We start from the raw sequence: 461,373 nt of genomic DNA on the forward strand, positions 1-461,373 counted from the left end.
CGCAGTCTGGCAGGGCAGGTTTGACATAAGAAAAATCCATAGTAATAATAAAAATTTTGAATTAATTATAGACGGTGCGCATAATATTCAGGGGTTAAATGCATTTTTTGAAACATTTGAGCAACTTGGTTTTTCAAAAAAAAAGAGAATTTTCATTTTTACCGTAATGAAAGAAAAAAAATATAAATATATGGTAAAAAAGACAGCCTCTTTTGCCAAAAAAGTAATATTGCCGCGGATAAATAATGATAGAGCTTTAAATCCTGAAGTTTTAAAAAAAGAATTTTCAAAGTATATTGCACAAAATAAAATATGTACGGCAGACTCTGTAAAAAACGCTTGTGCTATGATAAGCGACAACGAAACATCGGTAGCAGTAGGTTCTCTTTATCTTGTAGGAGAAATTTTAAAATATATAAATGAGACAATGGAATAAAAATATCAAAAGGACTATATTTTTGTATAGATATGAGGGGGGGGGGGGGGTAAGGATAGCTATTGTTATTTCTTATCTAGGAAAATTGCTGTTTGTGTTGCGATATTATTATTAGCAGTTTTAAAAGTTTTTGGTTATGAGATTAATATATTTGCGGATAATCTTGAATACGATGAACGCAGCAATCAGCTTTTTGCAAAAAGCAATGTCATTTTGGGATGGGAAGGAAAAAAAGTATTTGCAGATTATGTTGAATTTGAAAAAAAGACTATAAAAGCCCACGGCAACGTCAGGGTTGAAGAGTCAGAAAATACAATTTATGCAGACAATGTTGCATATAATTATGATGAGAAAAACGGAAGTATAGAAGAAACTTTCGGGAATCATCATTCTTCTAATGTGTTTATTCGTGCAAAATCTATGGAAATAAAGAATAAAGATACGTACGCAATAAACGGCATCAAACTTTCAAAGTGCGATTTGGACAATCCCCACATTCATATCAGGGCAAAGCATGGAAAACTTATATTAAATAAAAGATTGATCATTTACAACGCTGTCTTTTATATCGAAAAAATTCCCATATTCTATCTGCCTGTATTTACAAAATCTTTAAAAAGCGACAAATCTTTTGGATCAGACTTAAAATTTGAAATCAATCCGAAATTTACAGATAAGAAAAGTATATATTTAAATATGCTGATCTCATGCGCGTTAAGCGAGTCTTTAAAAGCAAAAGTTTCAGCTGACTTTTTTAACAAATCAGGAAATTCTCAGGAAATAAAAATTGATTATAAAGAAAAAGATGCAAGCGGAAGCATCTCTGTTAATGAACCCCAAAATTTACTAAAGGCCGATTACTTCCGCAGGATAGACAGTATATGGAACGTACGATCTAAAGTATGGATTACAAAGGATAAAGGTATTGACAACTATCGACATGAACATAATAAATGGGATATTTGGGATTCATTTCTGTCGCTTAAAAACTTTTATCCTTATTCTTATTCTTATGTTACTACAACAAGACATGGAAATGATACAAATTTAAATATCAGCGTCGAGCATAAAGCCTATAACGATAGCGCTAACGAACATAAAGTGTCGTATACATTACTTCCAAAGATAGAATTAACATCTCATTACAGAAATATTTTCATGGGGATAATGCGCAAGTTCTCTTTTATGTACCAAAACGTTTATAGGCGATATCAATATAAACAAGTTTATTATTCTGACGATTATGAAACTTATGATAAATCTTTTTATCAAAGCAAAAGTCGTTTAAATTACAAACTGCTGAGAGCTTTTAAAGTCGGCAATCCGCTTACATTAGTTCCCGCTCTAAAAATTGTGTTAAAACCGTCCAGCACAGGCGATTTCGGGCAAAAAGAATATAGAGGGCTTTTTACAAAATATTCAGGTTCCTTAAATACAAGATTTAGAGTTAATGATTGGATGGACTGGAATATCAAGTATTCCTTAAGAGCAAGAACGAAAAAAAATTCTTTATGCGTGGAAACTTTAAGCGGCGGCAACGGCATTGAAAAAAATTCTGTCTCTTTCAACAACGATATGTATTTAGGAAAACAAACTATGGTTCAAAACTCTTTTTCTTACAATTTACAACGTAAAAACAACAGACTGTCGCCGCTTATCACCGAAGTAACATACATGTTAAACGATTATACGACCGTATTCGCAAAACAAACGCAGGTTTTATATCCACTTAGACTTGGCTCTCTGAATCTGGATTTAGCAGTCGGACAGCTGGATAAAGCCTACTTAAATTTCGGCGCTTTTTACCAAGAGTATCAGTTTGACAAAATACAGATGGATGATAAAGACTACTTAAAACATATTACTCTTTCTCAAAGATATGATAAATCTGGGTTTTACAAAACCCGCGAAATCAATAATACTTTAGGATTTGGATTATGCCTTACTCCTAAATGGAGAATGGATTACAACATAAAAGCAACGATTCCTCTTAATATATCACGCATCGCAATAGGTGAACAGAAACTCAAGATTTACAGAGATTTACACTGCTATATTTTCAGCATAGCTTTGAAACACTCCATAAAAGACAATAAGTCAGAAATATTTTTTAAATTTACTCCGAAATCAAAAGCGTCTTCTAATAAAGAAAAAAAAGCAGCATGGTGGAGTTCGAAAGAAGAATAGAAACAATCATATTCATAACAACTATAGAATAGTATGTTATTATAAATTTATGAGAGTATTCGTTATAATCAAAAATTCATGTGTTTGTAGAGATGTTGCACAGATGTCTACAAGACGGAAACTAAAACTCTTTACAGCTCGGAATTTGAATCACGAGTTATTATATTTTAAGTTCGATATTTCAACGGAGAAGTAGCCGAGCTGGTTTAAGGCGTCAGTCTCGAAAACTGATATACGGGAAACCGTATCGAGGGTTCGAATCCCTCCTTCTCCGCATTACTTCTTATATAACTATAATTTTAAAGAATATAAATAAATTATATATTCGATATGCGTGTGAATGTAAAGCATTAAATTGTTTGCATTTCCCTGTTTTTTATTAACCAAGTTTTAAACCAGCTGCTTTGTTTTTACTCCGTACTTTTCTTTGCACAATAGTTTTTGTTGCCAAAACAGTTAAAAAATTAATATAATATTCAATATGACAAAAGGAATTTTGGCAGTCTATCCGGGAAGTTTTGACCCGCCCACAAACGGACATTTAGATATAATAATAAGGGCTTCGCATCTATTCCCAAAAATAACAATTGCGGTAACAAAAAGTATAAACAAAAAACATATATTCTCCTTGCAAGAAAGAATTAATTTGCTACAAAAAATTATAAAGAACTTGAAAAATGTAAAAGTAGCATCTTTTTCTGGTCTCTTGGCAAATTACCTTGCAAAAATTAATTCTTTTGTGCTAATAAGAGGATTAAGAGCTCTTTCTGATTTTGAATATGAGTTTCAAATGGCTTTGATGAATAGAAACCTAAACAAGAAAATTGAGACAATATTCTTAATGCCGGATCAGTCTTATACATTTCTTTCTTCAGGCATGGTAAGAGAAATTGCAATGCTCGGAGGAGATACTAAAGATTTTGTACCCGAATGCGTTAAAATAGAATTAAAAAAACGCTCTCTTGACTTGTTAAAAGATAATTTTATTGAATAATGATAACGATACCGTCTTAATCCCTTCGCTCTAATTAAATTCTTTATTGGCATTATTGGCAAAGTAAAAAAGATGAATAGAAGTTGTATAATCATGTTGAGAGACTTACGCGATAAACTTTCAAGCAGAAATTAATGCTATATCGCAACCTATTATTAAGCCACAACAGGTAATAACAACTGTAGCAACACCGCATTCAATAAAAAAATCTCATGCCAAATTAGCAAAGGCAGTTTCATCATCTGGTGTAAAGAATAGTAGCTGTGTTAAAATCTATTACTCCTATTGTGTTGTGAACAAATAAAAGAGTTGTTCTAAAATTAAACAATTTATTATTCTAAGGAGAAATAGGTGAATAAAATGAAAAAACTAATATTACTGGTTTTAGTCGGATTGATGCTGCAGTCTTGCACTAAACAAACATCTGCAAAAAGTTTTCTAAAAGGTCTCACACAAACATCTGCAGGGGACATCAAGTTAATAGGTGACAACGATCTACCACCAGGAGATAACGACAACCTTGGTTTGGATTTTCCTGACAGCAACAATCTACAAAAGGATAAAAACAACAACTATCTTGTGTGGGTTATACCAGTAGGATTGCCTGCAATAATAATGATTGCTGTTATGGCGACGAGAAGTTGTAGGGTGGGGACACCGCCGAACTCGAATGATAATAATCAAGCAGTCGATAATCAACAAGAAGCTACACAATAAAAAAATAAAAAGTGTACGAGCGAGCTAGAAATCAGATACATTAATAGCTTTACTTTATAGGCTGTAGTGTCAGACTTCTCTTAAGCATTTACTTTTAATTGAATTAAGGATTTAAAAGAATTAAACAGGGCGAGGATACGTCTGAGCGTTTGTTATATATTGAAATTGAAGCCGATTAGCAAATACAAGACTGGTGGGGTATTTTGGTTAAGTTTGTATTGCAACGTCGGATCTTATTTACATAGGCTTATATGCCGTGTGTAACTATGCGAGTATCGAGTATCTAGTGAGTTTCAAAAAAGGATGAAAATAACAGTAATGAAAAGTTTAAATAAATGAAACCGTATTTAGTGATATTAATAGCAGTTATATTTTTGATGACGGGAACTGGTTACGGAAGTGAAAAGATAATTGAGGTGCAGAACGCTGAAACCAATCAGAAAACATTTGAGGAAAAGAGAGAAACCTTAAGGGAAGTTGCCGGAGGTGTTGCGGTATTTCTTGTGTTAATTTTTATTTCTATTGAATGTTTCTCTAAACAATCATTAATTAATTTCTCTTTTAGTTTTTGATAAATAAATATGCGTTCTTTCTAATTACCTTTTGTTTATAGTATCTGAGAGATACAGCGAAAGTACTATTCAAAAAATAATGAAAAATGAAAAAATTTATATGTTGTCGTTTGGGTAGGCTGTAAAAACCTTAACAACCAGATTAACGTGAAAGTTGAATAGGGAATCTGCAGGAAGCAACTGTCCTATCTGTGAGAAAAGGGAAGTGGAAATGTCGTCTTAATTTTTAATTCTCGGAATTTATTCTGTTTTTGTTTGTCATATACTATTTACCATACCTATAGTAGAATACTGAGATGGGAAGTAATCGCAACCTGTTTTTCGGGGATATTAATTGCTTGTTATAAGAATAATAATAAGAAAATATGAAACGTGGTCGGATATCTGTTGCTCTTATAACGGCTGTGGCAGTATCGTTTATTATGGTATAAGTTTATATGTTGTCATACTGCGGTAATACGGCATTGCAGATACTTATTTGATGAATTTATATAAAGAGACGAAAAAATGTATGGAGCAGGCAAATAGAAATGCGAAAGGTATTACGATGTCTATGTTGGCTTATATTGGGAATTAAACAGTGACAAGGACTGGTTGGCAATATAAAATGAAAAAACTAATAAGCATTTTTACAGTATTTGCTTTTATTTCAATGTTTTTAACAGGTTGCAGCAAGACAGGGTTGGTGGCTTTAATGTCGGCAGGTGTTATATCGGGGTTATGCTATAAGCAGACAGTACAGGCAAAAGAGTGCGTGTGCCGAGCAGAAAATGCGGCGAGACTTGTAAATCAAGAGAATATATACCTTAAACAAACTGTAGAGAAATTAAAACACAAATTAACTAAAGCGTAACCGCTGTATTAATTTGACAGGTAAACAGCAATATCTGAAATGAAAAAACTAATAAGCGTTTATGAGGATGTTTACTTTTATTTTAATGTCCTTAATAGGTTACGGTTACTCCTAATGAGGCAGTAAAGAGATAACGAAGGGAATGGCACATGCATAAATCCTCGTTATGGCAAAGACAGGGAACATTTCTGAAGCGGGATAAACTAAACCAAAACTATATATACTGTAATAGAACAAATAAAATGTGGATTTTATTTTCAAGAAAAGAAATTTATAGAGCGGAAAACATAACCAACGAAACAGTAAACTTTCAATGAAAAACTTTTTGTCTAGGAAAATTGCTGTTTGTGTTGCGATATTATTATTAGCAGTTTTAAAAGTTTTTGGTTATGAGATTAATATATTTGCGGATAATCTTGAATACGATGAACGCAGCAATCAGCTTTTTGCAAAAAGCAATGTCATTTTGGGATGGGAAGGAAAAAAAGTATTTGCAGATTATGTTGAATTTGAAAAAAAGACTATAAAAGCCCACGGCAACGTCAGGGTTGAAGAGTCAGAAAATACAATTTATGCAGACAATGTTGCATATAATTATGATGAGAAAAACGGAAGTATAGAAGAAACTTTCGGGAATCATCATTCTTCTAATGTGTTTATTCGTGCAAAATCTATGGAAATAAAGAATAAAGATACGTACGCAATAAACGGCATCAAACTTTCAAAGTGCGATTTGGACAATCCCCACATTCATATCAGGGCAAAGCATGGAAAACTTATATTAAATAAAAGATTGATCATTTACAACGCTGTCTTTTATATCGAAAAAATTCCCATATTCTATCTGCCTGTATTTACAAAATCTTTAAAAAGCGACAAATCTTTTGGATCAGACTTAAAATTTGAAATCAATCCGAAATTTACAGATAAGAAAAGTATATATTTAAATATGCTGATCTCATGCGCGTTAAGCGAGTCTTTAAAAGCAAAAGTTTCAGCTGACTTTTTTAACAAATCAGGAAATTCTCAGGAAATAAAAATTGATTATAAAGAAAAAGATGCAAGCGGAAGCATCTCTGTTAATGAACCCCAAAATTTAGAAAAAAGGACACTAAAGGCCGATTACTTCCGCAGGATAGACAGTATATGGAACGTACGATCTAAAGTATGGATTACAAAGGATAAAGGTATTGACAACTATCGACATGAACATAATAAATGGGATATTTGGGATTCATTTCTGTCGCTTAAAAACTTTTATCCTTATTCTTATTCTTATGTTACTACAACAAGACATGGAAATGATACAAATTTAAATATCAGCGTCGAGCATAAAGCCTATAACGATAGCGCTAACGAACATAAAGTGTCGTATACATTACTTCCAAAGATAGAATTAACATCTCATTACAGAAATATTTTCATGGGGATAATGCGCAAGTTCTCTTTTATGTACCAAAACGTTTATAGGCGATATCAATATAAACAAGTTTATTATTCTGACGATTATGAAACTTATGATAAATCTTTTTATCAAAGCAAAAGTCGTTTAAATTACAAACTGCTGAGAGCTTTTAAAGTCGGCAATCCGCTTACATTAGTTCCCGCTCTAAAAATTGTGTTAAAACCGTCCAGCACAGGCGATTTCGGGCAAAAAGAATATAGAGGGCTTTTTACAAAATATTCAGGTTCCTTAAATACAAGATTTAGAGTTAATGATTGGATGGACTGGAATATCAAGTATTCCTTAAGAGCAAGAACGAAAAAAAATTCTTTATGCGTGGAAACTTTAAGCGGCGGCAACGGCATTGAAAAAAATTCTGTCTCTTTCAACAACGATATGTATTTAGGAAAACAAACTATGGTTCAAAACTCTTTTTCTTACAATTTACAACGTAAAAACAACAGACTGTCGCCGCTTATCACCGAAGTAACATACATGTTAAACGATTATACGACCGTATTCGCAAAACAAACGCAGGTTTTATATCCACTTAGACTTGGCTCTCTGAATCTGGATTTAGCAGTCGGACAGCTGGATAAAGCCTACTTAAATTTCGGCGCTTTTTACCAAGAGTATCAGTTTGACAAAATACAGATGGATGATAAAGACTACTTAAAACATATTACTCTTTCTCAAAGATATGATAAATCTGGGTTTTACAAAACCCGCGAAATCAATAATACTTTAGGATTTGGATTATGCCTTACTCCTAAATGGAGAATGGATTACAACATAAAAGCAACGATTCCTCTTAATATATCACGCATCGCAATAGGTGAACAGAAACTCAAGATTTACAGAGATTTACACTGCTATATTTTCAGCATAGCTTTGAAACACTCCATAAAAGACAATAAGTCAGAAATATTTTTTAAATTTACTCCGAAATCAAAAGCGTCTTCTAATAAAGAAAAAAAAGCAGCATGGTGGAGTTCGAAAGAAGAATAGAAACAATCATATTCATAACAACTATAGAATAGTATGTTATTATAAATTTATGAGAGTATTCGTTATAATCAAAAATTCATGTGTTTGTAGAGATGTTGCACAGATGTCTACAAGACGGAAACTAAAACTCTTTACAGCTCGGAATTTGAATCACGAGTTATTATATTTTAAGTTCGATATTTCAACGGAGAAGTAGCCGAGCTGGTTTAAGGCGTCAGTCTCGAAAACTGATATACGGGAAACCGTATCGAGGGTTCGAATCCCTCCTTCTCCGCATTACTTCTTATATAACTATAATTTTAAAGAATATAAATAAATTATATATTCGATATGCGTGTGAATGTAAAGCATTAAATTGTTTGCATTTCCCTGTTTTTATTAACCAAGTTTTAAACCAGCTGCTTTGTTTTTACTCCGTACTTTTCTTTGCACAATAGTTTTTGTTGCCAAAACAGTTAAAAAATTAATATAATATTCAATATGACAAAAGGAATTTTGGCAGTCTATCCGGGAAGTTTTGACCCGCCCACAAACGGACATTTAGATATAATAATAAGGGCTTCGCATCTATTCCCAAAAATAACAATTGCGGTAACAAAAAGTATAAACAAAAAACATATATTCTCCTTGCAAGAAAGAATTAATTTGCTACAAAAAATTATAAAGAACTTGAAAAATGTAAAAGTAGCATCTTTTTCTGGTCTCTTGGCAAATTACCTTGCAAAAATTAATTCTTTTGTGCTAATAAGAGGATTAAGAGCTCTTTCTGATTTTGAATATGAGTTTCAAATGGCTTTGATGAATAGAAACCTAAACAAGAAAATTGAGACAATATTCTTAATGCCGGATCAGTCTTATACATTTCTTTCTTCAGGCATGGTAAGAGAAATTGCAATGCTCGGAGGAGATACTAAAGATTTTGTACCCGAATGCGTTAAAATAGAATTAAAAAAACGCTCTCTTGACTTGTTAAAAGATAATTTTATTGAATAATGATAACGATACCGTCTTAATCCCTTCGCTCTAATTAAATTCTTTATTTTTATTTACCAACATTTTTAAACACTCGGAAAGAAATTGCTGATACTTTGTACGAGAGAAAACTGAGGAATAAGCGATTGCATAAGAACTATGAAAGAGAATATAGTCGTTTAAAAGCGCTAGAGCGGTGGTTTAGTTTGTAGTTCCTTAGTTAGGATGTTAGAGAAATTAACTTAAGGGTACAAATGAGAAAAATAACACTTATCTTAATAGTGGAATTAATGATAATATCTGCATGCGCTAGATATTTTAAAAGTCCCATCCCCAATCGTTTTCAAGAGGGGCATTTGCAAGGATACATAAACGGACAGGCAGTATTAGCAAGTTCTTGGTGTGCTACTGATTTTGAGGAGGAACGAGAAAAGTTTGAGGATATCGTTATTAGAAATCCTATAATTGAGAGAAAATTGTTAAAGGAAAGTTATGATAGACTAAATAATAAGAAAAAGGCTGAAGAAGCTGAACAAATAGAAAAGACTAAGAATAAGCAACAGTAGGGGAACCAGGATATAAAATTAGTGAGCGTTAATATATAGAGAGAAGAGAAGCAGGATTTAGTTAAAGAGTCGGTAAGGCGGGATATGAGTTTATAGGACATGTTAATCTTATACTAGAAATTGCCTAAAAAATACCTTCGATGTCTGTTAATTATTATTAGAGATGATATTTTTGAGTGAAACTGGTGTTTGTTATGATTATCCGTTGTTTCATTGCACGGAAAGAGCATCGAAACCGAAACCGAGAAAACTTAAGTGGTGGGAGCGACTTCTTGAACACGTAGATATTAATTTCCACATTGAAATCTTGTGAGTTTCAAAAAAAAGATGAAAATAACAATAATAAAAAGTTTAAATAAATGAAAAAAATATTTAATGCTATTAATTTTTGATTACGGAAGTGAAAAGACAATTGACGTGCAGAACGCTGAATCCACAGTCAGAAAACATTTTGGGAAAAGAGGGAAATCTTAAGGGAAGTTGCCGGAGGTGTTGTGTATTTCTTGTGTTAATTTTTATTTTTGTTGAATGTTTCTCTAAGCGATCATTAATTAGTTTCTTTTTTATTGTTGCTGTTAAGGGATGAGGAAAAATGATTTGCTTTATAATATTGGAAAAGTAAATAAACAGGTATTGCAAATGTCTGCGGAAGCAACATCACAAAGAAAAGAAGCAAGAATGCAAGTGTGCGCAGAACCTGCAGCAGAGGACAGCTGATTGGATTTGGTTTGGGTATCGACATCTGTCAGCAGCTCTTTAACGGCTATGGTAGTATCGTTATTGTGGTATATAGCAGGGCAGGGTAGTATATATATTTTGTCCGTACCGCAGTAATACGGTATTGCAGGTACTTATTTGATGAATTTATATTTTGTATAGAGCAGGCAAATAGAAATGTGAAAGGTTATTACGATTATCTATATTGGCTTCATAACATATGAAAAAACTAATAACCACTTATATGATTTTAATGCCCTTAATGGGAACAGAAGTATAATTTACTTGACCAAATCCGGGATAAACTTCTCAACCTTTCATTTCAAGAATTTCTTGCCTCTGAGCATCGCAAAATGCTTTTCTATGTCCCTTGTGATATATCGTTCCATCCATCTCTATACCAAGAACAAATCGTTTCTTTTTCGGCGAATATATGCCAATATCTAATTTAAAACCAATATGTTTTATGTTTTTCACTCCACTATCATCATCAGGAGCAAGTATACGCTTTCCAATTCCACAATATATTTTGATATCTTTTCCAGATTTTGAAAGAATTCGTGTTCATTCTTGTTATCACGCTTTGAATAAATTCAAGATGTTGTCGTTTTTCTTCGTTCATAAAAACCTATGTAAAATCAACCTTTAAAATTTTTGTAAATTCTTACAAGTATTCAAACGCTCAAAATACAAGTACCAAGTACTAAATTTATGTATTTTTGTCAATCGCTAATATTCTTCAAGTGCTACAATATTTACGAATGATACTTAAGAAAGAGAATATAAATACAAAACAATACCATCTGGTTTTCTAACTTGTATTAGATTAAACTCTGGATTAAATATATTTGTTAATTATATATCCGCATATTTAAGACATAAATAAAAGAATATTATCAATACAAAAAATATCACAATCACAGAAGAAAATAACAAGAAGCCAAAAATCCAATTAAAATTATCTGGTATTTAACTATATCGTGTTTATATAATGGAAATAAATTTACTATAATTACTATAGTCAAAGAACAGTTTAAAGATAACCGATTTAAGTTCTGTCAAAATATAACGTTAAAGTAACAAAACTCAGATTTTCGGAGTAAATTATAACAATGATATCTTTTATTCTGGAAATAATTTTAGTTTCTTACGCGGGTTTTAAAATTGGAAACGGTATATGTAAAACTTCTTTTATTAAATTTCTTTCGGCATTGTCTTTTGCATTGCTTTTCTACAGGTTCTCTTTTTCATTTCAATTCATCTTATTTGCTTTTCTTACATTTTCACTGATTTCTGTTTCGACAACGGATTACTTTCACAGAATAATACCTGCAATAGTTCCAATTTTTTTAATTATTACAGGCTTTATATTTAGTTTTATGAATTCAGCTCTGGGCGAAACATATCCATCAAGATTTATCAATTCTGTTTTAGGCATTCTTACCGGCGGAGGCGTTTTACTTGCTGCCGGATTCTTAGGACAGCTTATTTATAAAAAAGAAGCCATTGGCGGCGGAGATATTAAACTTATGGCGGGCGTTGGCGTTTTTATCGGGTGGGAAAAAGCGTTATTTGCAGTTTTTATTGCAGCAGTTATGGGCGGCATAGCAGGCTTAATACTTTTGGCTGCAAAAAAAATAGAAAAAAAAGGATATATTCCATTCGGTCCGTTTTTATCGGCAGCATCTTTTATAACTCTATTTCTTCCGCAGCCTTATATGTTTTTTATATGGGGAACGCTTTTAATAAGAAAAATTACGGCTTTATAAGGTCAATCAGCCTGCAGAATAAATATTATATATAATAGAAATATTCAATTTCTTGTGTTTTTATTTTTTTCTGCTTTTCTGCGGCGCTTATTGTCTAGGTTTTTCAGAGTATTTTTGTGTTACTCAATGACACAGACAATGACTGGATTCTTCACTTCGTTCAGAATGACAGACAAAGACTGATATGAAGCATGAGAGTGCGGAGCAAAAATATTTGGGCTATACTAAAACAGCTGAATTATTATTAAACTCTTAAAGACTATAAAAAACATATATTTTATATTGCTTTTCTATAAATAAATTCGCAGAAAGGAAATAAGACTTAGCCTCTCAAAACCTGACGGCAAAACAGATAAAAAATATCTTTGTTGAATAATACGATTTTCAGTTCTTTAAGACTTTTAAATATCTTTGAGCTTTATATGTTGCCAATGCTATACAAAACCAACGCCAGTCGCCGCTCGGCCGTATACAAAAAACAAAAATAAATAAAGCGCAGTTATGACAGTATAGTTTACCATTTTAAAGAGCTGTAAATTACTCTGTTATGCAATACAATTTTGTATAATATAGTAATATAGTAAATTTATACAGGGTAAATTATTGAATTATTTAATTGAAACAATAGGCTGCCAGATGAATGTATGCGACTCTGATATGCTTGTTTCTATTTTTTCGGCTTATGGAGCGTCAAAAGCAAACAATCTGTCAGAGGCGGATGTAGTTATACTAAACACCTGTTCTGTACGATCACAGGCGGAACAAAAAGCTTTTTCTTATCTTGGCAGAGTAAAAGAGTTCAAACAAAAAAATCCCTGTATAAAAATAGTTGTTATAGGCTGCATGGCGGAGAGACTCGGTCCTAATATTAAAAAGCGTTTTAGCAGCGTTGATTTAATTATAGGCGCAAAAGATATTGGCAATGCCGCTTTAAAAATTATGAACTTGTTCCGCACGGACTATTCTGCGAAAAAAGTAAATTCTGAAATAAAATCTAAAATTGTAAGATATGTCACTATTATGAGAGGATGCGACAATTACTGCTCGTACTGCGCAGTACCTTTTGTAAGAGGAAGAGAAGTAAGCATTAACTGCGAGACAATAGTAAATGAATGTTCCTCAATGGTAAAAAACGACGCAAGGGAAATAATACTTTTAGGACAGAATGTAAACTCATATCAATATGAAGACGTAAACTTTGCTTCGTTAATTAAAAAAACTGCGGCAATAGAAAATCTTGAAAGAATAAGATTCATGACAAACCATCCTAAAGATTTAAGCGATGATCTGATAAAAATCATGGCGACAGAACCGAAAGTATGTCCTCATATTCATATTCCTATGCAGTCTGCATCCGACAAAATTCTTAAAGCCATGAACAGAAAATATTCTTACGAACATTATCTGGGATTAATTAAGAAATTAAGAACTGCTGTGCCCGACGTAAGCGTAACAACTGACATTATTGTAGGTTTTCCCGGAGAAACCGATGAGGATTTTGAGGATACTTTAAAGGCGGTAAAGACAATAAGATTCGGCGGACTGTATGTTTTCAGGTATTCTCCGCGTCCTGATACAAAAGCGGCAGAAATGATTGACGACGTGCCTTTTGAAGAAAAAAAGAGACGCCATGCAGTTATACTTAAAGAATCAAATAAAATTTCCATTGAAATTGTTTCGGAAATGCTGGGAAGCACCCAGCAGGTTTTAGCCGAAGAAATTAAAAACGGCATTATAAAAGCAAGAACGAAAAACGGGCGTAAAGTTTTTGCAGAAGGCAGAAAGGAATATATCGGTAAGCATATCAATGTTAATATCAAAGAAGCAAAGATAAATTCATTATTCGGAGATATTGTATGAAAAGAATTATCGGATATATTATCTTAGTTTTGATAATTTTCATCATTTTTAATATTGGGAAAAAAGTTGAAAAAAAAGTCGGATCATTTAATAAAAATCCGTATGAAATTTATATAAGTAAATACTCTAAACGCTTTGCCGTCGATTCTCTGCTTATAAAAGCCGTTATGAAAAAAGAATCTAATCTAAATCCCAGAGCCGTTTCAAGCACAGGTGCCGTCGGTCTTATGCAGATAATGCCCAAAACCGCGCGGGAAATTGCGAATCAGTTAAATATTATGAATTATTCCGGCAAAAACCTCAAAGAAGCTGAAATAAACATAATGTTTGGAACATATTATCTGAAAAAGCTGTTAAATTCTTATAACAATAATCTGATTCTGGCTTTAGCCGCATACAACGCGGGAATAGGGAATGTTGAAAACTGGTACAGCAAAGATCCAGAAATAGAAGAAAAAATATATAAAATACCTTTTAAAGAAACGAGAGCTTATGTCCGGTCTATAATATCTATTTATAAAATCTATCACGGAGCGGAGAAATTAAAAACTTTTCTAAGAATTTAACGCCGTTAATGAAGCAATACTGGAATATTAAAGCTAAATATTCAGGTATGGTGTTGTTTTTCCGCTTAGGCGATTTTTATGAGATGTTCGGCGATGATGCTGTGAAAGCAGCGCCTGTTCTTGAAGTTGTGCTCACACGGAGAGTTGGAATTCCTATGTGCGGGGTTCCTTACCACTCGGTAAACTCTTACATAAGAAAACTTATAACAAAAGGCTTTAAAGTTGCCATTTGCGAACAGCTTGAAGAATCCGGAACCACAAAAGGCATTGTAAAACGCGGAGTCACAAAAGTTCTAACTCCCGGAACAATCTTAGAAGATACTCTTTTGGAATCAAAAGAAAATAATTTTTTGATGTCAGTTATTTTTGACGATACTGCAGCATCTGCAACGTTTGCGGCGGCTGACATATCAACAGGCGAATTTTTTGTTTCAGAAACAACATTAAAATCTATTGAAGCTGAAGTATTAAAATATAATCCAGGCGAACTTATTATATCCGCCGGCAGCAGGCAAAACAAGCATATATCAGATTTTACGGCAAAACTTAAAGTGACTGTTTCCGATATAGACAATTCTTTTTTTGATATTGAAAAAGCTCAAAATATAACAGCGGAACTTTTCGGCGGCAACGCCGTAAAAAAGTTCGGACTTAATAAAAAAGAAATAGTCTGCGCCTGCGGGGCTTTGCTTGCTTATATAAAAGAAATGCAGCCGCAAAGCGTCAGTATTTTTTCAGAAATAAAATATATAAGAAACTCAGATTTTATGTATTTAGACACCGCCGCAATAAAAAATCTTGAACTTCTCAATTCTATGACGAGCGGAAAAACTGAAAATTCGCTGCTTTCGGTTATGGACTCTACAAAAACGCCTATGGGCGCAAGAACTATACGACAGTGGCTTATAAAACCGCTCTTAGACATTTCAAAAATTAAAAACCGCCAAAATATTGTAAGATTTTTTATAAAGAATCCAAATGTGCGGAAAGAAATTGTTGAAAAATTGAAAACCGTTTCCGATATTGAAAGAATAACAGCAAGAGTTTCTTCCGGCAGCGCAAATCCTAAAGATTTAACGGCATTAAAAAATTCATTAAAGACAATAAATAACATTTCGGAAATTATAAAATCTGCAGAGGGATTAGGCTTTAACATTCCTGAAAATGCTCAAATAACAAATAAAATTTCCTCGTATCTGTCTGATGAACCGCCCGTGTCCGTAAAAGACGGAAACGTAATTAAAAACGGTGTTGCCGCAGAACTTGACGAATTAAGAAAAATCTCAACTGATACAAAAGCCTATATATCCAATCTGGAAGCTAAAGAAAGAGCCACATCCGGAATAAACAATCTTAAAATAGGTTATACTTCGGTGTTCGGTTATTATATAGAAATCAGCAAATCAAACGCTGCATCGGCGCCAAAACATTACGTGCGCAAGCAGACCGTTACGGCAGGTGAAAGATATATAACTGAAGAATTAAAAATTCTTGAAGAAAAAATATTATCCGCGCAGGAGAAAACTCTAAGGCTTGAAAACAGTCTCTTCAATAATTTAGTACAGGAAATATCCGTTTTTACAGCAGATATTCTAAAGACTTCGCAGATTATTTCAGAAATCGACATTTTTTGCGGATTTGCCGAAAACGCAACAGAATATAATTATGTCTGTCCTAAAATTTCAGAAGGCAGAGAGCTTTCTATTAAAGACGGCAGGCATCCCGTTGTGGAAAGAATATTAAAAAACGGCGAATTTACGGCAAACGACATTGCTTTTGGCGAAAATTCAAAAATAATGATTCTTACCGGTCCCAATATGTCCGGGAAATCCACTTATTTAAGACAAACGGCTCTTATTGTGATAATGGCTCAGATTGGATCTTTTGTTCCGTCTCAAAGCGCGGAAATAGGACTTGTTGACAAAATATTTACAAGAATCGGTGCGGGGGACAATCTTGCAGGCGGAGAATCAACTTTTATGGTTGAAATGTCGGAAACCGCAAACATTATGAACCAATATACGCAAAGAAGCCTTATTATTCTTGACGAAGTAGGTAGAGGAACGTCAACTTATGACGGAATGTCTATAGCATGGGCAATAATAGAATTTTTTGCAGACGATAAAAGAAAAGCAAATACGGGCGCAAAAATACTTTTTGCGACGCATTATTTTGAACTCACAGGACTTTCCGAAACGCTCAAGGGAGTGGTAAATTACAGCGTTGACATTAAAGAATGGAACGGCGACGTCATATTTTTACATAAAATAGTTAAGGGCAGCGCCGATAAATCTTACGGGATATATGTTGCAAAAATTGCCGGAATGCCTCATCAGGTTATAGAGAGAGCTTATGAAATTTTAAGCAGACTGGAAAAAAATTCCGTTGAATATTCAAAACGTGACGAAAGCCCGCAGATTGAATTTTTCCGCGACAGCGGCGATCCTCAGATCTTAACAGAGTTAAAAAATATTGATATAGACTCTTTAAGTCCTATAGAAGCGTTCAATATCATGCATAATTGGAAAAACAAATACAAATAACCGGTTCAATATTTTAGTTGCAGCTTTGAAAAACTAATTGTTAAAATTAATTTATATAAGAGCTATTCAGGAGTAGAGAGTTTTTATATTGGAGAGATTATATCAAAGTAAAATTTAAAAATACTCAAAAAAATATATACAGTTACAAGCAAGCGGGCGCTAATCATATAGAAAAAATGAAGAAATTAGCTCGAAGAGGCAATGGTTTAAGTCGTTATGTTATATAGATAAACATGTAAAAGATAAATATGATAAACAATATAGTCGATATATATTTTGATGCTCCTATGTCATTTGAAGCAAGGAATATTAGCACATTAAAAGGGATAGTAGGTTTATATTTTATTTTCAGCTCAAACATTTTTATCAAATATCCTTTTGGTTGCTCAAAATTACTTTATGTAGGTATGAGCGAGAAAAAAACGAATAGTATAGGAAGTAGACTTATTGGGCATTTTGAAGGCAAATCAAAAAATGCAGGGTTAGTTAATTATCGGAAAGCAGAACCATTAAAATTTACATATATAAACTTTGATATGTTAAAAGATATTTGGAAATTTAGAATTGAGGATTTGGAAAGTTATTTTATATTAAATTTTGTTGAAAATTTTGGAGTATATCCAATCTGCAATAATAAAGCCGGATTTGAAATTCTTAATAGCGACATTACAACACATTTCAAAATTGATTGGAGTTATTTTAAATGAGTGAAGAAAATACAGTTAAAACAGGCAAAGAAATTTTAGATACTTTCTTCCAATCTATTCTTTCTATCGAGGGCATAGATAGTGAAATTGCAAATGCGTTGCTTGAATTATATAACGAAGGCAAATTTACTGAAAGCAATGTTTTAAACAAGATTAGAAAAATAAGGGAAACAAATGCCAATTAAAATAAACAATTTAACTATCTCTGGGATTAGAGGCATTCAAAACACTATAAATCTTCAGTTGAATGGAAAATCAATATTGCTTTATGGCGAAAACGGCTCTGGAAAAAGTAGTATCACAGACGCTATTGAATGGTTGTATAAAGACAGCGTGTCGCATTTAGAAAATACTGAAATCAATTTAAAAGACGCTTTGCGAAATTCATATACTGATAAAGCTATAAACTCTGAAGTTTACATCAAAGATAATCAGAATTTTAATATCTCAAAAAAACTATTTTATAAAGGCAGCAAACTTGTTTCTGACTTATCTAATACATCAGAAACATATATGCTTGCCTCCGAAAAAGAAAATTTATTGATTAGGTATTATTTGCTTAGAAATTTTGTCAGTCAAACAAAAAGCGATAAGTTAAAACTCCTCTCAGACATTATCGGCTTCTCGGAAGTTACTAAAACAAAAGAAATTTTAAAGAAAACTTTCAATTCAGTAAAAAATGAAATTAAAAACCAAAATTTTGAAAGCCTAATAAATATTCAAAAAGAAACGCTTATTTCAAAAATAGGAGCGACAGTAAGCCAAGAGAATAACTTAATTGAAAAAATCAATGAAAAAATAAAACCATTAAATCTTGAGATTGTTGCTGCAACAATAAAAGATATTGATATGATTTTGGAACAAATATCAAAGCAATCTGTAAATAAAGAACTTCTGTCTTCACAGGCTTTCCTTGAAACTACAAAAGAAGACCTTGCTTCTCTAAAAAACGATAGAATCCTTATTGATAAAGAATATAAAGAGTTTTACGCAAAATTTAATGAAATTGTAGCTGATACTCAAAGCGTAATGCAGACATATTTAGCAGAATTGTTAAAGACTGGAAATCTTCTTATAGAGAAAAAGTATCCTAATGATAACACTTGTCCTTTATGCCTACAACAAAAAGATCTCGCAAAGTTAAATGCAGAAATAAATCAAAGACTTGAGGAAATAAAAGCCTCTTCACAAATTAAAGACAAATTTGACAATGCAAAAAAATCGGTTTCTGATATTTCATCAAAACGAATAAAAAGAATAGAAGTTATGTTAAATAATCTAATATTATTAAAACCTGAAAATACCACTATTAAGAAAGCATTAGAAAATCTAAAAATAAAATTTAAAAATTATTATGAAACAACTGAAAAGAAAGTTATTGCCGGCGATAAATTGCCAGACAACAATGAGCTGCTCATTACGGACAATGATTTTGAAATTCATACGGAAATCCTAAAAAGATTAGAAATCATAAACAACACTATAAAAAATAATAAAGCAACTGAAATTTATTCAAATATATCTGCCTCAAAGGACGCATTTTTAAAAATTAAAAGATTTGAAAACGAAAAATCTAAATTAGAACATCAAAGAAAATCTTTAGAGTTGACTTATAACGAATTTACAAAGCAGCAAAAAGAAGTGTTAGAGATTTTTATAAATAATTTTTCTGCTAAAATAAACGAGTTTTATCAATATATGAACCCGGGCGAGTTATTCCAAGAAATACAAATTGTTCCAATTGGAGAAGAAGATGAGCTGAAAGGTATTACTATTGAATATAAATACAATGATGAAAGGGTATATCCGCCCCAGAAATATTTCAGCGATGGTCATTTGAATTGTTTGGGTATAGCATTTTTCTTGGCTTCTGTGATTGCATTCAATAAAAAAAACAAATTTATTGTTTTCGATGATGTAATTTCAAGTTTTGATACAGAACATAGAAAACGATTTGCAGATTTGCTTTTTGATAAGTTTTCAGATTATCAAATAATATTATTAACGCACGAGACGGAATGGTTCAATTATGTGAGCCAGATAGCAAAAAAGAAGGGCTGGTTAATCAACACTGTCAAATGGAGCGAAACAAAAGGAACATATTTGGAAGAAAAACCGTCAGATTTAAAAGAATTTATTGAAAAAGAACTTGCCGATGGAAGAGCGGAAACTCTCGGTAATCCTATAGGACAGCATTTAGAACATATTTTAAAAGATATATGTTTCAATTTAAAAGCTCAGGTAAATTTTCGTTTTAATGATATCAATGAAAAAAGAATGCTGGATGAATTACTCAACAGTCTAAAATCAAGGATTAACGAAAAAGGGAAATCTTGTTGGGCAGAGCAACTGAAAACTATAGATAATGTTGCAAATTCTGCCATTCTTAGAAATCTGCTTTCGCACGATAATCCTTTTAATCCTAAATTAGGCGATTTAAGAGCATTTTGGGTAGATATACAAAATCTGAAAAAAATATTTTTTTGCCAAGATAAAGACTGCAAAAAACCTAAAGTCTCAATGAAAAATTACGATACCGTAAATAATAAAATAAGATGCGGCTGCGGAAAGACTGAATATTATTGGAAAAAATAATTATACAATAAATAAAATTGGCTCGTTCTGCAATATGGAATGTAAAAAAGATAGTTCAACGCTTCCGAAAGTATGTTAAATGTAGTAATTTGTTGTTTTAAATAAAAGGCGGATTATGCCGACTCTTGACTGGTTAAACAAAAAAGAAGCAGTAAAAACAGCGAATAAAATACCTTATAAACTGCTGAATATAAAACCTGAATTATCTTGCGGAGAACAAAATGGAAATATGATAATTAAAGGAGATAATTTAGAAGCGCTGAAAACCCTGCTGCCATACTATAAGGGACAGGTAAAATGTATCTACATCGATCCTCCGTATAATACAGGCAGCGCATTTGAACATTATGACGATAACTTAGAACACTCCACTTGGCTTTCTATGATGTATCCAAGACTTGAACTGTTGAGAGAACTGCTTGCGGAAAACGGGAGCATTTGGATAAGTATTGATGATGACGAACAGGCATATTTGAAAGTTATTTGTGATGAAATTTTTGGAAGAAAAAATTTTGTAAATAATGTGGTTTGGCAGAAGAAATACTCACCTGCAAATGATACAAGGTGGCTTTCAGATAATCACGATTTTATAATAGTTTATGCAAAAAATAAAAATTTATGGGAGCCAAATTTATTGCCTCGTTCAGATACAATGAATGCAAGATATAAAAATATAGATAATGATCCAAGAGGTCTTTGGAAACCCGGCGGTTTTTCTGTAAAAACATATACCAAAGAATATGATTATTCAATCACTACTCCTACAGGGAGGATTGTTTATCCACCATCGGGTTCTTGTTGGCAAACTTCAAAAGAAAATTATGAAAAGAAGTTAGCAGATAATAGAATTTATTTTGGCAAAAATGGAGATTCAAAACCTCAGATTAAACAATTCCTGTATGAAGTTCAGCAAGGTATGGTATCAAAAACTATATGGCTATATGATGAGGTTGGACATAACCAAATAGCTAAAAAAGAAGTGCAAATATTAAATGCTGCTGATGTTTTTGCCACTCCAAAACCAGAACGGCTTATTGAACGCGTTTTAACGTTAGGAAGCAACCCCGGCGATTTAGTTTTAGATTCATTTTTAGGCAGCGGAACAACAGCGGCAGTCGCTCAAAAAATAGGCAGGCGTTATAGGGCGAACATGCAATAACGCACGCTGCGCCAAGACTTAAAAAAGTTATAGACGGGGAACAAGGCGGCATAAGCAAGTCTGTAAATTGGCAAGGCGGCGGCGGGTTTACATTTTATGATATGGGAGAAGCCATTTTTGATGAAAAAGGAAATATAAACAAACGAATTGATTTTAAATCGCTGGCTTTTCATATATGGTTCAGCGAAACAAAAACGGCAATGAGAGAATACAAGAAATCGCCTCTGCTCGGAGTATTTGACAACGCGGTTTATTATTTATTATATAACGGCATTTTAGGTGACAAAAAGGTAAACGGAGGAAATGTTTTGACAAGTAAAATTCTTGAAATTTTGCCAAAACCTGACAATAGAAAGCATAAAAAAGTTATTTACGGCGAAGCCTGCCGATTAAGTTCAGACAAGCTAAGAAAAGAGAATATAACTTTCAAACAAACGCCCTACGACATAAAAGCAGGATAAAGCCATACCTTTTACCTTTCTTTCCCGAGTACTGCCCGTATGTCATACTGAGGAGAACGGAGTTCCCGAAGTTATCTATAATGATTTAGCATAAAATTTTACACAGCGGCTTTTCAAGCGCGGAGATAGTACATGTTCACATTAAAACAATATCAGCAAAGAACTTTAGACACTCTGACATCTTTTTTGAAAAAAGCGCGTATTTTCGGGGCAGAAACTGCATTTGAAGAATATGCGGCAATGCCAAACAAAACATACGAACCTATCGCCGAACTGCCTTTAACTCCATATATCTGCTTAAGACTTCCTACCGGCGGCGGAAAAACATACCTCGCTGCAAATGCGGTAAAGGTTGCCGCTCAAAATTATTTAGATAAAGATTTTCCCATTGTTTTATGGCTTACGCCTACCACAACAATAAAAGAACAGACAATAGAAACATTAAAAAATTCCAGTCATCCAAACAGAGAGATTTTAGATGAAACTTTTGCCGGAAATGTTGAAATTTACGATATATCCGAATTTGAAAGAATAAAACCTCAAGATATAAAAGCAAATGTATGTATAATCGCGGCGACAATTCAGTCTTTTAGAGTTGATAAAACAGAGGGAAGACTGATATATTCTCATAACGAAAATTTAGAAACGCATTTTGTAAATATACTTGACAATAAACCGCTAAGTTTGGAGAGAATAGAAGACAGCCGCCCTGACAGCGGAAAAATTAAGTGCTCTTTCGCGAATCTGCTTAATATTCACAATCCTTTAGTAATTGTCGACGAAGCCCATAATGCAAGCACAAAATTGAGTTATAAAGTAATGGAAAGAGTAAACCCCGCATGTATTATTGAATTTACGGCTACTCCTGCTGCCAACAGCAATGTTTTAGTTAAAGTTTCAGCTATGGAACTTAAAGCTGAAGAAATGATAAAACTCCCTATCATTTTAAAAGAAAATCAGACTTGGGAGGAATCTCTTGCCGACTCTGTTTTAATGCGCAGAAAACTTGCCGAAACTGCCATAAAAGACGAACATTATATACGACCTATCGTTTTAATTCAGGCAGAAAATGAAAACAGAGAAATAACCGTAGATGTTATAAAAAAATATCTGATGGAAAATGAGAAAATAGAGCCGGAACAAATTGCAATTGCAACCGGAGAACAGAGAGAACTTGATAATATTGACATTCTAAGCAAAGACTGTAAAATACAATATATTATTACAAAGCAGGCATTAAAAGAAGGCTGGGATTGTCCTTTTGCATACATATTCTGCTCTGCTGCAAGTACAAAGTCTGCTAAAGATGTGGAACAACTGCTCGGCAGAGTTCTGCGTATGCCGTATGCAGCCAAAAGAAACGATGAGGACTTGAATAAGGCTTACGCTTTTGTTTCAAGATCATGCTGGACTAATTCCGTAAGTTTTCTGCAGGATAAACTTGTACGTATGGGGTTTGAAAACTGGGAAGCTGAAAATGCGCTGCAGGCGAACTTAATGCTTGATGCTGGAAAAATTCAGAATAGGAACGAGTTTTCTTTTACAGCTAAATTAGATACGTCTTATTTCGCCCAGACGGAAATAAAAATACTTGAACTTAGAGAAAACCAAAACGGATATGCAGTAATGAAATTAAGTAAAGACACTCCCAGGGAATTATTTGAAAAAATACAAACTAATCTCCCCGAAGCTGACAAAAAAGTTTTTAAGAATATTGCAGATTTTATATCTAAAGCTTCAATTCTATCGCCAGCGCAAAGAGGGGAAGAAATAAGCGTCCCGCAGCTTTGTCTTAACATATCCGGAGAATGGGAAGCTGTAACCGATAAAGAACAATATCTGCCAGACGGATGGAATCTGCTTGACTGTAAAGCTGAACTTTCGCCATCGGAATTTAGTATTGAAAATAAAGGAAAAATTTTTGAAATTGATATAAACGACAATAAAATAACAAACAGATATATTCAAGAAACATTGACGATAGACTTAGATAATCTTGAATCAGACTGGACAAATTCAGAACTTTCAAGATGGCTTGACAAAAATATAAGACAACCGGATATTGAACAGCCTATTTTGCTTGAATTTCTAAGAAAAATGATTGAATACCTAAATTTAACAAGAAATATTCCTTTAACGTCTTTGATAAGAACAAAATTTATTTTAGCCGAAGTCATAAATAATAAAATAGGCAAATACAGGACTGAAGCGTATGTAAAAGCCTATAGAGACTTATTTGTCAGTTTGAGCCAAAATATTGAAACGAAATCTGAATCTAGCTTTCTTTTTAAGTTCGGGCAAGAATATCAGCCTCTGTCTATATATGAGGGCACAACAAAATTCAATAAACATCTCTATGAACATATCGGCGCTATGAACAAAGAAGAAGAAAACTGTGCCGCTGTTATTGATAGTTTGGAAGAAGTTAAATACTGGGTGCGTAACATTGAAAGAAGCAATTATTCGTTTTTTCTGCCGACTTCAACAGACAGATTTTATCCTGATTTTATAGCTTTGTTAACCGACGGCAGAATTTTAGCCGTAGAATATAAGGGCGGACATTTATTGTCAACTGACGATACAAAAGAAAAAGAAAATATCGGCAGACTCTGGCAGGAAAAAAGCGGCGGAAAATGTCTATTCATGCTATCATCAAAAGAGAATTTAGAGCGGCAAATTATTGATAAAATAAAAGAGGAATAAAAATGCCGATAAACATCTTATCTCAGGAAACAGTCAATAAAATAGCTGCAGGCGAAGTTGTGGAACGCCCGTTAAACGCCGTTAAAGAACTTGTAGAAAACTCTTTAGACGCTTTTGCGTCTTCTATAACAGTTGAAATAGAAGAAGCGGGGAAAAAGCTTATAAGAGTTTCCGATAACGGTTTCGGCATGGACAAAAAAGATTTGGAACTATCTATATTAAGACACGCCACGAGCAAAATAGACGATTTTAAAGATTTGATGCATATTCATTCTTTAGGATTTAGAGGAGAGGCTCTTGCTTCTATAGCAGCCGTTTCAAATTTTGAAATAAAAACAAGAAAAAAAGGCGAGAACTCCGGCTGGAAACTTTCAGTCGCAGGCGCTAAAGACATTAAAGTTATGCCATGGTCAGGTGCGGAAGGAACAATAACAGAAGTTAAAAGCTTATTTTTCAATACTCCGGCGAGACAAAAATTTTTAAAAAGCGATTCTACCGAACGTTCAAGAATTATAAATTCGCTCGAAGAAACGGCTCTTGCAAACTATGATATATCTTTTAAAATATTCTCTGAAAACAAAACTGTTTTTTCTGCGGCTCAGACGGATAGCAAAACAGAGAGAATTGCAGATATTTTGGGTAAAGATTTCGCAAAAACTCTCAAAAATATAAAAATAGACCATCCTAAAATTTCATTAGATGTTTATTTTACAGGCAGAGATAATTCTTTGCCTAACAAAAAATATCAGTATCTTTTTGTAAATTCCAGACCGGTAAATTACCCTAAACGGCTTATGCATTGTGTTTATCAGTCTTATAAGGAATCTATCCCCCGCGATAAATATCCGGGAATCTTAATTTATACCGATGTTGATCCATCGGAAATCGATGTAAACATACACCCGGCAAAAAGAGAAGTAAAGTTTGCAGATGAAAACGGCATATATGATATACTTTTTAAGGCGTTAAGAAATGCGCTTATGTCGCAAGGTCATCCGGAAATTAAAATAACTTATCCGCCGCTAGATAAAGAAAAATCCGCAAAGCAAGAGGTTGAGGGGAGTACCGCTCCTCGCTTTACCCCTAAAATACAACAGCCCGTCATTTATGCCAGAGAGCCTAAACCAAAGTACAACTATGCTTCTTTAAAACAAACCTGCAGTATAGACAAATATGCAGACGTTTTTGCAAAACAGGAGGAGCTTACGCCTGAAAATTTTGACAGCAACATAAAAGTTATCGGACAGGTTTTTGATACTTACATTATTGCTTCAAATAAAGGCGACTTATATATTTTTGACCAGCATGCCGCTGCAGAAAGAGTGAGATACGAATTTTATCTTTCGCAGATGAAAAGTCAGACTATTAAAATACAGCAAATGCTTATGCCAGAAAATTTTGACCTTTCTCCGAGTATTTCGGAACTTCTTAAGGCAAATATAAACATTTTCAATGAATTAGGGATAAGTATTGAAGAATTCGGACAAAATTCTTTTAGAATTACAGCATATCCGGCACTGCTTGGAAATATATCAATGGAACAAATAGTTAAGACAATAATTTCAGATATTGAAGATGATAAACATGCAGAAATAGAGCAGAAAAGGGATAAAATTATACGGTTGGCATGCCGTGCAAGCATAAAAGCGGGCGATAATGTTTCGTTTATTGAAGCCAAAAAACTGATAAACGATCTCTTTAAATGCAAACAGTCTTTTACATGTCCGCACGGCAGACCTACAGCATATAAAATTTCATTAAACGAGATAGAAAAGTTTTTTAAAAGAAAATAAATGCTGTTATTCTCAACGGACTTGAATAATCGATCCCTTATCTGTCATTCTGAACGAAGTGAATAATCCACAGTAAACAAACTGGTTAAGAAGAAAGAAAGATTAAATTAATTGAAAACTGCAATAGGACTGGAGCGATTTAGACAATTGCTTAGTATAGGCGGATGCTTCAATGACTTTGTACTTTCACTATAACAGGAACGATACAAAAATTATAGACATAATTGTTATTTCAGGACCAACTGCGAGCGGAAAGACAAAAAAAGCTGTCGAGTTTTGTAAAGAAAAAAACGGCGAGATAATTTCCTGCGATTCAAGACAGATTTATAAATATTTAGATACCGGTACAAATAAAGAGGGAGTTTTTTTACAAAACGGACTCCGCAGAATTGACGGAGTCTTACAGCATTTAACTGATATTTTAAATCCTGATCAAAATTACAGCGCTGCAAAATTTGTAAAAGATGCCGATTTAAAGATTTCAGAAATTTTAAAAAAGGGAAAAGTTCCCGTTGTAACAGGCGGGACGGGACTATACATTAAAGCTTTGCTTTACGGACTTGATGAGATGCCGAAAGCGGATAAAACGTTAAGAAAAGAATTAAAGACTAAATCTCAAGACGAACTTTATAGTGTACTCTTGAAATCAGACCCGGAAGCTGCCGAAAAGAACAAAAAAAATCCGCAAAGACTTCTTAGAGCGCTTGAAGTTAATATTCTTTCAGGCAGAACCATGCAAGAACACTTTAAGTCTAAAAGTCCGAGATATAATTTTGGACATTACAGCATATCCGTTGATAATAAAATTCTCTATAAAAAAACTAATGAGAGATGTAAATATATGATTGAAAACGGAATGATCGAGGAAACGCAAAAAGTTTTAAATATGGGGTTTGATAAAAACTGTTCTGCGTTAAGCGGCATAGGGTACAGACACATAATACAGTACCTTGAAAAAAAGATTTCAAAAGAGGATTTAATTTTAGAATTTTCAAAAGATACAAGGCATTATGCCAAACGACAAAATACATGGTTTAAAGCTCAGCCTGATGTTGATTTTATGTTCTACTAAAAAATATTCAGCCAGTTTAAAGACGATTACAGTTTGAAAGCTTTTATTTTTACGAGGGAAAATAATAATTATTTTGATTTGATAAAATAATTTGTTATTCTATTTTATAGAAACAAAAAGCAGGAAACCTTATTAACTATGCCGGTAAACCGCAGGAATTTTAATCTTTACTTGTCATGTTGAGGCGGATGAAGTCCCAGAAACATACACTCTCTTTTTTCTAGATTCTTCAAAGGTTTTGTCTTTTCAGAATGACAGATAAGTTCAGAAAGTCTCTTGTGCGTTTGAATAAGAATCTCAAATGAGTTCGGTGATTAAGATAGTAATGATTTATTAAAGCTTTATACCTAATTAAAAATATTTAATGGTTATCAAAATATGAATTATATTAAAAAAATTAAAATTGAAAATTATAAATGTTTTAGAGAGTTCTCTCTTGAATTAAATAAAGATATGAACATTATAGTAGGATACAATGAATCGGGTAAATCAACTATTCTCGAAGCAATACATCTTGTTTTATCAGGCTATTTTCTCAATGGGAAGTATTTGAGCAATAATGAATTGTCAGAGTATATTTTTAATAAAGAAATAGAGAAAGAGTACTTAGATAGTTTAAATGGAATAGATAACCATCAAAATCCGCCGAGGGTTTTAATCGAGATTTTTTTTGACAGCAATGATTTGCCAGAATTTGAAGGAGATGGTAATAGTGATAAAGAGAAGAATTGCGGACTTTGTTTAAAAATTGAATTTAATGATGAATATCAGGGGGATTACAACGAATTAATAAAAACAAAAATAACTAGCATTCCAATTGAATATTATAAAATTGTGCGGATGTCTTTTGCTCGTGACAATATTATTAAAAAGAAAATACCCATTAAATCTGTTTTAATAAATTCTACTTCTATATCTGCCCGAAGTTCTAATATATACATCTCTAAAATTAAGGATGATTTAACTGTACGAGAATCAGCCACATTATTACAGACTTATAGGAAATCAATAGAAGAAACATTTATAAATGACTCAAAAGAAACACTAAATAGAAAAATTGATGAAAATCCTGATATTTCTAAAAAAAAATTGAAATATCTGTTGATTTATCAGTAGAGAATACTTGGGAAAACGCTTTAATGACTTATTTTAACGGCATTCCGTTTCATCAAATAGGAAAAGGAGAACAATGTTTAATCAGTACTAATCTTGCATTGGCGCATAAAAGGGCAAAAGAATCCAACTTAATTTTAATAGAAGAACCTGAAAATCACTTGTCACACACAAAGTTAAATCAACTTATTAAAAGTATTAATGATAAATGCAAAGAAAAACAAATAATTATTACAACGCATAATAATTTTGTAGCAAATAAATTAAAACTTAAAAATCTAATTTTGCTAAATGAAGAAAAAGATAAACGGACATCTTCTTCATTTAACTCTTTAGAAGAAGAAACTTATAAATTTTTTGAGAAGTTGCCGGGTTATGAGACTTTAAGGATGATATTATGCAAAAAGGCAATACTTGTGGAAGGAGCATCAGATGAATTAATTATCCAAAGAGCGTTTATGGATAAAAACAACAACGCATTGCCAATAGAAAAAGAGATAGATGTTATTTCTGTAAAAGGTCTTGCTTTTAAACGTTTTTTAGATGTTGCAAAAATGATAAAAAAGCCTGTTGCTGTTGTTGCCGATAATGATGGAAATTTTGAAAAAAACATTGAAAATAAGTATAAAGGTTATAAACAAGATGAGTTTATTAAGATATTTGCAGATAAGAGAGTAGAATTCCCTACTTTAGAACCTCAAATAGCAGATGCAAACAAAGATGAAGATAATTTAAAGCTTCTTTGCAAAGTTTTACAAATTAATTCTAGTAAATATCACACGCCAAAATCAGTTGCTGATTATATGGAGCAGGAGCATAATAAAACTGAATGTGCATTGAAAATCTTTAATGCAAATGCAAAAGAAAAAATTAAATATCCTGACTATATTAATAATGCAATAGACTGGTGTAATGAACAAAAACAATAGATTAATCATAGCAGTTGCTGGTTCCGGCAAAACAACATTTCTTGTGAATGAAGCAATGAAAATCAAAAATGAGAAAATATTGTTTACAACATATACAGATAATAATGCTGATGAAATAAAACAAAAATTTATTAGTGAATATAATTGCATTCCAGAACTTGTGACAATTCAACCATGGTTTTCTTTTTTGATTCAACACGGTGCAAGACCGTATCAAGGTTCATATAATGGGGCAATGTTTGAATATAATATAAAAGGTTTAACTCTACTTAATGAAAAATCCGGTTATAAATATAATAAAAATGATAAGCCTATTATTACAGATTCTGCAGAGAAAAAGGATTTTAAAAAGCATTTTTTTGACAACAGAAATAAAATATTTTCTGATAAGCTGGCAAAATTTGTTTTTAAAGCAAATAAGTCCTCAAATAATGAAGTTATAAATAGAATTACGAGAATTTATTCCTACATATTTATTGATGAAGCTCAAGATTTGGCGGGATATGATTTAGATATTATAAAATTGTTGCTCAAAAAATCTTCTAATATTGTATTAACAGCTGATCCTCGTCAAGTAACATATTCGACACATCGAGCAGTTCGAAATCAGAAATATAAAGGTGGTAAAATAAAAGATTTTCTTGATGAAAATTGTAAAAATTTAATTAAAATTGATTATACTTCTTTAAACGTATCACACCGTAATAATCAAGAAATATGTGATTATTCATCAGATCTTTATCCAGAGTTTCCCAAAAGCAATACATGTGCATGTTGCAATAATAATAATATAAGTCATAATGGTATTTTTCTTTTGAGGAAAAAAGATATTGAACCATATATGCATATTTATAATAATGTAATTCAACTCAGATGGAATAGAAATGTAGAAATGGTGAAAACCTATCGTGTTTTTAATTTTGGAGAATCCAAAGGAAAAACATTTGAAAGAGTGCTTATTTATCCAACGACGGATATGAAAAAATGGATAGTTGATAATAAGAGTACTTTAACAAATGAAGCAAGAGCTAAATTTTATGTAGCAATTACACGTGCTAAATACAGTGTTGCTATTGTTGTTAATGACGATGATATTGATATTAAAAGAGCTGAAGAGAGAGGAATATCATTTGAAAAGATTTATGATGACGTTAAAAGAGAGGTTCAACTATATAAATTATATAAAAAGAATTTTTAGAAACTTAAATTTGAATAGATTTGGAAAGGAAATAGATAAACTACAATAAAATTTTTTGAACAAAAAACTCTTCTATAATAAACAATATCTTAATCTTACCAAAATCACTGAAACCGAGAAATTATTTCGTATAATATTAATAATTTAGAAATTTGTCAGCTGAAATATTTGCTACCGAAATATCTAAAGTAAACCATCTAAAAATCGCATTATTGCAAAGCATATCCAAAGCATATCTAAAATGCTGCGGAGACTTGCAAAAAACTGGAACTAGAAAGGGATAAACCTGTAATTATAGTCCGCAGACTAAAAAGGAAGAATAAGTTCCGCTTAAAGTAAATATGGGAAATAAAACGCTTGCAAAAAACGCCGTAAAAACAGCTTTCGGCACTGCTCTTTCAAGAATTCTCGGATACATAAGAGATATGCTTGTCGCTAATTTATTCGGCATCGGCATGTCTGCCGATGCTTTTTATGCGGCTTTGAAAATTCCAAGCCTTTTCAGACGTCTATTCGGCGAAGGTTCATTTTCAGCGGCTTTTATACCGGTACTCAGCGAATACCTGAACACAAAGGAAAAAACAGAAACACAGAAATTTTTAAATGCAATATTTACAGTTTTATTGTTGATACTTGCAGCAATATCTATTTTAGGAATATGTTTTGCTCCTGCCCTTGCAAAATTGACAGCGTGGGGATTTGCAAATAATCCCGAAAAAATGCAACTTACAATAGAACTCACAAGACTGTTGTTTCCTTTAATTCTTTTCATATGCCTTGCCGCTTTTCTGCTTGCAGTATTAAACACTTTACATTCGTTTTTTATTCCGGCGCTTGCTCCGGGGGCAATAAGTTTTTCTGAGGTTTTTTATATGCTTATTTTTGCTCCGGCAATTATACAAGGAAATCAGCTTAAAGGACTTGCCGTAAGCATTGTTGCCGGCGGAGCGCTGTATTTTTTTATACAGTATCCTAAACTTAAAAGTCTGGGCTGGCATTTAAAATTCAAAGTTGATTTAAAACATCCGGGCATAAAGAAAATCGCATTTCTTATGATACCTTCGATGATAGGCTTATCTGCAGATCAGATAAATGCTTTTGTTGACAATGTATACGCATCTTTTCTTGGGGACGGACCCGCAGGAGTGCTTTATTATTCCAACAGACTTATGCAGATGCCGCTGGCGGTTTTCGGACTTGCTTTTGCGACTGCTTCTCTTCCTGCAATGTCAAAAGCTTATATTCAAAAAGATATAACAGCGCTTAAAAATTCTCTCAATTACTCTATACGGTTTACAGTTTTTATCCTTCTTCCCGCAGCGGCAGGACTTATGGTTATAGGACTTCCTATAGTAAAACTTTTATTTGAGCACGGAAAATTTAATTATTCTGGATCTTTAATGACGTACAACGCCTTATTTTATTATTCTTTAGGACTTCCAGCTTATGGTGCCGCAAAAATTTTTGCAAATGTATTTTACTCGTTTCAAGATACAAAAATGCCTGTCAAAATAGCTATAAGCGCTATGATTTTACACGTTATTTTATGTTTTTTATTAATGCGTCCTATGGGTGTCGGCGGATTTGCGCTTGCAACAGCAGCGTCATCTTACTTTAATCTGTTCCTACTTGCCGCATATCTCAGAAAACGCATAGGTAAACTTGGTCTCAAAAAAATATTACTTTCATCTTCAAAATCCCTGTTTGCATCCGTTATTACCGGCATTACAGCTTGGAATGTATGCAGAATTTCAGAAAATTTATTTATCTCAGTCCCTATTTCAATAATTTCAGGTTTAGCCGCATTTGCAGCAGTTTCATACATATTAAAATCTGAAGAATTAAATTCATTTATGCAGTTTTTATCAAGAAAACAAAAATGAGCGAGAACAGCGTGAATTTGTATGACAGATCATAAAAATAAAAAACTTGAAAATATTCCAAAACTTCCCGGGGTTTATATAATGCGCGATGGAGTCGGCAGCATTATATACATCGGTAAAGCAAAAAGTCTTAAAAACAGAGTATCATCATATTTTAACGCCGATATAAATTCAAAAGCTGCCTCTATTATAACGGCAATGCGTAAAATTGATTATATTTTATGTACTTCCGAAAGAGAAGCGCTGATAATTGAAAGACAGCTGATAAACAAAGTCCAGCCCTATTTCAATTCAATGTGGAAAGATGACAAATCCTATCCGTACATAAAATTTTCAATAGACGAAGACTTTCCGCGTTTGGCGCTTACAAGAAAAAAACTTAAAGACGGCGCTTTGTATTTCGGACCGTATCCGCAGGTTTTTTATATAAAAAAATTTGTCCGATGGCTTGTAAAACTTTTTAAAATCCGTCCGTGCAAGATGGATTTATCGGAAGAATCTCTTCCCGAAGAAAAAAAGGTTAAATCATGCCTTTACCATCATACGGAAATGTGTACCGGTCCGTGTCTCGGTAAAATTATGTCAAAAGATTATAAAAAAAAAATCAAAGATATTGAGTTATTTTTAAATGGCAAATTTAAAAAACTTGAAGACGACTGGAAAACGCAGATGTTTGACTTAAGCGAAAATATGCGTTATGAAGAAGCAAAAGAAATAAGAGACAGGCTTTATGCGCTGCAAAATATGTCTGAAAGAGTTATTATAAGCGAAATTACGCAGGACGAAATAAATAACTCTGTCAAAAGAGCAAACAGCATAAACGAATTAAAAAATGTTTTGAGATTAAAACACCAGCCGGCGGTAATAGAAGGCTTTGACAATTCAAATATACAGGGGACGAATGCCGTTGCTTCCATGGTAAGATTTCAAAACGGTATTGCCGACAAAAAAAACTATAGAAGATTTAAAATCAAAACCGTTGCCGGCGCAGACGATTTTGCAAGCATGAAAGAAGTCGTTTTCAGAAGATATTCATCATTAATAAGAAAGAATGAAAAACTGCCGGATCTGATTTTAATTGACGGCGGAAAGGGACAGCTTGGAGCCGCGGTAAGCGCGCTTGAAGAGCTTCAGTCGCAAATTCCTATAATTTCGCTTGCAAAAAAGAATGAAGAAATTTTTTTACCAAGCAAAGATAGCGCGATGCTTTTAAGCAGACATTCGGCAGCTTTAAGACTTTTACAGTCCGTAAGAGATGAAGCGCACAGATTTGCCGTAAGCTATCACAGAAAACTCAGAGCAAAAGAGTTCGGAGTATAAAATTTATATCATTCTATTGATCAGTCAGAAGACGGTTTTACAACGCTGATCAGCATTAATAAAACTAAACTTCTAATTATAGGATAAACTGTGAAAAAAATACCAAAAGACATTATTGAAAAGATGAAAAACTATCCAGACTTTTACGTAAAAGTCTGGAAAGCGTGCTTTAAAATATCCGCAGGAAAAACTTTAACTTACTTACAGCTTGCAAAAAATATAGGAGCGCCTAAAGCTGCAAGAGCGGTAGGCACAGCGTTAAGCAAAAATCCCTTTGCGCCGGTAATTCCCTGCCATAGAGTCATAAGAACTAACGGAAAAATGGGCGGCTATTCTGCAGCCGGCGGAATAAAGAAAAAATTAAAAATGCTTAGATACGAAAATGAAACCGGAAAAGATGCTTCGCTGGATTGACGATATTCCAAGAAATGCGGCAATGAATATGGCGCTTGATGAAATGCTGTTTAATGAATATAAGAACAATCCCGTATTAAGAACTTATTACTGGGACAATGCATACACAACAATAGGATATTTTCAAAAAGCTAAAGATGCGGGCGAATCCGGACTCGTAAGAAGATTTACCGGAGGGCTTACGGTAAACCATCATAACGATATATCATACAGTGTTATTACATCATCAGACTTTTTCAACGTGTACAACCAGCAGGAAATCTACAGAAACATTCATTTGGCAATACAAAAAGCTTTGCAGGCGCTTGGGATTAATTCTATAATTTTAAATAAAAAGACGAGAAATACAAGCATTATATGCGTCCAGACTTTCTGCGAAAACGATTTGATTTTAAACGGCAAAAAAATTGCAGGATCGTGTTTGCGAAGACGAGGTAGCAAACTTATAGTACAGGGATCAATTCATATACGCCTAAATATCGCCGAAAAAAAAGTTTTTTCCGTAAACTTTGCAAAAAATACGGCTGAGTTTCTTAAAACTGAGATAAAAACTTCAAGTTTTGACAATAACGACATTAAGCAAGCCCAAAAGATTGCCGGGAAAAAATACTCAAATCTGCAATGGAATAACAAATTTTAATATAAAAATGTTAAGACAAAGAAAAGCAGAATGGAATATAAATATTAAATATCAAAACTTGCCTATAAAATATTTTTTAACGTCACATACGTTCATTGACTAAACAGCATTTAATAAGTAAAATACATCAATATCATAATATAATAATTCAAATAAAATTTCAATGGATAACTTTTAAACTATAAAATATAGAAAAAGAAAATAAATGCAGGCTTGCTCTTGTTTATATTGCAAAAAAGTTTAAAAAATAGTTTTTTACGGCATACCGGTTCTGTATTTTTTTACGGTGGTATGTTTTTACTTTAGTAATTATGATTCCGGCGGGATAAAAATTACTAATTTTTAACACAGTCGGTTTGCTATAATAATAATCTATCTGCTTTTAAAATATTCAAAAGAGACGGAGTTGCACCTAATTTGTCTTGCAGCACGTATTTAGAGAGTAATCAAAGCAATAGGTTTAAAACACAACGTTCAGACGCAAAAAGCATATATTCGGCAACAGTCGTTTACTTATATACTAACGCAATACTTAAAGCGATATCCGTTTAATAAGCCGTAAATAAAATTGAGGCATATCTTTAAGATGCAATTAAGTCCCGAAATATTATTTTCAATAGCAGGTTTTCCAGTAACAAATACCGTTATTGCTACGGTTATTACTGATATTGCTATCATTGCGCTGGTTTTAACAGCAAGCAGGGCAATTGCACTTAAACCCGGCAACATACAAAATGCCGTTGAAGCAATTGTTGATTATTTCAGAGAAACCACCGAGGAAATTGCCGGAGAAAAAGCTTCGTTTATATATCCTTGGGTTTTATCATTTTTTCTGTTTATATTAATCTCAAACTTGCTTGCGCAGTTTCCTGGATTTGAGTCAATAAGATTCCAAACATTGACATCGGAACATCACGGAGTGCCGTTTTTAAGAGCTGCTACAAGCGACTTAAATTTCACTCTTGCCCTTGCCGCCATTTCCGTAATAGTAACACATTATTTCAGTATAAAATACACCGGCATCAAAGCCTATCTTACAAGATTTATTACATTCAAAATGTTTCCTATATTTTTATTCGTAGGGATTTTGGAATTTGTAAACGAAATAACAAAACTTATTTCATTTTCTTTCCGTTTATTTGGAAATATTTTTGCTGGAGAAAGAGTTATGGCGAATATGTACGGTTTGTTTCCATTCGGTTTGCCGCTTCCTTTTATAATTCTTGAGATTATGGTTGCTCTTATTCAGGCAATAGTTTTCGCAATGCTTACAATGGCTTTTATGCATATAATGACGGATAAATCACATAGTGAAGCACGTAAAAAAGGAGAAATGAAATGATTTTTACACTTGCAGGCGGAATTATCATTGCAGTAGGAGGTCTAGGACCGGCTTTGGGAATCGGTTTTATCGGAGCAAAAGCTGTTGAGGCTATCGGACGCAATCCTGAAGCGTCAGGAAAAATAATGATAAACATGCTTATAGCAATGGCATTTGCTGAAGCTATAGCAATTTACTCTCTTATTTTTGCATTTACTAAGTAATTAATAAAAAGAGATAAAAATGGAAATAATACAAAAATTCGGTTTAGAAGCAAAATTATTTTTATTTCAGCTGATAAACTTTTTAATCATAGTATTTATTCTTAAGAAATTTTTATTTGCGCCTTTAAAGAAAATACTTGATGAAAGAAAACGCAAGATAGAACAATCTTTGCAGGATGCTGAAAATGCAAAAATTGTCTTGGAAAATGCATCCGAAGAGAAAAAGAATATTCTCGCGAAAGCTAAAAGCAGTGCTGATACGCTTATGGCAACGGTAAAAGTTTCAATCAAAGAAACAAAGGAAAAGGCGGTTATAGAAGCAAAGCAGCGTTCGGAACAGATTATAGACGAAGCGAAACAGAAAGCGGCAACAGAGTTTGAAAGTATGAATAAAAAAATCGGAAAAATATCCGTAGATATTTCCGGAAAAGTTATGTCAAAAGTTTTGTCAGATTTATTTACTGAAACCGAGAAGCAAAAACTTATGTCGCGAGCGTTGGAAAAGATAGATGAAAATATCAAAAATTAGAGAACTCACAAAATCTATTGTAAAATACGATGAACTGAGTACAAAAGATTTGGAGTGGATTTTTTCAAATTTTTCAAGGCAGGAGCTTAAACTGTTTATGCGGTTATTGTCAAAAGAAATAAAAAATAACACTGTCACCGCTAGTTTTGCCGGCGAGTTAAGCTATGAAAATAAAAAGAAAATTAACGCTATGTTTCCAAATAGAAAAATTTTGTTTAAACGAGACGATGAGAATATTTCCGGCGGAGTGCGGTTTGAATACGGCGATTTTGTTTTGGATTACAGCGTTTCCGGAATAATAAAAAGAATTTTAAACGGTATAAGAGAGAACTTATGAAACCAGAAGAAATAATACAAAAAATTGAAAAAGAGCTGTATTCTACTCAGGCAAAACCGGAACTTATAAATTTTGGAGTTATTGAGACTGTCGGCGATGAAATCGTAAAAGCTTCAGGTCTTTCCAATGCGGGCTATTATGAAGAAATAGAATTTGAAGATGAATCTATAGGTTTCGTTTTAAATATTGATGAAGATTATGTTTCAATAGTGTTGCTTAAAAATTCAGGACATATTGTGCGCGGAATGAAAGTAAAATCTACAGGAAAAGTTTTAAGCATTGCTGTTTCCTATAAATTGATAGGAAGGGTTATAAACACTTTGGGACAGCCTATAGACGGCAACGAATTGAAACATATAGATTCCGTCCATTATCCGGTTGAAAAAATAGCTCCCGGCATCATTCAGAGAAATTCTGTTGACAACCCTTTAAAAACCGGCATTAAAGCCATCGATGCAATGACTCCGATAGGAAGGGGGCAGCGAGAACTCATAATAGGAGACAGAGGTACGGGAAAAACTGCGATAGCAGTTGACACTATAATAAATCAGAAAAAGCTCGATATGGGTTTGAAAAGCGTTATATGCATATACTGCTCTATAGGACAGAAAAAGTCTAATTTAGCCTCAATTACGGCAAAATTGAAAGAAGAAGGCGCAATGGATTATACTGTTGTCATTGCAGCTACAGCTTCAGATCCAGCTTCAATGCAGTACATTGCACCTCTTGCGGCTTGCGCAATCGGCGAATACTTTATGGATAAAGGTAAAGATGTTTTAGTTGTTTACGACGATTTAACAAAACATGCATGGGCATACAGACAGATTTCTCTTTTAATTAAAAGACCTGCAGGACGTGAAGCGTACCCAGGCGATATTTTTTATTTACATTCAAGACTTTTGGAAAGAGCCGCAAGAATGTCTGATAAAAACGGCGGAGGAACTCTTACAGCACTTCCCATTATTGAAACTCAAGGGAACGACATGTCCGCGTATATTCCTACAAACGTCGTTTCAATTACCGACGGACAAATATATCTTGAAGCCGATTTATTTAATTCAGGCATACGTCCGGCAATCAACGTCGGTCTTTCTGTTTCACGCGTAGGAGGAGCGGCACAAACTAAATCAATGAAACAATTAGCCGGACCCGTAAGACTCGAACTTTCGCAGTTTAGAGAATTGCAGGCTTTTACGCAGTTCGGAAGCGATTTGGATGAATATGCACTGAAAAGACTCGAAAGAGGAAAAAGAATTACTGAAATTTTAAAACAACAGCAGTACAAGCCTTATGACGAAATTTCAGAAATATTATCGATTTTTGCCGTAACATCCGGTCTCTTTGACGACATAAATGTAAATAAAGTTCTCGAAGCCGAACAACAGATGACAGAATTTATAAAGAAAACATATCCTGAAACTGTTAAAAAACTTGCAACAGGCGAAAAAATAGACGACTCTTTAAAAGCAGAACTTGAACAAGAAATAAAAGAGTTTAAAAAAATAAATAACTATGGCACAGAATCTGCAACAGCTTAAAAAAAGAATAAAAACCTCAGATAGCATAGCCCAAATAGCGAAAGCTATGGAGATGATAGCTGCGTCTAAAATACGTAAGGCACAGAATTATGTTGAAAAACACAATCCGTATGCAAGAAAAATTAAATATATGGTTCAAAGAATCCTTACGGATAAAGATTTATATGATGAAATAGAAAAGTTTTCAAAAGAAAGAAAAGGCAAGAGATTGATTTATATTATTTCTCCTGACAAAGGACTTTGCGGAGGACTTGTCGTAAATCTATTCAAAAAAGTAAGTTTTAACGTGCAGTCCAGCGACTATGTCGTTGCCATAGGCAAGAAATCTGCAAATGATGCGACAAGGTACAACTATAACGTGCTTGCATCTTTTGGTATGGGAACAAGTTTCCCCAAATATGATGACATATATCCCATAATTGACATAGCAAAGAAACTTTATATTTCAGGCGAAGTTACAAAAGTAAGCGTAATATATACGGAATTCAAAAATATGCTTGTGCAGAAACCGGCTATCGAAGAAATTCTTCCGGTAAAACCTGATAAAAGTTTTAAAGAAAACAAAATGGATTATATTTTTGAACCTGACCCGCAACAGGTTCTTGAAGATTTGCTTCCCTATTACTTTGAAGTTGAATTCTACAGTGCATTTATGAACGCTTACGCCTCAGAACAAGCGGCAAGAATGACTGCTATGAAAAATGCGAAAGACAATGCGAATGACATTTCAGCTTCTTTAACTAATATTTACAATAAGTCAAGACAGGAAAAAATTACAAATGAAATTTTAGATCTTGCCAACGGACAACAGGAAATATAAAAATGGAAAATAAAGAAAATGTAAGTGTGCAAGGCGCCGTTATAAGAGTTCAGGGTGCGGTCGTGGATTTTAAATTTGAAGATGCCGTCCCTGAAGTTTATGAGGCACTGATTTTAAAAATGCCAGGCGGAAGCGATTTAATTCTTGAGACAATGTTTGAAATGGATAATTCCGAAGTAAGAACAATAGCGATGGGTTCGACAGACGGAATGAAAAAAGGAATGAAAGCCACAAGAACTTTTGCTCCTATCAAAGTTCCAGTAGGCGAAAAAACACTCGGCAGAATATTTAATGTTTTAGGTGAACCTATTGACGCTTTAGGGAAAATTGACGATTCTGTTAAAAGACACCCTATACACAGAGCCGCGCCTGCTTTTATGGACCAGAAAACATCTCCTGAAATGCTTGAAACTGGAATCAAAGTAATAGACTTGGTCTCTCCTTTTACTAAAGGCGGAAAAATAGGAATTTTCGGCGGCGCAGGAGTAGGAAAAACCGTTATAGTTAAAGAACTTATAAGGAATATCGCCGCGGTTCACAAAGGACATTCGGTTTTTGCGGGAGTGGGCGAGAGAACAAGAGAAGGAACTGATTTATGGATGGAAATGGTTGAATCAAAAGTTATGGATAAAACCGTTTTGGTATTCGGACAGATGAACGAACCTCCGGGAAACAGGATGAGGGTAGCGCTTACGGCTCTTACAATGTCCGAGTATTTTCGCGATGAAAAGGGAGAAGACGTTTTGTTGTTTATCGATAATATTTTCAGATTTGCTCAAGCCGGCAGCGAAGTATCCGCTCTTCTTGGAAGAATGCCGTCTGCAGTAGGATATCAGCCTAACCTTGCAAAGGATATGGGCGATTTGCAGGAAAGAATTACTTCGACAAATAAAGGTTCTGTTACTTCCGTTCAAGCAGTTTATGTTCCCGCAGACGACTATACTGATCCGGCTCCCGTAGCGATTTTTGCTCATTTGGATGCAACACTGACACTTGATAGATCAATTATGGAACAGGGATTGTATCCCGCAGTTAATCCACTTACTTCTTCTTCAAGACTTTTGGATCCTAATATTATAGGCGAAGATCATTACAATACGGCAATGTCTGTGAAAAAAATTTTGCAGAAATATAAAGATTTACAGGATATCATTGCAATACTTGGTATGGATGAACTTTCCGATGAAGACAAATTGACTGTTTCAAGAGCAAGAAAAGTACAAAAATTTTTGACACAGCCTATGTTTGTTGCTGAAACCTTTACGGGTCTTGAAGGAAGATACGTTAAAACCGAAAATACTATAAAAGGATTTAAAGATATTATCGAAGGTAAATACGATTTTCTGCCAGAACAAGCTTTCTATATGGTCGGTTCTATAGAAGAATCTGCTGAAAAATCTAAAAAATATTCTTAAAATAAGAAAAATAAATAAATTTAAATTGGGAATTATGAACAAGTTTGAAGTAGAGATTTTATCGCCGGAAGGAATCGTTTTTAAAGGGGCAACTCCATCGGTTTCTTTCCCTACTACAAGAGGTATAATCACAGTGTTGTCCGGGCATATAAATCTTATAACAAAATTAAATAGCGGCGAAATAATAATTGAAGCTACCGACGGCATAAAAAAGATTATCGTCAGCGGCGGATTTATAGAAATTGTCAACAATAATGTAAACGTTGTTACCGAATTTGCGGCTCACTCTGATGAAATAAGCAGACAAAAAATAAAACAGGCGATAGATCATGCAAAAGATATGAAAAACAAGAGAAAAGAATTTGTCAATATGTATGCTATTGAGTCACAGTTGAAAAAATCGGCAGTTGATTTAAAATCCGGTTTGGAAATTAAGCGGAAAAAAATATAATTATAAAAAAGTAATATTGCTATTTTACGTTAAACTTCAAGGCACAATGAAAAACAAAATTAAGGAGTTAAAGATATGTCAGGTCATAATAAATGGTCGAGTATTAAACACAAAAAAACTGCAACAGATGTAAAAAAAGGCAAGGTTTTCACAAAAATTATCAGAGAAATTGTAGTTGCAACTAAAGAAAGCGGGGCACAAATTGAAAACAATGCACGCTTGAGAAAGGCTATAGAGGATGCCAAAGAAGCAAATATGCCGCAGGATAATATAAAGAAAGCTATACAAAGAGGCACCGGCGAAATACCCGGAGCTATTTACGAAGAAATGGTCTATGAAGGTTACGGTCCTGCAGGAGTAGCGCTGATTGTTGAAGTAACAACCGACAACAAAAACAGAACAGCATCGGATATAAGAAAAATGTTCTCAAGTCATAACGGAAACCTCGGCGAAGCGGGCTGCGTAGGATGGATGTTTGAGAGAAAAGGTTATATAACTGTCAAAAAATCTGCCGCAGACGAAGAAATCGTAATGAATACAGTTTTAGAGGCAGCAGTAGAGGATTTTAAAAGTGAAGCAGATAGCGATGTATATGAAATTATTACGCTTTCTTCAGACTTAGAAACCGTAAAAAATGTTTTAAAAGAAAAAAACATAACGGTTGAGTCAGCCGAAGTTACGATGGTTCCGCAGACTCAGATTGCTCTTAAAAGCGACAATGCAAAAAATATGTTGAAACTTATGGATGCGTTGGAAGATCACGACGATGTTAAAAATGTCTATGCAAATTTTGACATTTCCAGCGAAGATATGGAGAAATTAAATGCTTAAGTGCCTTTGGACATAACATAAAATGATAATACTCGGAATTGATCCCGGTCTTTCGCTTACCGGATGGGGCGTTGTTGAAGCTTTCTCCAGAGACAAAGTCAATCCCTTGCAATACGGTTGCATCAAAACAATGCCGTCAGTACCCCTTATACAAAGATTACAAACCATCAATACAAAACTTCAGTCCGTTATAGATAAATATAAACCCGAAGTTGCTTCAATAGAAGAGTTGTTTTTTTTTAAAGCAACAAAAAGTATCGCGGCTGTCGGGCAGACAAGAGGGGCAATTATTTTAACCGCGTCATTAAACAAAATACCGTTATTTGAATATAATCCTAAAAGCGTCAAAACAGCATTAACGGGATACGGATCGGCAGATAAGTATCAGATGCAGCGTATAGTAAAAACTTTTTTAAGACTTAAAGAGATACCTAAGCCTGATGATGCCGCGGATGCTCTTGCGATTGCAGTGTGCCATGTTAATACTATAAACTGGAATGCAAACAACAACAATAATGCATCTGTCTTTCTGAAAAACAAAGTTTTTAAAGAATCTGCAAAGCCAAATCTCTTAAAGAAACTCTTTTCTTTATAATATTCAAAATAAAAGAAAGGACTTATAATGATAGATTACTTATATGGAACCCTTGATTCAAAATCAACAGATGGCATAACCATCGATGTTAACGGCATCGGTTATGAAATATCAGTCCCGATTTCAACTTTTTTAAAACTTCCTGAAACTAGAAATCCGATAAAAATATATATAGTTGAATCTACCGCGGGAATGTATGGCGGAGTTATCTCTTTGTACGGTTTTTTTACAATAGAAGAAAGAGAGATGTATCTTCTCATAAAAGATAAAGTTCATGGAATCGGTGCCAAAAAAGCTATGGAATATACCGACAAAATTTCCAAATCTTTTGCGAATTTCAAAACTGCGATAATTTCAAAAAATCCGTCAATGCTAAATGAAATATTTGGTTTTACAAAAAAAACTGCGGACAAACTTATTGTCGCTTTAAAAGACAAAATATCCACAGTAAATGTTTTAAACAAAGAAAAACAGACAGGTGCAGAGACAATTAAAAATACTATGGTTTCGGAAGCCATAGCAGGTCTTATAACTTTGGGGTACAAAATGCAGCAGGCAAGAGTTGCAGTAACCAATGTTTACGAAAACAATGAAAATATTACTCTGGAAGACTTAATAAAAAAATCTCTGCAGTATTTATAACCTGAAAATATCTCATTCTCAAAACTTATTATTTGAAATTTGTTTTTGTTATTTTAAAAAGTAAAAGAACACAGTGAAGTCATTGCTTATGACTACGATTGTTAGACAATCTGATTTAGCGCAGGCATTTGAAGAAGTGAAGGACGAGTATGTTAAAAAAGAACCAAAAACAAAAGAAGAAATTGAAAAAGCGTTGAAGAAATATCCGGGACCAAAAAAACTTGCGCTACCCAAGGGTTCAGACGTCGATACTGTTGACAAGCTATTCAGCGACATACAAATGGTGCGGCTTGCGTTATTAAAATCAATAATAAAAAAGCAGAAAAATGAAAATATTAAAAGTTCATTATTATTGATGTTTTCAGGACTGGTCACAAGAGTTAATTTAACTTATCATGCTTCAAGCTATGTAAAAACAGAAAATGGCGGCAATGTTGCTGCATTTCAGTATTATCGATATAGGATAGCTCCAGTTCCTAAAGATGTGAATTTCATTAAAACTTTTGAACTTCGCTATAAAAAGGTAAGCGAGGCAAAAAAAGAAATGGAATATTTTATAAATGATAAAACAATTTCAAACGTACAGATTTTAAAAGGTACGGCGGCAGATTTATCTTTTTGGGATAATGAAAGCGAATTTAGGTATGGATATAGCTGATATAGTTACGCAGACGATAGAGGGGATAATTGCAAAAAACAATGGCGCAACTTTAGAACAGATAAACGACGAGTTAATTATTAAGGGACTGGAGCTTGGTTTTCTTGATTTGTTAAAGAAGGAATATTCAGATCTTACGACTTTGCTTCGTGAAAGTTTTGACTACGACGAACAAACAAAAATTTTTACAATAAAAGAGAATGCAAAATTTCAGACGCATATTGACGTTAAATTGCGTATTAGATATTACCTAATTAGCTATCTGCGCAGAATGGAAAGAGAAAAAAGAAATCCGACTTTTGACGAAACAGTGTTACATATATTGCCGCTTTTGAAAAACGGTGTAACGACTGAAAATCAAACTATATTGAACGTACTTGAAGATTATTGCCGATGAAGTAGGTAACAACGACTGGAAACTTAAACAAGATGGACAGCTTTCATTGAGCGGGCTGTACTGATATAGACGACAATTACGTTCTGAGAGTACTTAAAAGGGTTAAATTATGAACGAAATAAAAAGAATTGTAGAAGGTTCAAAACTTACTGAAGAAAACAGAATAGAAAATTCTTTAAGACCTCAGATTCTTGACGATTTTATAGGTCAGGATAAACTCAAAAATAATCTTAAAATTTTTATAGAAGCTGCAAAAAAAAGACATGAAGCTTTAGATCACTGCTTGTTTTATGCGCCACACGGACTAGGCAAAACAACTCTTTCTCATATAATCGCAAAAGAAATGGGCTGTAATTTGAGAATAACGTCGGGACCGGTTTTAGAAAGGGTCGGAGATTTGGCGGCAATACTGACAAATCTTTCTGACGGCGATGTTTTTTTTATAGATGAAATCCACAGAATGAATCACTTTGTCGAAGAATCTTTATATCCGGTTATGGAGGACTTTGAACTTGATATTATAATAGGACAAGGTCCTTCAGCGAGAACAATCAAACTACCAGTTCCACGCTTTACGTTGATAGGCGCAACAACAAGGGCAGGACTTTTATCAAGCCCTTTGAGAGATAGATTTGGGATTATAGAGCATCTTGATTTCTACGCTATAAAAGAACTTGAGCATATAGTTAACCGCTCTGCGGCAATAATGAACATTGGTGTTGACGAAGATGCGGGCAAAGAAATCGCAAGACGCTCAAGAGGAACGCCAAGAATAGTAAACAGGCTTTTAAAAAGAGTAAGAGATTTTGCCGAAGTAAGAGGCGGCAAAATTACGCATGCAATAGCAAAAGAAGCGCTGAATGCTTTGGAAGTCGACAGTGCGGGACTGGATAAAATAGACAGACTTATTCTTACCGTTTTAATTGAGAAATTCGGCGGCGGTCCCGTAGGTATTGATACTATTGCAACAGCCGTAGCGGAAGAGTCGGATACTATAACTGACGTCTATGAGCCGTATCTTATACAATCAGGTTTTGTAGCAAGAACGCCAAGAGGCAGAGTTGTTACCTCAGACGGATACAAACATATAGGCATTGATCCTCCAAAAAACTCCCAAAGAGAGCTTTTGTGAAGTGAAAAAGAAAGTTTTACTTCATATCTGTTGCGATCCATATTCGGCATCCGCAGTAAAAATGTTCTGTGACGGATATAATATTTTTTCTATTGGTATAATCCCAATATTTACAGCGAGCAGGAATATAAAAACAGAAAAGAGGCGGCGGTAAAGTACGCAGAAGAACTAAACGTTCCATTTTATGAAGAAATGTGTTTTTTTATAACTATGGCAAATGGAAAATAAAAGTTCTGAAAAATGCAACATTTGCTATACATTAAAACTAGAAAAAACCGCAATGTTTGCACGGCAAAATAAATTTGATTTTTTTCCACTTTGCTTCTTTCAAGCCCCTTACCAAAAACATGACTTAATAAAACAAACTGTCGGCAATTTTGCCTATAAATAAAATATATGATAAATTTCTTATATGATGATTTCAGAATATGGTTTATGAAAGTAAAAATTCTTTAAGGCAAAAAGGGTATTATATAAAATATTGCGGTTGCAATAAATCACTAAACAAAAGGTTAAAGTAAAAAAAGTCTGGGGTCGTCCTGGCACTGCGCAATAATGAAAGAATCAGGGAAGACAGAGTGCTTCAAAGCCCTGTTTTTTCACTATGGCATATTAACGAAATCAAATGAACATTAAAGGTTTATTACTATTTATTGTCTTTTTTTTATGCTGTAACATATATGCATCATACGACGCGCAAGAAACCATAAATGTCGGCATAATACTTAATACCTCTTCTTTTACAACAGGCAGTTTAGAGGATTTTTTTATCTCTGACGCATCAAATAAAAAATTAAGACTTACTAAAGGCACTGTTGAAGTTTTATGTTCTGAAGAAGGCATCAGCATAAAAAAACATCTTTTGTCACCGCCTGTAAAAATAGAATCTTCAAACGGCCGCATTTTTGCTAATTCCAAACTCTATAGAGGATATCTAATGATAATAAAATCAGAGAATAAAATGAATATTATTAATGTTTTGCCCATAGAAGATTATATAAAAAGCGTTTTGCCTAAAGAAGCAGTAGCTAACTGGAACATAGAAGCCTTAAAATCTCAAGCTGTAATAAGCAGAACATACGCGATTACAAATTTAAACAAACATTCGTCTCAAGGATTTGATATATGTTCTACAACTCATTGTCAGGTTTACGATGGTGCCAGCGTTGAAGTCGACTCCTGCAATAAAGCAGTTTTAGAAACTCAATGCAAAGTTTTAAGCTATGACGGAAAATTTGCACAGACTGTTTTCCATGCAAACTGCGGCGGACATACCGAAGATCCAAAATATATATGGAATTGGAAAGATATGCCTCCGTACTTAAAAGGGGTAAAATGCGGTTATTGCGATACGGCTCCGCATACAAAATGGGAAAAAACGTTGGATGAAAGTTTTATAAGAAAACAACTTTCAAATAATAACATCGGAAAAATTAAAAGTATCAAAATCAAAGGAAAAACTCCCACAGGTGCCGCAAAGGAATTAAAAATAACACACTCAAAAGGAGAAGTTACATTAAACGCCTATCAATTTCGTCTCGCGGTTGACACATGGTATATAAAAAGCCACACTTTCGACTTTATAAAAACAGACGGCAATAAATTTTATTTTAAAGGCAGAGGGTGGGGACATAAAGTAGGCTTATGCCAATGGGGTGCTAAAGGTATGGCGGAAAAAGGCAAAACCTACAAAGAGATTTTAGCTCATTTTTATCCCGGAACAACAATTAAAAAGGTTGTTTATAAATGACATACAAGGAAGATCTTTTATTTAATTATGATTATGAAATTCCGGAAGAGTTAATTGCACATGCACAAAAACCGGTTGAAAATAGACAGGATTCAAAACTTTTTGTCGTCAACAGGAAAACGCAAAAATTTTGTCACAGAAAATTTTCTGACGTTGTCGAATATTTCAGCACCGGCGACTGTCTTATAATCAATATTACAAAAGTTGTTCCGTCAAGGCTTTTCGGCAGAAAAAAAGCGGAGGGAAAGTAGAAATACTATTTCTTGATCCATGTCAAAAAGATGAACACTATAAAGTTTTGATAAAACCAAAGCATATTTTGAAAATGGTTATGAATGCGAGATAATGTCAAAAACAGAACCAGGTGAAACTATAGTTAAATTTAACAAGCCTGGAATTTTACAGGAACATGGTATTATGCCGCTGCCACCCAAAAGAAAAGGCAGACTTGCGCGGAAACTATCAGACTTTGATAGACCAACAAAAGGTATCAAACAGTTTACGCCAAAACTTTAGGCGCTATTGCAGCTCCTACAGCAGGTCTCCACTTTACCGAAAATATTTTAAAATTTTTTAAAGAAAAAGGCATAAATATTGCGACGCTAACTCTTCATGCGAGATGGGAAACTTTTAAATATATAACTGCTCTTAATATTCCCAAATTAACACCTCTTATTATAATGGCAAGCGCTTTTTCTTCAAGAGAAATTATGCTCAAGGCTTACAAGGAAGCCGTAAAAAAATATAGATTCTTTTCCTATGGTGATTCAATGCTCATCTTATAGCACAATCATCACGACAAATACACTCACATCACATAATATAAATCCAAGCAGTACAGGATTTGTAAAATAATGCAATTTAATGTACAATTTTAATATAATATTGTAAAAGAAAATTTGCGGCACGGTATGGGTCAATGCCGAATGTCGCAAATTTTTTATAATATATGCATAAACATAAAAATGAAAACAAAAATGATTATAAAAACATTATCAAAACTAAATGATATTTTAAAGTATTGGCAACTTAGTCTGTGATTATTTTTGTAATACTAAAAAAATAATTATGAGAGAAATAAAAATGGAAAAAGACACTATAATATTTTTTGATACAACATTAAGAGACGGAGAACAATCGCCGGGCGCAAGTATGAATTTAAAAGAAAAACTGCTTGTTGCAAACCAGCTTGCGGCTTTGGGCGTCGATGTTATTGAAGCAGGATTTCCAATTTCCAGTCAGGGAGACTTCGAAGCTGTAAAAACAATATCGCAGCAGATTAAAACATCTTCAATCGCAGGGCTGTGCAGAGCTTCCGAAAAAGATATTACTACATGCTGGAATGCCGTAAAATATGCAAAAAAGCCCAGAATACACATATTTTTAGCAACTTCCGATTTACATATTGAAAAGAAGCTCCAAAAAACCAGGGCACAAATATTAGATATGGCTGTAAAAACCATTAAATATGGAAAAAGTTTATGTAAAGACGTAGAATTTTCAGCTGAGGACGCAGGAAGATCTGATATGGATTTTTTGTGTAAAGTTGTAGAAGCTGTTATAGATGCAGGCGCGACTACAGTAAATATTCCTGACACGGTAGGCTATACAACTCCTATTGAATTCGGCAATAAAATAGCTGAAATTAAGAGAAGAGTTCCCAATGTAAATAAAGCAATTATAAGCGTTCATTGTCATAATGATTTAGGTCTTGCGGTTGCAAATTCTTTATCTGCAATCGAAAATGGTGCAAGGCAGATTGAATGCACAATTAACGGTATAGGGGAAAGAGCAGGAAATACATCCCTTGAAGAAATTGCAATGACATTGAAAGTAAGACATCATTACTACAACGTGAAACATACACTTAAGACAAACGAATTATACAATACAAGCAAGCTTGTTTCAAGGTTAACCGGAATTTTAGTGCAGGTAAACAAAGCTGTTGTCGGAGCAAACGCTTTTGCTCACGAATCTGGAATTCATCAAGACGGAGTTCTTAAAGCAAGGGAAACTTATGAAATTATGAGTCCTGCCGATGTAGGTGTTCCCGAAAGTTTGTTGGTCTTAGGCAAACACTCAGGCAGACATGCATTTTTTAAAAGAATTAAAGATTTAGGCTATAAATTAGATGAGAAAACCTTAGAACATCTATTTGAAAAATTTAAAATTCTAGCTGACAAAAAGAAAACAGTTTTTGATGATGACATAATTGCTCTAATTGAGGAAGATACCTCTTCGGGAAAAGAGACTTTTATTTTGAATTACTTAAGCGCTACCTCAGGCACCGGAACAATACCTACAGCAACTGTAAAAATATCAAAAAGCGAAGGCAACAAAAAAACAAAATCCATAACTTTACAGGCAGCAGCCTGCGGTTCAGGACCTGTTGATGCGACATATAAAGCAATAGATAAAATAATAAATATGGATATTAAACTTACGGATTTCTCATTAAGATCCGTTTCTTCAGGAGAAGATGCCCTCGGAGAGGTTGTTTTAAAAGCAGAATATAAAGGAACGATTTATTCAGGCAAAGGAACTTCAACGGATATAATTGAGGCAAGCGCAAAAGCTTATATACAGGCAATTAATAAAGCAAAATTATTTTATGACAATAAAAAGGGGAAATAATAAATGGGCAATACTATTACAGAAAAAATATTGGCCTCACACTGCGGAAAAAAAGTTGTTGAGCCCGGTGAGTTTATAGAGCCAAAAATTGATATAGCTCTTTCAAACGATGTTACGGCGCCTTTGGCAGTAAAAGAATTTAGAAAAACAGGAATAAAAAAGGTTTTTGATAAAAACAAAATAGCTTTAGTTATGGATCATTTTACGCCCAATAAAGATATTTTAAGTGCAGAACACGTCAAATTTGTAAGAGAATTCGCAAAAGAGCATAAAATAAAACATTACTACGAAGGCGGAAATGTAGGTGTAGAACATGCCTTGCTTCCTGAAAAAGGCATTGTAGTTCCGGGAGATGTTATTATAGGTGCAGATTCACATACGTGTACTTACGGAGCATTAGGAGCATTTTCAACGGGAGGAGGTTCAACAGACATTGCAGCCGCTATGGCAACCGGAAAAATATGGTTTAAAGTTCCCAATTCAATTAAGTTTATTTTAAACAGAAAATTAAATAAATGGGTAAGCGGCAAAGATATTATACTTTATATAATCGGACTCATCGGCGTCGACGGAGCACTTTATAACTCAATGGAGTTCGACGGTCCTTTATGTAAAAAACTCACAATGGCTGACAGATTTACGATAACTAATATGGCTATTGAAGCAGGCGGGAAAAACGGTATTTTTACGCCTGACGGAACCACCGAAAATTATGTGGCAAAAAGAGCACAAAGAAAATACAAATTTTATATAAGCGATAAAGATGCGAAATATTTAAAAATATATGAAATAGACTGCAGTAAAATTTTACCCCAAGTATCAATGCCTTTTTTACCATCAAATACTAAAGCCGTAAAAGATATTAAAAAAACTTATATAGATCAGGTCGTAATAGGTTCTTGTACTAACGGCAGAATTGAGGATTTAAGAGTTGCAGCATCGATTATAAAGAAAGGCAAAAAAGTAAATTCTAATGTTAGAACGCTTATAATCCCTGCTACGCCGGAAGTTTACTCTCAAGCTTTAGATGAAGGACTACTCAGGATATTTATGGACGCCGGAGCCATAATTTCTGCACCGACGTGCGGACCTTGTCTTGGCGGACATATGGGAATACTCGCATCAGGGGAAAAGTGCGCTTCAACTACAAATAGAAATTTTAGAGGAAGAATGGGACATGTTGAATCTCAGTTATTTTTGGTAAACCCAGCGGTAGCGGCAGCATCAGCAATAAAAGGCTATATAGCATCACCGGATGAGATTTAATGCGAAACCCAGCAAAAAAAATGAATTACTACTGAAATGATAATTAAATCGAAAGCCCTAAAATCAAAAAGGAGCACAAGGAGCACTATGATGATGTCTGACATAATTCTAAAAGGTAAAGTTCATAAATACGGTTCAAACGTAAACACAGACGAAATAATACCAGCAAGATATTTAAATACAACAGATCCTGCAATACTTTCAAAATACTGTATGGAAGATATAGATAAAAATTTCGTAAAGAATGTAAAAGCAGGAGATATAATAGTTGCAGAAAATAATTTTGGATGCGGATCTTCAAGAGAACATGCGCCGATAGCAATTAAAGCTTCAGGCATTTCAGCCGTAATAGCAAACTCTTTTGCAAGAATATTTTTTAGAAATTCAATAAATATAGGACTTCCGATTTTGGAATCCCAGAAAGCTGTAAAAGCAATAGAAAATGGCGACGCTGTTGAAATAAATTTAACCAAAGGCATTATAAAAAATATAACTAAAAATGAGTCCTATCAGTCTCAGCCTTTTCCCGAATTTATGCAGAAAGTCATAAAATCCGGTGGACTTTTGGGATATATAAAAAGCTGATATAAAAATCTTAAAATAATAATTAAGTAAGGAGACTATGTGAGATGTCTAAAACTTATAAAATAGCGATTATTCCCGGCGACGGGACAGGCCCAGAAGTAATAAAAGAAGGTATAAAAATAATTGAAACTGCGGCAAAAAAAAATGATTTTAAACTTGATTTTACAGACTATGATCTCGGCGGACAGAGATATTTAAAAACAGGCGAAATTCTTCCAGAAAGCGTTATAGAAGAGTTTAAAAAATTCGATGCAATGTATTTAGGGGCAATAGGACATCCCGACGTAAAACCGGGAATTCTCGAAAAAGGCATTCTTTTAAAACTTCGTTTTGAACTCGATCAGTATATAAATCTGCGTCCGGTCAAACTTTATCCCAATGTCGAAACTCCTTTAAAGGATAAGAAACCCGAAGATATAGACATGGTAATTGTTCGCGAAAATACTGAAGGTTTATACACAGGAGCAGGCGGATTTCTTAAGAAAGACACGCCACAGGAAGTAGCAATCCAAGAATCTATAAATACAAGATTTGGCATTGAGAGATGTATACGTTATGCATTTAAACTTACCCAAAATAGAGCAAAAAATAATAAACTGACCTTGTGCGGCAAAACAAATGTTCTAACTTATGCCTCAGATTTATGGCAGCGGACTTTCAATGCTGTTGCAAAAGAATATCCGCAGCTAAAAAGCGATTATGTAAATGTCGATGCAACATGTATGTGGTTTGTAAAAAATCCCGAATGGTTTGATGTCGTTGTCACCGATAATCTTTTCGGCGACATTATTACGGATTTAGCCGCTATGATTCAGGGCGGTATGGGTGTTGCGGCAGGAGGAAATATCAATCCCGAAGGTGTGTCAATGTTTGAACCTATGGGCGGATCCGCTCCTAAATATACGGGATTAAACATAATAAACCCCATAGCAAGCATCAATGCAGGTGCAATGATGCTTGAAAAAATCGGCGAATCTAAAGCTGCAAAAGATATAGATAATGCGGTTATCAAAGCTTTGGAATTAGGTAAAATTAAAAGCATGTCGGCCGGGAAAATGGGACTTTCAACAACAGAAGTCGGTGATTTAATCGCTTCATTCATATAACCTGTAAACTAATTTTGTGTAAAAATACACTCTTCAAGTACTAATTTAGTTGCTTATCTTAAAATCGCAGAGGAAAGAAATGAAGAAACTCAAAGTAGCAGTAGCCGGTGCAACCGGTGCAGTAGGACTTGAAATTATTAAAATGCTTGAAAACAGAAATTTCCCTGTAGAAAGCATAAAATTTTTAGCTACGGAACGTTCCGTAGGCAAAAAATTGATATATAAAGGTAAAGAAGTCACAGTTGAATTACTTAAAAAAAACAGCGGAAAAGGCATTAATATTGCACTTTTCAGTGCTGGCGCAACGGTTTCTAAAGAATTTGCACCTTGCTTTGCGAGTGATGGATGTTTTGTTATAGATAATTCAAGTGCATGGAGAATGAATAAAGAAATTCCTTTAGTTGTTCCAGAAGTAAACCCGCATGATTTAAAAAAAGAGAAAAAACTCATCGCAAATCCTAATTGTTCAACAATTCAAATGGTCGTAGCGTTAAAACCTTTGCATAATTTTGCAAAAATAAAAAGGGTTATCGTTTCAACATACCAAGCAGTTTCAGGTGCAGGGCAAAAAGGCATTAACGAACTTAAAGAGCAAACAAAAGCATGGGCTAAAGGTGAAATAATCCCTGAAGCAAACAAATTCCAGTACCAGATAGCTTTTAACCTTATACCTCAGATAGATGTTTTCACAGAAAACGGATATACAAAAGAAGAAATGAAAATGACAAACGAAACAAAAAAAATTATAGGAGATAATTCAATAGAAGTCAGCGCAACATGCGTAAGAGTTCCTGTATTCCGTTCACATTCAGAAAGCGTATGGATTGAAACTGAAAAACCTCTTTCTCCTGGCCAAGCAAAAGAATTGCTCTCAAAAACAGATGGAATCCAGCTTTTAGATGATCCTGAAAATAAAAAATATCCAATGCCTCTATTTGCAGAAAATATGCAAATAACCTATGTCGGAAGAATTCGTTCAGACATATCAACTATTTCAACAAAAAATAACGCCTTAACGTTTTGGATAGTATCTGATAATCTCTTAAAAGGTGCTGCGTTAAATGCAGTCCAAATTGCAGAAACACTTCTAAAAAAAGAACTGCTATAAAAAAAAGAACATATCAAAATTCTCTCTTAACTGAATTCCTAATCAAAAATTAAAATTACTAATTAAATTAAATCAAGTGTAGTAGCCGGCTTTTTATTCTGCCACATTTGATTTTTTAGATTATTTTATTTCTTTATGAGAGTGCTATTTAATAACAGTTAAAGATAAATATAATTATAATCAAAATTATTTATATTTATAAATATAAATTTGATTTAATATAACAATTTACTTTATTGTTTATAACTTACAAAACCCTTTACTGTACTTAACATAATATATGTTATCGGACAATATAAAACATTAAAAACTATTAAGATTTAAAAAAATAAGGATTTTTAATGGACTTTTAAATAAAAAAGCAGTCTGAAATTTTAAAGTTTAAAAAATCCAGACTGCTTTAAAAGTTGAGATTTTGTCTAATTAAATTGTCATTGTTTCAGTTGAAATACCCATGTCTTTAAGCAAGTCAAGATAAGGATCAGGCACAAGTTCTTCAACATTTACCATTTTCTTGACATCCCAGTCCCCTTTGGCAATTAAAATAGCTGCCGCAATAACCGGAGTACCTGCAGTATAACTGATAGCTTGAGATTCTACTTCTTCATAACAAAATCTATGATCACATACACTATATATTAAAAACTCTTTCCTGCGTCCATCTTTTGTTCCTACTATCAAATCTCCTATACAAGTTTTACCTCTATAGTAAGGAGCAAGAGTTTTAGGATCAGGGAGACAGGCTTTTACCACTTTCAAAGGTACTACTTCAACTCCTTCAGCCGTTCTTACAGGTTTTTCCGACAAAAGTCCTATATTTTTAAGTACATTGAAACAATTTATATAGTGATCACTGAACCCCATCCAAAACCTTATTGAATTTGCATCAATATTTTTTGAAAGAGAGTGAATTTCATCATGACCGGTTAAATATATAGTCTGCTTGCCCACTACAGGAAAATCGTATACTTTCTTTTCAGAATGAATTGGCTTACACACCCATTGTCTGTCTATCCATGTCCAAACTTTTACGAATTCTCTGAAATTTATCTCAGGATCAAAATTTGTAGAAAAATATCTACCATGATTTCCGGCATTGACATCCATAATATCTATCGTATCTATGTCGTCAAAAAAATGCCTCTTCGCATACGCTACATAAGCATTTACAACGCCAGGATCAAATCCAGCGCCCAAAATTGCAGTTATACATTTATCCTGACAGCGGTCTTTACGTTTCCACTCATAGTTTGCATACCATGGTGGATCTTCGCACACTTTATTCGGTTCTTCGTGTATTGCCGTATCTATATATGCTGAACCGGTTTCTATACAAGCTTCCAGTATCGACATATTGCAAAATACCGACACTAAATTTACGGTAATGGAAATTTTAAGATCTTTCATCAACTTTACCATCTCGGGAATATTTAAAGCATCTATTTGTCTGATTTGTATTTTTTTTGAAGTATTCTTATAATTCTTTTTGCGTTCTATGCTTTCCAATATTTGCTCGCAGTTTTCAAGCGAACGCGAAGCTAAATAAATATCTCCAAATAAATCATTGTTTTGCGCAAGTTTATGGGCAGCAACATGAGATACGCCGCCCGCTCCCAACAAAAGTATGTTTCTTTTTCCCATCTCCGGTAAATCCCTCCTCACGACAAATCTTTTAAAAAGTCATTATATAAAAACTTCTTTATAATTTCCATTTTCCCATCGAGTTTCTTAACGACAATGGAAGGCATTTTAAGTCCGTTAAACCAATTTTTCTTAACCATCGTATATCCAGCAGCATTGGCAAAATGCACTGTAGAACCGACTTTAAGTTTGTCCGCAAGCTTATACTCGCCGAATATATCTCCGGCAAGACAAGATCTGCCGGCAATAATATATTCGTTTTTACCATCTTTAGCATTAATTTCTGCAGGAGTTCTATATATAAGCAAATCAAGCATATGCGCTTCAATAGAAGCATCAACTATAGCGATATCTTTTACATTTTTTACAATGTCTAAAATTGTAGTAATAAGCTCGCAACTTTTTGTAATTGCGGTTTCACCTGGTTCCAAATAAACCAAAACGTTATGCTTCTTGCTAAAGCTTTTTAATTTTTTACAGAATTTATCCAAAGGATACCCGTCTTTTGTAAAATACAATCCGCCGCCAAGGCTAACCCATTCGACTTTATTTAAAACTTTCTCATATTTTGCAGCTATTTCATCGAGCATTACGCTAAAACTTTTAAAATCATCATTTTCGCAGTTATAGTGGAACATCAATCCGCTTATCTTATCTAAAACCGACATAATTTCTTCTTCCAAAGTGACACCGAGCCTTGAATATTTTCTTGAAGGATCAGCCAAATCAAAACGCGAATAACTTATTCCCGGATTTATTCTTAAACCAACCTTAATATGTTTTATATCATTATAAAACATATTAAGCTGCGATACGGAGTTAAATATAATTTTGTCAGCAATATTTTTCAGCGCTTTAACATCGTCCGAAGAGTAAGCGACGCTGAAAGCATGCGTTTCTTTTCCGAACTTCTCATGGCCAAGTTTTGCTTCATAAAAGGAACTACTAGTTGTGCCATCCATGTATTTACTCATTAAATCAAACACAGCCCATGTAGAGAAACATTTCAACGCCAGAACTGATTTAGCTCCGCTATTATCTCTTACATATTTAATCTTCTTCAGATTTCTAAGTAATTTTCTTTCGTCAATCAAGTAATACGGAGTTTCTATTTTTTTATTCATTCTATTCCCAAAAATAAGAGACTGCGCGTTTTATCCCTTTTTCTCTAAAATATGTAAAAATTCATAATTATGTTCTGATTTATAATTTCTGTTTTCCGTCTTATCTGATTTAAACCTTTGATATTTTTGTTTCACTAATCACTTTAATTTCTTTTATATTCATCAACCCTTCGTTATTATAACTTAAAAAAATATATCTGAACTGCCTTGTATTATAAGGAGGATCTAAATACAATATATCTCCAGAAATTTCTTTAATTAATTTATTGCTATCTTTATTATAAACTTTATGCCTATTGTTGTTTACTTCAAAAAAAGCAGGTTCCAAGACAATATCCTTTAATGATTGCTTTATACTCTTGAGAAATGCTCCATATATAGATGCAAAATATGAGAAAGTTTTAAATAAAGTCGAATGGGTTAGCCTTGGCGGCGGATTGTATTTTACAAAAGACGGGTATCCTTTGGATAAATTCTGTAAAAAATTAAAAAGCTTTAGCAAGAAGCATAACGTTTTGGTTTATTTGGAACCAGGTGAAACCGCAATTACAAAAAGTTGCGAGCTTATTACTACAATTTTAGACATTGTAAAAAATGTAAAAGATATCGCTATAGTTGATGCTTCTATTGAAGCGCATATGCTTGATTTGCTTATAACCTTTTTAACTTCTTTCTTAAATAGTCTTCAGGACAACACCTGTACCCGCAAATAAATCGCAGAATATCATATTTGACAGATTATGTCCGACAATAGAATACACCGTTTCTTTTATAAAAGATAATAATTTGTATTTTGATCCGATATAGTTCATTTATCAGCTATTCTTCCTTTTCATTAGATAATATCATTGAAAACTGATTTCTTGACTTTGCCAACTTAGATTGAGTTGAAAACACAACTTGAGACATAAATTCTATAACATTCAAAATCTGACTATCAATATTTTATTTCCACTTTTCACTTCCTTTGTACCAATAATATATTCCTAGAAAATCCCCACGAATATTATTACTTACACATTTTTCACAATATCTTGACTTGAGTAAATTATTCGGTCTGGTCAGTAAAATAAATTTACTTTTTATCATTTCTTCACTCATATTGTCATTATTAATATTTTCATCTTTTGACCATCTTATTTGTGGAAATTTATGGTCTACTTCAAGTTCTCCTTATAACATCGCTTCTTCAAAACCATATATTTCTTTTACTTTTTTTGATAGTTTAAGCGATATACCCGATCTTAATTTTGTTTCTTGCAAGATTTCCAAAGATTTTAGTTTTCTATGAATAGTTTTATTATTACATTTTTTACAAAAAACTTTTTTATAGAATTTCCCCTCTTCATCAGTGTCCAACTGTATTCCTTTTTGTCTCCATATCTGCCAAGTTTTTGCTTGACTTGAGTTAAGTCCACATTTTGCACAATTTTAAAAAGAAAATAGTCGCTTTTGAGCGGCTCTACACTTCCACATAAAGTTCACTCCAAACTTTCCTCTATTTCCTTCAATATTTTTTATTACAATTCCCTTTAACTTTACTTTAAAATTTTTTTATCATATCCATGCAATAAAAACTTAAAGGAACAACTTCACTTTTTTATATATATCGCCAATAACTAATGCAAAATATTTATTTGTCTCCAAATATTACAACAAATTTTCGCATACTGTTTTTCATAATAGGCATCTTGCATATTACCTTTTATGTAATCAATCATATTCTTATTTATGTTAAAACCTATATATCTGCGATTTAATTTTTCACATTCATACAATGTCGTACCACTTCCTGCAAATGCCTCTAAAACAATATCATTTTCATTCGTGTACCTTCTTAATTAACTGACTTGGTATCTGTAGAATAAAATCACCATGATAAATATTCTTGTGTTTTTCGATTTTCTTTCTCTCTTTAATATTTTCTTCATTTGAAAATATATTCGTATGACCTTTATTCATAAACTCTCAAATTGTAAATGATTTAATCTATATTCAAGACATTAAAAAATTCTCTCAAGCACTTCCAAAACTGACATTCCGGGCTTTATTCCGACTTTCTGCGCATGCGTAGTAGAACTTACAATATTTTTTTTCAACATACCGTCAACAGTTTTTACACCGGTGACGACAGCCGCAATATTTCTCATTCTTTCAGCAGTTTCAAGGTTCAAATATCCGCACATTATAAAACCGTTATTTCCTTTTATAAAAACCAAATTGCTGCCGCTGAATAATTCACACTCAAAACCATAATACTTTTTTCTTTTTACAATGAACTCTTTTAATTGCATTTTCCCCTCTTTTTACAGCTTAGTTCATTATGACTTTAATAAATCTCTCACCACCGAACACCGCAATTAGCAACAGAACTATATAGAATTTTTTAACAATCTCCATTCAAATCAAATTATTTTAAATAAAATTTGACCGTTTGATCAAAATTTGCTAATCTTAAAAAGTTTTAAAATTAAAAACAACAGAGAAACAAACAAATGAATTACAAATTTTGGTTCTGGGTTGTAAATATCGTTTCAACAGTCTTAAGATTCCTTGTAACAAGCAAAATTGATATTACAATAGACGAAGTTTATCGACATTTAAATCTTTTTTATTTTGACCATTCGCCGATTACAGCATATTTGACTAAAGCATCAATACTCATTTTCGGAAACAATGAACTTGCAGTAAGATTTCCTACAGCTTTAATTTTCTTTTTTATATGCTGGATTTTCTTTATATGCACAAAAAAACTTTACAATGAAAGAACAGCTTTTACAGGAGTGTTATTGCTGAATATTCTGCCCGCTTTTTCGCTTTGGGGATTCGCCATTACTCTGCTGAATTCTCTTTTTGCCTTCTTTTGGATATCGACATTACTTGTCTTTATCATATTAATTGAAACCGACAATAAAAACTACTGGTACTTACTCGGCATTATAACAGGTTTTACAATGCTTTCAGGATATAATAACGCACTAATATCTTTTTCAGTCTTTACACCCCTCATTCTTTTGCCGTCGCACAGGTATTGGTTTAAAAGAAAAGAGCCGTATTTAGCACTTATTATATCCGCATTAATATTTTTGCCAGTAACAATATGGAATATTGGAAACAACAGTTTAAGCCACAGCACCGGTATCTTACCGCCAAAATTCTCTCTCACTCTTTTAGAAACATCACTCGCTGTGCAGGCATGCTACTATATATCCCCGTTTCTGTTTTTAATTTTTATTGCCGCTGCGCTTTTATGCGTAAAAGAAGTTTATCAAAAAAAAGACCGTGCCGCTATCATTATTGCATGTTTTTCATTCCCCGCTTTTTTCACGATAAAAGGAATTGCCGTTTTTAACGAAATATTGCCGCACTGGACTACTGCAACAGGCTATTTGGTTTTGTCAATTTACGCAGTTCATTTAACATTAAAATTCTGGCATATAAAATGGTTCAGAGTATACTCTTATGCGGCATGGGGATTTGCACTGTTTACACTTATCACAGTTTCGATGCATACATATCCGACAGAAAAATTTTTGCCCACTAATCAAAGACATGTTATTTCTGAACCTGAAAAAATCTATATAAAAAATGAATTTCACAATTGGGGAAATACAGTAAGAATAATGAACCTAAAAGAAAAACCTTTTATATTTATGTATAAAAGTTATCCTGCAAGCAAATTTGTATCTAGCGATAATAACGATGCTTACGGCATACAGCAGAAATACTTAAATTCTCATACTGCAGATGTCTTAAAACCAGAGAAAGATTTGCGGCAAAAACTTATAGAATTTGATCACAGTGTTTTTAAATTCATAAACTCCAATTTAAAATCCAAATTTTTAGACTTTTACATATCACTGATATCTTATTGCGATTCCACGTATTTTAATTTGAGTTTTTTTGTGATACTAATAATATCCATAGGAATACTCTGGAACAATAAGAAAGAGCGTTTTTGGACTGCCCTGATCTTCTTAGCAAGCGTAGTGGCAATAGGAGCTGTCATAACGTTTTTCTTAAAATATTATTTTGAAAGACCGCGTCCTTTAAAAGTATTAGGGGACAAAAATGTAAACACATTCTTTGAAAAACTATACTTCAATGCCTTTCCGTCAGGACATGCGCAAATTGCGTTTTCTATATGTACTTTTATGTTTATAGTAGTAAAAAAATATTGGTATTGGTACCTGATTCTAGCTTTAGGAGTAAGTTTCGAGAGAATATATGCAGGATCTCATTTCCCTTTTGACGTTTTGGCAGGAGCAATAATAGGAATAATTTTCTCTTATGCAACGGTCGCTTTGTTCAGGCAATATTTTAAAATATAACATCATTTCGCCACTTTTACGTTAAAATCAGGATTTAAAACATTTTAAATGGCAAAACAGAAATACTGTCTTTTCACGCTACTATTAAAGACTACACATTTATCACTCCTATCCGCCGTACCGGTCAAAACGCCTGCTCCGGGCATTGGATAACCTGCTGTAAGCTCATCTGGCATTGCCTACTACCTATTTGCTAACTGTAACAAAACTATTTAGTTCTCATGTGTTTTGCGCATCATCGGTAAATATTTTATCTTTATAAAAAAGATTTACAGATCAAGTTTGTACGTTAAAATCTTTTTTGTTTTCTTATTTTCTGATTTGAGATATGTATAATTTAACTTACAATTTAGGGATATATACTGCTTCAAACTCAAAACCATATTGTCTTGATTTATCTATATTTTAACTTGAAATCTCTCATTAGCATAATCCTTTACTATCAATAAATAATAAGCGGTTTGCCAACTTTACTTTATTATGTGAATATTCAGTGTCAAAATTCATTCGATATGCCATGTTCAAGTTTTAAATCCGGATTTCCGTACATTCTATAATCCGGCTAATTCCAGTAAAGATATGTAAAGACAGGTGATCTCCATACTTTTCTCTATAATCTTTCCAATTGGAAAATTGAACTGTATATTAAATAGCATAATTTCTCATACTTTTATTTAAACTACATCCTGATAAATTTTCATTGTTAGAGAATATACGCTAAGATTTAAAAAGCTTTTATCAGCCATATTAAAAGCACTTTATGTATTTATTATTATCTTTCTGTTCATTTTTTAGAGTAGGAGATGACAACTGTCTGGGAACTCCATATTTACTTTCATAAATATTTCCGCTCAAAGATAACTTTGATTTCCCGAATATATCAAAAATGCCCGCTGAAAAAAGTATTCATACCCATCATAAACTTTGAATTTTCTCTGTCTCCACCACTTGAAATATTGAATTTGTCAGTTAAATAATAAGTATCATTAAAACAAGACTAAATGTATTAAAAGTCCCGTAAGACACTGAAACGTCAACAACCGGAGAGATTTCAGTTGCTTTTTTTGTTATAACGACGTTAGCACCTAATCCAAAAGCACCCGTTCCATAAGCTGCCACGCCCAAACCTCTTATAATTTCAACTCTTTCAATAATATTTTACCGGTATTGCTGTACGCCTACTCCTCTCCTATATCGTTAATTCTGCCCCGTCAACTGCTAACACCAAAGCCTACGAAGAGATGCGCCGCGTATTGAAATACTCGCATTTGCACCTGTTGTCCCGTTACTTTTAAAATCGATACCAACCTGATTTTGCAAAAGTTCGTCGAGTGTTTCAAAGTATCTCTCTTTCATAGTTTTCTGCGCAATAGCAATAACGTAATATTTGCAGGAAGTTTTTTATACCTCTCATCATACTTTGTTAAAGTTACAAAAATATCCTGCGCTAAAACAATATTCGCCGCAAAAGCAAGGTAAAATAGGACACTTAATATTTTTTCATTTCTCACTTTTTACCTCTTTCCGGTTTTACTCACCGGTATAACATATGGTCTATTTGAAATCGGGTTTGTTTTTACAACAACTGTCGTATTGTAAACTCTTTCAATATCTCTATAATTTAAAACTTCTTCAGCTGTTCCCTGCCTGCAAACCGAACCATTTTCTATTAAAACCAGTTTGCTGCAGAATTCGCCTGCCGCATTCAAATCATGCAAACTTAAGATTATCGTTTTATCACATTTTTCATTTAAATCTTTTAAAATCTCTAAAATATCATTCTGATTTCCTATATCCAAATGCGATGTAGGCTCATCAAAAACAATAATATCAGTTTCCTGGACTAAAACTTGAGCTATTAAAACTATTTGCTTTTCTCCTCCCGAAAGTTCGTTGATATTTTTCTCTGCAAAGTTTTTTATACACAAAAAGTTCATAACTTTTTTTATTGCAGCATAATCGTCATCTGACGGAATTTTAAACATATTCATATAAGGATATCTTCCAAACATAATAAATTCAGAGACGGTAAAAGATAATGAAGTATCTATGTGTTGAGGTAAAAAAGAAATTGTTTTTGCAAATTCTTTTCTTGAAAAAGAATTTATATTTCTACCATCTATAAACACATTTCCGGAATATGGTTTAATTAAATTACAAAGAACTCTTAATAAGGTGCTTTTGCCCGTACCGTTTTTTCCGATTATACCGAAAAAATCTTTTTTATCTATATCGCATGAAATATTTTTTAAAATTTCTTTATTTAAGTAGCCTGCTGAAATATTTTCTATTCTTATCACAATATTTGAGTCCTTTTCAAACTTGCCGTTTAGTTTGCGGTCAATACCGCTCTTTTTATTTTCTATCCGGTTTTAGAAGTAAACAAATAAAGAATAACCCGCCTATTATGCTTGTAATTACGCCGACGGGGATTAACACTGGCGAAAACAACATTCTGCTTAAAGTATCGCAAAGCGGTAAAAAAAACGCTCCGGCAAAAGCTGAAGCCGGTATCAAAATTACATTATTAGTCCCTGTAATTTTTCTCATTATATGCGGTATCATTAAACCGACAAAACCTATAACACCGCAAATTGAAACTGTTGCCGCCGTAACAAAGGATGCCGTAAGAAATAAAAACTTTATATTTCTTTCAATATTTATACCGAAAGTTTTTGACTTTTCACCGCCCAAAGACACAGCGTTGATAATATTTCCCGATAAAGACAAAATTATTATGCTTATAAGCACAACAACAGTAATAAACGGAAGCAATCTCTCATCAAAAGACGAAAAATTTCCCATAAGCCATAAAAAAGCAGTCTGCACACTGTTTTCAGTCGATAACGCAAACATAAGCATTACAGCAGATGAAAAAATATAACTCACAACTATGCCTGATAAAATCATTGCATTGGAATTAAATCTCTTCTGCATACTCAGTAAATACACAACCGATACTGAAACTATCATACCGGCAAAAGCGCAAAAAGGAATAAAAAAACTCCTTATAGCTGCAAGACCGGAAATAAAAGCTACCGATGTGCCCAAAGACGCTCCACCTGAAATGCCTAAAGTAAAGGGATCTGCCAGCGGATTTTTTAATATTGCCTGAAACACACAACCGCTTATAGCAAGCCCCGCGCCTACCATACAAGCCATAAAAATTCTCGGGAGACGTATCTGTTTTATCATTACGACAACATTCCCATCTGCGCCCTCAAATAATGCCTTTACAACATCAACAAATGATATTCCGTCTAAACCGATTGTTAAAGAAAATAAAAACACTACAAGAACCGATACCGGCATTAATATATAAACAAACAAAAACTTCTTATTTGCCATTAAAAGACATCCTCATAAATAACTTTTGCAAGTATTGCCACCCCTTTTACAAATGTCAGCGGCGTAGGCGTAAATATGTCACCGGCATAAATCATAATAACTTTACTATTTCTTACGGCTTTTATCATTTTATATTTGTTCCAGTTTCTTATTTCTTCACTGTTGATATCTACACCAGCATTTACAAGCACTATAATATCAGGGTTACGTTTAATAATATCTTCAATATTAACAGCAAGATATCGCATATCAGCATCTTTATACAAATTTACGGTTTTAGTATAGTAATTGTAATCGTTTACAAAACTCTGTTTCCCTGCCGTGTACAATGGTCTTGCTCCTATTTCCCAAAATACTTTTAACCTGTTAAGAGCATTTATTTTACCATAAACTTCTTCTATCGAATGCTTTGCAGCATTTATTATTTTTTCTGCTTCTTTTTTTCTGTCAAGTTTTTTTGCCAGATTATAATAATTAACGCATATCTCGTTAAAATTTTTTGCTGTTTCCACAACGTACACTTCAAAACCGAAACGCTTAAGTTGTTCAACCACCGCTTTACTGTTTCCTTCTTTAGTCGAAATAATTAAATCGGGATTAAGTAAAGCTATTTTTTCTATATCAGGTTCTAAAAGCGTACCTATAATTTCTTTTTCAGTCATTCCTTTAGAGCAATAAATTGTTATGCCTTTAACAAATTGTTCAACTCCGAGTTCATAGAGGCTTTCTGTAATTGACGGCGCCAGAGAAATAATACGCCTATATTCTTCAGTACAAGCAATATCTGCAAATAAAAATAGAAATGCGATAATATAAACAATTATTCTCATAAACAGTATACAACCAATCCCAGATATAATCCACTTAATTTTAAATATGTTTTTTTGTCGTTTCTGCATATTTAATGTCACAATAAGTAAGCGGCATTTCAAACTAACATATTAATATTCTATACCTCTTTGCGACTGTACTCCCTTTTTATAAGGGTGCTTAATCTCTTTCATTTCAGTAACTAAATCCGCAATATCAATCAACGACTGCGGAGCACCTCTGCCAGTTACTATTACATTTGATTTCTGTGATAACCGTTTTATAATATCAATAAATTCATTTTCATCAATGAATTTATCCCTTAATGCGATGTTAAATTCTTCCAAAACAATTAAATCATACTTTTCAGGAACATCGGCAAGGTCTCTCAATTTTTTCACAGCGGAACGGCATTGACTTACAACTTTATCAAGATTAACACCTTTAATACAGTCCGGATGTTCTTTTGCGAAGGGGAAAAAATCTAAATTGTCTAATTTAACTAAAATTTTCTGTTCTCCGTAAAAATTCTCGCCTTTAAACAATTGTATAAGGCAAACTCTAAATTCATACCCTAAAGAACGAATTATCTGCCCTACAGCAGAAGTTGTTTTTCCTTTGCCATTACCTGTATTTAAAATTATCATGAATACCCTCTTGATAAAATGTCCACTGTTTATGTGCAGTAAACAAGTTAATAATAGCTATGAATAAATCATTAAGTCGTACAGAAAGAACTAATCATGGTTATAGGACAAATATATTATTAGTCGTCTTATAAGTGGAATAAGACAGGGGGGGGTATAGGTTTTTTAACTTGCCTTTCAACTTATCGTACTTCTTTACTCTCTGCTAAAGCTTCAATTCCTGTTTTTCAATCCGCTCTGTCAGACTGGGATTTATTTTCATTGGCGGTTCTCAAGTTTTATGTCTACACTTTAAGGCTTTTTATAGTCTCAGTTTCTTCGTTAATTGTTTCCGTCTGCTTGGTTTATCTGATTTTCCTGCTGCGCTTAAGACAGTCCTTCACTGGCTTGTAAAATAAAAACGACATACTGCAAATAAAGATAATAGCTGTGTTTTCTGCTTCGTTTATATTTTATTCATCATCCTTGCTTTTATACTAAAATTATACTTGTTTGCACACATTATTTATATATCCGCATCATTTTATACTTAGAGTCACTGTAGTTTCATTTTCTTTTGCGGCGGTTTCCTTTGTTTAAGCATCATCTATATATATGTTACAAATGAGCCCTCAACTTCTCGGGTTATTTCAATTTTTCTTTTTCTTCCTTTGTCTCCTTTTTTCATGCGTATACCCTAACTTTTTTAGCATTTATAACTTATCCGCAACAACGGGCAGTTTTTTATTGATAAGTTTGCAAGCAGATTGATATATTTTTTTTGTATATTTTATAATTATTGCGTATATTCTAACACATTATTCCCCGGCGGATTATCTTTTTCATCCGTATAATCTAGACCTTGATTTTAATTTTATGTTACAAATTCAAATAATACAAGTAATAGCAGTCATATAAAAGACCTTGTTTGACACCCAAAAGACAAAAGATAAATATTGAATTATTAAATGTATTTTGTCAAGTTTTCCTATAATACAAACAAAAAAGGAGAATAACAGCTTATTAACTTTTTTGAGTTCAATTTGACATTTATTATAATTGTTATAAATAGTGTTGTTGTATATAGAGCATCTATTAGCAAAACATATGTGAATTTCTATACAGGGCAATGAAAACGAAAAAAATTAGCTTTAGTAGTTATGTCGCGTGTTGTTTTATTGCGTTTATTCATTTAAATTCGATTGTGAAAGGGCTAAACAGAGATGTAAATACTACAGAGCATACTATTAACCAGACAAGAGAGGGGTGGGGGGGGGGTAACTCTGGTCAGAGTTGGGAAATATCCCTTGCAGGGGATGGTCAGGCTATGGTCCTGCTTATCTTGATTGCAGAGACAAAGCAACATATAAACAATTAAAAAATGCAACTTCTTGCTTTTTTCGAGGTTTTCAAATTTCCCCACTTACATATAGAGCATAGCTTGATGTAAGTCGTCTTTATAAGCTAAAATACTGCCTGTAGAAAAAACGAGAAACAATAAAAACTTACTTAGCAACTTTTGCTAATTTAGGTGTATCTTTAAACAGTTCTGCTACAGCGCCGATTGAAGCGGTAACTCCGGATGTTTCTAAAGGCATGAAAATTTTTGTCGCCTGCCCGTCGGCAACCTTACCAAGCGCTTCAAGGTATTTGATAGCAATAAGATCATTAGTCGGCTTGCCTTCGTGTATTGCGTTATAAACTACTTCAATTTTATATTTTTCGGCTTCTGCAACTTTTCTTATTGCTTCAGCTTCGCCAGTAGCTTCCAAAATCTGTTTCTCTTTTACAGCTTCTGCATCAAGAATAATTGCTTGTTTTGCGCCTTCCGCTTTAAGAATTGCAGCTTGTCGTAAACCCTCTGCTTCCAGAATATTTGCTCTTTTCTCTCTTTCAGCTTTCATCTGTTTTGACATAGCATCAGTTATATCTCTGGGAGGATCAATTTTTTGTATTTCGACTCTTGTAACTTTTACGCCCCATTTATCTGTAGCTTCATCCATTACAACTCTCAGCTGAGTGTTAATTTTCTCTCTTGATGTGAGAGTACTGTCCAATTCCATATCACCGATTACATTTCTCAAATTTGTTTGCGCAAGTTTTAAAGCGGCAATTGCAAAATTCTCAATATTATAAACAACTTTTACAGGATCTGTAACCTGAAAATAAACAATTGCATCTACAACCACAGAAACATTGTCTTTTGTAATAACGCTTTGCGGCGGAACGTCAATAACACGTTCTCTCATATCAACTCTCAGAATTCTCTGAAATATCGGAATAATAATATTTGCACCAGAGTCTTTTGTGCCTGTATATTTACCTAAAGTTTCAACAAGCCCCTTTTCGTACTGCCTTATTATTTTTACTGAATTTGCTATAAAAATAACTGCAAAAGCTACAATTGCCAAAATAAGCACTGCCATTATGACCTCCACTTTTACTTCTCTGTTACAATTTTCTTAACAAAATAAAAATAAATCTTTGTAAATTATTAAATTATCAAGAAATAGTATTTATCCGCATCATTTTCTAACCGTAAGAGTCGTTCCATCAATATTTTTTATTTTTACTATTTCACCTGTTTCAAGTTCCAGATCGGATTCGGCCCTCCATATTTCGCCTGAAACTTTTACAAGTCCGGTTTTTAAAGGCGTTATTTTTTCAGTGACTACCGCTGTTGCTCCTATAAGTACATCAATATTTGAATTTACAGTTTCAGATTTGCTCATCACTCTTTTAAATATCGGTCTTATAAGGTACAGGGATAAGATGGAAACAACTATAAAAATAATAAATTCAATCCAGCTTGAAAAATTAAAATAAGCCGACGCTGCCGCAAAGACAGAACCTGTGGCAAGACAGGTAAAGAAAAAAACCGATGAAGTTAATATTTCAAAAATTATAAGAACAGCCGCAATTATAAGCCACGTAATCCAAATCATATTATCCTCCAACGCTTAACTGGCCAATATAAGAACAGTGCCTTGCCCTTTATATATTTATCAGACAGGGGCCCCCAAAAACGTGAATCAAAAGAAAAATCTCTATTGTCACCCATCATCATATAATGTCCCTCTGGAACGACTACAGGTCCAAAATTATCTCTTATAAAAAACGTAGAAATTAAAGTAAATTTACCTTTTTCCCAAGCTTTTTGATATTCTTTCCGAGTATTAAATAAATTGAATTTCTGAAAAATCGCATAGTCGCCAAAAGTTGCATATGTATCATTTATAAATATATTATTTATATACAATTTTTTATCTTTTATTTCAACTTTATCGCCTGCCACGGCCACGCATCTTTTTATATAATCTTTTTTTATTCCTGACTCTCTTTCGGAAATTGTCAAAGCTTCAGGAGGACACTGGAAAATAACAATATCGCCGCGTCTTACTTTTTTTAAAGCTGCATACTTCTTTCCGTTAGAAGTAAACGGAATGCGGAACCCGTAAATAAATTTATTTGCAAAAAGGTGGTCGCCTTCTAAAAGAGTTTCTCTCATACTGCCTGACGGAATTTTGAAAGCCTGTATAAAGAAAAACATAATAAAAGACGCTATTATAAGAGCGGTCCATCCCGTATCAAGCCATGAATAGACTTTTTTAAAAAGTCTTTGCGATAGCGATGTTTTAAAATATTTTTTTACGGCAAGCATAAACATAGCTGTAAAAAAAAGAACGCAGCCTATAAGAAAAAGTCTCAGTTCCATATAATTATAATCCTCTTAAGTAAAACAGCAAACAAACCGGTGGGCAGACGGCACAGATCGCCGCAATGCCTGTATCTACACACACACGTCCTTCGATTGCTACCCGTCTATTTTCAATACTGCAATAAAAGCTTCTGGCGGTATATCCACTTTACCGAACCGTCTCATTTTGCGTTTACCTTCTTTTTGTTTCTCAAGAAGTTTGCGTTTCCTTGTTATGTCGCCGCCGTAACATTTTGCAAGAACGTCTTTGCGTACTACCGATATGGTTTCTCTGGCAATTATTTTATTATTTACTTTTGCCTGTATGGGAACTTCAAACATATGCCTAGGGATAATATCTCTTAATTTTTCAGTGAGATAATGCGCAATGGACTGTGCTTTATCTTTATGAGTTATAACGGTAAAAGCGTCGACAACTTCTGCATTTATCATAATTTCAAGTTTGACTAAATCCCCAAGTTGCGGATTAATATGCACATAATCAAAAGAAGCGTACCCTTTTGAAGCCGATTTTAAAGCATCATAAAAACCGATAATAATTTCCGCAAGTGGTATATGATACTTCAATATCACAATTTTAGTGTTCATATATTTCATCAGCATCTGCTTTCCTCTTCTTTTCCGGCATAAATCAAGTATAGAACCCAGATAATCTACGGGACAGACTATCGTTGCTTCAACGTAAGGCTCCCAAATTTCTTCAATATCTGAACTATTAAGAAATTTTGCAGGATTGTCTATTTTGACAAATTTATCTTTAGACTTTGCTTTGTATATAACATTCGGAGCCGTAACCAATATGTTTAAACCAAACTCTCTTTCGAGTCTTTCTTTAACTATCTCTAAATGCAGAGATCCCAAGAATCCGCACCTGAATCCAAAACCCAAAGCAACCGAAGTTTCAGGAAAATAAACAAGTGAAGAATCCGAAAGTTTTAATTTTCCCAAAGCCGTTTTTAAACCGTCATACTCAGAGGTCATGTTAGGATAAAGTCCCGCAAAAACAAAAGGATTTATTTCTTTATATCCTTTATGTGGATGTCTTGTTGGATTTTCGCTTTCGGTAATCGTATCGCCGATTTTTATGTTGTGTATATCTTTTATTCTAGCAACCACATATCCGACTTCGCCTGATGAAAGTTCGTCGGATTCAATCATTTTCATTTTTATATATCCGACTTCAAGCACTTCATATTCTGCATCAGACACCATAAATTTCACTTTCATGCCTTTCCTTATTTTTCCTGCAAAAACTCTTATAATGACTATAACGCCGCGATAAGAATCGTAGAATGAATCAAAAACTAAAGCCGACAGCGGATCCTCTTTTACAACTTTTGCCGGAGGAACATTTGCGATTACGGAGTCAACTATCTCTCTTATGCCTAAGCCCTCTTTTGCACTTGCAAGTATGGGGTCTGCGTCAACTTCAAGTCCCTCTTTCATCTGCTCGTATGCACTATTTGCATCGGCAGTAGGCAAATCTATTTTATTTATAACCGGTATGATTTTAAGTTTTGCGTTTCTTGCAAGCATAGTATTTGCGAGTGTCTGGGCTTCTACGCCCTGTGTTGCGTCAATTACCAAAATTGCACCCTCGCATGCGGCAAGAGATCTTGAGACCTCATAAGTAAAATCCACATGACCGGGAGTGTCAATCAGATTAAGTATATACTTTACGCCGTTCTTGTCTGTATAATCCATTCTTACAACTTTGGCTTTTATGGTTATTCCTCTTTCTCTTTCAAGTTCCATATCGTCAAGAATCTGATCTTTCATTTCCCTGCGGGAAATTGTCCCAGTATATTCAAGAAGCCTGTCAGCAAGCGTACTTTTCCCATGATCTATATGTGCTATAATGCAAAAGTTTCTTATATTAGACATCTTTTTTTTCCTTAAACGCGGTTTGCTCGCCGGAGAGTTTTTCCTTTTATTAAAATATGACTAAAAAAACAACAGTGCGGATCAGTACTCAAACTGAGTTTGTCCAAAATAACGACAAAAGATAAAAAGATAATAACAATTTGGAAATATTTCCCCTTTTTTCTTTAAGAGATGAGAAAAGATATTTTTATTGCATTTGAATAGTACTTATAATTTTTGAGATTGAATCTCTATCACCGCAATTTAAAATTTCTTCTGCAATTCTTTGGACATTTCCAAAAGAAATATTTCTTATAACTCTTTTAATTTTTGGAATCTGTGCCGACGCTACGCTGAATTCATCAAGTCCTAATCCCAAAAGAACAGGTGTATAATACGGATCTCCTGCCATTTCACCACACATACCTACGGCTATTCCAGCTTTATGACTTTCATCTATAATTCGCTTAATAAACCTTAAAATTGTGGGATGCAGCGGATCATAGAGACTTGCAACGTTTTCATTTACTCTGTCAACGGCAAGCGTATACTGTATCAAATCATTGGTTCCTATTGAAACAAAATCAACTTCTTTGGCTATAGCCTCGATTATCATAGCAGCGGACGGCACTTCTATCATTGAACCTACTTCTATTTTTTCATCAAATTTTATATGTTCTTTCTTTAAATCTTGTTTTACTTTTTCAAGAATTCTATTGGCTTCATGGAGTTCCTCAAGTGTCGATATCATAGGGTACATAAGTTTGATTTTCCCATAAGCCGACGCTTTAAGAACAGCTCTTAACTGATCGACAAAAATATCGGGATATTTAAGACAGAGTCTTATAGCTCTTAGACCTAAAAAAGGATTTTCTTCATGTTTCATACTTAAAAGACCCATTCTTGTAAGCTTATCACCACCCAAATCAATAGTCCTTATAATGGTAGGATAAGGCGATATTGCTTCCGCAACCTTGAAGTATTCTTCAAAATGATCTTTTTCAGACGGCATAGTCTTGCGATTAAAATACATAAATTCCGTTCTGTAAAGACCTATGCCCATTGCCCCGCTGTCTAATACCGACTGTACTTCGTCAGGATTGTCAATATTTGCAAAAATTAAAACTTTATGACTATCGATTGTTTCAGCTGGCAAATCTTTTAGCTTTTCAAGTTCTTTTCTTTTTGCAAACTGCATATCGCATTCTTTTTTGTATTTCGTTAAAATTTCCGCCGACGGATTTAAAATAATTTCGCCTTTATTTCCGTCGACAATTATAGTATCACCGGTTTTTGCTTGCGAGGATATTACTTTTAACCCTGCAACAGCTGGAATCGCAAGTCCCTGCGCAACAATTGCGGTATGCGAAGTTTTTCCACCGATGTCTGTAGCAAAACCTTTAACTAATTTTTCTTTTATCGCAACGGTATCAGCAGGAGCTAAGTTATGGGAGACAACTATCGAATCTTCGTTTGAACTCGCAAGAGTTGTCCTTTGTTTTCCGAGAAGATTCCTGAGAACTTTTTTTCCTATATCTTGAATATCAAGTATTCTTTCCTTAAAATAATCATCTTTTATGGTTTCAAAAGAACGGACAATTTTATCTATAACCATAAAAACGGAATATTCTGCGTTAACGCCCTCGTCTATAAACTTATCAACATCTTTTCTTATTGACGGATCATCTAAAATTAAAAGATAAACATTAGTTATCTGAGCGTAATTTTTACCGAGAATGCCGTTAATTTTATCATGAGTTATTTTAAGTTCAGCTTTAGTTTTTTCAATAGCATCATTTAGACGTTTTTTTTCGTCTTTCCTTTCATTTTGAGGTATTTCCTTGTGAACAAGGCAAAAATCATCATTTTCAAAAAGAAAAGCCTTTCCAATGGCAATTCCCGGTGATGCTGCAACACCTTTGATGATAATATCTTTATCAGGCATTTTCTCTCCTATTCGCCAAACTTGGATTTAAACAAGTTTTCAATCGCACTTAAAACTTCGTTTTCGTCAAGGCCGTCAGCAACAAAATTTAATTTACTTCCTTGTCCCGCAGTCAAAGTCATTACACCCATAATGCTTTTTGCATCAACTTCAAAACCATCCTTTAAAATTTTAACACTAGAATGATATTCATTTATAATCTGCACAAGCATAGCTGCAGGTCTTGCGTGTAACCCCATTTTATTTAAAACAACAATGATTTTTTCTTTCATTTTTTATAAATCCTAGATAGACATTACGCGATACACGTTAATATTGTGGCATAAAACAAAAAAGTCGGACTGAATTTCTTCGGCACAAAAATTGAAAGTACAAGTACAATGCCATATATAAACACAATATTTATGGTGATTTTGGGTAATATGCTGTTTGCTGCGGGTCCAAATCCAAAAACTTTCAAGTATAAAAATAATGCGGCAGCAGAAATTATAAATTTGCTGACGTTTCCCATCTTCCATAAAAGCTTAAAATCAAATTTTGATAACCTGACAATACTTTCTCTGTCAAATATAAGACCCACAAACATAAGCCGGTATCTTACAAAAATATGTACAGCATTATAGAGAAAAATAAACAATAAAGGAACTAAAACGTTATATGCTCCAAACCAACTATCAGATGTTTTTAAAAAGATTAACATAAATACGCTTATAAGCGCCGCTAAAGGTCTTAATGTTCCCCCAAAAAAAGAATCGCCTATTGCAGCTAAAGGCCCCTCCATTGCACTTTTAACCGCACTTATGTCAGAAACTTTTTCATTACTACTGCCTTTGGCCATTTTTTGCTCCAAGTTTGCTATAATTGCAATTATCAAATTAGCCATATAAGGATGTGTGTTAAAATATTCCGTATGTCTTAAAAGTGCTTTTTTTCTTTCGTCTTTATTTAAATAAATTTTATATAAAAAAGGTTTTAATATGAATAAAAATCCAATGTTTTGCATTCTTTCATAATTCCATAATGCTTGTATGAAAAAAGCCCTTATAAACATTTTGAAATATATTTTAATCATCTCTATGCCTCAAAAACGGAGTTTTTACATTCCTGAAGTTATGTATAACCATTCCGAAACCGGATACAGGCAGCAAATACCAAGCTTTTTTAAAACACTCAAGAACAAGTTCAGAAAACTGCAAATAGATATTTGCATATATCCATCCACCTATAATCATTGCAAATATATAAAACAAAAATGCTCTTGAGACAAAAAAGAACAAACCTGAAGCTATTCCAAAATTTATCCGTCCATCTTTTCCGTTTTGTATTCCTTTCTCTACCCAATGCATTATTTTAACATTAAAGTTTCTTCCCCATACGTCTATCCATCTATATAAATACGCAAATGGAACGGCTAAAATCAAACCCCATATTGCAGCTTCATGCAAACCCATAAAATATTTACAAACCCAAAAAGTAGATAAAATGCTTATTGAGGAAATATCTATAGGCACAGCTACGCCCATAGGTATTGCATCTATCCAGATCATTTCGACTATCATTCCTATCCAAAGAGCTGTGCCAATATCATCCATAAGAAAGCCTATAAGAGAAGCGCAGAATATCGGGCTACAAATCATAAACTGTCCAAACCCTATTATATCCACAGTACATAAAGCTGCAATAAATGCAAGAAAAATGACATTTTCCGACATAATTATCCATTTATAATCGTTTTAAAATAAAACTTTTTAAGTTTTCCGGGACAGCTGATAAATTTTTTTAATCCAATCGAAGTTTCCATCTTAACAGTAACTGTGCATATAAAAAATAATTTTTATTTTACCGCCTATGCATTGATCTATATTCTTTTTCTATTAGAGGCATAATATCTTTTTTCTCATCTTCAGGAAGGATTCGTCCTTCTATTTCAACAGATTTAATATGTATTTTGTGTAGACTTTCCACATCGTTATCGTTTACGCAGAGATTGCGTAAAAGCTGTCTTTTCCCGCTTATAAAATGCATTCCGCCGACATTTACAGATTTAAAGTCCGCTCCGGCTTCTATCATATATAATATGTCAGAGGGACTTACCGCCAAAATCATAACTCTTTCTTTGTCGTATTGTCCGTTTGTAATTCCGTTTGTCGCATTTTTAAGATTTTTTATATCAAGTTTTATATTGTCTGGCACAGCCATAGTCATAAGCATTTGCTGCATAGTATCCAAAGTCACTATATCTGAAACAACTAATATGATATTAACATCTAATATTTTCAGCCACCCCTGCACTATTTGTCCGTGCACTAACCTGTCATCTATTCTCACCAAAACTATAGGCATTATTATTGTTCCTCGCTTTATTCAATAAATCGAAGTTTACAACCTTACACTGGTACGGCACAATAAAGAGCAATTGAAAAAATACATTATTTTATTTTATTAAATAACATTTTTTTTACATTTATTATACTTTTCTGTCCGTCAAGCAAGACTTTTTCCGCCAGATCTGAAACAGTTTTTGTATTTTTGCTTAAAAATATCGCGGATAATACCATTGGAAGATTGACGCCGGAAAGAATCTCCGTATTAAGAGATCTACACGTCGAAGCAGAGGCACTGCACGGACTCCCTCCAATCATGTCAGTAAGTATCAGAATTCCGTCTTCATCATTTATGCTTTTTAAAAGATTATTTATTCTATTTTGCATCTGTACTAGACTATCGTTGTCACTTTTTTTAACAACATAGAGATTAGACTGTTTTCCGGCAACAACTTCTGCGGAGTTTACAAGTTCCTGTGCCAATTTGCCGTGTGCCGAGACAACGACTTTAATCATCTTTCGGATTCTCCTATCCAAGTTTATGGTTTTAACGAATATTTATCGCTTTAAACCTCTAAGTGAGCAGTGTATTTTCATAGCTTCTTTGTAAGTCGTCACAACACAGTCAGTCGTTATTTCGTAAGCATGATTTTCTATCGTTTTAAATTGATCTGAAAGTTTAGAGTTTTTCACTCGACAAAACATGCGCCATAAAGATCAAAAATCTGGAGGAAGACGCAAAATACTTAGGTAGTCTACCTACTATTTCATCTTATCAAACATCAGTTATCATGCCGCAAAATATCCCTATGATTGAGTTTCACTTTATATTTTTTGCTCTTTAAAAATCCGGCAAGTTTCTCAGCTGTAAAAACTGATCTGTGCTGTCCTCCCGTACATCCTATCGCTATAGTCAGATGACTTTTGCTTTCTTTAATATATCCTGGAAGAGTTGTTTCTATGAGTTTTGAGAATATATTAAAGAAAACACTGAATTCTTTTTGCTTTTCTATATATTTTCTAACAGCTTCATCTCTGCCAGTTTTAAATTTCAATCCATGAACATAATTGGGATTTGTTATAAAACGCACATCATAAACTATGTCGGCATCATTTGGCAGTCCGTATTTATACCCAAAAGAAAGAATTGAAGTATTTAAGTATTGTTTTCCGGACTGGCAGATGTCTGCAAGCATTGAGATTACTTTTTTTAATTCTCCTATCGTGAGGTCTGAAGTATCTATAATTTCATCCGCAACAGTAAAAATCCTATCCATAATTTTTCTTTCAAGTTTTATTCCTTCAGACACTGATTTGCCCAAAGGATGACGGCGACGAGTTTCCGAATACCGTCTGAGCAGAACAGAATCAGTAGCATTAAAAAAAATAATTTTATAGCCGATATTTTTCTTTTTGAAAACAATAAGCAGATCTTTAAAAGATGTAAGCGATTTTCCAGCACGTGAATCTACGCTTATTGCCACATTTTTGTATCTGATGGAATCTTTAAGGCATATATCGATAAAATCAGCGACTATTTGAATAGGTATATTATCAACACAGACGAAACCGAAATCCTCAAAAATTTTTAGAGCCTGACTCTTTCCAGCGCCCGACATTCCAGAAATTATATACAATTTTATCATAGAATGTTTCTGCTTATCTCCTTTTGTAGTCTACCTCTTAAATCCATAACCGTAGAATAATCCCTTGCTTTTAAGCCTTGGGTTTAAACTTGCTGTTTCAACAATCCCAGCGATATTCCTCTGCCGGGGACTATCGGAATTGTAATTTCAGGAACTTTTACACTCAAAAATTCAGCATAATATTCGTTAATTCCCAGTCTCTCGTATTTCTTTAAGGGATCCCATTCCTCAAGTTTTATTACGAGTTCTAGAACGTTTCCTATATCGAAAAGATCTTTTACATTTATTATCCCAATGCCTCGTTTTTTACAATTTCCATGCTGCTTCCCACTAAAGTTTGCCCGGAACATTCCCTTATGTTTATGATATCATCGGCGACAAGCTTATGTCCTCTTTTACAAGTTCAAGAGCACATTCTGACTTGCCTATTCAAGTTTTCCATCTAAATACGCTTATAAACAAAGAGAAACTTAATTCCGTTCTCAAAAGTGGAATGTCAAGATCAGTAAAAACTTTCATCATTGCATCAGTCGGTTCAAGTCCTTTTGTTAAAATACAGCATACAGCATTTTTGTGAGAAAATATCTTATTTAACATTTTCACCTGAACGTCATAATCCATATGCTTTAACGCTTGTTCCTATAATCTGCATACGCTCGTATGGGAAATGTCCAAAAAATCCGGTAAGCGCAAGACCCGGTCTGTTGATAGAAGTTCAAGTTTAAAATATCCGCTCTTCTCTTTAAGAAGCGTATTTACATCTATAGTGGACATTAACAAGTATCCTCTTGCTCTATTATTTTTACAACTTCTTCCGCTGCTACGGCATCTTTTATAGCCTGCCTTAAAAATTTGTCCTTAAAGAGTCTTGAAATTTTTGACAGCGCTTTCAGATGCTGCCCCGCCACTTCAACAGGTCCGACCAAAAGGAAAATTATATGAACTAGTTCTCCGTCAAGAGAATTAAATTCTATACCCTTATGCGAAGTACCAAGCACGCCCATATGTTCCTGCAAAACATTGGTTTTTCCATGAGGTATTGCAACACCTTGTCCAATTCCTGTAGAACCGAGTTTTTCTCGTTCCCAAATAATGCTAATGATCTCGTCTGTTTTTTTGACTTTTTTTGTTTTTTTTAAAGTTTCTACAAGTTCGATGATTGCTGATTTTTTATCTGTCGACTTCATATCTATAATTATTGCATCCTTACTCAAAAAATCCATAATTTTCATTTCTTTTACCTCTCTCATATCCCATTATTTACGTTTCATTTTGATCTAAAAGAATTTAAGAAACTTTTATCTTTTGAATCTTCCATAATATCGCAAAAAAATGCTTTTTCAATGCTGTGTTTTTTATTTCTTAAAACTTTTAATCTGTCTGTTTTTTTCAGTGGATAAAATCACATGCATCCACGCATTGTCACCGTTATAGAGTTTGCTGACTTTTACAGTTTTTTCAGATATAGGAGCCAATTGAATCAGACAGTTTTAGATATCTTACCGTAATATTAATCTGCATTCTTTTCTCCTCTATTGCAAAATGATACTACCCCCCCCCTACCCCATTATGGGAATATACAAAATTTACTCTGATTATTACAATTCAGTTAATCTCTGAATTACAATAATTCCAAAACCGGTCATTGTCGTTTATTCTTTTTCTAGTTATGCTGTTTTAAGACTGTTGATAATTCTGATTTTCAAAACGCGGGTTAAATAATATACAATCACATCTTGAAATTATCGCCTAGATACACTTTTCTGGCTTTGGGATTCTCAAGCAACTCTTTTGCACTTCCTTCAAACATAATTTTCCCTTCATGAATTATATACACTCTGTCAATAATTTCGAGAGTTTCTCTGACGTTGTGATCTGTTATAAGAATACCGAGACCTTTTTCTTTTAACTTTTTAGTAACTTTCTGCACGTCATAAGTCGTTATCGGGTCAATTCCGATGAATGGTTCATCTAAAAGCAAAAATTTTGGATTTGTTATCAAAGCTCTTGCAATCTCAAGTCTTCTTTTCTCTCCGCCAGACAGTGTGATGCTTAATTGTTTGCACTGTTTTGTTAGTCCGAAATCCTCAAGCATCAAATTGACTTTTTCTTTCTGTTCAGCTTTTGAAACGGGAAGCATCTGGGCTATGGACATAAGATTATCTTCAACAGTAAGTCCTCTAAATATTGACGATTCTTGGGAAAGATATCCAATTCCGGCTCTCGCTCTCTTATACATAGGCCAGTTCGTTATTTCTGTATCGTCAAGATAAACACTACCGTCATAAGGCTTTATGATCCCGACCATCATATAAAAAGTTGTGGTTTTTCCTGCGCCGTTAGGACCGAGCAACCCTATAATTTCGCCTTGTCTTACGCTTATGTTTACACCGTTTACAATCGTTCTGTGTTTGTATCTTTTGAATAAATCTTTGGTTCTAAGTATCATTTTGTTTTATCTTCCATTTCAATTTTTCCTGCGACTCCTCCGTTCATGATTATTTTTTTATTGTCAGAGGCAATATTAAAGATCATTTCATCTGCCTCGTAAAATCCTTTTCTATCGTCATAAGAAATATGAGCAATTGGTCTTTTTTTATATTTTTGAAAGATTGCATTGAGAGTTTTCCCGTTAAAAACGGCATTATCTGAATAAACCGTACCTGATGAAGTCTCAATTATGACGTTATCATAAGCACTTAAAGTTTCCAGATTCCTGTCAATATAAATTTTCTGTGCATGTAAAATAATAGGTAGAGTTAAACTCGAATTCTGCGCAAAATATTTAGCTACGGTATTATCTCCCCAGAATTTCCCTTTTTTGTCATTTATATAATAATTTGCAAAATTCCCGCACACTTCAAACCGTTCGCCACTTTGCATTTTTGACAGCAATATAACATTATCAAACGCTGAAAGAATAGAATTTTTTTTATCATAAATCATTTTAGAAGCTGTCATAACATTTCCATCTGTAACAACTTTTGAATTGCCTTTTAGAATCGTAATTTCTCCGGCTTTTCTTACCTCCATTTCCTTTCCCGTTATAAGAGTTTTTCCAGAAATACCGCCGGCAAAAGAAATAACGGTAAATATAAAAACAATAAATAATGCAATGTTTAATTTAATCAATTAAAATCCTTTGGTTTTTAATAACTATCTTATCTAATTTTGTATCGGACCTAAAACTTGTACCGCATACAGTTCCGCTCGGTCTTGTAATCTTAACGTTATTATTACTGTAAATCAGTTCTTCTTTTGCATTATATATTAAACTCTCAGTCTGGAGATATTCATTGTTTGCGCTGTTTACGGTACACTTACCATTGCCTTTAATATCGTAAGTATCCATATTTATATCGGCACTTTCAGCAACAAAAGTTGAAATATAACTGCCTTTGTCATAAAACTTTATTACGGGGAGTTTTAAATGAGCGATATTTTCGCTTTCATTTACAATGGCAGACTCCGCTTTTAAAATCATTTCCAATTCCCCTTCATGTGTTTCCGTTATTGTAAACTCTTCTATAATCTGTTCAGCTATGGGCAGAGTTTCCTCAATAGCAGTTTTTTTCGCGCTGCAAATAAAAAACCTAAAAACAGAAAGAAAAAGAATTATAATCATTAAAAACCATATAACATATCTTTTAGAAAAATTCATAACGGTTCCCATTTTATAAGTCATGTCGATATATATCTGTTCAAAGATTTTTTCCACTTGCCTTTTGCTTTCACAATAAGTTCTATTACTTCCCTTACAACGCCTTTCCCGCCGCTGAGAACTGAAACATAATCAACATATTTTTTTACTTCTTCACAGGCATCTATAGGACATACTGAAAGTCCTGCCACCCTTAATACCGGTATATCTATTATATCGTCGCCTATATATGCCGCTTCGGACGTTTTAAAACCGTTTTCTTTTAATATTCTTTCCAAAGCCACCACTTTGCTTGTACAGTTTTGGACAAGATAATCAATGCTCATATCCTTTGCGTGTTTTTCGACCTGAAAAGACCGCCTGCCCGTTATCCATGCGGTTTTTATTTCCGGAGACATTTTTAAAAGTTCATTATATCCCATTCCATCTCTAACATTCCATATTTTTATCTCTTCGCCACTGTTTAACAATATTATTTCACCGCGCGTTAAAACACCATCGATGTCACAAGCCAAAAGTTTAATGTTTTTTGCTCTTTTTATAATATCTTTTTTATTTTTCATTTAACGGTTTTAAAATCAAAAATATGCTAGAAAACTGTTCAGTCAGTATTTTTTTTAACTTCTAAATTTCATTTTAGCACATTGTCTATAACTTTTATATATTCAAGTATCTGTTTAAAATATTTTAAGTTGACGCTGTTTGAGCCGTCGGAAAGAGCTCTATCGGGATTCTCATGAACTTCCAAAAATAATGCGGCGATCCCTATCGCTGCCGTCGCTTTTGAAAGAGGCAAAATAAACTCTCTATTCCCGCCGATACGTGTTCTATGTCCGCCGAGGATCTGAACACTGTGCGTAGCATCAAAGATAACCGGATATCCCGATTGTTTCATTATTTCCAAGATCCTGAAATCTACAACAAAATTGTGGTATCCAAAAGAGCTCCTCTCTCGGTAAGGGATAAATTTTTACTACCAAATTTTTCGGCTTTTTTAACGACGCTAAACATACCTTCTCAGGAGCCAGAAACTGTCCTTTTTTTATATTGATAGGTTTGCTCGTAAATCACCTTTATGGTATTCATTTGGACCGAAAACATTGAAAAATTTTATACCGGTAGCTTTATTGAAATAATTGTTATTCAAAAGCCACAAATCAAACATATGCAACATATGCTTTGAAAAACTGTACATATTTAAAGGGATAAAATTTTTATTTTCGATATGTCGTCGTGTCATAGTCGTATTTTTTGTTTCCATACGTTGCAGCGGATGAAGCGTAGATAAAAGGAAATCCAAGTTTAAAAGCCCAGAGGAAAAGAACTTTAGAATATTCATAATTGTTTTTTATATAATGATTGGCATTTGAAAAAATTGTCGAGCTGCATGCACCAAGATGTACAATGGCTTGGGGTTATAAAACCCGCACCGCCGGTTAGTACTATCATAAAAACCCCTTACATTTCCGAGTATATATTGTATAAAAGATACTTTTATCTGTCAATTTATTCATGGGTTTTAGACAGGCGGCAATGAACTGTAAAAAAACTGCAGAACAAGCGATATAGCTACATAGCGGCAATAATATATCCTCACTGTCTTTTTTTGATGATAAATGATATTTTGTCATTCTATTGCGGCAACGTTTTATATGATTAAGTTCGTATATAAAATACAAGGCAGGACAGGAATTTTTCGAGATATTCTACAGTATTTGTATCAATCATATCTTTTTTTAATTTAAATGCATAATATTTACCTGTTATAAATTCTATTATTCTTGAATAATCATTTGTAAGTTTGGTTATGTCTGCTTTTGAAAAATCCGCTTTTCGCGAAAAATATAGGTATATATAATTATTATCTTCAGCTATTCTTTCAATATCAAGTTTTTCAGCAGTAAGTTTTAAATTCGTTATCTCAAATAACATTTGTGTTTCATTCGGAATTTTTCCGAAACGGTCAAGAAGTTCGTTCTTTATATTTTCTATCGCTTTGATATTCTGTGCATTAGAAAGTTTTCTATAAAATAAAATTCTTATATCTTCGCCTTCAATATATGTAGGTGGAATTAACGCATTAATCTGCAAATCTATTACAGTGTTCTTTTTTTCTTGCGATTCAACCGCATCTCCTTTAACTCTTTTCCCCTCTTCTTCAAGGAGTTTTGCAAACATATCGTAACCTATATCCCTTACAAAACCGTGTTGACTTGAAGAAAGTATGCCACCTGCTCCTCTTATTTCCAGATCTTTAAGAGCAAGTCTAAAACCCGATCCCAATTCGCCAAATTCTCTAATAGCTTCGAGTCTTTTAACGGCTTCATCGCTCAAAGTCTTGTCTTTATAAAATAAATAACAGTACGCTTTTTTTCTGTCTCTGCCTATTCTGCCTCTTAACTGGTAAAGCTGTGAAAGTCCGAAATTTTCCACTTCTTCAATTATCATCGTGTTAACCGACGGTATATCCAAGCCGGATTCTATTATTGTCGTCGCCAGCAAAACATCCAATTCCATATTTATAAATTTCCACATAATTTCTTCAATATCTTTTGCTTTCATCTGACCGTATATGATCCCAAGTTTTATGCCCGGCACAAGTTCTCTGATACTTGCAGCTTTTGTAAGAATTGTTTCAATTTTATTATAAACATAAAAAACCTGACCGTTTCTTGAAAGTTCCGCTTCAATAATATTTTTAATTAGATTCTCGTCATATAACGAAATACTTGTCTCTATAGGCAGTCTGCCAAACGGCGGAGTTTCTATTACCGACAAGTCTCTAAAACCCGATAACGACGAAGATAAAGTTCTGGGAATAGGAGTTGCCGAAAGCATTAAAATATCAATATTTTTTTTCATTGACTTAATCTTTTCTTTCTGCTTTACGCCGAACCTGTGTTCTTCGTCAATTACCAATAAACCCAAATTTTTAAATTTCACGTCTTTTTGTAAAAGTCTGTGTGTTCCGATTATAATATCAATCAGTCCGTTTTCCAAATCCTGAGTTATCTCTTTTTGTTTTGCTTTAGTCTGAAATCTACTAAGCACAGCGACTTTTATCGGAAAAGGAGAAAGCCTGTCACAGAAAGTATTGTAATGCTGCTGTGCCAGAACAGTGGTAGGAACTAAAATGGCAGTCTGCATGCTTTCATGAACTGCTTTAAATGCAGCACGCACAACAACTTCCGTTTTGCCGTATCCAACATCACCGCAGACAAGCCTTTCCATGGGGTAGGGTTTAAGAAAATCGTTTTTTATGTCTTCAATAGCTTTTAGTTGGCCAGGCGTTTCATCGTAAGGAAATGTATTTTCAAGTTCTTTTTCCCATGCCGTCCCCGGACCAAAAGGTTTTCTTTTTATCAAGCTTCTTTGAACATAAAGTTTTAAAAGTTCTTCCGCAAATTTTGCAGCGGCTTCGCGCGCTCTTGATTTTACTCTTTCCCATGCGAGCGTATCCATAGAATACAGTTTAGGTTTAACGCCCTCAACGCCGATATATTTTTTTATGGTTTTTATTTGTTCTGGCGGGATATAGAGTTTATCGCCGTTTTTATATTCTATGCATAAATATTCCGAGATGCTGTTTTCTCTTGAAATGGTTTTAAGTCCTATATAACGCCCAATTCCGTATTTTTCATGAACTACATAGTCGCCCGCCAATATTTCCCAAATACCCTCTAAACGACTGCCCCCCCTTATTTTTGGAAAACTTACAGGCTTTTTCTTATAAAGCATTTCGCGGCTTGAAATACATGTAACTTTTGCATTTTCCAAATAAAATCCCCGCGACAGACTGCCATATAAAAATTCAGGATTTTTATAATTCCAGCGGTTTTCGTAAAATAGGTCTAAAATACGTTCGCGGTCGCTATCGTTTGCACAGTAAATTTTTATTTTTACATCATTTTCGGCAAAATCTTTAAGGGAATTAAAAAAAAGATTTACATTGCCTTGGAATCCCGTAAAACTTTTATAACCCTGATACTGCGACATGGCATTTAATGGATCGTTTATGATAAGTTCATATTTATCAAACGATTTTTCCGCTTCTTCACCAATCAGATAATCAAAATACAACATGGTGTTCTCTTTGTCATTGATGTCAAAATAGTCTTTGATTGTCGAATTGCATTCTGAAAAACTGACAGGTAGTATTTTGATTTCGCTGATAAAAACATTTGAAAGCTGACTTTCCGGATCAAAAACTCTTATGGCTTCGACTGTATTATATTTAAAAAGTATTCTGACAGGCATCTCACCTGCGACAGTCCAAACATCTATTATTTCGCCTCTTACCGCAAATTGCAGTTTGTCTTCAACAAAGCTTGTTCTTGTGTAACCAAAAGAGGAAAGAGATGTCACTAAATTGCTGAAATCACATTTTTGATTTTGTGCAACGTTAATACCGATATTGTTTTTGGAATCTAGTACTGGAGAATTAATTGAAATGTCCGTAGCGCACACAATAAAACTTTTTAGATTTTTTATTTTGTCTGTCGCGAAAGTTCTCTGCTGCATGTTGTCTGAAGGGAGAATAAAGATATCAGGAGCAGAGTGCGAAGATTTAACGACAGGAACATCGAGTTCACAGTCCTGAGGTGTATGGAAAGCGGAATTAAAAAAAGAATGCAAATCGTCATAAAAAGAACTGAGTTCCTCATCTTTGACAAAAGCAAACATCCGAAAATCCGAAACTTCATTAATATCACCACCGATGCTGCTTCGCATTTCGGATATGCGTCTAAATAAATAATGGGCTTTACCGCTGCCACCAATTCCTGATAAATAGATTTTATTCAAACTATTGTCTCTTCATCAACTTGTAAAAATTTTATCCGTTTCTCATATTCACTTTTTTATCTTTCACCTTTCCCAACTATCAATTTCTTTAAAAACGTTCTGGGCTTTATAAAGATAAACTATTTTTTGCACATAACCACCACTACACTAATTTCGTAATTGCGCCCAAATCTTTAAGTAATTTGTCACTTACCGGCGTTTTATTCTTAATTTTCTTTGCTTTTAACTTTACCGCTCCGCCAACAAAAAGCTCATATACTGAAAGCAGCACATCTCAAAGTCCAGTTGTCAAGCGCATTCAAAATAGTTGTTTTTGTTGTTCTTTCGAGCGTTTTGAGAATCTTATTAAGTATTAAGTTCTTCACAAAACACTAAAAATTTGGATTTTAACAATTCAAAATCGTATTTTTTCTGCATCATTTTTCTTTCCTTTTTATCTGACACAATAAGATTTTCTGCCTATAAGTCTTTTATTCTTGCAAACTCTTTCGTAGAAAGAACTTTTATAGCAGATTTTATTGTACATCTTTTTACAAAAGCTGCTAATTTATAAATTCATTAAGCCTTTTAACTAAATTAACTGTAATTGCAAGATTTTTTTTATTATTTGACATTGCTATCGTATTCACGCAATAATTTCTCAGCAAAATATATTGCATTCTCTTGTCTTTATTTTAAAAATGTATACATTTTTTCATCATTTTTCTTATATCTTTTAGAGTTTTCATTGTACTTTCTTATGGCAATATCAACTAAACTCAACGTGTTTGCACCAGTACCGCATATCTCTCTACTTCATATATTCCTTATTGATAATCTCTTTCTTGAACAGTTTAAAATAATTTGGTTCTGCTTTTTCTCCTTCACAAACTATTAAAATAACTCTAGTTTTCATGGTATTTATTTTACGCTTTTTTCCATTCATGTACAAATTTATTCATTTATTTACCCTCAAGATTTACCAAAAAGGATTCAATATTTCCTACAAACGAAATTGTATCATATATTCTTTATCGTAAGAAGCATTATTTTCACTTTAAAATCAGATAATTAATAAAGGCAAGACATCCCGCATCTATCTTTTTCAGTAAACCAGATTTGGACTCTTCTAGAAATTTGCCCACCAAACTTTGCGCAAACGGTTAAAAATAATACTTCTCCTCTTGTTCTCTTATTTAATCCTTTTCCTTTTTGAAACTCTTCCGAGCATGATATTGTTTTAAATTCTCTTGAATACAATGGTATTTTTTCTTCGTTTTTTTTCGTTCTAAAAAGCCACTTTTTAATAACTTTACTATCCGTTTAACTCACATCCAAACTTGTATTTTTCTTTATCAATCAGGACGGTCTCTGGTAATCAGTCCTCTTTCACGCATCCATTTATTTAATCGTGGTAAAACCTGTCTTTTTATGTCTGGCATTCTTTCCTTTATTTTGCTTTAACAGCAATGTTGTTGGGGTCAACTGTCTTCAAAAGATCGCCGTTTGTGTTATAGAAACCGTAATGTCCATTTATACGAATAATGTTTCCATTAGAGTCCCTGACATAAAAATAATCAGGCTTCCCACTTCTGATATTATACCACACATCCACGATGTTTCCGTCGCCATCTAAAGGCACATCTGCAGAAAGACCCTTTAGGACACCGTCGTACCCTATCTCTATCCAAAATCCGCTAACGCCAACTGGATAGATAGACTTCCCTGTGTTGTCGAATTTCCATCCCGTTATAGAGTTCAAATTTAGCTGCTTTGAATATTTCTTTCCCATATCTTTTAGCTGATCCAATGTTTTTGCGTCTGGTGCAACTCCTTTCACTGCGGATGCTACGTTTACAAACATCAACAACAACATTAAGCCTGCGATTAACTTTTTCATTTACTGTTCCTCCCTTTATTTATTTTATAGTCTACTTCTCTTTAAACGATTCAGCTGTCACTTCCATCCTTTGCCTCCTTTTTTGACAGACAGTATCTTTTCAAACGTCTCGACCATCTTCTGGACGTCTGTGGCTGTATCTGACAGCCACAGACTGTGTGTTTCTGGCGCGGACACAGTTCCCACACCGTTTTCTTTAGAAGACACCACAGCTTTGCTTTATAACTGCTCTGCGCACTGGAGCGTCTGCGTGGTACTGCTTTAAACCTTAAACAATTCTATTTCAAAAGGCGCAGGCACTTCATCATACTTACTGCCAAATGCATATTTGTCAAATTTTTAGTTTCATTGCATCATATAGATGAAATTGCAAGTTTTTTAAAAAAATTAATGACTTTAAAAGACTACTTTTTCCACTGGCATTCGCTCTGTATATAACAGCTTTTTAAGTAGTTTTAAGTTATTATTTATTAATTTTGCGTATATTGTTATCTATGTTCTTTTAAAGCGGTCGAAGTCATATCTAAAGTTGCTTCTTCAGCAAAAGATAAATAATTTGCAACCGAAAATCTGATAAGCACCCTTTCCTCTTTTATATTTTTATACAAAAATTCAATGCTTTTGTTATTTTTGAAGTTTTTCTCAAATTAAATTTATTTACTATTCAAAATGAAATCCTTACTATATACAGAAGTTTTCTTCTGCCAAATAAGAGCTGCGGACATATCTGCCGGAGGCAACTTGTTTTATTCCTGATGAAACGGCAAAAATTTCCATTGTTTTAAATTCTGCCGGACTGTATTCTCTGATTACGGGATAATGTTCCTTTGTCGGAGCAAGATACTGCCCTATTGTAAGAGTATCGATATTTGTGCTTTTTATATCCTCAATCGTTTCAAAAACTTGTGTTTCAGTCTCACCCAGTCCCAACATTATTCCCGTTTTAACTTTGAAACCTGCAGCTTTTGCATGTCTTAAAACTTTAAGGGAACGTTTATAATTGGCTCCTTTTCTTACTTTGCCGTATAGAGCGGGGACTGTCTCCAAATTATGCGAAAAAACATCAGGCTTTGCATTTAAAACAATATCAATGGATTTTGTATTGCCTAAAAAATCGGGAACAAGAACTTCAACTTTACTTTCAGGAATAAGAGTTTTTATTTCATTGATAGTCTTTGCAAAATGTTCTGCCCCTCCATCCGACAAATCATCTCTTGTCACAGAAGTGATAACGCTGTATGAGAGTCCGAGCCGCTTAATGGCTTTTGCAATTTTTGCCGGTTCGTTTATATCTACAAGTTCGGGATTATGTTTCTCTACAGCGCAGAAATCGCATTCTCTGGTGCAGTATTCGCCCAGTATCAGGAAAGTTGCAGTTCTTTTTTTAAAACATTCGCCTATATTAGGACATTTTGCGCTTTGACATATCGTATTGATTCCCTTAAAACCAAAATACTTTTTTAACAACGTTATGTCCGAAACGGTAATTTTCTTTTTTTTCTGTTTCATTTTTTCATTAAAACTTCTTTAATAATTTCTTTTAATTATTATTCTTGATTTTCTAAAATTCCTAAATCTTTAATTCCGCGCTTCTTCAACTATTTCTTCTGCAGTTTTTATAAACATTTCTTCCATTTCATTTATTTTTTCTTTCATTTTATTTTTATCTTACTTTTTCAAGTTTTTCAAGCAGAAATATACATATAATAAAATAAGTCCAAAATTCAGTAGAAAAAATGCCATTAGCGTATGTGTTGTATAAGGAAGAAGATATTTTAGAAAATCCAAAGTGGAACAACATTAGCACTGTCCCATATATCAACCACCAATATTTTACTTTTATAGTTTTCGTCTCATCTTGTTCACTTAGAGAAGGGAAAAATTAAGATCCAACAAAAAAGGAACAAGTAGTCACCAGTCACTACTGCCTATACGTGCATCCTGCCAACCAATACCACTGTAAAAACTGCAAAGAGCAAAAACATAAAGTAAGAAATCAACAAACCATCAACATAGCCCAACACATTAATCAAAATAACTAAAGGAATAATTGTAAATAACCATTTCCTGTTTAACCTAAAAGCAAATCTATTTTTTCATCCATTTAATAAAATCCTTTTCGGCTATTTTTCTCCTTAAAAAATCCCACTCAGCGTCCTTACACAAATACGCCAGTATGCGTATCAATGGCTTGTGTATGGTTGCCGTCGTGTACGCCACCTTAAGCTGTAGTTACTCAAAAACTGCACTCGGCTTAGGTTCAACTCTTTTCACTTTCTCTCTAAATAAAATATTAATCCCAAACATATCTTCTTCAATAACTTTTTTCTAAAGCATTTTTATTGTAACATGGCACCGTTAGCGAATAAATTCAACCGGCACAACGTCAAAACTTTTTACGCCTTCATAGTCTTGATTCTCATATCAATGTCTGAAGTGCCTCATACCTGCAGCAATCATCGCTATATTTCTGTCATCTGCAGATTTAATTGATTCATTGTCCTTTACTGAGCCTCCGGGCTGCACTATTGCTGTAACGCCGACTTTAGCGGATTCTTCAACCACATCCGGAAAAGGGAAGAAAGCATCTGAAGCAAGGACAAGCGGGAATAGTCTTTCATCTAATCCGTGTTTGACGCTTTTCATTTTTTCAGCCGCTATCTTTAATGAATCAATGCGGCTCATCTGCCCTGCGCCTACGCCTACTGTCTGTGTTCCTCTTGCAAGAATAATAGCGTTTGATTTAACGTGTTTGGAAACTTTCCATGCAAAATCCAAAGCTTCACTTTCCGTTTTTGTAGGCTGGCGTTTTGTCATAAGTTTTATTTCATTCAAAAGTTGATTATCTCTATCCTGCGCAAGCATCCCATGAGACATTATTCTGTATTCAACAGAATTTTTTTCCTCTTGATATGGTATTGTTTGTATTAAAAGCCTGATGTTTTTTTTCTGCGTCAGGATATCAAGCGCCTCTTTAGAATAATCAGGAGCTATAACGCACTCAACGAATAATTTGCTTACTTCGACAGCCGTATCTTTTTCAACAGCTTTGTTGAACGCTATTATTCCGCCGAAAGTACTTACGGGGTCACAATCTAAAGCTTTTAAATAAGCATCCTTTATATCCGTGCTTTCCGCACAGCCGCAGGGATTATTATGTTTGATGACGGCGCATGCCGGATTATTAAATTCATGCACCAGCTGCCATGCGGCTTCTAAATCAAGATAGTTGTTATAAGACAACTCTTTTCCGTGAAGCTGTTTTGCAGATATTACAACAGACTTATCCTGTTCTATGCCATTAGAATATAATGCGGCTTCCTGATGCGGATTTTCGCCGTACCTTAATTTTGAAAGCTTTCTGAGCGGTATTGCGATCTGCATCGGGAATTTTTCATAAGTTAAGTAAGTTGAAATTAAAGAATCGTAATATGCCGTATGACGAAAAGCTTTTGCCGCCATAGCGAGTTTCAATTCTTCCGTAATAGAATTATTTTTCAGATTTTTAATAACAACTTTATAGTCGTTTAAATCGCATATAACGATGACATCTTTATAATTTTTTGCTGCAGCTCTTAAAAGAGCGACTCCGCCGATATCTATATTTTCTATAACGTTTTGATCTATTTTTTTATCTGCCGGTTTTGGTATTTTGTTTATAGCTGCTTCAAAAGGATATAAACTTACAACCACTATGTCTATTGTTCCTATCCCGTGACGTTTTAACTGCTCAATATGATCAGTTTTGTTCCTTATTGCAAGAATTCCCCCGTGAATTTTAGGATTTAACGTTTTTACTCTGCCACCTAAAATTTCAGGAAACTCCGTAACTTCTGATATTTCCCGACACTCAATGGAATTTTCTTTTAAAATCTTTGCCGTTCCGCCACTGGAAATTATATTCCAACCCAGATTTTTCAATTCCTTTGCAAAATCAATGATTCCTGTCTTGTCTGAAACGCTAAGCAGTGCTGTTGACATAATATCATCCTTGTTATTTAATAAAATATTTTTATTATATTCTTTATCAGCGTGAGCGTGAACACAATCTAAACGCTTTTACTATATCTTGAGAAGAAAAACCTCTTCTTAAAAAGAATGATGCCGTTCTTCTTATTTCGTTTTTATCTTTTCCGCTGAACTTTTTAAATTTTGTTTTTAATATCTTAATAATCTGCTCGTAAGGCTCTATATCTGCTTTAATTGTTTCTAAAATGTCATTTATTAAACTTTTTTCTATGCCTTGTTTTTCAAGTTCAGCTTTTATTACAAATTCCCCTTCCCCTTTTTGTGACAAATAAGCCGCATAGACTTTTGCAAATTTTTTATCGTTGACGTAGTTCAATTCCTCCAGTTTCTTAACAGCTTTTGCCGCAGTTTCAGGCTCACAACCTTTTTGAATAAGTTTCACCTGCAAATTTTTGGAACTGTATGATCGTTTTGACACTAAAGCCAATGCATAAGAGACTGCTCCGACTGATTTATCATAATATGCAAATTCTTTAAATTCATTTTCTGAAATATCGCATCCCGTTTTAATACCGAATTTGACAATACTGTCAGCAAAAACCGCCAAACTTTTACCGTTTTCTAAAAATACTTTAAACATATCCTTTTTGGATTTTATTTTTTCAATTTTCTCAATATTCATTTTCTCACACTGTGAATATAAAATCGTCTGGCTCTTGTTTTAACAAAATAAACTGTTTAACACTGAGTCTGCCTTTCCCTGCAGTTATAAAATATATTTTATCAGCTCATAATCTCTGCTTCCTAACCCCAATTCTTGCGCATATTTTAACTGAATCGTCGGGTCAATTTCAGGAAAAATTTCTTTAAAGAAATTTTTCCCGAAAGCTTTGTTTACCAAATCATAGCTTGCTTGATCCACAGCGACGGGATCAATTCCGGCAACAATTCCAATGTCACTCATAAGCGGTTCATTTTTTGCAAGAGCAAAACAGTCGCAGTATTTGCTTATATGATTTAAAAAGTTTATATATGCGCTTTTTTTATCTTTCAAAACGCCTGACGCATATTCAATCATTTTTTCCTGAACTGCCGGAGGATCTTCATTCCACTTTAATTTAAAAACTTTAAATACACAGTTTACTATACACTGACCGCAGCCAGCACATTTTTCTTTATCCATAACTATTTTATTACTTACAATCGACAATGCTTTTTGGCAACAGTATTTAACACATGTTCTACAGCCACTGCAAAGTTTTTGACTTACGGTAGGTTTTGACAAATGGTGCATAGCGTATTTGCCGGCTTTGCTACCGCAGCCCATGCCTATGTTTTTTAACGCTCCGCCAAACCCTGTTATTTCATGTCCTTTAAAGTGACTCATAAATATAAAATTGTCAGCATTATATATTTCCCGCGCTATGGCAACTGTTTTAAAATATTTTAAATTGACTTCAATTTCTTCTTCGGTATTACCTCTTAATCCATCTGCAATAATTATGGGACATCCGCATTTTTCAACGGTAAATCCGTGTTTATTTGCAGTAAGAATATGATGATATGCATCAGATCTTTTGCCCACATAAATCGTACTTGCGTCGGTTAAAAACGGATAAGCGGTTTTTTCTCTGGCAATTTTTACTACAGGCAAAACATATTCGGGCTTAATATATCCTTCGTTGCCGTCTTCGCCGAAATGTATTTTCACTGCCAAAAGGTTTCTTGCTTTTACATGATTAAATATCATTGCGGCTTTTAAAAAATTATACAATTCATTTCTCATGTCCCAAGAAAGAAAATATACTTTGCTTGTCATTTTATATGCTCCTCATTTTTAACTGAGCTTATTTCCAGTCAGTCTGCCGTTTCAATTCTGCTACAGGATTAGCGGTCATTATTTGTCGTCTGCCGTAATTTCAAGTGTGAAAAAGAAAAGGCAGAAAAAAAGTATTATCTCCCATATTTGCGTAGTTGTTTTACCGCAACTTCAAAATCTTTAGCTAACGCCGCTTCAAAAGTTTTTTCTTCGCCGCTTCCCGGCAATATTAAAGTTAAAGCTGCAGCGTGAAGCGTAAGTCTTGAAATGAGCGGATTTTCAGTTTTGCCTTTTTTTATTTTATAGCCGCGTTTGAACGACGATAAAAATATAGGATCTAAAGTGCCGTATTCACCGTCTATCGCTAGCGGATGCCCAAGACTCCAAAAATGTATTCTTATCTGATGTCTTTTGACGGTAAGAGGCAGAGCGTTAACTAAAGTATAGCTACGAAAATTTTCTAAAACTTTAAAATCGGTTATTGATTCTTTCCCCGTTATGTCAATGCGTACGTTTTTTCCGGAAATAATAAGAGGCTTATTTATCGTTCCTTCATTTTCTTCTAAGACTCCTGACAACAAAGCAATATATTTCTTGCGGATTTTTGAGTTTTCAAACTGCGCACTGATATTCCTGTGGGTTTCAGGATTCTTTGCAAACACCAAAACCCCGCTAGCATCACGGTCAATTATGTGAACCACCCATAATTTTTGCTTTAGCTGGTTTCTCAATATTTCGACAAGCGTTTCGTTTTCATAAATGTTCCTGCCCGGAATAACGAACATACCGGATGGCTTATTTACGACTAAAATATTTTCATCCTGATAAATTATCTCAATTTGCTGTTTCATTTTTGCGCACTGCTTCATTGCAAGACTGCGTATAATTAGGAAACCTAATATTTTAACAAAACAGTCTGCTTTTTCAGAATTTCGTATTTTCTATCAATGACAATTTTCCTGTTAATACATCAAATTCCGCTTCGTCAACAATTTTTACATTTAATTCTTTTGCTTTTTTAAGTTTTGAACCTGCGTTTACGCCAGCAACAATATAATCCGTTTTCTTACTTACTGAAGAAGCAACTTTCCCGCCGAGTGATCTTATAATCTTGCCTGCCTGTTCTCTTGTGTGGTTTTTAAGCTCTCCGGTTAAAACAAACATTTTGCCGTCAAACTGCGTACCGGATTGTTCCGCTTCAGGTTCAATCATATTTACACCTGCTGCAATCAAATTATCTATTACATTGCGCACGGTTTTATTTTCAAAAAATTCCTTCAAAGATAGTGCCAAGATACTGCCGATTTCAGGAACTCTTGTAAAATCTTCAATGCTTGCATTAAACAGAGCCTCCATACTTTTAAATTTTTTTGCGATAATCTCGGAAACTTTTTCCCCGATACGCCGTATTCCTAAAGCAAATAACAGTTTGCTTAGAGGATGTTTTTTACTTGCTGCAACCGCTTTCATCAAATTGCTGGTTTTCTTTTCTTTAAATAAATCAAGCTTAATAAAATCATCGTATTTTAAATAATATATGTCGGCAAGGACTTGTATTTTTTTTCTGTCAAGAAACTGATCTATTACAGCTTTGCCAAATCCATCAATATCCATAGCATTTCTGCTTACAAAATGTATTAAATGTCTTCTAAACTGCGCCGGACATTCAGGATTGATACATCTGTATGCAACTTCTTCCTCATTTTCTTTGACAATCCCGCTGTTACATGACGGGCAGTTATGCGGAGGCTTAAAAAAACCTCTATTTTCTTTTTTTACAACTTTCACTATTTTAGGGATAACGTCTCCCGCGCGCTCTATTAAAACGATATCACCCTCATTTACGTTAAGACGCTCAATTTCTTCAAAATTATGCAACGTAGCATGCGATATAGTAACGCCTGCAAGCGTAACAGACTCTAAAATTGCCGACGGCGTTATTATTCCGGTGCGACCTACCTGTACGCGAATTCTGCTTAACTTTGTCGTTGCTTGTTTTGCAGGGAACTTAAATGCTATAGCCCATCTAGGGCTTTTATTTGTATATCCCAGTTCTTTTTGAAGCTGCAGACTGTTCACTTTAATTACAAGTCCGTCAATTTCATAATGCAGCAGATCCCTATTATTAATCATGATCTCCATAAAATCCATTATTTCTTTCAGAGAATGACATATTTTAAAATTATCTTGAAGCTGAAATCCGCATTTTCGGCAGTACTGCAAAAAATCCGACTGACTTTCAAATTGTTTTCCGTCGATTTTCCCAAGCGAATGTACGAAAAAGCGGAGTTTTCTTTCTGCCGTAATCTGCGGATTTTTTTGTCTTAAAGAACCCGATGCCGCATTTCTGGAATTAGCAAACTTTTGTCCTACGGACATAAGTATTTCCTCATTTAATTTCCTAAAATCAGATTTATCAATGTAGACTTCGCCGCGCAGTTCAAAGAAATAAGGAGGATTGTCTGCTTTAAGTTTATAAGGAATATTTTTTACTTTTTTTATATTTTCCGTTATATCTTCGCCGGTTTCTCCGTCGCCACGCGTTGCCCCCGCCGTCAGACTACCATTTATATAAGTTAAACTTGCACTTACTCCATCGATTTTCGGCTCGATAGTAAATTCCGTGTTTTTATTGTTAAGATTTTTTTCAATTCTTTCATACCATTTTGCAGTTTCTTTTTGAGAGTAAGTGTTGTCTAATGAAAGCATTGGAGAGGAATGTTTTATTTGTTCAAAGGATGATGAAACAAAGCCTGATATTTTTTTAGTCGGGGAATCTGGCAAGGCAAAAAGCGGATTTTCTTTCTCGATCTGTTCAAGTTCTTTCGCAAGGTTGTCATATTCGCTGTCAGATATTTCAGGATTGTTACTCTCATAATAAAGACCGTTGTGCCGAATAAGTTCTTTTCTTAGATAATCAATACGGTTTTGAATATTTCCCATAATCATTAAGCCTTTATACAACGAACAAACTCGGTTTATACGTAATGACGGCGTACAAACTTTTTATTCTAAATTTTTTTGATTTTTCTGCGTTCTTATCTTTTTAAGCTTATCTAAAATGCCGTTGACAAATTTACTTGAATCTTTTGTAGAATACTTTTTAGAAATTTCTACAGCTTCGTCTATTATAACCCTGATTGGAATATTTGTAGTAGCCATAATTTCATAAGTTGCAAGACGTATAATGTTGCGATCAACAGCTGCCATTCTTTCAATTTCCCAGTTTTTTGCGCACTGCTTAATCAAAGAGTCTAAATCTTCTTTATTATCGCAAACTCCTTTAAACAAATCTAATGCAAACATTCTATAAGCTTCACCTTTAGGGAAATACACGGCAAAAGAATTGTATATGCTTTCAATTGGAACATTACAGTTATCCACTGCATAAAGCATATGCAAAGAACATTCTCTTGCTTTTCTTCGGGTACCCATATTTTCATCCTAGTCTCATCCTAGCGCTTTTTAGTTAAGAAATTCTATAAAAATTAGAATATGGTTTCAATAGCCTAATTGTCCGCAGGCGGCGTTAATATTCGCCCCTTTTGACTGTCTTACGTTAACTGTAATACCGTTAAGTTTCAGTATACTTTTAAATTTGTTAATTGATTTCTTATCCGGTCTTTGAAATTGCACGTCAGTTACAGGATTAAAAGGTATCAGATTTACCTGAACGTCAGAATTAATAAGGTCGCACCGTTTCAGCAGTCTTGCAAGCTTATGTGCGTCTGCTGAGGATACGTTAATTCCTTTCACGAGAACGTATTCTATTGTAAGATGTGAGTTTGTTTTTTTAAGATAGTATTTTCCCGCTTTCAATATATCTTCAATGCTAAAACCGAGATTGTCCGGAACTAATTTTTTTCTTTGTCTTTCATCGACAGCATGCAGAGAAAGAGCAAGTCGAACACCGAAATTGTCATCTGCGAGTTTTTTTACTGCTGGAACGATACCTACGCTTGAAACCGTTATATGTCTTTTGCCTATGCCAAACTCTTTGCTCGATAAAAGCGAATTTAAAACGGAAATAAGGTTATTAAAATTAAGCATAGGCTCGCCCATACCCATAAATAAAATACCTGAGATTTTTTCTTTAGTATCGTTCTCAACCTGTAAAATCTGTTCTATTATTTCCCCTCTGCTTAAATTTCTTGCAAGTTTGGTTTTTCCTGACGAACAGAAAGCACACATTATTGGACAGCCTATCTGCGACGAAATACACACCGAATTTTTACCGTTTGCAGGAAGAAAAACGGCAAAAAAATATTTTTTGTCTGCTGTCCGGAAAGTATATCTTATTGTACTGTCAATTAGAGATTTTTCTTTCTTTACTATTTTTAATGTTCTTAAGAAAAACTTTTCGTCAAGTTTGTTCCTCAGTTCTTTCGGAATATTTGTAAAACTTTCAAAAGAGACAGCCTTTTTTGCATAAATCCATTCAATAATCTGATTTATTCTATAGTCTTGCTCAATTATGGGTTTTACAGCCCTATTAAACTGTGCATCATTTAGATCTAATATGTATTTTTTATAATTCTGTTTCAAGAGTTGCATTATGCAGCTATTTTTTGTTGGAATTGAAAATTTTTATTAAATTTTTTGTTGAATTATCATGATTATTGTCGGTTTGCCCTTTAAGTTCAGGCAGAATAACATTTGCCAAAACTTTTCCAAGCTCGACTCCCCACTGATCAAAACTGTTGATGCGCCACATAATTCCTTGAGTGAATATTTTATGTTCGTATAATGCAATCAAAGCTCCTAGAGTTCTAGGTGTAAGCTCATCAAATAATATACTATTTGTAGGTTTATTGCCTTCAAATATTTTATGCGGAGTAAGAATTTTTATATCTGCAGGAGAAATACCAGCTTTTTTCAGATTTTTAGTAGCTTCCTCTTTAGTAAGTCCGAAAGCCAAAGCTTCCGTCTGGGCAAAATAGTTTGCCATAAGTTTTTCGTGATGATCGCCGATTTTTTCAGGCGGGTTTACAAAACCTATAAAATCACATGGAATAAATTTTGTTCCTTGATGAATAAGCTGGTAAAAAGAATGCTGTCCGTTCGTACCCGACTCGCCCCAAATTATCGGTCCGGTTCCATAATCAACTCTACGCCCTTCAAAATTTATAGTTTTACCGTTGCTTTCCATATCTCCCTGTTGCAGATATGCGGGAAATTTGTTCAGATACTGGCTGTAAGGCAGAACTGCGTGGCTTGAAGCTCCAAAAAAATTGTTATACCAAACACCTAAAGCAGCCATAATCACGGGTATATTTTTTTCATAAGGAGCATTTAAGAAATGCTGATCTATATAGTAAGCGCCATCTAAAAGTTCGATAAATTTATCAAAACCGACATAACAGGCAATCGGCAAACCTATTGCAGACCATAGCGAATATCTACCGCCGACAAAACTCCAGAATTCAAACATATTGTTTTCGTCAATACCGAACTCTTTAACTTTTTTTACGTTCGTGGAAAGAGCAACAAAGTGATTTGCAACAGCTTTATCGCCGAGCTTATCAGTAAGCCACTTTCTTGCGGTCAAAGCATTTGTAATCGTTTCAAGAGTTGTGAAAGTTTTTGAAGCAACTATAAAAAGAGTAGTTTCCGGATTTAATTTTTTTAATACTTCGTATATATCTGCGCCGTCAATGTTGGATACAAAATAAACATTCGGCCCGTCGGCATAGTATTTTAGCGACTCACAAACCATTTTAGGACCTAAATCCGATCCGCCTATACCGATGTTTACAACATCCGTAACTTTTTTGCCTGTTGCACCAACCCATTTGCCGCTTCTTAAATCATTGCTGAAATTCTCCATTTTTTTAAGAACTGCCTTGATTTCAGGCATAACGTCTTTTCCGTTAACATAAATGGGCATATTGCTTCTATTTCTGAGAGCCGTATGCAAAACAGCTCTTTTTTCAGTCCAGTTTATCTTTTCTCCCGAAAACATCTTTTTTGCGTATTCTGTTACCTTTGCAGCTTTTACAAATTCTATCAAGAGTTTGAAAGTATCTGAATTTATGATATTTTTTGAATAATCAAAGGTTATGCCTAAATCGTTGTCACGTATAGAAAACTTGTTAAATCTGTTTTCATCTTTAAACAACTCTCTTAAATGAATCTTTTTAATTTCTCTATAATTCTTCTCAAGACCTTGCCATTGCGGTGTGTTCTTAAGCCCAAATTTGCTCATACGTTTCTCCCTATATGCGGAAAATCCTAAAACAGAAAATAAAAGAATCAAACAAACACTGATAATTAAAGACTTAAAGTATATCCTCATCTATTCATCCTTGTTGTTTATATATTTTGAATTTCAGCCGGACATGTTTTTGTCTTTTTGAATATTTTGTATTTTATTCTTACATTATAAACGCAAAAAGTCAAATAGGATTGTGCGACTTTTTAGAACTGGAGTTTTCGCAATTAAAGACAGAGCAGAAAACAAAAGATAAAATATAAATGCAGGCTAATTTTTTCATTACTTGCGCCACAGACAGCAACAAGGGCAGCCTCTTATAAAACCAGTAGATTGAACCCGTAATCACAACTCTAGCCGGTAAGATTAATAGATACGTACCGGCGTCGCCGTATGTCGTTCTCATAGTCAGTGCAGGTGGTCCCCACCAACATCCCCGGTGCCTCCCCCCTTGTGCAAGCCAATTCACTAACATCATCGTGCCAATCCAGTTCTATCTACAGTGTATTTTGATATTATACATCAGAATAAACTACAATTGATTACTTTTTTATACTTTTCTTTTTGCAAAAAATGGAAATACTTAGTATACCTCAAATAAACACAGATATTTAATCTTTTTTAGCTTCTTGCTTCTTTGTAATTTCATTCTACTCCTTTAGTTTTTCCTCAAAATTGATAGGCTGTAAAAAGCATAGCTTTTATCAATTTGTACAGCCATGTATGAAAATCACTTTCGTTGGCACAAAACTTTTTCTATCAGTGCGGGTCGGATATTCGGCTCTGACAACGCCAAAATTGCTTAATATATTTTCTAGCAACTTTTTTCCCCCAAGAGAATCCAGTTTAATTCCAGACTTACACAAATCGTTTATAATATATCCATCATCTGTTAAAATTACCCAATGTTCATCTGGGTGTTTTGTTGCTTTTACTAAAACTGTTATAAATTCATCATGATTATCGACAAAAGCTGTGTGTATTTGAATATGACATTCTTTCCCTTTTGTAAGTTTTTGCTGCCGTCTATGTACGTGCAATCTTTAAGCCAGTTGTAATGCCCCCGCATTAAACTTTTTATTACTCTTTTGAGTTTATTCTCCCCACTCCCCGCATCCACGAAAAGACTTCTGCCACTAACAACCCTGCAATGCCCACCATACTTAGCAGAAGTATCAGTCATTTCATTTTTTCTCCTCTCTTTTTATTACAGCTTCGGCAACAGCAGACGTTAGCTCCTCGACATTAGGGTGGTAATATTTTTTTACTTTTCCAAATCTGTTCTTAAATCTACTATTTCTACCAACTGCTCTTTAGTCGCCAAAGCATCCGGCGATAGATTCGGCTTTGAAACTATTGCTCCCGAATTATCGTGGTTATCGTGTGATCTGCGGAGCTGCGTCAATAACTATAGCGTAAGAGCTACACACGCCCATTATCTGAGCCTTATCGTTATCTTTTTTGAGGTTAGAGTTTCTTTTCAATTTGCGGTCAAAAAAACAACTGCATCTTTGACATACTATCTTATACCCGATTAATACGACCTCGGCATCTAAACCGATTATGAATTCTTCTGACGGCATCTTTTTTACTACTTCTAAGATATCTTCGCAGTTTCTGTAATCGTAGTCCCGAAATTTGCTCTTTAATATAAGAAACTGGGTTCCTCTCAGATTCAAGCGAAAACTGTTCCCATAAGATAATTTGTCTTTTCTTTTATCACTTCTCTTATCTGTTCTTTCACCGTTTTTTTTATAGTTTCCTATTCCCTCACCATTAGCGTCCACTATGCATTAAGAAATGTAACTGTCCTCAAGGGTTGGGTGGTAACTGCCATTTTTTGCACAGCTTTTTTATCTTTTCTCTGAGCGGTATAGGTATTCGCCGCATACCGAACGACACAGAGCGGTGAGAGTTGACGAAATTGCTTTCGGCATTATCAACGTTCTTTGATTACCCACATAAAAATATGTCTTACTACAAGTACCTCATTGGATAATCGTTTAGTTCCGATTATTTTTAAATAGTTATCTGATTTGATTTTTTAAAATATTTTTCGACGGGTTGATTTGTCAGAAAGAACAAAAAGCAAAAGATTAAAACTGCTTGTTCCAAAAACTGCGGCAGGATAAAAAAATGTAAGATAATTATTCTTTCTCCTATGCCCTTCTTTATAATGATATTTATTTCTTGTAACAGCTGCTGAATGCATTGCAACAAACGCGGCTTCATTTGCAATTATATCATTAACAGTTATAATATAAACCTGTATAAATGCAAACATTACAAAAGTAATAAATATAACTACAAACAGTACTTATAAGAGACCGACTGTTATTTACAGGCATATTTTTTATCATTTAACGTAACTCACTAATGGGACCAGCTAAAACCATTGTATATTCGTCTTTTATCTGAAGACGCGAATGAGCTTGTTTTTTCAATATTTCCGGAAACATCCAACGGAGACACTGTTGTTAATTCTTGAAAGTTCACTGTTAATGACAATGTAATCTTATTGTCTCTTATGACCGTTGGAGTAATTTTCATCATTATTACGTATTTTTTTCATTTTACTGAAGAGTTACCAATAATTCCAGTCACTGTAATGGGAAATTCTTCGCCAACCATAAATTCAGTACTCGTACCCGATTTTGTAATAAGTTTAGGCTTTGGCAAAATTTTTGCAGCACCGTTTTCTTACAAAATTTTTAGAGTTACTGAAAGTTGATTTCTTATTTCTGTAAACTTTGATTCAAAAACAGCTGGAGTATTGGATCTACTTATCGAAATTGCGTCGGTTCATTTAATGCCAATATCCCTATTTTCGTTTTCATTGATCTCGGTGATTTCTACGTCAATTTCTATCATTTGTTCGTTCTGATGCGTGCGCAACAACTGCAAGAAACAAAAATGAAACGATAACTAATTTTTTCATTTTTGTTTCTTATAAAACGGTTTAGTAACTGTTTTTATCTTTTTTCTGTTATTATGAATCTCAACTTCCAATTCATCCGTGCCGGCATCGGCATCAATCAACGCTATACCTATTGCTTTTTTTAATGTGGGAGAAAAAGAACCGCTTGTTACATATCCGACTTTTTTATTCCCCGAAAAAATTTCATTTGAATTTCTTGCAATACCTGATGTACATTCAAACGCTATTGATTTTTTCATAGACTTATCTTTTAGAAGCAACAGCCTGTTTTTACCTATGAAATCGTTATCCCAATTTATTATCTTTTGAAATCCGGCGTCAATAGGATTTATATTCTCGCCAATTTCATGTCCGTGTAAAGGCATACAAGCTTCTAATCTCAAAGTATCGCGACAGCCGAGTCCGCAGGGTTTTACCGAAAGACTCATAAGTTTTTTCCAAAATTTATTTACCTGCTCTTTTGAGATAAAAATTTCAAAGCCATCTTCTCCCGTATAACCAGTTCTTGCAACTCTGTAAAAATCTACACTAATATCTTTCAGTTTTAATATTGAAACTGTAAAATATTTCATACTTTTTATATCTGTTTCAGAAACGCTTTGTAATATTTCGGCAGACTTAGGACCTTGTATCGCGATAAGAGAAATATCGCTGCTTATATTTTTTATTTCGACTTTTTCCATTTTATGTTTGCTTAACCAGTTAAAATCTTTTTCCAGATTTCCGGCATTTACTACAATCATATATTCACTGCCGAATTTATAAACTATAATATCGTCTTTTATGCCTCCTTCTTCATTTAATATCATTGAGTATCTTGCTTTTTTATCAGGCAGTCCAGATATATTTCCAAGCGTAACATAATTCAAAAACTTTTCAGCATTTTCTCCGGTTACTGCAAAAGTTCCCATATGAGCCGTATCAAATACACCGACATTTGTTCTCACGGCATTATGCTCGTCAATAATTGATGTATATTGCACCGGCATTTCCCAGCCGCCGAATTCAGTAAATTTTGCTCCAAGCTTTTTATGCTCGTCAAACAAATACGTTCTTTTCATTTTTTATGTTCCTCTTTACTTATTTTTAAGACTACTTACAGCTAAAAATCATATCTGCTTTTTTGTCATTAACAGCTTAGCGACCAACACACTATCTATGCATCAGAAACACTATATTTTTGACAAATGACGTAATTTATCTAGCAAGTTTTTCATCAAGTAAATAACAATTACCCTTTGTTCTTGAAATTGCAACATAGAGTTTATTTTTTGTTCGTGGGCTTAATTCATTAAGTTTTTCTTCTTTCCAAAATTTTGCAGTTTTTTTATTTAAAATAATGCAAGTATCATCATAATCATCTTCACCTTTGCATTCGCCCCAATTCTTTGATTTAAAGCTTTCACTATTGCTTTTTTTATCATAAACGAGTTTAATTACTGCATTGTTTCTTAAAATAGTCAAAGCGGAATTTTTATCTTTAATAGGTATTATTTTAGTTATATCTTTTCTATTTGAATATATTTCAATCCCAATCTTATCCCTTATGAAATTGCAAATTGTTGGACTGCATCTATAACTATTTTTAAGTGTTTTTTATCAATCAACACATTTTTTTTGTTTAAGTTTACGGCAATATTTTTCTAAATCTTTGTATAGATTGCAATTTACGCTCCTGTCATCACTTGTCACATAAGTGTTTTGAAAAAAATCTCCGACAAATAAAAAACCAATATTTGCTTGAGCAATTTGAGTTATAAAATTAAAATCATGACCGCCTAAATCCTGAAACTCATCAAAAAACAAATAATCGTAAAATCTCTCAAGTCTCGCCTTTATATCATCAATTATACCTTCGTCTTCAGCAAATTTACCCAAACGATTGTAATAAAAACGTCTTTCCTCATTTATACATTCTTGCGAATACAATCTTTTCGGTCTGTTAAAACATATTCCTTTTACTTTATATTTAAAAAGTACAAAAGGCTTAATGCAAAAATTGTATAAAAACCCAAAATATTCTTGAGTTCTGATATTATCTGGATAATACCCAAATCTTTTTACAATTCTATTTTTTATTAAATTGAGGTTTGTATTTGTATATGTAACAATGACAAATCGTTCTTTCAAATTTAAACGATCTATTAAGTACTTAGTTTTCCCTGAACCTGCTACAGCTAATATTAGTTTTCTCTCAACCATTTGATTGACTCTTTAATATATTCGGGAACTGCCAACTCATCCCCCTTTTTATCAAGTAATTCAAGCGCATACTCTGTTTTTTTATTAAGCATATATTGTTCAACATTTTTATTTTCTGTTAATTTTTTTGAAAAAATATCATTACAGATTTCCTTATTACTATTATATAAAGATAATTCAAATGTATATATATCATTTTTTTTGATAGTCCTTATCATTGTCCGTAATGACAGCTGTCTTTATTTTTAATAGCCTAGCTACTTCCATATATCTTTTGAATCTCTTTCCTCCAACAGAAATAATATGCATATCTGATAAATTTGATTTTTTCCCCAGTTTCTAATTCAAAAAACTTCTCAAGCAATATATATTCTGTGTCACCTTCAACAAGAATTACTTTACTTGACAATATAAATTCTAATATGTTGTTGTATGGTGATTTAATAAAAAATTTCACTGTTTCTTCACTTAATTTCTCTAGGTCAATAGATTCTTTGCTACTACTGTTTAACAAAGTAGAATTACGCAAATCCAATTGAGCACTAATCAAACTATTATGCGTCGTTATAAATAACTGTTTATTTGGGGATTTATTAAGTCTTTCTATCAAATTCAGCATATTGATATGACTTAAATGATTTTCAGGTTCTTCTAACAGAATTATATCAAGTTCATCTTCATTTTTTATGAAACATTGTCTTCCTTTAACATGATTTTGTAAATCAATATCGTCTTCGATAATTGTCAAATCTGTCTCAAGATTAGATTTTGTATTATTTTTTATTGAAAACTCATATTTGCCTTTAGATATCCTGTCATTTAAACATTTTAGTATACTTTCTTTAAATTTTAATTTAGAATTACGATATTCATTTAAATGTTTATTTTTTCAATTTTCGAAACGGAACAGTTATAAAGCTTTTTTACAAATAAGTTGGTAGCATATTCATTGTCTATCATTGTATTATCCAATAAAATATGTTTGAATTGTTTTTTAAACCCCCAAGCTGAATGTCATGAAAGAAATTGAATAGTACTCATATGGGGAATTATTGGTGATCTGTTTTAATATATCTGAAATATCCTTGCTGAGTTCTTCTCTCGGAGAACAAATTAAACTAATCCCAGTGTTTCAATTTTATGTATACTTCCCGATAAAACTAAGTCTATTGCCGATAGAATAGAACTTTTACCCGATTCATTATCTCCAACAATGACGTTAATATTTTGTTTAAAATTGATTTCAATAAAACTGAACCTCTTAAAATTAAATACTATGAGTTTTTTAATTTTCATTTTACCACAAATATTATATCCGCCAAAGCCGAAAATCCATGAGATCTGCCATTGAATTCAAAAGATATATTCAAATCTTCTGTTTTTTTGCTTTTAAAACTGTCCAAATATGAAATAACCGCTGGTTTCAATAAGTTAATATTTCGTTTCAATTTCCATGAATTATTAAAGTCGTCTGTGTCAACAAGAATAAGAAACAAGCGATTTTCTGAACCGAATCGCATTTCTCCCTGATTCTCATAAAGCCACTTTATTAAAATTTCCGGCTTTTCTTGCACTTCTTTCAAAATTTCCAATTTTTCAGCTTTTAATTTTGTCAGTACTTGACTGCAAAACACGTCATTTTTATCTTTCATTTTCTCTGTTATTTCGTAAAGAATATCAGTTGGTTTTGCATTTTTGTCAAATACGATTCCTGCTTCTGCTGCTTTCTTTTTTAGGTAGGTTAATTCAATTGGCAAACCTTTTTCTTTACGCTTACACTTAACGTATTCAGATGGCAAGTAGGTAACTTTCAAATCAAATGGAATGTCATTGATAAAGAAATCGACGTTTTTTATTTGGCCAACCGTAGGCAATACAGCAGGATGTAATTTAAAAATATTTTCAATCACTATGCTACTCCAATAATTATACCAACTGTTTAAAACATAGCCTTGCACTACGGGATTGATTTCGGTTTCAAATTTTGATACGAGATCATCATAAGATGGATTCAAGACTTTTACATACTTTCTCACCAAATATTTATCTAGTGAATTCCGATAATCTCCACCCCAATCAAAATTTTTGAGTTTATACAACTCCGAAACCAACTGCTGAATGTCAATGCTTGTTATTTGTACATGACTAACCTTTCTAATGTAGTCATCATTTAGCAGACTATGACTTTGGGCTATATCTTGAGGAGAGAGCAACTTAAATAACTCTCGGAAATTATCTACTTGCTTTTTAGCAGTTGCGGTATAGCCTGAAAATTTTAAAAAGCCTTTTACTAACTCAACCCGGATGAGTGATTTAATTTTTAGCCATAACAATCCGACATTGTCACGATTGAATTCTTCCAATTAGATCGTCCCAATAATTAAAATTTTTCATTATACTAATTATTCCTGCTTTTAATTGGAATAAAATATTTCTTTCGTGGTTTGCAAACAAATAAAATTTCCTGGCTTCCCGCGACGCTTCCTTTTCCGCCTCTATCATTTTGATAGGTTTTTGTTTCAATAGTTACATCGCGATGTTTCAGGATTAACTCCTCAAAATCTTCTATTCCGGGATAACTTTTATTATTATAACTAATTAACCAATATGGTATTTCACTTGATAACTCAAACAGTTTTTAAAAGAGGAAAAGACATCTCGCTTTTTATCAAAACCGCTGTATCTCTGCGGCTCATATCGTTTAATTCCATTTACAAATTCTTTGTCTTTCCAATATTCTGTATAGGTTTCAAGCAAATGATAAAAACCCTGATAATTAGCGTGACTGTCGCAATATAGAGGATCAAAATACGCTAAATCAATATTTGATAACTGTGGTAAAAGATCTAAAATGTTTTGATTAAAACTCCGATTGTCATTTGTATTGTCAAAAACTGCATTATTGTAACTCGGCAAAAGCTCTTTAAATAACTCTTTAATTGGACGAATTAAACTTCTGTTTCGCCTTCATTTGCATAGACTAAAGCCTGCATATGACCGAAATGTCCCATTGTTATTTTTCTAGTTATACTTCGATTGATTACTGTAAATGCAACAGCCTTCTTGTATTCATTTTCCAATAAAGAAATGTTGGCTCTAAAATTATCTAAAAATATGGCTTCTTCCCTTTCAAAAAATATATCGGTAAATGTCTTTTCAATTAAATCAAAATCATCTTTGTTGGTTGCTGGCTGAAAAAGAATCGCTAAGTCATTACTGTCTAATGTATATGATTTATTTTCAATTAAGGCCTTGCCTATTTGATTGTTGAAATTGAGGAAGTCGTTGGTTATGGTTTTAAATCCTAATTGCTTAAAGAGGAAACTGACAGATTGAGAACCTGAAAAAGCATCAAGCACAACAGAAATTCCATCTGGCATAAATTTATTTATCCATGACAAATGGGTATGTTTTGCTCCTAAATATTGCGGCTCAGGAAATCTGTAATCAAAATATTTATATTCTTCAAAAAGCATTTCAATCCTTATTCTTAACCAGTTCCGTACATTTTCCGAGCGCGTATTCATAGGCGTTCAGCAGACTTTCGCTAAACGACGGATGGAACATTGTTTCTCTTGATATATATTCCATACCGCTTTTGAGAATCTGAGAAGCTGTATTTATGAGTTCGTCGGAATGCGCGCCGACAATCCAAAAAGCTAACGGTTTTTTTGTTGTCTTATCAACAGCGCATTTTACAAAACCCGCACGTTCGTTTTCAATAAAAGCCCTGCCGCTTGCAGTAAACGGAAATTTCCCGAAGACAACATCTTGATATTTTGAAAAATCTAATACTTTTACCGAAGCGCTTTGCGGCATTGCAAAAACAGCTTGCGGGACAATAAAGTTATCGACTGCAATAAAATTCCCTCTAACAACATTTTCAGCAGTTAAGGCTCCTTCGTTTTGGGCAGTATATGCAAGCAAATTTTTCCCAGCAATGTCTCCTACGGCATAAATATTTTCTATATTTGTTTGGCAAAACTCGTTCGTTTCTATAAAACCTTTCTTTGCCATTTTAATTCCGATATTATCCAAACCTAAGTCATTGTTCGGCGTTCTGCCAGTAACTATCAATACTTTTTCATATTTGTCTATGTCATCAAGCGCATCAGCACATGAAGTCAGCACATTAACACCATGCCTTAACAAATTTTTTCTTATTTCTTCAGATATTTCTTCATCTTCATTTGGAAGCAGGCAATTTTCATATTCAGATAGAGTTACCTGACAGCCAAATCCCGAAAATATCGTCGCCATTTCAACACCTATCGCTCCGCCACCTATTATAAGCATATTTTTCGGGATTTCTTTAAGATTTAAAACCTCTGTCGAACTTATTACTTTACTGCCGTCAAAGGCAGAACCTTTTATTATTGAAGGTTTTGTGCCCGAAGCGATAATAATTTTATCTGCAAGGACTTCGTAGATTACATCTTCTGAAACTGTGCCTCTTTCATTATTCAAAACCGTGAGAGTGTTTTTATCTTTAAACAAAGCGGAGCCGATTATAACATCCAATTTATGTGAAGCCAGTACCATCTCCATCCCTTTTCTAATATTGGCAATATTTTTGTCTTTTTTTGCAATTATATCTGAAAAGATAACTGGTTCTAAAACCGCCTTAAAACCGTATTCATAAGATTTTTGGATTTTTTGTTTTGTTTTTAGCGACTGCCACAAAAATTTTGTTGGAATACACCCGCAGTTTAAACAAGTGCCACCGGTAAAAGATTTCTCTATTACTGCAACTTTTGCTCCAAGCTGAGCTGCTCTTACAGCAGCAGTAAATCCACCCGGTCCCAAACCTATGACAGCAATATCATATTTATTAAAATTCATTTTATCCTTTAAATGAAATTATAGCTGAAACTATTGTCACGATTTCTTTTTTGTACCTCATCCGAGCCGTTTTATATCATTCTATTATTTTATCTGCCGCTTTTTATGCTCCTGCTAATTTTTAATAAAGTCATTATACTCATCTTATAAAAGCAATTCAATTTTATAATTAAGTCTGTAAATTACTTTATATTTTTCGCATCATTAGAGATAACATAAAGTCATATTACTTTTTAAATATCTTTAACAATTCAATTACAACTCCTTCCGGTTTGAAAAGCCTGACGGCATCATCTTTGCCGTCTCTTCTTGCTTTTAATTCTACGTTCCCGTTTGCGAGATTTTTTTCGCTGATTGTTATTCTGTAAGGAATGCCTATAAGGTCGGCATCTTTAAACTTAATTCCGGCTCTTTCATCTCTGTCATCAATTAAAACATCTAATCCTTTTGAAGATAGTTCTTTGTATATTTTCTCCGTTGTTTCTTTAGTTTTTTCATCTGCGTAATTCAGAGGAACAATTACAACTTCAAACGGGGCAATATTGTTAGTCCATATTATACCGTCATCGTCATGAGACTGTTCTATTATTGCGGCAAGTATTCTTGTGACTCCTATCCCATAACAGCCCATAATAATAAATTTTTCTTTCCCGTTTGCATCAAGATACGAGGCATTCATTGATTTTGAATATTTGTCACCCAGTTTAAAAGTATGTCCTATTTCAATGCCTCTTGAAAATTTTAATTCTTCTTTTTTACATCTGGGGCAAGTATCGCCGCGTTTAACTTTTCTTATATCGGCAACTATGTCTGCATTGTAATCCCTTTTGAAGTTTACATTCTTTAGGTGATAATCTTTCTTGTTTGCGCCTGTCAGCGCATTTGATAATTCAGCGACAGACAAATCGGCTATAATTTTTATGTTTTTAAGTCCGGCAGGACCTGCAAAACCTATCGGCGCATTTGTAACGGAAATAACAGTCTGTTCATCTGCAAGCAGCATTCCATCTGCACCGAGCAGAGTCTGAAGTTTTATTTCGTTTATCTCGTAATCTCCTCTTACTAAAACAGCAACAGGTTTTTTGTCTGCAATATATATCATTGTTTTTATAAATTTCTTAGGAGACAAATTCAAAAGTTTTGCAACGTCTTCGATAGCACAGACATCCGTAGTAAATATTTCTTCCGAGGGAAGCGGTTCTTCTTTGGATTGTTCGATTTTTAAGCATTCGGTTTTTGCGCTGTTTGCACCGTAACCGCAGCTACACCATGTCATCTCTTCTTCGCCAGTATCTGTCAAAACCATAAACTCGTGAGAAAATGATCCGCCGATTACGCCCGATGCTGCTTCAACGGCACGGAATTGAAAACCGCATTTTATACATATATTTGTATAGGCGTCAAACATAGTTTTATAGTATTTTTCTAAGTCGGCTTCATCGGCATGAAACGAATAAGCATCTTTCATTAAAAATTCTCTCGAGCGCATCACACCAAAACGCGGACGTATTTCATCTCTGAACTTTGTCCCAAATTGATACAGCATAACAGGAAGCTGTTTATATGACTTAATATCTTTCCTTATCAAATCGGTTACTACTTCTTCCGCAGTCGGAGCAAGACAAAACTCAGCATCTTTTCTGTCTTTAAGCTTGAAAAGTTCTTTTCCATAAGCATTCCATCTATCGGTTTCCAACCACAAAGCTTTAGGAAAAACCAAAGGAAAGATTACTTCTTGTCCACCCGCACTGTTCATTTCCTGTCTTATTATATTTTCAACCTTTCTTAAAACTTTAAGTCCTAAGGGCAATAATTCATAAAATCCCGACGCTAGTTTACGTATCATTCCAGATCTTACCATAAGTTTTACGGAGACTATATCAGCATCTGACGGAGCTTCTTTTAATGTGGGAATAAGCATTTTTGAAAAAAACATGGAATCATCCTCTTTCAGTCGCAGTGAAAATGTGGAGATAGGTTGCCATTGCCGTCTTTTCACTTTACAATTTTAATTTCCCTGATATCTTGAAATTTTTAATATTTTAAATTTTGTTTTGCCTGCTGGCAGCTCAACTGCAACTGTTTCGCCGGCTGTATGTCCCAGCAATCCCTGAGCAAGCGGAGACTGTATTGATATTCTGTTTGCGGCAGGATCTGCTTCTTCTAAATCTACTATGGCATATTGATAATCCGCACCATATTCATCCTTTATTGTTACGGTAACGCCTATAAATACTTTGTCAGAATCAATATTCTGTTCTTCAATAATTTTTGCACAGGCTATTTTTGAGGTAAGCTCCATAATTCTGCGTATAAGATTAGCGAGTGTTTCTTTTGCGGCACAATATTCCGCATTCTCTCTTAAATCCCCGTGTTCTCTTGCACTTGCAATTTCATCTTGAATCAGCGGCTTTCTTTTTTGAAGTTCGTTTAATTCTTTAATAAGTTTTTTTCTTCCTTCCCTGGTTAAATAAATTTCTGACATTTTCTGCTCCCAAAATCATCTTACCTACAATAACTTTTTATCATAGAAATAATTTTCTCAACCCATTTATCTACATTGACCTTTCCTATAAGCTTGCCGTTTTTAAACAATATTCCCGTATTCTTTCCTCCGGCTATGCCAAAATCTGCGTCTTTTGCTTCTCCCGGACCGTTTACAATGCAACCCATCAAAGCCACTTTTACAGGTTTAGAAAATCTCTTCAAGTTTTTCATTGCAGAAGTTTTCTTTTCAATTTCTGAAACTATCTTTATTAAATCAACTTCACATCTGGAACATGTGGGACATGAAACAATCTCTATTCCTGAACTTCGAAGTTCCATAGACTGCAAAAGAGAATAAGCTGTTTTAACTTCTTCAACAGGATTTGCGGTAAGAGAAATCCTGATAGTGTCGCCGATACCATCGTACAACATTATGCTAAGCCCAGCCGCCGATTTTACGGTCCCGCTGAAAATTGAACCTGCTTCCGTTATTCCCAGATGAAGAGGATAATTTCTTTTTGAAGCAAAAATTTTATATGCTTTTACTGTCGTATCAATATCTGAAGCTTTTAAAGAAACAACTATGTCTTGAAAATTGTGCTTTTCTAAAATTTTTACATGTTCCATTGCTGCACTTGAAAGAGCTTTTGCCCGTAAAAAATTATCGGAAAAATTATGAACTTCTTTTAAAGATCCAGCGTTAACTCCAATTCGTATGGGTATATGCGCTTTTTTTGCTTCTTTTGCCAAAACACTTATTTTATCTTTTGAACCTATATTCCCTGAATTAATTCTTAATTTATCAGCGCCCTGCTTTATTGCTTCAAGTGCTATTCTATAGTCAAAATGAACGTCTGCAACCAAGGGGATTTTAATACTTTTTTTTATTTTGCCTAAATTACAAGCAGATTCTATATCGGGAAGAGAAATACGTACGATTTCACAGCCTGTTTCTTCAAGTTGTTTTATTTGTCTTACGGTAGCTTTCCAGTCTCTTGAATTTGTATTTGTCATCGACTGGACAGCAACAGGAGACCCGCCTCCTATTATAACGCTTCCGATACTTATTTTTCTTGTTTCGGTTCTTTTATAAAATTTCATTTTTAGATTAAATCAAAATCTTTTTCTAAATCTTTAGTTCTGATTCTTGACTACAGGCAGTTATTTATACGACGGCGAATTCAGTTTTACGTTTTTCTTCATTAAGGTTTTAACAATCCTTCATAATTTTTGCTGCTTTTGATTCTATAAAAATAACGCCGCTTAAAAAGGAATGTACCTGCCATGCAAATATGCTTTATTGGAGTGTAATTTTCCAGTCAATCTTTATTTTAAATATTCACGCCTAATAATTAATACAAACAACCCAATCAGCATAATAATTTTTATTAATATTCTTATTTTGTCCCAAACTCTCTGCAAAATATGACAACAGCTTGATATATGCGGAATAGAAAGTGAAAATTTTCCACATGCCCCCTTTTACTTTAGTAAATAGAGACAGAAGTACGAATAATGATAAAAACGGGAGTAAATTTTATTTTTACTGTAGACACTGCAATGTAAATTAAATAATTATCTTTTTTCGCTAAACTCTCCCTTTATACTACGAATTATATTTCATTAATTAATTTTTCTGCATAGTGTCTCGCCCAATAGTCAGCTTCAATAAAAGTATCCAATGATGTACTCTTTGAAATCTTATGGGTTTTTATGGTTCTTCCTACAATTTTTGCAATATCCGTAAACTTTATTTCTTTATTTAAAAAAGAAGCAACTGCCATCTCATTTGCGGCATTCATTACTGCAGGCACAGTATATCCTTTTTGGGCCGCATAGTACGCAAGACTCAAACACGGAAATTTATTAAAATCAGGATTGTAAAATTCTAATTTATTGATTTCAATAAGGTTTAGCGGTTTAATATTTGACGGCAGTCTTTCTGGATAGGTTAAAGCGTACTGTATCGGAAGTTTCATGTCCGGATTTGAAAGCTGCGCTATAACCGAACCATCGACGTATTCCACCATTGAATGCACTACAGATTGCGGATGTATAATAATTTCAACTTTATCTATGGATACACCGAAAAGAACAGACGCTTCAATGGCTTCAAGGCCTTTATTCATAAGAGTGGCGCTGTCAACCGTTATTTTCCTGCCCATTTTCCACGTCGGATGATCTAAAGCCTGCTCAACTGTTATTTTGGAAAAATCTTTGTCATATTTATAAAATGGTCCGCCGGAAGCCGTAAGAATTATTCTTTTTATCTGTGACTTTTTCTCATCAGTACAGCATTGGAATATCGCAGAATGTTCGCTATCAACAGGAAGTACTGAAACGCCGTTTTCAGCAGCAAGTTTCATTATATAACTTCCTGCCATAACAATGGCTTCTTTATTTGCAATAGCAATATCTTTTTTCGCTTTTATTGCAGCTATAATGGATTTTAAGCCAACAGCTCCGATGATAGCGGCAAGAATCATATCAGTTTTTGGCATTGTTGTAAGTTTTTCAAGGCCTGTATTTCCTTTGTAAACGTCAGTTTTTATATTATTTGAAATACACCACTTTTTTAAGTTTTGAGCCTCGGCAGGACTGTTTACGGATACCGATGCGGGTTTAAATTTTTTAATCTGCGATTTTAAAATTTTTATGTTAGATCCAACGGCAAGACCTTCAATACAAACATTCTCTTTCATTTTAGAAATTATGTTAAGAGTTTGTTTCCCTATTGAACCTGATGATCCTAAAATCGTTATTCTTTTCATTTTAAAATCTGTAAAACGTAATACGCTATAGGAGCTGTAAATAGATAAGAGTCAAACCTGTCAAAAACTCCGCCGTGTCCGGGTACGACTTTTCCGGAATCTTTAACATTTCCGTCTCTTTTAATAAGCGATTCGGCAAGATCCGAAAATTGTCCACTAACAGCAATTACAAGACCGAGTATTATGGCATTCTGCAAAGTTAAAATATTGCTCATAAATGTACACCTGCAGGCAACTGCCGCCAAAACTCCAAAAACAATTCCTGCTATTGCGCCTTCCAACGTTTTATTAGGACTTATATTATTTGCAAGTTTATGTTTCCCCAGCGCTTTTCCAAAAGCGTAAGCCATAGTATCTAAAATCCAAATGACTATGAAAATGAAAAATACAAGTTTCATGCCGCCGTGTAAATTGCGTATATAAACCATATGCATCAAAGCAAGCGGAATAAAAAAAGCTCCTAAAAAAGATGACGATATTCTGCCAATGCAAAAGGTGGGATTTTCTCCGAAAATCTCAATTCCGAAAAGAACAAATATCATTACTATAGCTGAAACTATCACTTTATCTGCCGGAAAATCTTTGAAGAAATATAAAAACACAAAAAATGCCGCTGCCATAGCAAGAGATACGGCGGTATGCGGATTATATTTTTTTGAAATCATCAAATATTCTTGAACACACAGAGACGATATGATAAACATCATTACATAAAACGGAATATTCCCGCTGTATATGCACGCTAAGATAAAAGGTATTCCAGCAACAGCCGTCAATATTCTAGTTAATAACATCCACAAACTCTCGAAATTATATTTAATATCAGATTAAACTTTTTGCAAATATTTGGGTTTTTATAGGTATGAGACACATAAATGCAATAGCAAATTCCAACGTTTAAAAATATATTTGTAAAAACCTGTACTATCCAGCAAAACAGTTAACTCCACAGTTTATAAACCGCCGAAATGTCTCTCTCTTTTTTGAAATTCTGAAACCGCAGTTTCTAAATCCTGCTGTGTAAAATCAGGCCATAATTTATCTGTTATGTAAATTTCAGAATACGCGATTTGCCAGAGAAGAAAATTTGATATTCTGAATTCTCCCGAAGTGCGGATAAGTAAATCTGGATCAGGCTGTCCGGCTGTGTACAAAAAAGACGAGATAATTTCTTCTGTAGGTTTTTTTATATTCTGTTTTGACATTTCTTCAAAAGCATGTATAAGTTCCTGTCTTGCTCCATAATTTAAAGCTATATTTAACTCAAGCCCCGTATTTTGAGATGTAATCTTACTGGCATTTTCAATTTCAGTTCTTATATTTTCAGGAAATTTTGACAAATCTCCAAGTATTCTCAATTTAATGCAGTTGTTTAACTCTATTAATTCTTCCTTTATAAACTGCATTATCAAAGAAAACAATTCTTTTATTTCAGATTGCGGCCTTTTCCAATTTTCGGTAGAAAAAGCATATAAGGTCAAAATCCTGATTCCAAGATTACTTGCGGCCTTAACAATCTTTTTTACGGTTTTGCCCCCCTGCTTATGACCAAAAGTTCTAGGCAAAGATCTTTTCTCCGCCCATCTGCCATTCCCATCCATTATAATAGCTACATGTCCGGGTATCAAAAAATTTCCTTCATTTTTGAGAAATTGCGCTTACTGGGCAAGTTGATTCACATACTCCACATCCTTTACACTTATCAGAATTAATTGTATATTTGTCTTCTTTCTGTTCAATAGCTGAAACGGGACAACTTCCCGCACATGCTCCACACCCTACACAAGCATTTTCATTAATTTGATATGCCATCTCCATATCTCCCAATATTTATTTATACCTGCATAACTTCTTTTTCTTTAACCACTATACTGTCATCTATTTTTTTTATATAACCGTCAGTAACTTTTTGAGCTTCGACTTCAAGTTTCTTTTTGTCATCTTCAGTTATAACTTTATCTTTCTCAAGCTTCTTTATATTTTCAACCAGAACTCTTCTTTCGTTTCTTATGGCAACTCTGAATTCTTCCGCCATTTTACCTATAGATTTTGCTATCTCTTTTCTTCTCTCCTGCGTAAGATGAGGCACAGAAACACGTATAAGTTTTCCGTCATTTGCCGGAGACATTCCTATGTCAGCTTTAAGTATCGCTTTTTCTATTGCGTTTAGCTGCGAAACGTCCCAAGGTCTTATTTCTATTGTTCTTGCGTCGGAAACACTGATGCTTGCAATTTGATTTATAGGCATAATAGAACCGTAACTTTCAACTTTTATTGTCTCTATTACCGCACTGTTTACTCTACCGGTTCTTATCGAAGACAATTCGCATTTTAATCTATCTATAGTTCTTTTCATAACCTCTTCTGCCGCCGAAAAAAAACTCTGCGTATGCATTTACGCCTCCACTATTGTACCTACTTTCTCGCCATTTAAAACTTTCTTTAAATTGCCGTCCTTATAAAAATCAAACACGGTAATTGATATATTTGTCTGCATACACAATGAAAAAGCTTCGTAATCCATTATTTTTAAATGTTTATCCAAAGCTTCTTTAAAGGTTAAGGAATTAAATTTCACGGCATCCTTGTTCTTTTTCGGATCTGCACTGTAAACGCCGTCAACTTGCGTAGCTTTCAACAACATATCGGCTTTTATTTCTGCGGCTCTTAAAGCAGCAGTTGTATCCGTCGTAAAAAAAGGATTGCCCGTACCGCCTGCAAAAATAACTGTAGTATTTCCCTGCTCAATACATCTTATAACTTTTTCTCTGTTAAAGTTTTCAGCAAAACCGCTTACGCCGTTTGCTGAAAATAAATTTGATTTCATACCCGCTTTTGCCAAAGCATCGCTTAAAGCAAGAGAATTCATAACCGTTACAAGCATTCCCATCTTGTCTGCAGTTACCCTTTCTATAAATTTACATGCACCTCTCCAAATATTTCCCGCCCCGATAACAACTGCAAGCTGCACTCTGCTACAGGTGACAGCAGATTTAATTTCATTTACTGTTCTTAAAAGGCTGTTTGCGCTTATTGAAGATGAACCATCAGAAAGAGATTCTCCAGAAAGTTTTAAAAGCACTCTCTTTGCAGCCATTATTATTCTTCTCCGAGTTTAAATCTTGCAAATCTTTTTATTACTATATTCTCGCCGGTTTTTGCAATAGCATTTACAACCAAATCTTTTATTGTTTCTTTACCTGAGGCATCCTTTATATAAATTTGGTCGTACAAACACACTTGACTGTAAAATTTTTCAATTTTGCCTTCAATGATTTTATCATGAACTTTTTCTGGCTTGCCTTCTTCCTTAAGCTGAGCTTTATAAATTTCTTTTTCAGCTTCTATGATGCCTGCCGGCACTTGCTCGCGTGAAACATAATTAGGGGAAGCGGCGGCAATCTGCATAGCAACTTCCTTAACCAAACTTTGAAAATCTCTAGTTTTTACGACGAAATCAGTTTCACAATTTACTTCAAGTAAAACACCGAGCGTACCGTTGCCGTGTATGTATGACTGGACAAGTCCCTGTTTTGCAGATTTTCCCGCTCTTTTAACGGCTGACGCTATACCTTTTTCTCTAAGCCACTGGCAGGCTTTATCTATATCGTTATCTGATTCTTTTAACGCATTTCTACAATCCATTATTCCCGCGCCGGTCATTTCCCTTAACCTTGTTATAAGCTCGGTTGACATTATTTTGTTTCTCCTTTCCACATGTTTTCTTATTTTACTTCAATAGCCGCTTCTTTCACCTTGTTGTCTTCTTGCTTTCCGATTATACTTTTGCCTTCCAAAACGGCGTCTGCAATAACAGTGCAGAAAAGCTTTACAGCTCTTATTGCATCATCATTTCCAGGAATAGGATAGTCAACCAAATCCGGATTGCAGTTTGTATCACAGACTGCAACAATCGGAATTTCAAGTTTTCTCGCTTCTAAAATAGCTGTTGTTTCTTCATGAGAATCTACAACAAACATAAGTCCTGGAAGACTTGACATATTTTTAAGGCCTTCCAGAGATTTCTCAAGTTTTATTCTCTCTTTTTCAATCCGCGATTGCTCCTTTTTTGAAAGAAGTTTAAAAACTCCGGTCTCTTTCATATCTTCTATTTCTTTGTATCTTGTAATTGATTTCTTCAAGGTTTCAAAATTTGTAAGCGTCCCGCCGAGCCATCTTTCAGAAACAAAATATGCTCCACATCGCAGAGCTTCTTCCTTTATGGGAAGCCGCGCTTGTTTCTTTGTTCCCACAAATATTATGTCTTTTCCTGTAGAAGTAAAATTTCTCACAACTTTGTAATTTTTTTTTAATTCTTTGAGGGTTTTCTGAAGATCAATGATGTGAATTTTATTTCTCATTCCAAAAATAAACTTTGCCATTTTGGGATTCCATCTTCTGGTTTGATGTCCGAAATGGACGCCGGCTTCAAGCAAAGCCTTCATCGTAATATTTGCCACAATTTTCTCCTTTGGTTTTTTTACTGCGTTATAACGCAGTCTCCGTTTCAGACGGTTTATATTTCCATCTCACGGCTTCCACAATCTTCAATCTCCTAAACCCCAAAATTTAATTTTGGGGACCCTGGCAAATTCGACTGTGTGCTTATTTACGACACACCTATCTATAGATACTTTCTTATTCTATCAAAAAAAAGCCTTGTTTTTCAAGGCACCATTTATTCAGTCAACCCGATTAAATATTTGTCCAAAAATATTACATCCTTTTTTCTGAGATAGAAATACTTTATATAAATATAACAGATTTTTGGGATTTTTTAACTCAGTGTTTGTGAATTTTTTTGAATCTTTATAACTGTTTAAAAAAAGCAGAAAGCATTTTAACTTTCAGGGAAATCAAATGGTTTATATGCGTCAGTAAACTGATAAAATTCTTAGATTACTGCCTTTGCCATAAACATCTTTTTACGTTATCAGTTATGAATTATTCGTATATCGGCACCGAGTTTTTTTAACTTCTTTTCAAGCATATCGTATCCTCTATTCAAATGATAAATCCTTGAAACGACAGTTTTGCCTTTTGCGGCAAGTCCGGCTAAAACAAGAGCAGCTCCGGCTCTCAAATCCGACACCATTACAGGCGCGCCCGAAAACTCTTTAACGCCTTTTATATTTACTGTTTTACCATTTACTGTTATATCAGCCCCAAATCTCTGAAGTTCAGAGACATGCAAAAATCTATTTTCAAAAACATTCTCTTCTATACAGGACTCCCCATTTAAGAGACACATCAGAGACATCCATTGAGCCTGAACATCGGTAGGAAATCCCGGATACGCTTCTGTTTTTACATTTTGCGGTTTTAAATTTTTTACCCATTCTGCAGAAATTGTATTTTTTGTTTCTTTAATGCACAATCCGCACTTTTTTAATTTATCATTTACTGACTTTAAGTGCTGCGGAATAACTTTTTTGAGAATAACTCCTCCTTTAGTTATTGCTGCGGCGATTAAATATGTAGCAGCTTCTATTCTGTCAGGAATTACTTCGTGCATAAAACCGTGAAGTTTATCTACACCTTCTATTTCAATATTTTTTGTTCCCGCTCCCATCACTTTTGCACCCATTTTAGTTAAAACGTTTGCCAAATCTTCTATTTCTGGTTCGCGGGCGGCGTTTTTGATTATAGTTTTGCCTTTTGCTAGAACTGCGGTAAGCAATATATTTTCAGTCGCACCGACGCTTGGAAACCTAAAGCTTATCGTTGCGCCTTTAAGTCCGTTTTTTGCAGAAGTTTTTACATAACCGCCTTTTACTGAGATTTTAGCGCCCAATTTCTTAAATGCAGCTAAATGTATATCCACAGGTCTTGCACCTATAGCACATCCGCCGGGCAGCGATACTTCAATTCTTTTAAGTCTTACAAGCAGAGGTCCCATTATTAAAATGCTTGCGCGCATTTTTCTTACTAAATCATACGGCGCTATATGTTTATATTTGTACGAAGAGTAAGCTTTTACGGTATTTCCTTCTTTAACAGTTTTTTTACCTATAAAATTCAAAAACGCAATCGCCGTATCTATGTCGGTAAGAGACGGAACATTTGTTATCATTACGGGATCGTCTGTAAGAAGAGTCGCAAACAATATAGGCAAGGCGGAATTTTTTGACCCTGATACAACGATTTCACCTTTTAACTTCTTGCCTCCGCGTATTACTATTTTATCCATTTTTAATCCTTAAAAAGCATTGCCACTTCATTTTCATTCCATTCAACAAACCTCATACCGCTCCGCGGATATTTGATTATTGCGGCTGGAAAGTTATCATCGTTTAACATCACTGCAGCGTTCTATATTTCATAAGTTTTTCCTGCTACATAAGATTAATTTCTTTCAATCTGTACTAATGTCTGTTCATCTACATTTTTATGATTACTGTGCGGGCATTTTGACAATCTTAAACCCTTTCGCAAGCAGATAGTATTTCAATATACAGCTTCATTTTTTCCTTTCCAATTCGCATCTGAATGATTTGCCGACGTTTACTGTTTGCGGAACGATTCTAGGCTTGTTTACTGCTGGTTTTTCAAGTTGTTTAGGAAAACAGCGGAATAAGCTCTAAACTGCCTTGATAACTACCTGTTTTATCGTAGCAGTTATAATTTTTATACAACAGGCTTAAACTAAAAACTTTATAGGCGTTTTTGCAAGTCCATTTTGATTTCCCGTTACCGCAGGCTTTCAGCCCGCTAGAGTTTTCAATCGGATTTATCTCACTTTTACTCAAAATAAATGCATTATTCACCACCTTTTTAACGCTGGTTATAAAAAATTAAGCAATATAAATAAATATTTATGTAAAAACATTATATGCAAGAACTGTTGATAGTTCCCTCTCTGTTTTTCTAGTGTAATAAAAAATCAACAGAGTAAAATGTTCTTATTCTTATTATTTATTTTATGCCCTATTACATTTGCGGATAGAGTTTACAGCTCTGCCCACAATTTCTTTTTACTTCTATTTATTTTATACTTATTTTTTTACCTCATTTATCAGAGAATTTTACAACTTCTCATTTTAAATTCATTTCCCTTATTTATTTTAGGAAATATAACGCTCAAGTTCACTAAATTATTCTACATAGCATGTGGTTTTTTACCTTGCGGCTCATCGCTTTTAGGTTGTTTAGTATCATTCCCAGACTGTTTATATTACCTCTCTTTCCTCTTTCTGCTGCTGGAGATGTCCACTCTTACGTCTTCAAATCTCTTATTTTCCTTTCCCAAGTTCTCATTTTTCCTTAACTTTCTGCTTATAAAAACCAAAATACCAAACAGCAGGGGATAATCGCTATCGTCCCAACAATTGGGATACAAAATCAACGCTCCACACCTTTTCCATTTTCCCTACGCTTGCTTTACCCGCCTCACCTTCTTGCTCCACTCAAACACTTTAGGCTTCAAACCGCTAAAGCTTAACAACACTAACGACATCAAAACGCAAATACTAGTTATTTTTTTCATCATTATTCCTAAATCTTTATTTTCTATATTTTAATTCTGCTGTTTCTGATCAGGAAAAACACACCATTTATCAACTATTACCATTATCTCAGCCTTATCCCCTTAAAAAGTTATAGGGTTGGATCGAAGCTGTTAATTCAAACCACAAACATTATTTTTATAGTAGCTTTTTGCACTATAAATATAATAGCCTCTTTTTACTTCTCTCTAAGTTATACTTATTTTTTCTATTCCCTCTGTTTAAATTGATAACTTCCGTTTCCTAGTTTTGCATCTTACTATGCTCATAGAACTCTATTTTTGGTTGTATTTTCATCATCACTGCTACTAGCAGATTTCCATGGAAACCCATCACCTTGATAACTTGACTGCGGCAGTTATTTTTTCCCCAAAAGAATTACGAACTTTCTTGTCCCGGGGGTAGCACAGGGGCTTTTCATCTTTCTTCCCCTCAAAGAGCTTTCCTTTATTTTCATTGTTCGTACTATCATTTTAACCATTCTAGCGACTGTTCTGATATTCTGTGGCGGGTCAACGAATTTTTTTGTTGATTAATTTCTATAAACAGCTGGAACAAGTTTCCAACCCAGAGTAGAAACTCCAACTGTCCCGACTACCCACCACTTGTACTCCTAAAGATAGCGTCCGACAACGACTGCGCAATTCTTTATTATTTTCATTCTTATTTAAAAACACAAAAGCAAGGATCAAACATTCTTTTTTCTCCATCCTCAAAACCCTTGTCCACACTTCAAGGAAACCATAAACCGTTTTTCACTTTAGATTTCTAATCCGCAACGAACTTCCCGACACTTTCTGCTATCAGAAACGCTCTCACTAATATAAATGTATGCTTCATATTCTTCTAAACATCTTTAATCATCACAAGGTATATCGTCTGTTGAATTCACTCCATATGTCATATTTATCCATCAATGTATTAAATTACTTTTTTTCTACTAAATACAACTTTAATATTATCAATCACGGAACTTTGCATATAAAAACAAATTCTTTATGCCCGTTAAAAAATGTTTTACCTGAATTAAAAAATTTATGGTCATAATCATAAATTTTCAATTTACCCAATTTGGATAAAATATCTTGAAGTTGCTCAAATTTAATTTTATTATTAGATGCTTCACTATTAGCATGATAAGTATTATTATATGATAGTACAATATATTTGGTTTTAAGTTTAGACAATAAATCTGTTAAAGAATTTAATGCCTTTGATTTTGAATAATCACTTTTTTTGTTATTTCTTGGCATTTTTAGAGTTTTACCTGAAATTGACATCTTTTTCCACTCTGCTATATTCTCTAATATATGATAAAAATTTATATACTGCCTTGCATTATACGGAGGGTCTATATATGTTAAATCTGCAATTATGCTATCAGCAATACTATTAGCATTTTTGCAAGTAATTATTGGCGAATATTTATATTGTTTAATTTTAAGAGGGAGAAGTTCTATTTTTTTATCCTTTGGAGTAGAAGATAAGAATGCTTCATAGTGTCTAACAGTATTTGCAATTTTGTCAGCTGAGTACAGTAAAGAACTGAGAAGTATGTAATATTCTCGTTCCGTTACTTCATTTTTTATAGTTTCTAAATGTTCTCTTACAGAACCTATAAATTTCGCATTAGAGTATGAAAAGTATGTTCCAGAAAATGTATCTGAAAAATAATTATCTTTTATATAATCTTTTGAATTGTTATAATAATTCAATAATTTATATATTTTGGCTTGATTGTATTTGCCACTAGAAAGCCACGCATTATAAAAAATATAATTTGAATACAAACTATCATTTATATAGACTTTTTTATTTTGTGATAAAAAATATTCAGAAACTACTCCTGTCCCGGCAAATAAATCAGAAAAAGTGTTAAATTTGATATTCTCCAGATCTAACACTTTCACAATAAAACTAATGAGCTTTGATTTACTACCAATATACCTACGATTTTGTATTTTATACACTATAATTTGTTATTAAAACCTCTTCTTCTGGCGTTGCCCTATCCTTTTTATTATAACTTGAAGAACGATAATGATAACTTATGTAATTAATATCGAATTTATTCTTTTTAATCCATGATAATAAGATTTTATTTACATTAGCGCCTTTTCTTAATACATTTGATAGAGCGAATCTTATTCCTTTTTCGTTCAAATACAACAAAACTGAAAGTAATTCTGTCTCTTTAACCTCATCCCACTTTGAACCGCTCCAATTATAAACAGCATTTGTAATTAAATATGGCGGATCTATATAAACAAAATCATCTTTGCGTAAATCAAGCTCTTTAATAACTCTAAAATCTGATTGAACAAACTTAATGTTTTTATTCTTTAGTCCATATTTAAAAGAAGTTAATTTTTTGCGAATACTTTCATTAAAGTCTGTTTTACCAACAGGCATATTGAACTTCCCTGCAGAATTAAAACGCAAGTCATTATTAAAACAAAAAACTAACAGGGTAAATAAACACACTGCACTGTCTCTATGCGTATTAAAAGAATCATCATTATAAAAACTACGTAACTTTGCATATCCTTCAGCATTAAACTGTTTTAAGCCATTATTTCCCTGAATATATTTTCTGTACATATCATAGCCATTATTGAAAGTATCTGATAATTTGAATGTGTTGATAAATCCCTCCATCTTATCAATAATTAATTTCTCAGATAAGAAGCGAAGAGTTTTTAATAGTTCTATAACTTTTTTATTATTGTCAAAACAAATAATATATTTAGCATTTACATTTAGCCCAACACTTGCTCCGCCACAACACATATCTACAAATTTGTTTATTTTTTGTGGGAAATGAGGGAATAGTTGATCTAAAAGCCTTGATTTATTCCCTGTGTAGTTTAATGGAGATTTTATCATTTATTTTCTTCCAAATCTTCCTCTAATCCGTAAAAACTCCCAAGAGTATTAATATCAACAAAAATACCTTTTTTAATCCACGCTTTTTTATCTATTCCACTATACATTTTAATCAGCAAATCTTTAACAATATTATTCTGTGCGTTATGTAATTTACGATGACAATTTGGACATAAGGGTATCATGTTTTCTTTTATATCTATATCATTGTTAAACAAATGAGAATGCTCTAACTTTATTAGATGATGAATTTCAAGATAAACTAAACGCTTCTTAGTTAAAAAATATCCTTTCTTATGCCACTCTGAGTAGTCCCCATAATCAAAAAAACATCTTTTTTCATATTTATTAATAACCTCTTGCTTTTGATCTAATGAAAACTTACGACTAGTATTTTTATTAAAAAGAACATTCTTATCTTCTTCTTTTACTCCAGAAGCGTAAAAAATGACTTCTAATATATACTTTGATAATCTCTTAAAAATTTGTTTTGTTAAATCTTTATCATTATCGCCAATTCCCAGAAACTTATTAAGCCCTTTTGTAAATAGTAAATCAACATAAGTATTGATAATTTTTTCTCTTTTTTCCTTTAAATTATCAATACCTGTATTCTTTAAACAAGTCTTTTTAAAAATGTAATAATTTACTACTGTAAAAACATCAGATACAAAATTCTTTTTTCCACCGGCATTTAGTATCTTTATTCTTAATGGACTATCTTTTCCATTAATATATTTGTATAAATATTCTAAATCGTTATCTTTTACTTCATTAGATAATATTTTATAGGCAAACTCATACCCTATATCGCAAGTTGGATTATATAAGATGGAAGATACAAAAAGCCTATTATTATTATTATTATTTAAAATTAAATCTTGCGCAGTTGCTACTAAATCGCCATTGAAATTATTGGTAATTTTATCAATATCAATTAATGACTGTTTATCAATGCCAAAATATCTCCCCAATAAAAGATATAAATATAGAAAAGCCGTCACATATTGAATACCATTCTTTTGAATGATACCATAAAGTTTTTCTGCCAACAAGTTCAAATTAGGATTATTTTCAACATTCCTAAATAATAGAGAAGCTAACTCTAACCTTTTAAATTTCTGTTTATGTTTTCTCTATTGCCTTATATTATAACACCAATTTTTCCAAGCCAATGGATTTTTTTTCTTTTTGAGATATTCAGGAACAAGTTCATTTATATATTTTGAGATTGTTTGGGGACTTCTTATATTTGTTGTAATATACCCGAAAATCCTTGTTTGCTTGGTATGAGTGTTGGAAACAAAACTTTCTGTGTTTATTTTTTCTATAAATTCTTTTATCTTTTGCACAATTTCCTCTGTCATCTGCCCATACTATTGCCACATATGTATTACGTATAATTGCAAGTAATATTTTATTCAACTGTCCATTACCCAATATTGGTAATTTTAGGATATAGAACTTAATTTTATCACTCAATTACATCATTTTTATATCAAACTGTATTCTTTGAAGCTGAAATAATTATTATTTGAAATTATTATGTGATCTAAAAGCGAAATTTCTATAGATTCCAAAGCCTTTTTCACAGCAACAGTTGCATTTATGTCATTTTGCGACGGTTTCAAAGTACCACCGGGATGATTATGCGCTATCACAACAGAAGCAGCTCTGCATTTTAACGCAATTTCCGCAATTTTTCTTGGTATAAGCAAAGATTTATTTACAGTACCGCTTTCAATTTCTAAACAATCAGTAACTCTATTTCCTGAATTTAACAATATTGCATAAAATTTCTCTATATTCTCACCGCTTAAAGTTGAAATCAAATAATCTTTCACATTTTTGGGTGACGATAATCTGTCTTTTTCTTTTATATCTAAAGACAAATACAGAGAAACAAACTTTTTCAAAAATAACAGAAACTCTGCAGAATAGTCTGAAATGCCTTTAATTCCTTTCAACTGATCTGTATCAGCGTCAAAAACTTGTTTTAGGCTGCCGAATTTATTTATCATTTCTTTTGCCAAAGCTTTCACGTCTTTTCTGGGCAAAACGTATGTCAATGTTAATTCCAATATTTCATAATCCGCAAGATTACTGAATCCTCCGGAAATAAATTTTTTTCTCAGACGGCATCTGTGTCCTAAATAATGAGGCTCTGGCTTTTTTATATTCATCAATAAATTATTTTTCCCTGCATCTCTTTTTTTGCAAGGCACATTTTCCTCCCTTCAAGCATCTTTTCTTTAGCACGTTTAGAACGCTTTCTTTTTTGTCTGCGAATTCTTTCTATTTTCTGCCGTTTCTCGGATATTCTTCCTAAAACTTTTTCTTCAATTTTTTCTGCAAGCAACCGTCTTGCAAAAAATCTGTTTAATCCTTGAATTCTCTCTCTGCGACACTTTACTTCTATTCCCGTTGGATAATGCTTCAGATAAACAGTTGTCGAAACTTTGTTGACATTCTGCCCGCCTTTTCCCGAAGAACGGATAAACTTTTCTTCAATATCTGATTCCTGAACTTTGCACTTTTCAAACTTTTTATCAAGTTCCTCTTGTTTTTTTGGACTTACTCCAAAATCTGTCATATCCGTACCTTTTGATTTCTCATATCTCTAATAAGTTCTGACTGGCTTGTAAACAATGCAATGCAAGCTGATAATTTTTTACAAGAGAAGTAATAATTCCTATTATTTCAAGCACAGGTCCAAAAATATTATTCCATACAGCTGAAAAATCATCATAACCCCCATAATAGTCGGTTTTTTTACCAGCGCATTGTAAAAATTTAAAGATGAAATATTTCTTTTTTCGTAGGAATACAAAATATCAGAATAGGTAAAAATCAACTCATTAAAATCGTTTACTTTATAATTGCAGGTCTTTTTCAGATAGCTTTAATAAATTTTAACAACTCAAACTTGAAAATGACATTCCCTAAATCAAAAACTGTAATTTTTACACTTATATTCCAATTTAAATGCTGCTCATAACATTTTGAATTTTTTTAACAACTATATATTATTTAGCAAACATGTTCTCTAATACTTCATTCAATATAAATCCAAATCTATTCTTAATTTCAGAAAAAGAATTTATTATTCTGTCATAATCTTATACAACTGCCGCAGGAGAAAAAAGACTTATAATACTTTTCTTGCCATCTTATTCCTACAGTCAACTTAAATTTAAGCTAGCACAAAAAATATTAATTCTCTCAATTCTTCCTCTTAAAAGGATCATGAGGATATGGTTTTGTCGTCTGGACATGAGAATGCAAAACGACTGTCAACTACCCCGGAACACCGTGCGACGAATATGGATGACGCACATCCTTTCCGTGCACCATAAAAATAACATCTTCGCTGATATTTGTAGCATGATCGCCAAGTCTCTCTATGCTTTTTGTTACAAAAATCAAATCTACGGTTCTTTGAATAGTATCAATATCTGAAGATTTAAGTATTAAATTTTTAAGATTAGTGAGAACTCTGTTTTTTAAATCGTCAACTTCATCGTCTTTTGCAAGCACCGACACTGCAAGTTCGGAATCGCTCGTATTAAAAGCTTTTATACAGTCCATTACCATATTTTGCACAGCTTCCACCATTTTAGGAATGTAAACAAGAGATTTAATTTTGGGATACTTTATTAAATCCAACGCCATCTCACTTATATTTACGGCTTCGTCGCCCATTCTTTCTAAATCACTATTAATACGCATTGCGGAAGTTATAAATCTTAAATCAATGCTGACAGGCTGATTTAAAGCTATAAGTTTTAAACATTTATCGTCAATAACTATTTCCTGAATATTAACTTCTTTTTCAAGACAAAATACAGTATCAGCCTGCTTAGGATCTCTTTCGACAAGCTCCTGCATCGCAGTTTTTATCATTTTTTGAACAAGTACAGCCATATTAAGAAGATGATTTTGTAAATCACTCATTTCAACATCAAAACGCCGCATATTTTACCCTCCCCTTAAAAAACAGAGTTAAAGTTAAGATTGAAAATGGCATATATTTACTTCATCGCCTTTGCTACTTCAATGACAGCAAAATATCTTTCTGTCGCTTATTGTACTATAGTCCTTAACCAAACCTGCCGCTTATATAATCTCCCGTTTCTTTTTTTGACGGATTTGTAAATATTTTTTCAGTCTTATCAAATTCTATAATTTCGCCAAGAAGCATAAAGGCAGTATTATGTGAAATTCTCGCCGCTTGCTGCATGTTGTGCGTTACTACTACAATGGTATATCTGTCCTTTAATTGAATTATCAATTCTTCAATTTTCTGTGTTGCAACCGGATCAAGAGAAGAACAAGGCTCGTCAAGAAGAATAACATGAGGAGCTATAGCAATAAGTCTTGCAATGCAAAGTCTTTGCTGTTGTTCCAAAGTCAAAATTAATGCTGATTTGCGCAGTTTATCTTTAATATCGTTCCACAACAAAACGGCTTTTAAACTTCTTTCCACAGTTTCGTCAATAATACTCTTATTTGAAGTTATTCTGTTAACTTTTAAACCAAAAGCAACATTTTCATAAATTGAAATCGGAAAAGGATTGGGTCTTTGGAAAACCATTCCGACATTTCTTCTCAAAGCATCCACATCAATTTTCTCGCCGTAAATATTTTCGCCGGATATGTTGATTTCGCCATTTGTATAAACGTTTTCTATCGTGTCATTTATTCTGTTTATCGATCTTAAAAGAGTAGACTTGCCACAGCCTGACGGACCTATCATCGCGGTAATTCTTTTTTCTTCAATATTAATAGTAATATTTTTGAGCGCATGAAAATCTGCATAATATAAATTAAATTTTTTTATTTCTATTTTTGACATACGCTCCCCAAAATCAACCGCATTTGTAAAACCAGCGAAATTACGCCGTACGAATGGAAATGATAATCGGTAAAACTATCAACCAAAGCGGCCGGTAATATAATCTTCCGTTTGTTTTTCTTTCGGAGATACAAATAATCTATCAGTTTTACCAATTTCAACAAGTTTACCCATAAGAAAGAATGCCGTCCTATCGCTAACGCGTGATGCCTGTTTTACATTATTTGTCACAAGCACTATAGTATATCTCTGCTTAAGTTCAATCATCGATTCTTCAACCTTTGCCGTAGATATTGGATCAAGTCCCGTGCAAGGCTCGTCAAATAAAATAACTTCAGGGTTAATTGCAAGAATTCTTGCAATACAAAGTCTCTGTTGCTGTCCGCCAGACATTTTCATTGCAGATAAGCTTAATCTGTCTTTAACTTCATTCCATAAAGAAGCGTCTCTTAAAGCCTGTTCAACTATAGCATCCTGTTCTGATTTCTTTGAAATAAGCCCCAGACGTTTCGGAGCATAGATAATATTTTCATATATGCTCATAGGAAGCGGTATAGGCATAGCAAAAAGCATACCGATGCGTTTTCTTAAATTCTCCATATTCATATCAAAAATATTGTCACCTATGAGATAAACTTTGCCTTCTCGCGAATAAGTTGCATCCAAATCGTTCATTCTGTTTATAGTTCTCAAAAACGTCGTCTTGCCGCTGTTTGCCGGCCCTATAATGCTTAAAATTTCATTTTGGGCGATATTAATGTTCAACGATTCCAAAACGCATTTTTTATTATAATAACAACTCAAATCTTCAACTTTAATTTTATCTACCATTTTCTGCGTTTCCTTAAATAAATTCTTGCAACGATCGCAATAAAGCTCATTGTCAAAACCATCAGCAAAAGCACAAGAGCCGTACCGAATATCACATTTTCAGGCATATTAGGAATCTGCGTTGAAATAATATACAAATGGTACGGTAAAGTCATTACCTGATCAAGCACAGAACGCGGTAAATGCGGAACAGAAAATGCCGTAGCAGTAAATAATATAGGCGCAGTCTCACCGGATATTCTTGAAATGCTTAGTATTGCTCCCGTTAAAATGCCTGAAATAGCATTTGGAAGCACTATGTATCTTATAGTCTGCCAGCGACTTACGCCAAGAGATAAACTCGCATCTCTAAAATAATAAGGGACGCTGTTTAATGCGTTGCGCGACGTGGTTATAATAACGGGAAGTTCCATTATAGACAGAGTTAAAGCTCCGGCAATAATAGAAACGCCCAGTTTTAAAAACATAACAAAAATACCGAGTCCGAATAATCCGTAAACAACCGATGGAACACCAGCCAAATTTACTATAGCAAGTTTAATTATCCTCGTAAGCAAATTATTTTTTGCATATTCGTTTAAATATATAGCCGCAAAAACACCTATCGGAAGAGTTATAGCAATAGCACAAGTGACTATTAAAAGAGTACCAAGTATCGCGGGAAGAATTCCCCCTCCGCGCATTCCGTCCTTAGGCATCGACATTAAAAACTCCCAAGTTATAGCTGATACTCCATTTTTTATGATTATAAAAATTATCATTACGACTGGAATAACAGTTAAAACTGTGGCGAGAAAGAGAATTGTGTATGAAAATTTCTGGGACAATTTAGGATTTAGTTTTATCATTTATTTTTATTATTCCCAAGAAATAAATCCGCTATAAAGTTTACGATAAACGTCACTATAAAAAGCACAAGTGCTATGGCAAATAACGCTCTATAATGAATGCTCCCTACGACAGTTTCCCCCATTTCTGAGGCTATTACAGCCGTCATAGTTCTCACTGGCTCGAAAATCGAATGAGGAATACGCGCAGAGTTTCCGGTTATCATCATAACAGCCATCGTCTCTCCGATAACTCTGCCTATTCCAAGCATTATCGCGGCAATTATTCCAGGCATTGCCGCTTTCAGTACAATTCTTCTTATAGTCTGCCATTTAGTAGCTCCTAAAGCGAGCGCCCCTTCTTTATACTGACAAGGAACCGAACGTATTGCATCTTCTGATATCGTTACTATTGTAGGCATAGCCATAAATGCAAGCATTATTGAACCCGAAAAAGCCGTAAGTCCGGTAGGTATGTTAAAAAGTGTTCTAACAAAAGGGACAAGTGTAACCATTCCGACAAATCCTATAACTATACTTGGAATTGCAGCCATAAGCTCGACTAAAGACTTCAAAACGTCACGTACGCCTTTAGGCGCAATTTCTGAAATGTAAAGTGCGGTCATAATGCCAATAGGAACCATTATTATGCATGCTCCGACAGTAACTAAAACAGAGCCGATAATTAAAGGAAGAATACCAAATGATTTAGTGTCTGAAGTCGGATACCAAAACTGTCCGGTAATAAATTTTATAATGCCGAAATCTTTAAAAAAACTAAAACCTTCTTTAAACAAAAATCCAAAAATTAAAATGACAAAAACAATAGATAATATTCCGCATATAAAAATTACCGTTTCAATTACAGTGTCTATAATTTTTCTCATTTTGATCTTTTAATAATAATATATGTTGTACTCAATAAAATACAATAACACAAATATATCTCATACTTTCAAAGATGGTGATGTTGTAACAGCATTTACTTTTTTTAGAAAACATGAATAACGCATCACTGATTTTCCTTGCTGCAAAAAACTTCAATTCTTACTTTACACTCTGTTTCCTTATCGGTATAAAATCAGCTTCCAATACAATTTTTTGCCCCGCGGCCGATAAAGCATAATCAATAAACATTTTTACAACATCCTGTGACTCTCCATTTGTATAAATATATAGAGGTCTTGAAATAGGATACGTACCATTCATCACGTTTTCAGGCATCGGATAAACATATTCGCTTTCCGCATTTACCGCTACCGAAACAGGTTTTACTCTTTCGTCTACAAAACCCATACCGACATATCCTAAAGCATTGGGATTTTGACAAACCTCATTGCATATAGTCTGCGAAGACGACATCATAAGCGACTGAGTGGAAAACTCGTTTTTATTATTTTTATCACCAACACCTAAGACACGCTCTTTAAAAAACATATACGTTCCTGAATTACTTTCCCTTGAAAGAATTACTATTTTTCTGTTTCTTCCTCCGACCTCTTTCCAGTTTGTAATTCTTGCCATGAAAATATCTCGCAACTGTTCTAATGTAAGTTTATTTACTGAATTATTTTTATTTACAATTACAGCAAGTCCGTCAAGACCAATCTTAAATTCAACGGGGTTTATATTTTTACTCTCCGCCAGCATCTTTTCTTTTTCTTCTATTCTACGGGAAGACATTGCAATATCACATGTTCCGTTTATTAAAGATGCAAAGCCAGTCCCCGATCCACCCCCCGTAACACTTATGTTAAACGACGGATTCTGTTCTACAAACTTTTCTACCCATTCTTGAATAAGATTTACGATAGTGTCAGATCCTCTGATTTGTATAGATATGCCGCCATGCCTATCGCCGACTTGCGATTTCACGCAAGCGTAGAAAAATACGTATATTAAAAGAACCGTAATAAGTTTAGAAATTTTCATTATTCCCACTCTATAGTAGCGGGCGGTTTATTGGAAATATCATAAACTACTCTGTTGGTGCCTTTAACTTCGTTTATAATTCGAGAAGATATCTTACTGAGCAGCTCATAAGGAAGTTTTACCCAGTCTGCCGTCATCGCATCTTCAGAATTTACGGCTCTTATGGCAATTACATATTCATAAGTTCTGGCATCTCCCATAACGCCTACAGTTTTAACAGGCAGTATTATAGCAAAAGACTGCCAGATTTTCTCATAAAGCCCAGCTTTTATTATTTCTTCCGTTACTATATTGTCTGCTTCTTTTAAAATATTTAGTTTTTCTTTCGTTATCTCGCCTAATGTTCTTATGGCAAGTCCAGGACCCGGAAAAGGCTGCCTATCTATGATTTCTGACGGAACCCCGAGTTCTTTTCCTAAAACTCTCACCTCATCCTTAAATAAAAACCTCAGAGGTTCAACAAGTTTCATTTTCATTTTTTCAGGAAGTCCGCCGACATTGTGATGACTTTTAATCGGAGATTTCGCTCCCTTTATAGAAACACTCTCTATAACATCAGGATATATCGTTCCCTGCAAAAGAAAATTTATGCCCTTCAACTTTTTTACTTCTCCATCAAAAACTTCTATAAAAGTGTGACCTATAATTTTTCTCTTTTGTTCAGGATCGGTTATACCTTTAAGTTTTGACAAAAATATTTTTTTTGCGGAAACTATAATAAGATTTTTACCGAACATTCTGCCAAATACTTTACGCACTCTTTCAGTCTCACCGAGCTTCTGAAGTCCGTGGTCAACATAAACGCATATAAGCTGCTTCCCTATAGCTTTATAGAGCATTACAGCCGCAACGGAAGAATCAACTCCGCCTGAGAGAGCACATAAAACTTTGCTTTTTCCAACCTGTTTATGAATTCTTTTAACTTCCTCCACAATATAAGATTTCATAGTCCAGTCGCGTTTTAAACCGCAGATTTTAAATATAAAATTTTTCAAGATTGTCCTGCCGTTAACAGAATGCTTTACCTCAGGATGAAATTGTACACCGTATATGTTCTTTGCTGTATTCTCTATCGCCGCATAAGGAGAGTTATCTGACTTTGCCGTTATCTCAAAACCTTTTGGAATTTTTGAAAGTTTGTCGCCATGGCTCATCCATAGAGTTTCTTCGGAACTAAGTCCATTAAATAAAGAACTGTTACATTTTACATTTACATTCGCAAGACCGAATTCCCTGCGTTTTGACGGAGCAACTTTTCCGCCGTGAAGTTCCGCTATAAGCTGCATACCGTAACATATTCCCAAAATAGGAACATCAAGTTCCCATATTTCAGGATCAGGCCAAGGAGCATCTTTTGAGTAAACACTTTCATAACCGCCTGAAAGAATTATGCCCTTTAAATCCTTAATTCCGGAAAAAGATTTTATAGGTTTATTCCCAGGGCATAGTTCGCAATATACTTTCTCTTCCCTTATGCGTCTTGCGATCAGCTGCGTGTACTGCGAACCAAAATCCAATATCAAAATCATCCATTTGCCTCATATTTTCTTTCCTTCATTTACGTTTTGCATTGTATCAAATTTTTGCAGAAGTTATGATTTTCTGAGTCTGATATTTTCCTCTTCTGTCGGCATAAGAGACCTCACAAACTTCACTTGCCCCTAAAAATAAAACCTGCGCTATTCCTTCATTTGCATAGACTTTTGCCGGAACCGATGTCATATTTGCTATTGAAAGAGTAACATATCCATTCCATTCAGGCTCAAACGGAGTGATGTTTACAAAAATTCCACATCTTGCATAAGTCGATTTGCCGAATGCAATTGTTACAATATTTCTCGGAATTCTAAAATATTCTATTGTCTTACCTAAAACCACGGAATTCGGCAAGATCTCTATATAATCCTTAACTGTTATGGATTCAAGCAGATTACCACTTGTTCTTTTAGGATCCAAAACAAAATCTTTATTTTTGACTTTCATAATCATAAACTCGTTTGAAAGACGCATATCATATCCGTAAGAAGAAGTACCAAAAGAAATTTTTCCACACCTGATCTGTCGGGGCTCAAACGGATCTATCATCTTATATTCAAAAGCCATCTTTTTTATCCACTTATCATTTTTAACCACTTTCTCACCTTTTATATAAATAATTATAAAATAAGTTCAAAATGTCGACACTCAACAAAAAAGGAACATTTAATTTTTTCAGCAAAATTTTAAAATCGTTAACACAATGTAAATTACCTTTCATTTCAATATAATTTATATTCTCGGATTTTAATTGATTTCTGTTTTGCTCACTCAAAGTATCCGCAATAAAGATATCGGTACCTCTGGCATATATTACATCCGCACTCTCAGGATTCCCCTTGCCCATAAGCTTAACCTCAACTCTATATTCTTTTTCTTTTCTGCTATCATAGAGTTTAAAATCAACTTCTCTATCAAAATTTAAAGTCCCATCTTTTTAAAAAATTGAACTATTAATATATTCCTCTGGCACTTTACATAATTTACACAGTTTTAATATAAAGGTTTTTCAACTTTTTTGCCTATTGAACTCCATGCCCCCCCCTCGTATCGCTATTTTTTTTGTTGCACTTCCACGCATATTAGTGATTGTCTTTTTATTTATACCTGCAAATATTGCTTTATCATCAGGAGAAATATTATCTGCAGCAATAAAATGTTTTTTATACCAAACCAAGTCAACATTATTTTCTTGAATTTTTACAGCAACTATCTTCTTGAAAAAATCTACAGCAAAATCAAGAAAAGACACATTTATTGCATTCACAACTTCATCGCGATAATCATCGCCTTTAACCAATTTACTTACAGCACTATCAATGACTTCTTTTTCAAAGGTTATCATAATTTTCTTCTTCCAATTTTTTTATATACTTATTATCCATTTCACACAACACTGGAATTCTTTTCCTCTTTTTTGCCACTCTTCCAAAAGTCCCAGAACCCGCAAAAGGATCTAAAACTACATCTCCACTAAAAGAATAATATTTTAAAACTTTTTCACATAATTTTTCTGGAAAAACAGCCGGATGATCTTTATCTATTTTTGGAGATATATGCCAACAATTTGACGTATCTGTATTTTCAACGGCATTTGCCAATATTCTTGTTTTCATCTAGCAAAAAAGGCGTCTTTTTCCTGTAAACCAATAAACTTTCAGTAACACAGTTAGGTTTATAAGACAAAGGCATACCGGTTTGTAAATAACCCGCAATTCTGTTTGGAACTGTATACTCAGGTTTAATCCATATAATTTCATCTATAAAATAAAAACCTGCTTCTTCTAAAATCTTATGAAAGTCAAAGTGAATTGGATATCTAACACTTTCAAACTCTCGACCAGGTCTTTTTGTAATTACCGGAGAAACATTTATAATAATAAAACGTCCATCTTCTAATACACGATTACATTGTTTTAAAACACTACACATCTTTTCTAAATACCTTTCATAAGACGTATAATCAGAATACATCCTGGCATTATAATATGGCGGAGATGTAAATATAAAATGTATAGTTTTACTCTGAATTCTTAACAAAGTTTGCTCGCTATCGCCTTTTAATAAAGTTGCCTTTATAATTTTTCTCTTGTTTTTTACATCCAATAATTTCGATTTTTTCTATGCAAAAAATATTCATACATCTTATGCATTACTTCATTGTTGTAAAAAGATAATAGACGATTCCCCAATTCTTGAAATTCAATTTTACTAAATCTATACAATGTTGTACGAAACATTTGATAAACAAGTTCCATATATGTTTTTTTAAAACCTTCTTTCATTATAAACTCATAAATTTTTTTATCAATTTATTGTCTTCCAATAGACGAAACAACTTCCCTTTTTATATCCAAAGGAAGAATACTGTTATAAAACAATAAGAGTTTATTTAAATTTTCTTCACTCTTTTCTTTACCGAGTTGCTTTATATATTCTATATTTATATTATCTTTACAATAGCTTTCCTCTAAAGCACATTCCATAATAAAACACTCCTATAAAAAACTATCAGCTACATATAGTCTATTTTGCTTCACGAAACATTCAAGACTTAACAACCATGATTAACCGCAATCACGGCAATCAATACATCTTTAGGTTAAAGTTTATTCAATTCTATCCTATTCCAAATCTCAACTGGGAAATATTTTTTTATTGCATCCTGTGCTTTTAAATTATTTTTTAATCTGTTTTAATCCTTTATTATTTTTTCTAATTCGGCTTTCCTCTGTTCAGCCCAAGCACAAATTTTTATTTCTTTTTTAAACCTGACATAATTCTTTTCTACTTCTTTTAAATTATTTCCTTTTGTTAAATGTGAATCTGTGAAATAGTAATTGATTTTCATTGATATATAATTGGATATTTGCAATTCCATTTCTTTTTCTAGCTGTAGAATCACTTCACTTTTAATACTTTCAACAGCATTTTTATCCTGCACCAATAATTTTTCCGACAATAACTTTAAAAAGGATTCGTCAAAAAAAAGATTTTCAATTTCCGCCATTGAAAATGAAAATATATCATTCGATTTTAACTTTTCTAATCTATCAGCTCCATGATGGTCTGAATCAATTAATCCAATTGCTTTTGTTGTCAAATTAGACATTTTATTAAAAGCTTTTGTATAGTTAATGACAGAAAAGCAACTTTCAACAGGAATTATCGTAAAATCAGGAAACAAGATATTATATATTTGTTCATCGATACCACCTTTTTTACCTTCGCAAAACAAAATATTTTTCCTACTACCAAGCAATTCCATCAGCAATTCTTCCGGCAGTTCATTTCCCTTAATATATTCTATTTCCCATTTATCAGGAACACTAAAAGACTTTATCCAAACTTTTTTTGCTAATGCTCTGCTTGTTGCAAAACCTAAGTCATGAGTTAAGTAAATAAAAATGCAATCTTTTCTTTCATCCTCTAAAATATCCCATAATTTATTCAGAATAGTTTTATGTAAATACATTTCAGGCTCGTCAACAATAACAAAACCGTCTTTGGGCGACTGTAAAACATAGGCTATTAAATAAAGCGCTACTTTTTCGCCATCACTCATTTGATATGCTGGATAATTAACGCTCAAATTTGTTTTCATTTTCAAGGTAAAAGTAATACCGCTCTCCACTTCAAGAATTCTATGCTGGATTAGAGAATTCCATATTTTTATCACATTATCTAAATTGTTTTTAGGTAGCTCATAATCTTTATTAGTTCCTCTTTGGATATTATCGCAAAATTTATTTCTTACCTCATTTCTTTCTGCAAGAAGATTGCCAAGCAGCATCTTACATTCATCAAGAACGTAACTTATAGATGTAATACTTGCAGAATAAGGTTCTTTTAATGACTTGTCACGGCTTTGTGATTCTTGTAATTTTATAGAAGTATTAACAATATTAGGAATTGCATCAAAAGTAGGCATTAGTAGAATTTTTTGAGCTGAAATAACAGTCCCGGCAGTCGGTAAATATTGCAATAAGTTCCGGTTTTTACTAAAAAACCCGAGTTTTTTAAAGAAATCAAGATTAAATTGCAATGGTTTTAATTTTTCTGACAATTGTTTAGTTATATTTTCTATTTCTATTTGTTGTTTTATTTACTTCTTATCATCATCTTTAATAAAGTCCAAATTTTGATAGCTTCTTCTATATGAGAAAACATTTAAAATTTGATTAATATCATTTTGAAATTGAGTTAAATAATTAATTTTAATTAATTGTTTTGTATTCGACACTATACCCTTTATTTCAGAACAACAAAATATTGTCTCAGTATATAAATCAAGCATACTTTTATCCACATCACATTTAACTAAAATATTTTTATGCTGTTCTAATCGCTCTATAGCTGAACTAATAAATTGTAAAAAATTTTCTTCTGTCACATTATTACATCATCGTTATAATAATTTTTTTCTGCTTCATATATATTTTAGCATCTGAGGTTTCCAAAACGGAACGGAATTCCTATATGTGTTTTAATATGTTCTTTTGAAAATCGTCATATCCGCAAAAATACCGCAAACGAAAAATATAAACTCAAAAACAAATCAAAAAACTAAAAGCACTTAGAGTAGCTGCATCCACGACAAATAACACAACTTTCGGCAAAAGTCAACATCTCACCGCATTCCGGGCATTGCGGGCATGCTCCCGACGAATTACCGCTTAAACCGGAAGTATAATGTTTTTTTATATATTTTGACGCATAAGGTTCCGAAACAGACATATCCCGAGCGGAAAGAACCGGCGTCATTTTTTCTCTCTTATACGCTTCTAAAGCTTTCGCAACGGCATCCGCGCACGATAAAATTATTCCGCCGTCCGCAAGTGTCGGAGACGGACATCTTATACCTTTCAACTGATCTATAATTCCTTGTTGATCAACGCCAGAGCGCAAAGCTAAAGAAATTAAACGACTTATCGCTTCAGCCTGCGATGAAGTACATCCTCCGGATTTACCAAGCTGCGTAAACACTTCGCACATTCCTCTGTCATCTTCATTTACGGTAACATACATTTTGCCACAACCGGTATGCATAAGGAACGTCAAACCAGTTGTCTTTTTAGGACGAGTTCTCGGTTTTTTCTCATGCAATGCTCCTTGAGAATATTCTTCTTTTTTGTTTGCAAGATTTAACACCTGCACATTCCTGCTTCCGTCGCGGTAAACAGTTACTCCCTTGCAACCCATTTTATATGAAAGAATATAAACTTTTTTTACATCTTCTTTCGTGGCTGAATTAGGAAAATTTACAGTTTTTGATACGGCATTATCCGTAAATTTCTGGAAAGCCGCTTGCATTTTTATATGTTCTTCAGGCGCAATATCATGTGAAGTTACAAAAATTTTCTTTATTTTCTCTGGAATTTCTTTAAATCCGCGTATACTTCCTTTTTCTGATATTTTATCTATAAGTTCCGGCGAATAAAAACCGTTTTCTTTTGCAAGTTTCTCAAAATACGGATTTACTTCATACATCTCTTCATTGTCAAGACATTGCATTCTTTTATAAACAAGCGCAAAAATCGGTTCAATGCCACCGGAAGCCGAAGCTATCATACCAATTGTTCCCGTCGGAGCGATTGTAGTCGTTGTTGCATTTCTTACGGGACTTCCCTTTGCGTATATACTTTTTTTAAAGTTTGGGAAAGATCCTCTCTTAAAAGCAAGCTCTTCGGAAGCTTTACGGGATTTAGAATGAATAAAACCCATAAGTTCTTCGGCAAGCGCCAAAGAATCGTTAGATCCGTAGGGTATACCTAAATACAAAAGCAAATCTGCCCACCCCATAATCCCAAGTCCTATTTTTCTGTTGGAGCGAGTAACCTCGCCAATTTTCTGTATAGGATAATTACTTACATCTATAACGTTGTCAAGAAAATGAACGGCAGTTTTCACTGTTTTCTCAAGTTTTTCCCAGTTTACGTCGTTGTTTTTTACAAAATGACCAAGATTTATTGAGCCTAAATTGCAGGATTCATAAGGAAGAAGTGGCTGTTCTCCACATGGATTTGTAGATTCTATTGAACCCGCCGACGGAGTAGGGTTTTTATGGTTCATTCTGTCAACAAAAACTATACCCGGTTCGCCATTTTTCCATGCTTGATCGACTATCTTGCCAAAAACTTCATTTGCGTTTAATCTGCCTATTATCACACCGTTTCTCGGATTGTAAAGATTATAATATTCTCCTTTTTCCAAAGCATCCATAAACTTTTTTGTAATCGCAACAGATATATTAAAATTATTTAAACTGTCATCTTTATCCTTGCAGATTATAAAATCCAAAATATCAGGATGATCTATCCTCAACATTCCCATATTTGCACCGCGTCTTGTACCGCCCTGTTTAATAGCTTCCGTAGCAGCATTAAAAACTTGCATAAAAGATATGGGACCAGAAGAAATACCGCTTGTGGTTCTTACCACATCTTTTTTAGGACGCAATCTTGAAAATGAGAACCCCGTCCCGCCGCCAGATTTATGTATAAGAGCCGTATTTTTCAAAGTCTCAAAAATTGAATCCATTGAATCGTCTATCGGCAAGACAAAACACGCCGAAAGCTGTTGCAAATGTCTGCCTGCATTCATTAAAGTAGGCGAGTTAGGTAAAAAATCACAAGAAGACATTGTGAGATAAAACTCTCTTATCAATATAGTTATATCCGTATCTTCATCATAAATTTTGTCCGCCTGAGCAATATTTTCGGCAACTCTGTAGAACAAATCTTCAGGACTTTCAATCACATTACCATCTTTATCTTTCTTCAAATACCTTTTTTTTAGAACAGTAAGTGCATTATTCTCTAGATTAACTTTGTTTTCTGAAATTAATTCTTCTTTTTTATCCCGCAACATCAATATCTCCTATATATCTAATTAACTGACTACTATTAAAGTTTTTTATTTTTTTTTCGTCTCTTCACATATTCTTTTTTCAGTTTTTGCAATTCTTTCATAAATGTGCTAATATCATCAAACTTTCTATATACTGATGCAAATCTTATATATGCAATCAAATCAATATTCCAAATCTTTTACCCTATATTCCTCGAAGGAATTTCCATAATACATTCGCCCACAATTTCATCTTCAATTTTACTTACCATTTTATTTATTGTTTCAGACGAAATAGAACGTTTTCTATACATACCTGCCCAAATTTTTCTCCTGTCAAACGGTTCTCTTCTACTGTCTGATTTAACAACCATAATCGGTAGTTCTTTAGGTCTCTCAAAAGTTTTGTAGTTGAGCCATTTCCTGAGTCTTCTTACAGCCGGCACATGTTCGATAGGGAGCGAATCAAGAACCTGATCATTATTAATACCGCAAAAAGGATAATTCATTCTTTTTCTCTCCTTCTATTTTATTGAAATTCAAGAATAATTAAACTATATGTTGTGATAGAAGCAATTTATAACATATATATAGAATTTGTAAATGATTAACACTTATAACAATACTCATCCGTTTTTACATATTTCTAATATCTCTATTATTTACAAATTTATGGGCATACGCTAATTAATCAATTAAGATAGTCTAAAATTTTACTGCAGATTGGCTCTAGCGGTGGATATCCGGGAGAGACTTCAGTTATTTAATGATAAAAGTCTTTTCACAATTATTCAAAAAACTCCCAAAATGAAAACAGACATATAAACATCTAAAATGCATCCAACTCCAAATAACGCTTAAATGATTGAATTAAAAATAAAGTACTAAAAATTATACTTTCTGCAAAATTAAAACTGGCAATACGGTACAACTTTTTTTGTACGGCGTCAAACTGCCGAAATTGATTATATAAAATACCGTCGAAATAAGATGAGGTATTTAATTATGGTTATGAATATTTATATACAAGCGGAAAATTAATCACTGACTGTAAAACAGACTTACAATCAAAATAATATTGAAATATCATTATTTACCTTTTATTTTATCATTTTTAAAAATATAGTCGTCAATCAGTTTTTTCTCAACTGCTTTTTTTAAATCTTTATTTATAAACTCAAAATCTTTTACCCATACGCCGTCTTTTTTATTTGAAGGCCACGCAATCCATAAACCTTTTGCGCTCTGCATAATACGACATTCAATTTCAATATCATCGTCAAAAATGACGGATACAAAAGCTTTTATTTTTAGATGTTTTTTTGAAATCGAAAGTTTATTCGTTTTAAATACGGTTTTTTCAGTTTTTGAAGATATTTTATTTTGATATAAAGCACTGACTAGATATTGCCTGAACTCTCTTTTTAAAATGCCAAATTGTTTATATACTTTATTTTTACTCCTATATATAGGCAATTTAACATCATTATTTTTCAAGAGTATATTTGAAATCTTAATATCATCGTTTAAAACTATTTCAAATGATTTATTATCATGAATAATTTTGGTAATCTTTAATTCAGCATAAAGAGACGAACATAATACGAGAGGAGCAATTAAAACCAATAATGAGATTTTAGCTAATGTCATTTTTTATATCTGCATCATGTTTTATTTTTTGATATTTTATCAAGGAATTCAACATAATGTAAAAGATTTGAATTATATTTTGTGAGAATCTGTAAGCCTGAAATTAAAGAATTTACTTCAAGGGTTTTTTCTCCTTTTGCAAAGGGGGAAATTTATAGTATCTAGCGGAAGTTCCGAAACAAGATATTTTAAAACTATCTATTCGTCTTCAATATCCCGTTCGGAATGCAACAATGAAACCAAATCTTCAATACCAAACAGCATAAGAGGTTCATAATTTATTTTCTCTGTCGTGGTAAAGAACAAAACGCTCGGCATAAAATACTTTTTTACATTCAAGGCAGGATACAACATTAATTCCCCCCCCCTTCCATTAACACACTCTTTCACTCAGGATTATCTGAAATGCTTATTGCAGAAAACAACTCTGCTTCAAAAGCATATCCACAGGGACACTCAATTTCTTCGACAAGATTTGAGATTGTCATTGATAAATTTCCTATGAATTAAAGCTCATATACTGACGTACCAACTAACCTATTCATCATTCTTTTCTGTTATTAGCATTCAAGAATACTTCAGCCGATGAGAGGATTTGAACCTCTGACCCATTGCTTACGAAGCAATTGCTCTGCCAGCTGAGCTACATCGGCACAGTTTATAGCCAACTAACTTAATTACGACACTGCCTCATAGTCAATAGAAGCCGTATTAAAAAACTACGAAAAATATGCTGAGGGACAGAATTGAACTGTCGACACCAGGTTTTTCAGACCTGTGCTCTACCAACTGAGCTACCTCAGCACACAATAAAAGTTTTTAATTGATCTTTTTTACTGAATTTATCAGAAGTCTCTTTTCCGTCACTTTCGCTTACTTTATTTTAGAAGAAACCTTAAACTGGCTTTCATCATCTTTGAAATCATCGCTTAAATTGCTGACAGTGTCCACTATTTCTTCGCCGAACTTTTTAATGTTGCTTCTCGTCTCTCTTCCCGATTTGGGAGCATACAGTATTCCCAGAGTCGCTCCTATTAAACCGCCTAAAACAAAAGCCAAAAGCGTATCTCTATTATCGCTCATTTTATTCCCCATGCGTTCTGTTTTTTCTTTCACTGACACTTAAAAAAGCATAAAAAAGAAATGAAATCCCCTTAATAACCAAAGACGATAACTTTCTTCTCATTGATGCAACACCAGAAACTTTATTGACACCATCTAGTTCGCTGTTTATTTTCTTTATAAACCTTCTAAATTCTATCGCAGATTTCTTTATCCCAATCAGCATAAGTATTAGAAAAACTGTCACTGCCACTACGGAAAGAGTTATTAAAATAACTCCTATAATAATAAATACTAAACCTATAGAATTCATATTCGAGTATTTTAATAAAAACTCAAGGGTATGTCAATAAACTTTTTTTTCTCAAAAAGTCAAAAATTTTAAGAATAATTTATTTTTTATCAGTTAACGCTTAGAAGATTTGCAGGATTTCATATTTTTTAGTTCAAGCATTCTGTCCCTTAAGGCTGCAGCTGATTCAAAATCAAGATTGTCAGCAGATTCTCTCATCTGTAATTCAACTTCTTTTATTATGTTGCCAATATTTTTAGGAGTGATATTATAATTAAGCTGTTCTTCGGCAACAATATGATTCATAGATTCTTCTCTTGATAAATTTCTAAACTCGTCAAGTTCGTGAACGGCTTTGATTATTGACTTGGGTTTAATATTGTTTTTTTTATTATGTTCAAGCTGTTTATCGCGCCTGCGGTTCATTTCTCTTAAAGCTCTCTGCATCGAACCGGTCACAGTATCCGCATAGAAAATGACTCGCCCGTCAATATTTCTCGCAGCTCTTCCGCAAATCTGGATAAGCGTAGGTTCAGAACGCAAAAAGCCCTCTTTATCAGCATCTAAAACAACTACCAAAGATACTTCAGGCAAATCTAATCCTTCTCTCAAAAGATTTATTCCCACTAAAACGTCAAATTTACCAAGACGCAGATTTTTAAGTATTTCTATTCTTGTTAAAGTATCTATTTCAGAATGCAAATATTCAACTTTAATCCCTTTTTCTTTCAAATAAGCCGCCAAATCTTCGGACATTTTTTTTGTAAGCGTAGTAACTAAGGTTCTCTGTTTTTTCTCAACATTTTTCCGTATTTCCTGCATTAAATCCTGTATCTGCCCGCTTATAGGACGGATGACAATTTCTGGATCTACAAGTCCAGTAGGGCGAATAATCAAATCCACTATATATTTTTTGCTTCTATTAAGCTCGTATGTTCCCGGAGTTGCCGAGACCATCATAAATTTTCTTATAACTTTTTCAAATTCCTGAAACTTCAAAGGTCTGTTATCTAAAGCAGAAGGCAGTCTGAAACCAAAATCTACAAGAGTTTGTTTTCTGCTCCTGTCGCCTTCATACATTCCTCTTATCTGCGGAAGAGAAATATGCGATTCGTCAGTTATTATTAAAAAATCATCATTTTCCTGCACGAAATAATCTATAAGAGTAGTCGGTTTAGCTCCCGACAGACCGCCTGAAAGATGTCTTGAATAGTTTTCAATCCCATTGCACGATCCGGTTTCTTTTAACATTTCAATATCGTATTTCGTTCTCTGTTCAAGACGCTGTGCTTCAAGAAATTTATTTTGAGACTTTAATACCTCAAGCCGCGTATTCAATTCTATCTGTATGGTTTTTAAAGCTTTATCAACCTTATACTTATCAGTGACAAAAAGTTTTGCAGGATAAATATAGGCTTTATCTTTTTTACTAATTACTTCACCAGTTACCGGATTAAATTCTTTTATCCTTTCAACCGTATCGCCGCAAAACTCAATTTTTACGGCAGTTTCAAGGTAAGCGGGAAAAATTTCAACAGTATCGCCTTTTACCCTGAACTTCCCCCTTTTAAATTCAACTTCATTTCTCTCATAACGGCTTGCAATAAGTTCTGTTAAAAGCAGACTTATTGTTTTTTCTTTTCCAGCAATTATTTCAACGCACATATTTTGATAATCTTTAGGAGATCCCAGATTATATATACACGAAACAGAAGCGACTACAATAACATCTTTTCTCTCAAGAATAGAAGTAGTCGCTTTTAAACGCAATCTGTCTATATGGTCATTTATTGACGCATCTTTTTCTATGTATGTGTCGCTTGAAGGAATATAGGCTTCAGGCTGGTAATAGTCGTAATAAGATATAAAATATTCTACGGAATTATTTGGAAAAAAAGCCTTAAATTCAGCATAAGTCTGCGCTGCTAAAATTTTGTTCGGCGATATTATAAGCGTAGGTTTCTGAAGTTTTTCAATAACGCTTGCCATAACAAATGTTTTTCCCGAACCTGTAACGCCAAGCAAAATCTGCGAGTTTTTATTATTTAAATAATTATGATACAGCTTATCGATAGCCTGCGGCTGGTCACCGGACGGTTTGAATTTTGAAATCAGTTTAAATTCATTTTTCATAATTGTTCTTTATAACCACCCCAAACAAACTTCTACCTCATTTCTTTTCCCCCACGTCAGAGGAAGAGAATACAGTTAATTTTCCATTTCATCAGTTTAGCATCAATATAGTATTCCAAACAGTTCATACATCCATCAATATCTAATTCATTGTTATTTTTTAGAAGGAATAATAACCTTATAATTTAATTTTTTTATAAAAGTAAAATCTGTCTGATCAATTCGTAGCGGAGTAACAGAAATATAGCCTTTATCCACAGTATCTATGTCTGTCCCCTTGTTTTTTCCGCCAGATATATATTTACCCGATAGTCTGTAAGAAAAATTTCCTCTTTCATCAACGACAGTTTCGACGCTCTCGTCATAAATGCGCAGTCCCAAAGGAGCGACTTTTATACCTTTATAATTTTGAGGAATATTTATATTTAAACAAATATTCTTGAAAAATTTTTTTCTTTTCAATACCTTTTCGGCAATCTCTCTTGTTGCAATAGCCGAATGTTCATATTCCGTAGCACACACTTCTGCCGCAGAAACGGCAAGAGACGGAACTCCTCTTAACGCCCCCTCTCTTGCAGCACCGACAGTTCCTGAATAAATAACATCTTGCCCAAGATTAGGACACGTATTTATGCCGGACACCACTAAATCCGTTTTATTTTTAAAAAAATGATACAAACCGTATTTCACACAATCTGCAGGAGTACCGCCTTTTATCACATAAAAATCTTTTTCTATTTTTTCGACTTTTTTATATTTTGCAAGCGTTATACCGTGCCCTGTGCCTGACATTTGAGTTTTTGGAACAATCACATAAACTTTTCCTATCTTGGAAAGCTCTTTCATCAGAGGACGAAGTCCGGGAGCTTTTACGCCATCATCGTTTGAAATCAAGATTTCATGCATTTTATTATTTCCTCAAATACTAATTTACGCGGAAATTTGATTATACTTTCAGCCGTATTACTTTTTATATTTTCCTTAAGCGCATATATGGCATTGCTTAAGCTTTCTTTCGCAAGATTTTTTTCTTCAATTATTATGACTTTACCATCTTTTTCTATTTCTTTTGCATTCCAATACTGATGATTATCAGCAGCATAAAGATACGGCACTAAAACCGCAGGTTTATCCAAAGCTTTAAGCTCAAACACGCTACCAGCGCCTGAACGACATACTACAACATCGCTTGCAGCGTAGGCAGCACCGATATCATGCATATACTCAAAAACTCTGTAATCCGGATTATCTCCGATTTTTTCTTGAATTTTAATATAATTCCCAGAACCTGTAATATGCAAAACCTGAATTCTATTTTTAAAAGACAATTTTAAAAGAGTCTCGCAGGCGACTTCATTAAGCTTAACCGCACCGAGGCTTCCTCCAAAAACTAAAACCGTAAAAATTCCATTTTCAAATTTAAGTTCCCGTAATATTTTTTCTTTTGATACCGACAAAATATTTTTCCTAACGGGATAGTTTGAGAGAATAGTATTTTTTTTTTTAAAATATTTTTCTGAAGATTGAAAACTTATAAACGTCTTATCGGTTATTTTATTTAAAAGTATATTTGCTTTGCCCGGAATAGCGTTCTGCTCATGTATAAAAGTTTTTTTATGCAGTATTTTTGCCGCAAAAAGAACAGGAACTGCAATATATCCCCCAGTACCTATTACCGCTAAAGGATCCAGCTTTACAATCTTTATTAACGCTTTAAAAAAACTAAACTTCATTTTAACTAAAAACGTTATAAACAAAAATGAAATTCCCCCCGGCATTCCCGAAACGTTAAATTCAATATATTCAAATCCGCTGTTTTTTAAAATCTTTATGGAAGCGGTATTATTACTTATAAAAAAAATGGGATTATACCCTTTATTCTTAAATTCTTCCGCTAAAGCTATGCCTGGATAGATATGCCCTCCCGTTCCGCTTGAAGCAATAATTATATTTCTATTCCCCATTTCCACTCCACAGTTCTTAACTATTTAAAGACAGCTGCTGAATTAAATTTAGAGAGAATATTGTCACTTCACGTTCTGCTCTGTTTTTTATTGTATTGTGATAAATTTATCAATATTCCTGAAGTTGCCATAGTTATAATAAGCGCCGTTCCTCCAAAAGATATAAACGGAAGCGCCAGTCCTTTTGCCGGAAACACTCCCGTAGCAACGGAAATATTTATAATAGCCTGAAAAACTATCAGGAACGTTATTCCTAAACACAGATACTGCGAAAAAACATCAGGCATATTCTTACTCATTTTTATGCCTTTGAAGAACAAGTACATAAAAAATGCAATAACCGAGACTGCTCCAAGAAATCCGAGTTCTTCTCCTATAATAGGAAAAATAAAATCAGTGTGCGCTTCAGGAAGATACATAAGCTTCATCTCACTTTTACCGAGACCTTTACCCCAAAAACCGCCTGAACCCAGAGCATTTAAAGACTGTTTTACCTGATAAGAAGATACATCAATATTTACAAAAGAAGCAAGATAATCTTTAACCCTTGTAATTCTGTAAGGTTTTCTCATAATTTCTTCAACCATCAAAAGAATTAACGCTAAACCTCCGGCAAATATAACATTCATTTTCATTCCCGCACAAAACAGCATTGCAAAACATACTACAGCTACTAAAATAGGCGTGCCTAAATCAGGTTCTACAACAATTGGAAAAAGCATAAGCAAAATAATAAATCCCGGCGCTATTAAACCTTTCCATTTCTCAACTAACTTTTTTTTTCTCGATATAAAGTCAGCTATAGCTATAACTACTGCAATCTTTGCTAATTCTGAAGGCTGCAGAGTAAAGGGACCTACCTGTAACCATCTTTTTGCTCCCAACCGAAGAACTCCCACAAATAAAACCGCAATGACCAAAACCAACGCAAACAAATAAATCCATTTTGCATATCTTTTGTAAAATTTATAATTAATTAAAAAACTTGTCACAAACATTGCCGCAAAACCAAATATAACCCACAGAATTTGCCTCAAAAAAAACTTGTAAGGACTTGTCCATTTTACGTCAGCCATAACAGCGCTTGACGAAAATACCATAAATGCTCCAAAAACAGTGCATATACATACTGCCGCTATAAGAGTAAAATCATATTTTTCAAAATTAATCTTAAACAAACATTGTCTCCTCTATATGTTTTTCAAAATACAGGGTTAACTAACACATTCCTTATCATATTAATTAACATAACAATTTTTGATACCTTAAACTTTATACTTTTCCTAAAGCTAACACTATTCAGTGAAATATTGTTTATCTAATTTGATGTCTGTTCTCAAAGTTAAGTTACTGCTTGTTGTTTATCCGCTTTTACAAAAGAATCATAACAGTTTAAATTAAATATAATATCAAGCATATCCGTCTAACAACGCATTATTGCCGCATATTATTTGCTCGTTTAAACACCCCTGTCGACTCCAAAATAAATTGTCGTTGATGGCAATAGTAATATTGTTTGGGCGGTATTTGAATTTATATATTCATTATAATAGATATGAAAAACTGTCAATAATTATTTGAGCGCTGCGACGGTAAAAACACTGATAAAAATAAGGCTTTTCTATAACAATCTTTTTCTTCAGAGCCTATGCCTTATTTAATATTCAAATCTCAAATTCATAGATTATCCGTATTTTATTATCTAAGCATTTTTTTTATGAAAAACCTAATTTTATCAAAAAGCAACTGCCGTCAATTGGCGGTTTTAAAATCCATGAGATTAATATTACAAATGCGCAAATTCAAGCAACTTGCGGGTAAAAGGAATTATTCTTGTAGTTGTGGTTATTCCTCTATTTTTTTATTTAATTTTTGGCTTATTGTCATGCAACAATATCTTAATTTAGGTGGTAAATCAGCTGTAGAGGCTTACGAAATTTTGCCTTCCTTGTGAAGATAAAGCCCCCCCAAAAAAAATTGTGCCGATTTGAGGGCTTCTTTGATGTGTGTGATTAATTATACTGTGTTCTGCTGTGGCATTTTTGTTATCTATGCAGGAATAGTTGTAATCCTTTGGGCAGTGGTACCGTTTTCCATCATACATAAATATTTCCCCGCCTTTTGCAGTGCGTCCTATTGTTTCATATCCGTGCTTTCTTTGTTCTGCGCTAATAATCTCGCTATCCCTTTTTATTTTCCAAACAGTGTATACTATCATAAGCGAACAGTATCCCAAAACTACACAGCATTCTATAACCTTCTCTTTACAAAAAAAATGCCCAATCGGAGTTAAAACACGTCTATATATTGGCTTTAATACGTATTCTTGCATAGGTCTTACTATGTACTTAACTCCATCGCTGAAAGAAAGTCCTGCTGTTAACTGTCTGCCGTCTAGTGAGGTGGCTTCTGATGGTGGAGCTGCTTTAGTCGGCGCTACAAATAAGCATAAAGATAACAACATTGCAATTACTTTTATCATAATATTTTTTAGTTCTATCCTTTAATCTTTTTATCTTTTGTCTTTATGCTTGTTGGGTCTATTTGTACAAACTGTAAACTGGACTTGTAGATATCAAATAATTCCAGTAGTTCCTTTTTAGCCTCACAAGGTTTGCAAAGTGTCATGATTATAGATATAGCAGTCTCTTCAAAGGATGCATCTTTAAAAGCATCTACATCTCTTGACTGTTTACGGTCTTGTAGGTACCAAATGCGTACCCGATTGCGGCACCTCTCAACATATCATTCTTGCTACGACCGCATCCTGCACACACCATCAACACCATTACTCCATTTTTTTTAACCATTTCAGTCTCCTACTTTTGAGGCGAATGCCTCTTTATTCCCCAATTTTTAAATTTACGCCCGGGCAGGAAAAATTGGAGATTAAACCTGCCCGCTGTTTTTGTTATTTTTAAAGCTCTTCCTCTTTGCAGTGAATTATATACGTGTATTGCTGTCGGTGATAATTTTTGTCCCATTATAGCCACATAATCCCCGTCTTTTGGTTCATATTTATAATCGGGGTCTTTATACATATCGCAATGTTTCACCGCTCCATCATGGTTGTTATATTAGTGAGAATTTTTTACAATTCCTGTTCGTAAAGCAATCATTTATACTATGAAAAATTTAGCTCTTTCTTCAAGAAATTTTTGAAGAACTATTTGCAAATAATTTAAATTTTTAATGCTATCTTCTTTTATCAATAATGGGAAATTAGAGTGTGTTCATACAAAGACTATTACAGGTTAGAGGTAGAAGCTACTCATTGCATTAAGAGACAAAAGAAAAATAAGCTTATAATGTCAAAAACAAACTAAGCTCTATTTTAATCTGTTGAAATTATCATGCTCTTGACAGTTTGAAACACTCTGATAGAGGAGTTGAATCTATATATAAATTTTACTATTTTGTAGGCGATTTGTAAATTATTATCATTCACATTTTAGGATTATTCAAAAACGACAGAAACAAAAGAAGAAGTCAGCAGAGTTTTTAATGCAAAAACTTCTGAATTAAACTAGCATTTTTTATTTTTTAGAATATAACTTATAACATTTTTTTTAAAACTATAAAATATTTTTAAACCATTCTCTACATTAAATTGCCGTATATCTAAAACAATTTGACTTCTTTGAACATCATAGCTATTAATTTTAAAACTTCCCGTATGATGACTTATAATCATCGTATTTTTGTCAAGTTTTACAAATAAATCCTTTTTAATATTCAAATTTTTCATGTTTACTATTAAGTCATTTCCATTGATTTTATAATCTAAAGAAATATTAATTTTAAATATTGGAATAAAAAAAATAACAATAAAAATTATAGAAGCTATTATAATAAAATTATTTATAAAAAATATTTGTTTTTGAATCATTTATCTCTCGACAACAATTTACACCTGAATTTTTTTATCAAACAAATTAGCAATACTTACTCTATGGGAAACAGCAATAATAATTTTGTCTTTATAAAAATTAATTAAATTCTTATAAATTTCTATTTCCATATTTTCATGAATAGAATTTCCGAACTCATCTAATAATAAAACTTCAGGATTTTTCATTAGACATCTTGCTAAAGTTATCCTTTGTTTTTCTCCTCCCGAAACAAATACGCCTTTATTCCCTACAACTCTTTTATCATCTAAATTATCAAGTTTACATATTTTTAAAATTTCTAAATATTTTTGATTTACTATTAAATTATTATGATCTAAATTTAATAAAATATTTTCTTTAATAGTTGTATTAAATAAAAAAGAATCTTGCGTGAAATAAGATATTTTAGATCGAAAATTTTTAATGTCTATACCATATAAGTCTTCACCATTTATTAGAATGTTGCCAGCAGATATATTATCAAAAAGTACTATTAAATTTAAAATTGTCGTCTTACCAACTCCGGTATTTCCAATTAAAACAGTTTTATCTTTTGAATTAATTTTTAAATTCAGATTTTTTAATATAACTCTACTGTTTTTTTCTACTGAAACATTTTGAAAAACTATACTGTTAATTTTTTTAACATCATTATTAACATCATTATTTTCATACTTTCTAAGCAATATTCTTTTAATTCTTTTCCAAGGCACATCGGAATTCTTAATAGAAAAATAAAGACTCCAAAAATCATTAATAACATAAAAAAGATTATCCGATATGCTATAAATAAAAATTGCTTGCCCTAAAGTAATTACTTTCTGCTGAACTTGACAACCCAAAAATCCGAGCAAAATTCCAATAATAATATGTTGTAACGACACACCAAATTGTCCGGATGTAAATCCCCAAAAAATTCTTTTTACATTTATCAAAACTAAATCTTCGACTTTAGAATCAATCTCGTCCGTTTCTTTTTTATATAAATCAAATAATTTTATTTCTCTAATCGAATCTATCACATCTGATAATTTTGAAGAATATAAAGCAAACTTTTCCTGATATTTAGATGTAAAACATCGATTCTTTCTATTAAAAAAAGAAAAAAACAAAGATGGCAAAACAGCACTTAAAATAAGCAACAAAATAATTAGAAAATTAAATTGTAAAAAAATCGGCAACAAACATGCTAAAAAGAATATTGAACTGATACTCTTTGCTATCGGGGCTACAAATAAATCATTTATAAGTTCTGTATCATTTATAACTCTCTGGGATAAATATGGACCTTTATTTAGATTACTGTTGACGTTGTATCTAGAATTTAAGAATTTTGTTAAAATAATCTTTCTGAAGTCAAATAAAACTTTATTTTCTAACAAATATAAAGTAAGTGTTTTAAATAAAACAGAAAATGAGCTGAAAACTAACACGGAAATGTATAAAGTCACAAAAATCAAAACAAAATTATTGCTAATATCAACTGTATCAATGAAAACCACTAAGAAAAAAGTAGTAATTATATTGATGAATTTCAATAAAAAATCAATTCCTAAATATTGAAAAACTTCTGTTTTATAATTCCTAAAAAGATTAAATACAATATTAATCTTTTCCATTCTTCTTGAGACTCTTATAATATAATCTCAATCCTTTTTCATATTCATATTTCCACTCACTACAACCTAATTCTAAAAAATTCCCTATATTGGTTTCTTTTTTAAATCTCCTTACCATATTGCATCCACCCTTACATATAGGCAATAATTTACAGTGATAACACTCTAATTTTTCAAAATCAAAATCTTTTTTTATCCAGTCTGTATACTTATAAGTTAAGTTTATACTTTTATCTCTTATATTTCCGATAGATTCAGATCTATTAAATACATTTTCAAAACACTTAAAAATATCACCGTTTGCGTCTATAACAAACACATTGTTTTTATAAGCCCCGCATTCTTTATACAATTCCGGGTAAGGAGTAAAATTTATGATATTTTTATTAAACAACTCCTCATAAATATCAAAATATATATTAGAATATTCTCTGGAATCAAAAATATCATTTAAAATAGCATAATCCAGTTGCGAATTTAAGTAAGGGATATGCAATGGACCTAAAGCAAAGTTTACTTTATTAAAAAATAAATTATCATTTTTCAATTTTTCAACGAAACTAACAATTTGATTAAAATTTTTCTTTGACAACGCAATTCTTAAAACAATTGATATTAATTCTGCCGTATTTTTTACATTTTCATAAGTATTATTAAAATTTGATTTATTTGTATTCTTAATAGGTCTGTTTAGTGAATCCAAAATTTCTGTTGGCTCTATAGAAACTTGTATATTACTAACTCCTACTTTCTGTAAAATTTTTACAGTTTCTTTATTCAATAAAACAGCATTGGTTATAATATTGGACTTATAGTGAATATCGTTTTTACAACAAAAATTAATAATTTCTTCTGATAATTTTATTATATTATCAAGATCAATTAATGGCTCTCCGCCAGACCACGTTATAAATAAATTTTTAATTTTATGATCTTCATAGTATCGTTTTATAAAATTGATAATATTTTTATAATTTCTTGCTGACAATTTATAAATGTTATCTTTATTTACATAACAAAAAATACAATTCAAATTACATTCATTTGTAATTGCTACTGTTAAATTTAAACTGTCGAAAAAATATTTATTTCTTTCAAAATTAATTATAACTTCATTTTTTTCATCTTGATTGTAATTTACAAAAAAACCTAATTCATAGAGCTTTTTAAAATCCTAATCAATCCTTAAATTCATATCGTCTTTGTTGACTTTTATTACATAGTTAAAATAAATATTTTTTTCTAGTTTTACTAAATTGTTGTTTCTACTATTGTAAAGTAGCAAGCTATCTTCATTTAAATTAACAACAAAATTATACTGAGAAATTTTCATTTCCTGCATATTTTAGTTTTATCAACAAATAAATTCCACCTCATGATTAATGTTCCATGCATGAAACATTAATCATGTAGTAGGAGCACTTTAATTTATAAACCAACTCTTATTACTGGTGGCGGTGCTGGCTGTGCTGCCGGTGGCTGCCAACGCGACTGTTGTATTTCCTTCTGCTGCTCTACTAGAGAAGCACAATATCCCTCATAACCAGCACAAGCGCAGGCAGCTAGAATTAATTTATATTTCTAACTGTCTAATTTTACAACTTTTAAAACTTTATACATATTCTACTAATCCGTAGAATTTTATATTTTTGACTTATACTATTACATTGTATAACAATCATTTATAAAAATATCAAGCAGTTGTAAAATCTCTTAATATATTGAACTTTTTGAAATCAAAAATAGCATTGCTATGCTATTTTGCACATCTATCAATTATCAATAGCAACAAGTCTCTTGTCAAATTTAAAACTGCGATTAATTATTACTTCATACTTAACACTTTGAAATCACTTCCTTTGATGACTTTATCCAACAATACTAGTTTTACTCGTCATAGTCAATATAACTAAGATTCCCAAAGGAATATGCCTGCTTCTCTATTTTACCAGGTTCTACAAAACCTAACCCTTTTTAGAGATACATATTCAAGTAAATACCTATATTACCATAAAATATTTATGTAAGTTTTTGTTAAGTTCAAAATCTAAAAAACCTATATTTCTAAGAAAATCAATGTTGAAGTTTAAATGTTTTGAAAAATCCTATTCTCCAGTATTGTGATTTGAAGATATAAGTACTTTTAAGATTATTCTTCTTTGTCAAATTGCCTACTTGGTACTCTAAAACTTTATAGTTGGGCATTTCAAAAATGTTCTAGTTCGCCCTGAAGAGGAGTTGAACCTCCAATCTTATCCTTAGGACGGATCTGCTCTATCCAATTGAGCTATCAGGGCATAATTATAAACTTAGGACAAACAACCTCACGGTCCCGAACCGAGCGCTCTAGCCAACTGAGCCACGCCCCGACTGATTTTAAAGCATTGGCTAATCAAACTATTTTATTTTTAAAACTTTATTATTTTTGTCAACAAAAACAATCCTCGGGTTAATAGGTTTATCCGAAAGCTTAAACCCCATTATTATTATTTCTTCGCCTGTTTTTATAAGATGAGCTGCCGCTCCATTCATACAAATTACTCCGGAGCCGCCAGGGATTACGTAAGTTTCCAAACGCGCCCCCGTTGTATTTGAAACAACAAGAACTTTCTCCCCTATCCAAAAGCCCGCTTTATCACAAAGATCCATGTCTATTGTTATGCTGCCCTCATATTTCACATTAGCCTGCGTTACTGTAGCTCTAAATATTTTTGAATTTAAAACAAACTTCATTTATATACCTCCGCATAAGTCCGATTGTTATTACATCAATTTGTATCAATGCTTGTTAAGTGTAACAACCCTTTGAGGGAATGGAATTTCTATTTTTTCTTCATTTAATTTTTTATACAGATTTTTAAACACTTCGCTCTGAATAAAATTTCTTACATAGACATTTTTTACCCTGAAAATTAAAGTAAAATTTATCGAAGAATCCTCAAAACCTATAAAATGCACTATTGGAGTATAAGTTTTTACAGAGTCTTCGTATTTATATATTATCTCCTGAGCCGCAAGTATCGCAATTTTTTCTACGCATTCCAAATCACTGCCGTACGCCACTCCACAGTTTACCGAAGCACTAACTTCAGCTTTTCGGAACTGAAAACTTGTCAATATTGCAGATGATAATTTACTATTTGGCACTGAAATAACCGTATTAGAAATCGTCTTCATAAGAGTTATTCTCCAATTAACCTCAATTATCGTCCCTTCCTGCCCCGAATCAAGCTTAATATAATCGCCTCTTGCAATTTGTTTGCTTAAAAGAATATTTATCCCTGCAAAAAAATTGACGAGAGTATCCTGAAGCGCAAGAGCTACCGCCAACGAGCCTATACCCAATGCCGTTAAAATAGGCGTCAATTTAATGCCAGCCTGATTTAATATTAATATCAAACCGACAAATATCACGCTAAATTTTATTACATTTACTCCGATTTTTTCAGGAATAGATTTACGAAAAACTTTGGAAAGAACTGATGCTACAAAAACAACTATGGAAAAAGCAAATACTCCATAAAACAATTTATGAATAACCACCATATTATTTACAGGCGCTATTAAAAAAGCCGCGTACAAAGCTATAAGAAAGAACCAAAAAGAAATGTAACTACTTGATATTGCAAATGCTTCTCCAAGTAAAACAAGCCTGTCTCTCACAAAAATATTTTGAATAAACTTTATGAAATATTTTTTAAACAAAAATCCGACAGAAAATATTAACACAAACAAAATTATGCTTTTTAACCATAACATAAAATTTGACGGTATCATTTTTTATTTTTGGGGTTTTCAGATTCTTCCTGACATTGAATACAGTACTTTGCCCACGGAATTACTTTCAATCTTTCCAACAGAATATTATTGCTACAACCCTCGCATTTGCCATAAGCGTTTTTTTCTATTTTTACAAGAGCATCATTTATAGCATCTAAGGTCATTTTATCGCTTGCAACAAGTTCAAAATACATTTCTTTTTCGCTGTTCTGGCTTGCAGTATCTATTTCATCTCCGACACTAGTATTTGAATCATCATATATTCCTCTTTGAGCTTTGCTCATTTTGTTTAAAAAATCCATTTTCTTTTGTATTAAGATTTTTTTTAAACTCGCTAAATCCTTTTTATTCATTATTTTCTCCATTAATTTGTAAAAACTTTCACTGTCCTTAACATTCCGGTTTCCTGCCCGCTTACTCTTATATCTTTAGAAGACATATCAATAAGATAATCGCATATTTCTTTTGTAATTCTCTCGCCGGGAATTACAACCGGAATACCGGGAGGATAAGGCGTAAGAGTCTGTGCGGCAACGTGTCCCGCGGCTTTTTTCAAACTCACTTTTTTTGTGCTGTTTGAAAGAAATACTTCTCTGGGTCTCATAACCATTTCTGTCGCAAGAGATGGAATCTTAAGTATCCAGTTTTTTTGTTTGCCGCGATATTTTTCGCTTATATTTTCAAGAGCATTTACAAAAACTTCTACATCCGATTTTTCTGAACCTTCACTCATAATTGCAACTAAATTAAATAAATCGGCATAGTCAAGCTGTACATTATATTCTTTTGCAAGAATACTTTCAATCTCATAGCCGGAAAGTCCAGTTTTTGTAACGTTTACCGTAAGTTTTGTAACATCCAAATCAAATCCCAATTTCTGCACTTCCTGACGCGTAAAACATTTCATTGAATTAATATTGTCATTTATATATGCGCGTCCCCATTCTGCGGCTTTTATAACTCTGTTAAAATTTTCTTCACCGCGCAGAAATGCCTGTCTTCTTGCCAAATCAAGAGTTGCAAGAATTAAATAATTGGGACTTGTAGTCTGAAGCATAGAAACTACTCTCTTTACTCTGTTAAAATCAACAAGTTTTGAATTAAAGTGCAATACTGATCCTTGAGACATAGCGGACAAAATTTTATGCGTTGATTGAACGCATAAATCAGCTCCCGCGCTAACCGCAGATTCAGGCAACTGGTCATTAAACAGCAAATGCACGCCATGCGCTTCATCAACTAAAACTGTTTTTCCTCTTCTATGGCATAAGTCAACAACTCTGCTTAATTCCGTAACTATGCCATTATAAGTAGGACTTGTGATAAATACGGCTTTAGCTTCTGGATATCTGTCCAAAGCATCCTTTACCTGATTATAAGTTGAATTAAAAATTAAATCTAAATTCTGATCGATTTTAGGCTGAATCCAAATAGGCCATACACCGGACATAATGATTCCCGCCATAATTGACTTGTGCGAGCTTCTTGAAACTATTACAGAGTCGCCGGAATCGCATGCCGCAAGAAACATAGCTATATTCCCAACAGAACTGCCGTTAACCAAAAAGAAAGAATGTTCAACTCCGTACGCCTGAGCCATAAGCTCCTGAGCTTTCTTTATCGATCCTACCGGATCATGCAAAGAGTCTACTTCGTCAAAAACAGTTACATCAAATTTATATACTTCTTCGCCAGTATAATCTTTTAATTCTCTATCTATGCCCTTTCCGTTTTTGTGGCCAGGACAGTGGAAAGAAACAACATCTCTCTTTGCATGCGCCAAAAGAGTGTCAAACAGAGGGGCTTTAGATTGTTTGGCTAAAAGCAATTTAGATATTTTTTTCATTATTTTGCTAACCCCTGAAAAAATGCCCGGCAGAAGACTTGAACTTCCGACCCCTTCCATGTCAAGGAAGTACTCTAACCAACTGAGCTAACCGGGCAGTATCCCAATATGTTAAGATTAGGTGCGGGCCGGAATTGAACCGGCGAATAACAGTTTTGCAGACTGCTCCCTTACCACTTGGGTACCGCACCATTGAAATGATTGGGAAGTATATAAAAATAATGACACATAGTCAAATAATTCTGAACCGACAATGACGCCAATGACACCGAAATACAACATCCGCTTTCGTCTCTATTGACTCTTTTAATTCTTTTCTTTAACTTTATGAATTTACTGTAAAATACTTTTTTCGTAATGCTGGTTTTCGTTAGTACCCGAGCGACGGCTAAAGTCTCTAAAATATATTTTACCGTCAGCCTTCTCATCCCCCACTTTAAGTCTTTTCCGTCAAGCGGAGAATACGCTCCATTTTTAGCAACAAAAGAAATAAAAATGATAAAATGAAACGTATTATAAATGTCCCTGCAACTATAGTGCGCCGCCAATATCATAAGGTGGAAAGTATAAATTGAAAATAGTGAATTTTTCCGAAAGATTCTTGGATGATATAACTGAAATTGAAAAACAGTCTTTTGCAAATCCTTGGACCAAAGAAATGCTGCTAGATTCTGCAAAAAATACAGCTGTAAAGTTTAAGGTTTTAATTGAAAATAGAACGGTTGCAGGGTATTACATAATAAGCACAGTCGCGGATGAAACGGAACTACTTGACATAGCTGTCGATCCGAAGTTCAGAAGAGGGTATTTCGGGCAAGCGATGCTTGCAGATATTAAAAAAGAATCCACTAATAAACAGACCGGAGTTATTTTTCTAGAAGTACACCAAAGTAATAATGCGGCAATAAATTTATATAAATCTTTCGGGTTTAAAGAAATAGGCGTGAGAAAAAAATATTATAAAAATGAAGATGCTCTCGTGCTAAGGCTGATTAACCGTAAGAAATCCACATTATGAAAAGAAAAGCAGCCTCTTTCATTTTGAGTTTTATGTTTTTGCTGCAAGACGTCTATGCTGCACTCGGAAGAATCACATAAGCGTGGATGACTTACGCATTATCCCACGACTTAAAATAAGATAAAAATGCTAAAAAGAAACTAGATTTCGTGCAAGCAAAATTCTGCAAGAAGAATTATCCAGACAGATGCTTTTAAGAAGTGCAAGCAACTATACTAAAATGTTTTCATTTAAAACCAGCTATAAAATAAAATTAGAAGTCTTTAAGCAAAAATGTTTATATTCCTTTTTCTTATACAAAAGACGGCAACATTAAATTGGATTTCTCCGCCAAGCTCGCTCCCGGCAGAATGACAATTTCTATAAAAAACAGGCAAGTCAAAATTTTGCCGGCACTAAAGCGACAAGAAACGGAAAAATCTTACATACCACAAGGACAAAGCTGAACTTACTTTAAATATGAATATTGCATTAATAGAAAGACTTTCACAAAACAACATAAACATAGTGATTCTGAAAAAAAATGAAAATATATCTCAAAGCGCCGGCAAAAATCAATTTTTTCCTTGAAATTAAAAATAAAAGAGCCGATGGATACCATAACTTAGAAAGTATTATGCAAACCGTAAGTTTATATGACGAACTTTCTTTTGAGCTTACTAAAAATACGATCTCTCTTGAATGCAACGATAAATCTCTATATGCTTACAAAACAAATATTGTTTATAAAGCAGCAATGGCGGTTAAAAAGCATTACAATACTGATAAAGGCGTAAAAATATACTTAAAAAAAGAAATTCCTATAGGATCCGGTCTTGGCGGCGGTTCTTCTGATGCCGCTTCAACACTTAAAGCTTTAGCCAAACTGTGGAATATAAAAACGAAAAAAGATGAATTAGAACAAATTGCTACAAAGCTCGGCGCTGATGTTCCTTTTTTTCTGACAGGAGGAACAGCGCTATGCGAAGGAATAGGAGAAATTGTCACGCCCTTAAAAAGCGCCGGAAAATTAAATATAGTTCTTGTAAATCCGGGTTTTGACGTTCTTACAGCAGATATATATAAAAAAATCAAATTCCCGTTGACAAATCAAGCAAAAATTCATATAATAAAGAATCTTATTTTCAATAATTCTTTTAATAAAAAAGAAGCTTTTAAAAGCTGTTTTAACAGACTTGAAGAATTTATTTTTCCTAATTATCCTGAAATATTAGAAATTAAAAGAGTTTTAAACAAGTTGTGTTGCGCAAGTCTTATGTCCGGCTCCGGCGCAACAGTTTTTGGTATTTTAGATTCCGACGCTAAAACCGAAAAACTTAAATCCAGACTGAACAGATGCGGCTGGAAAATCTGGTTCGTTACTACAATTGATACCTCATTCCACAGCCTATTTCCCTCTACGCAATCACAGAGTTCCGGGATTGTGTAATGGTAGCACAAGGGATTTTGGATCCCTTTGTCTAGGTTCGAATCCTAGTCCCGGAGTTTAATGATATTTCCGCTTTTCTTCGAACACACATAAATAGTAAAACTATAAAGTAAACAAAAACGTAGCATTTTCCTACGCGAGTTCTAAAAATATATGAACAACAGAAAAAATTAAATAATAGTACTACTGAAAAATATTTAAATAAAGTTTTTTTTAAAAACTCAAGGGAAATGACAGAATTACACAATGATTCTGTAGATATGATATTAACTAGTCCACCATATTTCATAAAGACTATTCAAAAAATGGTTATCAAACAAAGCAAATAGGAATAAAGCATAAAGGACAAATTGGCGATATCAAAAAATATACTGATTATATAGATGAAATGCTTATTGTATGGCAAGAATGTGAAAGAGTATTAAAATCTAACGGTAAATTAATAATAAATACGCCACTTATGCCAATGTTAAAAGCCAGCCTAAATACGCATTACAATAGACATATATTTAATATAAACAACGATATAGAACATTCCATTTTAAATAATACTAATCTATTCTTATATGACCTGTTTATATGGAATAGAATATAATAATGTTAGAAAGCAATAAAATTTATAATTTAGATTGTTTTACTTTTTTTAATCAAGTTGAAAAAGAAAGCATTGACTTGGCAATTATGGACCCTCCTTATAATATGAAAAAGGCTAAGTGGGACACATTTAAAAGCCATCAAGATTTTTTATATTTTACTTTTAAATGGATTAATGCGTTAATTCCAACTTTAAAAGAAACTGGGAGTTTATATCAATACTCCTTTTAACTGTGCTTATATTTTACAATACTTGGTTGATAAGGGACTGATTTTTCAGAACTGGATAACTTGGGATAAGAGAGATGGATTAGGAACTTCAAAAACTAAATACAGCAATGGGCAAGAAAGCATATTATTTTTTACAAAAAACAAAAAACATATTTTTAATTACGACGAAATAAGAGTTCCTTATGAGTCAACAGAAAGAATTGAGCATGCAAGCAAAAAGGGTATATTTAAAAATGGTAAGCGGTGGTTCCCTAATGATAAAGGAAGATTATGCGACGAAGTCTGGCATATTGTAAGTGAAAGACACAGGACTTGAATTAATAGAAAGAATAATAAAAGCAAGCAGTAATGAAAAAAATTTAGTCTTAGACTGTTTTGTTGGAAGCGGAACGACCGCAGTTGCAAGTAAAAAATTAAACAGAAGCTTTATTTGTAGCGATTTTGACAGAAAGTGCGTGAATTTATCGCTTAAAAAACTAGAGAATATGTGTGAATAATTTTAATACTTTTTTGAAAAATTTTAACAATAAAGCGACTGACTATTTAATTAAAAGGCTAGAAAGTCCCAAATATAGAGGACATCACTTAGTATAGATATAATTTTGATGATATATCATCTATTTTAAGGACTTTAGATAAATATGTTCCGAATAAAACTCTATTAAAAATAAGAACAAAAGATTTATCAAAACAACCTACAAACTTGCCCGAATGGAAAGATTACGTTTCATTTTGCAATGAGTTAAAAAAGGGGACGCAAGATTCTATTAGGAAAATTTTATTTGTAGATTTAGAAAGAATGGGATTAATTTGCAGATATAATAAACAGAAATTTTATAATTTCTAAATTTGTCGATAAATTTTTAAATGGCTGCATAGAGAATCTATTAGAAGTTCTAATGGATCAGGATAATAAAATTAATTATATAAATACTTATGAATACATGTTTTTTATAACCGCAATTAATTTTGAGTCAGATTTTATTTTGACTAAAAGCGAAGCTGTTAGTCATATAAAGAAATATAGGGAATTAAGTGGAACTCAACAAAAAAGTATTACTGAATTTTTAAAAGAGAATATGATGCCCGATAAAAAAGACAAAAAGGGAAGAGCCAAAAAAGATTTTCATAATTGGAAAAATGAAACTGATAGTTTATTTAATAATTTTTTATCAGAAACTGTTTATTTTAATCTTGTTGGAACAAAGGAATGCAAAACAATTCGTTTAAGTGCAAAAAATGGCTTATTCAACGATGAACAAACAAAATTAGATAGAAGTTTGCAAGAAAGACAAAAATATATGAAAAACCATAATATTAAAAAGAAAGACGGATTTGAATTGCATCTATTATACCATTAGCATGGTCTATCAGTAAAACCCACTTTAAGATGTTGGACAATTGGTTAAACATGATTTATATTGATGCTTACAGTCATAGAAAAGTAAAACAACATATAACTTTAAATAAAGGAAATAATCAGGATTTAAAATTATCAGATTTTTGTAATAAGGAAATATATTTAAAAAAAGATAAAAACGTTTTATATAATTACAAAAAACAAAAAGAGATGTTAGATAAAAATAGAGACTTAATAACCAAACCGGAAGAAGACAATAATATTGAATAGAATCAACTTTTAGACTTTAATAGCCGAACCATATTAAAAAAATAAAGAATACTTTTATGATAAAATTGTTATTATTAAGATTTTACGGAAGCAGCTACTAAATCTTTTGCGTGTCCCAACGCTGCTTTTGTTATTTTTTCGACTGATATCATCCTTGCTATTTCCTCAATATGTTCCGTTTCGGTAAGCACTTTTGCCTTTGTATAAGTTCTTGAATTTTCTGTTTCCTTATAAATTTTTATATGCGTTCCCGCAAATGCGGCAATCTGCGCCAGATGCGTTACAGAAAACACCTGTTTTCTTCTCGCAAGTTCAGAAAGTTTTTTTCCTATATTACCGCCCGTTCCAGAGTCAATTTCATCAAATATTACCACCCGGTCGGTTTTTATTTTTGACGACAGTTTTAGGGCAAGAAGCGTTCTTGAGAGTTCTCCGCCTGAAGCTGAATTTTTTAAAGGAATAGTTTTCTCGCCCTTATTTGCGCAAAACATAAATTCTACCAAGTCATAACCGTCTGCAGAAAGTTCTTTCCTGTCAAATTTCACTTCAAACACGGCATTTTTATCTCTAAATCAAAAAGTTTTTCCCGCACGGACTTTGCAAACACCTGCGCGGCTTCTTGTCTTTTTTTACTTATAGTTTCGCATAATTCAGACAAGCGTTTCGTCTCTGATTTAAGTTCTTTTTTAAGTTTTTCGAAATTATCTTTACAATTGTTCAAAGAATTCAATTCACCGGCAATTTTATTTTTATATTCAATAACAGATTCAATACTGCTCCCATATTTCTTTTTTAAGTTTTTTTATAAGTTCTACTCTCTCAAGAGAAGCATTTAATTTTTCCGGATCTAATCTCGTTTTTGACAGAATAATATCAACTTCCCTGTAAGCTTCTTCAGTCTGGTAATACACCTGCTCTATTAAAGACACAGCACCAGAAGCATCCGCACCATAAGAGTTTATTGCTTCAATATTTTTCTTCGTTTTTAAAATATTGCCCAGAATCGAATTTTCAGAAGAATATAACGCAGAAATAATTTCTTGCGACAAAGCAGAGATTTTTTCTGCATTTTTTAATTTCGGAATATCCAATTCAAGTTTTTTGTCTTCTCCAGTCTCAAGTTCTGCATCCTCAATTTCTCTGACTTGAAAAGAATATAAATCAATTTTTCTTCCTCTTTCGGCATCCGACAAATTTAAAGCTTCAAGTTTTGATCTCAAATTTTTTATATAAAGCCGCCGATTCTTTAAGCAACGGTCTGATGTCTTCGATTTCATTATCTAAAATTTCAAGCTGCGCATCTAAATCGAGAAGTGAATGTTTCTCATCCTGTCCGTGAAAATCTATAAGCAATTTCCCAAGAGTCGCAAGCGCCAATATACTCACATGTGAGTCATTTATAAAAGCTTTGCTTTTACCGGTATTTTCAATAGTTCTACGTATCAAAACTATATTATTTCCCGCAGAAATCGAAAAATTATCCAAAATCGTCAACCTTAGAATTACTATATTCAAAAGAAGCAGTTATAGCGCATGCAGAACAGCCTGCCTGTAAACAACTCAATGGATTTTATTAAAATGGACTTCCCGGATCCGGTTTCACCGGTAATAACGGTAAAGCCTCCGGTAAAATCAATGGTTAAATATTCAATTAAAGCGTAATTTTTTATGGAAAGCGCAAGCAGCATTAAACACTCCAGTGCAGCTTAGCCTTTAGAGTTTCAAAGTAAGATTTACTGCGGTTTTTTATAAGCTTGAGCGGCTTTCTATACAGAGCAAATTTTACTTTTGTCCCATTTGAAAGCGTATAATTCTCCTGCCCATCCATTGATATCATAATTTTTCCGTTGCTGTCTTTATTTTTTGTAATAAACGAAATATTACTCTTATCAGATAATATCATAGGTCTCTGTGTCAGAGTGTGCGGAGAAATAGGAGTAAGAATAAAAACCGGAAGATTCGGGTAAACTATAGGTCCGTAAGCCGCAAGAGAATATGCGGTTGAACCCGTAGGCGTCGCTATAATCATTCCGTCGCATTTGTATTCCGCTGTAAAATTTTTATCTATATTGACGTCAACTGTAATAAGTTTTCCGCCCGATAAGGAACGCACCACACAATCATTTACCGCTATAACTTTTATTTTTCCGCTTTTATATTCAAACTCGGCAGAGAGCAAAACTCTTTTTTCAATTCTAAACCCCGAAGATAAAATATCTTCTAAAAGCATAAATATTTCATTTGTGTCGGTATCTGTCAAAAAACCCAGCGAACCTAGATTTATACCTTTTACAGGAACTGATAACGGCGAGAATGTTCTTATCACTTTAAGCATCGTGCCGTCGCCACCTATTGATAAAACAAAGTCAACCTTTCTATGCTTTACCGACATAGAATCACTTACAAATACTCTGCATTTATTTTGTTTAAGCCATATTGCAATTTCAAATGCAAGTTTTTTTGCATTTGCTTTCGATTTATTGTAAATAATTCCAGTACTATATTCCATAATTTTTCTCAATTGCCACAGTTCGTTATTATATATAAAAACCCAACATTTTTAAAAGACAAACAGCAATTTTATCAACAATAATAGAGGAAAATTGTATGACAAGATATCCGAATTGAAGCAACGATGACCGGAGCGCAAATTCCTAATTATTTTTTAATATCTAACCGCAACATGCCATCAGCCACTGTCATTTTAAAAAGATGAAGCTTTTAAATATGTGTATAAAAAAGAATAATAAAAGACTGTATTTTCCAGAGATAAAGTCTCGACAAAACCTGCTCAAAGACTGATGTGAAATATGGGAGTTTGGAGCGAAAATATTTAGGGCATATCGGAAGCTGAATTATTATTAAATTCTTAAACGCTATAAAAAAACATACATATTTACATTATTTACATCCAGAAATATTCATATTTTACTCAGGTCTGTCGACAATCTTATCCATCCCTATAAGTTTTGCTTCGCAGTGCGAAAGTTTCTCTATTATTGCCCAGACTGTATTCTTGTGGGACGGGTCAACCATCCATAATTCTGTCGACAAGCTCTAATTTCATTCTCCCTCCCGTTTGATAGGTGTTTAGCGCCGAACACTAACGACACCAGCGGGGTATCCCCATAGAGTCGTTCCATTGTCTCGCCTCTCTTTCCCTCTCGGCTTCTCCTTTGGTTTTCTTTTTGCCAGTGTTTATAGTTTTGAGATGCAATGGCGTGCAGCATTTTCTGCACACTTTTGTAGAAAAGAAACATAATAACTATTTTATACAATGCAAAACCTAAGGTGAATCACAGTGCTGTACTCAACATTTTTTATTTTTTACACTATATTCCTTTTAGGGTCGATTATATACTTAACGTCACCGTCTGGGCGATACACACAGTGGTATCCGTTTATCAAAATAAGATTGCCGTTTCAGTCATATACATAAAAACTATCCAAAGATCCTGAGACAGTGTTCCAATAAACATCATATTCGGATATAGGGTCTCCTCCGAAAACAAAGGTGCTAATTATATGTCAGTTCCCCGTATTGGTCAAAATTTAGATAGGCATTCCATTTGACAAGTCCCACCACTTTTCCCGCCATCATCGGTTACCATAAACCCTCTTGCTCCCTTTATTGTTTCAAGATTGCAAAGGATTTCGCTGTGTTTCTTCCCCATAGCTTTTAGCAGAGACACTGTTTTTGCGTCTGGTGCAACTCCTTTCACTGCGGATGCTACGTTTACAAACATCAACAATAACATTAAGCCTGCGATTAACTTTTTCATTTTACTTCCCCTCACTTGTTTCATCTGATATACAAATTAATTTTCAATCATAAATATATAAAACAGTATATTAAATAACCATAGATATAAAAAAGATTATATTCCTTTTTACGGCGACAACAGCTTTAAGTCTGACATTATTTCCATCAATAATATCCGGATAATCATTCACAGTTAATATTTAAAAACCAATCAGACATTATTGTAAAAACAAATAATAACCTTTAACGATCTCATATAATTCCCCTGCCATTTAATTTTAGTCTGCTAGAACTCTAACAGCACCACTGTCTCAATGTGATACGTCTGCGGAAACATATCAATAGGTATAATTTCTTTGATTTTACATTTACTGTTTTCAGTAATTAACTGCAGATCTCTTGCTAGCGTGGACGGATTACAAGAAACATAAATTATTCTTTTTGCTTTTGACTCAAGCAGAAACTTTATAATATCTTTAGTAAGACCACTGCGCGGAGGATCGACAACCACAGCATCAAAACAACTCTTGTTTTCTTTAATCCAGTCTTCTGCATCTGAAGCATAAAATTCCGCATTAAAAACATTATTCGCCAAAGCATTTTCTTTTGCATTGTCAATTGCCTGCCCGATACACTCTACGCCTATAACTCTTTTGACATTATGAGCCATTGAAATACCAATTGCCCCCGTACCGCAGTACAAATCAAGTAAAACAGTGTATTTTGACGGATTTAACAATCTTAAAATCTCAGTGTAGAGAATTTCAGTTACCTTTGAATTTGTCTGAAAAAATGAAAACGGCGAAATATCAAAAAAATAGTCTTTCCCACCTATATTAAGCCTTTCAGTAATAAACGGCTTTCCGCACATAAGAGTCAACCTGTCAGCTAAAACCGCATCAGATTTTCTTCCGTTGGACGTCCAATAAATACTGCAAGAAAATTCGGAGAGTTCTTTTATAAGAGGTTCTAAAAACACAGATTCACAGTCAACGACATTTGTAATTACGTTGATAAGAAACTGATTATTGTTTCCAGCTTTACGTAAAACCAAATGCCTGAAAAATCCTTCATGAGTCTTATTGTTGTACACCGAAAAGTTGTTCCCGTTTGCAAATCTTTTTACAGTTTCGACAACTTGCAAGAAACCTTTATCCGCTATAAAACAGGGCGGGACCGAAACATATCTATTAAACATTCCTTTACAGTGAAGCCCCAAATCTGCAATACCTTTATTATTAAAAAAACTGAATTCCATTTTATTTCTGTAATGCCAAATCTGCGGACTTATCAATATTTTTGAAATTTTCACTCCGGCAAAATTTAAAAGTTCCGATATATATTCCTGTTTATACTTAATCTGACTTTCATAAGAAATGTTTTGAAAAGAACATCCGCCGCAAAAGCCGAAAGACGGACACAAGGGTTCTATCCTTTCAGCAGATTTAGAAGTAATATTTTTAAGCAGAGCTTCTCTGAATGTTTTTTTTTCCTTTATCACAAGGACATCCGCGGCTTCGCCGGGAAGCAAACCTTCACTAAACAGAACAATTCCATCAGAACATCTGCAGAGAGAACGACCCGGAAAAACAATTTTTTCAGCACTAACATTAATAATTTTATTTTTTAAAGACATGGGGTTGAATCTTTTTGCAAAGGTTAGATTTCTTACTTCGCTTTATCCGCGATATAATCTTTTCATCTATAATTGGTAAATTGTAAAGGCAACGGAAAAGATAGCTGTTTTAAATAAGCTATTACAAGCTGCAAGTCGTCTTTTTTAGTGGAAATTACTTTTATTTTTGTACCGTCTATCTGAGCCTGAACTTTTATTTTTGAATCCCTTATCAGTTTTGAAAGTTCTTTTGCTCTATCCGACGACAGTCCCGAAATAATTTCAGCTGTCTGTCTTATGTATCCTTCAAAAGCATTTTCCTGCACTTTGTAGTCCAAAGACTTTATTGAAACGTTTCTTTTTGCAAAACGTCCTTCCAAAATATCCTTCAAGGCTTTCATCTTATATTCGTTATCTGCAATTAAAGTTATTTTTTTGTCCTTTTTATTTAACTCTATTGACGATTTGCTGTCTTTGAAATCAAATCTGTTTGCAAGTTCTTTCCGAGCCTGATTAACGGCGTTATCCACTTCCATCATATTTACTTCCGAAACAATATCAAAAGAAAATTTATCAGCCATACAGTCCCTCCGTAAATCACACATCAATCAGCATCTTTTTTAGAATTTCCCTTGATAATAATATACGCAAAAAAAATAATAAACACCGCCATAAACAGGTATGCCGGCCAGTCTGATGCAAAATCAATATACATTTTTCCCTCCAGTACCATTAAGCAGTTTACCAACAATATACAAAAAATCGCCGCTCATAAAACATTTTTTAACGCTCTGCGAGGCAGTATCTGTTTGTACCAACCTGATAAAACTGAAAAATCACCAAAAAACACTACAGCTTTCCGGGATTGCATAAATTCACTACGTAATTTTGTATTTTACTTATTTTACTCTTTATTCCCAAGCGTTTTTTGCTTCCAAACAGGAGACATTGAACGAAGACTGCTTATAACTTTCGGCAGAACTTCAAGCACATAATCAACGTCTTCTTCCACATTATGATATCCAAAAGAAAACCGAATTGCACCTTGCGACGCAACGGGATTAACGCCCATCGCTGATAAAACATGCGACGGCTCCGATGACCCTGACGCGCATGCCGAACCCGTAGAAACAGCTACGCCTTCCATATCAAGCATAAGAAGCAAAGCCTCGCCTTCTATATAATTAAAACTCACGTTTAAAATATTAGAAACAGCTCTGCTGCCACTGCCGTTAATAATTACCTCGGGAATTGCATTAAGAATGCCTTCTTTAAGTTTTTTCCTTAAAGCAAAAACGCGCTTATTGTATTCCTCAATTTTAGCATTTGAAATCTCAAGTGCTTTTGCAAGTCCAGAAATATACGGAATATTTTCAGTTCCGGGACGAAGTCCATTTTCATGATGTCCACCGAAAGTCATAGGCACTATATTCGTCCCACTTTTAATATAAAGAGCGCCAACGCCTTTAGGACCGTTGAATTTATGCGCCGATATTGCAAGTAAATCAATTCCAAGTTTTTTAACGTCTAAATAAAGCTTGCCTGCAGTCTGTACGGCATCAGTATGAAAATAAATTTTCTTTTTTCTTTTTTCGTTGATTTTTTTCAATTCAGACGCAATCTCTTCTATGGGCTGAATTGAACCAACTTCATTGTTTGCATGCATTATCGTCACAAGAAGAGTATTATCTTTTACAGCCTTTTTAAAATCTTCAACGGAAACAACTCCATCTTCATCAACATTGAGATAAGTTACTTCATATCCGTTTGCTTCAAGATGCTTGCATGAATAAAAAACGGCGTGATGTTCGATCTTACTCGTAATTATATGCCCTTTCTCTCCATAAGCATTTAATATACCAAATATTGCAATATTGTCGGACTCGGTGCCACATCCGGTAAAAAATATTTCTTCAGGGCTTGAATTCAATAACGACGCCGTCTTCTTCCTTGCGTTATCAAGCACTGTTTTTGCCTGTCTTCCGAAATAGTGAAAACTCGAAGCATTTCCGTAAATGTCAGAAAAATACGACTGCATTTCTTTTATAACTTCAGAATCAACAATAGTTGTGGCACTGTTATCCAAATAAACTATTCTCTGTCCCATTAGTGTTTCCTACTTTGTCATTTCAAACTTGATTAAGATAATTTTTATAAGTGTTATAAGACGAAGCAAATTTTATATATTCAAGAGTCAGTTTTACTTTATTTATAACCATAATGTACAAAACAGTAGCACACGATTGCAGTTTTATCTTTTACCTAAATCTATTGTAAAAAACCGCCGCTATTACCGATCTTTCCGTCAGTTTAACAGCTTCTCTCTCAATTATGAACGCCATTATAACTATATCTTTAAAAGGAATATTAATTTTTCCCGCCCTTTTGTACATATCAAGACATAACTTTTTTATTAAATTTGCTGCACATAATTTCAATCAACTGTTTTTCGTTCATTTCCGGATTAACAAAATACGTTTCAGGCATAAGATTAGCCTTCCAATTACTTTTTCAGAAAAACTGTAAACGCCGGCTTTAAGTTTATTTTCTCTTAAACGCACCGTTACCACCGAAGCGCTGTCACTGCTTCGCACGCTTATTAAAAACTTTATCAGAGGATGAAAAAACGCAGACGGGCAGACATATTAGCACTATCAGCAACTCTTACTCATCAGACTGTATATCTAAATACGTCTGCAAAATTAATGCTGCAACAACTTTGTCTTTAATACCTTTTCGCTTTTCTCTGGAAATATCGGCTTCTTCAATAAGCATTCTTTCAGCTTGCACCGTAGTAAGCCTCTCGTCAACAGTTGTTACTTCAATATCCGAAAGAAATTTAATTTTTTCAATAAATTTACGGACAGTTTCAGCCATTCCGCCTTCAGTGCCGTTCATATTTAAAGGCAACCCCAAAACAATTATTGAAACATCCCTGTTTTTTGCAATTTCTAAAATTTTTAAAGCATTTTTCTTTAAAGATACATTTTTTACAGTGTCAAAAGGACTTGCTGTAATCCGCAAAAAGTCTGTAATCGCAATTCCTATCCGTTTTAAGCCGTAATCAATTCCCATAATCCTGTTCATATTTTTTATAATAAACACCCTCTGACAAGTTATCGTAAAGCAAGATTATTAGTAATCAATTATTATATTCCGTCTACATATTTTTGTCATTTTTTCATCAGTTCTTCCTGTATCGCTTCCTCCGCCGCTTTAGGAGTGCAATGCTCAAGGGTCTGGTTTGCAACTTTTACAACCGGACCTCTAAAACATTTTTCCAAACACATAGAAACTTCTATACCTACACTGCCCTTATATTTACCGTTCTCGACAAAACTGACAATATGTTTTAAAATTTCCTCTGAACCTCTCTGCATGCAACTGTTTCCGAAACACACACTGACTTTAATATTGCCTTTTTGGTCAGGTTTATAGATTTCAAATGTTTCATTAAACCTCTTTCTATTTTTATATCCTGTATGCAAATACTCATGAGCTGCACAGCTTCCCGGTTTATTGAAATAATCTTTATATACTTTCTGAACGTATGGATTATCCTGCGGTCTTCGGAGTTCCATAGTTTTATCGCTTTCATACAAAACTTTAGTCCTTGTTTTTCTTACTGATAAATCCTTATAAACAGGCTGTCCAGCTCCACCTATACATCCTCCGGGGCATGCCATAACTTCCACAAAATCATATCTCGACCTGTCAACTTTAATATCTTTTAAAATTTTTCTTGCATTTTTCAACCCATAAACAACTGCAATATTGAGCTCTCTGCCGCCAAAATTTACTTTTACTTCCCTCAAGCCATCTTCACCACGCACAAAAACAAACTGCTCAGTTTTACCCGCTCCGCCGGAATTATTACTTACGATATCTCTCAAAACAGCTTCAGTTACGCCGCCGGAATTGCCAAATATTACTCCTCCGCCGGTTTTGAATCCCAAGGGCATATCAAATGCCGACGGCTCAAGTTCGCCAAAAAGCAACCCTGCCTCTTCAATCATTCTTGCAAGTTCCTGCGTCGTTAAAACATAATCAATATCCGCAACACCATTTTTTGAAAGTTCAGGTCTTCTCGCCTCAAATTTTTTTGCCGTACATGGCATTATTGAAACTACAGTCAAATCTTCTTTCGAAATTTTAAGCATTTCAGGCATAATTTTTTTTGCAACAGAGCCGTACATTGCCTGCGGAGAACGACAGCTTGAAAGATTCGAAATAAAATCAGGATAATACTGCTCTACAAATTTCACCCATGCAGGACAACACGACGTAAACAGAGGCATATCTTTATTTTTTTTCAGCCGATTGAGAAATTCATCTGCTTCTTCAACTATTGTCATATCTGCGGCAAACGAAACGTCAAAAACTTTTGCAAAACCCATAGAACGCAAAGCCGTCACAATTTTTCCAGCGGTTTCAGTTCCATTCCCACCGGCAAATCCGAATACTTCGCCGATTGACGCTCGCACTGCAGGCGCTATCGCAACCACAACTTTTTTCTTAGGATCGCTTAAAACTTTCCACACATAGCTTATTTCAGATTTAGGCATAATTGCACCGGTAGGACATACTCTTGCGCACTGTCCGCAGTAAACGCATCCCGACGATTCCAAATCACATCCTAAACTCGGACAAATTACAGATTTTGAACCCCGGTTTGCAAAACCTATTGCTCCCACGCTTTGTATTTCATCGCAAAATCTTACGCAATTGCCGCAAAGAATGCATTTACCGGATTCTCTTACTAAAGAGTACGTGGACACATCTTTAGGTTCTTTATGCATAACGTTTTTAAATCTTATTTTATTAATGCCAAGTCTTCTTGCTAACGTCTGAAGCTGACAGGTTTCGCTTTTCCCGCAGGTAGTGCATTCTCTGTCGTGATTTGCAAGCAAAAGTTCTACTATAATTTTTCTCATTTCTATTATATGTTCATTATTTGTCCTAATTTTCATTCCGCTTTCAGGCGGAGTGGAACACGCGAAAAGTATTCCCTTGCCTTCAATTTCCAGCATACAAAGCCTGCATGAACCATAGATACTGAGTTCCGAATTATAACAAAACGACGGCAACTCTATATTTTCTTTTCTTATAATTTCCAAAAGATTTTTCTCATCAGTAAACGAAACTTTTCTGCCGTTTACCGTCAAATATTTTTCCATCAACTCAGTCTCCTAATTCCGAATAACAAACCAGTTCGATATTTTCGTCCCGAGGTAAACACAATATATTTTTACACTATCTCTATTGCATTAAATTTACATGATTTTATACAAATATCGCATTTTACACATTTTACAATAGCAATTTTATGTTTCTGTCTACGCTCGCCGCTTATCGCTTTCGCAGGACATTTCACTGCGCAAACCGTACAGCCGATACATTTATCGGTTATTTCATAATTTATAAGACTTTTGCATTCTCCAGCAGGACATCTCTTCTCTTTAACATGGGCATCATATTCATTCCTAAAATATTTTAAAGTCGACAAAACAGGATTAGGAGCAGTTTTACCAAGACCGCACAAAGAACCTATCTGAACCGCTCTGGCAAGTTCTTCCAAAAGCGAAATAGTATCTTCGTCAGCTTTGCCCTCAGTAATATCGCTAAGCATCAAAAGCATTTGTTTTATTCCTTCGCGGCACAAAACGCATTTTCCGCAAGATTCATTCTGCGTAAACTGCATAAAAAACTTCGCAATGTTTACCATGCAGATACTTTTATTCATTACTACAAGTCCACCTGAACCCACCATAGCACCGACTTTTTTTAAAGAATCAAAATCCAACGAAAGATCAAGATGTTCTTCAGTCAAACATCCACCTGAAGGTCCGCCTATCTGGACAGCTTTAAAATTACCGTCTTTAACACTTCCTTTTCCATCTGTAACTCCGCCCGAAATGTCAAATATTATCTGTCTTAAAGTCGATCCCAAAGGAACTTCAATGAGTCCAGTATTTAAAACATGTCCGGTTAATGCAAATGTTTTTGTTCCATGAGAAGACACGGTTCCCGTCTCTCTGAAAACATCTGCACCATAATTTATTATCATAGGAATAGTCGCAAGAGTTTCTACGTTATTTATCGTAGTAGGTTTCCCCCATAATCCACTCTGTGCAGGAAAGGGCGGTTTCGGCAAAGGCATTCCTCTTTTTCCTTCAACCGAAGCTATCAGCGCAATCTCCTCGCCACATACAAAAGCTCCGGCTCCTTCCATAACGTGAAGCGTAAAATTATGTCCCGATCCGAAAATATTTTTTCCCAAGACTTTAATATCAGACGCATCTTTCACCGCTTTTTTCATTCTCTTAACAGCAAGAGCGTATTCTGTTCTCACATATACGTATCCTTCGTCGGCACCGGTTGCTTTTGCCGCAATTACCAAACCTTCTATAATCCCGTGCGGATTTCCTTCCATAACACTTCTATCCATAAATGCACCCGGATCGCCTTCGTCGCCGTTACAAATAATATATTTCTTTGAAGCCGTCTGATTTCTGGCCAAATTCCACTTTTTACCTACAGGAAACCCACCACCGCCGCGTCCTCTTAAGCCCGCCGCTAAAACTACATCACATATCTCCTTATCAGTCATCTCCGCGCAAGCTTTCTCTGCGGCTCTATATCCGCCGATAGAAATATATTCTTCAATATTCTCAGGATCCATAACACCGCATTGTTTAATAACCACCCTGTGTTGTTTTTTATAAAAAGGAATTTCATTCTGCCCTTTACATACTTTTCCATTATCACTATAACAAAGTCTATCTATAAGACTGTTATTTTTAATGCTTTTTTCCAAAATTTCTTTTACATCATCAACTTTAACGTTTATATAAAGTATCTCGGCAGGTAAAATATTTACAAGGGGTCCTTTCTGACAAAACCCCTGACAACCGCTTTTGGACAATAATGTTCCGATGTTTCCTCCTTTCAATTCGACACATACGCTTATCCCCAATTCTTTTGCAACAATTATAAAACTTTCAAAAACTTTAATGGATCCGCCTGCAACACAGCCTGTACCTGCACAGACAACAATTCTTTTAGTTATATTTTCCCCGGCCTTTTTAACTGACCGTGTTATATTATCTAAATCTATCACTATTTTACTCCCTCTTATTCCATTATCTTATCAATCAGTTCAACAGCTTTATCGGGAGTCATCTGCCCATAAATGTCTTCGTCTATAAGAAAAACAGGAGCAAGACCACATGCGCCAAGACACGAAACCGTTTCAATAGTAAAAAATACATCTTTTGTAGAATATTCAGCTTCTTTTAATCCAAGTTTATTTTTCAGAGCATTTATAAGACTGTTAGATTTTTTTACATGGCAGGCTATTCCGTCACAAATTTTTATAATATGTCTGCCTTTATGTTTTAAAGTAAAATGCGAAAAAAATGTAGCAACCCCGTAAACACCTGCGGGAGAAGTATTCAGCGACAATGCTATAAAAACTAAAATTTCTTTTGGCAAATATTTGTATTCTTCCTGAACAGCCTGAAGAATTGGTATCAGCTTTGACTTATCAAAACTATTTTCTTTTAGAATCCGGCATACTGTTTTAAATTTACTGTAATTTGAATCCATTCGCTCTGTTCCTCTAATCTGTCAATTAACAATACTAGCTAAACAATCTTATGTATTCTTTAGTTGAAAAGCAAAAAACAGGTCAACTGTTTTATAAAGTAAACAGATGATATTAAAATAGAAATATCGCCAGCTGAAAAAAGTAAAGAAAAAAGGGATAACAATCAATAACTTAACCCCTTATATTTCGCGTAAAATCGGCTACTGAATTATCTTTTTCTGTTTTGATATAAGATATTTTAATATTATCGGAGTAATAAAAGTCGTAAGCATTATAACAGCAACCAAAGAGCTGTAGTCCCGCGTTGCGAAAACATTATTTTTCAAACCAATTTCTGCAAATATCAATCCCACTTCACCACGCGGCACCATTGAAACGCCTATTAAAAGTTTATTGATTCCTTTTTTTAATACGGCAAAACCAGCCACTATCTTACCCACAAAAGCAACAACAAAAAGTGCACCCGTTGAAATTAAAATTTCTTTGTTTGCTACAACAAAAGGATTAAATGTACTTATATCAACCTTAGTACCCATCAGAACAAAAAATATAGGCACAAAAACCGCATAAATCGATTTTATATCTTTTTTTATCTCTTCACTTTGTTTTATCGTTGAAAGAACAAGTCCCGCAACAAACGCTCCTACTATATGACCAAGCTCAATTTTAGTTGAGAGCGCCGATACAATAAAACAAAAAACAATCCCCATGATAAATGCTATGTAAGACTGTTTCATTTTAGAAATAAATTTAAAAATCGTAGGCGCTATAAGTACGCCAGCGACGACGGACAACACTAAAAACAGTACTGCAGTTCCGCTTATACACACGACAGTTCCGAAACTGACGATTCCGCCCGTAATAAGCTTTAAAATAACGGCAAGCATTGTAAGCCCTATAACATCGTCAATAATTGCAGCACCAAGCACTATCTTGGCTTCTTCAGTTTTAAGACACTTTAAATCCGTAAACACTCTTATTGTGACACCTACGGAAGTTGCCGTAAGAACAGCACCTGCAAAAATTGCCTGCATATCAGTAAGTCCAAAGCATAAAAACACAAAATATCCCAAAAAGTAAGGAACTATTACCCCAACAAATGCTACAACCATCGCCCATCCACTTGCTTTTAAAAACTCTTTTATATCTGTTGAAAGTCCGACTTCGAAAAGAAGAATTATCACGCCGAGTTCTGATATATTTGATAAAACAGGCGTTTCGCGTACAATTCCCAAAACACTAGGTCCTATAAAAATCCCTGCTAAAAGTTCGCCGATTACAGGATTTTGCCCGAGTTTTAAAGCAATTTCACCAAAAACTTTTGCAAAGAAAAGAATACTTGCTAAAGATATTAAAAAGTCAAATACCTCATACACCATATCACTCCAAAAAATATATTACTATTCAGATTCGTAGTACCGAACAAAATCATTTCGGAACTTACTTCAGTTTAAGCAGGAATGATAACAATAAAATTCAATATCCGCTATTTATATTTTTTCCACGGCTTACCGCATGAAAAAACCTCATTACAGCCTTTTCTTACGCAATCAGGGCCTGCATCGGAAAACAACAATGCCGCTTTTTTTTTGACGAGATTTAACATAAGACATGCCATATCTCTTATTTCCCATTGCGATCTATTACAGCATCTTAATGAGAAAAAGTGTTTAAGCTCCCTTGCATTCATCGTAATTACAATTTTTGTCGCTGAAGCATTAGGCAGAATATATCTAGCGTCTTCTGCAGGAATACCCTCATCTAAAAATTCTTTATACAACGTTTCAGTATTTTTTAAAAAATCATCATATTTTTTTAACAGTGTTTTATTTTTTTTTATTGTGTCGGGAACTACATATTCAACGCCGTTTTCAAATCTTACACATCTCTGGCTCTGAACGGAAAAAGAAGCTATTCTGTGTCTTGTAAGCTGCGCAAGCAAAACACGCGAAATACCTTCGACTCCGAAAGTAAAAGAAGAATGTTCTAAAACGGAATAATGACCAGATGAAATAATTCTGCTGAGAAGTTCTTTAATCTTTTCTTTTGTAAAGTTCCCGGAAATTTCATCTATATTCTCAGAACTACGACATAACTTTGCAGCTACAGCACATATTTTTTCCGGGTCATTAGTAAACTTTAAAAGCTTTATTTTCATAAGACAGTATTAAAACCACTTTACGCCTTTTCTTACTTCTATAGTTTCTTCTCTCTTTCTTCCAAGGGAAATTAAATCTATCGGAGCATCTACAAGCTGTTCTAAACGTTTAACGTATTTTTGCGCATTTAGAGGAAGCTTTTCAAAATCTATAATGCCCTTAACTTTTCCCTTAAATCCAGGCATTTCTTCATAAACGGGTTCGGCATATTTTTGAACTGTCCTTGAGGCGGGAAATTCTTTATATAATTTATCTTTATATTTGTATGCAACGCATATCTTAATTTTATCTATATCCTCTACACAATCAAGTTTTGTAAGAATTAAATGTTTTATACCGCTTAATCTCACGCTGTGGCGTACAACAACTGCATCAAACCATCCGCAACGGCGTGGTCTTCCGGTTGTTGCACCGTACTCTGCGCCTTTTTCTCTTAAAAATTTACCCATTTCATCAAAAAGTTCTACCGTAAAAGGTCCCTCGCCGACTCTTGTGGTATAAGCCTTTACAACTCCTAACACACTATCTATTTTCGTAGGACCAACTCCGGCACCGGAACATACACCACCGGCTATAGGATTAGACGATGTCACAAAAGGATAAGTTCCAAAATCCAAATCAAGCATCGTACCCTGAGCACTTTCAAAAAGTATCTTTTTATTTTTCTTTATTGCATTTGCAATCATAATGCTTGTGTCCGTAACAAAGGGTTCAAGGAATATTGAAAGCTCTTCACGATCTTTCAATATTTCCTCTTTCAAGTTTGCAATATCTACTCCGCTGTTTTTCAATATAGGAGTTTTTTCTATAAGATTTTTCTCAAGTAAATCTTCAAAAACGTCCTTTTCCAAATAATCAACAACTCTTATTCCTATTCTCTTTACTTTATCTGCATAAGCAGGGCCTATTCCTCTTCTCGTAGTACCTATCTTAACGTTTTCTTCTTCAAGAATTCCGTCGATAAGTTTGTGATAAGGAAGTATAATGTGAGCCTGCTCGCTTATAAAAAATCTTTTTTCAACGGAGATATTATTCTTATCTAATATGGCAATTTCCTCTTTTAAAGCTTTAGGATCGACTACGACTCCATTCGTAATTAGACAATATTTATCAGGAAAGAGTATTCCTGACGGTATTAAATGAAGAATAAAAGGCTTGTTTTCATGGATTAAGGTATGGCCCGCATTATTACCGCCTTGATAACGGACAATATAATCTGCCTGTTTTGCAAGATAATGTATAACTTTTCCTTTTCCTTCATCTCCCCACTGTGTTCCCAAAACAACTAATGTCGACATAATTACCTTCCATAAATAAACGTTTAAACTTTTGAAAAATAAAGTTCAAATGATTTAGTATTAGAGGGCGCATCTTAAAAATAAACGCTCCCAACGAGATTTGAACTCGTGTCGCAGGATTGAAAATCCTGTGTCCTAGACCCCTAGACGATGGGAGCAAAAATGAGCCCGGTGCGGTTCGAACGCACGACAACCTCATTAAAAGTGAGGTGCTCTGCCAGCTGAGCTACGGGCCCCTCTCCCCCACCTGCAAAGTAAAAAATAATTGTTAAAAAATTGGCATAGTAGCACATATCTAAATAATTTTAACAGCGAGCGTATAAAAAATAACATAAAAACATTTTCTTGTCAAATTGCCGAGTATAAATTTACCATCTCTATTGCGCTCATTGCTGCATCAGATCCTTTATTTCCCGCTTTAGTGCCGGCCCTTTCAACAGCTTGTTCTATTGAATCCGTTGTCAACACACCAAAGATTACCGGAACATTGCTCTGAAGCGCTATGGAAGCAACGCCTTTTGAAACTTCGGCAGAGATATAATCAAAATGCGGAGTAGCTCCCCTTATAACACAACCCAGACAAATTATTCCATTGTCCTTTCCGTTTTCTGCAATTTTTTTTGCAACCGCAGGAATTTCAAAAGCTCCCGGAACCCAGTAAACAGAAATATCTTCGTCTGCAACCGAATGCCTCTTGAGAATATCTTCTGCACCGCTTATAAGTTTATTTGTTATAAACTCATTAAATCTCGACACTACTATCGCAAATTTTTTCCCATGCGCATTTAGCTGTCCAGTGACAATATTCATTTTTCTCTCTCCGTTTTTTCATTCATATATTTGTCATTATAAACTTAAAAATCAAACTAATATGATTAACCTTTTTAAAAATACAGATTAACACGCAAATTCAGAGATACAATGACAGTCGTAGACCTCACCGCCTATTTTACCCACATTGAAAAGACAGCAAGGTTTACTTCGCAAAACATTTTAAACCTTTTTTAACATATGTCCCATTTTTTCTTTTTTAGTCTTCAAATATTTCTCGTTGGACTTGCTAGGACTGATTTCCAGCGGAACCCTTTTTGTAATTTTTAAACCGTAACTCTCAAGTCCATTTATTTTTCCGGGATTATTAGTCATAAGATTAATGCTTTTTATACCGAGTTCGGACAACATCTGAGCACCTATTCCATAATCTCTTAAATCCGGATCAAACCCGAGCGCTTTATTGGCTTCTACGGTATCCATACCTTTTTCCTGTAAACGATAAGCTTTAAGTTTATTTGCAAGCCCTATCCCTCTTCCTTCCTGATGTATATATAAAACTACGCCCTGCTCCGCTTCTCCAACAGCTTTTAAAGCCGTTTCAAGCTGATCGCCGCAATCACATCTTAAAGAGTGAAATATATCGCCCGTTTCGCACGACGAATGAACTCTTACCAAAACGTTCTGCCTGTTTTTTACAACGCCTTTTACAACAGCAATATGAGAATCTTTTGTTATCAAATCCTCAAATAAAACAAGTTTAAAGTCTCCGTATCTTGTAGGCAAATCAACGTTCACAATTTCACTGATAAATTTCTCAGTCCGGCGCCTGTAATTTACAAGTTCCCCTATTGTTATAATATGCAAATCATGTTTCTTTGCAAACTTTATCAAATCAGACATCCTCGCCATTGTTCCGTCATTATTCATTATTTCGCATATAATTCCAGCAGGGTAAAATCCCGCAAGTCTAACCAAATCAACAGCTGCTTCTGTATGACCCGTTCTGGCTAAGACGCCTCCTTCTTTACATCTCAAAGGAAATATGTGACCTGGTCTTGCGAAATCTTCGTGTTTTGCAGTTTTATCAATGAGTTTTCTGACGGTAACAGATCTATCGTAAGCCGATATACCCGTCGTAGTACCTATTTTATAGTCAACTGACACCGTAAAAGAACAACCTTTTTTTTCCGTCGGCTTTTCAACCATATTTTCTATTTCAAGCTCCTTAAGTCTCTCATGCTTCATCGGAACACAGATAAGTCCTCTCGCATACTTCGTCATAAAATTTATAACTTCAGGAGAAGCCTTTTCAGCGGCACAAATTAAATCTCCTTCATTTTCTCTACCGGGATCATCAACAACTATAACCATTTTACCCACTTTAATATCTTTAACCGCATCTCCTATTGATGCAAAAACTTTATTCTTCATATAAACTCCATTGACATATAAGACATTCACACTAGACAAACCCGTTTTCCTTTAATATTTCAAGGGAAATATTGTTTGTTTTTTTATTTGTAAACTTCTCTACGTATTTAGCAATAATATCAGTCTCAATATTTATTTTATCACCTTTTTTTTTAAACTGCATGATTGTATTATTAAAAGTCTCAGGTATAATAAAAATTTCAAACCCCGAAACTAATATAGACGAAAGCGTTAAACTTATGCCATCAACCGCAACAGAACCTCTGCTGACACAATACGCGGATATATTTTCCCCGCAAGAACACACAATTCTAAAGAACTGCCTGAGATTTTTTATTTCTTTTATTTCAGCGATCCCGTCAACATGTCCGCTCACTATATGTCCGCCAAGTCTCGAAGACAGTTCTATAGCGCGTTCCAAATTAACTCTTGAATTTTGTTTTAATTTTGAAAGAGTTGTAATCCTATCAGTAACGGGACTGTAATCAGCGACAAAACAGCCTTTATTTACAAAAACAACAGTCAGACATACTCCGTTAACCGAAATACTGTTGCCTTTTGCAATGCCATCAAGTTTTGTTTCAATTTCAACTTTAGAACCCGAAATATTTTTAACCGTACCAATGTCTTCAATTAAACCCGTAAACATTAATTATTCCCTTAGTTTTGTCGTATTAAAGAACTAAGCGGCCGAAAAATACGACCACTCCGAATTATTTAAAAGTTCTCGATTCTGATATTTTGATTTTTCACAACAACATACGGAACCACACGTTATCTAATTTGCCCAGTTATAAGTAAATCCGGACCTATTTTTTTTACTTTCATATTTTTTATACACAATGATTCCGACATTTTCTTTACTCCTGTCCCCCCTACAACGGAAATTGCAGTCCTACCGCCCGTTATTTTTGGAGCAATAAAAAAATATATGTCATCTACTACATCCGAAAATAAGGCTGATGCAATTATTTCACTCCCACCTTCTATTAAAATTCTTTTTATTGAAAGAGAGTCCAATTTTTTGATTATTACACTAAAATCTTTTTTTGCAGCGTCAATATTAACAGGAGATAGAATTATCCCTTCTCTATTCAAATATTTCGGGATATTTGTAATATTTAAATCATAAACAATAACCGTCGGAACACATGCGTCAAATAAATGATGGGATTTTGGGAGTTTTAATTCCGAATCTATGACAACTCTTATCGGATTTTTTAAATTTTTTGAATGTGTCGTAAGAATAGGATTATCTTTAAGAGCCGTATTCATACCTACAAGAACCGCATCATAGCGCGCTCTCATTTTATGTACGAAATTCCTTGATTTTTCTGATGTTATCCATTTTGAATCATATTCATAAGTCGCAATTTTACCATCTAATGTCATTGCTGCCTTTATTGAAACTTTAGGTTTATTTTTTAAATGCTTTAAATAATCTTTAATCAGAATTCTGGATTGTTTTTTTAACAGCCCTTCATGGACTTTAATATTGTTTCTTTCCAATATTTCTCTGCCACCTGAAACATTACTGTCAGGCACTGCATAATAAACTCTCTTTATGCCGGCCTTTATAATTGTAAGAGTGCAAGGAGTCCTCTTGCCGTAACTATTGCATGGCTCAAGCGTAACATACAAGTCCGCACCTTCAGCATTTTTTCCCGCATCTATAATCGCATTTACCTCAGCGTGATTACCGCCGAAACACTGATGCCAACCTCTTCCTACAATCTTATTGTCTTTTACAATTACACAACCCACCAAAGGATTAGTATAAACTCTGCCTTTTCCTTTTTGGGCAAGATCTAATGCAAGTTGCATATATTTGTTGCCATTCATTAAAAAATACCTAAAAAATACTTTAAGGAAAATTGTAAACAAATTGCCTTATCTAAAAAACTTTATTAATTGTATGCATTTTCCCCATAACTGTCAATCGACATAACGAAAAAATGACAAAATTTTCGCCAACATGGGAATTTTGTATAATAAGTACAACTTCTTTTCAAAACAAAAAAAGATTAATTAAAAGGAGTTAAAAAATCACTACTTAAACAAATTATATCGAGCTTACCATCCTCATCCCAAACACAGAAGACATATTTTAGTAAATATCTGTTATAATTATTATAAGATTATCTGACTTATTTTAAAAGCAGACAATAAAATCGCTGATATTTCTGAGAACGCAGACATGGCTAAAATAATTGAATGCCGGTAAAGCAAAACAGTTAAACATTACGACCGGCAGAATCATAAATATAAATGGCGGAGAGAAAATGATTAAAAAACTTAAGTTGAATTTAACGGCTTATATGAAAGTAAAGGTATGAAAAAGCTGAATGTCATGAGAGGCATACTCAACGAGATAAACATACGCGATATGAAAAATGTTAAAATTAACGATAAAGAAACGCAGAGAATCCCTTGAAAGCTTTAAAAAGTGTTGCCTTAAGTGCTTCCAAATTTCGTTGTTCCACAGTAATATATACATCGGCAATGTGAACATGAAGTACAATCCTCTTGTAGTAACTCGCTACTTTAAAAGAGATCTTAGACTTTAGGCGAAAACGTCTCTTAAAAGCCTTTACTTAAACCGTGAAACGATATATAATGGCTGGCATGTTTACAATGATGTGGCTTAGTCTAGCGAGCAACTTATGAATAAGCAAAATCAACAAGAGTTTGCAGAGCTGTATTATATACTCGTAAAAGGTCACGCCATTACACAAACACCTCAAGGTGGAAGGGAAGGACAGAGAAAAGAAAGTGTTGTAGGAGTAAACGACAGTATCAGACGTTTAAACGATAAACAAAAGCAAAAGGATTATGGGTTTTCCGACGGACTTGATACTATCAGGAGTACAGAAGCTACAGATAGGCGAGCAACGCCGTAATCCATAAGATGGTTGGAGCGGTTTACGACGGCATATATAAAAGCTCTTATATGAATTATCTGGAACAAAGTTATAAAAAAAGAAAAGAGGATAATAAGTAAAATTAACTACGAGGAATTCTGTAAAAATCCAGAATAGAGAGCTGAGGCAAAAAAAGGAAAGTGCAGAAAAAAGGCGAAGAGAGCATACTTCAACAGATAAAATTTTGATGTGATTGTCTTAGAAAAGCTTTTGAACGTCTGTCTAAAATAAATGAAGAAGTCATTTTACAATATCTCATAGTGAGGAGCAGAAGTCTAGGAAAAGAGGCTACTTAAAAGGTATCAACTCCATAAGCACTGTAGCACTATAAAAAAACTGATAGATTGTCTTATACTAAATCTCCGATTAGTTTTTTAGAACTTTAAAATATCTTTGAACTATATAAAGTTAAGCCTAATACCTCACTAAATTATGTATCTGTAGCAGGCAATAGCCCCCGGTACAGGATGACGTAAAATGAAAAAAACAGGTTGCGGAGACATAATGGGGTACAGGAGGATAAATGAAAGACCCAGCAAAATATTTAGTAAGATATTGTAGCGATTTAGAATTATCTGTGACGTTATTATATCTTTCTGCGATGTAATATCTGACAATATTGGCTGGGACGGGACTCTTACGGACCCGAAGCTGACGTTTCAACAGGTTTTAAGAAAAATTATCCGCATAGCGCGGACAAAACACAAAAAGGAGAGTAGAATGAAAAAAGGTATTTTGGCATTTGTTGTAAGCGTATTCGTATTGTCGTTTGTTAGTTGCGATAAGACGAGCAAGCTGTGTGGTACTGAGAACGAAGTAAAAGCTGAAGAAGCTAAAAATAAAGAATATGATGCTAATAAGAAGTTATTTTTAAACAAAGAATTTGGACTTCTTGAAGAAAAGACAGTCCCTTCAGCGGACTTGGAAAAATGGTTTAAAGAAGAGTACGGCATAGAGTACAGCGACATAAAAGTTAAGACGAACGTAGAGCAAAAAGCAAAAGCCGATTACATTGCAACTGTTAAAGAAAAAGAACAAAAGAAGCAAAAGTAAAGTAATTAGGCTTGACTTTTTGTAAATTGTATGTTAAAATCTGTGTGCGTATAATGTATACGCACACAGAAAATCGATTAATTTAATTATGCCATGGTTTCAGAATTCCGTACACAGCTAGGACAGGAAAAGGACAAAAGTATAAGTTTATTTTTCAAAAGTAAATTCAAAATCCCCGATTCTCACGGTATCACCCGGTCTGGCACCCATTTTTTTAAGTTCAATTTCAAGACCCATTTTTTTAAGTATATTATGATAGCGTCTTAGCGACTCTTCTTCGTCAAATTTTGTCACTTCCGTAAGCGTCTCAACTTTAGCACCTGTCGCCACAAAAATACCGTTTTTAATACTAATTTTAAATTCAGGTTCATAAATATATTTTTTTACATGCAATGGCTCTACTTCCTCTTCAGTACTAAAAGCAACCGGCTTTTCAAGCATTCTTAGCATTTCTTTAAGCAATGCATCAATGCCATAACCTGTCGCCGCAGAAGTTTCAAACAATTTCTTAGTCTTTAAATGCTTCTTAAAATTTTTAATTTGCTCTAGAGAAACCGCCGAATCAATTTTGTTTAAAACTATTATAACGTGTTTTTTTGCAAGGTGTTTTGAATATTTTTTCAATTCGTTATTAATTATTTTATAATTCTCATAAGGATCTCTGCCGTCAAAACCGTTTACATCTATTACATGTATAAGAACTTTTGTACGCCTTATATGTCTTAAAAACTCAAAGCCAAGCCCTATTCCTTTATAAGCACCCTCAATTATACCGGGAATATCAGCAGCGGTAAAGTGTTTGCCTTTATAGTTAACAACGCCTAAATTAGGAGCTAATGTCGTAAAAGGATAATCTGCAATTTTAGGTTTTGCTGCCGAAATTTGTGATAAAAGAGTAGATTTTCCAGCATTTGGAAGACCTAAAAGTCCTACGTCTGCAATTAAGCGGAGTTCAAGATTTACTTCTGCGGTTTCTCCCGGAGCACCTTTTTCGGCAATCCTGGGAACCGTGTGCCTTCCCGTTTTAAAAGAAGCGTTACCTCTGCCGCCTCTGCCACCTTTAACAATCAAAATTCTTTCTCCCACCGTTTTTAAATCCGCAAAAAATTCTCCGTTTTTAAAAATCAGAGTTCCCAAAGGAATTTTTATTATTAAGTCTTCACCGTATCTGCCAGACTTGTCACCCGACGAACCTTTTTGTCCATCTTCTGCTTTAAATTTAGGTCTGTAGGATAAATCTAAAAGAGTTGTTTTGTGCTGATCGCTTTCAAAATAGATATCGCCGCCATTACCACCATTACCGCCGTCCGGTCCGCCGTAAGGAACATACTTTTCTCTTCTAAAAGAAATGCAACCGTCACCACCGCGTCCGGCTGCAAGATAAGTATTGACTTTATCTATAAACATTTATTAAACCGTATCTTTGGTTTTTAGCATTCAATATTTACATAACATCTATCGCCGGACTTTCTGATAAATTTAACCGTCCCTGTGACTTTTGCAAAAATAGTGTTGTCTTTTCCCATTCCTGCATTTACTCCTGGATGATATTTTGTTCCTCTTTGGCGGACTATAATTGCACCTGCAGAAGCTTTCTGATCTCCGTATATTTTTACGCCCAGTCTTTGACCATTTGAATCACGCCCATTGGTAGATGAACCCTGAGCTTTGACATGTGCCATTTTACTGTCTCCTTATAAATTTGCTTAAGTTAAGTATTGATTCCCGTAATCTCCAACTCTGTTACGTATTGACGATGTCCCTGAAGTTTTTTATATCCTTTTTTCGGCTTTCTTTTAAATACCAAAACTTTAGGACCTCTTTTCTGCGAGACAACTTTAGCTACTACTCTTGCGCTTTCAATTATTGGTTTTCCTACTGTCAGTTTTTCGCCGTCGGCAAGTAAAAGAACCTCTCTGAGAATAACTTCCTGACCCGCTTCGACTCCTTTGAGTTTCTCTACTACTAAACTGACGCCTTTTTCCACTTTGTACTGCTTTCCACCTGTTTTAATAATTGCATACATTTGACATACTCCTCCATAATTTGTACAATTTATAAAAATCAAAAAGATTTGTCAAATTAAAGCACGGGCGAACAGTGCTTTTTTTGCAATAGCGGGGGAACAAATGTATATTTCAAAAAGAGTGCTGTCAATTAAGCCGTCTCCGACACTGGCAATAGACGCAAAAGCAAAAGCACTTAAACAGCAGGGAATCGACGTTATAAATTTCGGCGTAGGCGAACCTGACTTTGATACGCCTGTAAATATAAAAGAAGCGGCAATTATCGCAATAAATGCTGGTTTTACAAAATACTGTCCCGTCGCGGGGACTCCAGAATTAAAAAATGCAATCATAAATAAATTTAAAAGAGACAACGGACTCACATACACTCCTGAGGGAATTATAGTTTCAAGCGGTGCAAAACATTCTCTTTACAATCTTTTTCAATCAACAATCGACGATGGCGACGAAGTTATAATCCCCGCTCCTTACTGGGTTTCTTATACCGATATGGTTATTCTTGCAGGCGGAAAACCCGTAATAATTCATACAAGCGATAAAACCAATTTCAAAGCAACTCCGGAAAACATAGAAAAAGCTTTGACATCTAAAACAAAAGCAATTATAGTCAACTCTCCGTCAAACCCTACGGGCGTTACATATACCGCTGAAGAACTTAAAGCAATCGCACAAGTATGCGTAAAAAATAAAATTCTTATAATTTCGGATGACATATATGAAAAACTTATATACGACGATTTCAAATTTACGTCTATTGCAGAAGTCTCTCCGGAAGCAAAAGAATTCAGCATCGTAGTAAACGGAGTTTCAAAAGCCTATTCAATGACAGGCTGGAGAATAGGTTATGCGGCTGGACCCAAAAATATTATTTCAGCAATGACAAAAGTACAAAGCCAGTCAACTTCAAACGCTTCGTCAATCTCAATCAAAGCTGCTTTAGAAGCACTAAATGGCACGCAGAAATATGTTGAATCTATGAAAAAGGAATTTGAAAAAAGAAGAAATTATATTGTTGAAAAACTCAATGCAATAAAAGACATCGATTGCAGAAAACCTGAAGGCGCGTTTTATGTTTTCCCAAACATCAAAGCCTTTTTAGGAAAAACTTTTAATGGTAAAGTTATAAACACAGATATCGAACTCGCAGATTATTTGCTCGACTGTGCTAAAATCGCAGTTATTCCGGGTTCAGCTTTTGGAGCGGAAGGATATATAAGACTTTCTTATGCGACTTCTGTTGAAAACATTAAAACCGGTATTGAAAGATTAGAAACAGCTCTAAAAGGGTAACTTTCTTTCACTCAAGACGATAATATCTGTCGCATACAAAGAAAGTAAGAAACGGAAGAAGCAGGTTTTTTTACCTGTTGCAGTTTTTTATTTTCTAAAATTCGCTTATTAAAAATTCCGTCTGAGTTTTATCTTTCATATTTTTCATCAAAAATTTACCGTATTCAAATTCAGTTCTGGCAAAAATTATCGTTTTAACGGCTTTTATCTTATCTGCAAACTTAAGCTGGCTTGTCAAACTTTTACCATTTATGGGGCCGAAAACAGAAATATTTTTATTGCCTTTCAGTCCATTTCTCATCGCTTTTACAGCAAAAGAAAAAGCTTCGCTAAAAAGTTCCTGATCAGCAACAGCTATAAAAATTTTCTCTGATTCCTGAAAACTGCCGAAAAATCCTGTTTTCTGTACGGCGAGCAAAACTCTCTCAGAACCTAAAGCAAATCCAACCGCGGGAGTGTCCTGCCCCCCAAGTTCTCCGACAAGATTATCATATCTTCCTCCTGCAGCGAGAGCACACTGCGAGCCAACAGCATCCGATCGGATTTCAAAAACAGTTTTTGTATAGTAATCCAGTCCTCTCACAAGTCTCTCGTCCACAGTATAATTGTATCCAACGCTTTTAAGCAGAGACTGCGTTAAATTAAAATTATCCTTACAGCAATTGCATAAATAATCCGACATTCTAGGCACTGCAGTAAACTTATTCGAATCCGTTTTACAGTCAAGAATTCTCAAAGGATTTTTTTCAAGCCTTCTCAAGCAATCTTCGCACAAGTCCCGCACAGAACCTAAATATTTGACTAATGTTTCTCTAAAAAAAGGTCTGCATTTTTCACAGCCCAAAGAATTTATATATATGTTCATTTCATTTATGCCAACAGAAGAAAGCAAATGCTGTGCAAGTATGATAATTTCAGCATCTGCGGCAGGAGACGAACTGCCGAAAAACTCAGCACCTATCTGATGAAACTGCCTGTACCTTCCTGCCTGCGGTCTTTCATACCGAAACATTTCTCCCATATAAAAAAATCTGCCAGCAGGCATTGAAACATCCATCCTGTGCTCGATAAAAGCTCTTACCAGAGAAGCCGTCCCTTCGGGACGCAATGCAAGTTTTCTCTTCTTTCTGTCTTCAAAAATATACATCTCTTTTTCCACAATATCGGTTGTCTGTCCTATTGAGCGCATAAAAAGAGCGGCGTCCTCAAACACCGGAGTTCTCACCTCTTCAAAGCCGTGCCTTTTAAAAATCACTTTTGCTTTCTGTTCCAGCCAACTCATACCCGAGGCATTTATTCCAAAAATATCGTGCGTACCGCGTGGAGCTTTATAATTCATTTTTAACTTCCTTTATTTATTCATTAAGCTTTATCTTCTTATTATTTCTCATATTTATTACTCCGACAGAAATGACAAACTGAAACGCCTGTTCCACCGTATAATCGGTATAAACTACTTCTTCTTCTTTAAATAACAGCAAAAAACCCGTCGTAGGATTAGGTGTAGTCGGCATAAAAGCACAGAGATGTTTTTCTCCTTTAACCGACTGCTCGCCAGTTAAAAAAGCAACGCTGTAAACTCCTTTACTCGGATAAGGCACAAAAATAATCTTTTTAAATTTTTCCACGTTGTCGTTGCCGAATATAAAATTTATAAATTGTTTTGCCGCGGAATGAACTTTTCCAAAAACAGGCAGTTTTTTAATAAACTTTTCTGCTGAATTTAAAGCACTTTTCCCGAAAACCCTGTTTGTAATAAGTCCTAGAACAATTATGCTTATAATTGAAATAAAAAAACTCGAAATTCTTGCTATGATATGCACCCAATATGTATCAACGACAAAGTAATTTACAACGGGAAAAGCAAAACTACTTACCCATTTAAAAAGAATTTTCATTATAGAAAACGTTAGCCATAACGGAATGACAACGACTAAACCTGTCATCACATACTTTTTAATTAAAACGCCGATTTTTTCTTTTAAAGTTTTTTTTTTCTGTTTTTCATTTTCCATAAATAAAATCCCTGCCTATTTTTAAAAGTTCATTGAGTTTTACCTGTGAATCAGATTACGCCTATATTCTTACTAGAGGTTCTGTCCCCGAGAGTCTGAAGCCTATCCACGTACTGTCGTCTAAAATAAATTTATGTCCATCGATGGTTATGCTTTTTTGAACTTTCATACCGGCAATACTTTTCGGATGCTTTGTTTCCAAAGTGCTTCTGGAAATATTCATAATCTCTGACGACAAACAAAAATCAAGTCTTGAAGTTAAAGTTTCGCCAACTAGCTTTTTAATATCTTTAAGCAAACTCGCTACAGATTTCTTGCTCATCGCAGTGGCTTCTGCCCTCAAAAGACATGCAAGAATTCCGTCTTTTTCAGACACATGCCCTCTTATTGTAAGACCTCCAGATTCTTCACCTCCGATTAAAAATTTGTCGGGATTATTCATCATAACTTCTCCGATATATTTAAATCCCACCGGTGTCAGCACAACTTCAAACGCCTATTTTTGCGGCAAAATTGTCCAAAAAATGGCTTGTCATAACGCTTCTTACTGTAATTCCAGTCCAGCCGCTTTGTTCTATTTAAATTATACAAAAGAATTAGGTATAACCTGATTGGAGTTATAAAAGTTCCGTCAGAGTCTATGACTCCAAATCTGTCAGCATCAGCATCCGCAGAAAGCCCAAGACTATACGCGATTCCTTTTTATTCCCGACTTCAAAGGAACGGATTTTACATCCTTGCTTTAGTATTTCTCTATCCTTTTTGTGGTTTCAGAAAGAGCGACCATCCCACGCGAGAGAACATTTTAATCCGTTCCCAGCCAAAATATCCGCGGCAGTTTTCGCAAAATCTTCAGACATAAATCTCGTATCATGTCCTATAATGACAGAAGCTTTTTTATACTCTATCTTTAAGAAGATTCGCAATAGCCTGAGTAACAATAGCGACATTGAGGTAAGTAAATTCTTCCGCAATAATCCCTCTCCAACCTGACGTTCCAAATTTAATCATACTTACCTTCTATAACTGCAATTCTGAACAAACTCATTTTGAAATGCCTGACATTTTTCATTCTGCATAAGAAAAAAGGCAAAAAAACGATCCAGTTAGCTCTATTTCGTTCTTTCACTTTTTCAGCACTATTTCACCAATTCTGCCGCTGCTGACTTGTTTTCAGTCTTAGAACACAATAAAAAAGCCAATAATTTATGAGAAAGTTTACTAAACTTGGCACTTAAAAGCAAAAAATGACAATTCCGAATTGAATTAACAACGATGGCAAAATCTAACCGCGGCGCATCCTATCGATTTCTAGCTTGTTTTAAAACACACAATTTTGACACAGCTTCCATTTTAAAATATAATTATTAATAGCTATGAAACGCAAGAAGCCAAAAAAAAAATCTTTTTTGAGTTTTCTCACAATTGCACTCATTGTCGCTGTTTTGGTAATTGCAGTGAGCAAAATTACGGCAAATTTTATAGATAATCTGCCGTCCATAAAACAGCTTGAAAATTACACTCCCAACTTATCAACCAAAATTTACGACAAAGACAACAATCTTATAGCCGAACTTTTCACCGAAAGACGCATTTTTATACCGATAAATAAAATACCTGTCAATCTCCAAAATGCTTTCATAGCCATTGAAGATAAAGATTTTTTCAAGCACTGGGGAATTTCTATAAAAGGAATTATGCGCGCTTTCTCAAGGATACTGCTGAAAATGAAAATTGCAGAAGGTGGTTCGACAATAACGCAGCAGCTTGCAAAAACTATATTCTTAACCCGCGACAAAACTTTAATCAGAAAAATAAAAGAAGCTATTCTAACTATACAGCTTGAGAAAAATTATTCAAAAGACGAAATTCTGCAACTTTATATAAACCAGATATATTTCGGCTGCGGAGCTTATGGAGTCCAGACAGCGGCAAGAATATATTTTAACAAAAACGCCCAGGATTTAAATCTTGCCGAATGTGCAACACTTGCCGCAATCCCGAAATCTCCCAATTATTATAATCCTTTTAACAATGCAAAAGCTTCTCTTGCAAGAAGAAATCTCGTTTTATTAAGATTGAGAGAGTTAGGTTATATTACAAAAGAGAAAGAAGAAGAAGCTCTCGCGGTTGCACTGCCGACAAAAGAAACTGCGCTGAAAGAAAATATGGGACATTACCTTCTGGAATTCTTAAGAATAATGCTTGAACCGAAATACGGGACAAACGTTTTATTTAAAGGCGGACTTTCAATTTATACAACAATCGATATGAAAGCACAGGTAGGCGCCGAAAAAGCAATTGAAGAAGCGCTGGCAAATTTTGATAAAAACAAATTAAAAGTTTTTGAAAAATCAAGGCAAAAACCTGTAAAAGTACAGGGCGCGCTAATAGCTATAGATCCAAAAAACGGCGCAATAAGAGCAATGGTTGGTGGACGCAACTTCAGAGAATCCCAGTTTAACAGAGCAATTCAGGCAAAACGACAACCCGGCTCTGCTTTTAAACCTTTTATATATCTTGCAGCAATTGAAAAAGGACTTACGCCCGCAACACTTCTCAACGACGAACCTATGGTTTTTGTATATAAGGGTAAGGGAAATTCGTGGGATTTGGTTTCAAGAGATATAACAACACTTGAAACTATCGCAGAAACCGTATCCGAAAAAGACTTAATCAATACAAATAAAATTTGGACGCCTACAAACTACGACAAAAAATACAGAGGTCCCGTAATTTTAAAAACGGCACTTGCTTCATCTATCAACATATGCGCCATTGAAACAATTATGCAGATAACTCCACTAAAAGTTATACAGTCTGCAAAAAATTTAGGCATAACAACACCGCTTGCAAATTCTTTTTCTCTCGCTTTGGGATCAAGCGACACAACGTTACAGGAAATGGTTTCGGCTTTTGCAGTTTTTGCTTCCGGTGGCATCAAAACCACTCCTTATATTATAACAAAAATAACCGACAGAGATGGGAAAATTTTAGAGCAGAATATTCCGCAACAAAAAGAAGTCCTTTCTTCTCAGGACTGTTTTATTATCACCAATATGCTTAAGACTGTCGTAGAAAAAGGAAGCGGCTGGAATGCAAAAAACTTAGGAAGACCATGCGCTGGAAAAACCGGAACAACAAACGATTCAAGCGACGCATGGTTTATAGGATATACTCCGCAACTTGCCGCCGGAGTATGGGTAGGCTATGATGACCACTCAATATCGCTAGGCGAAAAAGTTACCGGAGGAATAATCGCATGCCCGATATGGACGCAGTTTATGAAAGAAGCTCTCGACGGGGAACTAGTGTTAGACTTTATGCAGCCCGAAAATATTGAATGGGCTTTAATCGATCCTTTAACAGGACTTCTAGCATTAAGCAAAACATCTGGCGCCTCTTTAGAAGCGTTTGTAAAAGGAACTGTGCCGACAAAATACTGAAAACAGATTTCAGGCTATCAAAAACAGTATATAAATACAGAAGAAGAAAAAGAAGGATTTTAACTATTCAAATATAAAATTTTATATTCTTCGCGTAATAGTTCTGTACTTGCTTCTATATCAAATTCAACGCCGAACAATTCTTCAAGTCTTGCTTTTTTCTTCATGAAATATTCAATGACATCAATATTTAATTTTATTTTTATTCTACCGTCATAACCGTCAATTTTCAACTGTTTTATTTCATCACAAACATTAATAAAAATAGACTCTTTTGAAAGAACAAAACTCAGTCCGTGACACACAGGACAAATATCACCGAGAATAGAAAACAACGACTTTCTTTTTCTCTCTCTCGTCATCTCTATAAGACCAAGCCTAGTTATAGGCCATATTTCTATTTTAGCTTTATCAACTTTCGTAGCTTTGCGAAGCGTTTCTAAAACTTTACGCCTGTTCGAAGCTTTTTTCATATCTATAAAATCAATAACAATTATACCCCCTATATTTCTAAGTCTTAACTGTCTTGCAATTTCTTCGGCGGCTTCAAGATTCGTAATAACCGCCGTATCTTCCTGTGTAGATTTCGCTGTAAACTTTCCGCTGTTAACATCTATAGCACACAGGGACTCTGCTTCCTGTATTATAAGATAACCGCCAGAACTAAGCCATACTTTGTTGGAACACAATCTTTTTATTTCCTCTTCGATACCATACTTTTTAAATATTGGAGTCCTATCGTCGTAAAAAACAATCCTGTCAAGGAATTCAGGCAATACTATTTCAACAAAATCCGTAACATCTTTGAGTTCTTTTTGCGAATCTATACGCATAAATATGACATCGTCAGAAAAATAATCTATTACGGTCTGAAAAACAAGTCCCAAGTCTTTATGTATAAGACTCATCGGCTTAGCATCGTCAAATCTTTCTGTTATGGATGTCCAGAGTCTTATTAAATATTTTATTTCATTTTTAATTTCCGCTTTTGTAGCTTTTTCAGCTTTAGTCCTTATTATTATGCCACCGGAAATATCTTTTTTAAGCTCCGCAGTCATACTTTTTAATCTGTTGTATTCATGTTTATCTTTAATATTCTTTGATACGCCTATATTATTGCTGAAAGGCATATACACTAAAAGCCTGCCCGTAAGGGAAATAGCCATTGTTACTTTAGCACCTTTGTTATGTATCGGTTCTTTATAAACCTGAACCATAATGTTCTGTCCGGCTTTAATCATATTTTTTTTACTGCGATGCTCTTTCAATGTATCGCAAACATCAAGATAGGCACCTCTACCAAAACCTATGTCCACAAATAATGAATTAAGCGCAGGCACAATATTTTTCACTCTGCCTTTATAAATATTGTTTAATATTTTTTCAGATTCTCTTCTTTCAATAAATAAATTAAAAAGTTTGCCGTTGTCAAGTATGGCAACTCTTGATTCTTCAAACGTTCTATTAACTATTATTTCTTTTTTCACTGTTTTCTCCGTCTGGATGTTTAGCGTATTTTTAAGCATATATAATCTTAGATTGTTTTATTTTTATTCCGACTTATTATTTTTTCATTATACAATATACTCATACTTTTTCTTGAGAATTCTATCCTAATATCTGATAACCGTTTCAAAACAATAGAGCAAGTAGCATTTTATATTAAATAGAATTCAGCGTACAACACACCAAGATAGGAAATTTATGCCATCAACACATGGGCTGCAAGTGTGAGAGTAAAAATATTTTGATATTTTTGTTTGAGATGAAAGTATGTCAAAGAATACAACGGAAAACAGAAAACTAAAAAAGATTTGATTTTTATTTTGAGAATTTTTCCTCAAAAAAGCTTGACAAAAAAATTAAATAATAGATTTTATATATTATCTCTCTTACCTGCATTTTTTTCTCTCTTTCGCATTTTACTCTAAATTTGCCGTATATACGGTTTATCTATTTATTTTTCTCATACTCATTCACTTTAAACAAAAAAGTGGGCGGAGAGGGAATTGAACCCTCACGACTCTTGCGAGTCTCAGGATTTTAAGTCCTGTGCGTCTGCCAGTTCCGCCATCCGCCCAACAATTAAGATTAGTCTTTTAAAAAATTGTACTACAAACAACAGATCGGAAGCAAGTCAAAATATTAAAGACATCAGAATATTCATCATCGACAGAAACTATAAAACGGCAACCTTTTAAGAATTTTTATCAAAAACTTTTTATCTGTACTTCACTTTTGCCGTTAACATAAGCCTAAGAAATACAGCTTGGCAAAAGACAAAATCTCTTTAAACCATTTTGAATGCTGAAATGTTTATCAGGAAATTCTCGTTCTTTTTTTCTTATGTTTTCAGCTTAAAGTCTGTTTACAATATGCGCAGGTATGCGTTAACAGACTTTGCACTTGGTCACTTCATCAGCATAATTGATTTGAAAATTGGAAATCGCTGAAGCTAACATTTCTTCTTCTTTTTTTGTTAAATTGCCTTTAGTCTTATCTCGAAGCATGAGAAGCATATCAATCGTTATCTGCGCACCTTTCAAATCTTTCTTTATTTTACCTTCAACCGGATCCTGAATTTTGCCAAGCTGACACCATGCTGAAGAAGCAAGCATCGTTATAAGATTAAAAAAATACTGATTAACATCTGAAACTTCCTTTTTTGACATTTTTACACTCCTTTTGGGTTTGCCAACAAAAAAATCAAGCGTATGGTAGAAAGTAAAGCTTTAACGCCGTAATCTACCCTTCAAACACTAAGACGGCAGCATTATTTTTTGATATTTCTTTCTATAAATCCGCCGAGAATTTTTCAAAACACACAACTAAAAAGATCATAAAAAATCAGGTTGATTCTTCGTCAAGCTATTCCAAGATTAATATAATGTTTTTACCGTGAAAAGCTACCAGCTTATCAACCATAGACTACCCTCTTTCATCTGCAATATTTCCTAAAATTTCATGCAACAGAATATATCGTTCCGATCTTCCTAAAACGTCAATTTTTAACGGGAGGACTTCAAAACATCTTTAATTCCTATCGCCCAAAAATTAATTACTAATTACTTAGGATTCACGCCATAAAACAAATCGGGCAATTACTGTGTACTCTCTCAGCTTTGTAGTCTGCCGCTTCAAAGTATGATACTGCTTTTTCAGTTTTTTCCGGTAGAAGTATCGCGGCTTTCGTAAAAACAATTAAAAAATAACAAGACGCTTGTATTTTAAAACAGAAACATCTCCGACTTTTTAATTAAGAATTCCGTCTGCTTTACGAAACGGCAGTAGAATACCGGCTGGATTTATTCATAAGACATAATATTACATGACTATTTCTGAAAAAATTTATTTATCGCAACATTTATTCTTCTAACTACATCTTCTTTCCCCATAACTTCCATCATTTGGAATAAACCCGGACCCTGCATTCTTCCGGAGATTGCAACTCTTATAGGGTGAAACACCTGCCCGGTTTTAATATTTTTTTCCGCAGCTAAATTTCTTGCATACTGTTCTAAAGATATAGCTGAAAAATCCAGTTGATTCGGCAGTCTCGCCGCACTTTCGATTAAAACAAGTTTTGCAATATCTTTTGATTTCTCGGAAAGCAATGTTTTCTTCACTGCTTCTTCTTTGTAGTCCACGTTTTTTGTAAAAAAGAAATCAACAAGAGAGGGAATATCTTTCAACAACTTTATTTTATCGTGTTCTAAAATCAAAGCTTTTTTTAACAACTCAACATCCCAAGTCTCTGTCAATTTTTCATTACCCGTATATTTCAGCCAATCAATAAACAATTCGTATACCTGCTGAGGCGTTTTTGAGCGGATTTTTTCGCCATTAAGCCACAGCAACTTTGCCGGATCAAAAATAGATGGACTTATCCCGCATCTTTCTACAGAAAATTTCTGTTTTAACTCCTCAATCGTAAAAATCTGCTGACTGTCCTCCGTAGACCATCCGAGCAATGCAAGATAATTTATCAATGCTTCCCGCAAATATCCTTCTTTTCTATATTCTAAAACAGATGTATGTCCGTGCCTTTTTGAAAGTCTTGCGCCGCCGGCGCCCAAAATCATAGACATATGCGCAAATTCTGGCATTTTCCAACCCAAAGCATTATAAATATGCATCTGCCGAGGGGCATTTGAAATGTGGTCGTCACCTCTTAAAACATGAGTTATTTCCATAAGATAATCGTCGACAACGCACGCAAAATTATACGCAGGTACGCCGCTTGCTTTCATTATCACAAAATCGTCAAGCAGAGAATTATCAAATTTAACTCTGCCTCTTATAATATCGTTTAAAACGGTAGTTCCCGATCCGAACATTTTAAATCTTACAACAGCCTTTTTCCCTTCAATTTCTTTTTGTTTTCTTTGTCCGGGCGTAAGATGCCTGCATTTGCCATCATATTTCGGAGGAAGTTTGTCGGCTTTTGCTTTTTTTCTCATAACGTCAATTTCTTCGGGAGTACAATAACAGGGATACGCAAGTTCTTTCGCAACAAGTTCGTCCGCGTATTTCCGGTATATGCCGCGCTCTTTACGTTTCATCTGAGAGTAGGGAGAATATTTCAGATTTTCATTTCCCGGTCCCTCATTCCATTCAAGTTCCAGCCATTTCATAGCATCTAAAATAACTTTTGCGGATTCTCCAGTCGAGCGCGTTTCATCAGTATCTTCAATTCTTAAAATAAACTTTCCACCTTTATTTTTTGCAAAAAGCCAGTTAAACAAAGCCGTACGCACCCCGCCTATATGCAAATCACCAGTTGGAGACGGTGCAAATCTTACTCTTATATCACTCATTTATTTTTCCTTTTCAGTGATAACGTCAAAATGAATTTCCGCACTGTCGTCTCTATACAGCAACAAAACTGAAACACCCGGAAACGACACTCCTCATCATTTCTGTGTTTTTAAAATTTCTTCCCTGACTTTCTGCTTATCTTTTAAACTTTGTTTAAAAACGTTAAGCTCTTCTATAAACTCGTTTAAATATTTTTCAATATTTCTGCTGTTTGTGGCAAAAATCGGCGCCCACATATCCGCACTTGAAACTGCAACTCTCGTCATACTTTTAAAAGACCCTGCCGTAAGCATATCAATCTGCGGATTTTTTCTCCTTGTTTTCTTATAAATTTTATTTAACAAAAAAGCTATAATATGCGGAAAATGGCTTGTAAAAGCGACAAGTTCATCATGCTTTCTTGCAGACATTTTAACTATGTTTGCTCCAGCATCTTTCCACATTCGAGATACAAGCGCATTTTCTGCCGATTGTTTTACCACACTAGTTATAACGACATTTGCATTTTTAAACATATCTGCATCTGACGAAAATATTCCGTTTTTTTCTTTTCCCACCATTGGATGAGATCCAATAAAAGAAACCCCGCCATTTTTTTTTAAAGAATCTCTGATTCCTTTTTCAACAGAGTATTTTACACTTCCAGCATCGGTAATTATTGTATTTTTAGCGACTATCTTTGACAATTGTCCGTATAAAGGCACTATAGTATCAACCGGCGTGCATATAACAACAATATCAGCATCTCTTGCACTCTGCAAAGATAAAGACGTTTCATCTGCAGCTTTAAGCTTAAGAGCAGCATCTAAAGTCCCTTTTCTTCTTCCTATGCCCGTTATATGGTAACAGTTCTTTAAAGATTTGGAGTTTTTCTTTAAAGCTAACCCTAAAGAAGCGCCCATCTGTCCCAATCCCACAATACACACTTTCAGCATCAATCCAACAGCTCCCTTCCAACAGCTTTCGCCACCAGGTCAAGTTCTTTCATCAAATCCTAAACTGCTCAGGCAGCAAACTCTGCGGACCATCTGAAAGCGCTTCCTCCGGACGAGGATGCACCTCTATTATTATCCCATCTGCTCCTACCGCTATACTCGCCTTCGCCATCGTTCCTACATGTTCTCTTATTCCTATCCCGTGCGAAGGATCCAAAACTACAGGCAGATGTGTAAACTTTTTCAGCACAGGCACCGCATTTAAATCCATCGTAAATCTTGTTGAATCCTCAAATGTCCTTATTCCTCTCTCGCACAATATTACATCATAGTTCCCCTGTGAAAGAATATATTCAGCAGACAGCAATAACTCTTTTACTGTCGCTGCCATCCCTCTCTTCAAAAGCACAGGTTTTTTCTGCTTTCCTGCCGCCTTTAACAAATCGTAGTTCTGCATATTCCTTGCGCCTATCTGTATAATATCACAATACTTTGACAATAACTCTACCTGATCCACCGTCATCGCTTCGCTTATCGTAGGCATATGCAGCTTTTCCCCTGCCTCTTCCATATATTTCAATCCTTCCTCTCCCAGCCCCTGAAAAGCATAAGGCGAACTCCTCGGCTTAAACGCTCCCCCTCGGAGTATCGTCCCTCCCGCCTCTTTAACTATCTTTCCGGTATCATTCAGCAAATCCCTGCTCTCTATCGCACACGGACCTGCCATAACATGTATCTTCTTCCCTCCTATATCCACATTCCTGCTCACCTTAATCACCGTATTTTCTCTCTTGAACTCTCTCGATGCAAGTTTATACGGCTTTTGTATTTCATTTACATGTTCAACCACATCCATCGCTTCAAAAACTTCCTTGTATTTCTCCGCACTGTCTCCTATCATCCCTATTATCGTAATATCTTCTCCCTTCGAAACGTGAGGCTTATACCCAAGCCCTTTTACCTTTTCTGTCACCGCTGTTATTTCTTTCTGTTTTGCTCCTTTCCTCAATGTTATTATCATATCCCCTCACCTTTATTGTGTTTTCTTTCTCTTGCCGATTTTTACTTATTCTTACCCCTGCCAAATATCTTCTTTAATTTATCTATAAACAACTCGTTCTCCTCGCTCAACCCAATTGTCACTCTCGCCCAATCCGTAAGCTCGTATTCATCCAGCGCCCTTATTATCACTCCCTCTTTTACAAGCGCATCAAATAATTCTTTCCCTTTATATGGAAATGATTTAAAAAGAATAAAATTCCCAGCCGATTTTATATATTCTATTTTTAGATCCCTGAATTCTTTATATAAGTATTCTTTCCCTTCCTTGACAAGTTTCAGACTTTTAGTAACCTGCTCCTTATCCCCTATTGCCGCTGTCCCTCCTATCTGCGCCAAACGATTAACGTTAAAAGGAGGCCGTGTTCTTTCAATATAATCTACTATCTCCTCGCTCGCAAAACCATAAGCTACTCTCAATCCGGCAAGTCCGTATATCTTTGAAAAAGTCCTAAATATTATCAGATTTGGATTCTCTTTTAAAAAATCAAGCCCGTCGGGATAATCTTCATCTAAAGACGCATATTCAAAATATGCTTCGTCAAGCACAACAATTGGCTTAAGTCCTGCTTTATTTAAAGGAATTTCTTTCAAAAACTTACAAAGTTCCTCTTTAGTATTATATGTCCCGGTAGGATTATTAGGATTTGTCACAAAAATCGCTTTTGTCTTTTCCGTACATGCTTTAGCCATAGCAGTTAAATCATGCTTAAATCCCTCTTTCATCGCAACTACTACCGCTTTTGAACCCATTAATTTTGCCGCCATTTCATACCTTATAAACGAATGTTTCGAAATTACTATCTCTTCTTCCTTATTAAAAAATAATTTAGCTATCAGCTCTATTATCTCATCTCCTCCAGCTCCGATAAAAATATTCCTTATCCCCAATCTGTAATGTTCAGACAAGCCCTTTTTAAGCGCATAGGAATTTGAATCAGGATAATAAAATATCTCTTTTAAATTTTCTTTTATCGCTTCAATCGCTTTCTTTGAAGCTCCCAGCGGATTCTCGTTCGACGCAAGTTTTATAACCGATTTCAGTCCCATTTCTCTTTTTATCGTCTCTATCGGCTTCCCAGCAACATAAGGCTTAAATCCTTCGCACTCTTTTCTAATAAGTTTTGTTATATCCATTATTTACTCTTTTCAATCACTTTCTTTTAACATATCCTTAAAAACGGTCTTCCACTTATTATCCCCTATAATACAAACTGCCTTTCCTTTCTTTGTTGCGTTTTGCAACCTGAACCGCGCTGGAGGTGGTATTATTGATATTTATTCTTTTTTTCTTTATTTTGCACAGGCGGAAAATAACATTTATTCTATTTCAATTCTACGCACTTTACGCTTTTTGATAACTGCCTAAACTCTTCACAAAAACACAGCTGCGTTTTAAACTCTCTATCGTCTTCACTATATTTTCATCCTCAACATGCCCTCTTAAATCAACAAAAAACATATACTCCCACGCTTTCTTCTTCGTAGGACGAGATTCTATCTTTGCTAAATTTACTCCATTCCTGTTAAAAATTCCCAGTATATTGCACAGCTCTCCTACTTTATCCTTTACTGTAAAAACCAAACTCGTCTTATCTTTCCCGCTCGCCTTTGTCAATATTTTCCCTATAACAAAAAATCTAGTGAAATTTTCCCTGCTGTCCTGTATCCCTTTATGCAATATATACAAATCATATATCTTCGCCGACGCCTCTCCTGCTATCGCTGCCGCAAAATCTTCTTTCACCACTTTCTTCGCCGCTTCCGTCGTCGATGATACAGGTATCAATTCCGCTTCCGGATAATTCCTCAGCGTCCAATTCCTGCACTGCGCCAATGCATGCTCATGCGAATATATCCTCAATATCTTACTCTTCCTATCTTTTACTAGAAAACACTGCTCTATCTTCAAACTTATCTCCGCACATATTTTAAGCTCCGTCTCCACAAGCATATCTAGCGTCATATTCACCGAACCCTCATTCGAATTCTCTACCGGCACTACTCCAAAATCCACCCGTCCGCTCTCAACTTCTGTCAACACTTCCCTAGGACTTGTAACCGGAATAAAATATCCTGACGACCCGAAATTCTTTATCGCTGCCTGATGCGTAAACGTCGCCCACGGTCCTAAAAATGCTATCTTTGTCGGACTTTCCAAATTCCTACACGCACTTATTATTTCCGTATATATATTCTTCAGCGCTTCCTCCCCCAAAATACTCTTAGATGAGATTACATTCTTCAGAACTTCTTTCTCCCTCGACGGCACATAAACCGCTCCCTCTCCTTCTTTATACCCTCTGCCCTTTGCTTTACCCACTTCTAACGCAAGCTCCGCCCTTCTATTTATAAGTCTTGCTATTTCTTTATCAACTTTATCTATCCTCTTCCTTGCACTCTGTAATTGTATCTTTGACGCCATTTATCCCCCCCCCACCCCTTACCTCTTAAAATCTAACCCTTTTTCTATCCTTATCCTTATTTTCCCCTCTATAATATTTATATAAATATATTTACCCCTCTTTATTCAAAATTATATGATCGCAGAGAGAATTCTTTGCGATCATCAGTTTCGTCTGTAAGAAAAAAACGATTTTTTCATTGATCCCAGATTTTTTTAATTTGTTACAAATTATTTCCGACAGATTTAATCTGTTGCCGTTAAGTTTAACATTAAACCTTGCTTTCCATTTCGCAGCATAGTTTATAACAGCACAAGCAGATATGACGTCCGATATAAACTTTAATTTCCTCCGCTCTAACGTAGAATTCTCTTTGTAATATTTCAAGAGAACTTTCTATTATTCCCACCGAAAGACCTTTCCAGTCTATGTGAATTGCAGCTTTAAACTTCACACACCCGTAAAACATAAGCAAAAGAACGCAACTTGCTGTGAAAATCCCCAGAATTATCACTTTATCTGCAGTAATCAACCCGACGTAGCCCCCCCCACCCACAAAAGTGTCTCTGTCGTAAGTACTAACAATTTTTATGTTACGATCTGTGCATAACAGCCTTGCCGGATTTAACTTTAAGGAAACAAAAAAAAAGATTTTCTTACACCTTAGTTCATATTATAGGCAGTCTTAGTAGTCGTAAAATGTTTATGCGGAAAACTTTTTTCTGATATAAACTCATTTTTAATTTATATGTCTGTCATAAACTGATTTTCTCTTAAAACAGCAGACTTCATATAAGGGCTTATCGGCAGTCCACCGTTGTAATTTACCTTTTAAACAATCCTGAAGCAAAACTCTTTACTGCATTCAAAACAACATTAGGCATCGGAATAGGACATCGGTAAAGAAAGCTCGATAGTCGGCAACCGAAATATATGAAGACTTTTTCTGCACAGTTGAAGTTCTCCGCAGCGTCCGCTTATGCTCTCTCGCGCTGCTCAATCAGAATTTTCAAGCTCTGCTCATTTTAGAAGCAAAGACGGATTATAAGCCGAATTCTGTCTTTTAAAAATAAACCTTAAAAGCGCAGTCATTTCTCTGCCGTTAAAATCACTTTTAACGATCAAGCGACTATACTTCAATCTTGCTTTCCAGTAAGGATTTAGCCGTTTCACCTTCTGCATTGCTGCAAAAGCTTATCCTTTTTCCATGCTACTTTTCCCGCTTTCTCATTTGCGGGAAAACGTCTTCCTTGATAATAAGGATACTTTTTCCGTCTCCGGAAAAGGCGTCTCTGTTCGCACCTCTGCCCTTGCGGGCGACAGGTATTACCTGCTACCGTTTTCTGAAATAATGCCTATGCTTTTTTGCAGTTAAAGTTCGGACTTTCCTCTTCACAATAAATGTAAAGCGACTGCATATTCGTCTCTACTTAAATTATTTTATTTTTGCAACAATATTCTTGAACAATTATCACAGAATACAAGTTCATGACATTTGTACGCCTGATTTATCAACTGCGGTCTTAGCATCATTCCGCAACATTCACAGCTTTCATCGCCGATAAGACATATTACCTGTCCGTCACGACAATCGCGGAGCCTTTCATACTGCATCAATATAGTCCTATTGATTTTTAATTTATACTCTTCCCTTTCTTTTTCTACTGCAGTTGCTTCTTTTTCAAGCTTTTTTATAAAATTTTCAAATTTATTTATCTCGTTTTTTACTATTTTTTCAATTTTTTTTAATTCATCTTCTGCAGATTTGACAATAACAAATTCCTTCTCTATTTTATCCATAAACTCCAAAATCTCATTTTCAATAACGCTCTTATCACATTCCGCTTTTTCTATCTTTAAAAGCAACGCTTTATAAATATCATTTGACTTAACGGTGTTAAGTTCTAAAGAGTGTACGCTTATTGCTTTCTCTTTTGAGTCTAACGCCGATTCTTTTTCTTTCTTTAAAGAATTCAATTTGACAAATTTTTTCTTTTTTGTCTCTGTTTCCTTTTTTTTATATTCTAAACTTTTATTTTTCTCTTCCACTAAAGACAGAACTTTACCAATTTTTTTCCTTATATCAACTATTCTAATATCATAGTTCTGCAATTCATATAACAATTCAAGCTCCGATCTTAAATTATCCATTTATTTCTCTCCATACCCCGGGTCGTCATCTCTTTGGCAACGTAAAACTTGCCCTTAACACACCACCATTCCTCAATAAAAGTGACGACAGCATACGGTCTCTGATACTTCGCCGCAGTCAACGGCAGCATAAACCGACCTGTCACGAGCCCGCTTACACAAAAATACATAATGTGTAGTGCAGGGTTCGAACCTGCCACCACTCGCGTGTGAAACGAGTGCTCTTCCACTGAGCTAACTACCCCCATAACTACAATTATTATAGCAAATAAAAAACCCTTGATTTCTCAAGAGTTCGTCATAATTTCCGCTATAACTGGGCCTGGTAGGACTTGAACCTACGACCATTCGATTATGAGTCGAGTGCTCTAACCAACTGAGCTACAGGCCCGCTTTACATATCAACCCATACATTTAAAAATTGTACTCAAAAAATTATATTAAGTCAAACAAAAGAGATTTTTCTACCCGAAAGTATATTGTATACGTTGTAAAAAATTATTTTATACTGTCAAGCCACTCTTTTGCGCTGCTTTCGGTTGCCATTCTCCAGTCACCGCGCGGTGAAAGAGATATTGTTCCAATTTTTATCCCATCGGGAACACAGTTGCGCTTAAACTGACTTGCAAAAAAACGTTCGATAAAAACTCTCAGATATTTTTTTATTTCTTCTATGTCATATTTCCCTTTAAAGGCTTTTAGAGCAAGCATAAGTGTTTTATCCGGTTTCTGCCCAAAACGCACGGTATAATACAAAAAAAAATCGTGAAGTTCATAAGGTCCTATTATGTCTTCAGTTTTTTGCGAAATTTTACCATTATCCGACGGAAGAAGTTCCGGACTTATTTCCGTATTTAAAATAGAAAGCAGAGCTTTTTTATATTTTACGACCCTTTCGGATTCATAAGAGACAAGATGTTTAACAAGGGTCTTGGGAACCGATGAATTCACAGCGTACATGGACATATGATCGCCATTATAAGTGCACCAGCCAAGCGCATTTTCAGACAAATCGCCCGTACCTATAACCAAACCTTCTTCGGCGTTTGCTATGTCCATCAAAATCTGCGTGCGTTCCCGAGCTTGCGCATTTTCATACACGGTATCTTCTTTGCCACTGTGTTTTATATCCGTAAGATGTTTTCTAACAATATCCGTAATTGGAATTTTTCTAATTTGTATTCCAAGAGCTTCTGCAAGTTCCGATACGCTTTCTACGGTTTTTAAGCTTGTGCCAGGTCCCGGCATAGTAACGGCTATAATATCTTTTTTACTCCTGCCTAAAATTTCATAGCTTCTCACTACAGCTAAAAGAGCAAGGCAGGAATCAAGTCCGCCGGAGATCCCCAACACCGCATTACTCCCCGTAAATTTTAACCTTTCCGCAAGCGCTCTTGACTGCATTTGAAGTATGAGTTCCGCACGGGAAGATACAGATTTTAAATCCTCCGGAACAAATGGCAGCTGCGAAATGTGGCGCATAAGTTCCGTATCTGTTTCATCAAAATTAAATTCCACCGTGCGGTATCCGCTTGAATTATATGATTCAAAAACGTTAAGCCTGCGGCGTTCGTAAGCAAGTCTTTGTGTATCTATTTCGCATAATGTAAGCCCGCTTTCAAAAAGTCCGCCCTCCGCAAGGATTTCTCCGCTCTCGGCTATAATGCGAAACCCTGAAAAAATTATATCGCTTACCGATTCGCCGCTTCCCGCAGAAGCATAAACATAACCTGCCGATAAACGACCGCTCTGTGACTTTATAAGAGTTTTTCTGTAATCGACTTTACCGATGAGTTCGTTGGAGGCGGAAAGGTTTACTATAACCGAAGCCCCCGCCTGCACATGTCGGTTAGAAGGCGGCGAAATTATAAACATATCCTCACATATTTCAGCGGCAATTTTGACAGTGTCGTTATTCTTTGCCGCAAAAATTATGTCCGTTCCGAAAGGTGCGGTCTGTCTGCATAATTTAATTGACCCTGAAATATCTCTGCCCGAAACAAAATGACGAAGTTCATAGAATTCAGAATACGACGGCAACGCAGTTTTAGGCACAACACCCAAAACTTTTCCATTCTGGAAAGCAACAGCGCATGAGTAAAGTTTTCCTTCGTTCCATATAGGGGAACCTACAAAAACAAGAGCTTTTTTCCCGACAGTGGTTTTACAAACCATATTTAGAGCATCGCTTGCAGAATGCATAAGCACGTCAGATAAAAATAATTCCCCACACGTATACCCTGTCACGCATAGTTCTGGAAAAACTAAAAGTTCGACGCCGCAAGTATTCGCTTGCTCTATCAACTTTATTATTTCCGCGACATTTACTGAAGGATTCGCCACACTTATATGCGGCGTCGCTGCTGCAGTTTTAATAAACCCGTATTTCATTATTTCCCTCTCTGCCGCACTCACACATCACCGCCGTGTTTTATTAAAATCAAGCTCAAAACCAAGTTTGTTCATAACAATATCTCTTAATCCGGGAACCGCAACAACTTTTCTATTATATTAAATCCGAAGGCATAACTTCTATGCCTATAAAAGTCCCCGACGACTGCTTGAAAGTTTCAAGCAATCCTGCAAGTTTTAATATATTTTCTCTGCCGCCTTTAATTATTATATGTTGTCTGTAAACATTGTTAAGCTTTGCGATATATGCCGGCACAGGGCCTAAAAGCTTTAATCCCAGCTTATAACTTTTAATTGAATTTTCAAGGAGAGAAAAAAGTTTTTCAGAATCGTCATCAGCTTTTTTTTCTTCTTTATTTCTTATTGAAATTTTTGCCACGTCGCAGTAAGGAGGATAAAATAACTTTTTTCTCTCCTCTATTTCAGTTTTATAAAAAGATACAAAATCATGATTTTTTGCATACTCTATTGCGTAATGCTGTGGGTGATTTGTCTGAACTATTACGCTGCCTCTCATATCTCTTCTGCCGCTGCGTCCCGCAACCTGCGTAATAAGCTGAAAAGTTTTTTCAACTGACTTAAAACCAGGAAGATATAAAGATGTATCTGCATTTACGACACATGCCAAACTCACTCTCGGAAAATCAAATCCTTTTGCTATCATCTGCGTCCCTATCAATATATCGTATTCCTCATTTTTTATGCCTCTGTAGACTTTCTCATAATTTTCTTCTGAAGACGCAGTATCTCTGTCAAGTCTGAAAATTTTTGCGGTTTTGAAAAGTTTTTTCAACTCGTCTTCAACTTTTTGAGTTCCCGCACCAAAAACAGCTATGTCTCTGCTTTTACACACAGAACATGCCACAGGCAGATTTTTTGTTAAGCCGCAGTAATGGCATTTTAAAAGCTCCGGATTCCTGTGAAAAACCATTGAAACGGAACATTTGGAACACTGGTAAACGATGCCACATTTTCTGCACATAATCGTCGGAGAGTATCCCCTGCGATTTAAAAAAACAATTATCTGCTCTTTTCTCGCCAAAGCTTTTGACATCGCTTCTATTGTCTCCGGAAGAAGCAGTCCCGCTTTAAATATTCTGTCTCTTAACGTTAAAACTTTTACCTCAGGTAATTCTTTTTTACATATCCGTTCGTTTAATTCTATTAAATTCAGTCTGTTTTCCAGCGCGTCTTTATAACTTTCAAGAGATGGAGTCGCCGAGCCTAAAACCACGACCGCATTGTGATATACGCCGCGCCTTTTTGCAATTTCTCTGGTATCATAAGACGGTTTTTGCTCCTGCTTATACGTATGCTCGTGTTCTTCGTCGACAATTATCAGCCCTAAATTTTTAAACGGAGCAAATACTGCAGATCTTGCGCCTATCATTATTTTTATACTGCCATTTTTCGCTTTTGAAAACAGACTGTATTTCTCGATGTTGCTTATGCCACTGTGCCAGACACCAATACTTGCGCCGAATCTTTTTGTCATAATATCCACAAATTGAATCGCAAGAGAAATTTCAGGAATAAGCATTATGGCACTTCTGTTTTGTTTTAAAACGTACTCTACAGCTTTTATATATACTTCCGTTTTTCCCGAAGCTGTAACTCCGTAAAGAAGAAAAGCATTATAAACTTTTTTCCCCAAACTTTCATTTATTAAATTAACGGCGTTTGACTGCTGAGCGTTTAAGATATGTCTTTCATATATTTTTTTTTCATATTTATTTCTATTTTTCGGAATTCTTTTCGGAGGTTTCATTGAAACAGGAATTATCGACGCAAGCGCTTCGCCCAGAGAACAGACATAATTTTTTGAAATATAGTCCGCAATCTCCATTGTTTCTCCGGTTATAAGAGGGTCATCGTCAATAATTTTAATAATTCTTTTTAATTTTAAACCGCTGTCGCTTTCAACATTCCGACAAGATATTGCATAAGCTGTTAAAATTCTTTTGCCAAACTGAACTTTAACTCTTTTTCCGACTATGCTTTCGGGATTCATATTCTCAGGAGGCAGATAGTAAAAGATTTTATTTAAAGGAACAGGCAAAACTGACTCTAAAACTATCATATTTCACCTGTATCTAAATAATGCATAACTTTTTTCATATCTTCCCAGACAAATTTTTTTAAGTTCTGGTTCCTGAGAAGAGCAGCAGGATGAAATGTAGGTATAAGTTTTATGCCTTTATATTCTCTTACGCTGCCTCTTATCCTGCTGATGGATTCTATGCTGTTTAAAAGTCCTTTTGTGGAAGACGCTCCTAAAGTCACAATGATTTTAGGTTTAATAATTTCAAGCTGCATATCCAAATAAGGTCTGCATATTTCCATTTCTTCAAGTGTCGGAGGTCTGTCATTTGAACGTTTTTCAGGATTAGACGGATCAATCATAGCGTGACATTTAACTATATTTGCAATATACACGCTTTCTCTTGCCTGGCCCATCGCTTCAATGATTTTCGTCAAAAGCTGTCCGGCCCTTCCTACGAAAGGTTTTCCTATATGATCTTCGTCATATCCAGGACCTTCGCCGACAAACACCAAATCGGCATCCGGGGACCCGCATCCGAAAACCGCATTTAAACGTTTTTCCCCTAAAGGACATTTTTTACAAAAACTAACTTTTTCTCTAAGCTCTCCAAGTTCTTCTCCGGAACTGGAAATTTCTGCATAAAAAGCCTGTCGTCCGGTTTTTGGAAAAACAGCTTTGCCGCATGAAACATTAGCAGACGAAGTCTTATAAACCTCATTTTCCCCCCAATTTTTATATTCTTCAAGAGATTTTCTTGCTAGATTCAATATTTTTAAACATTCTGATTGTTTCATCTATAATCTTTTCCGCAATGATTTTTTTATTTTTATTCTTCATCTCCAAAACACCGTCCGCATCTATGATATACATCGTAGCCCTATCTGAACCAAACGATTCTTTGCCATTTGCAGTTATCAAATCAAGTTTTTTATTTTTCAGTTTCAATCTGGCGTTGCCTATCAAATTTTCAGTTTCAAGCGCAAATCCTGCAACAATCTGATTTTTTTTATTTTTGCCACAATATCCAATAATATCGATATTTCGTTTAAGTTTTATCAACATTCCCAAACTGTCTTTTTTAATTTTACACTTACAAGTTTTAACCGGACAATAATCCGCAATAGCTGCCACGCTTATTATGATATTGGCTTTTTTAAAATTCGATTTTGCTTCTTTAAACATCTCCAAAGCTGTCGTAACTTTTATAAGTTTTACATTCGTCGGAAATATGCTTGACGGACCCGAAATAAAGATAACACCGCATTCTCTTTTTAAAGCGGCTTGAGCAAGAGCATTGCCCATTTTTCCAGATGATTCGTTGCTTATAAATCTCACGGGATCAATATATTCTTTTGTAGGTCCCGACAAAATAAGAAATGTAAGTTTTTTTGACATCACCGCGAGATTTCCTTCATTATAACTTCAACCGAAGCAAGCCTGCCATCTCCACCGTCTCCGCAGGCAAGTTCGCCTTTTTCAGGCATAACAAATCTATAACCGTAGCTTTTTAAAGTTTCAATATTTTTCCTCGTAGCCTTATGGTTAAACATATTGGTGTTCATCGCAGGACATATTAAAATATCCGCTTTTGAAGCAAGAACAGTGCATGCAAGCAAATCGTTCGCCCTGCCGCAAGCAAGCCTAGCAATTATATCAGCGGTAGCCGGAACAATTACAATAATATCAGCTTTTTGGCCAAGCGATATGTGGCTTATTTCCCATTTGTCGGTCACTGCAAACATATCTATGTATATTTTATTTTTTGACAACGTCTGCAAAGTGATCGGCGTTATAAACTCGGAGCCACCTCTTGTTAAAATACACTCAACGTTTGCTTTAAGTTTAACAAGCTGTCTTATAATATCACAGCTCTTATATACCGCAATGCTGCCGCAAATGCCCAAAATAACATTTTTATTTTCTAAAGCCATATATTTTTTCGCACAATATCTTATCTGCTCTATTATTTCGGTTTTGCCCCTTTTTTCATTTCTTTGCGCAGCCCTTCAATTTTTTCACGCGTTGCGACATTCGTCATAACATCGTTTAATGCCTTATCTATAAGTTCAGTCTGCGTAAGTTTTCTGTAATCTTCGTTCTGTTTTATTACTTCAACCCATTCCAATACAAGTTTCACTATTTCATATCTTCCTAGCCGGGACATCGATACTGCTGATCCTAACTGCATTTCTGTAAACACCATTTCTTTTATCCCCTGTCAAAAAAAATCATTAAAATATTTTTTATTCTTTTGAATTTTATATTTCAAAGACTTTATAATTGTTTTTACTGCAATCACAGCTTTATCTAGTTTATCATTTATAACCAGATATTCGTATTTTTGAACGGATTTGACTTCTTCCACCGCATTGCCAAGCCGCATTTTTATTATCTTTTTGTGGTCTTTATTTCTTGAAACCAGCCTTTCCTTAAGCGTTTTTAAATCAGGCGGCATTACAAAAATCATACAGGCGCCAGGATACTGCTTTTTTATGCTCATTCCCCCTTGAATGTCAACGTCCATAAGAATATTTTTTTTCATTTTTAACATCTTGCCTAAAAATACTTTCGAAGTACCGTAATAATTGCCGTGAACTTTTGCCCACTCGGCAAATTTCCCCTCTTCAATCATCTTTTGGAATTCAGTTCTATCTATAAAAAAGTATTCTCCGCCGTTTGTTTCATCTTTCCTCGGACACCTTGTAGTGTAAGATACTGAATACACCACATTTCTGCTACTTTTGACAACAGCATTGCATATAGCAGTCTTGCCTGCTCCAGACGGCGCAGAAATAATTATTATATTACCTAATGATTTAGCACTAGAATTGTTTAATCTTTTATTCAACTCAAGAATCCAAACAAAAAAATATCGGGAAGGCGGGACTTGAACCCACAACCTCCTGCTCCCAAAGCAGGCGCGATAGCCAATTACGCTACTTCCCGGTTAACATTACCACACGTTCATAATACCGAATAAACTTTATTTTCAGAATTTACAGCTTGTTTCTCAATACTGAGGATGCTTTATCTATGAAATATACGGTCTTTTCCGGATCTTTCAAAGCTTTATAACCATGTTGTTTCGATTTTTCAGAATGATAACTGCGAATTTGATAAACTTTTTATAATCTTTTTTACTTTTTGCAAAGCTTTTGCTCTGTGACTTAAGGAATTTTTTATTTCACAACCGAGTTCCGCAAAAGTTTTTTCATATTCCGGAACATAAAAAACCGGATCATACCCAAACCCGGCAGTCCCTGCAGTATGCTTCTTTATTGTACCAAATATTTTTCCGTCTGCCAAGAACAGTCTGCCAGCGGGACTTGCAACTGCAACCACTGTCCTGAAATTTGCCGTCCTTTTTTCTTCAGGAACATCTCTTAACTCTGCAAGCAATTTTTTATTGTTATCGTCATAAGAACAGTTTTCGCCGGCATACCTTGCCGAATAAATTCCTGGCCTACCGTTTAAATAATCAACCTCAAGTCCAGAGTCATCTGCAATAGTCCATTTTTTAAAGAATTCAGCCGCTTTCCTCGCTTTATTTGAGGCATTTTCTTCAAGCGTTGCACCCTCTTCTATCATCGTAGGATAATCTGGAAAAGAAGTCATCGGCACAATTTCAATATCTAAATCTTTCAATATAGATTTGATTTCTTCTTCTTTATGCCGATTTTCCGTAGCAAGAACTATTTCCTTTATCATAACAAAATTCCTTTCAACACTTTGATCTCATCTGCTCATCCGCAATTTGTTTTATGCTTTCACACACAGCGCATATTCAAAAGTTTATTTAATTCTTATCTACTCCTATGTCTAAGCCAAAATCCTCATCAAAATTTGGTAAACTGTTTCCTGTTCCTGAATATTCAACCGGATAATCGAATTATGCATTTAAATATCATCTTAAGCGCATCCGAAAACCGCAACCGGGCAGGGCTAAGAGCTATCCTAAAAATTTTAAACTTTCCTTTGTCTTTTCAATTTTCAGATTCGCCTCATTAAGTCTTAATTTAATTTTTTCTATTTCGGATTCAGCAGCTCTTTTTATAAAATATTTATTCTGTAATTTTAAAGTTGTTCTGCCAACCTCTTGCTTTGCAAGAGCAATTTCTTTCGCAAGTCTCGCTTTTTCTTTATCAATATCGATCAGCCCTTCCAAAAGCAAAAATATTTCAAAACCACCTGCAACAATAAGCGCAGAATTTTTAGTTCTTGTAATATTTCTTACAAACCGTATTGAACTTATTCTCGCGAGCTGTTTTATATAGCTTTCATTTTCCTTTGCAACTTTTTCTTTCCTTTCATCTAAAACGTTAAACAACGCTTCAATCCAAACTGCAGGAGAAATGTTCATCTCGCTCCTTAAAATCCTTATCTTTACGATTATATCCTGCAAAACTTTCATTTTTTCAATAGAACCGCTATTTCCCTCTTTAACTTCAGCAAAAGAGCTTTCGCTGATTATTCCAATATATTTTTCACCTTTATTTAATATTCGCCATATCTCTTCGGCTATAAAAGGCATTACGGGAGATACCAATTGCAATGTCGATTTCAGCACATACACAAGTATTGAGAGAACCCGCTTTTTTACATTTAAATCTGCTGACATAATACGTATCTTTGAAAGTTCCACATACCAGTCGCAGTATTTTGTCCAGAAAAAATCATAAATCTCTCTCGCAGCACTATCAATGTTATAAGATTCATAGCCCGCTTTAACTTTTGAAGCGGTCGCGGCAAACTCTGCAATAATCCATTCGTCGGCAAGCTCAAACGTCTGAATATTTTTATCGAGTTCACTGATGTCTTGCGAATTTATTATTATGAATCTTGAAGCATTCCATATTTTATTTGCAAAATTTCTTGCCGCCAAAAAAGATTCTTCTGAAATCTGCATATCTCTACCGGGAGCAGCAACCTGTGCGAGCGCAAATCTCAATGCGTCCGTGCCGTATTTGTCCATAATATCACCCGGATTAACAACGTTTCCAAGAGATTTTGACATTTTTTTACCATTTTTGTCTCTTACTATGCCATGAATAAACACGTTGCTATAAGGAACATCTTTCATAAATTCCAAACCGAACTGTACCATTCTTGCAACCCACAGATATATGATTTCATGTCCCGTAGCTAAAACCGATGCAGGATAAAAATATCTTAAATCCTCATTATTTTCATCTTCGCCCCAATCAAAAATACTCATAGGCCACAACGCCGAAGAAAACCAAGTATCTAAAACATCTTCATCTTGAATAAATTTTCTGCCCTTGCAGCAAGAACATACTGCAGGTCTATCAAGCGAAGCAACTGGACTACAGTTCGTCCTTTTTCCTTTTTCGTCAACACAGTAATAAACCGGTATTTTGTGCCCCCACCATATTTGACGGCTCAAGCACCAGTCCTTCAAATTTTCAAGCCATAAAACATAAGGTTTTTTCCATGATTGCGGATAAAAAGACATTCTCCCGTCATTTACCGCTTCAACCGCTTTTTCAGACATTTTCTTTACATTTAAAAACCACTGCTCCGACATCAAAGACTCTATTTTTGCAGAGCATCTGTAACATTTTCCAACCGAATGAACGTAATCTTCTGTTTTTACCAAAAATCCTGAAGCTTTTAAATCTTTAACAACTTCTTTTCTTGCTTCTTCTACACTCAAACCCAGATATTTTGACAGAACGTTTATCATTCTGCCACTGGTATCTATTACTTCTATAGTTTCAAGATTGCTTCTCTTTCCTATTTCATTGTCAACTGCATCGTGAGCCGGCGTAATTTTAACGGCACCAGTCCCGAAAGACTTATCAACAACATAGTCTGAAATTATTTTTATTTCTCTGTCCACTAAAGGAAGTTTTACGGTTTTTCCTATAAACTTCGCATATCTATTATCGTCAGGATTTACGGCAACCGCTATATCGCCTAATATTGTTTCAGGTCTTGTTGTCGCGACGATAATGTATTCACCACAATCTCTCAGCGGGTATTTTATATACCATAGATTACTCCTTTCGTCTTCATATTCAACTTCTATATCAGATAATGCAGTTGCACATCTGGAACACCAGTTTACGAGTCTTTTTCCTCTGTATATGAGACCTTTATTAAACAGCTTTATAAAAGCCTTCTTAACGGCTTTTGAACGACTCTCATCCATAGTAAAAGCCAGTCTGTCCCAATCCAGACCACAGCCGAGTTTCTTAAGTTGATCCAATATTGCGCTACCTGTTTCGGTTTTCCACTGCTGCATCTTTTCTAAAAATTTATCCCGTCCCAAATCATATTTTGTTCTGCCTTCTTTTTTAAGAAGTTTTTCAACAACATTTTGAGTAGCAATACCACCGTGGTCTGTGCCAGGAACCCATAAAGTATTATATCCTTTCAACTTCTTAAATCTTATTATGATATCCTGCAGAGTGACATTCAAAGCATGTCCCATGTGCAAAGATCCAGTTATATTAGCGGGCGGGATAAACATGGTAAACGGTTTCCTGTTTCCGTCCAATTTCGCTGAAAATGTCTTATTTTCTATCCAATATTTACACCATTTTTCTTCAATTTCTTTAGAATTATAAACTTTTTTCATTTTAAAACCTTTTTGAATCCAGTTGAAAAATTATACAAAAAAAATCACTGTCAATTGTATTTTTTTATATAATTTATTATTATTTTCTCCGTTATTCTAAAACTAAGCGCACTTTTGTCCGAAGAAACGACGACGTCAATTTTAAAGAGGCAGTTATGAAAGCGAAAACAGTGTTGATAACAGGAATTTCAAGAGGAATAGGCAAAGAACTTACGTCATCTTTTTCAAAAAACGGGTGGAATATCTGCGGCTGTTACAAAAATAACAGTCCGGATTATACAGTTCCAAATTCTAAATTTACAAAAGCGGACATATCAAAGCATAATGAAGTAAAGGAGCTTATAAAAAGTTCAATCAGCGAGTTCGGTAAAATTGACTGCGTTATAAACAATGCGTCAGTTGCAAAACGCGCAACCATATTTAGAATGACCAACGAAATGTGGGAACGCGTCATTAAAACAAATTTAAACGGAACTTTTTACATAATCAAAGAGGCATTAAGAACAATGATAAAGCAGAGAAGCGGCTCAATAATAAATATCGCATCAATTTCAGCATTTAAATCTTACGTCGGCGCGGCAGGCTATTCAGCTTCAAAATCAGGGGTTATATCTCTAACAAGAACAGCCGCAAGAGAGGCAGGACGTTTCGGAATAACCGTAAATGCGGTTTTGCCGGGTTTTCATTTTACAAGTATGGGTGACAATGCGGGAGACGCATACATTGAAGAAGTTAAACGGAAAAGCGTTTTAAATGCTACTACAGACATCAAAGAACTTGCCGATTTCATTCTTTTTCTCGCCGGGGTAAAAACAGTATCCGGCCAGATTTTTAACTTTGACTCAAGAATAGCATAAACAGCAATACAGAAATCCTTCTTGCCGTCACTGCGGATAAATTAAGTTTATCCGGGAAAGGGGCAGTGGCAAAAATCAAAAAGCGGAAAACTCAGATGAAAGACACAAAACAATTCGGAATTACAGGAATCGGGATAATTTCACCTCTGGGTTCAGGCAAAGAAATAAACTGGCGGAAACTTATTAATTCCGAATCTCAAGTCCGTTATGACAAACAATACAACGCATACACTGCTCCGGTTTACGGTTTTAAAATGCAGGATGATATGCGACAATATGAGATGGCAAAAAGTGCAATTTTTGAAGCTCTGCAGGAAGCTGACATAAGAAATTCGAGATATAAGAAAAAAAGAATCGGATTTTGCATTGGAGAAAGCAAAATAAACCCCTTTAACAGAGTTTTTACTTTTGAAAATACTCTATTAGAAAGACTCAAAAAAATTTTCAGGTTTCACGGCACTATGCTTGCAATATCTGCGGCATGTGCGACAGGCGCTTTGGCAATCACAAAAAGCTGTAACTTTATAGAAAGCGAACTATGCGATGCAGTTATATGCGGGAGTGCTGAAACTTCAATACACCCCCTGTATATTTCGGCATTTAAAAATATGAAACTTCTAGCAAAGCACAATCCGAGTCCTTTTGACAAAAATAGAGATGGTTTCGCAATAGCGGAAGGCGCCTGTTTTATTATAGTTGAAGATATAAAAAAAGCATTGAGCCGCGGAGTAAAAGTTTACTGTGAAATTAAGGGCTTTTCAAACAAAATTTATTCAAATGACACTCTGTCCGTACATTCGCATAAAAAGATGAAAGATATAATAAAAAAGCCATAAACTCAGAAACGCCCGACTACATACACATGCATGGAAGCGGCACAAAATTAAACGATTATTACGAAAGCATGGCTGTTGCAGAAAACTTTGAAAACGCAGATAAAATTTCTTTAAGCTCCACAAAAGCAGCGACAGGACATATGCTCGGAGTTTCCGGAATGATAGGAGCGGTTTTCTCAGCACTTGCGATAAAAAACAATATTGTCCCCCCTACTTTAAATTTTAAGCATACCGATATAAATCTGGGATTGGATTATACTCCAAACAAAGCAAAAAGAAAGATTATAAATTCTGCTCTGTCTCTCTCTTTTGGATTCGGAGGACAGGGTGCCGCTCTTTTTTTCAAAAAATTATAATCCTGAACTGCAAAATTACTACATAAAAGACTCCGAGTTAGGTCTAAAATTTTCAGATATGATGAGAAAAAATGTATAATAGTAGTGGATTCAAAGCAATTCAAAGCAAAAGGAAAGTAAAATAATACAACCTCTGATATAACTTTAACGCCGCTATGTTATAAACATCTATCATTCTACCGCCGCCAGTATCTATTACTTCTTATAGTTTCAAAATTGCTTCTCTTTCCTAATTCATTGTCAACTGTGTCGTGAGCCGGCCTAAAACCTTAACGTCACCAGTAAAGTAGAGCAAAGATGTTTATCCTAAGAAGAACGGGATATTGTTTAGAAGCATCGCACTCTGTAGTATATGGTTTTGCAGGAATTTAGAAAAATTGTTTAGCGGGGAGCTTGAAACAGCACGGAAATTCCAAGATAAACCGCAGTATATACAAATAATATTTGATTTGCATGGGCATGAGAATAACAGGGAGAGAGAATAATATGAATCTTTCTAAATTTACTATTAAATCACAGGAAGCTCTGGCAGAGGCGCAAAACATAGCGTCGGAATACGGTAATCAGGAAATTACTTCTGAGCATCTTTTATACGCTTTAGTTAAACAGCAGAACGGGACGGTCGGCGAAATAATAAAAAAATCTGCGACGCCGGAACAGCAAAATATGCTGTATGCAAATATTTCAAAAGACTTACTCTCGGAAATTGAAAAAAAGCCGAAAGTTTCAGGCGGAAATTTATTTTTATCTCAGGGGTTAAACAAAATTTTAAATAATTCCGAAAAGACGGCTAAAAACCTAAAAGATGAGTTTATTTCTACAGAACACATTTTTATCGCCGTATCTGAAGAGATCTCTGAAAACGCTTCAAAAATATTAAAAAAACATGGGCTTACAAAAGACATTATTTTAAAAATACTTGTAAGCATAAGAGGCGATCAGAGAATCACGGATCAGAATCCCGAGGACAAATATCAGGCTTTGGAAAAATATGGAAAAGACTTAACGGACCTAGCAAAACGCGGAAAACTTGATCCTGTTATAGGCAGAGACGAAGAAATCCGCAGATGCGTGCAGGTTTTATCAAGAAGAACGAAAAACAATCCTGTCATTATAGGCGAGCCTGGCGTCGGTAAAACAGCAATAGTAGAAGGACTGGCACAGCGTATAATTTCCGGAGATATTCCCGAAAACTTAAAAGATAAAAAAGTTATGGCTTTAGATTTGGGAGCATTGATAGCAGGCGCAAAATACAGAGGCGAATTTGAAGACAGGCTCAAAGCGGTTCTAAAAGAAATTCAGTCGGCTCAAGGCAGGATAATTCTTTTTATCGACGAGCTGCACACTATAGTCGGAGCTGGTTCCGCCGAAGGGACGGTTGACGCCGCAAATATGCTGAAACCTATGCTTGCGCGCGGAGAGCTTAAACTTGTCGGAGCGACAACTCTTGACGAATACAGAAAATATATTGAAAAAGATGCTGCCTTGGAAAGACGTTTTCAGCCGGTTTTCGCGGGCGAACCGTCTGTTGAAGACACCATTGCAATTTTGAGAGGCATAAAAGAAAAATACGAAGTACATCACGGCGTTAAAATAAAAGATTCGGCGCTAGTTGCTGCCGCGACGCTAAGCGCAAGATATATAATGGACAGATATCTGCCGGATAAAGCGATAGATTTAGTTGACGAGTCTGCAAGCAAACTGAGAATAGAAATAGATTCCATGCCTGCAGAACTTGACTCTGTGGAACACAGACTAAGACAGATTGAAGTTGAAAGACAGGCTGTAAAAAAAGAGACTGACGCTGCATCAAAAGAACGTCTTGCAAATATGGAAAAAGAAATAGATAAATTGAAGCGGGATTCAGCTGAAATGAAAGTTCAGTGGGAAAAAGAGAAATCTTCGATTTCAGAAATCAGACGGCTTAAGGCAGAAATTGAAAACATGAAAATTGAAGAGCAGAAAGCCGAAAGAAACGGCGATTTAAACGCCGTTGCAGAAATTCGTTATGGAAAAATTCCGCAGGCGCAAAAACAGCTTGAAGAAGAAAATAAAAAACTTCTAAAACAGCAGAAAGAAAAAAAGATGCTAAAAGAAGAAGTTGACGAAGAAGATATTGCCGTAGTCGTAAGCAAGTGGACGGGAATACCTGTTACGCGCATGATGGAAAGCGAGATGCAGAAACTTCTTAAAATGGAAGATAAACTGCATGGGAGAGTCATAGGACAGGACGAAGCGATATCTGCAATAGCAAATGCTGTACGACGTTCCCGTTCTGGACTTTCAGATCCCAACAGACCTATAGGTTCGTTTCTATTTCTGGGTCCTACAGGTGTCGGCAAAACGGAACTTGCAAAAGCACTTGCAGAGCTTCTGTTTGACGACGAAAAAAATATAGTAAGAATCGATATGTCCGAATATATGGAAAAACACAGCGTATCTCGTTTTATAGGCGCTCCGCCCGGATATGTCGGATTTGAAGAGGGCGGGCAGTTGACTGAAGCCGTAAGAAGAAGGCCTTACTGCATAGTTTTGTTTGACGAGGTTGAAAAAGCAAATCGTGAAGTGTTTAATGTTATGCTTCAGTTGTTTGACGACGGCAGGCTTACGGATGGACGTGGAAAAACCGTTGATTTTAAAAATACGGTGATCATAATGACGTCAAACATAGGTTCTCAGCATATTCAGGAATCTGAAAACTATGACGAAATGAAAAATAAAGTTATGCAGGAACTCCGCAACTATTTCAGACCGGAGTTTTTAAACAGAATAGATGAAATAATAATATTCCGAAATTTGGGCGAGATGGAATTAAATAAAATTATAGAAATACAGATTAAATCCTTTGAAAGCCGCTTTGCGGCAAAAAATATTCATGTAAAGCTTACTGATAAAGCGAAAGACTTTATTTCTTCTAAAGGATATGATCCTGCTTTCGGAGCAAGACCTTTAAAAAGAGCTATACAGACATATTTACTTAATCCTCTTTCTTCAAAACTCATTTCAGGAGAATTTAAAGAAGGCGACAATATTTTCGTAAGTGCGGCAGAGAAAGCCGGAGACAGGCTGGAATTTAAAAAGAAATACGTAAATTAAAAATATTTGTTCCGAATAGAAGCTGTTTTGATATATGTTAATGATTGCACTATATGCAGTTTATCGGCTTTAACAGTCGTCTTTTTCCTCCGCTGTGAATACGTTTTGTACGGGCATTTAATTTGTCTTTCTGCCGGATCCCATCACTATCCGGTATAATAATTATTTTTATAATAATCGCACTATGCTGAAAGGTATAAAATGTATAAAGGAATATTTGTAACAGCGACTGACACGGAAGTAGGGAAGACTTATGTATCGTGTAAAATAGCGGAAACTCTTGAAAAATCCGGTATAAATACCGGTGTTTTTAAGCCAGTTTCAACCGGCAACAGAAACGATGCAAAAGCCTTAATTAAAGCCGCGAAAATTGACGAAAACACTGAAACGGTTACGCCTGTATTTTTTAAAAATCCTATGTCTCCTTACGGAGCGTTTTTACTCGAAAGAAGAGCTTCAGACAAAATTTTTGATTTAAAAAAAATCAATAATGCGTTTAAATATTTTTTAAACAAATACGAGTTCACCGTAGTTGAGGGGGTCGGCGGTATTTTAGTCCCCCTAAAACAAAACTTTTTTGTGAGCGATTTAATAAAAAAGTTTAATCTTCCGGTTATCGTAGTTGCGAGATTCGGCTTAGGCACGCTCAATCATACACTGCTTACAGTTGAAAAATTAAAAAGAGACAGGCAAAAGATTTTAGGAGTTATATTAAGCGGCAAGAAAAATAACAATGACGTTTCGGTAAAATCCAATGCTTTAATCATAAAAAAAATAACGAACCTATCCGTTTTAGAGCTGGGATACAATGAAAAAATTGATCTGGAGAAAAACATATGGATAATAAAATAAAGACGGCATTGACAAATTCAGATAAAAACAATATTTGGCATCCTTTTACGCAAATGGCGGACTGGCTGAACGACGATCCGTGCAAACCTTTAATAATAGACAGAGCGAAAGGTTCATATTTGTATGACGTTGATGGGAAAAAATATCTCGACGGAATATCTTCTCTTTGGGTAACTCTTTTAGGACACAAAAATCCCAGAATAGACAAAGCAGTAAAAAAACAGATCGATAAAGTTTCACATACAACTTTTCTCGGACTTACACACAAACCCGCGATCGATTTATCCGAAAAACTCCTAAAAATACTGCCTGACAACTTAAAAAAAATTTTTTATTCCGACGACGGTTCTACCGCCGTAGAAATTGCGTTAAAAATGGCTTATCAGTACTGGCAATTTAAAAATGAAAAACGGAGTTTTTTTCTGTCTTTAAAAAACGCTTATCATGGAGACACTATAGGCGCTGTTGCAGTAGGCGGCACAGATTTGTTCCATTCAAGATTTAGATCTTTGCTTTTTAAGAGTTTTTTTGCAATGTCACCTTACTGCTATAGATGCGTTTACAGAAAAAAGGAAATAAAGTTTCCCGTAACTGCAGAAAATTTTAAAGATCACAATATACAGATGCACTGTCGGGGACAGTGCATAAAAGAGGTTGAGTCAATTCTTGTCGAAAATAATAAAAAAATTGCAGCTGCTGTCATTGAGCCTATAAATCAGGCGGCGGCGGGCATGATAATAATGCCCAAAGGTTATCTTAAAGAATACGCAAATCTTTGCAATCAGTACGGAATACCTTTAATCTGTGACGAAGTCGCTACGGGATTTGGAAGAACCGGAAAAATGTTTGCAGTAGAGCATGAGAATATTAAACCCGATTTTATATGTTTGTCAAAAGGCATAACAGGCGGATATATGCCTTTGGCTGTTACTGCTACCACAAATGAAATTTATAGTGCTTTCTTAGGAAAATATGAAGAATTTAAAACTTTTTTTCACGGACATTCTTATACGGCCAATCCGCTTGCATGCACTGCCGCAAATGCGGTTATTGATACGCTAAACCAAAACAAAATTTTACAGAAGCTGCAATCTAAAATCAAACACTTGGAAAAAGAACTCACATCATTGCTAGAGCATTACAGAGTCGGAAATATCAGGCATTGCGGAGTAATGGCGGGCATAGAAATTGTTGAAGACAAAAAAACAGGAAAACCTTACGACTCTAAACTTAAAACAGGCGCAAAAATTTGTGCGAATTTAAGAAAACATGGAATTATAATCAGAAATCTAGGCAATACGCTTGTCCTATTTTTACATCTCACAATGACAAATCGGGAAACATCAAAAATAATAAGCGCAATTAAAATTGAACTAGACAATCTCTGAAATCGAATCTGTCAGTTTTTCAATATCCCGAGTAGTATGTCCCGCCGTAAGCGAAATTCTTATCCTTGATTGTTCTTTAGGAACAGTAGGCGGCTTTATCGCCGGAATATAAATTCCTTTTTCTCTAAGATATAACGATATTCTTTCGGTATTTTCAACGCTTCCGGTTATAACTGGTATTATTTGCGACTGCGTATTTGAAGTATTAAAACCGAGTTTGTTTAATTTCTTTTTTAAATATTCCGCTGTTTTAAGTAAAAATGCTCTTTCAGCGGCACTTCCTTTTAAGATTTCCAGAGATTTTAAAGCGGCAGCGCATACTGCTGGAGAAATTGCCGTTGTATATATGAAAGCTCTGCTTTTATTGATTAAAAAATTGATAAGTTTAAGGGAACCGCAAACAAAACCACCCTGTGCGGCAAAAGCTTTTGAAAGCGTGCCGACGGTTATATCTATTTTGTTTGAAACGCCGAAAACTTCGGCAAGTCCTTTTCCTTCTTTTCCAAAAACCCCTGTCGAATGCGCTTCATCAACCATACTCACAGCACCATATTTCCGACATAATTCGGTAAAATCTTTTAAAGGTGCAAAGTCTCCGTCCATAGAAAAGACTGATTCAGTTATCGTTAATTTAATTTCATATTTATGCGCTCGCTTAAGCGTTTTTTCAAGCGAGTTCATGTCGCAGTGTTCATAGACAAAAATTCTGCTGCCTGAAAGTTTTACCCCATCCCAAAGCGAAGCGTGGTTTAGTTTGTCCATTATTATGCACGAATTTTTCTCGTTTGCCATCAACGCACTTATAATACCGACATTAGTCTGATACCCACTCGGGAGAACAAGAGAAGCCTGTTTATTTTTAAAGACGGCAAGTCCAGCTTCCAGTTCTTCGTGGATTGAAAGATTGCCGCAAACTAAACGCGAAGATGTGCCTGCAAATCCATATTTTTCTATAGCGTCCGCAACTGCTTTATTTATTTCTTTATTCCCAGCAAGATCTAAATAATTATTTGATGAAAAATTTATGAATTTTCTTCCATTTACTTCGATCCTTACCGCAGGATTTGATTGTATAGTATTTAAAGTTCTTAGTAAACCGGCGTTTTCCATTTCTGATAATTTTTTCAATAAAAAGTCGTCAAGCATTTAAATCCCTCTACCGTCATTGCGGAAAAATTAAATTTGAAACTTAGTCCGGAACATTGATATCAAGCACGAATTATTTTATCTGCAAATCAGATATTGCAAAATAAAATATACTGTAATATTACTTTAAACCAAAGGCAGAGTTAAAAACCGAGCCTCGGTCAGGCATTACAATATTTCCGACGTTTTAGACTTACAGTTTTCTTGCTTGCTTAGTTAAACAACGACTTTTCGCCTATTAATTGTCGCACGTAAATGGTTCATTGCAGTTTTCTATCGTTCACAAAAGCAAGATTTTGACATTTTTCAGCGCCAAATTTCCTATATAAAAGCCCTGTCTAATATAAAAGACTAGACATTTGGAGACAAAATATTTTTAGGAGAAAATCCTTCAATATAAGTATGACACATAAAGCTTGGATTGTTTTTAAACTTCTAAAGATTACAGAGAAAACAGTCATATTGTTTTTCTATTGATATTAATTTCCGTACTCGAAATAAGATTCAACATCTTAACAGTAAAACAGACAAAAAATGTCTTTACTGTAATACGGTTTTTTTAGGACTTTAAAATATCTCTTAGCTCTCAAACCTAACATCCCCTTACAGCAAAGAGAAAAAAGAGAGCTTTATCGCAAGAGTGGATGAAAAAGAAAGAACCGTCACTACCAGAAAAGACAACATTCTGATGAAGCTATTTGTGTGCTGTCAAAAAACATAGTATTGAAAAAAAATAAAAACTATTCTCGTCCCGTGAATTAACTGCTCTAAAAATATTTACAATGACAACGTTAAACATTTACCGGCATAATAAAACTGTCGTCATAAAAAGCCACTGTTTTTATTCACTTTTTCTCAGCATAGCCTGCATCTTTGTCGGTAATCCCCAAAGATTAATAAAACCTTCAGCGTCTTTATGATTATAAATCTCGTCCTTTTCAAAAGTCGCAAGTTTTTCTGAATACAAAGAATACTTTGCTTGCCTAGCGACAATTATAATGTTTCCTTTATAAAGTTTCAATTTTATACTGCCGGTAACATATTTTTGCGTCTCGTTGATAAAAACATCAAGAGCTTCTCTGAGAGGCGAAAACCATAAACCATAATATGCAATTTCAGCATATTTATGGGCAAGCAACTGTTTAAAATGCAATGTATCGCGGTCAATGGAAATCGATTCAAGTTCTTCGTGCGCCGCATACAATACTGCGGCGGCAGGAGATTCATAAACTCCTCTTGATTTCATACCGACAAGCCTGTTTTCAACTATATCGGCTCTTCCTATACTATTTGCGCCCGCAATTTCATTTAATTTCGTAATCAGTTCAACAGGCGTAAATTTATTGCCATCTATAGAAACTGGAATACCCTGTTCAAATGCTATGGCAAGATACATTGGTTTATCCGGAGCCTTTTCTGGAGAAACAGTCATTTTAAACATTGACTCGTCGTACTCGTTTTCAAGATCTTCTAAAACTCCACCTTCATAAGAAATATGCCATAAATTTGCATCCGAAGAATACGGTTTTGCTTTTGTTACGGGAACGGAAATATCTCTTTTTTTAGCATAATTAATAGCATCTTCCCTTGACTTTATATCCCACTCTCTCCATGGAGCGATAATCTTTACATTAGGTATTAAAGACTTAAAAGCAAGTTCAAACCGCACCTGATCGTTTCCTTTGCCGGTTGCACCGTGACAGACGGCATCAGCTTTTTCTTTTTTTACAACATCCGCAATTTTCTCGGCGATTATCGGTCTTGCAAGCGACGTTCCCAAATAATATTTGTTTTCATATAAAGCGTTTACTTTTATCGTCGGGTAAATATAATTTGTAACAAACTCTTTTTTTGCATCAATTATATATGATTTCGAAGCGCCGGTTTTTTTTGCTTTCTCGTCTAATCCTTCAAGTTCTTTTCCCTGCCCTACATCAACACAACACGCCACAACTTCACATCCATAATTTTCTTTTACCCATGAGAGAATGATAGACGTATCAAGTCCACCTGAATAAGCTACAACCACTTTTTTAACACCATCCCTACATACAGGTTTACTGCTCACTTTGTTAATTGCCATTTTAGTGCCCCCTCCAAAATTTTCACAGCAAAATCCACGTCTTTTTTCGTAATTATAAGCGGCGGCAGTAATCTCAATACCGTATCATTAGTACAATTTATAATCAACCCTTTATCCATACAATAATTTACGATATCTTTGCCGTTTATTTTAAGATCCATTCCTATCATTAACCCGAGTCCCCTAACACATTTTATAACTGAATATTTATCTTTTAGATTTTCAAGTTTTATGCGGAGATATTCTGCAATTTTTAAAGAATTATTTAAAAATTCTGAATTGATAATATTTAATACCGCAAGTGCAGCGGCGCACGATACGGGATTTCCGCCGAAAGTGGAGCCGTGATCGCCACACAAAAAAGTCCCAGCGCATTTCTCTCCGGCAATAGAAGCTCCCAAGGGCAGTCCGTTAGCCAAAGATTTTGCCAAAGTGACAATATCCGGTTTAATGCCGTAATTTTCAAAGGCATATAATTTTCCGGTGCGACCCATGCCGCACTGAATTTCGTCAAAAATCAAAAGAAAGTTGTTGTCGTCACAAAACGCTCTTAGTTCTTTTAAAAATGTTTTATCTGAGGGAATTATTCCCCCTTCGCCCTGTACAGGTTCTATCATTATAGCGACGGTTCTGTTATTTGCAAGTTTCTTTACGGAATCCATATTATTAATTTCCGCAAAAACAAATTTCTCCTGTAGCGGTTTAAAAAATTTATGGAATTTATCCTGTCCTGTCGCAGAAAGCGTAGTCAGCGTTCTTCCATGAAACGAGTTGAAAAAACAAATTATCTCATATCTATTCCCCTCTTTTGAAGGATTTAAAAAACCCCATTTCCTTGCAATTTTTATTGCGCATTCATTTGCTTCCGCTCCGGAATTTGAAAGAAAAACTCTCGCGCCGGGAAATGTCCTCTTAACAAGTTCCTCGCCTAATTTAATCTGTGGAGGCGCATAATATAAATTCGAAACATGCGAGAAACTGTCTAATTGTTTTTTTGCTGCTTTTATTACGGCTTCATTACAATGTCCGACATTACATACGCTTATGCCAGCAAAAAAATCGAGATATTTTCTGCCGTTTTCATCCCATATAAACTGGTTTTTAGTCTCTTTCACTACTAAATCACCGCGTTTATACGTATGCATAAAATATTCATCTTCAATTTGTTTTATATTCATCTCAACCTCTTTTCTAATAATTCAGACAGCTTTAAATAAATCGGCAATTTTTTATTTTTGAAATAGTTCAAAAGCAATCTCAAAGTTTTACCTTCAGAAAAAAGAGTCAACAATATTTGATTATACACTTCGTCATTTGATAAAAGTTTTCTAAATACGGCAACGCTTAAATCTTTAATCTCGTTGAAAACAACTTCAGGCAAACCAGGAACGACAGTTTTCCAACTTTTTAAGTGTTCAACTATTTCATACCATATATAAGGTACTTTCAAATAGCTAAAAATATCTTTGCCATAGAACAAATATGTATTAATTTTTATAGTATTCAGATAAAGAAATTAATTCTTTTTTATAATAGTTTTTATTTTTCATTAAATCAGGATCTACAAAATAGATAATTCCGGTAATTTCATTGTCTTTGTAAATTTTTTTACTGCAATTAATTTTTTTTAAAAATTTTCAATCTGCCATCTTTTCTTAGTAGAATCATGGTCATCTCTAATTTTTTTGCTCTATAAAATAAATTTTTTTATTTAATTTTAAAATATTGATCAATAGTCAACTATTCATTTACTTTTTCACCGGAAATTTTCTTCTGAATAATAATAAAACCGTTTTCTATAAGGTACGATTCAATTAATTTTTCAAAAGCATCCCCAAATTTGATTTCTTGTGATTGTAACAAATTTTGTAAAATTTTCGCTTTGGATTTTGTCGGTCTAAACAATCCCACATATCTTTCCGGTTTATATGATATTTTTTCTAGCAAGTCGGATTTAGATCTTTCAAATACTTCCCCGTTAAGTATTTCTTTAAATTTATTAAAATTCACACTTTATTCCTTGTATTCTTCTTACTTTCTGCCACATATTTCAACAAAGTGCTATTTAGTTCTTCAACACAATTCTCCTTAAATTTAATTTGCACTACACGAGCATCCTTACTTTTATTAGAAAAATCCCTCTTATAGGCATACCTTAAACTATCAATCGATATTAGTTCATTATTTCTCAAAACATACCAAAAATCCCAACAATTATTACTTTCTTTATTTAGTATTTTGGCACTGATTTCATGAATGCTGCCAATCTCATTTCCGCTTTCTATTGATGCATCCGCTTGAACAACAGCTTCTTTATCTTTCTTCCGTGAATATAATTTTTCACCTATTTTTACATATCCTTTTTCTATAAGACTTCCAAAACCAACTTTCGGCTTTTTGTTTTCAATTTTATAAAGCAACAATTCTTTCTTTATCGATACAATTTTCTTTAACATATTATTTGCAACATCCATATAAGTTTTCTCTTTTTCAAAACTTATAAAGTTCCTTCCAAGTCTCTTTGCAACAACTGCCGTTGTGCCTCTTCCCATAAACGGATCTAAAACCAAATCACCTAAGTTTGAAGTTGATATTATAATTCTATACAGCAATTCAGCCGGCTTCTGCGTAGAATGTGCCTTTTTTCCGCTGACCTTAATTCTCTCCTTACCATTTCATATTGGAATAAACCAATCGCTACGCATTTGTAAATCATCATTCATTGTTTTCATTACATGATAATGAAGCGTATAGCAAGACTTAGCGGACTTTGTCGCCTATATTAAGGTTTTATGAGCATTATTGAATCTTGTACCTTTGAAATTAGGCATTGGATTAGTTTTAATCCAGATTACATCATTCAAAATCCAAAAACCTATATTTTGCATAATTGAACCGACTCTAAAAATATTATGATATATGCCTATAACCCAAAAACTTCCGTTTTTCTTTAAAACTCTATAACATTCTTTAAGCCATAAATTTGAAAATTCATCATATTTCTCTTTTGACTCAAACTTATCCCACTCATCCGAAACAGCGGCAACTTTTGTTTGATTTGGACGATAAAGGCATCCTTTCAACTGTAAATTATACGGCGGATCTGCAAAAATTAAATCAAAAGACTCATCGGCAATATTTTTTCAAAAGCTCAATACAATCTCTCTGATATATATTATTTATCTCAATTTCTCTATTATTTTTACTTCCTTATTACTGTTCCCTTTATTTTTTGTATTCCGCTTATCCCCTCTGCTATCCATACTTCTTTTAGACCTTTTTTAACGGATTCGGCACAGCCTTTAATTTTTGGTATCATTCCGCCGGTTATGGTTTTATCCTCTATTAAAGAGTTTATTTCTTTTATTTTAATTTCTTTAATTATGTTATTATTTTTATCAAACACTCCGGCAACATCAGTTAAAAATATGAGTTTCTGCGCTTTAAAAGCCACCGCTATTGAAGCGGCTAAAGTGTCAGCATTGACATTCATAATGTTGCCTTCAACGTCAGCGGCAATAGAAGCTATAACCGGTAAAAATCTGGCTTTTATTAAAATATCTATAAGTTTTCTGTTTACTTTAACCGGTTCACCGACAAAGCCGAGGTATTCAACCTGTCTGCATATTACACTTTTTCCGTCTTTGCCTGATATTCCGACGGCATTTGCGCCGTTTTTTATAAGACCTGTAGTCAAAACTCTGTTTACTTTACCGCTCAAGGCCAGCTCAACAACACCCAGCGTATCCGCATCAGTAAACCTTAAGCCGTTTACGAATCTGCTCGTTATTGCAAATTTTTCAAGCAGCGCATTTATTTCAGGTCCGCCGCCATGCACCAAAATAATATTTTGTCTTTTTGAAATTAAAGTAAGTTCTTCAAGAAACTTGTTCTGTGCCTGCGGATTTTTAGTCAAACTTCCGCCAAATTTCACCACCGTTAATTCACTCATTTCTTCCACCTATTTTAATACTCTGCCAGTTCTTAACAGCAGCTTTGTCACGAGAGTCAATTAAGCTGGACATAATTCAGCAGACGCTTTTTTATAAGCCGAAAACTTGCATTTTAACTTAAAACCACACATATGACATTTTGAAACGTCAGGATCAAAATTTTCAGCCGCTACGTTTTCTGCGGTTTCTATCGCGACATCTATCGCATCAGATATTTCGCTCTGAGATCTTTTTGTATAAATCTTTTTATTTTCAGATAAAAAATAAACCGATATTTTATCGGGATCAAAACCAAAAACGTTTTTGCACGCATATACGTAAAAACTTAACTGCAAATCTTTATCCACTCTTTCCTGCTCCCATATTTTCGCATGGGTTTTATAATCTACAATTTCATATTTGCCGTCAGGGTATCTGTCAACTCTGTCAATAATACCTATAAACTTGTATTTTCCTATATTTGCATCAAACGCTTTTTCAACATATATAACTTCTGTATCTGATGCGTTAAAAGATTTATAATAACTTGCAAGCATACGTCTGCCGCACTCATAATATTCAAATATCTGCTGCGGATCGGCAAACCCGTCATTTCTCCATGCATCATCATAACACTCAAATAACATGTCATAAGACTGTTCCTTTCCAACATGAAATTTTTCCAGCGCTTTATGAATGATATGCCCGAAAGTTATATCCGCATTAATCGGAATATGAAGATTATCTAAATACATAAGTTTGTATTTATATGGACAAAATAAATACATATTTACTCTTGAATAACTTATCTTAAAATCCTGTCTCATTTCTTATGTTTTCCAATTTCGCATGCTTGTAAAAAGAAATAATAGTATCGCCATATTTCTCTGTCCTAAAACATTCAAGTCCTACAAGATTTCCGACAGGTTCTTTTATGTGTTTCTGCGTTATTAGAATGGAGTCATCTTTTAAAATATCGTATCTCATTACATTTCTTAACACAGGATAAGTAAGCGCAAGCGCTTTTTTATTTTCGTCTTTGTAAGGGGGGCCCATAAAAATTATGTCATATTTATCCTGCAAAACGGCAAAATCTTTTATTATGTCGCATTTAACAATTTTCGCTTTGTCATTAAACCCCAGCATATTTACGTTGCGTTTAATGAGTGACAGAGAAATATCGCTTAACTCTGCAAACACCACTTTTTTTGCGCCGCGCGAAAGAGCCTCAATTCCGACCGAACCCGCTCCTGCAAACAAATCAATAAAAATAGAATAGGGAATCTTAAATTGTATTATATCAAAAATTGACTTTTTTATTCTGCCGAGCATAGGTCGTATGGACAAATTATCATGAGGCAGAGTTTTTATTATTCTTCCGCGAGCCGAACCCGCTATAACTTTCAAACTCATTCGGTTATTCTCCAAAAATTTGAACGAAAACTTTTCTGCTTCGCGGTCTGTTATCAAAGTCCACTAAAATCACCTGCTGCCATGTTCCCGTCATCAGAGATTTTGACACAACGGGTATGGTCTTTGATGTGCCTATCAATGAAGATCGTATATGAGAAAAACCGTTGCCGTCATGCCATTTTTCGTCATGGGCATAAAAACCGTCAACAGGAGCAACTATTTCAAGAGACTTGCGGAAATCCGCAATAAGTCCAGGCTCAAACTCAAGAGTCGTAATAGCAGATGTAGAACTTGTCACACCCAAAGTAGCTATGCCGTTCGTAATTCCAGAACGGGCGATAATTCTTTTGATGTCATCTGTTATATTAATAATATCAGTATAACCTTTAGTCTCGCAGTTAATGTACTCCGAATAAATCATTTATATTGCCTCCTTTGTTGTCTGTCCAATTTTTACTTCTTTGTCAAGTCCTATATATGCCCTTTATTTTGCCGAGTCTTATCATTATTCCAATTTCTTTGTTGGAGTTTTCCTCATCTTCGAGAATTATCTCTAGTCTTTCCATAAGTCTGTTTAGCTGTTCAGAACCATAATCCAGTGCCTTTAGGAATATCTTTGATGCTGCAAACATTCAGCGATACAAGAACTAATCCAGATTTACCCGTCTATTCCCATCTTGCCACATCAAATTTGAGCTTAACACATAGCAAAGCAATTGATGAAATTAGCCTTCCTTGCCTCGCTATTTTTTATTTTTGATACAATGAAGACACCTAGAAAGACAGTCGCTGCTTTAACTAACCATTTTACTCTGCCTATTCTAAAAGAATGTTTTGCTTCACTCTTAAACTGACTCTCCGTCATACTGATTGCTTCAACTTTATTTTTCTGTTTTACTACTGGTGCTTCCGCTCTTACCAATCCTGCTAACTAACATCATAAATATTATCTTTTTCATTTGACAACTATTCTTTAAACCAAATCAAAATGTCCACAGTTGGTAGTCTGATTGTTACTTTCTAAACGTCAGCACCCTTTGAAAAATCTGATACAATGAGATGTTTGTTTTTATAGGGAATGTACAGAACCGACTAGTTGGTTTCTCAAGTACTTTATAATACCTAGAAATTACATACATCTTGCTGTTTACTGTTTAAAAAATACCAGATAAAAATAACAGTATGCCCTTTGGAAAACTGCGGAAAACTCATAAACACAGCAACGGCTTTTTTCCTTTTATAAAAATTATCAATATTCCGCCTAAACTACTACCTTCTTGAGATCACTCCTCTGCTTATATTCCTTTCTGAAAATCCAGCACCCTTCTACCAAACATAGTCATAAGTTATATTTTTTCTACGACGAAATTCCTCAGCTTTCTATAACCTTTATATGGAGCTAAGGGGGATTGAACCCCTGACCTCTTGCATGCCATGCAAGCGCTCTCCCAGCTGAGCTATAGCCCCGCTATTAATTTAATTAAGTAGATTATAATGAAAGACTATTATTATTGTCAAATCCAATAATTATTATTGACATTTTTATTGAAATTTATTATAAAATGAATATATTTTTGAAAAAATAGAATTTATTTCGGCGTGGATGCTGGAGGCATTAATTTGATGAAAAAACCTGATATCGTTAAACAGGTTTCTGACATTTCAGGATTAACGCAAGGCGATTCAAACAAAGCAATAAAAGCTTTGGTTAAAGTAATCCAGATTACCTTAAAAAACAACGGAGTGATTTCTTTATCTGGCCTTGGATCTTTTAGAGCAAAAAACCGAAAAGCCAGACAGGGTAGAAACCCTAAAACTAAAGAAGTGATTCTCATTCCGCCGGGGAAAAAGGTTTCATTTAAGCCTACTACAACTCTCAGAAAAATAATATAGAATATGATAAGCACAGAACTGTCTAAAAACTGCAGTTTTACATATATTTACAAAAAACCATAAACATCCGCGGGCAATACGGATACCTAAATTAATAAAAGCTATAACCAGCGAGCAGCAAGATACTTCAATGGTAAACACGGTGAGGAGAGAAACTAAGTCTTTTCCTTAGCAGAGAGCGTAAACCCAAAACAGCATAAAGCCCCAGACAGAACTTTTTGACCATTTAATGAAAGCTTCTGAAACTTGCAAAAAATGGAGTTTTTGTTTCGTCCGGCATAAATTCCGGCAAATACAGCAAAGGATATGTAAAATGTTTCAGGCAGAGCATATAAAATACTCAACGGCATTCTGCTCTTCAGAAAAATTACAAGATGTACGTAAAATAAATAAAAATTGAAAAATATCAAGGATAAGACATGGAAAAAAATTATATCAATGTAGGTCTCATAGGATACGGAACAGTAGGCAAAGGCGTAGTAAAAATATTAGAAGAAAACAAAAAAATAGTTCTAAGAAAAGTCGGCAATCCTATACGCATAAAATCAATCTGCGATTTAAACCCCATAGACAAACCCGAACTTCACGTCAAAAATTTCAAAGATATAATAAAAGACCCTGAAATAGATTTGATTGTTGAGCTTATCGGCGGATACGAACCTGCGAGAACAATAATAACAGAATCTTTAAAAGCGGGCAAAAACGTTGTCAGCGCGAATAAAGCCGCACTTGCAAAATATTGGGATCAGATTTTCACAACAGCGCAAATTTACCAGAAATCAATATATTACGAAGCTTCCGTCGGCGGCGTAATTCCGGTGGTGCAAGGTCTAAGCGAGGGACTTGCTTCCGAAGAAATACTCGAAATTAAAGGCATTTTAAACGGCACTACAAATTTTATTCTAAGCGAAATGAAAAAACACTGTGTTTCCTATGAAGAAGCTCTAAAAAGCGCCCAAAAAGCCGGCTATGCCGAAGCCGACCCATCTTTTGATGTCAACGGTATTGACACGGCAAACAAACTTGCAATACTCGCTTCTCTTGCTTGGGGCAGCTGGGTAAAAGTTAAAAGTATATCGGTCATCAAGGGTATTGCTGATTTGGATATTGAGGACATTTTAATAACGCAGGATTTCGGATATAACGTAAAACTTATAGGTTCTGCACAGAAAACAAAAGACGGAATAGATTTGTCCGTACAACCATGCCTTGTAAACCACGAGCATGCTTTTGCAACAGTTGAAAATGAATATAACGCCATTATGATTACGGGAAAAGATTCAGGCGACGTCTTATTTTACGGAAAAGGTGCGGGACAGCTGCCGGCGGCAAGTGCAGTTGTGTCCGATATTATAAATCTTTCAAAATCTATCGTTACAAATACCGCAGGCATTGTTCCAGACGTGGTTTACGACAGCACGAAAAAAATCAAAATTCTTCCTGCAGGCAAGAGTAAAGCACCTTATTATTTAAAGTTTACGGTCATAGACAAACCCGACGTTTTATCAAAAATTTCAGGTATTTTGTCCAAATTTAAAGTCTCAATAGCAAGAAGTCTTGCACAATTTAATATAAGCAAAAAGAATTACGGCAGAATTAGCATAATTACGCACGAAACATATTCTGAAAACATTGAAAAAGCCATTAACGCTATAAAATCTATAACAAAATCCAAAACGGTTAAAATTAAAATAGAAATTTGAGCTGAACTGAACAGTTATTACAATAAAAAGTTTAAGAAAATATGACTATTGTTTGTTATTTTGAAGAGACTTTTTCTCCATGAATTATTTGCCGGATATTGTCTGTTCTATTGAGTAGACTTTATCCCTTAAATATCTAACTTCTTAATGACAGACGGATTAATTTTAAACTCTTAATAAGAAATTGACGAGGACTTTAATGATTTTTATTTCAAGAGCTGTGGACGGTATAAACGAACAACAATATTAAGGTATTTACGCTGACCACACTTCCAAGTCAAGTGAGAGGATAAAAGAAAAAAATAAGACAGCTATTTTCACGGAGTTATCTTTTCTCCTCTTCTAAAGTGAGAGGGCAAAAGAATCATGAATATATGTGGCAATGTTTGTTCAAGAGCTTAATCTTTCCCGTTTAAGGACGAGGATAATAAAGGTCTTGCTTGGTAAAATCTTGCTGCCTTAACTTCCCTCTTTCAAGAGGAAACGAAAATGATAATTAATATCAAAATAAATAAAGAAAAACGTGCTGTCTATGAAACAAGCATTGAAACCGCAAAGAACAGTCGTGTTAAGTTCTTTTGAGAGAATCATAATAATTTTACAGCAATATAGATATAACGGATATAATTGTCATAGACTAACAGAATTAAAAATATACTGAACTCGGCTGCCTCTGAAATATTTATCTTTGAAGTTTTTTTAACAAAGACAACATTGTTGCTGATTTCTTTTATAAATTAAAGTTTTCCTCTAGTTCTTGGGTTGTTCGGTTGTTCCGACAACTCCTGATTTTCTGGGGAATATTCGGTTTCCTCATCCGTTCCATAAACAATCGGATTTTTATAAAATCAAAAACCATTTTTTCTCATTAACTATATTAACATTACATACATTTGCGTTCCGTACAATATACTGGCTTATATATTTTTTTACATACGCGCGTACTTTACTTAAGAAGCCACATACATTGTTGCACTTAACGCACAATATTTACATAATAACAACGGCAACAACTTGCCTTTAAAGAGTAAAACTTCGCTTCACTCAACGACAATCAACGCACGGAGCTTCGCTCCTCTTATGCTTCGCATTCTCTGTCCTGCTAACGTTTACTGCTTTTTATTTTTTTAGTTCATTTATAGAATTTTACTCTAACTAACAACAGCACCTTTAAAACTATAATTCATAAAACTTTTCCTAATGTATTTCAATCAATTCTTTTTTTATGTGCCTGCCAAATTACGTACTGCCTGCTCAAGCCTTTCAGTTTCTAATTGTGCTCCGAGCATAGCTTCATAAGCTTTTGTAAGAAGCTCGCTTTCTGAAGTAATTACGGTATTTAACAATGTTTGCTTTTTACCCCGCAACTCACAAAAAACCAACACAAACATAAAACCAAAACAACAACGCTTTTAAAATTACAATTCATAAAATTTCCTCTGATACGTTTCCAATTGACTTAGAACCACAACCAGATAAAACAACCAAAACAGCCAAAACAAAAAAACGTTTAATCATACTTTTTACCTCTTTAACTAAATATATTTTTTACAATAATATTATTACATTTCTATACATCTTAAATCCCTGCCGTCAGTGTGGATTCCCTCTGCAAACAAAAAACAGTTACCGGCAAGCGATAATAATAACAATCAGTCATTAATATCATAATAATCCTTATTCATTAAATCCTCATTTAATTTTTGTACAAATTCGGCATTAATTAAAGCGGACTTTTTCAACGACTTCCTTTCCCTTGACATTTGGATTTTTTGCAAACCAATATTTAAAGACTATAAAATCGTCTCAATTCGCTCAATGTTTTTTTGTCCAGCTTTAGAACTATGAAGCACTTTAAGATAATAACTAAGGATAACAACAGATTTAAGCTCACGACCGACAAGTCCCCAACCGGGACGGTTCGGATACAAATCGCAAATATTCTTATAGAACCAGAAGCAGCTGCATTAGTAAAAACATCGGCAGAAGCAACAACAGCACATAATTAAAATCTTATCTTTTTTGACTGTCGCTACTCTGCCTTTTGCTTCAACCAAAGTTTTACGATAATTAATTCTTGCCTGCTTCAACTCATCATCACTAGGTGGCACAATAAACTACATTGACAAACATTTGTCCCTTAAGAAATCCAGCGCTGTTGCAGATCCCCCATTATTATTTTAAACGCATATATTAGCAGGTGCAATTGCTAAAAATATGAATTCAAATAGAGTTAATCCAGTAAATCGAGGCAGCAACGTGTAGTACCCACTTAATCCAATATCGTGCCATCTGTAAACGTCGGTCTTTATACTGTTATAAATCCCGTTTCCAAAAAATAAAGCCCCAGCAACAATCAATAATCCACAGCCAATTTTAGCGGGAGTTGTCTCTGTTTCCGAAAGAATAATAACAGCAGCCCCCCCCCCCCAGCTGTGAATGCACCTAACAACATTTTGCACCAATGTTTAAACTTTAACATCAAATACGGCGCGCCTTTTTTTATCCTTTCTTCAACAGGATAAGGATTAAAATCCTGAACATTAATTGATTCAACAATCTCCGCCTTTTCACTCTTGGTTACAACTTCCCCCGAAAAAGAATTTGAAACAGATAACATAATCATCATTAACCCTGCAACAACTTTTTTCATAAAATACACCTCACTTTACTTGTGAGCAAGAAAAACCGTTATCATTACTTGCTTTTCTTATTTTTTTAAAAATATCCTCATCGGTTATCGCAGGTTTTTTTAGGGCATTTCAAATCCTCTTTTTTAGGAAATGCCATACCGCAAAAAACGCCATCTTTTTGGTTTTCCGACTCATGTGAGGTGTAGTCTTATGCGCCACACAAATAATACCAAAGCTAATTAGTGCGCTGAGTATCACTATTCCAACAGGACATGCAGTGTAGACTTTCTCTATGGCAAAAGCAACATTCACGGCACAACCCAGTTTATCAAACTGTTTTCTAACTGTCTCGGGCGTCTCTTTCTATTCTTTCCGCAAGCAATCTATCCTAACAATATACTTACTATCACATCAGAAACCCTGAAATAAATTTTTCCATTACATACTCCTGCACTTCTTTTAAATCTAACACTGCCTTAAACCGATCAATGTTTTCTATCAACTCAGACAAATAGTCCTAACAAAGCAACTTCATTGGCACAAAACTTGAAAATGAGCTGAATTCATTTAAGCATGTTAATATAGCTTTTTTCTATAAAACAGATAAAATATGGACTAAAAAAGAGAAATCTCTTTTTATTTTAGCAGTCCAGACTGCTCGTATTTAAGCGTTCTCGTCGTCATGTCCGTTATATCCGCAGGTCCAAAATACTGTATTGGTCCCGGGGAAATATAGCTTTCGCTTAGAGCCCATTTATCTCTGTTTTTGACAAATTCCTTAAACGGTTTGCCGTTTAAATCAACTAAAGCTTTTTGTATGACGGGTTTTTCTTTACCGTGTCTTTTTTCAATATTCATCATCATTGTAAGAGGAATCCCGCCACATTCCCACTGTTTCGGGGATCTTGCAAGATTTCTTACAGACGACAAATAACCCGTAAGTCCGTTCAGCACAAGAACAGCCGCATTATAGCCCAAAGCATAAGTATAATTTGCGTCAAAATTTGACGGAATTCCGCAACGTCCTTCATATCCGAAAAAGTGCGTAATAGCCGAGAATTTACCCCCATATTTATTTTCTTTTTTCAATTCGTAAAGCTTTTTATGTACCATTTCAATTAAAAGTTTTTCCGTTTCAATCAACGATACCTGAACGTTGCCGTGAGGATCTCTGTCTAACATAAGCTGCGAAGCAATACCTGAAGGAAGCGACTTCATCAAATCGGAAAGTTTCGCCGGAAGCTTAGTGCAGATAAATTCTTTTTTACCTGCCACTGAATTAATCTCTGCGACAACACTCGCATTTTCAGCCAAAGCATCATTAAGAGTCGAAATAAGCTTTTTCATTTCAGGTATAAACTCTATAAGCCCTTCAGGTACTAAAACAACTCCGAAATTTTTACCAGCCTGCGAACGTTTGACTATAACATCAACGATATTTTCAACAACTTTGACAATCCTCAGCTTCTTTTCTAAAATCTCTTCTCCTACTAAAACAATATTAGGCTGTGTTTTAAACCCGACTTCCAACGCAATATGGGAAGCGCTTCTGCCCATGAGACGGATAAAATGCCAGTATTTCTGCGCGGAATTTACATCTCTGCAGATATTTCCGACAAGTTCCGAATAAATTTTTGTCGCTGTATCAAAACCAAACGAAGTTTCAATATATTTATTTTTTAAATCACCATCAATAGTTTTGGGAACGCCTATAACGCATTTATCCAATTTTTCTTTTTTTAAGTATTCTGCTATCATGGCGGCATTAGTATTTGAGTCGTCTCCACCGACAACTACCAACGCATCTACGTTGGACATTAAAAGATTGTCTTTCGTCAAGCAAAACTGCTCAGATGTTTCAATTTTTGTTCTCCCCGACTGTATAAAATCAAAACCGCCCGTATTTCTGTACTTGCACAACAGTTTTTCGGAAATCACTTTATATTTATTTTCCAAAATTCCCGAAGGACCTCCGAAATAACCTATTAAAGTGTTTTTACTATTTGCTATTTTTAATCCATCAAAAAGACCTGCTATTACGTTATGCCCTCCCGGAGCCTGTCCTCCCGAAAAAACTACGGCAACTTTTACGGCTTTCTCTGCAATAGCATTATTTGTGCCTTTTTTAAACGTAATTTCAGGCAAACCGTAGATATTTTTAAAAATCTCTTTTATTTTAGACCGATCCGCTACAGACTGCGTAATCTTTCCCTCAACAGGTTTTACAGAAGTCGCTCCATTCTTTAGTATATCCGGCAGAACCGGCTCAAATTTCCTTCTTTCAATCTGAAGTTCTGAAACATCTACTGATTTCCATGCCATCTTTTACATCCTCCGATTTTTATCACAGGGGAGCTATCGTCATATATAACACAAAAATGCATCACTTGTGTTCAACGGCCCCCGTACTGCGCTATAATTTTTGAAACAATATCTTTCCGGCATAACTTTTGCGAAATATCATTTTTCTTTATTATTACATGTCTTTCTAAAGGCGCAGGTCCTATTTGAAGCGGATCCGTATAATCAAATACACCTACACACTTCGTCCCTACGGCAGCAGCCAAATGCATAGCACCGGGAAGAACACAGTCAAAGCCTATGTCCGACAATATATCATATCTATTACTTCAATCCATTTGTTTCTTTCCAAACATTTATCCTGCCTTTTTCTGCTTGCGTCGACCGAAACGGCAATTGTTCTCAAAACATTAAGATTATTTTCTTCAAACCACTTTCTGACGCTATTTAAATTGCCGACCGGAATACTCAATAATCTTAATGAATTGAAATCGGTTAGAAATTCGCATGAAAACTCTTTCATCCCATTTATAGAAGACGACGCTATCTTAAATTTTGCACCGGCAAGTTCGACAAGCATCGCCGATTTAGCAAGCCCGTGTAAATCTATGCTCAAATCAAATTTTTGTCCTCTCAGTCGCTGTCTCAGATTTTTATAATACTTAAAAGAGATTTGTCTTTTGCCCCAGATAAAAATATTTTCGAGAAAAGGACTGCCGTTTAAAATTTCAACGCATCTATCATCGACAATCCAGCTAATCTCGCATCCGGATATCTTTTTTTTATTGCCGAGAGAACAGGCAGAGAAAATATTATATCGCCTATTCTGCTGGGCTGAACAATTAAAATTTTCGGAGCCGTATGATATTCCAAATATTTTAAAATATTTTTATTCCAGTAATATTTATCCGTAAACTCAAACAGTTTGTTTAACCTTTCTTCCACTAGAACCGTTTTCTATTCAATACTGTCTTCACTGCTGATATAAACCGGTTCGCCGGAAATCTGCACCATTTTAGAAAAAGGCAGCGGTATTACCGCTTTATCCCACGATTTATTAATTACGATTTTATTTTTTGGCGAGCAACTTATGGGTAGTAGCGGCATACCCGTTTTCTGCGCGGCATATACAACTCCAGATTTAAGTATATGATAAAGCCCTCTTGGACCATCTGCCGCAAAAGCAAAACTGCATCCCCTGCGGGGCGCGCATATCTTATAATTTCTATCATCGCTCTTCCCCCCGCCTTTGCTTGACGATCCTCTGACAGTCAAATAACCGAATTTCCGTAAAATCCGAGACAAAATCTCTCCGTCTTTTGAGCAGCTTACCATAATAACTATACTACTTTTTTGGTTAGACAACATCATCGGAAACTGATTTCCGTGCCAGAAAGAATAAACTGAAGGTTTTGGATAATAAAAAGTATCGTTTAAAGATGTTTTTCTCAAAGTTTTATCTATAATACGGCATATAAACACGATAATTTTTATCAAATTTTCGCTATGCATTTAAATTTTCTTTTATTTTTTCACCGTAAAAGATACGGCACCGTTCTGCGACTTAACAGCTTTTAAAGCATTGCATCCGATATTTTCAAGAAACTTTTTATCAGACATAAATTTTCTTATCTTATAAGCTAAATCACAGACATTTTCAACAATTAAAGCCCCGTCGTACTTTATAAGAATTTCAGATTCGGCTTTAAAGTTATCCGCATTTTTGCCGAATAAAACAGATTTAGCGTACGCCGCAGACTCTATGGGGGGGGGGGTCTGCCCACCCTTATTTACAATGGAATCTCACACATAACATACGTCTGAAACCGAATATATGCTCTGAAGTTTTCTAAAAACATCGACTAAAATAAATTTATTCCTGAAATCGCCGCTGGAAAACAACGGATATTTAATACATTTATCTTCAAGAATTTTCATTATGCCTTTTACTCTTGAAAGATGTCTGGGAGCAAGAAAGAATTTAATCCTACCGGAACTGGACTTTATTTTATTATAAACGTCCGAAATAATTTCTTCTTCCCCTTCTCTTATACTACCGACAGTAAAAACAAAATCTTCTCCGATTAAAGAGAAATATTCTCTTTTGGAATTCAATATAAAATCCCTGTCGTATTTTATATTTCCAGCAACGACAATTTTACTTTTTTCATCCGTTAAAAACGCAAATCTGCCTGCATCGTCGTTACTCCTTGCAATAACAACATCAATTAATCCCACAAGACCAGAAAAATTTTAATTTCTTATAACCTTCAAACGATTTGTCGGACATTCTTCCGTTAATTGTAACAACTTTTATATTTTTGCGCGCAACAGTATAAAGCATAGTTCCCACAATTCAGTTTCAACAAGCACCAGTATATCCGGCTTGATAATATCAACGCCCTACGCATAAAAAGATAAATGTCTAAAGGAAGCAAAGCGACAAAATCCACTTTCGGCAATTTTTGCGCATATTCTCTGCCGCTTTTTGTAGTTGACGTCAAAACAATGTAATATTTACCTTCAAAACCGTCCAAAACAGGCTCTACGGCTCGTATTTCTCCAAACGAAGCACACAGTGTATATCCAAAGAATTGTTTTTGATCTTTTATTCAAAGGTTTATAAACAGCAAGACGTTCGGACAGTCTATAAAAAAATTCTTTTCTGTATTTATTGCTGAGAAGAACAAGAACTGTAATTAAAGGTAAAAACAGAACAAAAAAAATATCATTTTTTTGTTATCATATCTTAAAATAAAGATACTTACATAACGGCATCGTCATAACTCAAATTTTTGCGTTTCAAAGCGTTTGTACTTTCATTTTTAACTCCTATTTTTTTGTTTTTTTCTTAGAAGGTATCCAATAAAATAATCCGCATTCCGAATATCGAGGATTCAGCTTTCCGTCTTCTACACTTATGCCTATTTTGCCAGCCGGAATACACCCTGTCGTCGTTTCATATAAGAGCGGCGGAATGTCAACATTTCTTGAAATTTCACAGTTTTCTTCCTGTGCTTCACTTGAAATGAGTCTTCGTATAAAATTTTTTGACTGTTCTAAAGCGTCAACAGCTACCGCGGAAATGATTTTTCCGGTATGCTCACCGAAAGTTCCTTCATCTTTCTTATATTCTTCATAAAGATCGCCTCCTATAGTTACAAAAAAAACACTTTCGGCGATCCATTTTGAAGGTACGTCTTTTTCGAAGACAAAAGGAAGCATTTCTTTTGAAAAAGTTTCATAAACCGCAGACGGAACTAGAAATCTGGAATAAAAACGACAACACCGCCGAACTGCTTCTTCAACTTCTATAGACAGTTCAACGACATTTACAAGTTTTTTGATTATGCCCAAAATTTCTTTTATGCGCAAATTTATTCTAAAATTTTTTATTTTTCGCATTACTTTGAACGAACACCGTCCTGCTTTATGGCGATTTTCAAACGTTTATTTGTTTTTATTCTCCATTCGCAAATAAGCGGAGCGCAGACAAATATTGTAGAAAACACTCCAAGCACCGTACCTATTATCATTATATATGCAAAAGTATGCATGACTTCGCCACCGAAGAAAAAGAGCGAACATGCCACGATAAACACAGTCAGCGAAGTAACAATGGTTCTGACAAGAACCTCATTTATGCTCTTATTGATTACCGCTACAAAATCTTCTTTTACAAGAAGTTTTAAATTTTCTTTTATCCTGTCAAATAAAACTATAGTATCATTAATTGAATAACCGACAACCGTAAGAAGAGCGGCAACGATCGTTATATTGATTTCTTTGTTGGCAAGAATCACAAAACCAAGAGAAATGACAATATCATGAATAATCCCCACAACAGATACAATACCCCATAAACTAGATTTAAATCTGAATGCGACATAGACAATCATAACCAGAAACGCAAACAAAAACGCGTATACAGCCTGCTTTGAAAGATATTCGCCAACGGTAGGACCTATGTATTCAATCCCTTCAATTTTAACCGGATTATCCGGAAATCTCAACTGTATCGAACTTTTAATCAAAGTCTCAAATTCTTCCTGAGCTTCAAGATCTTTCTTTATTCTTATCATAACAAGATTGCCGGAACTCTGAAGTTCAAAAGAATTTATTCCGCTTTCTTCCACAGCTATGCGTACATCCTGCAATCCAACTTCGTTCTGGAAAGAAATCCGCATAAGAATACCACCGGTAAAATCAATGCCGTAATTTAGTCCGCCCCTGTAAATAAAAGCTCCTACAGTCAATAACAACAGTAATCCAGAAATCGTAAAAAACTTGTAACGGTTTCCGATAAAATCTATATCTACGGACCTAAAAAACCGCATTCTGACCTCCGATCATATTTTTATTTTTAATAATAGATTTTTTTTGAACAAAAACTCATATATAAGTTTTGTCACCGTTACGGCAGTAAACATACTTACGATAAGACCTATTGAAAGAGTGACGGCAAAACCTTTTATAGGACCTGCCCCAAACTGAAACAGAAAAACCGCGGCTATAAGAGTCGTAAAATTTGCATCAAAAATAGTCCAAAAGACTTTCTGATAACCCGCATCCACTGCCATTTTTGCAGTTTTTCCAACAGCAATTTCTTCTCTTATTCTTTCTAATATAAGCACATTTGCGTCAACGGACATAGCAAGAGTAAGTGCTATACCTGCCACGCCCGGAAGCGTGAGAGTAAACTTTAAATATGCCATTATAGCCATAAGTATTATTAAATTTAAAGAGAGCGCAACATCCGCAATCAATCCCGAAGAACGATAATATATAAACATAAAAAGAAAAACTAATACAATGCCGATAAGAGACGACATAAAACCTTTCTTTATCGAATCATCTCCAAGTGACGGTCCGACCGTTCTTTCTTCTATTAATCTAACTGGAACCGGAAGAGCGCCTGCCCTTAATACGGCTGCAAGAACTTTTGCATCTTCAGAGTTAAAATTACCCTCAATACTCGCTCTTTCCCCCCTAGAAATTCTTGTTCGGATTACAGGAGCAGACTGTACAATGCCATCAAGAACTATAGCAAGGCTCTTTCCTATGTTTCTTTCAGTGATATATTCAAATATTTTCCCGCCATCTCTATTGAACTCTATCGAAACCATCATTTGTCCGTACTCTCCACCGAATTCAACTTTCGCGTTTGCAAGAGCGGCACCCGTCAAAAGAGCTTTATCTAAAACGTAATAGTCCATATTACTTCTACTCTCAAAAACCGATGCGCCTTCCGGCATAACGGCTTTGATATCTGGATATGCCGATGAATTTTCTCTGTACTGCACGGGCGTAATTCTTTTCTCATAAATCAAATCAAGGACCTGCCTTGCTTCTTCGCTTGTATTTACTATTCTAAACTCAAGCAATGCGGTTTTACCTATTAAATCCTTTGCGACCTTAGGATCTTTAATGCCCGGAAGCTGTATTACTATCCACTTATCTCCCTGTTTTGCAATCATAGGTTCCGTCACACCGAACTGATCAATTCTGTTTCTGATAATTTCTATCGCCCTGCTAACCGCATCTTTAACTTTTACAGCCCCATTCAGATGCGACGTATCAGTTTCCAAAAGAAGATACGTTCCGCCTTTTAAATCCAAACCTAATTTTAAAGTCCTACCCAAAACAGGATCTCTCTCTTTCTCCGACTGCTCTTTTTTCTCATCAGACATTAACGCAAACTTAAGCGACGGCCACAAAGCCCAGACCGAAAAAGCCAATAATGTAACAGTTATCAACAATTTCCAGTTAATTTTCATTCAGAGTAATTTCCTCTCATTTATTATTAACTCAAACGCACAATCCAAAAAATCAGCAGCCCTCCTACACATAAGCATTCTCGACATAAAAATCTCAAAGTACTCCATAACTTTTGATATCTGCGTATCAATGGTAAGCTGAAGCGATATAACCTTTTTATCTTTAAGAACTTTCAAAAAAGATTTTTCTACGGCAGAATTCACTCTGTCGTGTATATCATATTTTGAAATATCAGGATTTCTAACTCTTGTTTTATGCACGTCAGATTTATCAGCTAAAATTAAGGCAGCCGCCACAGGATTTACGGGATCTCCTGTTTCTTCTTCGTGGTTTCCTACCGCTGAAATTATCAATGCTGTTTCTTCAGGTGTCATACCCATATCTTTGAGCAATCTCATAGCTACAAGCGCGGCAGACTGCCCATGATCTTTCCTATTTACAACATTGCCTATATCGTGCATATAACCAGCTATTCCCGCAAGTTCCTGAAGTCTTTTCGAATAATCGAGATATAACAAAACGTTTTCAGCTATAGAAGCAACCAGCTTTACATGCCTGACGCCATGTTCGGTATAACCAATTGTTCCCAAATAATCGTTAGCGGACTTAATAAACGCATTGACTATTGGGTTTTTCTTTATGTCTTTAAGGACTATATTTGAATACTTATTTTTATCATCCATTATTTTAACCATCGGGCACAGTATTCATCATTCCGAGTCCGACTAAAATCCTACTTTACTTCTTAACTATCTCAGGTATTTTCGCCGATTCTTCATCTTCCTTTGTTATAACAGCAGAAATCAGTTGTTTCACAATCTGAACATAAACTCCGTCTGAAATTCTTGCTTCAACAGTGTTTCCTTTTACAGCATTTACCGTAGCATATAAACCGCCGCCGGTAATAATCCTGTCGTCTTTTTTCAAAGAATTTAATAAATCACGGTGCTTTTTAGCTTTCTTCTGCTGTGGTCTTAACAAAAATAGATAGAAAAAAACAAATATAAGAATCAGCGGCATCAATCCGCCAAAAGAAGACAATCCCTCGGAAAGTGGCTGTGCAAACGATAACGACGGCATTGAAATGATTGCCAGCAAAAATATAAATAAATTAACAAATTTCCCCATTTTAAACCTCATTTTTCCGAATATAAGTTTCTTGAATAGTATTTCTCAAAAAATTCTTTTTTTGACTTAAAAAAGCACCATTTCCCAATGACTTTCTTATTTTTAATATTAAGCCTACCATAAAATAAGTATTATGTAAAGACAAAAGACTTAAATACAAAGTTTCCTAAGTCCAGATTTTTTCTAAAAGAAAAAGCAGAAAAGAAACGACACCGACTTGCATTTAAAGAGCGAAACTTCGTTTCACTTAACAACAACGACAGGCACGGAGCTTCGCTCTGAATTTCTAACGTACATTCTGGTCAAAGGCTAGTCATTGCGACATAAAACAAGTTGCGTTCCTCTGGTTCATTTTTAATTTCGCCGTGATAAATAAGCGGTGTGCGCCCATTTTCAGCACCTACGATAAACACTGTATCAAACTCTAAGCCCTTAGCAGAATGAAACGCAAAACTTTATTGCCTATATCGGCAAAAGTATCCTCTGTAGTCATATCCTGTACATAATCTAACCAGCCTTGTACGCTTTCGTCGCCAAAAGCAGCAATATATAAAACAATACCTTTACGCACCTTCCTCAAGAGCATCATTACGTGTCTGCTCGTAAACTCCAGAGCTTTTACCTTGATAATCTACATCTTTAAGAGCATATCCGTGAAATAACTTAAACAAAATATAATCACAAACAGCGGTAAGCTCTTTCATATCAGAACATTTATTTAAATAGTCAGTAAGAACAGAATAATAATTTGACAATCTAGTACAAAGAACATTTGTTAATTTACCAAAAGACATATTTTTGATATTGGATAACGCTTCATAAATAGATACGCTAGCAATCTCGGCATAGCTTCTAAGCTTTTTAAGAGAGGCTTCTCCAAACAGCTTAACATTTCTAGTCAATAAACGTTCAACAGCCAAATCATTTTTTGTGTCAATCAAAAATCAAAATAAGCGATAACATCTTTGACTTCTGGTCTAGCATACAAACTGTCAGCAGACTTAATTACATACGGAATATTTTCAGATTTAAGAGCCTGTTTAATCTTACTTTCCTTGCCAATAAGATTATTCGTGCGAGCTAATATTGCATAATTTTTATACAAATTATCGGATTTAATAATATCTATAATATTTTTTTCGGGAGTGTCTGTTTGATATAACTGCAAGTCAGATAAGCTTCTTCCGTCAGAAACTGCTTCAAGCGGTTTAGACAACCTGTTAGGATTACATTGTATTAATTGATTGGCGTGTTCAAGGACTACAGGAGCAGAACGATAATTATAAGTAAGGTACAACTGTTTAACAGTTTTTGAGGCGGAATACCTTTAGACAATAAAGTACGCAAAACGTCTGGCAATAACTGTAGTTTTGCCTGTTCCTTGCGCCAGCATAAACAATATAGGAGCCTTTATCTGTTGTGATAGCTTCTCTTCATTCATATCTTTTAAAATATGACTTAAATCACTCATTTTATATACCTTAACTTAAACCATCCTTAAACTCTACAACAGTTTGATTAATCGCCAATAACGCCGATTACATTTGGTCAAGACGAGAATTAAGCTTTTGTATATCTGAACGAACTGTCTCATATAATCGTTTAATTTCTTGATTTTCAGTTTTAACAATATTTAACCAACCGCATATTTGCTTCGTATTGCAAGAAGGACAATCCGACAACTGGGCAACTAATTGGAACAAAGGTTTAACATATTTTTTAAGAACGCCAAGACCAGTAATACGCATATTGCCGTGCATTTCGCCGTCGTACCGCTATTTGTTTATAAATCTCATCAAAATCAAATAATAATTGTTTCAAGAAAAGCACTCCTTTAAATAAATTAAGCGGGGATACCGCTACTTCTACTAGACAGCCTCAAGAGTGCGCCAAAGAATAACAACACAAGACAAAAAACAAGATTAACAACAACATTGCAATAACAACCAAACAACAACAGCAACAACATTTTTTTATAAACATAGTATCTAATATCCAATATAGCAGGGGCAACAACAACATAATTAATCAACTAAACTAAATACAAATTCTTTCATATAAAAGTTCTAATATTACATAACAACAACAAACAACGACAACAACTTACATTTAAAGAGCGAAACTTCGTTTCACTTAACAACAACGACAGGCACGGAGCTTCGCTCCTCTTATGCTTCGCATTCTATATCCTGCTAACGTTTACTACTTTTTATTTTTTACGGAATTTTACTCTAACAACAACTTTCGTCATACATCTATTCCTCAAAAACCGTCGTCAATCATCCATCGCCATTCTCAATCTAGCATTCTCAAGCCTTAATTGCGTATTCTCATAATGCGACCTATTAAAGTCTTGCCTATATAAATCACTAACGTGTTTTAAACCAACAATTTCGTTATTCAAACCATCAACTTGGAGATTCAAATACGCATTCCGCTTAAGAAGTCCTTTTTCATAATTAGCCCTGTCTCTAGCATTCACTTCAGCCCAAGCAATACGCGCTCTTTGTTCGTTTTCTAGCTGAACCTGCAAAGGAACTCGTCCGACTGCTTCTTGATTGGCTCGATTAATTTGTTCCTGCAATACAGAGAAAATGTTAAACACAACAACGAATCCCGTTATATAACCTACAGCATTGTCCCAAACAGAGTCCGTCTTTTTTTCTTTATCCTCATAACATTTTGAAACATCGTCGTCCATCTTTTTCAATGTATTAATATCCACTTCAACCATAGTCTTTTCAGCCGACGGCAATACTGCAGTGTTTAACAATGTTTATTTTTTACCACAACTGGAAAGAAGAACCAACGAAAAAACAGTTAATAAAGACAGCAACACTCTTACCATAATTATCCACCTTTTTAAATTAATTAAATATATTTTTTACAATAATATTACTGCATTTTTATACATCTCAAACCCTTACCGTCAGTGGGTTCCCTCTGTAAGCTAAACAGAAAACAACTAACGGCAAGCGATATAATAAAAATCAGTCATTAATATCATAATTATTTTTACGCATTAAATCCTCATTTAATTTTTGTACAATTTCGGCATTACGCTCCAGAGCTTCATTAAAACGGACTTTCTCAACGGCTTCTTTTCCCTTAACATCTGGATTTTTTTAAACCAATCCTACAGATACCAATCTTAGCAAAATTAGTACTCCAACCATCAACAAGACCAACAGAACCAGCAGTAGCCGCATTAGTAAAAACATCAGCAGAAGCGACAACAGAAGCAGGAAACTCACGATTAAAGCCTAATCCTAATGCTTTTGAATATTGCCTAAAAGGCGCGAGCCTGCCATTCTTATCACACATAATTAAAATCTTATCTTTTTTAGCTGTTGCAACTCTGCCTTTTGCTTCAACCAAAGTTTTACGATAATTAATTCTCGCCTGCTTCAACATATATTTGCAGCATAATTAAAACAGCCTTTAGACGTACAATCACAAAGTTTGCGAACTTCACCGTATTTCCAAATTTTTTGGAGCAATTCATTTGTAGAATTCCATTGAGCTTGTTGCTTTTTCAAAAAATAATAATCATATTTAGCCATTGACAAAGACTTCATATTATCAAAAATAACCCCACTTGTTATAATCTTTAGTTATTCTAGATATAGTTTTAGGGCTATAGCCAGCGCTAAGCCCATATACAGTGATATGATAATGCGGTCTATCCAATATATTTCCGTATTCACCGCAATAAAAGCACCTAATCTTTAAATTTCTATGATAACTAAGATAATCACGCAAATCCTTAATAAATGTCTGGACGTCAAGTTTACGAAACGTAGAATATTTATTCAATTCACGTACAAGCTCATTATGTTCACAACCACAGCAATACTCGTTAGGATTAGCACGATGTTCAAAATGAGTAGGAAGCATATTATATGAATGCCGATTATAAACAGAACTTTTTTTGGCATAACGCCTGCCATAAGACTTTAATATTTTCAACTGCTCTTTTATTTCATCTGAACGCTTACCGTATTGAGGCAATATGGGCAAATTGTTATTATCATAGGTAAGAGTCAACAAGCATTTACATAACCGCTATCCGTAAAATGTACAGCTTCGTCAGACATACGCTGACTAAGTTCTTGTGCTTTGTCCTTAAGGCAACCAAGGCAATGATTACAACGAACGTAAACTTCTGGCACTGCAGTGCCATTGCGAGATTTAGGTCTCATTTTAACACCTAACCTTGCGTTCCCACAGGCATAAAAACCGGAGTGTCAATAACACAGCACAAACTCTTCCGCGCCTTGCTCTGAGTTCAGGGGATTTTTTTATAAGTTGGTAAGAACCATATTCCATTACAGAAACTTATCCTCATTAATATACAATTCAAAATTACAGTTTAAAACGCTGCTTGCTCTTCTGCAGAAATTTGTCCTTGACATAAATATTTCAAAATAGTCCATAACCGAACATATTGTGGCGTCGATTTTTATCCGCAATCCGATAGTCATCTCTTCTTTATTTATAACAACATCAACTTTTTGACAGGCGGCAATGATACGAGAATGTTTATAGACATAATACAAATCTTCAGCCCTTATTCTCTCGCGGCGCACATCTGTTTTATCTCCGAGAACAAGAGCGGCAGCAATCGCCGACACCGGATCCACAGTCTTATCTTCATGACAACCTACAGCGCTTGCTATAGCAAAAATATCTTCATTATATCTGTTATCTCCAATAACATTTAAAAACATTATTGAGCTGCTTTGATCATGTCCATATTTTGAAACCAAATTGCCCATATCGTGAATATAAGAAGCAATTTTAGCAAGTTCCTGTTCTCTTTTGCTGTAGCCTAAATATTTCAAAATCCGCTCGGCAATTTCAGCGGCGTACAAAGCATGACCTCTGCCATGCTCTTTATATCCCATAAGAGCAAATGTTTTGTCCATAAATTCAAAATATGTCCGTATCTCAAGGTTATTTTTTATTTCTTCAAAAGTTAATATCTCATCCATTTAAATATTATATCAAATCCTAATATGCATTATCTTTAATTAATGCAGCCCGCTGAAAGGCAAAAACGAGAAAAAACCGTCTCTTAAAGTCTTTTAGTTTAGTTTAAAACCGCAATGTTACGGACAAATATCTAATTTAATTCGATGCAATAAATAGCCAATATGCAAAAATACTCCGTTCTTATTAAAATGTTAAGATAGATTGAACCAATTTATTTTTTTCAGGAATTCCAAAAATATGAAAAAAGGAAGAGTTTTGCTTACTCTAGGCACTATGGATATAGGTAAACTGTTAATAGAATATGCGATTCCCGCGACTATCGCTATACAAAATAACCGATAGTATTTTTATAGGTTACGGCATCGGGGAGCTATAGCTTTATCCGGTCTTGCGACCACTTTTCCTATTATGAACTTATCGGCGACGTTCGGTTCTCTGATAGGTATCGGAGCTGCTACTCTTAATGTCGCTTAGACTTGGACAAAAAGATTACGTTGCGACAAATTATATCATCGGGAATGTGATATCCAATACAGTACAATAATTATATAAAAACCACGTGGGTATCACCTTCAATAACGGCAAAAAGCGAGGAGGAATAAAATGAAAAGTTTTTTAAAGGCAGGAGCAGTATGTTTGGTTGTAGCAGTATCAGGGTGCGGGAAACTAGATAGATTTACTGGAATAAAACCTACCGCTGAAATTCCGCCAGCTAAAGAAATACAAAATGTTAATCCAGAAGTTGTTGCAAAAGTTAAGAATGTTGATATTTGTACTTCAACGGAATTATTAAAAGAAAGTTTGGGCAACTTAAAAACTATGCCAGAAGGCTTGTTTATAGAAAAATTCAGCGAGAAATACAATAAAATAGCACGTAAGCTTCCGCCGCTTAAATCGTCTTTGCTATACAGGTTAAAAGAAGCGTTTACAACGGATTTCTCAATGATACATCTAATGACTAGTACTTTTTGGGACGGCAATTTTGGGGAACAACTTGAAGCAGAAATGAGATTGAGACTTGAGGATTAAGTAAAGAAAAATCCTTTGGCGACTTCTTGTTGGATAAATAAACGTATTGAAAAAGGCGAATTGCTGATTAAAAAAGATAATCTTGATTTTAAAGTCAGAGATTTAGAGTTTATTGTGGGAAGACCTAATATGTTTTCAGACGAAAAAAGAGCAGAGGCAGAGAAAGAGCTAATCGAGCGTAAAAATGAGCTTGTAGACACAGAGAACAAACTGAAACAATATGACAGCATTGTAATACTGCCTTACAATCAAATGGGTAATATTTCATATAAACTCATATGATACCGAGTACGAAACAGCATATATCTATTATCTTAAGGCTGTTAATGAACATCTAGATAATAAGTAAAAACACAGAGGGCAGGAAAAATGAGACTGACAAAAGAACAGAATATGAAGTTAGAAAAGCAACTTTTTAAAGATGGACATTATCCTAGTTTTGATAAATGAGGCTACACAGTAGATTTTTTAAAAGGAATATCAAAAGCTTTAGAAAAAATAGGCGCTGCCTATCCTATGATATTGTATACAAAGTCGACTGCACGCTTAATATCGTAGAAGATATGAACGTAAAAGAATACTAAAATGTTAGTACTACAGAAAGGGATAGCGGCGTAGCTTAAACACGAAAGCCCTACTATCCCTTTTATATTCAGCAAAAAAAAAGAAAATTAAAAATGGAATTGAAAAAAGGCGGATGGGATGCAAATAGTTATAACTGGCATATTAATCGTAAGCAATATGCATTTACGGTGTTGCCAGCTAGTTTTGTTTGGTCGTTGTGTTATGTATATCATTCAGGGATACCCCCTTTGCCTTTTAGCATTATAGTCGGCATTAGTCGTAGTTGTCTCTGTTGGCAGGTGCCACGATTTGGGCGCAAGGGGCTGGTGGTGCGTTTTACTTGCAGTGCCTGCGCTGAATGTTGTGATGGCGGCAATGTTGCTTTTCGGCAAAAGAGACGCTATGTCATAATTTCTGGAAATAGCATAAGTTAACACAACAAAAAAAGGGGATAAAAGAAATGTTAAATAAATCTATAAATTTTTTGGACTTAGTCGCTAAAATGTTTTTTACTTTTGTTTGTTAGAAGTTATCTTTTTTATGACTTTGTTAATCGAGCGCACATTAGAATAGTTGATGTTGTTGCCTTTGTTGGGTTATTCTTACTGATGGTTAGATTTATATCAAATGTTTGTGGTTTGCTGAAAAAAATAATTTATACAGCGGGCAGGTTTAATCTCCAATTTTTCCTGCTCGTGATAAAATTTAAAAATTTGGGAATAAAAAAAAGGAGATTGAAATGATTAAGAAAATTGGAGTAATGTTGTTGATGTTTGTGCAGAGGCAGAGGCTGGAATTGGCGGTTTGATTACAAAAGCGGCAGTATCAGGCGGTATATATGCTGCTAAAAAAACATCATAACAATAAAAAACTTGCAACTGCAGATGAATATGAATTTAAGGTTAACATTGCATCCAAAGAATATGATAAAAACTATTCAGAGTTTGAACGTATCCAAAATATGGAAAAGATGTTGAAGTTGAAGTACGAATTAGCTTCTGCAAAAGGAATATCCTACGACAAGTTGAAGCAAACTAGATAATTGGGTTGAAGCAAAAATAAAATGTAGTAAGGCAGCCATAACTGCTTCTCAATCACTTATTTACTACGATATGGCGCTTATAGACTACAACCAGTACATTGTGGACGCAGGAATAGTAGAAAATAAACAGAAAACGCTAGAGCTTATTAAAACTCAAAAAGAAGAGATACAAAGAATGAATAATGTTATCCCACAAATTAAAATGCGTATAAAAGAATATGAAGCTAATAGGGAAACTATTCAAGTATACCTAAAATAGTTTTAAGGGAAAGAATATTAAAACTAATTAAAAAATTGAGGAAATATTATGAGAAAGTTAATTGTAGGTTTAATGTTGTTGTTTTTCAGTGTCAATGTGTTTGCTTGGGATGTTAGTGAAAATTATTATGTTAAAGATTCGCGTGGTACTAGCCACAGGTTAGCTACCCCCCCCCCCAGAAAACCTATAGTGCCACAAATGCCAGAGAAGCCACTAACAAAGCTGGAATTTTGAGTGCGGTATCCGCATTGGGTTTGGGGTCGTGTGCCATTGTGTCTTTTATAATATTTGGTGTTCAGTGGTTCCTTGCCGATGATGAACCAATTAGGAATAGTGACGGTTCTGTTAAAAACTATGCTGGAAAATGGGCTGTATATGCGGTATCTTTTTTAGCTTATACTGCTGTTAGCGCTCTGTCTTGGATAATTTGCCGTAAATATGAAAAAGAAAAGAATGGCTGATATCAAATAACATAACACATCACAGAAGCCCTCAAATTGGCACAATTTGGGCACTATTTCAAATGGCAGTTTGCATTTAGCTTGTCTAGACTAGAAGTACGCTGAGACAAAGAAAGTGAAACATGGTTATAAAACAGTGGGGACTACTTCTGAGGGTGGGGAAGTCTTTGAGTACGGCGGAAAGATAAGATACTGTCCAAGAGATTACCACTATGATTGCTTCAACGACAAATGCTACCCAAAAGGCAAATCTCATTATGATTAAAGTATACACACGTGGGCGGGTAGGCTATCAGTAAACTTCTGGTCTCCAAAACTAGCATTGCGGGTGCAAGACCCGCTGCTCCTGCCATATATCAAAAACTAAAATTAAAATAAAAAGAGGGGAATAAAATGTCGGAATTTGTATATGTACTCAAATTAATAACGGGAATACTGTTTTCCGTAATAGCTCTCATTCGATAGAAGCTTGCGGGATAGTAAACCGCATAGCATATCTTTTCGTTATGATAGTTTTTGGACTTAATCAGGGCATGCAACCTATAGTCGGATACAATTACGGTACAGATCTTTACGAACACGTAACAAAAGTTAAAAAAACAATTATTATCACGGTTGCCCCAATGACTTTTGGATCTGTACTCGTAGAATTGTTTCCGCATTCGGTGGCATCTATTTTCGCCGATGAAAAAAATCTCATTGATGTGACGGCAACCGGACTGCGTTACGCATTTATGTTTTCCCTCTTTATAGGTTTTTAGATGAAAGATTTAAATACAGCATTTTGCGATAAAGCGCTTAATAAAGATAGCTTCAGAAAAAAGCGGGCTAGGAAAGGAGCTTTTTGAAGCGTCAGAAGAAAAAAAACATGAGAGGACTGCATGAACTGTTTGTAAATATTTTCGGTTTGGAACAAAGCAACAACAATATTATAATTACTATACGGGAAAAGTCTGGGGAGCGGCAAATTCGTACCACTTATACATTAATTCATCCACTCTCGATACATAGACGAAACGGCAGAACTCATAGGCTTTTTTATAGGAAAACACTCAAATAAAAGTATAATAAGGCTTATGATTGCAATTTCAATAAAGCAAGCTAATATATGGAAGCACTAATGTGGATAAAATTTACGAAGTTTTAGAAAGAGTAAGAAAAAGCTCTCCTTTGGTGCATTACATCACAAACTGGGTTACAATTTCAGACTGTGCGAATATCGTCAAGCTTTTCGACGGTTCTCCAATATGTCCTCTATTTCAAACGCCGTCGTAATAAAAGGCAATGTTTCCGAAATAGCAAAAACTGCGGGAATAGACGTTACCACAAAATGCGTCGACAGCAGAAACGTTCCATGAGATATGGTAAAAAACGCAAAGACACTTACTTATGAAAAAAGAGTGTCATTGCAGTAACCGGAAAAGAAGACATCTGCACTGATGGAACTAAAGTTTTTATAGTCAAAAACGGGTCTCCTCTAATGTCTCAGCTCGGCGGAAAGCGCCGATAAAACCACTGAAGGTCCCGGAACATTTTAAACAAAATTGTTTGACAAAATAACTACAGTAAGCGATATATCAATAAATAAAATGAAAAAATTTTAAGAAATAAAGCAATGAAAGAAACAATAAATAAATTAAAAAAAGAAAAAAATGCCGTAATTTTGGCTCATATATACCAGCTGCCTGAAATTCATAACATAGCAGATTTTGTGGGCGATTCTCTGGATTTAAGCAGAAAAGCCGTGCAGACGAACGCAGATGTAATTGTTTTTTGCGGCGTACATTTTATGGCGGAAACCGCATCGATACTGAACCCAAAGAAAAAAGTTTTAATTCCCGACTTAAATGCGGGTTGCCCTATGGCGGATATGATAATTGCCGAAAAATTAAAAGAATTTAAATCGCGATATAAAAATCCGGTGGTCGTAGCTTACGTAAACACTTCTGCCGCGGTAAAAGCTGAAAGCAATATATGCTGCACGTCTTCAAATGCAGTAAACGTCGTAAAAAGTATCGCCGGAGAAACAGGTGCGGAAAACAGCGACATAATTTTTGTTCCAGACAAAAATTTAGGCAGCTACGTTCAAAAACTAGCAGGCGTAAAAATGAATGTCTGGAACGGTTTTTGTCCTACACACAATAATCTGATTCTTCCGGGATATTTACTAAAAGCGAAAGAAGAACACCCGCATGCTAAAATTTTAGTTCATCCCGAGTGCCGTCCGGAAGTTGCATCTGCGGCAGACCATGTAATGTCAACCGGCGTTATGTGCAGATATGTTGAAAAAAGCACTGCAAAAGAATTTATTATAGGCACAGAAACGGGAATTTTATATACGCTTAAAAAAAATAATCCAGGCAAAAACTTTTATCCCGTGTCATCTTTTGCGGTATGCCCCAATATGAAAAAAATTACGCTTGCAAAAGTTTTAGATGTTCTTACAAATATGAAAAATGCAATTAGCGTCTCCGAAGATATAAGACAGAAAGCTTACCGCCCGATTTTAAAGATGCTGGAAATAAACGCGCAGGGCTGAGAAAATATTTCCTCGCCGAAATTTTGGATAGGTTGCGGTAAGTAGGCGGCGCTTATGCTTGTGACATCGGCGACAATTCAGATGTTCTAAAATAAATTGTAAAATTACCGCTTTAAAACGGAAAAATACTGCAAGAATATTAGATTTCTCACAAAACTATAATAACTTTAAATTTTGCCTGCACAATTTAAATTTTATAATTCACTAAGTTCATAAAACTGCCGTATAACTTTATTATAATAAAAAGAGGAAAAAATGGAAAATGAAGGGTTTTTCAGTTCAATTGTGAAAAGAAACGGCACAAAAGAAGCGTTTAACTCCCAAAAAATCTCTGCAGCCATAGCAAAAGCTGGCGAAACCACAGGAGAATTCGGACAAGATACAGCAAATAAACTTGCTATAAAAGCTCTATCTCTTTTACTCGATACGATTGAAGACAGAAAACCCACTGTTGAAAAGGTTCAGGACGCGGTTGAAGAAGTTTTGCTTTATTCAAAATATAAAAAGACGGCAAGAGCGTATATTCTCTATCGTGATCAGCATAGTAAAATAAGAGAAATATATTCTGCTTTCAATATTGATTTAGTTGACCAGTACCTAGAAAAAATAGACTGGCAGGTAAATGAAAACAGCAATATGTCTTATTCTTTGCAGGGTCTTAATAATTATATTTCTTCGGGAATCAGCAAAATTTATTGGCTGAATAAAATTTATCCAGAAAACGTAAGAAAAGCGCACAGCGAAGGAGATTTGCATTTGCATGATTTAGGATTGCTTGGCGCTTACTGCGCAGGCTGGGATTTACAGGATCTTCTGCTCAACGGATTTAAAGGCGCTTCTGGAAAGTCTGAAGCAAAACCGGCAAAACATTTCAGGACAGTGCTTGGACAGATTGTAAATTTTTTCTATACTCTTCAGGGCGAAAGCGCAGGAGCGCAGGCTTTTTCAAACTTCGATACTCTGCTTGCTCCTTTCATTTATTATGATAAATTAAACTATGAAGAAGTAAAGCAGGCTTTACAGGAATTTTTATTTAACATAAACGTTCCCACAAGAGTCGGTTTCCAGACTCCTTTTACAAATTTAACTATGGATTTGACAGTTGCTCCGTATTATAAAAACGAACCTGTTATAATAGGAGGGAAACATCGGGATAAAAAATACGGCGAATTTCAAAAAGAAATAGACAGGTTAAACCAAGCATTTTTAGAGCTTATGCTTGCAGGAGACGCTAAAGGAAGAGTTTTTACATTTCCCATACCTACATATAACATAACGAAGGATTTTGACTGGAACAATAAAAATATAAGCGCTTTATGGGATATAACAGCAAAATATGGAGTTCCTTATTTCGCAAATTTTATTAATTCCGATATGAAACCAGAAGATGCAAGAAGCATGTGCTGTCGTCTTAGAATAGACAACCGCGAACTTCGAAAACGCGGCGGCGGACTTTTCGGAGCGTCTCCGCTCACAGGTTCTATAGGAGTCGTTACAATCAATCTGCCAAGAATAGGTTATCTTGCAAAAAACGAATCTGACTTTATAGACAGACTTAAAGAAAATATGGATATTGCAAAGCAAAGTCTGGAAATAAAAAGAAATGTCTTGGAAAAATTTACGTCCAACAATTTATATCCTTATGTGGGTTTTTATCTGAGAATAGTTAAAGAACGTTTTAACAAATACTGGAAAAATCACTTTTCAACAATAGGAATTATAGGGCTAAATGAAGCGTGTATAAACTTGTTCGGCGAAGGAGTCGGGAGCATAAAAGGCAAATCTTTCGGTGAAAAAATTCTGGATTTTATGAGAGAAATTCTTATTAACTATCAGAAAGAAACAGAAAACAACTATAACCTTGAAGCTACGCCCGCGGAAGGAGCTTCTTATAGACTTGCAAGACTTGACATACAGAAATATCCAGACATAATTTCGGCAAGCAAAACAATAGGCATGCCATTTTATACAAATTCGAGCCAGTTGCCGGTAGATTACACCGAAGATATTTTTGAAAATCTGGATTTACAGGATTCAATGCAGGCAAAGTACACCGGTGGTACGGTTCTGCACATGTTTGTGGGAGAGCGTATTAAAGATACGGAAAGTCTAAAAAATTTTATAAAAATCGTATGCGAAAATTACAGTCTGCCGTATTTTTCAATAACGCCTACTTTCAGCGTATGCCCGCAGTGCGGTTATATTGAAGGCGAACATACTGAATGTCCTAAATGCAAACAGGAAAAACTTGACGACATAGACAGACAAATAAAAGTCCTCGAAGATATACTTGACAACAGACATCCCTCTTTATGCACAGTAAAAGAGTATAAGGAAGAGAGCGGAACCTGCCAAACTAAAAGTTTATCTGCTGCAAAATAAATTCACAATAAAGGAACTGAAATGACCATAAACGAAATTCAGAAAAAAATTCAGGAATTAAAGTTGCAAAAAGACTCAGTCGAAGGCACAAAATGTGAAGTTTATTCTAGAGTGGTAGGATATTTGAGACCCGTTGCTTCGTGGAATGAAGGTAAAAGGGAAGAATTTAAAATCCGCAAAAATTATTGCTTTTGCAAATAATATTCTCTATTCCTTTTAGGATTATTACATTAAAAGAGGCGGTTGCGCTGTGCAAATTGGCGGACTCCAAAAATTATCACTTATAGATTATCCCGGCACTCCCGCGGCCGTTATCTTTACGCAGGGCTGTAATATGCTTTGCCCTTACTGTCATAATCCTCAATTAGTTTACCCCTATCTATTTGAGAAAACACTTAATGAAAATGAAGTCTTATACTTTTTGAAAAAGAGACAGGGTCTCTTAAAAGGAGTGGTTATTACAGGCGGTGAACCGACACTGCAAAATGATTTGTTCAATTTCATAAAAAAAATCAAAAATTTAAAGTTCCTCGTCAAGCTTGATACAAACGGCACCAATCCCAAAATACTGCAAGAATTAATACGCGAAAAACTTATAGATTTCGTAGCTATGGATATAAAATCGGCCGCTGAAAAATACAAACTGTTTTTCAAAGGAAATTTAAATTTAATTATGCAGTCGCTGCATGTAATTAAATCTTCAGATATAGCGCATATTTTCAGAACCACGTACGACACAGATATTTTAAATAAAAGAGATTTAGATGAAATAAAAGCAACAATGGAAAACTCAGAATATATCGTTCAGAAATGCAGAAAACAATTTAACAGTCCAGAGAAGTAGAGATACTCCGCCAAAAATATTATCTGCGGACGTTTCTTAAAGCTGCTCTCTCTTTCTCCCCCCCATCGGGCATCTAATTTTTTTGCAAAGTTTTCACATATCCAGCAGCTTCCATAGCGTCTCTGGCATAAGCATCCGCACCAATTTCTTTTGCAAACTTTTCTGTAACTGCCGCGCCGCCTACAATGATTTTTGTGGGAACACGAGCCGCATTTTTTAATTTTACAACCATTTCCATTTCAGGCATTGTGGTCGTCATAAGAGCGGAAAGTCCTATTGCAATCGGATTAATCTTATGGGCTTCATCTATTATCGACTGAGAATCGACGTTTACACCCATATCTATGACGTCAAAACCATAGCTTTCAAGCACCGCACCGACTATATTTTTACCTATGTCATGCATATCGCCTTTAACCGTAGCTATTATAATTTTGCCGGCAGAAGACGCTTCGTCTTTTTTCAGCGTAGCCTTTACTATAGCAAAAGCCGACTGAGCAGCTTGAGCAGACATAATTATCTGCGGTAAAAAATACTCTTTTGAGGCAAATTTTTCACCGACAACGTTTAACGCTTTCAAAACATTATTGTTCACTGTCCGAAAAGGATTGCTATCGCCGGAAGCAATAATCTGACTTAAAATATCATCTACAGAGTCCCGGTTTCCGTTTAAAATCGCAAAATAAAGCTGCTTATCTGTAGTAAGTTTTTCTGTCTCGGTTTCCGGTATCTGCTTTCTAAAAGAGGTAAAAACCTCCATGTATTTAACCGCTCCCTTATCTTTGTTTTCGAGTAAATTTTTGGCAAAAGGGTCATCTATATCCCAATTCTCGTGGGGATTAGCGATTGCAAAATCAAGTCCTACAGCTACAGCCATTTTTAAGAAAGTCGAATTGATTGTCTGCCTTGAAGGAAGTCCGAAAGAAACATTTGACACGCCTAAAACAAGTTTGCATTCGGGGTACATCCTCTTTGATTCTCTCATTGCCTTTAATGTTTCCCCTATCTGATCGGGTGAAGAGCTTGCAGAAAGGACAAGATAATCAAAAACAATATTTTTTCTTTCAAGTCCGCAGCGATCAGCAAAATTTAAAATTTTTGCAGCTATTTTTAATCTCTTCTCTGCCGTTGCAGGTATTCCGTTATCATCTGTCGTCAATGCGATAAGCGCCGCGCCATAACGTTTTGCAATAGGCAATATTACGTCAAGCTTTGCCTGCTCGCCGTTTACGGAATTTATGAGAGGTCTGCCGGCACAGTTTTTAACAGCCTGTTCTAAAGCACCGGAATTACTTGAATCTATGCATAAAGGAACAGAAACCGTCTCCTGTATCTGATTTACAGCATTTATAAGAAGCTTTATTTCGTCTGTGCCCGGAACTCCCATATTTACATCTAGAAGATTTGCACCGGACCAAACCTGTGAGCGAGCCTCGTCTTTTACAGTCGACAAATTGTCTTTAAGCAGCTCCGCCTGAAACTTTTTTCTGTTTGTCGGGTTTATTCTTTCACCGATTATAACAGGCTTTTCAGCCTCATTTATATCGATAGTTTTTGTTCTTGTTGAAAGAAAATATTTGCTTTTTACACTGCGTATTTTCGGAGCTTTATTCATCAGCTCACCTGATAGAATCTTTATAAATTCAGGATTCGTTCCACAGCAGCCGCCGAACATATTAACACCGTAAGAATAGGCTTTTAAGCTTGCTTCAATAAACTCTTCTTTTGTTTCCGGAAAACAGGTCTCACGGTTAATTAACACAGGAATTCCTGCATTAGGTTTAAAAGATATAGGCAAATTCGTGTTGACACAAAGAACCTTTGCAAGTTCTGCCAATTCCCGAGAGCCTATAGAACAGTTTAATCCCAGCGCATCAACACCTAAACTTTCCGCCATTGCAATAAAACTTTTCAGATCAGTTCCCGTAACCGTGACTCCGTCTTTTGAAAAAGTCATCTGAACAATAATTGCTCCGTCAAAATTTTCTTTTGCCGCAAGAATTGCCGCTTTAGTTTCTTTTATCTCGGTCATTGTTTCAATAACTATGACATCTGCGCCGTGTTTTTGCAGCAAAGACACCTGAAATGCAAAAGAGTTATAAGCTTCATCAAAAGTTAAAGAGCCGAGCGGTTCAATATACTCTCCTATTGACGAAATATCGCCTGCAACAATCGTATCGGAAGAAATTTCCCTTATCAAATCAATTCCTGATTTTATTATGTCGTCAGCTTTGTCCAAAAGTCCGTGCTGTTTTAATCTTATGAGATTTGCGCCGAACGTATTTGCAAGAATTATATCAGAACCCGCATTTATATAAGAAGAATAAATATCCGCTATTCTTTCCGGGAATTTGATATTAATTTCTTCCGGAATTTCAACACCATCAAGATACTTCTTTTTCTGCAGTTCAGTTCCCGTAGCTCCGTCCATTATTAATATGCGGCTTTTTAGAATATCTAAAAATTTTTGTTTATTCATATTAAAGATCCTTATTGTCTACTCAAACTTCCAAAACCGTCTTTTGCAGTTTTCGCTACAACTGATAATACTTTTCTCAAAATATTCTCAAAGCCAGCTTTGCAATGTCAAACTCAATCCTGCTCAAAAATTGCTTTTTGTAAAACAGAAATCTTGACATTTTATTTATGCATATTTACATTCCACCTAAAACTCTTGTCGTCCTGGCAGCATATTCAGCTTCCTCAATACCTCCGCCATACCTAAGAACTGTTCCAATAGAACCAATAGAATAAATTTTTTTTAATTAATATATATAGAAGATGTTTATACAGATGTATCGCAATTAATTATAAATTCTTTGCTTTTGATTTTAATAATATTTTCTTTAAACCCTTTATCTTTCACTCCATCTCTTAGCAACTCCTATCAAAGCCGAAACAGATTTCTCGGGTTTCATATGACAGAACTCGTTTAATTTAATGCCTATATGTTCCGCACCTATCCAATTCAAAAATTGCCTGTTGTCTTCAAGTATCCAGTCTCCGTATCCCGGCGAATATCTCCTCGTCAACATATTACCGTTTTTTTCTTCGTAAGCCTTAATCTGCGCATTTGCAAGATTTATTGTTTCTTCCGCGGCAACAGAACCTGCCGCATCTGATATCAAAGCGTTAAAAGTTTCTTTTTTTTTCAAAAATTCATCTATTCTCAGCTCTAACGCTCCGCCTACCGTTATGCCAATCCCGTAAACTTTAAAACAGTTTTTTAAAAGCTTCGCTATATTCCCGCTTTTAATTTTATATCCGTTTTCAAATGAAATCTCGTTCGAGGTTTTATTCCCACTTATCGTCGCTATGTTTTCAAAAGCAACCACAGCTTTGGGTTTAATAAGTTTCTGTGCTAGACTTAAAGTTTCTTTTATCATGACGGCAGTTTTTTCATCAAGTTTGGTTTTAGTCTGCAGATATCCCAATCTTACAAGCAGTTTATTATAAGGGATTTCTATGGTTGAAATTCTCAGCATAATTAATACCTTATCAAAAAAATTTAATTAACACCATTGCAGCGCATGCACTACAATAAAAGATATTATCCAATAACACAATAAAATATCTTTTTCATTGATACTCAAAAAACCGATAAAATATATAATTATATATTTTCCTCTAACATTTTATTTTACTATTATTACAATTAAAACACTAAAACACAAATTAAAAAATAGAATATAAAATTATTCCTTTATGCTTCAGCCAAGCGATAGACAAGCTCAATATGAAACCAACTTAGCTATCACTTTTTTACGATGCGCGGCGTATCTAAATATTGATTTATCAAAAGCAAATTTATTATAATAAAGCAAATTTAAACTGGGAGTAGATTATGAATGTGTTGCATTTGAGGATAGCTTATGCTGATACAGACCAGATGGGTATGGTTTATTACGGCAATTATCTGACTTTTTTTGAAAGAGGAAGAGCTGAATTACTAAGAGATATAGGGTTTGAATATAAAACAATTGAAAAACGCGGGTTTTATTTTCCAGTAATTTATGCCGAATGCAAATATCTAGCGCCAGCAAAATACGATGATGTAATAACAATAGAAACAAGACTCACCGAAGTTACAGCGGCAAGCACAACATGTTCTTATAAAGTAAAATGTGATGGAAAACTTTTGGTTACTGGAAAGACAAAACATCCATTTGTAAACAAAATGATGAGACCTGTGCGTTTTCCGGAAGACATAAAAGAATTAATAGAAAAGCACCTTGAAAAATAAACAAGTTAAAGACGATGCTTATTTTATGTTTCAAGCTTTAAAAGAAGCCTCTAAAGCGCGAGAGTCGCGTGAAGTGCCTATAGGAGCTGTTATAGTTAAAGACAACAAAATAATTGCAAGAGGATTTAACAAATGCATTGCGTTATCAGATCCTACAGCTCACGCTGAAATTGTTGCATTGAGAAAAGCCGCAAAAAAACTCAAGAATTACCGCTTAAACGATTGTTATGCATATGCTACAATTGAACCGTGCGTAATGTGCGCCGGAGCTTTAGCAAAAGCGAGAATAAAAAAAATTATTTTCGGAGCTTTTGACAAAAAAGCGGGCTGTTATAAAAATATACTTAAAACAGGAGATATTAAAAAACTCAGCCGACGGTTAGTAATTGTTGGAAAAAAAGAAAAACACTTAAGCGCAGAATGCGCAAATATTATAAAAGACTTTTTCAAAAAAATAAGACAGCAAAAAGCATAGACTTGTATAAAGAACATATAAAGTTTTTTTCATGTTTCAAGATAAAGTAAAGCAAGGTTAAAGCAGAGAGTATATATAGTGGGGGGGGTGAGTAGGGTTCGACGAGAGTGATATACGTAATGACAGCAGGCCGGAGTTAGTCGATGGCTCCGTAAAAATCGACTGAACAATAAACAATAAAATAAACAAAGTAACAAGTAACAACTTTGCTGCAGTTTTCAATTTTTTCACAGGATCTAAAACGCTTTGCAGCAATTTTGAAATTATGGCCGCTTAATGCGGCTTCCGTTTTACTTCAGACACCTACTATGGGGATAAAACGACAGGAGCAGGTTAGTTTTAAGCTGTTTGTACCGTCAGCTTAAAATGAAATTAAAACGGTACTGGTTTATAATGCAATCTTGTCCGGAGACAGTGTTATAAACGAAATAAACTTTCTGGACTAAGCCTGTAGCGGTCATACCAAAACATTTTCGGACGCGGGTTCAATTCCCGCCACCTCCACAATATCAAACGATACGCTGTCTGATTTTAGAATTGGATATTTGTTCTGTTTTTGACAGCAGTTAAAGCTTAAACATATTATCTGTTTAAAATATTATTTAAGAGATCAAAAACAACTCAGTATCAAATGTCATTTAGTCTGCTTACGCTTTAACAAAACTTTTCATTATAGCCGCTTCTGCGAATTAAAAAGCTGTTATATGTATGATAAATGGAAAATGTGTAGCGGGGTTTAAGGTGTTACCGTAGCTGTTATCTGTTCTTTCTTAGTGCAACCGAGACGCAAGACATCAAGACATTAAAATGTAAATTATCAGTTTTTTCTTTCTTTTACTCGGTAATATATAAAGCGACAAACAGCATTATTAACATCTATACCAGACAACTTTAAACCCTTTATTATATACACTAGTTTATTATTAAAGATGAGGTATAAACAAAAAGGCTCCTCAATAGTCAAAACTGTTAATGCGTCTTTCAACTCTTTTAGCTTTTTCTTAATCTTTGCCCATTTAAAGTCAAATGATACCATCTGCTTTTTGTACGGCTTCCTTCTATATCCCTCAACTCTAGCGACAGGGATTGATTGTCGTCCAAGAGAATAAAGCTACTCCAAATCGTCAATGAGGTTCTGTTATTACAATAATCGTTGTTTATTATTTTTAACAAGTGCTTCTAGTTCCTCAAGAGTAGTATCACTCTTAGTCGGATTGATAATACTACTCTAGCCAATGCCTCGTTAGTCACTTTTAATTCACTCTCTTTTGCTTCCAAGCCTTGCTTCAATAGGTAACCCTACAAAAACTGCTGCAGATAATATGATTGCAAACGAAGATCTTTGCCTTTTTCCATATCCCTTGATTAACTTTTTATCGTTATACCCAACTTCAGGCACGTCGCTAAAGTGCTGAAACATTAAGCTTTTCTATCCACTTCATGGTCACCCACGCCCGTTAAAGCTCAACAATCAATTTTCGCTTTAGTATCTTCTGTATAATCATCAGCCTGCTCCTTTTCAGATTTAGTCAAAAAAATATTTAAAAATATACAATTGAACCTTTCTAACTCGGCTTAGATAATTATTATTAGCATTATAGAAATCGTTCATAATCTCTTTTTTTGATTTCCTTCAATCTACTGAAAACTTTCAAATGCACCCGCTCATCATCCGTTTTTAAGTAATTTTTAAATTGTTGTTCTGCAATTTCACTCCTGTTCATTTTTTTAACTTCACTATGTTCAGGCTTTTGGAACTTTTATATCCACTTTCAACTGCCTCTTTTTTTATTAAAACATTGTAATTCTAAAAATGGGAAGTTTTGACAGATATGAATATATTTCGTAAATAAAATCTCCTCAATATGACAAACAATTGCCTTACTGAGTCTATGAAAAAAAAATTAAAATATTGCTATAATGTGCCTGTTATAATAATGATTTTCCGTATCATCCGGGGGGGGGGGGCCATAGTTAAACGGGAGAATGTATCGTTCGCAACGATAAGATGCGGGTTCAATTCCCGCTGGCTCCATAACACTAGTTTTATTTACAGTCGTAAGCATTTTTTATTTTTTCAGACGACAACCAACCCGACAATTTGAACTTTTTTTACCCTTATTATTGCAACAATTACAACTGCCTTTTATTAAATGTTTTGCCATAAGCACGGCAGCAACTACCACAACAATAATTATTATTATATTCTGCAATATTCTTAAAGCCTCTTTTTTTAAATCAATGACAAAAAAACAATAGCATTTTTATTTTAACTTTTCGAATTAAAAACCCACTTTGTTTTTTTCTTTACATACCTATATTCAGCAGGGTTCCGAGCTGGAAAACAATAAACGAAACTATCCAAGCAAAAATCGTATTTCCTATAACAAGAAGCGCAAGCCACTTATAACTTGAACCGGTCTCTTTAAAAAAAACTGCGACAGATACGATACAGGGTGTATATATTAGACAAAAAATCAGAAAAGCTATACCTTTAAGTGGCGACCAGTTATCGTCAGTCGCAATTTTTTCTCTCAAAGTCCGGGTATATCCTGAATTAACTTCGCCAGCAATAGAGTAAACCGTACTCAAAGTGCTTACAATCACTTCTTTTGCGGCAAATCCGGCTATTAAAGCAATAACTCTGTTGCCGTCTATACCAATAGGTTTAAACAAAGGTTCGAAGATTTTTCCCACTCTTCCGGCAATGCTGCAGTCCAATTGAAGCGCCGATTTTTCAGCTTCGGTAAAGTTTTCATTTAAAGGAGCTTGGGGGTAAGCAAATACCGCCCATACCAAAATTGATATTAAAATGACTACGGTTACGGCTTTGCGCACATAGAGCCAACTTCTTTCCCACATTTTTAAAAATAAACCTTTAATTGTGGGAAGATGATAAGGAGGAAGCTCCATAACAAAATGAGTCGACTCCCCTTTTAATAAGATTGTTACGCTCAAGAGTTTTGCAATGCCTAAAGCAATAACAACACTCAAAAAATACATAAAAAACATTACAGTTGCCTGATATTTCGCCGAAAAGAAAGCACCTATAATAAGAGCAAATAGCGGAAGCTTAGCGCCGCATATCATAAACGGCACTACAAACATAGTTATAAGCCTGTCGCGTTTTGAATCTAGAGTCCTTGTCGCAAGAATACCCGGCACCGCACACCCGTTGGTTGAAAGCATTAAAGGCAGAAATGATTTTCCATGAAGTCCGAATCTGCTCATAATTTTATCCATTACAAAAGCGGCTCTCGCCATGTATCCGGAATCTTCAAAAAATGCAATTGCAAAAAACATAAACAGCACTAGCGGAAAAAATCCGAGCACACCGCCGACTCCGCCGATTATTCCATCAACAATCAAAGAACGCACCGGACCATCCGGGATAAGTCCCATAATAGCGCCACCAAACCATCGAAAAAATAAACCTAAGAGTTTTACCGCAGGTTCTGAAAAAGTAAAAGTAAACTTGAAAATTATATACATCACTACAGCAAAAATGGGAATCCCCATGTACCTGTTGAGCGTAAAACTATCAATAAATTCGGTCATATCAATTTTTTCCCGCCCTGTTTTTTTTACAACCATTTTTACGACAGCTTTCGCGAAACCGTAGCGTCTGTCGGCTACTTCAATTTCCACTTTTCTACCGAAATGTTCTTTAATATGATTTCTGCTTTTTTTAATCTGCTCTGATATTTCAGTTTCGTTACCTGCTTTGCAGACAAGTTTTAACGCTAAAGGATCATTGTCCAATAATTTTATCGTAAGCCAGCTTTTGGGAAATTTTGACAATACGGAGTCTTTCGATATAAGCTTTTCAAGTTTTTCGGTTTCACCTTTAATATCGTCACCATAATCAACCTTGACTCTTATCTGATTTTTAAACTCTACATTCTCAAAAGTATTTACAACACAATCCAAAATATCGACAATTCCTACATCTTTGCTTGCAACTGTGGCAAATATCGGAACTCCCAAAATGTCCGACATAACTTTTTTATCGACAGTTTTCCCATGCGATTTTAGAATGTCAACCATATTCAAAACCATTATGACGGGCATATCAAGTTCCACTATCTGAGTAAACAAATAGAGATTACGCTCCATGTTGGCAGAATCAATTACGTTAACTACGACATCAAGCTTCTCATTAAGTAAAAAATTCCTTACCACCACTTCGTCATCAGAATATGCAGAAAGACTGTAAGTGCCGGGCAAATCAATAAAGTTTACATTGTATCCCTTGTATTTTTTTAAACCCTCTTTTTTTTCCACCGTTATTCCGGGGTAATTGCCGACATTCTGGTTAGACCCTGTCAAACTGTTAAAAATTGTTGATTTACCGCTGTTTGGATTGCCCACGAGAGCAACTGTAATATTTTTATCTGTATTCATACGTTATTTCTTCTTCAATAAAATTTTATCGGCAATTTTATTGCTTAAAGCAATTTTTGAATCTTTTATTTTAATCATTGTGCTACCTTTTAGACCAGTGTTTTCAATAACAGTTAAATATTCGCCCGGAACAAAACCCATTTCAAGAAGCCTGTATGCCAATTTTCCATCGCAATAAGCCGTAATAAATCTATAAACACCTGGAACAGCATCGCTTAATTTAGCCATACCATTATATTTAAGACAGTCGTTAAACGATTTATACTTTTGAAAATGAGCCTTGACCCAGCGCTCATGCCAATATCTATAAATAAGCTTTATAATTTTTTTCAGATATTTCATATCAGCCCCATCTTTAGTTATATATAATTATTTTAGTTTTAACTAACTAGTCTCAAACACAAAAACAAAACGGCAATACATAACTTTCAATTTATTTATAATCTTTCCATTTTCCCAAATATTCTTTTAAATTAATCAAATCTTCATATTCCGTAAGGAAATATTTCTTTAAAAGAATATACAATCTTTCAAGCTTGTATGTATAGTTTCCACACCGACCCAATGCTCTATTTCACAGACTTCTCTTTCAGCAACTCTGCTGTCTATAAAAAACAGAGTATTCAAAAATTTATACAATATTCCAGGTTTTCTTTGAACTTCCCAAGCTATCTTCTCTCACTTATCGGTTAAATCAACATATCCGTATTTCTCATGTATTACAAGTTCATTTTCGGCTAAGAAACTAATTGCGACATTAACGCTTGAACTTTTAACATTTAAATATTTGGCAATATCGCCAATTCTTGCGCATTCTTTTTTTCTTTTCAGCACTGCAATAGTCTCAAGATAGTTCTCAAGCGAGGCGCTTAAACTGTTAAGAGCCTCGCTTCTTCTAACCTTTACCATTAAAACCTCGAAAAATATAAATCTTAGACTAATATAAAATTTTTGGATATTCTTGTCAATCAAATACTACAGCGCCCATCCCGATTTCACTTAAAAGATTAAATACAGTCGAAGAAAAATAGAAAGGATTTATACAAAAAGAAATACAAAAGATAAGTAAAGAAAGAAAAGCAGAAGTAAAAATACAACAATGAGAGAATTTTATACTAAGTATAGCACAAGAAAGAGGCAGGTATTTACTTGCGGGGGCAGGATTTGAACCTGCGACCTTCAGGTTATGAGCCTGACGAGCTACCGGACTGCTCCACCCCGCGCCTACGTATCTATTTTTAACAACTATATTATTATATCAAAGATTGAGTACATTTGTCAAACATTTTTATTATGCAAACCGATTTTTGGACGAGTGTTCACCTGCGATAGAACCAAAATTATTATTCAAGATTTTGGCAGATTATTTCTTCAAGTCTCTTATTATAGAAGTTGATTATATAAATATCTTTTTCTTCGTCACCTACATCCGGCATATTCGAGATAAAAAACATATCTATACGCACCTCTATAAACGTTTTATAGACGTTTTTAGTTATAAAATCGACTTCTTTTTTGCTTTTTTCAGGAAAAGACAAAGCGATATTTTTGAGCATATCTTTTTTTCTTATAGGGATAAGATAATACGCTACGCATCCCAAAAATTGAGCAAGAATCCTACGCAATAAACGAACTGCAAAAATCAGTATTTTTAACACGCAATATTCTGCAGTCCGGTTTTTTTCATACGAACGTTTTCTTAATTTTCTTTTATAAAAATCTTTGCAAGCATGCTCTTTTTAAATTTGACAGCTTTATGCGGACACATCTCGTGACAACAAAAGCAACTTATGCATTTTTCTGCATCAATATGCGGATACTGATTACCTGCCGCCCGTATTGCCTCTACAGGACACGCTCTAGCACAAAGCATACACTTTACGCATATTTTTTCATTTATATCCGCTTTTACCCATAAAAATTTCCCCAAAATACGTATTAAGGATTTCGGGAACAAATCCAACTTTCTCACGGATGGGAATTTGAATTTTTTTAAATTAAAACTTTCAGATTTTTCGCCTGAAACTTCAACCGTTTTGAGAATGTCTTTTGTTATTTTTAAATTTTTTAATATGCCGCTGTTTGATATGTCGTAATTCAACTCGTTTAACAAATATGCGTCAAGAACAGCAGTATCGCTCGAAGCAGCAATTAAATTCGTTTTTCTAACTTCACCGGCACTTGGACCGTTTCCTTCCATAGAAAGAACACCGTCGATAAGAGTAAATCTTATTTTATCTTTAAAAAATAAATAAATATTCGTAAGCAGATCCGCAAAATCTTTGCTTTTAAATGCATATTTATGATATTCCACTTTCATAAGACCCGGGACTAATCCGTAAAGATTTTTTACGCCCGCAGAAAAACTCATCAACGCATGCGTTTTTAACTTCGGCAGATTAATTATTCCATCGCAATCCAGAGCGGCATTTGAGAAATTAACTTTTTTTATATTTTTATCGTTAATGTCAAATTCTTTTGAACCGGAAGCTTCAAAATTTATAAGTTCAACATTTTCCTCCTTGCAAATTCTTTCCATCTGCGTCGTTTCCCATAAATTTTTTATGTTTCTTATTGCGCCGCCAGGACTGTCGCCGACCGCGGGCACAGCTCCCGCTTCTTTTACAAGTTTTATAACAACCCTTACGATTTCAGGGTGCGTTGTTATCGCTTTGGATGGATCTTTTGGACTTAAAAGATTGGGTTTGATAAGAATTTTCTCCGACGGACTTATAAAAACAGATATGCAGCCCAGCAGTCTGACCGCTTCTCTTACGGCATTATCCGCTTTACTGTAATCGTCACATTTTATAAGACTTATCTTTGTCACCGACATAAAATTCCTGATATATAATTATCATGCTCTTTTTTCTATTATCCTGAAAAAAACAAAGCAAGCTGCAAATCATTAAAGTATCCGGAAAAACTGGATTTTTCAAAAATTCACAACTTTAATGCCCATGATTTACAATGACAGACAACCATAAAGAAATAAAGTGATAAACGTTTACAGTTTACAGCAAAAAATAACAGGTTCACTGCGTAACTGCATCGTTTTGTTTATTCATTTTTACAGATATTATTTTTGAAATACCCTGTTCTTCCATCGTAACACCGTAAAGAACATCCGCCATCTCCATCGTACGTCTATTATGAGTTACAATCAAAAACTGCGTTTGTGCGGAAAACTCTTTAACCATAGCGTTATATCTGCCTACGTTTGCATCGTCTAACGGAGCGTCAACTTCGTCTAAAATACAAAAAGGCGAAGGCTTAACCACAAAAAAAGCAAAAAGCAGAGCTACGCCAGTTAAAGCTTTCTCGCCGCCGGAGCAAAGCGAGATATTCTGCAATTTCTTTCCTGGAGGCTGAGCATAAATGTCAACACCGCTTTCAAGCAGATCATTTTCATCAGTAAGCATTAAATCTGCTTCTCCGCCACCAAAAAGTTTTCTATAAATCTCTTTAAAGTTTCCCTTTACAATGTCAAAAGTCATCTTAAAGTTCTCTACGGTAACCCTATTTATTTTTTTTATAACTTCATACAAATCGTCTTTAGCTTCCAGCAAATCCTGTTGCTGCATTAAAAGGAAACTATATCTTTTTTCTAAAGCATCGTACTCTTCCTGCGCAGCAAGATTTACGGCACCCAAAGATTCCATTTTTCTCTTTATTTCCGCAATTTCTTCGCTGTTTGCTTCATCAACACCTTCAAAATCATTTTTAATATCTTCATAGTTTTTACCGTACGTTTCGGCAAGTCTTTTTTTCAAATTATTTTTCTGATATTCAAAATTCTTTATATCGGACTGCATATTTTTTATTTCGCTGTTTAAACCGTCAACTTTACCACATAAACCGCGCCATTCTTTTATTTTTGCGTCCAGAGCATCTTGCAGTGTCTGCTTATCCGTCAAAGAAATCCTCATTTCGGCTTCTTTCTGGGTCTGCTGCTCGTATAACTGATGCATTTTTACTGCCTCTGTTTCCTGCGTAGCAAGCAATTCTAAAAGTTTCTCACTGTTTTCCCTAATCCTGTTTTCAGCATACACTATCTGCTGCTTAATGTTGGAAATATTGTCAAGAATATACTGCTGTCCTCTCCTCATGTTTTCCAACTCAGCAGCTTTTTTATCCCAACTGCTTCTGGCACTCATCATAAATGGAGCAATAAGTTCTTCTTCTTTTCTCACCGAAAATATACCGTTGTCAACAGTTTTTAATTCCTCGTAAAGCTTATCCTCTTCATTTTCATAATTTGCGAGTTTTGTTTCAAAACCAAATATTTTTCTGCTAAAAGATGCAAGTTCTGTTTTTTTAGAATTTATTTCTTCTTTGTGTCTGTTTATTTCCCCGGCAATTCTTTTTAATCCGTTTTTTTTCTCTTCAATCCGGGAATGTTTTTCCTCGATCTGAGTTTTTATTTTTATCGTATCAAAACCTAATCTCTCTTTTTCAAGACGGGAATTTATCTGATATTCTCTTATTTGCTCTATTTCAGACTGCACGGAAGAAATACTCCGCCTGATTTCATCAGACTTTTTCTGAAGTTTTTTTATCTGCTCTTCAATCAACATCGGTTTCTCAAAAGATATTTTTCCGCCGCCTTGAACTATGACATTTCCATAAATTTTATTCCCGCAGACAAGAGTATAGGAACATAAAAAGCGGATTATTTTTTCATCTTCCGGATTATATCTAAAATATTTTATAAGTTCGACATATCCCAGAGGAAGTCCTATATCGGATTTCCTATAAGAATCAGAAATCTTTTCAGCAACTATAAAAGAAAGCCTGCACAAACCGTTGTCTTCCAAAAACTTAATAGCTCGTTCGACTCTTTCTGAAGTCTCACAGACAAGGTAATTTAATTTTTCGCCTAAAGCCGACGCTATAAGTCCGATTTTATCATCATTAACATCAATTAAACTGCTTACGGGACCTCTTGCAACATTTCCCAAACTCAGTACCGCTCTTATAGACGATCTTACGGGATCCTGTTGATCAAACTCCTTTAAAGTAGCTATGCGGGCTTCACTTGAAACAAGAGTTTCTTTGTACTGCAACAAACTGTTTTCCAGAGTTTTTATTTTCTCTTCATTTTCTGAAACAGTTTTATTTATTTTTTCGTTTTCGGATTCAAATAACCACCGCGACTTATCTGCGGTAGTAAGTTCGGCATCAATTTCTGCAATTTCCCGATTTGCGGATTCAACATCATTTTCAAGCATTGTTATCATTCTCTCCAAAGAAATGATATCCGCATCAAGACGTGTTTTTATTTCCGCAAGCTCTGTTTTTAATTTAAGCTGCTGCTCTTTTTCAGACTTAAGTTCTGAAATCCTTGAACGAATTTCGTTTTCTTTTGATTCAAGTTCCAAAAGTCCAACTTTTATCGAATTGTACTGCAGTTCTTTTTCTTTGAAAACGTTTTCAAGACAAACGACTTCAACAGACAAAGAGCCATCGTCGGTATTTAAAGTTTTAAGCTGTTCTTCCATTTGAACAACTTTATCGCGGATTGTCACAAGCTCATGCCCAAGTCTTTCCTGCTCAGCTTTTATCTCGATTTCGCGACTCATAGCATGCTGTATTATCTGGTCGGCAACACCTATCTGCGTTTTTATTTCGCTTAAATCTCTATTTATATTCACATACTGTTCGTTTCTGCCGTCTAAGGAAAAACGCATATCCTGAATTTCCACATCAAGCTGCGCTATAAAGACATTGTCTGATTCAAATTCCTTTACTTTAGGGTCCAAATTTTTTTTTATTCTTTCTATTTCACCGATGCCGCAGGTTATGTGTCGCACCAAAGAGACAATTTCATATTTTGCAAGATTTTCTTTGTACTCTTTATACTGTTTTGCCTTTTTTGCTGCAGAGTTTAAATCCGCTATTTGCTGTTTATGAATAACAAGAGCATCTGACAGACGGGACATATCAGTGTCGATTTTTTCAAGTCTTCTTAAAGTTTCTTCTCTTTTCACTTTATACTTTGCTATTCCGGCAGCTTCTTCAAACAGCTCTCTTCTGTCTTCAGGTTTCGCAGTAGTCAAAAAGTCAACTTTTCCCTGCTCGATAATTGAATAACCGTCATAGCCTATACCGGTATCCAAAAACATACCTCTTATATCTTTAAGTCTGCACTGTGTTTTGTTTATAAAATATTCGCTTTCCCCGCTTCTGAATAATCTTCTTGTTATGATAACTTCGGAATAATCTACAGGTAAACCATTCTGCGAATTGTCAAAAGTAAGAGAAACTTCAGCCATTCCGGTAGTAGTTCTTGTCTGCGTGCCGCCAAATATTACTTCCTGCATATTGGAGCTTCTCATCGATTTTGCTTTCTGCTCTCCGAGACACCAGCGTATGGAATCCGATATATTAGATTTGCCGCAGCCATTAGGACCCACAATGCCAGAAATGCCGGGTTCAAAATCCAATACTGTTCTGTCGGCAAATGATTTAAAACCGCATACTTCCACTTTCTTTAAGTGCATTATTATTCCCCACAGATTTCTTATCGCTGTTCGTCAATCAAAATTTTTACTTCCCAGATTCAATCCCGCCTCAATCTTTACTGACAGTTACCGCGACGGTCCCTACAAAACCGAACATGCAAGAGCAGAAACCGGAGATGTTTTAGCCAAACTCCTGCATAAAAAGTTTTCTTTTTTTTAAATACTTCAAGATTCTTTGTTCTTGTTTTTAAAATCGCACTGTTTCTGGGATGAAAAATCCTGATTTGAAAAAACTTTATTGCCGTATATCGCATACTTCTTATATATCCTGCCCTTCATCATTTCTGCACTGCACTGCGTCATTATATTGTCTTCAAGCACCCAAGAAAGCTCGCAATGTTTATAGCCGATTTTAAGCGCATTTTTTAAACCTTTTTCATACATAACAGCTTCAATACCCTTATGTCTATATTCTTTTATAACACCCATAATCATCAGTCTTAAACTGTCTATTTTCCTTCTGTAATATAAAAATTTAAAAACTCCAAACAGAAAAAGTCTACCGTTAATTTTTTTCAACACATAATTATAATCCGGCACAGATATAAGCATTCCTACAGGCGAACCCGCCACTTCCGCTATTACTACCATCTGCGGAATTATAAGTATTTTTAACTTCGAGGCAAGAGCGGCAAATTCTTCATCGCTCCAAGGCACAAAACCCCAGTTTTTTTCCCATGCACGGTTATATATTGATTTTACAACCTTTAAATCTTCTTCAAACGAACTTTCCTGCATAGTTCTTATTTTTAACGTCGGAAGTTTCTTTTTTGCTGCGGCAATAACTCTTTCAAGCCTGCCAACTCTTGAAGCTTCGCTGATATCCATATCATAAGCATAAAGTTCTTTTACTTTTTTAAGACCGTATTGCTCAACAAGACGCAGATAATACTGCGGAGTATAAACCATCATAAGACTAGGTGGTATATCAAATCCCTCCGACAAAAATCCGCACTCGTCATTTATCGACGGATTCATAGGTCCTATCATCCTGTCTATACTTTGTTCTTTAAGCCAGTTCTCCGCCGCTGAGAGAAGAGATCCAGCAGCCTCAGTGTCGTCGTAACATTCAAAAAAACCAAAAAAGCCGCACTTATCATATTGAAAAGTTATATAATTGTAATCTATTATCGCCGCAATTCTACCAATGACATTGTTATTATCATCGTAAGCTAAAAAAAGCTGCTTTTTTGCGTGCAGCCAGAAAGGATTTTTATTTTCTGAAAGTATTCCTTCGGCATCTGAAATCAGAGGCGGCACCCACGGACTATTTTTTGAATACACTTTCCAAGGGAATCGTACAAACCTCTTGAATTGCTCTCGGGTATCTGCTTTAATTATCTTCATTTTATTTTAATACAGCCGTATAATTTTCGATACAATTAAATTATTATTCTCCGACGTATTGTGTTCAGGTTTTTTTACAAATCTTGAAACTTACGGGAAATTCACAATTCCGTTTTCCATATAATTACAACAAATATGTTTTTGCAGGACGTGTCGTTTTTTTCGCGGCATAAAAACTAAAACTTTTTTCGAAAATATCGGCGTTCTTTATAAACCTTCCTTTTCATAAAATAGTATAGTTTAGAAAAATTTATTGCTCAAATACCAATTATACGTTATTTCAGAAGCAACTTCAAGCGAGGTAAACTCAATATTTAAATCATTTTCGGCAGGTTCGGTGTCGGCGGTCCAATATTGCTGAAGCATTTCAACAATTTTCTGTCTGTTTAATACCGTAGGCTTCTTTGTTATATAGGATAAAGATCCCGCCGCTATTGCCGCAAATTTAAAGACAAAATCTGCAACAGGCAGAGGAATTGTCTTTATATCGGCAGAAGAGGATATAATTTTGCCTATTTCAGACCAAGTATATACAGTAGAATTTGCAAGATAATAAGTATTATTATCGGTTTTTTTATTTTCCAGACATGATGTTACGGCATTTGCAACATCTTTTACGTAGATAAGCTGTAAAAATCTTTTTGTCATTGTTGTAAGTCTCAAATGTTTATGTACCAAATTAAAAAATATAAAAATATCTTTATCTCTCGGACCGTAAATGACGGCAGGTCTTAAAATTGTATATGGAACTTTTCCGCAAAGATTTTTTTTAACCTCTGACTCCGCCACCAGCTTGCTTAACCCGTAATCCGAAACGGGATTATTTTTATCCGTAACTTTTTTAACACCACCGGCAACCGACGGTCCCATAGCCGCCTGCGAAGAAATAAATATAAACTTTTTTAGTCCCAGACTTACTTTTAGAACCGCCTCGCATAGATTTTTAGTATTTTCAGCGTTTGCTTTGAAGTACTCATCCATGCTCATGGCGCGTACAATACCCGCACAGTGGATAACACCGTCAACGTCTTTAACGATTGTCTCAGAAAATTTTTTATCGTCTAAATCACCGTATTTGTACTCTACAGATAAATTTTCCAACCATCTTAAATTTGACGCTTTTCTTACAGCGCACATAACGCTGTGTTTTACCTCAAGCAATGTTTCAACAATATGGCTCCCGACAAAGCCGTTTGCACCCGTAACTAAAACTCTCAATATCTATCCCTCGATACTGTTGATCATAACAGATCAATTTCTGCAAAGTTAATTAATAAGCAATAAGTTTTTGCTCTTTCAAAGCAGATTTTTATTTTTCAGTCATATCTTTACTTTTTCCGATAAAGCTTTTACTGCTTTTATGGAAACTTTTGAAATGCAGACTGTTGCATTGCCACCTATGCAGTCGCCTTCGCAGCCCATTACCTCAGTCAGATTTCCTTCTGCACATTTTTGATCCTTAACAATTCTTTTCAACTATCTGATTGCTTCTTTGTTCAAACCGTTGATTTATATGTGGCTTTGCTAAATCTTTTGTTTCAAGAACTTTTGATACGGCAGCCACAACCCCGCCTGCAACACAAAAACCGCGTCCATGTCTTGAATTTTCAATATCAAATTTTTCCTCTTTACAATCCTAAACTTTAATATCTTTTACGTTAAATAACGTCACAAGTTCCTCGTAATTTATTACATAATCAACATTGCTGTTTTCCCGCACTTCGTTTTTTTGCAATACAGTGACCTATGAACACAGTTAGAGCATCCTTATGTTCAGCTTTCACCTTCCCGGCAATATAGTAAAGAGTCGTCTCAGTATCCAACACAAACGTTCTTATTTCGGGCAGATGTTTTCTTATAAACTGATTATAACTCGCGCAGCAGGAAGTTACCATAATAGATCCGGCAGATTTCATTCTTTTTTCAAGCTATTATGTTTCATTTATTGCGGCTGTGTACGCTCCCTGCGATTATAGCGGATTTCAATTGATAAATGTTTCCAGAAAACTGCCCGACAATTTAAGGGCCGATCAAGGCAATAACTTTTTTACAGGAAACTATATTTTTTAAATGTCAATTATCTGACTTTTTTCGTGAGCAGCACCAAACGGACAACTCGTAATACACTTCCGCAATATATACAGGCTTTGTAATCTATCTGCGCGGTGTCAATTGCGGCAACCGAACAAGAATCCTCACAGGGAACGACTATTTTCACTACAGCATTCTATGGATAAGCCTCTATACATTTTACAGTTTTTACATTTATTGCCGTCAATTGCCGATTTTCCGCCGATTATGGCTACTGCATCAAACTTACATACCATCTCCGACAAAGATTTACCACACACACCTGACATAAGTTCGTCACATAAATTCTGTTAGGAACACAGCCTTTACAGACAGCTTCAATTGCCGTGAGAGGATTTTCCTCAGGGGAGGGGGCTTCACACTCTCTCAAGGGATCTTTCTGCATATTTTGACAAGTCAACCGTTTCACAGTCATCTTATATTGCAAAACCTAGTCCCGCTATAACGCGGACTTTAAGGATAGAGCGTTCTTTAAAATCATGAGAAAAGAATGCTCTCACAATCCTTGCCAAAATCTCTTTTTTTAAATCTATTTCCTGATTACCGTTATGCATTTTATAGTTTTTTTTCAATAGTTTGAGACTTTGTTGAAATTATCCGGATACAAAATCACAATTGTGCGTTTCACATCGGTCTACCGCGGTCGTTTATTTTTTAATGATAAATCCCAAATCAAGTTCTAAAGCAGTCTCTTTCACTACTTTTATATTATTTTACCATTTTTTATTTTCCATTGCCGCAAAAAAATATCAACATTTTCAAATATAAAGAAGAGAATCTTTATCTCAGGCAGAGAGAACTATCAGCAACTATTATTCTCTCCTTTTCACTTAACAGGCATTAGACTGTATCGGTATGACATTTTAAAGTCCTAAAAAGCTGAACTGATCTCAAAAACCCGAGAATATTAAAGTTAAAAAAACTAAGAGAATGAAATTGCAGAATGACAGTTTAAAAATCACTTAAAAGATATATAACTAAAGTTAATGAGCTTTTTTAAAGTTTCAGAAGTATTAAGAATAGTAGAATAAAAATATAAAATAAATGCAGACAACATTGCCGGGAAAGTTTTTAAGCACCAAAACAGCAAAAACAAGCAGATAAAAAAGCATGGCAATAATTAAAAAAGTATACACTCACATGGTGCGAAAGGTTAAAAATGGAGTAATCTGTTGTCATATTGGTGTAAAGTCGCAACGCAATGATATTCGTACAGCAGACGAGGTAGACTTTGAAATATCCGCACTTTTCTTATGTTGTTGCGAGAGCATTTGTTATTGCTATTGTATATTATATTATTGTTGCTTCTGTAAAAAGCAGGAGGAACACTTTATATTCTGGCTTGATGATACAGGAGTATGAATCTATGGAGCAAAACTATAATTTTTCTCTTATTCTTGGAAAGCTTCAAAACGATATTAATGAAAGCTCAGCTAATGAAAACAGTCAAAAGTCATTTTGCTTTTCCTGATCCCGATGTAGCAAAACTAAAATATAAAAATATGCGCTAGTATTTCGTTTTGATATCTTTAATGTTGTTAAAGTTTAGCGATTGCGCTGACCATGAATCGGGTAGTAAATCATAATGCTGATGATCGACAATCTGCTTGTCCCTCCCCTCCCCCCAAATTATTTAAACTTCTCCATTGTAAGCCTTAATAAAAATATTTTTAATATCAGCAATCAATGGATAAACAGGATTTGCACCGGTACACTGATCGTCAAACGCCTGCTCCGCAAGTTCATCCAACTTATCATAAAAATCTTTTTCCAATACACCTGTATCTTTTATTGAAAGCGGAATTTGAATATCCTTTTTAAGCTGCGTTATTGCGTTAATTAACAAATCAACTTTTTCGTCATCATTATGCCCGCCGCCAAGATTTAACTCATCCGCAATTTGTCCGTATTTTGCCTTAGCATTAGGAAATTTATACTGCGGGAATACGGTCTGCTTTCCGGGGCGTTCTGTCGCATTATAGCGGATTACCTGATTGATAACTAAAGCATTCGCAATTCCGTGAGACAGATTGAATGCCGCTCCAAGCTTGTGAGCCGCCGAGTGGCATAAACCTAGAAATGCATTTGCAAAAGCCATACCTGCAAGAGTCGACGCATAATGAACTTTTTCTTTTGCAACCGGGTCATCCTTCCCCGCCGCATAAGAACTCGGAAGATACTTGAATATCAATTTTGCCGCTTCTAACGCAGGTGAATTTGTAAAGTTTGCAGCAAGCACAGACACATAAGCTTCAATGGCATGAGTTAAAGCATCAATACCAGATGCCGCACACAAACTTTTCGACATAGAATCGGCAAAGTCAGGGTCAATAATCGCCACATTAGGAGTCAGCACATAATCTGCAATAGGATATTTGATATGAGTTTCATCATCGGTAATTACGGCAAACGGCGTTACTTCCGACCCGGTGCCAGAAGTTGTGGGAATTGCAATCATCTGCGCTTTCTTACCCAATTCAGGAATTTTACATATTCTTTTTCTGATATCCATAAACCGCATCGCAATATTTTTAAAATCAGTTTCGGGATGCTCATACATCAACCATATAATTTTCGCCGCATCAATAGGAGAACCCCCACCAAAAGCAATAATTACATCAGGTTCATAATTCCTAATCAGCAACAGCGCTTCATTTACTGTAGAAACAGTAGGATCCGGCTTGACGTCAAAGAATATCTGATAATCAACATTAATTTCTTCCAATACTTTTGTAATATTATAAATCACGCCGGAATTAAAGAGAAATCTGTCTGTAACTATAAACGCTCGTTTTTTACCCTGCAATTCACGCAATGCAGAATTCGTAACACCTCTTTTAAAATAAATCTTCGGAGGTATTCTAAACCACAACATATTTTCACGTCTCTCAGCGACTGTTTTATAGTTTAATAAATGTTTTACGCCTACGTTTTCGCTCACGGCATTGCCTCCCCACGAACCACAGCCGAGCGTCAACGACGGATCCAGTTTAAAGTTGTATAAATCGCCAATTGCACCCTGCGAGGACGGCGTGTTAATCAAAATACGACCGGTACGCAGCTTGCCAGCAAACGCATTAATTCTATTTTGTTTTCTTTCATCAGTATAAAGCACGGATGTATGTCCCGCTCCGCACAACTCTACAAGACGATAAGCCTTCTCAACTGCATCTTCAAAGTTTTCAGCCATGTAAACCGCAATTACCGGCGATAATTTTTCTTGTGCAAATTCTTCTTCCAAACTGATTTCAGAGACTTCACCCACAAGAACTTTCGCATTCGAAGGAACTTTAACTCCCGACATATCAGCAATTTTACAGGCAGACTGACCGACAATCGCAGGATTTAACTTGCCCTTGAGAATTATCGTTTTTGCTATTTTTTCTTTTTCCTGTTCGTTCAAAATATACGCGCCACGAAATTTTAATTCCTTAATAACTTCATCATAAACATCTTTTACTATTATAATTGACTGCTCAGATGAGCAAATCATGCCGTTATCAAAAGTTTTTGATATAAGAATTGAAGAAACCGCCATTTTAATATCAGCTGTCTCATCTATAACCGCAGGAGTATTGCCCGCACCTACGCCAAGAGCCGGCTTTCCCGAGGAATAAGCGGCTTTAACCATTCCCGGTCCGCCTGTGGCAAGAATAATAGCTATATCTTTGTGCGTCATAAGCAAATTTGTCAATTCCAGAGACGGAACATCAATCCACCCGATTATATCCGATGGCGCACCAGCTTTAACTGCCGCATCAAGCATGATTCTGGCAGCTACTACAGTAGATTTTTTAGCTTTGGGATGAGGCGAAAAAATTACAGCGTTTCTTGTCTTTAAAGAAATCAGAGATTTAAAAATTACTGTGGAGGTAGGATTTGTAGTCGGAATAATACCAGCGATAACGCCGACAGGCTCGGCTAAAATTTTAATTCCATTCGGTTTATCTTCGCTGATAATCCCGCAAGTTTTAGCATCTTTGTGTTTGTTATAAATATATTCGCAAGCAAAATGGTTCTTAATAACTTTATCTTCGACGATTCCCATCCCTGTTTCTTCAACGGCTATTTTGGCAAGAGGAATCCTAGAGCGATTAGCTGCAATCGACACTGCTTTAAAGATTGCGTCAACCTGTTCCTGACTAAAACTAGAGTAGACTTCTTGCGCTTTTTTTACGCGCTGAATAAGCATATTCAGAGCTTCGGAACTGTCGATCACGTATCCTGCGCTGACATCTCTTTCCGAAAGTTTAACATTTTTTTCCTTTGTTCCCGTCATTTAACATCTCCTTTCCTAGCACATAAAACAACACTATCTTGTTGTCTTGTGTAAACTATCAAACTGGAACTTGGAACTCTTTCTCAATGCCAAAGCGCATAAAACACAATTTTTCATCGCATACATAACCCTTAACTGCATCTGGAAGATTTTATCTCTTTTATTATACACGGAATAATTTCGTGCAAATCACCTTCTAAAGCATAAGTCGCAACCTTCATCATAGGACACGCCGCATCTTTATTTATTGCAATAATAATATCAGACGAACCCATACCCACTCTGTGTTGGATCTGTCCTGAAATTCCGCAGGCAATATAAACTTTCGGAGCAACTGTCTTTCCGGTTTGTCCTATCTGATGCGAAGAAGGTATCCAATCCAAATCGACCGCAGCTCTTGAAGCACCTATTGCTGCACCGAGGAGTTCTGCAAGTTCTTTAATGAGTTTAAAACCTTCTCGATTGCCAAGTCCTCTTCCACCGGATACAATAATATCTGCAGCGGCAAAATTGACAGCAACGCTCGTATCTTTTATAAAACCCAGAAACTTCGTTCTATTGAGCAAAGTCTGCACGTCGGTTTTATATTCAATGATTTCGCCTTTTCTTCCCTCTTCTATCTTTGCTTCCTTAAAAACTTTATGTCTTACAGTGGACATCTGCGGACGATGTACCGGAGTTAAAATGGTCGCCATAATATTTCCGCCGAAAGCAGGTCTTGTCTGTCGGAGATTTCTTGTTTCAGGATCCACTTCCAGGAAAACACAATCCGCCGTAAGTCCCGTACGAATTCTAGCCGCAACTCTCGGAGCAAATGAACGCCCTATATTCGTAGCACCCATCAGAATGATTTCAGGCTTTTCCTTTTCTATAAGCTGCGTTAAAGCATCACTGTAAGGATCATCTTGAAACTCAATAAAAATAGGATCTTCGCAAACATAAACTTTATCCACACCTCTGTCAATCAACTCACGGGCTTTTGATTTAATATTACTGCCTATTAAAACTGCACTCAAAGCCGTCCCAAGTTTTTCTGCAAGTCTTTTTCCTTCATTTAAAAGCTCATACACAATGCCCGATACTTCGCCATGTCTTTGTTCGGCATAAACCCATACGCCTTTATACAAATTTTTATCAACTACAGACAGCGGCACATCCTTTTTAAGTTCTATAGCATTAAATTTACAAGTCTGGACACAAGAACCGCAGTACGTACACTTGTTTAAATCAATAACCGCAAGTTTAAATTTTTTAGGATATTCTAATCTTTCAACTATTGAAATTGCATTAAAAGGGCACACATTTTCGCACATTTTACATCCGACACATTTATCAGTAAATACTTTTATGCTGTTTACCATTAAAGTAACTCTCCAAATAAAGTTTGACATTAAAATGTCAGAACAACTTTAACGATTCTAAAGATAAAAGGCAGGTTCAGGTTCTTCTCAGTAATAACTTCTTACAAAGTTAAAGTTCCGACACTTTTAGCCCAATCCCATAAACTCAACCAGCCGGCAGTAAAAACAAGCAACAAAAGACAGAACCCAGTAATACGTAAATATACGACAAAGAAATATTGTCTATCAGTTCTGCTTTTCACTTTTTATTTCAATTCTATTTATATGATTCTGATTTCGGATAATCTTTTAACCAAAGCAACGGCAACTTCTTTAGCTTCGCCGCTGAATTTCTCAGCATCGCTGTTTCTCTGAGTCGGCGTAAATATTTTCACAACCTGTGTGGGAGATCCGTTAAGACCCGTTTTTTTAGTATCAGTACCCACATCTGCAGCGTTAAGAATTTTAATAACCACTTTTTTTGCAACTATTTTACCTTTAAGAGACGCTATTCTGGGAGTATTTATTCCTTTGACAACTGTTAAAAGAGCCGGAAGCGGACTTTCTATCAGGTCGCATCCATCTTCCATCATTCTTTCAACTTTTATTGATTTGTCATCAATTAATTCTATTTTTTTAACGTACGCTATGTGTGGTATATTGAGCATTTCCGCAATTTCAGGTCCGACCTGCCCGGTATCGCCGTCAGAGGACTGTTCTCCACAGAGAATAATATCATAACCGCCGATAAATTCTATCGCCGAAGACAGAGCGTAAGATGTCGCCAAAGTATCCGCTCCGCCAAAAGCCCTATCACTTATCAAAACAGCTTCATCTGCACCTTTTGAAACAGCTTCTCTTAAAGCAAATTCGGACTGCAGAGGTCCCATTGTAATAACTATAACTTTCCCGCCGGTTTTCTCTTTAATCCTCACGCCTTCTTCTATAGCATACTCGTCAAAAGGATTAATTATTGATTCTACACCTTCTCTTTTGAGGCGTCCCGTTTCGGGATCGATCTGCACGTCTGTCGTATTAGGCACCTGTTTAATGCAAATAATTATATTCATTTTCTTCTCCTGCGATTTCATCTTTACAAAAAAATACGGAAAATAAAATCAACGATAAAAACCGGCAGTTTTTCACTTTTTACTTTTTTATAACTAATCGGGATTTTATAAACTGTTTTTAAGTTTTATGCCAAACAAAATCAGTCGCAATTTGATAAAAATACAAATAAGCTGGCTTTATAACGCAAAAACTTAAAAGAATAAAACAAAACTACTTGGATTTTGCCGCCGATTCCTTAATAAGGTTAAGCGCAATTTCATTTTTCTGAATCTGGCTTGTTCCTTCATAAAGCGTCGTGATCTTTGCATCTCTCATCATTTTCTCTACGGGATATTCTCTTGTATATCCGTATCCACCGAATATCTGCACCGCATTTGTGGTAACTCTCATCGCCACTTCCGAGCAGAAAAGTTTAGCCATCGCCGATTCTTTGCTTGTGCGTTTTCCGGTTCCAGAATCAATCATTCTCGCAGAAGCATAAAGCAACGCTCTTGCAGCTTCAACTTCAGTCGCCATTTCTGCAAGCAAGTGTTGTATTGCCTGAAAAGAAGCTATGGGCTGTCCGAACTGAACTCTCTTTCTTGCGTATTCGACGGCTTCATCTAAAGCTCCCTCCGCAATACCAAGCGCCTGCGCCGCAACGCCCGGACGGGAATTATCCAACGTTGCCTGCGCCGTAAGCAAACCGTGTCCTTCTTTTCCAATCAATTGATCTTTATGCACTCTGCAGTCATCAAATATAAGTTCTCTTGTTGAAGACGCTCTAATACCCATCTTTTTTTCTTTTTTGCCAAACTCAAACCCCGGTGTGCCTTTTTCCACGATAAAACACGAAATTCCCCTCGCACCTCTATCCGGATTTGTCTTTGCAAAAATGGTATATATTTCAGCATCTCCACCATTAGTTATAAAACATTTTGTTCCGTTTAATACGTAATAATCACCGTCTTTAACAGCAACTGTAGCCATTCCGGTTGCATCTGAACCTGCTCCCGCTTCCGTTAAACCGAAAGCCGCAAGTTTTTTGCCCGATGCAATGTCAGGCAAATATTTTTTCTTTTGTTCTTCACTGCCGGATATAAGAATAGGAAGAGTTCCCAGTGCCGTCGCGGCAAGTGACAATGCGATTGCTCCGTCAACTTTACACAGTTCTTCTACAACAAGCACAAGTCCCATAATGCCTTTGCCAAAGCCACCGTATTCTTCCGGAATGTATGCTCCGCATAAATCGGATTGTGCGAACTCTTTTACGATTTCCCATGGAAATTCTTCTTTCTCATCATAATGTTCTCTTATTGGTTTCATTTTTTCAACTGCAATCGCTCTTGCGGTCTCAATCATCAGCCGCTCTTCTTCAGACAACATATAATCCATTACCATATTAAAACTCCTCTTTATCCTATCGCCCCAATTTATTGTTTATTTAAGAGTTCGTTCCCGCCGTTTATTTCCACATTCCAATTTCCACACCTCACTCTCTGCCCTTATGTTTTTCATTGCCTGCTTGGCGGCGAACTGCTGGGCTTCTTTTTTGGAATTTCCCGCGCCTTTGCCTAATAACTCACTTTTTATATATACAGCAACTTCAAATTTCTTATTATGATCGGGACCAGATTCTTTTATTACTTTGTACTCGGGAAGCTCTTTATATATCGACTGCAGAATTTCCTGTAATCTGCTTTTATAGTCTGTAATCTCTATCTCTTTCTGATCGTTCAAAAATCTTAAAACAAACTTTTTTGCATTCTCAAAACCACCGTCTAAATATATCGCTCCGATGACAGCCTCAAATACATCACACAACAAACTTTCTCTCTGCCTTGCTTCTTTTGTGTCTTCACTTTTACCTAAATATATACAACCGCCCAAATCCATTTCCCTAGCCCAACTGCTCAAATTATGAGCTGAAATAATCTGAGCTTTAAACTGCGACAATTTCCCCTCGCTTTCTCGAGGATATCTCAGATAGAGCGTTTCTGCAACAATAGCCGAAAGAATACTATCTCCCAAAAATTCCATACGTCTATTATAATTTTCTCCGACGGTCTCCGCCGCATAGGATTTATGCGTTAATGCCGTTGCTAAAATTTTAGGATCGCCAAACTTGTATTCAATAATCTTTTGAAACTTTTCCCAATTTTTATTCAACATATTTTTTTATTACAACGGTCGCATTATGTCCGCCAAAACCAAGAGAATTTGAAAGAGCGCAATTGATCTGCTGAATACGCGACGTATTCGGAACATAATCCAAATCACATTCCGGATCGGACGTCTCATAGTTTATCGTAGGATGTATAAAACCTTCCTGCATTGCAAAAACCGTAGCCGCAAGCTCTACAACAGCTGCACCGCCTAAAAGATGTCCCGTCATCGACTTCGTAGATGAAATTGGTATCTTATACGCTTTCTCGCCGAAAACTTTTTTTATTGCAAAAGTCTCCGTTCTATCATTTAACACAGTTGACGTGCCGTGTGCATTAATATAGTCAACTTCTTCTTTGTAAATGCCGGCATCTATTATTGCTTTTTCCATAGCCAAAACAGCGGCTCTGCCTTCAGGTTCAGGAGCAGTAATATGATAAGCATCGTCAGACGCCCCGTATCCTGCAAACTCAGCATATATTCTCGCACCTCTATTTAGCGCATGTTCCAGAGTCTCGAATACGACTATGCCAGCACCTTCGCCCATAACAAACCCGTCGCGAGTTTTGTCAAAAGGCCTCGAAGCCTTATGCGGCTCGTTATTTCTCTGCGAAAGAGCTTTAATTGAACAGAAACCCGCAAGCCCCAAAGGAACGATCGTTCCTTCCGCCCCACCCGAAATTATCACGTCAGCATCACCGCTGCGAAGCAATCTTAAAGCATCGCCCATAGCATTATTAGAAGATGCACACGCGCTTGTAATCGCATAATTCGGTCCCGTAAAACCGTAATTAATAGCTATTTCACCCGGAAGCATATTAGTAATTATCATAGGAATAAGGAAAGGACTTACTCTTCTGGCTCCTTTTGACAAAAGAACTCGTTCTTCTCTTTCAATTATATCTAAACCTCCGATGCCGGTTCCTGTTATAACGCCGATTCTTGACAAATCTTCCTTAGAAAGATTAAGTCTTGAATCCTCAACAGCCATTTTGGCCGCTGTAAATCCAAGCTGTGTAAATCTTGCCATTCTTTTTATTTTCTTTTTGTCAATAAATTTTTCAGGATCAAAGTTTTTAACACTAGCTGCAAATTTCGTGGTATATGCGGTTGTATCAAATGATTCAATGGCAGAAACTCCAGATCTACCCTCTTTTAAAGCTTTTGTAAATTCAGCATTTCCTATACCTATAGGAGTAACAACTCCTATGCCAGTTATAACTATTCTTTTGTTCATTTTAATGCCTTATTTTCTAACGTGAGTTTTAACATAATCTATCGCACTTCCAACCGTCTGGATTTTTTCCGCTTCCTCGTCCGGAATTTCAATGCCAAACTTTTCTTCAAAAGCCATAACAAGTTCTACAGTATCCAAAGAATCCGCACCCAAGTCATTAACAAAAGATGCACCGGTTACCACTTCAGCTGGATCTACACCTAATTGCTCAACAATAATTTCCTTTACTCTAGCTTCAAAATCTGCCATTTTGTACTCCCCCTTTGATGATCCTTCTATGTCTTTAATTTATGTCGAAATTACTTTGGACAATAAATACTCTTCTTTCTTTATAATTACGCAAAGATATAGTGCTGATATTGTTTCCATTGCTGGCTATACTCTCCCCAAAACAACCTGTTACATATACATTCCGCCATTTACGGACAAAACATGTCCTGTTATATAAGATGAATCATCACTTGCCAAAAATAACGCTGCTTTTGCTATATCAGAAACTTCTCCAAGCCTTACAAGAGGTATTATTGAAGTCATCATCTGCCTTTGCCCTTCCGTCAATTTATCCGTCATTGCAGTGCGGATAAATCCTGGAGCAATAGCATTTACTAAAATATTTCTCGAAGCAAATTCTCTCGCACAGGTTTTTGTTATTGCAATCACACCACCCTTTGATGCAGAGTAATTTATCTGACCTGCATTTCCCATCTGACCTACGACAGAAGATATATTTATTATTCTGCCTTGTCTCTGCTTAAGCATTATTTTACTTACGGCTTTTATACAATTAAATACACCCTTTAAATTAACCGCTATAACTGAATCCCATTCCGATTCGCTCATTCTCAAAACCAGATTATCTTTAGTTATTCCGGCATTATTAATTAGTATATCTATTTTTGAAAATTTGTCAATAGAAGTTTTGACCAAATCCTCGCAGTCTTCCAATTTTGAAACGTTTCCGGCAACCGCTATTGTATCAAAACCATATTTTGTCTTTATTTCATCTGCTGTTTTTTGTGCCGACTCTATATTGATATCGGAAATCACAAGTCGAGATCCTTCCGACGCAAAAACCTCTGCTATCGATCTTCCTATTCCCTGCGCCGAACCCGTAATAACTGCCACTTTACCCTGAAGTTTCATTTATTTAGTTCCTCCAACGTTTTTTGTAAGCTTGCCGAATCTTCTATATTTAACGCTTTTTTTGATCTGTCTATTTTTCTTAAAAGCCCGGACAAAATCTTTCCGGGACCGACTTCTACAAATTTATAGTATCCCAATTTAATAATATTCTGAACAATTTCATCCCACTTTACAGGACTTTTGATCTGTCTTACAAGTTTTTCCTTAATAGCGGAGGTATCTGTCGTCAATAAGGCATCGCAGTTCGTATAAACGCTAAAAGACGGCGCAGTGAAATTATATTTCTCAAGTTCTTTTGACATGTCATCCGAGGCCGGCGACATAATAGAAGAATGAAACGGGCCCGAAACATTTAAAATAACGGTTTTTGCTCCTGCAGTAGCTGCAAATTCAACCGCCTTATTTACCGCCGACACAGTTCCAGCTATAACAATTTGTCTAGGTGAATTAAAATTAACCGCTTCGCAGACACCCACGCCCGAAGCTCGCTTGCATAAATCCTCAACAGCAGATTTTTCCATGCCTATAATTGCCGCCATTATTCCGGGCGTTTTTGCAGACGCTTTTTGAATAAACTTTCCTCTCGCCGTGACCATAGCTAAACCGTCCTTAAAGCTGAAAAAACCGGCCGCACACAAGGCAGAATATTCGCCTAACGAGTGTCCAGCAGAGACAAACCCGTCGACTGAAAGCCCATAAGATTCTTTGAAAACTTCAAAAGCTGCCATGCTAACAACAAATATTGCGGGCTGCGCATATTCAGTAAGTTTTAAAGTTTCTTCAGTCCCCTCGAAAATAATATTCTTAAGCTCGTTTCCTGCCAAATCAATTATTTCTCTAGCTTTGAGGTATTTATCATAAAGATCTTTTCCCATCCCGACAGTCTGCGCTCCCTGACCAGGAAACATCAACGCTATTTTTGACATATCTATAACCCCTTAAAGAACAGTCCGTACAACTAAGACTGGAACTTTCAATTCAACATGCCAACTTTGCAACAGTGCCCGACAGAAAAGAACTTAAATAAACTTTATCTTTTCTATATTCTTATTACTGTAGCACCCCATGTAAACCCGCTGCCGAACGCAATCAATTCCGCGAGGTCGCCTTTTTGCAGTCTGCCGGTTTTTATTGCTTCGTCTAGTGCCGTAATTGTTGTCGCAGCCGAAATATTTCCCGTCTTATGAACATTTACAAAAACTCTGTCCATAGAAACGCCCATTTTTTTGGCAACCGCTTCAATTATTCTCATATTTGCCTGATGAGGAATAAAAAGTTTTATATCTTTAAGTTCTTTCTTCGAAAAACTAAGCGCTTTTTCGGCAGCAAGCACCATTTTCGGCACAGCAGATTTAAAAACTTCTTTACCTTGCATCTTTATTGTATGTCCATTCATGTCATCTGCCGGATCATAACAAGCCGTTCCACATGCAGGCAAAAAAAGCAAATTCGAATATGAACCGTCAGCTCCGAGAAACACAGACAAAACATTGTCATTTTCCTCTGAAGCCGATAAAACTATTGCTCCCGCTCCGTCGCCAAACAAAATACAGGTATTTCTATCGGTCCAATCCATAAATTTTGTAAGTTCTTCGGCGCCGACCAATAAAATCGTCTTGTATAATCCCGACTCAATAAAAGCTTTCGCCGCTGAAATTCCATAGATAAAACCGCTACATGCGGCAGACAAATCAAACGACGGAGCCGAATTGGTAAGTCCCAGCCTCTTGTGCAGAAAGCATGCAGTTGACGGAACTAACATATCAGGAGTCATCGTTGCAATAATTATCAAATCTATCTGTTCAGGCAAAATACCTGCATCTTCCAACGCTTCAATTGAAGCCTTATAAGCAAGTTCTGAAGTCGGCTCATTTTTTTCAGATACTCTTCTTTCTTTAATTCCGGTTCTTGTACGTATCCACTCATCAGAAGTATCAATCATCTTTTCCAAATCTGCATTCGTAAGAACTTTTTTTGGGAAATATGATCCAGTACCTAAAATCTCCGTGCCGATTTTTTTATTCATTTATACGACCTTATTATTATATCTTAATATCGCTTCCTTAATTCCAGCTGCAATATTATGTTTTGCAGTTTCCGCACCAGCAAAAATTGCATTTTTCACCGCTTTCCCATTTGAACTTCCATGACCTATTATACATACGCCCTCAACACCTAAAAGTGGAGCGCCGCCGAACTCGCTGTAGTCAACTCTTTTTCTTAAATCTTTTATCGCAAGCCATAAAAAAGGAAGAGACGCCCACGTCATCGGATGCTGCTTAAATTCTTTTCTGATAAGCTTAAGCATCATTTCAGTAAGACCCTCACCTAACTTTAATATTACGTTTCCTACAAATCCGTCACATATAGCCACATCGACTTTGCCTCCAGGAATATCTCTCCCCTCGACATTACCTATAAAATTTATATCCGCCTTCTTTAGAAGCTCAAAAGCCGCCAGTGTAAGTTCATTGCCCTTTGTAGACTCTTCGCCAATTGAAACCAAACCAACTCTGGGATTCTCTACACTGGCAACTTTTTCACAAAACAGACTCGCCATTATTCCAAACTGAAGAAGATATTCAGGCGTACAATCTACATTTGCACCCATATCGGCAATTATGCAATGTCCGCCAAAGTTTGGAAAAACTGTTGAAATTGCCGGTCTTAAAACACCCTCTATTCTTTTTAAATAAAAAAGTGCCGCAGACATTGCAGCACCGGAATTGCCCATAGAAACAAAAGCATCAGCTTTACCATCTGCCACAAGTCTTGCACATACGGATAAAGAAGAATCCTTTTTCTGACGAACAGCTTTGGCGGGATGTTCATCCATAGTAATAAATTCAGTCGCATTTATTATCTCTATATTAAGTGACTTAAGATCATAGCGGCCTCTATATTTTAAGAGTTCTCCTACTAAAATTTTTTCTATTCCTACAAGCAGAATTTTATGCTTGGATTCTTTAGCTGCAAAAATTGCACCTTCAACTGTTGAAGCAGGCGCAAAATCCCCCCCCATTGCATCAAGAGCAATTATCATTATCTATTAACCTCTGCTATATCCTCAGCAGACTTTTTTGCCTTTTTAGGCACAATGAGTCTGCCATTATAAAATCCGCACTCTGGACATACTCTATGCGACAGTTTTGCCGCACCACAATTTAAACATTTACCTAAATTAGGTGCGTCAAGCTTTGAGTTCGCCGATCTCCTGCAATCCCTGCGATGAGGGGTATGTTTTCTTTTCGGATTTGGCATTTTCACTTCCTCCTAACATATTCACTTAACAATTCTTTCAATCTTTTTCTTATAAGTCCGACACTAACGTCGTCATCACAATAACAGAAATCTCCTTTTTATTATGTTTATCGCAAATTTTAAACATATCACAGTCCCTGCTGCACAACGGTTTCATTGGCATTTCAAGCAACAGCAACTGGTGCACTTCCTATTCAAATATTAAATATCCATACAAACATCTATTGCGATTTCCACAGGATGTCAGACAGCAAGAGCATTCAAGATAGAACGAACTCTTTATCTTCACGCTTATATATATTAACAACTTTAGATAATACAGAAATATAGGATTTACAGTCTATGTCGCCTTTATAGTCATATGTTTTTATTTCAACGGTATCTGCTTTCAAAAAATCAGACAAACTTAGAATTAATTTATTAATACTAATCCTTTATATTATAAATTGTTGACTACCTTTTTGTCAACATATTAGCTGAACGGCACTGATAACAAAGATTTTTATCTAGAAAGTTTTGTAAACGCTTATAAGCAACAGATAAGCAGATTATTCTAACCTATATTTATAAACTTTATTTTATCTGAAAAATGCTTACATATCAGACTTTTTAACACTGCATTTTCACCTTTGGAAAGATAGGGATCCTGTTCGGTAATTTTAGCGGCAAGATTCTTTGTAAATTCAATAATATCGGCATCTTTTATCAAATCACCCGCCTTAAATTTAGGAAAACCGTGCTGTAATGTCCCCATCAATTCTCCATGACCTCTCATCTTAAGATCTTCCTCTGCAATTTTAAAACCGTTGTTCGTGGAAGTCATAACCGAAAGTCTTTTGCGGGCAGCTTCATTTTTTAAATCCCCTATGAGGTATGTATAAGATTGTTTAGATCCCCTGCCTATTCTTCCCCTGAGCTGATGGAGATCCGACAGTCCAAACCTTTCGGCATGCTGTATTATCATAACCGTAGCGTCAGGAACATCTATCCCCACTCCGATGACAGTCGTAGATATCAGAACATCAAACTCTTTGTTTTTAAACTCCAGCATTATTTTATTTTTTTTCGACGATTTCATTCTCCCGTGCAACAGACCGACTTTAAAATCTCTAAACCACGTCTGCGACAGTTTTTTCGATTCCTGCTCCGCAGACTTTAAGACAAGTCTGTCCGATTCGTCTATAATAGGATATACAATATACACCTGATTTTTATTCTTAAGCTCTTCAATTGCCTTTATATAAGCGGATTGTTCAGCCAAAAAATAAGTTTTTACGGAAGTTCTTCCGGGAGGCAACTGCTTAATCGCGGTCATATCCATTCCGCCATACACAGTCAACGCAAGAGATCTCGGAATAGGCGTTGCCGTCATCATTAAAATGTCAGGCGAACGCGCTTTATCAGACATCGCAAATTTCTGCATAACTCCGAATTTTTGCTGCTCGTCAACTACTATCAACGACAAATTTTTAAATTTTATTTTGTCTTCTATTAATGAATGCGTGCCAATTGCAATTTTTATATCGCCGCTTTCAAATCCCGCCAATATCTTTTCTCTTTCGCTCTTTTTCTTTAATGTTAAAGAAGTTGCCAAAACAGCTTTAACGCTGAGACCTAAAAGCATATTTGAGACCGTAAGATAATGCTGTTCGGCTAAAATTTCAGTAGGAGCAACAATCATCGTCTGATAGCCGTTTCCCACTGCGAGCAAAACCGCACTTAACGCCACGACTGTTTTCCCGCATCCTACATCTCCCATAAGCATCCTGTTCATGGGATATAGGCTTTGCATATCGGAAAAAATATCGTTTATTGCTTTTTTCTGGTCTTTCGTAAATTCAAGTTTTAAATTTCTTTTAAAAGCCGTAAACAACGTTTTCTGTATTTCGTACCTTTGCTCTTTACGTTTTTTTCTTATATTGTTGTGCGACAGCGAAAGGGCAGATTCAAAAATAAAAAATTCCTGTAAAGCAAAAGCTCTCCTTGCATTTTCGACATCTTCCAAAGTGCCAGGATAATGAATCTTTTGAATTGCAAGCGAAGATTTCAATCTAGGGATACCGCCAAAATCTGGTATTAAATCCAAGACGTCGGGATATAATCCGCAAACAGAATCCAAAATACTCTTAACTGCTTCTCTTATAAATCTTTGATTCAATCCTTCTGTCAAAGGATATACAGGCATAATTCTGTTAAACAATAAAGGTTTGTCTTTCTCATTTTTGACAGTTTCGTAGTCATCTACATCTATAAACCTGCCGCAGTTTCCCGTTTTTGTACTGCCGTAAATATAAGCAAAAGTTCCAGGCTCAAAAGCTTTTTTTATGGAAGCAAAAATGTCCGTGCTGGAATAAGGGTTTTTCTTTCTAAAAAAACGAGCGTAGCCTGTAGAAACACCGTCAAATATTTCTATATACAAAAGACATAGCCCTCTTGAAAGCTGTCTATCATAGGCTTTTCCTATTTTACCGAATATACAGCTTTGCGGCTGCTTATAGGCATCTCTTATTGAAACGATATTTTTTCTGTCCTGATACCAAACAGGGAAAAAAGTCAGCATATCGCCGACGGTTATTATACCGAGTTTTGCAAACGTTTGCGAGCGTCCGGGACCAATTCCCTTTAAATATTGTATTTTGTTGTCTAAATTCAACATAAAGATAAGCGATATTATATAAAATTAGCCATTGTTATGCTTCAGCAGCGAAAGCTTTAAGAAAACCAATTTGACTATAAACAGCCGATAATGTATAATTCCAAAGTATCAGGACTATCGGAGGTGCGTAAAAAATGTCTTACAAATGCGCAGTTTGCGGCAAGGGTTCGAGATCGGGCAATACAGTAAGTCATTCAAATAAAGCCTCAAAAAGACTTTTTAGACCTAATCTCCAGAGTTTGAATATTCTGCTCAACGGCATAAAAACCCGTGAGTATGTTTGTACATCCTGCATTAAATCAAACAAAGCAAAAAAGGCAATATAAAAACTGTTTTATTTTTGGCAGATTTAATTTCATAATAAATATAAACTTGTCTAAAACTTAAATATCGGCGCAGTTTTTCAGTGTTGCCGTCATTTGTTTATTATATGAAGCGGGCTTGCTTAAAAAACGGCATAACTCATCCCCATTATTGTTTTTTACGAAACCGGATATTCACCGCTTACTGCCAGTCTTCTAAAATAATTTCAGCTACTCTTCTACTTACGCCCGGTGTTCCAAGCATTTTTCTGAAAGCAAGCAGTTTCTCAACTTTCGGCATATAACTTTGTACTTTCAGCAGTTCCAATACCGATGATGCGATTTTCTGCGGTTTCGCATCAAATTGTATAAATTTCGGCACAATACTTCTGCCGGCCAAAATATTTACTATAGCTGCGTATTCTATCTTTATAATTGCTTTTATAAAAAAATAGTTAAAATAAGACAGTTTATACATCACAACCATCGGGATTCCCATTAAAGCGTTTTCAAGACTTATTTCAAAATCTCCAGAAGTTTCAAGTTCAATGTATTCAGGCAAATCAAAGACAGCACTGCCGGATACGCTAAACATTACAAATTTTGCGTTTATTTTTTTTCTTCAAGTATTTTAGCAGTTTCAAGGATTACCCGTATATGACGACTAAATACGCTTTCTGCGACTGCCGGGGAATAAGTCCCTATTAAGAGCGGATTTGATACTTTAAAACTCCTTTTCTCCAGTACTCTATCTATCAAAGGATTTCCGACAAAAATGGCATCAACACCGTTATCTTTATACAATTTTTCTTCAAACGGAAAAATTACAAGTATTTTTTTTGACCGTTTCGGCAAGTTTTTTTATTCTTCCGACGCCCAAACCTGCGGACTTATATAATAGTAAACCGGAATATTTAATTTTTTTGTAAGTTTTGCGACAAATATATGAAATCCATAATAGTCCACAAGCACGACTTTATCGGGACATTCTTTAACAAAATAAGTCTCAAGTTTTTTTAAAACTTTCTTTAAATAGAAAACCTGTTTTAGGGGCAGAAAACCGAAAGCATTTATATTTACTATATCTTCAAGAAATTCGTCGGCAACAGATTTTAAATTGCCACCGCCTACAGCGGAAATACGACATAAAGGACTGATGCTTTTTATCTCTTTTACGAGATTTGAAGCATGTATTTCACCGGAAAGATCCCCAGCAGAAATGAAGATTTTATCGTTCGCCATTTTTACCTTATAAAACACTCAATGATCCGGACAGAGTGGCAGCGGCAAAGACCGCATTTCGTCCGAATTTAATTTTTACTCTCACGCTTTTTGTCAAAACACCATATTTTTAAGAATGTTCAGCAACAATTCAACGGCATCTCCCCCTTGCTCACCTGAAACAGCGGTTTTTTCTCCTTTAATAACGCTGCTGAGGAAATTATCAACTTCGTAAAAAAGCGGTTCATTCACTAAAAGTTCAGATTTTTTAACATCTATGCCAGAAAAAGAAACTATCTTTTTTTCCTCTTTTTTTTATAAACACTGAGACTTTTTCCTGAATAATCTAGAGAACCATAACTGTCTGGCTGAAAAATTCTTATTTTTCTATACTTCTCCATTGAAACCTGCTTGCAGACACGTTTGCCACACAGTCGTTTAAATATTTTAACCTGACTTTTGCAATATCCTCAGAGTCCGAAAGAATTTTTGCCCCATGCGCTTCAAAAGAAACAACACTATCTTTTACAAGAGAAAATAAAATATCTAAATCATGTATCATCAAATCCAACACTACGCCGATATGATTCTGGGCACATAAGGGTCCGAGTCTGCTAACTTCAATAAATTTCGGACTATTTATAAACGGCATAGCGGCAATAACCGCAGGATTAAATCTCTCGACGTGTCCTACCCCTGTAAAACCAAATTTCCGGTTTTAGCCGTTTCTATAAGTTCTTCAGCTCCCTCAACGCTTAGAGTAAAAGGTTTTTCGACAAGGCAATGTATACCGTTTTGCAAAAGCGGTTTTGCCACCAAATAATGATACCCTGTAGGAACTGCAATTACTGCCGCATCGATTTTCCCTAAAAGCCCACCGAAATCAGTTAAATGATCTGTCTTATTTACTTTTGCAACTTTTTTGGCTCTTTTTTCATCTACATCAACGACAAACTCAAGCTTAGAATATAGTACTTCGTCTGTAGCTTTTTCCGCTTCTCTGCACAATCCGTCCTTGTATCCGAACCGTCTGCAAAACGATTGTTTATATAATACGGTATTATAATAAATTCCGCTTTCTATGCCGCTATCCGATAGATATTCAATAAACTTTTTTCTTTCGGAAGACGAAATTCTTATCGTATACTGATGAAAAACGTGTCTGCAGTTTTCTGGAACATAAGGCGTTTGCAGGAAACTCAAATCTTTAAAAGCTTCACTTTATTTACGGGCATTCGCAATCCTTTTTGCAATCCAGTTTTCAAGCTGGGCTATGCCTATTGCCGCCGCAAGATTTGTAAGTCTGTAATTATATGACTGAGAATCACATCAATATCGCACGGAACTCCGTAGAGATGAACAGTCAAAACAGCTTTGATATTTTTTCCCGTTTTTAACGTTTTCTCAAGTTCGACAGGATCTATGTTAAAAGTTTTCGGGTCAATATATGCAAAAACAGGCTTTGCACCACAGAAAAGAATTGAATTTAAAGTTGCTATAAATAAAAAAGGCGTCGTAACAACTTTATCCCCCGGCTTAACTCCGCACATTAGGAGAGCCGTATGAAGCGACGCTGTTCCATTTACATTTGCAATACCGAATTTTACACCGCAGTACCGCGCAAAAGACTGTTCAAACCAAGCAACGTATTTACCGTTTGCAAGAATTCTTGAATCCAAAACTTCCTTAATCAGCCACCTTTCTTTTTTTTCTTTACTTTTGCTTTTGTTAAAGACTAAAGAGTTTCCACATTTTCACTTTTTAAAGCGTCTATGATCTTCTGAAATTCCCATATAGAAAGCCGGTAGGTTTTATCGCATAATTTTTCCAGCCCGGCATCCGCCTCTTCTTTTAAAGCAATGCAGACAACACTGCTACCACTTCTTTTTATTTCTTCTGCTACCAGAAAAGGGAATCTATTATTTCCCGCTATAAGACCTACATTTTCCATAGAAAAACTCTTCTCTGGCTCAGTTTATCCTCATAGAAGCAATAACCCCGGACAGCACTTATACGGGTCTTGCTATTCCTCTTTTGGAATTCTTTATAAATTCGACTATTTCCTGCACGCAAACGGACGCGCTCTGTTCTATTCCCGTCAAAGCATCTTTAAGCAAATTTTTTGACATAAAGAGAGTACGGTAAGCGTTCTTAACAGCATCGATTTCTTTAAGAGATATTTTCTTTCTTCTCATATCAACCAAATTCAAACCGTTGAGCATCGCCCTATATCCTATACATAAAGCGTAGGGAATTATATCCATAGTAACGGCGCATCCATCGTGCCTTTTTCAATTTTTGTAAACTGTTGAATTCCGACATACCCGCTTATAAAAGCATCGTCACCAACTACAACTTTTGTCTTTTCACCATGGTATTTCAAATCCTGAGGACATTTGCCTACCGACGAAAAATTAAAAATCTCACAGTTATTGCCTAACTCGGCATATTCAATAACAGATTGTCCGTGTATTTTGGTCCCGCTCTTTATAATTGTGCTAGGACCTACAATCGTATATGGTCCTATTTCTAAATTTTCTTCAATAACTGCACCTTTATCAATTACAGCTGTCTGATGAATCATTTGATGCCTTCCATTTATCTCGTCTCGGATGTTACAGTAATAACCACATACAGACAAATATATTCTCCACTTTCCTATTTTTCTTCTGTCAGTAAGGAAAAAAGAAGATATACAATTATCCCGCTCTGTCTTTTACTCTCTGTCAACAATAATAAATGAAAATTCAGCTTCTGCTACCAATTTTTCGTCAACATGAGCTCTGCCTTTCATCTTACCGCGTCTTCCGCTGTCTTTTAATACCTCTACGCACAGCTCAAGAATATCTCCAGGTTTTACCGGTCTGCGAAATTTTGCGTTGCCTATAGACATAAAATACGCAAGACATCCTTTCATTTCAGGGCGTGAAAGAAACATAACACACGACGTCTGCGCCATCGCTTCAAGAATTAAAACGCCGGGCATTATCGGCATTCCCGGAAAATGCCCTTGAAAGAAATTCTCATTCCCGCTTACGCACTTATATCCTACGACTTTTGAGAGATCCGTTGTATTTATCTTAACTTTATCAATCAGCAGAAATGGATACCTATGAGGTATACACTTTAAAATTTCCTCAGTACTTAATATTTTTTCGGTTCCTGTCGATTTTGTATTTTTAATATTATTGTCCATTTCTACCCCCATAGCTTTTGACTGCCTTTTTCAAAAATTCTTTTACAAAAACTATATTATTCTGATGTCCCGGTTTTTCAGCAACTATCTTAGCTTTTATAGGTTTTCCCGCCAAATATATATCGCCTATCAAAATCAAGGATTTTATGTCTTACAAATTCGTTGTTGTAACGCAACAACCCTTCATTCTGTACTCCGTCTAAAGCTATGACTATAGCATTATCCATAGATCCGCCCAAAAAAGCAAGCCCTTTCTTTTTGAGTGCTTCTATCTCGTAATCAAAGTAGAAAGCTTTTGCCGGAGCAATATCGTTTAAGTCTTTTAAAGACATCTGCTGAAAACGCAAAAACTGATGGTCAAAACCTATAATACATTTTATTTCAAGATGATCCGACGGATATGCGGATATTCTAGTTTTTCCAGCTTCAAAATGCATAGGCTTTTTGAGAGCATAATACTCTCTGAGAGCGTCAAATTCTTTCACCCCCCCCCCAGCTAAATAATAACCCTGTCACCTATCAGTGTATCCTCTTACAACAACATTCGTATATATAAGACATTCTTCTCCAATTTTTACATTTTTACACCTATTATGCACACATTTGGAAATATCTTTGCATTGCCACCGATTTCAGATCCAGACTCAATCACAACATTTTGCCCTATATACGCATCTTTTCCCAACTTTACATCATCTGCTATCGAGGCAGATATATGTATATTTCTTTCTACTACATCTAATTTCTCTTTTTCAACAATAGAAAGGACAATGCCGTAGGCATAATAGAGGTTTGACACTTTTATTACATTTTTATTTTTAAACCGAGAAATATCGTCTTTATTCGCGGCTGAAAGTCCGCTGATACCTGTCAAAACAATATTTTTGTCGCCGATAAGCTCTCCAGAAACAAGCTCCTCAAGTTCTGATGCGGTAATCTTCATTTATCCATCCTCTGCCGTTTTTATAAATTTGTTAGCCGCAGATTTCCCAGCAGAAACGTTTTGTTAGTTTAAAACTATACCTATACCTGCATTACATTCTATATCTACACGCAATACCATACCTTAAATATATTTATTCCCTATAACTTCGTAAAAATAAAAACAATAACGAACGTCAATTATCTCCGAAAGAAAAATAAACTTGAGACTGTCTTTTCGCTTTTTCATGATTTAACCCATATCCCCACTCAATCTTTAAAGGAATCAGGGGAACCATAATCTTTATTCCAAAGCCTATACCCGAATGAACATTTTCCTTCTTACTCCCCCAAACTAAATTTATATTGCAATAATTTCCCCAACTTCCGCCTATGTCATAGAATATTATGCCCTGAATTAATTCTCTCCCTTTATAAAAAACTATCGGAAATTTATACTCAATATTCATAAATCCCATAATTGTACTGCCTTTTAGGGAGCCGATTTCAGTTCTTAAAGCATACCCTCTTATAGTATCTGAACCACCTAAGTAAAACCTATCGTAAATAGGAATTTTTGACTGATTTTTTTTGTATGGTATAATTACGCCATTTTGTAAACTAACACTTAATATAAATTTCCAAAATGTAGGAAAAAACCACTTTGACTTGACAATTCCTTTAACAAAATTTACATTCCCGCCCAACAAATCGCTTGCCAGATATAAATCTGCAATATGTATGCTTCCTCTTGAAGGATTAAAAACATAATCTCTCAAATCATATATAAATTGAGTAAAAATGCTCGATGGTTTATCTCTTTCTTTTGCAAAATCCAATTCTTCTTTAATTTTTAATTCTAAAGACGGACTTATATCTAAAAGCTTAACATGTTCATAACTATATCCGAATAACAAACTCATGTAATTATTGATTTTATGCCCAGCTTTTATCAAAAATCCTATCCTGTTTTCTTTGTATGTATGATCTTTACTACTGCTATAATTCATATTTTTTTTAACATTAAATGCGTTTAAAATCAAACTCATGTTTTTATCAAAAATATAGGGTTCTATCCATTCTATTTCATAATCCTGCTTTTTTTTACAAAATTCCCCCAATAAGCTTAATTTTTGTCCCAAGCCAAATATATTAGGATGCTGAATTTGCGCCGATGCGACAAGTTGATTATCCGAAGAATATCCGATACCACCGCCAATCTTGCCACTGAAGTCTTTCTCAGTAATTAAAATCTTTAAATCTACAACATCAGGGTTGTCGGTAGCAAACAGTTGATGTTCTACATTGCTGACAAATCCCAAATTGTAAATTTTTTCAATACTTCTATGCAGATTTCCACTTGTTAACACTTCTCCGGGTTTTATAAGGAGTTCTCTTCTTATAACTTGGTCTCTTGTCGAAAGAAGTCCGCCAATGTAAATATTTCCCACATAAAGAGTTGAATTTTCTTCGATTGATAAATTTACATCAACAATTCCGCCATCAATGTCTTTATTAAAATGCGGAATAATCTTTGCACACGTATATCTTCTCTCGTAATAAAGTTTGTAGATGAGGTTCATTGCTTCAATAATTTTATCTTGGTTAAAAATCTGGCCTTTTTTAAATTTAATTGTTTTTTCTATTTCTTTACTATCAACGATAGAATTACCGTCATAAGTTATGGAACTTATTTTGTATCTGCTGCCTTCACTGATATTTAAAGTCAGAAACATCTTCGTTCTGACGGCATTATACACAACTGTTGGAGAAACAAACTTATAGTCAATAAAACCGTTACTCTTATAAAACATTTCTATTGACTTTAAATCTGTCTGATAAATATCTTCCCTAAACATTTTTCCCGGATTTGTATTCATAAGTTTAAGAATTTCTTTCTCTTTAAAAAAAAACATGCCTTTAACTTTAACTTCTTCGACAACGATTCTGTTATTTTCAGTTATAAGAAAAGTTATCGTCATTCTATTCGTGTCCAAATCAGTACTAGGATAAACTTCAATCTTGCAATCGGCATAACCTTCATCTCCGTATAAAGAGCTTATCTTTTTCTTTGTCTCTTCAAGCTTTGAAAAATCATAGTAATTTTTTTCCTTTAACACGCTCTCTCTTTTAAGCTTTCCTTCGGAAAACTCCAAATTGCCGTTGAAAGCAATACGCTCTACATACGGTTTCTCCGTAACAACAAAAGTGAGATTTCCACTGATATTATCAAACCGAATTTCAACATTATCAAAACAACCCATTTCCAGAATTGAACGGACATCTTTTCTTGCTGCAACGCTTGAATAGCATTTACCTTTTTTAAGATTTACAACTGACAAAACGCTTATTAGTTTTACATTTTTCAGCCCCTCGATTAAAACATCTGAAATTATGACAGTGCCTGCATAAGTGTATGTGGAAAACAGAGTTAGAATAGATGTCAAAACCAAAACTAAAAGAGTTCTCATCAAAATTCCTTAGTAAAAATTACAAATTAGCTTTTACATTTTATTAAAAAACACAAAAAAATTCAATCCCAAAACACTAAATACAGCATTTTAAAATTCTGGAGCACGACATTTTAATTCATTTCTTTTCGTCTTTCAAAAAACTGCACTTAATCATTGAGCCGGAAACTCCGGTTAAATCAAAGAATATTGCTTTCTGCAATACAAAAGGATATAATTTATAAGTAATATAATTTGTAAAAAAAAGAAAAAATATTATTGATTTCACTTATTGAGGATGCTGAATTCATGTCAAGCCACAATGGGGAAATGATATGGTAGATGCAAAGTTTAATATATGTAATATGTAGCGACTTCGTTTCAGGAAATGGCTAATTAGTATTGTATATAATACACGAGCACAGCCGTATGTCAGTCAGAGGTTTTGTAGTAGGATTTTCAATGGAAAGAAAATACAATGTAGCAGTAGTCGGAGCCGGACATGCCGGCTGTGAAGCTTCTTTAGCATGCGCAAGAATGGGATTGAAAACTCTTATAATCACGTTAAATGCCGATTCAATGGCAAGAATGCCCTGCAATCCGGCCGTCGGTGGTATCGCAAAAGGACAAATGGTAAGAGAAATTGATGCTATGGGCGGCGAAATAGGACGGATAACGGACCGCGCAGGGTTGCAGTTTAAAATGTTAAACAGTTCAAGAGGTCCCGCGGTTTGGTCTCCGAGGGCACAATGCGACAAAGAACTCTATTCTGTTTTAATGTCAAAATCCGTACAAAATCAGCAAAACCTCGAAATACTGCAGTCTGAGGCCACATCTTTGACGGTAAAGAACGGAAAAGTCTGCGGAGTAAAAATACTCACCGGAGAAACTATAGAAGCGGATGCCGTCGTAATAACTACGGGAACTTTTTTAAAAGGCACGATACATCTTGGCAAAATGCATTTTAACGGCGGAAGATTTAACGAAGTATCTGCTCTGTATCTTTCAAAATCGCTAATTGAAGACTGCGGACTGAAGCTTGGAAGATTTAAAACGACCACAACGCCGAGAATCAACAGCCGTTCAATAGATTATTCAAAAATGACTGAGCAGTTCGGCGACGAGAAACCCGTCCCTTTCTCTTATTCTACAAAAGTTGAAGAATGGAGAAAAAATCTGAAACAGCTCTCCTGCTGGCTCACATACACAAATCCAATAACGCACAAAATAGTCAGCGACAATCTCGGACTTTCATCTATTTACATCGGCGAAGTAAACAGCAAAAGTCCTAGGTACTGTCCCTCGATAGAAGAAAAAATAGAACGCTATCCCGAAAAAACAAGCCATCACGTCTTTGTAGAGCCGGAAGGATACAACACTAATGAAGTTTATCTTAACGGACTCTATACAGGACTCCCTTTTAATTTGCAGCAGCAAATGATAAATTCAATAGTAGGTCTTGAAAACGCAAAAGTAATAAGATACGGATATGCTATTGAATACGATTATTCAAGTCCTTTACAGATAAAAAAGACTTTGGAAACAAAAACTGTTAAAAATCTTTTCTTGGGTGGGCAAATAAACGGAACGACAGGCTATGAAGAAGCGGCAGCGCAAGGTTTTGTCGCGGGCGTAAATGCCGGTCTCAAAGTTTTAGGGAAAACTCCGTTTATCCTTGAAAGAAATGAATCATATATAGGAATACTCGTAGACGATATAACTACAAAAGGGATGGACGAGCCTTACAGAATGTTTACTTCCAGGGCAGAGTATAGACTTTCAATAAGAAATGACAACGCCGATTTAAGGCTTATGGATGCAGGACATTCAATAGGTCTTATATCAGACAAGGCATATAAAAAATTCGAACTATACAGAAAAGCATTTACAGATATATGTGAAAACAATGCGGAAAACCTGCCAGACGATGAGGATTTGTCTCCATGGTCTATTGAAAAAGCAAAAGAAGAAGTTTATATTCACAAAAAATATGAAGGCTACATTGAAATTCAAAATAAAATGATAAATAAAATGAAAAAAAGCAAAGACCGCAAAATCCCAGAAGATTTTGATTACAATAAACTCAAATCACTTTCTGCAGAAACAAAACAAAGACTTTTTGAAGTACGCCCGCAGACGATAGGACAGGCTTCGAGAATATGCGCAATAAAACCATCCGATATAGCAATATTGACCGTATACCTTGAAAAACAGAAAAAAGAAAGGAAACAAAAAAACATAACAAAATAAAATAGATGAGAATACGCATATTACAGCAGAAAAAACTGCGGAAATATTTCAAAATTCAAAAGAAGATATTTTGTCGCCTAAAGATATTTATCAAAAAGGCGATGGATATTCCGTTGATATTTTTAAAGATAAAAATTATCTTTTAACATAAACGCAAGATTTTGCAACGCTAAATAACTTAAAAACCGCAAAAGAATATTTATTTTTAAAAATATATTTTTTGCCAAATTAGGTTTTACTACAGACAAACGGTGTGGAAATTTATTTTAGAAAATGATTAAATTTAGTACGGTCAAAATGCTAAGTCTAAAGGAGACAAAAAAATGACTTTTCTTAAGATTTTAGGTTACACTGCAGGTTTCATTTCTATGACATCTTTCATACCGCAAGTTTATAAAACTTGGAAAGTTAAATCCGCAAAGGATGTTTCAATTCAAATGTTCATCATCTATTCTACAAGTACTTTCTTATGGATAGTTTACGGCATAAAATCTGATCCTGTTCAATATCCAATTTGCGTGCCAAACACGATAGTACTCTTTCTTTCAATTGCCCAAGTTATCTTAAAAATAAAATACGACAGAGCGGAGAAGAATGCTCAGAAATAGATAATAAATGAAAATATCCGCACTTGTTTTTTTATAGCGACATTTACCTTTACGCTCAAAAAGACAGTACTTTAAATGATTCCGCTTCTATAACAGTAAAAGAAATGAATAGAAAATCGAAAAACGACAAAACCTCTCTGATATGCATTACGAAGCAAGTAAAATGAGAAAAGAAACGGATAAAAAAGCAAACTATTATTATGGATTATCATAAAAAAATTAATCAGGCAAAAGAACTGTCTAAAAGCGTTGAAAAATAAGATATATGTCTGACTTTATAGAAAATGAAACGCTTTTCACTGAATTTGAACATTATGCCGTAAAAAATGTTATACCTTTTTTTTCAAAAGAAACACGTAAAAAATTTGAGACATATTTTTATGAACTTAACAAGTGGAATAAAAAGTTTAATCTCATTTCATTTAAAAACGTAAGAGATTTAGTATATAGACATTTTTGCGACTCTCTCTACAGTGCAAAAGCCATAAGCGATATTTTAACGGTATATCGACTATCTATTTATTCAAAGAGAAAAAGAAAAAGAGAGGGTGCAGGCAGAAAACAAAAGTCGGCAGAAAGTGCGTTTAAGGTTGCCGACTTAGGAACAGGTTCAGGAATGCCGGGAATACCTGTAAAAATTGCTCTTCCATGCATTAAACTTACATTGATTGAATCGATAACAAAAAAATGCAGGTTTCTCAATAATATAAATAACAAACTTGGATTTAATACAGAAATATTAAATAAAAGAGCTGAAGAAATAGGACAAAACACGTCTTACAGACAACAATATGACTTTATCTTATCAAGAGCCGTAAGCAAGCTCTCCCCTAATCTTGAAATTTCAATACCGCTTCTAAAAATCGGCGGATACTTTATAGTCCATAAAACAAAAAAATCAGCAGAAAGTTCAAAAGATGGGCTTCAGTCAGCAGAAAATGCGCTTAAACATTTAGGAGCAAAGCTCGAACGGACAATATATTATAATCTGCCGGAATACGAATCTGATTATTGTATTTTGATTTTCAAGAAACACAAAGACACTCCGGCAAACTTTCCCCGCAAATCAGGCATTCCTGAAAAAAACCCGTTATAACTGTAAAGAAAAAAAATTTCAAAATAAGCAGAAGAACAAAAGTATTAAGTCAATTTTTAATTTGCCAATTTAAATATTTCTTTCATATCATTAGGAAGCTGCGCTATAAATTTAACGGTTTTTGAAGTCGACGGATGCGTAAAAGTTATATTATGTGCATGCAGCATTTGCCTTTCACATCTTTTTAAGCCAATTGTTTCCGGTCCGCCGTACTGTTTATCGCCTATAACCGGGTGGTTTATATATTTCATATGACTTCTTATCTGATGCGTCCTGCCGGTAATAATTCTTACTTTCAGCAAAGTGTAATCGTCTTTTCTTTCAATGACTTTAAATTCTGTAATAGCTGCCTTTTTCGCAAGAGGATTTACCGATACAAGTTTTCTATTTTTAGGAGATCTTCCAAGCGGCGCTTTTATTATTCCTCTGTTTTCGGCAATAACGCCTTTAACAGCGGCATAATATATTTTCTTTACAACTCTTTTCTGAAGCTGTTTTGAAATGCTTATTTTAGCTTTTTCAGTCTTTGCAAAAACAATGACTCCCGAAGTATCTTTGTCAAGTCTGTGAACCAAATAAGGATTATATTTACCAGCAGAATACCCCATTAAAGCATTGAGCAGAGTTCCCGACAGATGACCGTAAGACGGGTGAACTACAATACCGGACCGCTTATTTACGACAACAATATCATCATCTTCGTATATAATGTCAATCTTTATCTTTTCAGGCTTTATTTGAAGTTTCTCTTCTTTTTCAAATTCAATCGTTATAATATCTCCGCGTTTTAATTTATGGCTTACAGGAATAATTTTATCGTTTACAAAAACTCTTTGCCTGTCCGTAAGTTTTTGAAAATAAGAGCGGGAATAATCTTTATATATCGAAGCCAAATAAGAATCTGCTCTCTCTCTTTCAAATTTTTCATATATTATTTTTTCCTGCATATTATAAAAACTCCAGCTGTAAACAAAAAAACAGATATTATCTGCGATACAGAAAAATCAAAATACTGCACCCCTCTGTAATCGCCCCTGAAAAACTCAATAATAAATCTCAAAACCGCATAACCTGTAATATAAACTGCAAAAGAGACGCCAGACTTATGTCCCTTCTTAGAATAAAAATATAAAAATACAAATAATAAAAGATTTGCAAAAGCTTCATAAAGCTGTGTCGGATGCAGAGGCTTTCCCCTGACAGCCAAAGAATGTTCGTTAATAAACGCCACCGCCCATGGAAGACTGCTCTCTTTTCCGTAACAACAACCGGCAAAAAAACAGCCGATTCTTCCTAAGGCATGTCCCAAAGCTAAAGCCGGGGCAAAAAAATCGCCTAATTTAAGCAAATGTATTTTTTTCCTTTTAGCGTATGTAATCGCAAAAATTATTGAAGCGATAAAGCCTCCGTAATAAACAAGACCGCCCTGCCATATCTTAAAAATACCCAGCGGATATAAAATAAATTCATTCAAATCAGTAAAAACAAAAAAAAGTCTCGCTCCCGCTACGCTGAAAACCATAATATACATAACCAAAGAGTATAAATCATCTTGCGAAATAATTTTTTCTTTTGATTTTTTTATTGAATACGAAAGATAGAAAATCGCCGTGGCAAAAGCTGTAGCCACGGAAAAACCGTAAGTATGTATTGTAAAATTCCCAAACGTGAAAAGAATCGGATGCATATTATACCTTTCGTCTGCCAAACACCAGAATATCAGCAAGAATAAGAACCAACGCTATAAAAATACAGGAATCTGCGACATTAAACGCAGGCCATCTTAACGAATTAATCCCGAAATCAAGAAAATCCACAACAGCACCACGCAGTAATCTGTCTGTAAGATTACCAAGACCCCCTGAAATAATAAGGCAGAAAGCATATATTTGAATTTTATGCAGTTTATTCCAGTTTTTATAAAGCCATCCCGACAGAGCAGTTAAAAACAAAAACACTATAAGCGCAAAGAATGAATTCCTGCCGCGAAATATGCCGAAAGCCGCTCCTGTGTTATAAACGTTTACAATATTGAAAAAATCAAGAAACGAAATAACGTTGACTGAAGAAGCATAGATTATAAATCTATCCACCAAAATTTTTGTAAGTTGATCTAAAATAAACATAATAATGCCTATCAAAAACGGCGCTTTCATTTATCAATAACCTCTCTGCATCTCGGACATAATCCATCTTTTATACCATCGATATGTCTCCAACATCTTGCGCATTTTTCATATTCTGACTTTGCAGCTTCTATAAGCAAATCGTCTTCCTTATCCGAAAAATTACACTTTACATCCCAGCTGCCTAGAGTCAGATTTACAAGTTTTAAATCTTTAAAAACTTCATTATATTTTTGCCCGTACTTTATATTTAACGAAGCTTCAAGATTTGAACCTATAACTTTATTCTGTCTCAATCTTTCATAAGCAGCTAGCGCTTCTTTTCTTACGTAAAGTATTTTTTTCCATTTTTCAAGAGTTTCGGCATGAAGAACATATTTACTGTCTGTCACTGGAAAATCTAAAAGAAAAACCGACTGTGGCACATCATGCAGCAATTTTGCTAACTCTCTCCAAGCCTCTTCGGCGGTAAAGGAAAGTATCGGCGATATAAGTCTTATTATAACGGAACAAATTTTAAGCATTGCAGACTGTGCGCTTTTTCTTTCTATGCCGTCTTTTTTATCACAGTAGAGAACATCCTTTAAAACATCAAGATAAAAACCGCTTAAAAACACCGTGCAGAAATTACCTATTGCCGCTGCGGCTTTATGAAACTCATAGCTTTCATAAGCAGCTAAAGAAATCGATATAAGCTGCTGAAGCCTACTTAACGCATATTTATCTGTTTCCTGCATATCTTTAAAAGGTAGAGCTTTCTTTAAATCAAAATCCCCTATATTCCCCAATAAAAATCTTATAGTATTTCTTATTTTCCTGTAAGTATCGCTTAAACCCCTTATAATCTCGTCGGATATTCTTATGTCCTCTTTGTAATCGCTTGAAGCTATCCAAAGCCGGACGACATCGGCTCCGTATTTATTTATCAGATTATCACTTGATACAATATTGCCTATCGACTTTGACATTTTCTTTCCTTGACCGTCGACAACAAAACCATGCGTCAAAACATTTTTATAAGGCGATTTCCCTTTTACTGCCACAGATGGAATCATAGAAGTTTGAAACCACCCGCGATGCTGATCGCTGCCTTCAATATACAAATCCGCGGGATATTCTAAATCTTTATAGTTTCCGCTTGACAAAACGGCTTCATAAGAAACACCAGAATCGAACCATACGTCCAGTATGTCTTCTTCTTTTTTAAAACTTGCAGAATTACATGAAAGACACTTTGCACCAGTACCTTTTAAAAGCTCTTTTTCGCTCACTTCAAACCATAAATCAGATCCTTTCTCGCCGAACAACGCCGATATTTTGTCTATAACTTTAGAATCGAGTAGCGGCTCGCCGCACTCTTTACAGTAAAAAACCGGAATAGGAACTCCCCACAAACGCTGACGGCTCAAACACCAGTCTGGACGTCCTTCAAGCATTGCCGTTATTCTGTTTTCACCATATTCTGGAATCCAGCGGACAGTCTTTACAGCTTCTAACAGTTTTTTTCTCAAATCATTATGTTCTACCGATAAAAACCATTGTGGCGTAGCTCTAAAAATTATCGGATTTCCGCACCTCCAGCAGTGCGGATATGAATGAGTTAATCTCAGCTTCGCAAGAATCTTTCCTTCTCTGTCGAGTTTTCCAATTATTAAAGGATTTGCCTTGTAAATGTGAATGTTTTCAAACTCAGGAACTTCTTTTGTGTACAATCCTTTATCATTGACGGGAGATATAATTTCAAGACCGTATTCCAAACCTGCCTGATAATCTTCCTGTCCGTGCCCCGGCGCTATATGCACTATACCTGTTCCGTCTTCAATACTCACAAATCCGGCGACAATACCCTGCGACTGTCTGTCTTCAACCAGTGGATTTCGGCATTTTAAACTTACAAAATCAATGCCTTTAGCTTCCCAAACAATCTCAAAACTTACGGCTTTTATCTTATCTTTAACATTTTCAGCTAACGCCTTTGCGACTATAAGTTTTTCCTCTCTTGAATCTTCAAATTTATAAACTGCGGCTGCATATTCGGATTCTTTGTTAAACGCCAATGCGACGTTTGCAGGAAGAGTCCATGGAGTTGTCGTCCATATTAATACAGAGAAATCTTTTAACAAAATCTCTTTAGTCTTAACCGGTTCGGGAAGCAATATTATCTGGAACTTTACAAAAATAGAGTCTGAACTGTAATCCGAATATTCTACTTCGGCGTCTGCCATAGCCGTTTCGCACGTCGGACACCAGTAAACAGGTTTTTTTTTCCTGTATATAAATCCCTTCTCCACCAAATCACCGAAAACTTTTACTATAAACATCTCGTATTTAGGATCTAAAGTAAGATATGGATGATCCCAGTCTGCTATAACACCAAGCCTTTTGAATTCGCTTTTTTGTATTTCAACAAATTTACTCGCAAAATCGGCAGCCTGCTTTCTGAAAACAACCCTGTCGACTTTACTTTTGTCGGTTTTCATTTCTTTTAAAACGAGCTGCTCGATAGGAAGACCATGGCAGTCCCATCCGGGAGTAAAAGGCACGTAATTTCCGGACATAGAACGATACTTTATAATGAAATCTTTTAAAACTTTATTGAGTCCGGTTCCTATATGTATATTCGCATTTGCATAAGGTGGACCATCATGAAAAATAAATTTTTCCTTATCTTTATTTTTTTCGCAGATCTTAACATAAAGACGCTCCCTATCCCATTCTTCAATGAAAACAGGTTCTTTATACGCAAGGTCTGCTTTCATCTGAAAATCCGTTTTAGGAAGATTCACCGTTTTTGAATATTCCTTTTTTTTATCCATTTTTACTTATCCTCAAGGAAATTTTCTGCCTTGTCATATAAAATTATATACGCTTTACGTAAACTTACGGTATCGTATCCAAAACTTCATTAAGTTCTTCTTCCAAACGTCCCAACACTTCAATAGTTTTTTCTCTGCCTCTTTCGCCTTTTCTCAGAAAAATCATCGATCTTTTTACGTCAAAAAAATCTGATAAAAAATCGCATAGCTCTTCATTTGCTCTGCCCTCAATCGCAGGTGCCGTGATTTTTACCCTTAAAATAGAACCCACTCTGCTTACGACCTCATTTCTTTTTGAGTTAGGTATCACTCTGACTTTAATAATCATTATAACTCCTCTTTTACAGGTAAAAATTTATTTACTGATTTCTCTGAATCTTTTCACAGTCTATTTCATAACTTCATATACAATATCCGAAAGATTTTTAGACTCGAAATAATCCAATGTCGTTTCAGTCATTCCGTGCGGATTTCTGCATAAGCTCACAAAAATAAAATATGTCCGCAGGACCAAAAGAGGGGTGGGAGGATATTTAAAACTTTTTCTTTAACTATATCGTTGCAGACAATGTTTTCAGCCTTAACAAGTCCTACTCTTAAAAAACCACTTATAACACCTGCGCTATATTTCCAGAACTGATAAAAAAAGTTTTTTATTTATTTCCATAGTTTCTTTTCCCAAATATTGCCGAACCTATTCTAATCATAGTGGCACCTTCTTCTACAGCAATTTTATAATCATCTGACATTCCCATAGATAAAATATTAAATTCAGAACTGCCGTAAGATTTTCTTATGTTTTCAAACAAATTATATACCTGCTTAAAATAAGGTCTAGAATCTTCAGGATTGTCGCTGTATGGAGCTATAACCATCAACCCTTTTATCAAAATGTTTGGAATTGAAAGACACTGTTTATAAAAATCCTCAACATAATTCGGATTGACGCCTGTTTTAGTAATTTCCTGCGAAACCTTTACTTCAATGAGACAATTCTGCAACTTATCTATATTGGCCGCATAGAGGCTTATGCTGCCAGCAAGCTTTACACTGTCTAAAGAGTGTATCAGATCAAAGTTTTCTACGGCTTTTTTCACCTTGTTTGACTGCAGATGTCCGATAAAATGTTTTGTAATGCCGACAAGAGACGAACCAAGCTGCTCAAATTTAGGCAACGCTTCTTTTATCTTACTTTCTCCAATATGTTTTATTTCGCATTTTAAAGCTTCTAAAATGCACTGATAAGGAAAAGTTTTTGTTACTGCTATCAGTTCAACGACAACAGAAGTATTTTTGGCTGAATTTACAGTGTTTTTAATGAATTCTATATTTCTGTGGATATTCTTCATTTTCTTTAATAGTTAGTATAATACTATTATAATTATAGCATACTTTTGCTGTTTTTAAAAACTTTAAGATGAGCAGACAGACTTTATGGGCATATTGTTGATTACGCAAGGTGATGCAGATTAGCCATAAGCGACGCATTCATTGTAAACTTGCGAGCGAGATCGTCACGAGCTGAAAATACGCTTTTGCCGGTGATGAACAAAGCTACGCTTGAACTGCGTGATAAATAATGTTTTCTTTTTCCCGACTCGGCATAAAAAGTCCGCGTATTTGCAGCGATAAGCATCAGCGACAAAACAACTGCTGCTATTTTATTATAAAGATTCTGCACCTTTCCATTTCCATTTTATCTGAATATTTCTTCGTTAAAACTGCCAAATAAGTGCCGTCATAAAGCAGTCTGCCGGTACTGTCTCTTCCGTCATATCTTTATAGTCTGCGAGGTATTTCGTGAAAAGAAAGCAGAATCCGATTCCCACACTTTATCACCATACTCGAAATAAATCATTATCCGCGACGTTCCGTCGCAGCGCATATGAAAAACAAAACAAGTTTTGTCGTCTTTTATTGGACTGAAAAGATTTGGAGCACTTGATTATAAAGCAATACATTTAGTCTCAAGAGAAGCACCGAACTTATTTTTTACTATCATATACCAATAATGTCATTTTTTATGTTCGAGCCCTGAAAGACAAATGCCGCCGAATTGACGCCGGGACAGTTTTCAAACTTATTCAAATCTAGTTTCGACGGTTTAAATCCGATATACAACTTGTAAGACAACTCATCATTTTTTCATCGCTGCTTACGCTCCATGAAAAGCAAACAGTATCAGGTAAAACATCATCAACGGGATCTTTCTTGACAAAATTATAAGGTCTTGTAGTAACCCCATTGCCCCGATATTTCGCAGCGTTCGTTCGCAGTTGAGTACTTACCCTTTTTCCCAAGACAAAGCGTATATATAGACATTATTCCCCGGGACACTTTCATTCATCACATAAGTCTGCGTTGAGCACAGACGGGAACATCAAAAAAAGTTAAGGAGTGACCGTTTGACCGTAACACTACCCGAAAAACCGCATATTCTTCATCATATATTGAAAAAGTATTCTGCTCGTGCAGTTCCATAAGTTTAAATCTGCCTGTCGGATCATAATCAAATTCCTGAAAATAATTGCATAAAATCTCATCGTGATCTTTGTCGCCAACCTTAAACAAAACTGTTCCGTCAAACTGAAAAATAGTAACGCTTACATAAACTTCTTGATAGCAAATAAAAAAGCTGCTCTAATCCAGACTGTGGTAAATTAGCGACGGCTCAGCACGTATTTTGCGTCGACAAACATCGCAGTGCAAAAAGCCGAAAACAGCGGAACATAAAATATCTTTCTCATAAATTTAAAATATATCACCAAAATGTCTGTCAAAAATCAAAAAAATTAACTTATTTATACAAATAAACTTATGAGGAATTCTTTACTTTTTCAGCCGGGAAATCCCGATTTTTTCTAAACGACTTTTACTTTTACAGGATATTTACGTGCATAGTATTTCTTTAACGTTTTTATTTCCCTATTCTTTTTAAAATAATTGTAAGTCCGATGAAGAATAACCCCGTGCTTTCTGTACTTATCTTCAAATAAAAGATATCTTATCATATTCGCCTGTATTTTTAACGACATAGGAAGAATTTCGTCTATTATTCCCCGTTAAAATCCGACAGAGGCACAAAATTCGTAGAGAACTCAATAGAAGACAAACCGTTGCAGTTCTGCCCGCAAAAACCTATATGCTGAATATAACAATTTTTCACAACCATAAGTCTTACGCTACAGTCAATTAAAAAGCTAGATAATTTAAAGTCCATAAATCCTAAGCTTTCTTTCTGTTTTGAAACAAATTTTTGAAGAAGATTTTTTGATATGCACATTCCGGCAAAACCGGCATCCTCTTTATATACAAATTCACCGTCAAAATATATGTCCCTGTGAAGCTACGAATTATACAATCCAAGAAAACCGTCAGTTCGCGCAAAGTTATTAAAAATATAATCAACAGCATCAGGTCTCAACAATAAATCAGAATCGCAGATAAACAAGCGTAATCTGATAAGCATTTCCGTCGGCTTTTAAGTTCTTTTCTCTATTTATAATGCGGGCATTAAATTTATTAAACAGCTGTTTTAAATAGTTATCATCAAATTCAGTGCTGCAATCATTAAAAACTCTTATTAAGCTTTTATCAATATTTGAATACTCATATAAAGATTTTGCAGTAGTCTCAAGATATTTTTCCCTGCTATAAACAGGTATTGCTATCATCAGTTTCATTTTAAAAATTCTTATAAAAGTTTTTGTAAAGCTTTTAAAATATCGACACTGGGTATATTTTTATGTCATTTTCCAAACTGTCATTTTTTGTATCGACAAAAAGCTGGACAGCATTCGAATTATTAGGTGCCCAGATAATATTGATTTTTTCATAAGTATTTGAATAATCCCAATATAAAGCTACTGTTTTTTTTCTAAAAGCCGACGAAATATGGACTATAGACGTATCAGGAGTAATTGCCGCATTCGCATACTTTATTAAAGCGGCACTTTCCAGAACGGATTCAAAGCAGGACACAAAAGTTATATCATTTTCCAAAAACTTTATTTTTCCCTCATTTACAAATACGCAGCAATCAATCTCATCCTCTATAATGTCGATCAGTTCTTTAAGTCTGCAATAACTGAAACTTCTATGTCTGCTTGCGGCAAAAGGATTTAAAACCACTCTGTGTTCAGCATTACATTTTTCTATTAATTTAAGAACTTTTCTCTCTTCCATAGATATTATATGAATTCTTGTAAAATCCTATAAGAAATTCCGGAGCAATAATGCGCAGCATCAGTAGATGTTTGAAACGCGGTCTGAACGGATAAAAATCGACGGCAAGACTTACATTCTGTTTCCGCAGTTTCCTGAAAACGGAAATATTCTCAAAAAAACTTTTTACGGTTTCATATATCCGACTGACATTATTGTTATATCTTATTATTTCTTTGTTATTCCTGCGCAAAGAATTATAATCTCAACATCGGGATATTTTTTTATTTCATATATTTAAAAATGTTGCAAAATTGTTCATTTTCCTCTTTCACTTCTGGAAATTTGACATCATCATAAGGCTTATCCTGTCCATTTGTCTGTCGGTTTATCGCTCATCAGTTCACACTCCTTTCAGAGAGCGTTTTCTTTCGTTTGCTTCTTTAATGGATGTTGACTGTTTATTTCTTTTGAGCTGATGTTTTATTCTTATGTCGTTTGCTTCTGTGTTTATTTTTAGACTACCCAGCCAGCCTCAGACAGTCACATTTGTATCATCGGTACTATTTTCAGCAGTGGCTTCATTTTCGGATTTATTCTCATCAACAAGCTGATAACGCAAGACAATAAATTTCATATAATCTTTTTTAGTAGTTACAAAATAACCCGTCACTGTTTATTTTCATCTGCATTATGTTCCAAACTGCCATGAATTTAAATATTCCTTTTGTTCTGCCGTAAGAACGTCTATTTTAATACTCATAGAATTTAACTTAAGACTTGCTATTTCATTGTCAAACTTTTCAGGGACAATATGAACATTGTTTCCAAGATTTTTATAGTTTTTAACTAAGTACCGCACAGAGAACGCCTGATTTGCAAAAGACATATCCATGACGCTTGCGGGATGTCCTTCGGCAGCTACAAGGTTTATTAATCTCCCTTCACCAAGCACGCACAAAGCTTTATTGTTTCTTAACGTGTATTCATCAACGAAATCTCTTACGTTTTTTACAGATTTAGATATTTTTTTTAACGCTTTTAAATCTATTTCGTCGTTAAAATGTCCACCATTACAGACAATTGCACCGTCTTTCATTAAAGGAAAATGACTGCCACCAATTACGTTTAAATTGCCCGTAAGAGTAACAAAAATATCACCTTTTTCAGCGGCTTCTCTCATAGGCATAACTTCAAACCCGTCCATAGCCGCTTCAATCGCCTTAAGGTGGTCAACTTCGGTTACTATGACGTGCGCTCCGAGACCTTTTGCTCTCATGGCAAAACCTCTACCGCACCATCCATACCCTGCGCTGACAACAACTTTTCCGGCAAGCAAAATATTCGTAGCTCTTATTATACCGTCAATAGTTGACTGTCCTGTACCGTATCTGTTGTCAAAAAAATGTTTTGTCAATGCATCATTAACGGCAATGACAGGATACGCAAGAGCTTTATCTTTTGCCATAGCCTTGAGCCTAACAACACCCGTTGTAGTTTCTTCCGTCCCGCCTATAATATCTTTCAATAAATCTCTTCTCTTTAAAAGAACTGTCGTAACCAAATCGGCGCCGTCATCCATAGTTATCTGAGGCTTTATATCCAAAACCGCATTTATATGTTTATAATAAGTTTCGTTATTTTCACCTTTAACTGCAAAAACAGGAATATTGTAATGCTTTACCAAAGAAGCAGCGACATCGTCCTGAGTTGTCAAAGGATTTGATGCGCATAAATATACTTCCGCTCCGCCGGCTTTCAACGCAACAGCCAAATTTGCCGTCTCTGCAGTAACATGTAGACAAGATGAAATTTTCTTCCCCTTTAAAGGTTTTTCTCTTAAGAATTTTTCCTTTATCTGCTTTAATACGGGCATTTTCTTCTCAGCCCACAAAATCCTTTTGCTGCCTTTTTCTGCAAGCTTAATGTCTTTTACGTCGTATTTTATTTGGGGAAAATTCAATAAAGTCGATTTAGCTCGCAACATATCCTCCACATTCCCGCTTCAGCTCGCTGACTTTATTGAGTTTTTCCCAAGTGAAATCTTTTTCCTCTCTACCGAAATGTCCATAAGCGGCAGTTTGAGCAAAAATAGGTCTACGAAGCTGTAAATAATCCGTAATACCTTTCGGAGTGAGTGGAAATATCTTTCTCACAGCAGATTCTATCGCCGGTCCTGAAATCCTTCCCGAATGATGAGTGTCAACCATTATTGAAACAGGATCCGCTACGCCGATCGCATAAGCAAGCTGCACTGTACACTTATCGGCAAAACCCGCCGCGACCACATTTTTTGCAATATGCCTTGCCATATAACATGCGCTTCTGTCAACTTTCGTAGAATCTTTACCTGAAAACGCTCCGCCACCGTGCGCCGCCATTCCACCGTAAGTATCAACTATTATTTTTCTTCCGGTAAGACCGGTATCCACCGAAGGTCCCCCAAGCAAAAATCTTCCCGCGGGATTTATATATATTTTCGTATTTTTATCAATCGATTTTCCAAGAACGTATTTAATAACCTTATTGACAATTTCTTCTTTAGATTTTTTCGTCATGTAGTTGCCCGTTCTATCCAAAACCTCTTTAGTATGCTGAATCGATAAAACAACGGTATCTATTCTTTTCGGTTTTCCATCCGCATATTCAACAGTCACCTGCGTCTTACCGTCTGATCCTAAATACTGTAAAATATCTTTTCTTCTCACTTCAGTAAGTCTCTTCGCAAGTCTATGCGCCAAAATTATCGGCAGAGGCATAAACTCTGGAGTTTCTCTACACGCGAAACCTATCATCAATCCTTGATCGCCGGCTCCGCCGCTATCAACACCTGCGGCAATATCCGGAGACTGCGTATTTATAGTGTCAATAATTTTGCATGTATTACAGTCAAACCCAAAAGAAAGTCTATCATAGCCTATTTTCTTTAAAGCTTCCTTTATAATGTCCTTGGTATTAATTCTTGCACTTGTCTTAATCTCTCCGCCTACAATAAGCAATTCTTTAGAAATAAAAGTCTCGCATGCAACTCTCGCTTTTAAATCCTGTTTTAAAATAGCATCCAAGATACTGTCTGAAATTATATCACACACCTTATCGGGATGACCTTCGGTAACAGATTCAGACGTAAAAAAATAACCCTGTTGATTTGACATAAAAACCTCTTATAACAGAAAATTAAAGCGACGCAATTGCAGTATCAGCGTAAACATGCTTAGGAATATTCCTCCTCCATCACTATAGAATCAAACAATGTTATATTGCCCGGTATTATTGTGCCAAAGCCTACTATAGTGTTTATTATTTTCACATTGCTACCGATTTTTGAATTATCCCAAACTATTGATTTTTCCACAGATACATTACTGCTTATTTTCACATTATCTGATATCACGGCGTACGGCTTAATTATCACATTTTTTTCTATTACAACATTACTTCCTATAAAGCACGGTCCGTATATTTTAACGCTCTTGTCAATTTCCGTGTTAGAACTTATGTACTTGTCTCTTTTTTTCTTAATTCCCGTATTAACTTCAATCCTGCCGTCTAACACATCGAAAACACCTTTTTTATATTCAAAAGTACTTCCTATATCAGTCCAGTATTCGTCCATTACGTAACCATAAACTTGTTTCCTATTCCTCATTAAAAGTGGAAACAAATCCACACTAAAATCAAAAAATTTATTCGCGGGAATAAATTTAAACATTTCAGGTTCAAAAATATAAATCCCCGTATTTATTCTATTGTCAAAAATATCGCTCCAAAGCTTTTTCAACAAACGATTTTATTTTGCCGTCTTTACCACCGTATGCAACACTCAAATCTATTTTTTTCAAGACTACCGTAGCTGAAGATTTTTTTATGAAAATCAACAGCTTTTCCAAGATTAATATCACTCAATCCATCTTCCGACATAACCACAAACGTATCGTCAAAAAAAACTTTCTTTATTCTTTATTGCGCCGACTGTTCCCAAAAGTTTTTTCTCGATAGAGAAATCCAATTTAACGCGCTAGTATCATTGTTTTTTTTAAAACTCATTATAGTGTCAGGATGATGGATATAGATTTACACAAACGCTGTCAAACCCGTTCTTCTTAAGGTTTAAAAACGTATGGTATAAAGCAGGTTTTCTCAAAATGGGAATCATCGGTTTTGGAATATCAATCGTCAGCAGTCTAAGTCTTTTCCCTGCACCTGCCGCCCAGAACAAAAGCTTTCATTTAACATTCAAAGTCTCAGCGACATGCATGCAGCCGCCGTCAGTATCAATATGAAGCGCCGAGTATTTAATAACTGAGCAAAGCTCGTCAAAAGAAGTTTTTCCGTTTAAATACAAATCCGTCTCTTCCAGATAATCACTGTTTATACCGACTTGAACTATCTTAAATTTTTTTAATTCTCTCCTTATATTTTCCAACAATCTTTTCCAGTTTTTCGTTTCCCATATTTTTGTATATCGCCCGCTCATGCCGGTGATATAACCCTTATTTCCCCAGCCGTGCTGGAAAGTTATGTACTTATCTTCTTTATCCAACCCGAATTTTGAAATATTCCGCTCTTTATAATTTAGCACCAAATTATTTTTTTGATGCTTTAATCCCGGCGCTCAGTTTAATAATATCATTTATCTTTAAACCGTTTTTAACAGCTTTTTTCTGAAAAAGATATTGGTTTTTAAAACTAAAACAGTACGAATATTCTTTTTTTATTTCTTCAAAACCATCTGCAAATTTTCTTACAGCGGATTTTTTTATTTTTTGACGTTATCTTCACACTCAGCAAAGTCAGATCCGTATCTGCTTCTTTTAATGCTGCTTCATCTGCTTTAGGGCAAAACAAAATCATTAGTTTCTCCCATTATTTTTTGACAGATTTAAAAGATTTTTCTTTTATAGATTCTACTTTTTCAACATATTCTTTTTTCTCATCTTCTCCTAAAATTTTTTCTCTTATTTTAGCTTCTATCTCTCCGGCAACTGCAGAATTTTCAGATAAATAAGTTTTCACGTTATCTCTTCCCTGTCCGAGTCTTTCGCCATTATAACTGAAAAATGCTCCCGCCTTTTCAATTATTCCGTCATTTACACCCATATCTATCAGATATCCGAGCTTATCAATGCCCTGCCCGAAAATTATTTCAAATTCAGCCTGCTTAAAAGGAGCGGCAACTTTATTTTTCACAACTTTAACCCTTACTCTGTTGCCTAAAATTTCGTCGCCTTTTTTAATTGATTCAATTCTTCTTATATCGAGCCTTACCGAAGAGTAAAATTTGAGAGCAAGCCCTCCGGGAGTTGTTTCGGGACTTCCCCACATCACTCCTATTTTTTGTCTCAGCTGATTTATAAATACTATTGAAGTTTTTGATTTGGAAATATTTGAGGTAAGTTTTCTAAGAGCCTGACTCATAAGTCTTGCCTGAAGACCTACGAAAGAATCTCCCATTTCACCCTCAATTTCGGCTTTAGGAACAAGAGCCGCTACGGAATCGACAACTATAATATCAACCGCTCCGGAACGTATAAGTTTATCCGCAATTTCAAGACCTTGTTCGCCTGAATCCGGCTGCGATATTAGAAGATTGTTTATATCTACGCCCAGTTTTTGCGCATACTCAGGATCCATTGCATGTTCTGCATCGATATATGCCGCAATACCGCCGAGTTTTTGCGCTTCGGCAACCATACATAAAGCCAGAGTTGTTTTCCCCGACGATTCCGGGCCGTAAATTTCAATTATTCTCCCGCGCGGTATTCCTCCTATACCAATAGCTATATCAAGAGGAAGAGCGCCTGTCGGTATTGAATCAACCCTTTCCTTAGAATGTTTCTCACCAAGCCTCATAATTGCTTCTTTCCCAAAATCTTTTTCAATCTGCGAAAGAGCTAAATCCAACGCTTTAAGCTTCTCATCTTTTGCCATAACTCCCTCCGAGTTCTATCCCTTCCCTTGCTTATACTCCTTCTAATCCTCCCATTATTTTAACGACAGGGTAGGAAAAGGGGAACTTAACCCTTTTCCACCAAGTCCCAACCGGAGCAGATGAAATTTTAACTGAAGCGTTTCTGTCTGCAACAAAATTATGAAGCCTGTTTATCGTTCCGTTATTGTCAAAACCGCCGTTTGTTGATTTTAATTTTCTTTTAAATATTTCTTTAAACCAATTTTTCATTTTATCTCTTTCATTAAGAAAAGCAAAACTAACGCAAAACCACTGCCCAAGCCAACGATGTTTCCCATTTACCTCTTATTGCTCTCCAAAAAGCCAAGCCCAACATTATTAACATTGACACAAAACTTATTATCACCATCACAATTATAAATATTTCGGACCAGTCCATTTTTACTTCTTTCTCCTCTTTTGTTTTTCTGTCTTTATTTCGTTTTCTTAAAATCAGTAATCTTTCTAGTAAATCTAATTAATATATCTTTTCGTCTGCTACTAGATTAAGCCGTTTATAAATCTCAAAAAGTCATCCATATCAATAACAAATATCCATATTCCTTTTTCTCTCTTTCCATTTGTCTGATTTAACATTACTGAGCGCATTTCCTATGCTTCCTCTCTGCGATATCCGTCCCTACAACTGCTTCATGCGTTATACGTCCTTTTAAAAACCATAATTTTTAGGTTTGAAATATCCGATATTTCCTCAGGTTTTCAAGACTTTGCAACAAAGCGGCTTCACCTTTTTAAAACGGCAAAAGCATACTCATCAGCATCTTGTTTCTAAATTCAAAAGACAACAGTCTTTAAGAATTGATGGATTTTTACCATAGCCAACGTATCTCGGGCGCAATATTTCAGCAAGTTTTTTTTTGTTTCTTCAATTTTTTTATCATCATAGAGTCCCATCGCCATAAAAGCAAAAGAGGCAGCGGCATTTCCGCCGTCTCCTATTTCCAAATCTGCATAATTCATTTCAGGAACTAGTACCGGAAGAACTTTCTTAATAGACGAACGACCGTGAAAATTTATGTCATAATAATTTTTTTTTAAGATCAGTTCCAAATCGACAATCCTTTCGGTTATTTTATTAAGTTTTTCACCTAAATCAGAAAAAAGTCTCGCAAGATTAGATATGCAAATACGTTCAAAATTCGCATAGGTTATAACATTGCCTTCTTCGCCCAAACATTTAATAAGTCTTTCTGCAACTTCACGACGACAGTCTTTTGTCTGATCCGCAATATACTCATAATGATCCAATATATTTCCTGCATCATCGGTTCTATCTATTGAGAACTGCGTCAAAAACTGCATATGCGGAGCAATGTCCCGATATAACGGCATTATAGTCATCACCGACTCAAAGTCGAGATAATAAAAAGGCTGCTTTATATTATTCATCTCTGTTTTTAAATTTTCCGATACATAATTTGTATTTGTTAAAACGCAGTTTTTAACTATCTGCTGCATTCGCGAAAGTTCAAAATCAGCTGGAATTTTATCAATCATATCCACACCCGCAGTTATTAATTTCTCTATCGCAAGAACTGAAAGTCTCGGCAGGTCAAATATATGGTTTTTTATATCTTTACTTATGCAGCCGTCAAACACCAGACAGTTCTTACAATTTCTTTTCAAATAAGGTTCCGGCATATTTTCAGATTCAATATTTTCAAGAACCTCATCTGAAAGAATTAAAAATTTCTGAACTTTCGACTTAACTTTTTCAGTACAATCCAATCTTTTAAAAAGCTGTGATATATCCATTCCGAGACGATAGTCATTTGATAAACAAAGAATAGTAGCTTTACTTACATCGAGTCCTGATTTAGCCAAAACCATTGCTTTAAAAGATATGTCGCGAGCGTATTTAACTTTATATTTGTTGCCTGACTTAACCTCAAATAAATGCCATGAATTGTCATCAAGTTTTTGCAGTATATCAACTTTTGTAAAATAACCGCCTGCAACAAAAGAAGCTCCACAAATTGTTTTAACGCCGGGATCCAAAAGCAACTCTTTAGTATATAATACCGCATCGTAGATTCCAAGTCTTCCGACTTCTACCGCGTTCGAAAAAAGTTGCCATGAAATATTACGTATCTTTCTCCCCTCAAGCCTCAGAAGTTCATTTCTAGAACAGGTAAGTTTTGGAAGCATATTTCTTCTTGTCATCCAACCCAAAGTAGGACAGCTCAAATAGTTGATAAAAGCAGTTTTATTTATATATCTCATGACTTAAATTGACAACTTGCACATTTTCAAATACTATCTGTTCTGCACATAAAATATAAATGCAAAACAGTTTTTTCACTCACTTCACAGCTTATTTTTTTCATTCCCCTGAAAGTTAAACCACTGAGCAACATATCTTAGAACTTTTATGCCAGTTCTTAACTTTGACTTTTATCAAACTATTCGCCCAATTTCAGATAATATTTGCCCTCTCCAAAAACTTTTGTGATCAGAAATCCCCCAGCGACAACTGGCCTTCCTCTTTTATCTTCCAGTCCTCTTTGCCAACGCGCTGACCTATATCTTCAAGCACGTTCAATATAGTTTGATTTTCAGTCGTTACACCGTTTTTCAAAAGCGGCAATATATGTAACACTGTTTCGTCAAAAGTCGGATTTCTTTTTTCTCTTTCCATTCTGCGCAGATAGCTAATTAGGTAATATCTAATACGCAATTTAACGTCAATATGCGTCTGAAATTTTGCATTCTCTTTTATTGTAAAAATTTTTGTTTGTTCGTCGTAGTCAAAACTTTCACGAAGCAAAGTCGTAAGATCTGAATATTCCTTCTTTAACAAATCAAGAAAACCAAGCTCCAGTCCCTTAATAATTAACTCGTCGTTTATCTGTTCTAAAGTTGCGCCATTGTTTTTTGCAATTATCCCCTCTATCGTCTGCGTAACTATATCAGCTATATCCATACCTAAATTCGCTTTCATTATCCCAAAAAGATAAATCTGCCGCCGTACCTTTTAAAATCTGTACGTTTGAAATTGTTTTATCATTTATAAAATATTCCATTTCTTTTTTTGCCTCGCTTACCTTTTTATAGCGAAGTTCAAAAGTTTTAATGAAATTCACATCTTTAGGAACTGGAGCTATCCTATATCGATAATACTGAAATGCAGCAACATTGCCGCCATTTTCTGTTTTTACATAGCTTGAAGCATGATAAGTTAAATTAACTCTTGTGACCAGTCCTGAAAACATCAATAATAATGAACTTTTAATATTTTCATTTTTCTGCTTTTTTATTATTGATTTTAATAACGCAAGCCGCACCATTTGTATGTCGCTGAATAGCTTGTCAACAGTATCGACGTCTGAACCCTTGGGTAGCGCAAGTTTTTTTGGTCCCGGATATTTCTTCAACGCTTTTTCAATTTCTTCTTTTGTTTTTGGTTCTTTTTTAACATACTCGTCCTTCACTTCTTCAAATGCCTGCGCTAAATCAGATTGTCTAACAATCGTAGTCATAAGCAATGACTTCACTAAAAAAATCGCCATAGGATTCAAATCTATATTTATAGCTTTTCTCCCGTTCATCAAGGCTTCAACGGCAGTAACTCCGCTTCCGCCAAAAGGATCAAGCACTAAATCGCCGGGCTTGCTATAGTTTTTAATATATTCGGCTACTATATTCCAGCTCTGTTTTGTAAAGTATCCGTGAACGCCGAAATGTCTTTTTGCGGCTCGTTTTTTTACTGGTATTTCTTCAAGCAGAAGTCTGTTGACATAATCAAACTGATTTTCATATAATCCAGTCGTTTCTCTCGGTTCATAATAAAACCTTTTGCCTGTTTGAAAACTTGCAGGAGACAGCAAAGTTATCAGTTTTTCCCAATTTTCATCTATATTTTCAAGTTTAAAATATAAAACAGGCTTGCCGTCTGTTGAGAAAGAAGTCCTAAAAACTGAAAACTCTAAGCCGTTGCAAAGCGCAAAATATGTGCTGCTTATTTCACGGTGCGCAGCATAACTGTAAACTTGCTCTACATTATCGCTATTTATAACTTTTTGATCCGGCGCTTTTGCATCTAAAACCCATGCGCAATTATTCCCTACTTTTAAAACATAATCAGGTATAAGGTTTACAGCTCTCTTTTTACTCCCAACTTTTAAAAAAGGATGCTGCAAAGTTCTACTGCGGACAATGTTTTCCTGCGCATATCCAAGTTTTTTCAGTATAGGCGAAATTATAACTTCTCTAACACTATCTTCCTTAAAATCACGATCAGAAGCTATTTTGTTGAAATTGAGATCAGAAAATACAGTTTCTTTCATTTTAAACTTTAAGTCTCTTTTTATCTGTTTCGTCACATATACGCACTAAAAACAGTCGCAAAACATTTCTGTACTTTAAATCAAAATATTTGGAAACAACAAATAAAAAAAGATATTCCAGCTATTTGTATGCTAACTCCCAACCATCTTTTCTTTTATTCTCTTAAGATTTTCCACAACGGAATAAGGCACTCTCATTTTGCCAATAATATGATGTTCTTTTTTGTGCGGACCGTGGCAATCTGACCCACCCGTTGCAATAAGATTAAACTTTTCGGCAAGACTCAAAAATTTTTTCACAGTATTTCCCGAATGTTTTATATGCCAAGCTTCAATACCCATAAGTCCGTCTTTTATAAACGATTTAAACATATTTTCATCATTATAGTGAATATAATAAGGATGTGCCATAACAGGAATTCCGCCGGCATTTAAAATAAGTTTTATTGCATTATGCGCCGATATAGAACATTTAGTAGGCACATAAGCCAGTTTTCCCTTAGACAAATATCTTTGAAATGCTTCATTAACGCTTCCAACAAGCTTTTCTTCAACCAGCGCTTTGGCAAAATGCAGTCTTCCTATAACCTTATCTTCAATCTTTTTAAAAAAACTGTCATCTTTCAATTCAGCGCCGCTCTTTTTAAGCTTTTCAAAGATTTCAACAGCTCTTTCATACCTTGCTTTCCTAAAAACAGTCAAAGTTTTTTTTAATTTTTCTGATTTATAATCTATATAATATCCTAAAATATGCATCTCGCTCTTCTGCGAATCCAATATAACTTCAGATGACAATTCAATTCCGGGAACAATTTCAAGACCAGTTTTTGATGCAATTTCCAGAGCTTCATCAATACCGTCCACACAGTCATGATCTGTTATGCTTATTGCGGCAAGCTTCATTTTAGAGGCATACTCAACCACTTCTTTAGGAGCAAATACACCGTCAGAATAATTAGTATGAATATGCATATCAACATATAAATTAGCGGCACCAACATTATCCATTAAAGAGTCTCCGATACTAAAGCAGAAAGATTGTTTTTTTCGTTCTTTTATGAAAACCTATACTCTATTTCCTCGGCTGCAATAACTTTTAACTCGCTGCGCACCATTCTTTCAAGATAAGACGGCTCATTTTCAAGATAACATATTCTGTCTTTCAGCAAATCGTTCTCATCGCGCGCATTTTCTATGTCTTTTTTTAATTTGTTTTGCTCAAAAAAACGCCTCAAAAGAGTTCTATTGCCTTCGTTGAAAGCTAAAACTAAAAAAACTGCTAAGAAAATGATATAACGAATTTTAAATCGTTTTTTTAATTTTTTCTTGTCCATTGCAATCTTTAAGCGAAAATCCGTTTCACTTTGCCATCATAAAAGAACAAAATTACTTAAAACATTCAATCTCTTTTCAGGATCCATGAAAAGCGGAGCTTACTTAAAATAACATAGCCTTTCACCGCATATCGACAAAGTATCAAAATTTCAAATGTTTGTGAGGAATATCCTTTACTGTACAATCCCTGCTTTTATACGGTCAGACTCCGCTATCTTAATCCTAAATTTTAATAAGATACTTGATCGACTGTCCATCCTTCCCTGTCAGGAAATAGGAGAGAATAAACAAACAGTCACTTTATGCTTGAAAATGCAGACTTGCCTAAATAGGCTGATTTAGATCCCAGCTCTTCTTCAATTCTTAAAAGCTGATTATATTTACACATTCTGTCAGTTCTTGATGCAGATCCCGTTTTAATCTGTCCAGTATTGAGAGCAACGGCTAAATCCGCAATAATACTATCTTCAGTTTCACCCGAACGGTGCGACATAACCGCCGTATAGCCCGCTTTATATGCCATCTGAACGGCAGCAACCGTTTCGGAAAGAGAACCTATCTGATTAACTTTTATAAGAATTGAATTTGCAATGCCTTTATCAATGCCGTCTTTAAATATTTTTGTGTTTGTAACAAAAAGATCATCGCCGACAAGCTGAAGTCTTGATTTCAGTTTTTCTGTCAAAATCTTCCAGCCGTCCCAATCAGATTCGCTCAGTCCGTCTTCTATGGATATTATGGGATATTCTTTCAAAAGATCTCCATAAAAAGCAATCATATCTTTTGACGTTTTTACTTTCTCTTTTACTTCGCCTTCAAGAGTATATTTATTGTTTTCATAGAGTTCACTCGCCGCAACATCCAAAGCAAAAACAATGTCTCTGCCGACTTCATAGCCAGCCACTTTAACGGCTTCGCATATTACTTCCAGAGCCTGCGCATTAGATTTTAAATTTGGAGCAAAACCTCCTTCATCGCCAACTCCGGTCGCATAACCTTTTTCATTTAAAACTTTTTTCAAACCGTGAAAAACTTCACAACCCATCCTTAAAGCTTCGCGGAAAGTAGGAGCACTCACGGGAGCAATCATAAATTCCTGCAAGTCGACGTTATTGTCGGCATGTTCTCCGCCGTTAATAATATTCATAAGCGGCACGGGTAAAACATATTTGTCGCTTTTAACATTGTAAATCTCCCTCACATACTCATATACGGGAAGTTTATTTGAATTTGAACCGGCTTTAGCACAAGCAAGCGATACTCCTAAAACTGCATTCGCGCCAAGACTGCTTTTAAAATCCGTGCCGTCAAGTTTTATCATTATATCGTCAATATCCTGCTGCTTTGTTATTTCAAGACCCGTGAGTTTAGGGGCAATTATATCGTTGACATTTGAAACTGCTTTTAACACGCCTTTACCGCCGAACCTTTTTTTGTCGCCATCTCTGAGTTCCAAAGCTTCCCTTGAACCCGTTGAGGCACCGGACGGAACAGCTGCTCTTCCCAACGTACCATCACCAAGTCTAACGTCGACTTCAACCGTAGGATTTCCGCGTGAATCAATAATTTCTCTCCCTGCAATTTTTACGATCTTTGCCATACTTAATACCCATCCTCCTTATTAAGCTCTAAGCTTTTCAAAAAACTCAACAGAAAGTTTCTTTGCCAGCAGGCTGTTATTAGAAATAACCTCAACTTTTACGCCGCCGGTTTTCGTTTCCGTTATGAAAATACCTGCTTCTGTTGAATTCAAACAACAATCAAAACTGTTTGAAAAATTTAAAGCTATTATATATCCGTTTTTAAAACTTTTATGCACAACTTCCGCCTCAAGATCTTTTATTATGTTGAGGCTCTTATCAAAACAATCCTGCTGCTTTAACATCACAAAAACTTCATAAAATCTCCCGGTTTTTTCATTTTTAAACTTTTCAATGGAAAAACCCAATGCGCGTTTTGGATAATCTAAAACCGTGTAGGACATCAGAAGCAAACAGAACATTATTAAGATAAAAATAAACCGCATTTTCATAAGTCTAAAGATTATAACAAATCATATTTAATAAGTAAATTTGCCGCCGCATAACATAAATTGATAAATACGGAAGCAGAAAGTATTTTACGTATCCTATGAGAAGGGAGCATCAACAAATATCCGCTTACAAAACGTCATAGCATATTAAAATTCAGAACATAATCGACGATGGCTTCAGAAAATAAAAAATTCTGAGATCATTTTCATATTTTTTTCTTTTATTGCGCAGTCAAATTGATAAACCATCATAATCACGGCGTTACTTTATTATAATTTTACAATGTTATAAAATTAAAAATGTAAAAAATCATTCTATTAATTTTATTATTTATGAAAAACAGTCTGATACCGATTAGCTTTTTAAAAACACCAACTGACAATTCCAGCACGGCGGCAGGATTAAAAGATTTTTGGAAAAAAGTTTTTCCGCTTATTTCATACAGAGAAAAACATTTTAGCAACGTATGGAAAAATGCAGCAGAAGAAGAAATTTTCGCGGAACTTGTATTTTGTCTTTTTACTCCGCAAAGCAAGGCAGTGTTATGCTGGTCTGCAGTAAATGATCTTGCCGATAAAAATATGATATTTAATTCAAAAGGCGAATGCATAGCGAAAGTAATCAACAAAGTTCGATTCAGAAACAACAAAGCAAAATATCTAATTGAAGCAAGAAAATTATTTACGATTGACAATAAAATAAAGATAAAAGAAAAACTTAAGTCCTTTAAAAATATATACGAATTGAGGAAATGGCTTATAGACAGTACTAAAGGCATAGGCTATAAAGAAGCGGGACATTTCTTAAGAAACATAGGCATAGGAAAAGATCTCGCCATATTAGACAGACATATATTAAAAAATCTTAAAGTTTACGGCGCAATAAAAGAATTGCCTAAAAAGCTTAATGTAAAAACATATCTGGAAACAGAAAAACAAATGCAGGATTTTGCAAAAAATATAGGAATTCCGATGTCTCATTTGGATATGTTGTTTTGGTGTAAAAATACAGGAGGAATTTTTAAATAGAACTGCGATATAGCGAAAAAAGTATTGACATCAGGATAACATCAATGATGTTTGTGAAGTTGTATCCAGAAAGTAAAAGAGGAAATATTTCGCGGCAATGCGGTTGCTGGAATTGACAGCCCTATCCATACGTCGATCAATACAACGCAAATCCTGAGAAGTATGTACGTGAAACAGAGTTTGAAGAACGACGGGAAGCAAGACGCAGAAATGAGTGAAAGAGTATGCAAACTATCTTGATTACAAGACTAGATGATGGCTCATACCTAGCAAGCGCCGAAAGCAGTCCGAATTCAAAAGCAATCCCTTCCTTTGATTTTCAAGAAGATATGTCAAGAATTCCTGACGAACCTACATTCGAATTAAAACGAAACAAGAATCAGTCAAAGTCTCTAAGTCCGGCAAATGAGAAAGAGGACGCAAAAGAATAAACACTAAACAACCGTCAAAAAAAACATTAAAGGAAGAATGTCAAATGATAATATTAAGAGAAGACGAGGAAATGTCAAGGTGGGAAATGGTTGTTGATATATATAGTTGGGACAGGAGTAATTTCGGGGATTGGTTATCTTGTAATTGAATCCCTAAATAAATATTTGAGGAGTTAACACAATATGCAAAAATTTAAAGACGTGCTGACGATATAACGCTGCTTTTAGTCGACGGATATTTTATCTTTAACTTAGCCGACTATCTTGTAGATTTAATTAAATCCCGATAGGAGAACACATGAACATTGATTTGCTTAACCAGATAAATATTTTGCTTTTAGCCTGAGGTTTATTTGGTGCTTAGGGCTGAGGCTAATTTTCTCCGTTCAATAGAGCCAACGCTGACGACCACGTATACACTCTTTCTTCTTTTTCTCGTTCAAGGACTTGCCTCCTATCTACGTAGAGGAAAAAACTCTAATATTTTACTCTTTATCCGTTACTTATCTTCTTTAAACGGCGTTTACAGTATCCTTATCCTAAATTCATTTTACCGCACCTCATGCCCCCTTATCTGCTATTTATCGCACAATTGGTCTTTCATGCTCACAGTTATAACAAATCTCTTTAATAAAATCCGTTATTTTATAACACCCAATTTCAGTCAGTTTTCTTATTTCATCATCTCTTCTGCTGTTAGTTTTAGTCTTTAATCTCCTCCTTCCTTGTTCATAAAATCGTGAACTTCCTGAAGAGAACCAGATGCTTGTGAAAAAATATCTTTTTGCTCTTTGCACCAACTCTTATCAAAGCCATTATCTGATTTAGAGTCAAAAGTCAAACTTTAAAAGCTTATCATATATTTTTGCCATTCTGGCATACACAACAAAAGCTATGGACAAATTTTCTTTAGAAAAAAGTTCTTTCATAATATATCTTATCCGCAATCATTTTAAATTCTTTTCCAAAATTTCCCGTTTTACTCTCCTATTCTGGCTTTATCAAGCACTTTGTCAAACTCATAGCTTGAAAAGTTGCCGTTCATTATCTGATTACATACTGAATTTTGTGTCCATTCCACTGGCTATACACTCTTTAATATATTCTGCACTTACTTCTGCTACTGCCGATATACTCTTTTAAAACCTTTATCTCTCCATTGTGTCGGCGCTGTCACCAACATCATTCCTATGCTATTCATTTGAACACTCCAGTACACTACAAACAATATAGACGACACACCTTGATTAGAATACGCAACATGCACGCCCAATAGTACATAAACTTTTAGTAAAAATTTGAAAAGGAATAGAAGGAATGTATAAGTGCGAATATTTCAGAATTAGGTGTCGCGGAGCATTCCGGACTGTCCTCTATCGAGAAAAATGCAAGTAGGGACAGCAGTTAAAACAGGTTTTTCCAAATTTATCAAAACCTTAGGACATCTGAAAAATCAGCAGGCGACGGATTATACAACCAAAGATAGTCACAAGTAAGCAGTTTAGTTAACCTCTTTAAATGCGAACATATCAAGATGGGCAGAACAATTTTGATATTTATTACTGCAGCGAGCAGTCCAAGAGTACATAAACTATAAAAAATCTCTTTCAGTCAATTATTATAATCCTGGTATTTTCATTCCGCCGGTAAGTTTTTTGACTTCTTCAGTCATAACATTCTGCGCTTTTTTACACGCTTCTGCAAAAGCCGACAATATAAGTTTTTCTACCTTTTCTTTCTTTTCTTTAAGCAGGTATTCCGGAATATTCAAGCTTAAAAATTCGTTTTTAGCGTTTACCTTTATTTTTATACCTTTGTATTCCAAATCCATAACCAGATCTCTTAATCTGTTATCTATATCTTTCATTTTACTTCTCATATTTATCGCTTCTTTCGCCATTTTAAACAATTCCATTCTAAATTCCTCCTTTCAATTTTTTATATCTTTCACACTATTAAACAAATTAAAATTCACAAATACGCCGCCAAACACTGCACACAATATCCGGACTAAAACAATCGTTTGTATAAAAAAATTCCGCACAAATAAATATCGGCAGATATCAAAAATATATATATTGACGCTTTTTTATTTTGATAGATCACTATCCGCCTTCACAACTTTCAAAATCACCATATAAACCATTATATTTAAAACAAGAAGAATAAAAAACCGCAATAACTCCAGTATATAAATTTACAAATTTTGCGCTAATGCAGCCTGAATAAATGTTTTATATTTTCTAACACTCACACTATTTCTGACGAAAGCACAACCACAATCCATCGAAGCTGTAGGGGAAAATTATGCCAAAGGTAAAAAAACTGCGTTTTAACCGTTTTCTTTTTGCGTAAGTCAAAAGCCGAGACTCTTCATCAGATTTTTGCCTTAGTCTCTTTACCTGCCGTTGCGAGACTGTCTAAGTATACACTATTCGCTTTGGGTATTTTGAGTACAAAAAATATTTCATTTTTTATTCCCTTTTTAAATTATCAAAAACCATATTTTGCATACGGGTAATACTTATTATACCCTCTGTGCCTGCTTTAATAGTATAGTTCTCGGTCGACCCCACCCCTTGCGATATAGCAGCTCTTGGCGGACTTAGAGCTAGAGAGACTAACAGTCTAATTAAGCTTGACAAGCTAGAGCAGGTCTTGTACTAGCTTGTTAAGATTTCCGCAACCTGTCAAAACTAAAACAAACATTAAATATATATTAACTTTTTCATTTTTTTTTTGGGGGGGGGGGGGGGGTAGACTTCAACGCACTTAACAAATCACCTTTGAGTATTATTCTTGACACTGATAAAAAAATAAAATTACTATTCTCATTTTCTACCCTCTTTCTGCAGGCATACTCTGCTTCACAGCCGTCTGCCAGCTTTTGGCGCAACACAGAAAAAAAAATTTAATATATAGTGCGTTAAAATTATTATTTTCAAGAAGAAAAATTTTTTTTAATTTTTCCCCGCCGGTTGAAACATATTATTTCATGCATAAATAAAAACAGACTTTATACTTTGATTTCATTTTTCTGCTCTTCTTAGAGTTCCAGATACTATCTTTTCAAACTTATTTTTTGTCTCTATGATAAGTCTTCCGCTTTCATCTATACCGAAGCTTTTACCAGTTATTGCATCGTTATACCCACCGTCAACAGTCACAAGTGCATTTTTATATGCGGCTTTACTGTTATATTCTTCTAAAAACTGCTTAAATCCGTCTTTTTGAAAATTAAAATATAAACTTTCAAATTCCGCTAAAAGCGCAACAATAAATTCCGCCCTGTTTATTTCTCTTTTTAAAACCTCTTTTATAGAAATTGAAATATTTTTTAAATCTTCAGGCAGACTGTTATTAATGTTTACGCCTATGCCGGCAGCAACCCAGTTTATTATGTCCTGCTCCGCCGACATTTCTATTATTATTCCTGCAACCTTTTTTCCGCATATAAGAATATCATTAGGCCATTTTATTTCAGAACGGATTCCGTATTTTTTTTCAAGAATCCTATTTAAGACAATGCTAAACAGCAGCGCCAGTTTTGAAGATTCATCAGGGCGTATCACGGGCTTTAAAAGCATCGAAACCCATAGACCGCCCGCATTTGAACTCCACATCCTTTTAATGCGACCATAGCCTTTAGTCTGTTTTTCCGCAATGACGACAATTCCTTCGCCAAAATCCTTTTCAGCAAGTTTCTTAACGACAGTTTGCGTCGATGCAGTTTCTTTGTAGTATTTTATCGTTTTACATATATTAAGCGGTTTTTTTAAATTTGCTTTTATTTCATATTCGTTAAAAAGGTTACACTGCTTTACAATAATATAACCTTTAGAAGAAGATTTTATAGTATATCCGATTTGTCTTAATCTGTTGATTTGTTTGTGAACAGCAGCTCTTGATATCCCGAGGAATCTGCCTATTTCATTTCCAGAAGTATATTTTTCCGTTGAGAGAATTTCAATAATACTCATTTTATTGTGATTTCAAGAGTAACGTCTAAAGCGGAAGAAGAGTGCGTAATCATTCCTATAGAAATTCTATCAGCATCAAGTCTTGCAAATTTCTTGGCGGTTTTCAGGCTTACTCCTCCGGAAATTTCTATTTCAGGATTATATTCTTTTGTAGAATTTTTCCTTATAAGGCTAATCATTTTTTTTGTATTTTCAAAAGTCGTATTGTCAAGCATTATAATGTCGGCTTTTGAATCCAAAGCCTGTTCAACTTGTTTTAGATTTTCACATTCAACTTCAACAGGAATATTCTTATGTTTTTTCCTGAACTCGCTTATCCCAGCAGTTAAATCTTTCATAAGTTTCAAATGGTTGTCTTTTATAAGCACCATATCATAAAGTCCCATCCTGTGATTAGCTCCACCGCCGCACCTTACCGCATATTTTGCAAGTTCCCTGTATCCGGGAATAGTCTTTCTAGTATCGTATATCTTTGTCCTTCCATTATTTATAGATGTTACAAATCTATTTGTCAAAGTGGCAATTCCAGACATATACTGCAAAAAATTAAGAGCTGTTCTTTCGCCGGACAAAATTGTATAAGTGTGCCCTGTAATTTCCAAAATTTTATCGCCACTCTTAATTTGCGAACAATCTTTCATTTTCAGCGACACTTTACATTTTTTATCTATAGCTTTAAATACTTTTATAAAAATATCGACACCGCAAAGAATTCCGGGACTATTTGCAATTAACACCGCTTTAGCCCGTTTATCTTTCGGAATAAATTCTTTAGTGGTAATATCGTCAAAAACACCATCTTCTTTCAGTGCAAGATCAATAAGACTGTCTGTATTATTTACCATGTTCCTTCTCTAGCTTATGCGTTATTATATCTTACAATCTAAGCCAATTAAAACAATACCCGTGTTTACCGCTGTTTGCGCCTAGTTTACTCCTTTGTAATAACAATAAAAAACTGACGACATTTCTATTTTGATATTCCCGTTACTACTTTCTCTTTACCATAACCCGGCACCAATAGCACCGATATCATATTTCATTTCCTCTTTGCCCTTTCCCATTGACTGCTGTCAGTTTCTATGGCACTCTTGAACTCGCCAAAGTTCGTTCCAAGCGACTTGCCCACGCCTATTTTTCCTACCTGCTACCCGCTGTTATGAGTTTAGATTAGTAGCAGAATAACAAACATCACAGTCCATAGTCAGAGCAGGTGCAAGACGTAAAAAAATCTTCAGCTATTTCTACAAAATGTTAAAGGTAAAAGCCTTACTTCAAGAATTTGGGTTTCCAATATGTATATGCCGGTTTTGACGGATCTGTTTCTTCAACTTGAGGCAAACCATGCTGCGAAAAAAAGTCACACTGTGACTCTCTATTTTCTATTGCAGATTCAAACTCGGTAGTTTCAAAACCTGTAGCAATAATAGTAATTTTAACCTTATCGTCAAGTCTGTTGTCTATGGTATGCCCGAAAAAAACATGCCCGTTAATACCATAGCTTTTAATATCTTTAAATATTTCCTGCATCGTCAAAGCGCTGGCAGTAGAATTTGTCGTTACATTAACAAGTGCCTTCTCAGCTTTTGAAATATCATAATTGTCAAGAAGAGGACTTGTCACCGCTTTTCTTACAGCCTCTTTAACGTTGGAGCTCGTACTTTCACCTATGCCTATCAAAGCAGTGCCTGAATTACTCAAAATACTTTTTACATCAGCAAAATCCCTATTGATTTCACCGGTAACGGTTATGACGTCAGTAATCGCCTGAATACTCTGTCTTAGAACATCGTCAATAATCTGATAAAAAGCATCGAGAGCAATTCTTTCGTTTATAACATTAAAAACTTTTTCATTTGGAATAACGATTAAAGCGTCTGTATATTCTTTAAGGTTTTTAATTCCTTCTTCAGCCTGCGACATTCTCACATTGCCCTCATGCTCAAAAGGTTTTGTAACGACGCCTATAGTAAGTATCCCTTCTTCTTTTGCAAGTTTTGCAACTATCGGGGCAACTCCAGTTCCTGTTCCTCCGCCCATTCCCGCCGTAACAAAAACCATATCCGCACCCACAAGTCTCCCTCTGATCTCTTCCTCGCTTTCTTTTGCCGCCTTTCTGCCAACTTCCGGGTTTCCTCCGACGCCAAGACCTTTTGTTATTTTCTCGCCGATCTGAAGTACATCCGGAGCTGAAGATTTAAGCAAAACCTGCGCATCAGTATTAATAGCTACAAATTCGACATTGCCGACATTTGCAGCAATCATTCTATTAATGGCATTGCATCCGCCACCTCCAACACCCAGAATCTTTATCACCGCATGCTGCCCCGCGTTTGCTTCTTTTTTAGGCAACTCTATTTTCATATTCATTTTAAAAAGCTTCCTCAAACCATCTCGATATTTTTGATACTATGCCGTTTCCAGTCGACTTCTTATTATGCACATAACCTTTTGAACTTAAAAAATTATAAGCTATCGCCCCTATACCCGCCGTATAAGACGGATTCAGCAGTATTTCATCCGGACCCTTAACCTTATCGGAATTAGGTATTCCATTTCTCACGGAACAGTTAAACGTTTTTTCAAACGCTTCGGCAAGACCGTAAAGACTGCTGCCGCCGCCTGTAAGAATTATTCCGCCAGACAAAAATTCGTTCCCATAATTATTTTTTTCCACAACTTCCTTTATTTCATATAGAATTCTGTCGATTCTCGGCGTAATTATACTGCTTACGAGATCGAGTCTGTCACATTTTCTTGCACTTCTGCCATCCGCTCCGTTATACTCAAATTCTTCATTTTTAAAATCACTGCAGATAAAAGCTGCACCATACATTTCTTTAATTCCTTTTGAAACAGAGTAAGCCGCTCTCAGCTTATGTCCAATATCTCTTGTAATGTAATCCGATCCGTCCGAAATTTCATCAGTATGTTTGATTATACCGTCAACATAGTGGACAAGTCCCGTTGTAAGCCCGCCGAAATCAATCACAAGACAGCTTAACTCTTTTTCTTCTCTTGTAACCAAAACATCGCTTGCAGCCAGATATCCGTAAATTCTATCGTCATATTTTATTCCTACGGAATTCATAGCTTTCGTTATATTTCCTATATTGCTGCTTGAAGCTATAAAAGCGTGTACGTCAACTTCAACATATGTCCCCTCCATGCCAATAGGATTCTGTATGCCCCTTTGCTGATTCAATATGTATTCGCGGGGAACTGTTTGAAGTATTTCCTGATCGGAATTTATTTTTATTTGTTTTCTTGCACTCTCCAGAGCGTTTTCAACTGTTTCCTGAGTAATTTCTTTATTTGAATAGTTTATATTTGCAACGCCTTTTGAGGTTTTTGACTTTATAAAATTGCCGCGCATGGCAACAATCACATTTTCTATCTGGCTGTCTGCAGTTTTTTCAGTTTCTTCAAAAGCTTTACCTATAGACAATGCCGCTTCCTGTATATTGATAACCGCACCAGCTTTAATGCCGTCGCATGGAACACATATCGCACACAAAACTTTGACAACTCTTGCATCTTCATCGCGTATTCCAGCAACGCAACATACCTGACTGCTGCCAATATCAAGACCTGCTATAAGCGCTTGTTTTGCCATTGTTTAAATCCTTAAAGAAAGTGCTAATCCCACTTTTTTATTTTATGTTCCAGACCATATTGATCCGCCGCACCGCAAATATCAAAAGCGTATATCGCCGACAGCCTATTCTGTCACACAAGCAACACTGCAATATTTGATTTCACTCAAAAATAGTGACCTTCGGTAAAACACAACTCATTCTCTAACAGGTTTCACCGTCGCTCTTCCAAAACTGTAAAGAGTCATATCTATATATTCAATCTGTTTGTATTTTGACATCGCATCGGAATAAATTTTTTGAAATCTATTGAATTTATGCGATAAAACATTCGGTTCTCCATCACCCCAGAAAACTACTGTATTGCCGTGCGTAACAAAAATTATATCACCGGCACCACTGAATTTCATCTCGGAAACATCACTTAGGAAATCACCGCACATAGGTTTAAAACTTTTAATAAAACTCAAAAGCTTTTTTCTCTCGACGTCAGATCTATAAAAAAGTTTAGGCACTTTTTCCGCGTTCATAAAACCGCGCAAAGGAAAAGGATTATCGTCAAAATCTATGCCGAACACTGTATCGCCTTGCATTACAAATGCTTCCGGAGTTCTCTCACAGAGTTTGATTTTCACCTTCTGCCAAGACCTGTTGATCATAATGCTTTTCAATTCTGGTTTCAATCTTTTTATTTCGTTTTCAGTTTTTGACAGATTGATTTTTAAAATATTGTCGCCTGTCTCAAAAGGGAGTAATTCTTTTATTTCGGTTTTTGTGACATTTTTTGTCCCGACAACTTCTATGCTTTTGACAATTATCTTGTCGGATTCATAAGCAAGATTCACTAATTTTCTGCCGCCAAAATAAACCAAAAAAACAAACAATACAATATATAAAAGCAACTTAATGCTTTTCCTGCCTTTATTTCGCGAATTTGAATAATTGCTAACTCCAGAGACACATCTGTAAACATAGCGTTTCTTTTTTGCCATCATCCTATAATGCGCTCTCAGTTATTTTTAAAACCAAACTTTCAAAACTATATCCGACAGCTCTACTTTCGTCGGGAACCAAAGAAGTCTCCGTCATTCCGGGAATAGTATTATTTTCAAAAACCCATACTCTATCTTTTCTATCTACAATCATATCAACACGGCATATCGCTCTGCATTTAAAAATTTCATACACTTTTTCAGCATAATTCTGCACCGTTTCATAAGCCTCTTCGCTTATTCCCGCGGGAATTATATGCTGCGAACCGCCTTTTTGATATTTAGCCTTAAAATCATAAAATTCCCCTTTGGGAACTATTTCCACCACAGGCAACGCTTTGCCGTTCAGAACTCCTACGGTCACTTCTTTGCCTTCTATAAACTGCTCAATAAGAGCTTCGTCGCCATACTTAAACACCTCTTTCACAGCAGCAGCAAACTCTGAAGGTCTCTTCACTATTGCCACACCTATTGTAGATCCCTGCGAAACCGGTTTTACAACTACGGGATATTTTTTTATTTCCGGCACGGTTCCAAATTTCTTCAACATTTTCCATTCAGGCGTCAAAATATCCGCATATTTGAATATTTTCTTTGAAACATCTTTATCTATAGAAGCAGCACTTGCAAAAATACCGCTGCCCGTATAAGGAATGCCCAATATTTCAAGCATACCTTGAATTGTTCCGTCTTCGCCCATCGGACCGTGCAAAGCTATATACGCAACATCTATTTTTTCTTTTTTAATTTCTTCAGCAATGCTTCTGTTTACATCAATGCCACACACATTCAGTTTCAATTTTTTAAATACGTTTAAAACAGCTTTGCCGGACTTAATTGAAATTTCTCTTTCGCTTGAAAGTCCGCCGTACAAAACGCCTATTTTTTTATTACTCAACTTTGCCAAAATATCAGAATCTGTCATTTTATTATCTTTATCTCCGTTTCGAGACTTATACCGAATTTCTCTTTTACTTTCTCTTTTATTAAATTTATCAGAGCCAAAACATCTTCTGCAAAAGCACCACCCGTATTTACTATAAAATTCCCGTGAAGTTCCGAAATTTGCGCTTTTCCAGCATATATTCCTTTTAAACCAGCTTCTTCAATAAGTTTTCCGACACTGAATCCATCAGGGTTTTTAAATATACTGCCAGCGTTAGGTATATTGAGAGGCTGCGTTTCTAAACGTTTTTGCATATTTTTAGAAATCTCTTTTAGGCTATCATTTTTCATATCTTTTTTCAAAGAAAAAACAACTTTTAAAATAATACTGTTTTCAAATCCGCTTTTTCTGTAACCGAAAATAGCTTTTTCCCTGTTTATAAGTTCTTTTTTTAAATTTTTATAAACCTCTACGCTCTTTATGACAGCGCTTATCCATTTATCTCCTCTACCCACATTTCCGTAAACCGCACCGCCGACCGTTCCTAAAATTCCCGCCGTGCATTCAAGACCCGTCAAACCATTTTCGCAAGCAGTTTTTAAAACATCTGAAAGCAATGCTCCGCCACCGCATAAAATTTCGTCCCCCGAAACAGAAATTTCTTTGAAACACCCCGTAAGACGAACGATTGTTCCTCTATAACCCTCATCAGAGAAAAGAATATTCGTTCCTCCGCCCAAAATACAAAACCTGCCATCTGAAATAATTCTTAAAAATTCCGATAAAGCTAATTCATTCGGAATTTCAATAAAAAAATCAGCCGGTCCCCCGATTTTAAAGGAACAATGCATGGAAAGCGGTTCATCTTTTAAGACTCTACATCCTAAGGAAGATAAGATTTCAATCAAATCAGAGCTAATAACTCCTCTCCTTTTTTCCAGACGTCTCCCGCTCCTAAAGTTAAAACTACATCTCCAACAGAAAGTCCTTTAGAAAACTCTTCTAAATCAGAAAATTTTTCAGCTTTGCATTTATTGCTTAAAAGGCTTTCTAGTATCAAATCCGAAGTTACTTCATCTATAGGCTGCTCTCCCGCAGAGTAAATGTCTAATACTTTTACAAAATCTGCGTCTGAAAAACTTCTGCCGAATTCATTAAAAAGCTGTTTTGTTCTCGTGTATCTGTGTGGCTGGAACAAAACAACGAGTCTGCGTTCGGGCCAAAAAAGTTTTATAGCTCTTAAAGTGGCAGCAACTTCGGTTGGATGATGACCGTAATCGTCTATAACCATCATTCCATTCTTTTCGCCTTTTATTTCAAGACGCCTGCTGACACCGTCAAATTTATTTATCGTATCTGCAATTGAACTAAACGATATGCCAAGCCTCAACCCAACTCCTATTGCCGCAAGAGAATTTGATACGTTGTGCTTGCCCAGAATTTTCATGCAGACACTACCAACTTTTTTTCTCATATAAAAAACGTCAAAACTCGTATGGTTTTTCAATACTTTTATATTTGAAGCTTTAATATCCGGATTGCCCATAAGTCCGTAAGTTATGTATCTTCTTGTAATTTGGGGAATTATTTTTCTAACAACTTCGTTGTCCGAACAAATTATTGCAGTACCATAAAAAGGAATGCAGTTAATATGTTTAACAAAAGCTTCTTTAAGATTTTCCATACTGTCGTAATAATCTAAATGGTCGTTATCTATATTTGTCACAACCGTAATAATGGGCGAAAGTCTTAAAAAAGAACCGTCGGATTCGTCTGCCTCCACAACAATATAATCGCCTCTGCCCAATTTTGCGTTTGTTTTAAGATTTTTAAGTCTGCCGCCGATAACGATTGTGGGATCAAGTCCTCCATTGTGAAGAACAAGAGAAGTAAGCGACGTAGTCGTCGTTTTACCGTGAGTTCCCGTTATTGTCACAGCATATTTCAGTCTTGCAAGTTCAACAAGCATTTCTATACGCGCAATTATAGGAATTCTTTTTTTTAGTGCAGCTACAACTTCAGGATTGTTCCTGCTTATCGCAGTAGAAGTGACAACAACCTCAGCAGATTTTATATTTTTACAACTATGTCCGATATAAATTTTTGCACCAACTGCTTTGAGATATTCGGTAACATCCGTTTTCTTTAAATCAGAACCTGAAACTCTATGTCCTAAATTTATTAAAACTTCGGCTATTCCGGACATTCCGGATCCACCTATGCCTACGAAATGTATATTCTGATTTTTTAGAAACATTTATTTTTTTCTACCGTCAATTTAAACGGATTCTCTTTGTTCAGTGTGATATTTTGCATTTTATGCCCATTTTATATTACACTCACTCATTACTTCTCTTTTGTCTCTCTACTTAAATATTCAGTAGAAACCGTCGTATCTTAAGATATTTTTGCTGTAAATCTATTTTTTATTCTCCACCGTCTATTTCTTTAACTCTTTTAAACATGTACTTCGTTAATAAAATTCTTAGCAGTTTTATATACCAAATCAGCCTTTGCCTCATCATAAGTATGAGAAATTATATTTTTGTTCTCCTAATACTTGTACCAATTCTTGGGACTGTTAATAAGATTACATTTAAATACCATATAAGTTTCTTCTTGTAACCACTTCCATCTTTGGATTAAAATACAAAACAATACAACGCCGTCGTATAATCTTACAAGTTCATTTTTGTATTACGTCTGCTTAGAAAAATTTTTTTTCCATCATATTTATTTTACCAATCACTTGATAAATCAAGTTTCATAAAATCCTCTAGCTTAATTTACCATCTTATTTTACCGATACGTTCTACAGCTTCTTTAATTCTCGGCACGTTCACAGTAAGGGCAAATCTGACATAACCTTCGCCACTTTTTCCCATACCGTTACCCGGAGTGCATATTATAGCAGCCTCTTCAAGAAGTTTTGAAACAGTCTGCGACGACGTATAACCTTTCGGAACTTTTGCCCAGACATAAAAAGACGCTTTAGGCAGATTCACTTCCCAGTCCAATTTTTGCAGGCCTTCAACTAAAGTATCTCTGCGTTCCTTATATATCTTTCTGGCATCTTCAACGCACTTCTGGGAAGACGTAAGCGCCGTAACCGCTGCTTCCTGAATCGCTTGAAAAACACCGGAATCATAGTTATCTTTCACTTTTGCGATACCCGCAACTACATCTCTATTGCCACAGACCCAGCCTATACGCCAACCGGTCATATTATAAGTTTTTGAAAGGGAATGAAATTCTACACCCACTTCCTTAGCTCCCGGAATTTCAAGAAAGCTCAACGGTTTCTCATTTTCATCATAATATACTTCAGAATATGCAGCATCCGCCGCAACAATTATATTATTCTTTTTTGCAAATTCTATAAGTTTTAGATAAAATTTCTCTGGAGCAGTTGCAGCAGTGGGATTATTAGGATAATTTATAAAAATCAGCTTTGCTTTTTTAAGAATATCTAAAGGAATTGCATCTAAATCAGGCAAAAAACTGTTCTTTTCAAACAAAGGCATAAAGTACGGAACGCCGTCAGTAAAAATTGTGCCTGTGTTATATACTGGATAGCCAGGTTCGGGTATCAAAACTACATCTCCCGGATTTATAAACCCCAGATGTATGTGTCCTATACCCTCCTTTGAGCCTATAAGTGCGCAAATTTCATCGGGACTTAAATCAGCTTTAAATCTTTTTTTGTACCACTCTGCAATAGCTTTTCTGTAAGAAAGCAGACCTGCTCCGAATGGATATTGATGATTTGCAGGTTTTGTCACAGATTCCTGCATAGATTTTATTATATGATCCGGCGTAGGTAAATCTGGATCTCCAACGCCTAAAGATATTATATCTGCCCCGCATTTGATTGCTTCTTTTTTCTTTCTATCTATTTCAATAAAAAGATAAGGTGGCAGTTTTTTCAATTTTTCATTGTAACGAATTTCCATTTTTTCAGTTCTCCTTACGAGATCACAATCTGCATTAAATTTTTTGTTGCTATAGCCAAACCTCGCTCAAGAATTTACTTCAAAGAAAGCACATCTGACATATCATACAACCCGGGTTTTCGTCTGGCTGCCCACTTAGCCGCTCTAATGGCACCTGCTGCAAAAGTATCTCTTGAATGAGCTCTGTGAGTCAATTCAATTCTTTCTCCAGGTCCTGCAAAATATACCGTGTGGTCTCCAACAATATCTCCGGCTCTTACGGAATGCAAACCGATTTCATCTTTCCTTCTTACCGCATCAGCAGAATATCTGCCGTAAACACTCACATCATTAATATTCTTTCCTACGGAAGCCGCCGCAATTTCTGCGAGTTTTGCTGCTGTTCCAGACGGTGAATCTTTCTTTTTATTGTGATGTAGTTCAACTATCTCAATATCATAATCTGGAATTTTTTTTGCGACAGCATCAACGAGCTTAAATAAAATATTTACACCTACAGACATATTAGGTGAAAAAACAACAGGAATACTTTTTGATATTTCCGCTATTTTCTTTTTCTGCTCTTCATTAAAACCCGTTGTTCCTATAACTATGGGTACTTTATATTTTCCGGCAGCTTCTAAATTTCTTAAAGCACTTTCAGGATTTGTAAAATCTATTAAAGCATCTGTTTCAGATAAAAATTTTTCTAAATCGCCAACAGAAGATACAACTGGATCGCCTGTACCTATCGCTCTGCTTCCGTCATATTCCAAAGCGCCCGCAATTTTAACATTTTCATCTGATTTTGCTATCGCAAGTATTGCCCGTCCCATTCTTCCGGTAGATCCGCAAACTGTTATCTTCATTTGAAAACTCCTAATATAACAAAAAAATATACTAACCCGCCTGATCCGCTGAAATACACGGTCAGATAGATATTCCTCACTTAATACTCTTAATTATCATTAAAGAACTGCTTTCCGACGAATAATTGAAAAACCCAGATGTTTGTAAAACAGCATAAGAGAACGATGTCTGCTTAACTTTTTATTTTAACAAACCAAAATCTTTCAATGCTTTCTCAAGTTTTAGTCTGTTTGGCTCTTCCATTTCGCACATCGGAAGCCTTAGATCCGCACTGCACATGCCAAGCAGCGAAGCAACAGTTTTTACCGGTATAGGATTTGTCTCTATAAACATTAATTTTACTAAAGGCAACAGTTTGTAGTGGATTTTCACCGCTTCTTTCAAATCGCCTTTTTCAAAAGTTTTTACAAGAGATACAATTTCAGTGGGAATAATGTTAGACAAAACCGAAATAACTCCAATCCCGCCTATCGATAATAAAGGGAGAGTAAGCGCATCATCTCCTGAAATAAGTTCTATATCAGGCACTAAAGATTTTATAGCACTCATTTGATCCAAAGATCCTGACGCTTCCTTTACACCTATAATATTTTTGCAATTCTTAAAAAGTTTTGCTACCGTCGCGGGTTCAATATTTATGGAAGTTCTTCCGGCAATATTGTAAAGCACAATCGGAATATCTATCGTATCAGCTATAGTTTTAAAATGCAGATATAAACCTTTCTGCGTAGGTTTATTATAATACGGCGAAACTACTAATACCCCGTCGCAACCCACTCTCTTTGCAGTTCGTGTGAAGTATATTGCTTCATCCGTAGAATTAGATCCGGTTCCCGCGAGAACTTTCATTTTTCCTTTCGCTTTTTCAACGCAAAATTCTATAACTTCTTCATGTTCTTTACAAGACAAGGTGGGCGATTCACCCGTAGTTCCACACGGAACAATTCCATTAACTCCTTTTTTGTACTGATTTTCAATCAGTTTTTCAAAGGCATCAAAATCAACTTTGTAATCTTTAAACGGCGTAATTAACGCGGTATATACTCCCGAAAACATGAATCCCCCCATGAGACGCTTCGCGTCAGTTTTGAGTTTAGAGTGTAAAAAAGAACGTGAAACATTAAGCCAACAACAAATCGTCAACGCTGTTTCCGTTGTCAACACGCTGTCCAGACTCCAAACTACTGCTATTAAAACCGCACTCTTTACACTTCGCTTTGTATTTTAACTGTTCCTTTAAACGTTATAAGAGCAGGTCCTTCAAGCACAACATTACTTATTTTATCATTTGGATTTCTTAAAGAAACCGATAATTTGTCTCCGCCTCTTGCAATCACTTTAACCGGAGACGTCGCAAAACCTTTAAGAACAGAAATGATTCCCGAAGCAGTTATGCCGGTCCCGCAGGCTAAAGTCTCATCCTCAACACCTCTTTCATAAGTGCGCACAAGAAGAGTATTGTCTTTTATAACTTTTACGAAATTAACATTTGTACCTGCAGGAGCAAAAGTTTTATGACGCCTTATGGCTCTCCCGTACCCAAAAACATCAATCTTTTCAATATCGTCAACAAATATGACTACATGCGGAACACCGGTATTTATAAAATTGACATCAAACTCTTTCCCATTGACTTCAACTTTTATATCTTTTTTAAAATCCCTAGGATTGTATAAATCAAGTCTTACTCTGTCTTCCGGTAAAATTTCGGCGTTTATAACTCCTGCATCAGTTTCAAAAACCATTTTTAAATTTGCAACACACAAATCATAAGCAAATTTTGCAATAGATCTCCCTCCATTTCCGCACATAGAAGCATAAGATCCGTCAGAGTTAAAATATTTCATTTTAAAATCTTTGCAAGCGCTTTTCTCAAGTAAAATTAAACCATCGGCACCGATTGAATATTTTCTGTCACAGAGTTTTTTTGCAAGAGCCTGACAGTCTTCTTGGGCAATTATATTTTCTCTGTTGTCTATCAAAATAAAATCATTTCCGGCAGCAGTAAGTTTTGAAAAATTTATATCCATTTTTATCTCTTTCTCTTGTCATGGTAAAAGACTTTATTTTCGAAATATCCGTATTCTTGTCTTTACTATGACACCGAAAAGCAAAACAACTTTGTCTTGAAATCTTAAAGCATCCAGTCTTCTATACTTAATACTTTGTTCAAAGTCCTCAGTCTTTCATAACGACAGGTTTCTTTACTACCTTGAAACGGCAACTCCTCAAACCTCGTTCAACAACAAATCCTCATATTTTGCTCTTTTTCTTATTAACATGGTTTTGTCACCATTAACTAAAACTTCCGCGAGTAAAGGTCTAGAATTATATTCCGACGACATCGCAAATCCATAAGCGCCGGCACAAGTTATAAGAAGATATCCGCCCTGCTCCACAAAAGGAAGCATTCTGTCTTTACCCATAAAGTCGCCGCTTTCGCATATAGGTCCCACAACATCGGTTTTAACTTTTTTATCATTTGTCATTTTTACAGGCAAAATCTCGTGATAAGCTTCATATAAAGTAGGTCTTATTAAATCGTTCATTCCAGCGTCGGTAATAAGAAAACTTTTTCCACCCGAAATCTTCCTATATATAACTTTCACAAGAAGATGCCCAGCATTTGCTATTATTGAACGACCAGGTTCAAAAATAAATTTCTTATTTTCGTCAAACACCGGAAAAAGTTCTGAAATCAGCTGCTTAGGAGACGGAGCTTTTTGATCTTTTTTATATTCGATACCGAGACCTCCGCCGAAGTTTACGTACTCAAGTTTTATGCCGTTCTTTTCCACGATGTTAACAATCTTTTTTATTTTCTGCGCCGCAAGCCTAAACGAATCGATATCCAAAATCTGCGAACCGATATGCGAATGTATCCCGAGAATTTCAATATTTTTCTTTTGCTTTGCAACTAAATACGCTTTCACCGCTTCTTCGTAAGGAATACCAAACTTTGTTCCTTTTTTGCCAGTAATTATATAAGAATGAGTATCAGGATCAACATGAGGATTTATTCGGAATGCAATTTTTGCTTTAATTTTAATTTTAGCGGCTATTTTATCTATCGCATCAAGCTCCTCAAAAGATTCAACGTTAAACATAAAAATTCTACTTTTTAAAGCATATTCTACTTCTTCTGCAGTTTTACCTACGCCCGCATAGACTATCTTTGATGGATCAAAATCTGCTTTTAAACATCTGTATATTTCGCCACCGGAAGTTGTATCTGCTCCGGCTCCGAGTTTAGCAAGCAGCTTTAAAATCGTTCCATTTGAATTTGTTTTACAGGCAAAACATATAAGCCCTTCTCTGGAACCTAGCGCTTTTTTATAGTTTTCAAAGTTAGTCACAATCTTACTCTTTGAATAAACATAGGTGCTGGTCTTATACTTTTTTGCAATATCTGATAATTTTACCTGTTCGATATACAAATCATTCCCTTCAAATTGAGGCATTTTCCCTCCGCTTCCTCTTTAACTCCCACATTATTTATGACAGTATTTTACCAAAATCTTGCATTTACTGTCAAAAAAATCACTTCCGCACAAGGTTGCGCTTTACCGCTATTTCACCGGCAAATATTAAGAAGGATAGACAATGAATAAGGAATGCGTATCTGGGCTGCAGATTTTAAAGAGCGGCTGGAAAAGAACGAAGCTGAAAACTGCAGCAGTTTTATTTTTATTTTTAGCCGCATCAATTTTCGCGGAAATTTCATTAATTCTTAAAAAAACGTTCGTCTGATGATGAAATTCCGCCAATATCAATTTCATAGGCGAAAAAAAATAAAACGCAAGTGGCAACATAAGGCATAAAATCTATCAAGCAGAGAGTTCTCCATCAGTCAAAGCTCTTTCCTGAATACGTATTTGCCTGCATAAGAGTCGCAAACACATTATTAACCTTGTTTTTAGCTATATCAGTAGCTGCGAAAACAGCGATAATAATACCTGCGTTAAAAATCTTTGTGCCATTTTTACGGAATATTTTCTACAAGCCCACTATCAACCAAATAACGCTGTCTGTATTCAACAGGCTTAAAAACACCGGGAATTGCAACGCTCGTTCTTGCGGAAAAACCGACACTTCTTTCTTTCAGCAAAATCTTTCTCCAGTATTTAAGTCGGTAGCAGCGCGAACCAAAGACGTTTGTAGTTGACTAAAACTTATTTCTCATATATTCTCGCTTATAAATTTTTCAAGTCTTTCATTGGAAAAAAGATTTTCACTTAAAACATACTTATCAGCGACGTATATCTGAAATTTGAGATATCTTTCCAGCATATATCCCTTACAAGCTTTTCAACAGATCACCAGCACAGTAAAAAGCTCCGACTATTGAACCTATGCTTGTGCCTATAACTAAATCAATCAGAATTCACTTTTCATGAAGCACGCGTAAAACGCCTATGTAGGAGTTCCTCTTGCTCCGTTGCCTAACACAAGTGCTATTTTAGGTCTTTTTTCTTTTAGAGCTATCTCTGCTTTACGTCACAAAGTTCCTACTAGAAAATCCTCTTCGTCAAAAACAGAAGCACCACCACATTATTGTCGGAACAATAAAAAAGCGTTAAAAACAAAAGGATTACGGCTAGAAAACGGATTTTTCTAATAAGAATCAAGCTCGACTCCTACGGCAAACTCAATTGTAATAGCTTTTATTTAAATTGCGGATTATATCAATATCAGCTTTATTATAATATCCGTTTTTTTGAGCAACTTCTCATGAGACACTTGTTTTGCCCAGAAATTATATTCCAACAATGATCGTCTCACGTTGAGGTGCTTTTGCTCTTTCAATTGTCGATTCTCTTACTTTAATTCTTCCATGTTTGATTCTTGCCTGCCTCCGTCAAAGATAAGAATACTGGCATTGATTGATTAAAACACACAAACTACTTTCATAACTACTCCTACTGTACACTCCTGCATAATACTTATTGAAATATCGGGATATTCCTACAGCGAAAGCAGATTAAAAATCAGTCCGTCAAAAGTTTCCTGATACTGCGTCGCTCTTATTTCGGCAAGTCTATTCACAATTACAAAATCGCGACTATTAAGTGAGGATAAGTTTAAATTCAAATTAATGTTGTTGGGAAACACAGCAATCTTGATTCTTTAACTCTCTGTTTTGCATATTCAATATTCTCCATATATTCCAGTATATCGGGGATTTATTAACAAAGCTAGCTTAACGCTTGACACTTCAATCAGAACTTTTTCTACTCTACCTATAAGCAAAGTCAAGACAAAAAAGACTACAAACTTTCTTATTTTAACTTCTGTTTAATATTATCTATCTGCCGCAAAACAGATTTTTCTGACGTCCCGCCGTAAGAAGTCTTCATATCAGCAATATTTTTTGCATCCAAATATTTGAATATGTCTTTTTTAAATATTTTTGAAAAGCCGTTGTATTCCTCAATAGAAAGTTCATTCAATGTCTTAGAATTTTTTCTACAATATAAAACAATATCTTTAACTATGCCGTGAGCTGCCCTGAAAGGCACATTATTTTTCGCAAGATAATCAGCTATTTCAGTCGCTGCAATAAAACCTTTCTCCGTGCTTTTTAAAGCTCTTTCTCCGACAAATTCTAAACTTTCCGTCATTTCACTTATAACTTCAAGGCACATTTTAATATTGTCCAATGCGTCAAAAACAGGTGGCTTGTCCTCCTGTAAATCTCTGTTATAAGCAAGCGGTAAAGATTTTATTATAGTAAGAAGCGCAATTAAATCGCCAAAAATTCTTCCTGATTTTCCTCTTATAACTTCGGCACAGTCCGGATTTCTTTTCTGCGGCATTATTGATGAACCCGATGTGAATTTGTCATCTATAGTTATATAACCGAATTCCGGATTCATCCATAAAATCATCTCTTCACAAAACCTCGTCAAATGCAAAGCCGTTAAAGATACACAGAAAACAAATTCTGCGGCAAAATCCCTATCGCTTACAGCGTCCAGAGAATTTTCGCTTATATTTTCAAAATCTAGAAGTTTGGCCGTATATTGTCTGTCAATATTGAAAGATGTTCCCGCCAAAGCAGCGCTTCCCAAAGGCAAAACATCAGTCCTTTTATAACAGTCAGCAAGTCTTTCCCTGTCTCTTTGCATCATCCATGCATAAGCAAGAAGATGATGAGCCGCCAAAACCGGCTGGGCCGGCTGCAAATGCGTAAAACCGGGCATCACAACATCAATATTTTCGCCTGCCTTTTCAACAAGCACTTTCTGAAAATTGTTTATAAGATTTTCAACAATTCCGATTTCCTGTTTTAAATAAATTCTCAAATCAGCTACAACCTGATCATTTCTGCTTCTTGCAGTATGCATTTTACCGCCAACAGGTCCTATTCTCCGTATAAGTTCTCTTTCAACAGCATAATGTATATCTTCTTCCTCGGGAAATTTCCAGCCTTTCCCAATATCTTTTAAAATAGATGTCAATCCCGAAACAATTTTTCTGCCGTCCGAAGCACTTATAATTTTGGTTTTTATAAGCATCTTTGTATGAGCTATTGAGCCAGCAATGTCAACTTCCGCAAGCCTGTTGTCAAAAGAAAATGATCCTATAAACTGGTCAAAATTTTGCATTATTACTCCTCAATATATTTATTTTTGTCTGTTATTTTTTCGCTTGCCACCCACAGCAACCGACGCTTACATTATTCCCGAACGCTTTTAGGCAATTTAATTTTAATTAGGAATCCGTTTTTTGCATTTGCGGAGATTATAATATATAAAAATCATAAATCAGACAAATCTTGTATCGATCAGATATAATATTCCATTATCTTGTAACATAATCTATTGTTACAAACTTGCGACCTAGCCAGTTGCTTTTAGAAACTGTTCCGCTGCCAATAAAGCTTTATTCTATATCGGTCTTATACGCACCAAATTGCAGACAGTCTATAGAGTGCTTTGCTTCTCAACAGCAAACTCTTTAAAATCTTTTAAAACCAGCTTAAGTATTTTCATTTTATTTTTTTGTTTCATTTATTTCATTTTCCTGCAGACAGTTAGAAACGTATTTGATACTGAAGCATCAATCTTATGTCAGATCGGTGGAACCGCTCTAGGGACTTAAGTTCGTAGCTACCGACTAAACGCAAATTATTCATAAGTTTATATATGGCTTCTATTTCATGGCGAATATCAAGCTTTCTGTCAAACTTGTCAAAAGTAACCGAATACCCAAGAAGAATTTGATTTGTAAGATTTTTTTCAACTGAATATTTTTTGCCCGAAAATAAATTTGTAAATGCACGATCTTCCTTGCCGCAAACGTCGGCATCAGTCTGAACGTAAGAAACCCTAAAATTATCGATAAATCCGGTTTTACGTAAAATCATTTTTGCAAAAGGCGTTGTAAGCGACTGATCGACTAAATGCAAAATCCACTGCTTCATACTAAAGCCCAATACATTCTTATCTACTTTTGCATCTAGCTCGACTTTTGGAACTTTTTCAATAGCTTCATTTAGACTGTCTTTTAAATAAAATCCTACGGATCCCTGCGATATCTTAGGTATTTCGGATCTGTCAATAGTCAGTTTTATAGTTTCTGATTTATCTCCCGTTTTTGAAAATATTGTCGTTTCCCCTTCAGCAGCGATATAAACCTTATTTTCGTCTACTGCGTCTATTATTTCTACTTTGGCATTCAGTATATTAAATTCGAATCCGAGATAATCTATTCTGCCACTTGAAGTTTCAATTATTCCATTCATTTTCAGATTATTATAAGGACCTTCGATGTATAAAAAACCGTTTATCAACGCACAAACAAAAGAATTTTCAAATCTTGTATTCTTTGCGGTTATTAATTTCAAGTTAAACTCGGTGTTTTCAGGAATAAAAAAGTCAATATCTTTATATTCGTCGCCAATTCTAGGAAACGTAAAACGCGTATTTTCAAGCGAAATCAATCCTGAAACTTTAGGTTTTGCTGGGGGGCCCTGTATTCTAACGTCAAAACTCAGATCGCCTGCGGAACAATCCTGCAGAAACAATTTAGATCCTACAACGCCCTGTACTATCGGCAGTTGCGGAACGCGTAAGAAAATTCCCTTATCATCTGTAACAAACCTTATATCAAAATCCTTGATATTAAAATTGTCAAGTTTCAGCTGTCCGTAAATATTTAATTTTCCCGATCCGGACTTAAAATTAAATTTATCAATTCTAATTAAATTTTCAATAATCGACATTTCAACAGACATATCCTTTCCCTCAGCAATATAATCCTTTGCTCTAAAAGATCCTCCTTTTATTAAAAGTCTGCCATTATTTTTGATTTTCTCATAAGTTCCCTCAAAAGCTCCTTTCAATAGCATTTCCCCGGAACGAGGATTAATATAGTCCTTAGAGAAATACTTTAAGATGTTTAATTTGTGATCTTCTATTTCATAAACAACATTTATAGGCTTCTTTCGCATTTTTTCGGACAAAGTTTTATCAAACCATAACGGAAAATCGCCCCGGGCAGATATGCTTACTCCATTCCGATTAAACACAGTAGCTTTTTTTATACGTGCGTAATTATCCGAGAAATTAACTTCAACGTTAAAATTATCATATGGAACTTCCATTATAGATCCGTTTATCGAGGTTATTGATATATTCCCTTCAGGCCGACTGATATTACCAGATAAACTGACATCTATATCTGCATTTCCTCTCAAAATACCGGGCAAATTTAAAACATCATTTATAAAACACCAGTCAATATTTGAACCTTTTATCCCTAAATTGACAGAATCCTTTGAAAAATCCGCTCTTAAGCCTAAAGAAGTTTTATCCTTTGAAATATTAAATTCTTTTACGGATATGACATTACCGAAAACAATAAGACCTAAAGAACTATATAAATTTACGCCATTTGCTTTCTGCAAGAGCTCTAAAGTTCCGTCTTTAACAGTATAATCAAAGCAAGAAAAAGGTAATTTATGTCTGTTCAGCCAAAAATCTCGCAAATCAATCGTTCCGCTGTATATGGAACCACCTTTTCTCTTTGTCATTTTGCCTGATAATTCTATATTACCCAATAAATTTACGGGACCTGCGTGAGCGTTAATCAATAATAAATCAAGTCCGTATTTCCCACTTTCAATATTAAAAAAACCTTTGCCCATTTTTATTTCACTATCAAAAATTTTTGCGGAAACGCCGCCTACCACAATATTGCCGCCACTTATTTCAACGTCGCATTTAACATCATTTAATTTTACAGTCTTTATATAAGCGCTTTTAGCCTCTAAAAACATTTTAAGATACTGCTTTCCTTCTTTTACAGTAAACAAGCCGCTGCCCGAAAAAATTCCCTTTACGAAAGTCTTAAAACCTACAAATACATTGATAATATTTTCAGTTAAATTCTCAACACTTAAAGAGAGAACGCCGCCGTTTAAATAATTCCCTTTAAGTGCAACTTTCATTTTATCCGCTGACAACGCAGCTCTGTTTACTTTAATGCTATTGTTTTTGTATTCCAATTCAGACGAAAAAGAAAAAGGCTTAGATAAATATTTCCCTCTTTTTATAAAAGCCAAAATTTTAACATCAGGATTATCCAGTCTACCGGAAAATTTTACGGTAGAACTCAAAAATCCGGATACCCCGGCATAAATACCTTTAATATTCGTATTTTTAAAGTAAAGACTTCCTGAAATTTTATTTTTTTTAAAATCCGCTATTGCGGATGCTTCTATGTTGTTGCCGGATTTTAAATTGGAAATTTCAAGTTTCTTTGTTGAAATAGTCACATCTGCCAAAATATTTCCAAGAGATACTCCGGATATGCTGGCACCCGTACTTTCAATGACACCCTTAATTTCGTTGTTGCCGCTTAAGCTGCCCTGAAATGCTGCATATCCGCTTACTTTTATCCTGCCTACATTAATGTCTTTTAGATTAACGTAAAGCGAAGAAACCGGATTTGTTTCCGTAAAACCAAGCAGTCCTTTTATATCGGCTGTAATTTCGTCAGAATAATTTTTTAAAACAAAACGTTCTATGTTTATCCTGTTTAAATTTATATCACCTTTAGCTTCAAATTTCTTAAATTTATTACCATATATCGTCACATCAAAAACCTTGATATCAAATTCTGTCACTGAGCCTCTTTCATACTTTATGCGTCCGCTTGCAATTCCCGAAACGTCATATTTCGAGTATCCGCAGATGCGCAGTATATTCAAAACGTCAACGTTGACGAATTTAAAGTCTGTTGAAATTATTTCACCGCTTTTTATAATATTACTTAAGGTAATAGAATTGTCACTTTTATAAAAATTAAAAACATACATATTATTATTTTTTGTTATACTCCCTTTCATATCTGCGGACTCTATACCTGACGCAGTGAAATTTCTGATCGAAAAATCAATATGTCCGGAAATTTCGTCCATTGCACCCAAAATATTAATGATTCCTTTGGCGGATTTTTCTATAAAAGGGATGTATGCAACATCAATATTTTTCATATCCGCCGTAACTTCTCCGGTTTTCATATTGCCTCTAACCGTTCCCGCTGTTTTATTTTTAATTATGAGTTTTGCTTCATAATCTCCGCCTTTTGTATAATCGATTTCAATTTTCCCGCCGCGTCCGTATGTGCATAACATACTGTAAATGCCACCACGATTTTTTGTTCCTGATAAATTAAAATTTCCTAATTTAAATCCGAAACCGACTAAATCCGTTACGTTTAATCCGAATACGGATATGCTGTATTGTTCTTTAAAATTTAAACTAATATCTCCAGACATACTTTTATTGGTTTTTGAAATGTCAATTTCGGGTTTAGCTTCAGTTGCACTGCCTGAGAAAGAATTAAACTCAAATTTCCCAAAGCCTCCCACTAAATTTATTTTATAGGCATCTCTAATCTTTGAAAAACTGCCCGAAGGAGCGATTAACTTAAATCCGCTATATATCAGTTTTTCAACCGTAATATTTTGAGTAATACTCAAAGACGACAAATCAATAGTTCCAGTCGACTTTAAAAGCATATCTATCTTATTTTTTGCGGTAAAAGCCGACGAAGTGTTAAAAATATTACCTTTCGCGCGGTCAATGCGTGAACTGACCTTGACCGGAATACCTAAGGCACATATAACAGACTCTAAAGTGATTTTATCATGATTTATCAGTATATCTGCATCTATAATTTTTAAAAGTCTGCTGTTATCATTTTTAACTACGGCTTCATCTACAAATATTGCAATTTCAGATTTAGGAAGTTCAAGATCAACACTCCTCTTATCTGACGAAACATTTTTATCTTTATGATTCTCGTTTAAAGAAATTTCTAGTTTTGATATATTTATTTGGCTTATGCAGTTTAATGGAGCAGTGATATGAACGAAAAATTTTACAGGACTTAACTTGAACGTTATTTTCTGGATCGCAATCATATTATCCATGTCTACGTTTGCAAACGTAATACTGAAAGGCAAAATATAAAAATTATCAAATTTTACTTCATATCCAGTTTTGTCGCTAATATATTTTTGGATAAAAGGCACAAATATGAAAGCTCTGGCATAGTATAACGAAACCAGCACAACTAAAACAACAAGTACATATATTGTGTATTTAAAAGATCTGCACATACCTTCCTTCATACCTTTGCCGTCATAACAAACAGACTCAAGCTCAGAACTTGTTTTAGGATATGCTGCTTTCTACTATTACTCTGAAAAGCAAAACAACTTTGTTTATAAGCATTTGAATACCGAATACTTCAGAGATTTTGTCTTCTCAGTATGATAGATGAACAATGAGTGCTGAATCACTACCCCACTTAAATAGCCGAAGATGACATTGCTAATAACAAAAGAAAATCTACTACTTAATCGGCGTGCCGGTTAATCTTGTAAGATTTTTAAATTCTTTTATAAGTTTTACTGTCGTCTTGCCAGGACTGCCGTCGGCAATTTCTCTTGAATCTGCGCTTACTACAGGTATTATTTCAGCCGCAGTCCCGGTTAGAAAACATTCGTCTGAAGTATATACGTTGTATATGCTTACGCGTTCTTCTCTCACCGGAATTTTTAGTTTGTTTTTTGCAAGTTCTATAACAGCATCCCTCGTTATTCCTATCAAAGCTCCTTCCGATCCCGGAGGCGTATAAAGAACTCCGTTTTTCATAAGGAAAATATTATCGCCGGTACATTCAACTACATAGCCCTCAGCGTTTAACATTATGGCTTCCATAACTCCACTCCTTATGGCTTCCATCTTCGCAAGTATATTATTCAAATAGTTAAGCGACTTAATATTCGGGCTTAAAGAATCCTGTTTTATTCTCCTTGTAGAAACCGTTATTACATCCATTCCTTTCTCATAGAGTTCTTCCGGATATAAAGAAATGTTGTCTGTGATTATTATTATTGACGGCGGCGTTATGCACTTTCTGGGATCAAGTCCCAAATCCCCGCTACCTCTCGTAACTACAAGTCTTATGTAGGCATCGCAAAGCTTATTCGTCAAAAGAGTTTTTATCACCGCTTTTTCCATATCTTTTTGCTGAATTGGGATTTTAATATTAATAGCTTTTGCAGACGACCATAATCTATCTAAATGTTCTTTTAATCTGAAAACTCTTCCGTTATAAGCTCTTATACCTTCAAAAATGCCGTCTCCGTATAGTAATCCGTGGTCAAAAACAGAAATTTTTGCATCTTCTTTCTCAACAAGTTTTCCATCAAGATAAATCTTCATTTCTTTCTCCTTTTCAGCATGCGGATATACAATTTAAACACAAACTATATTTAGTGCAGACAATACAAAAAGTTACGCCATGAAATTTTATCATCCCGCAGGAAACAAAATTTTGAATAATCAAAAAATGAGCGAACCCTTAGGCACAGTATTACTTACTGATTATTTCAACATCTTTCCATCAGTTATTTTTATTATTTTGTCGGCTTTGGAAGTAAGTTCGTCATTATGCGTAACAAGCACAAGCGTTAAACCTGTTTCTGAAGAACTTTCAAATAGCAATTTTTCTATTTCAAGTCCAGTAATCTGTCTAAATTACAAGTAGGTTCGTCAGCAAAAACTATCTGCGGATTATTTATCAACGCTCTTGCAATTGCAGCTCTTTGCTGCTCTCCGCCGGATAACTCGCTGGGAAAATGATTCTGACAGTGCAAGATTCCGACTTTCTCCAAAATATTTTGAGCATGCTTAAACTTTATATTTCTCTCATTCCACACCGGAAGCAAAATATTTTCCATAACTGTAAAGTCCGGCATAAGATAGTGAAACTGAAAAACAAAACCTATATTTTTCTTTCTCATAACACACAAATATTTATCATCGCCTGCAAAACAATCAACGTCATCTATATAAATTTTCCCCGACGTAGGTCTGTCCATAAGTCCCAAAATATGGATTAAAGTACTTTTACCAGCTCCCGACGGACCAGTTAAAGTTATTTTCTGCCCGGACATTATTTCAAAATCAATATTTTTCAGCACTTTAATATCTGGCAGACCTTTTCTCTTATAGTTTTTGCTTAAGTTCTCTGCTATTATGTTCATTTTGTGGTTACCGCGTTGATCTCATAGAGAGTAAAACAACTTTGCTGTAAATTGCCACAGGATAATCCAGTCTTTTCAGATTTCTTATCTTACAGCTCTGCTGTTTCACTCAAAATGACAGAAAAAAAATAATTCCAATTTTTATTCTGTTGCTTATCCGTATCTTATCGCTTCAAGCGGGTCTAATTTTGAAACCTGATAAGCGGGATAAATTCCAGCTGTTACTGTGATAATGAATGCGCATGCCGCAATCATAATTATATCTGCCGGTATTATGGATATGGGCAGCTTATCAACGTAATAAATGCCTTTGGGCAGCTTAAATATGTTAAAATATTTTAATAAAAAACTCACTGCAAGACCCGACATAATTCCTAAAACGGTTCCAGATGAACCCACAATAAGTCCCTCGTAAAAAAATATTTTTGAAATTGAAAACTTTGAAAAACCCATCGCAGATATTATGCCTATCTCTTTTGATTTCTGAACGCTCAAAAGCAGAAGATTGTAAACAATATTAAACGCGGCAACAAGTATTATAAGTCCCAAAATTAGAAACATCATTATTTTTTCAAGCTTAAAGCGCCGAGAAAAGATTTTTATTCATCTCAATCCACGTTTTTACCCTGTACGGATAAGATAAATCTTTCTGCAGTGCTGCTGCCGTCACGGCTTTGTCAAAATTATTTATGTGTATATCAAACCCTGTTATCTCATTCTGCACTGAAAAAAGTTTCTGTCCTTCTTCCAAATCAATAAAACCGAGAGAATAATCAAAATCGTACATCCCCGACTGTATAACAGCCGATACCGTAAATTCATACATTTTAGGAATACTGCTGAAATTACTAGGAAACATTAAAACAACTTTATTGCCCACACTGACGGCAATATTTTTTGCAAGCTCGCTTCCGAGAATTATTGATTTTTTCCCTATCTTCTCACCGTTAAAACTCATATCCAAAACTGTCATCTGTTTTGAAAGATCAAGCATGCCGTTTTCATTTTTATAGTCTACAGCTTTTACTATTAAACTCGTCGACAAGCCGAGACTTATGACAATCCCCTGTTTACATATAAACGGAGAAACGCTTAAAACATCGCTGTTTGTTTTTATTTTATATTCAATCTTAAGATAATCTTTAAATGGCTCACCGTCAATCCTTACAACAATTATATGGGGCTGTATGCCCAAAATTTTGTTTCTTATATCATTTTGAAAACCGCTCATAACTGCAAGGGTTACAACAAGAGCAGCAACTCCCAAAGTAGTGCCGCCTACAGCAATAAAAGTAGTAATTAGAGAAAAAAACTTTTCTTTTTTGCCTTTAAGTATCTAAACGCTATAAAAAATTCCACAGACAACATATTCATAAATATTTATTCTGGCCTCATCGCGGGAAATATTATCACTTCCCTGATTGACTCAACACCAGTTAAAACCATAACAAGCCTGTCTATACCTATGCCTAAACCACCAGTCGGGGGAAGCCCCTGTTCAAGTGCAAAAATAAAATCTTCGTCGTAAGGCATAACTTTGTCGTCACCTTTCTTCTTTGCTTTCATCTGCTGCGTAAATCTTATTTTTTGCAGTTCCGGATCGTTAAGCTCGGAATAGGCATTTCCTATCTCTATTCCGCTTATATAAAGTTCAAATCTTTCGGCTATTTCAGGTTGATCAAATTTAACCTTTGAAAGCGGCGAATAAACCGCAGGATAATCCATAACAAAAGTCGGATTTTTTAAATTTGGCACAACTTTTTCCTCAAAAAGCTGATCTAAAATCTTCCTATCGGTTGCATCTTCAGTCAAATCAAGATTCAAGTGCTTTACCTGCTCAAACATTTTCCCGCTTTCAACATACGGCAGCAAATCAAGTCCCGCGTATTTTTTTATCAAATCAAACATCTTCACTCTTGTGAATTCTAAATTTAGAGCGGATCCAATTTTTTTTGCAGCCGCTTTGATTAAAATTTCGCTCATGTCCATCATATCGTTGTAGTCGGCATACGCTTGATAAAGCTCCAGCATAGTAAATTCAGGATTGTGGTTTTTATCTATGCCTTCATTTCTGAAGTTTCTTCCTATCTCAAAAACTCTATCTAGTCCTCCAACTACAAGACGCTTTAAAAAAAGTTCCGGGGCAATCCTTAAAAATAAATTTATATCTAAAGCATTGTGATGCGTTATAAACGGTCTTGCGTTTGCTCCCCCCGCAAGAGACTGCAAAATAGGAGTTTCCACTTCTATAAAACCAAGCTCTTCAAGTTTATGTCTTACAGCTGAAATTACCATACTTCTTTTTACAAAAATATCTTTTACTTCACTGTTTGCAATTAAATCCAGGTATCTTTGTCTGCATCTTATTTCGATATCTTTAAGTCCATGCCACTTTTCAGGCAGCGGCCTGAACGCTTTTGTAAGCATAGTCCATTTTTCAACCATTATGCTTAATTCATTTGTTCTCGTCCTGAAAGGTATTCCTTCGACGGCAATAATATCAGATATGTCAACCATACTTTTAAAAAATTTGTACTGCTCTTCTCCCATTTTGTCCGCCCGGATATAAATCTGAATTTTTGCAAGCCCATCTTTTATATCCAAAAATGCCGCCCTACCCATATTCCTGTACGTCATAACTCTGCCTGCAGCTTTAACTTTTATGTTCGCCAGCTGTTCTCTTTCAAGATAAATAAACTTTTTTTGTATGTCGGCGTTATTTCCATCTAAAACATATTTTGCGGGATAAGGATTTACCCCAGCATTCGTAAAATCTTTTATCTTTTGTTTTCTCTGCTGAATTATTTGTTCAATAGGAGTTGACTGCTGCTCTCGTTCTCTTTTTTCCATTTGCCACGTTTTCCTGCACATAAAAATCTAAAATAAAACTACAAAAATTGTATCATTTTCTTGAAGTTCAGTCAAAATAATGAGTTTAATTTTTCATTTAAAAATCAATCCGTTTTTTAACTGCTAAAACATTTCGGCATCAACAATACCTGAAGGAATATCGAGAGTTGAAACTGCACATTTCTTACGGGTAAAGCTATTTTAAAAGGTTTTAACGACTTTATAACCTTTAGAGCCCTATTCTCTCTGTCTAAGTAAACAAAATGCATAAAAAATATGCACAGATCTACACTTATCAAACGAAAGAGCATAATTCGCTCTTTTTTTAACATAAATCCTGCAAGTTTTTTCCAAAATGTTCCCACTTAGACTACAGGTATATTCAATTTTATACTTTCCATTAAATGTCCTTTGTAACCGCAAACAGACAATTGCCTCAGAAGCAATCTATATTGTGAAAAGGACCAACATCTCAACACTGGCATCTTATGATGACAATTCATTACAATTTATGTTATAATTTTGCTATGAAAAAAAATGTCATATTTTTATCATTTTTCTCATTAATAATCATCTGCGGAATCTTTTATCCGCTCATTGAATTTCTCTCAAAAGACAAAGCAAAAGATTTGGAAATTATGGCAGTAGAAAAAGCCAAATCTGCTTTAAAAGTAATCGTACCGTCTTTTAACAAAGCTCTTGAAAATTCAGATGATATAAACCTTCTTATAAACATAGAATCAGTTGCAAAAATAGAAAATATTACAACCTGCTTTATTTTAGATAAAAATGGCAAGGTAATTATACATAACAATGTAAGTGAATGGAGTGCAGAAAGAACTAGCAGAATTTACAATAAAGCAATAGAACAAAAAACTCAATCTTTACAACAAACGACTAATAAAGATTTTTTATTATTTTCAGAACCGCTTATAAGCGACTGCACACTGTTTTGCATATTTTCGGTTAAGGAAGCAAAAGAAACTTCAAGAAACTGGAAAATAAAATATTATACCGCCGCTTCATCCGTCGCGTTGCTTATTGTAATAATTCTTTATTGTCTTTCAAAACTGTTTATACTATTGCCGTTTAACAGAATAAAAAAATCTTTAGAAAATAATAAATTTAACGAAAAAATAAAAGAAAAGATATCAAAGAAAATAAAAATACTAGAAGAAGACAGAGAAAGTTTAGGTAAAATTATTGAATACTCGCAGGAAACTTCAATTAAAGACAGTTCAGCATTTATAATATTAAATTCACTGAACAGAGTCATGTATGCCTACGACAATACAGGCACTATCCTGAAAAAAGATTTTGAAAAAGGCGTACATATACTTGAAATCTCAGAAAATCCGAATTTAGTTAAGATAATATCAAAAGCAAATGAAAACCCCGGAAAAGAAATTAATGAATCTTTTGAGAATTATGAGATTACTGCAGTTTTAATAAGTGCCGACGGCAAAACTGCAGGAACAATCATTAAAATAATATTCTCCTGCTAACAAACTTATTGCCACAATTTACTTTTGCTTTTTCTTTTTTTTGTTTTATTTTTTGCATTTACCATATTCTGTGAAACCAGACAGGATTTCGGTTTGTATATATTCCTCTTTCTTCACCGTAAAACGAATATTCAATATTAATCATATCGGAAATAAGTCATCATCCTAGAGCAAGGTAACCAGAGTTAATACATGCTCTTACAACAAACGACTCGAATTTATATTTAACTCCTATATGCGATCTCTTAAGAGCAGTGTCAGCAAAAGGTTCATCCGGATTCATTAAATTTAAGTCAAACGCAAAAACCATTCTGTTATCTAACGCGGTATTTGCCGAACCAATAATAAAACTTTTCAGGATATATATGCTACTCCAAAGTTTAGAATCAATTTTTGCCTCAGAGTAACCCTCCAAAAACTTCAATGAACCTAAATCCAATTTCTTATACTCTATTCCATAATTGTAAATATCAGACATGCTTAAACCGAAATTTCAACACGAACCTAAAATATAACCTTATCGGCAAAACTCTTTATTTTGTACATATACTTAAAACTTGCACCCAAAAACAACGATCATGGAAGCACTTTAAGAGGATTAATTTTAAAAGCAATATGAAGAACACCAACTAACGTTCTTTCCGCTTTATGCGACAACGGCAACTCAAATTTAAAATTTAAATTGGCATAAGAAAAAAAACGACCAAATCAAAACTTAATGAGCTTTGTACAATAATAAGGGTTTAGAAATAAATAAAATATTCGGCACCAAAACGAAGACACATATCATATTATTTAACATATGAAAAACTATTTTACTAATAAAGTCTCATCGGTATTTACAAAAACCATTAAAATCTTCTTTGTTGTTCAAATACGAATCAATTTCTCTATTTACAGCGATATCAATCTGAGTTAAACAATCACCTCTGCGGGTTTGGATGGTAAAATAACACATATTCATCATCAGAAATTGCGGTAAAACGCCTCCCATGCTCATTGGACTCAAACCTTTTAGCATCGTTCTGTCTTCTTTCTGCACCGCAAAAACTACTGAGTTAAAAACCAACATTAAAACTGTTAAAATTACTATTTTATTTTTCATAATACATCAAAATCAGCAATTGCTCTTTTATACCCAATATTCTTAGAAATAAACCAGAAGCCTGTTTTTATAAAATTGATTACTATATGTCCGAAAATAACTATGAATATGGTATGAAATATTAATAAAACTAAAGGGATAAGCATTTTTACAGGTGCTTCCTGCGCTTTTTTCTTGGTAGACTAAGTTCTTTCATTTCTCAGCAAACCGCTTTAAAGTATCCGCATTCCTGTATCTGATTCAAGCGACATATTTACCGTTCTGACAAAAAACCCCAACTGTTCAACCTCAGTTTTTTGCACCATCTCCATTAAAGCAGCCTTTTTATCATAATCAAGAGAAACTTTTGTCAAGCGTTTTTAAATTCGTTTGCCAACGGCTCCTGCAGTATTTGTGTAACTTTTTCAGCAACTCCGTAAAAGTCAAGGACTGCGTCAAGCATAACAGAAAGTGGCAATTGTCTTGCTATAAGCTCTTTTCTCCTTTTAGCTCCCTCCTTGAAAACCAATCCAAAGAATAATATTACAAAAATATCAGTATTTACAAAAACAGCGGCAAATCCTATCCCGGCAATTGTTGAAAACAATTGAAGTGCAAGAAATTGATAAGGATCAATTCTTTCATATCTGCCACCGAGAGAGTTTAAAATTATTCCGATTTCCCAATTTCAGCTGCAAATCTTCCATATTTCACACAAGCTATAAAGTCTGCCGAATTTTTCGGCATTATACATTATTACAGACACTATAAAACTTTTATTTTCTTTTTTTTCAAAAGCATTATGCATTTTCATTTTCCTGATGTTCGCAAGCAAATAATAAACCTAAAAATACGCAAAATAACACTATCATTAAAAATCAATCTCCGTCATTTTTCTTATTATAAACAAGCATGCAAACAACCATTAAAACCACAACAAGAAGCAAAATATTGCCCGGCAAAATAATAAATAAAGACTTCACAATATCAGGCTCAATCGCACACATCATAGATAAAACTATAAAAGGTATAATGCCAGATATTCTGCCCCACGCCTTGTCAAACAATTATTTCTGACTGTATTGCAACTCTTTGACTGGAGTATCACTGTTTAAACTCGCTCCCGTGTCTTTAGTATTCTCTTATACCATAAGTTTAAATTCCTTGCTATTAGAATTCCGAGAAGCGCCTTCCAAAACTCTATCAAAACTCACACCCAAAGCCAATTCGTCCGACATTTTTTCAAATTCGAGTTTTAGCAGTATTAATTGTATTTTGAAGAGACTGGCCAACTGCACAGACAGTTAAATTCTTAAAATCAAAAGACTTTTTCTTATTTCCCTTTGTCTTTATCCTTGTTATTTTACCTGCAAGAAAATATATAAAACAAAATACAAACGCGGCAAGAGAAATAAGAAATAATATCTCTTTCATTTAAAAACTTAAATATCTAATATTTACTCCTATTTGCGAAGCCGTATTTACAAACTCTGGAATATATCCCGAAAAAATAAAATCGCCTTTCTAAATACCATTTTCAAAACCTTTTAAATCAAATCTGAAAACATATCTGATTCCATATATTCTCTTTACTACAGAACGAACCGTCGGAATAACGTGTAAGCTGCACTTTATAATGCCAACTGCAGACGCAATTTGCGAGACAATCGAAATCATTCCTGACATCATAACTATTGTTACAAGTTTTCTTATATTAATTTCGCCCAGTTCTTCCGTCGACTTAGATCTGCTTTCAAATATGCTCCTGCTGAAGTTGTAATTCTGCAGAATATTCCTCAATGGTGACAAGTCTTTCTTCTTTTGGTATAAACGAGGATACAACATTTAAAAAAGTAGTCTTTCCGGTTACTCATCCTCAAATAATAATGCTTTTTTTCAAAATAACCGATGTTTTTAAAAACTCAATAATTGCCTTGCTGATGCTTCCCGACAAAATTAGAGAATCGGTCAAAAGTTTATTTTTAAAAAAATTTCCTCGTGACTGTTAAAAGACGCAGTCTTATAACTGCATTAACACGCGAACCGTCTTTAACCCTCGCGTCAACATGCCTGCCAACCTGCGAAATTACTCTGTCTATAACGGTTTTAAGTCTCTTTTCGTACCGTCTACTTTAATTTTTCGTTGTCCGCTTCATTGGCATAATCTTTCATTTCTTCTAAAAGCACTTCTTGTATATTATCTCTCAATTCCTTATATACGTTTTCATCTTGATAATAACGATCGGCGGATACTTTCAAAGTTTTTGTTTGGGGACTGTAAATATTAATTACATTTTCCAAAGCCGAGACATAAAAATTCGATTTTTCCCTGTAAGAAAATTTTAGAGAGAGTACCTGTTCCTGCACATAGAAATTGAACTCAGAGCAAATGGCGTTCTTAAAAATCTCAAAACCGCTTAATATTTTATTCTCATGGGAATCAAAGCTGACATCAAGTTTTAAGTATATAAAATTCACATTTGACAATACAGAGTTATATTCCTATGAAATTAAAATCGCACTCTTTGCGGATACCACACCAGACATATAAGGAAGAAGCACCTATAAAAGTATTACTATTCCTTAAAAAGCCGTCTTTTTTTACCGCAATAAATATTATTTCCCAATATTTGAATATTTGCTCATTATCTCTAAAATTTCTTTTTGGTTTACCTATTTTAAATTTCTTCATTATTTTGAAGAAGTGCTATTTTTGAAATATCTTTTACTATTGAAGAAAGTCTTAACGGTTTTATATTTGATATTTCAACATCACCAGCAGGTCTTATCACATATTTAAGACTCCCTCTTTGCGAAGCTATAAGAATTTTTTGCACTTCTTCAAAAGATACAGACAGAGTTATAATACCAACATTCTTGTAATCGTCACCCCATTTTTTGACGTCCCTATATAATTGTTGCCTACTGATAAAGACGAGAACATTCTGTGCAACTGCAAACACTGATTCCTGAAGTTCTTTATTTGTATCGGTATAATCTCTACAATCTACTATGCCGAAAATATATGTGCTTGCTCCAGTCGTTAAAATATTTGACGTTTCTATGTCAAAATTTACTGATAACGCTTTTTTGTTTTCAGGAATTAAAGCACTTATGCCAGTCTCCTGATTTGTTTTAGATATTTTTGTTGAAAGTATCTGCTCATTTTCTTCAATTGTATTTAGCGATATATAAACTGCAGTGCCATCACTAGTGAATAAATCTTCTATACTCTGGAAATGCTTTTGGCTGCATATATTCTTTCGGAATGCGCTTTGCAGAAAGCATATACTGCTGTATGACTCTGTTCCTTGAGGAATTATTCGCGTTGCAAAAACCGTTTTAACGGTTAAGTAAGCCATCATTTTATACTTAATTTCTACATATAAGCAAAAAATACGGAAAGAAAAGCGAAAATAAGAGCAAATAATACCGTTCTTTTCATTATTTAGTACGTACTCTCTATTTATGCTTTCTGTACTGTTTCCGTAGCACTTTCAAACTTTCCTTTAACTTTTTCCCCTAAACTTTTATAAGCTACAAAAACAATTCCTACTACTACCGAGACAATAAGAATATACTCAACCTTTGTGTCTTTTAATCCAACCCCAATTTAGCATCTTTTCTGTCCTCTTTTTATTTTTAGCGTCTCGGAGCAGCTTGACTGCCGGTTCCAGACAATACTCCAGAACGAGCTTTTATTCCTATATCTTCCCTGCATGTTATTTTTAATATTTCGAGAATTTTGTATGAATACTTTATCTCTATGATAGATTTTTTGGTAAGTGCGGGCACTAATCATGTTGTCATATTAAGAGTATCATTATGATTAAATTTTACAATATTGGGAATAATTTCAATATTATCAAAATCATATTTAACTGATTCGCAATCATTTATTTCAATTTTAATATCAAGTTTATCAGGATCAAGAGTCCTCTCTATTGTCCTTGCATTGCAAAAATAATCCTTGATATCATCCATCTTCTATATACTCTTTGCTGAAAGGATATATGCAATTAAATCCGTACCATACCTTAAGCCGTAGAAATTTGCTGCCACGTAAGCACTGACAACAGCATGAAAAATAGTCGCTCGTTATTTTAATAGATAATAGACAAGCGATACCGATTATTTATTTCTTTATTTCCTTTTCTTTCTGCGCTTCTAAAGTTTCCACCACTTCCAAAAACAGCTGATGTTCACGGTCAGAGGCTTCTAATGTATCCTTCTTTTCATTTATATTTTTGTATATTTCAGAAGCTTTCAATGAATTCTTTAGATATATCTCTTGTTCTCCCAGAGTTAAAACAGATTTTCCAGCCTTGAACTGATTAAGGTTATAGAAGTCTGTATCTAAAAAAGAAATTATTTTCTCATTAAGACGATCCACAGCCGACAACTCTTTCTTTTGTCCGCAAATCGACATTCCTATTAACACCGCTCCTGCTCCTAAAAATACACCTAACAAAACTAGATTATTCTTTTCATTTTATTTTCCTTTTTTCTATTATCTTTATTGAATCTGTAAAATGCTTATCATAATACCAACTTTCAGCAACCATTCTTTTTTACTGCTTTACAAAACTTAATGTGCAAAAAAAACAGGATGAACAAACCAAAATTTTAATATTGTACCATATAGCATATTTTCGTTTTTAAGTGGCTGCATCAGTCTCTTGCCAATGTCAGCACATACACTTTTTTTGTGCCGACTGTCTTTAATGCCAAAGAACAAGCTGAGACGGTGGCGGAAGTTGTAGCTATATCATCTATTAATATTACGGACTTACTTTTTAAGATACCGCTGTTTTTTACAAAAAATGAATCTTTAATATTTTTCGCTCTCTCCAGCTTAGACAACTTAAATTGCGGTTTTGTAATTTTCTTTCTGGATAGAACATTTCTCAGAATTGGAATGCCTGCCTTAATCGATATTTCATTTGCCAGCAGTTCTGCCTGATTGTAACCTCTTTTAATTCTTCTTACAATATTTAAAGGAACCGGTATTATAAATTCCGCATCGTTATAAAAACTATGCAGTTTCATTGCTTCATACATATACAAACCAAAATCTCTTGCAAGAAAAGACCTGCCTGAATATTTGAATTTTAATATCAGACTCCGCAATGAATCTTTATATAAATAAACCGACCTCATTTTGTCAAAAGCATATTCTTTAGGATGTTTTTTGCATATACAACAATATTCTCCACCGTCATATAATGGCATACCGCATTTTTGGCACAGCAGATTCTTTATAACTGGAAAAGATTCCTTGCATTTATCGCATATTTTTGTCTGCGATAAGAAACTTAAATCGTCTCCACATACGGAACATGTAACTGGATGAAAGAAATTAGCAATCCTTAAGAAAAAAATTTTCATTAATATCAAACATCCTGCATATTGACAAACTCAGTTATGACATCTTTGAAACTTGTCGTCAAAAATTGGAATTAGATTTTGAATCCGTAGTCTGTTTGTCATATTTAGAAGAACTATACAGACTTGTTGCAAATCTCTAAAATATTCAGTCTTTTATTTTCTTTTATAGATTCCTCAAAGCTATGCCTTTCAAAAATAACAAACAACAAATCCTATGCTTATTGAAACCGAGTGCAGAATACTAATAAAAAATCTACAATAGTGTTCGGAGATTACAGATAAACAACACATACCGCAGAACCTATTTTTTCTCAGTAAAAAAAAGTGTATTCACCTTCCATTTTTTTCTTTGCCGCCATCTAGAACCATATCGGCAACTTGCCTATTAAAGAAATAATATCATAATAATTTAAACATTATATCACAATATTTGAATCTGTCCGGTTTACGCCAATAAGAAGCTTGAAATACTCTGATATTTCATAATCCACACTAGCAGATATGCTGCAGATGCATTGTTATCTTTTTCCACGTTTATTTTCGATCGCTAATTTACATATTTAAAATTTGACAGCAAAATAATCCTGTTTTTAAACGACAGCACTTTATTGATAACAGGAATTCTTATCTCTGACGGAAATATTATATCGGAACTAATCTGTCCCATATAAGTATTCCTATAAACGTTTGAATAGTATCTCCCCAAAGTTTTTTTCTGCTAACACTCGTCATTTTCGTATTTTAAATTGAATCTCAATTTCCCCAAATCAAAAGCGCATTGTCCGACATACTTTTTGAAAGAGATCGGACAGACTCCTCGAAGTAATATAATCCCACTCATTAGAATTCGCATTTTCAAAAGTGCAATACAAGTCGAACATTTTTTAAAATCTAAGTCTTTAATCAATTCTGCGCACAGCGTTGTTAACATAAGAAATACCGTAAGTTGTTACGCTCTTATTATGGCGTTTAAAATCAAGCTGCATGCCGACCTTCCATTCTACTATCCCGAAAAATCTTTCTATATCTGACATTCCTATAAACATTTCAGGACATGCGAGTATATTTTATACGTCTTTTTTTGTTCCCGCTATATAAGAGATCTCGTTACTTAATCGTTTTAATTATATCATTAGGACATCCAAGAATATGTCCCTGAATAAGTCCTATCCTGTGAGCCTCCTGCAAACGCTTGTTGTGTTCTGTTTCTGTAATAACCACATCCTGATCCTGCTTATGTTCAAGAAGAATTCTAAAACCCCAATATACGTATCCAACAAATACATTTTTTTTCACTTTTTTATAAATTTTGATATAATTATAATATACAAGAAAGATGCTAGTTGTTTGCCGTCATAGGAATACTTGTGTTTCTGTTTACCTTAACCTTAAATGTCATCCCCGAAATCCGAAGTTATAAACTGGGAGCTACCGGTTACTGTTTCTTCAGTTGCTCAACATCAGATTTCCGGTACAGTTGATTGCGTGATCGCGAAATAATAAACAATAAAATGTTTCTTTCAGTAACCATCATTATATGATAAAAAAACTACATTTATATACTATTAAAGAGTCTTTTGGATCTTTCCTTCTTGGAGTGGCTGTATTTTCTATTCTTTTTATTTTGGATTATGTGTTTGAGCTTGTAGATCTTTTCCTTTCAAAAGGAGTATCCTTTTTTTTAGTTCTAAAATTATTTGCTTTCGCACTTCCCAACATTTTAAGGCTAGCGATACCTATGTCCGTGCTTTTTGGCATATTAATCGCTTACGGGAAACTATCAGAAGACAATGAAATCACGGCAATGAAGTCTTCAGGAGTGAACTATAGAACTCTTTCGCTACCTATAATAATTCTCGTATGCATAATATCTTCTTTCCTTCTGTTTTTTAATCACTTTTTGTCGCCGGCAATGAATTCCAATTTCGTAAATCTCTATCGAGAAATTCTCACAAAAAAACCACTTATCAAATTTACCGAAAAAACAACAATTGAATTGGGAGAATACCGTTTATACGCAAATAAAGTAAACAGAAAAAATAATACTCTCTACGAAGTAAGCATATATAAATTTGAAAATAAGGACGATTATTGTTACGGATATAATGACGAAAAAAGCGATAAAAAAAGTTTATTCTTGCAAAACAACAGCAAAGCGTGGCGTATAGCGGCATCTTCGGCAAAAGTCAAATCCTATCAAAACGGTACCCAGTTCTTTATTTATGACGGTTATTGGCAGAAAGCAAACTTTTCAGATATAAATAATATGACACATATGACTTTTAAGTCTTATTGTTTTTTTATACCGATCTCCGAGGTTATGAAAGAACAAACTTTAAGCATGTCAGAAAAGTCTTCGCCTGAAATCCTTAAAACCATAAAAACCTGTAAAGAACAAGATATTCCCTTTACGGCAAACGAAATTGAATTCTGGATTCGATGGATTTACGCTCTCGCCCCGATTTCTTTTGTGCTTATTGCGTTGCCTATAGGAATAATGGCAGGCAAAGACGGGAAAACCATAGGTTTTGGAATGAGTTTGAGCATCATATTAGTCTACTATATGCTACTTATACTTGCGTTAATCTTAAGCGAAAAAGAGTATGTTCCGGCAAATCTTATAATGTGGCTCCCGAACATTACAGTTACTGCCGCCGGAATTTGTTTATTTACAAAAATGGTAAAAAAATAATGAAAATTCTTTACAAATACATTACTAAAATCTTTGTAAAAATTTTTCTGTTTACGACTGCGGTAATTGCATTAGTAGGAATAATATCCGAATTATTCAGACAGACAAATCTTTATATAGACAATAAAACTCCTTTTTACCTGATACTCATCCACCTGCTCTCAGATATGCCATGGTGGCTTATACAAGCACTTCCCATATCCGCTCTTTTAGCTCTCTTATTTGCTCTCGGAGATTTATCAAAAAATAACGAGATAACAGCAATAAAAGCCGCCGGAATAAATATTTCGAGGATTATTATATTGTTTTTTATAATGGGGTTTGTCATAGGAACAGGCGACTTCGCCATAAAAGAATTTATTGTTCCTAAAACAAGCTTATACAACAAGACAATAGAAAAAGAAAAAATACAGAAAGAAAAAATAAATATAAAAACCGAATTCTATTCTTTAATAGTTCCCGCGTTAAGTAACACAAGAATTACAATAGACCATTTAAACACCGAAGAAAATGTAATGAAAAATATTGCAATAGAAAAATACAGCGACAAATTTAAAATAGAGCATCTCATTTTAGCCGAAGTCGGCATATGGGAGAATGACTCGTGGCTTTTAAAAAACGGAATCATAAGAAATTTTAATGCTAATTTCTGGAATGAAACATATTTTGAACAATATAATTCCAATATACATATAAAACCTGAACATATGGCGATGGCGATACAAGATGTCAACTACGAGACTATGAATATGCACGCGCTTAAAAAATATATCAATCAGCTTAGATTGTTCGGACAAACAACAGTCAGAGAAAGAATTATTTTAAATATACGATTTGCCGCCGTTTACGCTTACATTGTAGTTATGATGATAGGAATTCCTTTTGCTATTGGATTTGAAAACAAACTAGGTAAAATATTAAGCTCTACGCTCGCTATGACTGCCGCACTTATTTACTGGGGAACTCAGGCAATCACAAAGTCGCTTGGCGAGAATCTTATCTTATCGCCATTTATAGCCGCTTGGCTCCCAAATCTAATATTTTCAGCAATTGGAATTTATCTGCTCATTAAAGTAAAGAAATGATGAATCTTAAGAAGATTCTATTTTATGAAAAAAATAAGTTATTTAGTTAAAGACATTCTCCGTTTTAAATAAAAAAATTCTCAACAAAATTTAAGACTGCTCTCTGCTTATAGGTTAATTTCACTAAATTATTCCGTCTTTTACGCACAACAAAAGCATGAAAAAATTTTCTTTCTAAGTTGCAGATGTCGCAATTTCTTGCAACAATCGCAATATGGATAAAAAAAATTAAATTTATTATCATATTCACGATATATTGAAGTTTATATCGGAGGTTATAATATGCATATCCCTGACGGGTTTCTAAACAGCAGTTTGTCCGGAGGACTGCTTGCCAGCGCATTAGGCATGCTCGGATTCTGTTTAGGAAGAGTTCTCCAAATCGCAACTACATTTGCAGATGTTCCTGTGGGAAATAATGGCAATACAAGTGCCGGATTCTGCGAAAGCGGACTTTCTAACAATGCAGGTAAATATTTCCAAAAGCTGACAATTGCCGCACTGTGGATATTTGCTTTCCAGATGTTCAACATTCCCATACAATCAGCGACTTCGGCACACCCAATAGGGGGAGTATTTGCGGCTGTTCTTGCGGGACCGTCTGCAGGATTTTTAATAATTTCTTCTGTCCTTACCGTTCAGTCTTTATTTTTCGCCGACGGAGGAATACTTTCACTCGGCGCAAATATTTTTAATATGGCTTTTGTCGGTTCTTTTCTTCCCTATTACATTTACAAAGCATTGTCAGAAAAAAATTATCATTTGGCAATCATAGCAGCATGTTTCTTTTCGGTGTTAGCCGCCACTTTATCCTGTCTGATTGAACTCGATATTTCGGAAACCGTATCCTTTACAACAGCTTTTAAAGATATGATGAGTCTGCATTTGATTGTCACTTTACTGGAAACTGTCACTACTATGGCGTTACTTAAAGCATTTAAAAATTTAGCGGAAAATAAAAATGAATAAAAAAACTGGCGCTGTTATATTTCCTATATTTGTCGTGCTTTCTGCAAGTTTGTTTACTTCTAAACACCCCGATACTTTGGAAACGCTTGCAGTAAACTACGGCTTTGACAAGCAAGCCAAAGAGACGGTTTCAATATTTGCGGGATACTCTTTTCCTTTCATCAATAATCAATTCCTGTCAACTTTATGTGCCGGCGCAACAGGTTTAATTCTGTTGTATGTTTTGTACAAAGGAATAAATAGTGTCGTCAAACATTTCACAAAATAAAATATTTTTCTGTTTTAGAAACGGACAAAAAAATGAATAAAGCAAACCGGAAAGAACAGATTTTAGAATTATTGAAATGTGTAAAGGACGGGCAAGTATCCCCGGATGATGCATTGTTGCGGATGCAGACTGCCCCTTTTGAAGATTTGGGATACGCCAATATCGATTATCACAGAGGACTTCGACAAGGCACAGGAGAGGTGATTTACGGACAAAATAAAACACCCGTACAAATCAGAAATATCATATTCAATATGCTGGATAAAGGCTCAAATAACATTATAATTACGCGAATTTCCCGACAAACAGCAGATTTCTTAATCAAACAGAAAATAAATTTGGAATATCATCATATCGCGAAACTTGCCGTTGCAGAACGCGACAGCAGAACGCAACGAGTCGGCTCGATGGTAATCGCATCCGGCGGCACAAGTGATATACCCATATGCGAAGAAGCCGCCATTACCGCAGAGATTTTGGGAAGCCTTGTCATCCGCTTATACGATGTCGGCGTTGCAGGACTGCACCGACTTTTATCACAGCAAAATATTCTAGCAAAAGCACGCGTCATTGTAACAGTCGCAGGCATGGAAGGCGCTCTCGCAAGCGTGATTGGAGGACTTGTGAGCTGTCCAGTTATCGCGGTGCCTACAAGCATCGGCTATGGTTCCAATTTCAATGGTCTTTCAGCACTCCTTGCAATGCTTAACTCTTGCGCAAACGGCATTTCGGTCGTCAATATAGACAATGGTTTTGGCGCTGGTTATATCGCCAACCGCATCAATAAGATGGAGACTATTTGATGAAAACACTTTATTTGGAATGCGCTATGGGAGCTGCCGGAGATATGCTGACGGCAGCATTATTAGAATTAGTTAACGATAAAGCAGATTTCTTAAAACAAATAAATTCAATCGGAATTCCAGGACTTAAAGTGAATATGGAGTCTGTCGTAAAATGTGGGATTAGCGGCACGCATATCAGAGTAAGCATTGACGACGGCATAGGAGAGTCTTGTGCAGATGCAGCTATTCTGAAATACATTCATAAACATAACAATCTTTCTCTTAAGCACAGTCATACAAGTTTTGAAAAAATTGAAAATATTATTGCCAGATTGTCTGTTTCTCAAAAAGTTAAGGACAATGCGCTAAGCATCTACCGGCTGATTGCCGGAGCTGAAGCTTCTGCACATGGAATTTCTGTAGAACAGATTCATTTTCACGAGTTAGGCAACGCAGATGCCATAGCAGATATTGTCGGTGTATGCATATTAATGGAATCTCTTGCCCCGCAGGAAACAATTGCATCTCCGATAAATGTGGGCAGTGGGTTTGTGCAATGTGCACACGGTGCAATACCTGTACCGTCTCCCGCAACAGCATATATCTTACAAGACATTCCGATTTACAGCAGAAATGCGCATGAAGAACTATGCACGCCTACCGGAGCTGCTATTATCAAACACTTTGTAAAGCGTTTTGAACAGATGCCCAAAATGCGTGTTCAAAAAATAGGCTACGGTATGGGCACAAAAGACTTTGAGTACGTTAACTGTCTCCGCACATTTTTAGGAGAAACTGAAAACAGCAACGACGAAATAAATGATCGCATAGTGCAATTACAATGCAATCTGGACGATATGACCGGTGAAGCTGTAGGATTTGCCATCAATTTATTATTACAAGAAGGCGCTATGGACGTTTTTACCGTTCCAATTCAAATGAAGAAAAACCGTCCGGCAGTTCTACTTACCTGTATATGCAATGAATATAAAGCTCATTTCTTCGCAGAATTAATACTGCGGCATACAACTACTTTCGGCATACGCCGAACCATCTGCGACCGTTATGCATTAAAACGCAAAACTTTAACAAAGCAAACATTATTTGGCAGCATACGAATAAAAACAGGAGAAGGTTATAATATAAAAAAATTTAAGCCGGAATATGACGATATTGCGGAAGCAGCGCATTTAAATAATGTATCTTTCAGTGAAGTTAATGATGCCGTATTATGTAATAAAACAAATGAAGAGAAAAAAATATGAATACAAAACAAAAATATGAAATGTTAAAAGAATATATCTCTGACTTAGCCAATCTTATCGTCGCATTTTCAGGCGGAACAGACTCTACTTTCCTACTGAAAACGGCGCACGGAGTTTTAGGCAATAAGGTCATTGCCGTAACTGCAAAATCATGTTCTTTCCCGCAACGCGAGTTAAATGAAACAACAGCATTTTGCGAAAAAGAAAACATACGTCAAATTATCTGCGATGTAGAAGAACTAAATATCAAAGGTTTCTCCCGCAATCCGACAAACCGATGCTATCTGTGTAAAAAAGAGTTGTTTGTAAAAATTTGGTCTGTAGCCAAAGATAACGGCATATATAATGTATCTGAAGGTTCAAATATAGACGATGACAGAGACTACCGACCGGGTTTGAAAGCAGTATCTGAATACAGCGTTAAAAGTCCGCTTCGTCATGTAAAACTCACAAAAGATGAAATCCGCTCACTTTCCAAAAAGCTTGGACTGCCTACATGGAACAAGCAGTCTTTTGCCTGCCTGATTTCACGGCTTCCCTACGGAGAAGATATTACGCCGCAACGTTTGTCAATGATAAACCACGCAGAACAATTGCTCTTGGATATGGGACTCAGACAGGTAAGGGTGCGCCATCATAGAAATCTTGCTCGTATTGAAACAGATGAATTGGGATTTAATATTCTTATGGAACGCAGTCAGCGCGAGAAAGTGTATAAACAATTCAAAGAAATTGGCTTTACATATGTTACAATAGATATTATAGGATATCGCACTGGAAGTATGAATGAAATGCTACCCATAAATATTGTAAAATCTCTTTACAAAACTTAGAAAGATTAAGACATCACAATTTATTTAAATATTTTTCCAACCACTGGCACTATTGTGATTTATTTTTAATTCCACCCTTAATTTTCTCTATTGTTGTCATTTTCATACCTGTTCTCAACTTATCGCAGTTCAATGTTGCCAATTTTTCAGCTTTTTCCCTTAAAATCTCATTCGTTATGCTCAATACTCCATTTATAATGTGGAGGTCGGATTTCTGCTCATCCACTTTATAAAACATCCCCTTTACAGTACATTACATAATAATACAAAACTAAAAATTGAGTTTTTCATCTATAAACTCTTTTTTATTTACCTGTCCAATTTCATTATTTAAAGTTCGCATCTGGCTTAAATTTTATCAATACCAACAGCAATTTATTATAAAACCGCTATTAAAGATGTGACACCATCACATTCGAAATTACGATAAAAGCCGCGACGACGAAGTTCCTTTGTCTTAGACAAACGGAAAACTCATGAAAATCTTTATCCTCTCGGATGAAATTTTTTATGCTGCTGTACAATTCTATCCTCATCAAGATGCGTATAAATCTGCGTTGTCGTAATTGAAGCATGCCCCAACATTTCCTGAACAAAACGGATATCAGCTCCACCTTTAAGTAGATGACTTGCGAAAGAGTGTCTTAAAGTATGCGGTGTAATATTTTTATTAATCCCTACGTTTTTGGCAATATTTTTAAGCTGTCTCCAAAACTCTATTCTTGAAAGTTTTTTGCCGAGCCTTGAAATAAATATATGATCATTAACATTTAAACAGGGTCTTCTTTTTTTTAAATAAATACTAATAAAAAATTTAGCTTTGTTTCCGAAAGGAACAAGTCTTTCTTTAGAACCTTTGCCAATAGTCCTTAAAAAACAGTCTTCCAAATTTATATCTGAAAATTTGAGATTTATAAGCTCTGAAACCCGCAGTCCCGCAGCGTACAGAAGTTCAAGCATCGCCTTATTTCTTATATGCATTTCATCATCATCGTTTATGGAATTTAAAAGTAAATCGACCTCGTCAAAAGTAAGTATGTCCGGCAAATTTTCAGGAAGGTTTGGAGTTGCCAGATACAAGGTAGGATTATTTTTAGCCAAATCTTCCGAATTCAGAAATTTATAGAACTGTCTCAAAGACTCAATAACTCTAAAAATAGATCTTGGTTTTAAGCCTTCAGTTTTCATTTCCCACAAAAAATCAGTTATATCATTATGTTCAAAATTTTCAAGAGATATCTGCTTCTTTTTAGCAAAATTAATAAATTTTAAGACATCAGCTTTATAAGCCAAAACAGTATTTTCTGACAACCTTTTCTCAACGATTATATAGGAAATAAAATCATTAAGCGCTTCTTTACAATCCGTCATAATATATTACCTTTCAGACAACAATATATGAACCCATCACTTTGGACAAATTCAGTTTAAGACTCAAATCCACAATTTCCTATTCTCTCAAAAGCAACTCTCCCTCTACAAAAGGCATTAGCTTGATATTATATGTTCTAAAATTCTAAAGAGCGGAATTGTATTATTAAAAAATTATTACAAAAACATTTTTTATTTGTTTTCCTGTCAGGTCGTAAGCGACTGAACATTATTCCGGAAAAAAAAGAGAACTCAGTTCACAGAACTTTAACACTCTTTGTTTTTTCACGGATTATCAGTAGAAAACTTTTTTTCTAAATAGGCATATTGCTCTTGACTACGATTCAAACAAATCTAATATGTATAAGTATTTTTATCCTAAGCTACCCCACTTTAGGTAATAAATTATCGTCCTATATAAAACAAAGATAAACTTTGAACCTTGATTGTGCATTTCCATAAAGAACCTGCAGGCAAATTCCAGCTTTCCTGTCCATCAATATGAAGCTGTACCCCTATAACAACATATTCTGCCCGTTAAGAAGATCTATAAGTGTTATTGATTTTTCTAAATTTTTACCTGAAATTTCATACATTATAGAATATCTCTAAACTAAATATTAACCCATCTCATTTCTATCTGTTTTTACAACATTCTCAACGTAAAGGTAGCCTTACCAATAATCTGCCGTTTCGGCAACCCACCGACTAAAGCATAGTATCAAACATGTCCCCCCCCCCCCCTTTAACCTGTATCTTTTTCAATCTGTGCTAAACAATCTTTTAAATTAAAACCGGCATCCATTCATCTTTTATTTTTATAATTGACTAAATCTTTCCTTTTCTTTTTTTACAATATCCGACTGATATGCTTTTCTCAATCAAGTCCTTATGATCAAGAGCATACCTCACCTCAAGTCTATTCCTTTTGAGCCGTGAGAGAAAGTATATCCAAAAGGTCTATCTGTCTCTCTGTCTCGTACCGTTCTTATGCATACTTTTCAAGATATCCAATCCTTTCAGGAATAACATGAGATACAGATATTCTGCCTTTACGCCAGCATTTTTTAATCAGAGCAACAATAGTTCCATATTGGTGGGCGTTGACCTTTATAAAGATAATCACGATTAAAAGGAATAAGCCCCCTTCGTAGTATTAAAATTAAGCATATAATTTATACCACAATATTATCACACGTTTCCGTATCTCTTTTGCCGTATTCGTCAATAATACGATATTTAAACTTTTTAGGATAGAATGCTTTACAGAATTAATTTGAGGAATTTTTGATAATCAGATTTTAAGAATACACATTGAACAAGATTATTTTATAATTCCACCAGTTATATGATGTTTTTTTAAACAGCACAACTCTTAGGCAGGTATTTTGGAGCATAAGTGAGAGTAAGAAAGCAGACATCTTTCTATTATTTTAACTCATGTTCCATTCTGGAACAACCAGCCTGCAGAGCAAGCTTTCATACACGTAAGACATTCTCGTTTTCGACAAGTTGACTAATCCATTATTTGTTCTCTTTATTGATAGGATTGTGGGCAAACTCACTTCGCTTTCATTCCCGTTTCGGCATACTCTATCTATGCCTATTATTTACATTGATTTTTCAATGTATTTTTTCGTTATTTATCAAGCATTTTCGCTTCTTTTTAACAGGTAACAACTCATATATTATAACCATAATGGAAGCAAAAAAAAAGAGCCTGTATTTCTGCAAGCTCTTAATTAATTACTATATAGTATATTTCTTTTATGCTGACTACTCATTTTTTTACGCCTACTTATGGATTGGGCAGGAGTGTAACAATTTAAATACCAAAAATGAGCATGTAGTAAGAGTAACACCAGTATAAAGAAGCGAAAAAGCGATAAGATCTTCCAGCCCCAACAACAGTCGCTATATTTGAAAAAGGGCAAGTATATCCTATAATATAGTGTACAAAACAGTAGCACACGATTGCCTATCTTATATCTGTTTCCGTATGCGAAATCTGTAGTCACATGCCAATATCTTTTTGCCGTACCTGTCCACAACTTTTTTCCCCTTTAATAATTATAAGATTTCTTGTATCTGCCTGCAAGAGAGCTTCTATCACAGTCTCTTTATTGGCTGTTTAATAACTCTCTCTGCTTTACACAAGACCGTCACACCACCCTTTTAATCCCGCCATTACTTTTTTTAATCTTAAACCCCTTTTTAAAAACCTATTGACGCATATTCGAGTAAGAGAGAGCATCGCATCAAACCAATATACAGCAATTTTGTGAACGAGATAAACAGTGACCATCCATTTCGATGACAACTTTATCAAGCTTTAAAGGTATTGTTAACGGAACTGATTGAACACTAACCAACGGAGTTTGTATACTCCGGGACAGTAATATTAACTATAGGCGATTTTTGATAAGCACATTAACACTGCTATTATTAAAAGTGCCATTACTTTTTAAAGTCTCTAATATCTTCTAATAATCATAATTAGTAATTCTACAAAATTCCGCTTTACTTAGCAATGCATTAAATATTTATATATGTACGCAATTTTAATTTGAACAATCCAATCATTTCAATATTCTATTTTAAGTACGGATTGTGTCTGATCTCATTAGCCAACGTCGTATTGCTTCCGTGCCCGGGATAAATAACAAGAGACGGATTTAATTTTTTTATTTTAGAAAGAGAATTCAGAATTTCTTCATAACTTCCTCCATCAAAATCGGTCCTGCCTATTGTTCCAGCAAAAAGAGTGTCTCCGGTAATTAAAAAACCATCAAACAACAAACATATACAGCCTTTCGTATGACCCGGCGTATGCATAACTTTAAAAGTTGTAAAAGACAATTTTACTTCCTGATTGTCTTCAAGCAGTACTTCAGGTTCTCTGACATTTACGGTAAAACCAATCGAGCCGGAATCGTTTCCGTAATAATCACCGACAAGCATTTGTGCTTCATATTTATGTATAGCTAACGGAATTTTAAATTCAAAACGTATCTGGTCGTCAGAAAGTACATGGTCGTAATGACCATGCGTATTTATAAGTAGCTCAGGCTTTAATTTGTCTTTTTCTATTTCAAAAATCACCTTTTTCCCATCTTCGCCCGGATCTATGATTGCGGCCCGCAGACTCTCAGAGTCATAAACTGCATAACAGTTTTCCTCTAAACCGCCCGATATTATCTTTTTAACTTTTATCATTGCAAATACACACTCCCGCCTGCTCTGCCTCTGTCCGAGTGACCGCAGTTTTAACACTGCAACAGAGATTCGTGCTTATTATTTTGTATTATTACTTTCTCAATCTCACGGCAGACAATTGAAAAGGTCTTTCAGAAAGAACCGTTTTTTTAGTTTTAGCACTTTGATTTAGAAAGTCAGCGATAATTTTTTTACCATCGACTTCAGAGACAATCACAGCTTGATATCCCCAGTTAACAGGATTTCCCCTTATATATTTTTGCGGTATTAAAACAGAAGCATCGTTGACTAACAAATCTGAAACAATAGAAACCCCATCTGAAGAATATTTGTACAAAACAGCTTTATTTTTATATATTCTCAAAGCATATTCCCACCCTGATTCTGCTGCTAAAAAACCATTTACGCCCTCAAGCAACGACGTAGCTCCTACTCCATAAACATTATTTAAATCTATATAAAAATCTATAAAAGCAATGCTTTCACTCCACTTTTTATCTTCAAAATAAAGATTTATTTTTATGCTGTTATTTTCTGAAACAACTTTTATCAATTTTAACAGCCCTTTATTGTATATCGCAATTCCGTCTAAAATACGGTCAATAACGCTTTGTCCGTCTGAGACAGAAATATCTCTTTTTCCCGCTTGAACTGCTGCATGCAAAGAATTATCTGACTTCTTATTCTCAGGATATGCAGTGCCTAACAGATGGTAAATATTCCTAAAGATGGCATCAAATATTCCTTTTCCACCAGCTTTATCTGCAGACGCATTTCTCAGCAGATCCAGACTGCAAAGATAAATCAATTCGCTCTTGGCATTGTTATACGCATATTCTTTAAAATCAGGAAAATCCGCATAATTATTAATTAAACTTACCGCAGAATAAAGTTTTTCCATCAGCTCAATATTTACGGGAAACTGTTTGAAACGTACATTTCTTTGCTGAAGCATATTTTTTTCAACTTCAGTTATATACAAAGGCGTCGCAGGCTTTATGTATCTGCTGTTATCAAAAAAATCTATCAGATACTCCATAAACTTCACATCTTGCAGATGTTTTTTTGTAAGCAAAACAGGTATAATATTCTCATGCTTTGTCTCAAGCCACTTTATAATGTCTTTCTGATTGTAAGGGAAGTTTTTATAGAGCGAAAATACGGCAACGCCATAAATATCATAAGCACCTACAATATTTTCTTCAATATTGTCAGCATTAATCCATGGTAGACTTAAACCTGCAAAATAATACAGTATCTTGTGCGATACTTCGGCAAAATTTAAAAAGATACCGAAAGCGTTCCTGTTTGTATTTGTATTAATTTCAAAATTATTTAAATTACTTGAAATATATTCTTCAAAAATACTTTGTCTGCCAGATCTCTCTGATTTTACTCCGGAAAACATTGCAAGAACAGGTAAAACAGGTTCAGGACTCAAAGAAACCGCCGATTCTATTTTTTTGTATGAAACAAGTTTTTCCAAATTTTCAGGAACACCTATTATGGGATTTGTGGGAACAGTCATACAGAAACGCTCTGATAAAAGCATTTTATCAACAACAGGCAACAATATATCCGGACTTTCAGCGAAAAAAACTATATATCTATTTCCTTCGCCAAAAGCTGCGGAATTTAAAAAAATAAATAATGCAACATATATAATTTTCAGATGCATAATTATTTATATTATATCATTATTGACAAAGATTGTCAATTTTTAATGCAATAATCATGCTATGAAAAAACAAAGTCTGAGTTTTTTTATTCCTCTGCCAGTCTTTTCATTTGTCATTACAGAATGCGCAAACTATGAGGCAAATTCTAAACTAGTAACATTGGAACAACTTTAACAAGAAGAGCAATCAGATGCAGATGTTGCTTCAACAGTTTTAACTGACATAAAACCGGGAAAAAAAGCAAAAAGAAAATATATAGGAGGCTACACCTTTCCGCACTGATAAGCGGCTCTGAAAAGCACAGAAGAATCGCGGCAGACCTTTTTGATAATGCGGAGAGTTAAATACCGCTGTAATAGATATAAAAGAATACGAAGGAAAGGGTTTCATTGACGGCGTAAAAATTGTGAAGGCAAACGGAGCTTATGCGAAAGCAATCCCTGATCTAAAAAAATATATTTCCAATTTAAAAGAAAAAAACATTTACACCATAGCAAGAATTGTTGTTTTCAGAGACAATACCATGGCAAGGAAAAAACCTGAACTTGCAGTAAAAAATCCCGATGGCACTATTTGGACTGACAGAAGAGACATAGCATGGCTTGACCCTTACAATAAGGACTATAGCTGAAAGAGCGGTGAATATAGGTTTTGACGAAATACAATTTGATGCTTCCCATCCTGACGGCAATATAAAAAAACTGCTGTTAAAGCAAGCTGCATTCCGCGGATAAAGCCTTAAAAGCTTTAGTAGACTTTTTAAAAGAGTCCAACAAACGGCTTAAAACTAAAGGCGCAAAAATATCCATCGATGTTTTCGGTTTAACAACCACGGCAACAGATATGATATGAGTATAGGACAAAAAATAGTTGAAATGACGGAATGGGGTTGATTACGTAGCCCTATGATTTATCAGTCGCATTACGGAAAATGGAATTACGGAATTGCAGAGCCGAATAAAGAGCCGTACAAAATTGTCTATTTTGCTCTAGCGGACGCACTGAAAAGAATAACCGCCGAAAAACTACGTCCATGACTACAAGGACTTCAGTTTAGGATATAAATACGGCATAGATGAAGTAAAAGCACAAATACAGGCATGTTATGATAATAAAGTAAGCAGCTGGCTTTTATAGAATCCTAGATGCATTTACACAAAAGATGCTCTAAAAGGACAAGAGGACGATACGTTTATCCCTCGAAAATATTAAAAACCGCAAAAGCTAAACAAACTTTGAAGCAGAAAAGATATAAATAAAAATTAAATGTCTAATTAAAACCTAACTAATACCGTAAAATGATTTATTCTTCTGTCAATATATCGCCCAATTTCGGGTTATCATCTTTATTTGAGTACTTCCTTATGAGTTCTTTCTCCCTGTCAAATTCAAGTTTTTTTATTGATAGTTCTATTTTTCTGTTTTTTGTATCAATTTTTATTATTTTAGCCTCAACTTCCTCACCTTTTTTAAGAAAATATTCCGGACGTTTTACTCTTTCAAGCCATGAAAAATTGTTTATATTTATAAATACTTCAATTTCCTCTGGAAGTTTTACAAACACACCAAAAGGCACAGTTTTTTTTGCACTACGACTCTAACAACAGTTCCCAGCGAATAATTTTGCCTGAACGCTTCGTCCCAGTGATTTATAAACATTTCTCTAACTGATAAACTGATTTTTTTATCTTTATCCACATTTATAATTTCTACTTTTATTTTTTGTCCTTCTTTAACTTCTTTTTTCAATATCGCTTCGCCGTCATTCCATGCATTCGGAAGAATGAAGCAATCTGTTCAAGTTCTACAAAAGCACCGTAACTCATAACTGCTGTTACTATACCTTCCACAATAAGTCCTACAGGAAATCTTTTATCCGCAAATTCCCACGGATACGGAGTGAAATTTTTCAATTCTATGCCACGCTACATCACTGATATGCAGAAGTCCGTCAATTTCGCCAAGATTAATAAAAGCTCCGAAATTGGTGATCTTTGACACCGTATCGTAGAGTATCTGCCCATCAGCAATACTTTCCAAAGCAGATGCTCTTGCTGCATTTTTTGCGTCTTCAATAATTTTTTTGATTGTACCGGATAGCCGTTTAGCATTTTTAAAAGCTTCCTGTGCCGCGTCTCATTTTGTTTCTTCAATAACTTTCATATAAGAAAGAACAGGCTGTCCGCAAGCACTTAAAATCTTTACTTTTACGCTGACTTTAAGTTCAAGCGGCACTTTGTTTTCCTCAAACTCTTTTTGGGGAATTATTCCTTCGGACTTCACTCCCAAATCAACCATAAAACCGTCTGCATTTTCTTCAACAATCGTCACCTCAAGCTCTTTCTCAAAATCAGCATTGTCGGTTTTATCATAATTTCTCATCAAATCGGACATACTGATATTTTCACCGTATTCAAAACTTGTCACCGCTTTATCTAAATTGCTATTTCCCATCATTTCGCTTCTTCTCCTAAAATTAAGGTGCAAACTGAAATTTCATTTAATGTCAGCGGCTGAAATAAATTCAAGATAATGTTTTGCACCAACTTCCTTTATCCTCATTTCAATCTCCTTTATTATCCAATCAGGCGTTGATGCTCCTGCAGTAAGACCAACGCTGTTTATATTTTTAAACCACTTTTCTTTTATACTGCAAGCTGTTTCAATGTGGTATGTCTTTGTTTTCTCCGAGCAAATCTGTGCAAGTCTTGTAGTGTTGCCCGAATTTTTACCACCTATTACTATCATCAAATCGACGTTTTTTGCAAGTTTTTCAGCTGCTTTTTGTCTGTCAAGAGTCGCTTTGCATATCGTATTATAAACTTTCGTTTTATAGCGTTTTTTCAAAACTTTTATAATACTGTTAAAATTTTCAGGAGTCTGCGTCGTCTGGCTTACAATATTTAAATCCCCTCTGGCTCTGAATTTCTGCGCTTCTTTTATATTTTCAACAATGATACACTTACCGCTACCGTAAGATACGAGCGCAATCACTTCAGGATGAATTTTCTCGCCAACCACTATTATTGTTTTATCTTTAGACTTTATATCCGTGCTTAACCGTTTTATAGTATTCTGAGCTCTCTTTACAAAAGGACATGCGGCATCTATTACGTTAATATTTTTATTTTCTTCAAGTTTTTTATGAAGATTACATGGTATGCCATGCGTGCGTAAAATTATAGAACCACTTTTCACCTTTTTCGGATCCTTTAAAGTTTTTATGCCTTTTTTCTCAAGCCTTTTAACTTCCTGTGGATTATGTATAACAGGTCCTAAAGTATATACTTTGCGCTCTTTGCTAGCAGTTTTTTCAGTCAAATCTATAGCTCTTCTAACGCCAAAACAAAAACCTGCGTTTTCTGCTATTTTAACTCTTAACTTTGTCTTTAACTCCACTCACGCGTCCTTCAATCTGTTTTACTAAACACTTCTCTTAATTCTGTATTTTCTTACATTCCAGATATTATATCTAAAACCCTTTTTGACAGGTTTATATAATCATTTTTTACAAAGTCTTTCGGAGGATATACCGGCTTTCCGAATTTTATTTTTATTTGTTTAAACTTTAACATCATATTCGTGTTTTCTATTTTTGCAGGAATTAAAGGCACTTGAGTGTTGCACGCTATCATTCCGGCACCCGCTCTTGCTTTTCCTATTCTGCCATCTTTTGAACGCGTGCCTTCTGGAAATACCAAAAGTAAACATCCGCTTTTGAGAAGAGAAAATGCATTTCTCACTGCAGAAATATCCTGCATGCCTCTTTTAACGGGAAAAGCATTTGTCTGCTTAATTATCCAACCAAAACCAGGGATATCAAACAACTCTTTTTTTGCCATAAAATGCACAGGACGCTTTATTGCAGAACCAGTTAGCGTAGAATCAAAAAAACCTATGTGGTTAGGAGCAATAACAGCTCCACCTGATTGCGGTATATTCTCTGCACCCTCAATATGCCATCTATAAAACAAGCTGAACATAATTCTAAACATCTGTTTACCCGCTAAGAATAAAATTGAGGATTTTTCTTTCACCTGCATATATTATTCAGTACCTTATAAAAACCGGGGAAAGATATATCAACGCAATGCGAATCTCTGATTATGGTTTCGCCTTCTGCGATTAAAGAAGCTATAGCCAAAGTCATAGCGATTCTGTGATCATCAAAACTATCGACAATAGTGCCAGCAAGGTTAAATTTGCTGTTTCCGTTTATAATAAATCCGTCTTCAAGAGATTCGATCTGTGCACCGAGTTTTTTAAACTGGCTCGTAACCGATTCTATTCTATCGCTTTCTTTTACCCTAAGTTCCTTAGCACCGGAAATTCTTGTAATACCATCCGCCTGCGTTGCAATAAGTACAAAAACAGGTATTTCGTCAACCATACGAGGGACAAGAGAAGCGTCAATGTCTGCGGCTTTAAGTTTAGAATATTTTACAACTATATCGCATACTGGTTCCTGAGAAATTTCTCTCATATTTGCTAAAGTAATATCCGCACCCATTTGTTTTAACACTTCAATCAACCCGTCTCTAGTAGGATTGACTCCGACATTCCTTATTGTCAAATTTGAATCAGGCACAATTAAAGCTGCGGCAATAAAAAAAGCAGCCGAAGAGATATCGCCCGGAACCGTTATGTCCTGCGCAATAAGTTTCTCCGCGGGATAAACCGTAACGAAATTGCCATTGACCGTGATATTCACTCCAAAAGCTTTTAGCATTCTTTCGCTGTGATCTCTCGATTTCACGGGCTCTTTGTAAGTTGTCGCGCCGGCGGCAAATAAACCCGCAAATAAAATCGCAGATTTTACCTGCGCAGTCGACTTGTCACTTTCATAATTTAGCTCTTTTAAAGGATTTCTGCCCTTTATTATTAAAGGAAGCAACCCGTCATTTGATTTTATATTAGCACCCATCTGCGACAAAGGCAATATGACTCTCCGCATAGGTCTTTTTGAGAGACTGTCATCGCCAGTAATAACCGTTTCAAAATCTTGTCCGGCAAGAATGCCAGAAAGAAGCCTCGTTGTCGTACCTGAATTTCCAGCATAAATATTATATTTCCCGTTCTGTGGTTTTGCAAGTTTCAGTCCTGCTCCTTTTATGTAAAGACTGCCATTATCAATTTTAATTTCTACGCCCATTTGGCGAAACGCTTCAATTGTCCTGTTGCAATCGTCGGACGGCAGATAATCTCTGACAATGGAATTGCCCTCCGCAAGAGATGAAAGCATAACAGCTCTATGTGTTATCGATTTATCAGACGGAACTTCAATCACGCCTGAAACATAGTTAGTTTTTTTAAGTTTTATTTCCATAATCTACCAGAATCTCCAATCATCATTTTTTATTAATCAACATATTTTAAAAAGTTTAAATATTTTTGTTCAGGCAGAACAGTTAAATAATTTGAGATAAATATTTCTCTGCCGGTCTGATTTCCAAACTCAGATACATTACGCATTCCATACTTCATATTCCAAGGGAAAATATCGGCAAAAGAGAACAAATCCCTTATATAATCGCTATCGTCATACGTTATAAGCCATTTATGCTTACACTTTTTCATATTTTCAGCAAAACGCCTATGGTCAAAACTTTTATGTAAATTCCCGTTTTTTCCATAAAGCGCTGATTTTCTTGCCGAGAAATATGGATGATCCAAAAAGATAAAAACAGAATTACCCTCTTTTGCAAGCAGCTTTTCATAATCAAGATTTGTTATTTTTGTATTTTTAACTATTTTTTCAATATTTTTCAATCTCAATATACTGCTTTCAGTAAACCGTTCTCTAAAAGCTGCATCGCTGTAACCACCGCTTAAACTTGTACCTGAGAATGTAATACGATTGTAAACAAAAAAAGCAGCGGCTTGCTCCAAACCTGTAAAATTGCAGAGACTGTCGTTGAGAAACTCATAAAGTTTTTTTCCGTCATCATATCTTTTCTTCCATTCATAAATCTTGCCGACCAGCCTATTCATATCTTTTTGGCTGTACTGCCAAAATTCATAAAGTTCAGCATATAAATCATTCACCCAAAAAGATTTATCGTGAAAAATTTGCTTTAAACGTATAAATGTCGATCCACCACCTAAAAACGGTTCTCTGTATTCTTTAAAATCCGGAATAATCTTTAATATTAAATCAACAGCCCTGCTTTTGTCGCCGGGATATCTCAAGGGGCTTTTTATCACTTTATCCCCTCTATCTGAACAATAAAGTCATTTTCTTCTGCCTCTTTAAAAATTCTCTCTACAAATTCTTTTTGTTTTTCGGATAAACTATTTGTTTTAAAACAATTATCACCATCTTTTTGCACCGACTTGGGATACAAAATCATTTTAACCAAACCATCTTTTATATCAGACGCACCCGGCAAAACTGAATTTCTACTGTGTTTACTTTCCACGAGCTTTACAATATTTTTATTCAGCACAACCTCATCAACCGTAAAGAAATACTTGCCGCCTAAATAATTTGAAATTGTTATTTTAGCTTTTGATAATGTATTCAAACTTTCCTTAGGCTGTATCGTTTTGTATTCTCTTACTTGTGCTTTCCTTGCTTTTTCTCTTGAAAACTCCACGAAATCTTTAATATTCTTACTAATCTTATTCCTAAAAACATCAATTCCTTTAAAACCATGAAGTTTTACTCCTGTTTTTTTCTCAATTCTTAAATAGCTGTACTTTATTTTATCTGCTATAAAATGCAAATCTGTCAATTCTTTTAAATTCCAATGCAACGCTGAACTGTGATAATCTTCTATTTCCTTTATTTTAGATATAATATAATCATTATCAAATTTTTGTTCTGCAATCTTATTTTCTAACTTCTTCGCATCTGAATAGTAAGCAAAAATCACGTAAATATCAAGCAAAGACATCATAGAAACAGTATCCCATTGCAGAAAATCCCTATCGCCGCTTTTACCCTCATCTTTCATTACCGGAATAACAGTAATTTTTTTGATATATGTATAGTATCATATATTCTTGCATACGGATATGAACGCGTTCTTTTCGGAGATACCCATTTCGAAATCGCAAACAGATTTTGTCCATCAAAAATCAAAGAGCTTGACGGAGATGAGTCTATATCAAAATTTTTCAAATTAAATTTAGTCAGATTTTTCTCAAGCGCTTTTTTGTATTTTATTCCCTTAATTTTTCCGGTTATATCCATAACTTTTACGCAATTCTTTTTAGAGAGTTAAAAGCTGCAGTTTTTCTTTAAAGCTAACCCTAAAGAAGCGCCCATCTGTCCCAATCCCACAATACACACTTTCAGCATCAATCCAACAGCTCCCTTCCAACAGCTTTCGCCACCAGGTCAAGTTCTTTCATCAAATTCCTAAACTGCTCAGGCAGCAAACTCTGCGGACCATCTGAAAGCGCTTCCTCCGGACGAGGATGCACCTCTATTATTATCCCATCTGCTCCTACCGCTATACTCGCCTTCGCCATCGTTCCTACATGTTCTCTTATTCCTATCCCGTGCGAAGGATCCAAAACTACAGGCAGATGTGTAAACTTTTTCAGCACAGGCACCGCATTTAAATCCATCGTAAATCTTGTTGAATCCTCAAATGTCCTTATTCCTCTCTCGCACAATATTACATCATAGTTCCCCTGTGAAAGAATATATTCAGCAGACAGCAATAACTCTTTTACTGTCGCTGCCATCCCTCTCTTCAAAAGCACAGGTTTTTTCTGCTTTCCTGCCGCCTTTAACAAATCGTAGTTCTGCATATTCCTTGCGCCTATCTGTATAATATCACAATACTTTGACAATAACTCTACCTGATCCACCGTCATCGCTTCGCTTATCGTAGGCATATGCAGCTTTTCCCCTGCCTCTTCCATATATTTCAATCCTTCCTCTCCCAGCCCCTGAAAAGCATAAGGCGAACTCCTCGGCTTAAACGCTCCCCCTCGGAGTATCGTCCCTCCCGCCTCTTTAACTATCTTTCCCGTATCATTCAGCAAATCCCTGCTCTCTATCGCACACGGACCTGCCATAACATGTATCTTCTTCCCTCCTATATCCACATTCCTGCTCACCTTAATCACCGTATTTTCTCTCTTGAACTCTCTCGATGCAAGTTTATACGGCTTTTGTATTTCATTTACATGTTCAACCACATCCATCGCTTCAAAAACTTCCTTGTATTTCTCCGCACTGTCTCCTATCATCCCTATTATCGTAATATCTTCTCCCTTCGAAACGTGAGGCTTATACCCAAGCCCTTTTACCTTTTCTGTCACCGCTGTTATTTCTTTCTGTTTTGCTCCTTTCCTCAATGTTATTATCATATCCCCTCACCTTTATTGTGTTTTCTTTCTCTTGCCGATTTTTACTTATTCTTACCCCTGCCAAATATCTTCTTTAATTTATCTATAAACAACTCGTTCTCCTCGCTCAACCCAATTGTCACTCTCGCCCAATCCGTAAGCTCGTATTCATCCAGCGCCCTTATTATCACTCCCTCTTTTACAAGCGCATCAAATAATTCTTTCCCTTTATATGGAAATGATTTAAAAAGAATAAAATTCCCAGCCGATTTTATATATTCTATTTTTAGATCCCTGAATTCTTTATATAAGTATTCTTTCCCTTCCTTGACAAGTTTCAGACTTTTAGTAACCTGCTCCTTATCCCCTATTGCCGCTGTCCCTCCTATCTGCGCCAAACGATTAACGTTAAAAGGAGGCCGTGTTCTTTCAATATAATCTACTATCTCCTCGCTCGCAAAACCATAAGCTACTCTCAATCCGGCAAGTCCGTATATCTTTGAAAAAGTCCTAAATATTATCAGATTTGGATTCTCTTTTAAAAAATCAAGCCCGTCGGGATAATCTTCATCTAAAGACGCATATTCAAAATATGCTTCGTCAAGCACAACAATTGGCTTAAGTCCTGCTTTATTTAAAGGAATTTCTTTCAAAAACTTACAAAGTTCCTCTTTAGTATTATATGTCCCGGTAGGATTATTAGGATTTGTCACAAAAATCGCTTTTGTCTTTTCCGTACATGCTTTAGCCATAGCAGTTAAATCATGCTTAAATCCCTCTTTCATCGCAACTACTACCGCTTTTGAACCCATTAATTTTGCCGCCATTTCATACCTTATAAACGAATGTTTCGAAATTACTATCTCTTCTTCCTTATTAAAAAATAATTTAGCTATCAGCTCTATTATCTCATCTCCTCCAGCTCCGATAAAAATATTCCTTATCCCCAATCTGTAATGTTCAGACAAGCCCTTTTTAAGCGCATAGGAATTTGAATCAGGATAATAAAATATCTCTTTTAAATTTTCTTTTATCGCTTCAATCGCTTTCTTTGAAGCTCCCAGCGGATTCTCGTTCGACGCAAGTTTTATAACCGATTTCAGTCCCATTTCTCTTTTTATCGTCTCTATCGGCTTCCCAGCAACATAAGGCTTAAATCCTTCGCACTCTTTTCTAATAAGTTTTGTTATATCCATTATTTACTCTTTTCAATCACTTTCTTTTAACATATCCTTAAAAACGGTCTTCCACTTATTATCCCCTATAATACAAACTGCCTTTCCTTTCTTTGTTGCGTTTTGCAACCTGACCGCGCTGGAGGTGGTATTATTTGATATTTATTCTTTTTTTCTTTATTTTGCACAGGCGGAAAATAACATTTATTCTATTTCAATTCTACGCACTTTACGCTTTTTGATAACTGCCTAAACTCTTCACAAAAACACAGCTGCGTTTTAAACTCTCTATCGTCTTCACTATATTTTCATCCTCAACATGCCCTCTTAAATCAACAAAAAACATATACTCCCACGCTTTCTTCTTCGTAGGACGAGATTCTATCTTTGCTAAATTTACTCCATTCCTGTTAAAAATTCCCAGTATATTGCACAGCTCTCCTACTTTATCCTTTACTGTAAAAACCAAACTCGTCTTATCTTTCCCGCTCGCCTTTGTCAATATTTTCCCTATAACAAAAAATCTAGTGAAATTTTCCCTGCTGTCCTGTATCCCTTTATGCAATATATACAAATCATATATCTTCGCCGACGCCTCTCCTGCTATCGCTGCCGCAAAATCTTCTTTCACCACTTTCTTCGCCGCTTCCGCCGTCGATGATACAGGTATCAATTCCGCTTCCGGATAATTCCTCAGCGTCCAATTCCTGCACTGCGCCAATGCATGCTCATGCGAATATATCCTCAATATCTTACTCTTCCTATCTTTTACTAGAAAACACTGCTCTATCTTCAAACTTATCTCCGCACATATTTTAAGCTCCGTCTCCACAAGCATATCTAGCGTCATATTCACCGAACCCTCATTCGAATTCTCTACCGGCACTACTCCAAAATCCACCCGTCCGCTCTCAACTTCTGTCAACACTTCCCTAGGACTTGTAACCGGAATAAAATATCCTGACGACCCGAAATTCTTTATCGCTGCCTGATGCGTAAACGTCGCCCACGGTCCTAAAAATGCTATCTTTGTCGGACTTTCCAAATTCCTACACGCACTTATTATTTCCGTATATATATTCTTCAGCGCTTCCTCCCCCAAAATACTCTTAGATGAGATTACATTCTTCAGAACTTCTTTCTCCCTCGACGGCACATAAACCGCTCCCTCTCCTTCTTTATACCCTCTGCCCTTTGCTTTACCCACTTCTAACGCAAGCTCCGCCCTTCTATTTATAAGTCTTGCTATTTCTTTATCAACTTTATCTATCCTCTTCCTTGCACTCTGTAATTGTATCTTTGACGCCATTTATCCCCCCCCCACCCCTTACCTCTTAAAATCTAACCCTTTTTCTATCCTTATCCTTATTTTCCCCTCTATAATATTTATATAAATATATTTACCCCTCTTTATTCAAAATTACCAACTGCGGAAAATCTATTTGTTTTTTCACTCTTCTATTGCAGTTGCAGTTCACGTTAAAAACATTAAAAAATATTTTATTGCTAAGTACATCTCCGCAACCTGTTTTTATACGCGCTGACATAACAAAATAATGAGGTTTCAGGCATTTCAAATTGTTCACAATCAATCGTAAATTCAAAAATACGTTATTTCTGTGATGACGGACAAATTTCATTCAGCGGACAAACTATATGACCAGGGTTTCTAGCTTTGCAAATTATTCTTCCCAAGGTCTGTATCAGAAAAGAAAAGTTCATCCAGTATTTTTTAGGAATTGTTTTCATTAAATCTTTTTCAATTTTAACCGGATCGTCATACTCTGTAAGTTTCAGCAAATTTGTAATTCTTATAACATGCGTATCAACAGCAATACCCTCAGATTTTCCGAAAGCACTTCCTAAAACAACGTTTGCAGTTTTTCTTGCAACACCGCTAAGTTCAAGCAGTTCTTTCATAGTCTGCGGCACGTCTCCGTTATATTTATTTATAACCATCTGGGCGGATTTAATAATATTTTTTGCTTTATTCCTGAAAAATCCCGCAGATTTTATATAATTCTCAAGTTCTAAAATATCGGCATTCGCATAATCTTCTACGCTTTTATATCTTTTAAAAAGATCTTTTGTTACCTTATTAACTCTTTCATCCGTACACTGTGCAGACAAAATAGTCGCCGCAAGAAGTTCAAAAGGACTAGAAAAATTAAGAGCGCATTCTACATGCCCGTAATCTTTTTCTAAAATTTTTATTATTCTTACCACATGTTCTTTTTTATTTTTTTCCATTGATGATTTTAAGTATTTTTTCGTGCATTATAGAACCGTTGGATGCAAGCATTGTATTTTTAAATATAAAATCTTTTGAACCGCAATAATCTGATACTTTCCCACCTGCTTCTTCAACTAACAAAGCGCCGGCAGCGATATCCCATGGCTTCAACCCTTCTTCCCAAAAGAAATCAAAACGACCGCACGCAACATAAGCCATATCTAAAGCCGCAGATCCAAGTCTTCTTATTCCCTGACACTCAAGCATTATATTTTTGAAATTTTTTATTACTCCCGCACTGTTTTTTCGGACGTAATAAGGAAAGCCCGTAACAGCTAAAGAGCGAATCGTATCTTCTATCTTTGAGACTTTAATTTTTTGTCCGTTAAGCCATGCTCCTTTATTTTTTTCTGATATAAAAACTTCTTTTGTAACCGGAGAATAAATCACTCCCGAAATAATCTCATCTTTATATTTTAATCCTATAGAAACGCAAAACATCGGCATGCCATGCACAAAATTTACAGTGCCGTCGAGAGGATCTACAATCCAGCAATAATCTTCTTTTACTTCGTTTACGCCATCTTCTTCCGCCAAAATACCGTGATGAGGAAAAACGATTTTTATTGCTTTTATTATAGCTTTTTGTGAATTTCTATCAGCTTGAGTAACCGGATCAGTTTCCCCCTTATATTCAACATTAAGTATACCGTTGTAATATTTAAGAAGCACTTCTGTTCCAGCTTTTGCGGCGTCCAGAGCCGTATTTGTATAAGATGAAAATTTCATACATGTTCCTTACCTTTTTAATTTATACAGTCATAAATTTATTCTATCACCACTATTATAAAGTTTCTCAATTATATTGTTTTCCATCTGTAAAATAAAATATCAAATTCTTTTCATTATCTAAACTTAAGCTGCGGGAAACGTTTGACGAGAAATTTACACTTCTGCTACCGAAAGGTAAAACATCATCTTTTTTCATCTTTAATAAAGCAGAATTTTTATACAGGTTTTTCTATTTCAAAAACTCTCGCATTCGAAACAAAACATATAAATTTTCAAGCACTAGCGGGTTCATATCCTAAACGCACATTTCTATCCATCATACAAATTTTTGTTTACTTACAAATCTTAAGAACTTTCATTTTGCGGTAATCGCTACAGTATTTTCACCAAAATCAGCAATAATTTACCACAATTACCGTTGTTTTTGCAAATATTAAAATTCCATAATATATCAAGCTTATTTTTACGAGCAAATATGAAAATTTTTACAGACTAAGAACCAATAGAAAATTTATAGATACCGCAAAAACTTCTTAAAATTAAAACAAAAGCTTTTGTCTCTCTCCTGACGGGATTTTCTTAATTTTCAGCAAAAGTTACAATTTTGACTTTCTCCGGACAGACAAAATAATTTATATTTATTGCATGTACTCAAAGCAAAAAATATAACACGCCAAACATAACAGTGATTTCTCCACTTAAGCCTATCCGACGACTTGACACATCTGATAAATTTTAAAAATCCGGGAATTTTTTCAGAATACACGGGGATGACGGGATTTGAACCCGCGATCTCTGCCTTGACAGGGCAGTGTGTTAACCAGGCTACACCACATCCCCAAAGCTTATTCAATATTTCAACTAGCAGAAAGAAATAGCCCAAAGACATAATCATCACGGTTAATGATTAAGACTAATATTCCAACCCTCTGTATATAGGAAATTCCTGACAAAGTTTCAACATATCAGTACTGACTTCAGAAATTATTTTCTCATTATCAATATTTTTGAGAACTTTAATTATAGCTTCTGCTATTTTTACCATTTCAGGCTCTTTCATACCTCTTGTAGTTACAGCCGGCGAACCGATTCTTATTCCTGACGTCATAGTCGGTTTTTCAAGGTCATAAGGTATTCCGTTTTTATTTAAAGTTATCCCTGCTTTTTCCAAAGCATCCTGCGCATTTTTACCCTTAACGTTCAAAGGTCTCAAATCAACCAAAAACATGTGAGAATCAGTGCCGCCGGAAACAATTTTCAATTTTCCCTCTTCCAAAGTTTCAGCAAGCTGTTTTGCATTGGCTAAAACCTGCTTTTGATATTCTTTAAATTCAGGTTTAAGAGCTTCACCGAAAGCCACGGCTTTTGCAGCTATGACATGCATTAAAGGTCCGCCCTGTTCTCCGGGGAAAATTGCGGAATTAATTTTTTTTGCTAGCTCTTCATTGTTAGTAAGAATTAAACCGCCGCGAGGTCCGCGAAGTGTTTTATGAGTGGTAGTCGTAGTAATATCGGCATATCCTACAGGCGACGGATAGATACCCGCAGCAACCAAACCCGCATAATGAGCCATATCCGACATGTGATAAGCACTAACTTTTTTTGCAATTCCGCTTATTCTTTCCCAATCCCAGATTCTTGAATATGCACTTGCACCGCTGATTATAAGTTTTGGCTTATGTTCAAGCACAAGACTCTCTATTTCATTATAATCTATACAGCCTGTTTTTTCGCTCACCGAATAAGAAATAACATTAAACCATTTGCCTGAAACGTTAAAAGGACTGCCGTGCGTCAAATGTCCACCGTGTGATAAACTAAGACCCATAATAGTATCGCCGGGTTTTAAAAGGGCAAGTAATATAGCAAAATTTGCCTGAGCGCCGGAATGTGGCTGTACATTTGCAAATCTTGCATTAAAAAGTTTTTTTGCCCGTTCTATCGCAATAGTTTCCGCTATATCAACAACTTCGCATCCGCCATAATACCTTTTACCCGGATACCCTTCAGCATATTTATTTGTAAGACAAGAACCCTGAGCTTCCATAACCGACTGTGAAGCTATATTTTCGGAAGCTATAAGTTCTATGGTTTCCCTCTGTCTCTTAAGTTCTTTTACCAGCATATCATGAATTTCAATATCATTTTTTTTTATGTTTTCCATTTTACTCTCCTCTATATTCTGTTAATAAGTACTCACGGTGTTCTGGCAAACTTGCTTTTACTTTTACTTCAGCGATACAAGCACATAAATTATCTTTTTAGTTTGTCCTCCCGTGATAAAATCTTGCCAATAGCACTATGCAAACTCTTCTTTAAATTCTTATCGATTTTCTGCTCTTGCCGCCAGTAGGTATTTTAATCAGTTATTTCTGCGATAACCATCAGATAAAGAGTTGTCAACAGATTCAGCTTCAATCTCTTTTAGCCTGCACTTCCCGTTTAAAAACACAGCATTACAAATATCTCTTTTTTCATTTTTTCTATATATTATTTCCCCTGCATAAATATTTCAAGTTTATATACACTTTAATATCTTATCAGTATCCAAACAGCCTCTGCGGACAACCATATATGGAAATTTTACCATGTCTATAACCGTAGACTCAAAAGAAAATCTACACTGTCCGCCGTCAACTGCAATATCAACCATTTCATCAAATCTTAAAGTTTCGTCTATATTTTTAGCACTTTTTTTATTTGACATATTGACGGAAGTCGTAAAAACAGGACTGCCCATTTCTTTCAATAGTTTTAACATAAACTTGCTGTCAGGAATTCTCACTCCCAAATCTTTCTTGCCACCAGATAAAATCTTTCCCATTTCTGTCGTAGGAAGTATCAATGTCAGCTGTCCTGGCCAGAATCTTTTGGCAATTTTCAACGCTTTTTCGGGAATCTCAACGAGTATTCTTATGCTTTCAATATCCGGCACCATTAGAATAAACGACTTTTTATGACTTCTGCCTTTAATTTTATATACCACTTTTTGGGCTTCAATGTTAAAAGCGTCAACGGCAAAACCATAAACTGTATCAGTAGGGACAATCGCTATTCCGCCGTTTCTTATGACTTCTGCCACCTTTTTATACGCCATTTTATCCCTAGATGAAATCCTCAAAGCCATACATTTTACCTTATTTACAGAACAGACTCCATAGATAGATAAGCGAATAGACGCTTTTTGTTTCTTGCGGACACATATTTATTTTTCATTCCGTTTTTCAGGTTCTGTAGTCACCGTTTATTTTAACATAATCATACGAAAAGTCGCACGTATAATACTTACTGTTTTCTTTACCAGCTTTTAAATCTACAACGACCTTAACTTCTTTTTTAAGCAACGACTGTTTTGCCTCTTCTTCTGAAAAATTTAATGCAATGCCATTTTTGAAAGTATGCACGCCCCCAATATATATATCAACTTTATCGGGGTCAAATTCTACCCCCGCTCTGCCTGCGGCAGCAATAGCCCTTCCCCAGTTTGCGTCCGCACCAAAAATCGCCGTTTTAAAAAGCGGCGACGTAGCTATTGTTGAACCTATTAATTTAGCATCTTCTTTGGTTTTAGTATTTTTAACTTCAATTTCAATAAATTTTGTAGCTCCCTCGCCGTCCTTTGCAACAGATTTTGCAAGTTCAAGAGTAAGCTCGTCAACTGCTTTTATAAATTTTTCCAAATCTGCTTCCGACAATTTTCCCGTGCCACTCTGTCCGTTTGCCAAGACTATTACGGTATCGTTTGTCGACGTATCCCCATCAATAGATACGCAATGGAAAGATTCGTCTGCGGAATTTTCAAGTATTTTCTGAAGAGTTTTACTCTCAATTTCAGCATCGGTTAAAATAAACGAAAGCATCGTGGCATGAGGACCCTGCATATTCGGATGTATCATTCCCGCACCTTTTACGCAGCCCCATATTTTAATCTTGCCACTTTTAACTTCAACTTCTATATCTGATTTCTTTATGAAAGTGTCCGTAGTCATTATTGCAAGGACAGCTTCAACTTCATTTTTTGATAATGTGCCGATATTACCTTTCAATAGATCAATACTTTTTTTTAAGTCGTCCTGGAGAATATTTAAGTATTGTCCTATAACGCCAGTCGAAGCACATAAAACTGACCCTATCTCAAAATTAAAGGATTTTTCTACTGCCGAACACATATTCTCAGCATCTTTTTTCCCCTTGTCGCCGGTGCATGCATTTGCACACCCTGAATTTGCTACAATAGCCGAAAATTTGCCTCCTTTTTTCAATCTTTCAATATCTATAAGAACTGGCGCAGCTTTTACAATACTTTTTGTAAATACTCCAGCGGCGCTAGCAGGCGACTCGGAAACAAAAAGAGCCAAATCTTTTTTCCCTTCTTTTTTTGATAAACCGCTACGCATTCCACCAATTTTAAAACCCTTTGGAAGCATTATCAATTTCTCCTTAAAACCGACTATAATCCTGCGGTTTCAGGCAAGCCAAACATAATATTCATATTCTGTACCGCCTGTCCCGATGCACCTTTGACTAAATTGTCTATAACTGAAACTATAATAAGTTTGTTTGTTCTCTCGTCAACTTTCATGCTTATTTCACAATAGTTTGTATTTAAAACATCTTTTATTCCCAGTATCACATTTTCATCAAGAATTTTTATAAAGTGCCTACCGCTATAAAATTTCCTATATTTTTCAATTATTGCAGACGTCGCAATCTGTTTTTTCATATTTATATAAATTGTTGAAAGCATCCCTCTTTCAACGGACATAATATGCGGAGTAAAACTTATCGTCACATCTTCTCCCGACAAAACCGAAAGTTCTTGTTCTATTTCGGGAATATGTCTGTGTTCACCTGCAACCTTGTACGCTCTGAAATTTGGATGTTCATCTTTAAAATATGCTTGCGCACTTTTTCTGCCGGAGCCGGAAATACCACTTTTTGAATCTATAACTATTCCTCTAAGGTCTATAAAACCGTTTTTTACAGCAGGCGCACAGCCTAAAATAACTGTCGTAGGATAACATCCGGGGTTTGCAATTAGCAAAGCTCTTTTTATTTTCTCTGTATTCAGTTCAGACAATCCGTAAACCGACTTCCCGATATATTCTTTTGCGGTATGCTTCACATTATACCATCTCTCGTAAACTTCTGGTCTGACTAACCTGAAATCTGCAGATAAATCTATAACTTTAACTCCAGCGTCAATCAGATGCGGAACAACTTCAAAAGCAACAGCATGCGGCAAGGCAAGGAAGACTACGTCGCATATGTTAGCGATTTGTTTTACATTTAAAGCTTCAACTCTCAAATCCAAACAGTTAAAATGTGGATATATGTCTTTCAAATGTCTCTTTTCAGAAGAACTTCTGCCGTAAAGTCCGGTTATTTTTACATTCGGATGTTTTGAAAGAATTCTTAAAAGCTCTTCCCCAGTATATCCGGTTATGCCTACAATCCCCGTTCTAATCATTTTCTTCTCCGATTTCAAATATGATAACAGTTATAAATTTGACTCTATCCTCAGTATCGGTTTTGTGCATCGACTAGATCCCAGCGCTGTCACCATTGCTTTTCCGAATATATCAAACTATAAATTCGTCAATAAAACTGATGTTGTTTTTTAGCATTCTCCTAAAATTTCTTCATATAAAAAACTATTTTATCTCTTCTAAATCCAAAAGTTTTGAAAACCCTTTATCCCAATGTTTTGCCTGACCTGTTATTACCTTTTTCAATCTTAGATGCATCATATCAGGTTAATAATATTGAATCTGGACAACAGTTATGCACTCACATTTACATTAGGAACGGTTACGTTCGTCCAAATCAACATGTCGTTTTAAAGCAACAAATCAGAGATTTTACGCCAAATTTTTCAAAAATACAAGAAACACACTATTTTAAACTTTATAATTTTTTGAATCGGCAAGTCAATCGGAAAAAGAGCAAGTGGTAGGACAAAAATAAACGCAAGGTAGGCTAAACAGAGAAATAGCGGTTTTCACTAAATCTGGTTAAGTATCACGTTATTTTTGTCACCAATTTTGACAATTTTTCAATAATTTGTTTACAATAAACCATTAATGAATGAAAGAGAGTTATCTTTATTCAAGCTTCTTTCGGCAACAGATATAGGGGCAATAAGGTTTTTCAGACTACTTGACAAATTCGGCGATACAGAGTTAATTCTCAAAGCATCCAAAAGAGATCTTATGTCGGTTGAGGGCATAGGACAGGCAATCGCGGACACAATTTTTAACTCTTCAGACTCCGGTAAAGCTGAAAAAGAACTCGAAACTGCAATAAAAAACAATATAAAAATTACTTTTTATTACAACAGCGATTACCCAAAGCCGTTAAGAGATTTTGCCGATAAACCGCTTATTCTCTACATTAAAGGCAACATTTTAGAAAAAGATTTTGATTCCATATCAATAGTCGGATCAAGAAGAATAAGCAATTACGGAAAAACGGTTACGTCAGAGTTCGCATCTTATTTCGCAAAAAAAGGAATAACTATTGTTTCAGGACTGGCAAGAGGCGTCGACAGTCAAGCGCATATTACAGCTTTAGAAAATAAATCAAGAACTATAGCTGTTTTGGGAAACGGATTGCTCGTAAACTATCCGCCTGAAAATGCAAAACTGCAGGAAAAGATTTCGCAATGCGGCGCAGTTATAAGCGAACTCCAGCTACGGAAACAGCCCGACAGGGGAACTTTTCCAAGAAGAAACAGGATAATTGCAGGATTTTCCAGAGCGACTCTGCTTACGGAAGCGGCACTCAAAAGCGGAGCATTAATAACGGCAAGATTCTGCGCTGAATACGGAAAAGATGTTTTTGCAGTTCCGGGAAGCATATATTCAAGCATATCAAAAGGAACAAATGAACTTATACAAAACGGCGCTTTTATCGCGTTAGGACCGCATGACATGGCAGATCAGCTTAAGTGGACTTCTAAAGATAAAATCTCAAAAACAAATAAACTTCCCTCTCTTGACAAACTTGAACTGGAAGTTCTTAGCCTGATAGAAAATGACAGCGCGGGACTGCCACCAGACTTAATTGCGCAGAAATTAAATATCGGGATTTCAGAAATCGCTCCGGTGCTTTTAAAACTTGAAATAAACGGACTTATTAAAACAACTCCGGGACAAATATACGTGAGAGCATATTGAAAGAAGATAAGGGAATAAAAGTAATGTCAAAATATTTAGTTATAGTTGAATCTCCCACAAAAGAAAAAACAATATCAAAAATTTTAGGTAAAGATTTTACCGTAAAAAGTTCTTATGGACATATAAGAGATCTGCCTAAAAATAAACTCGGCATCGATATTGAAGACAATTTTAAACCGACATATAAAAACATATCAAAATCTAAAAAGCTTATATCAGACCTGAAAAAAAAAGCTGAAAATTCCGACAAAATTTATCTTGCCACCGACTTTGACCGCGAAGGAGAAGCCATTGCATGGCATTTAAAAGAAGCATTAAAACTTCCGGAATCTAAAATTTCAAGAATAACGTTCCACGAGATTACGACCGAAGCAATTCTTAAAGCCGTAAAACATCCTAGAAATCTGGATATGAAGCTTGTAAACAGCCAGCAGGCGCGCAGAATTTTAGACAGGCTCGTAGGCTATAAACTTTCTCCACTTTTATGGAAAAAAGTAAAGCCCGGACTTTCCGCTGGAAGAGTTCAGTCCGTAGCCGTAATGCTTATATGCAAGAGAGAAGAAGAATTTAAAAGTTTTATTCCGGTAGAATACTGGAGCATCGAAGCAGAACTGTCAAAACTTGAAGAAAACACAACGCCTTTTAAGTCGCTACTTTTTTCAAAAAACGACGTAAAATTCGATAAACTCTCAGTAAAAAACAAAGAGCAGTCCGATGAAACATTAAAAGAACTTGAAGGTGCAAAATACATTGTAAAGTCGGTTGAAACAAAACAGCGCAAACGCTCTCCCTATGCGCCTTACACCACTTCAACAATGCAGCAAGATGCTTCAAGAAAACTCGGTTTTTCAGCTTCAAAAACAATGTCTGTAGCACAGAAACTCTATGAAGGCGTTCATATCGGCAACAGCACAAACGCCGGACTTATAACTTATATGAGAACCGATTCTTTAAATATTGCAAAAAGCGTTCAGAGCGAAACGTTAAAATTCATAGAGTATTCTTATGGAAGCAATTTTCTCCCCAAAATTCCTAGAATTTATAAAACAAAAACCAAAGGAGCGCAAGAAGCACACGAAGCGATAAGACCTATCTCTCCAAACAGGATACCGTCGGAGGTAAAGCAATATTTATCGGAAGATGAATTAAAACTTTACAATTTAATATGGAAAAGATTTTTGGCAAGCCAGATGGCAGATGCGGTTTATAATACCGTAACAGCGGAAATCTTGGCAAAAGACTATTTGTTTAAGTCGTTAGAAAGCACATTAATTTTTGACGGATTTCTGAAAGTTTACAATGCGGACGACGATGAAAAAGAGACAAAAAAGCTCCCTTCTTTAAAAAGCGGCGAACAGTTAAATCTCTTACGGCTGCTTCCCTTGCAGCACTTTACAGAACCACCACCGCTCTATGACGTAGCAAGTTTAATTAAAGCTCTTGAAGAACACGGCATAGGAAGGCCGTCGACTTACGCTCCTACTATTAAAACTATTCTGGACAGATTATACGTTCATCTTGACGGCAAAAAATTTGTTCCTACAAATCGCGGCATTGTCGTAAACAACGTTTTAAAAGATCATTTCGGGAACATAATTAACGTTGAGTTTACCGCGAGCGTTGAAGAAAAACTTGATAAAATTGCAGAAGACAAAGCTGTGTGGCAAAACGTTTTAAAAGATTTTTATAAACCGTTTGAAAAAGATTTAAGCGAAGCAGAAAAAAACCTGCAAAAGCAAAAAGTTCAGGCACAGCAAACTTCTGAAATATGTCCCAACTGCGGAAAAAATATGGTTATAAGATATTCTAGAAAAGTACAGTTTTTAGGATGTTCCGGATATCCGGAATGCAAAACGACATTGTCTTTAGATAAAGATGGAAAAATTGCCGCAGCTCCACGGGAAACAGATATGAAATGTGATAAGTGCGGAAGTCATCTGATTAAAAAAACAGGATTTGCGGGGAAACAATATCTTTCATGTAAAAATTATCTGGAATGCAAAACTTTATACAATATTAATAAAGACGGAAACATGATAATCTATCCCGAGCCTGAGCATACGGATATAAAATGCAATAAATGTGGTTCGGAAATGCTTAAAAAAATAGGTAAAAGAGGACCGTTTCTCACCTGTTCGGCATTCCCGAAATGTAGGAATTTACAATGGATCAAAACGAACAAAACTCCGAAATCAAAAACATACAAGACGGTAAAGCTTTCGGAAAAGAAAACAACGAAAAAATAGATTCTTTTGAAAAGTATCTTAATGCCGAGCGGAATTTTTCTGCGCATACTTTAAGGGCTTACAAAAGAGATATATCTGACTTTGCACTCTTTTTACAAAAGAAACGACTAAATTTCTCACATGCCGGTAAACGCGATATAAGAGAATTTTTGGAAGAACTCGGCAATAAAAAATTAAGCAGAGCGACTCTCGCGAGAAAACTTGCGGTTCTGCACTCTTTCTACAAATTTCTAATAATCAATAAAATTATTAAAGAAAATTTCATAGAAAGCATGCCGGCAAGTCTGAAAAAAGATAAAAAAGTCCCGTCATTTTTAACAGAAAATGAAATGCAGATGCTCCTAAACCTGCCCGACTTAAAACCGCGCGACAGAGCAATGATTGAACTTTTTTACTCGTGCGGTTTGAGAATTGAAGAGCTGGTAAGTTTAGATTTAAAAAATATAGATTTTATATCAAATGTCGTCACTGTAACAGGCAAAAGAAATAAAGAAAGAATTGTCCCGGTAGGAGATATCTGTCTGCACGCGATAAAAGATTACATAAACAAACGCCGCAATCTCGGTCTCCCTTATGATATAAGATCGCCGGTATTTTTAAGCGACCGCGCAAAAAGACTCGGACAGAGAACCGCAAGAAGAATTTTACACAGATATTTCGTCAAAGCAGGCTTTACAAAAAAAGTAAGCCCGCACACTTTAAGACACACATTTGCAACCCACATTCTTGACAGAGGCTGCGATTTGAGAAGCGTTCAGGAAATGTTAGGTCACAAAAATCTTTCCTCAACGCAAATTTATACGCATGTGACAATAGAAAGCTTGAAAAAAGTCTACAAAGAGACACATCCGAGAGCAAAATAATCGCAATATAACGGACAAAGCCGCCAAGTATAGAAGAAAAAAATATACGCAACTTACGTTATGTCTATTTTTTAAAACTGCAAACTCCGAAATAAACTTTTGAGGGTTAATAAAATCATGAAAGAAAAAGATCAGCTTAAACTTTTAATAGAAGAAACCGGCTATGAACAAGCTGAAGCAGAAATTGTTCTTTCCCTCTCCGGCAATAACATTGAAAAAGCTATATATACGATAGGACTCCTTTTAAAATTTATCACCGTATTTAAGATATTTCCAAAAGAAAACATTTACGGTCTTATACATATAGCAGTAAATATGAAAACGCATGATATTTTCGCACAATCCGGCCATATACGAGATATCTGCAAACATAGACTGGTTTTCTTTTGAAAAAGCAATTTTCTCAGCGCGTTTAGACGCAGGCGCAATGGAAAATTACACTCAAAAAATTGAAGAAAATTTAAAAATACATACGCAGCAGTCAATTAAAGCAACCAGCATTATATCAAAAGAAGAGATTTCAACAATAATTAAAACTTTTTTCCATCCCGTTACCATTGAAATGGAAACCGTAAATGAAGAATTGAATCTTACACAGTTTAAAAAACTTCCAGATTATAATACAAAACAAAATGAAATTTCTTTTGCAGGATACGATTTAGGATTTGTAAAACTTGACGTCAAAATACTGGAAGATCCCAGCGGCAAACCAGCAGAAAAAATTGCGGAGAGCGATACAGTGCTGTCCATTATATATAGCGCATTATCTTGCGCATCTGACAGGCGGAAGAAAAAACGGCATCATGATTCCGCTTCCGGCCAATGGTAAAAAAAATATATTCTAAAAATAATGATTTTGAAATACATCTGCATTACGCACCATCTATAACAGGTCTTGCAAAAATTAAGAGCGGCATCAAATTAAAAGTTTTAGAAACAAAAAGCCAGCTGTGGTGGAAAAAGATAATACACTGGTAAATTAAGCGTTTTTTATTTATGCTTCAACATTATCTGAATGTTTACGAACGCTTATTAAAGGATAAAATTATCGGAGTTTTTTACATAATCTCTTAGACAGCACACGGAAATTTAAGTTTTGAAATAAAACAACACTAACAAAGGAGCAATTTAATATATGATCAAACTAATTTGCACTTCAAATAATTACTCATACTCAGAAGTGTCCGCATTGCAGGGAAGCTGGTATCGTTAAAACTTCTACTTGTAGTCCCCGAAAAAAGTATTGATACGCCTGACTACAAAAAAGAAAAAAAATACTTCTCCTTTATTTTTCAATGCGATGTATCTTGCAGCAAAATAATAGTTGCAATATATAAAAGAAATAGAATATTATCTTTATAACTATAAATATCCCCATTATTATCCGAAAGATGAATTTTTATCACCTGTGTTCAGTGATATCATAAGCGCATTGTCTCCAAACTTTATTGAAATCTATAAACAATCTGCAATAGCTTAACACTATAAATGTAAAGATATCGCAGGTGCAGGATACAGAAAAGCATTGGAATTTATTGTAAAAGATTATGCCATTAAATATAGTAATGAAACTGACAGTGATAAAATTAAAACTATGCTTTTAAGTAAAGTAATAGAACCATACATAAAATTCTCTAAATTGAATCAAAAGAGCAGCATGGCTCGGAAACGATGAAGTTCATTATGAAAAATGGGGAAATGAAAATATATAAACATTAAAAAAAGCACTTTCGATATCTTTAAGAGATATCGAAAGTGCAGTGGAAGCCGCAGATATTATTGATAGAATGCCAGAAAAATAATAGGTGTAATATAAGTGAAATTCAGCCAAATGACAAGTGATTTATATTGTCATAAGATTGAGATTTATATCAAACTTATGAGACTGATGATGAAAATATAGTTAATGTATCCGATATAAAATAAATTATGCGGAAAAATTCAAGATGTTAATTTGTGCTTTTTATATAACATTAGCGATATCAAACAAAGATATTAATGATTATTTTCATTTATACTTTTTCAAAAAGAATATTTGATAAAAAATTAAGAATTGATGTAGGTACTCAAAAATACTTTAGTCCTGATGTTAATATACACGCGACGAAAATATAAGAAATTTTTTAGAGAAGCTTAAAACTATAATACATTAATTTTCCAAATGGGAAACTTCAAGAATTATAGCTGTCATAAGACGAAATTAAGATTATACCAGTCAATTAATAAAGATTCTTTACAAGCCAAACAAGCGGTAAATTCAAATAAGACTGAAAGCATTAAGAAGCAAATAAAAAAAAGTCGGAATAGTTTATCAAAATAAGTAAGTATACTGTTATGAATATTTGGATATTAACAGAAGAACGTCCAAAAATAGAAGTCTTAAAGCAGATATTAAATAAATTTGCAACAGATAGAAATTCCTGTGCTTTTATCGATAACTTGCGAATTTTGCCTGTTTTGAAAAACAACAAATTTGTTTTTACCTACGAAGTCATAAATTTTAGATGTAATAAAGTAGATAAAGCTTTTATAAAAACAGTCAGCGGATATTCGAGTTTTGTCGACTTCCTAGTCTTTTTTCAAGATGAAGAACCTTCTCTAAAAGATAAGCCAGTGTCTATGCCATTGAAGAAGCAGAAACAGCGATATTTATCAAAGATGCTCTAAATTTGTATTTTTACATCATTATTATCCTGCCGTAAAAATGATAATGCTTTATAATCTGCATATTGTCAAAAGAGAAAAACAAAGCTAAACAAATATTTTTGGCACAAGAATGCTTTTGACACTAGGAAAGCAACTTGATTCAGACAGATTTATTCCTTTTTCATCTATAAAAGAATTGATAGATTTCAAAGAACAAATGAGAAGTGCGCATAAAGGGAATGTCCCTATTACATTAGCGCAAAAACCAAACAGAATAGAAATATCCGATAGACTGATAAAATCTGACAGTTTATCGCATGATCCAAATATAGGAGCTTTAAGCATAGTTTGTGCTGTTCTTAGAAAATTAGGTTGGAAAAATGATCTAGTACCAAGCACGGACTAAAGCAAAAGCATATAAAAGCAAATAATAAGTTTATTTTGATAGCTAATAAATTAGAAATACAACTCAAATATTTAATTTTGCCAAAAACAGAATTTTATCACAACTATTGGCACTATGAAAAAACTGGAGAAAAGTTAGGAACTATTTTTATCCATACAGTAGTTGAAAATTTTACAAAAGGCTATTCTATTTTTGAGAACCATGCAGGAAGCGAAAAAGGATACTTTATAACGGCAAAGGGAGAACATATACCGCTTGCTAAATATTCTGACAGAGAAAAATATAAGGCTGGAAATAAAGATAAAATCATTCATATACCAGATTTAATTCTTATTGATTTTGGACACAGAGAAATTATAAATGTTGAGGGTAAAAAATACCAGTTTAGTCAAAACAGCATCAATAAATTAAATAACTACGATTTTATTGAAAAGGATTATGGAGCAGTAGAACTAGTTGAATTTGAATATCTTAGATTTAAAAGTAATAACAAAGGCAAAAGCAAGACAAAAAAACATATTCAAGAACAATTATATATAGTTAAGAAATACTAATATTTTTTATTTGACAGATAAAATTAAAATTATATCTATATTACCGCTACGCAGAATAAATGAATAAAACGAATATTTATTTGTTGCTGATAAATGTTCCCGTTTAAAAAAGCAGCCTCCGGGCAAAAACGCGGAGGCTGCTTTTTTATCTCAACAAACATCTCTATTTTAATATTCAGGCATCGGAGGCATTCCGCCGCCGCCAGGAAACTTCGGAGATTTCTCAGGAATGTCTGTTACCAATGTTTCAGTCGTAAGAATAAGCGATGCTATTGAAGCGGCATTTTCCAACGCTGTTCTTGTTACTTTTGCAGGATCAACAATACCAGCCTTTATCATATCAACATATTCGTTATTGTCCGCATCGTAACCAAAAGCTGTATCCTTTGAATTTTTAACTTTATCAACCACAACGGAAGCTTCAAGACCGGCATTTTCAATTATCATTCTTATAGGACCTTCAAGAGCTTTAAGAACAATCTCAATACCCGTCTTTTCATCAGAATCCGCAGCGTTAATTTTTTCTAAAACAGTTTGTGTTTTTAGAAGAGCTACTCCGCCGCCGGCAACAATACCTTCTTCAACACCCGCTCTTGTCGCATTCAAAGCGTCTTCAACTTTAAATTTCTTTGTTTTCATTTCCACTTCAGTCGCCGCACCCACATTTACAACTGCAACACCGCCGACCAGTTTCGCAAGTCTTTCCTGAAGTTTTTCTTTATCGTAATCCGACTTTGTATCTTCAATCTGTTTGCGGATTTGAGCTATTCTTGCTTCAATTTCTTTCTTATCGCCAAGTCCCGAAACTATCGTTGTGTTTTCCTTATCGACAACAATTCTTTTTGCCTGCCCGAGAAGATCTATCGTAGCTTTATCAAGCTTTAGTCCGGTTTCCTCGGTGATAACCGTTCCGCCCGTGAGAATTGCTATATCTTGAAGCATTTCTTTTCTTCTGTCGCCAAATCCCGGAGCTTTAACAGCTATAACTTTAAGCGTTCCGCGGATCTTGTTAAGAACCAAAGTTGCAAGAGCTTCCCCTTCTATATCTTCAGCAATAATCATAAAAGATTTTCCGGTCTGTATAATTTTCTCAAGTAAAGGAAGTATCTCCTGCATTGAACTTATTTTTTTATCGGTAATTATTATATAAGGATCTTCCAAAATAGCCTGCATTCTTTCAGTGTCAGTTACAAAATAATGCGAACTGTAGCCTCTGTCAAACTGCATTCCCTCCACAACATCAAGAGTAGTTTCCGAAGATTTTCCCTCTTCAACGGTTATAACACCGTCTTTTCCTACTTTTTCCATTGCATCGGCAATCAAATTTCCGATTTCTTTATCACTTGCAGAAATTGAGGCGATTTGAGCAATCTCTCCTTTATTTTTCACCTGTTTTGCAATTTTTTTAATCTCGTCAATAGCTGCTGCAACGGCTTTTTCAATCCCTTTCTTTATATGGTTTGCGTTTGCGCCCGCAGTAATATTTTTAAGTCCTTCATTTATCAAAGACTGCGCTAAAACGGTAGCTGTCGTCGTTCCGTCTCCTGCTATATCGTTAGTTTTTGAAGCTACTTCTTTTACAAGCTGAGCACCCATATTTTCAAAAGGATCTTCAAGTTCAATTTCTTTTGCAATTGTTACGCCGTCATTTGTAATAGTCGGCGCACCGAATTTTTTATCCAAGACTACATATCTGCCTTTAGGACCGAGAGTAATTTTTACCGCATTTGCAAGTTTGTCAACACCGCTTTTCATAGCTTTACGAGCCTCGTCACTATAAATCAATTGTTTTGCCATATTATTATCTCCTTATTTCATTTGATTATTCAATTATCCCCAAAATATCATCCTGCGACATTATAAGATATTCTACGTCGTCAATCTTAGCTTCTGTTCCGGAATATTTTCCAAAAAGTATTTTATCACCTACCTTTACGTCTAAAGCTATTATTTTCCCGTCTTCAGTTCTTTTGCCGGTTCCAACCGCGATAATTTCTCCCTCCTGTGGTTTTTCCTTTGCAGTATCAGGAATAATAATGCCGCCTTTTTTTACTTCTTTGGGTTCTGCAGGCTTAACTAAAACCTTTTCACCTAGTGGTCTAATCATCTTACTTCCTCCTTGAACTTTTATTATCGTTTTATCGTTTATTCTTTTTATCTTTAGCACTGTCACCCTACGACTGCTTATTATATAAAATTAAATTAATTTTTGTCAATATACTGCGCTACATCAGCTTTTTCTAACTTTTTTAATCTTTTTTTCTTTTTATATTTTATACTCCCGCGCACGCGGATTTACCGGAAAGAAGCAGTCTTTCTGTCATGACCAGACTATCAAAAGAATATTACACAAATACAGAACTATCCTATAAATCTTATGCATCTGCACCATAAGATATACTCTAGGAATAATTTTTTGCATCACCATAAAATTTATATAGATTCTGTATTGCAGGAATATTTTTATCGATTGACGTTTATAAAATAAGCGGCACTTTTTTTGAAATGTTTTTATTATATCCTCCGGTTAAAGCAACAGACAGTTTCCCAAAGATAAAACTTTTTTGTTATCTTCATACAGTTTGCAACCTGTCGCAAGAAGCTTATCTGCGACATAATATTCTGTTTTTTCAGATATTAGCGACGAAATAAGAACTATCGCAATAACCAAATTGAATAGTACATCCTGTAAAGCGCACGAAAATCTGCGGAAATTCTATATATAAATCTTTACCCTGAAACGAAAAAAATTTTACAAATCGGCGACTGTATTTCAGGCAAGAACAGTGTCATTTATTTCCGCATCTTTAAAACATTTTATTCTCAATTTACACGAATCGCATTCCATGCACAGTTTTTTATAGTCGTTATAACAAGTCCACGTATCTTTATTTATTTTATACCAAGTTTTCATCCATAGCGGAAATTGAACGATTATTTTTGTCTTAAGCGCTTTTAAAACATTATTGTAGGCTTCTATAAATTCCAGCGGACGGTCAGGGTAATTTAAGAAATCCACAGAAGTAACGCCAATAAAAAATCAACTGGGCAGTCACAGACCACGCTCAAGACAACGCATAAGAGAGAAAATTAATGTTCCTTCTCGGAGCATAAGTAGAGGGAATGGTTTTTGGCAAATGTTTATGAACCGGAATTTTTTTGTTTTTGCTTGTCAATGAATCACCGAACCATGGCAGATTTATTTTTATAATGGAATATTCTGTTTTGACAGATTTTGTAATCTTAACAGAAGACAAAATTTCTTTACTATGTTTTTGCCCGCAATCAAGCATCAAGCAGGTGCATTTATATCCTTTTAACAGGACTGTTGTCTAAAATCCGTCCGCCTGAAAATAAAATCACCGCTCTTTTTTCCATTTTCACTTTAATCCTCTTAAATATGTCCTGCTGAGGTAAACGAAGTGCTGAAAACATCCTGACTTTTATCCAAAGCTTCATTTTCTCTTTTCAATATTTTGGGACAAACTTCCCAATTTATCATCTGTCAAACATTATCAGCCTCGTCGCACACAAATATTTGCGCCTCTCTCCCCAAAAGTTTACACTGCCGAACCGGATAAACCTTACTATTGAAACGCTTATATACACACAACTGCCGATGACGACTCACTCTCCCAAATTTCTACTTCACAAACTTTTGCGTTTTTCGTCTCTATATCTTTAAGCCGTCCCAAAATAAATGCAGCTATATTTTCCGCTGTCGGGTTGACCCTGTCAAAAGGAACAATTTCATTCAAAAATTTATGATCCAAATAATTGATAACTTTATTAAGATGCATCTTAATATCCATAAAATCTATAAGCACGCCAGTATCATCAAGTTCTGTGCCGTAAAAAGCAGCTCTTATTTTCCAATTATGCCCATGCAGATTTTCGCATCTGCCTTTATATTCTCTTAAACAATGTGCTGAAGAAAAACTTCTTGTAACCGAAAGTTTGTATTTCATTTTTACTCTGTTTAACTGACCATTTTTATTTTTTTGACGCCGGATATTTTTTTAGAAAAAAACCGGCTACCTATTGTTTGAAATTTTTCAGGATTATCACTTACGTAAAATTTTAAAAATTTCTTGCCTTTCACGTCCGCAAGGATGCATGTTTTCTTTAAAATATTTTTAACTTCCTGTGACACAGCTTTTGCAGAATCTATAAACACGACGTTGCCGCCCGCGTTTTTTTCTAAAGTTTCTCTCAGAAGCGGATAATGCGTGCAGCCCAAAACCAAAGTATCGATTTTTTTGTTTAAAAGAGGCTCTATGTATTTTTTTACTATGCTGTCCGTAATTTCTCCACTGCTCCAACCCTCTTCCACAAGCGGAACAAACAGCGGGCATGCCTGCTGATATACTTTAGATTTGGAAATTCTATTTATCTCTCGCAGATAGGATTTGCTATTTATGGTTCCTTCCGTCCCTATAATACCTATCTTTTTATTTTTTGACGCATATACTGCGGCTTTTGCCCCCGGTTCTATCACGCCTATTACAGGCACTTTCAAAGTTTTCTGCAAAATAGACAGCGCAAAAGCCGATGCCGTATTGCACGCTATAACAATCAGCTTAACTTTGCATCTCATTAAAAAAGATGTTATTTCTTTTGAATATTTGATTACGATATCTTTTGATTTTGACCCGTAAGGCACATGAGCGGTATCCCCAAAATAAATAAGACTTTCCAAAGGAAGCATCTTGGTTATTGCAGACATCACTGTAAGCCCGCCAAATCCCGAATCAAAAATTCCTATAGGATGATTATTTATTGTTCCGCTTTTTGTCTTTTCTCGCATAATACTTTACCACTCCCTCATATATGGAGTCGGCTACGTCCACACAAAACTTTTTTGAAGAAAACTCAGATTCCTGCATATAATTGCTTATAAAAGCACTTTCTACAAGCACCGAAGGCATTTGCGCTCCCTTCAATACGCAAAAGCTCGCCTGTTTTACACCCTTATTCGGTATTTTAAGTCTGTTGATGGTTTCGGCATATATAAAACCGCTCAATTCCGAACACTCGTTTATATATTCAGTAATAGCAAAAGACCAAAACATACTCTCAAGCGCAGTGTTTTTTTCGATGGGCTTGATGGGCTGCTTTTCTAGTCCCAAAGCGGAATTTTCACGAATTGCCGTTAAAGCAGCTTCAGAATCAGTAGCTTTTTCCGATAAGAAGTAAATTTCAAAACCGTTTACGTTCCTGTCAAAACTTGCGTTGCAGTGCACAGATATAAATAAATCTGCTTTACATTCATTTGCTATATTTGTTCTTTTAGAAAGAGGAATAAAAGTATCATCCTTTCTGGTAAGAATTATCTCATAATTGTCATCATTATCAAAAATTGTTTTAAGTTTATAAACTATCTCAAGATTTACGTCTTTTTCTTTTGTACCGTTCGGTCCTACTGCACCCGGATCTTCTCCCCCGTGTCCGGCGTCAAGAACTATAATTTTTTTACGTTTATAGCAAGCCTCTTTCTCTTTTTCCTGTTTAGTCACAACATCTTTAGCAGTATCGTCAATTATATTTTTATCTTCAAATTTTACAACAGGCACTTTTTCAAGATCTTTGTTATTTTCAATCATCGGTATAATCCCGCTCATCTGTGCCTCTTTGTATTTTTCAGGCGTTGTTAAATCGGATTCTTTTAAGATTTCAGGCAGTTTGACATTTTTTTCTTCCGCCACCGGAATTACAGTTGCCTTCTTTGTTGAGGACGTATCAATATTTTTAGAATGCTTAATACAAACAACTATTCTATAGGGTTTGGAAAGTATTGAAGTTTTAATAATCTTAGGCATCTGCTGGAGATTAATTTTTACTAACGCAGACCCTCCTTTCATATCGTAAGAAATGTCTTTAACAATGCCGTTGTTCACGACTAAAACATCGCGATGCACTTTTCCTTCCAGTATCTTTATAGCCACACGTCTGGAAGTTTTTGAAACAGTATATGATAGCGGTTTTTCAAGCTGTATAAGCACCCGCGTACTCTCGAGTTTTGTAAAATATTTCACAGCTGAAATATTTACGCGATGTTTTATACTCAACAGCAAAGACGAGGGATTCCATACGGTATCGGCTTCTACAATTTCCGTAAATTCTTTTGATTTAAGAATTTCCGGCGGAATATACATCTCATTTCCTATAAGTCTTGACGGAAGAGACATTTTCTTTAATTTATTCCCGAAAGCAACTCCGAAATCATCTGCTTTAATATGTATTTTTTTGTTGTTTAAATGCATTGTCAGCTGCGAACTTACCGGTTTCCATTCAAGCGACGCATTATATATTTTGGCAATTTCTCTTACAGAAAAATAGTTCGTCCGCTCGGATATTTTATAAATTCTTACACCCGGTAAAGGTTTTCCGTCAATAATTACGTTAATAGCTTTTGACAAAACAACGGGAGCTTTTTTTTCCGCATGCGAATAAACGGTAAAAAACAGCATAAACAGTGAAAGGAGTAAAACAGATAGCTTTCTCATACAAAAAAGGATTTAACAGCTTCAAGAGGGTTTTCAGCTGCAAAAATGTAACTGCCGCTGACTAATGCGTCTGCACCGGCGTCAATACAGATTGAAGCGGTACGGGAATTTATTCCGCCATCAACTTCTATAAGACAGTCATAATTGTTTTCATCAATAACTTTTCTTAAAACTTTGATTTTCGCAACCATATTATCCATAAAAGACTGTCCGCCAAATCCCGGCTCGACTGTCATAATCAAAACTAAATTAAGATAAGGAAGCAAAGCTTCTATTTCAGAAACTGAGGTTTTAGGTTTTATTGATATTCCAGCTTTAATACCCGATGATCTTATGTCTTCTACAAGTTTCTTTTTCTCGGCTGAAATTTCGCTGTGAAAAGTTATTAAATCCGCTCCGGCTTCTTTAAACTTTCGCCAATATTTTTCCGGATTCGTTATCATAAGATGTATATCAAAAAATAACTCAGTCTCCTTTCTCAAAGATTTTACGACCACTGGACCTACAGTGATATTGGGCACAAAATGTCCGTCCATCACATCAATGTGAACCCATTCCGCTCCGGACTTTTCTATCATTTTTAAATCATGCTTTAAAGCTGCAAAATCCGCAGACAAAATTGACGGAATAATAATAATTTTTTTCATTTTTTTATTCCAAACAGTAGTATTTACCGCTATATTAACGGATGAGTAATCCTATGCACTCAACCATAGACTGACACTTTCCAAATCCGTCACATCAGTATCAGCTTCAGGCAACTGTCTTAAAACGATATTTGTTCTAATACCAGAAAATTTTTCGCCCGCTATGTTCAGAGCTATACCACAATGCGCCGCCCATATTCCCGCTTCTTCAAGATTTTTATTTACAAAGTCCGGCATAAGAACAACTCCTTCGGGTGGAGGACCGTCCGAAACAATAATATTTACAACAGAATCTTTATCCACCGAAGATCCCGCCGCAATGTCCTGCGAAAGAACTGTTCCCTTGCCCATTTTAAGAGAATACTTTTTTGAGACCTCGCCCATGACTAAAGTTGAATATCTTAAAGAAATATCCGCCGAACGGACAGTCTGCCCGACAAGATTTGGGACATAAATCATTTCCCCACCCTGACTTATTGTCACTCTAACCAATTTTCCTTCCCTGACACTCATTCCAGCAGAAGGGTTTTGGCGCAAAATTACTCCGGCAGGTACATTTTGATTTAATTCTTCACCATCTTTTTTAAGTCCGAATCCCGCATTTGAGAGTTCTTCCACTGCATTATAAATACTTTTTCCGACCACATTCGGCAACACAACCTCTTTTTTATTATGAACTAAAGCACCCATAATAATGTTAAAAGCAAAATAAAAAACTATCCCTATAATTATCAATATAATAAATAATTTAAAAAGCCTTTCCAACAAAATTCCAGCCCATATCAAGTTTTAATAAACAGATTGCCACAACTTTCATGATACTATTTAATTATTCCAAAACATCAGCTTCTGATATTCATGGGAATGGGCAATCGCACCGCGCTAATTTATACTCAAATGCTTTAACCGCAAAACGGCACGTATTGCCGGGGTGCACCGAAACTTACTTTTAGCATATATCTTCTAAAAAATAAATGCAACCGCATATTTCAGATATGCCCTGAAATGATGATGAAAAACAAACACTATCTCGGAGATTTTTAGGAACTATATTTGCCGCTCAGGCGAATGGCAAAAGCAAATTTCCATCATTATTTTATCAGGAGCAGCATACATAAACACGATGTATTAGTCAAAATCCGAAGTTATTTTTTAATCCACGACATTTTAGAACGCAGTCTTGCTCCAACTTTTTCAACCGTCCTCTCGCTTACATCTTTTCTCTCTTTTTTGAAGAACGGTCTGCCTGTTCTGTTCTCTTCAAGCCAGTTATTTGCAAATTTGCCAGATTGAATATCAGCTAAAACTTTTTTCATTGCTTCTCTGGTGGAATCGGTTATTATTCTTTTTCCGCTTACATATTCGCCGTATTCAGCGGTATCGGAAACTGAATAATTCATCTTGCCAAATCCGCCCTCAAATATTAAATCAACAATAAGTTTTACTTCATGCAAACATTCAAAATACGCTATTTCAGGCTGATAGCCTGCAGCTACAAGCGTTTCAAATCCGGAGTTTATCAATTCTACAAGTCCTCCGCAAAGAACAACCTGCTCGCCAAACAAATCGGTTTCGGTTTCTTCGGCAAAAGTCGTTTCCAGAACTCCGCCTCTCGTACCACCGATACCTTTTGCATAAGCAAGAGCAAAATCTTTTGCTTTACCACTCGCATTCTGCTCTACAGCTATTAAACACGGAACGCCTTTACCCTCTTCATATTGTCTTCTAACCAAATGTCCGGGACCTTTAGGCGCAATCATAATAACGTCTAAATCCGGCGTAGGAATAATTTGTTTAAAGCGTATATTAAAACCGTGCGCGAAACTTAAAATTACGTCTTTTTTAATATTAGGTTTTATATCTTCTTCCCAAACTTTTTTCTGAACTTCATCCGGCAAAAGAATATGAACCCAGTCCACCTGCTTGACCGCTTCGGCAACGCTCACCGGCTTCCAACCGTCTTCAATAGCTTTTTTATAGTTATCTCCACCGGGCCTTTGTGCGACAATAACGTTCAGACCGGAATCTTTAAGATTTAAAGCATGCGCATGCCCCTGGCTTCCATAACCCAAAACTGCAATAGTTTTCTCTTTCAAAAGACTTAAATCCGCATCATTCTCATAATACATTCTTGCTTCTTTCATTTTATTTCTCCTTTTTCATCATCTTATCAGCGTTACCCGCGACCTAAAGCAACAATACCGGTTTTGCACGTTTCTTTTATTCCGTAAGGCATAACCATTTTTATAAAAGCTCTGATTTTATCTCCGTCACCCGTTATTTCGACTATAATTGAATCCTGAGACACATCTATAATTCTTGATCTAAAAATTTCAATCAGCTGAAGAACTTCATTGCGGGTGGATTTTTTTATGTTTATCTTTATAAGGGCAAGTCCTCTTTCAACATATTCAACATTATTAAAATCATTGACTTTTATAACATCCACCAGTTTATTTAACTGCTTTGTAACCTGCTCAAGAATAGAATAGTCTCCTTTTACGACAATAGTCATTCTTGAAATTGCAGGATCTTCAGTTTCACTTACATTAAGCGAATCTATATTAAATCCGCGTGCCGCAAAAAGAGTAGATATTCTTGCAAGAACACCAAATTTATTTTCTACTAAAACTGAAACCGTATGGCGCACATTGTCTCCTTGCAGTAAATTAACACATACATATATATTTACTTTATTTTATTTTGCGTTTTTTAACCAACAACCTTATCTATAACTACCTTTAAATTCTATTTTTTCTCTTCTCTTAATTCACGAAGTACCCCTATAGTATCTTATAGGCAGATTTGGTAAAACATTTGTAAACTCTTTAATGCAAGCCCTTGCCATAGTTTTCAATATGATGAAGCAGCAATAAAGCCTTATATTTTTATTTATCTCTTGGCAACACCTTAATTCTTTTCTTACTTTCAGCATTTAGACACGATAAAACAGTGCAAAGGTATTAAAAAATAAATACTTGCTGCTTGGAAATTGACATACATCTCCACTCTTTATTCCTCAAATTTCAGATCATACGCTCATTCGTGTAATAACATCGTCAAGAGACGCGCCAGCAGGTACCATAGGGAAAATATTTTCTTCCATCTCAACACATACATCAAGAACGACTGAGCTTTTTGTTTCAAGCATCTTTTTTAAAGCGGAGTCAACATCCTTTTTATCTGTCACGCGTATTCCTAAAACACCGTAACTTTGTGCCCACTTTACAAAATCAGGGACATAAACGGGACAAGTATCCCTGTTTGGCGTATTGCACAACTGCGGACATTCCTTGCGTCTTGCAAGACAACTGTGCGAATATCTTTTACCATAAAACATTTCCTGCCATTGGCGCACATTTCCGAGATATTGATTATTTAATATAACAACCTTAACATTTACATCATTTAACACAGATACTGCCATTTCCTGCATATTCATCTGGAAAGAACCGTCCCCAGCTATAACTATAACTTCTTTATCCGGATTTCCAATTTTTGCTCCGATAGCAGCAGGATACCCAAAACCCATTGTTCCAAGTCCGCCGGAACTCAAAAATAAACGCGGATATTTCGCTTTATAATACTGCGCCGACCACATCTGGTGCTGTCCGACTTCCGTCGTAACAATTGCTTCGCCTTTTGTAAATTCCGAAATTTTTTCAATTACATATTGCGGATGAAGCTTATCATCATCTCTGTCATAAGAAAGCGGATGTTCCGCTTTCCATGCATCAACTGTTTTAATCCAGCCTTTTCTTTCTTTCTTATCTATCAACGTCAACATTTCCTTCAATACTGCCTTTGCATCGCCGACAACGGGAATATCAACGTCAACAACTTTAGATATAGCTGTAGGATCTATATCAACGTGAATTATTTTTGCTTTTTTTGCAAAATCGCAGACCTTGCCAGTACATCTATCATCAAATCTTGCGCCAACAGCTATAATGACGTCCGCCGCCTGTATCGCTCTGTTTGCACAAAAAGTCCCGTGCATTCCGAGCATGCCCAAACTTAAATTCGTGTCATGAGGATATGCGCCTATGGCAAGCAATGTATTTGTGACGGGAATATCGGCTTTTTTTGATATTTTCAAGATTTCATCTTCCGCCTCAGAAATGATAACGCCGGTTCCTATATAAAGCACGGGTTTTTCACTTTTATTTATAATGTTAACAGCTTTTTTAATCTGCCCCGGATGACCATTATAGTTAGGTTTATACGAACGTATTTCAACTCTTTCGGGGTAAACAAATTCACATAGTCCGCGCTGCACATCAATCGGAATGTCAACCAAAACAGGTCCGGGTCTGCCGCTAGTTGCAATATAAAACGCTTCTTTTATGGTATTTGCCAAATATTTTACGTCCTTAACCAAAAAATTATGTTTTGTTACAGGCCTTGTGATGCCGATGGTATCCGCTTCCTGAAAAGCATCTTGTCCGATCACGCTTGTTGCAACCTGACCTGTAAATGCAACCAAAGGAACAGAATCTGTATATGCAGTACCAAGACCCGTAACTATATTTGTAGCTCCAGGACCTGATGTAACTAAACATACGCCGGGCTTACCTGTAGAACGAGCATAACCGTCAGCCATATGCGAAGCACCCTGCTCATGCCTTGTTAAAATAAAGTTTAAACCCGATCCGTGAATTGCGTCAAACATAGGCAAAGCCTGTCCGCCGGGAAGTCCAAAAATCACTTCAACTTTCTCTTTTAACAAGCTCTCTACTAAAATCTGCGAACCAGTTTTTTTTTCCATACTATAATCCTTATTTTTTACCTTATATAAATAAATTACACAAAAGAAATCATTTACTACGGGAACAACCCAGAGTTTATCTTTGTTTTTTCAAACGACAGATATTTTATTCTATTTCAATACAGCTCCGGTATCTGCTGATTGCACTAGCTTAGCATAACGTGCCATGTAACCGGTTTTGATTTTAGGTTCCGGCTTTATAACCTTGCCAATTCTTGCCTTTATTTCATCATCCGTCAATTCAACATTTAACGTTCTTTCGGGTATGTTGATATTTATCGTGTCGCCTTCATTAATCGCGACTATTGCCCCGTCTGCCGCTGCTTCAGGAGAAATGTGTCCTATGCAGGGTCCCCTTGTTCCGCCGGAAAAACGTCCATCGGTAAGAAGCGCAACTGAATCACTTAACCCCATACCGTGCAATGCGCTCGTAGGACTCAGCATCTCTCTCATTCCCGGACCGCCTGCGGGTCCCTCATATCTTATAACGACAATGTCGCCTGGAACAATTTTATTATCAAGTATTGCTTTCATAGCATTATCTTCAGAATTAAATACGCGCGCTCTGCCCGAAAAGACTTTCATTTTTTCGCTTACGGCAGCCTGTTTAACAACACATCCGCGCGGAGCAATATTTCCTCTCAAAATCGCGATGCCGCCTTCAGGTTTATAAGGATTTTTCGCTCTTATAACATATTCATCCAATATTTCAGCCGAATTTGCAATTTCAATTATGTCAAATCCTGATACTGTTTTAGAATGCGCCAAATTTTTCTGAATTGCAAAAAGCACCGCAGGTATTCCACCAGCATTATCTAAATCTTCCATGTAATGGTCCCCCGCCGGCTCCAAGCAGGCAATCTGCGGAGTTTTCTTAGAAATCTCGTCAAATAATTCTAAAGGCAGTTCTATTCCCGCTTCATTAGCTATAGCAGGAAGATGCAAAACTGTATTTGTAGAACCTCCTAAAGCCATATCCGCGACAATTGCATTTTTAAAAGCAGCAAGCGTCAAAATATCGCGCGGCTTTACATCTTTTTTTACAAGTTCAACAACTCTTATACCCGATTCATAAGCAATTCTCTTTTTCTTTGCGCTGACAGCAAGCGTCGTCGCACAGCCTCGCATAGACATTCCCATTGTCTCAGTTAAACACGCCATAGTGTTGGCGGTATACATCCCCTGACATGCGCCAGCTCCGGGACATGCTGCCATTTCCAGCTCTGAAAGCTGTTTTTCGGTAATTTTACCAGCTTGAAATTGCCCAACCGCTTCAAAAGTATCCCTTACCATAGAACGTCTTTTTTTATCATACATCCCAGTCATCATAGCACCTGCGGTAACAACAATCGCCGGTATGTTAAGTCTTGCAGCAGCCATAAGCATTCCCGGCGTAACTTTATCGCAATTTGACAAAAGAATAAGACCATCTAACATGTGTGCGTTTGCAACGGTTTCCACTAAATCGGCAATTATTTCTCTTGAACCAAGCGAATAATGCATGCCGCTGTGTCCCATAGCTATACCATCGCATACCGCAGGAGCGCCGAAAATAAAAGGAACTCCCCCGCCGGCGGCAATGCCTCTTTCTACATATCTCTCCAAATCGCGCATTGCAACATGACCCGGAACTAAATCCGTAAATGACGAGGCAATACCTATAAAAGGTTTATCTAAATCTCCTGGACTTATTCCTGTAGAATACAATAAACATCTGTTAGGCGCTCTTACTGCACCTCTTTTTATTTGATCGCTTCTCATTTAAAACTCCATTTCTTACTTAATTTTACAAATTTACAAAATTCTTGTCTTCTTGCCTTTTCGATTTGATATCTATATTATGTATAATTGACATTTTATTGAGTATTATATCAAATCTTTATGCATAATGCATATGCATCAAACGGATTTAATTTTTTACTTAAAAAACACAAAAAATAAACTCAGTATATTTACTCTTTACCCTCTTTTATTGTAGCATTGTGTGAATATTCTTTTTTCAGAAACTTTGTGGACTAAAGGAAGTAGTTTAACATGCTCTGCTGCCATTTATATTTGTATCTTACGGCACTTGCAGTAAAAAAACAGGATAAATATCTAAATTAATAATAATCCGATTTCTTTAAGTCCGGAAATTTACGTCCCGATTTTACGCATATTATATATTTAGCCTAGCCGGAGACTTGAATTTTTTTTTAAAATAGATATAATTGATTATAGAAAAGACGCTTAGTTCCGACGTAGCTCAATGGTGGAGCAATCGGCTGTTAACCGATCGGCTGCTGGTTCGAGTCCAGCCGTCGGAGTTTTTAATTCCAAGATATACAAATCCTGCTTAAATAGCAGGATTTTTTTGTTTTACCTTGAAAACCGCCTGTACTAATGTGCTATAATAAATAGTGGAGATGGAAAATGGACACAAAATTTTCACAAAAGGCTTTGACTTTTGATGATGTTTTATTGATTCCACAATACTCAAAAATACTTCCAAAAAATGTTCTGTTAGCCACAAATCTTACTAAAAAAATTAAATTGAACATTCCACTTATGAGCGCGGGTATGGATACCGTAACAGAATCTAAAATGGCTATTGCCATTGCAAGAGAGGGCGGTATAGGAATAATACACAAAAATATGTCTATTAAAGAGCAAGCCTCAGAAGTTGACTATGTTAAAAGAAGCGACAACGGCGTCATATACGATCCTTTTTCTTTAAAAAAATACAACACTCTCAAGGAAGCTAAAGAACTTGTCGCAAGATACAAAATTTCGGGCGTTCCCATCATTGAAGACAACGGCAGGCTTATAGGCATAATCACCAACAGAGATATGCGTTTTGAAACAGATAATAACAAAAAAGTTTCAGAAATAATGACAAAAGATAATCTCGTTACCGCAAAAGTAGACACTTCTTTTCAAGAAGCAAAAGAAATATTACAAGGCAAAAAAATAGAAAAACTTCCTTTAGTCGATGAAAATTTCATTTTGAAAGGACTTATTACGATTAAAGATCTAGAAAAAGCCATCTGTTTTCCAAATTCCTCAAAAGATGAAAGAGGACGACTCCTCGCCGGAGCAGCAATAGGCATTACAAAAGATATGCTTGAACGGGTGAAAGCTCTAATTGATGCTAACGTCGACGTTTTGGTCGTAGATACAGCTCACGGACACAGTCAGGGAGTTTTAGATGCAGTAAAGAAAATAAAAGAAACTTTCCCGCAGGAGCAGGTAATAGCGGGGAATATAGCTACGGCAGAAGCCGCACAAGATTTAATCAAAGCCGGAGCTGACGCAATTAAAGTCGGCATAGGTCCCGGAGCAATATGCACTACAAGAGTTGTAACAGGCGTAGGAGTTCCGCAGATCACGGCAATCTACAATTGCGCTCAAGTTGCAAAAAAATACAACATCCCCGTTATATGCGACGGCGGAATTAAATATTCCGGCGACATTCCTAAAGCCATAGCAGCCGGTGCAAATGTATGCATGATGGGGTCTTTATTCGCGGGAACAAAAGAAAGTCCGGGAGAAGATATAATTTACAACGGACGCCCATTCAAAACTTATCGCGGAATGGGTTCTTCTTCCGCAATGGCTGCAGGAAGCAACGATAGATACTTTCAAGATAACACAAAAAAATTAGTAGCGGAAGGTGTCGAAGGACGTATCCCTTACACAGGTGTAGTACCTGACGTTGTTTACCAATTAATCGGCGGATTAAGAGCTGCTATGGGATATTGCGGTGTTAAGACCATACAAGAACTTAAAGAAAAAGGACAATTCGTCAAAATAACCGCCGCAGGTCTTGCAGAAAACCATCCGCACGATATTTTCATAACAAAAGAAGAAAGCAATTATTCCGGCGGAAAGTATTAACAACACATATTCTAAATGGCAACATGGATAATGACAAGTTTAATACGCTTGGGATGACTTAATCTCATTTTTTTATTATATAGTGCGATTCTGAGCATATTTTCCCGTGGGCTTGCAAAAGAACACTCCAACCTTGCAAAGCCGTTGTAATAAAATTCTTCCTTTTATGTCTGCAGCAACCGCTATAGATAAAAATATGGTTTTGCTGTCAGTGAAGTCATACTATTCTTTTATCTCTTTTGATATCCTTTGTAATCTTATGCAATAATTGAAAAATTACGTTTACAGTTTTAAATAAAAAAGCATTTTAACTTCAGCGGCTTCTTTTGGGAATGTCACCTTTTGGGTCTTTTGTTTCTAAAAAAATTTAAAAAAAGACTAGATGTTTCGGGAACTTCATTCTCTTAACATAATAGACGTAAGAATTAATACACACACATTAAAAGTGCTTTTGCCTATAACAAATCTTGTGATTTTCAGCATAACAGAAATGAGACTAGCCCATATATATTTATTAAGACTGACGTCAATTATGCAAAAAGAACCAGTTCTCAACGCTTTGAGAACTGAAAACGTTTTCTCGCTTTTGGTCTTCCAGCTTTCTTTCTTTCCACCATCCTGGAATCCCTGGATAAAAAACCTTCTCTTTTCAATGCCGCTCTTGACGGTTCATCAAGTTTTAAAATTGTTCTTGCTAAGCTGTGGCTTATAGCTCCAGCTTGACCGCTTATTCCACCACCTTTAACATTGACATAAAAATTATAATTTCCTCTACCGTTCCAAAAATCAAAAGGCTTTAAAGCTACTTTTTTAAGTCTTTCCAAACCGCCAAAATATTCATCTATATCTTTATTATTGATTACAATTTTGCCGTTACCGTCGAAAATTTTTATTCTAGCAACCGCATTTTTCCTACGTCCCGTGCTTGCATAAGAAACGTTGCTCATTCTCTCTCCTCTTTATTTTACCGATGCCACAACCTGTGCAGTGTGCGTATGTTTGTCGTCTTTAAATACTTTAAGTCTTGTAATCTGTCTATCCGCAAGTTTATTTTTAGGAAGCATTCCCTTAACTGCAGCAAACAAAGCTTTTTCAGGACTTTTAGCCATCAAAACAGAATAAGGAGTCAGCTTTGCTCCGCCGGGATATCCCGAATAGGTAAAATATGTTTTCTGGTCGAGTTTTTTCCCCGTAAGAACAATTTTACTTGCATTTGTTACAACTACGAAATCACCACAGTCTATGTGATTTGTATAGAAAACTTTATTTTTCCCTCTTAAAAGTTCCGATATTTTAACTGCAAGTCTTCCTAAAATTTTTCCGTCGGCATCTATCAAGTGCCATTTTCTTTCAATTGCATCCTGTTTCGGTAAAAAAGTCTTTTTATTCATCTTTCAAAATCCTGTCCCATAAAAATTATACCGCTTTTACTGCCGCGACAAAATAGACAAGCATTATAAAAATTCCAAACCATAGAATCAACCAAATCTTTATAACCGCCCCAAATCGCATTTCATCGCCTGACTGTTAAACAGTCATAATTATCGTGACATTATACACTTTTAAATACAAAAAAAGCAATCTTAATAAACATTTCATACACAAATGAAAAAGAAAATAGTCCGAAAGACTTATTAATCCGGACTGATTGCCGTCAGCTTATTTTCCGTTTCTTTGCTATTTCATATAAAATAACAGCCGATGCACATGACGCATTTAATGAAGATATTATATTTTCCTGCGGAATTGATATTAAAAAATCGCTGTTTTTCTTTGTTAAACTATGGAGACCAAAACCTTCGCTTCCTATTATTACCGCAAGCGGGAACGGCAAATCGATTTTTTCAAGTATCCGTCCCCCGTTTTCGGCACCAACTATCCAAAAACTGTTTTCTTTCAATAAACCTATAGCTTGATTTGTATTTTCAACCCTCGATATTGAAATATGTTCTACAGCTCCGGCAGAAGATTTCGACACGGTCTCATTTACTCCAGCAGCTCTCCATTTAGGTATTATAACTCCGTCCGCACCGAAAGCTACGCAGTTCCTTATAATTGCACCTAAGTTGTGCGGATCTTCAAGGCCGTCTAAGATTACAAGCAGTGGTTTTAGAGATTTTTTTGACCTTTCAATTAAATCCGACAGTTCTGTATATTGCACGGGAGAAACTTCCGCGACTATCCCTTGCGAACTTTCAGAGAATTTGTCGAGTTTTTCCGGCGGAACACTATGCAAGGCTATGCCCTTTTGCTTTGCAAGATTAATAATCTCTGAAATCACCGCTCCTCTTGCAGTCCTAGAAACCATTATTTTATTTACCGTACGTCTAGCGGCTTTAAGAAGCTCCAAAACAGGATTACGCCCGCAAACAACGTTTTCCGATGACCTACTATTATTTTTGCTGTACATTTAAAGTTCTTTTTTCTGCTACTGTCTACAAGATAAAACTTCAGCAACACGGCTATTCGATTCACAGTCGATATATATTGTTTTATCTGTTTTACCGATTCGCGGTAAAAGCAGAAAACAAATCAAACCTTTTTCACCAGCAAAGAACTGCCGTCTTTATTATCAAATATTTTATAACCTCTTTCATCTATTATAAGTTTTCTAACTCTGTCAGATTCAGCCCAGTTTTTATTTTTTCTCGCATCATTTCTCTCTTTCAAAAGATTCTGCAAACTTTCGTCCGCATTTTGTTCTTCAGGCAACAAAATACCCAAAGATGTTCCGGCAAAATCTTCAAAGAGTTTTTTCAGCTGCGAAAGTCTTTCTCTGCCTGTAGTAAGAAGCCCTTTTGATATAAGACCTTTCAGTTCGTGAAGATAAGACAGGGCTTTTTCGGAGTTGAAATCATCGTCAAGAGCGCTTAAAAAATTTTCCTGTAAATCCGATAAATCCTTATCAGTTATTTCTACATCAGATTCTTTAACTGACGAAATAAGTCTCAGATAGGTGTCGTCCATTCCCTGTAAAGTATTTCTTGCGGACTCAATACCAGCGTCAGAAAAATCCAACGGACTTGAATAGTGCTGCGTTAAAAGGTAATAACGCACAACACGAGGATTATATTTTTCAAAAATTGCTTTTAACGTAAAAAAGTTGTTCAAAGATTTTGACATTTTTTCTTTATTTATAGTAACAAAACCGTTATGTATCCAATACTTAACAAATTTTTTGCCGGTTTTAGCTTCACTTTGAGCAATTTCGTTCTCATGATGCGGAAATATTAAATCCTGTCCGCCACCGTGTATGTCTATCGTGTCGCCAAGCAGTTCGGACGACATTGCAGAACATTCTATATGCCAGCCCGGACGACCCTTGCCCCAGGGGCTTTCCCATGTAACTTCACGCGGTTCATTTTCTTTCGTTTTTTTCCACAGGGCAAAATCAAATGCCGAATTTTTCCCGTTACATACACCCACCCTTGCACCAGCTCTTAAATCTTTGAGATTTCTTTTTGACAGTTTTCCATAATCTTTAAACTTTTCAACAGAAAAGTAAATGTCGCCACCAATTTCATAGGCCAAACCTTTATTGACAAGCTCTTTGATAAAATTAACTATTTCCGGAATCATTTGCGTGACACACGGATATTTTTCAGCTTTTAAAATGTTTAATCTGCCAGCTTGGACAAAATAATCTTCTATGTAAATCTGCGCAAGTTCTGAAGGTTTCATATTTTTTTCCTGCGATCTTTTAACAATTTTATCGTCAACATCCGTAAAATTTTGTATGTGTTTTACTATATAACCTCTTCTTAAAAGATGCCTTTTTACAATATCAAACACTACATAAACTCTTGCATGACCCAAATGCACTTCATCATAAGGAGTTATGCCGCACACATACATAGATACAAAATTTCTCCTCTGCGGATAAAACTCTTCTTTTTTATTTGAAAGAGTGTTATGGATTTTTATCGTCATCTTTTTTTCTCCTGACTAATAGAAGCAACTGCCACCGCTGCTATGCCTTCTCCCCGTCCGACAAAACCCATTTTTTCATTTGTAGTTGCTTTTATTCCAATTCTCTCTCTTTTCAATTCAATCACTCTTGAAATATTTTCTTTCATATCGGCAATAAAAGGACATATTTTTGGCGCTTCGACTATTACGGTAATATCGACGTTATTAACAGAGAAATTTTGTTTTTTTAACTCTTTATAAACAGATTCCAAAAGAGAAATGCTGGAAACATTTTTATATTTCGGATCCATATCTGGGAAAAAATACCCTATATCGTTCAATCCTGCAGCACCAAGCAGAGCATCCATCAGAGCATGTATAAGAACGTCGGCATCGCTGTGTCCGTCAAGCCCTTCAGAAGTCAATATTTTAACCCCACCCAAAATAAGTTCTCTTCCTTTTTTTAATCTGTGAGCATCATATCCAAAACCGATATACATTTTCCATCGCCTTTCGCCGCTATCTGAAATCAGAGCTAATTGAAGCTTCAAACCGCAGAGGAGTTAATCCACTCTGATTAGGAACAGCGTTTCTATAATTTTTTCTATTGGTATTAAGGAATCATATTATCACTTTCAACGGTACAAATAACCTCGCCTCTACACTGACCTTCCATACCCTTACACCCGACTTTTTCCCCTTTAAGGAAGAAGAAAAATCATTGTTTTAAATCTTATCTACTTCATTTTCAATGAACAGATGTCCGGTATAAAAAACCAACGACAGCGACAAATAGTAATGTCATAAAAGACAAAACTTAAGATTTTAATATTTTTTCTGCCAATTCAAAATCCTGTTTTGTCGTTATTTTAAAATTCAGAAACTTTGTCTCAACAGCAGAAACTTTAATTTTAAGATTTTCTACAAGCTGAGAGTCATCAGTCGTACCGGCAGACATTTTTCTAGAGTAAGCTCTTTTAAGAAGTTCTGTTTTAAAAATCTGCGGCGTTTGCGCATTCCTCAAAATCGTTCTGTCTAAAGTTTTCAATATATATCCATCAGCGGATACTAATTTAACGGTATCTTTTGCTTTCTCAACTGCAACAGCCACTTTTGTCTTTGCGGCTTTTTCTAAAACCAATAAAATATCTTTTTTTGATATAAGCGGTCTTGAGGCATCATGAACAGCGATAAAATCAATATCATCCCCGACAAGAGCAAGACCATTTTTCACTGAATCGAACCTTTCATTTCCGCCCGCCGCACAAACAAAACCTGTTTTATATTTTAAAGACAAAAACTCAACCATATCAGATGGCACAACTACAATTATCTGTTTAAAACTTTTTATTGAAGCAAACGCCTCGACACTCCATAAAAACACTGGTTTGCCACTGAGATTTAAAAATTGTTTTGAAACTCTGCTACCAAACCTTTTACCGGATCCTGCTGCTGCTATTATTGCGGCGTTTTTCATTTAACTTTTCCCAAATATCATTCAGACGCGGTCTTAAAGACGACATTTTTTCTGCAAAAGAACCAGTTCTTCTAAAACAACACTCCACTGGCACCATGAATAAAAAACGGTCAGAATCCCGGCGAAACAATAAGATTTCTAAAAAACCAGACAGATATAATCGCTCTGCCTATCCAATAAATTCCTTTAAAAGCCGCCCAGCAATTTCTATATCAGGATATTTTCCGGTCCATATTTTAAATCCGCAGGCGCCCTGCCGTATAAGCATTCCTACGCCCGTAAATACTTCCAATCCTTTATCGTTTGCAAATTTTGTAAAAGGCGTTGCCTTATTATAAATTAAATCATATATTATTAAACTGCTTTTGATTTTATCAGCTTTAAAAGGAAGAACATCAGTTTTTCTCATTCCGCAGGAAGAAGTGTTTACAATAAGATCCGCCACCGGAAGCACTTCTCCAACCTTGCTTATGTCAACAGCTTTTATTTTAAACATTTCTGCAAGCTGTTCGGCATTTTTGAGTGTTCTGTTTGCTATGTATATGTTTTTTGTTTTACTTTCTTTTAGAGCATATACTATCGCCCTCGCTCCGCCGCCAGCTCCGATTACTAAAACATTTTTATTTTTTAAGCTGACTTTTTTTGCAGCCAAATCTTGACTGAATCCCAAGTGATCAGTATTATATCCGTAAAGTTTACCGCCTTTAAAAGCTATTGTATTTACGCTTCCTATTTTTTTTGCGGCTTTATCTATAAAGTCAACATATTTCATTACTTCAATTTTATGCGGAATTGTTATATTGACGCCCTGGAATCCGAGAACTTTTAGAGATTCTATTGTCTTTTTAAGGTTTTCAGGCTTTGGTTCAAAAGCAAGATAAATGCAGTTCAAATTTTCTTTTTCAAACCATTTGTTCTGCATCTGCGGCGAAAAGGAGTGTTTTACCGGATAGCCCAGAATCGCAAACAATTTTGTTTCGGTATTCAGCATTTCAACCTCTGTGCGTATTAAATCTATCACATTCTACAATAAAGTCCAGTTATTATCAAATCACGACAACAACCGCATAATTGACATTAACTATAAACACTTTTTTTTGCTAAAATAAACCAACTTTGATAATATATTATAAATATGTATCTGCTGCCATTACAATGATTATAAATACCTTTTCAAACTTTATTAATTCCAATATACGGACTTTCCTTGCACCCGGCATCTATGTAGCTTTATCTGTAGGAACGACCGTTCATATATTGTTACATAAAGATGACGTCAAAAGTTCAATAGGATGGATAGCACTTGTTTTCTTATCTCCTTTTCTAGGCACTATATTGTATATATTCTTAGGTATTAACAGAGTAAAAAGAAAAGGCACTCGCTTAAGAAAAAAGGGCATTGTCTATAAAAAATACCTCACAGAAAATATCCCTAAAAATTTATCTGAAAAGTACAGGCAGTTTATAACTTTCGGATATAATGTATATCCTCAAAATTTTATTTTTGGAAACTCCATAGAGCCTCTGCAAAACGGCATCGAAGCCTATCCCGAAATGATAAAAACCATACAAACCGCAAAAAAGGAGATTTTAATCTCAAGCTATATTTTTGATTGCGACAGCGAAACAGATAAATTTTTGGAGGCTTTTAAAACTGCAATTAAAAACGGCGCCACGGTAAAAATTTTGATTGACGGCATAGGCACTTTAAAACTTTTCCGCCGCTCAATAGAAAAAAAACTTGCCCTAATCAAAGGTCTCGAGTACAGCATATTTCTGCCGCCGTATATTCCTGTGACAATACCTTTTGTAAATTTAAGAAACCACAGAAAAATTATGATAATCGACGGAGAAACAGCCTTTTTCGGAGGAATGAATCTTTCAAAGAAAAATGTTTTAATTGACGACCATAAAAACGGTATTTTAGACATTACCTTTAAGATAAAAGGACACGTCATTAACCAGATGTCGTATGTATTTGAAGATGACTGGGAATTTGCTACCGGTAAAAAGTTCCAGTCATTATCTAAAGATTTGTCCGATACTGAAGCAGGCACAATTCCCGCAAGGATAATTCCCGACGGACCCGACAACAAAAGTGGGACTATTGAACGCATTGCGCATGGAGCAATAAACGTCGCAACAGAAAAAATTCTTATAGTAACGCCTTATTTCCTGCCGGAAAATAACATTTTAGCGGCGCTTGAAATGGCCACAATGAGAGGCGTCGATGTCGATATAATAATTCCGGATAAAAGCGACTATAGTTTTATGGACTGGGCTGTCGAACCCAATTTCATGCGTTTAGTTAAAAGCGGCGTAAAAATTTATCGTACACCGCCTCCATTAGATCACAGCAAAATTTTCGTAGTTGACAGCGAATGGGTTTTTATAGGTTCGGCAAACTGGGATGTAAGAAGTTTTAAGCTCAATTTTGAGTCCAATATAGAAATATTCAGCAAAAATTTGGCAAAAGAACTTATCGCCATTGCCGAATTGAAAAAGAGAAAAGCAAAATTTACTACGGTTCATGAATGTAAAGCGCTACCGCTTCTAAAGCGCATCAGAAATAATATGTACCGACTACTGACACCTTACGGTTAAACTTCCATGCGAAATACATTTTTTATTCCATCTTTTCTGCTGATATTTAGTGGCAGGTGACATCGATACATTTTATTTGATTTAAGAAATTCTATTAATGTAGAATAAATTATTCTTACCGACGCTAATTTTTTACTTAATTCCCGGAATGCGCTGCAAAATCTTGTCCGACATAATGCTTAATGATTTTTTCAATAAATTATAAAAATACATTTTAATTTTGTTTGACAACCGCCGACAGTTGGCATGATATGTGCAGACGTTTTCGTCACAATAAAACCGTCGTGATGGAAAAAACAAATATTAAAAAAGCCGTTAGGTAGTTTCAGCGGTAGGGGCCCCCCTATAAACAATGAAATATATAAAAAAATTTAACTATACCAGCATCTTAGGATGGTCTGCGTCAAGATACGACAGATTTTCAAACTGTAAAAGGCAGTATTTCTACGATTATTACCCAAAGTTTGATAAAGATACACCTCTTGAAAAAATACGATTTTTAAAAAGTCTGACATCCAGAGATCTGGAAACTGGAAATATCGTACATGATATTATAAGAGACATGTTCAAAAGATATCAAAAAAGCACAAAACCTTTAAATAAAGATAGATTTTTTAAATATTCTTATTACATAACCGAAAATTACTGCAGTTCAAAAACTTTTTTTGAACATCACTACAACAGTGAAATTATTTTAGTTCCCCAAATATATGCAAAAGTAAAAAACATATTAGAGAATTTTATTAACAGCTCAAGATTTACATGGATTGAAAAAAACGCCTTTTCTAAAAGTTCCGAATGGATTATAGAACCCGAAGGTTTCGGGGAAACCAGAATAAACGACCTTAAAGCTTTTTGTAAAGTAGATTTTTTATTTCCGGTCGCTGACAAAATATACATTATGGACTGGAAGACAGGCAAACCCAACCAAAAAAAACATTCAAAACAGCTTACGGGATATGCGCTTTGGGCAAATTACCACTTTGGTAAAAAAATTGGCGATATTCTGCCGATAATAGTTTATCTTTACCCGCAGTACGACGAAAAGAGCGTTGAAATTAACGACTGTTCGCTTACAGAATTCGCAAAAACCGTAGCAACCGAAACGCAAGATATGTACGGATACCTTACTGACATAGAAAAAAACATACCTAAAGATAAAAAAGAGTTCCCTTTGAACAACAATAAATTTTTATGTAAATACTGCAGTTACAAAGAAATCTGCCCGGGATGCAGACGTTAAAGTGCAAAAATATTACAGACACGTTTTTGCATTTTTACGTTTTGCTTATTGCTATTACTCCGAAAAGGAAATTTATGAATACAACAATTTCAATTTTTTTGTTTCTATCCGGAATTGCAGCGGGTATATGTTTATTTGCATTTAAATATATACCCTTGTCGAAAGACAATGCCGCAAAAGAGCAGAAAATAAACAATCTAAAGGAAAATATTGAAAACCAGACGCAGCTCAGTAACAATTTAAAAATCGAATTTGAAAACATTGCATCAAAAGTATCAGAAGAAAAAAACGCAAATATATCTTTGTCAAAAGATAATGCTGCAAAAGAGCAGAAAATACACGATTTAATGGAAAATATTGAAAACCAAATGCGAGATAATGCTGCAAAAGAGCAGAAAATAAATGATTTAACGAAAAATATTGAAAACTTGTCAAAAGACAATGCCGCAAAAGAGCAGAAAATAAACAATCTAAAGGAAAATATTGAAAATCAGACGCAATTCAGTAACAATTTAAAAATCGAATTTGAAAATATCGCATCAAAAAATATTGAAAACCAGACGCAGCTCAGCAGCAATCTAAAAACCGAATTTGAAAATATCGCGTTAAAAGTATTAGAAGAAAAAAACGCAAAAATTACGGATTTAAACAGAATTTCTCTGGAAAACATTGTGTTTCCGTTTAAAGAAAAAATCGACGAATTCAGAAATAAGATCGACAATCTTCAGACTTACGAAGCTGAGAAAATGTCCGGACTTCAAAAAGAACTGGAAAAATTGATAAGTATCAACAACAGTGTAAGCGCAGAAGCAAAAAACCTTGCCAACGCTTTGAAAGGAGACAATAAACTTCAGGGAACATGGGGAGAAATGTGCCTTGAGAGAATTTTTGAACATGCGGGAATGACAAAAGATGTACATTACGAATCGCAGAAACAATTCAAAGCTGACGACGGAAAGAAAATTCCCGATTATATAGTAAAATTGCCAGACGGGAAACATATCGTAATAGACGCAAAAACTTCGCTCGTCGCTTACGAAAAATATTATAATACGCAAAATGAAGACGATAAAAAAAATTCTTTAAAAGAGCATTCCTCAAGTGTAAAAAGACATATCGACGAACTTGCTACAAAAGATTATATCAGTCTGCCCGGACTCAACCAGCCGGAATATGCCTTGATGTTTGTACCCTTAGACGGAGCGATTTCCATTGCGCTCGACGACAAACCGGATCTTATCGAATATGCGTTTAAAAAAAATATAGCGATCGTTACACCGTCAACGCTTTTGGCTACGTTAAAAACCATACAATATATATGGCGGCAGGAAAACCAGAAGAAAAACGTGATCGAGATAGCAAAACAGGGCGGCAGTCTTTACGATAATTTTGTAACATTTGTTGAAGTTCTAAGAGAAGCTGACAAAAAAATATCAGAAGCAAAAAGCAAAACGCAGGAAGCCATAAAAAGACTTTCGGCATCTGATAAAAAAGGCAACAGTCTTATAGCAAAAGCGCAGAGATTAAAAGATCTCGGTTCTCCGACAAAAAAAGAAATACCTGAAGACCTTTTAAAAAACGGAGATAAAAATGACGCTGTATAAAAATGAACTTAAAAGTAAAGCCTTAGAACTGCAAAGTGCGCTTGAAAAACAAAAAATAAAAATTTCTTTTGACGATAATTCTTTCAGAGATTATCTTGTCAAGCTTTACGCCGGTAGCATATCCGGTGGAAATCTTTCAATTTATTACAAACCCACAAAAAACACCTATTCTCTGAAAAAACAATTAAATAATTCCAAACTTGATATAATTATTGATTCAGCATGGAATAAAATAAATCGTTTCGAAACTTATACTGCCCAAACCGGCACTTACGAAGCCTTTGTCGACGGCTCATATATTTCAGGCGTCATCGGTTACGGGGCAATCATTTATCTGGGAGATGAGATCAAAGCTGAAATTTCAGGCACTGTCGCAGATACGCAGTTTAGACAATTCGGCGGCGAATTGAAATCCGTCATTGAAACAATAAAATGGTGCCAGACCAACGACGTAAAAAAAATAAGAATTAATTACGATTATCAGGGAATAGAAAAATTCGCAACAGGCAAATGGAAAGCAGGCAATGATGTCTCAAGAGAATATGTGGATTTTATTATTAAAACGAAAATAAAAATTGAATGGCGGTATATAAAAAGCCATACCGGCAATCCCAAAAATGATAAAGCTGACTTTCTGGCAAAAAAAGCAGCGTCACTACAAAAGATTTAAAAATACCCGTATTCTTAACGCTTTTAGCCGGTCACCAAAATGTTAACAGAAAAATAAAACAACAAAACTTTTCTCGCCGAATAATTAACGAAAACCTTAAAGTCCCTCCTCACACCAGACATTTTATGCAACACCGGTATTGGCCTCTTCCTAGTCTCAGCTACATTTAACCTTAAAGAATAGTTTTGCTACGTAATACTCCCGACCGGACAACGTAATAATACTGATGAAATAACCTCTGCTTGTGCGACAATTACATCAAGATGACAGCGACTGACCATTAAAAATTGACTTTAATATTATAATTTATTATAATAATTGTGAATTATATATTTATATTATTTCCCATTTATTGTTGTTATTGTTATGTGTTGAATTATAAAAGAAAATGATTTTTACTGTTTTCAACTCAACAATTCTTGTAAGTTTCCAGACTTTTGACAGCAAAAAAAATGAACTATCACTAAATAAAACTGCAAAAAATATGTTTTAGGAAATTGTTCAATTTTTTCAGACAAAGAGTACTTGCTGGGACAGTGGTATAACATACAGTCAGATTTGTCTATTCCTCCTATTCATATTCATATTTTTGAAATAACAGAATAGAATATCTCCAGCGGTCTAAGATTTAGAAATTATTTTTCCAATTCCAAAAGAAAGCAAAACGGAAAAATTATTACGGCAAGATTTATTTATATTCCATATGGATTACATTCGGCAACAAAATCTGGAGATCATCGACGCTGATAAGAACTGCAAACCTCTGAAAAGTTTTTAGATACACTGGAGATTCAAAGAAGTTTTGGAGCATTTGCCACTGCTAAACTGACAAAAGTAAAATATCAAAGGAGCGGTAAAGTGACTAAGACAGGAATTATTTGTACAATGGGACCGTCAACACGTTCCCTTCAGGTTTTAAAAAAAATGTCCGACAGTGGCATGACGGTAGTCAGGCTTAATTTTTCGCACGGGACATGCGATGAACACGAAGAAGATCTTTCTTTAATAAAGCTTTTAAACAAGAAATATAAAAAGAATGTAAAAATTCTTGCTGATCTTGAAGGTCACAGAATAAGAATCGGGAAAATTAAAGGCGGCAAAGCAGAATTAAAAAAGAAACAAAAACTTATTCTTACAAACAAAAAAATTGTCGGAAATAATAAAGAGATTTCTATAGACTACCGCAATTCTCTAACCGATATTAAAAAAGGATTTACTATTTTTATAGATGACGGCAACCTCACTTTTAAAGTTTTATCTTCAAAAAAAGATGAGCTTGTTACAGAAGTCCAAATGGATTACGTTTTAAAAACGCATAAAGGCGTAAATATTCCACAGGCTGATCTTAAATTCCCGCTGATTGAAGAAAAAGACCATGAAGATATGCTTTTTGCGGTAAAGCATAATGTGAGTTTTGTTGCAAACTCTTTTGTTAGAAACGCTGCAGACATGAAACCGCTGGCAGACATTTTAAAATCGGGAAAAAATACTACTTGCAAACTTATCGCAAAAATTGAAGACAAAGCAGGAATCGACAATCTTATACAGATTTTTGAAGCCTGCGACGGCGTAATGGTTGCAAGAGGCGATATGGGAATTTCAATACCTCTATGGACAGTTCCTGCAACACAGAAATACATAATAAAGAAATGTACAGAGTACAAAAGATTTGTAATAACTGCAACTCAAATGCTTGAAAGCATGATTAAAAACCCTATACCAACAAGAGCTGAAGTAAGCGATGTCGCAAACGCCATCATAGACGGAACCGATTACGTTATGCTCTCAGCAGAAACAGCCATAGGAAAGTATCCTGATAAAGTTGTAGAAATAATGAAAAACATTATAAAATTTACTGAGGAAAACAACTCTATATTTGATGAAACAAAATAAAATCTGCTATGCCGCTTAGAAAATGAAAGAATCTGTAAAGCCGCTTGTCATTTTAAGTATTAGTCTTTTTCTGATATTCTTGCAAACAGCAGGTGCTTTTTATTCTAAAAGTTTCGCTTTGTTCGCTTATGCGGGACTAATCATTTTAGATGCTTTTTCGCTGCTTCTAAAACTTGCAAACTTAAACGGTACAGATGAGGGGTTTAGAAAAGCACAGTTTATTTCAGTTATTTTAAACGCATCGGTTCTTTTTATTTTGGCTTTGATTATGATAAGCAGAACTCTTAATGCGATAACACTGCCCAAAATTATAAATATATCGCTTGCAGAAATAACTACATCCATAGTATTTGCTGGACTTGTCATCTGTTTCTTCATTTACGGGCAATTCATTTTTACAGCTCTGATGTCCCTTTTGATTATAACAGGATTTTCAGTTCCTGTCCTAAAAAAAACAGTTCTTTTAGACTCTTATTTAAGCATATTCTTTGCCGTTTTAATTACGATAAACTCAGCACTTTTAATTAAAAATTCTCTTAAAATATTAAAAAATAAATGAGACTCTTCTGTCTGTAATTCGCAAAAACTGCAATTCAATATTATAAAAAAGATGAAAACAAATTGGAGAAAAAATGGAAATTATTTATTCACTTATAGTCGCAAGCACGGCAATGCTGGGCACTCTTATAGTACTGATGTTTCATAAATGGTCTGAAAAAAATTCTTTTCTAATAATAAATTTTGCGGCAGGTGTAATGCTCGCACTTGCATTTACTCATTTGATACCGGAAGGGCTGGAACTGAACGCCGAAACAATGATTTACGTTCTGCTGGGATTTCTAATCATGTTTTTTCTACAGTTTGTTGTTTTATTTCATCCGTGCCACGACGAAGAATGCTCAAAGCATACGGGCATAACGTCGATTGTAGGACTGTCTCTGCATTCTATGATTGACGGACTTATAATTGCTGTAGGGTTTGAAGTAAACGACAACATAGGAACACTCACAACCATTGCAATTCTGCTGCACAAACTGCCCGACGGAATAACAATTTCAGGAATTCTACTGCACAACGGTGTTTCCAAAAAGAAAATTTTTAATTTTTCGCTTCTCACAGCATGTTTTACCCCGGTATGCACAATTTCAGGAATATTTTTGTTTAAAGATATACCTACGTCCGTTCTCGGCGCTCTGCTCGGTTTAACAGCAGGCTCTTTTATCTTTCTTTCCGCTTCAGATTTAATTCCAGAAACTCATAAATGCAAAAACAGATTTGCACCCATTATGCTGTTTGTAGGTGCGATTATCATTCTTGCCGTCAAATATATTATGAAACTGACCATCTAAATCGTTTTACACAAAAATGACAGAATAGCTTTAACCAATATTAAAACGATAAATATTATAGTTCAGTAAAATACAGGTACACGCGATATTATACTATGCAATCTGTCTCGCTCTAAATTTAAAAGTTCGCTCACAGAAACTATTTCGTAACCCATCTGTTTAATATCGTCTATAAAATCGCTTAAAAACGACAATACTTTTTCATTTTCATATAAATCGTGCATTAAAAATATTGCACTGTTTTTTATGGCTTTTTTATATTTATCATAAATTTCTCCAGCTGTTATTTTTTTCCAATCACAGCCTATTATGCAACAATTATACTTTTTCAGCATCAGGTTTTGAATAACCGTACGGAAAACGGACTAAAAACGGTTCAACGCCGGTCACTTCTTTTATTATTATATTCCCGCTGTGCAAAAGTTCTTTTTCTATCTTACCTGTTTTATCTTTATCTTTGTAAGTGTAGAAATTTATATGTCTGTAAGTGTGGTTTGCAATTTCATGACCCGCTTCAACAACCGCCTTTGCGCTGGCAGGATTTTTCCACACGTTTATGCCGAGCATAAAAAATGAGGCTTTAACATTATTTTTCTCTCCCAGTATTTCCAATTTTTTTTCAGTCGATTTACTGGGACTGTCGTCAAAAGTTAAAGCAACTTTACCGATATATTCAGATCCGTTTGAATAAAATGTTTTCACCTGTGCAAAACATACACTTGCAAAAAAAAGAAGTACTAAAACAGCAATTTTTTCATTTTACAAATATTTCACGGCGCTTCGAATTTCCTACATGTAAAGCAGACAAAATCTCCCCAAAAACTTATCTGATATAATTCACAGGAGACGTTATATATGACAACAGCGTCAAAACTCCCGCATCAATTATCTGCATCCAAAAATTGTCACTTATTTTCCATGGTATCGCTTCAACTATCACCGCTATAAAAGCCCCTGCCAGCGCAAACTGCCAGTTAAAGATAAAAAGTCCCGCTATAAAACAAACCGCAAAACATGCCAAACTGCCTTCCATAGTTTTTCCCGCAAAAGTTTTATGTCTGCCGAGAATTTTACCCGCAAAAGCCGCAACAGAATCGCCGAACGCAAAGTAAAGAAAACTTGCAAACACCATATATCTGTTCGGAAACATCAGAATAGCGAGCAAAGCTCCGGATAATGTACCGGTTAAACCGCTGATTTTATCAGATTCTTCAGGTCTGTAAAAACCTTTAAAATTATTTTTAAAGAAATTATTAAGTCTGAGAATTTTAAATCTCAAATACTCAAATAAAACAACAATGACAATCGCAATGACAAGACCGCAGATAACCGCAGTTTTGGGGAGATACCAATATCCAAACACATATATAAGAGAAAGCAAATGAAACCCTTTTCTCTTTATCTCGTCCCTCAGCTCGTCGACCATATTTCCAATACCCCAATAAATTTATAGATGTCTGCTATATTATCAAAAATCCGCAAGAAAATATCTTTTACATCTATATCGTCTGGAAAAACCAAAGCCGCAAGTAAAACAAATACTGCGATATTTACCATAAAAATTATAACATAAGAAAAAAATGTTCCATAAATCTTCAGGTCGGATTGTTCTATAGAAAGGATATATATCGTAAGGGCAACGTGAAAAGCTATTGAAAAACCTGCAAGAAAAAGGAAATACCCGTAAAACTGTTTTATGTTGATAAACCAGCCCAGAAAAATATAAATTATTATTACTGCGAAAGTATATATCGGAAAAAAATACGGAGCAAGCGTTATCCAAATATTATCTTTAGTTAAAGCTATGCTTCCGGATTCTTTCCCGACATCAAATTTTTTAATCTTTGCACCGCTTAAAATTCCGGCTATCGCATGAGAAAGTTCATGGCCAAACATATAAGTTTTCATCGGTTTGTAAAGGATAACTTGAAATACAATATAACATAAAATTCCTATCCAAAACGGAATATACCGATCTACGTTTAAAACCGTAAAATACAGAAAACTTTTAATAAATATATATCCAGTACCGCCGACTGCCGGGATCAATAAAAATGCAAAAATATTTCTTAAAAACTTCATTTTACCGTCTTTATACAAAAAATTCTCAAGATTGAACTTGCAGAAAGGATAAATTTTAAAAATTAAAATAACGGGCATTCCCCTTCTCATTCCAACTGGAATATTTAGCCCGGCATCGGTTTTATATAAAGTTCAAAAATGCTTTAAAATCTTAAAAAGCTGAATTTTATTACAATAAAGACATTTTTTTATCTGTTTTGCTATTATAGCACAAGCGACTAAATCTTACTTCCTCTTTGGTAACAAGAATAAAAGGACATACAACTGTAATCAAATGCGACAACACCAACGCACTAAAAGCCAGCCCGGTCTCAGCAAAATTACACTTCCGAATAAGAAAGAAAAGAGACGCCAACACAAGCAACACAAAATATTCTATTATAAACCCCAACCAGATTGTTTATTTACAGCCTGCTAATCAGCCGTATTATCCACCGAACTGCGTAATAATTGATTATTAAAGAGGAAGTATCATACCGCGTAAATCTAAGTTCTACAGATTATCTTTTATTTTTAAAACAGACAAAAGAAATAAATGAACATCATTTTCCTTCGTCTTTAGCACGCATATCCGTAAACGATCTCACTACAAATATAATCGCTGTGCAAAAGAATACAACTGCAAGAACAGCATTTAAACACTCTTTTTTAGCAAGTACCAACGCAAGTTCCAATGCAAGAAGCCCGAAAAGTGTCGTAAACTTAATTATAGGATTCATTGCAACGGAAGAAGTGTCTTTAAATGGATCTCCAACCGTATCGCCGACAACAGTAGCTTTATGAAGTTCAGTTCCTTTTTCACGCAAATCAACTTCAACGTATTTCTTTGCATTGTCCCATGCTCCGCCGGCATTTGCCATAAATATTGCCTGAAAAAGACCAAACAACGCTATTGAAATAAGATAGCCTATAAAGAAATAAGGTTCTATAAACGCAAAAGCAAGCGTTGTAAAGAAAATAACTAAGAACAGATTTACCATACCTTTTTGTGCATATTTCGTACATATTTCAACAACTTTCTTGGAATCTTCTGTCGAAGCTCTATCTGAACTTCCGTCAAGTTTTATATTATTTTTAATGAACTCGACGGCTTTATAGGCGCCGCTTGTCACAGCATGATTAGAAGAACCAGTAAACCAGTAAGTTACGGCTCCGCCGGCAATCAAACCAAGCAGGAAAGGAGCATGTAAAAGTGACAACTTGTCAAGCCCCGTCGTAAGACTATCGGTAAGCATAACTATTGTCGAGAATATCATCGTCGTCGCGCCCACGACAGCAGTTCCTATAAGAACGGGCTTTGCCGTAGCTTTAAAAGTGTTTCCCGCACCATCATTTTCCTCAAGTAATATTTTTGATTTACTGAAAGAAGGCTTAAATCCGAAATCTTTCTCAATTTCCTTGCCGATATTGGGAATACTTTCAATCAGTGAAAGTTCATACACCGACTGTGCATTATCGGTTACAGGACCATAAGAATCAACCGCAATGGTAACAGGGCCCATACCCAAAAACCCGAAAGCAACAAGACCGAAAGCAAATACGGCGGGAGCTATCATAATTAAGCCAAGCCCATGCAAACTGATTGCATAAGCAATACCCATGAGAACTATTACTGCAATGCCCAGCCAGTATGCACTGAAATTTCCAGCCGTAAGACCAGCAAGAACATTAAGTGATGCTCCGCCGTGTTTTGAAGAAGTAACAACATTCTGTACAAAAGCACTTTTTACGGAAGTAAAAATTTTTACGATCTCCGGTATCATTGCACCCGCTATCGTCCCGCAGCTTATAATAAGCGAAAGTTTCCACCAAAGAGTTCCGTCACCCAAATCACCGATTATAATGTTAGAAACTGCAAAAGTCAAAGTAATTGACACTATCGACGTTATCCATACGAGAAATGTTAGTGGAGTTTCAAAATTCATTTTATCTGCAGTGGCGTATCTCGCTTTTGCGATTGCCGAGCTGATTCCATAAGAAAGAGCGCTTGATATAAGCATTATTAAACGCATTACAAAAATCCACACAAGAAGTTTAACCTGCAAAACAGGCTCCTTTACGGCAAGAACTATAAATGTCACCAAAGCGACGCCAGTGACGCCATAAGTTTCAAAACCATCCGCGGTAGGTCCTACAGAATCGCCGGCATTGTCGCCCGTGCAATCCGCTATAACGCCAGGATTTCTTGCGTCGTCCTCTTTAATATTGAAAACAATTTTCATTAAATCCGAACCTATATCCGCAATTTTTGTAAATATTCCGCCCGCTATTCTAAGAACCGAAGCACCAAGCGACTCGCCGATTGCAAATCCTATAAAGCAAGCACCTGCAAAATCTGAAGGAATAAAGAGAAGAATTATAAGCATTATAAAAAGTTCAATGCTTATTAAAAGCATTCCTATGCTCATACCCGCGCGAAGCGGTATCGCATAAAGAGGAAAAGGGTTCCCTTTCAAACTTGCGAAAGCAGTCCTTGAATTTGCAAAAGTATTGATTCTCATGCCAAACCATGCCACAGTGCAGCTTCCGAGAATTCCTATAACGCTGCAAAGCACTATTGTAACGACTTTAACCGCTCCAAAATGCTGCAACAGTCCAAAATATACAACTATTACAGCCGCAAGCAAAACTTCAAGTATAAATATGAATTTTCCCTGAGTTACAAGATATGTTTTACAGGTTTCATAGATAAGTTCTGAAATTGATTTCATTGACTTGTGAACCGGCAGATTTTTAATGCCTACAAAATGATAAAGTCCAAAAAACAAGCCGAAAATGCAGATGAGAAAACCGGACATCAAAAGCATTTTGCCGTCAATCGCATTTCCAAAAAATCCGATGGAAGCCAAATCTGGAATAATCAAATTCGCTTCGCTTGCAAAAGAACGACTGACAGCCGCAATTATAAAAGCAAAAACCGCCGCGACTTTTCTCAATGAAAAGACTCTGTTTAACATACTACCTCCAAAAAATTATTTCTCAATTTTACATTTTTTCAAAAAAGTTTTTTCTTCTGCCTTGACTTTTTCCCATATAACTTCAATATCTTTTGTGTTTTTAACTTTATATTCACCAAATACATGGGGATGTCTTCGGACAAGTTTTTTGTTCAGCTTTTCTATCACTCCAGCAATATTAAAACTTTTGCTTTCTTTCGCAATCTGCGCATGGAATACAACCTGAAGCAGAATATCGCCCAATTCTTCCTCAAGATTGTCCATATCACCGTTTTTAACCGCTTTTTTTACTTCTTCCGCTTCCGAAAACAAATGCTTCACAAGAGATTCATGCGTCTGTTTACTGTCCCACATGCATCCGTTTTTAGAGCGCAGAGTCACAAATATATTTATCAATTTATCGAATTCCCTTAAATACTTTTTCATATACCTTCTTACTTCGTTTCCTCTCCAGACATCCTTCTTTTAAATTATTCTTAGTTATACTCTATCAAAAAATCTATATCGCACAGCTTCCGCGCTAAATGGTTTGTTTTAATTACATCGCTGCCGTCTAAGTCCGCAATTGTTCTTGAAACTTTCAAAATTTTGTCGTAAGATCTCGCCGAAAAATTTAATTTTTCAACCGTAGTCTAAGCATTTCAAAAGCATTGCCACCTAAAATGTAATATTTTTTTATTTCCTTTGACTGCCATCTGGGCATTTGCATATATGCCGCTTCCTAGCAATCTTGCATTCTGAATTTCTCTAGCCTTTACAACTCTTTCTCTTATGCCTGTCGAACTTTCAGAATCGTCATTCAAAGCCGAAAGTTCAGAAAATTTTAAAGCCGGCACTTCAACGTGAATGTCAATTCTGTCCATTAAAGGACCGGAAATTCTACTTTGATACTTCCTTGATTTGATAAGGATTACAAACACATTCTTTTTCCCTGTGTCCCAGATTCCCGCACGGACAGGGATTCATCGCCGCAACAAGCATAAAAGAAGCCGGAAAAATAAAACTGACCCTTGCTCTCGAAACGGTTATTTTTTTATCCTCCAAAGGCTGACGCAAAACTTCAAGAGCGTCTCTTCTAAATTCTGCAAATTCATCTAAAAACAAAACTCCGTTATGCGAAAGACTTACTTCTCCGGGTCTGGGATACGTTCCGCCTCCCGCTAAAGCTACAGCTGAAGAAGTATGGTGCGGACTTCTGAAAGTACGCCGCTTTATCAAGTCGCCCACAAAAGCATGACCCGATACAGACCATATTCTGGTAGTCTCGACAGCTTCGTCAAAAGTCATCGGAGGAAGCCGAGAATACGTTTTGCTATCATGGTTTTCCCCGAACCGGGAGGACCCGACATTATTATGTTATGACTTCCCGCAGCCGCAATTTCAGTTGCCCGTCTTGCATTCTTCTGACCTTTTACGTCAGCAAAATCACAGCCCACATCGTTATAAATATAAGGCTCGCGATTCAGTTCGCCGTTAATAAATTTAACAATCTCTGCAAGAGGCCTAAATGGAAATATATTCACTTTTCCTGAGACAGCGGCTTCCTGCCCTGTTTGCGACAGGCACTATAAAATCTTTTATTTTGTTTTTTTGTAAACGCAAGGATATAGGAGGGCAAAACACCTTTAACTTTCCTTGTTTTGCCGTCTAAAGATAATTCGCCGCAGCACAAAATCTACGTAAATTCTCTTTTTTTTATTTTACCGTTTGCGACAAGTATCCCCAAAGCTATAGACAAGTCAAAAATACCACCCTCTTTTTTAATGTCTGCGGGAGCTAAATTAACGGTGATTTTTCTTGACGGAAAATCAAATCCTGATTTTTCATTGCGGCTGTCACTCTATCGCGAGACTCTTTAACCGCAGCGTCAGGAAGCCCCACTATAGAAAAAACAGGCATTCCGGATGAAATATATGTTTCAACTTCAACTATATCCGCCTCTACGCCGTTAATAGCCGCGGAATAAATAAGCGAAAGCATTTAAAACCTCTTTAATTTTATATTATATCATAATAACTAATTATTCCATCAAAAAAAAATGATTAAATCTGCATTGTAAAACCGCTGTCCCGGGAATATTATACATAAGTCGGAAATACCGCTTTTACCAACAAAATCTGCAACTGCAGTGTTAAAAAAATGCTTTGCATCAAAAACAGCTACGGCAGCAAAATACGACTGAACTGCATTTTAGTATGTTTTTAGAAATTTAAAAGAATTATTTCCGCATAGATAACATCGTGGCTAAAAATGATGGGAATCAATAAAACGGCCGCAATTTTCTTCGCCTTTACCATAACCGACAACATAAACATTTAAATACTTGATACTTGTTTATAAACTATCTCTTATCATTTCAGGTATATGTTCCTCCGTACCTATTGCCATTATATGGACACCGTCTGCAAAGGAACGAAGTTCTTTAATTGTCGCGGAACAAATTTTTATGCTTTCTGCCAAAGGGTCAGAAGCGGAATTTATTCTGTCTTTTATTTCATCTGGTATATTTACTCCGGACATAGACTTCAGAAACTGCAGAAACTTTGGGGATTTAATGAGAATCATTCCGGGTAAAATTTTTACTTTTAAATGTTTTACCTTATCAAAAAAATTCTTGTATATCTGCACATCAAAAATTGCCTGTGTCTGAAAAAATTCAGTTCCGGCTTTTACTTTTTTTTCAAGCATCAAAGCCTGTAAATCGACTGACTGAACCGACGGATTCACAACCGCTCCGACGCAGAATTTCGGACTTCCTTGCAATTTCTTCCCCGCAATGTCCACACCGGTTTCTAAGAGTCTTGCGGTTTTTATAAGCTGTATAGTATCTAAGTCATAGACTGCTTTTGCGTCAGAGCACTCACCTATAGACGGATGGTCGCCACTTAAAAGTAGAACATTTTCTATACCTAAAACATTCGCACCAAGTAGTTCAGACTGCAGCGAAATTCTGTTCCTGTCCCTTGCAGTAAGTTGCAAAATGGGTTCTATTGCACGTTCTATCAGGATTCTGCTCATAGCAAGAGAGCTTACTCTCATAGATGCTCTTTGATTGTCGGTAACATTTACGGCGTCAAGTCCATACAAACAGTCTGCTCTACGCAAAAAAGAAGATATATCCACCCCTTTAGGCGGAAACAACTCTGCTGTTATCAAAAATTTGTCTGATTTTAACTTCTCCTTAAATTTCAATCTCACGTTCCTTTACATTTATTATAAGACTTTAACTAAGAGACCAAACCTACTATCACTATTCTTACAAACATGCTGAAGTAAAAGCGAGATGATATATCTTTAGCAGTCTGCTGTGGATAAGTGGATATGTTTGTGAAACGAATTCAATTTTTTTGCAGATATAACCAACCTATAGTAATACCTCGATACTACACGGAAGCCATTATCATAACCGACAGCATCCCTGATCGAATTTTTTCTGCCTTTATTTCGCAAGTTCGTACATATAAATGTCGAATCCTTCAGCTTTTACTTCTGATTCCCCCATCGGCAAAACCATTGAAATAACCCACATCTTGGCTTGGCTTGCTAAAAAACCGCTTCTAAATCCCAACACTATTAATACGATAATTGTAAAAAACACAGTTCATTTTTTATTTTCTTAATCCTTCAATTTCACACACTAAACCGTTAATATTGTCGTCAATGCACTTGATTCGATTAACATAAATCCCAATATTAAATTATCCATTTCATTCATTTTTTTTCTTATAGCGAAGCTCTGGTAATCGGCTCTAGTTCCTAACTTATCCCGAAAAATTCAGGATGCCGCAAACAAACAGCCCAGCAATATTACGTCGTATAAGACACAACTCTATCCATATATATCAAAAACTTCAATTTTTAGAATACCTTATACATTGTGACAGTTAGATATAAATATGCGAATTTTTAAAAAGAGAGAAAATTATGTTTATAACGGCGTTTTGCTTCAGCTTTTGAATGACAACTTTTTGGGTTCTATATATTGGTTGAGAAACTTTTCCAATTCTCCGTTCTTTTTTAGCCCTTCATAAATCAAAACCCATGTACAGTCTCTTGTTTTATCCGTTTCACATTTGCCGTTGACCTCTCCACCACAGGGACCGTTGACAAACCCTTTAGCACATCCTGTTTTCGGACGCAATTCTTTTAAGATCTCATTGTTTTGCTTTTCTTCCGTCATTGTCATTTTATATTTGCAAGCTTTGAAACTGTTTTGTCAAGTCCGGATACATATACTTCATCAAAAAGACTGACAGCAGTTTTTTTTATTAAACTTATTCTATCCTTATCTTCCCGCGCAAACTTTGACAGTACAAAATCTGCCGCTGGAATAAATTTTGGAAGCGGACCTATGCCCAGTTTCATTCTGGGTAAATTATCGCTATGAAGACTTTCTATTATGGAACTCATCCCGTTATGCCCACCTGAAGAACCTGACATTTTTACTCTGTATTCGCCGAAAGGTATTAAAAAATCATCATAAAAAACAAAAATCTCTTCAGGTTTAATTTTATAACACTTTGCAAAAGAAGAAACCGCAATTCCTGAAAGATTCATAAAAGTCACAGGTTTTAAGAACCATACTCTAAAATCCGGCTCGCCGTAAAAAGAGACCTCAGCCATATCATTCCACATTTTAAATTTCAGATGTTTTAAGTCCGCTATCTCATCTAAAATAATAAAACCCAGATTATGGCGGGTATTTTCATATTTTTGTCCCGGATTGCCAAGCCCTATAAAAAGCTTAATCTCAATCTGCCCGCTCATAAATTAAAACAACTCCTGCAACAATACTATATAATCAATGAACCGAATTATTTTTTTGTTCCGCCTGTCGCAGTAGTCGGAGATGCCACTGACGTGCCTTTTTCAGCTTCTTCATCTTCTTTATCTTTCTTACCTTTGCTTATTATTACCTCAGGCTGCACCACAGTAGCCGTTCCTCCAGCCATCGCTTCAGGTTTTTCCTCTTCAAAAACCGCCGCAACAGCTATAACGTGAACTATCAGCGTTGACGAATCCTGCACATATTTTACCCCATCTAACTCAGGTAAATCCGCGACAGTTATTCCTTGACCTATACGCAAAGCTTTGACATCAACACTTATTTTCTGGGGAATATTTCTGGGTATCGCTTCCACTTTAACTTCTCTGACTATAAATTCCATAACGCCGCCGAAGTTTTTAACTCCATCGGCAACACCGGCAATATGAACGGGAACCAAAACTTCAATTTTATCTTCAAGCGAAATTGCGTGAAAATCTATATGTATTGTATGCTGAGTTAAAAAATCTCTGTCCAGAGATTTTACTATCGCCGCTTTTTTTTCGTCTTTAAAGTTCAAATTTATGATGACATTCGCTCCATTCGCTTCCATTATTGAAACAAAAACTTTTGAGCTAACGGCTATAGCTTCAGGTTTGATACCTTTTCCGTAAAATATCGCGGGAATTTTTCCGCTTTTCCTTAAAAACGCAAGATCTCCTTTCGATCCCACCGTTCTTGCCTGTGCATCCAAAATCACTTCTTTCACTTAAATCCTCCATTGTCATTACAATCGCACCGTTATTTAAGATAGAGACACGCTCTCTGCATAAAGCAACAAACAAGAGCAAAAATACCCGCAGATGAATCTCAGCTTTCCATTCTTATAAGAAAAGGGCGCTTATTGATTCATCGTTTGAAATTCTCATTATAGCTTCCGCCAAAATCGGAGCAATGCTTAAAACAACTATTTTCTCCGTCGGTCCGTCTTTTAGCAACGGAATCGAATCCGTTATGATAAGTTCTTCTATGCATGAATTCTGGATTTTCTGTTTTGCGTTTCCGGAAAGAACTCCGTGCGAGACCGCCGTAAAAACTCTTGACGCTCCTTTTACTTTTATCGCCTCGGCTACTTTCGTCAAAGTTCCCGCAGTATCAGCTAAATCATCTAAAATTATACAGGTTTTATCTTTCACTGCGCCAATAATATTCATAATAGAAGCTTCATTGGGACGCGGCCTTCTTTTATCGACGATCGCCAGTTCAGCGTTAAAATGCTTAGCAAAAGATCTTGCTCTTTCCACACCGCCCGCATCAGGCGAAACAATTACAACATCGTTCAATTTTTTTTCTTTAAGATAACTTAAAATCACCGGCCTACTGTAAAGATGATCGACAGGAATATCAAAGAAACCCTGAATCTGCCCTGCGTGTAAATCCATCGTCAAAACTCTCGTGATGCCCGCCGTAGCAAAAAGATTTGCGACAAGTCTTGCCGTAATCGGAACTCTCGGCTCGGCTTTTCTGTCTTGCCTGCCGTATCCATAATAAGGAACAACCGCCGTTATTCTTTTAGCCGACGCTCTTTTCAATGCATCTGCAATAATTAAAAGCTCCATTAAATTTTCATTGACAGGAAAACTTGTAGGCTGAATTATATAACAGTCCGTTCCCCTTACATTGTCAATAATTTTGACTTGTACCTCGCCGTCGCTGAAACGCTCCACTTTCGCTTCGCTTAATTCAACACCGAGCTGCTGTCCAATCTGTTTTGCAAGTTTAACATTGGCGTTACCAGAAATAACTTTAAGCTTCATAATGCCTCTTTAATGTTCATTGAAAGTAAATCCACGTCCGGCACTGCAGATAAATAAAACACGCTGATATTTTACCTGTCAATTCTTCTGCGCTTAACTTCTTGTCTCACCCTTGCTATCACAAGTTTTCCCGACTGAACATCATGCGTTATAGTTGAACCCGCTGCAACCAAAACGCCACACCCTATTTTAACCGGAGCTACAAAATTCACGTTAGAACCAATAAATGATTCTGAGCCTATAATCGTCTGATGTTTTTTTGCTCCGTCATAATTGCAGGTTATCGTTCCAGCTCCTATGTTGACATTTTTCCCTACCAACGCATCGCCTATATAAGAAAGATGATTGACTTTAGAATTCTTTGCTATTACAGCTTTTTTCGTCTCCGAAAAATTGCCTATCCTAACATTTTCCCTCAAAACGGAACCTTCTCTTATATGAGAAAATGGACCTACCGTAACTTTTTTATCTATAACGGCACCTTCTATATAAGAATACAATATAGCGCTTTCGTCACCGATTTTAGAATTAGATATATAGCTTGCACCTCTTATTATACAATTTTTGCCTATTGAAACACCCACATCTATAAAAGCACCGGGATAAACAACAGTATCGCCGCCGATTTTCGCATCGTAAGATATATAAACATTATCGGCATCGACAATACTGACACCGTTGCTTAAAAGTTCTTTTATTTTTCTGTTATTTACTATGCTCTCCGCACGTGAGAGCTCCGATCTGTTATTTATGCCTCTAACCTCATAATTGTCTTCAACCACAACTAAAGAAGTTTTTCTGCCGGATTCTTTAAGTATGGCGACAGTGTCGGTTATATAGTATTCTTTGTTTGCGTTATTGGACTTTAATTTTGAAAGAGCTTTCCATAAATTTTTATCAAAACAATAAATACCCGAATTTATTTCTTTTATGCGTTTTTCTGCCGGAGTCGCATCTTTTTCTTCAACTATCTTTTCTAAAAACCCGCCGTTTCTTACAATTCTGCCGTACCCAAAAGGATTTTCAACTCTCGCAGCCAAAACTGTAACCGAAGCACCGGTTTTTTTATTATTACTCACCAAAGACGATAGAGTTGAAGATCTAACCAAAGGCACATCCGCACTTACAACCAAAATACCACCTTTATAATTCTTTAAAACTTTTTCTGCCTGCATTAGTGCATGTCCCGATCCAAGCTGTTCTCTCTGATAGACAATTTTTATGCCGCTTTCCGACAAATATTCTTCAACAACTTCAGTCCCGTGTCCAAGCACAAGAACTATGCCGTCAGGTTTTAAGGCGGAAACAGAATCTATAACCCATTTCACCAACGGCTTGCCTGAAAGTTTATGTATAACCTTAGGCAGAGAGGATTTCATTCTCGCACCTGCACCTGCCGCAAGTATTACTGCCGAAAAATTTTTCATTATCAATAAATCCAAAAAACTTCCCTTGCAGGATAAGCGTTTTTTTATCCCGGGGAATAATAAGCCAACTACATTGATACTATAACAAAAATACTTTAAAATGACAAAGGAAAAATTAACTGGCGACTCACACCGCTTACAGAGAGAGTAATCTTATTTCTGTTATCGGCTGCAAAGGCCTTCGGTAGTACAGGGGTATTTAAAAAAATTTATATTTTTAAGCCTATTTCTTTTTGCCTTTTCTTGCAGATTTTTCAACAACTTTCTTTACTGTTTTTTTCGTTTTATCCTTTTCGCCTCTATTCATGGACGATCTTGAAATATCGCCCTGCTTGTCAATAAAATAAAAATATCCTGCTTCTTTGTCTACGCCGATTTTTTTTACTTTTGACACTTTACCGCCCTTCTTTCCGCCTCTTGCCATCAAAGCTCTTGAGACATCGCCCTGCTTATCGACAAAATAAAGATAACCTGATTCTCTTTCCACACCTACTTTCTGTACTTTTTCTGCCATTGCAGCCTCCTTTCGGCGCAAATGTTTTTTATCTACTTAACCGACCGCTTTTTATCTGGTTTTTATTCTCTCTGACATATTTTCTTTTTTGTAATCATTTTATCTTTAAGACAGTCGGCAACATATTTTAGAGAATCTGAATTGTCTGATAATTTTTAAAGCTGGAATTTTTTTCATACTTACTCAAACTTTATATTTTAGATTTCCCAATTAACAAACACTTAGAAAGTTTTTTATGTCCATTACTTGCTTATTTTATGCGCCGCGTATATTTTTAACTTTCGTTCTTCGATATCACTAATTTTTACATGCTAGGAAATTACATAAATTTGATCATATCAAGTCAAGTTAAGTATTAATTTTTTAATATTAATCTACATTACACTTCAACCTCGAAGCTATTGATTTGTCAATGAGGT

At 35.0% G+C, this 461,373-nt stretch carries 477 protein-coding genes, 19 tRNA genes, 2 other RNA genes and 18 pseudogenes (1 of these 516 only partly in view); 129 read left to right on the forward strand and 387 right to left on the reverse strand.

What is annotated here, in order from left to right; genetic code table 11:
* The 11 genes from RSTT_RS02890 to RSTT_RS02940 all read left to right on the forward strand — a co-directional run.
* Window positions 1-436, forward strand: the 3' portion of a protein-coding gene (locus RSTT_RS02890; RefSeq protein ID WP_096525609.1) for a bifunctional folylpolyglutamate synthase/dihydrofolate synthase. It extends 830 nt beyond the left edge of the window; the window shows 436 of its 1,266 coding nt (coding positions 831-1,266); its start codon lies beyond the left edge, outside the window; its stop codon occupies window positions 434-436.
* A 213-nt stretch (window positions 437-649) separates the two neighbouring features.
* Window positions 650-2,623, forward strand: a complete 1,974-nt coding sequence (locus tag RSTT_RS02895) for an LPS-assembly protein LptD (protein ID WP_096525610.1) — start codon at window positions 650-652, stop codon at window positions 2,621-2,623.
* 186 nt (window positions 2,624-2,809) lie between these two features.
* Window positions 2,810-2,897 (forward strand) — tRNA-Ser (locus RSTT_RS02900).
* Window positions 2,898-3,104: 207 nt separating this feature from the next.
* Window positions 3,105-3,617, forward strand: a complete 513-nt coding sequence (gene coaD, locus RSTT_RS02905) for a pantetheine-phosphate adenylyltransferase (RefSeq protein ID WP_096525611.1) — start codon at window positions 3,105-3,107, stop codon at window positions 3,615-3,617.
* Window positions 3,618-3,977: 360 nt separating this feature from the next.
* Window positions 3,978-4,334: a hypothetical protein gene (locus RSTT_RS02910; RefSeq protein WP_149030027.1), complete on the forward strand. Its 357-nt coding sequence runs from the start codon at window positions 3,978-3,980 to the stop codon at window positions 4,332-4,334.
* Window positions 4,335-4,669: 335 nt separating this feature from the next.
* Entirely contained in the window at window positions 4,670-4,906 is a 237-nt protein-coding gene (locus RSTT_RS02915) for a hypothetical protein (protein ID WP_096525613.1), read from the forward strand.
* 607 nt (window positions 4,907-5,513) lie between these two features.
* On the forward strand, window positions 5,514-5,759 hold the full coding sequence (locus RSTT_RS02920) for a hypothetical protein (protein ID WP_096525614.1): 246 nt from the start codon (window positions 5,514-5,516) through the stop codon (window positions 5,757-5,759).
* Window positions 5,760-6,072: 313 nt separating this feature from the next.
* Window positions 6,073-8,211: an LPS-assembly protein LptD gene (locus RSTT_RS02925; protein ID WP_096525615.1), complete on the forward strand. Its 2,139-nt coding sequence runs from the start codon at window positions 6,073-6,075 to the stop codon at window positions 8,209-8,211.
* A 186-nt stretch (window positions 8,212-8,397) separates the two neighbouring features.
* A tRNA-Ser gene (locus tag RSTT_RS02930) sits at window positions 8,398-8,485 on the forward strand.
* Between the two features lie 206 nt (window positions 8,486-8,691).
* Window positions 8,692-9,204 (forward strand): pantetheine-phosphate adenylyltransferase, encoded by a 513-nt coding sequence (coaD, locus tag RSTT_RS02935; protein ID WP_096525611.1) that lies wholly within the window; start codon window positions 8,692-8,694, stop codon window positions 9,202-9,204.
* Window positions 9,205-9,437: 233 nt separating this feature from the next.
* Window positions 9,438-9,749: a hypothetical protein gene (locus tag RSTT_RS02940; protein ID WP_096525616.1), complete on the forward strand. Its 312-nt coding sequence runs from the start codon at window positions 9,438-9,440 to the stop codon at window positions 9,747-9,749.
* Window positions 9,750-10,775: 1,026 nt separating this feature from the next.
* On the opposite strand, the gene RSTT_RS06140 is transcribed toward RSTT_RS02940, so the two are convergent.
* The gene (locus RSTT_RS06140) at window positions 10,776-10,943 is read right to left on the reverse strand and encodes a putative endonuclease domain-containing protein (RefSeq protein WP_172412839.1); all 168 of its coding nucleotides are present in this window, start codon (window positions 10,941-10,943) and stop codon (window positions 10,776-10,778) included.
* A gap of 635 nt (window positions 10,944-11,578) precedes the next feature.
* Between RSTT_RS06140 and RSTT_RS02945 the strand changes: the two genes are divergently transcribed.
* The 43 genes and pseudogenes from RSTT_RS02945 to RSTT_RS03150 all read left to right on the forward strand — a co-directional run bounded on the left by RSTT_RS02945 (window position 11,579) and on the right by RSTT_RS03150 (window position 54,530).
* A complete protein-coding gene (locus RSTT_RS02945) occupies window positions 11,579-12,235 on the forward strand; it encodes a prepilin peptidase (RefSeq protein WP_096525617.1) in 657 nt (218 codons plus the stop codon).
* Between the two features lie 603 nt (window positions 12,236-12,838).
* Window positions 12,839-14,095: a tRNA (N6-isopentenyl adenosine(37)-C2)-methylthiotransferase MiaB gene (gene miaB, locus RSTT_RS02950; RefSeq protein WP_096525618.1), complete on the forward strand. Its 1,257-nt coding sequence runs from the start codon at window positions 12,839-12,841 to the stop codon at window positions 14,093-14,095.
* Window positions 14,092-14,661 carry a lytic transglycosylase domain-containing protein gene (locus tag RSTT_RS02955; protein WP_015423489.1) on the forward strand — a complete coding sequence of 190 codons (570 nt, stop codon included), beginning with the start codon at window positions 14,092-14,094 and terminating at the stop codon, window positions 14,659-14,661. The genes miaB and RSTT_RS02955 overlap by 4 nt, the downstream gene beginning before the upstream one ends.
* A gap of 8 nt (window positions 14,662-14,669) precedes the next feature.
* Window positions 14,670-17,204: a DNA mismatch repair protein MutS gene (gene mutS / locus RSTT_RS02960; RefSeq protein WP_096525619.1), complete on the forward strand. Its 2,535-nt coding sequence runs from the start codon at window positions 14,670-14,672 to the stop codon at window positions 17,202-17,204.
* Window positions 17,205-17,452: 248 nt separating this feature from the next.
* Window positions 17,453-17,911, forward strand: coding sequence for a hypothetical protein (locus RSTT_RS02970; RefSeq protein WP_015423487.1), 459 nt, complete (start codon window positions 17,453-17,455; stop codon window positions 17,909-17,911).
* Entirely contained in the window at window positions 17,908-18,096 is a 189-nt protein-coding gene (locus RSTT_RS02975) for a hypothetical protein (RefSeq protein WP_096525620.1), read from the forward strand. The genes RSTT_RS02970 and RSTT_RS02975 overlap by 4 nt, the downstream gene beginning before the upstream one ends.
* A complete protein-coding gene (locus RSTT_RS02980) occupies window positions 18,086-20,506 on the forward strand; it encodes an AAA family ATPase (RefSeq protein ID WP_096525621.1) in 2,421 nt (806 codons plus the stop codon). The genes RSTT_RS02975 and RSTT_RS02980 overlap by 11 nt, the downstream gene beginning before the upstream one ends.
* Before the next feature lie 115 nt (window positions 20,507-20,621).
* Window positions 20,622-22,126 (forward strand): annotated as a pseudogene (locus RSTT_RS02985) (site-specific DNA-methyltransferase).
* 132 nt (window positions 22,127-22,258) lie between these two features.
* A complete protein-coding gene (locus RSTT_RS02990; protein ID WP_096525622.1) occupies window positions 22,259-24,829 on the forward strand; it encodes a DEAD/DEAH box helicase in 2,571 nt (856 codons plus the stop codon).
* A 2-nt stretch (window positions 24,830-24,831) separates the two neighbouring features.
* Window positions 24,832-26,622 (forward strand): DNA mismatch repair endonuclease MutL, encoded by a 1,791-nt coding sequence (mutL, locus tag RSTT_RS02995; RefSeq protein WP_096525623.1) that lies wholly within the window; start codon window positions 24,832-24,834, stop codon window positions 26,620-26,622.
* 172 nt (window positions 26,623-26,794) lie between these two features.
* Window positions 26,795-27,694, forward strand: a complete 900-nt coding sequence (gene miaA / locus RSTT_RS03000; protein WP_096525624.1) for a tRNA (adenosine(37)-N6)-dimethylallyltransferase MiaA — start codon at window positions 26,795-26,797, stop codon at window positions 27,692-27,694.
* Window positions 27,695-28,072: 378 nt separating this feature from the next.
* The gene (locus RSTT_RS06485) at window positions 28,073-28,810 is read left to right on the forward strand and encodes an AAA family ATPase (RefSeq protein ID WP_197701964.1); all 738 of its coding nucleotides are present in this window, start codon (window positions 28,073-28,075) and stop codon (window positions 28,808-28,810) included.
* Between the two features lie 23 nt (window positions 28,811-28,833).
* Entirely contained in the window at window positions 28,834-29,736 is a 903-nt protein-coding gene (locus RSTT_RS06490; protein WP_197701965.1) for an ATP-dependent nuclease, read from the forward strand.
* Window positions 29,720-30,934 carry a UvrD-helicase domain-containing protein gene (locus RSTT_RS03010; RefSeq protein WP_096525625.1) on the forward strand — a complete coding sequence of 405 codons (1,215 nt, stop codon included), beginning with the start codon at window positions 29,720-29,722 and terminating at the stop codon, window positions 30,932-30,934. The genes RSTT_RS06490 and RSTT_RS03010 overlap by 17 nt, the downstream gene beginning before the upstream one ends.
* Window positions 30,935-31,275: 341 nt before the next feature.
* Window positions 31,276-32,817, forward strand: coding sequence for a murein biosynthesis integral membrane protein MurJ (murJ, locus tag RSTT_RS03015; RefSeq protein ID WP_096525626.1), 1,542 nt, complete (start codon window positions 31,276-31,278; stop codon window positions 32,815-32,817).
* 21 nt (window positions 32,818-32,838) lie between these two features.
* Window positions 32,839-34,137 carry an excinuclease ABC subunit UvrC gene (locus RSTT_RS03020; RefSeq protein ID WP_096525627.1) on the forward strand — a complete coding sequence of 433 codons (1,299 nt, stop codon included), beginning with the start codon at window positions 32,839-32,841 and terminating at the stop codon, window positions 34,135-34,137.
* A gap of 90 nt (window positions 34,138-34,227) precedes the next feature.
* Complete coding sequence (locus RSTT_RS03025; RefSeq protein ID WP_197701966.1) at window positions 34,228-34,551, forward strand: methylated-DNA--[protein]-cysteine S-methyltransferase; 324 nt, start codon at window positions 34,228-34,230, stop codon at window positions 34,549-34,551.
* Window positions 34,520-35,191 (forward strand): lipoate--protein ligase family protein, encoded by a 672-nt coding sequence (locus RSTT_RS03030; protein WP_096525628.1) that lies wholly within the window; start codon window positions 34,520-34,522, stop codon window positions 35,189-35,191. The genes RSTT_RS03025 and RSTT_RS03030 overlap by 32 nt, the downstream gene beginning before the upstream one ends.
* 568 nt (window positions 35,192-35,759) lie before the next feature.
* Window positions 35,760-36,533 carry a F0F1 ATP synthase subunit A gene (locus RSTT_RS03035; protein WP_172412840.1) on the forward strand — a complete coding sequence of 258 codons (774 nt, stop codon included), beginning with the start codon at window positions 35,760-35,762 and terminating at the stop codon, window positions 36,531-36,533.
* A complete protein-coding gene (atpE, locus tag RSTT_RS03040; protein WP_015423478.1) occupies window positions 36,530-36,736 on the forward strand; it encodes an ATP synthase F0 subunit C in 207 nt (68 codons plus the stop codon). The genes RSTT_RS03035 and atpE overlap by 4 nt, the downstream gene beginning before the upstream one ends.
* Window positions 36,737-36,755: 19 nt before the next feature.
* Window positions 36,756-37,265: a F0F1 ATP synthase subunit B gene (atpF, locus tag RSTT_RS03045; protein ID WP_096525630.1), complete on the forward strand. Its 510-nt coding sequence runs from the start codon at window positions 36,756-36,758 to the stop codon at window positions 37,263-37,265.
* On the forward strand, window positions 37,246-37,602 hold the full coding sequence (locus RSTT_RS03050; protein WP_015423476.1) for a F0F1 ATP synthase subunit delta: 357 nt from the start codon (window positions 37,246-37,248) through the stop codon (window positions 37,600-37,602). Before atpF ends, RSTT_RS03050 begins: the two co-directional genes overlap by 20 nt.
* Window positions 37,599-39,140 (forward strand): F0F1 ATP synthase subunit alpha, encoded by a 1,542-nt coding sequence (gene atpA / locus RSTT_RS03055; protein ID WP_096525631.1) that lies wholly within the window; start codon window positions 37,599-37,601, stop codon window positions 39,138-39,140. The genes RSTT_RS03050 and atpA overlap by 4 nt, the downstream gene beginning before the upstream one ends.
* Window positions 39,115-39,960, forward strand: a complete 846-nt coding sequence (gene atpG, locus RSTT_RS03060; RefSeq protein WP_015423474.1) for an ATP synthase F1 subunit gamma — start codon at window positions 39,115-39,117, stop codon at window positions 39,958-39,960. The genes atpA and atpG overlap by 26 nt, the downstream gene beginning before the upstream one ends.
* Before the next feature lie 2 nt (window positions 39,961-39,962).
* Complete coding sequence (gene atpD / locus RSTT_RS03065) at window positions 39,963-41,375, forward strand: F0F1 ATP synthase subunit beta (RefSeq protein ID WP_015423473.1); 1,413 nt, start codon at window positions 39,963-39,965, stop codon at window positions 41,373-41,375.
* Between the two features lie 34 nt (window positions 41,376-41,409).
* Window positions 41,410-41,826 carry an ATP synthase F1 subunit epsilon gene (gene atpC / locus RSTT_RS03070; protein ID WP_096525632.1) on the forward strand — a complete coding sequence of 139 codons (417 nt, stop codon included), beginning with the start codon at window positions 41,410-41,412 and terminating at the stop codon, window positions 41,824-41,826.
* Window positions 41,827-41,901: 75 nt separating this feature from the next.
* Window positions 41,902-42,657, forward strand: a complete 756-nt coding sequence (locus RSTT_RS03075; RefSeq protein ID WP_096525633.1) for a YebC/PmpR family DNA-binding transcriptional regulator — start codon at window positions 41,902-41,904, stop codon at window positions 42,655-42,657.
* 22 nt (window positions 42,658-42,679) lie between these two features.
* Window positions 42,680-43,252 (forward strand): crossover junction endodeoxyribonuclease RuvC, encoded by a 573-nt coding sequence (gene ruvC / locus RSTT_RS03080; protein ID WP_015423470.1) that lies wholly within the window; start codon window positions 42,680-42,682, stop codon window positions 43,250-43,252.
* Between the two features lie 27 nt (window positions 43,253-43,279).
* A complete protein-coding gene (gene ruvA, locus RSTT_RS03085) occupies window positions 43,280-43,894 on the forward strand; it encodes a Holliday junction branch migration protein RuvA (RefSeq protein WP_096525634.1) in 615 nt (204 codons plus the stop codon).
* A gap of 88 nt (window positions 43,895-43,982) precedes the next feature.
* Window positions 43,983-44,552: a hypothetical protein gene (locus RSTT_RS03090; protein ID WP_149030028.1), complete on the forward strand. Its 570-nt coding sequence runs from the start codon at window positions 43,983-43,985 to the stop codon at window positions 44,550-44,552.
* Window positions 44,539-44,949: a hypothetical protein gene (locus RSTT_RS03095; RefSeq protein ID WP_149030029.1), complete on the forward strand. Its 411-nt coding sequence runs from the start codon at window positions 44,539-44,541 to the stop codon at window positions 44,947-44,949. The genes RSTT_RS03090 and RSTT_RS03095 overlap by 14 nt, the downstream gene beginning before the upstream one ends.
* 109 nt (window positions 44,950-45,058) lie before the next feature.
* On the forward strand, window positions 45,059-46,081 hold the full coding sequence (gene ruvB, locus RSTT_RS03100) for a Holliday junction branch migration DNA helicase RuvB (protein ID WP_096525637.1): 1,023 nt from the start codon (window positions 45,059-45,061) through the stop codon (window positions 46,079-46,081).
* 99 nt (window positions 46,082-46,180) lie between these two features.
* Window positions 46,181-46,309 (forward strand): annotated as a pseudogene (locus RSTT_RS07065) (hypothetical protein); the annotation flags it as partial.
* Window positions 46,299-46,472, forward strand: coding sequence for an epoxyqueuosine reductase QueH (locus RSTT_RS07070; RefSeq protein WP_096525638.1), 174 nt, complete (start codon window positions 46,299-46,301; stop codon window positions 46,470-46,472). The pseudogene RSTT_RS07065 and the gene RSTT_RS07070, both read left to right, overlap by 11 nt.
* Before the next feature lie 234 nt (window positions 46,473-46,706).
* Entirely contained in the window at window positions 46,707-47,831 is a 1,125-nt protein-coding gene (locus RSTT_RS03115; RefSeq protein ID WP_096525639.1) for a SpoIID/LytB domain-containing protein, read from the forward strand.
* Window positions 47,828-48,082, forward strand: a complete 255-nt coding sequence (locus RSTT_RS07170; RefSeq protein ID WP_096525640.1) for an S-adenosylmethionine:tRNA ribosyltransferase-isomerase — start codon at window positions 47,828-47,830, stop codon at window positions 48,080-48,082. Before RSTT_RS03115 ends, RSTT_RS07170 begins: the two co-directional genes overlap by 4 nt.
* 94 nt (window positions 48,083-48,176) lie before the next feature.
* A complete protein-coding gene (locus tag RSTT_RS07175) occupies window positions 48,177-48,347 on the forward strand; it encodes a hypothetical protein (protein WP_172412841.1) in 171 nt (56 codons plus the stop codon).
* Between the two features lie 5 nt (window positions 48,348-48,352).
* Window positions 48,353-48,616: an S-adenosylmethionine:tRNA ribosyltransferase-isomerase gene (locus RSTT_RS07180; protein WP_096525641.1), complete on the forward strand. Its 264-nt coding sequence runs from the start codon at window positions 48,353-48,355 to the stop codon at window positions 48,614-48,616.
* Between the two features lie 298 nt (window positions 48,617-48,914).
* Window positions 48,915-50,465: a 2-isopropylmalate synthase gene (locus RSTT_RS03130; protein WP_096525642.1), complete on the forward strand. Its 1,551-nt coding sequence runs from the start codon at window positions 48,915-48,917 to the stop codon at window positions 50,463-50,465.
* A 3-nt stretch (window positions 50,466-50,468) separates the two neighbouring features.
* Window positions 50,469-51,731: a 3-isopropylmalate dehydratase large subunit gene (gene leuC / locus RSTT_RS03135; protein ID WP_096525643.1), complete on the forward strand. Its 1,263-nt coding sequence runs from the start codon at window positions 50,469-50,471 to the stop codon at window positions 51,729-51,731.
* Between the two features lie 102 nt (window positions 51,732-51,833).
* Complete coding sequence (gene leuD / locus RSTT_RS03140) at window positions 51,834-52,316, forward strand: 3-isopropylmalate dehydratase small subunit (RefSeq protein ID WP_096526014.1); 483 nt, start codon at window positions 51,834-51,836, stop codon at window positions 52,314-52,316.
* Window positions 52,317-52,360: 44 nt separating this feature from the next.
* Window positions 52,361-53,422 carry a 3-isopropylmalate dehydrogenase gene (locus tag RSTT_RS03145; RefSeq protein WP_096525644.1) on the forward strand — a complete coding sequence of 354 codons (1,062 nt, stop codon included), beginning with the start codon at window positions 52,361-52,363 and terminating at the stop codon, window positions 53,420-53,422.
* A 79-nt stretch (window positions 53,423-53,501) separates the two neighbouring features.
* A complete protein-coding gene (locus RSTT_RS03150) occupies window positions 53,502-54,530 on the forward strand; it encodes an aspartate-semialdehyde dehydrogenase (RefSeq protein ID WP_096525645.1) in 1,029 nt (342 codons plus the stop codon).
* 423 nt (window positions 54,531-54,953) lie between these two features.
* Here the strand turns inward: RSTT_RS03150 and RSTT_RS03155 are convergent, their stop codons facing one another.
* The 3 genes from RSTT_RS03155 to RSTT_RS03165 form a co-directional block, all read right to left on the reverse strand.
* Window positions 54,954-56,171 (reverse strand): saccharopine dehydrogenase family protein, encoded by a 1,218-nt coding sequence (locus RSTT_RS03155; protein ID WP_096525646.1) that lies wholly within the window; start codon window positions 56,169-56,171, stop codon window positions 54,954-54,956.
* 17 nt (window positions 56,172-56,188) lie between these two features.
* A complete protein-coding gene (gene nspC / locus RSTT_RS03160; protein ID WP_096525647.1) occupies window positions 56,189-57,295 on the reverse strand; it encodes a carboxynorspermidine decarboxylase in 1,107 nt (368 codons plus the stop codon).
* Between the two features lie 109 nt (window positions 57,296-57,404).
* Window positions 57,405-57,797: a DNA adenine methylase gene (locus RSTT_RS03165; RefSeq protein ID WP_102135981.1), complete on the reverse strand. Its 393-nt coding sequence runs from the start codon at window positions 57,795-57,797 to the stop codon at window positions 57,405-57,407.
* Between RSTT_RS03165 and RSTT_RS06655 the strand changes: the two are divergent.
* Window positions 57,703-57,951, forward strand: a pseudogene (locus RSTT_RS06655) (carboxynorspermidine decarboxylase); the annotation flags it as partial. The gene RSTT_RS03165 and the pseudogene RSTT_RS06655 sit on opposite strands and share 95 nt — an antisense overlap.
* 18 nt (window positions 57,952-57,969) lie before the next feature.
* Here the strand turns inward: RSTT_RS06655 and RSTT_RS06950 are convergent.
* From RSTT_RS06950 to RSTT_RS03180, 4 genes are all read right to left on the reverse strand, one after another.
* Window positions 57,970-58,107 carry a DNA adenine methylase gene (locus RSTT_RS06950; RefSeq protein WP_102135982.1) on the reverse strand — a complete coding sequence of 46 codons (138 nt, stop codon included), beginning with the start codon at window positions 58,105-58,107 and terminating at the stop codon, window positions 57,970-57,972.
* A 361-nt stretch (window positions 58,108-58,468) separates the two neighbouring features.
* The gene (locus RSTT_RS06150; protein WP_162465419.1) at window positions 58,469-58,654 is read right to left on the reverse strand and encodes a hypothetical protein; all 186 of its coding nucleotides are present in this window, start codon (window positions 58,652-58,654) and stop codon (window positions 58,469-58,471) included.
* Between the two features lie 260 nt (window positions 58,655-58,914).
* Window positions 58,915-59,073, reverse strand: a complete 159-nt coding sequence (locus tag RSTT_RS06955; RefSeq protein WP_349677900.1) for a hypothetical protein — start codon at window positions 59,071-59,073, stop codon at window positions 58,915-58,917.
* A 225-nt stretch (window positions 59,074-59,298) separates the two neighbouring features.
* The gene (locus RSTT_RS03180) at window positions 59,299-59,589 is read right to left on the reverse strand and encodes a YunC family protein (protein WP_096525648.1); all 291 of its coding nucleotides are present in this window, start codon (window positions 59,587-59,589) and stop codon (window positions 59,299-59,301) included.
* A 201-nt stretch (window positions 59,590-59,790) separates the two neighbouring features.
* Here RSTT_RS03180 and RSTT_RS03185 point away from each other — a divergent pair, with 201 nt between their 5' ends.
* Window positions 59,791-61,626, forward strand: a complete 1,836-nt coding sequence (locus RSTT_RS03185) for a glycosyltransferase family 39 protein (protein WP_096525649.1) — start codon at window positions 59,791-59,793, stop codon at window positions 61,624-61,626.
* Window positions 61,627-61,670: 44 nt separating this feature from the next.
* On the opposite strand, the gene RSTT_RS06785 is transcribed toward RSTT_RS03185, so the two are convergent.
* The 110 genes and pseudogenes from RSTT_RS06785 to RSTT_RS03695 all read right to left on the reverse strand — a co-directional run bounded on the left by RSTT_RS06785 (window position 61,671) and on the right by RSTT_RS03695 (window position 161,139).
* A complete protein-coding gene (locus RSTT_RS06785) occupies window positions 61,671-61,802 on the reverse strand; it encodes a hypothetical protein (RefSeq protein WP_269457751.1) in 132 nt (43 codons plus the stop codon).
* A 793-nt stretch (window positions 61,803-62,595) separates the two neighbouring features.
* Window positions 62,596-62,745 (reverse strand): hypothetical protein, encoded by a 150-nt coding sequence (locus tag RSTT_RS06155; protein ID WP_172412842.1) that lies wholly within the window; start codon window positions 62,743-62,745, stop codon window positions 62,596-62,598.
* Between the two features lie 99 nt (window positions 62,746-62,844).
* Window positions 62,845-62,982 carry a hypothetical protein gene (locus RSTT_RS03190; RefSeq protein WP_096525650.1) on the reverse strand — a complete coding sequence of 46 codons (138 nt, stop codon included), beginning with the start codon at window positions 62,980-62,982 and terminating at the stop codon, window positions 62,845-62,847.
* Window positions 62,979-63,137 (reverse strand): hypothetical protein, encoded by a 159-nt coding sequence (locus RSTT_RS06160; protein WP_172412843.1) that lies wholly within the window; start codon window positions 63,135-63,137, stop codon window positions 62,979-62,981. Before RSTT_RS06160 ends, RSTT_RS03190 begins: the two co-directional genes overlap by 4 nt.
* Before the next feature lie 3 nt (window positions 63,138-63,140).
* Complete coding sequence (locus RSTT_RS03195; RefSeq protein ID WP_172412844.1) at window positions 63,141-63,926, reverse strand: ABC transporter ATP-binding protein; 786 nt, start codon at window positions 63,924-63,926, stop codon at window positions 63,141-63,143.
* A 55-nt stretch (window positions 63,927-63,981) separates the two neighbouring features.
* A complete protein-coding gene (locus RSTT_RS03200) occupies window positions 63,982-64,974 on the reverse strand; it encodes a FecCD family ABC transporter permease (RefSeq protein WP_015423455.1) in 993 nt (330 codons plus the stop codon).
* Window positions 64,974-65,804 carry an ABC transporter substrate-binding protein gene (locus RSTT_RS03205; RefSeq protein WP_172412845.1) on the reverse strand — a complete coding sequence of 277 codons (831 nt, stop codon included), beginning with the start codon at window positions 65,802-65,804 and terminating at the stop codon, window positions 64,974-64,976. Before RSTT_RS03205 ends, RSTT_RS03200 begins: the two co-directional genes overlap by 1 nt.
* A gap of 111 nt (window positions 65,805-65,915) precedes the next feature.
* A complete protein-coding gene (locus tag RSTT_RS03210; RefSeq protein WP_096525653.1) occupies window positions 65,916-66,431 on the reverse strand; it encodes a cob(I)yrinic acid a,c-diamide adenosyltransferase in 516 nt (171 codons plus the stop codon).
* Window positions 66,432-67,915: 1,484 nt separating this feature from the next.
* Window positions 67,916-68,836 (reverse strand): SPFH domain-containing protein, encoded by a 921-nt coding sequence (locus RSTT_RS03220; protein WP_015423452.1) that lies wholly within the window; start codon window positions 68,834-68,836, stop codon window positions 67,916-67,918.
* Between the two features lie 99 nt (window positions 68,837-68,935).
* Window positions 68,936-69,355 carry an NfeD family protein gene (locus RSTT_RS03225; RefSeq protein WP_096525655.1) on the reverse strand — a complete coding sequence of 140 codons (420 nt, stop codon included), beginning with the start codon at window positions 69,353-69,355 and terminating at the stop codon, window positions 68,936-68,938.
* Window positions 69,352-70,125 carry a signal peptidase I gene (lepB, locus tag RSTT_RS03230; RefSeq protein WP_197701967.1) on the reverse strand — a complete coding sequence of 258 codons (774 nt, stop codon included), beginning with the start codon at window positions 70,123-70,125 and terminating at the stop codon, window positions 69,352-69,354. The genes RSTT_RS03225 and lepB overlap by 4 nt, the downstream gene beginning before the upstream one ends.
* Window positions 70,126-70,224: 99 nt before the next feature.
* Window positions 70,225-72,012, reverse strand: coding sequence for a translation elongation factor 4 (gene lepA, locus RSTT_RS03235; protein ID WP_015423449.1), 1,788 nt, complete (start codon window positions 72,010-72,012; stop codon window positions 70,225-70,227).
* A 187-nt stretch (window positions 72,013-72,199) separates the two neighbouring features.
* Entirely contained in the window at window positions 72,200-73,936 is a 1,737-nt protein-coding gene (ptsP, locus tag RSTT_RS03240) for a phosphoenolpyruvate--protein phosphotransferase (RefSeq protein ID WP_096525656.1), read from the reverse strand.
* Window positions 73,937-73,944: 8 nt separating this feature from the next.
* Window positions 73,945-74,208 carry an HPr family phosphocarrier protein gene (locus tag RSTT_RS03245; RefSeq protein ID WP_096525657.1) on the reverse strand — a complete coding sequence of 88 codons (264 nt, stop codon included), beginning with the start codon at window positions 74,206-74,208 and terminating at the stop codon, window positions 73,945-73,947.
* A 23-nt stretch (window positions 74,209-74,231) separates the two neighbouring features.
* Entirely contained in the window at window positions 74,232-75,008 is a 777-nt protein-coding gene (locus RSTT_RS03250) for a PTS system mannose/fructose/sorbose family transporter subunit IID (protein ID WP_096525658.1), read from the reverse strand.
* On the reverse strand, window positions 75,001-75,648 hold the full coding sequence (locus RSTT_RS03255; RefSeq protein WP_015423445.1) for a PTS sugar transporter subunit IIC: 648 nt from the start codon (window positions 75,646-75,648) through the stop codon (window positions 75,001-75,003). Before RSTT_RS03255 ends, RSTT_RS03250 begins: the two co-directional genes overlap by 8 nt.
* Before the next feature lie 127 nt (window positions 75,649-75,775).
* Window positions 75,776-76,279, reverse strand: coding sequence for a PTS sugar transporter subunit IIB (locus tag RSTT_RS03260; protein ID WP_096525659.1), 504 nt, complete (start codon window positions 76,277-76,279; stop codon window positions 75,776-75,778).
* 86 nt (window positions 76,280-76,365) lie between these two features.
* Window positions 76,366-76,776: a PTS sugar transporter subunit IIA gene (locus RSTT_RS03265; RefSeq protein WP_015423443.1), complete on the reverse strand. Its 411-nt coding sequence runs from the start codon at window positions 76,774-76,776 to the stop codon at window positions 76,366-76,368.
* 266 nt (window positions 76,777-77,042) lie between these two features.
* Window positions 77,043-77,906, reverse strand: coding sequence for an RNase adapter RapZ (gene rapZ, locus RSTT_RS03270; protein ID WP_096525660.1), 864 nt, complete (start codon window positions 77,904-77,906; stop codon window positions 77,043-77,045).
* 83 nt (window positions 77,907-77,989) lie between these two features.
* Window positions 77,990-78,256 (reverse strand): phosphoenolpyruvate carboxykinase (ATP), encoded by a 267-nt coding sequence (locus tag RSTT_RS03275; RefSeq protein WP_096525661.1) that lies wholly within the window; start codon window positions 78,254-78,256, stop codon window positions 77,990-77,992.
* Window positions 78,257-78,335: 79 nt separating this feature from the next.
* Window positions 78,336-78,527 carry a hypothetical protein gene (locus RSTT_RS03280; protein ID WP_096525662.1) on the reverse strand — a complete coding sequence of 64 codons (192 nt, stop codon included), beginning with the start codon at window positions 78,525-78,527 and terminating at the stop codon, window positions 78,336-78,338.
* Window positions 78,517-78,615 carry a hypothetical protein gene (locus RSTT_RS06960; protein ID WP_096526016.1) on the reverse strand — a complete coding sequence of 33 codons (99 nt, stop codon included), beginning with the start codon at window positions 78,613-78,615 and terminating at the stop codon, window positions 78,517-78,519. The genes RSTT_RS03280 and RSTT_RS06960 overlap by 11 nt, the downstream gene beginning before the upstream one ends.
* A gap of 64 nt (window positions 78,616-78,679) precedes the next feature.
* Entirely contained in the window at window positions 78,680-79,138 is a 459-nt protein-coding gene (locus RSTT_RS03290) for a PTS sugar transporter subunit IIA (RefSeq protein WP_015423441.1), read from the reverse strand.
* Window positions 79,139-79,635: 497 nt separating this feature from the next.
* Window positions 79,636-80,355 (reverse strand): LPS export ABC transporter ATP-binding protein, encoded by a 720-nt coding sequence (lptB, locus tag RSTT_RS03295; RefSeq protein ID WP_096525663.1) that lies wholly within the window; start codon window positions 80,353-80,355, stop codon window positions 79,636-79,638.
* A complete protein-coding gene (locus RSTT_RS03300) occupies window positions 80,352-81,038 on the reverse strand; it encodes a hypothetical protein (protein ID WP_096525664.1) in 687 nt (228 codons plus the stop codon). Before RSTT_RS03300 ends, lptB begins: the two co-directional genes overlap by 4 nt.
* Window positions 81,031-81,624 (reverse strand): LPS export ABC transporter periplasmic protein LptC, encoded by a 594-nt coding sequence (lptC, locus tag RSTT_RS03305; protein ID WP_096525665.1) that lies wholly within the window; start codon window positions 81,622-81,624, stop codon window positions 81,031-81,033. The genes RSTT_RS03300 and lptC overlap by 8 nt, the downstream gene beginning before the upstream one ends.
* Entirely contained in the window at window positions 81,588-82,130 is a 543-nt protein-coding gene (locus RSTT_RS03310) for a KdsC family phosphatase (RefSeq protein ID WP_015423437.1), read from the reverse strand. Before RSTT_RS03310 ends, lptC begins: the two co-directional genes overlap by 37 nt.
* Before the next feature lie 68 nt (window positions 82,131-82,198).
* Window positions 82,199-82,531 (reverse strand): DAHP synthetase I family protein, encoded by a 333-nt coding sequence (locus RSTT_RS03315; protein WP_269457774.1) that lies wholly within the window; start codon window positions 82,529-82,531, stop codon window positions 82,199-82,201.
* A gap of 78 nt (window positions 82,532-82,609) precedes the next feature.
* Window positions 82,610-82,828: a hypothetical protein gene (locus RSTT_RS03320; protein WP_096525667.1), complete on the reverse strand. Its 219-nt coding sequence runs from the start codon at window positions 82,826-82,828 to the stop codon at window positions 82,610-82,612.
* Window positions 82,782-82,973 (reverse strand): NAD-dependent epimerase/dehydratase family protein, encoded by a 192-nt coding sequence (locus RSTT_RS07075; RefSeq protein ID WP_149030062.1) that lies wholly within the window; start codon window positions 82,971-82,973, stop codon window positions 82,782-82,784. Before RSTT_RS07075 ends, RSTT_RS03320 begins: the two co-directional genes overlap by 47 nt.
* A 250-nt stretch (window positions 82,974-83,223) precedes the next feature.
* Window positions 83,224-86,370, reverse strand: a complete 3,147-nt coding sequence (mfd, locus tag RSTT_RS03325; protein WP_096525668.1) for a transcription-repair coupling factor — start codon at window positions 86,368-86,370, stop codon at window positions 83,224-83,226.
* Between the two features lie 142 nt (window positions 86,371-86,512).
* A complete protein-coding gene (locus tag RSTT_RS06790) occupies window positions 86,513-86,641 on the reverse strand; it encodes a hypothetical protein (protein WP_269457752.1) in 129 nt (42 codons plus the stop codon).
* Between the two features lie 1,158 nt (window positions 86,642-87,799).
* Window positions 87,800-88,249: a hypothetical protein gene (locus RSTT_RS03330; protein ID WP_096525669.1), complete on the reverse strand. Its 450-nt coding sequence runs from the start codon at window positions 88,247-88,249 to the stop codon at window positions 87,800-87,802.
* A 681-nt stretch (window positions 88,250-88,930) separates the two neighbouring features.
* Window positions 88,931-89,758 carry a lipoyl synthase gene (gene lipA, locus RSTT_RS03335; protein ID WP_096525670.1) on the reverse strand — a complete coding sequence of 276 codons (828 nt, stop codon included), beginning with the start codon at window positions 89,756-89,758 and terminating at the stop codon, window positions 88,931-88,933.
* Between the two features lie 915 nt (window positions 89,759-90,673).
* Window positions 90,674-92,230 carry a bifunctional phosphoribosylaminoimidazolecarboxamide formyltransferase/IMP cyclohydrolase gene (gene purH, locus RSTT_RS03340; RefSeq protein ID WP_096525671.1) on the reverse strand — a complete coding sequence of 519 codons (1,557 nt, stop codon included), beginning with the start codon at window positions 92,228-92,230 and terminating at the stop codon, window positions 90,674-90,676.
* A 46-nt stretch (window positions 92,231-92,276) separates the two neighbouring features.
* Window positions 92,277-92,900, reverse strand: a complete 624-nt coding sequence (locus RSTT_RS03345; RefSeq protein WP_096525672.1) for a regulatory protein RecX — start codon at window positions 92,898-92,900, stop codon at window positions 92,277-92,279.
* 84 nt (window positions 92,901-92,984) lie between these two features.
* Window positions 92,985-94,037 (reverse strand): DUF362 domain-containing protein, encoded by a 1,053-nt coding sequence (locus tag RSTT_RS03350; protein WP_096525673.1) that lies wholly within the window; start codon window positions 94,035-94,037, stop codon window positions 92,985-92,987.
* A gap of 134 nt (window positions 94,038-94,171) precedes the next feature.
* Complete coding sequence (locus RSTT_RS03355; RefSeq protein WP_172412848.1) at window positions 94,172-94,888, reverse strand: RluA family pseudouridine synthase; 717 nt, start codon at window positions 94,886-94,888, stop codon at window positions 94,172-94,174.
* Window positions 94,889-94,961: 73 nt separating this feature from the next.
* Complete coding sequence (gene ligA, locus RSTT_RS03360; RefSeq protein ID WP_172412849.1) at window positions 94,962-96,980, reverse strand: NAD-dependent DNA ligase LigA; 2,019 nt, start codon at window positions 96,978-96,980, stop codon at window positions 94,962-94,964.
* Window positions 96,981-97,043: 63 nt separating this feature from the next.
* A complete protein-coding gene (nusB, locus tag RSTT_RS03365; protein WP_015423429.1) occupies window positions 97,044-97,472 on the reverse strand; it encodes a transcription antitermination factor NusB in 429 nt (142 codons plus the stop codon).
* Between the two features lie 66 nt (window positions 97,473-97,538).
* Window positions 97,539-98,582 carry a dual-specificity RNA methyltransferase RlmN gene (rlmN, locus tag RSTT_RS03370; protein WP_172412850.1) on the reverse strand — a complete coding sequence of 348 codons (1,044 nt, stop codon included), beginning with the start codon at window positions 98,580-98,582 and terminating at the stop codon, window positions 97,539-97,541.
* Between the two features lie 16 nt (window positions 98,583-98,598).
* Window positions 98,599-100,242: a glucose-6-phosphate isomerase gene (gene pgi / locus RSTT_RS03375; RefSeq protein WP_096525677.1), complete on the reverse strand. Its 1,644-nt coding sequence runs from the start codon at window positions 100,240-100,242 to the stop codon at window positions 98,599-98,601.
* Between the two features lie 710 nt (window positions 100,243-100,952).
* Entirely contained in the window at window positions 100,953-101,288 is a 336-nt protein-coding gene (locus RSTT_RS03380) for a DUF1828 domain-containing protein (RefSeq protein ID WP_096525678.1), read from the reverse strand.
* A gap of 336 nt (window positions 101,289-101,624) precedes the next feature.
* The gene (locus tag RSTT_RS03385; protein WP_096525679.1) at window positions 101,625-102,035 is read right to left on the reverse strand and encodes an ERF family protein; all 411 of its coding nucleotides are present in this window, start codon (window positions 102,033-102,035) and stop codon (window positions 101,625-101,627) included.
* Window positions 102,036-103,182: 1,147 nt separating this feature from the next.
* A complete protein-coding gene (gene gcvT, locus RSTT_RS03395; RefSeq protein WP_096525680.1) occupies window positions 103,183-104,247 on the reverse strand; it encodes a glycine cleavage system aminomethyltransferase GcvT in 1,065 nt (354 codons plus the stop codon).
* 136 nt (window positions 104,248-104,383) lie between these two features.
* Complete coding sequence (locus RSTT_RS03400) at window positions 104,384-104,650, reverse strand: hypothetical protein (protein ID WP_096525681.1); 267 nt, start codon at window positions 104,648-104,650, stop codon at window positions 104,384-104,386.
* A 135-nt stretch (window positions 104,651-104,785) separates the two neighbouring features.
* Window positions 104,786-105,388, reverse strand: coding sequence for a DEAD/DEAH box helicase family protein (locus tag RSTT_RS03405; RefSeq protein WP_096525682.1), 603 nt, complete (start codon window positions 105,386-105,388; stop codon window positions 104,786-104,788).
* Complete coding sequence (locus RSTT_RS06500) at window positions 105,370-105,606, reverse strand: hypothetical protein (protein WP_197701968.1); 237 nt, start codon at window positions 105,604-105,606, stop codon at window positions 105,370-105,372. The genes RSTT_RS03405 and RSTT_RS06500 overlap by 19 nt, the downstream gene beginning before the upstream one ends.
* A complete protein-coding gene (locus RSTT_RS07080) occupies window positions 105,581-105,697 on the reverse strand; it encodes a TOPRIM nucleotidyl transferase/hydrolase domain-containing protein (protein WP_369698029.1) in 117 nt (38 codons plus the stop codon). The genes RSTT_RS06500 and RSTT_RS07080 overlap by 26 nt, the downstream gene beginning before the upstream one ends.
* Window positions 105,642-106,136: an ATP-dependent nuclease gene (locus RSTT_RS06505; RefSeq protein WP_197701969.1), complete on the reverse strand. Its 495-nt coding sequence runs from the start codon at window positions 106,134-106,136 to the stop codon at window positions 105,642-105,644. Before RSTT_RS06505 ends, RSTT_RS07080 begins: the two co-directional genes overlap by 56 nt.
* Window positions 106,137-106,501: 365 nt before the next feature.
* The gene (locus tag RSTT_RS06965; RefSeq protein WP_197701970.1) at window positions 106,502-106,684 is read right to left on the reverse strand and encodes an AAA family ATPase; all 183 of its coding nucleotides are present in this window, start codon (window positions 106,682-106,684) and stop codon (window positions 106,502-106,504) included.
* Window positions 106,681-107,751 (reverse strand): hypothetical protein, encoded by a 1,071-nt coding sequence (locus RSTT_RS03415; protein WP_197701971.1) that lies wholly within the window; start codon window positions 107,749-107,751, stop codon window positions 106,681-106,683. The genes RSTT_RS06965 and RSTT_RS03415 overlap by 4 nt, the downstream gene beginning before the upstream one ends.
* A gap of 235 nt (window positions 107,752-107,986) precedes the next feature.
* Window positions 107,987-108,304 carry a hypothetical protein gene (locus RSTT_RS06515; protein WP_197701972.1) on the reverse strand — a complete coding sequence of 106 codons (318 nt, stop codon included), beginning with the start codon at window positions 108,302-108,304 and terminating at the stop codon, window positions 107,987-107,989.
* A gap of 32 nt (window positions 108,305-108,336) precedes the next feature.
* Window positions 108,337-108,864, reverse strand: coding sequence for a DNA adenine methylase (locus RSTT_RS06520; protein ID WP_197701973.1), 528 nt, complete (start codon window positions 108,862-108,864; stop codon window positions 108,337-108,339).
* A 1-nt stretch (window position 108,865) separates the two neighbouring features.
* Entirely contained in the window at window positions 108,866-110,230 is a 1,365-nt protein-coding gene (locus RSTT_RS03425) for a dihydrolipoyl dehydrogenase family protein (RefSeq protein ID WP_015423422.1), read from the reverse strand.
* 226 nt (window positions 110,231-110,456) lie between these two features.
* Entirely contained in the window at window positions 110,457-112,166 is a 1,710-nt protein-coding gene (locus RSTT_RS03430; protein ID WP_015423421.1) for a proline--tRNA ligase, read from the reverse strand.
* 72 nt (window positions 112,167-112,238) lie between these two features.
* Window positions 112,239-112,715, reverse strand: a complete 477-nt coding sequence (gene greA / locus RSTT_RS03435; protein WP_096525683.1) for a transcription elongation factor GreA — start codon at window positions 112,713-112,715, stop codon at window positions 112,239-112,241.
* A 20-nt stretch (window positions 112,716-112,735) separates the two neighbouring features.
* Entirely contained in the window at window positions 112,736-113,818 is a 1,083-nt protein-coding gene (gene ispG, locus RSTT_RS03440; RefSeq protein ID WP_015423419.1) for a flavodoxin-dependent (E)-4-hydroxy-3-methylbut-2-enyl-diphosphate synthase, read from the reverse strand.
* Window positions 113,819-114,330: 512 nt separating this feature from the next.
* On the reverse strand, window positions 114,331-115,488 hold the full coding sequence (locus RSTT_RS03445) for a 1-deoxy-D-xylulose-5-phosphate reductoisomerase (RefSeq protein WP_015423418.1): 1,158 nt from the start codon (window positions 115,486-115,488) through the stop codon (window positions 114,331-114,333).
* Complete coding sequence (locus RSTT_RS03450) at window positions 115,485-116,282, reverse strand: phosphatidate cytidylyltransferase (protein WP_096525684.1); 798 nt, start codon at window positions 116,280-116,282, stop codon at window positions 115,485-115,487. Before RSTT_RS03450 ends, RSTT_RS03445 begins: the two co-directional genes overlap by 4 nt.
* Window positions 116,283-116,441: 159 nt before the next feature.
* Entirely contained in the window at window positions 116,442-117,116 is a 675-nt protein-coding gene (gene uppS / locus RSTT_RS03455) for an undecaprenyl pyrophosphate synthase (protein ID WP_015423416.1), read from the reverse strand.
* 10 nt (window positions 117,117-117,126) lie between these two features.
* Entirely contained in the window at window positions 117,127-117,300 is a 174-nt protein-coding gene (gene fdxA / locus RSTT_RS03460) for a 4Fe-4S ferredoxin (RefSeq protein WP_015423415.1), read from the reverse strand.
* Between the two features lie 22 nt (window positions 117,301-117,322).
* Window positions 117,323-117,883 (reverse strand): ribosome recycling factor, encoded by a 561-nt coding sequence (gene frr / locus RSTT_RS03465; RefSeq protein WP_096525685.1) that lies wholly within the window; start codon window positions 117,881-117,883, stop codon window positions 117,323-117,325.
* Window positions 117,884-118,585 (reverse strand): UMP kinase, encoded by a 702-nt coding sequence (gene pyrH, locus RSTT_RS03470; protein WP_015423413.1) that lies wholly within the window; start codon window positions 118,583-118,585, stop codon window positions 117,884-117,886.
* A gap of 2 nt (window positions 118,586-118,587) precedes the next feature.
* Window positions 118,588-119,187 (reverse strand): translation elongation factor Ts, encoded by a 600-nt coding sequence (gene tsf, locus RSTT_RS03475; protein WP_096526017.1) that lies wholly within the window; start codon window positions 119,185-119,187, stop codon window positions 118,588-118,590.
* A 26-nt stretch (window positions 119,188-119,213) separates the two neighbouring features.
* Window positions 119,214-119,948, reverse strand: a complete 735-nt coding sequence (gene rpsB / locus RSTT_RS03480) for a 30S ribosomal protein S2 (protein WP_096525686.1) — start codon at window positions 119,946-119,948, stop codon at window positions 119,214-119,216.
* Between the two features lie 473 nt (window positions 119,949-120,421).
* Window positions 120,422-121,678: a UDP-N-acetylglucosamine 1-carboxyvinyltransferase gene (gene murA / locus RSTT_RS03485; protein WP_096525687.1), complete on the reverse strand. Its 1,257-nt coding sequence runs from the start codon at window positions 121,676-121,678 to the stop codon at window positions 120,422-120,424.
* Window positions 121,679-123,958: 2,280 nt separating this feature from the next.
* A complete protein-coding gene (locus tag RSTT_RS03495) occupies window positions 123,959-124,963 on the reverse strand; it encodes a DNA adenine methylase (protein WP_269457753.1) in 1,005 nt (334 codons plus the stop codon).
* Window positions 124,956-125,879: a Dam family site-specific DNA-(adenine-N6)-methyltransferase gene (locus RSTT_RS03500; protein ID WP_096525690.1), complete on the reverse strand. Its 924-nt coding sequence runs from the start codon at window positions 125,877-125,879 to the stop codon at window positions 124,956-124,958. Before RSTT_RS03500 ends, RSTT_RS03495 begins: the two co-directional genes overlap by 8 nt.
* On the reverse strand, window positions 125,876-126,931 hold the full coding sequence (locus tag RSTT_RS03505) for an HNH endonuclease signature motif containing protein (RefSeq protein WP_172412852.1): 1,056 nt from the start codon (window positions 126,929-126,931) through the stop codon (window positions 125,876-125,878). Before RSTT_RS03505 ends, RSTT_RS03500 begins: the two co-directional genes overlap by 4 nt.
* 84 nt (window positions 126,932-127,015) lie before the next feature.
* Entirely contained in the window at window positions 127,016-127,246 is a 231-nt protein-coding gene (locus tag RSTT_RS03510; RefSeq protein WP_096525692.1) for a hypothetical protein, read from the reverse strand.
* A gap of 126 nt (window positions 127,247-127,372) precedes the next feature.
* Window positions 127,373-128,104, reverse strand: a complete 732-nt coding sequence (radC, locus tag RSTT_RS03515) for a RadC family protein (RefSeq protein ID WP_096525693.1) — start codon at window positions 128,102-128,104, stop codon at window positions 127,373-127,375.
* Window positions 128,062-128,472 (reverse strand): peptide chain release factor family protein, encoded by a 411-nt coding sequence (locus RSTT_RS03520; RefSeq protein ID WP_015423407.1) that lies wholly within the window; start codon window positions 128,470-128,472, stop codon window positions 128,062-128,064. The genes radC and RSTT_RS03520 overlap by 43 nt, the downstream gene beginning before the upstream one ends.
* A gap of 704 nt (window positions 128,473-129,176) precedes the next feature.
* Window positions 129,177-129,854, reverse strand: coding sequence for a phosphate signaling complex protein PhoU (gene phoU / locus RSTT_RS03525; protein WP_015423406.1), 678 nt, complete (start codon window positions 129,852-129,854; stop codon window positions 129,177-129,179).
* 124 nt (window positions 129,855-129,978) lie between these two features.
* Window positions 129,979-130,734, reverse strand: a complete 756-nt coding sequence (gene pstB / locus RSTT_RS03530; protein ID WP_096525694.1) for a phosphate ABC transporter ATP-binding protein PstB — start codon at window positions 130,732-130,734, stop codon at window positions 129,979-129,981.
* 78 nt (window positions 130,735-130,812) lie between these two features.
* Window positions 130,813-131,565: a phosphate ABC transporter ATP-binding protein gene (locus tag RSTT_RS03535; protein ID WP_015423404.1), complete on the reverse strand. Its 753-nt coding sequence runs from the start codon at window positions 131,563-131,565 to the stop codon at window positions 130,813-130,815.
* Window positions 131,559-132,413 (reverse strand): phosphate ABC transporter permease PstA, encoded by an 855-nt coding sequence (pstA, locus tag RSTT_RS03540; protein WP_015423403.1) that lies wholly within the window; start codon window positions 132,411-132,413, stop codon window positions 131,559-131,561. The genes RSTT_RS03535 and pstA overlap by 7 nt, the downstream gene beginning before the upstream one ends.
* Window positions 132,410-133,279: a phosphate ABC transporter permease subunit PstC gene (pstC, locus tag RSTT_RS03545; RefSeq protein ID WP_015423402.1), complete on the reverse strand. Its 870-nt coding sequence runs from the start codon at window positions 133,277-133,279 to the stop codon at window positions 132,410-132,412. The genes pstA and pstC overlap by 4 nt, the downstream gene beginning before the upstream one ends.
* A 160-nt stretch (window positions 133,280-133,439) precedes the next feature.
* Window positions 133,440-134,324, reverse strand: a complete 885-nt coding sequence (locus RSTT_RS03550; RefSeq protein ID WP_096525695.1) for a phosphate ABC transporter substrate-binding protein — start codon at window positions 134,322-134,324, stop codon at window positions 133,440-133,442.
* The gene (gene guaA / locus RSTT_RS03555) at window positions 134,324-135,853 is read right to left on the reverse strand and encodes a glutamine-hydrolyzing GMP synthase (protein WP_096525696.1); all 1,530 of its coding nucleotides are present in this window, start codon (window positions 135,851-135,853) and stop codon (window positions 134,324-134,326) included. The genes RSTT_RS03550 and guaA overlap by 1 nt, the downstream gene beginning before the upstream one ends.
* Before the next feature lie 46 nt (window positions 135,854-135,899).
* Window positions 135,900-136,457: a dCTP deaminase gene (gene dcd / locus RSTT_RS03560; RefSeq protein ID WP_231941932.1), complete on the reverse strand. Its 558-nt coding sequence runs from the start codon at window positions 136,455-136,457 to the stop codon at window positions 135,900-135,902.
* 4 nt (window positions 136,458-136,461) lie between these two features.
* A pseudogene (locus tag RSTT_RS07185) lies at window positions 136,462-137,202 on the reverse strand (CfrBI family restriction endonuclease).
* Window positions 137,192-138,346: pseudogene (locus RSTT_RS06970) on the reverse strand (DNA-methyltransferase). The pseudogenes RSTT_RS07185 and RSTT_RS06970 overlap by 11 nt, the downstream one beginning before the upstream one ends.
* A gap of 209 nt (window positions 138,347-138,555) precedes the next feature.
* Complete coding sequence (locus tag RSTT_RS03575) at window positions 138,556-139,926, reverse strand: AAA family ATPase (RefSeq protein ID WP_149030031.1); 1,371 nt, start codon at window positions 139,924-139,926, stop codon at window positions 138,556-138,558.
* Window positions 139,927-139,965: 39 nt separating this feature from the next.
* Entirely contained in the window at window positions 139,966-140,253 is a 288-nt protein-coding gene (locus RSTT_RS03580; protein ID WP_095558781.1) for a hypothetical protein, read from the reverse strand.
* 173 nt (window positions 140,254-140,426) lie between these two features.
* A complete protein-coding gene (locus RSTT_RS03585; protein WP_096525698.1) occupies window positions 140,427-142,730 on the reverse strand; it encodes a vitamin B12-dependent ribonucleotide reductase in 2,304 nt (767 codons plus the stop codon).
* Window positions 142,731-142,909: 179 nt separating this feature from the next.
* Window positions 142,910-143,218 (reverse strand): ATP cone domain-containing protein, encoded by a 309-nt coding sequence (locus RSTT_RS03590; RefSeq protein ID WP_095558780.1) that lies wholly within the window; start codon window positions 143,216-143,218, stop codon window positions 142,910-142,912.
* Between the two features lie 580 nt (window positions 143,219-143,798).
* On the reverse strand, window positions 143,799-144,359 hold the full coding sequence (locus RSTT_RS03595; RefSeq protein ID WP_015423396.1) for a septation protein SpoVG family protein: 561 nt from the start codon (window positions 144,357-144,359) through the stop codon (window positions 143,799-143,801).
* 198 nt (window positions 144,360-144,557) lie between these two features.
* On the reverse strand, window positions 144,558-144,749 hold the full coding sequence (locus RSTT_RS05915; protein WP_149030032.1) for a hypothetical protein: 192 nt from the start codon (window positions 144,747-144,749) through the stop codon (window positions 144,558-144,560).
* 190 nt (window positions 144,750-144,939) lie between these two features.
* Window positions 144,940-145,012: transfer RNA gene (locus RSTT_RS03600), tRNA-Thr, on the reverse strand.
* A 78-nt stretch (window positions 145,013-145,090) separates the two neighbouring features.
* A tRNA-Phe gene (locus RSTT_RS03605) sits at window positions 145,091-145,163 on the reverse strand.
* Between the two features lie 69 nt (window positions 145,164-145,232).
* Window positions 145,233-145,442, reverse strand: a complete 210-nt coding sequence (locus RSTT_RS03610) for a YtxH domain-containing protein (RefSeq protein WP_015423161.1) — start codon at window positions 145,440-145,442, stop codon at window positions 145,233-145,235.
* Between the two features lies 1 nt (window position 145,443).
* Window positions 145,444-145,734 carry a DUF948 domain-containing protein gene (locus tag RSTT_RS03615; protein WP_095558677.1) on the reverse strand — a complete coding sequence of 97 codons (291 nt, stop codon included), beginning with the start codon at window positions 145,732-145,734 and terminating at the stop codon, window positions 145,444-145,446.
* 93 nt (window positions 145,735-145,827) lie between these two features.
* On the reverse strand, window positions 145,828-147,846 hold the full coding sequence (gene uvrB, locus RSTT_RS03620) for an excinuclease ABC subunit UvrB (protein WP_096525699.1): 2,019 nt from the start codon (window positions 147,844-147,846) through the stop codon (window positions 145,828-145,830).
* Window positions 147,847-147,999: 153 nt separating this feature from the next.
* Window positions 148,000-148,752, reverse strand: a complete 753-nt coding sequence (gene surE / locus RSTT_RS03625; protein WP_015423394.1) for a 5'/3'-nucleotidase SurE — start codon at window positions 148,750-148,752, stop codon at window positions 148,000-148,002.
* Window positions 148,737-149,810 carry a UDP-N-acetylglucosamine--N-acetylmuramyl-(pentapeptide) pyrophosphoryl-undecaprenol N-acetylglucosamine transferase gene (locus tag RSTT_RS03630; protein ID WP_096525700.1) on the reverse strand — a complete coding sequence of 358 codons (1,074 nt, stop codon included), beginning with the start codon at window positions 149,808-149,810 and terminating at the stop codon, window positions 148,737-148,739. The genes surE and RSTT_RS03630 overlap by 16 nt, the downstream gene beginning before the upstream one ends.
* 68 nt (window positions 149,811-149,878) lie before the next feature.
* Complete coding sequence (gene ftsW / locus RSTT_RS03635; RefSeq protein WP_096525701.1) at window positions 149,879-150,988, reverse strand: putative lipid II flippase FtsW; 1,110 nt, start codon at window positions 150,986-150,988, stop codon at window positions 149,879-149,881.
* 737 nt (window positions 150,989-151,725) lie between these two features.
* Complete coding sequence (locus tag RSTT_RS03640) at window positions 151,726-152,292, reverse strand: hypothetical protein (protein ID WP_096525702.1); 567 nt, start codon at window positions 152,290-152,292, stop codon at window positions 151,726-151,728.
* Between the two features lie 193 nt (window positions 152,293-152,485).
* Window positions 152,486-152,620 carry a hypothetical protein gene (locus RSTT_RS06805; protein ID WP_269457754.1) on the reverse strand — a complete coding sequence of 45 codons (135 nt, stop codon included), beginning with the start codon at window positions 152,618-152,620 and terminating at the stop codon, window positions 152,486-152,488.
* A 9-nt stretch (window positions 152,621-152,629) separates the two neighbouring features.
* Window positions 152,630-152,851 (reverse strand): hypothetical protein, encoded by a 222-nt coding sequence (locus RSTT_RS03645; RefSeq protein ID WP_096525703.1) that lies wholly within the window; start codon window positions 152,849-152,851, stop codon window positions 152,630-152,632.
* A gap of 485 nt (window positions 152,852-153,336) precedes the next feature.
* Entirely contained in the window at window positions 153,337-153,699 is a 363-nt protein-coding gene (locus RSTT_RS03650; RefSeq protein WP_096525704.1) for a hypothetical protein, read from the reverse strand.
* Window positions 153,700-153,717: 18 nt separating this feature from the next.
* Entirely contained in the window at window positions 153,718-155,322 is a 1,605-nt protein-coding gene (locus RSTT_RS03655; RefSeq protein ID WP_096525705.1) for an ATP-binding cassette domain-containing protein, read from the reverse strand.
* Window positions 155,309-156,430, reverse strand: a complete 1,122-nt coding sequence (locus tag RSTT_RS03660) for a radical SAM/SPASM domain-containing protein (protein WP_331712792.1) — start codon at window positions 156,428-156,430, stop codon at window positions 155,309-155,311. The genes RSTT_RS03655 and RSTT_RS03660 overlap by 14 nt, the downstream gene beginning before the upstream one ends.
* A 1,115-nt stretch (window positions 156,431-157,545) precedes the next feature.
* Window positions 157,546-157,619, reverse strand: a tRNA-Arg gene (locus tag RSTT_RS03665).
* Window positions 157,620-157,719: 100 nt separating this feature from the next.
* Window positions 157,720-158,055: an aspartate 1-decarboxylase gene (gene panD / locus RSTT_RS03670; protein WP_096525707.1), complete on the reverse strand. Its 336-nt coding sequence runs from the start codon at window positions 158,053-158,055 to the stop codon at window positions 157,720-157,722.
* A gap of 45 nt (window positions 158,056-158,100) precedes the next feature.
* Window positions 158,101-159,099 (reverse strand): mechanosensitive ion channel family protein, encoded by a 999-nt coding sequence (locus RSTT_RS03675; RefSeq protein ID WP_095558835.1) that lies wholly within the window; start codon window positions 159,097-159,099, stop codon window positions 158,101-158,103.
* Entirely contained in the window at window positions 159,096-159,455 is a 360-nt protein-coding gene (locus tag RSTT_RS03680) for a TraR/DksA family transcriptional regulator (protein ID WP_015423519.1), read from the reverse strand. Before RSTT_RS03680 ends, RSTT_RS03675 begins: the two co-directional genes overlap by 4 nt.
* Before the next feature lie 11 nt (window positions 159,456-159,466).
* Window positions 159,467-160,948 (reverse strand): aminotransferase class I/II-fold pyridoxal phosphate-dependent enzyme, encoded by a 1,482-nt coding sequence (locus tag RSTT_RS03685; protein WP_096525708.1) that lies wholly within the window; start codon window positions 160,946-160,948, stop codon window positions 159,467-159,469.
* A gap of 23 nt (window positions 160,949-160,971) precedes the next feature.
* Window positions 160,972-161,045, reverse strand: a tRNA-Val gene (locus RSTT_RS03690).
* A gap of 22 nt (window positions 161,046-161,067) precedes the next feature.
* Window positions 161,068-161,139, reverse strand: a tRNA-Cys gene (locus RSTT_RS03695).
* Window positions 161,140-161,528: 389 nt separating this feature from the next.
* On the opposite strand from RSTT_RS03695, the gene rimI reads away from it, so the two are divergent.
* From rimI to RSTT_RS03735, 7 genes and pseudogenes are all read left to right on the forward strand, one after another.
* A complete protein-coding gene (gene rimI / locus RSTT_RS03705; protein ID WP_231941975.1) occupies window positions 161,529-161,966 on the forward strand; it encodes a ribosomal protein S18-alanine N-acetyltransferase in 438 nt (145 codons plus the stop codon).
* Window positions 161,967-162,489: 523 nt separating this feature from the next.
* Window positions 162,490-163,395: a 4-(cytidine 5'-diphospho)-2-C-methyl-D-erythritol kinase gene (gene ispE, locus RSTT_RS03710; RefSeq protein ID WP_015423522.1), complete on the forward strand. Its 906-nt coding sequence runs from the start codon at window positions 162,490-162,492 to the stop codon at window positions 163,393-163,395.
* Window positions 163,381-163,451 (forward strand) — tRNA-Gln (locus tag RSTT_RS03715). Before ispE ends, RSTT_RS03715 begins: the two co-directional genes overlap by 15 nt.
* Window positions 163,452-163,992: 541 nt before the next feature.
* Window positions 163,993-164,717, forward strand: a pseudogene (locus tag RSTT_RS06975) (DNA-methyltransferase).
* A 113-nt stretch (window positions 164,718-164,830) separates the two neighbouring features.
* The gene (locus RSTT_RS07255) at window positions 164,831-165,067 is read left to right on the forward strand and encodes a hypothetical protein (RefSeq protein WP_503487592.1); all 237 of its coding nucleotides are present in this window, start codon (window positions 164,831-164,833) and stop codon (window positions 165,065-165,067) included.
* Between the two features lie 52 nt (window positions 165,068-165,119).
* Window positions 165,120-165,581, forward strand: coding sequence for a hypothetical protein (locus RSTT_RS03730; protein ID WP_096525711.1), 462 nt, complete (start codon window positions 165,120-165,122; stop codon window positions 165,579-165,581).
* A gap of 29 nt (window positions 165,582-165,610) precedes the next feature.
* Window positions 165,611-165,850, forward strand: coding sequence for a hypothetical protein (locus RSTT_RS03735; RefSeq protein ID WP_096525712.1), 240 nt, complete (start codon window positions 165,611-165,613; stop codon window positions 165,848-165,850).
* Between the two features lie 74 nt (window positions 165,851-165,924).
* Here the strand turns inward: RSTT_RS03735 and RSTT_RS03740 are convergent, their stop codons facing one another.
* From RSTT_RS03740 to ribD, 25 genes are all read right to left on the reverse strand, one after another.
* On the reverse strand, window positions 165,925-166,404 hold the full coding sequence (locus RSTT_RS03740; RefSeq protein WP_149030035.1) for a DNA repair protein RecN: 480 nt from the start codon (window positions 166,402-166,404) through the stop codon (window positions 165,925-165,927).
* Window positions 166,392-166,571: a hypothetical protein gene (locus RSTT_RS03745; RefSeq protein WP_096525714.1), complete on the reverse strand. Its 180-nt coding sequence runs from the start codon at window positions 166,569-166,571 to the stop codon at window positions 166,392-166,394. Before RSTT_RS03745 ends, RSTT_RS03740 begins: the two co-directional genes overlap by 13 nt.
* Window positions 166,572-166,617: 46 nt before the next feature.
* On the reverse strand, window positions 166,618-167,070 hold the full coding sequence (locus RSTT_RS03750; protein ID WP_096525715.1) for a DNA repair protein RecN: 453 nt from the start codon (window positions 167,068-167,070) through the stop codon (window positions 166,618-166,620).
* Complete coding sequence (locus RSTT_RS03755) at window positions 167,054-167,335, reverse strand: hypothetical protein (protein WP_149030036.1); 282 nt, start codon at window positions 167,333-167,335, stop codon at window positions 167,054-167,056. Before RSTT_RS03755 ends, RSTT_RS03750 begins: the two co-directional genes overlap by 17 nt.
* A gap of 26 nt (window positions 167,336-167,361) precedes the next feature.
* A complete protein-coding gene (locus RSTT_RS03760) occupies window positions 167,362-167,538 on the reverse strand; it encodes an AAA family ATPase (RefSeq protein ID WP_096525717.1) in 177 nt (58 codons plus the stop codon).
* Entirely contained in the window at window positions 167,538-168,359 is an 822-nt protein-coding gene (locus tag RSTT_RS03765; RefSeq protein WP_149030037.1) for an NAD(+)/NADH kinase, read from the reverse strand. Before RSTT_RS03765 ends, RSTT_RS03760 begins: the two co-directional genes overlap by 1 nt.
* A 419-nt stretch (window positions 168,360-168,778) precedes the next feature.
* Window positions 168,779-168,904, reverse strand: coding sequence for a hypothetical protein (locus RSTT_RS06825; protein WP_269457755.1), 126 nt, complete (start codon window positions 168,902-168,904; stop codon window positions 168,779-168,781).
* A 491-nt stretch (window positions 168,905-169,395) separates the two neighbouring features.
* Complete coding sequence (locus RSTT_RS03770) at window positions 169,396-169,632, reverse strand: hypothetical protein (protein WP_096525719.1); 237 nt, start codon at window positions 169,630-169,632, stop codon at window positions 169,396-169,398.
* Between the two features lie 267 nt (window positions 169,633-169,899).
* Complete coding sequence (rlmD, locus tag RSTT_RS03775; protein WP_096525720.1) at window positions 169,900-171,249, reverse strand: 23S rRNA (uracil(1939)-C(5))-methyltransferase RlmD; 1,350 nt, start codon at window positions 171,247-171,249, stop codon at window positions 169,900-169,902.
* Window positions 171,250-171,311: 62 nt separating this feature from the next.
* Window positions 171,312-171,809 (reverse strand): YajQ family cyclic di-GMP-binding protein, encoded by a 498-nt coding sequence (locus RSTT_RS03780; RefSeq protein ID WP_015423527.1) that lies wholly within the window; start codon window positions 171,807-171,809, stop codon window positions 171,312-171,314.
* 323 nt (window positions 171,810-172,132) lie between these two features.
* Complete coding sequence (locus RSTT_RS03785; protein WP_096525721.1) at window positions 172,133-173,335, reverse strand: cysteine desulfurase family protein; 1,203 nt, start codon at window positions 173,333-173,335, stop codon at window positions 172,133-172,135.
* Between the two features lie 151 nt (window positions 173,336-173,486).
* Window positions 173,487-173,666, reverse strand: a complete 180-nt coding sequence (locus tag RSTT_RS03790; protein WP_149030038.1) for an endolytic transglycosylase MltG — start codon at window positions 173,664-173,666, stop codon at window positions 173,487-173,489.
* Window positions 173,667-173,892: 226 nt separating this feature from the next.
* Window positions 173,893-174,315 carry a Holliday junction resolvase RuvX gene (ruvX, locus tag RSTT_RS03795; RefSeq protein ID WP_015423529.1) on the reverse strand — a complete coding sequence of 141 codons (423 nt, stop codon included), beginning with the start codon at window positions 174,313-174,315 and terminating at the stop codon, window positions 173,893-173,895.
* Between the two features lie 86 nt (window positions 174,316-174,401).
* On the reverse strand, window positions 174,402-176,405 hold the full coding sequence (locus RSTT_RS03800; protein ID WP_096525723.1) for a [FeFe] hydrogenase, group A: 2,004 nt from the start codon (window positions 176,403-176,405) through the stop codon (window positions 174,402-174,404).
* 71 nt (window positions 176,406-176,476) lie between these two features.
* Entirely contained in the window at window positions 176,477-178,348 is a 1,872-nt protein-coding gene (locus RSTT_RS03805) for an NADH-ubiquinone oxidoreductase-F iron-sulfur binding region domain-containing protein (protein WP_197701984.1), read from the reverse strand.
* Window positions 178,349-178,362: 14 nt separating this feature from the next.
* Window positions 178,363-178,836, reverse strand: a complete 474-nt coding sequence (locus RSTT_RS03810) for an NADH-quinone oxidoreductase subunit NuoE family protein (RefSeq protein WP_015423532.1) — start codon at window positions 178,834-178,836, stop codon at window positions 178,363-178,365.
* Between the two features lie 201 nt (window positions 178,837-179,037).
* On the reverse strand, window positions 179,038-180,213 hold the full coding sequence (locus RSTT_RS03815) for a cation:proton antiporter (RefSeq protein ID WP_172412856.1): 1,176 nt from the start codon (window positions 180,211-180,213) through the stop codon (window positions 179,038-179,040).
* Window positions 180,214-180,323: 110 nt separating this feature from the next.
* Window positions 180,324-180,995: an FAD-dependent thymidylate synthase gene (gene thyX, locus RSTT_RS03820; RefSeq protein ID WP_096525726.1), complete on the reverse strand. Its 672-nt coding sequence runs from the start codon at window positions 180,993-180,995 to the stop codon at window positions 180,324-180,326.
* 9 nt (window positions 180,996-181,004) lie between these two features.
* A complete protein-coding gene (locus RSTT_RS03825) occupies window positions 181,005-182,294 on the reverse strand; it encodes an adenylosuccinate synthase (protein ID WP_096525727.1) in 1,290 nt (429 codons plus the stop codon).
* A gap of 85 nt (window positions 182,295-182,379) precedes the next feature.
* Window positions 182,380-182,452 (reverse strand) — tRNA-Glu (locus RSTT_RS03830).
* A 5-nt stretch (window positions 182,453-182,457) separates the two neighbouring features.
* Window positions 182,458-182,530 (reverse strand) — tRNA-Lys (locus RSTT_RS03835).
* A gap of 112 nt (window positions 182,531-182,642) precedes the next feature.
* Window positions 182,643-183,104 (reverse strand): 6,7-dimethyl-8-ribityllumazine synthase, encoded by a 462-nt coding sequence (gene ribH, locus RSTT_RS03840; RefSeq protein ID WP_096525728.1) that lies wholly within the window; start codon window positions 183,102-183,104, stop codon window positions 182,643-182,645.
* Between the two features lie 183 nt (window positions 183,105-183,287).
* Window positions 183,288-184,499 (reverse strand): bifunctional 3,4-dihydroxy-2-butanone-4-phosphate synthase/GTP cyclohydrolase II, encoded by a 1,212-nt coding sequence (locus tag RSTT_RS03845; protein WP_096525729.1) that lies wholly within the window; start codon window positions 184,497-184,499, stop codon window positions 183,288-183,290.
* A gap of 31 nt (window positions 184,500-184,530) precedes the next feature.
* Window positions 184,531-185,148, reverse strand: coding sequence for a riboflavin synthase (locus RSTT_RS03850; RefSeq protein ID WP_096525730.1), 618 nt, complete (start codon window positions 185,146-185,148; stop codon window positions 184,531-184,533).
* 125 nt (window positions 185,149-185,273) lie between these two features.
* On the reverse strand, window positions 185,274-186,341 hold the full coding sequence (gene ribD, locus RSTT_RS03855; RefSeq protein WP_096525731.1) for a bifunctional diaminohydroxyphosphoribosylaminopyrimidine deaminase/5-amino-6-(5-phosphoribosylamino)uracil reductase RibD: 1,068 nt from the start codon (window positions 186,339-186,341) through the stop codon (window positions 185,274-185,276).
* An 821-nt stretch (window positions 186,342-187,162) separates the two neighbouring features.
* Between ribD and RSTT_RS03860 the strand changes: the two genes are divergently transcribed.
* Together RSTT_RS03860 and RSTT_RS03865 are read left to right on the forward strand one after the other, a co-directional pair.
* Window positions 187,163-187,399, forward strand: a complete 237-nt coding sequence (locus RSTT_RS03860) for a hypothetical protein (RefSeq protein ID WP_096525732.1) — start codon at window positions 187,163-187,165, stop codon at window positions 187,397-187,399.
* 741 nt (window positions 187,400-188,140) lie between these two features.
* Window positions 188,141-188,473 (forward strand): hypothetical protein, encoded by a 333-nt coding sequence (locus tag RSTT_RS03865; protein WP_096525733.1) that lies wholly within the window; start codon window positions 188,141-188,143, stop codon window positions 188,471-188,473.
* 147 nt (window positions 188,474-188,620) lie between these two features.
* Here the strand turns inward: RSTT_RS03865 and obgE are convergent, their stop codons facing one another.
* From obgE to rplU, 3 genes are read right to left on the reverse strand one after another with little or no spacing between them, the layout of a single operon-like run.
* The gene (obgE, locus tag RSTT_RS03870; RefSeq protein ID WP_096525734.1) at window positions 188,621-189,880 is read right to left on the reverse strand and encodes a GTPase ObgE; all 1,260 of its coding nucleotides are present in this window, start codon (window positions 189,878-189,880) and stop codon (window positions 188,621-188,623) included.
* Window positions 189,881-189,903: 23 nt separating this feature from the next.
* Window positions 189,904-190,155, reverse strand: a complete 252-nt coding sequence (gene rpmA / locus RSTT_RS03875) for a 50S ribosomal protein L27 (protein ID WP_015423542.1) — start codon at window positions 190,153-190,155, stop codon at window positions 189,904-189,906.
* A 29-nt stretch (window positions 190,156-190,184) separates the two neighbouring features.
* Complete coding sequence (gene rplU, locus RSTT_RS03880) at window positions 190,185-190,499, reverse strand: 50S ribosomal protein L21 (RefSeq protein WP_015423543.1); 315 nt, start codon at window positions 190,497-190,499, stop codon at window positions 190,185-190,187.
* A 103-nt stretch (window positions 190,500-190,602) separates the two neighbouring features.
* Between rplU and RSTT_RS03885 the strand changes: the two genes are divergently transcribed.
* Window positions 190,603-191,790: a pyridoxal phosphate-dependent aminotransferase gene (locus tag RSTT_RS03885; RefSeq protein WP_015423544.1), complete on the forward strand. Its 1,188-nt coding sequence runs from the start codon at window positions 190,603-190,605 to the stop codon at window positions 191,788-191,790.
* Window positions 191,791-191,884: 94 nt separating this feature from the next.
* On the opposite strand, the gene hisS is transcribed toward RSTT_RS03885, so the two are convergent.
* The 4 genes and pseudogenes from hisS to RSTT_RS07085 all read right to left on the reverse strand — a co-directional run bounded on the left by hisS (window position 191,885) and on the right by RSTT_RS07085 (window position 194,816).
* Window positions 191,885-193,129, reverse strand: coding sequence for a histidine--tRNA ligase (gene hisS, locus RSTT_RS03890; protein ID WP_096525735.1), 1,245 nt, complete (start codon window positions 193,127-193,129; stop codon window positions 191,885-191,887).
* A gap of 16 nt (window positions 193,130-193,145) precedes the next feature.
* Window positions 193,146-193,805, reverse strand: coding sequence for a DUF502 domain-containing protein (locus RSTT_RS03895; protein WP_096525736.1), 660 nt, complete (start codon window positions 193,803-193,805; stop codon window positions 193,146-193,148).
* 61 nt (window positions 193,806-193,866) lie between these two features.
* Window positions 193,867-194,250 (reverse strand): phosphohexomutase domain-containing protein, encoded by a 384-nt coding sequence (locus RSTT_RS03900; protein ID WP_149030039.1) that lies wholly within the window; start codon window positions 194,248-194,250, stop codon window positions 193,867-193,869.
* A 325-nt stretch (window positions 194,251-194,575) separates the two neighbouring features.
* Window positions 194,576-194,816 (reverse strand): annotated as a pseudogene (locus RSTT_RS07085) (hypothetical protein).
* Window positions 194,817-195,181: 365 nt separating this feature from the next.
* Between RSTT_RS07085 and RSTT_RS03910 the strand changes: the two are divergent.
* Entirely contained in the window at window positions 195,182-197,251 is a 2,070-nt protein-coding gene (locus tag RSTT_RS03910; RefSeq protein WP_096525738.1) for a penicillin-binding protein 1A, read from the forward strand.
* Window positions 197,252-197,310: 59 nt separating this feature from the next.
* Here the strand turns inward: RSTT_RS03910 and RSTT_RS03915 are convergent, their stop codons facing one another.
* The 23 genes from RSTT_RS03915 to RSTT_RS04030 form a co-directional block, all read right to left on the reverse strand.
* Window positions 197,311-198,738 (reverse strand): Rne/Rng family ribonuclease, encoded by a 1,428-nt coding sequence (locus tag RSTT_RS03915; RefSeq protein ID WP_172412857.1) that lies wholly within the window; start codon window positions 198,736-198,738, stop codon window positions 197,311-197,313.
* Between the two features lie 507 nt (window positions 198,739-199,245).
* Window positions 199,246-199,331: transfer RNA gene (locus tag RSTT_RS03920), tRNA-Leu, on the reverse strand.
* Between the two features lie 310 nt (window positions 199,332-199,641).
* A complete protein-coding gene (locus RSTT_RS03925; RefSeq protein ID WP_096525740.1) occupies window positions 199,642-199,923 on the reverse strand; it encodes a DUF1844 domain-containing protein in 282 nt (93 codons plus the stop codon).
* A 660-nt stretch (window positions 199,924-200,583) separates the two neighbouring features.
* Window positions 200,584-202,068 (reverse strand): glutamate--tRNA ligase, encoded by a 1,485-nt coding sequence (gene gltX, locus RSTT_RS03930; protein WP_096525741.1) that lies wholly within the window; start codon window positions 202,066-202,068, stop codon window positions 200,584-200,586.
* Between the two features lie 96 nt (window positions 202,069-202,164).
* The gene (locus RSTT_RS03935; RefSeq protein WP_015423551.1) at window positions 202,165-203,004 is read right to left on the reverse strand and encodes a prephenate dehydrogenase; all 840 of its coding nucleotides are present in this window, start codon (window positions 203,002-203,004) and stop codon (window positions 202,165-202,167) included.
* Between the two features lie 52 nt (window positions 203,005-203,056).
* On the reverse strand, window positions 203,057-204,025 hold the full coding sequence (gene aroF / locus RSTT_RS03940; RefSeq protein ID WP_197701985.1) for a 3-deoxy-7-phosphoheptulonate synthase: 969 nt from the start codon (window positions 204,023-204,025) through the stop codon (window positions 203,057-203,059).
* A gap of 41 nt (window positions 204,026-204,066) precedes the next feature.
* A complete protein-coding gene (gene hisC, locus RSTT_RS03945) occupies window positions 204,067-205,200 on the reverse strand; it encodes a histidinol-phosphate transaminase (RefSeq protein WP_096525742.1) in 1,134 nt (377 codons plus the stop codon).
* A 208-nt stretch (window positions 205,201-205,408) separates the two neighbouring features.
* On the reverse strand, window positions 205,409-206,488 hold the full coding sequence (gene pheA, locus RSTT_RS03950) for a prephenate dehydratase (RefSeq protein WP_096525743.1): 1,080 nt from the start codon (window positions 206,486-206,488) through the stop codon (window positions 205,409-205,411).
* Between the two features lie 251 nt (window positions 206,489-206,739).
* Window positions 206,740-207,024, reverse strand: a complete 285-nt coding sequence (locus RSTT_RS03955; protein WP_172412858.1) for a laccase domain-containing protein — start codon at window positions 207,022-207,024, stop codon at window positions 206,740-206,742.
* Between the two features lie 473 nt (window positions 207,025-207,497).
* Window positions 207,498-207,896, reverse strand: an RNA gene (gene rnpB / locus RSTT_RS03960) — RNase P RNA component class A.
* Window positions 207,897-207,908: 12 nt separating this feature from the next.
* A complete protein-coding gene (locus tag RSTT_RS03965) occupies window positions 207,909-208,619 on the reverse strand; it encodes a zinc ribbon domain-containing protein (RefSeq protein ID WP_096525745.1) in 711 nt (236 codons plus the stop codon).
* Window positions 208,620-208,791: 172 nt separating this feature from the next.
* A tRNA-Val gene (locus RSTT_RS03975) sits at window positions 208,792-208,863 on the reverse strand.
* Between the two features lie 73 nt (window positions 208,864-208,936).
* Window positions 208,937-209,010 (reverse strand) — tRNA-Ile (locus tag RSTT_RS03980).
* Between the two features lie 107 nt (window positions 209,011-209,117).
* On the reverse strand, window positions 209,118-211,010 hold the full coding sequence (locus RSTT_RS03985; RefSeq protein WP_096526019.1) for an NAD(+) synthase: 1,893 nt from the start codon (window positions 211,008-211,010) through the stop codon (window positions 209,118-209,120).
* Between the two features lie 115 nt (window positions 211,011-211,125).
* Window positions 211,126-213,111: a replication restart helicase PriA gene (priA, locus tag RSTT_RS03990; protein ID WP_096525747.1), complete on the reverse strand. Its 1,986-nt coding sequence runs from the start codon at window positions 213,109-213,111 to the stop codon at window positions 211,126-211,128.
* A complete protein-coding gene (locus tag RSTT_RS03995; protein ID WP_096525748.1) occupies window positions 213,108-213,869 on the reverse strand; it encodes a uracil-DNA glycosylase in 762 nt (253 codons plus the stop codon). Before RSTT_RS03995 ends, priA begins: the two co-directional genes overlap by 4 nt.
* Window positions 213,817-214,470: a phosphopantothenoylcysteine decarboxylase domain-containing protein gene (locus RSTT_RS04000; RefSeq protein WP_096525749.1), complete on the reverse strand. Its 654-nt coding sequence runs from the start codon at window positions 214,468-214,470 to the stop codon at window positions 213,817-213,819. Before RSTT_RS04000 ends, RSTT_RS03995 begins: the two co-directional genes overlap by 53 nt.
* On the reverse strand, window positions 214,470-215,006 hold the full coding sequence (locus tag RSTT_RS04005; RefSeq protein ID WP_015423560.1) for a flavoprotein: 537 nt from the start codon (window positions 215,004-215,006) through the stop codon (window positions 214,470-214,472). The genes RSTT_RS04000 and RSTT_RS04005 overlap by 1 nt, the downstream gene beginning before the upstream one ends.
* Before the next feature lie 32 nt (window positions 215,007-215,038).
* The gene (locus RSTT_RS04010; RefSeq protein WP_231941933.1) at window positions 215,039-215,263 is read right to left on the reverse strand and encodes a hypothetical protein; all 225 of its coding nucleotides are present in this window, start codon (window positions 215,261-215,263) and stop codon (window positions 215,039-215,041) included.
* A 30-nt stretch (window positions 215,264-215,293) separates the two neighbouring features.
* Window positions 215,294-215,923 (reverse strand): guanylate kinase, encoded by a 630-nt coding sequence (gmk, locus tag RSTT_RS04015; RefSeq protein WP_158302820.1) that lies wholly within the window; start codon window positions 215,921-215,923, stop codon window positions 215,294-215,296.
* A 24-nt stretch (window positions 215,924-215,947) separates the two neighbouring features.
* A tRNA-Pro gene (locus RSTT_RS04020) sits at window positions 215,948-216,021 on the reverse strand.
* A gap of 147 nt (window positions 216,022-216,168) precedes the next feature.
* Window positions 216,169-216,783 (reverse strand): XTP/dITP diphosphatase, encoded by a 615-nt coding sequence (locus tag RSTT_RS04025; protein ID WP_096525750.1) that lies wholly within the window; start codon window positions 216,781-216,783, stop codon window positions 216,169-216,171.
* A gap of 241 nt (window positions 216,784-217,024) precedes the next feature.
* Window positions 217,025-219,676: a valine--tRNA ligase gene (locus tag RSTT_RS04030; RefSeq protein WP_096525751.1), complete on the reverse strand. Its 2,652-nt coding sequence runs from the start codon at window positions 219,674-219,676 to the stop codon at window positions 217,025-217,027.
* Window positions 219,677-219,831: 155 nt separating this feature from the next.
* Here RSTT_RS04030 and RSTT_RS04035 point away from each other — a divergent pair, with 155 nt between their 5' ends.
* The 6 genes from RSTT_RS04035 to bioA all read left to right on the forward strand — a co-directional run bounded on the left by RSTT_RS04035 (window position 219,832) and on the right by bioA (window position 227,061).
* A complete protein-coding gene (locus RSTT_RS04035) occupies window positions 219,832-220,533 on the forward strand; it encodes an SDR family NAD(P)-dependent oxidoreductase (RefSeq protein ID WP_096525752.1) in 702 nt (233 codons plus the stop codon).
* A 65-nt stretch (window positions 220,534-220,598) separates the two neighbouring features.
* On the forward strand, window positions 220,599-221,369 hold the full coding sequence (locus RSTT_RS04040) for a beta-ketoacyl synthase N-terminal-like domain-containing protein (RefSeq protein WP_096525753.1): 771 nt from the start codon (window positions 220,599-220,601) through the stop codon (window positions 221,367-221,369).
* A gap of 26 nt (window positions 221,370-221,395) precedes the next feature.
* A complete protein-coding gene (locus RSTT_RS04045) occupies window positions 221,396-221,725 on the forward strand; it encodes a beta-ketoacyl-[acyl-carrier-protein] synthase family protein (RefSeq protein ID WP_096525754.1) in 330 nt (109 codons plus the stop codon).
* Window positions 221,726-222,211: 486 nt separating this feature from the next.
* Window positions 222,212-224,821 carry an ATP-dependent chaperone ClpB gene (gene clpB / locus RSTT_RS04050; RefSeq protein ID WP_015423566.1) on the forward strand — a complete coding sequence of 870 codons (2,610 nt, stop codon included), beginning with the start codon at window positions 222,212-222,214 and terminating at the stop codon, window positions 224,819-224,821.
* 201 nt (window positions 224,822-225,022) lie between these two features.
* Complete coding sequence (bioD, locus tag RSTT_RS04055) at window positions 225,023-225,673, forward strand: dethiobiotin synthase (RefSeq protein ID WP_096525755.1); 651 nt, start codon at window positions 225,023-225,025, stop codon at window positions 225,671-225,673.
* Window positions 225,658-227,061, forward strand: a complete 1,404-nt coding sequence (gene bioA, locus RSTT_RS04060; protein WP_096525756.1) for an adenosylmethionine--8-amino-7-oxononanoate transaminase — start codon at window positions 225,658-225,660, stop codon at window positions 227,059-227,061. Before bioD ends, bioA begins: the two co-directional genes overlap by 16 nt.
* Here bioA and bioF read toward each other — a convergent pair.
* From bioF to RSTT_RS04115, 12 genes and pseudogenes are all read right to left on the reverse strand, one after another.
* The gene (gene bioF / locus RSTT_RS04065) at window positions 227,047-228,207 is read right to left on the reverse strand and encodes an 8-amino-7-oxononanoate synthase (protein WP_096525757.1); all 1,161 of its coding nucleotides are present in this window, start codon (window positions 228,205-228,207) and stop codon (window positions 227,047-227,049) included. The genes bioA and bioF overlap by 15 nt on opposite strands.
* Window positions 228,208-229,048: 841 nt before the next feature.
* Entirely contained in the window at window positions 229,049-230,290 is a 1,242-nt protein-coding gene (locus RSTT_RS04070; protein WP_096525758.1) for an argininosuccinate synthase, read from the reverse strand.
* Complete coding sequence (locus RSTT_RS04075) at window positions 230,272-231,468, reverse strand: aspartate aminotransferase family protein (RefSeq protein WP_096525759.1); 1,197 nt, start codon at window positions 231,466-231,468, stop codon at window positions 230,272-230,274. Before RSTT_RS04075 ends, RSTT_RS04070 begins: the two co-directional genes overlap by 19 nt.
* Window positions 231,465-232,300 (reverse strand): annotated as a pseudogene (locus RSTT_RS06980) (HpyAIV family type II restriction enzyme). Before RSTT_RS06980 ends, RSTT_RS04075 begins: the two are co-directional and overlap by 4 nt.
* Window positions 232,297-232,902 carry a DNA methyltransferase gene (locus RSTT_RS06570; protein ID WP_197701987.1) on the reverse strand — a complete coding sequence of 202 codons (606 nt, stop codon included), beginning with the start codon at window positions 232,900-232,902 and terminating at the stop codon, window positions 232,297-232,299. The pseudogene RSTT_RS06980 and the gene RSTT_RS06570 overlap by 4 nt, the downstream one beginning before the upstream one ends.
* 165 nt (window positions 232,903-233,067) lie before the next feature.
* Window positions 233,068-233,373 carry a DNA methyltransferase gene (locus RSTT_RS06575; RefSeq protein ID WP_197701988.1) on the reverse strand — a complete coding sequence of 102 codons (306 nt, stop codon included), beginning with the start codon at window positions 233,371-233,373 and terminating at the stop codon, window positions 233,068-233,070.
* A gap of 119 nt (window positions 233,374-233,492) precedes the next feature.
* Window positions 233,493-234,242 carry an acetylglutamate kinase gene (gene argB / locus RSTT_RS04090; RefSeq protein ID WP_096525760.1) on the reverse strand — a complete coding sequence of 250 codons (750 nt, stop codon included), beginning with the start codon at window positions 234,240-234,242 and terminating at the stop codon, window positions 233,493-233,495.
* A gap of 60 nt (window positions 234,243-234,302) precedes the next feature.
* The gene (locus RSTT_RS04095; RefSeq protein ID WP_096525761.1) at window positions 234,303-235,049 is read right to left on the reverse strand and encodes a RecB family exonuclease; all 747 of its coding nucleotides are present in this window, start codon (window positions 235,047-235,049) and stop codon (window positions 234,303-234,305) included.
* Window positions 235,033-235,635: a 16S rRNA (guanine(966)-N(2))-methyltransferase RsmD gene (gene rsmD / locus RSTT_RS04100; RefSeq protein ID WP_015423574.1), complete on the reverse strand. Its 603-nt coding sequence runs from the start codon at window positions 235,633-235,635 to the stop codon at window positions 235,033-235,035. Before rsmD ends, RSTT_RS04095 begins: the two co-directional genes overlap by 17 nt.
* Before the next feature lie 4 nt (window positions 235,636-235,639).
* Window positions 235,640-236,056, reverse strand: a complete 417-nt coding sequence (locus RSTT_RS04105; RefSeq protein ID WP_015423575.1) for a secondary thiamine-phosphate synthase enzyme YjbQ — start codon at window positions 236,054-236,056, stop codon at window positions 235,640-235,642.
* A gap of 43 nt (window positions 236,057-236,099) precedes the next feature.
* Window positions 236,100-236,267, reverse strand: coding sequence for a hypothetical protein (locus RSTT_RS06190; protein ID WP_172412860.1), 168 nt, complete (start codon window positions 236,265-236,267; stop codon window positions 236,100-236,102).
* 762 nt (window positions 236,268-237,029) lie between these two features.
* Window positions 237,030-237,102 (reverse strand) — tRNA-Ala (locus tag RSTT_RS04115).
* A 156-nt stretch (window positions 237,103-237,258) separates the two neighbouring features.
* Here RSTT_RS04115 and RSTT_RS04120 point away from each other — a divergent pair.
* Together RSTT_RS04120 and RSTT_RS04130 are read left to right on the forward strand one after the other, a co-directional pair.
* The gene (locus RSTT_RS04120; RefSeq protein WP_096525763.1) at window positions 237,259-237,528 is read left to right on the forward strand and encodes an HU family DNA-binding protein; all 270 of its coding nucleotides are present in this window, start codon (window positions 237,259-237,261) and stop codon (window positions 237,526-237,528) included.
* A gap of 419 nt (window positions 237,529-237,947) precedes the next feature.
* Window positions 237,948-239,231 (forward strand): homoserine dehydrogenase, encoded by a 1,284-nt coding sequence (locus tag RSTT_RS04130; protein ID WP_096525765.1) that lies wholly within the window; start codon window positions 237,948-237,950, stop codon window positions 239,229-239,231.
* 1,223 nt (window positions 239,232-240,454) lie between these two features.
* Here RSTT_RS04130 and RSTT_RS06830 read toward each other — a convergent pair.
* The 26 genes from RSTT_RS06830 to RSTT_RS04245 all read right to left on the reverse strand — a co-directional run bounded on the left by RSTT_RS06830 (window position 240,455) and on the right by RSTT_RS04245 (window position 256,065).
* On the reverse strand, window positions 240,455-240,577 hold the full coding sequence (locus RSTT_RS06830; protein WP_269457756.1) for a hypothetical protein: 123 nt from the start codon (window positions 240,575-240,577) through the stop codon (window positions 240,455-240,457).
* A 1,010-nt stretch (window positions 240,578-241,587) separates the two neighbouring features.
* Window positions 241,588-241,884 carry a hypothetical protein gene (locus tag RSTT_RS04135; RefSeq protein WP_096525766.1) on the reverse strand — a complete coding sequence of 99 codons (297 nt, stop codon included), beginning with the start codon at window positions 241,882-241,884 and terminating at the stop codon, window positions 241,588-241,590.
* A 616-nt stretch (window positions 241,885-242,500) separates the two neighbouring features.
* A complete protein-coding gene (locus RSTT_RS04145; protein ID WP_096525768.1) occupies window positions 242,501-244,186 on the reverse strand; it encodes a diphosphate--fructose-6-phosphate 1-phosphotransferase in 1,686 nt (561 codons plus the stop codon).
* Between the two features lie 71 nt (window positions 244,187-244,257).
* Window positions 244,258-244,476, reverse strand: coding sequence for a glycosyltransferase family 9 protein (locus RSTT_RS04150; RefSeq protein ID WP_096525769.1), 219 nt, complete (start codon window positions 244,474-244,476; stop codon window positions 244,258-244,260).
* Window positions 244,464-244,976 carry a glycosyltransferase family 9 protein gene (locus tag RSTT_RS06195; RefSeq protein ID WP_331712794.1) on the reverse strand — a complete coding sequence of 171 codons (513 nt, stop codon included), beginning with the start codon at window positions 244,974-244,976 and terminating at the stop codon, window positions 244,464-244,466. Before RSTT_RS06195 ends, RSTT_RS04150 begins: the two co-directional genes overlap by 13 nt.
* On the reverse strand, window positions 244,886-245,110 hold the full coding sequence (locus RSTT_RS06200) for a glycosyltransferase family 9 protein (protein WP_096525771.1): 225 nt from the start codon (window positions 245,108-245,110) through the stop codon (window positions 244,886-244,888). The genes RSTT_RS06195 and RSTT_RS06200 overlap by 91 nt, the downstream gene beginning before the upstream one ends.
* Before the next feature lie 12 nt (window positions 245,111-245,122).
* Entirely contained in the window at window positions 245,123-245,677 is a 555-nt protein-coding gene (locus RSTT_RS04165; RefSeq protein ID WP_096525772.1) for a lysophospholipid acyltransferase family protein, read from the reverse strand.
* Between the two features lie 291 nt (window positions 245,678-245,968).
* Window positions 245,969-246,403 (reverse strand): hypothetical protein, encoded by a 435-nt coding sequence (locus RSTT_RS04170; RefSeq protein WP_096525773.1) that lies wholly within the window; start codon window positions 246,401-246,403, stop codon window positions 245,969-245,971.
* The gene (locus tag RSTT_RS07090; RefSeq protein WP_096525774.1) at window positions 246,390-246,509 is read right to left on the reverse strand and encodes a glycosyltransferase N-terminal domain-containing protein; all 120 of its coding nucleotides are present in this window, start codon (window positions 246,507-246,509) and stop codon (window positions 246,390-246,392) included. Before RSTT_RS07090 ends, RSTT_RS04170 begins: the two co-directional genes overlap by 14 nt.
* The gene (locus tag RSTT_RS07095; protein ID WP_172412861.1) at window positions 246,463-246,702 is read right to left on the reverse strand and encodes a glycosyltransferase N-terminal domain-containing protein; all 240 of its coding nucleotides are present in this window, start codon (window positions 246,700-246,702) and stop codon (window positions 246,463-246,465) included. The genes RSTT_RS07090 and RSTT_RS07095 overlap by 47 nt, the downstream gene beginning before the upstream one ends.
* A gap of 295 nt (window positions 246,703-246,997) precedes the next feature.
* Window positions 246,998-247,570 carry a hypothetical protein gene (locus RSTT_RS04185; protein WP_096525776.1) on the reverse strand — a complete coding sequence of 191 codons (573 nt, stop codon included), beginning with the start codon at window positions 247,568-247,570 and terminating at the stop codon, window positions 246,998-247,000.
* Window positions 247,570-248,502 carry a protein translocase subunit SecF gene (gene secF, locus RSTT_RS04190; protein WP_015423580.1) on the reverse strand — a complete coding sequence of 311 codons (933 nt, stop codon included), beginning with the start codon at window positions 248,500-248,502 and terminating at the stop codon, window positions 247,570-247,572. Before secF ends, RSTT_RS04185 begins: the two co-directional genes overlap by 1 nt.
* A 12-nt stretch (window positions 248,503-248,514) precedes the next feature.
* A complete protein-coding gene (gene secD / locus RSTT_RS04195; RefSeq protein ID WP_096525777.1) occupies window positions 248,515-249,942 on the reverse strand; it encodes a protein translocase subunit SecD in 1,428 nt (475 codons plus the stop codon).
* Window positions 249,943-250,626 carry an HD domain-containing protein gene (locus RSTT_RS04200; protein ID WP_095558990.1) on the reverse strand — a complete coding sequence of 228 codons (684 nt, stop codon included), beginning with the start codon at window positions 250,624-250,626 and terminating at the stop codon, window positions 249,943-249,945.
* A 55-nt stretch (window positions 250,627-250,681) separates the two neighbouring features.
* Window positions 250,682-251,071 (reverse strand): preprotein translocase subunit YajC, encoded by a 390-nt coding sequence (gene yajC / locus RSTT_RS04205; protein ID WP_015423583.1) that lies wholly within the window; start codon window positions 251,069-251,071, stop codon window positions 250,682-250,684.
* 1 nt (window position 251,072) lies between these two features.
* Window positions 251,073-251,231: a hypothetical protein gene (locus RSTT_RS07100; RefSeq protein ID WP_369698030.1), complete on the reverse strand. Its 159-nt coding sequence runs from the start codon at window positions 251,229-251,231 to the stop codon at window positions 251,073-251,075.
* A 142-nt stretch (window positions 251,232-251,373) separates the two neighbouring features.
* Complete coding sequence (locus RSTT_RS06985) at window positions 251,374-251,484, reverse strand: 3'-5' exonuclease (protein ID WP_095558861.1); 111 nt, start codon at window positions 251,482-251,484, stop codon at window positions 251,374-251,376.
* An 11-nt stretch (window positions 251,485-251,495) separates the two neighbouring features.
* On the reverse strand, window positions 251,496-251,660 hold the full coding sequence (locus RSTT_RS06205) for a hypothetical protein (protein ID WP_158302825.1): 165 nt from the start codon (window positions 251,658-251,660) through the stop codon (window positions 251,496-251,498).
* On the reverse strand, window positions 251,635-252,012 hold the full coding sequence (locus tag RSTT_RS04215) for a hypothetical protein (RefSeq protein WP_096525778.1): 378 nt from the start codon (window positions 252,010-252,012) through the stop codon (window positions 251,635-251,637). The genes RSTT_RS06205 and RSTT_RS04215 overlap by 26 nt, the downstream gene beginning before the upstream one ends.
* Window positions 252,009-252,368, reverse strand: a complete 360-nt coding sequence (locus RSTT_RS04220) for a 3'-5' exonuclease (protein ID WP_096525779.1) — start codon at window positions 252,366-252,368, stop codon at window positions 252,009-252,011. Before RSTT_RS04220 ends, RSTT_RS04215 begins: the two co-directional genes overlap by 4 nt.
* Window positions 252,369-252,398: 30 nt before the next feature.
* On the reverse strand, window positions 252,399-252,542 hold the full coding sequence (locus RSTT_RS06210; RefSeq protein ID WP_172412862.1) for a hypothetical protein: 144 nt from the start codon (window positions 252,540-252,542) through the stop codon (window positions 252,399-252,401).
* Between the two features lie 67 nt (window positions 252,543-252,609).
* Window positions 252,610-252,831: a hypothetical protein gene (locus RSTT_RS04225; protein ID WP_096525780.1), complete on the reverse strand. Its 222-nt coding sequence runs from the start codon at window positions 252,829-252,831 to the stop codon at window positions 252,610-252,612.
* Window positions 252,832-253,346: 515 nt separating this feature from the next.
* On the reverse strand, window positions 253,347-253,844 hold the full coding sequence (locus RSTT_RS04230; RefSeq protein ID WP_149030041.1) for a hypothetical protein: 498 nt from the start codon (window positions 253,842-253,844) through the stop codon (window positions 253,347-253,349).
* Window positions 253,845-254,179: 335 nt separating this feature from the next.
* Window positions 254,180-254,485 (reverse strand): hypothetical protein, encoded by a 306-nt coding sequence (locus RSTT_RS04235; RefSeq protein ID WP_096525370.1) that lies wholly within the window; start codon window positions 254,483-254,485, stop codon window positions 254,180-254,182.
* Between the two features lie 168 nt (window positions 254,486-254,653).
* The gene (locus RSTT_RS07230; protein ID WP_442861937.1) at window positions 254,654-254,968 is read right to left on the reverse strand and encodes a rolling circle replication-associated protein; all 315 of its coding nucleotides are present in this window, start codon (window positions 254,966-254,968) and stop codon (window positions 254,654-254,656) included.
* A 431-nt stretch (window positions 254,969-255,399) separates the two neighbouring features.
* Window positions 255,400-256,065, reverse strand: a complete 666-nt coding sequence (locus RSTT_RS04245; protein WP_015423586.1) for an HD domain-containing protein — start codon at window positions 256,063-256,065, stop codon at window positions 255,400-255,402.
* 238 nt (window positions 256,066-256,303) lie between these two features.
* On the opposite strand from RSTT_RS04245, the pseudogene RSTT_RS06990 reads away from it, so the two are divergent.
* The 15 genes and pseudogenes from RSTT_RS06990 to RSTT_RS04300 form a co-directional block, all read left to right on the forward strand.
* Window positions 256,304-256,592 (forward strand): annotated as a pseudogene (locus tag RSTT_RS06990) (MATE family efflux transporter); the annotation flags it as partial.
* 77 nt (window positions 256,593-256,669) lie between these two features.
* Window positions 256,670-257,095 carry a hypothetical protein gene (locus RSTT_RS04255; RefSeq protein ID WP_096525783.1) on the forward strand — a complete coding sequence of 142 codons (426 nt, stop codon included), beginning with the start codon at window positions 256,670-256,672 and terminating at the stop codon, window positions 257,093-257,095.
* Between the two features lie 15 nt (window positions 257,096-257,110).
* A complete protein-coding gene (locus RSTT_RS04260) occupies window positions 257,111-257,377 on the forward strand; it encodes a hypothetical protein (protein WP_096525784.1) in 267 nt (88 codons plus the stop codon).
* 573 nt (window positions 257,378-257,950) lie between these two features.
* A pseudogene (locus RSTT_RS06885) lies at window positions 257,951-258,070 on the forward strand (DUF805 domain-containing protein); the annotation flags it as partial.
* Between the two features lie 427 nt (window positions 258,071-258,497).
* Complete coding sequence (locus RSTT_RS04265) at window positions 258,498-258,701, forward strand: hypothetical protein (RefSeq protein WP_096525785.1); 204 nt, start codon at window positions 258,498-258,500, stop codon at window positions 258,699-258,701.
* A 100-nt stretch (window positions 258,702-258,801) separates the two neighbouring features.
* Window positions 258,802-258,960 carry a hypothetical protein gene (locus RSTT_RS05935; RefSeq protein WP_231941935.1) on the forward strand — a complete coding sequence of 53 codons (159 nt, stop codon included), beginning with the start codon at window positions 258,802-258,804 and terminating at the stop codon, window positions 258,958-258,960.
* 48 nt (window positions 258,961-259,008) lie between these two features.
* The gene (locus RSTT_RS04270; RefSeq protein ID WP_096525786.1) at window positions 259,009-259,194 is read left to right on the forward strand and encodes a hypothetical protein; all 186 of its coding nucleotides are present in this window, start codon (window positions 259,009-259,011) and stop codon (window positions 259,192-259,194) included.
* On the forward strand, window positions 259,191-259,421 hold the full coding sequence (locus RSTT_RS04275; protein ID WP_096525787.1) for a hypothetical protein: 231 nt from the start codon (window positions 259,191-259,193) through the stop codon (window positions 259,419-259,421). The genes RSTT_RS04270 and RSTT_RS04275 overlap by 4 nt, the downstream gene beginning before the upstream one ends.
* Before the next feature lie 461 nt (window positions 259,422-259,882).
* Entirely contained in the window at window positions 259,883-260,182 is a 300-nt protein-coding gene (locus RSTT_RS04280; protein ID WP_269457779.1) for an MATE family efflux transporter, read from the forward strand.
* A 361-nt stretch (window positions 260,183-260,543) separates the two neighbouring features.
* The gene (locus tag RSTT_RS05940; protein ID WP_125267004.1) at window positions 260,544-260,696 is read left to right on the forward strand and encodes a hydroxyethylthiazole kinase; all 153 of its coding nucleotides are present in this window, start codon (window positions 260,544-260,546) and stop codon (window positions 260,694-260,696) included.
* A 130-nt stretch (window positions 260,697-260,826) separates the two neighbouring features.
* Entirely contained in the window at window positions 260,827-260,931 is a 105-nt protein-coding gene (locus tag RSTT_RS07105) for a hydroxyethylthiazole kinase (RefSeq protein WP_149030064.1), read from the forward strand.
* Window positions 260,932-261,036: 105 nt separating this feature from the next.
* Complete coding sequence (gene nadA, locus RSTT_RS04285) at window positions 261,037-261,960, forward strand: quinolinate synthase NadA (protein WP_096525789.1); 924 nt, start codon at window positions 261,037-261,039, stop codon at window positions 261,958-261,960.
* A 255-nt stretch (window positions 261,961-262,215) separates the two neighbouring features.
* A complete protein-coding gene (locus RSTT_RS04290; protein ID WP_096525790.1) occupies window positions 262,216-264,342 on the forward strand; it encodes a ribonucleoside triphosphate reductase in 2,127 nt (708 codons plus the stop codon).
* Window positions 264,343-264,426: 84 nt separating this feature from the next.
* Window positions 264,427-264,543, forward strand: a pseudogene (gene nrdD / locus RSTT_RS04295) (anaerobic ribonucleoside-triphosphate reductase); the annotation flags it as partial.
* A 49-nt stretch (window positions 264,544-264,592) separates the two neighbouring features.
* Window positions 264,593-265,186, forward strand: coding sequence for an anaerobic ribonucleoside-triphosphate reductase activating protein (locus tag RSTT_RS04300; RefSeq protein WP_172412863.1), 594 nt, complete (start codon window positions 264,593-264,595; stop codon window positions 265,184-265,186).
* A 73-nt stretch (window positions 265,187-265,259) separates the two neighbouring features.
* On the opposite strand, the gene RSTT_RS04305 is transcribed toward RSTT_RS04300, so the two are convergent.
* Window positions 265,260-267,665 carry a homocysteine S-methyltransferase family protein gene (locus RSTT_RS04305; protein ID WP_096525792.1) on the reverse strand — a complete coding sequence of 802 codons (2,406 nt, stop codon included), beginning with the start codon at window positions 267,663-267,665 and terminating at the stop codon, window positions 265,260-265,262.
* 376 nt (window positions 267,666-268,041) lie between these two features.
* Window positions 268,042-268,671: a hypothetical protein gene (locus RSTT_RS04310; RefSeq protein WP_096525793.1), complete on the reverse strand. Its 630-nt coding sequence runs from the start codon at window positions 268,669-268,671 to the stop codon at window positions 268,042-268,044.
* 359 nt (window positions 268,672-269,030) lie between these two features.
* Between RSTT_RS04310 and RSTT_RS04315 the strand changes: the two genes are divergently transcribed.
* The 3 genes from RSTT_RS04315 to ssrA all read left to right on the forward strand — a co-directional run bounded on the left by RSTT_RS04315 (window position 269,031) and on the right by ssrA (window position 270,411).
* On the forward strand, window positions 269,031-269,429 hold the full coding sequence (locus tag RSTT_RS04315) for an acyl-CoA thioesterase (protein ID WP_015423593.1): 399 nt from the start codon (window positions 269,031-269,033) through the stop codon (window positions 269,427-269,429).
* On the forward strand, window positions 269,419-269,904 hold the full coding sequence (gene tadA / locus RSTT_RS04320; RefSeq protein ID WP_197701989.1) for a tRNA adenosine(34) deaminase TadA: 486 nt from the start codon (window positions 269,419-269,421) through the stop codon (window positions 269,902-269,904). Before RSTT_RS04315 ends, tadA begins: the two co-directional genes overlap by 11 nt.
* Window positions 269,905-269,987: 83 nt before the next feature.
* Window positions 269,988-270,411, forward strand: a transfer-messenger RNA (tmRNA) gene (gene ssrA, locus RSTT_RS04325).
* 751 nt (window positions 270,412-271,162) lie between these two features.
* On the opposite strand, the gene RSTT_RS06215 is transcribed toward ssrA, so the two are convergent.
* Window positions 271,163-271,324 carry a hypothetical protein gene (locus RSTT_RS06215; RefSeq protein WP_172412864.1) on the reverse strand — a complete coding sequence of 54 codons (162 nt, stop codon included), beginning with the start codon at window positions 271,322-271,324 and terminating at the stop codon, window positions 271,163-271,165.
* Window positions 271,325-271,868: 544 nt separating this feature from the next.
* On the opposite strand from RSTT_RS06215, the gene RSTT_RS04335 reads away from it, so the two are divergent.
* Window positions 271,869-271,939, forward strand: a tRNA-Ala gene (locus RSTT_RS04335).
* Window positions 271,940-271,973: 34 nt separating this feature from the next.
* Here RSTT_RS04335 and RSTT_RS06220 read toward each other — a convergent pair.
* The 15 genes from RSTT_RS06220 to RSTT_RS06235 form a co-directional block, all read right to left on the reverse strand.
* A complete protein-coding gene (locus tag RSTT_RS06220) occupies window positions 271,974-272,117 on the reverse strand; it encodes a hypothetical protein (protein WP_172412865.1) in 144 nt (47 codons plus the stop codon).
* Window positions 272,118-272,211: 94 nt separating this feature from the next.
* The gene (gene feoB / locus RSTT_RS04340) at window positions 272,212-274,308 is read right to left on the reverse strand and encodes a ferrous iron transport protein B (RefSeq protein WP_096525795.1); all 2,097 of its coding nucleotides are present in this window, start codon (window positions 274,306-274,308) and stop codon (window positions 272,212-272,214) included.
* Window positions 274,309-274,311: 3 nt separating this feature from the next.
* On the reverse strand, window positions 274,312-274,650 hold the full coding sequence (locus RSTT_RS04345) for a FeoA family protein (RefSeq protein ID WP_015423596.1): 339 nt from the start codon (window positions 274,648-274,650) through the stop codon (window positions 274,312-274,314).
* Between the two features lie 91 nt (window positions 274,651-274,741).
* The gene (locus RSTT_RS06835) at window positions 274,742-274,873 is read right to left on the reverse strand and encodes a hypothetical protein (RefSeq protein ID WP_269457757.1); all 132 of its coding nucleotides are present in this window, start codon (window positions 274,871-274,873) and stop codon (window positions 274,742-274,744) included.
* A 113-nt stretch (window positions 274,874-274,986) separates the two neighbouring features.
* Window positions 274,987-275,217, reverse strand: a complete 231-nt coding sequence (locus RSTT_RS04350; protein ID WP_096525796.1) for a metal-dependent transcriptional regulator — start codon at window positions 275,215-275,217, stop codon at window positions 274,987-274,989.
* Window positions 275,218-275,457: 240 nt separating this feature from the next.
* Window positions 275,458-275,531 (reverse strand) — tRNA-Met (locus RSTT_RS04355).
* A 120-nt stretch (window positions 275,532-275,651) separates the two neighbouring features.
* Window positions 275,652-275,966, reverse strand: coding sequence for an LpxL/LpxP family acyltransferase (locus tag RSTT_RS04360; protein WP_096525797.1), 315 nt, complete (start codon window positions 275,964-275,966; stop codon window positions 275,652-275,654).
* A 41-nt stretch (window positions 275,967-276,007) separates the two neighbouring features.
* Complete coding sequence (locus tag RSTT_RS04365) at window positions 276,008-277,144, reverse strand: DUF362 domain-containing protein (protein ID WP_096525798.1); 1,137 nt, start codon at window positions 277,142-277,144, stop codon at window positions 276,008-276,010.
* A 199-nt stretch (window positions 277,145-277,343) separates the two neighbouring features.
* Window positions 277,344-280,811, reverse strand: a complete 3,468-nt coding sequence (gene smc, locus RSTT_RS04370) for a chromosome segregation protein SMC (protein WP_096525799.1) — start codon at window positions 280,809-280,811, stop codon at window positions 277,344-277,346.
* Window positions 280,812-280,997: 186 nt separating this feature from the next.
* Window positions 280,998-282,179, reverse strand: a complete 1,182-nt coding sequence (locus RSTT_RS04375; RefSeq protein WP_149030044.1) for a GNAT family N-acetyltransferase — start codon at window positions 282,177-282,179, stop codon at window positions 280,998-281,000.
* 240 nt (window positions 282,180-282,419) lie between these two features.
* Window positions 282,420-283,397 carry an NAD-dependent epimerase/dehydratase family protein gene (locus RSTT_RS04380; protein WP_172412866.1) on the reverse strand — a complete coding sequence of 326 codons (978 nt, stop codon included), beginning with the start codon at window positions 283,395-283,397 and terminating at the stop codon, window positions 282,420-282,422.
* A gap of 102 nt (window positions 283,398-283,499) precedes the next feature.
* The gene (locus tag RSTT_RS06225) at window positions 283,500-283,655 is read right to left on the reverse strand and encodes a hypothetical protein (protein WP_172412867.1); all 156 of its coding nucleotides are present in this window, start codon (window positions 283,653-283,655) and stop codon (window positions 283,500-283,502) included.
* Window positions 283,656-283,876: 221 nt separating this feature from the next.
* Window positions 283,877-284,095 carry a [Fe-Fe] hydrogenase large subunit C-terminal domain-containing protein gene (locus tag RSTT_RS07110; RefSeq protein ID WP_096525802.1) on the reverse strand — a complete coding sequence of 73 codons (219 nt, stop codon included), beginning with the start codon at window positions 284,093-284,095 and terminating at the stop codon, window positions 283,877-283,879.
* A gap of 279 nt (window positions 284,096-284,374) precedes the next feature.
* Entirely contained in the window at window positions 284,375-284,539 is a 165-nt protein-coding gene (locus RSTT_RS06230; protein WP_172412868.1) for a hypothetical protein, read from the reverse strand.
* A gap of 147 nt (window positions 284,540-284,686) precedes the next feature.
* Complete coding sequence (locus tag RSTT_RS06235) at window positions 284,687-284,824, reverse strand: hypothetical protein (RefSeq protein WP_172412869.1); 138 nt, start codon at window positions 284,822-284,824, stop codon at window positions 284,687-284,689.
* A 677-nt stretch (window positions 284,825-285,501) separates the two neighbouring features.
* On the opposite strand from RSTT_RS06235, the gene RSTT_RS06670 reads away from it, so the two are divergent.
* Complete coding sequence (locus tag RSTT_RS06670; protein ID WP_096525803.1) at window positions 285,502-285,741, forward strand: hypothetical protein; 240 nt, start codon at window positions 285,502-285,504, stop codon at window positions 285,739-285,741.
* A gap of 162 nt (window positions 285,742-285,903) precedes the next feature.
* Here RSTT_RS06670 and adhE read toward each other — a convergent pair whose 3' ends face one another.
* The 13 genes from adhE to recG all read right to left on the reverse strand — a co-directional run bounded on the left by adhE (window position 285,904) and on the right by recG (window position 301,402).
* Window positions 285,904-288,549, reverse strand: coding sequence for a bifunctional acetaldehyde-CoA/alcohol dehydrogenase (adhE, locus tag RSTT_RS04395; protein WP_096525804.1), 2,646 nt, complete (start codon window positions 288,547-288,549; stop codon window positions 285,904-285,906).
* Window positions 288,550-288,680: 131 nt separating this feature from the next.
* Window positions 288,681-289,940 carry an electron transfer flavoprotein subunit alpha gene (locus RSTT_RS04400; protein WP_231941937.1) on the reverse strand — a complete coding sequence of 420 codons (1,260 nt, stop codon included), beginning with the start codon at window positions 289,938-289,940 and terminating at the stop codon, window positions 288,681-288,683.
* Between the two features lie 230 nt (window positions 289,941-290,170).
* Complete coding sequence (locus RSTT_RS04405) at window positions 290,171-290,959, reverse strand: electron transfer flavoprotein subunit beta/FixA family protein (protein ID WP_096525806.1); 789 nt, start codon at window positions 290,957-290,959, stop codon at window positions 290,171-290,173.
* A gap of 211 nt (window positions 290,960-291,170) precedes the next feature.
* A complete protein-coding gene (locus tag RSTT_RS04410; RefSeq protein WP_095558991.1) occupies window positions 291,171-292,334 on the reverse strand; it encodes an acyl-CoA dehydrogenase family protein in 1,164 nt (387 codons plus the stop codon).
* A gap of 45 nt (window positions 292,335-292,379) precedes the next feature.
* On the reverse strand, window positions 292,380-293,108 hold the full coding sequence (gene rnc / locus RSTT_RS04415) for a ribonuclease III (RefSeq protein WP_231941938.1): 729 nt from the start codon (window positions 293,106-293,108) through the stop codon (window positions 292,380-292,382).
* Window positions 293,101-294,342 (reverse strand): beta-ketoacyl-ACP synthase II, encoded by a 1,242-nt coding sequence (gene fabF / locus RSTT_RS04420; RefSeq protein WP_096525807.1) that lies wholly within the window; start codon window positions 294,340-294,342, stop codon window positions 293,101-293,103. The genes rnc and fabF overlap by 8 nt, the downstream gene beginning before the upstream one ends.
* 9 nt (window positions 294,343-294,351) lie before the next feature.
* Window positions 294,352-294,591, reverse strand: a complete 240-nt coding sequence (acpP, locus tag RSTT_RS04425) for an acyl carrier protein (protein ID WP_015423608.1) — start codon at window positions 294,589-294,591, stop codon at window positions 294,352-294,354.
* Window positions 294,592-294,741: 150 nt separating this feature from the next.
* Window positions 294,742-295,485, reverse strand: a complete 744-nt coding sequence (gene fabG, locus RSTT_RS04430) for a 3-oxoacyl-[acyl-carrier-protein] reductase (protein WP_015423609.1) — start codon at window positions 295,483-295,485, stop codon at window positions 294,742-294,744.
* Window positions 295,482-296,411, reverse strand: coding sequence for an ACP S-malonyltransferase (gene fabD / locus RSTT_RS04435; protein WP_096525808.1), 930 nt, complete (start codon window positions 296,409-296,411; stop codon window positions 295,482-295,484). The genes fabG and fabD overlap by 4 nt, the downstream gene beginning before the upstream one ends.
* Before the next feature lie 113 nt (window positions 296,412-296,524).
* Window positions 296,525-297,511: a beta-ketoacyl-ACP synthase III gene (locus tag RSTT_RS04440; RefSeq protein ID WP_015423611.1), complete on the reverse strand. Its 987-nt coding sequence runs from the start codon at window positions 297,509-297,511 to the stop codon at window positions 296,525-296,527.
* On the reverse strand, window positions 297,512-298,528 hold the full coding sequence (gene plsX, locus RSTT_RS04445; RefSeq protein WP_015423612.1) for a phosphate acyltransferase PlsX: 1,017 nt from the start codon (window positions 298,526-298,528) through the stop codon (window positions 297,512-297,514).
* Window positions 298,528-298,746 (reverse strand): 50S ribosomal protein L32, encoded by a 219-nt coding sequence (gene rpmF, locus RSTT_RS04450; RefSeq protein ID WP_015423613.1) that lies wholly within the window; start codon window positions 298,744-298,746, stop codon window positions 298,528-298,530. The genes plsX and rpmF overlap by 1 nt, the downstream gene beginning before the upstream one ends.
* A 553-nt stretch (window positions 298,747-299,299) precedes the next feature.
* Window positions 299,300-301,402: an ATP-dependent DNA helicase RecG gene (recG, locus tag RSTT_RS04455; RefSeq protein WP_096525809.1), complete on the reverse strand. Its 2,103-nt coding sequence runs from the start codon at window positions 301,400-301,402 to the stop codon at window positions 299,300-299,302.
* Window positions 301,403-301,536: 134 nt separating this feature from the next.
* Between recG and rpmB the strand changes: the two genes are divergently transcribed.
* Window positions 301,537-301,728 carry a 50S ribosomal protein L28 gene (gene rpmB, locus RSTT_RS04460; protein ID WP_015423615.1) on the forward strand — a complete coding sequence of 64 codons (192 nt, stop codon included), beginning with the start codon at window positions 301,537-301,539 and terminating at the stop codon, window positions 301,726-301,728.
* Between the two features lie 178 nt (window positions 301,729-301,906).
* On the opposite strand, the gene RSTT_RS04465 is transcribed toward rpmB, so the two are convergent.
* The 14 genes and pseudogenes from RSTT_RS04465 to bamA all read right to left on the reverse strand — a co-directional run bounded on the left by RSTT_RS04465 (window position 301,907) and on the right by bamA (window position 309,513).
* Window positions 301,907-302,299 carry a glycosyltransferase family protein gene (locus RSTT_RS04465; RefSeq protein ID WP_096525810.1) on the reverse strand — a complete coding sequence of 131 codons (393 nt, stop codon included), beginning with the start codon at window positions 302,297-302,299 and terminating at the stop codon, window positions 301,907-301,909.
* Window positions 302,300-302,313: 14 nt separating this feature from the next.
* Window positions 302,314-302,946, reverse strand: a pseudogene (locus tag RSTT_RS06675) (glycosyltransferase family protein).
* A 93-nt stretch (window positions 302,947-303,039) separates the two neighbouring features.
* Window positions 303,040-303,177: a hypothetical protein gene (locus RSTT_RS06240; protein WP_158302832.1), complete on the reverse strand. Its 138-nt coding sequence runs from the start codon at window positions 303,175-303,177 to the stop codon at window positions 303,040-303,042.
* A 127-nt stretch (window positions 303,178-303,304) separates the two neighbouring features.
* Window positions 303,305-303,577 carry a Gfo/Idh/MocA family protein gene (locus RSTT_RS04480; RefSeq protein WP_095558879.1) on the reverse strand — a complete coding sequence of 91 codons (273 nt, stop codon included), beginning with the start codon at window positions 303,575-303,577 and terminating at the stop codon, window positions 303,305-303,307.
* A gap of 38 nt (window positions 303,578-303,615) precedes the next feature.
* Window positions 303,616-304,131, reverse strand: a pseudogene (locus RSTT_RS04485) (Gfo/Idh/MocA family protein); the annotation flags it as partial.
* A 71-nt stretch (window positions 304,132-304,202) separates the two neighbouring features.
* Window positions 304,203-304,625, reverse strand: a pseudogene (locus tag RSTT_RS04490) (aminotransferase class I/II-fold pyridoxal phosphate-dependent enzyme); the annotation flags it as partial.
* Between the two features lie 35 nt (window positions 304,626-304,660).
* Window positions 304,661-304,876 carry a hypothetical protein gene (locus RSTT_RS04495; protein ID WP_096525815.1) on the reverse strand — a complete coding sequence of 72 codons (216 nt, stop codon included), beginning with the start codon at window positions 304,874-304,876 and terminating at the stop codon, window positions 304,661-304,663.
* Between the two features lie 58 nt (window positions 304,877-304,934).
* Window positions 304,935-305,189 carry an LbetaH domain-containing protein gene (locus tag RSTT_RS04500; RefSeq protein WP_096525816.1) on the reverse strand — a complete coding sequence of 85 codons (255 nt, stop codon included), beginning with the start codon at window positions 305,187-305,189 and terminating at the stop codon, window positions 304,935-304,937.
* On the reverse strand, window positions 305,180-305,509 hold the full coding sequence (locus RSTT_RS04505; RefSeq protein WP_096525817.1) for an acyl-ACP--UDP-N-acetylglucosamine O-acyltransferase family protein: 330 nt from the start codon (window positions 305,507-305,509) through the stop codon (window positions 305,180-305,182). Before RSTT_RS04505 ends, RSTT_RS04500 begins: the two co-directional genes overlap by 10 nt.
* Window positions 305,510-305,641: 132 nt before the next feature.
* Entirely contained in the window at window positions 305,642-306,133 is a 492-nt protein-coding gene (gene fabZ, locus RSTT_RS04510) for a 3-hydroxyacyl-ACP dehydratase FabZ (protein ID WP_197701990.1), read from the reverse strand.
* Complete coding sequence (locus tag RSTT_RS07115) at window positions 306,111-306,260, reverse strand: UDP-3-O-acyl-N-acetylglucosamine deacetylase (RefSeq protein ID WP_369698031.1); 150 nt, start codon at window positions 306,258-306,260, stop codon at window positions 306,111-306,113. Before RSTT_RS07115 ends, fabZ begins: the two co-directional genes overlap by 23 nt.
* Window positions 306,211-306,606, reverse strand: coding sequence for a UDP-3-O-acyl-N-acetylglucosamine deacetylase (locus RSTT_RS04515; protein ID WP_096525818.1), 396 nt, complete (start codon window positions 306,604-306,606; stop codon window positions 306,211-306,213). Before RSTT_RS04515 ends, RSTT_RS07115 begins: the two co-directional genes overlap by 50 nt.
* A gap of 89 nt (window positions 306,607-306,695) precedes the next feature.
* Window positions 306,696-307,064: a hypothetical protein gene (locus tag RSTT_RS04520; RefSeq protein ID WP_096525819.1), complete on the reverse strand. Its 369-nt coding sequence runs from the start codon at window positions 307,062-307,064 to the stop codon at window positions 306,696-306,698.
* A 175-nt stretch (window positions 307,065-307,239) separates the two neighbouring features.
* The gene (gene bamA, locus RSTT_RS04525; protein ID WP_096525820.1) at window positions 307,240-309,513 is read right to left on the reverse strand and encodes an outer membrane protein assembly factor BamA; all 2,274 of its coding nucleotides are present in this window, start codon (window positions 309,511-309,513) and stop codon (window positions 307,240-307,242) included.
* A gap of 408 nt (window positions 309,514-309,921) precedes the next feature.
* Between bamA and mnmG the strand changes: the two genes are divergently transcribed.
* The 3 genes from mnmG (at window position 309,922) to rsmG (ending at window position 313,446) form a co-directional block, all read left to right on the forward strand.
* Window positions 309,922-311,742, forward strand: coding sequence for a tRNA uridine-5-carboxymethylaminomethyl(34) synthesis enzyme MnmG (gene mnmG / locus RSTT_RS04530; RefSeq protein ID WP_231941939.1), 1,821 nt, complete (start codon window positions 309,922-309,924; stop codon window positions 311,740-311,742).
* Between the two features lie 323 nt (window positions 311,743-312,065).
* The gene (locus tag RSTT_RS04535; RefSeq protein WP_015423619.1) at window positions 312,066-312,350 is read left to right on the forward strand and encodes a SemiSWEET family sugar transporter; all 285 of its coding nucleotides are present in this window, start codon (window positions 312,066-312,068) and stop codon (window positions 312,348-312,350) included.
* A 265-nt stretch (window positions 312,351-312,615) separates the two neighbouring features.
* Complete coding sequence (gene rsmG, locus RSTT_RS04540) at window positions 312,616-313,446, forward strand: 16S rRNA (guanine(527)-N(7))-methyltransferase RsmG (protein ID WP_096525821.1); 831 nt, start codon at window positions 312,616-312,618, stop codon at window positions 313,444-313,446.
* A gap of 56 nt (window positions 313,447-313,502) precedes the next feature.
* Here the strand turns inward: rsmG and RSTT_RS04545 are convergent, their stop codons facing one another.
* The 29 genes from RSTT_RS04545 to RSTT_RS04665 all read right to left on the reverse strand — a co-directional run bounded on the left by RSTT_RS04545 (window position 313,503) and on the right by RSTT_RS04665 (window position 336,176).
* Window positions 313,503-314,393 (reverse strand): RluA family pseudouridine synthase, encoded by an 891-nt coding sequence (locus tag RSTT_RS04545; RefSeq protein ID WP_096525822.1) that lies wholly within the window; start codon window positions 314,391-314,393, stop codon window positions 313,503-313,505.
* The gene (gene lgt / locus RSTT_RS04550) at window positions 314,378-315,154 is read right to left on the reverse strand and encodes a prolipoprotein diacylglyceryl transferase (protein WP_172412872.1); all 777 of its coding nucleotides are present in this window, start codon (window positions 315,152-315,154) and stop codon (window positions 314,378-314,380) included. The genes RSTT_RS04545 and lgt overlap by 16 nt, the downstream gene beginning before the upstream one ends.
* The gene (lspA, locus tag RSTT_RS04555; RefSeq protein WP_015423623.1) at window positions 315,135-315,602 is read right to left on the reverse strand and encodes a signal peptidase II; all 468 of its coding nucleotides are present in this window, start codon (window positions 315,600-315,602) and stop codon (window positions 315,135-315,137) included. Before lspA ends, lgt begins: the two co-directional genes overlap by 20 nt.
* Window positions 315,599-318,388, reverse strand: coding sequence for an isoleucine--tRNA ligase (ileS, locus tag RSTT_RS04560; RefSeq protein ID WP_096525824.1), 2,790 nt, complete (start codon window positions 318,386-318,388; stop codon window positions 315,599-315,601). Before ileS ends, lspA begins: the two co-directional genes overlap by 4 nt.
* A 64-nt stretch (window positions 318,389-318,452) precedes the next feature.
* Window positions 318,453-318,716: a DUF167 domain-containing protein gene (locus RSTT_RS04565; protein WP_015423625.1), complete on the reverse strand. Its 264-nt coding sequence runs from the start codon at window positions 318,714-318,716 to the stop codon at window positions 318,453-318,455.
* 325 nt (window positions 318,717-319,041) lie between these two features.
* Window positions 319,042-319,737: a YggS family pyridoxal phosphate-dependent enzyme gene (locus RSTT_RS04570; RefSeq protein WP_015423626.1), complete on the reverse strand. Its 696-nt coding sequence runs from the start codon at window positions 319,735-319,737 to the stop codon at window positions 319,042-319,044.
* Window positions 319,738-319,838: 101 nt separating this feature from the next.
* Window positions 319,839-320,069, reverse strand: a complete 231-nt coding sequence (locus RSTT_RS04575; RefSeq protein ID WP_095558886.1) for a hypothetical protein — start codon at window positions 320,067-320,069, stop codon at window positions 319,839-319,841.
* Window positions 320,070-320,734: 665 nt separating this feature from the next.
* A complete protein-coding gene (locus tag RSTT_RS04580) occupies window positions 320,735-320,959 on the reverse strand; it encodes a hypothetical protein (protein WP_096525825.1) in 225 nt (74 codons plus the stop codon).
* Between the two features lie 290 nt (window positions 320,960-321,249).
* Entirely contained in the window at window positions 321,250-321,423 is a 174-nt protein-coding gene (locus RSTT_RS06245) for a hypothetical protein (RefSeq protein ID WP_172412873.1), read from the reverse strand.
* 17 nt (window positions 321,424-321,440) lie between these two features.
* Window positions 321,441-321,671 (reverse strand): hypothetical protein, encoded by a 231-nt coding sequence (locus tag RSTT_RS04585; protein WP_096525826.1) that lies wholly within the window; start codon window positions 321,669-321,671, stop codon window positions 321,441-321,443.
* 148 nt (window positions 321,672-321,819) lie between these two features.
* A complete protein-coding gene (locus RSTT_RS04590) occupies window positions 321,820-322,071 on the reverse strand; it encodes a glycosyltransferase (RefSeq protein WP_096525827.1) in 252 nt (83 codons plus the stop codon).
* A gap of 34 nt (window positions 322,072-322,105) precedes the next feature.
* Window positions 322,106-322,573, reverse strand: a complete 468-nt coding sequence (locus RSTT_RS04595; RefSeq protein ID WP_096525828.1) for a glycosyltransferase family 9 protein — start codon at window positions 322,571-322,573, stop codon at window positions 322,106-322,108.
* 514 nt (window positions 322,574-323,087) lie between these two features.
* Window positions 323,088-323,225: a hypothetical protein gene (locus RSTT_RS06250; protein WP_172412874.1), complete on the reverse strand. Its 138-nt coding sequence runs from the start codon at window positions 323,223-323,225 to the stop codon at window positions 323,088-323,090.
* 18 nt (window positions 323,226-323,243) lie between these two features.
* The gene (ahcY, locus tag RSTT_RS04605; protein WP_096526022.1) at window positions 323,244-324,500 is read right to left on the reverse strand and encodes an adenosylhomocysteinase; all 1,257 of its coding nucleotides are present in this window, start codon (window positions 324,498-324,500) and stop codon (window positions 323,244-323,246) included.
* A 25-nt stretch (window positions 324,501-324,525) separates the two neighbouring features.
* Window positions 324,526-325,707, reverse strand: coding sequence for a methionine adenosyltransferase (gene metK, locus RSTT_RS04610; RefSeq protein WP_096525830.1), 1,182 nt, complete (start codon window positions 325,705-325,707; stop codon window positions 324,526-324,528).
* A 59-nt stretch (window positions 325,708-325,766) separates the two neighbouring features.
* The gene (locus tag RSTT_RS04615) at window positions 325,767-326,333 is read right to left on the reverse strand and encodes a nucleotidyltransferase family protein (protein WP_096525831.1); all 567 of its coding nucleotides are present in this window, start codon (window positions 326,331-326,333) and stop codon (window positions 325,767-325,769) included.
* On the reverse strand, window positions 326,305-326,454 hold the full coding sequence (locus tag RSTT_RS06255) for a hypothetical protein (protein ID WP_158302838.1): 150 nt from the start codon (window positions 326,452-326,454) through the stop codon (window positions 326,305-326,307). The genes RSTT_RS04615 and RSTT_RS06255 overlap by 29 nt, the downstream gene beginning before the upstream one ends.
* 152 nt (window positions 326,455-326,606) lie before the next feature.
* The gene (locus RSTT_RS07000; RefSeq protein WP_096525832.1) at window positions 326,607-326,771 is read right to left on the reverse strand and encodes a sugar phosphate nucleotidyltransferase; all 165 of its coding nucleotides are present in this window, start codon (window positions 326,769-326,771) and stop codon (window positions 326,607-326,609) included.
* Between the two features lie 6 nt (window positions 326,772-326,777).
* Window positions 326,778-327,134 carry a glycosyltransferase family 9 protein gene (locus RSTT_RS04625; RefSeq protein WP_231941976.1) on the reverse strand — a complete coding sequence of 119 codons (357 nt, stop codon included), beginning with the start codon at window positions 327,132-327,134 and terminating at the stop codon, window positions 326,778-326,780.
* 140 nt (window positions 327,135-327,274) lie between these two features.
* Window positions 327,275-327,406 carry a hypothetical protein gene (locus RSTT_RS06840; RefSeq protein ID WP_269457758.1) on the reverse strand — a complete coding sequence of 44 codons (132 nt, stop codon included), beginning with the start codon at window positions 327,404-327,406 and terminating at the stop codon, window positions 327,275-327,277.
* A 12-nt stretch (window positions 327,407-327,418) separates the two neighbouring features.
* Window positions 327,419-328,483: a recombinase RecA gene (recA, locus tag RSTT_RS04630; protein WP_015423629.1), complete on the reverse strand. Its 1,065-nt coding sequence runs from the start codon at window positions 328,481-328,483 to the stop codon at window positions 327,419-327,421.
* Window positions 328,484-328,514: 31 nt separating this feature from the next.
* Window positions 328,515-328,733: a hypothetical protein gene (locus RSTT_RS04635; RefSeq protein ID WP_096525834.1), complete on the reverse strand. Its 219-nt coding sequence runs from the start codon at window positions 328,731-328,733 to the stop codon at window positions 328,515-328,517.
* 564 nt (window positions 328,734-329,297) lie between these two features.
* Window positions 329,298-330,746 (reverse strand): DUF2779 domain-containing protein, encoded by a 1,449-nt coding sequence (locus RSTT_RS04640; protein ID WP_096525835.1) that lies wholly within the window; start codon window positions 330,744-330,746, stop codon window positions 329,298-329,300.
* 229 nt (window positions 330,747-330,975) lie between these two features.
* A complete protein-coding gene (locus RSTT_RS06580) occupies window positions 330,976-331,446 on the reverse strand; it encodes a hypothetical protein (protein ID WP_197701992.1) in 471 nt (156 codons plus the stop codon).
* Window positions 331,433-332,845 carry a DNA methyltransferase gene (locus tag RSTT_RS04645; RefSeq protein WP_197701993.1) on the reverse strand — a complete coding sequence of 471 codons (1,413 nt, stop codon included), beginning with the start codon at window positions 332,843-332,845 and terminating at the stop codon, window positions 331,433-331,435. Before RSTT_RS04645 ends, RSTT_RS06580 begins: the two co-directional genes overlap by 14 nt.
* A 96-nt stretch (window positions 332,846-332,941) precedes the next feature.
* On the reverse strand, window positions 332,942-333,817 hold the full coding sequence (locus RSTT_RS04650; RefSeq protein WP_096525836.1) for a PHP domain-containing protein: 876 nt from the start codon (window positions 333,815-333,817) through the stop codon (window positions 332,942-332,944).
* A 47-nt stretch (window positions 333,818-333,864) separates the two neighbouring features.
* Window positions 333,865-334,143, reverse strand: a complete 279-nt coding sequence (locus RSTT_RS04655; RefSeq protein ID WP_095558895.1) for an FtsB family cell division protein — start codon at window positions 334,141-334,143, stop codon at window positions 333,865-333,867.
* 296 nt (window positions 334,144-334,439) lie between these two features.
* The gene (gene eno / locus RSTT_RS04660) at window positions 334,440-335,744 is read right to left on the reverse strand and encodes a phosphopyruvate hydratase (protein WP_015423634.1); all 1,305 of its coding nucleotides are present in this window, start codon (window positions 335,742-335,744) and stop codon (window positions 334,440-334,442) included.
* Between the two features lie 21 nt (window positions 335,745-335,765).
* Window positions 335,766-336,176, reverse strand: coding sequence for a hypothetical protein (locus tag RSTT_RS04665; protein WP_231941940.1), 411 nt, complete (start codon window positions 336,174-336,176; stop codon window positions 335,766-335,768).
* Window positions 336,177-336,509: 333 nt separating this feature from the next.
* On the opposite strand from RSTT_RS04665, the gene RSTT_RS04670 reads away from it, so the two are divergent.
* The gene (locus RSTT_RS04670; protein ID WP_015423636.1) at window positions 336,510-337,205 is read left to right on the forward strand and encodes an N-glycosylase/DNA lyase; all 696 of its coding nucleotides are present in this window, start codon (window positions 336,510-336,512) and stop codon (window positions 337,203-337,205) included.
* A 224-nt stretch (window positions 337,206-337,429) separates the two neighbouring features.
* Window positions 337,430-337,636: a hypothetical protein gene (locus tag RSTT_RS04675; protein ID WP_096525838.1), complete on the forward strand. Its 207-nt coding sequence runs from the start codon at window positions 337,430-337,432 to the stop codon at window positions 337,634-337,636.
* A gap of 1,618 nt (window positions 337,637-339,254) precedes the next feature.
* Here RSTT_RS04675 and RSTT_RS04680 read toward each other — a convergent pair.
* From RSTT_RS04680 to lysS, 24 genes are all read right to left on the reverse strand, one after another.
* The gene (locus RSTT_RS04680) at window positions 339,255-339,551 is read right to left on the reverse strand and encodes a YbaB/EbfC family nucleoid-associated protein (RefSeq protein WP_015423637.1); all 297 of its coding nucleotides are present in this window, start codon (window positions 339,549-339,551) and stop codon (window positions 339,255-339,257) included.
* An 813-nt stretch (window positions 339,552-340,364) separates the two neighbouring features.
* The gene (locus RSTT_RS06260) at window positions 340,365-340,535 is read right to left on the reverse strand and encodes a hypothetical protein (protein WP_172412875.1); all 171 of its coding nucleotides are present in this window, start codon (window positions 340,533-340,535) and stop codon (window positions 340,365-340,367) included.
* 130 nt (window positions 340,536-340,665) lie between these two features.
* Window positions 340,666-341,616 (reverse strand): biotin--[acetyl-CoA-carboxylase] ligase, encoded by a 951-nt coding sequence (locus RSTT_RS04685; protein WP_015423638.1) that lies wholly within the window; start codon window positions 341,614-341,616, stop codon window positions 340,666-340,668.
* Window positions 341,613-342,461, reverse strand: coding sequence for a carboxylating nicotinate-nucleotide diphosphorylase (nadC, locus tag RSTT_RS04690; protein ID WP_096525839.1), 849 nt, complete (start codon window positions 342,459-342,461; stop codon window positions 341,613-341,615). Before nadC ends, RSTT_RS04685 begins: the two co-directional genes overlap by 4 nt.
* Window positions 342,462-342,885: 424 nt before the next feature.
* Window positions 342,886-343,986, reverse strand: coding sequence for a cell division protein FtsZ (gene ftsZ / locus RSTT_RS04695; protein WP_096525840.1), 1,101 nt, complete (start codon window positions 343,984-343,986; stop codon window positions 342,886-342,888).
* Window position 343,987: 1 nt separating this feature from the next.
* Entirely contained in the window at window positions 343,988-345,232 is a 1,245-nt protein-coding gene (ftsA, locus tag RSTT_RS04700; protein WP_096525841.1) for a cell division protein FtsA, read from the reverse strand.
* A gap of 177 nt (window positions 345,233-345,409) precedes the next feature.
* A complete protein-coding gene (locus tag RSTT_RS04705; protein ID WP_096525842.1) occupies window positions 345,410-346,207 on the reverse strand; it encodes a cell division protein FtsQ/DivIB in 798 nt (265 codons plus the stop codon).
* Window position 346,208: 1 nt separating this feature from the next.
* A complete protein-coding gene (locus RSTT_RS04710; RefSeq protein WP_096525843.1) occupies window positions 346,209-347,129 on the reverse strand; it encodes a D-alanine--D-alanine ligase in 921 nt (306 codons plus the stop codon).
* Complete coding sequence (gene murB, locus RSTT_RS04715; protein ID WP_172412876.1) at window positions 347,126-347,998, reverse strand: UDP-N-acetylmuramate dehydrogenase; 873 nt, start codon at window positions 347,996-347,998, stop codon at window positions 347,126-347,128. Before murB ends, RSTT_RS04710 begins: the two co-directional genes overlap by 4 nt.
* Window positions 347,995-349,347: a UDP-N-acetylmuramate--L-alanine ligase gene (gene murC, locus RSTT_RS04720; protein WP_096525845.1), complete on the reverse strand. Its 1,353-nt coding sequence runs from the start codon at window positions 349,345-349,347 to the stop codon at window positions 347,995-347,997. The genes murB and murC overlap by 4 nt, the downstream gene beginning before the upstream one ends.
* A gap of 529 nt (window positions 349,348-349,876) precedes the next feature.
* On the reverse strand, window positions 349,877-351,043 hold the full coding sequence (locus RSTT_RS04725) for an LL-diaminopimelate aminotransferase (RefSeq protein ID WP_015423646.1): 1,167 nt from the start codon (window positions 351,041-351,043) through the stop codon (window positions 349,877-349,879).
* A gap of 74 nt (window positions 351,044-351,117) precedes the next feature.
* Window positions 351,118-351,891 (reverse strand): 4-hydroxy-tetrahydrodipicolinate reductase, encoded by a 774-nt coding sequence (dapB, locus tag RSTT_RS04730; protein ID WP_096525846.1) that lies wholly within the window; start codon window positions 351,889-351,891, stop codon window positions 351,118-351,120.
* Between the two features lie 181 nt (window positions 351,892-352,072).
* Entirely contained in the window at window positions 352,073-352,948 is an 876-nt protein-coding gene (gene dapA / locus RSTT_RS04735) for a 4-hydroxy-tetrahydrodipicolinate synthase (RefSeq protein ID WP_015423648.1), read from the reverse strand.
* Window positions 352,949-353,097: 149 nt separating this feature from the next.
* Complete coding sequence (dapF, locus tag RSTT_RS04740; RefSeq protein ID WP_096525847.1) at window positions 353,098-353,922, reverse strand: diaminopimelate epimerase; 825 nt, start codon at window positions 353,920-353,922, stop codon at window positions 353,098-353,100.
* Window positions 353,923-354,120: 198 nt separating this feature from the next.
* Window positions 354,121-355,353: a diaminopimelate decarboxylase gene (gene lysA, locus RSTT_RS04745; RefSeq protein ID WP_096525848.1), complete on the reverse strand. Its 1,233-nt coding sequence runs from the start codon at window positions 355,351-355,353 to the stop codon at window positions 354,121-354,123.
* A 521-nt stretch (window positions 355,354-355,874) separates the two neighbouring features.
* Window positions 355,875-356,000, reverse strand: a complete 126-nt coding sequence (locus RSTT_RS05960) for a patatin-like phospholipase family protein (protein WP_158302842.1) — start codon at window positions 355,998-356,000, stop codon at window positions 355,875-355,877.
* An 857-nt stretch (window positions 356,001-356,857) separates the two neighbouring features.
* Window positions 356,858-356,983, reverse strand: a complete 126-nt coding sequence (locus RSTT_RS06845) for a hypothetical protein (protein ID WP_269457759.1) — start codon at window positions 356,981-356,983, stop codon at window positions 356,858-356,860.
* A 188-nt stretch (window positions 356,984-357,171) separates the two neighbouring features.
* Window positions 357,172-358,500, reverse strand: coding sequence for an argininosuccinate lyase (gene argH, locus RSTT_RS04750; protein ID WP_015423651.1), 1,329 nt, complete (start codon window positions 358,498-358,500; stop codon window positions 357,172-357,174).
* Between the two features lie 428 nt (window positions 358,501-358,928).
* Window positions 358,929-363,524 carry a translocation/assembly module TamB domain-containing protein gene (locus RSTT_RS04755; protein ID WP_231941941.1) on the reverse strand — a complete coding sequence of 1,532 codons (4,596 nt, stop codon included), beginning with the start codon at window positions 363,522-363,524 and terminating at the stop codon, window positions 358,929-358,931.
* 235 nt (window positions 363,525-363,759) lie between these two features.
* The gene (gene ilvE / locus RSTT_RS04760) at window positions 363,760-364,635 is read right to left on the reverse strand and encodes a branched-chain-amino-acid transaminase (protein WP_015423653.1); all 876 of its coding nucleotides are present in this window, start codon (window positions 364,633-364,635) and stop codon (window positions 363,760-363,762) included.
* 287 nt (window positions 364,636-364,922) lie between these two features.
* Window positions 364,923-365,459, reverse strand: a complete 537-nt coding sequence (locus RSTT_RS04765) for an ABC transporter ATP-binding protein (RefSeq protein ID WP_096525850.1) — start codon at window positions 365,457-365,459, stop codon at window positions 364,923-364,925.
* A 153-nt stretch (window positions 365,460-365,612) separates the two neighbouring features.
* Entirely contained in the window at window positions 365,613-366,023 is a 411-nt protein-coding gene (locus RSTT_RS04770; protein WP_096525851.1) for an FtsX-like permease family protein, read from the reverse strand.
* A gap of 13 nt (window positions 366,024-366,036) precedes the next feature.
* The gene (locus tag RSTT_RS04775; protein WP_172412877.1) at window positions 366,037-366,726 is read right to left on the reverse strand and encodes an ABC transporter permease; all 690 of its coding nucleotides are present in this window, start codon (window positions 366,724-366,726) and stop codon (window positions 366,037-366,039) included.
* A gap of 113 nt (window positions 366,727-366,839) precedes the next feature.
* Window positions 366,840-368,309: a lysine--tRNA ligase gene (lysS, locus tag RSTT_RS04780; RefSeq protein WP_096525853.1), complete on the reverse strand. Its 1,470-nt coding sequence runs from the start codon at window positions 368,307-368,309 to the stop codon at window positions 366,840-366,842.
* A gap of 527 nt (window positions 368,310-368,836) precedes the next feature.
* On the opposite strand from lysS, the gene RSTT_RS04785 reads away from it, so the two are divergent.
* A complete protein-coding gene (locus tag RSTT_RS04785; protein ID WP_149030047.1) occupies window positions 368,837-369,814 on the forward strand; it encodes a hypothetical protein in 978 nt (325 codons plus the stop codon).
* 160 nt (window positions 369,815-369,974) lie between these two features.
* On the opposite strand, the gene RSTT_RS04790 is transcribed toward RSTT_RS04785, so the two are convergent.
* From RSTT_RS04790 to RSTT_RS05970, 14 genes are all read right to left on the reverse strand, one after another.
* The gene (locus RSTT_RS04790; RefSeq protein ID WP_096525855.1) at window positions 369,975-370,292 is read right to left on the reverse strand and encodes a hypothetical protein; all 318 of its coding nucleotides are present in this window, start codon (window positions 370,290-370,292) and stop codon (window positions 369,975-369,977) included.
* A gap of 351 nt (window positions 370,293-370,643) precedes the next feature.
* A complete protein-coding gene (locus RSTT_RS04795) occupies window positions 370,644-370,919 on the reverse strand; it encodes a hypothetical protein (RefSeq protein ID WP_096525856.1) in 276 nt (91 codons plus the stop codon).
* Between the two features lie 349 nt (window positions 370,920-371,268).
* The gene (locus RSTT_RS04800; protein WP_096525857.1) at window positions 371,269-371,505 is read right to left on the reverse strand and encodes a hypothetical protein; all 237 of its coding nucleotides are present in this window, start codon (window positions 371,503-371,505) and stop codon (window positions 371,269-371,271) included.
* Window positions 371,506-371,776: 271 nt separating this feature from the next.
* Window positions 371,777-371,965, reverse strand: coding sequence for a hypothetical protein (locus RSTT_RS04805; RefSeq protein ID WP_096525858.1), 189 nt, complete (start codon window positions 371,963-371,965; stop codon window positions 371,777-371,779).
* A gap of 457 nt (window positions 371,966-372,422) precedes the next feature.
* The gene (locus tag RSTT_RS07235; protein ID WP_231941942.1) at window positions 372,423-372,743 is read right to left on the reverse strand and encodes a hypothetical protein; all 321 of its coding nucleotides are present in this window, start codon (window positions 372,741-372,743) and stop codon (window positions 372,423-372,425) included.
* 282 nt (window positions 372,744-373,025) lie between these two features.
* On the reverse strand, window positions 373,026-373,385 hold the full coding sequence (locus RSTT_RS04825; protein WP_096525862.1) for a hypothetical protein: 360 nt from the start codon (window positions 373,383-373,385) through the stop codon (window positions 373,026-373,028).
* Window positions 373,386-373,392: 7 nt separating this feature from the next.
* Complete coding sequence (locus tag RSTT_RS04830) at window positions 373,393-373,590, reverse strand: hypothetical protein (RefSeq protein WP_096525863.1); 198 nt, start codon at window positions 373,588-373,590, stop codon at window positions 373,393-373,395.
* Window positions 373,577-374,263: a CpaB family protein gene (locus RSTT_RS04835; RefSeq protein ID WP_096525864.1), complete on the reverse strand. Its 687-nt coding sequence runs from the start codon at window positions 374,261-374,263 to the stop codon at window positions 373,577-373,579. Before RSTT_RS04835 ends, RSTT_RS04830 begins: the two co-directional genes overlap by 14 nt.
* A gap of 433 nt (window positions 374,264-374,696) precedes the next feature.
* Entirely contained in the window at window positions 374,697-374,882 is a 186-nt protein-coding gene (locus tag RSTT_RS04840) for a hypothetical protein (protein WP_096525865.1), read from the reverse strand.
* A 151-nt stretch (window positions 374,883-375,033) separates the two neighbouring features.
* A complete protein-coding gene (locus tag RSTT_RS04845) occupies window positions 375,034-375,369 on the reverse strand; it encodes a hypothetical protein (protein WP_231941943.1) in 336 nt (111 codons plus the stop codon).
* A gap of 200 nt (window positions 375,370-375,569) precedes the next feature.
* Entirely contained in the window at window positions 375,570-376,286 is a 717-nt protein-coding gene (locus RSTT_RS04850) for a ComF family protein (protein ID WP_015423657.1), read from the reverse strand.
* Between the two features lie 547 nt (window positions 376,287-376,833).
* Window positions 376,834-376,992 carry a hypothetical protein gene (locus tag RSTT_RS06685; RefSeq protein WP_231941944.1) on the reverse strand — a complete coding sequence of 53 codons (159 nt, stop codon included), beginning with the start codon at window positions 376,990-376,992 and terminating at the stop codon, window positions 376,834-376,836.
* Window positions 376,993-377,185: 193 nt separating this feature from the next.
* Complete coding sequence (locus RSTT_RS06265) at window positions 377,186-377,332, reverse strand: hypothetical protein (protein ID WP_158302847.1); 147 nt, start codon at window positions 377,330-377,332, stop codon at window positions 377,186-377,188.
* A gap of 61 nt (window positions 377,333-377,393) precedes the next feature.
* Window positions 377,394-377,582: a hypothetical protein gene (locus tag RSTT_RS05970; protein WP_149030048.1), complete on the reverse strand. Its 189-nt coding sequence runs from the start codon at window positions 377,580-377,582 to the stop codon at window positions 377,394-377,396.
* A 241-nt stretch (window positions 377,583-377,823) separates the two neighbouring features.
* Between RSTT_RS05970 and RSTT_RS04855 the strand changes: the two genes are divergently transcribed.
* The 7 genes from RSTT_RS04855 to larE all read left to right on the forward strand — a co-directional run bounded on the left by RSTT_RS04855 (window position 377,824) and on the right by larE (window position 384,183).
* Entirely contained in the window at window positions 377,824-378,978 is a 1,155-nt protein-coding gene (locus tag RSTT_RS04855) for an LptF/LptG family permease (protein WP_096525867.1), read from the forward strand.
* Window positions 378,978-380,063: an LptF/LptG family permease gene (locus RSTT_RS04860; protein WP_149030049.1), complete on the forward strand. Its 1,086-nt coding sequence runs from the start codon at window positions 378,978-378,980 to the stop codon at window positions 380,061-380,063. Before RSTT_RS04855 ends, RSTT_RS04860 begins: the two co-directional genes overlap by 1 nt.
* Window positions 380,064-380,345: 282 nt before the next feature.
* A complete protein-coding gene (locus RSTT_RS04870) occupies window positions 380,346-381,032 on the forward strand; it encodes an energy-coupling factor ABC transporter permease (protein WP_096525870.1) in 687 nt (228 codons plus the stop codon).
* Entirely contained in the window at window positions 381,025-381,300 is a 276-nt protein-coding gene (locus RSTT_RS04875) for a PDGLE domain-containing protein (protein ID WP_015423661.1), read from the forward strand. The genes RSTT_RS04870 and RSTT_RS04875 overlap by 8 nt, the downstream gene beginning before the upstream one ends.
* Window positions 381,301-381,332: 32 nt before the next feature.
* On the forward strand, window positions 381,333-382,103 hold the full coding sequence (gene larB, locus RSTT_RS04880) for a nickel pincer cofactor biosynthesis protein LarB (RefSeq protein ID WP_015423662.1): 771 nt from the start codon (window positions 381,333-381,335) through the stop codon (window positions 382,101-382,103).
* Complete coding sequence (larC, locus tag RSTT_RS04885; RefSeq protein ID WP_015423663.1) at window positions 382,103-383,350, forward strand: nickel pincer cofactor biosynthesis protein LarC; 1,248 nt, start codon at window positions 382,103-382,105, stop codon at window positions 383,348-383,350. The genes larB and larC overlap by 1 nt, the downstream gene beginning before the upstream one ends.
* The gene (gene larE, locus RSTT_RS04890; protein WP_096525871.1) at window positions 383,347-384,183 is read left to right on the forward strand and encodes an ATP-dependent sacrificial sulfur transferase LarE; all 837 of its coding nucleotides are present in this window, start codon (window positions 383,347-383,349) and stop codon (window positions 384,181-384,183) included. Before larC ends, larE begins: the two co-directional genes overlap by 4 nt.
* A gap of 49 nt (window positions 384,184-384,232) precedes the next feature.
* On the opposite strand, the gene RSTT_RS06270 is transcribed toward larE, so the two are convergent.
* The 5 genes from RSTT_RS06270 to RSTT_RS04910 form a co-directional block, all read right to left on the reverse strand.
* Window positions 384,233-384,409: a hypothetical protein gene (locus tag RSTT_RS06270; protein ID WP_158302848.1), complete on the reverse strand. Its 177-nt coding sequence runs from the start codon at window positions 384,407-384,409 to the stop codon at window positions 384,233-384,235.
* A gap of 260 nt (window positions 384,410-384,669) precedes the next feature.
* Window positions 384,670-385,554 carry a site-specific tyrosine recombinase XerD gene (gene xerD / locus RSTT_RS04900; protein WP_096525873.1) on the reverse strand — a complete coding sequence of 295 codons (885 nt, stop codon included), beginning with the start codon at window positions 385,552-385,554 and terminating at the stop codon, window positions 384,670-384,672.
* Between the two features lie 2,149 nt (window positions 385,555-387,703).
* Window positions 387,704-387,883 carry a hypothetical protein gene (locus RSTT_RS06690; protein WP_149030050.1) on the reverse strand — a complete coding sequence of 60 codons (180 nt, stop codon included), beginning with the start codon at window positions 387,881-387,883 and terminating at the stop codon, window positions 387,704-387,706.
* Window positions 387,884-388,146: 263 nt separating this feature from the next.
* Window positions 388,147-388,770, reverse strand: a complete 624-nt coding sequence (locus RSTT_RS04905; RefSeq protein WP_015423666.1) for an MBL fold metallo-hydrolase — start codon at window positions 388,768-388,770, stop codon at window positions 388,147-388,149.
* Between the two features lie 91 nt (window positions 388,771-388,861).
* The gene (locus RSTT_RS04910) at window positions 388,862-390,448 is read right to left on the reverse strand and encodes a DOMON domain-containing protein (protein ID WP_096525874.1); all 1,587 of its coding nucleotides are present in this window, start codon (window positions 390,446-390,448) and stop codon (window positions 388,862-388,864) included.
* Between the two features lie 350 nt (window positions 390,449-390,798).
* Here RSTT_RS04910 and RSTT_RS04915 point away from each other — a divergent pair.
* Both RSTT_RS04915 and RSTT_RS07130 read left to right on the forward strand, forming a co-directional pair.
* Window positions 390,799-391,080: pseudogene (locus RSTT_RS04915) on the forward strand (putative glycoside hydrolase); the annotation flags it as partial.
* A gap of 274 nt (window positions 391,081-391,354) precedes the next feature.
* Window positions 391,355-391,486 (forward strand): putative glycoside hydrolase, encoded by a 132-nt coding sequence (locus RSTT_RS07130; protein ID WP_096525876.1) that lies wholly within the window; start codon window positions 391,355-391,357, stop codon window positions 391,484-391,486.
* A 266-nt stretch (window positions 391,487-391,752) separates the two neighbouring features.
* Here the strand turns inward: RSTT_RS07130 and RSTT_RS04925 are convergent, their stop codons facing one another.
* From RSTT_RS04925 to argC, 22 genes are all read right to left on the reverse strand, one after another.
* Window positions 391,753-392,025, reverse strand: a complete 273-nt coding sequence (locus RSTT_RS04925) for a S1 RNA-binding domain-containing protein (protein ID WP_096525877.1) — start codon at window positions 392,023-392,025, stop codon at window positions 391,753-391,755.
* Window positions 392,004-392,198 (reverse strand): S1 RNA-binding domain-containing protein, encoded by a 195-nt coding sequence (locus RSTT_RS04930; RefSeq protein ID WP_096525878.1) that lies wholly within the window; start codon window positions 392,196-392,198, stop codon window positions 392,004-392,006. Before RSTT_RS04930 ends, RSTT_RS04925 begins: the two co-directional genes overlap by 22 nt.
* Complete coding sequence (locus RSTT_RS06850; RefSeq protein WP_172412878.1) at window positions 392,195-392,362, reverse strand: S1 RNA-binding domain-containing protein; 168 nt, start codon at window positions 392,360-392,362, stop codon at window positions 392,195-392,197. The genes RSTT_RS04930 and RSTT_RS06850 overlap by 4 nt, the downstream gene beginning before the upstream one ends.
* The gene (locus tag RSTT_RS07135) at window positions 392,322-392,450 is read right to left on the reverse strand and encodes a S1 RNA-binding domain-containing protein (RefSeq protein ID WP_197701994.1); all 129 of its coding nucleotides are present in this window, start codon (window positions 392,448-392,450) and stop codon (window positions 392,322-392,324) included. Before RSTT_RS07135 ends, RSTT_RS06850 begins: the two co-directional genes overlap by 41 nt.
* Before the next feature lie 135 nt (window positions 392,451-392,585).
* Window positions 392,586-392,906, reverse strand: a complete 321-nt coding sequence (locus RSTT_RS04940) for a hypothetical protein (RefSeq protein ID WP_095558918.1) — start codon at window positions 392,904-392,906, stop codon at window positions 392,586-392,588.
* Window positions 392,907-392,945: 39 nt separating this feature from the next.
* Window positions 392,946-393,848: a 4-hydroxy-3-methylbut-2-enyl diphosphate reductase gene (locus RSTT_RS04945; protein WP_096525880.1), complete on the reverse strand. Its 903-nt coding sequence runs from the start codon at window positions 393,846-393,848 to the stop codon at window positions 392,946-392,948.
* A gap of 53 nt (window positions 393,849-393,901) precedes the next feature.
* Window positions 393,902-394,432: a lysophospholipid acyltransferase family protein gene (locus tag RSTT_RS04950; protein ID WP_231941946.1), complete on the reverse strand. Its 531-nt coding sequence runs from the start codon at window positions 394,430-394,432 to the stop codon at window positions 393,902-393,904.
* Window positions 394,433-394,482: 50 nt separating this feature from the next.
* Entirely contained in the window at window positions 394,483-395,775 is a 1,293-nt protein-coding gene (gene aroA, locus RSTT_RS04955; protein WP_096525881.1) for a 3-phosphoshikimate 1-carboxyvinyltransferase, read from the reverse strand.
* Window positions 395,776-395,807: 32 nt separating this feature from the next.
* Window positions 395,808-396,653 carry a DNA adenine methylase gene (locus RSTT_RS04960; protein WP_096525882.1) on the reverse strand — a complete coding sequence of 282 codons (846 nt, stop codon included), beginning with the start codon at window positions 396,651-396,653 and terminating at the stop codon, window positions 395,808-395,810.
* On the reverse strand, window positions 396,650-397,405 hold the full coding sequence (locus RSTT_RS04965; protein ID WP_096525883.1) for a hypothetical protein: 756 nt from the start codon (window positions 397,403-397,405) through the stop codon (window positions 396,650-396,652). Before RSTT_RS04965 ends, RSTT_RS04960 begins: the two co-directional genes overlap by 4 nt.
* Window positions 397,405-397,644 (reverse strand): hypothetical protein, encoded by a 240-nt coding sequence (locus RSTT_RS04970; protein WP_096525884.1) that lies wholly within the window; start codon window positions 397,642-397,644, stop codon window positions 397,405-397,407. Before RSTT_RS04970 ends, RSTT_RS04965 begins: the two co-directional genes overlap by 1 nt.
* Window positions 397,645-397,751: 107 nt before the next feature.
* On the reverse strand, window positions 397,752-398,774 hold the full coding sequence (gene aroF / locus RSTT_RS04975) for a 3-deoxy-7-phosphoheptulonate synthase (RefSeq protein ID WP_015423552.1): 1,023 nt from the start codon (window positions 398,772-398,774) through the stop codon (window positions 397,752-397,754).
* Between the two features lie 41 nt (window positions 398,775-398,815).
* Complete coding sequence (gene hisC / locus RSTT_RS04980; protein WP_096525742.1) at window positions 398,816-399,949, reverse strand: histidinol-phosphate transaminase; 1,134 nt, start codon at window positions 399,947-399,949, stop codon at window positions 398,816-398,818.
* 208 nt (window positions 399,950-400,157) lie between these two features.
* Entirely contained in the window at window positions 400,158-401,237 is a 1,080-nt protein-coding gene (gene pheA / locus RSTT_RS04985; protein WP_096525885.1) for a prephenate dehydratase, read from the reverse strand.
* Window positions 401,238-401,539: 302 nt separating this feature from the next.
* Window positions 401,540-402,178, reverse strand: a complete 639-nt coding sequence (gene nth / locus RSTT_RS04990) for an endonuclease III (RefSeq protein WP_096525886.1) — start codon at window positions 402,176-402,178, stop codon at window positions 401,540-401,542.
* Window positions 402,165-402,950, reverse strand: coding sequence for an inositol monophosphatase family protein (locus RSTT_RS04995; protein WP_015423672.1), 786 nt, complete (start codon window positions 402,948-402,950; stop codon window positions 402,165-402,167). The genes nth and RSTT_RS04995 overlap by 14 nt, the downstream gene beginning before the upstream one ends.
* A gap of 67 nt (window positions 402,951-403,017) precedes the next feature.
* Window positions 403,018-403,149: a hypothetical protein gene (locus tag RSTT_RS06855; protein WP_269457760.1), complete on the reverse strand. Its 132-nt coding sequence runs from the start codon at window positions 403,147-403,149 to the stop codon at window positions 403,018-403,020.
* A 569-nt stretch (window positions 403,150-403,718) separates the two neighbouring features.
* Window positions 403,719-403,793 (reverse strand) — tRNA-Asp (locus RSTT_RS05000).
* A 73-nt stretch (window positions 403,794-403,866) separates the two neighbouring features.
* A complete protein-coding gene (glyA, locus tag RSTT_RS05005) occupies window positions 403,867-405,117 on the reverse strand; it encodes a serine hydroxymethyltransferase (protein WP_096525887.1) in 1,251 nt (416 codons plus the stop codon).
* A 354-nt stretch (window positions 405,118-405,471) separates the two neighbouring features.
* A complete protein-coding gene (locus RSTT_RS05010; RefSeq protein WP_015423674.1) occupies window positions 405,472-406,080 on the reverse strand; it encodes an L-threonylcarbamoyladenylate synthase in 609 nt (202 codons plus the stop codon).
* 97 nt (window positions 406,081-406,177) lie between these two features.
* Entirely contained in the window at window positions 406,178-407,380 is a 1,203-nt protein-coding gene (gene argJ, locus RSTT_RS05015; RefSeq protein WP_096525888.1) for a bifunctional glutamate N-acetyltransferase/amino-acid acetyltransferase ArgJ, read from the reverse strand.
* A 23-nt stretch (window positions 407,381-407,403) separates the two neighbouring features.
* Entirely contained in the window at window positions 407,404-408,423 is a 1,020-nt protein-coding gene (gene argC / locus RSTT_RS05020) for an N-acetyl-gamma-glutamyl-phosphate reductase (protein ID WP_096525889.1), read from the reverse strand.
* Between the two features lie 613 nt (window positions 408,424-409,036).
* Here argC and dprA point away from each other — a divergent pair.
* From dprA to RSTT_RS07005, 9 genes and pseudogenes are all read left to right on the forward strand, one after another.
* On the forward strand, window positions 409,037-410,131 hold the full coding sequence (gene dprA, locus RSTT_RS05025) for a DNA-processing protein DprA (RefSeq protein WP_096525890.1): 1,095 nt from the start codon (window positions 409,037-409,039) through the stop codon (window positions 410,129-410,131).
* A complete protein-coding gene (topA, locus tag RSTT_RS05030) occupies window positions 410,128-412,377 on the forward strand; it encodes a type I DNA topoisomerase (protein WP_197701995.1) in 2,250 nt (749 codons plus the stop codon). Before dprA ends, topA begins: the two co-directional genes overlap by 4 nt.
* Window positions 412,296-413,240: a site-specific tyrosine recombinase/integron integrase gene (xerA, locus tag RSTT_RS05035; protein WP_015423679.1), complete on the forward strand. Its 945-nt coding sequence runs from the start codon at window positions 412,296-412,298 to the stop codon at window positions 413,238-413,240. Before topA ends, xerA begins: the two co-directional genes overlap by 82 nt.
* A gap of 117 nt (window positions 413,241-413,357) precedes the next feature.
* On the forward strand, window positions 413,358-413,630 hold the full coding sequence (locus RSTT_RS05040; RefSeq protein ID WP_096525891.1) for a UBA domain-containing protein: 273 nt from the start codon (window positions 413,358-413,360) through the stop codon (window positions 413,628-413,630).
* A gap of 37 nt (window positions 413,631-413,667) precedes the next feature.
* Window positions 413,668-414,069 carry a hypothetical protein gene (locus RSTT_RS05045; RefSeq protein WP_096525892.1) on the forward strand — a complete coding sequence of 134 codons (402 nt, stop codon included), beginning with the start codon at window positions 413,668-413,670 and terminating at the stop codon, window positions 414,067-414,069.
* Window positions 414,063-414,218 carry a hypothetical protein gene (locus RSTT_RS06275; protein ID WP_172412879.1) on the forward strand — a complete coding sequence of 52 codons (156 nt, stop codon included), beginning with the start codon at window positions 414,063-414,065 and terminating at the stop codon, window positions 414,216-414,218. The genes RSTT_RS05045 and RSTT_RS06275 overlap by 7 nt, the downstream gene beginning before the upstream one ends.
* Window positions 414,219-415,574: 1,356 nt before the next feature.
* A complete protein-coding gene (locus RSTT_RS05050) occupies window positions 415,575-415,907 on the forward strand; it encodes a hypothetical protein (RefSeq protein WP_186330524.1) in 333 nt (110 codons plus the stop codon).
* 109 nt (window positions 415,908-416,016) lie between these two features.
* Window positions 416,017-416,292 carry a hypothetical protein gene (locus tag RSTT_RS05055; protein WP_096525893.1) on the forward strand — a complete coding sequence of 92 codons (276 nt, stop codon included), beginning with the start codon at window positions 416,017-416,019 and terminating at the stop codon, window positions 416,290-416,292.
* Window positions 416,293-416,723: 431 nt separating this feature from the next.
* Window positions 416,724-416,846 (forward strand): annotated as a pseudogene (locus RSTT_RS07005) (DNA adenine methylase); the annotation flags it as partial.
* A gap of 168 nt (window positions 416,847-417,014) precedes the next feature.
* Here RSTT_RS07005 and groL read toward each other — a convergent pair.
* The 13 genes from groL to ilvD all read right to left on the reverse strand — a co-directional run bounded on the left by groL (window position 417,015) and on the right by ilvD (window position 430,528).
* A complete protein-coding gene (gene groL, locus RSTT_RS05065) occupies window positions 417,015-418,643 on the reverse strand; it encodes a chaperonin GroEL (protein ID WP_015423681.1) in 1,629 nt (542 codons plus the stop codon).
* A 25-nt stretch (window positions 418,644-418,668) separates the two neighbouring features.
* Window positions 418,669-418,953: a co-chaperone GroES gene (locus tag RSTT_RS05070; protein WP_015423682.1), complete on the reverse strand. Its 285-nt coding sequence runs from the start codon at window positions 418,951-418,953 to the stop codon at window positions 418,669-418,671.
* A 666-nt stretch (window positions 418,954-419,619) separates the two neighbouring features.
* On the reverse strand, window positions 419,620-419,880 hold the full coding sequence (locus RSTT_RS06860; protein WP_096525894.1) for a 7-cyano-7-deazaguanine synthase: 261 nt from the start codon (window positions 419,878-419,880) through the stop codon (window positions 419,620-419,622).
* 31 nt (window positions 419,881-419,911) lie between these two features.
* Window positions 419,912-420,169 (reverse strand): 7-cyano-7-deazaguanine synthase, encoded by a 258-nt coding sequence (locus RSTT_RS06865; protein ID WP_269457781.1) that lies wholly within the window; start codon window positions 420,167-420,169, stop codon window positions 419,912-419,914.
* A 276-nt stretch (window positions 420,170-420,445) separates the two neighbouring features.
* Window positions 420,446-420,814 carry a 6-carboxytetrahydropterin synthase QueD gene (gene queD / locus RSTT_RS05085; RefSeq protein ID WP_015423683.1) on the reverse strand — a complete coding sequence of 123 codons (369 nt, stop codon included), beginning with the start codon at window positions 420,812-420,814 and terminating at the stop codon, window positions 420,446-420,448.
* Window positions 420,815-420,825: 11 nt separating this feature from the next.
* The gene (gene murI, locus RSTT_RS05090; protein WP_096525895.1) at window positions 420,826-421,653 is read right to left on the reverse strand and encodes a glutamate racemase; all 828 of its coding nucleotides are present in this window, start codon (window positions 421,651-421,653) and stop codon (window positions 420,826-420,828) included.
* Complete coding sequence (locus RSTT_RS05095) at window positions 421,619-423,316, reverse strand: N-acetylmuramoyl-L-alanine amidase (protein ID WP_231941947.1); 1,698 nt, start codon at window positions 423,314-423,316, stop codon at window positions 421,619-421,621. The genes murI and RSTT_RS05095 overlap by 35 nt, the downstream gene beginning before the upstream one ends.
* Window positions 423,317-423,348: 32 nt before the next feature.
* Window positions 423,349-423,990, reverse strand: coding sequence for a ribulose-phosphate 3-epimerase (rpe, locus tag RSTT_RS05100; RefSeq protein WP_172412899.1), 642 nt, complete (start codon window positions 423,988-423,990; stop codon window positions 423,349-423,351).
* Window positions 423,991-424,050: 60 nt separating this feature from the next.
* A complete protein-coding gene (locus RSTT_RS05105; RefSeq protein ID WP_096525897.1) occupies window positions 424,051-424,764 on the reverse strand; it encodes a PASTA domain-containing protein in 714 nt (237 codons plus the stop codon).
* Window positions 424,765-425,144: 380 nt separating this feature from the next.
* Complete coding sequence (ilvC, locus tag RSTT_RS05110; RefSeq protein ID WP_096525898.1) at window positions 425,145-426,143, reverse strand: ketol-acid reductoisomerase; 999 nt, start codon at window positions 426,141-426,143, stop codon at window positions 425,145-425,147.
* Window positions 426,144-426,175: 32 nt separating this feature from the next.
* The gene (ilvN, locus tag RSTT_RS05115; RefSeq protein WP_015423689.1) at window positions 426,176-426,649 is read right to left on the reverse strand and encodes an acetolactate synthase small subunit; all 474 of its coding nucleotides are present in this window, start codon (window positions 426,647-426,649) and stop codon (window positions 426,176-426,178) included.
* Window positions 426,650-427,030: 381 nt separating this feature from the next.
* The gene (gene ilvB, locus RSTT_RS05120; protein ID WP_015423690.1) at window positions 427,031-428,767 is read right to left on the reverse strand and encodes a biosynthetic-type acetolactate synthase large subunit; all 1,737 of its coding nucleotides are present in this window, start codon (window positions 428,765-428,767) and stop codon (window positions 427,031-427,033) included.
* 111 nt (window positions 428,768-428,878) lie between these two features.
* Window positions 428,879-430,528 (reverse strand): dihydroxy-acid dehydratase, encoded by a 1,650-nt coding sequence (gene ilvD / locus RSTT_RS05125; protein ID WP_096525899.1) that lies wholly within the window; start codon window positions 430,526-430,528, stop codon window positions 428,879-428,881.
* Between the two features lie 473 nt (window positions 430,529-431,001).
* Here ilvD and RSTT_RS05130 point away from each other — a divergent pair.
* A tRNA-Asn gene (locus RSTT_RS05130) sits at window positions 431,002-431,073 on the forward strand.
* Window positions 431,074-431,179: 106 nt separating this feature from the next.
* Entirely contained in the window at window positions 431,180-432,643 is a 1,464-nt protein-coding gene (gene guaB, locus RSTT_RS05135) for an IMP dehydrogenase (RefSeq protein ID WP_096525900.1), read from the forward strand.
* 551 nt (window positions 432,644-433,194) lie between these two features.
* Here guaB and rpsI read toward each other — a convergent pair.
* The 7 genes from rpsI to aroE form a co-directional block, all read right to left on the reverse strand.
* Window positions 433,195-433,590, reverse strand: coding sequence for a 30S ribosomal protein S9 (rpsI, locus tag RSTT_RS05140; RefSeq protein WP_096525901.1), 396 nt, complete (start codon window positions 433,588-433,590; stop codon window positions 433,195-433,197).
* 12 nt (window positions 433,591-433,602) lie between these two features.
* Window positions 433,603-434,034, reverse strand: a complete 432-nt coding sequence (gene rplM / locus RSTT_RS05145; protein WP_096525902.1) for a 50S ribosomal protein L13 — start codon at window positions 434,032-434,034, stop codon at window positions 433,603-433,605.
* A 263-nt stretch (window positions 434,035-434,297) separates the two neighbouring features.
* Window positions 434,298-435,053, reverse strand: coding sequence for a 23S rRNA (guanosine(2251)-2'-O)-methyltransferase RlmB (rlmB, locus tag RSTT_RS05150; protein WP_096525903.1), 756 nt, complete (start codon window positions 435,051-435,053; stop codon window positions 434,298-434,300).
* Between the two features lie 122 nt (window positions 435,054-435,175).
* Entirely contained in the window at window positions 435,176-436,573 is a 1,398-nt protein-coding gene (gene cysS, locus RSTT_RS05155) for a cysteine--tRNA ligase (protein ID WP_096525904.1), read from the reverse strand.
* On the reverse strand, window positions 436,570-437,052 hold the full coding sequence (gene ispF, locus RSTT_RS05160) for a 2-C-methyl-D-erythritol 2,4-cyclodiphosphate synthase (RefSeq protein ID WP_096525905.1): 483 nt from the start codon (window positions 437,050-437,052) through the stop codon (window positions 436,570-436,572). Before ispF ends, cysS begins: the two co-directional genes overlap by 4 nt.
* 317 nt (window positions 437,053-437,369) lie before the next feature.
* Complete coding sequence (gene ispD / locus RSTT_RS05165) at window positions 437,370-438,029, reverse strand: 2-C-methyl-D-erythritol 4-phosphate cytidylyltransferase (protein ID WP_096525906.1); 660 nt, start codon at window positions 438,027-438,029, stop codon at window positions 437,370-437,372.
* 169 nt (window positions 438,030-438,198) lie between these two features.
* Window positions 438,199-439,020 carry a shikimate dehydrogenase gene (gene aroE / locus RSTT_RS05170; RefSeq protein WP_096525907.1) on the reverse strand — a complete coding sequence of 274 codons (822 nt, stop codon included), beginning with the start codon at window positions 439,018-439,020 and terminating at the stop codon, window positions 438,199-438,201.
* Between the two features lie 125 nt (window positions 439,021-439,145).
* Between aroE and RSTT_RS05175 the strand changes: the two genes are divergently transcribed.
* The 7 genes from RSTT_RS05175 (at window position 439,146) to RSTT_RS05205 (ending at window position 447,392) form a co-directional block, all read left to right on the forward strand.
* Complete coding sequence (locus tag RSTT_RS05175; RefSeq protein WP_231941948.1) at window positions 439,146-440,633, forward strand: phospholipase D-like domain-containing protein; 1,488 nt, start codon at window positions 439,146-439,148, stop codon at window positions 440,631-440,633.
* Window positions 440,634-440,985: 352 nt separating this feature from the next.
* Complete coding sequence (locus RSTT_RS05180) at window positions 440,986-441,876, forward strand: PD-(D/E)XK nuclease family protein (RefSeq protein WP_096525909.1); 891 nt, start codon at window positions 440,986-440,988, stop codon at window positions 441,874-441,876.
* Window positions 441,877-441,950: 74 nt separating this feature from the next.
* Complete coding sequence (locus RSTT_RS05185) at window positions 441,951-443,480, forward strand: DNA recombination protein RmuC (protein ID WP_172412881.1); 1,530 nt, start codon at window positions 441,951-441,953, stop codon at window positions 443,478-443,480.
* Window positions 443,467-444,150: an RNase H family protein gene (locus tag RSTT_RS05190; protein ID WP_096525911.1), complete on the forward strand. Its 684-nt coding sequence runs from the start codon at window positions 443,467-443,469 to the stop codon at window positions 444,148-444,150. Before RSTT_RS05185 ends, RSTT_RS05190 begins: the two co-directional genes overlap by 14 nt.
* An 858-nt stretch (window positions 444,151-445,008) precedes the next feature.
* Window positions 445,009-446,043 carry a pyruvate kinase gene (gene pyk / locus RSTT_RS05195; protein WP_149030053.1) on the forward strand — a complete coding sequence of 345 codons (1,035 nt, stop codon included), beginning with the start codon at window positions 445,009-445,011 and terminating at the stop codon, window positions 446,041-446,043.
* 22 nt (window positions 446,044-446,065) lie between these two features.
* On the forward strand, window positions 446,066-446,602 hold the full coding sequence (locus tag RSTT_RS05200; protein ID WP_096525913.1) for a cation diffusion facilitator family transporter: 537 nt from the start codon (window positions 446,066-446,068) through the stop codon (window positions 446,600-446,602).
* A gap of 73 nt (window positions 446,603-446,675) precedes the next feature.
* A complete protein-coding gene (locus tag RSTT_RS05205; RefSeq protein WP_096525914.1) occupies window positions 446,676-447,392 on the forward strand; it encodes a ZIP family metal transporter in 717 nt (238 codons plus the stop codon).
* A gap of 62 nt (window positions 447,393-447,454) precedes the next feature.
* On the opposite strand, the gene RSTT_RS05210 is transcribed toward RSTT_RS05205, so the two are convergent.
* The 17 genes and pseudogenes from RSTT_RS05210 to RSTT_RS05305 all read right to left on the reverse strand — a co-directional run bounded on the left by RSTT_RS05210 (window position 447,455) and on the right by RSTT_RS05305 (window position 460,954).
* Window positions 447,455-447,727 (reverse strand): polysaccharide deacetylase family protein, encoded by a 273-nt coding sequence (locus RSTT_RS05210; protein ID WP_096525915.1) that lies wholly within the window; start codon window positions 447,725-447,727, stop codon window positions 447,455-447,457.
* Entirely contained in the window at window positions 447,711-448,094 is a 384-nt protein-coding gene (locus tag RSTT_RS05215) for a polysaccharide deacetylase family protein (protein ID WP_172412882.1), read from the reverse strand. Before RSTT_RS05215 ends, RSTT_RS05210 begins: the two co-directional genes overlap by 17 nt.
* 121 nt (window positions 448,095-448,215) lie before the next feature.
* Window positions 448,216-448,818, reverse strand: coding sequence for a diacylglycerol/polyprenol kinase family protein (locus RSTT_RS05220; RefSeq protein WP_015423706.1), 603 nt, complete (start codon window positions 448,816-448,818; stop codon window positions 448,216-448,218).
* Window positions 448,803-449,564: a hypothetical protein gene (locus RSTT_RS05225; RefSeq protein WP_149030054.1), complete on the reverse strand. Its 762-nt coding sequence runs from the start codon at window positions 449,562-449,564 to the stop codon at window positions 448,803-448,805. The genes RSTT_RS05220 and RSTT_RS05225 overlap by 16 nt, the downstream gene beginning before the upstream one ends.
* A gap of 452 nt (window positions 449,565-450,016) precedes the next feature.
* On the reverse strand, window positions 450,017-452,431 hold the full coding sequence (locus RSTT_RS05235; protein ID WP_096525919.1) for a sodium-translocating pyrophosphatase: 2,415 nt from the start codon (window positions 452,429-452,431) through the stop codon (window positions 450,017-450,019).
* 15 nt (window positions 452,432-452,446) lie between these two features.
* Window positions 452,447-452,857, reverse strand: a complete 411-nt coding sequence (locus tag RSTT_RS05240; RefSeq protein WP_096525920.1) for a MazG nucleotide pyrophosphohydrolase domain-containing protein — start codon at window positions 452,855-452,857, stop codon at window positions 452,447-452,449.
* Between the two features lie 50 nt (window positions 452,858-452,907).
* Window positions 452,908-453,015 carry a magnesium chelatase subunit ChlI family protein gene (locus RSTT_RS07190; RefSeq protein ID WP_102135983.1) on the reverse strand — a complete coding sequence of 36 codons (108 nt, stop codon included), beginning with the start codon at window positions 453,013-453,015 and terminating at the stop codon, window positions 452,908-452,910.
* Window positions 453,016-453,072: 57 nt separating this feature from the next.
* Window positions 453,073-453,294, reverse strand: a complete 222-nt coding sequence (locus RSTT_RS07195) for a hypothetical protein (RefSeq protein ID WP_172412883.1) — start codon at window positions 453,292-453,294, stop codon at window positions 453,073-453,075.
* A 16-nt stretch (window positions 453,295-453,310) separates the two neighbouring features.
* Window positions 453,311-453,954: pseudogene (locus RSTT_RS07200) on the reverse strand (ATP-binding protein).
* 152 nt (window positions 453,955-454,106) lie between these two features.
* Window positions 454,107-454,411 (reverse strand): annotated as a pseudogene (locus RSTT_RS07205) (magnesium chelatase domain-containing protein).
* Window positions 454,412-454,765: 354 nt separating this feature from the next.
* Complete coding sequence (locus tag RSTT_RS05275) at window positions 454,766-455,623, reverse strand: methylenetetrahydrofolate reductase (protein ID WP_158302855.1); 858 nt, start codon at window positions 455,621-455,623, stop codon at window positions 454,766-454,768.
* Window positions 455,624-456,377: 754 nt separating this feature from the next.
* The gene (locus RSTT_RS05280; protein WP_015423711.1) at window positions 456,378-456,617 is read right to left on the reverse strand and encodes a methylenetetrahydrofolate reductase C-terminal domain-containing protein; all 240 of its coding nucleotides are present in this window, start codon (window positions 456,615-456,617) and stop codon (window positions 456,378-456,380) included.
* On the reverse strand, window positions 456,614-457,198 hold the full coding sequence (gene pth / locus RSTT_RS05285; protein WP_096525926.1) for an aminoacyl-tRNA hydrolase: 585 nt from the start codon (window positions 457,196-457,198) through the stop codon (window positions 456,614-456,616). The genes RSTT_RS05280 and pth overlap by 4 nt, the downstream gene beginning before the upstream one ends.
* 47 nt (window positions 457,199-457,245) lie before the next feature.
* Entirely contained in the window at window positions 457,246-457,965 is a 720-nt protein-coding gene (locus RSTT_RS05290) for a 50S ribosomal protein L25 (RefSeq protein ID WP_096525927.1), read from the reverse strand.
* A gap of 115 nt (window positions 457,966-458,080) precedes the next feature.
* Window positions 458,081-459,013, reverse strand: coding sequence for a ribose-phosphate diphosphokinase (locus RSTT_RS05295; RefSeq protein ID WP_096525928.1), 933 nt, complete (start codon window positions 459,011-459,013; stop codon window positions 458,081-458,083).
* A gap of 71 nt (window positions 459,014-459,084) precedes the next feature.
* Entirely contained in the window at window positions 459,085-460,440 is a 1,356-nt protein-coding gene (gene glmU / locus RSTT_RS05300; RefSeq protein WP_015423715.1) for a bifunctional UDP-N-acetylglucosamine diphosphorylase/glucosamine-1-phosphate N-acetyltransferase GlmU, read from the reverse strand.
* Window positions 460,441-460,663: 223 nt separating this feature from the next.
* Window positions 460,664-460,954, reverse strand: a complete 291-nt coding sequence (locus RSTT_RS05305; RefSeq protein WP_179943618.1) for a hypothetical protein — start codon at window positions 460,952-460,954, stop codon at window positions 460,664-460,666.
* Between the last annotated feature and the right edge of the window lie 419 nt (window positions 460,955-461,373).

Source organism: Candidatus Endomicrobiellum trichonymphae (assembly GCF_002355835.1).
GTDB classification, from domain to species: domain Bacteria; phylum Elusimicrobiota; class Endomicrobiia; order Endomicrobiales; family Endomicrobiaceae; genus Endomicrobiellum; species Endomicrobiellum trichonymphae.

What these genes read in the sequence shown, in the direction of transcription:
- coaD (WP_096525611.1), top strand. Translation starts at nt 3,105, where the DNA reads ATGACAAAAGGAATTTTGGCAGTCTATCCGGGAAGTTTTGACCCGCCC.
- RSTT_RS02910 (WP_149030027.1), top strand. Translation starts at nt 3,978, where the DNA reads ATGAAAAAACTAATATTACTGGTTTTAGTCGGATTGATGCTGCAGTCT.
- RSTT_RS02915 (WP_096525613.1), top strand. Translation starts at nt 4,670, where the DNA reads ATGAAACCGTATTTAGTGATATTAATAGCAGTTATATTTTTGATGACG.
- RSTT_RS02920 (WP_096525614.1), top strand. Translation starts at nt 5,514, where the DNA reads ATGAAAAAACTAATAAGCATTTTTACAGTATTTGCTTTTATTTCAATG.
- RSTT_RS02925 (WP_096525615.1), top strand. Translation starts at nt 6,073, where the DNA reads ATGAAAAACTTTTTGTCTAGGAAAATTGCTGTTTGTGTTGCGATATTA.
- coaD (WP_096525611.1), top strand. Translation starts at nt 8,692, where the DNA reads ATGACAAAAGGAATTTTGGCAGTCTATCCGGGAAGTTTTGACCCGCCC.
- RSTT_RS02940 (WP_096525616.1), top strand. Translation starts at nt 9,438, where the DNA reads ATGAGAAAAATAACACTTATCTTAATAGTGGAATTAATGATAATATCT.
- RSTT_RS02945 (WP_096525617.1), top strand. Translation starts at nt 11,579, where the DNA reads ATGATATCTTTTATTCTGGAAATAATTTTAGTTTCTTACGCGGGTTTT.
- RSTT_RS02955 (WP_015423489.1), top strand. Translation starts at nt 14,092, where the DNA reads ATGAAAAGAATTATCGGATATATTATCTTAGTTTTGATAATTTTCATC.
- mutS (WP_096525619.1), top strand. Translation starts at nt 14,670, where the DNA reads ATGAAGCAATACTGGAATATTAAAGCTAAATATTCAGGTATGGTGTTG.
- RSTT_RS02970 (WP_015423487.1), top strand. Translation starts at nt 17,453, where the DNA reads ATGATAAACAATATAGTCGATATATATTTTGATGCTCCTATGTCATTT.
- RSTT_RS02975 (WP_096525620.1), top strand. Translation starts at nt 17,908, where the DNA reads ATGAGTGAAGAAAATACAGTTAAAACAGGCAAAGAAATTTTAGATACT.
- RSTT_RS02980 (WP_096525621.1), top strand. Translation starts at nt 18,086, where the DNA reads ATGCCAATTAAAATAAACAATTTAACTATCTCTGGGATTAGAGGCATT.
- RSTT_RS02990 (WP_096525622.1), top strand. Translation starts at nt 22,259, where the DNA reads ATGTTCACATTAAAACAATATCAGCAAAGAACTTTAGACACTCTGACA.
- mutL (WP_096525623.1), top strand. Translation starts at nt 24,832, where the DNA reads ATGCCGATAAACATCTTATCTCAGGAAACAGTCAATAAAATAGCTGCA.
- miaA (WP_096525624.1), top strand. Translation starts at nt 26,795, where the DNA reads ATGACTTTGTACTTTCACTATAACAGGAACGATACAAAAATTATAGAC.
- RSTT_RS06485 (WP_197701964.1), top strand. Translation starts at nt 28,073, where the DNA reads ATGAATTATATTAAAAAAATTAAAATTGAAAATTATAAATGTTTTAGA.
- RSTT_RS06490 (WP_197701965.1), top strand. Translation starts at nt 28,834, where the DNA reads ATGACTTATTTTAACGGCATTCCGTTTCATCAAATAGGAAAAGGAGAA.
- RSTT_RS03010 (WP_096525625.1), top strand. Translation starts at nt 29,720, where the DNA reads ATGAACAAAAACAATAGATTAATCATAGCAGTTGCTGGTTCCGGCAAA.
- murJ (WP_096525626.1), top strand. Translation starts at nt 31,276, where the DNA reads ATGGGAAATAAAACGCTTGCAAAAAACGCCGTAAAAACAGCTTTCGGC.
- RSTT_RS03020 (WP_096525627.1), top strand. Translation starts at nt 32,839, where the DNA reads ATGACAGATCATAAAAATAAAAAACTTGAAAATATTCCAAAACTTCCC.
- RSTT_RS03030 (WP_096525628.1), top strand. Translation starts at nt 34,520, where the DNA reads ATGAAACCGGAAAAGATGCTTCGCTGGATTGACGATATTCCAAGAAAT.
- atpE (WP_015423478.1), top strand. Translation starts at nt 36,530, where the DNA reads ATGATTTTTACACTTGCAGGCGGAATTATCATTGCAGTAGGAGGTCTA.
- atpF (WP_096525630.1), top strand. Translation starts at nt 36,756, where the DNA reads ATGGAAATAATACAAAAATTCGGTTTAGAAGCAAAATTATTTTTATTT.
- RSTT_RS03050 (WP_015423476.1), top strand. Translation starts at nt 37,246, where the DNA reads ATGAAAATATCAAAAATTAGAGAACTCACAAAATCTATTGTAAAATAC.
- atpA (WP_096525631.1), top strand. Translation starts at nt 37,599, where the DNA reads ATGAAACCAGAAGAAATAATACAAAAAATTGAAAAAGAGCTGTATTCT.
- atpG (WP_015423474.1), top strand. Translation starts at nt 39,115, where the DNA reads ATGGCACAGAATCTGCAACAGCTTAAAAAAAGAATAAAAACCTCAGAT.
- atpD (WP_015423473.1), top strand. Translation starts at nt 39,963, where the DNA reads ATGGAAAATAAAGAAAATGTAAGTGTGCAAGGCGCCGTTATAAGAGTT.
- atpC (WP_096525632.1), top strand. Translation starts at nt 41,410, where the DNA reads ATGAACAAGTTTGAAGTAGAGATTTTATCGCCGGAAGGAATCGTTTTT.
- RSTT_RS03075 (WP_096525633.1), top strand. Translation starts at nt 41,902, where the DNA reads ATGTCAGGTCATAATAAATGGTCGAGTATTAAACACAAAAAAACTGCA.
- ruvC (WP_015423470.1), top strand. Translation starts at nt 42,680, where the DNA reads ATGATAATACTCGGAATTGATCCCGGTCTTTCGCTTACCGGATGGGGC.
- ruvA (WP_096525634.1), top strand. Translation starts at nt 43,280, where the DNA reads ATGATAGATTACTTATATGGAACCCTTGATTCAAAATCAACAGATGGC.
- RSTT_RS03090 (WP_149030028.1), top strand. Translation starts at nt 43,983, where the DNA reads ATGACTACGATTGTTAGACAATCTGATTTAGCGCAGGCATTTGAAGAA.
- RSTT_RS03095 (WP_149030029.1), top strand. Translation starts at nt 44,539, where the DNA reads ATGGATATAGCTGATATAGTTACGCAGACGATAGAGGGGATAATTGCA.
- ruvB (WP_096525637.1), top strand. Translation starts at nt 45,059, where the DNA reads ATGAACGAAATAAAAAGAATTGTAGAAGGTTCAAAACTTACTGAAGAA.
- RSTT_RS07070 (WP_096525638.1), top strand. Translation starts at nt 46,299, where the DNA reads ATGGAAAATAAAAGTTCTGAAAAATGCAACATTTGCTATACATTAAAA.
- RSTT_RS03115 (WP_096525639.1), top strand. Translation starts at nt 46,707, where the DNA reads ATGAACATTAAAGGTTTATTACTATTTATTGTCTTTTTTTTATGCTGT.
- RSTT_RS07170 (WP_096525640.1), top strand. Translation starts at nt 47,828, where the DNA reads ATGACATACAAGGAAGATCTTTTATTTAATTATGATTATGAAATTCCG.
- RSTT_RS07175 (WP_172412841.1), top strand. Translation starts at nt 48,177, where the DNA reads ATGTCAAAAACAGAACCAGGTGAAACTATAGTTAAATTTAACAAGCCT.
- RSTT_RS03130 (WP_096525642.1), top strand. Translation starts at nt 48,915, where the DNA reads ATGGAAAAAGACACTATAATATTTTTTGATACAACATTAAGAGACGGA.
- leuC (WP_096525643.1), top strand. Translation starts at nt 50,469, where the DNA reads ATGGGCAATACTATTACAGAAAAAATATTGGCCTCACACTGCGGAAAA.
- RSTT_RS03145 (WP_096525644.1), top strand. Translation starts at nt 52,361, where the DNA reads ATGTCTAAAACTTATAAAATAGCGATTATTCCCGGCGACGGGACAGGC.
- RSTT_RS03150 (WP_096525645.1), top strand. Translation starts at nt 53,502, where the DNA reads ATGAAGAAACTCAAAGTAGCAGTAGCCGGTGCAACCGGTGCAGTAGGA.
- RSTT_RS03155 (WP_096525646.1), bottom strand. Translation starts at nt 56,171, where the DNA reads ATGGGAAAAAGAAACATACTTTTGTTGGGAGCGGGCGGCGTATCTCAT.
- nspC (WP_096525647.1), bottom strand. Translation starts at nt 57,295, where the DNA reads ATGAATAAAAAAATAGAAACTCCGTATTACTTGATTGACGAAAGAAAA.
- RSTT_RS06950 (WP_102135982.1), bottom strand. Translation starts at nt 58,107, where the DNA reads ATGAACTATATCGGATCAAAATACAAATTATTATCTTTTATAAAAGAA.
- RSTT_RS03180 (WP_096525648.1), bottom strand. Translation starts at nt 59,589, where the DNA reads ATGCAATTAAAAGAGTTCATTGTAAAAAGAAAAAAGTATTATGGTTTT.
- RSTT_RS03185 (WP_096525649.1), top strand. Translation starts at nt 59,791, where the DNA reads ATGAATTACAAATTTTGGTTCTGGGTTGTAAATATCGTTTCAACAGTC.
- RSTT_RS06785 (WP_269457751.1), bottom strand. Translation starts at nt 61,802, where the DNA reads ATGCCAGATGAGCTTACAGCAGGTTATCCAATGCCCGGAGCAGGCGTT.
- RSTT_RS03190 (WP_096525650.1), bottom strand. Translation starts at nt 62,982, where the DNA reads ATGAAAGAGAGATACTTTGAAACACTCGACGAACTTTTGCAAAATCAG.
- RSTT_RS03200 (WP_015423455.1), bottom strand. Translation starts at nt 64,974, where the DNA reads ATGGCAAATAAGAAGTTTTTGTTTGTTTATATATTAATGCCGGTATCG.
- RSTT_RS03205 (WP_172412845.1), bottom strand. Translation starts at nt 65,804, where the DNA reads ATGAGAATAATTGTTTATATTATCGCATTTCTATTTTTATTTGCAGAT.
- RSTT_RS03210 (WP_096525653.1), bottom strand. Translation starts at nt 66,431, where the DNA reads ATGATAATTTTAAATACAGGTAATGGCAAAGGAAAAACAACTTCTGCT.
- RSTT_RS03220 (WP_015423452.1), bottom strand. Translation starts at nt 68,836, where the DNA reads ATGGCAGTGCTTATTTTGGCAATTGTAGCTTTTGCAGTTATTTTTATA.
- RSTT_RS03225 (WP_096525655.1), bottom strand. Translation starts at nt 69,355, where the DNA reads ATGATTTGGATTACGTGGCTTATAATTGCGGCTGTTCTTATAATTTTT.
- lepB (WP_197701967.1), bottom strand. Translation starts at nt 70,125, where the DNA reads ATGGAACTGAGACTTTTTCTTATAGGCTGCGTTCTTTTTTTTACAGCT.
- lepA (WP_015423449.1), bottom strand. Translation starts at nt 72,012, where the DNA reads ATGTCTAATATAAGAAACTTTTGCATTATAGCACATATAGATCATGGG.
- ptsP (WP_096525656.1), bottom strand. Translation starts at nt 73,936, where the DNA reads ATGCCTGATAAAGATATTATCATCAAAGGTGTTGCAGCATCACCGGGA.
- RSTT_RS03245 (WP_096525657.1), bottom strand. Translation starts at nt 74,208, where the DNA reads ATGAAAGAAAAAATCATTGTTGTTTTAAATAAAATGGGGTTACACGCA.
- RSTT_RS03250 (WP_096525658.1), bottom strand. Translation starts at nt 75,008, where the DNA reads ATGATTAAAATATATTTCAAAATGTTTATAAGGGCTTTTTTCATACAA.
- RSTT_RS03255 (WP_015423445.1), bottom strand. Translation starts at nt 75,648, where the DNA reads ATGTCGGAAAATGTCATTTTTCTTGCATTTATTGCAGCTTTATGTACT.
- RSTT_RS03260 (WP_096525659.1), bottom strand. Translation starts at nt 76,279, where the DNA reads ATGCCTATAGTTTTGGTGAGAATAGATGACAGGTTAGTGCACGGACAA.
- RSTT_RS03265 (WP_015423443.1), bottom strand. Translation starts at nt 76,776, where the DNA reads ATGATTAAAGTCGTTGTCTCGGCACACGGCAAATTGGCACAGGAACTT.
- rapZ (WP_096525660.1), bottom strand. Translation starts at nt 77,906, where the DNA reads ATGATAAAATTGTATATAATTTCTGGAATGTCGGGCGCTGGAAAGAGT.
- RSTT_RS03275 (WP_096525661.1), bottom strand. Translation starts at nt 78,256, where the DNA reads ATGTTCCGGGCAAACTTTAGTGGGAAGCAGCATGGAAATTGTAAAAAA.
- RSTT_RS03280 (WP_096525662.1), bottom strand. Translation starts at nt 78,527, where the DNA reads ATGGATTATGACGTTCAGGTGAAAATGTTAAATAAGATATTTTCTCAC.
- RSTT_RS03290 (WP_015423441.1), bottom strand. Translation starts at nt 79,138, where the DNA reads ATGAAAATTATGGATTTTTTGAGTAAGGATGCAATAATTATAGATATG.
- lptB (WP_096525663.1), bottom strand. Translation starts at nt 80,355, where the DNA reads ATGATACTTAGAACCAAAGATTTATTCAAAAGATACAAACACAGAACG.
- RSTT_RS03310 (WP_015423437.1), bottom strand. Translation starts at nt 82,130, where the DNA reads ATGAAAAATAAAAAAGATATTATAAAAAGAGCAAAAAACATTAAACTT.
- RSTT_RS03320 (WP_096525667.1), bottom strand. Translation starts at nt 82,828, where the DNA reads ATGGAAACAAAAAATACGACTATGACACGACGACATATCGAAAATAAA.
- RSTT_RS03330 (WP_096525669.1), bottom strand. Translation starts at nt 88,249, where the DNA reads ATGAAAAAGTTAATCGCAGGCTTAATGTTGTTGTTGATGTTTGTAAAC.
- lipA (WP_096525670.1), bottom strand. Translation starts at nt 89,758, where the DNA reads ATGAAACAGAAAAAAAAGAAAATTACCGTTTCGGACATAACGTTGTTA.
- purH (WP_096525671.1), bottom strand. Translation starts at nt 92,230, where the DNA reads ATGTCAACAGCACTGCTTAGCGTTTCAGACAAGACAGGAATCATTGAT.
- RSTT_RS03345 (WP_096525672.1), bottom strand. Translation starts at nt 92,900, where the DNA reads ATGAATATTGAGAAAATTGAAAAAATAAAATCCAAAAAGGATATGTTT.
- RSTT_RS03350 (WP_096525673.1), bottom strand. Translation starts at nt 94,037, where the DNA reads ATGACAAGCAAAGTATATTTTCTTTCTTGGGACATGAGAAATGAATTG.
- RSTT_RS03355 (WP_172412848.1), bottom strand. Translation starts at nt 94,888, where the DNA reads ATGAAACAGCAAATTGAGATAATTTATCAGGATGAAAATATTTTAGTC.
- ligA (WP_172412849.1), bottom strand. Translation starts at nt 96,980, where the DNA reads ATGGGAAATATTCAAAACCGTATTGATTATCTAAGAAAAGAACTTATT.
- nusB (WP_015423429.1), bottom strand. Translation starts at nt 97,472, where the DNA reads ATGGGTACCCGAAGAAAAGCAAGAGAATGTTCTTTGCATATGCTTTAT.
- pgi (WP_096525677.1), bottom strand. Translation starts at nt 100,242, where the DNA reads ATGAGCAAATTTGGGCTTAAGAACACACCGCAATGGCAAGGTCTTGAG.
- gcvT (WP_096525680.1), bottom strand. Translation starts at nt 104,247, where the DNA reads ATGAAAAGAACGTATTTGTTTGACGAGCATAAAAAGCTTGGAGCAAAA.
- RSTT_RS03405 (WP_096525682.1), bottom strand. Translation starts at nt 105,388, where the DNA reads ATGGTTGAGAGAAAACTAATATTAGCTGTAGCAGGTTCAGGGAAAACT.
- RSTT_RS06500 (WP_197701968.1), bottom strand. Translation starts at nt 105,606, where the DNA reads ATGATAAGGACTATCAAAAAAAATGATATATATACATTTGAATTATCT.
- RSTT_RS07080 (WP_369698029.1), bottom strand. Translation starts at nt 105,697, where the DNA reads ATGCATATTATTTCTGTTGGAGGAAAGAGATTCAAAAGATATATGGAA.
- RSTT_RS06965 (WP_197701970.1), bottom strand. Translation starts at nt 106,684, where the DNA reads ATGAAAATTAAAAAACTCATAGTATTTAATTTTAAGAGGTTCAGTTTT.
- RSTT_RS06520 (WP_197701973.1), bottom strand. Translation starts at nt 108,864, where the DNA reads ATGCTTTTTGAAGAATATAAATATTTTGATTACAGATTTCCTGAGCCG.
- RSTT_RS03425 (WP_015423422.1), bottom strand. Translation starts at nt 110,230, where the DNA reads ATGAATTTTAATAAATATGATATTGCTGTCATAGGTTTGGGACCGGGT.
- RSTT_RS03430 (WP_015423421.1), bottom strand. Translation starts at nt 112,166, where the DNA reads ATGTTTTTTTCAAAAATGCTTATTCCCACATTAAAAGAAGCTCCGTCA.
- greA (WP_096525683.1), bottom strand. Translation starts at nt 112,715, where the DNA reads ATGTCAGAAATTTATTTAACCAGGGAAGGAAGAAAAAAACTTATTAAA.
- ispG (WP_015423419.1), bottom strand. Translation starts at nt 113,818, where the DNA reads ATGAAATTTTATAAAAGAACCGAAACAAGAAAAATAAGTATCGGAAGC.
- RSTT_RS03445 (WP_015423418.1), bottom strand. Translation starts at nt 115,488, where the DNA reads ATGAAAAGAATAACGATTTTAGGATCATCAGGTTCAATAGGGAAACAA.
- RSTT_RS03450 (WP_096525684.1), bottom strand. Translation starts at nt 116,282, where the DNA reads ATGTTATTAACTAGAATATTGACGGCTGTTGCTGGAATACCTTTTATC.
- fdxA (WP_015423415.1), bottom strand. Translation starts at nt 117,300, where the DNA reads ATGGCATATCAAATTAATGAAAATGCTTGTGTAGGGTGTGGAGCATGT.
- frr (WP_096525685.1), bottom strand. Translation starts at nt 117,883, where the DNA reads ATGCATACGCAGAGTTTTTTTTCGGCGGCAGAAGAGGTTATGAAAAGA.
- pyrH (WP_015423413.1), bottom strand. Translation starts at nt 118,585, where the DNA reads ATGGCTGCAAAGAGAGTGCTTTTAAAACTTTCTGGAGAATCTCTTTCT.
- murA (WP_096525687.1), bottom strand. Translation starts at nt 121,678, where the DNA reads ATGGATAAAATAGTAATACGCGGAGGCAAGAAGTTAAAAGGTGAAATC.
- RSTT_RS03500 (WP_096525690.1), bottom strand. Translation starts at nt 125,879, where the DNA reads ATGATAAAATCTCCATTAAACTACACAGGGAATAAATCAAGGCTTTTA.
- RSTT_RS03510 (WP_096525692.1), bottom strand. Translation starts at nt 127,246, where the DNA reads ATGACAGAGGAAATTGTGCAAAAGATAAAAGAATTTATAGAAAAAATA.
- RSTT_RS03520 (WP_015423407.1), bottom strand. Translation starts at nt 128,472, where the DNA reads ATGACAGATTTTGGAGTAAGTCCAAAAAAACAAGAGGAACTTGATAAA.
- phoU (WP_015423406.1), bottom strand. Translation starts at nt 129,854, where the DNA reads ATGCGGCGTTTTGATGTTGAAATGAGTGATTTACAAAATCATCTTCTT.
- pstB (WP_096525694.1), bottom strand. Translation starts at nt 130,734, where the DNA reads ATGTCAAAAATAGAAATAAAAAAATTTAATTTATATTATGCAGATTTT.
- RSTT_RS03535 (WP_015423404.1), bottom strand. Translation starts at nt 131,565, where the DNA reads ATGGTAGATAAAATTAAAGTTGAAGATTTGAGTTGTTATTATAATAAA.
- pstA (WP_015423403.1), bottom strand. Translation starts at nt 132,413, where the DNA reads ATGATAAAACTAAATCCTAAATTGTCCCAGAAATTTTCATACACAATT.
- pstC (WP_015423402.1), bottom strand. Translation starts at nt 133,279, where the DNA reads ATGAGAAAAATTATAGACACTGTAATTGAAACGGTAATTTTTATATGC.
- RSTT_RS03550 (WP_096525695.1), bottom strand. Translation starts at nt 134,324, where the DNA reads ATGAAAATTTCTAAACTTATTACGGTTCTTTTAATATACGTATTTTTC.
- guaA (WP_096525696.1), bottom strand. Translation starts at nt 135,853, where the DNA reads ATGATTTTGATATTGGATTTTGGTTCGCAGTACACGCAGCTGATCGCA.
- RSTT_RS03585 (WP_096525698.1), bottom strand. Translation starts at nt 142,730, where the DNA reads ATGTTGCGGGATAAAAAAGAAGAATTAATTTCAGAAAACAAAGTTAAT.
- RSTT_RS03590 (WP_095558780.1), bottom strand. Translation starts at nt 143,218, where the DNA reads ATGAATTATCCTTTTTGCGGTATTAATAATGATCAGGTTCTTGATTCG.
- RSTT_RS03595 (WP_015423396.1), bottom strand. Translation starts at nt 144,359, where the DNA reads ATGACATTAGCTAAAATCTCATTATTGGTTTTAATTGCTCCTCTCGTA.
- RSTT_RS03610 (WP_015423161.1), bottom strand. Translation starts at nt 145,442, where the DNA reads ATGAGCGATAATAGAGATACGCTTTTGGCTTTTGTTTTAGGCGGTTTA.
- RSTT_RS03615 (WP_095558677.1), bottom strand. Translation starts at nt 145,734, where the DNA reads ATGAATTCTATAGGTTTAGTATTTATTATTATAGGAGTTATTTTAATA.
- uvrB (WP_096525699.1), bottom strand. Translation starts at nt 147,846, where the DNA reads ATGAAAAATGAATTTAAACTGATTTCAAAATTCAAACCGTCCGGTGAC.
- surE (WP_015423394.1), bottom strand. Translation starts at nt 148,752, where the DNA reads ATGCATGAAATCTTGATTTCAAACGATGATGGCGTAAAAGCTCCCGGA.
- RSTT_RS03630 (WP_096525700.1), bottom strand. Translation starts at nt 149,810, where the DNA reads ATGGGGAATAGAAATATAATTATTGCTTCAAGCGGAACGGGAGGGCAT.
- RSTT_RS03640 (WP_096525702.1), bottom strand. Translation starts at nt 152,292, where the DNA reads ATGATAAAAGTAATTGCAATGTTGTTATCTTTATGCTTATTTGTAGCG.
- RSTT_RS06805 (WP_269457754.1), bottom strand. Translation starts at nt 152,620, where the DNA reads ATGGTTAAAAAAAATGGAGTAATGGTGTTGATGGTGTGTGCAGGATGC.
- RSTT_RS03645 (WP_096525703.1), bottom strand. Translation starts at nt 152,851, where the DNA reads ATGTATAAAGACCCCGATTATAAATATGAACCAAAAGACGGGGATTAT.
- RSTT_RS03650 (WP_096525704.1), bottom strand. Translation starts at nt 153,699, where the DNA reads ATGATTCAAAAACAAATATTTTTTATAAATAATTTTATTATAATAGCT.
- RSTT_RS03655 (WP_096525705.1), bottom strand. Translation starts at nt 155,322, where the DNA reads ATGGAAAAGATTAATATTGTATTTAATCTTTTTAGGAATTATAAAACA.
- panD (WP_096525707.1), bottom strand. Translation starts at nt 158,055, where the DNA reads ATGAAGTTTGTTTTAAATTCAAAAATATTTAGAGCTACAGTAACGCAG.
- RSTT_RS03675 (WP_095558835.1), bottom strand. Translation starts at nt 159,099, where the DNA reads ATGATACCGTCAAATTTTATGTTATGGTTAAAAAGCATAATTTTGTTT.
- RSTT_RS03680 (WP_015423519.1), bottom strand. Translation starts at nt 159,455, where the DNA reads ATGAATAAAAAGGATTTAGCGAGTTTAAAAAAAATCTTAATACAAAAG.
- RSTT_RS03685 (WP_096525708.1), bottom strand. Translation starts at nt 160,948, where the DNA reads ATGAAAAAAATATCTAAATTGCTTTTAGCCAAACAATCTAAAGCCCCT.
- ispE (WP_015423522.1), top strand. Translation starts at nt 162,490, where the DNA reads ATGAAAATATATCTCAAAGCGCCGGCAAAAATCAATTTTTTCCTTGAA.
- RSTT_RS03730 (WP_096525711.1), top strand. Translation starts at nt 165,120, where the DNA reads ATGGATCAGGATAATAAAATTAATTATATAAATACTTATGAATACATG.
- RSTT_RS03735 (WP_096525712.1), top strand. Translation starts at nt 165,611, where the DNA reads ATGTTGGACAATTGGTTAAACATGATTTATATTGATGCTTACAGTCAT.
- RSTT_RS03760 (WP_096525717.1), bottom strand. Translation starts at nt 167,538, where the DNA reads ATGCTGCTTGCGCTTTCCATAAAAAATTACGCTTTAATTGAATATTTA.
- RSTT_RS03765 (WP_149030037.1), bottom strand. Translation starts at nt 168,359, where the DNA reads ATGGAATATAGTACTGGAATTATTTACAATAAATCGAAAGCAAATGCA.
- RSTT_RS03770 (WP_096525719.1), bottom strand. Translation starts at nt 169,632, where the DNA reads ATGAAAAAGTTAATCGCAGGCTTAATGTTATTGTTGATGTTTGTAAAC.
- rlmD (WP_096525720.1), bottom strand. Translation starts at nt 171,249, where the DNA reads ATGTCTTTAAAAAATAAAATTATTAATGTTAGTGCTGAAAAAATTGTT.
- RSTT_RS03780 (WP_015423527.1), bottom strand. Translation starts at nt 171,809, where the DNA reads ATGGCTGATAAATTTTCTTTTGATATTGTTTCGGAAGTAAATATGATG.
- RSTT_RS03785 (WP_096525721.1), bottom strand. Translation starts at nt 173,335, where the DNA reads ATGGGACAGAGAATAGTTTATTTGGATAACAGTGCCACAACTATTGTT.
- ruvX (WP_015423529.1), bottom strand. Translation starts at nt 174,315, where the DNA reads ATGAACAGGATTATGGGAATTGATTACGGCTTAAAACGGATAGGAATT.
- RSTT_RS03800 (WP_096525723.1), bottom strand. Translation starts at nt 176,405, where the DNA reads ATGGAAAAATATTTGACGGTAAACGGCAGAAAAGTTTCGTTTACTGAT.
- RSTT_RS03810 (WP_015423532.1), bottom strand. Translation starts at nt 178,836, where the DNA reads ATGGATTCAAATTACAGTAAATTTAAAACAGTATGCCGGATTCTAAAA.
- thyX (WP_096525726.1), bottom strand. Translation starts at nt 180,995, where the DNA reads ATGAAAATAAAGCTTTTAAAGTTTACTAATGACCCGGAAAAAATATGT.
- RSTT_RS03825 (WP_096525727.1), bottom strand. Translation starts at nt 182,294, where the DNA reads ATGTCGACATTAGTTGTTTTGGGAACACAGTGGGGAGATGAAGGAAAA.
- ribH (WP_096525728.1), bottom strand. Translation starts at nt 183,104, where the DNA reads ATGAATATTGTCACTGGACAGCTAAATGCGCATGGGAAAAAATTTGCG.
- RSTT_RS03845 (WP_096525729.1), bottom strand. Translation starts at nt 184,499, where the DNA reads ATGAAGAATAAAGTTTTTGCATCAATAGGAGATGCGGTTAAAGATATT.
- RSTT_RS03850 (WP_096525730.1), bottom strand. Translation starts at nt 185,148, where the DNA reads ATGTTTACGGGTTTAATTGAAGACATTGGTACGGTTAAAAATATTTCG.
- ribD (WP_096525731.1), bottom strand. Translation starts at nt 186,341, where the DNA reads ATGAATGGCAACAAATATATGCAACTTGCATTAGATCTTGCCCAAAAA.
- RSTT_RS03860 (WP_096525732.1), top strand. Translation starts at nt 187,163, where the DNA reads ATGAATAAGCAAAATCAACAAGAGTTTGCAGAGCTGTATTATATACTC.
- RSTT_RS03865 (WP_096525733.1), top strand. Translation starts at nt 188,141, where the DNA reads ATGAAAAAAGGTATTTTGGCATTTGTTGTAAGCGTATTCGTATTGTCG.
- obgE (WP_096525734.1), bottom strand. Translation starts at nt 189,880, where the DNA reads ATGTTTATAGATAAAGTCAATACTTATCTTGCAGCCGGACGCGGTGGT.
- rpmA (WP_015423542.1), bottom strand. Translation starts at nt 190,155, where the DNA reads ATGGCACATGTCAAAGCTCAGGGTTCATCTACCAATGGGCGTGATTCA.
- rplU (WP_015423543.1), bottom strand. Translation starts at nt 190,499, where the DNA reads ATGTATGCAATTATTAAAACAGGTGGAAAGCAGTACAAAGTGGAAAAA.
- RSTT_RS03885 (WP_015423544.1), top strand. Translation starts at nt 190,603, where the DNA reads ATGTATATTTCAAAAAGAGTGCTGTCAATTAAGCCGTCTCCGACACTG.
- hisS (WP_096525735.1), bottom strand. Translation starts at nt 193,129, where the DNA reads ATGAATTATAAAGCTCCACGCGGTACGCACGATATTTTTGGAATAAAT.
- RSTT_RS03895 (WP_096525736.1), bottom strand. Translation starts at nt 193,805, where the DNA reads ATGGAAAATGAAAAACAGAAAAAAAAAACTTTAAAAGAAAAAATCGGC.
- RSTT_RS03900 (WP_149030039.1), bottom strand. Translation starts at nt 194,250, where the DNA reads ATGATGAATAATCCCGACAAATTTTTAATCGGAGGTGAAGAATCTGGA.
- RSTT_RS03910 (WP_096525738.1), top strand. Translation starts at nt 195,182, where the DNA reads ATGAAACGCAAGAAGCCAAAAAAAAAATCTTTTTTGAGTTTTCTCACA.
- RSTT_RS03925 (WP_096525740.1), bottom strand. Translation starts at nt 199,923, where the DNA reads ATGTCAAAAAAGGAAGTTTCAGATGTTAATCAGTATTTTTTTAATCTT.
- gltX (WP_096525741.1), bottom strand. Translation starts at nt 202,068, where the DNA reads ATGAGTGATATAAGAGTAAGATTTGCACCGTCTCCAACTGGTGATTTG.
- RSTT_RS03935 (WP_015423551.1), bottom strand. Translation starts at nt 203,004, where the DNA reads ATGCTGAAAGTGTGTATTGTGGGATTGGGACAGATGGGCGCTTCTTTA.
- aroF (WP_197701985.1), bottom strand. Translation starts at nt 204,025, where the DNA reads ATGATAATAACATTGAGGAAAGGAGCAAAACAGAAAGAAATAACAGCG.
- hisC (WP_096525742.1), bottom strand. Translation starts at nt 205,200, where the DNA reads ATGGATATAACAAAACTTATTAGAAAAGAGTGCGAAGGATTTAAGCCT.
- pheA (WP_096525743.1), bottom strand. Translation starts at nt 206,488, where the DNA reads ATGGCGTCAAAGATACAATTACAGAGTGCAAGGAAGAGGATAGATAAA.
- RSTT_RS03965 (WP_096525745.1), bottom strand. Translation starts at nt 208,619, where the DNA reads ATGGATAATTTAAGATCGGAGCTTGAATTGTTATATGAATTGCAGAAC.
- RSTT_RS03985 (WP_096526019.1), bottom strand. Translation starts at nt 211,010, where the DNA reads ATGAAATACGGGTTTATTAAAACTGCAGCAGCGACGCCGCATATAAGT.
- priA (WP_096525747.1), bottom strand. Translation starts at nt 213,111, where the DNA reads ATGATAGTTTTAGAGTCAGTTTTGCCTGTTCCTTTAAATAAAATCTTT.
- RSTT_RS03995 (WP_096525748.1), bottom strand. Translation starts at nt 213,869, where the DNA reads ATGAAACAATCAGAATGTTTAAAAATATTGAATCTAGCAAGAAAATCT.
- RSTT_RS04000 (WP_096525749.1), bottom strand. Translation starts at nt 214,470, where the DNA reads ATGTCAAAAAAACTTACATTTCTTATTTTGTCGGGACCTACAAAAGAA.
- RSTT_RS04005 (WP_015423560.1), bottom strand. Translation starts at nt 215,006, where the DNA reads ATGGCTTTAGAAAATAAAAATGTTATTTTGGGCATTTGCGGCAGCATT.
- RSTT_RS04010 (WP_231941933.1), bottom strand. Translation starts at nt 215,263, where the DNA reads ATGCAGTTAGGATCAGCAGTATCGATGTCCCGGCTAGGAAGATATGAA.
- RSTT_RS04025 (WP_096525750.1), bottom strand. Translation starts at nt 216,783, where the DNA reads ATGATAAAGGAAATAGTTCTTGCTACGGAAAATCGGCATAAAGAAGAA.
- RSTT_RS04030 (WP_096525751.1), bottom strand. Translation starts at nt 219,676, where the DNA reads ATGAAAAAAGTTTATAATTCTAAAGAAATTGAAGAAAAATGGTGTAAA.
- RSTT_RS04035 (WP_096525752.1), top strand. Translation starts at nt 219,832, where the DNA reads ATGAAAGCGAAAACAGTGTTGATAACAGGAATTTCAAGAGGAATAGGC.
- RSTT_RS04045 (WP_096525754.1), top strand. Translation starts at nt 221,396, where the DNA reads ATGCATGGAAGCGGCACAAAATTAAACGATTATTACGAAAGCATGGCT.
- clpB (WP_015423566.1), top strand. Translation starts at nt 222,212, where the DNA reads ATGAATCTTTCTAAATTTACTATTAAATCACAGGAAGCTCTGGCAGAG.
- bioD (WP_096525755.1), top strand. Translation starts at nt 225,023, where the DNA reads ATGTATAAAGGAATATTTGTAACAGCGACTGACACGGAAGTAGGGAAG.
- bioA (WP_096525756.1), top strand. Translation starts at nt 225,658, where the DNA reads ATGGATAATAAAATAAAGACGGCATTGACAAATTCAGATAAAAACAAT.
- bioF (WP_096525757.1), bottom strand. Translation starts at nt 228,207, where the DNA reads ATGCTTGACGACTTTTTATTGAAAAAATTATCAGAAATGGAAAACGCC.
- RSTT_RS04070 (WP_096525758.1), bottom strand. Translation starts at nt 230,290, where the DNA reads ATGGCAATTAACAAAGTGAGCAGTAAACCTGTATGTAGGGATGGTGTT.
- RSTT_RS04075 (WP_096525759.1), bottom strand. Translation starts at nt 231,468, where the DNA reads ATGAATATAAAACAAATTGAAGATGAATATTTTATGCATACGTATAAA.
- argB (WP_096525760.1), bottom strand. Translation starts at nt 234,242, where the DNA reads ATGAGTGAATTAACGGTGGTGAAATTTGGCGGAAGTTTGACTAAAAAT.
- RSTT_RS04095 (WP_096525761.1), bottom strand. Translation starts at nt 235,049, where the DNA reads ATGAGACAGGATTTTAAGATAAGTTATTCAAGAGTAAATATGTATTTA.
- rsmD (WP_015423574.1), bottom strand. Translation starts at nt 235,635, where the DNA reads ATGAGTTTGAAAGTTATAGCGGGTTCGGCTCGCGGAAGAATAATAAAA.
- RSTT_RS04105 (WP_015423575.1), bottom strand. Translation starts at nt 236,056, where the DNA reads ATGATTTATTCGGAGTACATTAACTGCGAGACTAAAGGTTATACTGAT.
- RSTT_RS06190 (WP_172412860.1), bottom strand. Translation starts at nt 236,267, where the DNA reads ATGTTTGCAGCATCAAAGATATTCCTAAAGGCACTGGATTATGGTTCT.
- RSTT_RS04120 (WP_096525763.1), top strand. Translation starts at nt 237,259, where the DNA reads ATGAAAAAACCTGATATCGTTAAACAGGTTTCTGACATTTCAGGATTA.
- RSTT_RS04130 (WP_096525765.1), top strand. Translation starts at nt 237,948, where the DNA reads ATGGAAAAAAATTATATCAATGTAGGTCTCATAGGATACGGAACAGTA.
- RSTT_RS04135 (WP_096525766.1), bottom strand. Translation starts at nt 241,884, where the DNA reads ATGAAAAAAGTTGTTGCAGGGTTAATGATGATTATGTTATCTGTTTCA.
- RSTT_RS04145 (WP_096525768.1), bottom strand. Translation starts at nt 244,186, where the DNA reads ATGGCATGGAAATCAGTAGATGTTTCAGAACTTCAGATTGAAAGAAGG.
- RSTT_RS04165 (WP_096525772.1), bottom strand. Translation starts at nt 245,677, where the DNA reads ATGCATAGCGAAAATTTGATAAAAATTATCGTGTTTATATGCCGTATT.
- RSTT_RS07090 (WP_096525774.1), bottom strand. Translation starts at nt 246,509, where the DNA reads ATGCTTTATACTGTTGCGCGCAAAAATATAAAAGTTGTTACAATTAAC.
- RSTT_RS04185 (WP_096525776.1), bottom strand. Translation starts at nt 247,570, where the DNA reads ATGCGAAAAATAAAAAATTTTAGAATAAATTTGCGCATAAAAGAAATT.
- secF (WP_015423580.1), bottom strand. Translation starts at nt 248,502, where the DNA reads ATGCGGTTTTTTAGGTCCGTAGATATAGATTTTATCGGAAACCGTTAC.
- secD (WP_096525777.1), bottom strand. Translation starts at nt 249,942, where the DNA reads ATGAAAATTAACTGGAAATTGTTGATAACTGTTACATTATTGGCTTTT.
- RSTT_RS04200 (WP_095558990.1), bottom strand. Translation starts at nt 250,626, where the DNA reads ATGGATGATAAAAATAAGTATTCAAATATAGTCCTTAAAGACATAAAG.
- yajC (WP_015423583.1), bottom strand. Translation starts at nt 251,071, where the DNA reads ATGGGGAAATTTGTTAATTTATTTATATTTTTGCTGGCAATCATTTCA.
- RSTT_RS06205 (WP_158302825.1), bottom strand. Translation starts at nt 251,660, where the DNA reads ATGATGCTCTTGAGGAAGGTGCGTAAAGGTATTGTTTTATATATTGCT.
- RSTT_RS06210 (WP_172412862.1), bottom strand. Translation starts at nt 252,542, where the DNA reads ATGAGTGATTTAAGTCATATTTTAAAAGATATGAATGAAGAGAAGCTA.
- RSTT_RS04225 (WP_096525780.1), bottom strand. Translation starts at nt 252,831, where the DNA reads ATGCACGGCAATATGCGTATTACTGGTCTTGGCGTTCTTAAAAAATAT.
- RSTT_RS04235 (WP_096525370.1), bottom strand. Translation starts at nt 254,485, where the DNA reads ATGTTGAAGCAGGCGAGAATTAATTATCGTAAAACTTTGGTTGAAGCA.
- RSTT_RS07230 (WP_442861937.1), bottom strand. Translation starts at nt 254,968, where the DNA reads ATGCTTCCTACTCATTTTGAACATCGTGCTAATCCTAACGAGTATTGC.
- RSTT_RS04245 (WP_015423586.1), bottom strand. Translation starts at nt 256,065, where the DNA reads ATGGATGAGATATTAACTTTTGAAGAAATAAAAAATAACCTTGAGATA.
- RSTT_RS04255 (WP_096525783.1), top strand. Translation starts at nt 256,670, where the DNA reads ATGAAAAGTTTTTTAAAGGCAGGAGCAGTATGTTTGGTTGTAGCAGTA.
- RSTT_RS04265 (WP_096525785.1), top strand. Translation starts at nt 258,498, where the DNA reads ATGCTGCTAAAAAAACATCATAACAATAAAAAACTTGCAACTGCAGAT.
- RSTT_RS04270 (WP_096525786.1), top strand. Translation starts at nt 259,009, where the DNA reads ATGAGAAAGTTAATTGTAGGTTTAATGTTGTTGTTTTTCAGTGTCAAT.
- nadA (WP_096525789.1), top strand. Translation starts at nt 261,037, where the DNA reads ATGAAAGAAACAATAAATAAATTAAAAAAAGAAAAAAATGCCGTAATT.
- RSTT_RS04290 (WP_096525790.1), top strand. Translation starts at nt 262,216, where the DNA reads ATGGAAAATGAAGGGTTTTTCAGTTCAATTGTGAAAAGAAACGGCACA.
- RSTT_RS04305 (WP_096525792.1), bottom strand. Translation starts at nt 267,665, where the DNA reads ATGAATAAACAAAAATTTTTAGATATTCTAAAAAGCCGCATATTAATA.
- RSTT_RS04310 (WP_096525793.1), bottom strand. Translation starts at nt 268,671, where the DNA reads ATGCTGAGAATTTCAACCATAGAAATCCCTTATAATAAACTGCTTGTA.
- RSTT_RS04315 (WP_015423593.1), top strand. Translation starts at nt 269,031, where the DNA reads ATGAATGTGTTGCATTTGAGGATAGCTTATGCTGATACAGACCAGATG.
- RSTT_RS06215 (WP_172412864.1), bottom strand. Translation starts at nt 271,324, where the DNA reads ATGTTTCAGCACTTTAGCGACGTGCCTGAAGTTGGGTATAACGATAAA.
- feoB (WP_096525795.1), bottom strand. Translation starts at nt 274,308, where the DNA reads ATGAATACAGATAAAAATATTACAGTTGCTCTCGTGGGCAATCCAAAC.
- RSTT_RS04345 (WP_015423596.1), bottom strand. Translation starts at nt 274,650, where the DNA reads ATGAAATATCTGAAAAAAATTATAAAGCTTATTTATAGATATTGGCAT.
- RSTT_RS04350 (WP_096525796.1), bottom strand. Translation starts at nt 275,217, where the DNA reads ATGGTAAAGGTTAGAAGAAGCGAGGCTCTTAACAGTTTAAGCGCCTCG.
- RSTT_RS04365 (WP_096525798.1), bottom strand. Translation starts at nt 277,144, where the DNA reads ATGTCGGTGACAAAGATAAGTCTTATAAAATGTGACGATTACAGTAAA.
- smc (WP_096525799.1), bottom strand. Translation starts at nt 280,811, where the DNA reads ATGCACTTAAAGAAAGTGGAAGTATGCGGTTTTAAATCATTTGCCGAC.
- RSTT_RS04375 (WP_149030044.1), bottom strand. Translation starts at nt 282,179, where the DNA reads ATGAAGATAATTAAAGCAGATACCCGAGAGCAATTCAAGAGGTTTGTA.
- RSTT_RS07110 (WP_096525802.1), bottom strand. Translation starts at nt 284,095, where the DNA reads ATGAAATCTGCCGGATCTATTATGGTAACTTCCTGCTGCGCGAGTTAT.
- RSTT_RS06230 (WP_172412868.1), bottom strand. Translation starts at nt 284,539, where the DNA reads ATGTCAGGTGTGTGTGGTAAATCTTTGTCGGAGATGGTATGTAAGTTT.
- RSTT_RS06235 (WP_172412869.1), bottom strand. Translation starts at nt 284,824, where the DNA reads ATGCATAACGGTAATCAGGAAATAGATTTAAAAAAAGAGATTTTGGCA.
- adhE (WP_096525804.1), bottom strand. Translation starts at nt 288,549, where the DNA reads ATGACGGGAACAAAGGAAAAAAATGTTAAACTTTCGGAAAGAGATGTC.
- RSTT_RS04400 (WP_231941937.1), bottom strand. Translation starts at nt 289,940, where the DNA reads ATGTCAAACTTTATTTGGAGAGTTACTTTAATGGTAAACAGCATAAAA.
- RSTT_RS04405 (WP_096525806.1), bottom strand. Translation starts at nt 290,959, where the DNA reads ATGAATATAATTATTTGCATTAAACAGGTGCCTAATACGACAGACGTG.
- RSTT_RS04410 (WP_095558991.1), bottom strand. Translation starts at nt 292,334, where the DNA reads ATGGATTATATGTTGTCTGAAGAAGAGCGGCTGATGATTGAGACCGCA.
- fabF (WP_096525807.1), bottom strand. Translation starts at nt 294,342, where the DNA reads ATGAACAAAAGAATAGTTATAACTGGCATAGGAGTTGTTACTCCTATA.
- acpP (WP_015423608.1), bottom strand. Translation starts at nt 294,591, where the DNA reads ATGGCAGATTTTGAAGCTAGAGTAAAGGAAATTATTGTTGAGCAATTA.
- fabG (WP_015423609.1), bottom strand. Translation starts at nt 295,485, where the DNA reads ATGAAACTTCAGGGTAAAGTGGCAGTTATTACGGGTTCGGCGCAGGGA.
- fabD (WP_096525808.1), bottom strand. Translation starts at nt 296,411, where the DNA reads ATGTCAAAAATAGCGTTGATGTTTCCTGGTCAGGGAGCGCAGACTGTC.
- RSTT_RS04440 (WP_015423611.1), bottom strand. Translation starts at nt 297,511, where the DNA reads ATGAATAAAAAAATCGGCACGGAGATTTTAGGTACTGGATCATATTTC.
- plsX (WP_015423612.1), bottom strand. Translation starts at nt 298,528, where the DNA reads ATGATAATTGCTCTTGATGCAATGGGGGGGGATTTTGCGCCTGCTTCA.
- rpmF (WP_015423613.1), bottom strand. Translation starts at nt 298,746, where the DNA reads ATGCCAAATCCGAAAAGAAAACATACCCCTCATCGCAGGGATTGCAGG.
- recG (WP_096525809.1), bottom strand. Translation starts at nt 301,402, where the DNA reads ATGTTGAATTTAGACAACAAAATACAATATTTAAAGGGAATTGGTCCC.
- rpmB (WP_015423615.1), top strand. Translation starts at nt 301,537, where the DNA reads ATGTCTTACAAATGCGCAGTTTGCGGCAAGGGTTCGAGATCGGGCAAT.
- RSTT_RS04465 (WP_096525810.1), bottom strand. Translation starts at nt 302,299, where the DNA reads ATGTTTAGCGTATCCGGCAGTGCTGTCTTTGATTTGCCTGAATACATT.
- RSTT_RS04480 (WP_095558879.1), bottom strand. Translation starts at nt 303,577, where the DNA reads ATGCCGTTTATAAATAGTCCGAAATTTATTGAAGTTAGCAGACTCGGA.
- RSTT_RS04495 (WP_096525815.1), bottom strand. Translation starts at nt 304,876, where the DNA reads ATGGAAAATGTAGGTCTTATAGCGGGAAATAATAGATTCCCTTTTCTG.
- RSTT_RS04500 (WP_096525816.1), bottom strand. Translation starts at nt 305,189, where the DNA reads ATGGATATAATTCCCTACGCTTTATGTATAGGATATAGGGCGATGCTC.
- RSTT_RS04505 (WP_096525817.1), bottom strand. Translation starts at nt 305,509, where the DNA reads ATGATTCATCAGACAGCTGTAATTGATAAAGGTGCAGTTATTGAAGAA.
- fabZ (WP_197701990.1), bottom strand. Translation starts at nt 306,133, where the DNA reads ATGGGGGTAGAAATGGACAATAATATTAAAAATACAAAATCGACAGGA.
- RSTT_RS04520 (WP_096525819.1), bottom strand. Translation starts at nt 307,064, where the DNA reads ATGAAGATTACCGCATCAGAACTTGAGGAGCTTGTTTCTGGAGAGCTT.
- bamA (WP_096525820.1), bottom strand. Translation starts at nt 309,513, where the DNA reads ATGAGAACTCTTTTAGTTTTGGTTTTGACATCTATTCTAACTCTGTTT.
- mnmG (WP_231941939.1), top strand. Translation starts at nt 309,922, where the DNA reads ATGTCAGTCAGAGGTTTTGTAGTAGGATTTTCAATGGAAAGAAAATAC.
- RSTT_RS04535 (WP_015423619.1), top strand. Translation starts at nt 312,066, where the DNA reads ATGACTTTTCTTAAGATTTTAGGTTACACTGCAGGTTTCATTTCTATG.
- rsmG (WP_096525821.1), top strand. Translation starts at nt 312,616, where the DNA reads ATGTCTGACTTTATAGAAAATGAAACGCTTTTCACTGAATTTGAACAT.
- RSTT_RS04545 (WP_096525822.1), bottom strand. Translation starts at nt 314,393, where the DNA reads ATGCAGGAAAAAATAATATATGAAAAATTTGAAAGAGAGAGAGCAGAT.
- lspA (WP_015423623.1), bottom strand. Translation starts at nt 315,602, where the DNA reads ATGAAAGCGCCGTTTTTGATAGGCATTATTATGTTTATTTTAGATCAA.
- ileS (WP_096525824.1), bottom strand. Translation starts at nt 318,388, where the DNA reads ATGGATAAAAAAAAGGAATATTCAAAAACGGTGAATCTTCCTAAAACG.
- RSTT_RS04565 (WP_015423625.1), bottom strand. Translation starts at nt 318,716, where the DNA reads ATGATTATTAAAGTCAGAGTGATACCTAACTCAAAAAGAAATGAGGTC.
- RSTT_RS04570 (WP_015423626.1), bottom strand. Translation starts at nt 319,737, where the DNA reads ATGAAGAATATCCACAGAAATATAGAATTCATTAAAAACACTGTAAAT.
- RSTT_RS06245 (WP_172412873.1), bottom strand. Translation starts at nt 321,423, where the DNA reads ATGTCGTTAAAAATACAGGCGAATATGATAAGATATCTTTTATTTGAA.
- RSTT_RS04585 (WP_096525826.1), bottom strand. Translation starts at nt 321,671, where the DNA reads ATGTGCATATCAAAAAATCTTCTTCAAAAATTTGTTTCAAAACAGAAA.
- RSTT_RS04590 (WP_096525827.1), bottom strand. Translation starts at nt 322,071, where the DNA reads ATGAAACTGATGATAGCAATACCTGTTTATAGCAGGGAAAAATATCTT.
- RSTT_RS04595 (WP_096525828.1), bottom strand. Translation starts at nt 322,573, where the DNA reads ATGGAAGAGAGAAAAGTTCTTAAATTAATAGAAAAATGTAATGCTGAA.
- metK (WP_096525830.1), bottom strand. Translation starts at nt 325,707, where the DNA reads ATGTCAAATCAACAGGGTTATTTTTTTACGTCTGAATCTGTTACCGAA.
- RSTT_RS06840 (WP_269457758.1), bottom strand. Translation starts at nt 327,406, where the DNA reads ATGATTTTGTTTTGCCCTAAAGCAGATGAAGCAGCATTAAAAGAAGCA.
- recA (WP_015423629.1), bottom strand. Translation starts at nt 328,483, where the DNA reads ATGGCAAAAGATGAGAAGCTTAAAGCGTTGGATTTAGCTCTTTCGCAG.
- RSTT_RS04635 (WP_096525834.1), bottom strand. Translation starts at nt 328,733, where the DNA reads ATGAAAAATTGGTTTAAAGAAATATTTAAAAGAAAATTAAAATCAACA.
- RSTT_RS04640 (WP_096525835.1), bottom strand. Translation starts at nt 330,746, where the DNA reads ATGAGATATATAAATAAAACTGCTTTTATCAACTATTTGAGCTGTCCT.
- RSTT_RS06580 (WP_197701992.1), bottom strand. Translation starts at nt 331,446, where the DNA reads ATGGATATAGCTGATATAGTTACGCAGACGATAGAGGGGATAATTGCA.
- RSTT_RS04650 (WP_096525836.1), bottom strand. Translation starts at nt 333,817, where the DNA reads ATGGATAATGTTGGTGCCGCTAATTTATATGTTGATATGCATATTCAT.
- RSTT_RS04655 (WP_095558895.1), bottom strand. Translation starts at nt 334,143, where the DNA reads ATGGACAAGAAAAAATTAAAAAAACGATTTAAAATTCGTTATATCATT.
- eno (WP_015423634.1), bottom strand. Translation starts at nt 335,744, where the DNA reads ATGGCAAAGATCGTAAAAATTGCAGGGAGAGAAATTATTGATTCACGC.
- RSTT_RS04665 (WP_231941940.1), bottom strand. Translation starts at nt 336,176, where the DNA reads ATGAAAATGCGGTTTATTTTTATCTTAATAATGTTCTGTTTGCTTCTG.
- RSTT_RS04670 (WP_015423636.1), top strand. Translation starts at nt 336,510, where the DNA reads ATGAAAAACAGTCTGATACCGATTAGCTTTTTAAAAACACCAACTGAC.
- RSTT_RS04675 (WP_096525838.1), top strand. Translation starts at nt 337,430, where the DNA reads ATGCAAACTATCTTGATTACAAGACTAGATGATGGCTCATACCTAGCA.
- RSTT_RS04680 (WP_015423637.1), bottom strand. Translation starts at nt 339,551, where the DNA reads ATGGAATTGTTTAAAATGGCGAAAGAAGCGATAAATATGAGAAGTAAA.
- RSTT_RS04685 (WP_015423638.1), bottom strand. Translation starts at nt 341,616, where the DNA reads ATGAGTATTATTGAAATTCTCTCAACGGAAAAATATACTTCTGGAAAT.
- nadC (WP_096525839.1), bottom strand. Translation starts at nt 342,461, where the DNA reads ATGGTAAATAATACAGACAGTCTTATTGATCTTGCACTGAAAGAAGAT.
- ftsZ (WP_096525840.1), bottom strand. Translation starts at nt 343,986, where the DNA reads ATGAATATGAAAATAGAGTTGCCTAAAAAAGAAGCAAACGCGGGGCAG.
- ftsA (WP_096525841.1), bottom strand. Translation starts at nt 345,232, where the DNA reads ATGGCAAAACAAGCGCTTATAGCAGGTCTTGATATTGGCAGCAGTCAG.
- RSTT_RS04705 (WP_096525842.1), bottom strand. Translation starts at nt 346,207, where the DNA reads ATGATGGCAAAAAAGAAACGCTATGTTTACAGATGTGTCTCTGGAGTT.
- RSTT_RS04710 (WP_096525843.1), bottom strand. Translation starts at nt 347,129, where the DNA reads ATGACAGATTCTGATATTTTGGCAAAGTTGAGTAATAAAAAAATAGGC.
- murC (WP_096525845.1), bottom strand. Translation starts at nt 349,347, where the DNA reads ATGTTTCTAAAAAATCAGAATATACATTTCGTAGGCATAGGTGGATCC.
- RSTT_RS04725 (WP_015423646.1), bottom strand. Translation starts at nt 351,043, where the DNA reads ATGGAAATTCGTTACAATGAAAAATTGAAAAAACTGCCACCTTATCTT.
- dapB (WP_096525846.1), bottom strand. Translation starts at nt 351,891, where the DNA reads ATGAAGATAACAGTTTGCGGATCTACCGGAAGAATGGGACGGGCAATA.
- dapA (WP_015423648.1), bottom strand. Translation starts at nt 352,948, where the DNA reads ATGTTTTCGGGAGTATATACCGCGTTAATTACGCCGTTTAAAGATTAC.
- dapF (WP_096525847.1), bottom strand. Translation starts at nt 353,922, where the DNA reads ATGGATATAAATTTTTCAAAACTTACTGCTGCCGGAAATGATTTTATT.
- lysA (WP_096525848.1), bottom strand. Translation starts at nt 355,353, where the DNA reads ATGCCTCAATTTGAAGGGAATGATTTGTATATCGAACAGGTAAAATTA.
- argH (WP_015423651.1), bottom strand. Translation starts at nt 358,500, where the DNA reads ATGCAAAATTTTGACCAGTTTATAGGATCATTTTCTTTTGACAACAGG.
- RSTT_RS04755 (WP_231941941.1), bottom strand. Translation starts at nt 363,524, where the DNA reads ATGTGCAGATCTTTTAAATACACAATATATGTACTTGTTGTTTTAGTT.
- ilvE (WP_015423653.1), bottom strand. Translation starts at nt 364,635, where the DNA reads ATGAAGATTTATCTTGATGGAAAACTTGTTGAGAAAGAAGATGCAAAA.
- RSTT_RS04765 (WP_096525850.1), bottom strand. Translation starts at nt 365,459, where the DNA reads ATGAACATAATAGCAGAGAACTTAAGCAAAAACTATAAGAGAAAAGGT.
- RSTT_RS04770 (WP_096525851.1), bottom strand. Translation starts at nt 366,023, where the DNA reads ATGATGTTTCTAATTTTGGGACTTATAATACTTGTTGCCGCGTTTAAT.
- lysS (WP_096525853.1), bottom strand. Translation starts at nt 368,309, where the DNA reads ATGGAAAAAAGAGAACGAGAGCAGCAGTCAACTCCTATTGAACAAATA.
- RSTT_RS04785 (WP_149030047.1), top strand. Translation starts at nt 368,837, where the DNA reads ATGAAAAAAAATGTCATATTTTTATCATTTTTCTCATTAATAATCATC.
- RSTT_RS04790 (WP_096525855.1), bottom strand. Translation starts at nt 370,292, where the DNA reads ATGTCTGATATTTACAATTATGGAATAGAGTATAAGAAATTGGATTTA.
- RSTT_RS04795 (WP_096525856.1), bottom strand. Translation starts at nt 370,919, where the DNA reads ATGAAAAATAAAATAGTAATTTTAACAGTTTTAATGTTGGTTTTTAAC.
- RSTT_RS07235 (WP_231941942.1), bottom strand. Translation starts at nt 372,743, where the DNA reads ATGTTGTATCCTCGTTTATACCAAAAGAAGAAAGACTTGTCACCATTG.
- RSTT_RS04830 (WP_096525863.1), bottom strand. Translation starts at nt 373,590, where the DNA reads ATGAAGAAATTTAAAATAGGTAAACCAAAAAGAAATTTTAGAGATAAT.
- RSTT_RS04835 (WP_096525864.1), bottom strand. Translation starts at nt 374,263, where the DNA reads ATGATGGCTTACTTAACCGTTAAAACGGTTTTTGCAACGCGAATAATT.
- RSTT_RS04840 (WP_096525865.1), bottom strand. Translation starts at nt 374,882, where the DNA reads ATGGATGATATCAAGGATTATTTTTGCAATGCAAGGACAATAGAGAGG.
- RSTT_RS04850 (WP_015423657.1), bottom strand. Translation starts at nt 376,286, where the DNA reads ATGAAAATTTTTTTCTTAAGGATTGCTAATTTCTTTCATCCAGTTACA.
- RSTT_RS06265 (WP_158302847.1), bottom strand. Translation starts at nt 377,332, where the DNA reads ATGTTTATAGGAATGTCAGATATAGAAAGATTTTTCGGGATAGTAGAA.
- RSTT_RS04855 (WP_096525867.1), top strand. Translation starts at nt 377,824, where the DNA reads ATGATAAAAAAACTACATTTATATACTATTAAAGAGTCTTTTGGATCT.
- RSTT_RS04860 (WP_149030049.1), top strand. Translation starts at nt 378,978, where the DNA reads ATGAAAATTCTTTACAAATACATTACTAAAATCTTTGTAAAAATTTTT.
- RSTT_RS04870 (WP_096525870.1), top strand. Translation starts at nt 380,346, where the DNA reads ATGCATATCCCTGACGGGTTTCTAAACAGCAGTTTGTCCGGAGGACTG.
- RSTT_RS04875 (WP_015423661.1), top strand. Translation starts at nt 381,025, where the DNA reads ATGAATAAAAAAACTGGCGCTGTTATATTTCCTATATTTGTCGTGCTT.
- larB (WP_015423662.1), top strand. Translation starts at nt 381,333, where the DNA reads ATGAATAAAGCAAACCGGAAAGAACAGATTTTAGAATTATTGAAATGT.
- larC (WP_015423663.1), top strand. Translation starts at nt 382,103, where the DNA reads ATGAAAACACTTTATTTGGAATGCGCTATGGGAGCTGCCGGAGATATG.
- larE (WP_096525871.1), top strand. Translation starts at nt 383,347, where the DNA reads ATGAATACAAAACAAAAATATGAAATGTTAAAAGAATATATCTCTGAC.
- xerD (WP_096525873.1), bottom strand. Translation starts at nt 385,554, where the DNA reads ATGACGGATTGTAAAGAAGCGCTTAATGATTTTATTTCCTATATAATC.
- RSTT_RS04905 (WP_015423666.1), bottom strand. Translation starts at nt 388,770, where the DNA reads ATGATAAAAGTTAAAAAGATAATATCGGGCGGTTTAGAGGAAAACTGT.
- RSTT_RS04910 (WP_096525874.1), bottom strand. Translation starts at nt 390,448, where the DNA reads ATGCATCTGAAAATTATATATGTTGCATTATTTATTTTTTTAAATTCC.
- RSTT_RS07130 (WP_096525876.1), top strand. Translation starts at nt 391,355, where the DNA reads ATGATTTATCAGTCGCATTACGGAAAATGGAATTACGGAATTGCAGAG.
- RSTT_RS04940 (WP_095558918.1), bottom strand. Translation starts at nt 392,906, where the DNA reads ATGATGGGAAATAGCAATTTAGATAAAGCGGTGACAAGTTTTGAATAC.
- RSTT_RS04950 (WP_231941946.1), bottom strand. Translation starts at nt 394,432, where the DNA reads ATGTTCAGCTTGTTTTATAGATGGCATATTGAGGGTGCAGAGAATATA.
- aroA (WP_096525881.1), bottom strand. Translation starts at nt 395,775, where the DNA reads ATGGAAATAAAACTTAAAAAAACTAACTATGTTTCAGGCGTGATTGAA.
- RSTT_RS04965 (WP_096525883.1), bottom strand. Translation starts at nt 397,405, where the DNA reads ATGAAAGATGAGGGTAAAAGCGGCGATAGGGATTTTCTGCAATGGGAT.
- RSTT_RS04970 (WP_096525884.1), bottom strand. Translation starts at nt 397,644, where the DNA reads ATGGATATAACCGGAAAAATTAAGGGAATAAAATACAAAAAAGCGCTT.
- aroF (WP_015423552.1), bottom strand. Translation starts at nt 398,774, where the DNA reads ATGATAATAACATTGAGGAAAGGAGCAAAACAGAAAGAAATAACAGCG.
- hisC (WP_096525742.1), bottom strand. Translation starts at nt 399,949, where the DNA reads ATGGATATAACAAAACTTATTAGAAAAGAGTGCGAAGGATTTAAGCCT.
- pheA (WP_096525885.1), bottom strand. Translation starts at nt 401,237, where the DNA reads ATGGCGTCAAAGATACAATTACAGAGTGCAAGGAAGAGGATAGATAAA.
- nth (WP_096525886.1), bottom strand. Translation starts at nt 402,178, where the DNA reads ATGGAAAAAAATAAAAAAGAACATGTGGTAAGAATAATAAAAATTTTA.
- RSTT_RS04995 (WP_015423672.1), bottom strand. Translation starts at nt 402,950, where the DNA reads ATGAAATTTTCATCTTATACAAATACGGCTCTGGACGCCGCAAAAGCT.
- RSTT_RS06855 (WP_269457760.1), bottom strand. Translation starts at nt 403,149, where the DNA reads ATGAAAAAAGATGATGTTTTACCTTTCGGTAGCAGAAGTGTAAATTTC.
- glyA (WP_096525887.1), bottom strand. Translation starts at nt 405,117, where the DNA reads ATGGAAAACATAAAAAAAAATGATATTGAAATTCATGATATGCTGGTA.
- RSTT_RS05010 (WP_015423674.1), bottom strand. Translation starts at nt 406,080, where the DNA reads ATGGCTTTGAGGATTTCATCTAGGGATAAAATGGCGTATAAAAAGGTG.
- argJ (WP_096525888.1), bottom strand. Translation starts at nt 407,380, where the DNA reads ATGCTTCCAAAGGGTTTTAAAATTGGTGGAATGCGTAGCGGTTTATCA.
- argC (WP_096525889.1), bottom strand. Translation starts at nt 408,423, where the DNA reads ATGATTAGAACGGGGATTGTAGGCATAACCGGATATACTGGGGAAGAG.
- dprA (WP_096525890.1), top strand. Translation starts at nt 409,037, where the DNA reads ATGAATGAAAGAGAGTTATCTTTATTCAAGCTTCTTTCGGCAACAGAT.
- xerA (WP_015423679.1), top strand. Translation starts at nt 412,296, where the DNA reads ATGGATCAAAACGAACAAAACTCCGAAATCAAAAACATACAAGACGGT.
- RSTT_RS05040 (WP_096525891.1), top strand. Translation starts at nt 413,358, where the DNA reads ATGAAAGAAAAAGATCAGCTTAAACTTTTAATAGAAGAAACCGGCTAT.
- RSTT_RS05045 (WP_096525892.1), top strand. Translation starts at nt 413,668, where the DNA reads ATGGAAAATTACACTCAAAAAATTGAAGAAAATTTAAAAATACATACG.
- RSTT_RS06275 (WP_172412879.1), top strand. Translation starts at nt 414,063, where the DNA reads ATGGTAAAAAAAATATATTCTAAAAATAATGATTTTGAAATACATCTG.
- RSTT_RS05050 (WP_186330524.1), top strand. Translation starts at nt 415,575, where the DNA reads ATGAATATTTGGATATTAACAGAAGAACGTCCAAAAATAGAAGTCTTA.
- RSTT_RS05055 (WP_096525893.1), top strand. Translation starts at nt 416,017, where the DNA reads ATGCTTTTGACACTAGGAAAGCAACTTGATTCAGACAGATTTATTCCT.
- groL (WP_015423681.1), bottom strand. Translation starts at nt 418,643, where the DNA reads ATGGCAAAACAATTGATTTATAGTGACGAGGCTCGTAAAGCTATGAAA.
- RSTT_RS05070 (WP_015423682.1), bottom strand. Translation starts at nt 418,953, where the DNA reads ATGATTAGACCACTAGGTGAAAAGGTTTTAGTTAAGCCTGCAGAACCC.
- queD (WP_015423683.1), bottom strand. Translation starts at nt 420,814, where the DNA reads ATGAAATACAAACTTTCGGTTACAAGAAGTTTTTCTTCAGCACATTGT.
- murI (WP_096525895.1), bottom strand. Translation starts at nt 421,653, where the DNA reads ATGCGAGAAAAGACAAAAAGCGGAACAATAAATAATCATCCTATAGGA.
- RSTT_RS05095 (WP_231941947.1), bottom strand. Translation starts at nt 423,316, where the DNA reads ATGCTGTTTTTTACCGTTTATTCGCATGCGGAAAAAAAAGCTCCCGTT.
- ilvC (WP_096525898.1), bottom strand. Translation starts at nt 426,143, where the DNA reads ATGAAAGAAGCAAGAATGTATTATGAGAATGATGCGGATTTAAGTCTT.
- ilvB (WP_015423690.1), bottom strand. Translation starts at nt 428,767, where the DNA reads ATGGAAAAAAAAACTGGTTCGCAGATTTTAGTAGAGAGCTTGTTAAAA.
- ilvD (WP_096525899.1), bottom strand. Translation starts at nt 430,528, where the DNA reads ATGAGAAGCGATCAAATAAAAAGAGGTGCAGTAAGAGCGCCTAACAGA.
- guaB (WP_096525900.1), top strand. Translation starts at nt 431,180, where the DNA reads ATGGACACAAAATTTTCACAAAAGGCTTTGACTTTTGATGATGTTTTA.
- rpsI (WP_096525901.1), bottom strand. Translation starts at nt 433,590, where the DNA reads ATGAGCAACGTTTCTTATGCAAGCACGGGACGTAGGAAAAATGCGGTT.
- rplM (WP_096525902.1), bottom strand. Translation starts at nt 434,034, where the DNA reads ATGAATAAAAAGACTTTTTTACCGAAACAGGATGCAATTGAAAGAAAA.
- rlmB (WP_096525903.1), bottom strand. Translation starts at nt 435,053, where the DNA reads ATGTACAGCAAAAATAATAGTAGGTCATCGGAAAACGTTGTTTGCGGG.
- cysS (WP_096525904.1), bottom strand. Translation starts at nt 436,573, where the DNA reads ATGACGATAAAAATCCATAACACTCTTTCAAATAAAAAAGAAGAGTTT.
- ispF (WP_096525905.1), bottom strand. Translation starts at nt 437,052, where the DNA reads ATGTATATCGGTTTTGGATATGATGCTCACAGATTAAAAAAAGGAAGA.
- ispD (WP_096525906.1), bottom strand. Translation starts at nt 438,029, where the DNA reads ATGAAAAACGCCGCAATAATAGCAGCAGCAGGATCCGGTAAAAGGTTT.
- aroE (WP_096525907.1), bottom strand. Translation starts at nt 439,020, where the DNA reads ATGCTGAATACCGAAACAAAATTGTTTGCGATTCTGGGCTATCCGGTA.
- RSTT_RS05180 (WP_096525909.1), top strand. Translation starts at nt 440,986, where the DNA reads ATGAAATATATAAAAAAATTTAACTATACCAGCATCTTAGGATGGTCT.
- RSTT_RS05185 (WP_172412881.1), top strand. Translation starts at nt 441,951, where the DNA reads ATGAATACAACAATTTCAATTTTTTTGTTTCTATCCGGAATTGCAGCG.
- RSTT_RS05190 (WP_096525911.1), top strand. Translation starts at nt 443,467, where the DNA reads ATGACGCTGTATAAAAATGAACTTAAAAGTAAAGCCTTAGAACTGCAA.
- RSTT_RS05200 (WP_096525913.1), top strand. Translation starts at nt 446,066, where the DNA reads ATGAAAGAATCTGTAAAGCCGCTTGTCATTTTAAGTATTAGTCTTTTT.
- RSTT_RS05205 (WP_096525914.1), top strand. Translation starts at nt 446,676, where the DNA reads ATGGAAATTATTTATTCACTTATAGTCGCAAGCACGGCAATGCTGGGC.
- RSTT_RS05210 (WP_096525915.1), bottom strand. Translation starts at nt 447,727, where the DNA reads ATGCTGAAAAAGTATAATTGTTGCATAATAGGCTGTGATTGGAAAAAA.
- RSTT_RS05220 (WP_015423706.1), bottom strand. Translation starts at nt 448,818, where the DNA reads ATGGTCGACGAGCTGAGGGACGAGATAAAGAGAAAAGGGTTTCATTTG.
- RSTT_RS05225 (WP_149030054.1), bottom strand. Translation starts at nt 449,564, where the DNA reads ATGAGAAGGGGAATGCCCGTTATTTTAATTTTTAAAATTTATCCTTTC.
- RSTT_RS05235 (WP_096525919.1), bottom strand. Translation starts at nt 452,431, where the DNA reads ATGTTAAACAGAGTCTTTTCATTGAGAAAAGTCGCGGCGGTTTTTGCT.
- RSTT_RS05240 (WP_096525920.1), bottom strand. Translation starts at nt 452,857, where the DNA reads ATGAAAAAGTATTTAAGGGAATTCGATAAATTGATAAATATATTTGTG.
- RSTT_RS07195 (WP_172412883.1), bottom strand. Translation starts at nt 453,294, where the DNA reads ATGGACAGAATTGACATTCACGTTGAAGTGCCGGCTTTAAAATTTTCT.
- RSTT_RS05280 (WP_015423711.1), bottom strand. Translation starts at nt 456,617, where the DNA reads ATGACAATGACGGAAGAAAAGCAAAACAATGAGATCTTAAAAGAATTG.
- pth (WP_096525926.1), bottom strand. Translation starts at nt 457,198, where the DNA reads ATGAGCGGGCAGATTGAGATTAAGCTTTTTATAGGGCTTGGCAATCCG.
- RSTT_RS05295 (WP_096525928.1), bottom strand. Translation starts at nt 459,013, where the DNA reads ATGAAGCTTAAAGTTATTTCTGGTAACGCCAATGTTAAACTTGCAAAA.
- glmU (WP_015423715.1), bottom strand. Translation starts at nt 460,440, where the DNA reads ATGAAAAATTTTTCGGCAGTAATACTTGCGGCAGGTGCAGGTGCGAGA.
- RSTT_RS05305 (WP_179943618.1), bottom strand. Translation starts at nt 460,954, where the DNA reads ATGGCAGAAAAAGTACAGAAAGTAGGTGTGGAAAGAGAATCAGGTTAT.